At 55.8% G+C, this 461,373-nt stretch carries 411 protein-coding genes, 12 tRNA genes, 2 other RNA genes, 1 riboswitch and 1 other annotated feature (2 of these 427 running past the window's edge); of the genes, 288 read left to right on the top strand and 137 right to left on the bottom strand.

All coding sequences use genetic code 11. The features are described 5' to 3' along the window. The 4 genes from PG062_RS02655 to PG062_RS02640 form a co-directional block, all read left to right on the top strand. Window positions 1-142, top strand: the end of a protein-coding gene (locus PG062_RS02655; protein ID WP_270750989.1) for a Nif3-like dinuclear metal center hexameric protein. It extends 611 nt beyond the left edge of the window; only the last 142 of its 753 coding nucleotides appear in the window; its start codon lies off the left edge, out of view; it ends in the stop codon at window positions 140-142. A gap of 107 nt (window positions 143-249) precedes the next feature. Further along, the gene (locus PG062_RS02650) at window positions 250-2,007 is read left to right on the top strand and encodes an Rqc2 family fibronectin-binding protein (protein WP_113999688.1); all 1,758 of its coding nucleotides are present in this window, start codon (window positions 250-252) and stop codon (window positions 2,005-2,007) included. 142 nt (window positions 2,008-2,149) lie between these two features. After that, window positions 2,150-2,791, top strand: a complete 642-nt coding sequence (gene pcp, locus PG062_RS02645) for a pyroglutamyl-peptidase I (protein ID WP_270750988.1) — start codon at window positions 2,150-2,152, stop codon at window positions 2,789-2,791. A gap of 38 nt (window positions 2,792-2,829) precedes the next feature. Beyond that, the gene (locus PG062_RS02640; protein ID WP_270750986.1) at window positions 2,830-2,976 is read left to right on the top strand and encodes a hypothetical protein; all 147 of its coding nucleotides are present in this window, start codon (window positions 2,830-2,832) and stop codon (window positions 2,974-2,976) included. A 390-nt stretch (window positions 2,977-3,366) separates the two neighbouring features. Here PG062_RS02640 and PG062_RS02635 read toward each other — a convergent pair. The 3 genes from PG062_RS02635 to PG062_RS02625 form a co-directional block, all read right to left on the bottom strand. Beyond that, window positions 3,367-3,442: transfer RNA gene (locus PG062_RS02635), tRNA-Pro, on the bottom strand. A 32-nt stretch (window positions 3,443-3,474) separates the two neighbouring features. Continuing rightward, window positions 3,475-3,548: transfer RNA gene (locus PG062_RS02630), tRNA-Gln, on the bottom strand. A 76-nt stretch (window positions 3,549-3,624) separates the two neighbouring features. After that, window positions 3,625-3,981, bottom strand: a complete 357-nt coding sequence (locus PG062_RS02625) for a hypothetical protein (RefSeq protein WP_270750984.1) — start codon at window positions 3,979-3,981, stop codon at window positions 3,625-3,627. Between the two features lie 515 nt (window positions 3,982-4,496). On the opposite strand from PG062_RS02625, the gene PG062_RS02620 reads away from it, so the two are divergent. The 6 genes from PG062_RS02620 to PG062_RS02595 are packed head-to-tail and all read left to right on the top strand — an operon-like array spanning window position 4,497 to window position 9,542. Next, entirely contained in the window at window positions 4,497-5,834 is a 1,338-nt protein-coding gene (locus PG062_RS02620) for an RnfC family protein (RefSeq protein ID WP_270750983.1), read from the top strand. 3 nt (window positions 5,835-5,837) lie between these two features. Beyond that, window positions 5,838-6,797 (top strand): RnfABCDGE type electron transport complex subunit D, encoded by a 960-nt coding sequence (locus PG062_RS02615; protein ID WP_113999685.1) that lies wholly within the window; start codon window positions 5,838-5,840, stop codon window positions 6,795-6,797. Next, complete coding sequence (locus PG062_RS02610) at window positions 6,797-7,378, top strand: RnfABCDGE type electron transport complex subunit G (protein WP_270750981.1); 582 nt, start codon at window positions 6,797-6,799, stop codon at window positions 7,376-7,378. The genes PG062_RS02615 and PG062_RS02610 overlap by 1 nt, the downstream gene beginning before the upstream one ends. Before the next feature lies 1 nt (window position 7,379). Beyond that, window positions 7,380-8,069 carry an electron transport complex subunit RsxE gene (gene rsxE, locus PG062_RS02605; RefSeq protein WP_113999683.1) on the top strand — a complete coding sequence of 230 codons (690 nt, stop codon included), beginning with the start codon at window positions 7,380-7,382 and terminating at the stop codon, window positions 8,067-8,069. Further along, window positions 8,066-8,707, top strand: coding sequence for an electron transport complex protein RnfA (locus tag PG062_RS02600; protein ID WP_113999682.1), 642 nt, complete (start codon window positions 8,066-8,068; stop codon window positions 8,705-8,707). The genes rsxE and PG062_RS02600 overlap by 4 nt, the downstream gene beginning before the upstream one ends. Before the next feature lie 13 nt (window positions 8,708-8,720). Then, the gene (locus PG062_RS02595; RefSeq protein WP_270750978.1) at window positions 8,721-9,542 is read left to right on the top strand and encodes an RnfABCDGE type electron transport complex subunit B; all 822 of its coding nucleotides are present in this window, start codon (window positions 8,721-8,723) and stop codon (window positions 9,540-9,542) included. 505 nt (window positions 9,543-10,047) lie between these two features. Here PG062_RS02595 and PG062_RS02590 read toward each other — a convergent pair. After that, the gene (locus PG062_RS02590; protein WP_113999680.1) at window positions 10,048-10,983 is read right to left on the bottom strand and encodes a nucleotidyltransferase family protein; all 936 of its coding nucleotides are present in this window, start codon (window positions 10,981-10,983) and stop codon (window positions 10,048-10,050) included. Between the two features lie 303 nt (window positions 10,984-11,286). On the opposite strand from PG062_RS02590, the gene PG062_RS02585 reads away from it, so the two are divergent. After that, window positions 11,287-12,486 carry a patatin-like phospholipase family protein gene (locus PG062_RS02585; RefSeq protein ID WP_270750977.1) on the top strand — a complete coding sequence of 400 codons (1,200 nt, stop codon included), beginning with the start codon at window positions 11,287-11,289 and terminating at the stop codon, window positions 12,484-12,486. 37 nt (window positions 12,487-12,523) lie between these two features. Beyond that, on the top strand, window positions 12,524-14,092 hold the full coding sequence (locus tag PG062_RS02580) for a putative PEP-binding protein (RefSeq protein WP_270750975.1): 1,569 nt from the start codon (window positions 12,524-12,526) through the stop codon (window positions 14,090-14,092). A gap of 208 nt (window positions 14,093-14,300) precedes the next feature. Here PG062_RS02580 and PG062_RS02575 read toward each other — a convergent pair whose 3' ends face one another. Together PG062_RS02575 and prmA are read right to left on the bottom strand one after the other, a co-directional pair. Beyond that, window positions 14,301-15,038 (bottom strand): RsmE family RNA methyltransferase, encoded by a 738-nt coding sequence (locus PG062_RS02575; RefSeq protein WP_270750973.1) that lies wholly within the window; start codon window positions 15,036-15,038, stop codon window positions 14,301-14,303. 5 nt (window positions 15,039-15,043) lie between these two features. Continuing rightward, complete coding sequence (gene prmA, locus PG062_RS02570) at window positions 15,044-15,967, bottom strand: 50S ribosomal protein L11 methyltransferase (protein ID WP_113999676.1); 924 nt, start codon at window positions 15,965-15,967, stop codon at window positions 15,044-15,046. 80 nt (window positions 15,968-16,047) lie between these two features. Here prmA and PG062_RS02565 point away from each other — a divergent pair, with 80 nt between their 5' ends. The 4 genes from PG062_RS02565 (at window position 16,048) to spoVAE (ending at window position 18,606) form a co-directional block, all read left to right on the top strand. Further along, a complete protein-coding gene (locus PG062_RS02565) occupies window positions 16,048-16,617 on the top strand; it encodes a GNAT family N-acetyltransferase (protein ID WP_270750969.1) in 570 nt (189 codons plus the stop codon). A gap of 56 nt (window positions 16,618-16,673) precedes the next feature. Further along, window positions 16,674-17,114: a SpoVA/SpoVAEb family sporulation membrane protein gene (locus PG062_RS02560; RefSeq protein WP_113999674.1), complete on the top strand. Its 441-nt coding sequence runs from the start codon at window positions 16,674-16,676 to the stop codon at window positions 17,112-17,114. Window positions 17,115-17,218: 104 nt separating this feature from the next. After that, complete coding sequence (locus PG062_RS02555) at window positions 17,219-18,253, top strand: stage V sporulation protein AD (RefSeq protein WP_270750966.1); 1,035 nt, start codon at window positions 17,219-17,221, stop codon at window positions 18,251-18,253. After that, on the top strand, window positions 18,250-18,606 hold the full coding sequence (gene spoVAE, locus PG062_RS02550) for a stage V sporulation protein AE (protein ID WP_270750965.1): 357 nt from the start codon (window positions 18,250-18,252) through the stop codon (window positions 18,604-18,606). The genes PG062_RS02555 and spoVAE overlap by 4 nt, the downstream gene beginning before the upstream one ends. Window positions 18,607-18,686: 80 nt before the next feature. Here spoVAE and rpsT read toward each other — a convergent pair whose 3' ends face one another. Then, window positions 18,687-18,956: a 30S ribosomal protein S20 gene (rpsT, locus tag PG062_RS02545; RefSeq protein ID WP_113999671.1), complete on the bottom strand. Its 270-nt coding sequence runs from the start codon at window positions 18,954-18,956 to the stop codon at window positions 18,687-18,689. 192 nt (window positions 18,957-19,148) lie between these two features. Between rpsT and spoIIP the strand changes: the two genes are divergently transcribed. The 13 genes from spoIIP to PG062_RS02480 all read left to right on the top strand — a co-directional run bounded on the left by spoIIP (window position 19,149) and on the right by PG062_RS02480 (window position 38,251). Further along, window positions 19,149-20,273 carry a stage II sporulation protein P gene (gene spoIIP / locus PG062_RS02540; protein WP_270750964.1) on the top strand — a complete coding sequence of 375 codons (1,125 nt, stop codon included), beginning with the start codon at window positions 19,149-19,151 and terminating at the stop codon, window positions 20,271-20,273. 154 nt (window positions 20,274-20,427) lie between these two features. Next, entirely contained in the window at window positions 20,428-23,202 is a 2,775-nt protein-coding gene (locus tag PG062_RS02535) for a YfhO family protein (protein ID WP_270750963.1), read from the top strand. 239 nt (window positions 23,203-23,441) lie between these two features. Further along, window positions 23,442-24,827: an asparagine--tRNA ligase gene (asnS, locus tag PG062_RS02530; protein WP_113999668.1), complete on the top strand. Its 1,386-nt coding sequence runs from the start codon at window positions 23,442-23,444 to the stop codon at window positions 24,825-24,827. Beyond that, window positions 24,827-25,867, top strand: a complete 1,041-nt coding sequence (locus PG062_RS02525) for an A/G-specific adenine glycosylase (protein ID WP_270750961.1) — start codon at window positions 24,827-24,829, stop codon at window positions 25,865-25,867. The genes asnS and PG062_RS02525 overlap by 1 nt, the downstream gene beginning before the upstream one ends. 375 nt (window positions 25,868-26,242) lie before the next feature. Beyond that, the gene (locus PG062_RS02520; protein WP_242979507.1) at window positions 26,243-26,473 is read left to right on the top strand and encodes a phosphatase; all 231 of its coding nucleotides are present in this window, start codon (window positions 26,243-26,245) and stop codon (window positions 26,471-26,473) included. A gap of 205 nt (window positions 26,474-26,678) precedes the next feature. Continuing rightward, window positions 26,679-27,917 carry a murein hydrolase activator EnvC family protein gene (locus PG062_RS02515; RefSeq protein ID WP_270750960.1) on the top strand — a complete coding sequence of 413 codons (1,239 nt, stop codon included), beginning with the start codon at window positions 26,679-26,681 and terminating at the stop codon, window positions 27,915-27,917. Window positions 27,918-28,126: 209 nt separating this feature from the next. Beyond that, window positions 28,127-30,136, top strand: coding sequence for a M23 family metallopeptidase (locus PG062_RS02510; protein ID WP_270750959.1), 2,010 nt, complete (start codon window positions 28,127-28,129; stop codon window positions 30,134-30,136). Window positions 30,137-30,591: 455 nt separating this feature from the next. After that, window positions 30,592-31,413 carry an NAD(P)-dependent oxidoreductase gene (locus PG062_RS02505; protein ID WP_114000899.1) on the top strand — a complete coding sequence of 274 codons (822 nt, stop codon included), beginning with the start codon at window positions 30,592-30,594 and terminating at the stop codon, window positions 31,411-31,413. Beyond that, window positions 31,413-32,000, top strand: coding sequence for a dipicolinate synthase subunit B (locus tag PG062_RS02500; protein WP_270750956.1), 588 nt, complete (start codon window positions 31,413-31,415; stop codon window positions 31,998-32,000). Before PG062_RS02505 ends, PG062_RS02500 begins: the two co-directional genes overlap by 1 nt. A gap of 88 nt (window positions 32,001-32,088) precedes the next feature. After that, on the top strand, window positions 32,089-33,399 hold the full coding sequence (locus PG062_RS02495) for a UDP-N-acetylglucosamine 1-carboxyvinyltransferase (RefSeq protein ID WP_270750954.1): 1,311 nt from the start codon (window positions 32,089-32,091) through the stop codon (window positions 33,397-33,399). 298 nt (window positions 33,400-33,697) lie between these two features. Beyond that, complete coding sequence (gene ftsZ / locus PG062_RS02490; protein WP_270750953.1) at window positions 33,698-34,951, top strand: cell division protein FtsZ; 1,254 nt, start codon at window positions 33,698-33,700, stop codon at window positions 34,949-34,951. Between the two features lie 90 nt (window positions 34,952-35,041). Next, window positions 35,042-36,118: a coiled-coil domain-containing protein gene (locus PG062_RS02485; RefSeq protein WP_270750952.1), complete on the top strand. Its 1,077-nt coding sequence runs from the start codon at window positions 35,042-35,044 to the stop codon at window positions 36,116-36,118. A gap of 249 nt (window positions 36,119-36,367) precedes the next feature. Then, window positions 36,368-38,251 (top strand): hypothetical protein, encoded by a 1,884-nt coding sequence (locus PG062_RS02480; RefSeq protein WP_270750951.1) that lies wholly within the window; start codon window positions 36,368-36,370, stop codon window positions 38,249-38,251. 343 nt (window positions 38,252-38,594) lie between these two features. Here PG062_RS02480 and PG062_RS02475 read toward each other — a convergent pair whose 3' ends face one another. Together PG062_RS02475 and PG062_RS02470 are read right to left on the bottom strand one after the other, a co-directional pair. Further along, a complete protein-coding gene (locus tag PG062_RS02475; RefSeq protein WP_114000060.1) occupies window positions 38,595-39,200 on the bottom strand; it encodes an HD domain-containing protein in 606 nt (201 codons plus the stop codon). Further along, entirely contained in the window at window positions 39,200-39,421 is a 222-nt protein-coding gene (locus PG062_RS02470; RefSeq protein WP_114000062.1) for a YdbC family protein, read from the bottom strand. The genes PG062_RS02475 and PG062_RS02470 overlap by 1 nt, the downstream gene beginning before the upstream one ends. A 361-nt stretch (window positions 39,422-39,782) precedes the next feature. On the opposite strand from PG062_RS02470, the gene PG062_RS02465 reads away from it, so the two are divergent. Further along, on the top strand, window positions 39,783-40,283 hold the full coding sequence (locus PG062_RS02465) for a GNAT family N-acetyltransferase (RefSeq protein ID WP_270750950.1): 501 nt from the start codon (window positions 39,783-39,785) through the stop codon (window positions 40,281-40,283). 66 nt (window positions 40,284-40,349) lie between these two features. Here the strand turns inward: PG062_RS02465 and PG062_RS02460 are convergent, their stop codons facing one another. The 3 genes from PG062_RS02460 to PG062_RS02450 form a co-directional block, all read right to left on the bottom strand. After that, window positions 40,350-42,227, bottom strand: a complete 1,878-nt coding sequence (locus PG062_RS02460) for a hypothetical protein (protein WP_270750948.1) — start codon at window positions 42,225-42,227, stop codon at window positions 40,350-40,352. A 9-nt stretch (window positions 42,228-42,236) separates the two neighbouring features. After that, a complete protein-coding gene (locus PG062_RS02455) occupies window positions 42,237-43,169 on the bottom strand; it encodes a class B sortase (protein WP_270750946.1) in 933 nt (310 codons plus the stop codon). Between the two features lie 79 nt (window positions 43,170-43,248). After that, window positions 43,249-43,605, bottom strand: a complete 357-nt coding sequence (locus PG062_RS02450) for a hypothetical protein (RefSeq protein ID WP_114000056.1) — start codon at window positions 43,603-43,605, stop codon at window positions 43,249-43,251. Between the two features lie 137 nt (window positions 43,606-43,742). Here PG062_RS02450 and PG062_RS02445 point away from each other — a divergent pair, with 137 nt between their 5' ends. The 3 genes from PG062_RS02445 (at window position 43,743) to lysS (ending at window position 46,057) form a co-directional block, all read left to right on the top strand. After that, window positions 43,743-43,928 carry a hypothetical protein gene (locus tag PG062_RS02445; RefSeq protein ID WP_270750943.1) on the top strand — a complete coding sequence of 62 codons (186 nt, stop codon included), beginning with the start codon at window positions 43,743-43,745 and terminating at the stop codon, window positions 43,926-43,928. 93 nt (window positions 43,929-44,021) lie between these two features. After that, window positions 44,022-44,516: a transcription elongation factor GreA gene (gene greA, locus PG062_RS02440; RefSeq protein ID WP_199488096.1), complete on the top strand. Its 495-nt coding sequence runs from the start codon at window positions 44,022-44,024 to the stop codon at window positions 44,514-44,516. Between the two features lie 38 nt (window positions 44,517-44,554). After that, window positions 44,555-46,057, top strand: coding sequence for a lysine--tRNA ligase (gene lysS / locus PG062_RS02435; RefSeq protein WP_270750940.1), 1,503 nt, complete (start codon window positions 44,555-44,557; stop codon window positions 46,055-46,057). A gap of 133 nt (window positions 46,058-46,190) precedes the next feature. Here lysS and PG062_RS02430 read toward each other — a convergent pair whose 3' ends face one another. Together PG062_RS02430 and PG062_RS02425 are read right to left on the bottom strand one after the other, a co-directional pair. After that, window positions 46,191-46,328 (bottom strand): hypothetical protein, encoded by a 138-nt coding sequence (locus tag PG062_RS02430; protein ID WP_178846648.1) that lies wholly within the window; start codon window positions 46,326-46,328, stop codon window positions 46,191-46,193. A gap of 78 nt (window positions 46,329-46,406) precedes the next feature. Next, complete coding sequence (locus tag PG062_RS02425; protein WP_270750935.1) at window positions 46,407-47,057, bottom strand: SprT-like domain-containing protein; 651 nt, start codon at window positions 47,055-47,057, stop codon at window positions 46,407-46,409. 355 nt (window positions 47,058-47,412) lie between these two features. Between PG062_RS02425 and PG062_RS02420 the strand changes: the two genes are divergently transcribed. The 11 genes from PG062_RS02420 (at window position 47,413) to PG062_RS02370 (ending at window position 64,191) form a co-directional block, all read left to right on the top strand. Then, on the top strand, window positions 47,413-47,994 hold the full coding sequence (locus PG062_RS02420; protein ID WP_270750933.1) for a recombinase family protein: 582 nt from the start codon (window positions 47,413-47,415) through the stop codon (window positions 47,992-47,994). Continuing rightward, window positions 47,991-48,584 (top strand): hypothetical protein, encoded by a 594-nt coding sequence (locus PG062_RS02415; RefSeq protein WP_270750931.1) that lies wholly within the window; start codon window positions 47,991-47,993, stop codon window positions 48,582-48,584. The genes PG062_RS02420 and PG062_RS02415 overlap by 4 nt, the downstream gene beginning before the upstream one ends. Before the next feature lie 264 nt (window positions 48,585-48,848). Next, window positions 48,849-49,544, top strand: coding sequence for a plasmid recombination protein (locus tag PG062_RS02410; protein WP_270750930.1), 696 nt, complete (start codon window positions 48,849-48,851; stop codon window positions 49,542-49,544). A gap of 9 nt (window positions 49,545-49,553) precedes the next feature. After that, window positions 49,554-50,888, top strand: a complete 1,335-nt coding sequence (locus PG062_RS02405; protein WP_270750928.1) for a type IV secretory system conjugative DNA transfer family protein — start codon at window positions 49,554-49,556, stop codon at window positions 50,886-50,888. A gap of 291 nt (window positions 50,889-51,179) precedes the next feature. After that, window positions 51,180-54,938, top strand: coding sequence for an N-6 DNA methylase (locus tag PG062_RS02400; protein WP_270750926.1), 3,759 nt, complete (start codon window positions 51,180-51,182; stop codon window positions 54,936-54,938). A 12-nt stretch (window positions 54,939-54,950) separates the two neighbouring features. Then, a complete protein-coding gene (locus PG062_RS02395) occupies window positions 54,951-56,228 on the top strand; it encodes a restriction endonuclease subunit S (protein ID WP_270750925.1) in 1,278 nt (425 codons plus the stop codon). Then, entirely contained in the window at window positions 56,228-56,971 is a 744-nt protein-coding gene (locus PG062_RS02390) for a toll/interleukin-1 receptor domain-containing protein (RefSeq protein ID WP_270750923.1), read from the top strand. Before PG062_RS02395 ends, PG062_RS02390 begins: the two co-directional genes overlap by 1 nt. Window positions 56,972-56,994: 23 nt before the next feature. Further along, window positions 56,995-59,997, top strand: a complete 3,003-nt coding sequence (locus PG062_RS02385; RefSeq protein WP_270750922.1) for a type I restriction endonuclease subunit R — start codon at window positions 56,995-56,997, stop codon at window positions 59,995-59,997. Window positions 59,998-60,260: 263 nt separating this feature from the next. Further along, complete coding sequence (locus PG062_RS02380; protein ID WP_270750920.1) at window positions 60,261-62,564, top strand: phage/plasmid primase, P4 family; 2,304 nt, start codon at window positions 60,261-60,263, stop codon at window positions 62,562-62,564. Between the two features lie 11 nt (window positions 62,565-62,575). Then, window positions 62,576-62,773 (top strand): excisionase, encoded by a 198-nt coding sequence (locus tag PG062_RS02375; RefSeq protein ID WP_270750918.1) that lies wholly within the window; start codon window positions 62,576-62,578, stop codon window positions 62,771-62,773. A 176-nt stretch (window positions 62,774-62,949) separates the two neighbouring features. Further along, on the top strand, window positions 62,950-64,191 hold the full coding sequence (locus PG062_RS02370; protein ID WP_270750916.1) for a site-specific integrase: 1,242 nt from the start codon (window positions 62,950-62,952) through the stop codon (window positions 64,189-64,191). Between the two features lie 867 nt (window positions 64,192-65,058). On the opposite strand, the gene PG062_RS02365 is transcribed toward PG062_RS02370, so the two are convergent. The 4 genes from PG062_RS02365 to PG062_RS02350 are packed head-to-tail and all read right to left on the bottom strand — an operon-like array spanning window position 65,059 to window position 68,473. After that, on the bottom strand, window positions 65,059-66,312 hold the full coding sequence (locus PG062_RS02365) for an ABC transporter permease subunit (RefSeq protein WP_270750915.1): 1,254 nt from the start codon (window positions 66,310-66,312) through the stop codon (window positions 65,059-65,061). After that, entirely contained in the window at window positions 66,309-67,190 is an 882-nt protein-coding gene (locus PG062_RS02360) for an ABC transporter ATP-binding protein (RefSeq protein ID WP_114000671.1), read from the bottom strand. The genes PG062_RS02365 and PG062_RS02360 overlap by 4 nt, the downstream gene beginning before the upstream one ends. A gap of 12 nt (window positions 67,191-67,202) precedes the next feature. After that, entirely contained in the window at window positions 67,203-67,934 is a 732-nt protein-coding gene (locus tag PG062_RS02355; RefSeq protein WP_270193180.1) for a hypothetical protein, read from the bottom strand. Next, on the bottom strand, window positions 67,931-68,473 hold the full coding sequence (locus tag PG062_RS02350; RefSeq protein WP_270750913.1) for an RNA polymerase sigma factor: 543 nt from the start codon (window positions 68,471-68,473) through the stop codon (window positions 67,931-67,933). The genes PG062_RS02355 and PG062_RS02350 overlap by 4 nt, the downstream gene beginning before the upstream one ends. 729 nt (window positions 68,474-69,202) lie before the next feature. Here PG062_RS02350 and PG062_RS02345 point away from each other — a divergent pair. Continuing rightward, window positions 69,203-69,382, top strand: a complete 180-nt coding sequence (locus PG062_RS02345) for a hypothetical protein (protein WP_270750912.1) — start codon at window positions 69,203-69,205, stop codon at window positions 69,380-69,382. A gap of 18 nt (window positions 69,383-69,400) precedes the next feature. Here PG062_RS02345 and PG062_RS02340 read toward each other — a convergent pair whose 3' ends face one another. Beyond that, window positions 69,401-70,264: a helix-turn-helix domain-containing protein gene (locus PG062_RS02340; protein WP_270750911.1), complete on the bottom strand. Its 864-nt coding sequence runs from the start codon at window positions 70,262-70,264 to the stop codon at window positions 69,401-69,403. Window positions 70,265-70,450: 186 nt separating this feature from the next. Between PG062_RS02340 and PG062_RS02335 the strand changes: the two genes are divergently transcribed. From PG062_RS02335 to PG062_RS02310, 6 genes are all read left to right on the top strand, one after another. Then, window positions 70,451-73,522 (top strand): glycoside hydrolase family 2 TIM barrel-domain containing protein, encoded by a 3,072-nt coding sequence (locus tag PG062_RS02335; protein WP_270750910.1) that lies wholly within the window; start codon window positions 70,451-70,453, stop codon window positions 73,520-73,522. 29 nt (window positions 73,523-73,551) lie between these two features. After that, the gene (locus PG062_RS02330) at window positions 73,552-74,937 is read left to right on the top strand and encodes an MFS transporter (RefSeq protein ID WP_270750909.1); all 1,386 of its coding nucleotides are present in this window, start codon (window positions 73,552-73,554) and stop codon (window positions 74,935-74,937) included. 1,411 nt (window positions 74,938-76,348) lie between these two features. Continuing rightward, a complete protein-coding gene (locus PG062_RS02325; protein WP_270750908.1) occupies window positions 76,349-77,209 on the top strand; it encodes an NAD(P)/FAD-dependent oxidoreductase in 861 nt (286 codons plus the stop codon). A gap of 165 nt (window positions 77,210-77,374) precedes the next feature. After that, window positions 77,375-78,337 carry a TAXI family TRAP transporter solute-binding subunit gene (locus PG062_RS02320; RefSeq protein ID WP_270750906.1) on the top strand — a complete coding sequence of 321 codons (963 nt, stop codon included), beginning with the start codon at window positions 77,375-77,377 and terminating at the stop codon, window positions 78,335-78,337. Then, complete coding sequence (gene gltS, locus PG062_RS02315; protein ID WP_113999420.1) at window positions 78,334-79,521, top strand: sodium/glutamate symporter; 1,188 nt, start codon at window positions 78,334-78,336, stop codon at window positions 79,519-79,521. Before PG062_RS02320 ends, gltS begins: the two co-directional genes overlap by 4 nt. 67 nt (window positions 79,522-79,588) lie before the next feature. Next, on the top strand, window positions 79,589-79,783 hold the full coding sequence (locus tag PG062_RS02310) for a hypothetical protein (RefSeq protein ID WP_113999419.1): 195 nt from the start codon (window positions 79,589-79,591) through the stop codon (window positions 79,781-79,783). A 150-nt stretch (window positions 79,784-79,933) separates the two neighbouring features. On the opposite strand, the gene PG062_RS02305 is transcribed toward PG062_RS02310, so the two are convergent. After that, a complete protein-coding gene (locus PG062_RS02305; protein WP_270750903.1) occupies window positions 79,934-80,752 on the bottom strand; it encodes an HD domain-containing protein in 819 nt (272 codons plus the stop codon). Window positions 80,753-80,967: 215 nt separating this feature from the next. Between PG062_RS02305 and PG062_RS02300 the strand changes: the two genes are divergently transcribed. From PG062_RS02300 to PG062_RS02085, 44 genes are all read left to right on the top strand, one after another. After that, window positions 80,968-81,543 carry a TetR/AcrR family transcriptional regulator gene (locus tag PG062_RS02300; RefSeq protein WP_113999418.1) on the top strand — a complete coding sequence of 192 codons (576 nt, stop codon included), beginning with the start codon at window positions 80,968-80,970 and terminating at the stop codon, window positions 81,541-81,543. Window positions 81,544-81,612: 69 nt separating this feature from the next. Next, on the top strand, window positions 81,613-82,113 hold the full coding sequence (locus PG062_RS02295; protein WP_270750901.1) for a PTS sugar transporter subunit IIA: 501 nt from the start codon (window positions 81,613-81,615) through the stop codon (window positions 82,111-82,113). 170 nt (window positions 82,114-82,283) lie between these two features. Continuing rightward, window positions 82,284-82,865, top strand: coding sequence for an Ntn hydrolase family protein (locus PG062_RS02290; protein WP_270750900.1), 582 nt, complete (start codon window positions 82,284-82,286; stop codon window positions 82,863-82,865). Window positions 82,866-82,933: 68 nt separating this feature from the next. Continuing rightward, window positions 82,934-83,572, top strand: coding sequence for an RpiB/LacA/LacB family sugar-phosphate isomerase (locus PG062_RS02285; protein WP_113999416.1), 639 nt, complete (start codon window positions 82,934-82,936; stop codon window positions 83,570-83,572). A gap of 886 nt (window positions 83,573-84,458) precedes the next feature. Next, complete coding sequence (gene mgtE / locus PG062_RS02280; protein ID WP_270750899.1) at window positions 84,459-85,820, top strand: magnesium transporter; 1,362 nt, start codon at window positions 84,459-84,461, stop codon at window positions 85,818-85,820. Window positions 85,821-85,994: 174 nt separating this feature from the next. Then, on the top strand, window positions 85,995-87,839 hold the full coding sequence (glgB, locus tag PG062_RS02275; protein WP_270750898.1) for a 1,4-alpha-glucan branching protein GlgB: 1,845 nt from the start codon (window positions 85,995-85,997) through the stop codon (window positions 87,837-87,839). Window positions 87,840-88,266: 427 nt separating this feature from the next. Next, on the top strand, window positions 88,267-91,332 hold the full coding sequence (locus PG062_RS02270) for a CotH kinase family protein (RefSeq protein ID WP_270750897.1): 3,066 nt from the start codon (window positions 88,267-88,269) through the stop codon (window positions 91,330-91,332). An 850-nt stretch (window positions 91,333-92,182) separates the two neighbouring features. Further along, window positions 92,183-92,335 carry a hypothetical protein gene (locus tag PG062_RS02265; protein ID WP_270750896.1) on the top strand — a complete coding sequence of 51 codons (153 nt, stop codon included), beginning with the start codon at window positions 92,183-92,185 and terminating at the stop codon, window positions 92,333-92,335. A 278-nt stretch (window positions 92,336-92,613) separates the two neighbouring features. Continuing rightward, window positions 92,614-92,925 carry a 30S ribosomal protein S10 gene (rpsJ, locus tag PG062_RS02260; RefSeq protein WP_113999412.1) on the top strand — a complete coding sequence of 104 codons (312 nt, stop codon included), beginning with the start codon at window positions 92,614-92,616 and terminating at the stop codon, window positions 92,923-92,925. A 180-nt stretch (window positions 92,926-93,105) separates the two neighbouring features. Beyond that, the gene (gene rplC, locus PG062_RS02255; protein ID WP_270750893.1) at window positions 93,106-93,738 is read left to right on the top strand and encodes a 50S ribosomal protein L3; all 633 of its coding nucleotides are present in this window, start codon (window positions 93,106-93,108) and stop codon (window positions 93,736-93,738) included. A 14-nt stretch (window positions 93,739-93,752) separates the two neighbouring features. Next, window positions 93,753-94,373, top strand: a complete 621-nt coding sequence (gene rplD, locus PG062_RS02250; protein ID WP_113999410.1) for a 50S ribosomal protein L4 — start codon at window positions 93,753-93,755, stop codon at window positions 94,371-94,373. After that, the gene (gene rplW, locus PG062_RS02245; RefSeq protein WP_113999409.1) at window positions 94,373-94,666 is read left to right on the top strand and encodes a 50S ribosomal protein L23; all 294 of its coding nucleotides are present in this window, start codon (window positions 94,373-94,375) and stop codon (window positions 94,664-94,666) included. Before rplD ends, rplW begins: the two co-directional genes overlap by 1 nt. 103 nt (window positions 94,667-94,769) lie before the next feature. After that, window positions 94,770-95,600, top strand: coding sequence for a 50S ribosomal protein L2 (gene rplB / locus PG062_RS02240; protein ID WP_113999408.1), 831 nt, complete (start codon window positions 94,770-94,772; stop codon window positions 95,598-95,600). 15 nt (window positions 95,601-95,615) lie between these two features. Next, window positions 95,616-95,891, top strand: coding sequence for a 30S ribosomal protein S19 (rpsS, locus tag PG062_RS02235; protein WP_113999407.1), 276 nt, complete (start codon window positions 95,616-95,618; stop codon window positions 95,889-95,891). Window positions 95,892-95,908: 17 nt separating this feature from the next. Beyond that, on the top strand, window positions 95,909-96,244 hold the full coding sequence (rplV, locus tag PG062_RS02230; RefSeq protein WP_113999406.1) for a 50S ribosomal protein L22: 336 nt from the start codon (window positions 95,909-95,911) through the stop codon (window positions 96,242-96,244). Between the two features lie 12 nt (window positions 96,245-96,256). Next, the gene (rpsC, locus tag PG062_RS02225) at window positions 96,257-96,955 is read left to right on the top strand and encodes a 30S ribosomal protein S3 (RefSeq protein WP_113999405.1); all 699 of its coding nucleotides are present in this window, start codon (window positions 96,257-96,259) and stop codon (window positions 96,953-96,955) included. Beyond that, window positions 96,955-97,395 carry a 50S ribosomal protein L16 gene (rplP, locus tag PG062_RS02220; protein ID WP_113999404.1) on the top strand — a complete coding sequence of 147 codons (441 nt, stop codon included), beginning with the start codon at window positions 96,955-96,957 and terminating at the stop codon, window positions 97,393-97,395. Before rpsC ends, rplP begins: the two co-directional genes overlap by 1 nt. Continuing rightward, window positions 97,392-97,589 carry a 50S ribosomal protein L29 gene (gene rpmC / locus PG062_RS02215; protein WP_113999403.1) on the top strand — a complete coding sequence of 66 codons (198 nt, stop codon included), beginning with the start codon at window positions 97,392-97,394 and terminating at the stop codon, window positions 97,587-97,589. Before rplP ends, rpmC begins: the two co-directional genes overlap by 4 nt. A gap of 15 nt (window positions 97,590-97,604) precedes the next feature. Beyond that, window positions 97,605-97,859 (top strand): 30S ribosomal protein S17, encoded by a 255-nt coding sequence (gene rpsQ / locus PG062_RS02210; protein WP_113999402.1) that lies wholly within the window; start codon window positions 97,605-97,607, stop codon window positions 97,857-97,859. Window positions 97,860-97,889: 30 nt separating this feature from the next. Further along, a complete protein-coding gene (rplN, locus tag PG062_RS02205) occupies window positions 97,890-98,258 on the top strand; it encodes a 50S ribosomal protein L14 (RefSeq protein ID WP_113999401.1) in 369 nt (122 codons plus the stop codon). 12 nt (window positions 98,259-98,270) lie between these two features. Next, a complete protein-coding gene (gene rplX / locus PG062_RS02200; RefSeq protein ID WP_113999400.1) occupies window positions 98,271-98,585 on the top strand; it encodes a 50S ribosomal protein L24 in 315 nt (104 codons plus the stop codon). 14 nt (window positions 98,586-98,599) lie between these two features. Beyond that, window positions 98,600-99,139, top strand: a complete 540-nt coding sequence (rplE, locus tag PG062_RS02195; RefSeq protein WP_113999399.1) for a 50S ribosomal protein L5 — start codon at window positions 98,600-98,602, stop codon at window positions 99,137-99,139. 17 nt (window positions 99,140-99,156) lie between these two features. Beyond that, a complete protein-coding gene (locus PG062_RS02190; RefSeq protein ID WP_113999398.1) occupies window positions 99,157-99,342 on the top strand; it encodes a type Z 30S ribosomal protein S14 in 186 nt (61 codons plus the stop codon). An 85-nt stretch (window positions 99,343-99,427) separates the two neighbouring features. Further along, window positions 99,428-99,826, top strand: coding sequence for a 30S ribosomal protein S8 (rpsH, locus tag PG062_RS02185; protein WP_113999397.1), 399 nt, complete (start codon window positions 99,428-99,430; stop codon window positions 99,824-99,826). Window positions 99,827-99,843: 17 nt separating this feature from the next. Then, a complete protein-coding gene (rplF, locus tag PG062_RS02180; protein ID WP_113999396.1) occupies window positions 99,844-100,392 on the top strand; it encodes a 50S ribosomal protein L6 in 549 nt (182 codons plus the stop codon). Between the two features lie 18 nt (window positions 100,393-100,410). Then, window positions 100,411-100,770, top strand: a complete 360-nt coding sequence (rplR, locus tag PG062_RS02175) for a 50S ribosomal protein L18 (protein WP_113999395.1) — start codon at window positions 100,411-100,413, stop codon at window positions 100,768-100,770. Window positions 100,771-100,786: 16 nt separating this feature from the next. Then, the gene (rpsE, locus tag PG062_RS02170; protein ID WP_113999394.1) at window positions 100,787-101,293 is read left to right on the top strand and encodes a 30S ribosomal protein S5; all 507 of its coding nucleotides are present in this window, start codon (window positions 100,787-100,789) and stop codon (window positions 101,291-101,293) included. A 13-nt stretch (window positions 101,294-101,306) separates the two neighbouring features. Further along, window positions 101,307-101,486, top strand: a complete 180-nt coding sequence (gene rpmD / locus PG062_RS02165; protein ID WP_113999393.1) for a 50S ribosomal protein L30 — start codon at window positions 101,307-101,309, stop codon at window positions 101,484-101,486. 17 nt (window positions 101,487-101,503) lie between these two features. Further along, a complete protein-coding gene (gene rplO / locus PG062_RS02160) occupies window positions 101,504-101,941 on the top strand; it encodes a 50S ribosomal protein L15 (RefSeq protein ID WP_113999392.1) in 438 nt (145 codons plus the stop codon). 1 nt (window position 101,942) lies between these two features. Further along, window positions 101,943-103,241: a preprotein translocase subunit SecY gene (secY, locus tag PG062_RS02155; protein ID WP_270750885.1), complete on the top strand. Its 1,299-nt coding sequence runs from the start codon at window positions 101,943-101,945 to the stop codon at window positions 103,239-103,241. Between the two features lie 62 nt (window positions 103,242-103,303). Next, entirely contained in the window at window positions 103,304-103,936 is a 633-nt protein-coding gene (locus PG062_RS02150) for an adenylate kinase (RefSeq protein ID WP_113999390.1), read from the top strand. A 7-nt stretch (window positions 103,937-103,943) separates the two neighbouring features. Further along, complete coding sequence (gene map, locus PG062_RS02145; RefSeq protein WP_113999389.1) at window positions 103,944-104,717, top strand: type I methionyl aminopeptidase; 774 nt, start codon at window positions 103,944-103,946, stop codon at window positions 104,715-104,717. Continuing rightward, a complete protein-coding gene (locus tag PG062_RS02140) occupies window positions 104,705-104,956 on the top strand; it encodes a KOW domain-containing RNA-binding protein (protein WP_113999388.1) in 252 nt (83 codons plus the stop codon). The genes map and PG062_RS02140 overlap by 13 nt, the downstream gene beginning before the upstream one ends. Window positions 104,957-104,981: 25 nt before the next feature. Beyond that, window positions 104,982-105,218 (top strand): translation initiation factor IF-1, encoded by a 237-nt coding sequence (infA, locus tag PG062_RS02135; protein WP_113999387.1) that lies wholly within the window; start codon window positions 104,982-104,984, stop codon window positions 105,216-105,218. 32 nt (window positions 105,219-105,250) lie between these two features. Next, the gene (gene rpmJ / locus PG062_RS02130) at window positions 105,251-105,364 is read left to right on the top strand and encodes a 50S ribosomal protein L36 (RefSeq protein WP_078783578.1); all 114 of its coding nucleotides are present in this window, start codon (window positions 105,251-105,253) and stop codon (window positions 105,362-105,364) included. Window positions 105,365-105,477: 113 nt separating this feature from the next. Next, entirely contained in the window at window positions 105,478-105,849 is a 372-nt protein-coding gene (rpsM, locus tag PG062_RS02125; RefSeq protein WP_113999386.1) for a 30S ribosomal protein S13, read from the top strand. A 12-nt stretch (window positions 105,850-105,861) separates the two neighbouring features. Then, complete coding sequence (rpsK, locus tag PG062_RS02120; protein WP_113999385.1) at window positions 105,862-106,269, top strand: 30S ribosomal protein S11; 408 nt, start codon at window positions 105,862-105,864, stop codon at window positions 106,267-106,269. A 20-nt stretch (window positions 106,270-106,289) separates the two neighbouring features. After that, a complete protein-coding gene (rpsD, locus tag PG062_RS02115) occupies window positions 106,290-106,892 on the top strand; it encodes a 30S ribosomal protein S4 (protein WP_113999384.1) in 603 nt (200 codons plus the stop codon). 79 nt (window positions 106,893-106,971) lie between these two features. Next, window positions 106,972-107,931 carry a DNA-directed RNA polymerase subunit alpha gene (locus tag PG062_RS02110; protein ID WP_270750881.1) on the top strand — a complete coding sequence of 320 codons (960 nt, stop codon included), beginning with the start codon at window positions 106,972-106,974 and terminating at the stop codon, window positions 107,929-107,931. A 21-nt stretch (window positions 107,932-107,952) separates the two neighbouring features. Then, window positions 107,953-108,294 carry a 50S ribosomal protein L17 gene (rplQ, locus tag PG062_RS02105; protein WP_113999382.1) on the top strand — a complete coding sequence of 114 codons (342 nt, stop codon included), beginning with the start codon at window positions 107,953-107,955 and terminating at the stop codon, window positions 108,292-108,294. A gap of 768 nt (window positions 108,295-109,062) precedes the next feature. Beyond that, on the top strand, window positions 109,063-110,232 hold the full coding sequence (locus tag PG062_RS02100; RefSeq protein ID WP_113999381.1) for a ribose-phosphate pyrophosphokinase: 1,170 nt from the start codon (window positions 109,063-109,065) through the stop codon (window positions 110,230-110,232). A gap of 175 nt (window positions 110,233-110,407) precedes the next feature. Further along, window positions 110,408-111,805: a UDP-N-acetylmuramoyl-L-alanine--D-glutamate ligase gene (gene murD, locus PG062_RS02095; protein WP_270750879.1), complete on the top strand. Its 1,398-nt coding sequence runs from the start codon at window positions 110,408-110,410 to the stop codon at window positions 111,803-111,805. Window positions 111,806-112,094: 289 nt separating this feature from the next. After that, on the top strand, window positions 112,095-112,841 hold the full coding sequence (locus PG062_RS02090; protein ID WP_270750878.1) for a GNAT family N-acetyltransferase: 747 nt from the start codon (window positions 112,095-112,097) through the stop codon (window positions 112,839-112,841). 24 nt (window positions 112,842-112,865) lie between these two features. Next, complete coding sequence (locus PG062_RS02085) at window positions 112,866-114,125, top strand: methionine gamma-lyase family protein (RefSeq protein ID WP_113999378.1); 1,260 nt, start codon at window positions 112,866-112,868, stop codon at window positions 114,123-114,125. A gap of 113 nt (window positions 114,126-114,238) precedes the next feature. Here the strand turns inward: PG062_RS02085 and PG062_RS02080 are convergent, their stop codons facing one another. From PG062_RS02080 to PG062_RS02070, 3 genes are all read right to left on the bottom strand, one after another. Continuing rightward, the gene (locus PG062_RS02080) at window positions 114,239-114,493 is read right to left on the bottom strand and encodes an IreB family regulatory phosphoprotein (protein WP_270750876.1); all 255 of its coding nucleotides are present in this window, start codon (window positions 114,491-114,493) and stop codon (window positions 114,239-114,241) included. Window positions 114,494-114,704: 211 nt separating this feature from the next. Next, on the bottom strand, window positions 114,705-115,070 hold the full coding sequence (locus PG062_RS02075; RefSeq protein ID WP_270750875.1) for a hypothetical protein: 366 nt from the start codon (window positions 115,068-115,070) through the stop codon (window positions 114,705-114,707). A gap of 408 nt (window positions 115,071-115,478) precedes the next feature. Beyond that, on the bottom strand, window positions 115,479-116,807 hold the full coding sequence (locus tag PG062_RS02070; RefSeq protein ID WP_270750874.1) for a uracil-xanthine permease family protein: 1,329 nt from the start codon (window positions 116,805-116,807) through the stop codon (window positions 115,479-115,481). Between the two features lie 538 nt (window positions 116,808-117,345). Between PG062_RS02070 and PG062_RS02065 the strand changes: the two genes are divergently transcribed. From PG062_RS02065 to PG062_RS02055, 3 genes are all read left to right on the top strand, one after another. Beyond that, a complete protein-coding gene (locus tag PG062_RS02065) occupies window positions 117,346-117,654 on the top strand; it encodes a Dabb family protein (protein ID WP_270750872.1) in 309 nt (102 codons plus the stop codon). A gap of 166 nt (window positions 117,655-117,820) precedes the next feature. After that, a complete protein-coding gene (locus PG062_RS02060) occupies window positions 117,821-118,765 on the top strand; it encodes an AEC family transporter (RefSeq protein WP_113999372.1) in 945 nt (314 codons plus the stop codon). A 97-nt stretch (window positions 118,766-118,862) separates the two neighbouring features. After that, a complete protein-coding gene (locus PG062_RS02055; protein WP_270750870.1) occupies window positions 118,863-119,333 on the top strand; it encodes a peptidoglycan-binding domain-containing protein in 471 nt (156 codons plus the stop codon). 265 nt (window positions 119,334-119,598) lie between these two features. Here the strand turns inward: PG062_RS02055 and PG062_RS02050 are convergent, their stop codons facing one another. The 3 genes from PG062_RS02050 to PG062_RS02040 all read right to left on the bottom strand — a co-directional run bounded on the left by PG062_RS02050 (window position 119,599) and on the right by PG062_RS02040 (window position 121,638). Further along, window positions 119,599-119,814 carry a DUF6199 family natural product biosynthesis protein gene (locus PG062_RS02050; RefSeq protein ID WP_270750868.1) on the bottom strand — a complete coding sequence of 72 codons (216 nt, stop codon included), beginning with the start codon at window positions 119,812-119,814 and terminating at the stop codon, window positions 119,599-119,601. A gap of 61 nt (window positions 119,815-119,875) precedes the next feature. Further along, window positions 119,876-120,124, bottom strand: coding sequence for a hypothetical protein (locus PG062_RS02045; RefSeq protein WP_270750867.1), 249 nt, complete (start codon window positions 120,122-120,124; stop codon window positions 119,876-119,878). Between the two features lie 140 nt (window positions 120,125-120,264). Further along, window positions 120,265-121,638, bottom strand: a complete 1,374-nt coding sequence (locus PG062_RS02040; protein WP_270750865.1) for a citrate synthase — start codon at window positions 121,636-121,638, stop codon at window positions 120,265-120,267. Window positions 121,639-122,116: 478 nt separating this feature from the next. On the opposite strand from PG062_RS02040, the gene PG062_RS02035 reads away from it, so the two are divergent. The 14 genes from PG062_RS02035 to PG062_RS01970 all read left to right on the top strand — a co-directional run bounded on the left by PG062_RS02035 (window position 122,117) and on the right by PG062_RS01970 (window position 141,192). Next, window positions 122,117-123,109 (top strand): isocitrate/isopropylmalate dehydrogenase family protein, encoded by a 993-nt coding sequence (locus PG062_RS02035; RefSeq protein ID WP_113999367.1) that lies wholly within the window; start codon window positions 122,117-122,119, stop codon window positions 123,107-123,109. Window positions 123,110-123,139: 30 nt separating this feature from the next. Then, a complete protein-coding gene (locus tag PG062_RS02030) occupies window positions 123,140-125,386 on the top strand; it encodes a hydratase (RefSeq protein WP_113999366.1) in 2,247 nt (748 codons plus the stop codon). A 739-nt stretch (window positions 125,387-126,125) separates the two neighbouring features. After that, window positions 126,126-126,893: a ZIP family metal transporter gene (locus tag PG062_RS02025; protein ID WP_270750863.1), complete on the top strand. Its 768-nt coding sequence runs from the start codon at window positions 126,126-126,128 to the stop codon at window positions 126,891-126,893. Between the two features lie 76 nt (window positions 126,894-126,969). Continuing rightward, window positions 126,970-128,304, top strand: a complete 1,335-nt coding sequence (locus PG062_RS02020) for a hypothetical protein (RefSeq protein ID WP_270750862.1) — start codon at window positions 126,970-126,972, stop codon at window positions 128,302-128,304. Window positions 128,305-128,407: 103 nt separating this feature from the next. Next, a complete protein-coding gene (locus PG062_RS02015) occupies window positions 128,408-129,115 on the top strand; it encodes a response regulator transcription factor (RefSeq protein ID WP_114001052.1) in 708 nt (235 codons plus the stop codon). Between the two features lie 34 nt (window positions 129,116-129,149). Beyond that, window positions 129,150-130,595 (top strand): sensor histidine kinase, encoded by a 1,446-nt coding sequence (locus tag PG062_RS02010; RefSeq protein ID WP_270750858.1) that lies wholly within the window; start codon window positions 129,150-129,152, stop codon window positions 130,593-130,595. Between the two features lie 22 nt (window positions 130,596-130,617). Then, window positions 130,618-131,574, top strand: coding sequence for a DUF1385 domain-containing protein (locus PG062_RS02005; protein ID WP_114001051.1), 957 nt, complete (start codon window positions 130,618-130,620; stop codon window positions 131,572-131,574). Beyond that, on the top strand, window positions 131,568-132,446 hold the full coding sequence (prmC, locus tag PG062_RS02000) for a peptide chain release factor N(5)-glutamine methyltransferase (RefSeq protein ID WP_270750856.1): 879 nt from the start codon (window positions 131,568-131,570) through the stop codon (window positions 132,444-132,446). Before PG062_RS02005 ends, prmC begins: the two co-directional genes overlap by 7 nt. A gap of 228 nt (window positions 132,447-132,674) precedes the next feature. Next, window positions 132,675-133,859: a recombinase RecA gene (gene recA / locus PG062_RS01995; protein WP_270750854.1), complete on the top strand. Its 1,185-nt coding sequence runs from the start codon at window positions 132,675-132,677 to the stop codon at window positions 133,857-133,859. A 3-nt stretch (window positions 133,860-133,862) separates the two neighbouring features. Then, on the top strand, window positions 133,863-134,504 hold the full coding sequence (locus PG062_RS01990) for a regulatory protein RecX (protein WP_270750851.1): 642 nt from the start codon (window positions 133,863-133,865) through the stop codon (window positions 134,502-134,504). Window positions 134,505-134,653: 149 nt separating this feature from the next. After that, complete coding sequence (gene rimO / locus PG062_RS01985) at window positions 134,654-135,994, top strand: 30S ribosomal protein S12 methylthiotransferase RimO (protein ID WP_270750850.1); 1,341 nt, start codon at window positions 134,654-134,656, stop codon at window positions 135,992-135,994. Window positions 135,995-135,997: 3 nt separating this feature from the next. After that, window positions 135,998-136,573 carry a CDP-diacylglycerol--glycerol-3-phosphate 3-phosphatidyltransferase gene (pgsA, locus tag PG062_RS01980; RefSeq protein ID WP_270750849.1) on the top strand — a complete coding sequence of 192 codons (576 nt, stop codon included), beginning with the start codon at window positions 135,998-136,000 and terminating at the stop codon, window positions 136,571-136,573. Window positions 136,574-136,678: 105 nt separating this feature from the next. Further along, on the top strand, window positions 136,679-138,073 hold the full coding sequence (gene cysS / locus PG062_RS01975; protein WP_270750847.1) for a cysteine--tRNA ligase: 1,395 nt from the start codon (window positions 136,679-136,681) through the stop codon (window positions 138,071-138,073). A 119-nt stretch (window positions 138,074-138,192) separates the two neighbouring features. Continuing rightward, window positions 138,193-141,192, top strand: coding sequence for a phospholipid carrier-dependent glycosyltransferase (locus PG062_RS01970; protein ID WP_270750845.1), 3,000 nt, complete (start codon window positions 138,193-138,195; stop codon window positions 141,190-141,192). A gap of 506 nt (window positions 141,193-141,698) precedes the next feature. On the opposite strand, the gene PG062_RS01965 is transcribed toward PG062_RS01970, so the two are convergent. The 11 genes from PG062_RS01965 to PG062_RS01915 form a co-directional block, all read right to left on the bottom strand. Continuing rightward, window positions 141,699-142,934 carry a 6-phosphofructokinase gene (locus PG062_RS01965; protein WP_270750844.1) on the bottom strand — a complete coding sequence of 412 codons (1,236 nt, stop codon included), beginning with the start codon at window positions 142,932-142,934 and terminating at the stop codon, window positions 141,699-141,701. Window positions 142,935-143,774: 840 nt separating this feature from the next. Next, window positions 143,775-145,637 carry a heavy metal translocating P-type ATPase gene (locus tag PG062_RS01960; protein ID WP_270750843.1) on the bottom strand — a complete coding sequence of 621 codons (1,863 nt, stop codon included), beginning with the start codon at window positions 145,635-145,637 and terminating at the stop codon, window positions 143,775-143,777. A 317-nt stretch (window positions 145,638-145,954) separates the two neighbouring features. Next, window positions 145,955-146,170, bottom strand: a complete 216-nt coding sequence (locus PG062_RS01955) for a cation transporter (RefSeq protein WP_270750842.1) — start codon at window positions 146,168-146,170, stop codon at window positions 145,955-145,957. A gap of 70 nt (window positions 146,171-146,240) precedes the next feature. Continuing rightward, the gene (locus PG062_RS01950) at window positions 146,241-146,657 is read right to left on the bottom strand and encodes an ArsR/SmtB family transcription factor (RefSeq protein WP_199488062.1); all 417 of its coding nucleotides are present in this window, start codon (window positions 146,655-146,657) and stop codon (window positions 146,241-146,243) included. A 657-nt stretch (window positions 146,658-147,314) separates the two neighbouring features. Continuing rightward, window positions 147,315-148,292 carry a glycosyltransferase family 2 protein gene (locus tag PG062_RS01945; protein WP_113998713.1) on the bottom strand — a complete coding sequence of 326 codons (978 nt, stop codon included), beginning with the start codon at window positions 148,290-148,292 and terminating at the stop codon, window positions 147,315-147,317. 3 nt (window positions 148,293-148,295) lie between these two features. Next, window positions 148,296-150,611: a YfhO family protein gene (locus tag PG062_RS01940; RefSeq protein WP_270750841.1), complete on the bottom strand. Its 2,316-nt coding sequence runs from the start codon at window positions 150,609-150,611 to the stop codon at window positions 148,296-148,298. Window positions 150,612-150,628: 17 nt separating this feature from the next. Beyond that, window positions 150,629-152,386, bottom strand: a complete 1,758-nt coding sequence (locus PG062_RS01935; RefSeq protein WP_270750840.1) for a right-handed parallel beta-helix repeat-containing protein — start codon at window positions 152,384-152,386, stop codon at window positions 150,629-150,631. A gap of 48 nt (window positions 152,387-152,434) precedes the next feature. Further along, window positions 152,435-154,240, bottom strand: coding sequence for a glycosyltransferase (locus tag PG062_RS01930; protein WP_270750839.1), 1,806 nt, complete (start codon window positions 154,238-154,240; stop codon window positions 152,435-152,437). A 66-nt stretch (window positions 154,241-154,306) separates the two neighbouring features. Next, complete coding sequence (locus tag PG062_RS01925; protein ID WP_270750838.1) at window positions 154,307-155,326, bottom strand: glycosyltransferase family 2 protein; 1,020 nt, start codon at window positions 155,324-155,326, stop codon at window positions 154,307-154,309. Continuing rightward, entirely contained in the window at window positions 155,326-156,072 is a 747-nt protein-coding gene (locus PG062_RS01920; protein ID WP_270750837.1) for an ABC transporter ATP-binding protein, read from the bottom strand. The genes PG062_RS01925 and PG062_RS01920 overlap by 1 nt, the downstream gene beginning before the upstream one ends. A 13-nt stretch (window positions 156,073-156,085) precedes the next feature. Then, window positions 156,086-156,886 carry an ABC transporter permease gene (locus PG062_RS01915; RefSeq protein WP_113998719.1) on the bottom strand — a complete coding sequence of 267 codons (801 nt, stop codon included), beginning with the start codon at window positions 156,884-156,886 and terminating at the stop codon, window positions 156,086-156,088. A 361-nt stretch (window positions 156,887-157,247) separates the two neighbouring features. On the opposite strand from PG062_RS01915, the gene PG062_RS01910 reads away from it, so the two are divergent. The 3 genes from PG062_RS01910 to PG062_RS01900 all read left to right on the top strand — a co-directional run bounded on the left by PG062_RS01910 (window position 157,248) and on the right by PG062_RS01900 (window position 159,806). Further along, the gene (locus PG062_RS01910; protein WP_270750836.1) at window positions 157,248-158,336 is read left to right on the top strand and encodes a sugar kinase; all 1,089 of its coding nucleotides are present in this window, start codon (window positions 157,248-157,250) and stop codon (window positions 158,334-158,336) included. A gap of 168 nt (window positions 158,337-158,504) precedes the next feature. Next, entirely contained in the window at window positions 158,505-159,077 is a 573-nt protein-coding gene (locus PG062_RS01905; protein ID WP_113998721.1) for a TIGR01440 family protein, read from the top strand. 3 nt (window positions 159,078-159,080) lie between these two features. Further along, a complete protein-coding gene (locus PG062_RS01900; protein WP_270750833.1) occupies window positions 159,081-159,806 on the top strand; it encodes a YggS family pyridoxal phosphate-dependent enzyme in 726 nt (241 codons plus the stop codon). Between the two features lie 249 nt (window positions 159,807-160,055). Here PG062_RS01900 and PG062_RS01895 read toward each other — a convergent pair. Further along, window positions 160,056-160,139: transfer RNA gene (locus PG062_RS01895), tRNA-Leu, on the bottom strand. A gap of 425 nt (window positions 160,140-160,564) precedes the next feature. Here PG062_RS01895 and PG062_RS01890 point away from each other — a divergent pair. From PG062_RS01890 to PG062_RS01855, 8 genes are all read left to right on the top strand, one after another. Continuing rightward, window positions 160,565-160,792 (top strand): hypothetical protein, encoded by a 228-nt coding sequence (locus PG062_RS01890; RefSeq protein WP_270750831.1) that lies wholly within the window; start codon window positions 160,565-160,567, stop codon window positions 160,790-160,792. 259 nt (window positions 160,793-161,051) lie between these two features. Then, window positions 161,052-162,173, top strand: coding sequence for a sodium ion-translocating decarboxylase subunit beta (locus PG062_RS01885; protein WP_114000438.1), 1,122 nt, complete (start codon window positions 161,052-161,054; stop codon window positions 162,171-162,173). Between the two features lie 76 nt (window positions 162,174-162,249). After that, window positions 162,250-162,378 carry a hypothetical protein gene (locus PG062_RS01880; protein ID WP_270750829.1) on the top strand — a complete coding sequence of 43 codons (129 nt, stop codon included), beginning with the start codon at window positions 162,250-162,252 and terminating at the stop codon, window positions 162,376-162,378. A gap of 510 nt (window positions 162,379-162,888) precedes the next feature. Further along, a complete protein-coding gene (locus PG062_RS01875; protein WP_114000439.1) occupies window positions 162,889-163,443 on the top strand; it encodes a sigma-70 family RNA polymerase sigma factor in 555 nt (184 codons plus the stop codon). A gap of 130 nt (window positions 163,444-163,573) precedes the next feature. Continuing rightward, entirely contained in the window at window positions 163,574-163,849 is a 276-nt protein-coding gene (locus PG062_RS01870; protein WP_114000440.1) for a zinc-ribbon domain containing protein, read from the top strand. A 191-nt stretch (window positions 163,850-164,040) separates the two neighbouring features. Next, window positions 164,041-164,361: a hypothetical protein gene (locus tag PG062_RS01865; RefSeq protein ID WP_270750828.1), complete on the top strand. Its 321-nt coding sequence runs from the start codon at window positions 164,041-164,043 to the stop codon at window positions 164,359-164,361. Between the two features lie 20 nt (window positions 164,362-164,381). Beyond that, a complete protein-coding gene (locus PG062_RS01860) occupies window positions 164,382-164,810 on the top strand; it encodes a hypothetical protein (protein ID WP_270750827.1) in 429 nt (142 codons plus the stop codon). A gap of 33 nt (window positions 164,811-164,843) precedes the next feature. Then, complete coding sequence (locus PG062_RS01855) at window positions 164,844-165,116, top strand: hypothetical protein (protein WP_270750825.1); 273 nt, start codon at window positions 164,844-164,846, stop codon at window positions 165,114-165,116. Here PG062_RS01855 and PG062_RS01850 read toward each other — a convergent pair. Then, window positions 165,078-165,551: a hypothetical protein gene (locus PG062_RS01850; protein ID WP_270750823.1), complete on the bottom strand. Its 474-nt coding sequence runs from the start codon at window positions 165,549-165,551 to the stop codon at window positions 165,078-165,080. The genes PG062_RS01855 and PG062_RS01850 overlap by 39 nt on opposite strands. Window positions 165,552-165,762: 211 nt before the next feature. On the opposite strand from PG062_RS01850, the gene PG062_RS01845 reads away from it, so the two are divergent. The 25 genes from PG062_RS01845 to PG062_RS01725 all read left to right on the top strand — a co-directional run bounded on the left by PG062_RS01845 (window position 165,763) and on the right by PG062_RS01725 (window position 196,312). Beyond that, window positions 165,763-166,950 carry a dihydroorotase gene (locus PG062_RS01845; protein WP_114000442.1) on the top strand — a complete coding sequence of 396 codons (1,188 nt, stop codon included), beginning with the start codon at window positions 165,763-165,765 and terminating at the stop codon, window positions 166,948-166,950. Window positions 166,951-167,003: 53 nt separating this feature from the next. Further along, window positions 167,004-167,870, top strand: coding sequence for an orotidine-5'-phosphate decarboxylase (gene pyrF / locus PG062_RS01840; protein WP_114000443.1), 867 nt, complete (start codon window positions 167,004-167,006; stop codon window positions 167,868-167,870). After that, window positions 167,851-168,633 carry a dihydroorotate dehydrogenase electron transfer subunit gene (locus PG062_RS01835; RefSeq protein ID WP_114000444.1) on the top strand — a complete coding sequence of 261 codons (783 nt, stop codon included), beginning with the start codon at window positions 167,851-167,853 and terminating at the stop codon, window positions 168,631-168,633. Before pyrF ends, PG062_RS01835 begins: the two co-directional genes overlap by 20 nt. Beyond that, window positions 168,633-169,541 (top strand): dihydroorotate dehydrogenase, encoded by a 909-nt coding sequence (locus PG062_RS01830; RefSeq protein WP_270750820.1) that lies wholly within the window; start codon window positions 168,633-168,635, stop codon window positions 169,539-169,541. Before PG062_RS01835 ends, PG062_RS01830 begins: the two co-directional genes overlap by 1 nt. Window positions 169,542-169,732: 191 nt before the next feature. After that, window positions 169,733-170,329 (top strand): orotate phosphoribosyltransferase, encoded by a 597-nt coding sequence (gene pyrE / locus PG062_RS01825; protein WP_114000446.1) that lies wholly within the window; start codon window positions 169,733-169,735, stop codon window positions 170,327-170,329. Between the two features lie 352 nt (window positions 170,330-170,681). Then, window positions 170,682-171,812 carry a glutamine-hydrolyzing carbamoyl-phosphate synthase small subunit gene (gene carA, locus PG062_RS01820; protein ID WP_270750818.1) on the top strand — a complete coding sequence of 377 codons (1,131 nt, stop codon included), beginning with the start codon at window positions 170,682-170,684 and terminating at the stop codon, window positions 171,810-171,812. A gap of 1 nt (window position 171,813) precedes the next feature. After that, on the top strand, window positions 171,814-175,053 hold the full coding sequence (gene carB, locus PG062_RS01815) for a carbamoyl-phosphate synthase large subunit (RefSeq protein ID WP_270750817.1): 3,240 nt from the start codon (window positions 171,814-171,816) through the stop codon (window positions 175,051-175,053). 316 nt (window positions 175,054-175,369) lie between these two features. Then, window positions 175,370-175,645, top strand: coding sequence for an HU family DNA-binding protein (locus tag PG062_RS01810; protein WP_114001165.1), 276 nt, complete (start codon window positions 175,370-175,372; stop codon window positions 175,643-175,645). Window positions 175,646-176,586: 941 nt separating this feature from the next. After that, a riboswitch (THF riboswitch) is annotated at window positions 176,587-176,745 on the top strand. 88 nt (window positions 176,746-176,833) lie between these two features. Further along, window positions 176,834-177,424 carry a folate family ECF transporter S component gene (locus PG062_RS01805; protein ID WP_270750815.1) on the top strand — a complete coding sequence of 197 codons (591 nt, stop codon included), beginning with the start codon at window positions 176,834-176,836 and terminating at the stop codon, window positions 177,422-177,424. 292 nt (window positions 177,425-177,716) lie between these two features. Next, the gene (locus PG062_RS01800; RefSeq protein WP_114000884.1) at window positions 177,717-179,048 is read left to right on the top strand and encodes a BMP family ABC transporter substrate-binding protein; all 1,332 of its coding nucleotides are present in this window, start codon (window positions 177,717-177,719) and stop codon (window positions 179,046-179,048) included. A gap of 112 nt (window positions 179,049-179,160) precedes the next feature. Further along, window positions 179,161-180,705 carry an ABC transporter ATP-binding protein gene (locus PG062_RS01795; protein ID WP_114000883.1) on the top strand — a complete coding sequence of 515 codons (1,545 nt, stop codon included), beginning with the start codon at window positions 179,161-179,163 and terminating at the stop codon, window positions 180,703-180,705. Continuing rightward, the gene (locus PG062_RS01790; protein ID WP_270750810.1) at window positions 180,702-181,805 is read left to right on the top strand and encodes an ABC transporter permease; all 1,104 of its coding nucleotides are present in this window, start codon (window positions 180,702-180,704) and stop codon (window positions 181,803-181,805) included. The genes PG062_RS01795 and PG062_RS01790 overlap by 4 nt, the downstream gene beginning before the upstream one ends. Window positions 181,806-181,807: 2 nt before the next feature. Beyond that, window positions 181,808-182,797: an ABC transporter permease gene (locus tag PG062_RS01785; RefSeq protein ID WP_270750809.1), complete on the top strand. Its 990-nt coding sequence runs from the start codon at window positions 181,808-181,810 to the stop codon at window positions 182,795-182,797. Window positions 182,798-183,180: 383 nt separating this feature from the next. Next, window positions 183,181-185,085, top strand: coding sequence for an efflux RND transporter periplasmic adaptor subunit (locus PG062_RS01780; protein WP_270750807.1), 1,905 nt, complete (start codon window positions 183,181-183,183; stop codon window positions 185,083-185,085). 85 nt (window positions 185,086-185,170) lie between these two features. Further along, a complete protein-coding gene (locus tag PG062_RS01775; RefSeq protein WP_270751268.1) occupies window positions 185,171-185,863 on the top strand; it encodes an ABC transporter ATP-binding protein in 693 nt (230 codons plus the stop codon). Then, entirely contained in the window at window positions 185,850-187,157 is a 1,308-nt protein-coding gene (locus tag PG062_RS01770; protein WP_270750805.1) for an ABC transporter permease, read from the top strand. Before PG062_RS01775 ends, PG062_RS01770 begins: the two co-directional genes overlap by 14 nt. Before the next feature lie 263 nt (window positions 187,158-187,420). Next, window positions 187,421-188,767 (top strand): MATE family efflux transporter, encoded by a 1,347-nt coding sequence (locus PG062_RS01765; RefSeq protein ID WP_270750804.1) that lies wholly within the window; start codon window positions 187,421-187,423, stop codon window positions 188,765-188,767. A gap of 15 nt (window positions 188,768-188,782) precedes the next feature. After that, window positions 188,783-189,532, top strand: a complete 750-nt coding sequence (locus tag PG062_RS01760) for an exodeoxyribonuclease III (RefSeq protein ID WP_270750803.1) — start codon at window positions 188,783-188,785, stop codon at window positions 189,530-189,532. A 362-nt stretch (window positions 189,533-189,894) separates the two neighbouring features. Next, entirely contained in the window at window positions 189,895-190,407 is a 513-nt protein-coding gene (locus tag PG062_RS01755) for an RNA polymerase sigma factor (RefSeq protein WP_270750802.1), read from the top strand. Further along, the gene (locus tag PG062_RS01750) at window positions 190,407-190,994 is read left to right on the top strand and encodes a hypothetical protein (RefSeq protein WP_270750801.1); all 588 of its coding nucleotides are present in this window, start codon (window positions 190,407-190,409) and stop codon (window positions 190,992-190,994) included. The genes PG062_RS01755 and PG062_RS01750 overlap by 1 nt, the downstream gene beginning before the upstream one ends. A gap of 6 nt (window positions 190,995-191,000) precedes the next feature. Next, window positions 191,001-191,552, top strand: a complete 552-nt coding sequence (locus PG062_RS01745) for a hypothetical protein (protein ID WP_270750800.1) — start codon at window positions 191,001-191,003, stop codon at window positions 191,550-191,552. A gap of 175 nt (window positions 191,553-191,727) precedes the next feature. Next, a complete protein-coding gene (locus PG062_RS01740; RefSeq protein ID WP_270750799.1) occupies window positions 191,728-192,849 on the top strand; it encodes a hypothetical protein in 1,122 nt (373 codons plus the stop codon). Window positions 192,850-193,039: 190 nt separating this feature from the next. Then, complete coding sequence (locus tag PG062_RS01735) at window positions 193,040-194,398, top strand: MFS transporter (RefSeq protein WP_270750798.1); 1,359 nt, start codon at window positions 193,040-193,042, stop codon at window positions 194,396-194,398. 449 nt (window positions 194,399-194,847) lie between these two features. Further along, window positions 194,848-195,780: a zinc dependent phospholipase C family protein gene (locus PG062_RS01730; protein ID WP_270750797.1), complete on the top strand. Its 933-nt coding sequence runs from the start codon at window positions 194,848-194,850 to the stop codon at window positions 195,778-195,780. A 58-nt stretch (window positions 195,781-195,838) separates the two neighbouring features. After that, the gene (locus tag PG062_RS01725) at window positions 195,839-196,312 is read left to right on the top strand and encodes a peptidylprolyl isomerase (RefSeq protein WP_270750796.1); all 474 of its coding nucleotides are present in this window, start codon (window positions 195,839-195,841) and stop codon (window positions 196,310-196,312) included. Window positions 196,313-196,426: 114 nt separating this feature from the next. On the opposite strand, the gene PG062_RS01720 is transcribed toward PG062_RS01725, so the two are convergent. From PG062_RS01720 to PG062_RS01710, 3 genes are read right to left on the bottom strand one after another with little or no spacing between them, the layout of a single operon-like run. Continuing rightward, on the bottom strand, window positions 196,427-196,960 hold the full coding sequence (locus PG062_RS01720; protein WP_270750795.1) for an AI-2E family transporter: 534 nt from the start codon (window positions 196,958-196,960) through the stop codon (window positions 196,427-196,429). Window positions 196,961-197,006: 46 nt separating this feature from the next. Then, a complete protein-coding gene (locus PG062_RS01715; RefSeq protein ID WP_270750794.1) occupies window positions 197,007-198,533 on the bottom strand; it encodes a sensor histidine kinase in 1,527 nt (508 codons plus the stop codon). 18 nt (window positions 198,534-198,551) lie between these two features. After that, window positions 198,552-199,238 carry a response regulator transcription factor gene (locus PG062_RS01710; RefSeq protein ID WP_114000833.1) on the bottom strand — a complete coding sequence of 229 codons (687 nt, stop codon included), beginning with the start codon at window positions 199,236-199,238 and terminating at the stop codon, window positions 198,552-198,554. A 257-nt stretch (window positions 199,239-199,495) separates the two neighbouring features. Here PG062_RS01710 and PG062_RS01705 point away from each other — a divergent pair, with 257 nt between their 5' ends. Both PG062_RS01705 and PG062_RS01700 read left to right on the top strand, forming a co-directional pair. Beyond that, window positions 199,496-200,341, top strand: coding sequence for a glycerophosphodiester phosphodiesterase family protein (locus PG062_RS01705; RefSeq protein ID WP_270750792.1), 846 nt, complete (start codon window positions 199,496-199,498; stop codon window positions 200,339-200,341). Window positions 200,342-200,419: 78 nt separating this feature from the next. Next, entirely contained in the window at window positions 200,420-200,968 is a 549-nt protein-coding gene (locus PG062_RS01700) for a DUF4830 domain-containing protein (protein ID WP_270750791.1), read from the top strand. 188 nt (window positions 200,969-201,156) lie between these two features. Here PG062_RS01700 and pnuC read toward each other — a convergent pair whose 3' ends face one another. The 5 genes from pnuC to PG062_RS01675 all read right to left on the bottom strand — a co-directional run bounded on the left by pnuC (window position 201,157) and on the right by PG062_RS01675 (window position 203,584). Then, window positions 201,157-201,834 (bottom strand): nicotinamide riboside transporter PnuC, encoded by a 678-nt coding sequence (gene pnuC, locus PG062_RS01695; protein ID WP_270750789.1) that lies wholly within the window; start codon window positions 201,832-201,834, stop codon window positions 201,157-201,159. 204 nt (window positions 201,835-202,038) lie between these two features. Next, entirely contained in the window at window positions 202,039-202,578 is a 540-nt protein-coding gene (locus PG062_RS01690; protein ID WP_270750788.1) for a BUD32 family EKC/KEOPS complex subunit, read from the bottom strand. A gap of 20 nt (window positions 202,579-202,598) precedes the next feature. After that, the gene (locus PG062_RS01685; RefSeq protein WP_114000837.1) at window positions 202,599-202,799 is read right to left on the bottom strand and encodes a helix-turn-helix transcriptional regulator; all 201 of its coding nucleotides are present in this window, start codon (window positions 202,797-202,799) and stop codon (window positions 202,599-202,601) included. Between the two features lie 2 nt (window positions 202,800-202,801). Next, a complete protein-coding gene (locus tag PG062_RS01680; protein ID WP_270750786.1) occupies window positions 202,802-203,209 on the bottom strand; it encodes a hypothetical protein in 408 nt (135 codons plus the stop codon). Window positions 203,210-203,507: 298 nt separating this feature from the next. Continuing rightward, a tRNA-Val gene (locus PG062_RS01675) sits at window positions 203,508-203,584 on the bottom strand. A 224-nt stretch (window positions 203,585-203,808) separates the two neighbouring features. Between PG062_RS01675 and PG062_RS01670 the strand changes: the two genes are divergently transcribed. Continuing rightward, window positions 203,809-206,289 carry an HAD-IC family P-type ATPase gene (locus tag PG062_RS01670; protein WP_270750784.1) on the top strand — a complete coding sequence of 827 codons (2,481 nt, stop codon included), beginning with the start codon at window positions 203,809-203,811 and terminating at the stop codon, window positions 206,287-206,289. Between the two features lie 119 nt (window positions 206,290-206,408). Here PG062_RS01670 and PG062_RS01665 read toward each other — a convergent pair whose 3' ends face one another. Genes PG062_RS01665 through PG062_RS01655 form a run of 3 tightly spaced genes read right to left on the bottom strand, consistent with a single transcriptional unit; the run spans window position 206,409 to window position 208,982 of the window. Then, window positions 206,409-207,080: an HAD family hydrolase gene (locus tag PG062_RS01665; protein ID WP_270750782.1), complete on the bottom strand. Its 672-nt coding sequence runs from the start codon at window positions 207,078-207,080 to the stop codon at window positions 206,409-206,411. A gap of 24 nt (window positions 207,081-207,104) precedes the next feature. Continuing rightward, window positions 207,105-208,079: an ATP-binding protein gene (locus tag PG062_RS01660; protein WP_270750781.1), complete on the bottom strand. Its 975-nt coding sequence runs from the start codon at window positions 208,077-208,079 to the stop codon at window positions 207,105-207,107. A gap of 3 nt (window positions 208,080-208,082) precedes the next feature. Continuing rightward, a complete protein-coding gene (locus tag PG062_RS01655) occupies window positions 208,083-208,982 on the bottom strand; it encodes a DnaD domain-containing protein (RefSeq protein ID WP_114001238.1) in 900 nt (299 codons plus the stop codon). Window positions 208,983-209,221: 239 nt separating this feature from the next. Here PG062_RS01655 and PG062_RS01650 point away from each other — a divergent pair, with 239 nt between their 5' ends. The 3 genes from PG062_RS01650 to PG062_RS01640 all read left to right on the top strand — a co-directional run bounded on the left by PG062_RS01650 (window position 209,222) and on the right by PG062_RS01640 (window position 211,215). Then, window positions 209,222-209,860 carry a phosphoribosyltransferase gene (locus PG062_RS01650; protein ID WP_114001239.1) on the top strand — a complete coding sequence of 213 codons (639 nt, stop codon included), beginning with the start codon at window positions 209,222-209,224 and terminating at the stop codon, window positions 209,858-209,860. 183 nt (window positions 209,861-210,043) lie between these two features. After that, window positions 210,044-210,553 (top strand): RNA polymerase sigma factor, encoded by a 510-nt coding sequence (locus tag PG062_RS01645; RefSeq protein WP_270750779.1) that lies wholly within the window; start codon window positions 210,044-210,046, stop codon window positions 210,551-210,553. Then, complete coding sequence (locus tag PG062_RS01640; protein ID WP_270750778.1) at window positions 210,550-211,215, top strand: hypothetical protein; 666 nt, start codon at window positions 210,550-210,552, stop codon at window positions 211,213-211,215. Before PG062_RS01645 ends, PG062_RS01640 begins: the two co-directional genes overlap by 4 nt. Before the next feature lie 910 nt (window positions 211,216-212,125). Here the strand turns inward: PG062_RS01640 and PG062_RS01635 are convergent. Then, on the bottom strand, window positions 212,126-213,343 hold the full coding sequence (locus PG062_RS01635; protein ID WP_114000699.1) for an acetate/propionate family kinase: 1,218 nt from the start codon (window positions 213,341-213,343) through the stop codon (window positions 212,126-212,128). 165 nt (window positions 213,344-213,508) lie between these two features. Here PG062_RS01635 and PG062_RS01630 point away from each other — a divergent pair, with 165 nt between their 5' ends. Both PG062_RS01630 and PG062_RS01625 read left to right on the top strand, forming a co-directional pair. Beyond that, entirely contained in the window at window positions 213,509-214,696 is a 1,188-nt protein-coding gene (locus PG062_RS01630; protein WP_270750777.1) for a nucleotidyltransferase family protein, read from the top strand. 83 nt (window positions 214,697-214,779) lie between these two features. After that, on the top strand, window positions 214,780-214,962 hold the full coding sequence (locus PG062_RS01625) for a hypothetical protein (RefSeq protein ID WP_408611382.1): 183 nt from the start codon (window positions 214,780-214,782) through the stop codon (window positions 214,960-214,962). 7 nt (window positions 214,963-214,969) lie between these two features. Here PG062_RS01625 and PG062_RS01620 read toward each other — a convergent pair whose 3' ends face one another. Continuing rightward, window positions 214,970-215,629: a Crp/Fnr family transcriptional regulator gene (locus tag PG062_RS01620; protein ID WP_270750776.1), complete on the bottom strand. Its 660-nt coding sequence runs from the start codon at window positions 215,627-215,629 to the stop codon at window positions 214,970-214,972. A 140-nt stretch (window positions 215,630-215,769) separates the two neighbouring features. On the opposite strand from PG062_RS01620, the gene PG062_RS01615 reads away from it, so the two are divergent. Beyond that, window positions 215,770-216,540 carry an ATP-binding protein gene (locus PG062_RS01615; protein WP_270750775.1) on the top strand — a complete coding sequence of 257 codons (771 nt, stop codon included), beginning with the start codon at window positions 215,770-215,772 and terminating at the stop codon, window positions 216,538-216,540. A 98-nt stretch (window positions 216,541-216,638) separates the two neighbouring features. On the opposite strand, the gene PG062_RS01610 is transcribed toward PG062_RS01615, so the two are convergent. From PG062_RS01610 to PG062_RS15855, 4 genes are all read right to left on the bottom strand, one after another. Continuing rightward, window positions 216,639-217,895 carry a hypothetical protein gene (locus PG062_RS01610; RefSeq protein ID WP_270750774.1) on the bottom strand — a complete coding sequence of 419 codons (1,257 nt, stop codon included), beginning with the start codon at window positions 217,893-217,895 and terminating at the stop codon, window positions 216,639-216,641. 157 nt (window positions 217,896-218,052) lie between these two features. Next, the gene (locus PG062_RS01605; protein WP_270750772.1) at window positions 218,053-219,552 is read right to left on the bottom strand and encodes a UDP-N-acetylmuramoyl-L-alanyl-D-glutamate--2,6-diaminopimelate ligase; all 1,500 of its coding nucleotides are present in this window, start codon (window positions 219,550-219,552) and stop codon (window positions 218,053-218,055) included. Window positions 219,553-219,564: 12 nt separating this feature from the next. Beyond that, window positions 219,565-221,394 carry an asparagine synthase (glutamine-hydrolyzing) gene (asnB, locus tag PG062_RS01600; protein ID WP_270750771.1) on the bottom strand — a complete coding sequence of 610 codons (1,830 nt, stop codon included), beginning with the start codon at window positions 221,392-221,394 and terminating at the stop codon, window positions 219,565-219,567. Between the two features lie 287 nt (window positions 221,395-221,681). Beyond that, on the bottom strand, window positions 221,682-222,053 hold the full coding sequence (locus tag PG062_RS15855; RefSeq protein WP_408611381.1) for a hypothetical protein: 372 nt from the start codon (window positions 222,051-222,053) through the stop codon (window positions 221,682-221,684). Between the two features lie 138 nt (window positions 222,054-222,191). On the opposite strand from PG062_RS15855, the gene PG062_RS15850 reads away from it, so the two are divergent. From PG062_RS15850 to glpK, 9 genes are all read left to right on the top strand, one after another. Then, complete coding sequence (locus PG062_RS15850) at window positions 222,192-222,899, top strand: carboxylate--amine ligase (RefSeq protein ID WP_371681672.1); 708 nt, start codon at window positions 222,192-222,194, stop codon at window positions 222,897-222,899. Between the two features lie 148 nt (window positions 222,900-223,047). Further along, window positions 223,048-224,922 (top strand): asparagine synthase (glutamine-hydrolyzing), encoded by a 1,875-nt coding sequence (gene asnB / locus PG062_RS01590; protein WP_114000707.1) that lies wholly within the window; start codon window positions 223,048-223,050, stop codon window positions 224,920-224,922. Window positions 224,923-225,058: 136 nt separating this feature from the next. Beyond that, window positions 225,059-225,132 (top strand) — tRNA-Arg (locus PG062_RS01585). 7 nt (window positions 225,133-225,139) lie between these two features. After that, window positions 225,140-225,216, top strand: a tRNA-His gene (locus PG062_RS01580). A 44-nt stretch (window positions 225,217-225,260) separates the two neighbouring features. Beyond that, window positions 225,261-225,336 (top strand) — tRNA-Gln (locus PG062_RS01575). Window positions 225,337-225,978: 642 nt separating this feature from the next. Further along, window positions 225,979-227,427: an NAD(P)/FAD-dependent oxidoreductase gene (locus PG062_RS01570; protein WP_270750768.1), complete on the top strand. Its 1,449-nt coding sequence runs from the start codon at window positions 225,979-225,981 to the stop codon at window positions 227,425-227,427. Beyond that, complete coding sequence (locus tag PG062_RS01565) at window positions 227,420-228,679, top strand: NAD(P)/FAD-dependent oxidoreductase (protein WP_270750767.1); 1,260 nt, start codon at window positions 227,420-227,422, stop codon at window positions 228,677-228,679. Before PG062_RS01570 ends, PG062_RS01565 begins: the two co-directional genes overlap by 8 nt. Window positions 228,680-228,687: 8 nt before the next feature. Continuing rightward, entirely contained in the window at window positions 228,688-229,044 is a 357-nt protein-coding gene (locus PG062_RS01560; protein WP_270751267.1) for a DUF1667 domain-containing protein, read from the top strand. 335 nt (window positions 229,045-229,379) lie between these two features. Then, entirely contained in the window at window positions 229,380-230,873 is a 1,494-nt protein-coding gene (gene glpK / locus PG062_RS01555) for a glycerol kinase GlpK (protein ID WP_270750766.1), read from the top strand. A gap of 376 nt (window positions 230,874-231,249) precedes the next feature. On the opposite strand, the gene PG062_RS01550 is transcribed toward glpK, so the two are convergent. The 3 genes from PG062_RS01550 to PG062_RS01540 all read right to left on the bottom strand — a co-directional run bounded on the left by PG062_RS01550 (window position 231,250) and on the right by PG062_RS01540 (window position 234,302). Next, on the bottom strand, window positions 231,250-232,542 hold the full coding sequence (locus PG062_RS01550; protein ID WP_270750765.1) for a putative ABC transporter permease: 1,293 nt from the start codon (window positions 232,540-232,542) through the stop codon (window positions 231,250-231,252). Between the two features lie 103 nt (window positions 232,543-232,645). Continuing rightward, window positions 232,646-233,656: a D-2-hydroxyacid dehydrogenase gene (locus tag PG062_RS01545; RefSeq protein ID WP_270750764.1), complete on the bottom strand. Its 1,011-nt coding sequence runs from the start codon at window positions 233,654-233,656 to the stop codon at window positions 232,646-232,648. A 19-nt stretch (window positions 233,657-233,675) separates the two neighbouring features. Continuing rightward, entirely contained in the window at window positions 233,676-234,302 is a 627-nt protein-coding gene (locus tag PG062_RS01540; protein WP_114001044.1) for an epoxyqueuosine reductase QueH, read from the bottom strand. Window positions 234,303-234,759: 457 nt separating this feature from the next. Here PG062_RS01540 and PG062_RS01535 point away from each other — a divergent pair, with 457 nt between their 5' ends. Continuing rightward, window positions 234,760-235,695: a GTP-binding protein gene (locus PG062_RS01535; protein WP_114001045.1), complete on the top strand. Its 936-nt coding sequence runs from the start codon at window positions 234,760-234,762 to the stop codon at window positions 235,693-235,695. A 49-nt stretch (window positions 235,696-235,744) separates the two neighbouring features. Here the strand turns inward: PG062_RS01535 and PG062_RS01530 are convergent, their stop codons facing one another. The 5 genes from PG062_RS01530 to PG062_RS01510 form a co-directional block, all read right to left on the bottom strand. Further along, window positions 235,745-236,155 (bottom strand): peptide deformylase, encoded by a 411-nt coding sequence (locus PG062_RS01530; protein WP_270750761.1) that lies wholly within the window; start codon window positions 236,153-236,155, stop codon window positions 235,745-235,747. A gap of 634 nt (window positions 236,156-236,789) precedes the next feature. Beyond that, window positions 236,790-236,865 (bottom strand) — tRNA-Pro (locus PG062_RS01525). 144 nt (window positions 236,866-237,009) lie between these two features. Then, window positions 237,010-237,798 (bottom strand): glycosyltransferase family 2 protein, encoded by a 789-nt coding sequence (locus PG062_RS01520; protein ID WP_270750759.1) that lies wholly within the window; start codon window positions 237,796-237,798, stop codon window positions 237,010-237,012. Window positions 237,799-237,807: 9 nt separating this feature from the next. After that, a complete protein-coding gene (metA, locus tag PG062_RS01515; protein WP_270750757.1) occupies window positions 237,808-238,749 on the bottom strand; it encodes a homoserine O-acetyltransferase MetA in 942 nt (313 codons plus the stop codon). 21 nt (window positions 238,750-238,770) lie between these two features. Next, complete coding sequence (locus PG062_RS01510) at window positions 238,771-240,063, bottom strand: O-acetylhomoserine aminocarboxypropyltransferase/cysteine synthase family protein (protein WP_114001229.1); 1,293 nt, start codon at window positions 240,061-240,063, stop codon at window positions 238,771-238,773. A 186-nt stretch (window positions 240,064-240,249) separates the two neighbouring features. Between PG062_RS01510 and PG062_RS01505 the strand changes: the two genes are divergently transcribed. Next, on the top strand, window positions 240,250-240,555 hold the full coding sequence (locus tag PG062_RS01505; protein ID WP_270750756.1) for a hypothetical protein: 306 nt from the start codon (window positions 240,250-240,252) through the stop codon (window positions 240,553-240,555). A gap of 79 nt (window positions 240,556-240,634) precedes the next feature. Here PG062_RS01505 and PG062_RS01500 read toward each other — a convergent pair whose 3' ends face one another. From PG062_RS01500 to PG062_RS01485, 4 genes are all read right to left on the bottom strand, one after another. Beyond that, window positions 240,635-241,972: an SMP-30/gluconolactonase/LRE family protein gene (locus tag PG062_RS01500; RefSeq protein WP_270750754.1), complete on the bottom strand. Its 1,338-nt coding sequence runs from the start codon at window positions 241,970-241,972 to the stop codon at window positions 240,635-240,637. Between the two features lie 14 nt (window positions 241,973-241,986). After that, complete coding sequence (locus PG062_RS01495) at window positions 241,987-242,700, bottom strand: hypothetical protein (RefSeq protein WP_270750753.1); 714 nt, start codon at window positions 242,698-242,700, stop codon at window positions 241,987-241,989. An 11-nt stretch (window positions 242,701-242,711) separates the two neighbouring features. Further along, a complete protein-coding gene (locus tag PG062_RS01490; RefSeq protein ID WP_270750752.1) occupies window positions 242,712-244,109 on the bottom strand; it encodes a sensor histidine kinase in 1,398 nt (465 codons plus the stop codon). A gap of 219 nt (window positions 244,110-244,328) precedes the next feature. Further along, window positions 244,329-244,988 carry a response regulator transcription factor gene (locus PG062_RS01485; protein ID WP_114001029.1) on the bottom strand — a complete coding sequence of 220 codons (660 nt, stop codon included), beginning with the start codon at window positions 244,986-244,988 and terminating at the stop codon, window positions 244,329-244,331. Window positions 244,989-245,325: 337 nt separating this feature from the next. Here PG062_RS01485 and clpB point away from each other — a divergent pair, with 337 nt between their 5' ends. Continuing rightward, the gene (gene clpB, locus PG062_RS01480) at window positions 245,326-247,935 is read left to right on the top strand and encodes an ATP-dependent chaperone ClpB (RefSeq protein WP_270750751.1); all 2,610 of its coding nucleotides are present in this window, start codon (window positions 245,326-245,328) and stop codon (window positions 247,933-247,935) included. Window positions 247,936-248,702: 767 nt separating this feature from the next. Here the strand turns inward: clpB and PG062_RS01475 are convergent. The 3 genes from PG062_RS01475 to PG062_RS01465 form a co-directional block, all read right to left on the bottom strand. Continuing rightward, a complete protein-coding gene (locus tag PG062_RS01475) occupies window positions 248,703-249,275 on the bottom strand; it encodes a flavin reductase family protein (protein ID WP_270750750.1) in 573 nt (190 codons plus the stop codon). A gap of 301 nt (window positions 249,276-249,576) precedes the next feature. Beyond that, window positions 249,577-249,969: a hypothetical protein gene (locus tag PG062_RS01470; RefSeq protein ID WP_270750749.1), complete on the bottom strand. Its 393-nt coding sequence runs from the start codon at window positions 249,967-249,969 to the stop codon at window positions 249,577-249,579. 278 nt (window positions 249,970-250,247) lie between these two features. Further along, window positions 250,248-250,934: a Crp/Fnr family transcriptional regulator gene (locus PG062_RS01465; protein WP_270750748.1), complete on the bottom strand. Its 687-nt coding sequence runs from the start codon at window positions 250,932-250,934 to the stop codon at window positions 250,248-250,250. Between the two features lie 210 nt (window positions 250,935-251,144). Between PG062_RS01465 and PG062_RS01460 the strand changes: the two genes are divergently transcribed. Genes PG062_RS01460 through PG062_RS01450 form a run of 3 tightly spaced genes read left to right on the top strand, consistent with a single transcriptional unit; the run spans window position 251,145 to window position 253,529 of the window. After that, window positions 251,145-252,188, top strand: coding sequence for an ABC transporter substrate-binding protein (locus PG062_RS01460; RefSeq protein ID WP_270750747.1), 1,044 nt, complete (start codon window positions 251,145-251,147; stop codon window positions 252,186-252,188). A 22-nt stretch (window positions 252,189-252,210) separates the two neighbouring features. Beyond that, entirely contained in the window at window positions 252,211-252,960 is a 750-nt protein-coding gene (locus tag PG062_RS01455; protein WP_270750746.1) for an ABC transporter permease, read from the top strand. Continuing rightward, on the top strand, window positions 252,957-253,529 hold the full coding sequence (locus PG062_RS01450) for an ATP-binding cassette domain-containing protein (RefSeq protein ID WP_270750745.1): 573 nt from the start codon (window positions 252,957-252,959) through the stop codon (window positions 253,527-253,529). Before PG062_RS01455 ends, PG062_RS01450 begins: the two co-directional genes overlap by 4 nt. A 739-nt stretch (window positions 253,530-254,268) precedes the next feature. Here PG062_RS01450 and PG062_RS01445 read toward each other — a convergent pair. Both PG062_RS01445 and PG062_RS01440 read right to left on the bottom strand, forming a co-directional pair. Beyond that, window positions 254,269-254,973, bottom strand: coding sequence for a P-II family nitrogen regulator (locus tag PG062_RS01445; RefSeq protein WP_114000951.1), 705 nt, complete (start codon window positions 254,971-254,973; stop codon window positions 254,269-254,271). 15 nt (window positions 254,974-254,988) lie between these two features. Continuing rightward, window positions 254,989-256,533, bottom strand: coding sequence for a DUF1538 domain-containing protein (locus PG062_RS01440; RefSeq protein WP_408611379.1), 1,545 nt, complete (start codon window positions 256,531-256,533; stop codon window positions 254,989-254,991). A gap of 1,360 nt (window positions 256,534-257,893) precedes the next feature. On the opposite strand from PG062_RS01440, the gene glmS reads away from it, so the two are divergent. The 10 genes from glmS to PG062_RS01390 all read left to right on the top strand — a co-directional run bounded on the left by glmS (window position 257,894) and on the right by PG062_RS01390 (window position 270,840). Continuing rightward, window positions 257,894-259,735, top strand: coding sequence for a glutamine--fructose-6-phosphate transaminase (isomerizing) (gene glmS, locus PG062_RS01435; protein WP_270750743.1), 1,842 nt, complete (start codon window positions 257,894-257,896; stop codon window positions 259,733-259,735). Window positions 259,736-260,428: 693 nt separating this feature from the next. Then, window positions 260,429-262,459: a polysaccharide biosynthesis protein gene (locus tag PG062_RS01430; protein ID WP_270750742.1), complete on the top strand. Its 2,031-nt coding sequence runs from the start codon at window positions 260,429-260,431 to the stop codon at window positions 262,457-262,459. Window positions 262,460-262,514: 55 nt separating this feature from the next. After that, complete coding sequence (locus tag PG062_RS01425) at window positions 262,515-263,144, top strand: sugar transferase (protein WP_270750740.1); 630 nt, start codon at window positions 262,515-262,517, stop codon at window positions 263,142-263,144. Between the two features lie 244 nt (window positions 263,145-263,388). After that, window positions 263,389-264,474 (top strand): PucR family transcriptional regulator, encoded by a 1,086-nt coding sequence (locus PG062_RS01420; RefSeq protein ID WP_270750739.1) that lies wholly within the window; start codon window positions 263,389-263,391, stop codon window positions 264,472-264,474. A gap of 592 nt (window positions 264,475-265,066) precedes the next feature. Further along, window positions 265,067-265,825, top strand: a complete 759-nt coding sequence (gene ftsE / locus PG062_RS01415; RefSeq protein ID WP_114001187.1) for a cell division ATP-binding protein FtsE — start codon at window positions 265,067-265,069, stop codon at window positions 265,823-265,825. A 13-nt stretch (window positions 265,826-265,838) separates the two neighbouring features. Then, window positions 265,839-266,735: a permease-like cell division protein FtsX gene (ftsX, locus tag PG062_RS01410; protein WP_270750736.1), complete on the top strand. Its 897-nt coding sequence runs from the start codon at window positions 265,839-265,841 to the stop codon at window positions 266,733-266,735. 79 nt (window positions 266,736-266,814) lie between these two features. Then, on the top strand, window positions 266,815-268,047 hold the full coding sequence (locus PG062_RS01405) for a murein hydrolase activator EnvC family protein (protein ID WP_270750734.1): 1,233 nt from the start codon (window positions 266,815-266,817) through the stop codon (window positions 268,045-268,047). A gap of 237 nt (window positions 268,048-268,284) precedes the next feature. After that, on the top strand, window positions 268,285-269,499 hold the full coding sequence (locus PG062_RS01400) for a S41 family peptidase (RefSeq protein WP_270750732.1): 1,215 nt from the start codon (window positions 268,285-268,287) through the stop codon (window positions 269,497-269,499). A 172-nt stretch (window positions 269,500-269,671) separates the two neighbouring features. Continuing rightward, the gene (gene rsmA, locus PG062_RS01395; RefSeq protein ID WP_270750731.1) at window positions 269,672-270,538 is read left to right on the top strand and encodes a 16S rRNA (adenine(1518)-N(6)/adenine(1519)-N(6))-dimethyltransferase RsmA; all 867 of its coding nucleotides are present in this window, start codon (window positions 269,672-269,674) and stop codon (window positions 270,536-270,538) included. Window positions 270,539-270,764: 226 nt separating this feature from the next. Further along, window positions 270,765-270,840 (top strand) — tRNA-Thr (locus PG062_RS01390). A gap of 164 nt (window positions 270,841-271,004) precedes the next feature. Here the strand turns inward: PG062_RS01390 and PG062_RS01385 are convergent. Then, complete coding sequence (locus PG062_RS01385; RefSeq protein WP_270750730.1) at window positions 271,005-272,108, bottom strand: hypothetical protein; 1,104 nt, start codon at window positions 272,106-272,108, stop codon at window positions 271,005-271,007. 16 nt (window positions 272,109-272,124) lie between these two features. Here PG062_RS01385 and PG062_RS01380 point away from each other — a divergent pair, with 16 nt between their 5' ends. Next, window positions 272,125-272,289, top strand: a complete 165-nt coding sequence (locus tag PG062_RS01380; protein ID WP_270750729.1) for a hypothetical protein — start codon at window positions 272,125-272,127, stop codon at window positions 272,287-272,289. Between the two features lie 66 nt (window positions 272,290-272,355). Here PG062_RS01380 and PG062_RS01375 read toward each other — a convergent pair whose 3' ends face one another. Continuing rightward, window positions 272,356-272,832 carry a helix-turn-helix domain-containing protein gene (locus PG062_RS01375; RefSeq protein WP_114000570.1) on the bottom strand — a complete coding sequence of 159 codons (477 nt, stop codon included), beginning with the start codon at window positions 272,830-272,832 and terminating at the stop codon, window positions 272,356-272,358. A gap of 257 nt (window positions 272,833-273,089) precedes the next feature. Between PG062_RS01375 and PG062_RS01370 the strand changes: the two genes are divergently transcribed. Beyond that, window positions 273,090-273,392 carry a DUF6514 family protein gene (locus PG062_RS01370; RefSeq protein WP_270750728.1) on the top strand — a complete coding sequence of 101 codons (303 nt, stop codon included), beginning with the start codon at window positions 273,090-273,092 and terminating at the stop codon, window positions 273,390-273,392. Window positions 273,393-273,638: 246 nt separating this feature from the next. Here PG062_RS01370 and asnA read toward each other — a convergent pair whose 3' ends face one another. The 3 genes from asnA to PG062_RS01355 form a co-directional block, all read right to left on the bottom strand. Beyond that, entirely contained in the window at window positions 273,639-274,649 is a 1,011-nt protein-coding gene (gene asnA / locus PG062_RS01365; protein WP_114000572.1) for an aspartate--ammonia ligase, read from the bottom strand. A 419-nt stretch (window positions 274,650-275,068) separates the two neighbouring features. Continuing rightward, window positions 275,069-276,841: an ABC transporter ATP-binding protein gene (locus tag PG062_RS01360; protein WP_270750726.1), complete on the bottom strand. Its 1,773-nt coding sequence runs from the start codon at window positions 276,839-276,841 to the stop codon at window positions 275,069-275,071. Beyond that, complete coding sequence (locus PG062_RS01355) at window positions 276,838-278,577, bottom strand: ABC transporter ATP-binding protein (RefSeq protein WP_270750724.1); 1,740 nt, start codon at window positions 278,575-278,577, stop codon at window positions 276,838-276,840. The genes PG062_RS01360 and PG062_RS01355 overlap by 4 nt, the downstream gene beginning before the upstream one ends. A gap of 434 nt (window positions 278,578-279,011) precedes the next feature. Here PG062_RS01355 and PG062_RS01350 point away from each other — a divergent pair, with 434 nt between their 5' ends. Further along, window positions 279,012-281,303 carry an ATP-dependent Clp protease ATP-binding subunit gene (locus PG062_RS01350; protein ID WP_114000575.1) on the top strand — a complete coding sequence of 764 codons (2,292 nt, stop codon included), beginning with the start codon at window positions 279,012-279,014 and terminating at the stop codon, window positions 281,301-281,303. A gap of 787 nt (window positions 281,304-282,090) precedes the next feature. Here PG062_RS01350 and murC read toward each other — a convergent pair. Beyond that, window positions 282,091-283,467: a UDP-N-acetylmuramate--L-alanine ligase gene (murC, locus tag PG062_RS01345; protein ID WP_270750723.1), complete on the bottom strand. Its 1,377-nt coding sequence runs from the start codon at window positions 283,465-283,467 to the stop codon at window positions 282,091-282,093. A gap of 180 nt (window positions 283,468-283,647) precedes the next feature. Here murC and PG062_RS01340 point away from each other — a divergent pair, with 180 nt between their 5' ends. From PG062_RS01340 to PG062_RS01310, 7 genes are all read left to right on the top strand, one after another. Further along, entirely contained in the window at window positions 283,648-283,881 is a 234-nt protein-coding gene (locus tag PG062_RS01340) for a hypothetical protein (protein ID WP_114000577.1), read from the top strand. 346 nt (window positions 283,882-284,227) lie between these two features. Further along, window positions 284,228-285,649 carry a glycine--tRNA ligase gene (locus PG062_RS01335; protein ID WP_114000578.1) on the top strand — a complete coding sequence of 474 codons (1,422 nt, stop codon included), beginning with the start codon at window positions 284,228-284,230 and terminating at the stop codon, window positions 285,647-285,649. A 977-nt stretch (window positions 285,650-286,626) separates the two neighbouring features. Beyond that, window positions 286,627-287,667 carry a spermidine/putrescine ABC transporter ATP-binding protein gene (potA, locus tag PG062_RS01330; RefSeq protein ID WP_114000503.1) on the top strand — a complete coding sequence of 347 codons (1,041 nt, stop codon included), beginning with the start codon at window positions 286,627-286,629 and terminating at the stop codon, window positions 287,665-287,667. A 4-nt stretch (window positions 287,668-287,671) separates the two neighbouring features. Further along, window positions 287,672-288,493, top strand: a complete 822-nt coding sequence (locus tag PG062_RS01325; protein ID WP_270750718.1) for an ABC transporter permease — start codon at window positions 287,672-287,674, stop codon at window positions 288,491-288,493. Then, a complete protein-coding gene (locus PG062_RS01320) occupies window positions 288,493-289,335 on the top strand; it encodes an ABC transporter permease (RefSeq protein WP_114000501.1) in 843 nt (280 codons plus the stop codon). Before PG062_RS01325 ends, PG062_RS01320 begins: the two co-directional genes overlap by 1 nt. Before the next feature lie 16 nt (window positions 289,336-289,351). Beyond that, the gene (locus PG062_RS01315) at window positions 289,352-290,602 is read left to right on the top strand and encodes an ABC transporter substrate-binding protein (RefSeq protein ID WP_270750716.1); all 1,251 of its coding nucleotides are present in this window, start codon (window positions 289,352-289,354) and stop codon (window positions 290,600-290,602) included. Window positions 290,603-290,734: 132 nt separating this feature from the next. Beyond that, entirely contained in the window at window positions 290,735-291,481 is a 747-nt protein-coding gene (locus PG062_RS01310; protein WP_270750714.1) for an acyl-[acyl-carrier-protein] thioesterase, read from the top strand. 435 nt (window positions 291,482-291,916) lie between these two features. Here PG062_RS01310 and PG062_RS01305 read toward each other — a convergent pair whose 3' ends face one another. The 4 genes from PG062_RS01305 to PG062_RS01290 all read right to left on the bottom strand — a co-directional run bounded on the left by PG062_RS01305 (window position 291,917) and on the right by PG062_RS01290 (window position 295,327). Further along, window positions 291,917-292,480: a hypothetical protein gene (locus PG062_RS01305; RefSeq protein ID WP_270750712.1), complete on the bottom strand. Its 564-nt coding sequence runs from the start codon at window positions 292,478-292,480 to the stop codon at window positions 291,917-291,919. A 549-nt stretch (window positions 292,481-293,029) separates the two neighbouring features. After that, window positions 293,030-293,593 carry an NUDIX hydrolase gene (locus PG062_RS01300; protein ID WP_270750710.1) on the bottom strand — a complete coding sequence of 188 codons (564 nt, stop codon included), beginning with the start codon at window positions 293,591-293,593 and terminating at the stop codon, window positions 293,030-293,032. A gap of 254 nt (window positions 293,594-293,847) precedes the next feature. Then, window positions 293,848-295,017 (bottom strand): sporulation protein YqfD, encoded by a 1,170-nt coding sequence (locus PG062_RS01295; RefSeq protein ID WP_270750708.1) that lies wholly within the window; start codon window positions 295,015-295,017, stop codon window positions 293,848-293,850. After that, window positions 294,989-295,327, bottom strand: coding sequence for a YabP/YqfC family sporulation protein (locus PG062_RS01290; RefSeq protein ID WP_270750707.1), 339 nt, complete (start codon window positions 295,325-295,327; stop codon window positions 294,989-294,991). Before PG062_RS01290 ends, PG062_RS01295 begins: the two co-directional genes overlap by 29 nt. Window positions 295,328-295,408: 81 nt before the next feature. On the opposite strand from PG062_RS01290, the gene PG062_RS01285 reads away from it, so the two are divergent. The 3 genes from PG062_RS01285 to PG062_RS01275 are packed head-to-tail and all read left to right on the top strand — an operon-like array spanning window position 295,409 to window position 297,673. Further along, window positions 295,409-296,515, top strand: coding sequence for a hypothetical protein (locus tag PG062_RS01285; RefSeq protein ID WP_270750705.1), 1,107 nt, complete (start codon window positions 295,409-295,411; stop codon window positions 296,513-296,515). A gap of 36 nt (window positions 296,516-296,551) precedes the next feature. Continuing rightward, window positions 296,552-296,773: a hypothetical protein gene (locus PG062_RS01280; protein WP_114000493.1), complete on the top strand. Its 222-nt coding sequence runs from the start codon at window positions 296,552-296,554 to the stop codon at window positions 296,771-296,773. A 6-nt stretch (window positions 296,774-296,779) separates the two neighbouring features. After that, window positions 296,780-297,673 carry a DUF2238 domain-containing protein gene (locus PG062_RS01275; protein ID WP_270750701.1) on the top strand — a complete coding sequence of 298 codons (894 nt, stop codon included), beginning with the start codon at window positions 296,780-296,782 and terminating at the stop codon, window positions 297,671-297,673. A gap of 112 nt (window positions 297,674-297,785) precedes the next feature. Here PG062_RS01275 and PG062_RS01270 read toward each other — a convergent pair. Beyond that, window positions 297,786-297,861: transfer RNA gene (locus PG062_RS01270), tRNA-Thr, on the bottom strand. A gap of 315 nt (window positions 297,862-298,176) precedes the next feature. Here PG062_RS01270 and PG062_RS01265 point away from each other — a divergent pair. From PG062_RS01265 to PG062_RS01235, 7 genes are all read left to right on the top strand, one after another. Further along, window positions 298,177-299,172, top strand: coding sequence for a PhoH family protein (locus tag PG062_RS01265; RefSeq protein ID WP_270750699.1), 996 nt, complete (start codon window positions 298,177-298,179; stop codon window positions 299,170-299,172). 83 nt (window positions 299,173-299,255) lie between these two features. Beyond that, window positions 299,256-299,756: an rRNA maturation RNase YbeY gene (gene ybeY / locus PG062_RS01260; RefSeq protein ID WP_114000491.1), complete on the top strand. Its 501-nt coding sequence runs from the start codon at window positions 299,256-299,258 to the stop codon at window positions 299,754-299,756. 7 nt (window positions 299,757-299,763) lie between these two features. Beyond that, on the top strand, window positions 299,764-300,294 hold the full coding sequence (locus PG062_RS01255; RefSeq protein ID WP_270750696.1) for a diacylglycerol kinase family protein: 531 nt from the start codon (window positions 299,764-299,766) through the stop codon (window positions 300,292-300,294). Window positions 300,295-300,381: 87 nt separating this feature from the next. After that, entirely contained in the window at window positions 300,382-301,299 is a 918-nt protein-coding gene (gene era, locus PG062_RS01250) for a GTPase Era (protein WP_270750694.1), read from the top strand. Between the two features lie 237 nt (window positions 301,300-301,536). Beyond that, the gene (gene recO, locus PG062_RS01245) at window positions 301,537-302,280 is read left to right on the top strand and encodes a DNA repair protein RecO (RefSeq protein WP_114000489.1); all 744 of its coding nucleotides are present in this window, start codon (window positions 301,537-301,539) and stop codon (window positions 302,278-302,280) included. A gap of 73 nt (window positions 302,281-302,353) precedes the next feature. Next, complete coding sequence (locus tag PG062_RS01240) at window positions 302,354-304,729, top strand: endonuclease MutS2 (RefSeq protein WP_270750693.1); 2,376 nt, start codon at window positions 302,354-302,356, stop codon at window positions 304,727-304,729. Window positions 304,730-305,344: 615 nt separating this feature from the next. Further along, on the top strand, window positions 305,345-306,280 hold the full coding sequence (locus PG062_RS01235; protein ID WP_270750691.1) for a hypothetical protein: 936 nt from the start codon (window positions 305,345-305,347) through the stop codon (window positions 306,278-306,280). A 113-nt stretch (window positions 306,281-306,393) separates the two neighbouring features. Here PG062_RS01235 and PG062_RS01230 read toward each other — a convergent pair whose 3' ends face one another. Then, window positions 306,394-306,969 (bottom strand): TetR/AcrR family transcriptional regulator C-terminal domain-containing protein, encoded by a 576-nt coding sequence (locus PG062_RS01230; protein ID WP_158538928.1) that lies wholly within the window; start codon window positions 306,967-306,969, stop codon window positions 306,394-306,396. A 190-nt stretch (window positions 306,970-307,159) separates the two neighbouring features. On the opposite strand from PG062_RS01230, the gene spoIVB reads away from it, so the two are divergent. The 25 genes from spoIVB (at window position 307,160) to PG062_RS01105 (ending at window position 333,619) form a co-directional block, all read left to right on the top strand. After that, window positions 307,160-308,392: a SpoIVB peptidase gene (gene spoIVB, locus PG062_RS01225; RefSeq protein ID WP_270750688.1), complete on the top strand. Its 1,233-nt coding sequence runs from the start codon at window positions 307,160-307,162 to the stop codon at window positions 308,390-308,392. A gap of 156 nt (window positions 308,393-308,548) precedes the next feature. After that, on the top strand, window positions 308,549-308,731 hold the full coding sequence (locus tag PG062_RS01220) for a hypothetical protein (RefSeq protein ID WP_270750687.1): 183 nt from the start codon (window positions 308,549-308,551) through the stop codon (window positions 308,729-308,731). Continuing rightward, window positions 308,710-309,471, top strand: a complete 762-nt coding sequence (gene spo0A, locus PG062_RS01215; RefSeq protein WP_270750686.1) for a sporulation transcription factor Spo0A — start codon at window positions 308,710-308,712, stop codon at window positions 309,469-309,471. The genes PG062_RS01220 and spo0A overlap by 22 nt, the downstream gene beginning before the upstream one ends. 713 nt (window positions 309,472-310,184) lie before the next feature. After that, window positions 310,185-311,342 carry a 2-C-methyl-D-erythritol 2,4-cyclodiphosphate synthase gene (gene ispF, locus PG062_RS01210; RefSeq protein ID WP_270750685.1) on the top strand — a complete coding sequence of 386 codons (1,158 nt, stop codon included), beginning with the start codon at window positions 310,185-310,187 and terminating at the stop codon, window positions 311,340-311,342. Window positions 311,343-311,962: 620 nt separating this feature from the next. Next, complete coding sequence (gene cdaA, locus PG062_RS01205) at window positions 311,963-312,868, top strand: diadenylate cyclase CdaA (RefSeq protein ID WP_270750684.1); 906 nt, start codon at window positions 311,963-311,965, stop codon at window positions 312,866-312,868. After that, complete coding sequence (locus tag PG062_RS01200; RefSeq protein ID WP_270750682.1) at window positions 312,843-314,141, top strand: CdaR family protein; 1,299 nt, start codon at window positions 312,843-312,845, stop codon at window positions 314,139-314,141. Before cdaA ends, PG062_RS01200 begins: the two co-directional genes overlap by 26 nt. A 66-nt stretch (window positions 314,142-314,207) precedes the next feature. Further along, window positions 314,208-315,803: an NAD(P)/FAD-dependent oxidoreductase gene (locus tag PG062_RS01195; RefSeq protein WP_114001085.1), complete on the top strand. Its 1,596-nt coding sequence runs from the start codon at window positions 314,208-314,210 to the stop codon at window positions 315,801-315,803. Between the two features lie 79 nt (window positions 315,804-315,882). After that, on the top strand, window positions 315,883-317,013 hold the full coding sequence (locus PG062_RS01190; RefSeq protein WP_270750681.1) for a hypothetical protein: 1,131 nt from the start codon (window positions 315,883-315,885) through the stop codon (window positions 317,011-317,013). 328 nt (window positions 317,014-317,341) lie between these two features. Then, window positions 317,342-319,375, top strand: a complete 2,034-nt coding sequence (gene recJ / locus PG062_RS01185; RefSeq protein WP_270750680.1) for a single-stranded-DNA-specific exonuclease RecJ — start codon at window positions 317,342-317,344, stop codon at window positions 319,373-319,375. A gap of 159 nt (window positions 319,376-319,534) precedes the next feature. Beyond that, window positions 319,535-321,691, top strand: a complete 2,157-nt coding sequence (locus PG062_RS01180; RefSeq protein ID WP_270751266.1) for a RelA/SpoT family protein — start codon at window positions 319,535-319,537, stop codon at window positions 321,689-321,691. Window positions 321,692-321,872: 181 nt separating this feature from the next. Then, a complete protein-coding gene (locus PG062_RS01175; RefSeq protein ID WP_270750678.1) occupies window positions 321,873-323,555 on the top strand; it encodes a DUF6311 domain-containing protein in 1,683 nt (560 codons plus the stop codon). Window positions 323,556-323,594: 39 nt separating this feature from the next. Continuing rightward, entirely contained in the window at window positions 323,595-324,050 is a 456-nt protein-coding gene (dtd, locus tag PG062_RS01170; RefSeq protein WP_270750677.1) for a D-aminoacyl-tRNA deacylase, read from the top strand. Window positions 324,051-324,062: 12 nt separating this feature from the next. After that, the gene (locus tag PG062_RS01165) at window positions 324,063-324,671 is read left to right on the top strand and encodes an MBL fold metallo-hydrolase (protein WP_270750675.1); all 609 of its coding nucleotides are present in this window, start codon (window positions 324,063-324,065) and stop codon (window positions 324,669-324,671) included. Window positions 324,672-324,847: 176 nt separating this feature from the next. After that, window positions 324,848-326,338 carry a coproporphyrinogen dehydrogenase HemZ gene (hemZ, locus tag PG062_RS01160; RefSeq protein WP_270750674.1) on the top strand — a complete coding sequence of 497 codons (1,491 nt, stop codon included), beginning with the start codon at window positions 324,848-324,850 and terminating at the stop codon, window positions 326,336-326,338. Further along, window positions 326,280-327,224: a uridine kinase family protein gene (locus PG062_RS01155; protein ID WP_270750673.1), complete on the top strand. Its 945-nt coding sequence runs from the start codon at window positions 326,280-326,282 to the stop codon at window positions 327,222-327,224. Before hemZ ends, PG062_RS01155 begins: the two co-directional genes overlap by 59 nt. Before the next feature lie 214 nt (window positions 327,225-327,438). Beyond that, entirely contained in the window at window positions 327,439-327,939 is a 501-nt protein-coding gene (locus PG062_RS01150) for a zinc ribbon domain-containing protein (protein ID WP_270750671.1), read from the top strand. Between the two features lie 133 nt (window positions 327,940-328,072). Continuing rightward, complete coding sequence (locus PG062_RS01145; RefSeq protein ID WP_113999066.1) at window positions 328,073-328,762, top strand: MazG family protein; 690 nt, start codon at window positions 328,073-328,075, stop codon at window positions 328,760-328,762. 45 nt (window positions 328,763-328,807) lie between these two features. Next, window positions 328,808-329,080 (top strand): non-specific DNA-binding protein Hbs, encoded by a 273-nt coding sequence (hbs, locus tag PG062_RS01140; protein ID WP_113999005.1) that lies wholly within the window; start codon window positions 328,808-328,810, stop codon window positions 329,078-329,080. A gap of 137 nt (window positions 329,081-329,217) precedes the next feature. Next, a complete protein-coding gene (locus tag PG062_RS01135; RefSeq protein WP_113999006.1) occupies window positions 329,218-329,463 on the top strand; it encodes an RNA-binding S4 domain-containing protein in 246 nt (81 codons plus the stop codon). Between the two features lie 86 nt (window positions 329,464-329,549). Next, window positions 329,550-329,885 (top strand): YabP/YqfC family sporulation protein, encoded by a 336-nt coding sequence (locus PG062_RS01130; RefSeq protein ID WP_113999007.1) that lies wholly within the window; start codon window positions 329,550-329,552, stop codon window positions 329,883-329,885. Beyond that, window positions 329,885-330,373, top strand: a complete 489-nt coding sequence (locus tag PG062_RS01125; RefSeq protein ID WP_270750669.1) for a hypothetical protein — start codon at window positions 329,885-329,887, stop codon at window positions 330,371-330,373. The genes PG062_RS01130 and PG062_RS01125 overlap by 1 nt, the downstream gene beginning before the upstream one ends. Window positions 330,374-330,478: 105 nt before the next feature. Then, window positions 330,479-330,760: an FtsB family cell division protein gene (locus PG062_RS01120; protein WP_113999009.1), complete on the top strand. Its 282-nt coding sequence runs from the start codon at window positions 330,479-330,481 to the stop codon at window positions 330,758-330,760. A gap of 192 nt (window positions 330,761-330,952) precedes the next feature. Further along, entirely contained in the window at window positions 330,953-331,453 is a 501-nt protein-coding gene (locus PG062_RS01115; RefSeq protein WP_113999010.1) for a S1 RNA-binding domain-containing protein, read from the top strand. 170 nt (window positions 331,454-331,623) lie between these two features. After that, the gene (locus PG062_RS01110) at window positions 331,624-332,766 is read left to right on the top strand and encodes a THUMP domain-containing class I SAM-dependent RNA methyltransferase (RefSeq protein ID WP_270750668.1); all 1,143 of its coding nucleotides are present in this window, start codon (window positions 331,624-331,626) and stop codon (window positions 332,764-332,766) included. A 7-nt stretch (window positions 332,767-332,773) separates the two neighbouring features. Then, window positions 332,774-333,619, top strand: a complete 846-nt coding sequence (locus tag PG062_RS01105; RefSeq protein WP_270750667.1) for an NYN domain-containing protein — start codon at window positions 332,774-332,776, stop codon at window positions 333,617-333,619. A 272-nt stretch (window positions 333,620-333,891) separates the two neighbouring features. Here the strand turns inward: PG062_RS01105 and PG062_RS01100 are convergent, their stop codons facing one another. Both PG062_RS01100 and PG062_RS01095 read right to left on the bottom strand, forming a co-directional pair. Next, on the bottom strand, window positions 333,892-335,775 hold the full coding sequence (locus tag PG062_RS01100) for a hypothetical protein (RefSeq protein WP_270750666.1): 1,884 nt from the start codon (window positions 335,773-335,775) through the stop codon (window positions 333,892-333,894). 27 nt (window positions 335,776-335,802) lie between these two features. Further along, on the bottom strand, window positions 335,803-336,717 hold the full coding sequence (locus PG062_RS01095; RefSeq protein ID WP_270750665.1) for a radical SAM protein: 915 nt from the start codon (window positions 336,715-336,717) through the stop codon (window positions 335,803-335,805). Between the two features lie 351 nt (window positions 336,718-337,068). Here PG062_RS01095 and deoD point away from each other — a divergent pair, with 351 nt between their 5' ends. The 4 genes from deoD (at window position 337,069) to PG062_RS01075 (ending at window position 340,786) form a co-directional block, all read left to right on the top strand. Further along, window positions 337,069-337,791: a purine-nucleoside phosphorylase gene (deoD, locus tag PG062_RS01090; protein ID WP_270750663.1), complete on the top strand. Its 723-nt coding sequence runs from the start codon at window positions 337,069-337,071 to the stop codon at window positions 337,789-337,791. After that, window positions 337,788-338,222: a cytidine deaminase gene (locus tag PG062_RS01085; protein WP_270750662.1), complete on the top strand. Its 435-nt coding sequence runs from the start codon at window positions 337,788-337,790 to the stop codon at window positions 338,220-338,222. Before deoD ends, PG062_RS01085 begins: the two co-directional genes overlap by 4 nt. A gap of 40 nt (window positions 338,223-338,262) precedes the next feature. After that, window positions 338,263-339,456 carry a BMP family lipoprotein gene (locus PG062_RS01080; protein WP_270750661.1) on the top strand — a complete coding sequence of 398 codons (1,194 nt, stop codon included), beginning with the start codon at window positions 338,263-338,265 and terminating at the stop codon, window positions 339,454-339,456. A gap of 133 nt (window positions 339,457-339,589) precedes the next feature. Then, window positions 339,590-340,786 (top strand): BMP family lipoprotein, encoded by a 1,197-nt coding sequence (locus PG062_RS01075; protein ID WP_270750659.1) that lies wholly within the window; start codon window positions 339,590-339,592, stop codon window positions 340,784-340,786. A 275-nt stretch (window positions 340,787-341,061) separates the two neighbouring features. On the opposite strand, the gene PG062_RS01070 is transcribed toward PG062_RS01075, so the two are convergent. From PG062_RS01070 to PG062_RS01040, 7 genes are all read right to left on the bottom strand, one after another. Then, window positions 341,062-341,805, bottom strand: coding sequence for a J domain-containing protein (locus tag PG062_RS01070; RefSeq protein ID WP_270750657.1), 744 nt, complete (start codon window positions 341,803-341,805; stop codon window positions 341,062-341,064). Continuing rightward, a complete protein-coding gene (locus PG062_RS01065; RefSeq protein WP_270750655.1) occupies window positions 341,802-342,671 on the bottom strand; it encodes a DUF5685 family protein in 870 nt (289 codons plus the stop codon). Before PG062_RS01065 ends, PG062_RS01070 begins: the two co-directional genes overlap by 4 nt. 325 nt (window positions 342,672-342,996) lie before the next feature. Continuing rightward, the gene (locus PG062_RS01060) at window positions 342,997-343,425 is read right to left on the bottom strand and encodes a hypothetical protein (RefSeq protein ID WP_333559365.1); all 429 of its coding nucleotides are present in this window, start codon (window positions 343,423-343,425) and stop codon (window positions 342,997-342,999) included. 188 nt (window positions 343,426-343,613) lie between these two features. Continuing rightward, complete coding sequence (locus tag PG062_RS01055; RefSeq protein WP_270750653.1) at window positions 343,614-345,386, bottom strand: recombinase family protein; 1,773 nt, start codon at window positions 345,384-345,386, stop codon at window positions 343,614-343,616. Window positions 345,387-345,451: 65 nt separating this feature from the next. Further along, entirely contained in the window at window positions 345,452-345,601 is a 150-nt protein-coding gene (locus tag PG062_RS01050; protein WP_112121230.1) for an SHOCT domain-containing protein, read from the bottom strand. A 351-nt stretch (window positions 345,602-345,952) separates the two neighbouring features. Next, complete coding sequence (locus PG062_RS01045) at window positions 345,953-346,198, bottom strand: helix-turn-helix domain-containing protein (protein ID WP_005927545.1); 246 nt, start codon at window positions 346,196-346,198, stop codon at window positions 345,953-345,955. Between the two features lie 6 nt (window positions 346,199-346,204). Continuing rightward, on the bottom strand, window positions 346,205-346,636 hold the full coding sequence (locus PG062_RS01040; RefSeq protein ID WP_044960731.1) for a sigma-70 family RNA polymerase sigma factor: 432 nt from the start codon (window positions 346,634-346,636) through the stop codon (window positions 346,205-346,207). 334 nt (window positions 346,637-346,970) lie between these two features. On the opposite strand from PG062_RS01040, the gene PG062_RS01035 reads away from it, so the two are divergent. Then, entirely contained in the window at window positions 346,971-347,126 is a 156-nt protein-coding gene (locus tag PG062_RS01035; protein ID WP_181566976.1) for a hypothetical protein, read from the top strand. Between the two features lie 160 nt (window positions 347,127-347,286). Here the strand turns inward: PG062_RS01035 and PG062_RS01030 are convergent, their stop codons facing one another. From PG062_RS01030 to PG062_RS01010, 5 genes are all read right to left on the bottom strand, one after another. Further along, window positions 347,287-349,665, bottom strand: a complete 2,379-nt coding sequence (locus tag PG062_RS01030) for an ABC transporter permease (protein WP_147567900.1) — start codon at window positions 349,663-349,665, stop codon at window positions 347,287-347,289. A 14-nt stretch (window positions 349,666-349,679) separates the two neighbouring features. Next, window positions 349,680-350,345, bottom strand: coding sequence for an ABC transporter ATP-binding protein (locus PG062_RS01025; protein WP_014079454.1), 666 nt, complete (start codon window positions 350,343-350,345; stop codon window positions 349,680-349,682). 140 nt (window positions 350,346-350,485) lie between these two features. Then, complete coding sequence (locus PG062_RS01020; RefSeq protein WP_097783440.1) at window positions 350,486-352,519, bottom strand: ABC transporter permease; 2,034 nt, start codon at window positions 352,517-352,519, stop codon at window positions 350,486-350,488. A 165-nt stretch (window positions 352,520-352,684) separates the two neighbouring features. After that, window positions 352,685-353,716, bottom strand: coding sequence for a sensor histidine kinase (locus tag PG062_RS01015; RefSeq protein WP_118050872.1), 1,032 nt, complete (start codon window positions 353,714-353,716; stop codon window positions 352,685-352,687). Continuing rightward, a complete protein-coding gene (locus PG062_RS01010; protein WP_097783442.1) occupies window positions 353,713-354,405 on the bottom strand; it encodes a response regulator transcription factor in 693 nt (230 codons plus the stop codon). Before PG062_RS01010 ends, PG062_RS01015 begins: the two co-directional genes overlap by 4 nt. Before the next feature lie 219 nt (window positions 354,406-354,624). Here PG062_RS01010 and PG062_RS01005 point away from each other — a divergent pair, with 219 nt between their 5' ends. The 5 genes from PG062_RS01005 (at window position 354,625) to PG062_RS00985 (ending at window position 358,054) form a co-directional block, all read left to right on the top strand. Continuing rightward, the gene (locus PG062_RS01005; protein WP_005927725.1) at window positions 354,625-354,993 is read left to right on the top strand and encodes a helix-turn-helix transcriptional regulator; all 369 of its coding nucleotides are present in this window, start codon (window positions 354,625-354,627) and stop codon (window positions 354,991-354,993) included. A gap of 192 nt (window positions 354,994-355,185) precedes the next feature. Continuing rightward, complete coding sequence (locus tag PG062_RS01000; protein WP_015536573.1) at window positions 355,186-355,515, top strand: plasmid mobilization protein; 330 nt, start codon at window positions 355,186-355,188, stop codon at window positions 355,513-355,515. Continuing rightward, complete coding sequence (locus PG062_RS00995; protein ID WP_270750649.1) at window positions 355,476-356,804, top strand: relaxase/mobilization nuclease domain-containing protein; 1,329 nt, start codon at window positions 355,476-355,478, stop codon at window positions 356,802-356,804. The genes PG062_RS01000 and PG062_RS00995 overlap by 40 nt, the downstream gene beginning before the upstream one ends. A gap of 111 nt (window positions 356,805-356,915) precedes the next feature. Further along, window positions 356,916-357,818 carry a BRO-N domain-containing protein gene (locus tag PG062_RS00990; RefSeq protein ID WP_270750648.1) on the top strand — a complete coding sequence of 301 codons (903 nt, stop codon included), beginning with the start codon at window positions 356,916-356,918 and terminating at the stop codon, window positions 357,816-357,818. A 20-nt stretch (window positions 357,819-357,838) separates the two neighbouring features. Further along, window positions 357,839-358,054, top strand: a complete 216-nt coding sequence (locus PG062_RS00985; RefSeq protein ID WP_005935981.1) for a hypothetical protein — start codon at window positions 357,839-357,841, stop codon at window positions 358,052-358,054. A 117-nt stretch (window positions 358,055-358,171) separates the two neighbouring features. On the opposite strand, the gene PG062_RS00980 is transcribed toward PG062_RS00985, so the two are convergent. From PG062_RS00980 to PG062_RS00900, 17 genes are all read right to left on the bottom strand, one after another. Further along, the gene (locus PG062_RS00980; RefSeq protein ID WP_270750647.1) at window positions 358,172-358,372 is read right to left on the bottom strand and encodes a transposon-transfer assisting family protein; all 201 of its coding nucleotides are present in this window, start codon (window positions 358,370-358,372) and stop codon (window positions 358,172-358,174) included. 3 nt (window positions 358,373-358,375) lie between these two features. Continuing rightward, entirely contained in the window at window positions 358,376-359,320 is a 945-nt protein-coding gene (locus PG062_RS00975; RefSeq protein ID WP_456298749.1) for a hypothetical protein, read from the bottom strand. 3 nt (window positions 359,321-359,323) lie between these two features. After that, entirely contained in the window at window positions 359,324-362,518 is a 3,195-nt protein-coding gene (locus PG062_RS00970) for a YodL domain-containing protein (RefSeq protein WP_270750646.1), read from the bottom strand. A gap of 97 nt (window positions 362,519-362,615) precedes the next feature. Beyond that, window positions 362,616-364,688 carry a DNA topoisomerase 3 gene (locus tag PG062_RS00965; RefSeq protein WP_270750644.1) on the bottom strand — a complete coding sequence of 691 codons (2,073 nt, stop codon included), beginning with the start codon at window positions 364,686-364,688 and terminating at the stop codon, window positions 362,616-362,618. Next, window positions 364,685-365,407, bottom strand: a complete 723-nt coding sequence (locus PG062_RS00960; protein WP_098922183.1) for a DUF4366 domain-containing protein — start codon at window positions 365,405-365,407, stop codon at window positions 364,685-364,687. The genes PG062_RS00965 and PG062_RS00960 overlap by 4 nt, the downstream gene beginning before the upstream one ends. Next, window positions 365,397-365,648 (bottom strand): DUF4315 family protein, encoded by a 252-nt coding sequence (locus PG062_RS00955; RefSeq protein WP_015537333.1) that lies wholly within the window; start codon window positions 365,646-365,648, stop codon window positions 365,397-365,399. The genes PG062_RS00960 and PG062_RS00955 overlap by 11 nt, the downstream gene beginning before the upstream one ends. 18 nt (window positions 365,649-365,666) lie before the next feature. Continuing rightward, on the bottom strand, window positions 365,667-367,643 hold the full coding sequence (locus PG062_RS00950) for a C40 family peptidase (protein WP_270750635.1): 1,977 nt from the start codon (window positions 367,641-367,643) through the stop codon (window positions 365,667-365,669). Continuing rightward, on the bottom strand, window positions 367,640-368,536 hold the full coding sequence (locus PG062_RS00945) for a DNA cytosine methyltransferase (RefSeq protein WP_270750633.1): 897 nt from the start codon (window positions 368,534-368,536) through the stop codon (window positions 367,640-367,642). The genes PG062_RS00950 and PG062_RS00945 overlap by 4 nt, the downstream gene beginning before the upstream one ends. Next, window positions 368,533-370,935, bottom strand: coding sequence for a VirB4-like conjugal transfer ATPase, CD1110 family (locus tag PG062_RS00940; protein WP_270750632.1), 2,403 nt, complete (start codon window positions 370,933-370,935; stop codon window positions 368,533-368,535). Before PG062_RS00940 ends, PG062_RS00945 begins: the two co-directional genes overlap by 4 nt. Continuing rightward, window positions 370,862-371,287 (bottom strand): PrgI family protein, encoded by a 426-nt coding sequence (locus tag PG062_RS00935; RefSeq protein ID WP_156072400.1) that lies wholly within the window; start codon window positions 371,285-371,287, stop codon window positions 370,862-370,864. The genes PG062_RS00940 and PG062_RS00935 overlap by 74 nt, the downstream gene beginning before the upstream one ends. Before the next feature lie 15 nt (window positions 371,288-371,302). Next, entirely contained in the window at window positions 371,303-372,166 is an 864-nt protein-coding gene (locus PG062_RS00930; RefSeq protein WP_223383869.1) for a VirB6/TrbL-like conjugal transfer protein, CD1112 family, read from the bottom strand. 103 nt (window positions 372,167-372,269) lie between these two features. Then, window positions 372,270-372,485, bottom strand: a complete 216-nt coding sequence (locus PG062_RS00925; protein ID WP_005922889.1) for a Maff2 family mobile element protein — start codon at window positions 372,483-372,485, stop codon at window positions 372,270-372,272. Between the two features lie 62 nt (window positions 372,486-372,547). Next, window positions 372,548-374,356 (bottom strand): VirD4-like conjugal transfer protein, CD1115 family, encoded by a 1,809-nt coding sequence (locus PG062_RS00920; RefSeq protein ID WP_270750630.1) that lies wholly within the window; start codon window positions 374,354-374,356, stop codon window positions 372,548-372,550. Beyond that, window positions 374,353-374,823 (bottom strand): PcfB family protein, encoded by a 471-nt coding sequence (locus PG062_RS00915; RefSeq protein WP_270750628.1) that lies wholly within the window; start codon window positions 374,821-374,823, stop codon window positions 374,353-374,355. The genes PG062_RS00920 and PG062_RS00915 overlap by 4 nt, the downstream gene beginning before the upstream one ends. Window positions 374,824-374,923: 100 nt before the next feature. Further along, window positions 374,924-375,838 carry a DUF6017 domain-containing protein gene (locus tag PG062_RS00910; protein ID WP_270750627.1) on the bottom strand — a complete coding sequence of 305 codons (915 nt, stop codon included), beginning with the start codon at window positions 375,836-375,838 and terminating at the stop codon, window positions 374,924-374,926. Between the two features lie 227 nt (window positions 375,839-376,065). Continuing rightward, window positions 376,066-377,442: a 23S rRNA (uracil(1939)-C(5))-methyltransferase RlmD gene (rlmD, locus tag PG062_RS00905; protein WP_270750626.1), complete on the bottom strand. Its 1,377-nt coding sequence runs from the start codon at window positions 377,440-377,442 to the stop codon at window positions 376,066-376,068. Between the two features lie 116 nt (window positions 377,443-377,558). After that, on the bottom strand, window positions 377,559-378,413 hold the full coding sequence (locus PG062_RS00900) for an AraC family transcriptional regulator (protein WP_113999023.1): 855 nt from the start codon (window positions 378,411-378,413) through the stop codon (window positions 377,559-377,561). A 294-nt stretch (window positions 378,414-378,707) separates the two neighbouring features. On the opposite strand from PG062_RS00900, the gene PG062_RS00895 reads away from it, so the two are divergent. Then, window positions 378,708-380,015, top strand: coding sequence for a galactokinase (locus PG062_RS00895; RefSeq protein ID WP_113999024.1), 1,308 nt, complete (start codon window positions 378,708-378,710; stop codon window positions 380,013-380,015). Window positions 380,016-380,282: 267 nt separating this feature from the next. Here the strand turns inward: PG062_RS00895 and PG062_RS00890 are convergent, their stop codons facing one another. Next, the gene (locus PG062_RS00890; RefSeq protein ID WP_270750625.1) at window positions 380,283-381,050 is read right to left on the bottom strand and encodes a type III pantothenate kinase; all 768 of its coding nucleotides are present in this window, start codon (window positions 381,048-381,050) and stop codon (window positions 380,283-380,285) included. Window positions 381,051-381,530: 480 nt separating this feature from the next. Between PG062_RS00890 and coaBC the strand changes: the two genes are divergently transcribed. The 8 genes from coaBC to PG062_RS00850 all read left to right on the top strand — a co-directional run bounded on the left by coaBC (window position 381,531) and on the right by PG062_RS00850 (window position 391,309). Next, window positions 381,531-382,739, top strand: a complete 1,209-nt coding sequence (coaBC, locus tag PG062_RS00885; RefSeq protein WP_270750624.1) for a bifunctional phosphopantothenoylcysteine decarboxylase/phosphopantothenate--cysteine ligase CoaBC — start codon at window positions 381,531-381,533, stop codon at window positions 382,737-382,739. A 214-nt stretch (window positions 382,740-382,953) separates the two neighbouring features. Next, the gene (locus tag PG062_RS00880; protein WP_333559363.1) at window positions 382,954-384,042 is read left to right on the top strand and encodes an ABC transporter ATP-binding protein; all 1,089 of its coding nucleotides are present in this window, start codon (window positions 382,954-382,956) and stop codon (window positions 384,040-384,042) included. A 3-nt stretch (window positions 384,043-384,045) separates the two neighbouring features. Then, window positions 384,046-384,909: an ABC transporter permease gene (locus PG062_RS00875; protein WP_113999028.1), complete on the top strand. Its 864-nt coding sequence runs from the start codon at window positions 384,046-384,048 to the stop codon at window positions 384,907-384,909. A 16-nt stretch (window positions 384,910-384,925) separates the two neighbouring features. Next, window positions 384,926-386,410, top strand: coding sequence for a GldG family protein (locus PG062_RS00870; RefSeq protein ID WP_270750620.1), 1,485 nt, complete (start codon window positions 384,926-384,928; stop codon window positions 386,408-386,410). Between the two features lie 39 nt (window positions 386,411-386,449). Then, a complete protein-coding gene (locus PG062_RS00865; RefSeq protein ID WP_270750618.1) occupies window positions 386,450-387,472 on the top strand; it encodes a DUF4340 domain-containing protein in 1,023 nt (340 codons plus the stop codon). Window positions 387,473-388,153: 681 nt separating this feature from the next. Further along, window positions 388,154-389,404: a glycoside hydrolase family 3 protein gene (locus PG062_RS00860; RefSeq protein ID WP_270750617.1), complete on the top strand. Its 1,251-nt coding sequence runs from the start codon at window positions 388,154-388,156 to the stop codon at window positions 389,402-389,404. Between the two features lie 28 nt (window positions 389,405-389,432). Then, window positions 389,433-390,494, top strand: a complete 1,062-nt coding sequence (locus PG062_RS00855) for a glycosyltransferase family 4 protein (RefSeq protein WP_270750615.1) — start codon at window positions 389,433-389,435, stop codon at window positions 390,492-390,494. Further along, the gene (locus PG062_RS00850; RefSeq protein ID WP_270750614.1) at window positions 390,491-391,309 is read left to right on the top strand and encodes a DNA-3-methyladenine glycosylase family protein; all 819 of its coding nucleotides are present in this window, start codon (window positions 390,491-390,493) and stop codon (window positions 391,307-391,309) included. Before PG062_RS00855 ends, PG062_RS00850 begins: the two co-directional genes overlap by 4 nt. Before the next feature lie 176 nt (window positions 391,310-391,485). On the opposite strand, the gene PG062_RS00845 is transcribed toward PG062_RS00850, so the two are convergent. Both PG062_RS00845 and PG062_RS00840 read right to left on the bottom strand, forming a co-directional pair. Continuing rightward, window positions 391,486-393,009, bottom strand: coding sequence for a YifB family Mg chelatase-like AAA ATPase (locus PG062_RS00845; protein ID WP_270750612.1), 1,524 nt, complete (start codon window positions 393,007-393,009; stop codon window positions 391,486-391,488). Beyond that, window positions 392,979-393,221 (bottom strand): hypothetical protein, encoded by a 243-nt coding sequence (locus tag PG062_RS00840; protein WP_270750611.1) that lies wholly within the window; start codon window positions 393,219-393,221, stop codon window positions 392,979-392,981. The genes PG062_RS00845 and PG062_RS00840 overlap by 31 nt, the downstream gene beginning before the upstream one ends. Window positions 393,222-393,270: 49 nt before the next feature. Here PG062_RS00840 and PG062_RS00835 point away from each other — a divergent pair, with 49 nt between their 5' ends. From PG062_RS00835 to PG062_RS00740, 20 genes are all read left to right on the top strand, one after another. After that, window positions 393,271-394,953, top strand: a complete 1,683-nt coding sequence (locus PG062_RS00835) for a phospho-sugar mutase (RefSeq protein WP_270750610.1) — start codon at window positions 393,271-393,273, stop codon at window positions 394,951-394,953. A 613-nt stretch (window positions 394,954-395,566) separates the two neighbouring features. Then, the gene (gene rpmE / locus PG062_RS00830; protein ID WP_113999068.1) at window positions 395,567-395,776 is read left to right on the top strand and encodes a 50S ribosomal protein L31; all 210 of its coding nucleotides are present in this window, start codon (window positions 395,567-395,569) and stop codon (window positions 395,774-395,776) included. An 87-nt stretch (window positions 395,777-395,863) separates the two neighbouring features. Continuing rightward, window positions 395,864-396,484, top strand: a complete 621-nt coding sequence (locus PG062_RS00825) for an IMPACT family protein (RefSeq protein ID WP_113999035.1) — start codon at window positions 395,864-395,866, stop codon at window positions 396,482-396,484. Window positions 396,485-396,657: 173 nt separating this feature from the next. Beyond that, window positions 396,658-397,668 carry a deoxyguanosinetriphosphate triphosphohydrolase gene (locus PG062_RS00820; protein WP_270750607.1) on the top strand — a complete coding sequence of 337 codons (1,011 nt, stop codon included), beginning with the start codon at window positions 396,658-396,660 and terminating at the stop codon, window positions 397,666-397,668. 286 nt (window positions 397,669-397,954) lie between these two features. Next, window positions 397,955-399,736: a DNA primase gene (gene dnaG, locus PG062_RS00815; RefSeq protein ID WP_113999037.1), complete on the top strand. Its 1,782-nt coding sequence runs from the start codon at window positions 397,955-397,957 to the stop codon at window positions 399,734-399,736. A gap of 79 nt (window positions 399,737-399,815) precedes the next feature. Continuing rightward, window positions 399,816-400,913 (top strand): RNA polymerase sigma factor RpoD, encoded by a 1,098-nt coding sequence (gene rpoD, locus PG062_RS00810; protein WP_113999038.1) that lies wholly within the window; start codon window positions 399,816-399,818, stop codon window positions 400,911-400,913. 158 nt (window positions 400,914-401,071) lie between these two features. Continuing rightward, complete coding sequence (gene asnB, locus PG062_RS00805) at window positions 401,072-402,925, top strand: asparagine synthase (glutamine-hydrolyzing) (RefSeq protein ID WP_270750605.1); 1,854 nt, start codon at window positions 401,072-401,074, stop codon at window positions 402,923-402,925. A 92-nt stretch (window positions 402,926-403,017) separates the two neighbouring features. Continuing rightward, entirely contained in the window at window positions 403,018-403,209 is a 192-nt protein-coding gene (locus tag PG062_RS00800) for a hypothetical protein (protein WP_270750603.1), read from the top strand. 223 nt (window positions 403,210-403,432) lie between these two features. Further along, window positions 403,433-407,260, top strand: a complete 3,828-nt coding sequence (gene rpoB / locus PG062_RS00795; protein ID WP_270750601.1) for a DNA-directed RNA polymerase subunit beta — start codon at window positions 403,433-403,435, stop codon at window positions 407,258-407,260. Between the two features lie 44 nt (window positions 407,261-407,304). Further along, complete coding sequence (rpoC, locus tag PG062_RS00790; protein ID WP_270750599.1) at window positions 407,305-410,880, top strand: DNA-directed RNA polymerase subunit beta'; 3,576 nt, start codon at window positions 407,305-407,307, stop codon at window positions 410,878-410,880. A gap of 123 nt (window positions 410,881-411,003) precedes the next feature. Beyond that, window positions 411,004-412,032 (top strand): helix-turn-helix transcriptional regulator, encoded by a 1,029-nt coding sequence (locus PG062_RS00785; protein ID WP_270750598.1) that lies wholly within the window; start codon window positions 411,004-411,006, stop codon window positions 412,030-412,032. A gap of 222 nt (window positions 412,033-412,254) precedes the next feature. After that, window positions 412,255-414,069 carry an oligoendopeptidase F gene (pepF, locus tag PG062_RS00780; protein WP_113999043.1) on the top strand — a complete coding sequence of 605 codons (1,815 nt, stop codon included), beginning with the start codon at window positions 412,255-412,257 and terminating at the stop codon, window positions 414,067-414,069. A 666-nt stretch (window positions 414,070-414,735) separates the two neighbouring features. Then, window positions 414,736-415,161, top strand: a complete 426-nt coding sequence (gene rpsL / locus PG062_RS00775; protein WP_113999044.1) for a 30S ribosomal protein S12 — start codon at window positions 414,736-414,738, stop codon at window positions 415,159-415,161. A gap of 111 nt (window positions 415,162-415,272) precedes the next feature. Then, window positions 415,273-415,743, top strand: a complete 471-nt coding sequence (gene rpsG, locus PG062_RS00770) for a 30S ribosomal protein S7 (RefSeq protein WP_113999045.1) — start codon at window positions 415,273-415,275, stop codon at window positions 415,741-415,743. 25 nt (window positions 415,744-415,768) lie between these two features. Next, window positions 415,769-417,892: an elongation factor G gene (gene fusA, locus PG062_RS00765; protein ID WP_270750596.1), complete on the top strand. Its 2,124-nt coding sequence runs from the start codon at window positions 415,769-415,771 to the stop codon at window positions 417,890-417,892. A 105-nt stretch (window positions 417,893-417,997) separates the two neighbouring features. Beyond that, entirely contained in the window at window positions 417,998-419,203 is a 1,206-nt protein-coding gene (tuf, locus tag PG062_RS00760; protein WP_113999047.1) for an elongation factor Tu, read from the top strand. A gap of 490 nt (window positions 419,204-419,693) precedes the next feature. Then, a complete protein-coding gene (locus PG062_RS00755; protein WP_270750594.1) occupies window positions 419,694-419,927 on the top strand; it encodes a hypothetical protein in 234 nt (77 codons plus the stop codon). Between the two features lie 18 nt (window positions 419,928-419,945). Continuing rightward, a tRNA-Leu gene (locus tag PG062_RS00750) sits at window positions 419,946-420,032 on the top strand. Between the two features lie 506 nt (window positions 420,033-420,538). Further along, window positions 420,539-421,801, top strand: coding sequence for a serine/threonine transporter SstT (gene sstT / locus PG062_RS00745; RefSeq protein ID WP_270750593.1), 1,263 nt, complete (start codon window positions 420,539-420,541; stop codon window positions 421,799-421,801). A gap of 362 nt (window positions 421,802-422,163) precedes the next feature. Next, a complete protein-coding gene (locus tag PG062_RS00740; protein WP_270750592.1) occupies window positions 422,164-423,045 on the top strand; it encodes a restriction endonuclease in 882 nt (293 codons plus the stop codon). A gap of 390 nt (window positions 423,046-423,435) precedes the next feature. Here PG062_RS00740 and PG062_RS00735 read toward each other — a convergent pair whose 3' ends face one another. The 5 genes from PG062_RS00735 to PG062_RS00715 form a co-directional block, all read right to left on the bottom strand. After that, window positions 423,436-423,573 carry a hypothetical protein gene (locus PG062_RS00735; protein WP_270750591.1) on the bottom strand — a complete coding sequence of 46 codons (138 nt, stop codon included), beginning with the start codon at window positions 423,571-423,573 and terminating at the stop codon, window positions 423,436-423,438. 132 nt (window positions 423,574-423,705) lie between these two features. Beyond that, entirely contained in the window at window positions 423,706-424,680 is a 975-nt protein-coding gene (locus tag PG062_RS00730) for a pectinesterase family protein (RefSeq protein WP_270750589.1), read from the bottom strand. 79 nt (window positions 424,681-424,759) lie between these two features. Continuing rightward, window positions 424,760-425,587 (bottom strand): sugar phosphate isomerase/epimerase family protein, encoded by an 828-nt coding sequence (locus tag PG062_RS00725; RefSeq protein ID WP_270750588.1) that lies wholly within the window; start codon window positions 425,585-425,587, stop codon window positions 424,760-424,762. A gap of 15 nt (window positions 425,588-425,602) precedes the next feature. Continuing rightward, window positions 425,603-426,745, bottom strand: a complete 1,143-nt coding sequence (locus PG062_RS00720; protein ID WP_270750587.1) for a glycoside hydrolase family 88/105 protein — start codon at window positions 426,743-426,745, stop codon at window positions 425,603-425,605. Between the two features lie 3 nt (window positions 426,746-426,748). After that, window positions 426,749-428,308 carry a glycoside hydrolase family 28 protein gene (locus tag PG062_RS00715; RefSeq protein WP_270750585.1) on the bottom strand — a complete coding sequence of 520 codons (1,560 nt, stop codon included), beginning with the start codon at window positions 428,306-428,308 and terminating at the stop codon, window positions 426,749-426,751. Between the two features lie 148 nt (window positions 428,309-428,456). On the opposite strand from PG062_RS00715, the gene PG062_RS00710 reads away from it, so the two are divergent. Beyond that, window positions 428,457-429,329 carry an AraC family transcriptional regulator gene (locus tag PG062_RS00710; protein ID WP_270750583.1) on the top strand — a complete coding sequence of 291 codons (873 nt, stop codon included), beginning with the start codon at window positions 428,457-428,459 and terminating at the stop codon, window positions 429,327-429,329. A 502-nt stretch (window positions 429,330-429,831) separates the two neighbouring features. On the opposite strand, the gene PG062_RS00705 is transcribed toward PG062_RS00710, so the two are convergent. The 3 genes from PG062_RS00705 to PG062_RS00695 form a co-directional block, all read right to left on the bottom strand. Beyond that, window positions 429,832-430,695: a carbohydrate ABC transporter permease gene (locus PG062_RS00705; RefSeq protein WP_270750581.1), complete on the bottom strand. Its 864-nt coding sequence runs from the start codon at window positions 430,693-430,695 to the stop codon at window positions 429,832-429,834. A gap of 19 nt (window positions 430,696-430,714) precedes the next feature. Next, window positions 430,715-431,629 (bottom strand): carbohydrate ABC transporter permease, encoded by a 915-nt coding sequence (locus PG062_RS00700; protein WP_113999076.1) that lies wholly within the window; start codon window positions 431,627-431,629, stop codon window positions 430,715-430,717. 274 nt (window positions 431,630-431,903) lie between these two features. Further along, window positions 431,904-433,277, bottom strand: coding sequence for an ABC transporter substrate-binding protein (locus PG062_RS00695; protein WP_270750580.1), 1,374 nt, complete (start codon window positions 433,275-433,277; stop codon window positions 431,904-431,906). Between the two features lie 469 nt (window positions 433,278-433,746). Between PG062_RS00695 and PG062_RS00690 the strand changes: the two genes are divergently transcribed. Further along, window positions 433,747-433,920: a hypothetical protein gene (locus PG062_RS00690; RefSeq protein WP_270750578.1), complete on the top strand. Its 174-nt coding sequence runs from the start codon at window positions 433,747-433,749 to the stop codon at window positions 433,918-433,920. Between the two features lie 34 nt (window positions 433,921-433,954). On the opposite strand, the gene PG062_RS00685 is transcribed toward PG062_RS00690, so the two are convergent. Then, window positions 433,955-434,569: a thymidine kinase gene (locus tag PG062_RS00685; RefSeq protein WP_113999073.1), complete on the bottom strand. Its 615-nt coding sequence runs from the start codon at window positions 434,567-434,569 to the stop codon at window positions 433,955-433,957. A gap of 132 nt (window positions 434,570-434,701) precedes the next feature. After that, window positions 434,702-435,349, bottom strand: coding sequence for a redox-sensing transcriptional repressor Rex (locus PG062_RS00680; protein ID WP_242979471.1), 648 nt, complete (start codon window positions 435,347-435,349; stop codon window positions 434,702-434,704). 258 nt (window positions 435,350-435,607) lie between these two features. Here PG062_RS00680 and PG062_RS00675 point away from each other — a divergent pair, with 258 nt between their 5' ends. The 13 genes from PG062_RS00675 (at window position 435,608) to ssrA (ending at window position 450,015) form a co-directional block, all read left to right on the top strand. Continuing rightward, window positions 435,608-436,339: a ClpP family protease gene (locus PG062_RS00675; protein ID WP_408611377.1), complete on the top strand. Its 732-nt coding sequence runs from the start codon at window positions 435,608-435,610 to the stop codon at window positions 436,337-436,339. Between the two features lie 492 nt (window positions 436,340-436,831). Continuing rightward, window positions 436,832-440,158 (top strand): FtsK/SpoIIIE family DNA translocase, encoded by a 3,327-nt coding sequence (locus PG062_RS00670; protein ID WP_270750572.1) that lies wholly within the window; start codon window positions 436,832-436,834, stop codon window positions 440,156-440,158. Then, the gene (locus PG062_RS00665) at window positions 440,151-441,170 is read left to right on the top strand and encodes a ComEC/Rec2 family competence protein (RefSeq protein WP_270750570.1); all 1,020 of its coding nucleotides are present in this window, start codon (window positions 440,151-440,153) and stop codon (window positions 441,168-441,170) included. The genes PG062_RS00670 and PG062_RS00665 overlap by 8 nt, the downstream gene beginning before the upstream one ends. A gap of 413 nt (window positions 441,171-441,583) precedes the next feature. Then, window positions 441,584-442,447, top strand: a complete 864-nt coding sequence (locus PG062_RS00660) for a methylenetetrahydrofolate reductase (protein ID WP_114001185.1) — start codon at window positions 441,584-441,586, stop codon at window positions 442,445-442,447. A 37-nt stretch (window positions 442,448-442,484) separates the two neighbouring features. Next, on the top strand, window positions 442,485-443,144 hold the full coding sequence (locus PG062_RS00655) for a vitamin B12 dependent-methionine synthase activation domain-containing protein (protein WP_270750568.1): 660 nt from the start codon (window positions 442,485-442,487) through the stop codon (window positions 443,142-443,144). Further along, window positions 443,134-445,533 carry a homocysteine S-methyltransferase family protein gene (locus PG062_RS00650; RefSeq protein ID WP_333559362.1) on the top strand — a complete coding sequence of 800 codons (2,400 nt, stop codon included), beginning with the start codon at window positions 443,134-443,136 and terminating at the stop codon, window positions 445,531-445,533. Before PG062_RS00655 ends, PG062_RS00650 begins: the two co-directional genes overlap by 11 nt. A 113-nt stretch (window positions 445,534-445,646) precedes the next feature. Continuing rightward, a complete protein-coding gene (locus tag PG062_RS00645) occupies window positions 445,647-445,844 on the top strand; it encodes a hypothetical protein (RefSeq protein ID WP_270750567.1) in 198 nt (65 codons plus the stop codon). A 226-nt stretch (window positions 445,845-446,070) separates the two neighbouring features. Further along, window positions 446,071-446,169, top strand: an RNA gene (gene ffs / locus PG062_RS00640) — signal recognition particle sRNA small type. 56 nt (window positions 446,170-446,225) lie between these two features. Then, window positions 446,226-447,989 carry a DNA polymerase III subunit gamma/tau gene (gene dnaX, locus PG062_RS00635; protein ID WP_270750565.1) on the top strand — a complete coding sequence of 588 codons (1,764 nt, stop codon included), beginning with the start codon at window positions 446,226-446,228 and terminating at the stop codon, window positions 447,987-447,989. A gap of 84 nt (window positions 447,990-448,073) precedes the next feature. Continuing rightward, window positions 448,074-448,415, top strand: coding sequence for a YbaB/EbfC family nucleoid-associated protein (locus PG062_RS00630; protein WP_114000972.1), 342 nt, complete (start codon window positions 448,074-448,076; stop codon window positions 448,413-448,415). Window positions 448,416-448,429: 14 nt separating this feature from the next. After that, entirely contained in the window at window positions 448,430-449,023 is a 594-nt protein-coding gene (gene recR, locus PG062_RS00625; RefSeq protein WP_114000973.1) for a recombination mediator RecR, read from the top strand. A 109-nt stretch (window positions 449,024-449,132) separates the two neighbouring features. After that, window positions 449,133-449,600 (top strand): SsrA-binding protein SmpB, encoded by a 468-nt coding sequence (smpB, locus tag PG062_RS00620; protein ID WP_270750564.1) that lies wholly within the window; start codon window positions 449,133-449,135, stop codon window positions 449,598-449,600. Window positions 449,601-449,662: 62 nt separating this feature from the next. Further along, window positions 449,663-450,015, top strand: a transfer-messenger RNA (tmRNA) gene (gene ssrA / locus PG062_RS00615). A gap of 281 nt (window positions 450,016-450,296) precedes the next feature. On the opposite strand, the gene PG062_RS00610 is transcribed toward ssrA, so the two are convergent. Continuing rightward, a complete protein-coding gene (locus PG062_RS00610) occupies window positions 450,297-450,440 on the bottom strand; it encodes a hypothetical protein (RefSeq protein ID WP_270750563.1) in 144 nt (47 codons plus the stop codon). Window positions 450,441-450,702: 262 nt separating this feature from the next. Between PG062_RS00610 and PG062_RS00605 the strand changes: the two genes are divergently transcribed. The 5 genes from PG062_RS00605 to PG062_RS00585 all read left to right on the top strand — a co-directional run bounded on the left by PG062_RS00605 (window position 450,703) and on the right by PG062_RS00585 (window position 453,462). Continuing rightward, a tRNA-Tyr gene (locus PG062_RS00605) sits at window positions 450,703-450,787 on the top strand. 125 nt (window positions 450,788-450,912) lie between these two features. Then, on the top strand, window positions 450,913-451,605 hold the full coding sequence (locus tag PG062_RS00600) for an alpha/beta hydrolase (RefSeq protein ID WP_270750562.1): 693 nt from the start codon (window positions 450,913-450,915) through the stop codon (window positions 451,603-451,605). Window positions 451,606-451,649: 44 nt separating this feature from the next. Beyond that, window positions 451,650-451,931 (top strand): DUF1294 domain-containing protein, encoded by a 282-nt coding sequence (locus tag PG062_RS00595; protein ID WP_270750560.1) that lies wholly within the window; start codon window positions 451,650-451,652, stop codon window positions 451,929-451,931. A gap of 226 nt (window positions 451,932-452,157) precedes the next feature. Continuing rightward, complete coding sequence (locus PG062_RS00590) at window positions 452,158-452,799, top strand: class I SAM-dependent methyltransferase (RefSeq protein WP_270750559.1); 642 nt, start codon at window positions 452,158-452,160, stop codon at window positions 452,797-452,799. A gap of 45 nt (window positions 452,800-452,844) precedes the next feature. Further along, window positions 452,845-453,462, top strand: coding sequence for a 6TM ABC transporter family protein (locus PG062_RS00585; protein WP_270750557.1), 618 nt, complete (start codon window positions 452,845-452,847; stop codon window positions 453,460-453,462). A 56-nt stretch (window positions 453,463-453,518) separates the two neighbouring features. Here the strand turns inward: PG062_RS00585 and leuB are convergent, their stop codons facing one another. The 7 genes from leuB to PG062_RS00550 form a co-directional block, all read right to left on the bottom strand. Further along, window positions 453,519-454,589, bottom strand: a complete 1,071-nt coding sequence (leuB, locus tag PG062_RS00580) for a 3-isopropylmalate dehydrogenase (protein ID WP_270750555.1) — start codon at window positions 454,587-454,589, stop codon at window positions 453,519-453,521. A 1-nt stretch (window position 454,590) separates the two neighbouring features. Further along, entirely contained in the window at window positions 454,591-455,079 is a 489-nt protein-coding gene (gene leuD, locus PG062_RS00575; protein ID WP_270750553.1) for a 3-isopropylmalate dehydratase small subunit, read from the bottom strand. Next, complete coding sequence (gene leuC, locus PG062_RS00570) at window positions 455,076-456,341, bottom strand: 3-isopropylmalate dehydratase large subunit (RefSeq protein WP_113999580.1); 1,266 nt, start codon at window positions 456,339-456,341, stop codon at window positions 455,076-455,078. The genes leuD and leuC overlap by 4 nt, the downstream gene beginning before the upstream one ends. Before the next feature lie 226 nt (window positions 456,342-456,567). Beyond that, window positions 456,568-458,238 carry a 2-isopropylmalate synthase gene (locus PG062_RS00565; RefSeq protein ID WP_113999579.1) on the bottom strand — a complete coding sequence of 557 codons (1,671 nt, stop codon included), beginning with the start codon at window positions 458,236-458,238 and terminating at the stop codon, window positions 456,568-456,570. 82 nt (window positions 458,239-458,320) lie between these two features. Continuing rightward, window positions 458,321-458,591, bottom strand: a binding site (T-box leader). Window positions 458,592-459,068: 477 nt separating this feature from the next. Continuing rightward, window positions 459,069-459,695, bottom strand: a complete 627-nt coding sequence (gene udk, locus PG062_RS00560; RefSeq protein ID WP_270750551.1) for a uridine kinase — start codon at window positions 459,693-459,695, stop codon at window positions 459,069-459,071. 21 nt (window positions 459,696-459,716) lie between these two features. Next, entirely contained in the window at window positions 459,717-460,196 is a 480-nt protein-coding gene (locus PG062_RS00555; protein ID WP_113999576.1) for a deoxycytidylate deaminase, read from the bottom strand. 88 nt (window positions 460,197-460,284) lie between these two features. Continuing rightward, on the bottom strand, window positions 460,285-460,548 hold the full coding sequence (locus tag PG062_RS00550; RefSeq protein WP_113999575.1) for a sporulation transcriptional regulator SpoIIID: 264 nt from the start codon (window positions 460,546-460,548) through the stop codon (window positions 460,285-460,287). Window positions 460,549-460,831: 283 nt separating this feature from the next. On the opposite strand from PG062_RS00550, the gene PG062_RS00545 reads away from it, so the two are divergent. Together PG062_RS00545 and PG062_RS00540 are read left to right on the top strand one after the other, a co-directional pair. After that, window positions 460,832-461,299 carry an RNA polymerase sigma factor gene (locus tag PG062_RS00545; RefSeq protein WP_270750548.1) on the top strand — a complete coding sequence of 156 codons (468 nt, stop codon included), beginning with the start codon at window positions 460,832-460,834 and terminating at the stop codon, window positions 461,297-461,299. 3 nt (window positions 461,300-461,302) lie between these two features. After that, window positions 461,303-461,373, top strand: the 5' portion of a protein-coding gene (locus tag PG062_RS00540) for a hypothetical protein (protein WP_113999573.1). The gene runs 1,099 nt beyond the window's last position; only the first 71 of its 1,170 coding nucleotides appear in the window; it begins with the start codon at window positions 461,303-461,305; the stop codon falls past the right edge of the window.

Below are 461,373 nucleotides of genomic sequence, written 5' to 3'. Positions count from 1 at the left end.
CGTGGGCCTGGTTGTTGCCGGGCACTGGGGAACGGAACACCCGGTGGTGTTTGCCCTGGCGGATGCCCTGACCGAGCGCCTGCCCAAAGAAGTTACTGTGGCCCCCAGCCTGGCCGATGTTGACCCTTACAGCTACCTGTAACCCCTGCGGCGGCTGAACACTATGGGGTGGGATGAACCCATCCTGCCGCGTGAGAAGTATGCTGTCGTTTTCATAAAACCCTGCCCCAAAAGAAAAGGAGTACCACCATGGCATTGGATGCCGCGACCCTTGCGCTGGTCGCAAATGAACTGAACAGCACCCTGCTGGATGCCAAAATTGATAAAATTTTTGAGCCGACGCGGGATGAAGTGCTGATGACCCTGCGCACCCGCACCCAGACGTTCAAGCTGCTGCTGTCTGCCCGCAGCGGCTCGGCGCGTGTCTGCCTGACCAAAGAAAGCTTTGAAAACCCGCTCACCCCGCCGGGCTTTTGCATGCTGCTGCGCAAACACCTGACCGGCGGCCGTCTGACAGGGCTGCATATGGAACCCGGCGACCGCATTGTGTTTTTTGACTTTTTGTGCACCAATGAGATGGGCGACCTGGTAACCAATACCCTGGCTGCCGAGCTGATGGGCCGTTACTCCAACCTGGTGCTGATCCAGAGCGGCAAGATCATCGATGCCCTCAAGCGCGTGGATTTTGAGGACAGCGAGATCCGCCAGCTGCTGCCCGGACTGCCGTATACGCTGCCGCCCAAACCCAATAAGCCGGATTTTCTGGCAACCAGCGCCGCCGCCATGGTGGCCGCTGCCTGCGAAAAAGACCTGCCGGTGGCTTCTGCTTTGGGCAAAGCGGTTGGCGGTGTCGGCCCCGTTGTTGCGCGGGAGGCTGTGTGGCGTGCCTTTGGCGGCGAAACGCCCCTGCTGGCCTGTGACCTGGACGAAGCACAGAAGCAGGCCCTGTGCGCCGCAATCGAAAACCTGAAGGATGAACACGCTGCAGGCGGCACCCCCACGGCGGTGCGCATCCCCCAGCCGGACGGAGTGAACAAGCCGGTAGAGTTCAGCTTTTTTATCCCGCAGCAGTACGGCAGTGCGGCCATTTTAACGCAGTACCCCACCTACAGCGAGCTGCTGGAGGATTATTACGCCACCAAGGACCGCGCCGAGCGGTTGAAGCAGAAGAGCCGCGAGCTGTACAAGGCGGTGCATAACCTGTACGAACGCGCTGTGCGCAAACAGTCCGCCCGGCGGGAGGAACTGGCCCAGAGTGAAAAAGCCGATACCCTGCGCCTGTACGGCGAGCTGCTGCAGGCCAACCAGTGGGCCATCCAGAAAGGCGACCGCCAGGCCACCGTGCAAAACTACTATACCGGCGAGGATGTGACCATCCGCCTGGACCCCCGCCTTGGACCCAACGAGAACGCGCAGAAATACTTCCGCGACTATAAAAAGAAGCAGACCGCCGGCCAGATGCTGAAAAAGCTGCTGCTCGAGGGAGAGGATGAGATCGAATACCTTGCCAATGTTCTGTATGAGGTGGAGACTGCCCCCGGCGAGCAGGCCCTGAACGAAGTGCGCGCCGAACTGAAAAGCCAGGGCTACCTGAAATACTATAAGCAGCGGGAACGCAAACAGAAACCGGCGGATTTCCTGCGCTACCGCTCCAGCGATGGCTTTGAAATTTTGATCGGGCGCAACAACCTGCAAAACGATAAGCTGACCCTGCACACTGCCCGCGGCAAGGATGTCTGGTTCCATGTACAGAAAGCCCCCGGCAGTCATACGGTGGTTATGAGCCGCGGCGAGGATGTGCCGGACACCACCAAACAGGAGGCCGCAGAGCTGGCTGTGCTGCACTCCAGCCAGAATGGCGGTGCCAAGGTGCCGGTGGATACCACCGAGGTGCGCAACATCTGGAAAGCCAACGGCGCCCGCCCTGGCATGGTGCTGTATAACGATTATACAACGGTCTATATTACCCCGCGCGCCGGGCTGGAAGAGCAGCTAAGGGAAAAATAAAGTAACATATGTTAATGAGATGACCACGCTAAGTGCGAGCGTGGTCATTTTTTTTGAATAAAGTAGGATATTTTTGTAAATAGGAGTGAAAAATGAAAAAACGTGTGGTATAATTTGAAAAGATGAGGAGAGGGAAAGTGAAATGAAAGTCTTAGTTACAGGTTTTGACCCGTTCGGAGGGGAAAGCATCAACCCGGCTTACGAAGCTGTTAGAATGCTGCTGGATGAAATTGCCGGGGCGCAGATCATCAAGCGGGAGATCCCGACAAGCTTTACCCGCGGCACCGCAGAAGTGGTGCGCCAAATCGAACTTTGCCAGCCGGATCTGGTGCTGAATGTGGGCCAGGCAGGCGGCGCTGCTGGTTTGCGTGTAGAACGGGTAGCCATCAACCTGGCGGATGCCCGTATCCCGGATAATGACGGCGCACAGCCGGTGGACGAACCGCTGGTACAGGACGGTGCCCCGGCATATTTTGCCAAGCTGCCGGTCAAGGCCATGGTGCGCGGGGTACAGGCAAAGGGCTATCCCTGCCAGCTGTCTTACACGGCAGGTACTTACGTCTGCAATGCGGTCATGTATACCGTGCTGCATACCGTGCAAAGTTATCCCCATATACGGGCGGGCTTTGTGCATGTGCCGTATGCAGCCAGCCAGCTGGAAGGCAAAGCTGCGGGTACCCCGGCCATGCCGCTGGCAGACATTACCGCGGCCCTGGCAGCTGCCATTGAAGCCGCTGTGCAGAATAAGACCGATTTGAAAGAACAAATGGGCAGGCTGGATTAAAAACAGCGACTGCTCGAAATAAAAGGGGGGTAAGCGTTATGCTGACCAATAAAGAAATTGAAGTTTTGTGCTACTGCCGCGGCTGCCTGAACCGGAAGTGCGGCCTTGATCTGGAACGGAGTGATATAAAGCATTTGAAAATGCAAAAAATATCATTAGAAAAATCATTGACAATGATTTGGTAGAAGAGTTTGGATATACGGTTTGCTTTGAAACGATTGAATGAGGCATACCCAAATAAAATCCGGATGAAAACTTATTGATGGTGAAATAAAGACTTCGCTGCCAAGGGCTGAAAATGCTCTTGGCAGATTTTTGTAGAAGGGCGGGGGAAAATCTTTAAAAAGATGCGTGAGTGGCTTTGCTGGTTGGCGCGCTGAGAGTTTTTCCGCGGACTGTTTTGCCTCGGCACCGTCCAAAGAGCTCTATGCGGCAAACGGGCGCGGATTCTCCCGCACCCTCGCAAACAGTCCACTGGACTGCTTGTGTCCCGCTGTGGCGAGGCCGTGGGTTCGAATCCCGTCACTCCGTGAAAAACAAAAAGCTCTTTCACCAGACGGTGAAAGAGCTTTTTGTGGTCGGAGTGACGGGATTCGAACCCACGGCCTCTTGGTCCCGAACCAAGCGCGCTACCAACTGCGCTACACCCCGAAAAAAAATCCGCAGCAACTTTGCTGCTGCGGTGGTTGGGGATGAGAGAATCGAACTCCCACAAACGGAGTCAGAGTCCGTCGCACTACCATTATGCAAATCCCCATTGCATGTTTGTTAAGAAGCTTTGCTTTCGCGCTGCCCTCAACGCTTAGTTATTATAGCGGACTGGCAGGCATTTGTCAACACGTTTTTTGAAGTTTTTTTGATAAAATATGGAAATAACGAAGCAACGAGCATAAAATACAGGACGACTCAAGAGATGACAAAATATATGCGCTTTTGCGCTGGCTTGCCGCAGCGGTTTGGCTGCAAAAACAGGCAATGAACCGCTGCGCAAAAGGCGGCGGGGGATTGGGAACACCGGCAGCCCGCAGCGTGTTTAACCCAGAAAATCCATGGGGTGTATCTGAAACGTCGAAAATATCGTCTGTTTCTACAAGCGCAGCGGGATTTTGCGTTAAAAAGCCTTGGAATCCACAAAGGCTTCCAAGGCTCTTTGACTTAAATCCTGCTTGTGTCTGCGAAATATTCGTCATTTTCTTTGTTTTCAGATACACCTTAGGGAACAACAGGAAACAATGCGCTATGTCTAAAAATTAACAACATACACAACAGGCATTTTCCGTGGAAAGCCCAACAGAGCGGCGGTATTAGCAACCCATAAAGAATTTACTTTTTAGTATAAACATTCGACTTTGTATTGCGGTTTGCGACCCTTTCTTCTTGACTTGTACGGCAAAAATGCTACAATAATACTGTATTTATTTTGCCTTTTGGGAAAGAATACATCTTTTGTAAAGGGGCAGTGTGCCCCAAAAGCCTGAAAACGGCCTGGGTTTCATTTGATAAATGCAGGCGGTTTTTGTTTTTGCGGCCATGGAACGGCATCGGCCCGGCGGCTCAGCTTTTTTGATTCGGCTGGCAGTGGGGGCAATGACGGTTTGACTTTATAAAAAGGTGTATCGGCGATCGCTGTGATCAGCGGGGACGGGATGACCGGCTCCGGAGCTTTCCATAACAGGGCAGACAATGAAATGGGGGAAATGAGTCCATGTTTAAATCCCTGAAGCGCTCTGCCAAGGGTGCCGCAGTGCCGCATGAGAAGGGCACGGCCGGGCTGGCTACCGTAACAATGGCCACGCCTGCGCACGTGATTATTCCCATGTCGATGCACATTGGTGCACCTGCAGAGCCGGTCGTCAAAAAAGGCGATCAGGTCTGTGTTGGTACGCTCATCGGCAAAGCCGGCGGCTTTGTCAGTGCCAATATCTATTCCAGCGTTTCGGGCACAGTTGAAGGCGTTGCACCGTTCCGCATGGTCAACGGTTCTACCTGCCAGGCGGTTGCGATTGCAGCCGATGGCCAGCAGACGGTTGACCCGGCCTGTGTGCCGCCGGTTGTGACCGATAAAAAGAGCCTGATGGCAGCTGTGCAGGCCTGCGGTCTGGTTGGCCTTGGCGGCGCCGGTTTCCCGACGCATGTCAAGCTGGCAGCAGAGGGCATTGACACCCTGCTGATCAACGCAGCTGAGTGTGAGCCGTATCTGTCCACGGATACGCGCGAGATGCTGGAATGCAGTGATACGATCCTTTCCGGCATTACTGCCGTCATGAAGTATTGCAACATTCCCAACTGCATCATCGGCATTGAACGAAACAAGCCGGAGTGCATTGATCTGATGTGCTCCCTGGTGCGCGATATGCAGGGCGTTTCGGTCAAGCCGCTGCCCATGCGCTACCCGCAGGGCGCTGAAAAAACGCTGGTTGAAACCTGCACCGGCCGCGAAGTGCCGCAGATTGGTCCTTCCGGCAAACCGGGCCTGCCTGCAGACGTACATTGTATCATCATGAACGTGACCAGCGTTTCTACCTTGGGCAAGTTCCTGAAGACCGGTGTGCCCCTGACCACCAAGCGCGTTACCGTGGAAGGCGATGCCATTGCCAAGCCGCAGAACATTGAAGTGCCCATCGGCACTCTGTACCGCGATGTGATCGAAGCATGCGGCGGCATTAAGCCGGATGTTGAGCTGGGCAAGATCATCTTTGGCGGCCCCATGATGGGCGGTGCTTCGCCGAGTGCTGATTACCCGGTATTGAAGCAGAACAACGGCCTGCTGCTGTTCAGCCGCAAAATGGCCACCCTGCCGGAGCCTGACCCCTGCATCCGCTGCGGGCGCTGCATTGCCGCCTGCCCCATGGGTTTGGAACCGGTCGAAATTCTGGAAAACTTTGCCGAAAAAGATTTTGATGCGCTGAAAGCACGCTGCGTGGATCTGTGCGTGGCCTGCGGCAGCTGCACCTTTGCCTGCCCGGCCAAGCGCCCTGTGGCTCAGAACATGGGCCTGGCAAAGGCCTGGTACATGGGCGAACTGCGCAAAGGAGGGAAATAAGGAATGGATGATCGTCTGATCGTAACCGCTTCGCCCCATATCCGGGACAATGCGACCACCCGCGGCCTGATGGGCAACGTGCTGATCGCGCTGGTACCCAGCATTGTGGCGTCGGGGCTGATTTTTGGCATGCGTGCGATCCTGCTGACCGCAGTGACTACCCTTGCCTGTGTTGTTTTTGAGTACCTGTACTGCAAGCTGATGCACAAGCCCAACCCGGTGGGGGATCTTTCTGCCTGCGTTACCGGCGTGATCTTGGCTTTGAACATGCCGGTCAGCATGCCGCTGTGGATTGCCATTGTGGGCGCACTGGTTGCTATTGTTATCATCAAGCAGCTGTTCGGCGGTCTGGGCTATAACTTTGCTAACCCTGCGCTGGTTGGCCGTATCGTGCTGTTCCTGGGCTTTACCTCCCGCATGACGGCTTACGTTTACCCGGATATGTCAGTGGACGCCCTGGCATCCGCTACCCCGTTGAACGCAGCCGTTGACCTGCACAGCGTCAGCTTTGTGGATATGTTGCTGGGCATCCATGGCGGCATGATGGGCGAAACCTGTGTGATCGCCATCCTGCTGGGCCTGGCTTATCTGCTGTTTACCCACACCATCGAGTTCACCATCCCCGCTTCCATCGTTGGCACTATGTATGTTCTGACCCTGCTGGCTACCCGTGACCCGTACATTGCCCTGCTGGACTGCATGTCCGGTGGCCTGCTGTTCGGCGCCGTGTTCATGGCGACCGACTATGTGACCAGCCCGTTCACCACCAAGGGCAAGCTGTTCTATGGCGTGTTCATCGGTCTGGTCACCTTCCTGATCCGTAACTTTGCCAGCATGAACGAAGGCATGAGCTTCGCCATCCTGCTGGGCAACCTGATGACCCCGTGGTTCAACGCCTGGGGCCACCAGACCCCGCTGGGCTACAAAAAGCCCCAGAAAGCTGCGAAAGGGGGAAAAGAATAATGGCTGAAAACAATGCAAAGGCTCCGGAACAGGAATCCAACTTTAAGGCACTGGTTCTTCCGGTCATTGTTCTGGTTGTGATCTGCCTGGTCTGCAGCGCGCTGCTGGCTGTGCTGAACAACGCAACCGCACCCATCATTGAAGCCAACACCAAGGCTGAGACCCTGGCGGCTTATCTGTCCGTTCTGCCGGAAGGCACCACGGCGGATGATCTGCAGGATGTTACTGTTACCACCGCCAATGTGACCGGCGCAGTTAAGACCGCAGACGGCATGGCTGTTGTGCAGTCCACCGCAGCAGGCTACAGCGGCAACCTGGTTACCGTGTACGCTGCATTTGATACCACCGGCACCCTGACCGCTCTGTCTGTGGATGCTTCCACCCAGACCACCGGTATCGGTTCCAAGACGGGCGAAGAGAGCTTCTACGGCGGTTATGTCGGCTGGAGCGCTTCCCAGCAGGTAGAGCTTGGCAACCCCGTTGATGCAATCGGCGGCGCTACCATCTCTTCCCGTGCAGTTGTCAGCGCCATCAACAGCGCAATCGACTGCTACAATAATGAAATTGCGGGGGTGGCTTAAAATGGCTGAAAAACAAAGCAAATGGCGCATTTTTACCGCCGGCATCATCCGCGAAAACCCGGTTCTGCGCCTGGTTCTGGGCTGCTGCTCGGCACTGGCTGTTACCACCACGGTATCCGGCGCTTTGGGCATGGGCCTGGCCATGACGTTCGTTCTGGTTTGCTCTAACATCGTTATTTCGGCACTGCGCAAGGTCATTCCGGCCAAAGTGCATCTGCCGTGCTACATTGTTATCATTGCAACCTTCGTTACCATCGTTCAGATGGTACTGCAGGCTTATGTGCCCGCACTGTACAAATCTTTGGGCGTGTTCCTGGCCTTGATCGTTGTCAACTGTATCATTTTGGGCCGTGCCGAGATGTTTGCCTGCAAGAACAGCGTTGTGGATTCTGCACTGGATGGCCTGGGCATGGGCTGCGGCTACATCCTGACCATGCTGCTCATGTCCTCTGTGCGTGAGATTTTGGGCAACGGCACCTGGATGGGAATTACCATCATCCCGGAAAGCATTGACCGCATGAGCCTGATGAACCAGGCCCCCGGCGGTTTCTTCGTGTTCGGCTGCCTGATGGCATTGTGTGTGTACATTGAAAAGAAGCTGAACAAGCCCATTGAGCGCAAAACCTGCGGCGATGTGATGCTGGAAGAAATCGACAAGGCAAAAACCGAGGAAGGGGGTGCTAAGGAATGAGCCAGACTGTTGCAACCTTTGCTACCATCTTCTTTAGCATGATCCTTGTTAATAACTATGTTCTGGTCCAGTTCCTTGGCATCTGCCCGTTCCTGGGCGTTTCCAAAAAGCTGGATTCCTCCGTTGGTATGGGCGCGGCTGTTATTGCAGTCATGGTGATCGCAACCGCTGTTACCTTCCCGCTGCAGATCTTTTTGCTGGATGCCAACGGCCTGGGCTATATGCAGACGGTCATCTTTATTCTGGTCATCGCTGTGTTGGTCCAGCTGATCGAAATTGTGCTGAAGCGTTACGTTCATGCACTGTATCAGTCCCTTGGCGTGTACCTGCCGCTGATCACCACCAACTGCTGTGTGTTGGGCGTGACCATCCTGGCTGTGCAGGATTACACCAAGGTTTATGAGGCACAGGGCTTTGGTATGGCTTATGCCGAGGCTTTGATCTGCGCCGCCGGTGCAGGTGTGGGCTTCCTGGTTGCCATGCTGCTGTTCTGCGGCGTTCGCCAGCGCGTGGAGCGCTCCAACCCGCCGGAAAGCTTTAAGGGCCTGCCTATCACGCTGGTGTCTGCTGCCATTACTGCCATGAGCTTTATGGGCTTTGGCGGTCTGGTAGAAAACATCATCGCCGCACTGATGTAAGGGGGAGAAATCGATGAATAGTATTGCCTTCGCCGTCATCGTGCTTGTTGTTCTGGGCTTGGCGGGCGGCATTATTCTGGTGCTGGCTTCCAAGTTTATGGCTGTGTACGAAGACCCGCGCATTGCGCAGATCACCGAATGCCTTGCAGGCGCCAACTGCGGCGGCTGCGGCTATGCCGGCTGTGCTGACTATGCAAAAGCGATTGTTGAAAACGGCGCACCCACCAATAAGTGCGCCCCCGGCGGTGCCAAAGCCACCGAGGCTGTCAACGCTATTATGGGCACTGAGAGCGCCAGCGGCCCGGCCCTGCACGCTGTTGTAAACTGCAACGGCGGCAACGGCAATTGTGGCACCCGCTTTGAATACCACGGCATTCCCACCTGTGCCGCTGCTGCTGCCATTGCCGGCGGTCCCAGCGCCTGTGCATTTGGCTGCCTGGGCTATGGCGACTGCACCCGCGCCTGCCAATTTGACGCTATCCATGTGGTAAACGGCAGCGCTGTTGTGGACCGCGAAAAGTGCACCGGCTGCTCCGCCTGTGTGGCAGCCTGCCCGCACCATGTCATCAGTCTGAAGCCGATGGCCCCGCAGCCCGCGGTGCTGTGCTCCAACAAGGACAAGGGCCCCGCTGTGATGAAAGCCTGCAAGGCAGGCTGCATTGCCTGCGGCATGTGCGTGCGCAACTGCCCGCAGCAGGCCGTTACCCTGGTCAACAATGTTGCTGTTATCGATTACGCCAAGTGCTCCTCCTGCGGCACCTGTGTTACCAAGTGCCCCAAAAAGGTTATCCATTGGGTTGATGGCCAGCCCGCCGTTGCCGGTGAGCCTGCTTGATGCAGCGTGATTGCTGATTGGGTTTGAATCTGTAAAAAGCATCCCCGTTCCCTTTGCCGGGTGAAACCGGCAGGGAACGGGGATGTTTTTGGTTTGAGGGGGAAAAGGGGAGATAGGGGATGATAAGAATATTCGGCAAATGAAAAATATCAATAAAAGCGTTAGGGCAACACCGCACAATTTCCGCCTAGCGGCTTAAGCACCGCTCCGGCGGCTGCGGCACGGCATCTGCGTTGCCAAAATGCTCGATAATGTCGGGTTGCGGTACCCGCATCGTGCTTCGGGGGCAAAAGCCCCTCGCACTCTGCGACCGCTGCCCCTGCTTCGGTTCGCTGCATCCGCCACTGGCGGCGCTCACCTTTGCAGCATCCAGTATTATCTGCGCTTTTGGCCTAGCAGCTGCCGCACCTCGCTCGCCGTATCGGCACTTAGAATTATGCGGTATTGCCTTAAAGTCCTTACGCCGAAGCCTTTCGTTCAAGAAAGGCTGAAAAATCCCCCGTAATTAAAACAGCCGCTCTTTCGGGTAAAAACCGCTGGCGTGCATGGCGGCCAGGGCGGCAACCAGCTCCGGTTTGTCCTCACGGTAGGTAATGCCGTGCCACTTGTCCGGGGTGGTCAGCACCTTTACTTCCGCTTTGCCGGTTTCCAGCGCTTCCGTTACCACGGTGGGCAGGTAATACTCGCACTTGAGCGGGTTGCCCGGCAGGCTGCTGCGCAGAAAATCTACAAACCCGGCTTTGGCCTCGGTGATGAAATCCGGGGTAAAGCCCCACATGTTCATCGAAACGACCGTATCCGCGGGCAGGTCCACCCAGGTCTCGCCGCCGTCTTCCGTATAATGGATACCGCTATCATAAGTTTCAATGCGGGTGCGCTCCGTTACCGTGTCAAGATTTCCATCAGCATCTGTTACGCAGACACCACGGCTGACGGAACCGTTGGTGCTGACCGTGTTGCCCAAAAGATACCCCACCATCACCCAAGGATATTTCGGGCCGGTGTGCCCGGCGCTCAGGTAATTGTAGATCAGCTCAAAGCAGGTGCGGCCGTAATAATCATCAGCATTGATGACAGCGAACGGCGCATCAATCGCATCGGCAGCAGACAAAATGGCATGGGCGGTGCCCCACGGCTTGATGCGGCCCTCCGGCACGGTAAAACCTTCCGGCAGAATATCCAGCTCCTGATACGCATAGCGCACATTTAGCCCGGCCTTTTCGGCGCGGGCACCCACAGTGGATTTGAACGCGTCTTCGATTGCGTGCTTGATGATGAACACGACCGTTTCAAACCCGGCGCGGTGGGCATCGAACAGGCTGTAATCCAGAATCGCTTCCCCGGCGGGGCCAACGGCCTCGATCTGCTTCAGGCCTCCGAACCGGCTGCCCATGCCGGCTGCCATGATGACAAGGATCGGCTTTTTTGCGGTATCTTTCATGAAAATATAAACTCCTTTTCCTAATGGGCGAACACAGTGTGCAAGATGATGAAAAATGATTGGATTACTGTGCTGCCCAATCTAGCAGGTAAACCAGTATGAGGGGAATCAAAAAATAAACTCTGCTGTTTTTATGATACACTTTTAAGAATCTGGTTGCAAGGAGGTAAATAAATTCGGCAAAATAATATATGCTTTTACAGGCTGGGTATGCTATAATAAGCGTGATTCATAAAAGTAATACCCATTTGATATAAGTGATACCAATTTGAGATAGAGGGATACAACCAGGAGGTGCAGGATATGGCAGAAAAACATGATACCGTGCGCGGGCTGGTGCTTGCGGGCGGCGGCGCAAAGGGAAGTTATCAGGTTGGTGTGTATCAGGCACTGATGGAACTTGGCTGGCTGCCGGATGTGATCACTGGTGCCAGTGTGGGCAGCCTGAACGCAGCATTGTTTGTGATGGGCAAGGTGAACGAAGCGGCAGACCTGTGGCGCAGCCTGGATAACCACGGCGTGCTGGAACTGCCAGAGGGCAAAACGCCGGAGGAACTGCGTGATTTCTTGTTGGAAACTCTGCGCGGCGGCGGGCTGAACACCGAACCGCTGGGTCAGACCATTGACCAGTACATGGACGAGAACGCCATCCGGGCATCCCACATCAAGTACGGTTTGGTGATTACCGAAATGAACACCCTGCGCAGCGTGCAGTGTACGCTGGATGATATCCCGCAGGGGCAGCTGAAAGATTATATGCTGGCCTCTTCCGCCTGCTTCCCGGCGCTGCGTCCCTATGAGATTGACGGGGTAAAGTACATTGACGGCGGCTGGCGGGACAATATGCCGCTGGAGCTGGCCGCCAAAATGGGGGCAACCGAGCTGATCGGCGTGGATGTGGATGGCGTTGGGCTGACCCGCCCCAACCTGACCGGTCTGCCTACCCGCATCATCCGCAGCCATTGGGACTTGGGGCCGCTGTTTGATTTTGACGGTGTGCGTGCCGCCAAAAACATTGCCCTGGGCTATATGGATACCATGCGGGAATTTGGCCGCCTGGGCGGTACGGCGTATGGCATTCTGCCCGATGAAAACAGCTTTATGCAGGACTTTGCCGCTGAATACCAGGCCCAGCTGAGCGCGGCAATCTCCCGCGCGCCGACCCTGGCGCTGACCGAAGCACTGGCCCGCCAGCATAAGCATTACCCGGCGGCGTTCTCCGAAAATTTGACCGCCCCCACCCGCGGCGCGATTGCCCCGCTGGAACTAGCGGCGGAGATGGTGGATGTGCCGAGTGAAGTACCCTATACTCCCAAACTGCTGGCCCTGACTTTTATGGGTCAGTGCGATAAAGACCCCGCGGACCGCTATAAGACCCTGCTTGGCCGGGAAGAGGGCAATATCCTTGGCGAAGCCGCCATGGCAACAGCCGTGCCGGAAGACTTTGTTACCGCGCTGGTCAGCCATACTTTAAGCAAAATGCCGTCGGCAAAATTCCTGTAAGACTGCACAGACAAGAAGGTTCAACAAGGAGGACAACATGCAAACTTTTCAGGGATTGGCAGTGTCCGATGGCTTAACAGTCGGCCCTGTTGTTCGCATTGACCGCGGTGCGGCGGGCCTGCACCGCATTGTGTGCGACCCGTTCCGGGAGCGTGCCCTGTACGAGGCTGCCATTGTGCTGGCAAAAGATGAACTGAACCGCCTGCAGCAGCACGCCTGCGGGCAGGATGCCGATATTTTAATGTTCCAGATTGCCCTGTTGGAGGATGAATCCTTCACCAACGAAATTGGCGATTACATAGCCGCCGGTGCCGGCAGCGCTGCCGCCGTGGAGCGTGCGGAGCAGATTTTTGCAGGCCGCTTAAAAAACGTGGATGATGATTACATCCGGGAGCGCAGCGTGGATGTGTGCGATGCCTGCCGCCGCGTGGTGGATATTTTGGATGGCCGCCCCAGCCGCCGTCTGCACCTGACGGAGCCCAGCATCCTGGTGGCAGAGCTGTTTTACCCCAGCGATCTGTTTGGTCAGGCACCGGGCATGATCCTGGGGCTTGCCTCGGAAACGGACAGTGAAACCAGCCACGCCGCCATTATGGCGCGCAGCATGGGCATCCCGGCGGTATTCCAGCTGGGCAAGGGGGTAGCCGCTGCTGCGGCGGGCTGCCGCGCAGTGGTGGATGCTGAACACGCCCAGCTGATCATTGACCCCACCGCCGCCCAGCTGCGGCAGGTGAAAGCACGGCGGCAGGAGCTGCAAAACAGCAATGCCCTGCCCGACCCGTTGGCTGCGGCCCCCTGCCGCACGCGGGACGGCACGCCGTTTGTTCTGCTGGCCAGCGCAGCCTGCGCCGCACCAGAGGCCATCCAGAAAGCCATTCAGGCGGGGGCTTCCGGCATTGGACTGCTGCGCACGGAATCCGTTGTAATCAAGGAGCTGACTGAAGCCCAGCAGGTGGAAGCCTATAAAACATGCATCAAGAACAGCGGCGGCAAACCCATTACCGTGCGCACCTGCGATTGGGCTGCGGACGACTGCGGCCAATGGATGGATGGCGTGCAGACACGGATGGAGGAAGAGACAACGGCGCTTACCCAGCTTTCCGCCCTGATGCAGGCTGCAGTGGAGGCACCGGAAGGTGCCTTGCAGGTGCTGTTCCCCATGATCCCCGATGTGGATGCCTGGCGCACCCGCATGGACCAGATGAAGCGCTGCAACGAGAGCCTGAAAGAAAAAGGTTTGCCATTCTGCGGGAATCTGCCCGTTGGCTGCTTGATCGAAATCCCCGCCGCTGCGTTGATGGCAGGGGAGATCATTGACGCCGGGGCTGACTTTTTGGCCGTGGACCTGGACGATTTGGTGCAGTATACCTGTGGTGTTTCCCGGCGGGAAAAGCCCACCCCCGCCGATAACCCTGCCGTGCTGCGTTTGGTGCAGGATATGATGCACGCAGCCCAGACGCGCGGCGTGCCGCTGTACCTGTGCGGCATTATGCAGAAAGACCTGGAAACCATGCCCGCTTTCATGCGCATTGGTGTGCGCAATTTCTGCGTGGAATCCGTTCACATCAACACCCTCAAAAGCATTCTGATGCAAACCGAACTATAAAAGTCTCCCCGCACCCTTTGCCGCCTACGGCATATGATAAGGGTGCGGGGAGAATTTTTAATGAATAGAGAATAATGAATAAAGAATAATGTAGGTGGACCGCCTCGCGCTGCTCGGCTCAAAAAAGAAGGTACAAAGCTATTTTAATGTGCGTGCGCGGCACGCACACCAGCATTATTCTTTATTCTTTTTTAATTTTTATTTCGTATTATTCCAGGTTCCCCGTCAATGTCATGACGGCGGAGAGGACGGCGAGGGGAGCGGTTTCACAGCGGAGGATGCGGGGGCCGAGGCCAACGGTAACGGCGCCACATTCGGCAGCGCGGGCAGCTTCCTCGGCGGCAAAACCGCCCTCGCTGCCGGTCACCACGGCGATCCGTTTTGCACGGTTTCCCGGTTCTTTGTTGAAAACTTCCCGCAGCGAAACACCGCCGCACTCGTAAAAGAAGAGCACGAGGTCATAGTCCTTGAAGCGGTCGCACACGGCGTTAAAATCCGGTAGGGGAAGCTCCACCGTGGGCAGAATGCCGCGGCCGCACTGCTTGGCGGCTTCCACAGCCACGCGGCAGTAGCGCTCGTTTTTTGCTTCCTCTTTTTTGGGGGCAGCTACACAGTAGCGGCTGAAAAAAGGCACAACATTGGTCACGCCCAGCTCCACGCTGTGGCGGATGGTATCTTCCAGCTTGCCCAGCTTGGGGTACCCGGCAAACAGTGTTACTTCAACACTGGGCTCTGCGGCGCTGGGGTAGCCCTCGGTCACGGTAAACTCCACCCGGCCTGGCTGGATGGAGGTAATGGTGCCCACATACTCCACAGCGTGGGCGTCACACAAAATCACGTTCTCGCCAATTTTGGCGCGCATAACGTCAGCCAGGTGGTGGGCGTCGGTGCCGTTCAGGGCGGCGCGGCCATTGCCAACTTCGGCGGTAAAATAGCGGTGCGGCATAGCGTTTATACCTCCGCGGCGTTTTTGCAGATCACGCAAACCCAGCCGCGCTTTTCTTTGATCTCAACCGGCTCCAGCCCGGCGGCACGCAGCCCGGCCAGCACTTCGTCCTTGCGGGTATCGATAATGCCGGAAGCAATGAACCGTGCACCCGGCGCCATCAATACCGGCACATGCGGCGCAAGGGACAAGATAGCCGCCGCCACAATGTTTGCGGTGATGATGTTGTATTTGCCGCTGGCTTTGTCAGAAAGATCGCCCACCAGCACGGTAAAGTGCTCGGCCACTCCGTTTCGTTCGGCATTCTCGCCGGCGGTGCGCACGCACATGGGGTCAATATCCACGCCCTCGGCTTCGGCAGCGCCCAGCTTCAACGCAGCAATGGCCAGAATGCCGGAGCCGGTGCCGATATCCAGCACACGCTCGCCGCCCTTTACCATGCTGTCCAGCGTTTCCAGGCACAGGCTGGTGGTTTCGTGGGTGCCAGTGCCAAAGGCCATGCCGGGGTCCATCGTGATCACAATTCGGTCAGTATCATAGGTTTCCCAGCCGGGCACAATGGCTAGGCGCTGGCCAATGTCCATGGCGTGGTAATATTTCTTCCAGGCGTTCTGCCAGTCTTCCTGTTCAATGCCGCTGGTTTCCAGCTTGTACTCCACGCCGCTGGCTTCCAGCCGCTCTTTGAACAGGGGCAGGATCTCGGCCGGGTTTTCGTCCGGGGCCAGGTACATGTGCACCTTTACAATATCGCGCGGTTGATCCAGCAGGTCCTGCTCGATCAGGTCCACATGGGCGATCTCCCATGCCTGCTGTTCCAGGTCGCGGTAGTCCTCAATATAAATGCCGCCGTTGGATACCATGGTAGCAATCGCTTCGGCGGTTTCGGCATACTGCTGCGGTACGGTAATTTGAATATCGGTCCATTCCATAGGGAAAATCCTCCTGCTTGCGTTGTTGGGTCTTTTTCTATTATACTAAATTTTGTCACAAATGGAAAGGGGCGTTTGCCATGAAGATCGTGCTGCTGAACGTGGAGCAGGCACAAAGCATTTACCGCAGCCAGATGGTGCGGGATTTCCCGGAATCGGAGCTGAAACCCTTTGCTTCGGTGCAGGGCATGATGACGCGCGGCCTGTATGAGCCGCTGGCGTTTTATGACGAGGCCGGTGCCCTGATGGCATATGCCTGGCAGGCGGTTCTGCCCCAGTGCCGCAATGTGCTGCTGGATTATTTTGCTGTTTTACCGCAGTACCGCGGCAGCGGTGTGGGCACGGCGGTGCTGAAAGAGCTTGCCGCCTATTACGCCCCGCGCAAGCAGAGCCTGATCATTGAATGCGAACACCCCGCCGAAGCGCCAGAACCGGCAGTGGCAAGGCGGCGCATTGGCTTCTACCTGCGGGCCGGTGCCCACGCCGCTGCTATGGAAAGCCGCCTGTTTGGCGTGCGGTACCAGATCTACAGCCTGCCCGCGGACGGGCTTGCCAAAGATGAAGAAATCCACCGCGATTTGCAGGAATTGTACCGCACCATGGTGCCGGAACCCTATTACCGCGGCAACGTGAACTTTTTTGGCGCATAACCGGCACGGCAGGCGGGAAAGCTAACGGCAGACTGAAATAAAAGGAAGTGTGCCGTATGCAGCTGCCCCCAAAAAATTATGACGCCATGGTCAAGCGGGCCAACCCGCCCAGCCCGGTCGTCAAGGACTGCCTGTGGGCCTTTTTCGTGGGCGGGGCCATCTGCCTGTTGGGCGAAGCCCTGCGCCAGTTCTACCTGAGCTGGTACGATAAAGACCTTGCCGGAACATTGACCAGCATCACACTGGTGATGCTTTCCGCCATCACTACGGTGCCGGGCTGGTACCAAAAGCTGGCCGCCAAGGCCGGGGCCGGGACGCTGGTACCTATTACCGGGTTTGCCAACTCAGTGGTCAGCCCGGCAGTGGAGTTCAAGGCCGAAGGCTGGATAACGGGCGTTGGCGCTAAAATTTTTACCATCGCGGGCCCGGTGCTGGCGTTCGGCACACTGGCTTCCTGGGTGTGGGGGCTGGTGTATTGGGCGATGAATAAGTTTTGACCCCAAAATAATCGCGCAGGGCGCTGCTTTGGCTGCCCTGCGCATATTTTTTGCCCCGCTGCGGCACACTAAGCCCAAACAAACCGGAAAGGGGATTGCCTGTTATGCCGATACGAAGGGGCGATACCGTAATATTCCCGCACCCGCCGGTGCTGGCGGCCTGGGCCGCCGTGGGCGGCAAAAAAGAGAGCGAAGGCCCGCTGGCACAGGGCTTTGATGAGCTGGTGCAGGATGCGGGCTTTGATGCCGAGGGCTGCACCGGCTGGGAGCAGGCCGAAAGCATGCTGCAGCAGCGCTGCGCCCGCCATTGCCTGCGCAAAGCGGGCATTGCCAAACAGCAGGTGGAGCTTGCCTTCGCGGGGGACCTGCAGGCCCAGTGCACCGCCAGTAATTACACCATGCGCCAGCTGGGGGTGCCCTTTGCCGGGCTGTATGGTGCCTGCTCCACCATGGCGGAAGCGCTGTGCCTGGCGGCCCTCTGCGCGGCAGCTGGCTATGCGCATGAAATACTCGCCATGAGCAGCAGCCACTTTTGCGCGGCGGAGCGGCAGTTCCGCACCCCGCTGGAATATGGCGGCAAACGCACCCCGACCGCCCAGTGGACTGCTACCGCTGCCGGGGCCTGCCTGGTGCGGGGCAGTGGGGCCGCGGGCGTGCCGGTACTTTCAGCTACCATTGGGCGGGTGTGTGATGCAGGGGTCAAGGATATCAACAACATGGGGGCCGCGATGGCCCCCGCGGCGGCCCAAACGCTGCTGCACTACTTTGCGGACACCGGCACCACCCAGCAGGACTTTGACGCTATTTTTACCGGTGATCTGGGTGAAGTTGGCAGCACCCTGCTGCATGAGCTGATGCACAAAGCTGATTGTCCGGTGGAGAACCACCAGGACTGCGGATGCCTGCTGTATGATGTTGCCGCCCAGAACGTGCAGGCGGGCGGCAGTGGGGCCGGGTGCAGTGCTGCAGTGCTGGCAGCGCATGTTCTGCCGGGGCTGGTGGAACGGCGCTGGCGGCGGGTGCTCTTTCTTTCCACCGGGGCGCTGATGAGCCAGACAACCTTTTTGCAGGGGGAAAGCATCCCCGGCATTGCGCATTGCGTGGAGCTTGGCTGCCCGGAAGAGGAGGGGAACACATGAATTATCTGTGGGCATTTGTGGTGGGCGGCGCCATCTGCGTGGTGGGGCAGCTGCTGATTGATTACACCAAGCTGAGCCCCGCCCGCATCCTGACCGGTTATGTGGTGGCCGGTGTTATCCTGAGCGCCGTTGGCCTGTATGACCCGCTGGCAAAGCTGGCCGGGGCCGGGGCCAGTGTGCCGCTGCTGGGGTTCGGGCATCTGTTGGCCCAGGGTGTGGTGAAGGCCGTGGATGAAATTGGGCTGCCCGGTGTGTTCACCGGCGGCATTGGCGCAGCGGCGGGTGGAATTACCGCCAGTTTGGTGTTTGCCCTGCTGGCCGCGCTGGTGGGCAAAAGCAAGGACCAGAATTAAACCGGCGAATATGTGCCAAGAACCAATATACAAATGAAAATGCCCGCCGATAAAAACCGGCGGGCATTGTTCATGCAATCTTATTCTGCAGCAGCGGCCTTGTTGTTGCGCTTAGCCATGCGGCTGATCTTGCGGGCGGCAGTGTTCTTGTGAATGACACCCTTGTTCTTGGCAGCGTCCAGAGCAGAAACAGCGACCTTGATGGCGGCGTCCTTGTTCTCGGCATTGCTGTCGATGGCAGCGTCTGCCTTCTTGACAACTGTTTTCAGGTTGGACTTGATGGCCTTGTTGTGTGCAGCCTCTTTCTTGGACTGAGCAACGCGGTCTTTCTGAGATTTAATATTAGGCATTCGTTCCACCTCCTTGGTTTACCCATAACAGTACAAATTATACTAGCATATATTTTGGCCGGTTGCAAGTGTTTTTATAAATTTTTTTCGTGTTTGGCGCTAATATTGCAATGTTTGCGGGGCGGGCAGGCATGGCTGGGGGCATATTGCCCGGCGGTGGGGGCATATCTATTCCGCAAGGGGGTGTTTGCCATGCGCAATGCGGGCCGTGTGATGGGGGCGCTGCTGTGCACCGCGGCGTTAGCGGGCAGCGCCCTGGCGTTGCGTGTGGTGCCCGGCGGCAGGGTTCTGGCCCTGCTGTTTTGTTCGCCCGGCGCGGCGTTCACGCTCTGGCAGCAGGCAGGGGTGGAACCTCCGCAGGCCCAGCCAGCTGCCGCCCTGGCAGAATCATCGGAATCACCGCCGCAGCCCACCCCGGAACCATCCGTCCAGCCAACCCCCAGCCCCACACCGCAGCCCACGGCGGAACCGGAAGCCACCCCGGCCCCAACCATTACCATACCGCCGGGGGTGCAGACGACAGCACCCATCCTTGACCGGACTTTCGGCCAGGGCAGCGGGCAGGGATATATTGCCCTTGCGGCGGGCAGTATCAAAAATGCAACGGATGAACCAGATTCAACCATTGCCTCCGCGGCGCAGGGAGCGCTGTCCTTTACCGTTACCCCCGGCAGCCCGGACCCGCAGGTGCTGATCCTGCACACCCACGCAACGGAAACCTACCAGACCTGGGACACCCCGGTGTATGACCCCGACTTTACCGCCCGCACCAAAGATACCACCCTGAACATGTGCGCGGTGGGGGAGGCAATGACCAAAGTGCTAAACGATGCCGGGATCACCACCCTGCACGATACCACCCTGCATGATTCCCCCAGCTACACCGAAAGTTACGCCCGCAGCGCCCAGACAGCGCGGCGCTACCTGGAAGAATACCCCAGCATCAAAGTGGTGCTGGATGTACACCGCGACGCGATGGAAAGCGGCGATGCCCGTGTGCGCCCCCTGACAACGCTGGACGGCCAGCCGACTGCACAGGTCATGATCATTGCCGGGTGCAATAACGGCGGCACCGTCCAGCTGCCCAACTGGCGGCTGAACCTCTGCTTTGCCGCCAAGTGGGAGGAACGCATGGAAATGCTGTACCCCGGCCTGACCCGGCCGGTCCTGTGCGGGTACCGGTTCTATAATCAGGATGTCAGCCCCGGTGCGCTGCTGATCGAAATAGGCGGCCACGCCAACACGGTGCAGCAGGCAGTACGGGCCGGGCAGTACGCGGCAAAGGCACTGGCAGCCCTGTTTGACGGCAGCGTGTAACCGCGGCAAAACGCCCTTGCAACGCAAAACAAAATAGAATATACTGGACAAAGATAAGGCGGCACCGCATGATTCCCGACGGACGGCATCCGGAACGATGCGGGACTGCCATAAAAACCGGGGTGGAACACCACCCGCCCCGCAGGAGGATACCATGCAGAACACCATCCTGATCCACGCACCGGGCCGCAGGCAGGGCCGCGGGGCGCTGGTGCTGGCTTATACGGCGCTGTTTGCCCTGTTGATGGGCATCTGGGCTGCTATTTTTGCGCTGAACGGGCAGAGCTTTATCCAATATGGCGATACCCTCAAGCAGCATTACCCGTTTCTGGTCTATTATGGCCGCTGGCTGCGGCAGGCCGCGCGCTGTGTGCTGACCGGCGCGACGGTGCCCACCTGGGATTTTTCCATCGGTTACGGTGCGGATATCATTACCACGCTGAGCTATTACGGCCTGGGTGACCCGCTGGACCTGCTGGCAGCCTTTGTGCCCGGCCGGTGGACCGAGCAGCTGCTGGAGGGCCTGATCGTGCTGCGGCTCTACCTGGCGGGGCTGGCCTTTATGACGTTCAGCCGCCGCCATGGCAACAGCCGCTTTGGCACCCTGCTGGGTGCGCTAGCCTATGTGTTCAGTGCGTGGCCCATCCAGGCAGGGCTGATCGAACCGGTGTTCCTGGTGCCGATGTATTGCTTCCCCCTGATGCTGCTGGGAGCGGATGATCTGTTTGAGGGCCGCAGCCCGGTTTTGTACATTGCCGCCATTGCGCTGACGGCACTCTCCAACTTTTTGTTCTTTTATATGGCTGCGATGCTACTGGTGCTGTACGCCATTGTGGTGTATAGCAAGCGGTACGGAGCCAAAAACCTGCGCACCCTGCCGCCGCTGCTGGCAAAGTTCATCGGGTTTGCGCTGGTGGGCATTGCAATTTCAGCCGTCACCCTGCTGCCCACCGCGCAGGAGCTGTTCGGCAGCGCTCGCTTTGGCTTAACGCGGGAAACCGCGCCTTACCCGTTCTACCGCTTTTTTGAGCTGCTGGCCAACATGACCACCGGCATGGGGTATGATGCTTACTCTACCTATGCGGGGGTGACCTCGGCGGCGTTTTTGGGTGTGCTGGTGCTGTTTGCCAAGCCGCGGCAGAACACCGTGCTCAAGTGCGCGTGGCTGGGTCTGCTGGCCCTGCTGCTGGTGCCGCAGGCGGGCAGTGTGTTGAACGGGATTTCTTACGTTTCCAACCGCTGGGTGTGGGCGTTCACCATGCTGGAAGCCTTTATCCTGGCGCGGGTCTGCCCCGGCATAACGGCGTTTGAGCCGAAAGAAAAGCGCAACCTGTTTGCGTTGCTGGCAGTTTACTGCGTGGTGGCGTTCTGCGTCAAGCAGGGCCGCACGGAGACCGCCCTGCTGGGCGCGCTGCTGCTGGTGCTGCTGGCCGTGTTTGTGCTGGCGGCAGATGGTGTCAGCCGCCGCGGTGTGCAGGCTGTTTTACTGGCGGGCTGCTGCCTTGGCGTGGTGATGAACCTTGGCGGCTACTATGGCATTGAGGAAGCCGATGCCGTGAACGAGTACCGCCCCGCCGGTTACGCCTGGAGCACCACCGTGCAGGACAACCCCGCCGTGACCCTGCATCTGATGGAGGACCAAAGCTACTGGCGGTATGACTCGCTGGTGAACGAGCCGATCAACAGTCCCATGCTGCTGGATGTGTATGGCACCGGGTACTTTTTCAGCCTGAACAACAGCTACCTTTCCAGCCTGTTCCGGGAACTGGGGCAGAACACCCCGGTGGAATATGATTACCGCGGGCTGCAGAACCGCACCCCGCTGGAAACGTTGTTCGGCGTGAAATACGCCCTCTGCGCACCGGATTCCACCGGGGCGCTGCCCGCCTTATTTGACAGCCAGGCCGTGCAGGCGGCGGAAATCGGCGGCAGCACGGTTGCGGTTTACCCAAATACGGCGGCGCTGCCCATCGGCTATACGGCGCAAAACCAGATCAGCCGCGAAACCTATGACGCCCTGACCCCGCTGCAAAAGCAGGATGCCCTGCTGGACGGCGTAGTGCTGGAAGAAACCGGCCTGCTGCCCGAAGCGGAATTGACCGGCGATACGGTAAGCCCCGCAGCCGAAATGGAGCTGGACGGCGTGCAGCAGCTGGATGAAACCACCTACTATGCCCCGCAGGACGGCGGGCGCATTACCCTGACCATTGCCCAGCCGGTGGCGGATTGTGAGACCGCCTTTGTGGTGCAGGGCATGCAGTACACGGCCACCAGCCCGCTGGATGCGATGAGCGAAGAAGAACTGAGCGCCATGAGCGTCCATGACCGCCGCAGCCTGCAAAAGCAGTATGCGCATTTCTGGCGCAAGGACAGTGTCTATCTGCGCCTGCTCAGCAACATTGGTGAGGGCCGCATTGAGTATAACCGCCCCAATAGCCAGTATTACTGCGGCCGGCATGACTTTGTGTATAACTTTGGCACCAGTGATGAACCCTTGCAGCAGATCACGATTGTACTGCCCTTTGCGGGCTATTACCAGTTTGACCGCCTGGCGGTGGAATGCCAGAAGCTGGATACCGTTGCGGCCCGTGCGGAGAACCTTGGGGCCGAAAACCTGCAGAATGTGACCCTTGGCACCAACAGCCTGGGTGGAGAAATCACCACCACCCGCAGCAGCGTGCTGGTGGTGCAGCTGCCGTATTCTACTGGTTGGAGCGTGACGGTGGACGGTACCCCGGCCCAAGTGCTGCGGGCAGATACGGCTTTCCTCGGTGTGGCGCTGGAACCCGGCAGCCATACGGTGGCGTTTACCTACAAAACGCCCGGTCTTACCGCGGGGGTAGCGCTCAGTGCGGCAGGAGTGGTGCTGCTGGCGGCCATCTGGGCCGTGCCGGCCCTGCGCAAAAAGAGCAAAAAGCGCCGCAAATAACAAGCGCTTTACTTTTTAAGCATCACACGTTATAATACATTTTATCTAGGTGTAACTGAAAAGTCGAAAATTTGCCCTATTTCTACAATCGCAGCCGGATTCCGCGTTAAAAAGCCTTGGAATCCACAAAGGATTCCTGCGGTCTTTTGCCTTGAATCCGGCATGTGCTTGCGAAATAGTCGTCATTTTCTTTGTTTTCAGATACACCCCCTACATTTGCATTTTAGGAGTGGGAACACATGGAACGAGTTGAAATTGCATCGCTCTATAAGGCTACCCCGGCGGATGGCACCAAAGTTACTGTCTGCGGCTGGGCAAAAACCGTGCGCGATTCTAAAAAGATCGGTTTTATCTCTCTGGCAGACGGCAGCTGCTATAAGCCCGTGCAGATCGTTTTCCAGGCAGACAAGCTGGAAAACTATGCCGAGGTTGCAAAATCCGGCCTGTACACCAGCTTTGAAGTGACCGGCACCCTGGTGCTGACCCCCAACGCTAAGCAGCCGTTTGAGATCAACGCCGATACCGTTACGGTGCTGGGCACCTGCGGCAGCGATTACCCGCTGCAGAAAAACAAGATGGGCATGGACTACCTGCGCACCCTGACCCACCTGCGCCCCCGCACCAACACCTTTAACGCTGCGTTCCGTGTGCGCGGCCAGGCCGCTTATGCCCTGCATGAGTTCTTCCACAAGAACGGCTTTACCTATGTACACACCCCCATCTTTACCGGTTCTGACTGCGAAGGCGCAGGCGAGATGTTCCAGGTTACTACCCTGGACCTGAACGATGTGCCCAAGACCGAGGACGGCAAGGTGGATTACAGCAAGGACTTCTTCAAGCGCCCGGTCAACCTGACGGTTTCCGGCCAGCTGGAAGCCGAGGCCATGGCAATGGCCCTGGGCAAGGTTTACACCTTTGGCCCTACCTTCCGCGCAGAGAAGAGCTATGATACCCGCCATGCCGCAGAGTTCTGGATGATTGAGCCGGAAATGGCATTTGCTGACCTGAATACCTACATGGACACCGCCGAGGCCATGACCAAGTATGTCATCCGCTACCTGCTGGATAACTGCCCGGACGAGCTGGCATTCTTCAACCAGTTCTTTGATAAGGGCCTGATCGAGCGTCTGGAGCTGGTTGCCAACAGCGATTTTGCCCGCGTGAGCTACACCGATGCCATCGAACTGCTGAAAAAGAACGATGACAACTTCCAGTATAAAGTAAGCTGGGGCATTGACCTGCAGACCGAGCACGAGCGCTACCTGACCGAGCAGGTGTTCAAAAAGCCTGTGTTTGTTACCGATTACCCCAAAGAGATCAAGGCATTCTATATGCGCATGAACGAGGACGGCAAGACGGTTGCCGCCGCCGATATGCTGGTGCCCGGCATTGGCGAGCTGATCGGCGGTTCCCAGCGTGAGGAGCGCCTGGATGTGCTGCTGGCCCGCCTGGATGAACTGGGCCTGAAGCGCGAAGATTATGACTGGTACCTGGACCTGCGCCGTTTTGGCAGCGTAAAGCATGCCGGTTACGGCCTGGGCTTTGAGCGCCTGCTGATGTATGTCACCGGCATCCCCAACATCCGTGACGTCATTGCCTTCCCGCGCACCTGCGGCGGTTTTTAATGGGGGCGGTCAGCGAACCGCTGATCCAATGGTTTGAACTGAATCGAAGGCTCCTGCCTTTCCGGCAGGAGCCTTCGGCATATCATATCTGGGTCAGCGAGATCATGCTCCAGCAGACCCGCGTCTCGGCGGCGCTGCCCTATTACGAGCGTTTTGTGGCCGAACTGCCGGACCCCGCCGCCCTTGCCGCCTGCGACCCGGACAAGCTGCGCAAGCTGTGGCAGGGGCTGGGGTATTACAGCCGGGTGGCCAACATGCAAAAGGCGGCGCAGATCGTCTGCCGGCAGTACGGCGGCCAGCTTCCCGCAGATTATGCCGCCCTGCGCGCTCTGCCCGGCATTGGGGATTACACGGCTGGGGCTATTGCCTCCATTGCATTTGACATCCCAGCCCCGGCGGTGGACGGCAACGTGCTGCGGGTATTTGCCCGGCTGGATAATAACTCTGCCGATATTACCAAACCTGCCGCCAAGCGCGAGTTCACAGCCCGTGTGCTGGAAGAAATGCCCAAGGAACGCCCCGGCCCTTATAACGAGGCGTTGATGGAACTGGGGGCACTGGTCTGCCTGCCCAACGGTGCGCCAAAGTGCGAGGTCTGCCCGCTGGCTGCTCAGTGCAAGGGCCGCGCTGCAGGCCGGGCCGAACAGCTGCCGGTCAAAACGGCTAAGCCGGGAAAAACGCTGGTGCCGGTCACGGCCGCGTTGATCACCGGGCCGCAGGGCGTGCTTTTGCAGCGCCGCCCGTCCAAAGGGCTGCTGGCCGGGCTGTGGCAGCCCCTTGCCTTTGAGGGTACCGCCATGACCCAACCGGAACTGGACGCCGCGTTGCGCACCATTGGCCTTTGTGTGCAGTGGCAGGCCCCGCTGCAAAGCACCCGCCATGTGTTCACCCATCGCATCTGGCAGATCAGCGGGTTTTGCGGCACAGCCGCAGGCCCGGCGCCGGAAGGCTGCGTCTGGGCCAGCCGCGCGGAGCTGAACGGGGAATACGCGGTGCCAAGCGCATTTGCGGGCATTATGCGCCAGTGGCAGCCGGAATAAAAAGCAAGCAGAGTGGCATGGCTTTTGACAGGTAAAGAAATTTTCCGGAAACCATGCTGCGGAGAATGGTGCGGTATCACCTTGATACCTGAGGCAACACCGCACAATTCCCGCCTTGCGGCTTAAGCACCGCTCCGGCAGCTGCGGCACGGCATCTGCGTTGCCAAAATGCTCGATAAGACATCCAGTATTATCTGCGCTTTTGGCCTAGCAGCTGCCGCACCTCGCTCGCCGTATCGGCACTTAGAATTATGCGGTATTGCCCTGAACCTTTTTGTGTGAAAAATTTACAAGGGAAAGATTGTATTCACCCGGTTAATCGGGTATAATATTTTACAGACCCATCCCTTTTAGAATACGCGGAGGAAAAGTATTATGATGAAGAAATCCACTTTTGGCGCCATTCTGGCGTTTTTGTTTGCTGCTGCCGGTGCCCTGACTGCCGCTGCGCTCTACCTGCGCCGCCGCGAAAAGGAACTGGACGAATATGAGCGCCTGCTGTACAGCGATGACGGCGACGATTATGACGATGACGACGAATATCTGCCCATCGACAATGAACCGACAGAAGCCGCCGAAGAAAAGGCTGCTGACGATGCTGAATAAGCCGGAACAGCCAGCAGAAAAGTGAAAATGGCCGGGCTTCGGCCCGGCTGTTCGTGTTTCTTGCAATCAGTAGTGATACTTATTAAATGATAAAAAGGGCTCAGATAAACCATAAGGCGCTGCTGAAAATAGGAAAAATGATGGCAGTGACTATAAAATCAGACTGAATTTCGATTTTTCTGCTGTGCCAAGGAAAGGGAACGCCATGAAAAAGCTCTTGCTGTGGCTGGTTATGGTGGTGGTTATGCTGGCGGTGCTGCTGGGCGGTGCCGGGTACGCCATGTACGCTATGACGGGCGATGACAAACTTCCCACGCAGCACCCCACTTTGGGCGATACGGAACTGGAACCGATCGGCTATGACTGGAGTGTGCCGGTGCTGGGCAATGTGCTGAACCGCACGTTTGAACAGCCCAGCACCCTGACGGTGCAAAAGCTGGGCGAAATGACGGAAGCTGCCCCGGAGCTGGTTTTGCCGGACTGGGCGCAGCGCACGACCCTTACGCTGAAAGATTCGACCGGCAGTGTTGTGGTGCAGGGGGATGCCGCTGCCTTTGCGATGTATGCCTACCCCAAAAATGGCAGCTATGAGCTGACCCTGACCGCTTACCGCAACACGGCGGATCCCGGCGATGCCACCGGCTGGTACCGGTACTGTGCATCTTATACCATGAACATCCAGCCCAAGGCGGTGCTCGGCAGTGAGCGCGTCAGCCAGGGCGGCGTGGCGGCACTGGTCATTACCGGCATTCTGGATGGCAGCGAGCCGACCGTGGAAACCGACCTGGGGGATGTATGGTTCCGCCCGGTGACCGGTGGGTATATGGGCTATATCCCGGTAACCTATAATGCCGAGGGCGGCCCCCATACCCTGACCGTGACCTGCGGCAGCCTGACCCAGGAGCTGACCCTGAACGTGATGCAGAGCGAAGCTAAAACTGTGGATGTGGCCGCCGAGGCAGACATACCGGGCGCAGCAACGGAATATAAAAATGCGATCTGGCCCCTTTACACACAGGGCAGCAGCGAAAAGCTGTGGCAGGGCAATTTTGCCTCGCCGGTGCCCAGTGCGATTCTGGCGGATTACGGTGCGCGGCTGCGCACCGATGGGACCATTACCGGCCGGGCAACTGGCATCAATTATAACGCCGCAGCGGGTACCGCCGTTACGGCACCGCAGGCGGGTACTGTGGTGTACGCCGGAACGCTGGCGCTGACCGGCGGCACTGTGGTGATTGACCATGGCTGCGGGGTTAAGAGCTATCTGTTTGGGCTGGATGCCGTAAAGGTGCAGCGTGGGCAGAGCCTTGCCCGCGGCGAAGAACTGGGCACCACCAGTGAGGAGCATACCCTGATCTGGGAGCTGCGCATTGGCAGCAAGTCCGTTGACCCTGCTGCCGCCCTGACGGGCAGCAGCGGGCTTTTGTACCGCGAAACAATGTAACAAAATAGAGTTAGGGCAATACCGCATAATTCTAAGTGCCGATACGGCGAGCGAGGTGCGGCAGATGCTAAGCCAAAAGCGCAGATAATACTGGATTGTCTTATCGAGCATTTTGGCAACGCAGATGCCGTGCCGCAGCCGCCGGAGCGGTGCTTAAGCCGTCAGGCGGGAATTGTGCGGTGTTGCCTTAGAGCAACGATAAATCGCAAATGTTGGTGGAGAAAGCGATGGACGAAGAGAAGGTAACACAGACTGCGATGGAGCCGGCGCAGCAGCCAAAGCCCAAAGCCAGGGGCGGGCAGCGCACGCAGGGCAAAACCGCTCCAGGCACGGGGCAGGGCAGGATGGCCAAACCCCATGCCAGCAATAGCAATACTGCGCACCGCAAAACGGGCACGCAAAAACAAAAAAGCGAACCCCAAAATACAAAATCCCCGCAAGAACCAAAAACGCGGGCGGAACAAGCCGAGCAGACCGAAGCTGCCGCCCCGGAACAGGTGGCAGCCAAGCCCAAAGCGCCGCGCAGCGGGCAGGCAGGCGGCAAACGCCGCCGCAAAAAGGCTGCCCCCAAGCCGGAAGCAAAACCGCAGCAATATGCTGAGCCCCAGCCGGAACCCCCGGAAGCGCCGGAAAAACCGCAAACGCCGGAACCTGCCGCTGTGGCCGAACCGGCTGAAGCAGCTGCCGCGCCGGAAATGCCGGAAAAGGCGGTGCAGGAACCCAAAGCCGCGCAGCTGCCCCAGGCCACGGAGCCGCCGGAGCCGGAGGATGACGAACCGGAACTGACCCCGGAACAGCGCGCTGCAGCAGAGCGGCGCAAGGCGGAGATCACCCGAACGGTCCAGGTTTCGATTGAACAGATCGAGGATGCCGAAGCAGAACAGGCGGAGAAAGAGGCAGATACGCCGGAATCGACTGACAGCAAAGTGGGCCGCGCCGTGCGGCTGCTGATCGGCTGGCTGCTGCTGGTGGTGCTGCTGGCGGGTATGATCGCCGCAGGCGGCATATACTGGCTGTACAAAAAAGCCACGCCGGATATGATTCCTGCCGTTACGGTAACAGTGGCGGGCCAGCAGCTGGACCCCGTGGCGTACCATTGGCAGGTGCCGGTGGCAGGCAACCACCTTAAGCGTACCTATGCCGAGACACTTTCCAGCACTCCCACAGCGCTGGAATCTGATTTTGGCGGCGGCACCATGACGCTGCGGGTGACCCCGGCGGACTGCAGCGCCGAAGTGACCGTTAAGGACGAGAACAAGCAGGAAGTGTTCAGCGGCAGCGCCCAGGAATTTGCCGCCTACCGCTTTACCACGCCCGGCAGCTACACCGCCAAGCTGGTGGTCAGCAGCGGCGAGGGTTACCAGAGCGAACCGACAGTTTCGGGCCACCAGACCTATGAGTTCACATTTGATGTAACGATTAAGGCTACCGTGCGGCTGAATACCCAGGCTGTTACGCCGGGTGGCGTTGTGGCCGTAAAGGTAACGGGCCAGCAGACGGATACCAAGCCAAGCCTGACGGCAGAACTGCCGGATACCGGCTTCCGTGCCAGCGCGACCGGCGATGGCTGGGTGACTTACCTGGCGGTCCCGCTGGAAACCGAGCCTGGCAGCTATACCATCAAGGTCACCGTGGACGGCGAGGTGCAGGAGCTTACCCTGAACGTGAGCAAGAGCGCCGCATCTTTTCGGGATTATACTTCCAAGTCCAGGCTGGTCACACCGTATGTCGGCGCGGATGATACCCCGCAGGAGGTGCTGGACCTGCTGGATACGGCATCGGATACCATCTACTGGGCGGACGCTGGGTTTGCTTCGCCGTTCAGCGATAAAGTGGAGGTCACCCTGCCGTATGGCCTGACCGAATATGTCAACCGTACCCAGACCGAGCGCAAGAACAACACCGGTACCGGCCGCACCAGCATCAATGTGGTGCTTTCCGGCAGGTGCGACCTGATTGCCCCGGCGGGCGGCAAGGTACTGCTGGCGGAAAAATTGCCCAATGTGGGCAATACGCTGGTGATCGAGCACGGCGCGGGCGTAAAGACTATTTACTATGGCCTGCGCAGGCTGACGGTAGAAAAAGGTGCAATCGTGGCCCAGGGCGATGCCCTTGGCACCACCGACAAAGCTACCGTGGTGGAAGTGCGCGTGGGCAAAACCCCCGTGGAGCCGCTGCGTATCCTGCGCGGTCAGTGCGATGCCCTGCGCAGCTATTAAAACGGAGCATAACCGATAAGGCAATACCGCATAATTCTAAGTGCCGATACGGCGAGCGAGGTGCGGCAGCTGCTAAGCCAAAAGCGCAGATAATACTGGATGCTGCAAAGGTGAGCGCCGCCAGTGGCGGAAACAGCGAACCGAAGCAGGGGCAGCGGTCGCAGAGTGCGAGGGGCTTTTGCCCCCGAAGCACGATGCGGGTACCGCAACCCGACATTATCGAGCATTTTGGCAACGCAGATGCCGTGCCGCAGCCGCCGGAGCGGTGCTTAAGCCGCAAGGCGGGAATTGTGTGGTGTTGCCATAAATAGAAAAATTCCCCTGTCTGTATTCTTTGTGATGCAGGCGGGGGAACTTTTTTGCGGCAGGCGTTTTTGATGTTCTGACGGAACCATGCCGCCCACCCCGGCATAACATGGAACAAACGGCCAGATACAACACCGGGGGGAAGCATTATGGCGGCAGCATGTAATTTGACTTTTTGTGTGGTTGGGCGGGATGCCCGCCAACTGGCGGCGGCGCGGGCGCTGCAGAACAGCGGCTATACCGTGCTGGGGGCAGAGGGGGCCGGGCAGGCGGATTACATCCTGCTGCCTATGCCGATGGATGCCGAGGCGGCGGACCTTGCCCGCATCCTGCGCGCCGCCCGCCCCGGTACGCTGGCCCTTGGCGGGCGCATCAGCGAACCGGTGCGCAAAGCGGCGCAGGCCGCCGGGGTGGAGTTGGTGGATTACTTTTTGCGGCCGGAGCTGGCCTGCCTGAACGCAGTACCCACTGCGGAAGGGTGCCTGGCCCTGCTGATGCAGCTGCGCCAGCGCACGATATGGGAAAGTGAGTTCCTAGTGTTGGGGTATGGGCGCATTGGGCGGGCGGTGGCCCGGCGGCTGCAGGCATTGGGCGGGCAGGTGACCATTGCCGCCCGCGCGCCGGAACAGCGGGCCGCAGCGCGCTGCGCGGGGCTGCATGCCGCACCGCTGACCGCGTTGGAACAGCTTCTGCCGCACTTTGATGCGGTCATCAACACCATACCGGCCCCGGTGCTGGGGGCGGCCCAGCTGCGCTGCCTGCCCAGGGGGGCGCTGATCCTGGACCTTGCCAGCCGCCCCGGCGGAACGGATTTTGCCGCCGCGCGGGAACTGGGCCTGCGTGCGGAACATGCCTTGAGCCTGCCCGCCCGCTGTGCGCCCGAAACCGCCGGTGCGCTGGTGGCGCATACCGTGGAAGTGATTTTACAGGAGCGTGCCGCCACGGCCCGCAGCGAAAGGGGAGTGAGCTGATGAATTCCAGCCTGGAACCGCCGCGCACGGTGGTGTTTGCCCTGTGCGGCAGCTTTTGCACATTTGAAACGGTTCTGCCGCAAATCATCCGCCTGCGCGCCTGCGGGTGGGAAGTACTGCCGATGCTGAGCTATGCGGCGTCGGCGCTGGATACCCGCTTTGGCCACGCGGCAGATTGGAAGCAGCGCCTGGAGGAAGCCACCGGCCACCGCCCGCTGGAGGATCTGCGGGAAGCGGAACCTCTTGGCCCCAAGCATATGGCACAGGCACTTGTCATTGCTCCCTGTACCGGCACAACGATGGCGCTGCTGGCGGCGGGCATCAGCGCAACGCCGGTCACGCTGGCGGCCAAAAGCATGCTGCGCGGCGGCAGGCCGGTGGTGATCGGGGTATCCACCAACGATGGGCTTTCCGGCAGCGTGGGAGCGCTGGCGGCGCTGCTGCAGCGCAAAAATTATTATTTCATTCCCTTTGGCCAGGACGACAGCTACAAAAAGCCCTGCAGCCTGAAAGCGGATTTTACCCAGCTGCCGGATACGCTGGAAGCCGCTCTGCGCGGGGTGCAGCTGCAGCCGATTTTGCTGTAAAACCCGTGGAACAGAGCTGTTTTGTGCGGGTGCGGCATATGATAGAAAAGGGCGCTTTGGTGTGGGAACAAAGAGGGGCGGTGCGGCAATGGAATATATCGAAGTAACAGGCGGGAACCCGCTGCGGGGGAGCATCCGCCCGGCAGCGGCCAAAAACAGTGTGCTGCCCCTTTTGGCGGCAACGCTGCTGTGTGCGCAGCCCTGCACCCTGCGCCGGGTGCCCCTGCTGCGGGATGTGCAGACCAGTTTGGATCTGCTGCGGGCTGTGGGCAGTGGGGCGGCCTGGGCCGGGCAGGACCTTGTCACCCAGCCAGCCCGGCAGATCAGCGGGCGGGTGCCCACGGCGTTGGCGGGGGCTATGCGGGGGTCGGTGTTTTACCTGGCACCGCTGTTGACCCGCGCGGGCTGGGCAGAGCTGCCGCTGCCCGGCGGGTGCAGACTGGGGCCGCGGCCCATTGATATCCACCTGGCCGGGCTGACGGCCATGGGGGCACAGGTGTGCGCGGCGGCAGAGTGCGTGGCGCTGCGCCGCCACGGAGTTTTGCGTGGTACGGATTTTGCTCTGCGCCTGCCCAGCGTGGGAGCAACCCTGACCCTGATGCTGGCGGCTTGCTGTGCGGCGGGCGTTACCACCCTGCGCGGTGCGGCGTGCGAGCCGGAAATTGCGGATACCGCCGCTTTTTTGAACGCCTGCGGGGCAAAGATCACGGGGGCGGGTACGCCGGTGGTCTGCATCCGAGGTACCGGCGGCGAGCTGTTGGACGGCTGTGTGCATACCGTGTTGCCGGACCGCATTGCCGCAGCGACTTATGCGGCAGCCGCCGCCATTGCAGGCGGGCGGGTGACGGTAACGCAGTGCAGTCCGGTGTGGTTGGCGGCGTTTCTGGACTTTTTGCAGGGCAGCGGCTGCGAGGTTGCCCGCGGGGAAAATGAGTTTAGCATCACGCGGGATCAGGATACAAAGCTGCGCGGCGGTCAGGAACTTGTAGCGGCTGCTTACCCTGGCCTTGCCACAGATACTGCCCCGCTGGCTGCAGCGGTGCTGCTGGGGGCGGAGGGAGCATCCCGCATTTATGACGGCCTGTTCCAAAACCGCTTTGCCTGTGCGCAGGGCTTTGCCGCCCTGGGGGCTGATGCCCGCAGCGAGGGACGGCTGCTGTACCTTGGCGGCAGCGCAAAACTGCATGGTGCCACTGTGACTGCACCAGACCTGCGGGGCGGGGCAGCACTGGTGCTGGCGGGCCTTGGTGTGGGGGACGGGAGCTGCGTGCGGGTGCTGGATGCCGGACATATCCGGCGCGGCTATGCCGACCTGGCGGGAGATCTGCGCCGCCTGGGGGCCGACTGCCGGGCAGGCCGCACCGGGACAGAAGCTGGCAGACAGACGAAAAAACTGTAAAAATATTGTCATAATTCACCAAAGCCCCGCAAAACCGGCGGGGCTTTTTGTGATACAAATAAATGCGAGCATCTATTTTTTGGCTTTTTAGCGTGTGGGTATTGAAATTATTCGCAAAATTTGTTATCCTTATAAACAGTTATATGCGATATCTTAGGAAGAGCTGGCTGCACCGCAACGCGCGTAAGCAAAGTTTGGGGGGTAGGGCGGCGCTTCCTTTATGGGGGTCAGTGTGTCCGCTGGCGGAAATCCGGCCCTGTTGCATTTGCAATTTTATATTCTTTAGGGGGATACACTTATGGCGTTCGTTCTCGATGAAGAGATGCAGAATGTAACCAACATTAAGGTTATCGGTGTTGGCGGCGGCGGCGGCAATGCTGTGAACCGCATGGTTGAAGCTGGCCTGAATGGCGTTGAATTTGTAGCAATGAATACCGACCAGCAGGCACTGGTCAACTCCAAGGCTACCCAGAAGGTTCAGCTTGGCGCAAAGCTGACCAAGGGCCGCGGCGCTGGTGCTGACCCGGAGGTCGGCCAGCGTGCAGCGGAGGAAAGCAAGGATGAGATCGCCAATGCACTGAAAGGTGCCCAGATGGTGTTCATCACCGCTGGCATGGGCGGCGGCACCGGCACCGGCGCTGCACCGGTCGTGGCCGAAACGGCCCATGACCTGGGCATCCTGACCGTCGGTATTGTCACCAAGCCCTTTGCCTTTGAGGGCAAGCGCAAGATGAGCATGGCCGAACAGGGTATTGCCAACCTGATGATGCATGTAGACAGCCTGATCGTGATCCCGAACGAGCGGCTGAAGCTCATCAGCCAGGAAAAGATCACCCTGATGAACGCTTTTGAAGCAGCCGATAACGTGCTGCGCCAGGGCGTTGAGAGCATCTCCAGCCTGATCAATGTTCCCGCTTTCATCAACCTCGACTTTGCTGACGTCCGTTCCATCATGAAGGATGCCGGCTTTGCCCACATGGGCGTTGGCGTTGCCAAGGGTGCAGGCAAGGCAGAAAACGCTGCCAAGGCTGCAATCTCCAGCCCGCTGCTGGAAACCAGCATTGCCGGTGCACGCGGCGTTATCATCAACATTACCTCCAGCCCGGATATCGGCCTGGACGATGTTGAGACTGCTGCTTCCATGATCACCCAGAGCGCACATCCCGATGCGAACATCATTTGGGGTACTGCGTTTGACGAGCGCCTGCAGGATGAGATGAGCATTACTGTTGTGGCTACCGGCTTTGAAAGCACGCCTGGCGTGGACGAGCCCATCCAGGCTGTTGTGAACGCCCAGCGCGCTGCCGCAGGCGCTGCACCTGCTGCTGCCCCGGCTGCACCGCGCCCGGCCGCTGCACCTGCTCCGGCTCCCGCCCCGACCCCGGCCCCGGCCGCTGATCCGGTCATCCCCAACCCGGTATTCAGCAATGTGTTCAACCCCAATGTTGACACCCCGGTTTCCACCGCCCCCGCTGCCAAGGAAGATGACAGCAGCGAAGATGACGGTGATTACTTCAACGATCTGCTCAGCATCCTGAACAAGCGTTCCTGATCGCTGCGCGTTCTCTATCCTTTGCGGCTGCGGGCAGGCATGCTCGCATAAAAAACAAAACGGCCCGCTGACCAGTTTAGGAGGAAAGCTATGCCCAGCAGCCAAACCTTATCAGCCCTGCAGGAAAAAGGGTTCCGAACCACGTTCCGGGGCTTTGATAAAAATGATGTGCTGGCTTACCTCAATGCACTGGATAACGAAAACCGGCAGCACAGCGCAGAGCAGGAAGAGCAGATTGCCCAGCTGCAGGCCCAGCTGGATAAAATGCGCTCTGAACAGTCCGCTGCACGTGCCTGTGTGGAAAAGCTGCAAAGCGATCTTTCAGCTGCTAACCAGCGCGCCGAAGCTGCGGAAAAATCGGCTGCCGAGGTGGTCGCCCGTGCCAAATCGGTAGAAGAGCGCGCCACGGCAAACCTGAGCCGCAATAAAGAAAATCAGCAGGCTGTGGTGGAATGGCAGTTCCGTTGCCGCGATCTGCAAAAACAGATCGACGAGTACGAAAAGCAGATTGCTGAATACGAGGCGATGATCCCCAAAGGCGGTATGCCTGCCCCCAAGCAGGAACCGGCCCCCGCACCTCAGCCTACCCCGCAGGAAAAGCCGGAGTCGGCCCCGGAACCGAAGGCACCCCAGGCTGATGTGACCGAGGAAGCCCGCATTGAGGCCCGTCAGATTTTGATGGAAGCCCGCCTGAAAGCCGATGCGGCCGAAGAACGCCTGAAACAGCAGGCTGAAGAGCAGCAGGGCCGCATGACAGAGCATGCCCGCGATTTGGCCGCAAGCCTTGCCATGCTGCGTGAGCGTGTGACCCGCGTGGATGAACGCCTGAGCGCCGCCACTGCGGATCTGGATGATGCCACCACGGCAATTTATCAGGCACTGGATGCAACCGGTGCAGATTTTGAAGCCTTTGGTGCGGAGCTGCGCCACTTTGGAGAGAACACCGCAAAGGAAAATTGCCCCGCTGCCCAGGCAAAGGTGCGCCATAATAAGTCTGCTCAGCCAGCTGCCAAACGGGTGCGCCCTGTGCGCAGCCAGCCGCAGGTGCAGGCCAATAATGCAAACACCCACCGCCTGCGCCGCGCAGGTGATACCCGCCGCAGTGTGAGCCAGGACCTGAATGCCGAGCTGGAACGTTTGAATCAGCCGGCGGCCGCAAGAAAGTAAATACATAACCCGGCAGCCCGCGGAGCCTTGGTTTCGCGGGCTGCTTTTGTATTTGACCTGCAAAGTGTGGAAGTGCCGGATGCCCGCAGTGTTGTGTGACTGCGTGGAGTGTAACTGTTCCCCCCTGTGAAATAAGCCGCATAAGGGTTGTACAAGAGCAGGACAACACGAACAAAATAAATGATTTGTATAAAACGATTTTATATAAACAAATTGTATAAACAAATAAAGGGCGAAAGGAGGCCCCCGATGGGAAAAATTCAGTTCCCGAACCTTCGCGCACTCCCGGCCGGTCCACGCTGGCTGGCGTATGGCGTGCTGCTGCTGTGTGCCATTCTGGTGGGCGGTGTGATCACAGCCTATGGCGGCATGCTGCTGGTGGTGCTGATGTGGGCTGTCTGCATGGGCGGGCTGTGCCTGCTGCTGCACTTTACCTGGCAGACGGTGTTCCCCGGTCAGAGGGTAGCACAGGATAAAACGTTCCTGCGCAGTTGGCTGGCTGGCTCCGCTGTGGGCGTTGCGGTCATCGCTGCACTGGTGTGCTACCGCCAAACGGTGTACAGTGATGACGCGATCAACTATTTTGCCAAGCAGACACTGCTGTTCGGCAGCTTTGGTCAAAGCGGATTTTACGGCATTCATGTGCTGCTGGAAAGCCTGTTGACGGCGGACTATAAGATGTTCATGAATCTCTTTATCAGTGTGCCGTATCTCTTTACCGGGCGCAGCATCAATGCGTTTATGGTGTGCTATGCCATCACCTGCTTTGTGCCCATGTGGTTTGCGCTGCTGATGGGCGCAAAATACCTGGCCCAGCAGTTGCCCGCTTGCCATACGGCGCTGTATTACCCGCTGTGTATGGCGGTTATGGTGCTGTGGCCCATGTTTTTGTGGCCTGCCACCCACGGCATGCCGGATGCCTTTGGCCTGACTTTTGCCGCAGTGATCGCCCTGCTGTGCGCGGATTACCGGTTTGAAACGCTGCCCTGGCCGCGGCTGTTGGCAATTTTTGCTGCAACGTTTGCCCTGATCCTGACCCGGCGCTGGTACATGTTCTGGATCTTGGCGTTTTATGCTGTGTATGTGCTGGCGGTGCTGGTGGGGGCGGTGCGCCGCAAAACGCTGGGGAGTACCCTCAAACATATGCTGCTGTTCGGCGTGCCCAGCGCTGTGATCATCGTGGGGGCGCTGCTGCCCACCTTCAAAACCATCCTGACAACCGACTACGCCGATATTTACGGCGCTTACTACGGCGGCGGCTTTGGCAACAACTGCCTGGGCCAGCTGCGCACCCAGGGACTGATCTGGCTGGTGCTCTGCGCGGCAGGCTTGGTGTGGCTGCTGTATTGCCGCAGCACCCGTGTACAGGCTATTGTAGCCGCCGCGGCCAGCCTGGGGGCGATGGTGCTGTTTACCCGTACCCAGTCCCTGGGCGACCACCAGAGCCTGATCCTTGCGCCTTTTTACCTGTTGATGCTGTTTGGCCTGTGCGCCAAACTGACCCAGCAAAAGGCAAAGCCCTGGCTGCGCAATGCTGCGGCGGGTGTTCTGGCCGTATTTTTGGTGGTCAACTTCGGCAACGCCCTGCGTCTGCCCGGTAAAAACGTGCAGACCCTGGCCCTGAGCAGCGAAAGCCTGGACCTGACCCGCCGCACCGACCTGGCCCAGATGCGCGCCGTGACAGATTTTGTGCTGGAGCATTGCACCGAGGACCAGACTGTTTACATCAATATGGATTCCAATGGTTACAGCGGCACTACCTTTGCCTACAGTGACCCGGCCCACCCCCAGCTGCAAACGATGATCCTGTGGGAGAGCAGTGTGCCCTCCACCCATGGCTTCCCCACGGGAATCTGGACGTCAGAATATGTGATGGTGACCGATCGTGTGGATGAGGGCGGCATTGTCGGCCCCATCAACGCAGCGCTGCGCACCCAAAGCCCTGCTGCCGTCCATTATGAATATGTGACCGAGTTCCCGCTGGACGGCATTACCCTGTATTGCTACCGCCGCACAGCCCGGCCGGATGCAGAGGAAGCCGATTACTTCAAGCAGGTGTTTGCCGAATACGACGCCCGCTGGCCGGAAATCTTCAGCCAGAGAATTGATGAATATATGCAAAGCGTGCAGTAAGCAATAAGGGCAATACCGCATAATTCTAAGTGCCGATACGGCGAGCGAGGTGCGGCAGATGCCAAGCCAAAAGCGCAGATAATACTGGATGCTGCAAAGGTGAGCGCCGCCAGTGGCGGAAACAGCGAACCGAAGCAGGGGCAGCGGTCGCAGAGTGCGAGGGGCTTTTGCCCCCGAAGCACGATGCGGGTACCGCAACCCGACATTATCGAGCATTTTGGCAACGCAGATGCCGTGCCGCAGCTGCCGGAGCGGTGCTTAAGCCGCAAGGCGGGAATTGTGCGGTGTTGCCTAAGATAAACGGCACAGCCCGGTAAAAAGGCTGTGCCGTTTCTGCTATCAATTATTTTGTTTTTGGGTGGCCGTTTTCCACATTGCTGGTGCCCTGCTCCATCAGATAGGTGGCAATCAGGTCCGAAGCGTGCAGCTTGACGGCCAGCGGGTAGCGGTTGTAAGCATCGCTTACCGCAAAACTGCCGCCGCGCACCGCATCGTCAAAACCGCCCATATGCCAGCGGATGGCAATGGCTTCATCGGTTTTTAGGCGCATGAAGTGCTCAATGAGATAAACGCTCTTTTCACCGTGGCCATAGGGCAGCTGGTCGGCTACCTGATAAAAAGGAACTTTCTCCCATTGACCGGTAGCATCATTTTTCACGTTGCGGGTGCTGACTTTGTAAAAGTTCGCCTTGCATACATCGTGCAGCAGGGCGCACACCGCAAAAGTTTCGGGGTTATCTTCCCCTTCCGTGAAAAAGTGCTGCATCATGGCGTTGTACACATTGATGCTGTGCATCACAAGGCCGCACTCGCATGCACCGTGGAACTTGGTGGAAGCGGGCGCGGTAAAAAAGTCTGTGCCCTCCAGCCATTTCAGCAGGCGGTCCGCACCGGGGCGGGTGACATTCTTGTTGTAAATGTCAATAAATTGTGCGCGATAATCTTCCATCACAGCTCCATGTCATCAAGAATGCCTTTCAGGGCAATCAGGTCCTCTTTGGTCATGCTGATGCCCTTGCCCATCTTGCTGCCGTCCGGGGACCAGTCACGGATGTCGTACTTCGGCTCATGGTCATTCCAGCTGATCAGGTTCAGCTGGCGCTCCCAGCCGCTGGAGTTGGTGGAAAGAACAGCAATGCGCTCGGTGATTTCATATTTGAATGCCATAATAACAGGATCTCCTTCATCATTGGCACAGGGCAGCGCGGCGCCGCCCCGGCCATAAAATTTCTCGTGTTTCATCATAGCGGATTTGCCGCAAAATTGCAAGGGGAAAAGCGTTGCGGTGTGGGGAGGGCGGTGATATATTAAGTGGTAAGTGGGGCGGGGGACTCTCATCCCGCCGAAGCCTTGCCGTATTGCATATTATAAAACCTGCAACAAACCCAACCCTATTTGTAGGGGACGATGCTTGCATCGTCCCGCATGACGGGCCTTGCCCAATATTCTACCCCGGAATACAGCAAATACCACCAAAAAAACAAGATACGCCCCACCCAAGAATAGAATCAAAACAGAAAAGGAGAACCTCATGCAGCTGCAATCCCTTTCCCGCCGGTACACCGTCCGGCAGCTGATGGAAACAGATGTGGATGCCATGCTGGCTTTGTGCAGCGGCAACCCGCAGTTCTACCGCTACCACCCGCCCATGGCCACCAAAGCCAGCATTCTGGATGATCTGCAGGCTGTTCCGCCGGGCAAAACGTTGTCGGATAAATATTTTATCGGCTTTTATGACGGTGAAACGCTGGCCGCGATGATGGATCTGATCACCGGCTACCCCAACCCGGCCACCGCATACATCGGCCTATTTATGGTGGATGCTGCCCAACAGGGCAGGGGTACCGGCAGCGCACTGATTGCAGATTGCAAGCAGGCATTGCGGGCCGAACAATTCAAAACACTGCGCCTTGCCATCGACGAGGGCAACCCCCAAAGCAAAGCCTTCTGGCAGAAAAACGGTTTTGCGTTGACCGGCCAGCGCACCCCGAACGAAAATGGCGCTTACCTGCCCATGGAGTGTGAACTATAAAACAAAGCAAAAGGCATGTGCCGCACGGCGAGAATACCATCTCCCGTATGCGGCACATGCCTGTTTCTATTTTGCCGTCAAATAAATCCGTCCATCCACATTGGTTACGGCGTACAGCGCCGGGGCGGTGCTTTGGGCACTGCGCAGACCATCATCGGCCAGATCAGCGTAACGTGCGGTAAAATCATCGGTTACGCCAAACAGCACCAGCCAGGTCACATCATGCTCGCCGATGTTGTAGCCGAGATCCACATCAGTTTCGCTGCTCTGGGCTTCCACCGCGGTAACGGCGGGGTACAGCTCGTACTGGTAGTACCACATGTTCTGCACGGCCATCGAGTCGTCGGCGCTCAGCAGCCAAATGCTGCCATTCTGTGCGCCGTCCATGCGGGTTAGCATGTCTGCAGCGATCTGTTGCTGCTCGGTGCGCCAGTCGGCTTTCGGCAGGCAGAAGAGGGATGCAGCACCGCCCGCTTGCCAGATGCCCCAAAGCGTGCTGCAAACCAGCAGGCAGGGAACAATGGCGGGCACCGCATGCCCGGCCATTCGCGGCAGGCGGTGGGCCGCAGCAAACCCGGCCAGCAGGGCTTCGCCTTCCAGCACGCTGATCCAGCCGAGGAAAAAGCAGCAGAAATACCGCTCCCAGCTGGCCATCTCCAGTGCCTCATAAGGGCTCATGCCGCAGATGTACACATAGAACAACATGCCCTGATAAAGCGGCCAGTACAAGATCATGCACAGCCCCGGCAGCGCCGTGCGCAGCCCCTGCCACCGCCCCATGGCCCAGATCAGAACGATTAAAAGCAACACCGCGGCCGCAGCGCACAAACAGCCCACCTTGAAGGTGCTGGCCCCAAACAGCAGCGGATAGCTGCGCAGCCGGGCATAGTAGCGGTCCCACACATCGTAAAAGTAGCGGTCAAAACCGGTGCGGGCCTCTTGCCAGCACTGCAAAAAGTATCCCGGCCCCATGGAGGAAAACTGGTCATCGGCCCGGTGCAGGGCTTTCAGCAGCAGCTTCCAGGCAAGCGGTATGGCAAAGCAGGGCAGCGCAGTGGTAAAGGGCAGCAGGAAGCCGCCCTTATCCCGCAGCGCATCCAGCAGGCATTGCAGAAACCAGATGCCCACCACACACAGCGCGAACACGGTGCCAATCTCTTTTACAGTGGTCAATGCGCCGCACAGGAATGCCAGCGCCAGACCGCGCTGCACGCGGCTGTTAGCAGCACAGGGCAGCAGGATAACACAAAGCGCCGCAGCAAACAGGGCGCCCACCGGGGCGTCCATATAAGCAGTCGTATAGGGGGTATCGGGGGCAAACAGCCAAAACAGCGCCGGTGCGGCCAGGCAGGCGCAGACAGTATAAGCGATGCGCGGGCGGCGGGCTGTGACCTGCGGCAGGGCAAACAGGGCAGAAGCCGCCGCAGCCAGCGGCAGCGCAGTGACAAACAGTACATCCGCTTCCCGGTATTGGGCGGTGGGCAGCGCAAACAGGGCGTACAGCCCCGGCAGGCCCTGCGGGTATGCCTGATGGGCCAGGCTGCGGGTGGTATCCCACACGGCAAAACGGTGCTGGTAAAATACACTTTTGAAGTAGATACCCCAATGGCTGAATTCATCCCAGGTCTGGAATTCCGGCTGCCGGATGGCGAACACCGCCATCAGCACCCCAGCAGCGCTGCAAAAGGCCAGCACACCCGGGGAGAGCAGCTGGGGCAAAATTTCGTGACGGCGACGCTGCGCCAGGGTGAGCACAGCCCCCACAAGCAGCAGCTGGGCCCCCAGCCAAAGCTGGTTGCAGCTGCCAGCCAGCTGCAGCACTATCATGCAAAAGCACAGCCCGCACAGCGGGGCAAACCCGGCGGGCAGCCGCAGCTTGCAGCAAAGCCAGAACCCCCAGAACAGCAGGCAGGCAAGACCAATGATTTGCGCCAGAATGCTCATAGATGCACCTCAGTTTATTTTTACGGCCAGCACGGCAAAGCGGCTGTTGGTTGTAACGGTGGCAACGCCACAGGTGGAAAGGGTCAGCAGCTGGTCCCCATATTGGGGCACAACGCCGGTATCGTAAAGCGAAAGTTCCAGAATGGCATCCACGCGCTGCTGCCATTCTTCCTGCGTGGAAGCATCAAAAAAGGAATAGTAGGGCAGCGTATCCGCGCCAAGCTCAGTGCGCAGCACAGCGGCAACCTGCCAGGTGCCTTCTTCGTACAGCGTATCAAACTGAAAGGTAGGGTGGGCGGTGTAAAACGCTTTGTCCGCATAGTTCAGCAGCTGGCTGAACATGCTGCCGCTGGCAGTGTTGTGGCCGTAAATCAGGGCATTGGCCGTTCCGGCGGCGTTTGGCGTGGCAAGGCGGCAGCGCTCATCCAAAAACAGCGTTCCGGCGGTGGAATACAGTCGGTCAAACCCGCGGCGCAGGTAATAACTGTTGTCTGCCTGAACCACAGGGTAGTTAATGTTGGTGCCGTTGATGCACAGCCAGCCTGCAAGGTCGGGATTCTGGGCGTAAAGCTCCTGATACTGAGGCAGAATATCCGCCGCCTGGGCGGCATCCGGGCTTGGATGCGGCGCGGGGGAAGAGTGGACATCACTGTCCGCACTTTCGGCGGCGGCCAGCACATCCACCGTTGCGGCCCGCGGGGTAATGGCAATCGGGGTGGGGGAGGGCTGCTCCGTTGACTCCGCGGTGGTGACCGGGGCTTCTGGCTGGCCGCCGCGGAATACAGTATCCCGCAGGATCAGCCCGGCAGCCAGGCAAAGCACCGCAGCGCCGCAAAGGCGCAGCGCCCAGGCCCGGTGCTTTTGGCGCCGCCGCAGCGCCGTGCGTGCAGCAAACGGATACAAGCGGCTGTCCCCCCGCAGGCGAGGAAAACGGCGTGGCATAGAAAAACACCCCCTTGCATAAAATAAGGTAAAAAAAAGGGAAGCCGCGCGGCCTCCCTTTTGGAATGGACGAATAAAATCAGATACGCTTGAGCATAACCAGGCCCGCGGAACAAACCAGAATCAACCCCAGCACAGCAGCCAGGTAAGGCACCGGAAAATCCCCGGTAGCGGGGGTATCCACCTCTTCGGCCTCGCTTTCCGCAGGAGCTTCGGTTGCTTCCGTAGTGGGGGCTGCGGTCTGTGCATTGTTCACGGTATCAGCGTCAGCCACGGTGCTGTTTACGGTAATAGGTTCGCTGCGAATATTGCGGGATGAGGATGCCGTGGGTGCGGCAGTTGCGATCGAATCAGCGGAGACGGCCGCATGGCTGCCGCAGGCAACACAGAACAACAGCAGCGCAGCAACGATCACCGCACACAAAAAACGCTTCAACGGCGCAAAACCTCCCTTTTGCATAAAATAATATATCCAATGGGCACAAAAACCATACATACATGCAAAACCGCCGGCAACAGTATCCCTGCGCCAGCATGCTATATAACATCTACATGTTACCACGTTTTACGCCAATGGTCAATATGAAGTGGTTAAAAAGCAGATGGTTCAGACAAAACAAAGCAAAAAACAGCGCAGAAATGCTGAAAATGTATGGCGGAAGCAGTGATTTGCACCGTCGAACCCCCCAGAACCCGCCATTTGAAAAACAGCGGCGCAGTGTGGCTTTCCTGAAAGGAAAAACAGAGCCGCAACGCTAAAATCTACTTGACAGCGACAGGAAAAAACGATAAAATATTAAAACTAGTGCGGCTCCCACCGGGCCGCACGACTTTTTAATTGCTAAGGAGACATTGACAATGGCCAAAGAAGTTGTTGTTACCCATGAGGGTTATAAAAAGCTGGAAGAAGAACTGGACACCCTGAAAACTGTCAAGCGTTCCGAGATTGCTGAAAAGATCAAGGTTGCCCGTGGTTACGGTGACCTTTCTGAGAACGCGGAATACGATGCCGCCAAGGAAGAGCAGGCTGTGGTTGAAGCCCGCATTGCTGACCTGGAAGCTACCCTGAAGGTTGCCCGCATCATGGACGACAGTGACCTGAGCCTGGATACCGTTTCTATCGGTATGCATGTGCGCATCCTGGCAGAGGGCGATGAGCCGGACGAAGCTGAAGAGTATGATATCACCGGTTCTACCGAAGCCGACATCGACCAGGGCCGTATCAGCGATGAAAGTCCGGTCGGCGCTGCCCTCATCGGCCACAAGACTGGCGATAAGGTTGACGTTACCCTGCCCAACGGCAATATTTTGGAATACACCATTCTGGGTGTCAGCCGCAGCCGCTGATCACCCCCGGATATAAAAACAGGAAAGGAACCTGCGCCATGGAACAGAACAAGCAGTCCGCCCCCCAGAACGCCGCATCGGAAGCGGCAGTACGGCGTCAGAAGCTGGCCGACCTCAAGGCCGCCGGCCACGACCCGTTTACCATCACCAAATGCAAGCAGGATGCTTTCTCTGCTGATTTGAAAGAAGAATATAAAGATTTGCCCGCTGAGGAAGATACCGGCCGTATGGTTAGCCTGGCTGGCCGTATGATGTCCAAGCGCGTTATGGGCAAGGCCAGCTTTGCCCACCTGCGCGATGCGAAAGGTGATATCCAAATCTTCGTCAAGCGTGATCTGCTGGGCGATGAAGCATACGCCGCATTCAAAAAGATGGATGTGGGCGATATCATTGCCTGCACCGGCGAAGTGTTCCGCACCAAAATGGGCGAACTGAGCGTGCGCGTGCATGAGCTGACCTTGGTTTCCAAGAGTCTGCTGCCTCTGCCCGAAAAGTTCCATGGCCTGACTGACCGTGAAGCCCGCTACCGCCAGCGCTATGTTGACCTGATCGTCAACCCCGAAGTCAAGGATACTTTTGTCAAGCGCAGCCAGATCCTGAAAGAGATCCGCGCTTACCTGGACGAAAAGGGCTTTTTGGAGGTCGATACCCCCATCCTGACCCCGTTTGAAATCGGCGCTTCTGCCCGTCCTTTCTATACCCATCACAATACGCTGGATATGGATATGGTGCTGCGCATCGAGACAGAGCTTTACCTCAAGCGCCTGATCGTGGGTGGCATGGACCGTGTATATGAGGTTGGCCGTATCTTCCGCAACGAGGGTATGGACCCCAAGCATAACCCCGAATTCACCACCATTGAGCTGTATCAGGCATTCACTGATTTCCACGGCATGATGGATCTGGTGGAAGAGCTCTACAAACGCCTGGCTCTCAAGGTCTGCGGCAGCATGGAGATCACCTACCAGGGCAAGCAGATCGACTTGGGCCACTGGGAGCGCCTGACCATGGTGGAGGCCGTCAAGAAGTATTCCGGTGTTGATTTCAATGACTGGAAAACCGATGAGGATGCCATCACCGCTGCTAAGGAGCACCATGTGGAGCTGCCCGAAGTTCCGACCAAGGGTGCGATCCTGGCAGAGTTCTTTGATGCATTTGTTGAAGATAAGCTCATCCAGCCTACTTTTATCTATGATTATCCTGTCGAAATCAGCCCGCTGGCCAAGCGCAAGCCCGATGACCCGGCGTTTACTGAGCGGTTTGAGTATTTCATTGACTGCACCGAGTATGGCAACGCATTCAGCGAGTTGAATGACCCCATCGACCAGAAAGCACGTTTTGAGCGCCAGGTTGCTGAGCGCAAGGCCATCGAGCCCAACTGCAAAGCCCAGGTTGATTACGACTATGTTACCGCTTTGGAATACGGCCTGCCCCCCACGGGCGGCCTCGGCTTCGGCGTTGACCGTCTCGTCATGCTCCTGACCGACAGCGCCTCCATCCGCGATGTTCTGCTGTTCCCCACGATGAAGCCCATCGACTAAAAAGCATTGATTCTACGCCTTTTATCAACCGCGTTTGGCTGATTTGACACCACATTGACACCAAACTTGTGCAGAAAAGGCTTTACAAAAAGCAGAGAGTTATCCTCTTACGGATGACTCTCTGCTTTTTTGTTTATGTAGTTGTGCATTTCTGCGCGGAAGTAATGAGGTGATACCATTCGCAGCTTTTACATTCCGGCAGGTCACCGCAGGCAGGAACGCCGGTATCCGGGTCATCGGGGCAATTATAATAATCATATTTCCAGTTCATTTGAAATCCCTTCATCTTAAAAAGTGCATTATAAAATTGCCTACTCTCACTCGGCTGTTATCTCTGTCCGATGGTTGCTTACTCGGCGGGTTCCATCTTCTCCATGCAATCACCGCAAATGATGTTCACGGCTTTTGTGGCTCTTACGCTCTGGTGACAGCAGGGGCAAATATATTTGCGGGTGCTGCTGGGCTTCTTGGTCTTGGTGACGGTTCCGTTGCCTGCCCCTTTGGGGAGTGTTCCAATTACATCCCACAGGCTGACCGCCTCGCACATCTGAAGGTCTTGCCAGCCCTGTTCCTCGATGAAATCCAGCAAAGGAAGTCCGGGGCTTGTAATCGTCCATCCGTATTTTGGATGCTTCTCAACGCAAAGCCCGTGGCTTTCGGCAATCTCCTTATACTTCCGATTGTGGTAAAAGTTTCCGGAACCACTGGTATCTTTGATACCTTTTTCTGCCGCCAGACAATGACACATCTCATGCAAAAGCGTACTGCAAGTGTCTTCTATCGGGCGGCTAAGTGTGGCGCTGCTGATGTTGATTTCATACCGCCGCTCGTCTCCTGCCTGCCAAACCTTACTGCAAGTGAAATGCCCATAAGCGCCCACGGTCTTTTTTAGGCTGATGACAACTTCGGGCAGTTCCCCATTGAAAAATCTGGCGTTCAGCAGGCGATACATTTTTTCAAGCTGTCCTGCAACGCGGCTGGTTTTGACGGTCTTTTTCATTTTGAAAACCTCTCTTTCAAAGTTCACTTTTAATCGCCTTTGGCGGGGGTGGAAATTATTGGCCCCAACCGGCGACCAAAAAGAGAGGCAAATAGAGGCTGTGGCAAGGGAAACGTGGAATACCGAAGCCGAGCGAGGATATGCCGCGAAAGCCCCTTGCCCAAAGCCGAGAGTTGCCCATAATACTGGGCGCGGTTGGGACAATCCCCCGTCGTTCCCCTGTTTGTGCCGGAAAACGGCGCAAAGTCCAAACCTTCCTTAAAAAGCCCAAAAGTTTGAACTTTTGGTGCGCAGAAGTGGCCCCGCATAAAACAGGTATTTGGGCCGCGTCAAAACTTATATTCAAAAGGAGCGCATGAAAATGGCCTATTATGGCTACATCCGAGTGTCAACCAAAGGGCAGGTGCCCGGAACCTCTTTGGCCGAGCAGGAGCAGCAGATAAGGGAGCGCTATCCGACTGCAACCATTGTAAGAGAGGCAGCGTCCGGCGCTCACGAACGGCAGGTATTTGACAACCTGTGCAAATCCTTACAGGCGGGTGATACTTTGGTGGTCTGCAAAATGGATAGGTTTTGCAGGTCAGCAAAGGAAGGCTTGCAGTATGTGGATTTGCTGCGGGATAAAGGTGTTGCCGTCCACATTCTCAATATGGGCCTGTTGGACAACTCCCCTATGGGGCGGCTTGTGGCAACGATGCTGCTTGCTTTTGCTGAATTTGAAAGAGCGCAGATAATCGAGCGCACTCAGAGTGGCCGACAGGCAGCAATGGCAAAACCGGGCTTCCGGGATGGACGCCCGCAAAAATTCACGGCATTGCAGGTGAAACACGCACTTGGGTTACTAAGTGAGTATAGTTATAAACAGGTAGAGGCCATGACAGGCATTTCCAGAAGCACCCTGCAAAGGGCTAAGAAGAAAGTTGAGGTACAACAATGAAAATTACTATCAAACTGTCCGAAACAAACAATGCACTGCTCAACCGCGTGGTCAAGGAAGAAAAGGTGGACGCAAGCGAGTTCGCCAACAACGCTTTCCTTGACAAGTTCCTGCCGGTATCGGAAAAGCTGGGGATTGAAGCAGGCTTCATCCTTCAGGAGCATGAAGCCGGAACGCTGAATGCGTGGCTCGTCAAACAGAGCATCTCCCGTGGAATCCGTTGGCTGGGAAAGCACCCTATCCGTGACAACGCCATTCTAAAACAGATTCTTGAACGCTTCCCGTTTGGCGCGGAAGACAACGGGAAAATTTCAACCTGCAATGAATGTGTGCAGTCGGATATGGATAGGGTGGTTGCACTGCTGAAAGAGCGTGTTCCCGGTTATGTACCCACGAAGAACGGATATGACGGACTGGTGGAAGATGTTCTTGCAAATTGGGAGTACATCTGGGACGAAGCCATCGTATATAACGTGCTGTCCACGATTGTGTACACCAACGAACCGAAGAAAGACTTTGACTGGTATGACGGCCTGAAGTTGCTGCATCTCATTGATTTTGCAGCATGGCAGCAGTGGTGTGATGCGTGATAGTGCATCACGGCGGATGGCTGCAAACCCAAGGGGGCAGGAACGGCGAAAAGTCGTTCCGATGGGGGCCGCAGCCCCCACTGGCGGCAAGCAGGTCTTGTTGGCAGCGGGGAGTCCAGAGGGGTCACGCCCCTTTGGCAAGGTAAGCCCACAAGGGCGGTGGGAGTTTCCACAGAAACTGCCATACCTTGTATGACACAGCAGATGAAGACTAAATGCACTGCCTACTTTTGCATTGCATTTTAAGTCGCAATCGGATGGGGCATGAACCCCGCCGAGAAAGGAGAAATTATGATGGCGTGTGCCATGAAGTTTAGTGCGGGCGCAGTCCGCAATCAACTTCGCCACAACCGGCGAACAATCGAACATTCGAGCAACCGGGATATTGACCCGGAGCGGCTGGAACACGACTATGTTCTGTCGCCAGACCGGGGCATGACCGGGTACGATTACTTTTTGCAGCGCAAATCGGAACTGTACTGTTACAATCGTGACGATGTAAAAGTTATGGTTGGCTGGATAGTGACAGCCCCGCAAGATTTAGACCCTGCCCGCTATGATGACTTTTTCTGTGCTTCATACGATTTCTTGGAAAATCGTTATGGCAAGGAAAATGTCGTGCAAGCCATCGTCCACGATGACGAGGGCGGCCAGCCGCATTTGCATTTCTGTTTTATCCCTGTTGAGGAAGACCCGAAGCACGAACAGGGCTATAAAATCTGTGCGAACGATGTGCTTGACCGCCGCGAACTGCGCAATTTTCATCCTGACCTGCAACGCTATCTGGATGAACACGGTCTGGAAGATGCCCACGTTATGACCGGCGTAACAAAGCGGCAGGGGGGCAACCGCACTGTCGCGCAGCTGAAAGTCGAACGCGAACAGGAATATCAGCAGGAAGTAGAGCGTCCCGCACTATATTTTGGAGAATCCAAAATTGAACAAGGACTTCACTTTTAAGGAACGGCCATGAAACAGATTGTATGGATTATCAACTGCTATCTATATGGCGCAACACTGATTCTGCTGGCTGTGCTGGCACTGCTGGTGTATCTGCGCGGGCAGGCTAATCATCTGCCTAATCCGTTCGCCCGCAGAAACATCGTCTATCGTCCCAAAGAAAAGGCGCAGGGCGTGTTGCTGGGCAAGAAATTTGGTCTGATGGCTTACTCCCCCGAACAGGACGAGGGGCACATCCTCGTAATGGGGCCATCCGGCACAGGCAAGACAAGTGCCCTACTGATTCCGACTTTGCGGAGTTGGCAGGGCACGGCTCTTGTTGTTGACATATCCGGCGACATATCAGCTAATGTGCATACAGAAAACAAAATTATTTTTGACCCTACGGCGGCGGATTGTATTCCGTATGATGTGTTTGCGTCCATTGATGCGGCCCCGGATGACACCGAGCGGCAGGAGCGCTTGGAGCAGCTGGCCTATCTGCTGCTGCCGGACAAGGCCAACGACAGCGAGGCGGGAGTATTTTTCACCAAAAACGGGCGCAAGATGATAACGGCAGCCCTTATCTGCTACTATGGCATGGGCTGGGGCTTTATCGAAATCTGCGAGTTTTTCCTCGGCCATGATTGGCGCTCCCTGCTGAACGATATTGCCAAACAGGAAAACACCGCAGCCAACGCATATATTAGTTCCTTTGCCGGGGCCAGTGAGCAAAATACCGCAGGCTGCAAGCAGAGTGCAGATGACGCGCTCAAACTATTTGCAACGAACAGCAAAATTAAAAATGCACTTAGAAAAGTTCCGACTTATGAGAAATCCATCTGTCCGGCCACTTTGGAGCAGAACAGCATTTATATTTTCATCCCGGACGAAAAACTCAAAATCTATGGCGACCTGCTGCGCATTATTACGGCCCAGTCGATGGAATACTTTTCATCCAGACCGCCGGAACACAAGCAGATGATTCTATTTTGTCTTGACGAATTTGCCTCGTTCGGCAAGCTGCAAATCACCGAGGCCTTGCGCAAACTGCGGAAGCGTCACATCCGTATTATGGTGCTCACCCAATCGCTGGCCGACCTCGATATGATTTACGGTAAGGACGAACGGAAAGCCATGCTTGGCAACTTTAAGTTTACCGTTCTGCTCGGCTGCAAGGACACCGAAACGCAGGAATACTTCTCCAAAATGATAGGCGAAAAGCACACACTGCTGGTCGCCGATACCAGCCAGAAGCCGCAGCCTATCATCAAGCCCGCAGACCTCGCACACTTGGAACATGACCTCATTGTTATTTGCGATGACGGGGCCGTGCGGCTGCATAAGAACTTTTACTTCAAATGACGTTGCAAAAAAACGTTTCGTAAGCGGCAACCGGGAGCAGTTAGCTTGGATTTTCCAAGTGGGCTGCTCCTTTTTCTTTGGGTAAATCTTTCCGGGGCAGCTTGGGGCAAGTGATTTAGTTCGTTTCTAAAAAAGGCTGTCTTTTTAGCTTTTATGAAAATACCTGCCACATACTGCCCCAACGAACGTTTTTTGGCAACGTAACTGGAAAAAGGTTCCCATTTTTATGGATTTATGGTACAATTCTAATATTGTATAAGTGTACCCAAATGCGGGAGTTGGGGGTGTAGGATGTCAACCAAAAGGCCGAAGCCGGAACTGTCGGCTCACTTTATCCGTGAGAAGCGGATTCTTAAAGCAGCTGATACCGCTAAATACAATGCAAGGTTGAAGGAAATCGACCTGCCGGATGATTATGCTATTTACGGTTATGAACCATCCAGTGGGAGAAAACCCGCTGCCTACTGGGTGTGTAAGCAAAGTGTTGGCGAATGCCCGGAATGTGGTACACCCTATCTGGAGGATGCGATTGCCAGCGTATCAGAATCCAAGCTGACGCATTATTGCAGAGTGGAAATCCCGCACGAGGGAAGGAAACCTACCTACGAAATTCACCCGGCAACGCTTTATTTGCGCCGCATACGCTGGCTTTGCTATAACTGCTATTCTGAGCAGAAAACATACAATGCTAGAATGCAGGATGATTCCAAACTTGTGGATAAAGAAGACAAAAAGCTGACCTTGCAAGTGAAAGAACATCTTGGGCAGCAGGCTATGCATATGGAGATAAATACGCTTGCTGAAATATTTGATATTTCCCCGCATACAGTCGATAAATGCTTTGACAAGGCAGTGGATAAATATGACAAAGAGCGCGATTGGGATAATATTTCTACGCTCGGCTTGTACACTATCACATTGAATGTGCAGGGGCAACAAGCTGATTGCTGCCTATGTGCGAACGTGGATACTGAAAAACTGATTGAATTTTTCCCCTACGAGGATACAAAAGCCGCAGAAGCCTTTTTGAGCAAGCTAAAGAACAAGCAGAATATCCAACGCGTTTTTACCAGCATAGACAGCGCGGCATTTGATTTTGCCAAGACAAATTTTCCTATCGAAACAATTATGGTAGACCGGCTGGATGTGCGTAAGCGTTTGCTGAACGGATTGGAAACGGTCAAAAAAGGCAACGATGATAGCAAGAATTATCCTTTACTGCGGCGGAATTGGACACTGCTTGATAATGATGACGAGGCAATTCCGACCAACAGCAAAGACTACATCCTTCTCAAAAAAGTGCTGGATGCATTCCCTCGAATTGGCGTTGCATATTGGCTAAAAGAAGCCGGTATGGATATTTATCGCAAACTTGCGGGTCAGTGCAAGCTGGTAAATGATTGGATTCTCAGTGACAAGCACAACATCCTGCCGTATGAGCAATTACAGCAATGCATGACTCAGGCGAAAGAGCCTGTTGTGCGCTTTGCAGAGCAGTACAACGGCGTTGACCGCAGCAGATATGAAAAAGCCATATTAGCTGCGGAGAAACCTTTGATGAATTGTGCCAAGTCAAATGAAAAAAGTAAATCTGCACGGTGGTCACGCGCAGCATCTTTTAAGAAGATTCGCGCCCGCGTTTTGTACGGTGCTGCGATGATGGCAAACTATTTTGCGGCGCAAGAGCCAAACGAAAAATCTCACGAAGAATACGCGATACATAAGGAAATGTATTTTACAACGGTTGACCGCATAACAACTGCAAAAATTAACACACCTGCGGTTGAAACTGATGTCGCGCCTGAAATCTATCTCCATAATTTTGGAATTCCCTTATCCATATATCCAAACCTGTTAGGCTACGGGCTGGAAGAATACAGCCATGTCTTGCTGGATTTGAAGCCGTTGAAAAAAGACAGGCAGTATCTTTCGAGAGAGGAACAAACGGAGGAAACAATGTCGGACAAAATTGCCTTTGACGCTTTGTGGGATGAATCCCCAATTGATGTCACCCCGGAAGTAAACTTTATTTGGAGCATCGCCAACAAACTGCGCGGCTCCTATATGCCGGATAAGTACGGCGATGTCATTATTCCTATGACAATTCTGCGCCGCTTGGAGTGTGCCTTGGAGCCGCACAAGGAAGCAGTTTTGGCCAAATTTGCAGAAAATCCGAACTATCCGCCGAAGGCAATGTACCGCATTTCCGGCTATCAGTTCTATAACACCTCGCCCTACACGCTGAAAGAACTGTGCAACGAGCCGGACAACATTAAATCCAATTTCAAAGTGTACATTCAAGGCTTCTCCGCCGAAGTACAGGAAATCTTCAATGGCCTTGAAATGTTCAGTCACATCGACAAGATGGATAAGGACGGATGTCTGTTCAGCGTGGTGCAGGCATTTGCCGACTTGGATTTGGACCCTAAGACCTACGACAGTATCAAGATGGGCTATATCTTTGAGCATCTGATTGGCAAGTTCTATCAGAATGTAGATGCCGGTCAGTTTTACACAGGTCGTGACATTATCAAGTGCCTTGTCGCTGTGCTTATCAGCGAAGGCTGTGACGACATTTTCGATGATGGCAAGGTTGTCACTGTCTGCGACCAAGCCTGCGGAACAGGCGGTATGCTCAGCACGGCGTACAGCTTTATCAAACACTACAATCCCAGTGCCGATGTGCGTCTGTTCGGGCAGGAATTTATGCCCCAGTCCTACGCTGTCGGTCTGGCAGAGATGATGATTAAAGGGCAGAACATTGAAAACTTCCGCAATGCCGATACTTTCAAAGAGGATTGCTTCCCCAACATCAAGATGCGCTTCGTGCTGGAAAATCCGCCCTTCGGCACGCCGTGGGCAGGAAAAGACGCCAAGGCCGGGCAGGAGGATGCTGTCCGCAATGAGTTTAAGCGCGGCAAGAAGGGTCGCTGGGGTGCAGGTCTGCCGAGCGGCGGCGACTCCCAGCTGATTTTCATGCAGTCGGCTATTGATAAGATGGATGACAAGGTTGGCCGCGCTGCGATTATCGAGAATAACAGCCCGCTGTTTACAGGCGGTACGGCATCCGGCGAAAGCCAAATTCGCCGCTGGATTCTGGAACAGGATTTGCTGGAGGCCATTATCGCACTGCCCACCGACCTGTTTTACAACACGGGTATCGCTACCTATGTCTGGATTTTGTCCAAGAACAAGCGCCCGGAACGCAAGGGCTATGTGCAGTTGATTGATGCCACCAGCATCTTCCACAAGCTGCGCAAGGCGGCAGGCAACAAGAAAAACGAACTTCTGCCGGAGGACCGCAGCAAAATCGTTAAACTGTACACGGCGTTTGAAAAGAACGAATACTGCAAAATCTTCAAGAAAGAAGAATTTTTGTACCGTGAGTACACGGTCATGCAGCCGCTGCAGCGCAGCTATGCCATTACGGAGGAGCGCATTGACCAGATGCTGGCGGACGGTACACTGAATTCCGTATATGACCCCGCCAAGGTCGATGAACTGGAAGAACAGGGCGCACAGATTTCCGTCAAGGACAAAATGAAGCTGGACAAGCTGTATGAGCAAAAGCCTATCTACGAGGCTGTTATCTCTGTTTTGCAGGACGCGGTTTCGGATGAAATCTATCTTTCCCCGGAAGTCTTTATGCCGGTGTTGCGCAAGGCACTGGCAAAAGTGACCGATGATAAAAAGCTGCTGGACAAAATTGCGGATGGCTTGTCCGTGATGGATAAAAATGCTGAAATCCAGAGAGACAAGCACGGCGCAATTCTCTATGATAAGGATTCCAAAGATACCGAGCGTGTGCCTTATGAGGAATCCATCGATGATTATATGGCACGGGAGGTTCTGCCCCATGTGCCAGATGCAAAGGCGTTTTGGGAGGAAAAGGTGGATGCCAAGAAGCCTGTTATCAAGACGGGCGCAGAGATTCCGTTCACGCAGTATTTCTACAAGTACGAGCAGCCTGTACCCAGCGAGGAATTGGCAAAGCAGTTTATGGAACTGGAGCAGTCTGTCAGCCAGCGCATTGCGAAGCTGTTTGGGTAAGGTGGTGGAACTATGCGTGAAATGAAAGATAGCGGGATTGAGTGGATTGGGAACGTCCCTGCAACATGGGAAAGATGCAAAATCAAAAATGTGATTTCTTCTATTGGCAGTGGAACAACTCCTACAAGCAGTAATATCGACTATTATAACAGTGAGGACATCTGCTGGATTCAAAGCGGTGATCTATATAAAACATCATATATAAGTAATACAGCAGTTTCTTTATCAGCTAAAGCTCTACACCTTTCAGCCTTGCAAATATACGCCGCACCATTTATTGTGGTTGCTATGTATGGTGCATCTGTTGGCAATATTGCGATTTCAACAATTGATGCATGCAGTAATCAGGCTTGTTGTTGTATAAAACCAGATAACAACAATGATTTGAAATTCATGTATTACTGGCTATCTATGTGCAAAATAGATTTCTTGAGTCAGTCGATTGGTGGTGGTCAGCCTAACATTAGTCAGAGTAAAATTAAAAATCAATTTTATTATCGTCCTCAATTAAGTGAACAAAAAGTAATTGCCAACTTCCTTGATTCCAAATGTTCCGAAATTGATGCCATCTCGGCTGACATCCAGAAAGAAATCGAAATATTAGAGCAGTACAAGCGTTCCGTCATTACCGAGGCTGTCACCAAGGGACTGAACCCGGATGTGGAAATGAAGGATAGCGGTATTGAGTGGGTCGGAAATATTCCTGTCCATTGGGACGTTCGCCCTTTGTATTATTATTTTGCCGAAAGAAAGAAAAAAAACTATCTCGGACAAGAGCAGAACTTGTTGTCACTCAGCTATGGAAAAGTGATTCGGAAAGACATCAATACATCTGAGGGACTTCTGCCGGACAGTTTTAATGGCTATAACATCATTGAACCGGGAGATATTGTTCTTCGGCTTACAGATTTGCAGAATGACAAGCGTAGCCTGCGGACAGGGCTTGTTAAAGAACATGGCATTATTACTTCTGCATATGTAACATTAAAGGCTGCTAAAGAAGTAGTTCCGGAGTATTTCCATTACCTTTTGTACGCCTATGATGTTATGAAGGTTCTGTACAATATGGGCAATGGTGTTCGTCAAGGCTTGAATTATTGCGAGCTTTCCAAGATGCACATTGTCGCACCGCCACTTGATGAGCAGAAAAATATCGCAGCACGCCTTGATTGCGTGTGCAAAGGGATAGAGTCGATAATTGCAAGCAAAAAACAACAGCTTGCGATTATTGATTCTTATAAAAAATCCCTTATCTATGAATATGTGACAGGCAAAAAGGAGGTTGTGTGATGGCTGATTTTGAAGAACAACTCAATTTACTCTTGCAGGAGGCTGCTGACATTTACTCTCCGCTTGGCATTGGCTTTTTAGAAAATGACAACGCAGCTTCTAAATGGATGAATGACGTGCAAATATTTAACGATAAGTATCTAAAAGAACATCCTTTGGGGCAACGAATGAAAACATTGCTTTTCCACCGCCCTAACAATGCTGTTGGAGAGTTAATGACTTGCTTACAAAGTATACAAGGTGACCGGGAATTTATTGATAAAATGAACGGAATCCAATCTGTGAATGTTCCCAAATATCAAGCAAGGACGCTTCCGGAGTATGATGTTTTTATTTCGCACGCGAACAAAGATAAAGAAGATTTGGTCGAGGAACTGTATCAATCTCTGAAAGCGCTGGGAATTTCTATCTTCTATGATAAGGAATCGCTTGAGTGGGGCGACAAGTGGAAAGACAAAATCCTTGATGGAACAAAAAAAGCAGAATTTGCAATTATTGTCATCTCCGAAAACTTCTTTGACCGAGAATGGACAGAGAAAGAGTTGAATGAATTTCTTAATCGGCAAAATCGTAATGGGCAAAAACTGATTTTGCCGATTCTGCACAACATCACGGCAGAACAACTAAAGGAAAAGTATCCTTCTGTCGCAGATATACAGGGAATTCCTTCCGATAAGTATAGCTGTGACCAAATAGCGTTGCTTTTTGCAAAGCAGCTAATCAAGCGTCTAAAATCTGCTTGAGGAAAAAGAAAGAAGGTGGTTCCGTGAAAATTATCGGAACTGAGCGCGACTATCAGCGTTATATCATCGACTACTTAATTGATAATAACGGCTACATAGAGCGCAAATGCAAAACGAATTATGACCGCACCACGGCCATGGACCGCGAACTGCTGTTTCGCTTTCTGGACACGACACAGCCGGACACAATGGCGGCACTGCGGAAAATCTACAACGGACAGACCGAGGAAACCATCGTTAAATTTATACTCCAGAGCATCGATAACAAGGGCAGCAGCCTTATCGAAACGCTGAAATCCGGCATTGAAATTTCCAATATGCATCTGGACCTGCTGTACGGTAAGCCAGCCACCGATTACAACATTGACCTTGTTGCCAAGTACAATGCCAATATTTTCTCCATCATGGAGGAAGTCTGGATTAACGATGACCAGCGCATCGACCTTGTTGTGTTCCTCAACGGCTTTGCCATTGCGACCTTTGAGCTGAAATGCCAGAACGCAGGTCAGAACTACCGCATGGCAATCAAGCAGTATTCTGAGGACCGTGACCCGAAGAACCGTCTGTTTCTGTTCAAAGCGGGTGCTTTGGTCAACTTTGCTATGGACCTCGACACCTGCTATATGACCACCAAGCTGGACGGTCTTGGCACACGCTTTATTCCGTTCAACCGTGGGCGCGGCGAGGGTGTAAACACCGGGGAAGGCAACCCCTTGGATGACGGCGTGGACGATTATCCGATGCATTATATGTGGGATGATATTCTGCGCCGTGACAGCCTGATTGAACTGATTACCAAGTTCGTCTTTATCCAGCGTGAGCAGGTCGTGGACGAACTGACAGGGAAAAAGTCCGTCAAAGAAAAGCTGATTTTCCCGCGCTACCATCAGCGCGATGCCGTCCGTCAGCTTTTGGCAGATGCCGAGTACAACGGCACACAGCTTAATTACCTGATTGAGCATTCCGCAGGTTCCGGCAAGACCAACACCATTGCGTGGCTGGCCCATCGGCTGGTATCCCTGCACGATACCCAAAACCATATTGTCTATGACAGCGTTCTGGTCATTACAGACCGTGTGGTGGTAGACCGCCAGCTGCAGGACGCAATCAAGGGTATCGACCATAAGAGTGGACTTGTCTGCACCATTGATGACAAAAAGACCTCTGCCGACCTTGCCGATGCGCTGAAAGGCAACTACAAAATCATTGTCACCACGATTCAGAAATTCCTCTATGTGGATTTCTGGAAGCTGGCGCAGAACCAGAACAATAAGACCTTTGCCATTATCATTGACGAAGCCCATTCGTCTACGTCCGGCAAGGATATGATTGCGGTCAAAAATACGCTGGGGCAGAACGAGGGTCCCGAAGAAGCCGATGCGCAGGATGCTATCGAAAATGAAATCCAGCGCCACGGCAAGGCACCCAATGTGTCGGTCTTTGCCTTTACTGCCACGCCAAAGCCGATGACGCTGCGCCTGTTTGGTCGTGAAAGCATTGATGCGGACGGAAACCCTGTGTATCAGCCGTTCCACCTGTACAGCATGAAGCAGGCTATCGAGGAGGGGTATATCCTTGATGTGTTGCAAAACTATATTGAATACAAGACCTATTTTGAGCTGAACAAGACCATTGAGGACGACCCGGAGATGAAGACGATTGCCGCCAAGCGGCAGATTGCACGCTATATTGATTTGTTTGACGACAATATCAATCAGCGCGTCAATATCATTGTCGAGCATTTCCGTTCCACTGTTATGCAGGAACTCGGCGGGCAGGCAAAAGCAATGGTTATCACGGCATCCCGCGAGGCGGCAGTGAAGTATCGTCAGGCGTTCGAGGATTATGTCACACGGCATAATTACAAGGATGTAAAGGCGCTGGTGGCATTCTCCGGCAAAGTGAAAATTGAAAATACCGAATACACCGAGCCGAGTATGAACGGCTTTGCTGAGGATAAGCTGCCGAAGGTGTTTGACGGGGACGAGTATAACGTTCTGCTGGTGGCAAATAAGTATCAGGTCGGTTTCGACCAGCCGAAGCTCTGCGCCATGTATGTGCTGAAAAAACTGCGCGGTGTAAATGCGGTGCAGACGCTTTCCCGCTTGAACCGTGTATGCCCGCCCTTTGATAAAAAGGTCGTGGTCATGGACTTTGTGAACCACGCGGAGGAAATGGAAGAAGCCTTTGCGCCGTTCTACACCACAACGGTGCTGTCCAACACCGCCACGGTTGCCCAGCTCCGCGAACTGGAAAATAAGATTGACGGCTACAATGTTCTGGATGACCGCGATGTTGATACGGTTGCAAGCATCGTCTACAACCCGAAAGGAAAGCGCACCACAGCCAAAGAGGACCGTCTGGTTTACCAGTGCATCCAGCGTGCTGTAAATGTGCTGAAAAATCAGTTCAACGAGGACCACCAGCGAGCCTTTACCAAGAACTGCCGTGGCTTTGTACGTTTGTATGAGTTCCTGTCGATGGCCTCCAGCTTTGGGGACCCGGAACTGCACAAAAAATATGTGTTCGTCAATTTGCTGCTGACTTATTTAGTTGTCGGCAACAGCGGTGGTATCAGCTTGAAAGATAAGATTCAGGCCACAAATTTTGTGCAGGAAAATCAAGGCGATAAAGGCAACAAACAGCGCCATGCCAGCGCCCCGAATGTAAAGTTGAGCGGGGCCGATGTCGGTCTGACTGTGGATGAAGTAAAGCATCTGTCGGAAATTATTGATGAGGTAAATTCTCGCGCGGGCAAGGGCTACGATAGCAGCGCCATGACGAAAGTTATGCTGCAAATTAAAGACCTGCTGCTGCACTCGGAAAAGTTGAAGACCTCTGCTAAGAACAACACCGAGCAGGACTTTGAGTTCAGCTTCTACGACAATACCGATGACGCACTGATTGAGGGGCTTTCCCAGAATCAGGATTTCTTTAGCCTGCTGTTGAGTAATGACGACATCAAACACCGTGTGCTGGGTGTGTTCCTGCATGAGGTTTATAAGGAACTGCGGGAGCAGCCATAAACGGCGTGTAGGGCAATCAATTACAAAAGTGACCGCCTGAGCATCATTCAAATATATCTGTAAAACTGAAAATACACTTTTAAGGAGTGGCTGTGAAAGCAGCTGCTCCTTATTTTTTGCAACTTTAACAGCATACTGCACTATACGGGTAAAGTTACAGCATACTGCTGTTATACGCTAATAGTGTCTGCCATATAGAACAGGTATACTGTAGGCGAGCTCAAAAAAAAGAAAAGGAGCGTAGCGCGCTATGAAATTGAATTATGAAAATCGTATATGAAACCGTAGATGACCGCCTCTGGACCATCCTCTCCCGCCTGAAAGGCGTGAAGGAGGTTGGCGAGAACACCTATCGGGCTTACAGCCCTCTCCGTGACGAGAAGGAACCCAGCCTGTGCATTACCAAGAAAGATAATGGATACATCCTTATGAATGACCGTGGTGGTGGTGACACCAAAGCAACCCTTACGAAAATCGGGCTGACGATGCGTATCCTGTTCCCGGATGGTGGAAGTTCCGGATCAGAGCCTAAAGGCTCTGACCCGGAACGGAAGGTTGCTGCCATCTACCAGTACCTTGACAAAAACGGAGAACTCGTCGCAGAGAAAGTCCGTTATACGAACAAAACCTTCTTTTGGCGCAGCAAAAAGCCTGACGGCAGCTACGACTACCATAAACCGGAGAATGTTCCCTTGTATAATGGGATGGTACTGGAAAAGGCGGAAGCAATCTTTTTGGTTGAAGGCGAGAAAGACGTAGACACGCTCACGAAACATGGCCTCCCGGCGGTCAGCCTGCCGAATGGCGCCCATTGGGAAAATGAGTATGCCGCATACTTTTCCGACAAGGTGATTATCATTCTGCCGGACAACGATGGTGCGGGGCGCGGTTACGCAAAAGCAGCACTCAAGGCACTTAAGCCCACGAATTACAACACGGGCATTATGCAGCTGAATAACTGGTGGCCGGAAATCCCCGAAAAGGGCGATGTCTCCGATTATATCGCGGCAAAGGGCGAGGAAGCAGTTGCAAAACTGAAAGAAACTCTCGATGTCGTGACCCGGAACAGGAAACCGGCTCCGGCAGTAAAGGCTGTGCCCGTTGCACAGTGCAGTACGGCAACTGTTACGGTAGCTGCCACGTCTGCCCCGCTGATGCTGAAAACTTACGGCGATTACCGCAACGTCATCAAAAAACTTGACCCTTACTCCAATCCCAAGTATTCCACTACCGACAACGGAAGCGGACGGCTCTTTTCTGACATCGTCAAGGGACAGGCCCGCTATGTGGCAAGCCGCAAATCGTGGTTCATCTACGATGGCACGCGCTGGGCCCCCGATGAAGGCAACATGGCAACGATGGAAATGTGCAAGACCATTGGTGATGCGCTGAACCGCTATGCTTTCGACATTAAAGATGAAAAGAAGCGGCAGGAATACTTGCGGTATACTATCCGATGGCTGTCACGCAATTACCGCAAAACCATCCTTGACGATGCCGCCAGCGTCTACAACATCGGTATGGGCGAATTTGACGCAGACGTGAACTTGCTCAACTGCAAGAATGGTACGCTGGACTTGAAGACCATGAAGTTCCGCAGTCACAATCCTGACGATAAAATCACCAAGATTGCCGATGTCGTTTACGACCCCAATGCAAAATGCCCCCGCTTCGACCAGTTCTTGACCGAAGTTATGAGCGGTGATGCCGATAAAAGTGCATTTTTACAAAAGGCACTGGGGTACGCTCTTAGCGGCGATTCCCGGTTTGAATGTCTGTTTTTCCTGTACGGTGCAACCACCCGCAACGGCAAAAGTACCCTGATGGAAAGCGTTCTGCGTGTGTTTGGCGACTACGGTCTGACCGTTGCCCCGGAAACGATTGCAGCAAAGCAGCGCAACAGTTCCGGGCCGAGCGAAGACCTTGCCCGTCTTGCGGGTAGACGGCTTGCCAATATTTCCGAGCCCTCGCGCGGGATGCGGTTGAATGCTGCGCAGGTAAAGAGCATGACCGGCAATGACAGCATCAATGCCCGCTTCCTGCACTGCAATTCGTTCGATTTCCGTCCGCAGTTCAAGCTGTATATCAACACCAACTATCTGCCCAGTGTGGATGATATGTCGCTGTTTTCGTCCAATCGTGTGCGCGTCATCCCGTTTGACCGGCATTTTGAACCGCAGGAGCAGGACCCGAATTTGAAACATCTGTTTGCGAAAGAAGAATCCAAGAGCGCTATTTTGAATTGGCTGATTGCCGGTTGGCAGCTGTTGCAGAAGGAAGGCCTGAACTCTCCGGCAGCGGTTGTGGAAGCCACCAAGGAATACAGCCGCGATAGCAACAAGATTGCGCTGTTTGCGGAAGAAAAGCTCATTGAAGATAGAACGGGTGAAGCTCGCACGGCAGCGGTTTACGAGCGCTATAAAGAATGGTGTGATGTCAACGGCTGTATGCCGGAAAACAGCACCAACTTTAAGAAGTCCTTGCAGGCGATTGGAACTGTTGTCCGCAGGCGTCCTCGTGACGGCAGTGAAAAGACGACCCTTCTGCTCGGTTATCGATTGAGGTAAGGCGACATTTTATGAAGTACGAAGTCCCTATCTGGGAGAAATACTGTCTTACGCTGGATGAAGCCGCCGCCTACTTTGGCATCGGCATCAACAAGCTGCGGGAAATGACGGACGAACCGAACTGCCAGTTTGTGATTTTCAATGGAAGCAAGCGCCTTATTAAGCGCCGGAAGCTGGAAGAAAACCTCATCGATACAGATGTGATTTAATTCAGAAAGAATCCCTGATCGGGCCTACGGCCCGCTCAGGAATTTATCTAAACCTATCACATTGACACCAAAATTATAGAAAAACGTAATATTTAGGCTGGCAAAAAGGCTTTACGCCTGTTATAATGACAGATGTAAAGCCTTTTCTGCTTTATAGAGTAGAAAAGGAGTACCCTATGGAACGCCGTAAAGATAAGAATAACCGTGTACTGAAAGATGGTGAGAGTTACCGCGAAAAGGAACATCGGTACATGTATCGGTGGATTGACAGTGACAAGAAGCGCCATTGCACCTATGCACAGACGCTGCGCGAACTGCGTAAAAAAGAAGCGGAAATCAACCGCAATAAAAGCGATGGTATCAGCAGCGCCGGAAGCAACCTGCGTCTGGATGACGTATATAAGCTGTGGAAGAAGAACAAGGTCGGTCTAAAGCAGTCCACTTATGTAAATTACCTGTATATGTATGACCACTTTATCGGCCCCAAAATCGGGAAGATGAAAATCAAGGACATTCGCAAATCGACAATCCTTGGTCTTTATAATGACCTGACAAGGAGCAACGATATTGGCAAGACGATGGCGATTAACACGCTGGAAACTATTCACAACGTACTGCGGCAGGTCTTGCAGGTTGCTGTGGACGATGACTATATCCGTAAGAATCCAACGGATGGTGTCTTGCGCGAAGTTAAGCAGGCCAATAATTACGAACGCCCGAAGCGCAAAGCGTTGACCTTGGAACAGCAGAATGCGTTCGTGAAGTTTCTGAAATCTAAGCCGCTGTACTACGCTTGGAGCATTTTGTTCGCCGTCCTGTTGGGAACGGGTTGCCGCATTGCAGAATTTGTCGGTCTGCGTTGGTGCGATATTGATTGGGAAAACAACACGATTTCTATCAATCATAACTTGGTCTATCGGAAGCATACAGATGGCAAATGCTACTTTTCCGTGACGACACCAAAGACAAGCGCTGGATGCAGGACTATCCCGATGATGAAAGGTGTCCGCAGGGCACTTGAAGATGAAAAGATTCTGCAGCAGGAATTAGGTGTTAGGTGTACAACTGTAATTGACGGCTATACTGATTTCGTCTTTTTCAACCGCTTCGGGCAACCCCACAATCCGGCAGCAATTAACCGCGAAATTGACCGGCTTGTACTTGCTTACAATGCGCAGGAAATGGAAAAGGCAGCGGAAGAAAACCGCACTCCCGTTATCCTGCCGGATTTCAGTTGCCACCAACTGCGGCACACTTTTTGTACCCGCTATTGCGAGATTGAACCAAATATTAAAGTGATTCAGGAAGTCATGGGCCACAAGGACATCAAAACGACAATGGAAATCTATGCGGAAGCACAGAAGGAATTGAAGGAACGCTCCGTGCAGAACATTTCTGGAAAATTTGATGTCTACTAAGCGTCTGACACCATTGACACCAATATTGACACCAGATTCGGATTGATATATAATAAGTTATGTAGAGATACATAACTCCCCGCAAACGGAAAAATGCTGCTGCAACGGGTTTTGGTGGGATATAAAGACTTACATAAAATTGTCTAACCCAATCCCGACGATGAAGCCGATTGAGCAGTAAAATGCAAAATTAAAACGCAGATACGATGAGATTTTAAGCAAATTTCAAACGGCATCTGCGGTACTACACCACAACTACACCAATTTTGGGACGTTTTCCCGAAAAGGAGCCTTACAAAGCGGTGTGGTGTAACAAGTGAATAGGTGGATTGGTGTAGTAGGTACACTGAACCCGTAAAGGCGAAAAAGGCAGGTACACTATGGAAACATGGTGTGCCTGCCTTTGTGCTTATTATTGAAAGATAATACAAGAAAGTTGTGGAAAGAATGTTACAAATGCGATAAGCTTTAATTAAGAAAAGTCGATGTGCAACAATCATCAATTTCCGGAATTACGCAAATTCATCGTTTTTAGCGTTTTGTCGTAAATTAGCATTTTGCATCCGCTGCATTCTTTGCACCTGTCATCCTCTCTCGCATCTGTCATCCAGCTATTCCGGTGTGCAAAAAGTGTGCAAAAATGTGCAGAGCCAAAATCAGCCCCTTAAAACAGGTATCGGATTTTTATTCAAAGCCGGGAAAACGGTCGGGTTCGAGCCCAAAACGGCAGCTGCAATCTTGCCTGTTTAGACCACGCATCAAATGTATATCAACAACCATGATTCATGGCAGGGAGCTTAGGACACAAAAGTTCATCCGATGCAGTTTTCTATGCATCCGATGAACTTTTTTCAGTAGCGTTTCCCTTTAAGCCACCTTGGTCTTTCGCAGATACCCCCATGCTGCCAATCCAACGAGCAGAATGATCTTGATCGGTGCCGATGCCAGCAGTACATCTGCCTGAAAGAAGGCATGCCCGCCTGCATAGAGAAAATCAAAGCTGATCATTTTATACAGCAATGCATTGGAAAGCCCAATGCCCCCTGCCGGAATCAGGGTTGACAGCCATTCCCCAAAGGAGCCCGGCACGACCATATAAACAATCAGCGGTGCCACCACACTGATCAGCGCCACAGACAAAGCGGTCAGGTTGTTCTTGGCCCATACGGATGCCATCAGCACAAAGGCCACCTCCGCAAAGAAGATCAGGAAGTTTGCCACCAGCATGACCCACTCCATCTGGCCAACGGTATACGGCAGCAGGCTGGTCACAGAAAACAGCCATTGCACGGAAGTTTGGGTACTTTCCCAGCCAAATAGAGCATTCGTGACCATGATCCACACCACGCCGCAGAGCAGATACGCCGCCCCTGTGATACTAAACGCCGCCGCTAGCTTTGCCGCTGCTAGCCGCAGACCGCCGTTTTTTGTGCACAATTGGATGTCCTGCGCCCCGGTCTGTGCATCCGATGCAAACACCGGGGCCGCAATCACCGCGCACAGCAGGGTGAGCAGCAAGCTCAACAGGGTCTGGTAATCCATTGCGTCTGGACTGACCCCAAATGAATAGGTGAACGGTTTTTGTACAGCATCGAACTTTTTCTGTGCAATGGCCTGCGCCTGCTCATAGCCGGGCTTTCCGCTTTGTTCCAGCCAGATCACCGATTCCAGCCGTTTGGGGAGCTGGCTGTAAAAGTTCTGCATATCCTCTGCGGTCAGCCCCATCACGCCCGGTGCCATGCCGGTTTTCGGGTCGGCAAAGGCTTCCTTTGCGTTGTTCACAAGAGGCTGATACCGGGCAAGTTCTTTATAAAATACCTCGACCGGGATATCGTTGATGGAGCTTGCATCATACTGCCGGTACACCCGCTGATAGGCTTCCAGTGCTTCCTGCATGACATCCGGCGTGATGGTATCGGATACCTGCTGCTCCTGCCGTTTCCGAATTGCTTTCAAACCCGTGTAACGCACTTCGTTTCCGCTGGTATCCAGTTCCGTCCAGCCGATAAAGGTTACCGGCAGATATGCCATAACCACGGCCAGCACCAGTGCAATGGCCAGCAGAATAGCTGTCATACGAGTTTTGCACACACGTTTCAATTCCAAACGATACAGGTTCATTTTGCTTCCTCCATTTCCTCCGGGAACAGCCACAGATACAGATCTTCCAGCCGGGGCTGTGCCGGGACGCTGTCCGGCAGCTGCGGTGCATCCGCCAGATACCGCAATGTTACCGTTCCGTCCGGCTCGTTGCGCAGGTTCACTACCCGCAGTCGGTATTCCCACCGGGCAAGCTGTTCCATCGGGATGTTCCCCTGCCAGACCTTGGCTTCGATCTGCTTTACCAGCCCTTCGGTGGTGTCCTGTGCAATGATTTTGCCAGCCTTCATCACGGCATTTTCAGCTGCAATGTATTCCACATCCGAAACGATATGCGTTGAAATAAGAACGATCCGCTCCTGCGCAAACTCCGACAGCAGATTGCGGAAGCGCACCCGTTCTCCGGGGTCCAGCCCTGCCGTAGGTTCATCTAAAATCAAAATTTCCGGGTCGTTGAGCAGTGCCTGTGCGATACCAACCCGGCGCTTCATACCGCCGGAAAGCTTCACGATCTTTTTGCGGCGCACCTCAGTCAGGCTTACCCGCTCCAGCAGTGCGTCGATCTGCCGGGCAGCCTCTGTGCGCGGCAGACCCTTGAGTGCCGCCATATATTCCAGATAGTCCTGCACCGTGAATTCCGGGTAAAACCCGAATTCCTGCGGCAGATACCCCAGCTTTTCCCGGTAGGCCGCACCAAGCGTCCCAATCTCAACCCCATCGCACAAAATCCGGCCACTGCTGGGCCGCAGAATGCCCGCCAGCATCCGCATTAAGGTTGTTTTGCCTGCACCATTCGCCCCCAGCAGTCCCCACACACCTGGCGTGAGAGTGATGGACACATCATCCACCGCCGTTTTATCCCGGTATCGCTTTGTAATATTCTGAATTTTCAGTTCCATGACTTGTTCCTTTCAAGCTTCTGCAATATATTCTGACCGGGCGGCAAGCCGGATGCACTGCAACACCATACAGAGCACCAGCACGCCCGCCGCCAGTGGCAGACCTTTCGGCAGTTCCGATAATTGCACGAACCGCAGCAAACACAGCTGCCCTGCAAACAGTGGTACAGCCCCGGTCATCATCCATTCCGGGCGCACCCAGCGCAGCAGCAGAAGCAGCTCATTGTTTGCGGTTAGGAATGGCACGGTCAGCACCGCCAGCAGTTGCCCGATGCTCCATGGCACGGCTGCCCGCACATTGAGTACCAGCACTCCCAGCAGGATCGTTTCCCCCGCCAGCAGCAGCAAAAACCGCATCACCAGTGGACGACCGATTCCTGCATATGTGGCTTGTTCTAGTTCAAGCATCTTATATTGACTTGCCCGGTATAAAAACGGCAGACCGAGCAGGGCTGTCAGCATGGCAAGTGTGCTCAGACCAAACAGTGCGTTGCGTAATGTCCATGCCTTCTCCCACAGGGCAAGTTCCCGACCCACACTGTACAACGCCAGTGCCGCCATTGCTTCCAGCGCCCAGACCTTCCAGCCCAGCAATTTGAACTGGCAGTGCAGCAAATCACGCCAATCACTCCGTTGTTTTACGACATGTTCCGCCCGGCAGCGGCGCAGCAGCGTTTTCGGTGCGGCTGTGTCAAGCTCTGTCGCCAGTGCTCTGGACAGTTCTTTTTCAAAGGCTCGATTCATCTCCAGTCCTCCTTTTCCAATTGCATTTTCAAGGTTTTCAATGCGGCACGCAGGCGGGACTGCACTGTGCGCAGGGGCAGACCTGTAATCTGCGCGATCTCCCGCAATTTAAGCTGTTGTGCGAACCGCAGCAATACCAGTTCCCGCTGTTCCGGCTCCAGCTGGGCCGTCAGCGCCCGCAGGTTTGCTTTCTCCTCTGCCGCAGCAAAGCCGCTTTCCTGATAGGAGGGTTCGCCCGGCAAGCTCTCCAGCGATACCTCCGTCCGCTTCATCGTACGGTTCAGATCGATGCAAATGTTTTTTGCGATTTTGTACAGAAAGGGACGGAATGCCCCCTGAAATCCACCACAGGAATCCAGCCAGCGCACCGCTTTCAAAAAGGTTTCCTGTGCTGCATCCTGCGCCTGCTGCTCGTCCGCTGTATGCCAACGGCAATAGTTCAGAATTTGTGGATAGTACGCTGTAATCAGAGTGTCCAGCGCACCCGTATCTCCGCTCTGCACTTTCCGCAGCAATAATTCTGTCTGGATACGGTTCACCCCCCTTCCTGTCTATTAAAACGTCCCATATCATCAAAATGATTTCTGTTTTTTCAAAAATTTCAAATAATTGCCTTTATTATGTTCTTATAGCTTTATTATAATAAAGAGCCTTGTGTTTTTCCTTGTCAAGAGGGCTGGCACCGTCCAGCCCTCTCTCTTTTTGCCAAAGTTTTCATTGTTTTTTCTTGCACACTGCCGAAAGTGACGCGTTTTCAAAAGTTCGCGTTTGCGAAGCGTAGCGCAGCAATGAAAGCCCCAGTGGGGCTTTTAAGCGACAGAACGGTCTTGCGTAGCAAGATGGAGGGGCCTTGCCCCGACAAGTTCACGTTGACACGGCTCGATTTTTGTGGTAACCTATCCCAACAATTGAATATAACATATTTTTACATATTCGTTCTGGCCCTGCGGGGCTGAACATTTTGGCTTTCAGCCGTTACATAACCGACTAGCATGACCTTCCAGAAAAAGTGAAGGCAGGGCTGGTCTGTTTTGTGACGGCTTTTTTGTTTCCGTTTTGCCTGTTGCACCTTGAAAACCGCATGACCGTCTGCATGGGATACACGGCGATGACCCCGTAAGGGAGAGCTGGAAAACGCCGCCGGAAGGGGGCAGGAAATCTATGCAGGGAGAACGGCAGGACGTTGATTTCCCAGTTACGGTGAAAAGCGATGTGGTCAAATTGACCACATCGCTTTTCCGTGACGCCAACGAAAGGATGGAATGCCTATGAGTAATTTTACCCCCGCATGGTTCAAGAAGGGCTTTTTCAACGAATCCCTGTTCTGTGACGATTTTCTGAGCATGCACCTGCTGAAGAACCTGCCCGGTGACAAGGCGTGGCGGCACGACAAATCGCTGTATCCCAGCAATCAACCACGGCTTCATCATAATACTCTCATTCATTAGCAGATAATCTGTCGCGCCTTATACTGCCTCAGTAGGGGTCATTTCTTTCCTATACTGCGCCGGTGACTTCCCTATCTCTTTCTTAAACACCCTGCTGAAATACAGCGGGTTCTCATACCCTACGATTTCGGAAATTTCCTTGATGTTGTAGGTCGTCCGCTCCAACAGGCTTTGGGCGTTGACCATGCGCAAGGAGAGGATGTACTGGGCAGGGGACATACCTGCGTACTGTTTGAAATTGTGTATAAACCAGTTGGTGCTGATGTGCAGGGATTCCGCATAATCGTCTATGCTGATCTTTGTGTTATAGTTCTCGTTGAAGTAAGCTGCCGCGCGTTCAATTTGCTCTTGGACGTCGCCGGTGGCTTTTTTCTGTTCATGCTGTTGGCGGTCCACCAACAGCAGAATATCGTTGAACAGCGATGCAATATAGTCCTCGTACCCATAGCGGCACAGCTGCAACTCCTGAATGATTTTGCGGAACAACGCCTTGTAATCCGGCAGCACACCGCAGTAGAACACATGCTCATCGAGCGAGATGCCGTGATACGCCAGTATGTTCTTTACATCGCTGCCTGTGAAGTGAATCCAGAAAACTTCCGGGTTATCTTCCAGATAATATACATATTTTTGAATTTCTTCCGGCTTGTAAAGCACCATATGGCCCGCGCTGACGATTTCTTCCTTGCCATCAAACCAGAAATGCGTCTTGCCGTTTGCCACATATAAAATCTGGTAATCCCTGCGCCCTTTCTGCCAGTAAGTCGGTAGGTTGGGGCGCGTTTTCAGCCGGTAGGTGCCGCAGCTGCCCACCACCAACGGCGTGGAGTTGTCTTTGAAATCTGTACGGGAATTGTTCAGATAGCCAGAGTTAATGTACACAAAAATCTCCTCCCGTTTTTGTGAATATTGCGAGGTGCTTCGTCCATTTTACCTTCACTTTACAAAAAGCCATTGATTTTGTGCATGTTTAGTGCAATACCGTTTATGTTTTATTGTATATAGAAATTGTATAATAATTTCAGACGGAACGCAAGCAGAACTGTATAAATCACAGGAGGAGAATGGATGATTATTCCGCACTATTACGAGGACCAGCACACACTGCATGTGGGTACCATGCCGAATCGTGCATATTACATTCCGGCATCCCGGCGCAGCGATGCCTTAGTCGAGCACCGCGAGACCTCGGATCGCTTCCAGCTTTTGAACGGAAGCTGGAAATTTCGGTACTACGCCAGTATTTATGACTTACAGGATGCTTTCTATGAGGTCGGCTATGATGCCTCCGCTTTTGACAGCATCCCGGTTCCCAGCGTGTGGCAGAACCACGGCTACGACCACCACCAGTACACCAACATCCGTTATCCATTTCCCGCTGATCCGCCGTATGTTCCCAAAGAGAATCCCTGCGGCGCTTACCTCTACGACTTCACCTACCAAAAGGATGCCGCTGCCCCGCGCGCATTTCTGAATTTTGAGGGCGTTGCCTCCTGCTTCTATGTCTGGCTCAACGGTCAGTTTGTCGGGTACAGTCAGGTCGCCCATTCCACAAGCGAGTTCGATGTAACGAAGTTTTTGCAGGACGGCACTAACCATCTGGCGGTCCTCGTGCTGAAATGGTGCGATGGCAGCTACATGGAAGATCAGGATATGTTCCGCATGAACGGCATTTTCCGTGATGTCTACCTGCTGCACCGACCGGAACAGTGCATCGAGGACTATTTCATCACCACCGACATCCACGGCAGCACCGCAGGGGTTGCTGTCCGCCTGCGTTACTACGATTCCGCCGTTGCCACCCGCATCACCCTCTACGATGCAGCCGGCACGATGGTCGGCAGCGTAACGCCCGTGGAAGCACCGGATGATACGGCATTTCCCTATCATGCAGAAATCACCATTGTTGACCCGACACTCTGGAACGCAGAGCAGCCCTACTTATATACCCTTGTGTTGGACACGCCCAACGAGACCATTACGGACCGTGTGGGCATCCGCGAGGTTCATGTTGCCAACAACCAGATTTATGTCAACGGCCAGTCCATCAAGTTCCACGGTGTAAACCGCCACGAATCCGACCCCGTCACCGGCTATGCCGTTGGCTTTGAGCAGACGAAAAAAGACCTGCTCATGATAAAAAAGCACAACTTCAATGCCATCCGCACCAGCCATTACCCGGATGTGCCTTACTTCTATCAGCTCTGCGACCAGTACGGCTTCTTTGTCATTGATGAAGCCGACAACGAGAGCCACGGTGCGTCCGAATACTATTGCGAGGGCAACGAAAGCTGGCCCAACCACGTTGAAAACTGGAACAAGCCCATCGCAGACAACCCGGAGTTCACCGAGGCCACCGTAGACCGCACCCGCCGCTGCGTGGAGCGTGACAAGAACCGTCCCTGCGTCATCATCTGGTCGATGGGCAACGAGAGCGCCTACGGCTGCACGTTCGAAGAAGCGCTGGCATGGACAAAGAGCTTTGACCCCCGCCGCCTGACCCACTACGAGAGCGCCCAGTACCGCAGCAAGAACCGTAAATACGATTTCTCGAACATTGATATGTTCAGCAATATGTACCCTTCTCTCGAAAGCATTCAGGAATATCTGGATAACGAGCCGGACAAGCCTTATATCATGTGCGAGTATAGCCACTGCATGGGCAACGGCCCCGGCGATTTGGAGGATTACTTCCAGTTCATTCAGAGCCATGATGGCTTGGTCGGCGGTTTCCTGTGGGAGTGGTGCGACCACGGTATTTATAAAGGGAAGATGCCCGACGGCCGCGGCATCTATTATTACGGCGGCGACCACAATGAGTGGCCGCATGACGGCAACTTCTGCATGGACGGTCTGGTCTACCCCGACCGCCGCCCGCACACCGGGCTGTTGGAGTTTAAGAATGTCTATCGCCCGGCGCGTGTTGTGAAGTACGACCGGGAATCCGGCATGCTCACGCTGCATAACTACATGGACTTTGTTGATTTGACCGAGTATGCCGCACTAACCTATCAGGTAAGCTGCGACGGCGAGGTCATCGACAACGGCTTCATCCCTTACCCTGACGGTTTCACCCTGCCGCCGCACAGTGAAAACGCCTTGCCGTTGGCCGTCCACATTCCCGATAAAGGCAAGTGTTTCCTGAAAATCTTCTACCATTGCGATAAAGACCTGTCCTTGCGTTCGGAAGGTCATCTCCTGGGTTTTGATGAAATCCTGCTGGAAAACGAAGACAGCCGCAACCAGAAAACCTTGGCTATGTGGAGTGATGCCCCTTCCAACAGCACAATCACTGTTCAGGAGACGGACCGCCATTTGACGCTGCGCGGCAAGAACTTCACCTACAACTTTAATAAGCTGACGGGTCTGTTCGCCGCGATGCAGTACGAGGATGCAGTCCTGTTGGACAAGGAAATGGAGTTTAACATCTGGCGTGCTCCTACGGACAATGACCGCAAGCTGAAGCTGAATTGGCTGGCTGCCCGCTATGACCACTGTATGACCAACGCCTACCGCACCGAATATCAGGTGACGGACAGCGGTGTGACTCTGCGCGCCAAAGTCGGCATTGCACCGATCAGCTTGCAGAAATTCCTTGATTTGGATGTCTGCTGGACGGTTTCCAACAGCGGTGCAGTAACGCTGGCACTGCACGCTGAGCGCAACACGGTATTCCCCGAACTGCCGCGCTTTGGCCTGCGCCTGTTCCTGCCAAAAGAAATGGCCCGCGTCAGTTACTTCGGCATGGGTCCGATGGAAAGCTACTGCGACAAGCACCATGCTGCCAGCCACGGCTACTTCAGTTCCACCATCTGGCAGCAGCACGAGGACTACATTCGCCCGCAGGAGAACGGCAGTCACTATGATTGCGATTATGTCCAGCTGGATGGCGCTGGCATCAAACTTACCGCTGTCGGTGCAAAGCCGTTCTGCTTCAACGCCTCGCACTACACGCAGGAAGAGTTGACTGAAAAGGCGCACAACTATGAGCTGCATCCCTGTGACAGCACCGTTCTCTGCCTTGACTATGCACAGAACGGCATCGGCTCTGCCAGCTGCGGGCCGCGTCTGGCGGAGCAGTACCGCCTTGACGACGCTTCCTTCGATTTCAGCATCCGTCTGATTCCTGAAAAAGCATAACCTCTACACAAAAGAATGGAGAAATTCTCATGTCTGAAAACACTGAAAGACGTTATTTGAAGTGGTATAACAAGGTCGGATACGGCTCCGGCGATGTTGCGGGCAACGTGGTCTATGCGTTCCTCTCCTCGTTCGTTATGATCTACCTGACCGACACCGTCGGCCTGAATCCCGGCATCGTCGGCACGCTGATTGCTGTGTCCAAGCTGTTTGACGGCCTTACCGACATCTTCTTTGGCTCGATGATTGACAAGACGCACTCCAAGCTGGGCAAGGCTCGCCCGTGGATGCTCTACGGCTACATCGGCTGCGCCATCACACTGGTCGGCATCTTCGCCATCCCCATGGGCATGAGCGAGTTTGCCAAGTACGCATGGTTCTTTATCTGTTATTCCTTGCTGAACGCTGTGTTCTACACGGCCAACAACATCGCCTACTCTGCCTTGACTTCCCTTGTCACCAAGAACAGCGCCGAGCGAGTCGAGATGGGTTCCTACCGCTTCATGTTCGCATTCGCCACCAGCCTTGCCATTCAGTCTTTCACGCTGCTGGCTGTCTCTGCACTGGGCGACACTGCCGAAGCATGGCGCACCGTGGCTATCGTCTATGCCATTATCGGTCTGATCGTCAACACGCTCTCTGTTTTCTCCGTCAAGGAGTTGCCGGAGGAAGAGTTTGTCGACACCACGGATAAAGCCGAAATCGAGAAAGACGAGAAGTACGGTCTTGTCGAAGCTGCCAAGCTGCTGGTCTCCAACAAATACTACCTGATGATCTGCGTCACCTACATTTTGCAGCAGATCTATGGTGCCATGATCAGCATGGGTACCTACTACACTGCTCATATCCTTGGCGACAAGAACCTGTTCGGCGTGTTCTCCTGGGCCATCAACATTCCTTTAATTATTGCACTGGTCTTTACCCCGACCCTCGTTGCCAAGATGCACGGTATGTACAAGCTGAACGTCGGCAGCTATGCCCTTGCTACCGTGGCCCGCGCGCTGGTTGCCGTGGCCGGCTATACTGGCACCGGCGATGTCAAGATGATGCTGCTCTTCACGGCCATTGCTGCACTGGGTCAGGGCCCGTGGCAGGGCGACATGAACGCCGTTATCGCCTCCTGCTCCGAGTACACTTGGCTGACGAAGCACAAGCGCGTAGACGGCACGATGTACTCCTGCACCTCGCTCGGTGTCAAGCTGGGCGGCGGTCTCGGCACCGCCATCACCGGCTGGCTGCTGGCGTTCAGCAACTACGATAAGGCGCTGGCCGTACAGCCGGAATCCTGCATCAATATGCTGAAACTCATGTACCTCGTGATTCCCTTTGTGCTGGACGCCATCATTACCTTTATCCTCTCCCGCATGAAGGTCGAGGAGGCCAACGATAAGATCCGCGCCGAAATGAAAAACTGATATTCACTATTCTCCTTCTAAAAAAGGGCTTCCGCATCTGCTGGCGGAAGCCCTTTTTCTGTATAGTGCTTTATCCTCTAAAATCGGCCAAAGCACTGGCTATTAAATCTATTGGCGGCGAAGATATGGACGGTTCCTCTTTCTGCAAATCCGGGGTACGCCTCATGCTCTGCTTTTCTAAGGCAATACCGCATAATTCTAAGTGCCGATACGGCGAGCGAGGTGCGGCAGCTGCTAAGCCAAAAGCGCAGATAATACTGGATGCTGCAAAGGTGAGCGCCGCCAGTGGCGGAAACAGCGAACCGAAGCAGGGGCAGCGGTCGCAGAGTGCGAGGGGCTTTTGCCCCCGAAGCACGATGCGGGTACCGCAACCCGACATTATCGAGCATTTTGGCAACGCAGATGCCGTGCCGCAGCTGTCGGAGCGGTGCTTAAGCCGCAAGGCGGGAATTGTGCGGTGTTGCCCTAAGTATTCCTACACGATTTGCTCAATCAAGGCGCGGTCCGTCTGCTGGAAAGACCTCGTGCCTGCCTTTTCATAACACAGAATTGCATCGGCAAGATTCGTTGCTGAACATAACCATCTTGGTCAAGTGAATTTCGGCTCTTTTCGGTGGCCGTTTGGCCTATTCAGTGGCTCCGCCCATCCCGGTTTATCACGCGGTTCATGTACCAAACCGTGTACCAAACGCCGAAAGTGTGATAGAATAATACATGATATGATAAAACTGCAATTTGCGGTGTATCGCAGTATCGCTCCAATGATGAATCAGGATATAACCATCAAATGAGCGAATCGTGCAAGTCCACACGATGAAGCCCATCGACTAAAAAGCATTGATTCTACGCCTTTTATAAACCTGGCTTGGCTGATTTGACACCACATTGACACCAAACTTGCAGAAAAGGCTTTACAAAAATAGCAGAGAGTTATCCTCTTACGGGGATGGCTCTCTGCTTTTTAGTCCAGTTGTGCATTTCTATACATAGTATGGAGAAAGTTCTATCTCCCTCTGTTAAATTCCCCCATAAATTGACGCAGGCGACTTATCGGTGGTATAATTTACAATAATTATAAAGGCAACACCGCACAATTCCCGCCTTGCGGCTTAAGCACCGCTCCGGCGGCTGCGGCACGGCATCTGCGTTGCCAAAATGCTCGATAATGTCAGGTTGCGGTACCCGCATCGTGCTTCTGGGGCAAAAGCCCCTCGCACTCTGCGACCGCTGCCCCTGCTTCGGTTCGCTGTTTCCGCCACTGGCGGCGCACACCTTTGCAGCATCCAGTATTATCTGCGCTTTTTGCTTAGCATCTGCCGCACCTCGCTCGCCGTATCGGCACTTAGAATTATGCGGTATTGCCTAAATAGAATTGTGCCCTGCATAGGGCAGAACAGAGAGGTGAGAAACGATGGAGCGTGCGGATATTGCAATTATCGGCACCGGCCCGGCGGGCGTTTCGGCGGCCATTACGGCAAAGGTACGTGGCAAAACAGTGCTGCTGTTTGGCAGCCGGGAGCTGAGCAGCAAGCTGACCAAGGCCCATAAAATCCAGAACTACCCCGGTTTGCCGGATATTGATGGTGCCCAGCTGGCCCAGGCGTTCAAAAAGCACCTGGATGTGCTGGAAATCCCAATCACAGAGAAGCAGGTCACGGCGGTGTATGCCATGGGCGGCTATTTTGGCATCCAGACGCCGGATGCCATGCTGGAAGCATCCAGCGTGATCCTGGCGGGCGGTGTGGTGATGGGCAAACCGTTCCCGAAAGAGGATGAGCTGCTAGGCCGCGGTGTGAGCTACTGTGCAACCTGCGATGCGCATTTTTACCCCGGAAAAACCGTTGCAGTCCTGGGATACAACGCAGAATCCTGCCGGGAAGCGAACTTTTTGGCAGAAACTGCGGGCAGGCTGCTGTATTTCCCTGTTGTGCCCCACGAGGTTGCTGTGAACGACCATGTGCAGGTCATTAATGAGCGTCCCATTGCCATTTTGGGCCAGACCCATGCCGAAGGCGTGCAGACGGAGCAGAATACCTATGCGGTGGATGGTGTGTTTGTATTGCGGGATGCTGTTGCACCGGACAAGTTGGTGCCGGGGCTTGCCGTGGAGGGGGCACATGTAAGGGTGGATGCCAACATGGCAACCAACCTGTCGGGCTGCTTTGCCTGCGGCGATCTGGCGGGGAAGCCGTACCAGTACATCAAGGCGGCAGGGCAGGGCAATGTTGCAGCCCTGTCGGCTGTGGAATGGCTGGCAAAACAAAAGAAGTAAGCGTGTGTTGTGCGCCACATGATTGCGGATTCGGTGGTCCGACAGCAGGCTTAAGGCGTTAAAAACGGCACTTTATCCTATATTCTCTGTAAGGGGAAAAGTGGTACAATAATTTTTAGCGCTTTGAAGCTACTGACAGGGGCACCATATAAGGGGAGGAAAGCGATGAAGAAGAAAAAAAGAATCGCCCTTGCGCTTGCGGCGGCACTGATGATGGTGCTGCTGTTGGCTGCGTGCGGCGACAAAACCATCCGTTTGGGTGTGGCCAGCATCGGCGGCGTGTACCAGGTATTTGGTGAGAATTACGCCGCCCTGCAGGCCCAGAACGGCGGTCGGAAGTTGGAAGTGCGTGAAACCGCCGGTTCGGCGGCAAGCCTGCGGCTGTTGTCCAGCGGGTACCTGCAGATGGCGGTGGTACAGGCGGATATGGCCCAGGATGCTTATAACCAAACCGGCGCTTTTGCGGAATCTGAGGTAGAAAATAACTTCAGCACCATGGCGGTACTGTATCAGGAAGAATGCCATATTGTTGTGCGGGCAGATTCCGGCATCAACACCGTGGAGGAGCTGCAAGGCAAGACCGTCAGCATTGGCGAGGAAGAATCCGGCACGGAGCAGAACGCCAAACAGATTCTGGCGGCTTATGGCCTGGACGAAAAGCTGGTCAAGGAGGTCAACCTGAACTACACCGATGCGGCCAAGCAGCTGCAAAGCGGTGAGATCGACGCGCTGTTCTGTACGTCCGGCGTAAAGACCGAGATGATTGAAGAACTGGCCAACAGCTGCGGCATTGCCTTGCTGCCGGTGGATGGCAGCGCAGCGGTCCGTCTGCTGGCCGCTTATCCGGCGTACAGCCAGGGCGTGATCCCGGCGGGCAGCTACAATGGCCAGGACCAGGATGTGCCGACCATTGGGGTCAAGGCCGTGCTGCTGGCAAGTGATGAACTTTCGGAAAACACCGTAAAAGCATTGACCAAGACGCTGTATGACGGGGTGGGTACCCTGCAGGCAGAGCTTGGTCTCCCCTTGGAGCTGGGCCCCGCGGATAAAATTGGGGTGCCGGTCCACGCCGGCGCGGCGGCGTATTATCAGGAGAACGGCATGGCAGCAGGGGAGGACGCAGCATGATCATAGAGCTGGATATGTACCAGACCCTTGCCATTGCGGTCGTGGTACTGATGTTGGGAAAGTTTTTGCGTAAAAAATGCAGCCTGCTGGAAAAGTTCTGCATCCCTGCGCCCGTTGTGGGCGGCGTGCTGTTTGCCGTGTTCACCTGCGTGTGCTATGTGACCGGCATTGTGGAGTTTACATTTGATGATATCCTGAAAGAAGTCTGCATGGTATTCTTCTTTACCTCGGTCGGCTTCCAGGCAAACCTGAAGGTGCTCAAAAGCGGCGGCAAATCCATGCTGGTGTTTCTGAGCCTGGTTATTGCGCTGATTCTGGCCCAGAACTTTTTGGCAGTGGGGCTGTCCAACGTGATGCGGATCAGCCCGCTGGTGGGCCTTTGCACCGGTTCCATTTCGATGGTTGGCGGCCACGGCACAGCGGGCGCTTTTGGCCCTGTGCTGGAGGACTTTGGCATTTCTGGTGCAACCACGCTGTGCACCGCTGCGGCAACCTATGGCCTGATTGCAGGCAGCATGATCGGCGGACCCATTGGCCGCCGCCTGATTGAAAAGCACAAGCTGCTGGATACCGTGGTGCAGGAGGACGACAGCCTGCTGGTGGAAGAAGAAATCAAGCACGAACGCCACGCCAGCATGTATCCTTCCGCGGTGTTCCAGCTGATCATCGCCATCGGCATTGGAACCGTTGTTTCCAAGCTGCTCTCGCTGACCGGTATGACCTTCCCAATTTATATCGGTGCCATGATTGCGGCCGCCTGTATGCGCAATATCGGCGAGTATACCGGAAAAATCACCATCTATATGGGCGAGATCAACGATATCGGCGGTATCAGCCTTTCGCTGTTTCTAGGTATCGCCATGATTACCCTGAAATTGTGGCAGCTGGCCGAACTGGCCCTGCCGCTGCTGATCCTGCTGGCTGGCCAGACGCTGCTGATGTTTGTGTTTACCAACTTTATTGTGTTCCGCGTGATGGGCCGTGATTATGACGCTGCGGTGATATCTTCCGGCGTGTGCGGCTTTGGCATGGGCGCAACCCCCAACGCCATGGCCAATATGCAGGCCCTGTGCGAAAAATATGCACCCTCAGTTAAGGCATACCTGCTGATCCCCCTGGTCGGCAGTTTGTTTGCGGATTTTATCAACAGCCTTGTTACCACATTTTTTATCAACTTTATTTGAACCACGCTGTGCAAAGCAGTGCACGGCATGAAAAAGCATCAAGAGATGACTTGGAGGAAACATCTGTATGTTTTGGAAATGGAGTAAGAAAAAGGAACAGGTTTATCATGTTGGCAATGAAGATGTTGCCGTACCGGAAGTACATACCGGCAAGGTAGCACATGAGCAGGCCGCTCAACAGGATACCGGGGAGAAAGAAAACATCCACTACGAAAACGTGGCCATCCCAGAGGTGCATATCCCCCACAAAAAGAAAAAATAAAACGCAAAACCGCCGGGCGGGCATGAACTGTCTTTCATGCCCGCCCGGCGGCGTTTTTTTGTTCTGTTATAACTCCAATGTTTTGAGCGGCGCTTTGCGCCGCGGTCCACCAAAATTATTCTTTATTATTTATTCATTATTATTTATCAGTCAGGTGTTCTCTGCCAGCCATTGGTGCATGTGTTCCCGCATCAGGGCAAAGGCAGTGGCGGTTTCGGGATTGTGTGTCTTAAAGTCCATCAGCTTCCACAGCCAGCCCTGGTCTGCCACGATGCAGCGGCTTTCGGGGTAAACCAGTTCATAAACCAGAGAGGAATGCCCCACCGCGTGGTCCGCTGGGTGCTGCTTTATGCTGCGCAGTACGGCGTGGTGCTCATAAAAAGCCTGCTGCACGGCAGGGGTAACAGGGGAGGCCAGCAGTTCTGCGGTGGTTACATTATAAATATCCTCCAGCGGGGTTTCCACATTGACCCGCAGGATGTCAATTTTATCGGCATCGCGCAGGATGTTGCAGTACATTACGGTGCGCTCGTCCAGGCCGTCCGGCAGACGGTAGGCGCTGTGCCATTCCACGGCGGTACGCAGCATGGCATCCTCGGAATCATCGTCCAGGTAATCCCGGATATGCCCCTGCTCGAACAATACCTGCACCCCGGCGCGGGCGTGGTCAATGCTCTTGCTGTCATCAAAGGTGCCAAAACGGCGCAGCTGTTCAAAGCGGCCGACATCGTGCAGCATGCCGCATAGCCAGGCCAGATCCAGCGCAGTGCCCTCCAGCGCAATGCTGCGGCCAATCTGCTCACACAGGGCGGCCACACGGTAAGTGTGGTGGATTTTCAGGCTTACTTTGGGGTCCTGCGCATCATAGGGTCTGATATAGGCGGCAAAAGCATCCAGAACCTTTTGGTGGTCAACAGTCACGATATCCATCTCCTGATTGGTTTTGATTCTGCTGTGATTATAGCACAAATCCGTGGGCACAGCGCCGCAAACCGCAAAAAGCAGCAAAATCGTATACTGCGCACAAAAACATAATCCTCTTTGAGTGCAAATCTATACAAAAGTGCAGTTTTTCCTTGACAAAAAGGCCATGCGGCTTTACTATTAAGATATTAACCAAACAGTTGCCCGGCCAGCGCAGGAATGCACGGTGCGGGTGCCTGACGGAAAGGGAACATACGCTTATGAACAGCAAGGGTGAGGAGAACCGCAGCGTGCGGCTGACCCGCAAGCGCTTGTCCGATGCATTGATCACGCTGCTGATGCAAAAACCGGTGCGGGAAATCACCGTGCGGGAGCTGACCGAACTGGCCAACGTCAGCCGGGGAACTTTCTATTTCCATTATACCGATATTTATGACCTGATGGACCATGTGGAGCGGGAACAAATCCACACGCTGGAGCTTTTGATGGATGATATCCTGCCGCGGCTGGAAGAAGATTCCACCCCGGAAGCTTTGAGGGCGCTGTTCAGTTATCTGGACGAAAACGATGGTATTTGCAGTGTATTGCTGGGCACAAATGGGGATACTGCATTTGTGCACCGGCTGAAAGGCGTGATTGAAGAAAGTTGTCTTGGCTACCTGCGCCCGCGGGAGAAAGAAACCCAGCTGCAGCGTTATATGGTGGCATTTGCCGTTCAGGGGTGCTTTGGCAATATTGACCTGTGGCTGCAAAACGGTAAGCCTGAAACGGTAGATGAAATGGCAGATATCACATGGCAGGCTGTGCGCGCTGTGCGTGCGGCGGCTGCGCCGTGATAAATTAAGGCATAAATCCGGCTTTGCTGCGCCCTGCGTAGCGGGCCATGAGCAGAAGGAGATTTTCATATGGGACTGTTTGATATGTTCAAAAAGAAGGATGCCGCACCGTCCTTCCCGGTTGTGCTGGCAGCGGATGCAGCTGGTGCTTTTGTCAAGATGGAAGATATCCCGGACGAGGTGTTTGCACAGGGCATTCTGGGCCAGGGCTGCGGTATTGACCCTTCGGAGGGCAAGGTGTACGCCCCCTGTGACGGCGAGATCACCCAGGCACCGGATACCCTGCATGCCTTTGGCATTACCACCCCCGGCGGCGTGGAAGTGCTGATCCATGTGGGCGTAGATACCGTGGAAATGAAAGGCGACGGCTTTGAATCCAAGGTCAAGCTGGGCAGCAAGGTCACCAAGGGCCAGCTGCTGCTGACGATGGACCTGGATAAGATCAAGGCAGCGGGCCACCCGGCGGTGGTTATCACCGTTGTTACCAACACCGATGATTTTGCCAGCGTGGATGTGGTTGCTTCCGGCAATGTCAACCCCGGCGATGACATGATGAAGGTGAACAAGTAATCCGGCAGATTTGAGAAATACAGGCGGCACAGGCTTTGGGCTTGTGCCGCTTTTGGGCTTTTGGGCTTTTGGGCTTTTTGATGCGCGGCTCTTCCCATTGGGGCAAAACTATGGTAAGATACAGATAGATACACCGCCGACAACCCGGCGGAACAGGAAGGAACGATAACATGAGCGCAATTCTTGCAGTATGTGGTACGGCGTTCTGTGCCATGGTCAGCGATGGCCGCATGGTGGAAGAACCGATCACAGACGGCAAAATCAAGGTGCTGACGGATGCACTGCCCAAAGTGCGCAAGCTGAACCGCAACGTGCTGGTCGGCTTTGCAGGGGATGCTGTGGCAGCGGCCCAGATCATCAATAAATTGGATGAATACGATGTGCAGTATATGACGCTGGAAAAGGCAGTCAAGGTATTGCAGCAGGCAGCCCAGCAAACGCCCTGTGCCCCAGTTGGGGTGCGGCTGCTGGTGGGCGGCCGCGGCCGCAAGGGGAATTTCCAACTGGTGATGCTGGCCAGCACGGAGGATTATGCCCCGCAGACCCAGCCAGCCAGGGACGGTGCCTATCTGATCGAAGGCGCTTGTTCCCATACTGAGGTTGCCCCATATCTGGAGCAGTACGTCAAGCCCGAAGCCGCCAGATGGCATACGCTGGACGATATTGCCAAAACACTGGATGGCTGCATTGCCAAATTGGCCGAAGCGGATCAGACGGTGAATACCAAATATTTTCGCGAACTTGTAATGTGATAAATGGGATTGCCACTGCAGACGACCCTGCTCCCTTCAAGGATACAATAAACAGGAGAAATCAAGCCATGAAAATTGCACTGATCAATGAAAACAGCCAGGCCGCCAAGAACGCCCTGATCGAAGCCACCCTGCGCAAGGTTGTGGAGCCGATGGGCCATGAGGTTGTCAACTATGGTATGTACGCAGCCGATGATGCCGCCCAACTGACCTATGTGCAGAACGGCATTCTGGCAGCGGTGCTGCTGAATTCCGGCGCAGCGGATTATGTTATCACCGGCTGCGGCACCGGCGAGGGTGCCATGCTGGCGCTGAACAGCTTCCCCGGCGTGATCTGCGGCCATGTGGAAGATCCCGTGGATGCCTATACCTTTGCTCATGTGAACGATGGCAATGCTGTTGCCCTGCCGTTTGCCAAAGGCTTTGGCTGGGGCGGCGAGCTGAACCTGGAATATGTGTTTGAAAAACTGTTCGGCTTTGGCCATGGTCAGGGCTACCCGAAGGAGCGCGTTGTGCCCGAACAGCGCAACAAGAAGATCCTGGACGGCGTGCGTTCCGTGGCGTTCCGTGACCTGTGCGATATCCTGAAAGATCTGGATCACGATCTGGTCAAGGGCGCTTTTGCCGGGGAGCATTTTGCCGAGCATTTCTTTGCAGACTGCAAGGATGAAAAGATCGCTGCAACCGTAAAGGAACTGATGGCATAATCAACCAAAACAGCTTTTACTGGGGCTGTCTTTGCACGGGGAACCGTGCAGGGGCAGCCCCTTTTTAATTGCTGCATTCAAAAATGATGTGCAGCGGGCGTGTGCAGCGAGGTGAAAATACACAAAAAAGCGGTGAAAACTGGGCCGTGAAACCTGTAAAACCGGAAACTGTCCCGAATTTACAGCATAATTCACAAATAGATAACAAATTATTTGTGCATAACTGATATGATAGAGCCGTCAAGAAAGAAAACTTGACGGTGCTGCAATAGAGGGCGGCACCTGCACTGCAGCCGGGAAAGCTGCCGTGCCGAGAGGAGTATATTAGTTATGAAAAAATTTATGGAACGTATGGCTCAGATCGCTTACAGCATTAACCTGGTCAATGGCTTTGACACGGAAGTTGAAGTTTTTGCCTGCGCTGAAAATTGCTGAGCTGGCCAAAGCAAGCCCCTGCATCCGATTGGGTGCGGGGGCTTTTTGTGCTATGTTGCCCCCAAATTCCTGCGGCAGAAATTACCAGCCCGCTGACATTATTTTTTTATATAGAACACACAAAAAGGGTTGACTAACCCGCGGTGGAATGGTAAAGTTTAAATGGTTTCATAGCGCTTTTGCAGCAAAACATGGAACCATGATGATAAAAATCCAACACAAAAGGCAGGTGGTTAAGCATGGAGATTCCCGGTAGTCCTGTGAACCGATGTAAAACTGAATATAATGGCAACCGTTGTTTCGGTGCAGAGGTGCAGGCGGTGGCTCTATGCGGAGCCACTTGCTGTTTGTGTGCGCATTTTTAGCGCACGGCACGCTTGCTTCATTTTGAAAGATTTCATCCTCCTTGTGCGTCTGCGTTGAAACAACGGCTGCACAGGGAGGATTTTTTATGGCAAACAACACCATTGCTGTGCTGCGCCAGATGCTGGCCAGCCTTGACGATGCCAAAAAGTACCAGAGCCTGCGTGATGTCATGTCTACCATGAACGCGCCGGATCTTGCCGCCGTGTTTGAGGACCTGCCCGAAGAAAAAATGCCGGTGCTGTTCCGTCTGTGCCCTAAGGACCTGGCGGCCGATGTGTTTGCGGAGCTTAGCTCCGAAACGCAGGAAGCGCTGATCCGCGGCCTGACTGACCGCGAGCTGAAGAGCGTGGTGGAGGAGCTGTGCGTGGATGATGCCACCGACCTTGTGGAGGAAATGCCTGCCAGCGTGGTCAAGCGTATCCTGGCCCAGGCAGAGCCGGACACCCGCAAGATGATCAACGAACTGCTCAAATACCCGGAAGATTCCGCCGGCGGCGTTATGACGACCGAGTTCATGGAGCTTGCCCCCGATTGGACCGTGCGCGGCGCCATGGATGCCATCCGCCAGAACGGCATTGATAAGGAAACCATCAACAACTGTTACGTTACCCGCAAGGATCGTACCCTGGTTGGCGTGGTCAGCCTGCGTGCCCTGGTGCTGGAAAAGAACGAGCAGCGCCCGGTTGAAGAGCTGATGAACCCCAATGTGGTCAGCGTTGTAACCAGCACTGACCGTGAGGATGCCGCCCAGCTGATTGAAAAGTACGGCTACCTGGCTTTGCCGGTGGTGGATAAAGAGAACCGCCTGGTTGGTATCCTGACGGTTGATGACGCTATCAGTATTTTGCAGGATGAGGCCAGCGAAGACATCGCGAAGATGAACGCTATGACCCCCAGCGATAAGCCATATTTCAAGCAGTCCATGCTGGATGTTTACAAAAGCCGTATCCCCTGGCTGCTGTTCCTGATGCTCAGCGCAACCTTCTCCAGCCTGGTGATCCGCGGGTATGAAAGCGCGCTGGCCGCCGTTACTGTGCTGACCGCCTATATCCCTATGCTGACCGATGCGGGCGGCAACGCGGGCAGCCAGAGTACCTCCACCATCATCCGCAGCATGGCGGTGGGCGATATTGCCCCCCACGATCTGCCGCGTATTATCTGGCGTGAATGCCGCGTGGCCCTGATGTGCGGCGTGACGCTGGCCGTGTGCAACTTTTTCAAAATGCTGCTGCTGGACCGCATCGCGGCTCCGGTGGCGCTGGTCGTCTGCGTCACCCTGATCTTTACCGTGCTGCTTTCCCAGTTGATCGGCGTATTGCTGCCGGTGATTGCGGAAAAGTTCAAGATCGACCCGGCGGTCATGGCTTCGCCCCTGATCACTACCATCGTGGATACCACCACGCTGTTGATCTACTTCAACGTGGCCAAGATGGTGCTGCATATCTGATGCAGAGTTTTTGAACACAAAGTCGAACAACTGTTAATTGTACCATGCCGCAAGGCATGGTATAATTTTTTGTAGAAGATAATTTGGAAAGAAACAATAGATGCCCACTGCACGGCCCGGCGGCTGCCGGTGCTGCATTATTATGCTACTATATAAAAGGAAGGAATATGCTTTATGAATATTCAGGGGTTTTATACCGGCAGGGAGTTTGACGCGGATACCTTTTTTGGTGCGCACCCCTATGAGGGCGGGACCCACTTTGCTGTGTGGGCACCGTCTGCACGGGATGTAAAGGTTATCACCAGCGGCCTGAGCGATGGCAGCTGGGCAGAATGGCAGATGCACCGCAGCTATTCCGGCTGCTGGGAGGCAGACGCTGCCGGGGTAACGCGCGGCACCTGCTACCAATACCGTGTGTGTGGCGCAGACGGCAGTGTGGTGGACCACTGCGACCCTTACGGTACGGCCATGACACTGCGCCCTGATGGCCGCAGCATTGTGTGGGGCGCACCCACCTGCCAGTGGACGGATTCCGCCTGGATGGCAAAGCGCAGCAAGAACTTTGATGCTCCGCTGAACATTTACGAAGCACAGGCAGGCAGCTGGCGCTGCAAGGAGGATGGCACCCCCTATACTTATTCTGAACTGGCCAAACAGTTGCCCGCCTACCTGAAAGGAAACGGCTACACCCACCTGGAGCTGATGCCGCTGAGCGAATACCCCTTTGACGGCAGCTGGGGCTACCAGACCACCGGCTTTTTTGCCCCCACCAGCCGTTACGGCACGCCGGACGAGCTGTGTACCCTGATCGATGCCTGCCACGCGGCGGACATTGGCGTGATCTTTGACTTTGTGCCGGTCCACTTCGCTGTGGATGAATACGGCCTGAAACACTTTGACGGCACCGCTTTGTACGAATACCCCGCCGCAGCGGTGGGGGAGAGCGAATGGGGCAGCTGCAATTTCATGCACTCCCGCGGCGAAATCCGCTGCTTTTTGCAGTCGGCCGCTGATTACTGGCTGCGCACCTTCCACGCAGACGGCCTGCGCATGGATGCCGTCAGCCGCCTGATCTACTGGCAGGGCGACCCCGCCCGCGGTGTGAACGGCTCTACCCTGGAATTTTTGAAGAATATGAACCAGGGGTTGCAGCAGCGCCACCCCACCGCCATGCTGATTGCCGAGGATTCCACCAACTTTGAAAAAGTGACCGCCCCCGTGGAATACGGCGGCCTGGGCTTTGACTACAAGTGGGACCTTGGCTGGATGAACGATACGCTGGACTACTTCAAAAAAACACCGGAAGAACGCAAATCCAACCTGGGCAAGCTGACTTTCTCGATGATGTATTTCTGGCGGGAGCATTACATCCTGCCGTTCAGCCATGATGAAAATGTTCATGGCAAGGCGACCATCCTGCAAAAGATGTACGGCGAGTATGAGGATAAGTTCCCCCAGGGGCGTGCGCTCTATTTGTATATGGCAATTCACCCCGGCAAGATGCTGGACTTTATGGGCAACGAGTTTGGCCAGCTGCGGGAATACGATGAAAGCCGCGAGCAGGACTGGCTGCTGCTGGATTACCCCATCCACGAGGCCTTCGCCAACTACCGCCGCACCCTGAACGAACTGTACCGGAAATATGATGCGTTCTGGAGCGGAGAATACAACCCGAACCATTTCCTGTGGCTGGACTGCGACCACCCGGAACTGGATGCCTGCGCCATCCTGCGCAAAGGGCAGGAAGCCACCGTGTTTGCGGCGTTCAACTTTGGTGATACCGAGCTGAAAGACTATGAGCTGACCCTGCCCGGCAAGGGCAAGATCACCCCGCTGCTGAACAGCGATTGGGACTGCTTTGGCGGCAGGACCGCCCGCCCCAAAGCCCTGCGCAGCAAAACAACCACCGGCAGTGTAAAGCTGACACTTGCCCCCTACAGCGCCCAGCTGTACCGCTTTGAACCGGCAGTGGAAAAAGAAACAAAGGCAACACCGCACAATTCCCGCCTTACGGCTTAAGCACCGCTCCGACGGCTGCGGCACGGCATCTGCGTTGCCAAAATGCTCGATAATGTCGGGTTGCGGTACCCGCATCGTGCTTCGGGGGCAAAAGCCCCTCGCACTCTGCGACCGCTGCCCCTGCTTCGGTTCGCTGTTTCCGCCACTGGTGGCGCTCACCTTTGCAGCATCCAGTATTATCTGCGCTTTTGGCTTGGCATCTGCCGCACCTCGCTCGCCATATCGGCACTTAGAATTATGCGGTATTGCCCTTAACAAAATCCAAAATGGCACCCGGCACAAATTTTTGAGTTTGTGCCGGGTTTATTTTGCCAGAACGTTATTTTTGCCTGCGATTACTTGCCTGTTTGGGATGAATGTGGTAAACTGATACGGTTAATGCAAGAAAAAACACTTGGATGCGGAAAGTGGAAAGGGGTAAAATGGATTGTTGAAACAAATGACAGCGCTGCTGCTGGCAGCGGCTTTTGCCTGCGGGGCGGCACTCCCGGCAATGGCGGAACAGGCCACGCCGGAAACCGCAGCCCAGCCCGACCCCACAGAATGGGCAGACGAAGCACAGGATGTGACCGAAGCAGAAGAAGCACCGGTGTATCAGCAGACTGATGCGCAGGAAGTGGCAACGGGGGAAACCGCAGCATCACTGACCGTTACGGCAGCAGACTGCACGGCACAGTTTATTGATGAAGCGTACCGCCTCTTCTTGCCCGTCAATACGGACATGGCAGCTCTTACGATTGAAACTGGTGCCGAGCTGGCCGCCGCGGATGCAGAGGGACTGACTGTGGACGGAACCACTGTCAGCGGCGATTTTACCAACATCGAAACCCTGAACCTGACCTTTACGGATGGCAAAGCGGCGCGGGTGGAACTGTACAAATCCCAGCTGCCCAGCGTATCCTTTACCCTGAACGATGTGACCCTGGATGAAATCCAGGCTGGCTCCAAGGATGTCAAATACAAGGGCAACAGCGTGACGATCAGCCAGGCAGGCGGGAGCGACCTGACCGATACCGATGTTGAGTTCAAGGGCCGCGGCAACACCACCTGGACGCTGGACAAGCGTCCCTACCAGTTCAAGCTCAGCAGCAAAGCCAAGGTATTGGGCATGGATAAAGCCAAAACCTGGCTGCTGATCGCCAACCGGCAGGATACTTCCATGATGCGCAACAAGGCAGTGTATGACCTTGCCAACGCCATGGGCGAATGGGCTCCGGATGGCCGCTGGGTGGATGTGTGGATCGATGGCAGCTATCAGGGCTGCTACCTGCTGTGCGAAAAAGTGCAGGTGGGCACTAACCGCGTGGAACTGGAGCAGGCGGATGGCATCCTGGCTGAAGCGGACAACATTTATTATAATGGTGAAGAGTACTGGTTTACCGGCAACCAGAGCGGCACCCACTTTACTTTAAAGGATTCCGCCGCCGATGACTTGGACGAGCAGGACTCTGCCACCCTGAAAGCCTGGTCCGGCTTTGAAACGGCGCTGGATGAATTTGAAGATGTACTGTACGCATCTGATAAAGATTGGAACATCATCAGCTCCAAAATTGATGTGCAGAGCTTTGCGGATTATTACCTCATTTCGGAATGGGTCGAAAACTGGGATACCTTCAAAAGCAGTACCTTCTGCTACCGGGACGGTGCCGACGATGTGCTGCATATGGGCCCCGTGTGGGACTATGACTCCGCCCTGAACAATGAAGATGAAAGCTATGGCGTCAGCGATCCACATGCCGACTATGCCATGAACATTCAGGACCAGCAGCGCGGGGAAATCTCGCTGACCTGGTTCACTGAGCTGATGAAATGCCAGCAGTTCCGTGAAGTAGTGCAGGAGCGCTACCAGCACACCATGCGCCCTCTGCTGGAAAATTGGAGCGAAACCTGCAACGATTACCGCAGCACGCTGGAAAACTCCGCCAGGATGGAATTTGTCCGCTGGGATCTGAAAGATCAGCCCGGCACCGCGCGTGCGGATGAGAGCGGCACCTGGCAGCAGGATGTTGACAAACTGCAGGATTGGATCGCCCAGCGCACGGCGTATATGACAAAGCGGTTTGACGATGAATTTGTCCGCCGAGGCAACCAGGCTGACAGTATGACCCTTGGCGGCTTGAACGATAACGCCGTTAAACTGGGGGCAGGGCAGAACAAAAAGTATACCTTCCGCCTGACCCCTGCCAGTGCCTGCGATACCGTGCGGGTGACGGTGGATGACCCTACAGTTGCGAAAGCTGAAATTGGTACTTACGCAGGGACTTTTGTGGTGACTGGCGTGCAGAACGGGAAAACGACCTTGACGGTTCGGGCGGGCGCTGCTTCCGCTACCGTGAATGTCATAATCGACGATAAGGCACGCAACGGCTGGTATGAAGAAAACGGCAAACACTACTGGTATGTGGATGGCGAACGCCAGGGCTTGCAGAAAGGCGGCCTGGAGTTCACCGACCCCAATACAGGCTGCCGCTACTGGCTGGACCCGGACGATAGCGGAGCCCGCGCGGAAAACCGCAAGGTGCAGCTGGATGAAGACCGGCTCTGCTACTTTGATGAAAATGGCTGCATGGCATTTGGCGAATGTCTGGAGCACGGCGGCTGGTACTATTACGATGAAAAGACCGGTGCCCAGTGCCGCGGGCCTGTGGTGCTGCCGGATGGCCGCCAGGTGTTTTACAGCCTGACCAACGGCAAAATGCTGTATGGTAAGCAGACGATCTGCGGAACATCCTTTACCTTTAATACGGTGAATGGCAGCCGCAGCAGCGGCCCGGATGGCCTGTTCTGGCTGGAATGGGGCGGCAAGCGCTACTGGTTTGAAAGCTGGAAGCGCCAGGGCTACAATCCATACGATTCCAGCTACCGCGGTAAAGAGATTTATGACCCCGCCAGCGATGCCTGGTATTGGCTGGATAATATCCAGAACGGCGCAATGGCAGCCAGTAAGGACGTTTATCAGGAATCCGACGGCGGCAAGTGGGTGCGTTACGATGAAAACGGGCACATGGTAAAAGGCTGGGATGTGAACGAAAACGGTACCTACTATTTTGACCAGATCACCGGCGCTATGGCCAAGGGTGCCTTGCTGCTGGATGATGTGCAGTACGGCTTTGACCCCATCATGGGAACCATGCTGGACTGCCAGTGGCTGCATACCGAAGTGGGCGACTACTGGTACGAGGGCGGTATTCGCCAGGGGACCGAGGGCCGCGGCAAGGAAATTTATGATCTTGCCAGCGACGCCTGGTATTGGCTGGATGCGGTGGACAACGGCAAAAAAGCCGTGAGCAAAGATGTTTACCAGGAATCCGATGGCGGCAAGTGGGTGCGCTATGATGCAGACGGCCACATGATCAAAGGCTGGGATACCCAGGGCGTGGACCGCTTCTACTTTGACCCCATCACCGGCGCAATGGCGAAAGGCGTTGTGATGATTGATGGCGTCCGGTATTGGTTCGACAGCCGCACCGGCGCATTGATTGCACCGAAGTAAAGCGTATATAATATTATAAGGAAGATAAGTTAAAGTCAGGGCTGTGCAGAAAAGCACGGCCCTGACTTTTTAGATGGTGGCTTGGCTGAGGTGGGATATTTGGCGGCAAGTGAGTTCCCGCGGGCCGATGCGAGCAACGGCCCCTACAAATGTTCTTTAGGGCAATACCGCATAATTCTAAGTGCCGATACGGCGAGCGAGGTGCGGCAGATGCTAAGCCAAAAGCGCAGATAATACTGGATGTCTTATCGAGCATTTTGGCAACGCAGATGCCGTGCCGCAGCTGCCGGAGCGGTGCTTAAGCCGCAAGGCGGGAATTGTGCGGTGTTGCCTTAGGTTGGCTGCTGGGAACCACAACTTAAAGGAAAGTGGAGTTTTGCAACGAGATTTTATGCGAAATTTATCATAAAACAAACGCTGGAACGGTCAAGACCGTTCTCTACAGAATATTTGGCTATGAGCAATAGACCATAAAATGTCCTGTAGGGCGGGATGCCCTCATCCCGCCGCGGAGAAACCTTGCTGCATGTTGCGAACGCTGCAAATAATTTGTAGGGGACGATGTTTGCATTGTCCCGAGGCGTTGTTCCTTATATATTAAATAGGATTAAATAGGAAAAAAATATAAACATGCCCTGATACAGGCGGTTTCTCTCCCGGAAAACTCTAACCGCTCCAAAAGATAACATTTCTTCGCCAAAAATCCCAACAACTCCAAGACAACAGAAAATGCACCATGCCAGGCAAAATATGCGTGAAACGACCCTTGCTTTTTGCGCAGGAACGTGTATAATATACCACGGTAGAAGATGATACCCCCAAAGAGGAAATGCCGGAAAGGGCCGGGATAATGAATTTCGGCAAAATGCAGAATTTTTCAAAAAATATTTTACGATTTGCTGAAAAAACACTTGCAATTTACGGTATATTGTGGTATCATACTTCTTGGCTGCGAACGGCTGGTGTAGAACGGGCGTTCGGCACCAGCCACGATATGCGTTGATGCGGGAGGTTGCCGCTGCTCCCATAGGGGCGGACGGGTTTTTCCGCGGAGTATGTCCGATCTTAGAACCGGGCGAAAGAATTACGAATGCGAAGGGATATGTACGGCGCTGCATTCTGCGGCACGGACCAATTTCCATAGTTTTTGCGATGTATTTCTCCGGGGGAACTGCGGTGCGCGGTTCACCGGATTTTCTGATGCGAAACTATTGAACACCCGGAAGCGTGTGTAATTTATCGGCCGCCTAAGGCAACACAAATTTTTAGGAGGCGAATCTAATGGCAGTCAAAGAAAAAATCAGAATCCGTTTGAAGAGCTATGATGCATCCCTGATCGATGCCGCTGCAGCAAAGATCGTGGAGACCGCAAAGCGCACTGGCGCTCGCGTGTCCGGCCCGATCCCCCTGCCGACCGACAAGGAAATCGTCACCATCCTGCGCGCTGTTCATAAGTACAAGGACAGCCGTGAGCAGTTTGAGACCCGCACCCATAAGCGTCTGATCGACATTCTGAAGCCGTCCAACAAGACGGTCGAGGCTCTGATGAGCCTGCAGCTCCCCGCTGGCGTTGACATCGAGATCAAGCTCTGATGCAATCAGGCGGGAACCGGAACCCCGGCCCGAATGGCCGTGATCCATTAACCGCCGGACCCGCGTTCCCATGCTGAATGAATTCAGACACGATCCGCATAAAACGTTCATTAAGCGGAGAGGTCATGTTGGCGGACAACCCGCCGCCAACCAATAACCTTTACAGGAGGATTTACACAAATGCAAAAAGGTATCATTGGCAAGAAACTGGGCATGACCCAGCTGTTTGATGAAAACGGCAAGGTCGTTCCCGTAACCGTCATCGAAGCCGGCCCCTGCACTGTCGTGCAGAAGAAAACCGTCGAGTCCGACGGCTATGAGGCAGTCCAGCTTGGCTTTGGCGAAGTGAGCGCCAAGAAGGTCAACAAGGCAGCCAAAGGCCACTTCGACAAAGCAGACGTCGCTCCGAAGCGCACCCTTCGTGAGTTCCGTCTGGACGATATTTCCGGCATGAACGTCGGCGATATCCTCAAGGCTGACGTTTTCGTTGCTGGCGATAAGGTCGACGTCATCGGCACCAGCAAAGGTAAGGGCTATCAGGGCGTTATCAAGCGCTTTGGCCAGCACCGCCTGCGCGAGAGCCACGGCACCGGCCCCGTTGCCCGCCATGCCGGCTCTAACGGCTCCACCTCCACCCCGTCCCGCGTGTTCAAGGGCAAGCGTCTGCCCGGCCACATGGGCGCTGTGCGCGTGACCGTTCAGAACCTGAGCATCGTTAAAGTCGATGCCGAAAACAACCTGATCGCCATCAAGGGCGCCATCCCCGGCCCGAAGGGTTCTGTGGTTTGCGTCAGTGACAGCGTCAAAGCGTAAAGGAGGAAAACACAATGGCTAAATTTGATGTCGTTGATATGAGCGGCAAGAAAGTTTCCACCGTTGAGCTTTCCGACGCCGTGTTCGGGATCACCCCGAACGAGAAGGCTGTCCACGAGGCAGTCGTCAACTTCCTGGCCAACCAGCGCCAGGGCACCCAGAACACCAAGATCCGCAAGGAAGTCCGCGGCGGCGGCAAAAAGCCTTGGCGCCAGAAGGGCACCGGCCACGCACGTCAGGGTTCTATCCGCGCTCCGCAGTGGACCCACGGTGGTGTTGCTCTCGGCCCCAAGCCGCGTGATTACTCTTACACCATCAACAAGAAGGTCAAGCGCCTGGCTCTGCTCAGCGCCCTGTCTGACAAGGCTGCCAACGGCAACCTGATCGTCGTTGACAAGATCGCTGCTGACGAGTTCAAGACCAAGACCGTTGTTGCTTTCCTGGCTGCTGTCGGCGCCGGCAAGAAGAACCTGATCCTCAACGATACCGCTGATGTCAAGTTCGTTGCTTCCGCTGCCAACATCCCCGGTGTCAAGACTGCTGTTGACGGTGTGAACACCTACGACGTTGTGAACGCCGACAAGCTGATCGTCAGCCTGGACGCCGCCAAGAAACTTGAGGAGGTATATGCGTGATGAAGTTCGCACAGGATATCGTTCTCGCCCCCGTCATCACCGAGAACTCCATGGCAGGCATTGCCGATAAGAAGTACACCTTCAAGGTTGCTACCAACGCCACCAAGGTTGAGATTGCTCAGGCAGTCGAAGAGCTGTTTGGCGTGAAGGTTGCTAAGGTCAACACCATCAGCGTCCGCGGCCGTTACCGCCGCCAGGGCATGCATGCTGGTTACACTGCCGCTTCCAAGAAGGCCATCGTTACCCTGAAGCCCGACTCCAAGGAGATCGAGTTCTTCAACAGCATGGTCTAATTGGTTGCCGCCCGGTAAACGCCGGGCGCATGGCCCCGCCGAGGGGCCACATATGGGGATATGACCCCGATAATAAGTCATAAGATCAAAAAGGAGTACCACAATGGCTATCAAAAAGTACAAGCCGACTACCCCGGGCCGCCGCGGCATGACTGTTACTGACTACAGCGTGCTGAGCAAGGTTGCACCCGAGCGCAGCCTGCTGGAGCCCAACAAGAAGCATGCCGGCCGCAACAACACCGGCAAGATCACCGTTCGCCATCACGGCGGCGGCAACCGCACCAAGTACCGCGTGATCGATTTCAAGCGCAACAAGTTCGGTGTTCCCGCAACGGTCAAGACCCTTGAGTATGACCCGAACCGCTCCGCTTTCATCGCTCTCGTTGAGTACGAAGACGGCGCCAAGAGCTACATTCTGGCTCCGGACGGCCTGAAGGTTGGCGATAAGGTTATGGCTGGCCCCACCGCCGATATCAAGCCGGGCAACGCTCTGCCGTTTGAGAACATCCCCGTCGGTACCATGATCCACAACATCGAGCTCTACCCGGGCAAGGGCGGCCAGCTGGTCCGCTCCGCTGGTGTTATGGCTCAGCTGATGGCTAAGGAGAACGGTTATGCACTGGTTCGCCTGCCTTCCGGCGAGATGCGCAACATCCCCGTTAACTGCATCGCCACCATCGGCGTTGTTTCCAACCTCGACCACGAGAACGTCAACCTGGGCAAGGCTGGCCGCAAGCGCCACATGGGCGTTCGCCCCGGCAGCCGTGGTTCCGTCATGAACCCCTGCGATCACCCGCACGGCGGTGGCGAAGGCCGCGCCCCGGTTGGTCACGACAGCCCGCGCACCCCGTGGGGCAAGCCGGCAATGGGTCTCAAGACTCGCAAACATCATGCTCGCTCCAACAAGTTCATTGTGAAGCGCGCCAACGGTTAAGGGAGGAAATAAGATATGTCTCGTAGCACCAAAAAGGGCCCTTACGTCGCGGATTCTCTGATGAAGAAAGTTGAAGCGATGAACGAGGCCGGTAAGAAGAGCGTCGTCAAGACCTGGAGCCGCTCCTCCACCATCTTCCCCGAATTCGTCGGCCACACCTTTGCTGTCCATGACGGCCGCAAGCATGTGCCCGTATACGTTACTGAGGATATGGTTGGCCACAAACTGGGTGAGTTTGCTCCCACCCGCAAGTTCACTGGCCACGGCGGCGGTAAGACCGTCGCCAAATAAGAGAGGAGGAACACAACATGGAAGCACGGGCAACGCTCCGTTACGCCCGCATCAGCCCCCGCAAGGTTTCTATCGTGATGGATCTCATCCGTAATAAGCCGCTGGCTGAAGCTCAGGCGATTCTGCAGTACACCCCGAAGGCCGCTTGTGAGCCCCTTCTCAAACTGGTGAACTCTGCTGCCGCTAACGCGGAAAACAATTTTGATATGGACCGCAACAACCTGTATGTTGCGGAATGCTATGTCTGCCCCGGCCCGACCCTGAAGCGCATTATGCCGCGCGCACAGGGCCGTGCATACCGCATCCTGAAGCGCACCAGCCACATGACTGTTGTGCTGAAAGAGAAAAACTAAGGAGGTAAACAAATGGGCCAGAAAGTTAATCCCCATGGCATGCGCGTGGGCGTTATTAAAGATTGGGACAGCCGCTGGTTTACCTCTAAGCAGGAATTCGGCGACACCCTCGTTGAGGATCACAAGATCCGCAAGACCCTGAAGAAGCAGCTGTACGCTGCTGGCGTTCCCAAGATCGAGATCGAGCGCACCGTGGACAGCCAGACCGGCACCCCCCGCGTTAAGGTCAACGTCTTCTGCGCCAAGCCGGGCATCGTTATCGGCAAGGGCGGCGCTGAGAGCGCAAAGATCGAAAAGCAGCTGGCTAAGCTGACCGGCAAGAACGTTAACCTGAACATTGTTGAGGTTAAGGGCACCACCACCAACGCTCAGCTGGTTGCTGAAGATGTTGCTTCCCAGCTGGAGCGCCGCATTGCGTTCCGCCGCGCTATGAAGCAGGTTATCCGCAATGCAATGCAGCCCCGCGGCGGCGTGCCTGCCAAGGGTATCAAGGTTACCTGCTCCGGCCGTCTGGCTGGCGCTGATATCGCCCGCGTTGAGAGCTACCATGAGGGCACCATCCCCCTGCAGACCCTGCGCGCTGATATCGACTATGGCTTCGCCGAGGCCAACACCACCTACGGCAAGGTCGGCGTCAAGGTTTGGATCTACAAAGGCGAGATCCTGAAGGGCGCCAAAGCCCCTGCTAAGAAGGAAGGAGGCAAACAGTAATGTTACTGCCGAAGCGTGTTAAATACCGCCGCGTTCAGCGTGGCCGCATGACCGGTAAGGCCATGCGTGGCAACACTGTCAACCAGGGCCAGTACGGTCTGGTTGCTCTGGAGCCGGCATGGATCACTTCCAACCAGATCGAAGCTGCTCGTGTTGCTATGACTCGTTATATCAAGCGTGGCGGCAAGGTCTGGATCAAGATCTTCCCCGATAAGCCCGTTACTGAAAAGCCGGCCGGCACCCGAATGGGTTCCGGTAAAGGCAGCCCGGAGTACTGGGTTGCTGTGGTTAAGCCGGGCCGCGTGCTGTTTGAGCTCGCCGACGTTGATGAGGCTACCGCTCGTGAGTCTCTGCGCCTGGCCAGCAACAAGCTGCCGATCCGCTGCAAATTTGTCAAGCGCGAAGAGCTTGACACCGTAAAGGAGGGTGACGCTGAATGAAAGCCAAGGAACTGCGTGAAATGACCGATGTCGAACTGAACAAGCAGCTCAAGGACCTGAAGGCCGAGCTCTTCAACCTGCGCTTTCAGCACGCCATCAACCAGCTGGATAACCCCGTTCGCATCGATGCTGTGAAGAAGGACATCGCCCGCGTGATGACCATCATGGCAGAGAAGAACGTTAAAAACGCGTAAGAGGGAGGGTAAAACATGGAACGTAATCTGAGAAAGACCCGTGTGGGCGTTGTCGTTTCCGACAAGATGGATAAGACCATCGTTGTTGCTGTTAAGGACAGCGTTCAGCACCCCCTCTACAAGAAGATCTTGAAGCGTACCAAGAAGTTCAAGGTTCATGACGAAAACAACGAAGCCGGCATCGGCGACCGCGTTGAGATCATGGAGACCCGCAAGATTTCCAAGCAGGTCAACTGGCGTCTCGTCAAGATCCTGGAGAAAGCGAAATAAGCCTGGTACTTTGAAAGGAGGACCTGAAAGATGGTTCAGATGCAAACTTATCTCAAAGTGGCCGACAACACCGGTGCCAAGGAGTTAATGTGCTTCCGTGTACTGGGCGGTACCCGCAAGAGATACGCAAACATCGGCGACGTCGTGGTCTGCAGCGTGAAGAAGGCTGCTCCCGGCGGCACCGTTAAGAAGGGCGATGTGGTCAAGGCCGTTATCGTCCGTAGCAAGCAGGGCCTGCGCCGTGACGACGGTTCCTACATCCGTTTCGATGAGAACGCCGCCGTTATCGTTATGGCCGACAAGAGCCCCAAGGGCACCCGTATCTTTGGACCCGTCGCTCGCGAACTTCGCGACGCCGGCTACACCAAGATCCTGTCCCTGGCTCCCGAATCGCTGTAAGGAGGTTTTAGAATGAATAATCTTCATGTTAAAACCGGCGACAACGTGATGATCATCTCTGGCAAGGACAAGGGCAAGACCGGTAAGGTTCTGCAGACCAGCCCCAAAGAGGGTAAGGTCATTGTCGAAGGCCTGAACATGGTTACCAAGCACGTCAAGCCGCGCCGTCAGGGCGAGCAGGGCGGCATCGTTAAGGCCGAAGGCGCTATCTACGCCTGCAAGGTCATGCCCGTTTGCCCCAAATGCGGCAAGGCCACCCGTGTGGGCCATTCCGTTAAGGATGGCAAGAACGTCCGTATCTGCCGCAAGTGCGGTGCTGAACTGTAAGGGAGGAGTTAATTATGGCACGTTTGAAAGAACAGTATGTCAATGAGATCGCTCCGGCCCTGAACAAAAAGTTCGGCTACAAGAGCGTGATGCAGATTCCCAAGCTGGATAAGGTCATCATCAACGTGGCTGCCGGCGAGGCAAAAGAGAACGTCAAGGTTATCGATGCTATCGTCGCTGACCTGGGCCAGATCACCGGCCAGAAGGCCGTTGTCTGCAAGGCCAAGAAGAGCGTTGCAAACTTCAAACTGCGCCAGGGCATGCCCATCGGCGCAAAGGTCACCCTGCGTGGTGAGCGTATGTACGAGTTCGTTGACCGCCTGTTCAACGTTGCTCTGCCCCGTGTCCGCGACTTCCGCGGCATTAACGGCAACAGCTTCGACGGCCGCGGCAACTACGCCTTCGGTCTGAAGGAGCAGATCATCTTCCCGGAAATCGACTTTGATAAGGTCGATGCAGTCCGCGGCATGGATATCTGCTTCGTCACCACCGCTAAGACGGACGAGGAAGCCAAGGAGCTGCTGAAGGCTCTGGGCGCTCCGTTCGCCAACTGATCAGGGAGGAACAACGAATGGCAAAAACTTCTATGAAGATCAAGCAGCAGCGTCCTGCCAAGTTCTCCACCCGTGAATACAACCGTTGCAAGATTTGCGGCCGCCCGCATGCTTACCTGCGTAAGTATGGCGTCTGCCGTATCTGCTTCCGCGAGTTGGCCTATAAGGGCGAGATCCCCGGCGTCAAGAAGGCGTCCTGGTAATCTGCTTTCTTCACTGTAAGGGAGCGTTTGCTCCCATAACGAAACATCAACAACAAATTTATCACAACCTAAGGAGGTTAGTGGCATGCAAATCACCGATCCTATCGCGGACCTGCTCACTCGCATCCGCAACGCCAGCACTGCCAAACACCCTTCCGTGGACGTTCCTGCTTCCAACCTGAAGAAGGCAATCTGCCAGATCCTGGTTGATGAGGGCTACATCAAGGGTATGAAAGTCACCGACGACGGCAAGCAGGGTGTTATCACCCTGACCCTCAAGTATCAGGAAAATGGTGCTCCGGTCATCGACGGCCTGAAGCGCGTTTCCAAGCCGGGTCTGCGCATTTACACCAACTGCGAAGATATGCCCAAGGTCATGAAGGGCCTGGGCACCGCAATCATCTCCACTTCCAAGGGCGTCATGACTGACAAGGCTGCTCGCGCAGCTCATGTCGGCGGTGAAGTGCTCGCCTTTGTGTGGTAAGAAAGGGGCATAAGACAATGTCGAGAATTGGAAGAAAACCCATCGTCATTCCCGCGGGCGTGGAAGTGAAGGTCGACGAGGCCGATCACGCCATCACCGTGAAGGGCCCCAAGGGTACCCTGCATTCCAAATTCCATCCCCTGATGACCGTTAAGGTCGAGGGCAATGAGATTTTGGTTACCCGCCCCAATGACGAGAAGGAGGCACGTAGCCTCCATGGCCTGACCCGCACCAACATCCACAACATGGTTGTCGGTGTTACCGAAGGCTTCCGCAAGGACCTGGAGATCCAGGGCGTTGGCTACCGCTGCGCAAAGCAGGGCAGCAAGCTGGTCCTGACCCTGGGCTTCTCTCACCCGGTTGAGGTTGCAGAAACCGAGACCATCAAGATCGAAGTCAAGGATGCTCTGCATTTCAGCATCCTGGGCAGCGACAAGCAGGAAGTCGGCCAGTTTGCGGCCGAAGTCCGCAGCAAGCGCCCGCCTGAGCCGTACAAAGGCAAGGGCATCCGCTATGTCGGCGAGTTTGTCATCCGTAAGGAAGGCAAAGCCGGCAAGGGCAAATAATAGGAGGGGAGAAACATTATGGTCAATAAGGCTGATAAGAACGAAGCTCGTCTTCGCCGTCACCGCCGCGTCCGCGGCAAGATCAGCGGCACTGCCGAGCGTCCTCGTCTGGATGTTTTCCGCTCTGCCAAGCACATCTACTGCCAGGTGATCGACGATGAAGCTGGTGTTACGCTGGCTTCCGCCTCCACCCTGGAAAAGGACTTTGAGGACTACGGCGGCAACTGCGACGCTGCCAAGAAGGTTGGCGAGCGCATCGCCAAGAAGTGCCTTGAAAAAGGCATTACCGAAGTGGTCTATGACCGCGGCGGTTTCGTATACCACGGCCGTGTTAAGGCACTTGCTGAAGGTGCCCGTGAAGCCGGCCTGAAACTGTAAGGAGGGAGAAGATACAATGGCCATGCAGAGAAACAGAGAACAAGATGACGGCATGATCACCAAGGTCGTCTCCATCAACCGCGTTTCCAAGACCGTTAAGGGCGGCCGCGTTATGAAGTTCGCTGCCCTGATCGTTGTTGGCGACGGCAAGGGCAACATCGGTTACGGCGTTGGCAAGTCCGGCGAAGTTCCCGAGGCCATCCGCAAGGGTGAAGGCGCCGCCAAGAAGAACATGCACAAGGTTGCCATGAAGGGCACCACCATCCCCCACGAGATTGTTGGCGTGTATGGTGCAGGCCGCGTTCTGATGCGTCCCGCTGCCCCCGGTACCGGCGTTATCGCCGGCGGCCCGGTCCGTGCTGTTCTGGAATGCGCTGGCATCAAGGACATTCGTACCAAGAGCCTGCGTTCCAATAACCCCATCAACGTTACCGCTGCCACTTTTGCTGGTCTGTGCGGCCTGACCGACGCCGAGAGCGTCGCAGCCAAGCGCGGCAAGACTGTTGCGGAAATCCTGGGCTAAGGAGGGCGCTACAATGGAAAAAGTTACGATTCGTCTGGCCAAGAGCCTGATCGGCCGCGGCAAAGAGCAGATCGCCGTTGCGCACTCCCTGGGCCTGAACCGCCCCGGTGAGGTTACCGAGCAGCCTGACAACGCAGCTACCCAGGGTAAGATCGCTAAGATCGCCCACCTGGTTGTTGTGACCAAGGCATAACGCAAGGAGGTGCAAGCATGAAGCTTCATGAACTGAACGCGCCCGCAGGTGCCCGCAAGGCTGTGACCCGTAAGGGCCGCGGCGCTGGCTCCGGCAACGGCAAGACCGCTGGCTACGGCCACAAGGGCCAGAAGGCTCGCAGCGGCGTCAAGAAGGCAGGCTTTGAAGGCGGCCAGATGCCCCTGCAGCGTCGCCTGCCCAAGCGCGGTTTCAATAACATTTTCGCCACCAAGTATGTCACCATTAAGGTGTCTGACCTCGAAAAGTTCGAGGCTGGTGCAACCGTCGATGCACAGGCTCTTCTGGATGCCGGCATCATCTCCAAGACGCTGGATGGCGTCAAGGTCCTGGGCAATGGTGAGCTGACCAAGGCAGTTAATGTCAAGGTTGCAGCTTACACTGCTTCGGCCAAGGAAAAGATTGAGAAAGCAGGCGGGAAGGCTGAGGTGATCTAAGGTGTTCGAAACGTTTCGCAACGCCTGGAAGACCGAAGATCTGCGTAAGCGCCTTCTGTACACGCTTTTGATCCTGATTCTTTTCCGTCTTGGCTGCGCAATTCCGGTACCTTATATCACCAGCAGTGCACTGGAATCCATGTTCACCACCGGCAGCATGCTGACTTACCTCAACATGATGTCCGGCGGTGCCATGAGCCGCTGCACGATCTTTGCGCTGGGTGTTCAGCCCTATATCAACGCAACGATTATTATTCAGCTGCTCTGTGTTGCGATCCCTTATCTGGAGAATCTCTCCAAAGAGGGTGAGGAGGGCCGTCAAAAGCTCACCAAGATCAGCAACTACACCGGTGCGGCAATCGCGCTGCTGTTGAGCATCGCTTACTACTTTATCATCCGCCGCATGGGCGCGCTGAAGTACACCGATGGCTTTGCCGGTATCTTCTCCGGTATCGTTATCGTGGCCTGCTTCACCGCCGGTGCTCAGTTTGTCACATGGATGGGCAATCAGATCGACGCAAAGGGTATTGGCAACGGCCTGTCCCTGATGATCTTTGCCGGTATCGTGGCTGACTGGTCCCGCGTGGGCTCTTCCTTCCAGGATATGCTCACCCGTGCACAGGCTGGTGCTTCCGGTTACTACATTATGATCCCCGCCATGGTCATTCTGGCCCTTGTTGCTGTGATCTTTGTAGTGATCCTGACCAACGCTGAGCGCCGCATTCCGGTGCAGTACGCAAAGCGCGTGGTTGGCCGCAAAATGTACGGCGGTCAGGCCAGCTATATTCCCATCAAAGTGAACATGAGCGGCGTTATGCCCATCATCTTCGCTTCTACCCTGTGCGGTCTGCCCAATATGATTGGCAGCTTCCTGAATCTGGACGCTACCAAGCATCCGTACTGGACAGCATTCTTCCGCGTTTTTAACTACAACAGTGTTCTGTATCTCGTTGTTTATGTTCTGCTGATTGTGGCTTTCAACTACTTCTATGTTGCAATCCAGTACAATCCGGTAGACATCAGCAACCAGCTGCGCAAGAACAACGGCACCATCCCCGGCATTCGTCCGGGCAAGCCGACCAGCGATTTCATCACCAAGACTCTGAGCAAGATCACTTTGATCGGCGCTGTGTTCCTGGCAATCGTTGCGGCTGTGCCGATGATCATCGGCGATCTGACCGGCGTTTCCATCCAGCTGGGTGGTACCAGCCTGCTCATTATTGTCGGCGTGGCACTGGATACGGCCCGTTCTCTGGAAGGCTACATGACGGCGCGCCATCACAAAGGCTTTTTGGAGTAATTGACCAGCTCTGCCAGAGGCGACTGGTCACTGGTGGAGCTTGAATGGAAAGGGGAACACCTATGAAACTGATCCTGTTGGGCGCCCCTGGCGCCGGCAAAGGCACCAATGCCGAGATCCTGTCCGATAAGCTGAACATCCCCACCATTTCCACCGGCAACATCCTGCGTGCCGCCGTTAAGGACGGTACCCCGATGGGGCTGAAAGCAAAGAGTTTTATGGACGCGGGTGCGCTCGTTCCTGATGAAGTCATCCTTGGCATCATCAAGGAGCGCCTGACCGCTTCCGACTGTGCGAACGGTTTTATTCTGGATGGTGTGCCGCGCACCATCGCTCAGGCCGAAGCGCTTGAGCAGCTTGGTATCGAGATCGATAAGGTCGTCAACCTGCTGGTTGAGGATTCCACGATCGAAGCACGCATGGCAGGCCGCCGTGTGTGTGCCAAGTGCGGTGCCAGCTACCACATCAAGAATAAACCCAGCAAGGTGGAAGGCGTGTGCGACCGCTGCGGCGGCGAGCTGGTGATCCGCAAGGATGACCGCCCTGAAACCGTGCGTGACCGTCTGGTAACGTATCATCAGCAAACCGAGCCGCTGGTAGATTTTTACCGTAAGCGCGGCAAGCTGGTTGATATTCCGGACCAGGGCTCGATTGAAGCAACCAACGCCTACATCCTGAAGCAGTTGGAGGCGTAAGCGTTCCATGATTCAGATTAAAAATGCTGCCGAACTCGAAAAAATGCGCAAAGCTGCTGCAATCAGCGCAGCTGCATTGAAAGCAGGCGGCGAAGCAATCGAACCGGGTATAACCACGGCAGAGATTGACAAAATTATTTACGACTTTATCGTGCGCCATGGTGCAAGACCGAACTTCCTTCATCTGTACGGTTTTCCCGCCACGGCATGTATCAGCGTGAATGACACCGTCATCCACGGCATCCCCTCCCGCGACCAGAAGATCCGCCCCGGCGATATCGTTTCGATTGACACCGGCTGCAAGATTGATGGTTTTAACGGTGATAACGCCTGTACCTTTGCCTGCGGCAAGCTCGACTTGGAAGCCCAGCGCCTGCTGGATGTGACCAAAGAGAGTCTGCACCTTGGCATTGCTGCCGCGCAGGCAGGTGCAAGAGTGGGGGATATCGGCCACGCAGTGCAAAGCTACGTGGAGGAGAACGGTTTCTCCGTTGTGCGTGAATATGTTGGCCACGGCGTTGGCAAGGAGCTGCACGAAGACCCCGAAATTCCCAATTATGGGCACGCGGGTCGTGGGCAGCGCCTGATGCCGGGCATGTGCATCGCGATTGAACCGATGATCTGCCAATATAAATGCGCGGTAAAGACCTTGAAAGATGGATGGACGGTCAAGACCTGTGATGGCGGCCTTGCTGCTCACTTTGAGCACACGGTGGCGATCACATCCAACGGGCCGGAAGTCCTGACCCACGGCTGGGAGGAACCCGGATGGACTTTGTGAAAGGCCAACTGGTACGCTCCAAGGCGGGACGGGATAAAACCCGCACCTATGCCGTTCTGGATGTGGAGGGTGAAATACTGGCCCTGGCCGATGGCAGCCACCGCACGGTGGCAAACCCGAAGCGCAAAAAGAGCCGGCACGTTGCCCCCACCGCAACCGTTCTTGGCAACGAGCTTCTGAAAAGCGATCAACCGATCAGTGACGCGATCAAGGCATATGATGCCGAACATCCGTTCTGAATGAACCTTCAAGGAGGCAATCAGCTTGTCTAAAGAAGATGTCATCGAAGTAGAAGGCGTCGTCCGCGAGGCTATGCCCAACACTGTGTTCAAGGTCGAGCTGCTCAACAAAGAGGGCAAGCCCAATGGCCATACGGTGCTGGCACACATCTCCGGCAAACTGCGGACCAATTTTATCCGCATCCTGCCTGGCGATAAAGTCACCATGGAGATGTCCCCCTACGACCTGACCAAAGCCCGAATCACCTGGCGCTCCAAATAAGTGCCTTGTGTTTATAGAAGGAGGTTAACATCATGAAGGTAAAACCTTCCGTGAAACCCATCTGCGAGAAGTGCAAGGTCATCAAGCGCAAAGGCCGCGTGATGATCATCTGCGCCAATCCGAAGCATAAGCAGCGTCAGGGCTAAAGGTCCGGGGTTAAAACCCTGGAAACCGTACCCAAAACGCTTGGGGGCCAAGTGCGTAGATTCCCGGCGCAGGCCCCGACTAGGACATGGGATGTTACTAATGGAGGTGCTTTATGGCACGTATTGCTGGTGTTGATCTGCCTCGCGAGAAGCGGATCGAGGTTGGTCTGACTTATGTTTATGGTATCGGTCAGAGCACTGCTGACGAGATTCTCGCCGGCACCGGAATCAACCCTGATACCCGCGTCAAGGATCTGTCTGCTGACGATGAAGCTAAGATCCGTGACTACATTGACAAAAACAATATCATCGTTGAGGGCGATCTCCGCCGGAACGTCGCGCTGGACATTAAGCGTCTGACCGAAATCCAGTGCTTCCGTGGTGTACGTCATCGCAAGAGCCTGCCTTGCCGCGGCCAGCGCACCAAGACCAATGCCCGTACCTGCAAAGGTCCGAAGCGCACTGTTGCTAACAAGAAGAAGTAAGGAGGAACTGAAATGGCTGCTACGAAAGCTAGTGCGGCTCGTAATACCCGCACCAAAAAGAAAGAGCGCAAGAATATTGCTGCTGGCACTGCTCATATCCAGAGCACGTTTAACAACACCATCGTCACCATTACCGATACCCAGGGCAACACCGTTTCCTGGTGCAGCACGGGCGCTCTGAATTTCCGCGGTTCCCGCAAGAGCACTCCTTACGCTGCTCAGTCTGCCGCTGAAACCGCTGCAAAGGTTGCAATGGAACACGGCATGAAGACTGTTGAAGTCTACGTTAAGGGCCCTGGCTCCGGACGTGAAAGCGCAATCCGTGCCCTGCAGGCTACCGGCCTGGAGGTCACCATGATCCGCGACGTCACCCCGATCCCCCACAACGGCTGCCGCCCGCCCAAGCGCCGCCGTATTTGATTGAAGGAGGAAACTGAATTATGGCTAAAAATACTCAGCCGATCGCAAAGCGCTGCAAGGCTCTCGGCATTTCTCCTGCAGTCATGGGCTATGCCAAGAAGAACACCACCCGCAATTCCAACGGCAACTTCCGCAAGAAGAAGTCTGAATACGCCACCCAGATGCAGGAGAAGCAGAAGCTGAAGTTTATCTACGGCGTTCTGGAAAAGCAGTTCTCCAACTACTTTGAAGAAGCTTCCCGCCGTCAGGGCCAGGCTGGTGAAAACCTGCTCCAGTTGCTGGAGTGCCGTCTGGACAATGTGGTCTTCCGTCTGGGCTACGCTTCCACCCGCCGCGATGCCCGTCAGCTCGTTTCTCACAACCACTTCACCGTTAATGGCAAGCGCGTTAACATCCCCTCTTACCAGGTGAAGGCCGGCGACGTGATCGACGTTGTTGAAGGCAGCCGCAAGATTGAAAAGTTTGCCAAGCTGACCGGCGCTGATGCTGCTGTTGTTGCTCTGCCTTCCTGGCTGAGCCGCGAAACCGGCAGCCTGAAGGGTGTTGTCACCAAGTTGCCTGAGCGCAGCGATATCGACTTCGACGTTCAGGAACACCTCATCGTCGAGTTGTACTCCAAGTAAGCTCTCTTTTTTCATTACCGCTATTTACTACGAACCTGCGCGCCAGCTATTGGCCGCAGGCTGATCAAGGAGGGTTTTTATGATGGAGATTGAACGCCCCAAGATCGAGATGGCCAACCTTTCGCCGGATGGCCGTTATGGTAAGTTCGTTGTTGAGCCGCTGGAACGCGGTTTCGGCACCACGCTGGGCAACAGCCTGCGTCGTGTGCTGCTCTCCAGCCTGCCCGGTGTGGCAGTTACCAGCGTCAAGATCGACGGTGTCGTGCATGAGTTCTCTGTTATTGAGGGCGTGCGCGAGGACGTGACTGAAATCGTGCTGAACCTCAAGGGCATTGCCGCCAAGATCTATGGCGACGGCCCCAAGACCGTCCGCGTTGAAGCTGTTGGCCCGTGCGAAGTCACGGCCGGCACCATCAAGCAGGGCGATGACCTTGAGATCCTGAACCCGGAATGGCACATTGCCACCTTGGGCGATGGCGCTAAGCTGGTTATGGAGCTGACCTTTGATAAAGGCCGCGGCTATGTTCCCGCTGAGCGCAACAAGCAGGCGCTGATTGAGAAAAACGATATCAGCACCCTGCCGGTGGACAGCATTTATACCCCGGTGCTCAAGTGCAACTACACGGTGGAAAACACCCGTGTTGGCCAGATCACCGACTATGATAAGCTGACCATTGAGGTTTGGACCGACGGCACCACCAGTGCACAGGAGGCTTTGAGCCTTTCTGCACGCGTGCTGACCGAGCACCTGAACCTGTTTGTGAACCTGTGCGATGAAGCCGCTGAGACCGAAATCATGGTCGAAAACGACGAAAAGGGCAAGGAAAAGGCCCTTGAGATGACGATTGAAGAGCTGGATCTGAGCGTCCGTTCCTTCAACTGCCTCAAGCGTGCCGGCATTAACACCGTGGGCGACCTTGTGAACAAGAGCGAGGACGACATGATGAAGGTGCGCAACCTTGGCCGCAAGAGCCTCGAGGAAGTCATGGCAAAGCTGGACAGCCTGGGCTTTACGCTTACCAAAGACGAAGACAACTGATTTGTAAAGGAGTGAAACGGAATGCCCGGTACTAGAAAGCTCGGCCGCGCTACCGATAGCCGCAACGCCATGCTGCGTGCGATGGTCACTTACCTGTTTGAGAACGGCAAGATTGAAACCACCGTTACCCGCGCTAAGGAAGTTCGCGCTATGGCCGAAAAGATGGTCACCCTCGGCAAGAGCGGCGACCTGCATACCAAGCGCCAGATCTTCAGCTACATCACCAAAGAGGATGTTGCCAAGAAGGTTATGGACGTTTATGCACCCAAGTACGCTGACCGCAATGGTGGTTACACCCGCATTATCAAGACTGGTATGCGCCGCGGTGACGCTGCCGAAATGGCCATTATCGAATTGGTCTGATTGACAGATAGCATGAATTAAGAACAGCGCCTGCTGAATAAGCGGGCGCTGTTTTTGTTTAAGGGCAATACCGCATAATTCTAAGTGCCGATACGGCGAGCGAGGTGCGGCAGATGCCAAGCCAAAAGCGCAGATAATACTGGATGCTGCAAAGGTGAGCGCCGCCAGTGGCGGAAACAGCGAACCGAAGCAGGGGCAGCGGTCGCAGAGTGCGAGGGGCTTTTGCCCCCGAAGCACGATGCGGGTACCGCAACCCGACATTATCGAGCATTTTGGCAACGCAGATGCCGTGCCGCAGCTGCCGGAGCGGTGCTTAAGCCGCAAGGCGGGAATTGTGCGGTGTTGCCTTTATGCGTTTATATATGGGTAGATTTGTGCATGGTTGGCAGGGGAGGGGGCAGGCTGAACTGTTTACCCAACCGGAAAATGCCAACAATACAGGTACACCATGCACCAAAAGTTCATGGCAAAACCGAACCAAATGGGCACAAGAAAGAGGATTTCCTGCATAGGGACAGGCATAATCGGACTACTGCGGGCAAAAAACACAACGCTTTGTTAAAAAATTGTAAAATCATACAGAATTTTTTGATAAAAGAAAGTTGACGAATGTGCAAAGCGCGGAAAATGGCGGAAACACAGCAAAAAGAGAAAATAAGGGCTGTTTTTGCGGTGGGTATGTGTTAGAATATGTTTAGAAGTGCGGCAAAAACCGCCGCAGTATGCACAAACAAAAGCACAATGAAAATCGATAAAGGAGCTAATGTTATGGCAGAACAATCGATGGGCCCCCGCGACTTTTTCCGCAAAGAAGCCGCGATCGCTGATCTGGCACTGCTGGCCTGCCCGGGTGCAGAGGAACTTTGCAACCTGGTAGACGGCCATCTGGTGCGTTGGGCGCGTGAAGTGGGAATGAATGTGGACACTTTCATCATTCCTTCTGACTGCCCGCGTTTCCAGTCCGGTGATGCTAAGGGCCTTGTCAAGGCTTCCACTCGTGGCGATGATATCTACATTTTTGTCGATCCGGGCAACTACAGCGTGACCTACAACCTGTTTGGTTACGAAAACCATCTTTCCCCGGATGACCATTTCCAGAACCTGATCCGCCTGATCCAGGCTGTTTCCGGCCGTGCGCACCGTATCAGCGTGATCATGCCCAGTCTGTATGGCGGCCGCCAGCATCGCCGCGTCAGCCGCGAAAGCCTGGACTGCGCTTACGCTCTGCAGCAGCTGCGCACCATGGGCGTTAAGAACATTATTACCTTTGATGCTCATGACCCCCGCGTAATGAACGCTGTGCCCCTGATGAGCTTTGATAACGTTATGCCCACCTATCAGGTGCTCAAGTGCCTGCTGCACCATGTACCGGATGTCAACTTCAGCAAGGAGCACTTCCTGGTCGTTTCCCCGGATGAAGGCGCCATGAACCGCAACATGTACTACTCCAGCGTGCTGGGCTGCAACCTGGGTATGTTCTACAAGCGCCGTGATTACAGCCGCGTTGTGAATGGCCGCAACCCCATTGTTGCCCATGAATACCTGGGCGAGGATGTCAAGGGTAAGGACGTCTTCATTGCCGATGATATTATCGCTTCCGGCGAGTCCATGCTGGACATCGGCTATGAGCTGAAGATGCGCGGTGCCAAGAACATCTTTACCTGCGCCACCTTCCCGCTGTTCACTGCCGGTCTGGATAAGTTCGACAAAGCCTACAATGACGGCATCATCAAGGCTGTGCTGGGCACCAACCTGACCTACCGCAAGCCGGAGCTGTTGGAGCGCCCCTGGTACTTTGATGTTGATTTGTCTAAGTACACCGCTTATTTCATCGCTGCCATCAACCATGATATGAGCGTATCCAGCATCATCGACCCGATGACCAAGATCAAGCATCTGCTGGATAACCACGGTATTCCCATCGGCAACCAGGAATAATTGACGGAATAAGTTGTTTGCCTGCGGCTGTAACCGGCCGCAGGCAAACTTTTTGCCCGGATTGATTGCAACAGGCGGGGAATGCGTATATAATAGTTGCGTACAAGGGCATTTTTGTGGGGCTGCTGCATTGTCAGCGCGGCTCCAAATTTATTTGTCAGGAGGTTTTTCCATTATGACTCCCATGGAACAACTTAAAGCAATGGTCGCTGGCAAAAAGGTGGCATTCATCGGTGCGGGCGTCAGCCACAAACCGTGCATCACCATGCTTGCCGCGCTGGGGGCAGATATCACCCTCTGCGACCAGAAAAAGAGCTTGGATGATTTTGGTGATTACGCCGATACGCTGCGCAAGCTGAACGTAAAGCTCAGCCTTGGCGAGCATTATACCGATGGCTTTGCCGGACAGGATATCATCATGCGCACCCCCGGCTATGAATTCTTTAAGCCGGAGCTGCAGGCTGCCAAACAGGCCGGTGCGCTTGTGACCAGCGAGGTAGAACTCTTTTTTGAGCTGTGCCCCTGCGAGATCGTGGCTGTGACCGGCTCTGACGGCAAAACCACCACCACCACCCTGATTGCCAAGATGTTTGAAGCTGCCGGCCGCAAGGTGTTCCTGGGCGGCAACATTGGCGCAGCCCTGCTGCCCCAGCTGCCGGACGTTACCCCGGCTGATATCGCTGTTGTGGAACTTTCCAGCTTCCAGCTGATCAGCATGCGCAAGAGTCCCAAGGTGGCGGTTGTGACCAACGTGACCCCCAACCACCTGGACCACCACAAGGATATGCAGGAGTATATTGATGCCAAACGCAACATTCTGCTTTGGCAGGAGCCACCCTGCCGCGCCGTACTGGGTTATGAGAACGATATCACCCGGAGCATGGCCGCTGACTGCAAAGGTGAACAGTTCTGGTTTACCCGCCTGCACGAGACCGACCACGGTGCATTCCTGCGAGAGAGTGATGATACCCTCTGCTATGCCGAAAACGGTGCTGTGACCCCCGTGCTGCCCCGTGCAGAAGTAAAGCTGCGCGGCCTGCACAACGTGGAAAATCTGCTGGCCGCCATTGCAGCGGTCTGGGGCCGCGTTCCGGTGGATGTCATGCGTCAGGTTGGCTCTACCTTTACCGGCGTGGAACACCGCATTGAGCCGGTTCGCGTGCTGGATGGCGTAACGTATTACAATGACTCCATCGCATCCAGCCCCACCCGCACCATTGCGGGCCTGCGCAGCTTTGACCAGAAGATCATCCTGATTGCGGGCGGCTATGACAAAAAAATCCCCTATGAGCCGCTGGCACCGGAAATCGTGGCACATGTCAAAGTGTTGGTGCTGATGGGGGCAACCGCACCGCGCATTGAAAAGGCTGTGCGCGAGGACCCGAACTTTGACCCGCAGGCATTGCCGATCCTGCACGCAGACAGCATGCAGCATGCCGTTGAGCTGGCACGCGGCGCAGCCAAGCCGGGTGACATCGTCAGCCTGTCGCCGGCATCGGCGTCCTTTGACCTTTACCCCAACTTTGAAGTCCGCGGCCGTGACTACAAGCGTATTGTCAACGAGCTTCAGTAATTACGGGATTACGGGGGTTGTTTGTTCCTTTTTTGAAAAAAGGATTAATATAATAGATATTTTATATTCAGGCAAGGTGGGTTGCAAAAGGGTAAAAAGCAGACGGTTTAGGGCAATCGGAACAGAAGATAGGATATTTTTTATTTGATGTTTTGCCCAATAGAGACCGTAGAGGCGCACATTGTACGCCCGCGCACCCTGCGCCAACAACCCTATCCATAGCGGAGACAAAATTCATTTTCCCAAAGCAATCTCCGCAATCTCAAAATCAAACCTAAAGGAGTTCCCCATGATTCAGGCTGTCACCACCCCCGCGCACAAGCAGGCGTTTGCGACGGCCATTCAAGGGGCTCCTTATTTTCGTGCCGTGATGGGGCGTGACCTGGCCCTGTGGGCAGATAACCCCGGTGCCCCGGTGCGGCTCTTCACCCTGCCTGGTGCGGCCCTGACCCTGAACGGCAGCACCGCCCAGCTGTGCGGCACCCCCCAGGACTGGGAGGAACTGCTAAGCTTTTTGCAGTTTGCGGGCATCGCCCATCTGATTGCGGAAGAAACGCCCCTACTGCCCGCTGCAGCGGGGGAGCCGCTGTTCCTGTATAGTATGCCACCTCAGGATCGTCTGCCGCTGGCGCAAGAACATCAGGGCTATATGCTGAATCGCAGCCCATCTGTCTTGCGCCTGGCAAACCAGCTTTTCCCGCAGGAACCGGAACGGCAGGACTGCTATTATTCCGAAACCTGTACCGCGCTGGCCCACGGCTTTGCCCGTGTGCTGGCTTTGCAGGATGCAGCAGGCTGCCCGGTGAGCACTGTGGGGGCTTATGCCATGGCCAACGGCGAAGCCTATATGGCAATGGGGGAAACCCTGCCGGAGCTGCGCGGGCGGGGCATCGGCGGCTGGCTGATTCCCTACCTGGCCAACGAGCTGGCAGGGGAGGGCTGGACCGTGACATTTTTGTGCGCGGCAGAGCGCTGCCGCTTTTATGAACGCCTTGGTTTTGTACTGCAAAAACAGTACGTTAAGTATAAATTATAATAAGTAAAACAGACAGGATACACTATGATTGAACAATTCTATGATTTGAAACCCCAGGTGCTGGAACTGGACCGCAAAACGCTGGAACTTTGCCGCGATCAGTTTGCCCACCTGGAAGAGATCCGCGATTATAACCAACTGAAAATGCTGCGCGCCTTTACGGACTGCGGCGTGGAAGCCCGGCATTTCCTTGGCTCCACCGGTTACGGCGTGTGGGACGATAGCCGCAATAAGCTGGAGGAAGTATTTTCTCGCTGCATGGGGGCCGAGGACGCTCTGGTACGCCCGCAGTTCATGAGTGGTACCCACACCTTGACAGTGGCGCTGTTCGGTCTGCTGCGCGCAGGGGACACCCTGCTGGCCGCCACCGGCCGCCCCTATGATACGCTGGAAGGCGTGATCGGTATTGGCGAGGCTGGCAAGGGCTGCGGCACGCTGCAGGAATACGGCATCCATTACGATGAGGTGCCCCTGCTGCCGGACTTTACGCCGGACTATGCCGCCATTGCAGAGCACGCCAAGACCGCTACCGTGGTGCATATCCAGCGCAGCCGCGGTTATACCCAGCGCAACGCCTTTGACCTGGATACCATCCAGAAAGTGGCCGATACCGCCCGCAAGGCCAACCCCGATGTGGTGATCTTTGTGGATAACTGCTATGGCGAGTTCACCCAAATCCGGGAGCCGCTCTCCGCCGGCGCGGACGTTATTGCGGGCAGCTTTATCAAGAACCCCGGCGGCGGCATTACCCCCACTGGCGGCTATATTGCCGGTAAAGCCGACCTGGTGGAAAAAATCAGCCACCGCTTTACCGCCCCCGGCATCGGCAAGGACCTTGGCTGCACGCAGGACAGCCTGCGTGATACTTTCCTCGGCTTCTATTACGCCCCCGGCGTTGTGTGTGAAGCACTGAAAACCGCCGTGTATGCCCAGTGCCTGCTGGAGCTGGTGGGTGTGAACCCCGTGCCCCGCTATACCGCCGACCATAACGATATTGTGACTTGCTTTGATTCCGGCAGTGCCGCCGCGCTGCAGGGGTTCTGCGCAGGCATCCAGTCCTGCTCTCCGGTGGACAGCTTTGTCAGCCCCGAACCGGCAGACGAACCGGGCTATACCGACCAGGTCATTATGGCATCCGGTTCCTTTACCGAGGGCTCTACCATTGAAATCAGCTGTGACGGCCCGCTGCGCGCCCCCTACACCTGCTATTTGCAGGGCGGCGTAAACTTTACCGCAGGCCGCGCCGCCGTGCTGAACGCTGTGCAGAAGGCTTTCTTTGCCTGATAGCGGCACAGCAAGGCTGAGCAACAGAAAAAGCAAAACCGTACAAAATGCAAAACGCCCCGGAACACTGGTCAGAATGTGTTCCGGGGCGTTATTTTTTTGTAGATAAGCAATCAGCCGTTGCGGACATAATCACGCACAAGGGCCTGCAGCAGATCGTCGCGGTCAATGCGGCGAATCAGCGAACGGGCGTTCTTGTAAGTAGTGATATAAGTCGGGTCCTCCGAAAGAATATAGCCGACCAGCTGGTTGACGGGGTTATAGCCCTTCTCCTCCAGTGCACCGTAAACAAGCTGCATAACCTGCTTGATCTCCTGGTCTTTATCGTCGCGGATAGAGAATACCGCGGTAGGTTCAGAAATCGCCATTAGCAACAACCCCCTTCTGCATCGGGCCTATCAATATCCCACATGCTGTTTCACTCTATTATATACGCATTTGCCGCGCTATGCAAGTGGGTAAGCGGCAGAATAGACAAAAAAGCGAACTTTAATCCCGCAAAAACTTGCACTGCTTAAAGGCATATCTGAAAACAAAAGAAATAGACTGAATTTTGGCTTATCAGATACACCCTAGAGCTTACGGCATCACAAAGCCGGGGTCACCGGGCAGGATCAGGTTGTTCTTGGCCAGCATGGCGCGGAACTCTTCCTCCGGCATTTCAAAGGTGATCTCCTGGATCATAGAAGGTTCGTGCAGCAGCACCTGCCACGGTGCGCCGGGTTCGCTCTGCTGCAGAAACAGGATGTTCTCGATTTTGCCGCCAAAGTCCTGCACGGCTTCATCAGCCAGCAGGGCGGGACCGGGCACCACAAAATAATGGTCCACCATGCGGCCATCTTTGAAGTTGTGTTCGATCACGGCAGGAATTTCGTTTTCCGCCTGTTCGGCTTTGTACTGCATGCGCAGCGAAAGAAAATCTGCCACGGTAAGGGTAGTGGGCATAGGCACCTCCGGTGGTTAGGTAGGAGTTAGGGCAACACCGCATAATTCTAAGTGCCGATACGGCGAGCGAGGTGCGGCAGATGCTAAGCCAAAAGCGCAGATAATACTGGATGTCTTATCGAGCATTTTGGCAACGCAGATGCCGTGCCGCAGCTGCCGGAGCGGTGCTTAAGCCGCAAGGCGGGAATTGTGCGGTGTTGCCTTAGGAGTTAGGAATTATAGGGAACGCGGAATTCCAACACAAATAAAAAATGATGGTGGGAAATTGGCTTAGTGTCATTATACCACATCTTTACGAAGTTGGGATAACGGAAAAAAGCAAATTTCGTGCGCGGCGCGGGGCCGCGGCCACCATCATGGTTGGGATACTATTTAGGTGTCAAACACACCCGTCAGATAAGCGCAGGATCAGACGCGCAGGCTGGTGCCTTCGCCGGTGCCGGGGTTGGAGTCGAACTCGTAATCATTGCCGGGCAGGATGGCGTTCAGCAGGATGCCGGCCAGGGCAGCAATGGCCAGGCCGGACAAGGTAACGCTGACACCGCCGATGCCGAAGGTGATGCCGCCCACGGAGTTAAAGCCCAGAGCGCACACCAGGATAACGGCAGCAATGATCAGGTTACGGCTGTTGGTAAAGTCGACCTGATTTTCCACTACGTTGCGAACACCGATGGCGGAGATCATGCCGTACAGCACAAAGCTGATACCACCGATGATGCCGGAAGGAATGGTGTTGATGATGGCTTCAAACTTGGGGCAGAAGCTCAGGATGCAGGCAAATACAGCGGCAATGCGGATGACCAGGGGATCATAGATCTTGGTCAGGGCCAGAACGCCGGTGTTTTCGCCGTAGGTGGTGTTGGCGGGGCCGCCCAGCAGGCCGGCCATGGTGGTTGCCAGGCCGTCGCCCATCAGGGTGCGGTTCAGGCCGGGGTCACGGATATAGTTGCGGCCGGTGGTGGCGCTGATGGCGGCAATATCGCCGATGTGCTCCATCATGGTTGCAATGGCAATGGGCATGATGGTGAACAGGGCGCTGATGAATTTTTCGCTGCCGTCAATGGAAAACAGACCCATGGCTTCTTTGTGGATGGGGAAACCGATCCAGGAGGCCTCGCCGATGGCGGCAAAGTCAACCGCACCAGTTACCAGGGCAACCGCATAGCTGACCAGAACACCGATCAGAATGGGCAGGATCTTGACCATGCCTTTGCCCCAGATGTTGCAGACGATAACGGCGGCCAGCGCCACAAAAGCCAGCAGCCAGTTGCTCTGGCAGTTGGAGATGGCGGACGGGGCCAGGATCAGGCCAATGGAGATGATGATGGGGCCGGTGACAACAGGCGGGAAGAACCGCATGATGCGGCGGATGCCGAACACCGAGATCAGCCCGCTGACCAGCACATACAGCAGGCCGCTGAACGCAACGGCTGCGCAGGCGTAGGGCAAGTTTTCCGGGTTGGCACCGTCATTGCTGACAATGGCAAAGCCGCCCAGGTAGGCAAAGCTGGAACCCAAAAATGCGGGAACCTTGCCCTTGCAGATGATGTGGAACAGCAGCGTGCCAAGGCCGGCGCACAACAGCGTGGTGGAAACGCTCAGGCCGGTCAGCAGGGGAACCAGCACGGTTGCGCCAAACATGGCGAACATGTGCTGCGCACCCAGGATCAGCAGCCGGGGCGTGCCCAGTTTTTTGGCATCGTAAATGCCCTGGGAATAATCAATGGGATTGCTCATAAAAATGAATCCTCCTTACCGTGCATGTGCGTGCGGCCGGCGTGCAGAATGCCGCAAACAGAAACCGGCCGGACAAAAAGACACACATACTTTATCTAGTCTACCAGAAACGACAGTAAAACACAAGTTGAAAAACTGCCAAATACTGCCGCATTTTGTTCGCCGGGAATGTCAGGTTCCACAGCGTGCTTTTTGCCTGGCGGTATGGTATAATTTAAGGCAATACCGCATAATTCTAAGTGCCGATACGGCGAGCGAGGTGCGGCAGATGCTAAGCCAAAAGCGCAGATAATACTGGATGCTGCAAAGGTGAGCGCCGCCAGTGGCGGAAACAGCGAACCGAAGCAGGGGCAGCGGTCGCAGAGTGCGAGGGGCTTTTGCCCCCGAAGCACGATGCGGGTACCACAACCCGACATTATCGAGCATTTTGGCAACGCAGATGCCGTGCCGCAGCCGCCGGAGCGGTGCTTAAGCCGCAAGGCGGGAATTGTGCGGTGTTGCCTTAAAAATAAAAAGCGGCGAAAGAGAGGCAGCTGAGATGATCCGCCATATTTTGTTCTGGAAATATACCGACGCTGTAAAAGCACAGCATCAAGAAGCTGAAGCTTTGAAGTTTTTACAAAATTCCGTTGCCACCATGCGGGGCAGGATCGACGGCTTGCTGTGCATTGAAATTGGCCTCAACCTGGCCGGAGGGGACTATGACTTGATATTCTATGCAGAACTGCGGGATGAACAGGCGCTGCAATGCTTCCAGCAGCATCCGCTGCACGCTGCCCACCGTGAGCGCTGCAGAGACCTTGTAACGGCGCGCTTGTGCGGTGATGTGAGAGTGGGTACGAATTAAAGGCCAGTTGCGCAAAAAGTGCGGCGGAAAGCCGTGCAAATGTGGTCATTCTCGGCATGTTTTTTGCCGGAATGATATGGTATAATCGTATCATCAAAACAATCCTGCAGGCCTGCCCCAAGCATGGCTGCGGGAATGTAAGGACGTAATATAAAGAGGGATCAATGTGGATAATTTAATGTTCAGCCTGAACGCGACCCTTCCGGTATTTCTGGTGATGGTCATTGGATGGGCGCTGGGGCAAAAAGGCTTTTTGCCAAAGCAGTTCTGCACCGTGGCCGACAAGCTGGTGTTCAAGGTGACGCTGCCGGTCATGCTGTTCTGTGATATGGCAACCTTGGACCTTGCCCACAGCTTTGATGCAAAGTTTGTCTTGTTCTGCTTTGCGGTAACGGCCATTGCCATTGTGGTCATCTGGGTGCTGGCGCGCCGCCTGTTGAAAGATAAAACCCTGGTGGGTGAGTTCGTACAGGCCAGCTACCGCAGTAGCGCGGCCATTCTGGGCGTGGCGTTCATCCAGAACATTTACGGCACTTCCGGCATGGCCCCCCTGATGATTTTGGGCAGTGTGCCGCTGTTCAACATTTTTGCGGTCATTATCCTGACGGTGGAAAGCCCGCAGCAGCATGGCAAAGTGACCCCCTCCAAGCTGCTGTACGGTGTGCTGACCAACCCCATTCTGGACGGCATTATTCTGGGTACGCTGTACAGCCTGCTGCCCTTTGGCCTGCCTACCCTGGCGCAGAAAACCCTGACCAGCCTTTCCAGCCTGACCACTCCGCTGGCGCTGCTTTCCATCGGCGCTTCGTTTGAGGGAGCCAAGGCCATCAAAAAGCTGGCACCCACCCTGGTGGCGGCTTGCTGCAAGCTGATGGTGCTGACCACGATCTTTATCCCTATTGCCGTCAAGCTCGGTTTCCGGGACCAGCAGCTGATTGCCCTGCTCATCATGCTGGGCAGCCCCACCACGCCAAGCTCTTACGTTATGGCCAAGAACATGGGCCATGAGGGTGTGCTGACGGCCAGCTGTGTGGCGGCAACCACGCTGTTCTCGGCGCTATCGCTGACGTTCTGGATCTTTGTTCTGCGTAGCGGCGGCTATATTGCTTAAAAATACAGAATATCTTAACACAAAACGAACCCCCTTTGCATAGTGTGAAATGAGGGCGGGCGGCAAGCCTGCAACACACAGCAAAGGGGGCTTTTTTATGGCAAATGCAATGCCGGAATATGGCGGAATCGTGCTGCGGCCGGGGGCATCCGGCCCGGATATTGCCCTGGTACAGCGCTGGCTGGGCGGACTGAATGTGGATGGACGCTACGGCACCAGCACCGAAACCGCAGTGCGGCGGTTCCAGCGGGAACAGGGGCTGAAAATTGACGGCCACGTGGGCCGCGATACCTGGGATGCCCTGTACCGCGCCTGGGCGGATAAAAACGGGGAAGGGGAGATATGGCCCGGTGTTACCATGCGCCGCGGCAGCCGGGGCGCAACCGTGAAAAGCGCCCAGCAGAAATTGAAAACCCTGGTGCCGGAACTGACCACCGATGGCCGTTACGGTGCCAGCACGCGGGAAGCGGTTCTGGCCTGGCAGGTAGTGCATGACCTGAAACCGGACGGTATGCTGGGCCGCGCAACCTGGAACAACCTGTACGGGGTCACTACCAGAAAAGCATAAGGCAATACCGCATAATTCTAAGTGCCGATACGGCGAGCGAGGTGCGGCAGATGCCAAGCCAAAAGCGCAGATAATACTGGATGTCTTATCGAGCATTTTGGCAACGCAGATGCCGTGCCGCAGCTGCCGGAGCGGTGCTTAAGCCGCAAGGCGGGAATTGTGCGGTGTTGCCATAACAAACGCAAAACAGCATCCGCATGGCGGCCCACGGGCAGGGGGCACCATACGGATGCTGTTATTTTGTGAAAAAGCAAAGCCGGAACCATCAAGTAAGAAAAAGCGGAAGAACCAGTGCGACGACCCCAAATACCGCAAACAGCACACCGCCGATTTTGGTGTTCAGGATATAGAAGTCCGACGGTCCGTCTGCCGCATAGGACTTCCACTGCTCTGTCAGCGCCCAGAGCCATTCCGGTTTCAGGAAAATCAGGATGCCGCCAACGATAAATGCAATACAGCCGAAAGGGTACCACCATGGCATAACATCGACCTCCCAACAAAATCAAACGGTCTGTGCGGCAAACAGGCGGACGCCCGCTGAGTTATAGCCCCAGCAGTACCGGCACAACATTCAGCACGACCATAACAACAGCAAAAGCAATAAAGCAGCCGTAAATAATCCTGGAGGTTCGACTCGCAGCTTTTTTGATGCAGAACGCCAGAAAAAGGATCCAGACCAGGTATGCCACAACCAGAAACACAAGGTTGTGGGCCAGAAACGCCAAGAAGAACAGCATGTTTACAATTTTAATGCCGTTTTCGGAGAAGAGCAGCTGTTTGAATTTTTCCATGTTTCTCTCACTTTCTGGTCATGTTCCAATGGAATAAGGGGCTTTTTTCCAGTATATCAGATAACTGCCTCCTGCGCCACCCCAAAACAAAAAGCACCCGGAAAAATCCGGGTGCCAGTTCATGATGATATAAGCAGAAATCAGCGCTCTTCCAGCGGCAGGTACTCCTGCGGCTCGCCCAGGTATTTGTAAGCGGGGCGAATGATGCGGTTGGCGTACTCAACTTCTTCTACGCGGTGGGCGCACCAGCCGGGTACACGGGCAATGGCAAACAGCGGGGTGTACAAATCTTCGCTGATGCCCAGCATGCGGTAGATCAGGCCGCTGAACAGGTCCACGTTGGCGCAAACCTTTTTGGGGCCGTGCTTTTCTTCGGCAAAAATCTCCGGGGCCAGGCGCTCAATGCTGCACAGCATGTTATATTCTTCATCGTAGCCTTTTTTGTAGGCAAGGCTGCGGGCGTGGTTTTTCAGGATCTGGGCGCGCGGGTCGCTCAGGGTGTACACCGCGTGGCCCATGCCGTAAATCAGGCCGCTGCCGTCACCGGCTTCCTTGCGGATGATCTTGCGCAGCATCTCGCGCACTTCGCCGTCATCCTCCGGGTGCTCCACATTGGCCAGGATGTAATCCAGCTGGTGCATAACTTTCAGGTTGGCGCCGCCGTGCTTGGGGCCTTTCAGGGCACCGATGGCCGCAGAGATGGCTGCGTATGTATCGGTGCCGGAGGAGGACAGCACACGGGTGGTAAAGGTGGAGCAGTTGCCGCCGCCGTGGTCTGCGTGAACCAGCAGGCACAGATCCAGCAGGCGTGCTTCCTCGTGGGTGAACTTCTGGTCTGCACGGTAGGAGCTCAGAATGTGCTCCGCAGTGCTCTGCCCGGCGATGGGGTAATGGAAGTACATGCTTTCGTGGTCATACACACGGCGCTTGAGCTGGTAGGCGTTCACCATCATGGTGGGCAGCTCGGCAATCAGGTTGATGCTCTGGGTCAGGATGTTGGGCAGGCTCAGATCATCAGCGTGCTCGTCATAGCTGTACATTGAAAGCACGCTGCGCGCCATCTTATTCATAATGTTGGGGGAGGGCGAGTTCATGATCATGTCGTCCGCAAAGCCCTTGGGCAGTTCGCGGTGCTCATCAATCAGCTTGCAGAACCGGGCATACTGTTCCTGGGTGGGCAGTGCGCCAAACAGCAGCAGCCACACCACTTCCTCAAACATGAAGCGGTCGTTCTTGTCGGCTTCGGCGGCCAGAGTGTCAATATCAATGCCGCGGTAAACCAGGCGGCCCGGAATGGGGCGGATGGTGCCTTCGGGCAGCTTTTCGTAACCAATAACGCTGGAAACATTGGTAATGCCCGCCAGAACACCGGTGCCGTCCGGGTTGCGCAGGCCGCGCTTAACGCCAAGGCGGTCCGCAATGTGGGGGTCAAGATGCTTGTTGTGTGCAATATACTCATTGCACAAAAGTTCAATATCTTCCGGGTCAAGCGCCGGAACATCCGGGTAATACATCAGATGCGCCCTCCTTACTTTCCTGCAAAAGCGCCGCTGGGGGCTTTTGCCTGCACTCTATTACCAGCACGTGCAAAAAACGGGCACAGCGCCCGCAGTGCGCCCTGCCCGCCGCCATGCGGGTCAAAAACGCTTCAAAGTGCTGAACAGTTACAATTTTATAGTATTTGAGCGCTGTAGTCAAGCATGAATCTTAAAGAATTGTAAATGCGAACGAAACATGACTTTATAAAATAAAGTTTGAATCCGCAAAATACAGGTGCAACTTTAATGAATTACGTTGACAAGGCTGACCAAAATGGGTATACTCAAACTGTAATGCTATTAAAACAAATTTTTTTGCAGGTGTGGTTCAGCTTTTGGCAGGTTTGTCCTGCGTTAAGGCGCGGCCTACCGGCAAAAAGCAGTCCGGCAGGGCGGGGTAAACGGCCACGGCACGCCGCACCCCTGCCGCTTTTTTAGAAAGGGGCAAACCGATATGAAGGCAGTTTTGATTCCTGGTGACGGCATTGGCCGCGAAATTGCGCAGAGCGTGCGCAAAATTTCGGATGTTTTGGCAACCGGTATTGAATGGGAAGAATACGCCGCCGGCGCAGAGTACGCCGCAGAGCATGGTGAGCTTTTGCAGCCCGGCGCACTGGATGCCATTGAAGAATACGGCTGGGCGCTGAAAGGCCCCACCGCAACCCCTATCGGCAAAGGGTTCCGCAGCATCAACGTGCAGCTGCGCCAGCGCTTTAATACCTACGCCAACCTGCGCCCCGTGCGCACCCTGCCCGGTGTGCCCACCCGCTTTGAAAATGTGGACCTTGTTATTGTGCGCGAAAACACCGAGGACCTGTATAAAGGCATCGAGTACATGCTGAACGATGAGATCGCCAACGGCGTAAAGCTCATCACCAAGCCCGCCTGCGAGCGCATCTGCCGTTTTGCCTTTGATTACGCTGCCGCCAACGGCCGTAAAAAGGTGACTGCAGTCCATAAGGCCAACATCATGAAGCTGACCGACGGCATGTTCCTGTCCACCTTCCGCGAGGTCGCCAAGGATTACCCCGCCATTGAAGCAGACGACTGCATTATTGACGCCCTGTGCATGAAGCTGGTGCAGAAGCCGGAGCAGTTTGACGTTCTGGTTGCCCCCAACCTGTACGGTGATATCATCAGCGACCTGTGCGCCGGTCTGGTGGGCGGCCTGGGCTTTGCCCCCTCTGCCAACATTGGCGCCAAGACCCGCATCTATGAGGCTGTCCACGGCTCCGCCCCCGACATTGCAGGCCAGAATAAGGCCAACCCCAGCGCCATCCTGATGGCATTTGCCATGATGCTGAACGACCTGGGCATGACGGATAAGGCCGCCAGGCTGAACGCCGCCATTCTGGCACAGGTTGCCGAGGGTAAGGCTGTTACCGCGGATATTGGCGGTACCGCCACCACCACCGAATTTACTGACGCTGTTGCGGCACGGCTGTAATAAAGCCGTCTTGCAGGAAGGAGCATGAAAATGAAACTGCACGACCACGGCGTGTACCTGGTCAACGGCCAGCTGACCGATACCGCACCGGCCCATGTGACCGAAGCAGAGGCCCGCAAGGGCACCATTGCTTACGGCATTCTGAAAGCCCATAACACTGCGCCGGATATGAAAGACCTGCGCATCAAGTTTGATTCGATGACTTCCCACGATATTACTTATGTGGGCATCATCCAGACGGCGCGCGCCTCCGGCATGGAAAAGTTCCCCCTGCCGTATGTGCTGACCAACTGCCACAACTCTCTGTGTGCGGTGGGCGGCACCATCAACGAGGACGACCATCAGTTTGCCCTTTCCGCTGCGCATAAATACGGTGGCATTTATGTTCCGCCCAACATGGCAGTTATCCACAGCTATAACCGCGAGATGATGGCAGGCTGCGGCCGCATGATCCTGGGATCTGACTCCCATACCCGCTATGGCGCACTGGGCACTATGGCCGTGGGCGAAGGCGGCGGCGAGCTGGCCAAACAGCTGGTGGGCCGTACCTATGATATGGCCATGCCCGGCGTGATCTGCGTTTACCTGACCGGCAGGCTGAACCCCGGCGTTGGCCCGCATGACGTGGCGCTGGCCCTGGTTGGCGCAACCTATGCCAACGGTTATGTGAAGAATAAGGTCATGGAATTTGTTGGCCCCGGCGTTGCCAGCCTTTCCGCAGACTGCCGCAACGGCATTGACTGTATGACCACCGAGACCACCTGCTGGTCCAGTATCTGGCAGACCGATGGCGTGACCGAGGAATACCTCGCAGGCCATGGCCGCGCCGATGCTTATAAAGAGCTGAAGCCAGCCGATGTTGCCTATTACGATGGCTGCATCGAGCTGGATCTTTCCAAGATCGAGTGCATGATCGCACTGCCCATGCATCCCAGCTATGCTTACCCCATCCGCGAACTGAAGGCAAACGCCAAGGATCTGCTGCATGAGATCGAAACCCGCGCCAATGAGCAGCTGAGCGGCAAGGTCAAGATGGATCTTGTCAGCAAGGTGCGCGCCGACGGCAGCATTTATGTGGATCAGGGCATTGTGGCTGGCTGCTCCGGCGGCACTTATGAGAACCTGTGCGCTGTGGCTGACATTCTGCGCGGCAAGAGCTGCGGCAACGGCGAGTTCAAGTTCAGCGCTTACCCGGACAGCATGCCCACCTACCTGGAGCTGGTCAAGAACGGCGTGGTGGCCGATATCGTTTCCGCTGGCGGCATCTTCCGCGAATGCTTCTGCGGCCCCTGCTTCGGCGCAGGTGATACCCCGGCCAATGGCGAGTTCAGCATCCGCCACACCACCCGCAATTTCCCCAACCGCGAAGGCTCCAAGCCCGGCGAGGGTCAAATCTCCGGCGTGGCGCTGATGGATGCCCGCTCCATTGCGGCTACCGCAGCCAACGGCGGCATTCTGACCGCAGCCAGCGAGGTTTGTGACCACGACTACACCGCACCCAAGTATCACTTTGACCGGGGTGTGTACGATAAGCGTATCTATAACGGCTGGGGCAGCCCCGAACCGGAAACCGCCCTGCGCTTTGGCCCCAACATCAAGGATTGGCCGCAGCAGCCGGAACTGACGGATGACCTGCTGGTCAAGATTGTCAGCTACATCACCGACCCTGTCACCACCACCGATGAGCTGATCCCCTCCGGTGAGACTTCTTCCTTCCGCTCCAACCCGCTGCGCCTGGCAGAGTTCACCCTGTCCCGCAAGGACCCGGCCTATGTCGGCCGCGCCAAGGCAGTCAAGGCTCTGGACGAAGCCCGCACCGCAGGCACTCTGCCGGAAGAAGTACAGGCTGTGTATGCCGCGCTGGAAAAGGCCGGTTACAAGCCGAACGCCGCAGCCACCAACATTGGCTCCGCCATCTTTGCCAATAAGCCCGGCGATGGCTCCGCACGTGAGCAGGCGGCTTCCTGCCAGCGCGTGCTGGGCGGCGCGGCCAACTTTGCCAAGGAGTATGCAACCAAGCGCTACCGCTCCAACTGCATCAACTGGGGCATGTTGCCCTTCCTGGTGGAGGACCCCAGCGTGTTTGAACTGGGCGACTGCATCTACCTGCCCGGCGTGCGCAAGGCTCTGCTGGAAGCTGCCGATACCATGCCCGCCGTGGCTGTTAAGCCCGATGGCAGTGTAAAGGAGTTCACCGTAAAGCTTGGTGCCCTGACCGATGCCGAGCGCCAGATCCTGGCCGATGGCTGCCTGATCAACTACTACAAAAATAACTGATTGATTTAATGTTTCAAAACGCCTCCCGGCGGACCGTGGGTCCAGGCCGGGAGGCGTTTTTCGCTTGGAAAAAGCGTTGAGTTAAAAAAATAGTAAATCATTGTGGTGGACCGCGGCACAAACATGCCGCTCAAAAATATTAGGCGATTGAGCCTTTTGAAATGTGAGACGAACAATGAAAAAATTGTAGGGCGCGATGCCCTCATCGCGCCGCAGAGAAACGTAAAGCAGTTGACGCAAACCCGCAAATCATCTGTAGGGGGACGATGACGAGCATCGTCCCGTGGCGGTTTGCCCAATGCGGGACCATTGAAAAAAGTATTGCCTATTTAGGTTGGCGGGCGCACAATGTGTGCTCCTACGGGTGAGATGCCAATAAATGCCCGACATAACACATAAAAACTGCAATATAAAAATCACCCGCATACCGCTCCACCACCCCGCATATAAAATCCATAATAAACCCAACCCTATCTCCAATTCCTAAGGCAATACCGCATAATTCTAAGTGCCGATACGGCGAGCGAGGTGCGGCAGATGCTAAGCCAAAAGCGCAGATAATACTGGATGTCTTATCGAGCATTTTGGCAACGCAGATGCCGTGCCGCAGCCGCCGGAGCGGTGCTTAAGCCGTCAGGTGGGAATTGTGCGGTGTTGCCCTAATTCCTCATTGCTAATTTCTAATTGCTTGCGCCCAACTCCGAACTCCTCCCTCCTAACTAAAACTGGGGTGTTCATTATGCTTCTTCCTCTCCTCATGACAACCATCGCCGGTCTGTCCACTGGTCTGGGCGGGCTGATTGCGGCGCTGTTCCGGCCAACGCCAAGGCTGATGGCGTTCTGCGGCGGCTTTGCCGGGGCGGTTATGCTGACCGTCAGTTTGGCGGACCTGGCTCCGGCGCTGCTGGATTTTTACGGGGCGCTGCTTTCACCCTTTGGCTGTGGGGCTGCGGCTGCGGCACTGCTGCTGGGTGGTATGCTGGCAGCCTGGCTGTTGGCCTGTGCTCTGCCGGACGAGGATACACTGGCCGACCGTTTTGGCTCCCGCACCCAGGGCTCTGCCATGCGGGCTGCGCTGGTAACGGGGGCAGCCCTGCTGTTGCATAACCTGCCGGAGGGCATCCTGACCCTGCTGACCAACGTCTCGGACCCGCAGCTGGGGGCGCGCACGGCACTGGCGATTGCCCTGCACAATATCCCGGAGGGATTGGCTGTTGCGGTGCCTTTTGCCTGCGCCACCGGCAGCCGGGCCAAGGGTGCCGTGGCTGCGCTGGTATCCGGCCTTGCGGAACCGGCGGGGGCCGTTTTGGCGGCACTGGTGTTGGCCCCACTGTTGACGCCGGGACTTTTGAACGGCATTGTGGCTGTGGTGGCGGGCATTATGCTGTGGGTGGCGGCTGCCCAGCTGCTGCCCGCGGCGTTTGAACCGGCATGGCGCAAAATGGGGGTGACAGGCTTTTGCGTGGGGGTGCTGATGATGATTCTTGGCATTGCAGCGTTGGCTTGATTGTGGTATACTATAACCTGTATTTGTCTGGGGTGCAAATAGTGCCTGGAAACCATGCAGGGGAGGGAAAATATCCATGCCATACCGCCGCAGCTGCGCCGCGTGCGCACTGGCAGCCGCGCTGCTGCTTTCCGGCTGTTCTGCCGTAACCGGCAGCGATGTGGAATCCCTGCTGCGCGCGCCGCAGGCTTCCGGCGAGACGAGCGCCGTACAAAAGGCGCTCAACAGCGCCCTTGGTGTAACCGCGACCCTGAAATACCCTGCCAGCGGCGATTTTCTTTCCCCTCTTTTGTTTGGCGATTGGGATGGTGACGGCCAGGATGAAGCCGCCGTGCTGTACACGCTGGATGCCTCTGCGGGCAATGTGTACCTGGCTATTCTGGAACCGACCGAGGAAAACGGCTGGCGGGTGACGCAGACGGCAGAAGGGCTTTCCAGCGAGGTGGAAAGCGTGAACACCGCCCATCTGCGGGATGAAAATTCCTTGCAGATCCTTGTCGGCTATGCCAGCGCCCAGGGCGACCGTTATATGGTGGTGTATCTGTACACCGAGGATGGCCTGCAGATCATCATCAAGCAGGCATACACCGAAATGATCCTTGCCAACCTGACGGGCGGAGAGGGCACCCAGGATTTGGTATTGGCCCTGCCTGCTGAGCAGGAGGGCGGCGGCCTGAACCTGCAGCTGCTGACCAACACCGAGGATGGCTTCCGCTCCGCCCAGACCCTTGCGATTGGGGATTACAGCGGCTGTGCGGCCCTGCACGCGGGCATTGGTGCGGACGATGGCAACTATCTGGTGGTGGATGGCTGGACCGGTGCTTCCGGCACCAGCCTGGCAAGCTCTATTGTAGTGTATGACCCGGAAACCCGATTTTTGCAGACCTACCGCCCGGCGGGCGTGGCCAACCTGACTAAAGCGACCCTGCGGTATGACGCCGCACTGGTCAGCACCGATCTGGACGGCAACGGAACGATCGAGATTCCCACGATGATCGATGACGGCGGCAAGATTTCCACCGGAATGGACAAGCGGCTGCGCTTTATCCTGTGGCGGGATTTTGCCGCGGCGGATGAGACCGGCAGTCACTTTGGTGTGTATGACAGCGAGTACAGCTTCTTTCTGGCGCTGCCGGAATCCATGCACGGCTCGGTGCTGCTGCGCACCAACCGGGATGGCAGCGGCTGGATGGTGTGCAACCGCGAGGGTACCACAGTTTATTGCGAACTGCGCCTGACCGACCCCGCCAAAGAAACCCAAACCCCGGACATCGACGGGGAACAGACCGAAGCCGGGGAGTACTGCCGCATTGCCAACATTGGCAGCCAGCAGCTGCAGGCCCGCGTGGTGACCCCGTATTATGGCCTGAGTATTGACGATATCATCCACGGAACAACCGTGTTCCGTTAAAAAAACTAAAAATATACGGTAAAACGCGCATGTCTATCTGCGGGCGGTGCGCCATAACAATCAGGCGGCGGGAAACAGAATCCCGACCGGGAAAGGAAAAACAATGAAACGTATTCTGGTCGTAGAAGACGAAGCCAGCATCCGCGAACTTGTGGCACTGAACCTGAAAATGACAGGCTGGGAAGTATTGGAAGCCCCCAGCGCGGAACGTGCGCTGGAGTTGATCCAGAAAAATCCCCCCTGCGATGTAGCGCTGCTGGATATCATGCTGCCGGGCATGGATGGGTTTTCGCTGTGCGAAACCATCCGCCACGGCGACCCGTACATCGGTATTATTATGGCGTCCGCCAAAGGGCAGGAGAGCGATAAGATCCGCGGCCTTTCCATCGGCGCGGATGATTACATCACCAAGCCGTTCTCGGTGTCGGAGCTGATGGCCCGCGTGGAAGCGCTGGCCCGCCGAGTGCGCCGCAGCGCCACTGCGGACGATGAACAGGCAGGCTCCGAGCCGGATCAGCTGGTCAGCGGCCCCTTTGTGCTGGATGAAAAAAGCCGCGTGCTGTACAAATCCGGCAAGCCCATTGACCTGACCCAGGTGGAATTTCAGATCATGGAGCTGTTTTTCCGCAACCCCGGCACTGCCCTGGTGCGCGAAAAGATCCTGGAAGGCGTTTGGGGCAAGGGGTATTTCGGCGATGTCAAGATCGTGGATGTCAACATCCGCCGCCTGCGCATGAAAGTGGAAGATGAACCCAGCAGCCCCCAGCACATTTTGACCGTCTGGGGTTATGGCTACCGCTGGAACGCATAATTACCGCATTTTTATGGAAAGGGGGCTGCCGCCTGTGCAGAGCATTACCCGCCGCTGGCTGCGCGGCAGCCTGCTGATTACCATTTGCATCCTGGCTGCGGCGCTGGGGCTGTTTTTGTATTACAGCCACCAGAATTTGTACGGCGGGGTGCAGCGTGCCATGCAGGCGCGGTTTTCCACCGTGGAGGGACGTTTGCAGGCAACCGGCACCGCCGGCAGCAGCCAGGCAACGTCTGAAAGCCGCAGCCAGTCCCTGCGCCGCACGGTGGAACAGTTTGATGAAAAAGATAAGTTCGAGTTCATGCTGTTGGATTCCTCCGGCGTGGTGCTGGCAACCTCCAGCGGCACCATGAACAAGAATCTGCTGAGCGAGGGCAGGGATTTTTATCAGGCTGTCACCGGCTCCACCGGCAGCGGCATGGTCACTTTCCGCACAGCGGACGGCGAACACGTGATGGCTGTTACCAGCCTGGTGCCTTATGCGGCGGGCAATGTGACGGCCATGCGCCTTGTTACCAGCCTGACGCTGGTGGACCGCCAGTGGTACAGCACGCTGATGGTTTCGTTCGGCGTGGCGGCGGTGGTGCTGGGGTTTGCGGTATTCAGCGGCCTGTTTTTTATCCGCACCATTGTGCGGCCGCTGGGCCAGGTGGAAGCCACCGCCAATCGCATTGCCCACGGCGATTTGACCACCCGCCTGCCGGATGCCCCGTATGACGATGAGATCGGCCGCCTGTGCAAAGCCATCAACCAGATGGCCGAGGACCTGACAAAAACGGAACGGATGAAAAACGAGTTCATCTCCTCTGTCAGCCACGAACTGCGCACTCCGCTGACCAGCATCAAAGGCTGGGTGGAAACCATCGCCAACATCCGTGACCCCGATGACGAAAACTACCGCAAGGGTATTACCATTATCCGCAGTGAGACCGACCGCCTGTATGATATGGTGGAGGAACTGCTGGATTTTTCCCGCCTGCAAAACGGCATCAAGCTGAACTGCGAGGTGCTGGATTTTGTGGCCGAAGCCACCGACGCTGCCCTGTTTGTGGAAGCCCGCATCCGGCAGGAGGGGCTGCACCTTGTGTATGACGAACCGCCGGAGCCGTATCCCGTTTGGGCAGACCCCGCCCGCCTGCGCCAGGTGTTTGTCAACGTATTTGATAACGCCATCAAATATTCGCCGCCGGAAGGAACCATTTTCTTTACCCTGACCCGCACCGCCACCACCGTAACGGCCAGCATCCGGGACCAGGGCCGCGGCATTGCGCCGGATGACCTGCAAAACGTAAAGATGAAATTCTTCAAAGCCAAAAACGCCGTGCGTGGTTCCGGCATCGGCCTGGCGGTGGTGGATGAGATCACCAAAGCACTGGGCGGTACGGCGGATATCACCTCAACGTTGGGGCAGGGTACCACCGTTACCATCACCCTGCCCATCTACCACGCTGGGCAGGAACATCTGCACGCGCCGATTTGACCGCAAAAATAAAGGAGAACCCATGCCGCAAGAACAACGTCCAACTGAAAAATTCCGTACCTCTGTGGGCGGCCAGGCCCTGATGGAGGGCATTATGATGCGCGGCCCTGAAAAAATCTGCTGTGCGGTACGCCGCCCGGACGGCACGATTGATCTGAGCTATTCCGATGTGACCACCCACTGGTACAATAAAGTTCCCCTGGTGCGCGGAGTGTGTAATATGGTGGAAAACCTGATGAACGGGTACAAATACCTGATGCACTCCGCCGATATTGCCATGACGGAAGAGGAAAAAGAGGAAGAAAAGCAGAACGAGAGCAAGCTGGACCGCTGGCTGGACGAACACGCCGGCCCCAAGGTACAAAGTGCGCTGATGACCCTTTCCGCCTGCGCAGGTGTAGTGCTGGCAATTTTTCTGTTTACTTTTCTGCCTACGTTCCTGACTGGGCTGGTGGCAAAAGTGATCCCCATGGGGCGCTGGCCGCGGGTCATCTTGGAAGCAGTGCTCAAGCTGGCAATCTTTTTGGGTTACATGTTCCTCTGCACCCGCATGAAGGAAATCCACCGCATGTTCCAGTACCATGGGGCTGAGCACAAAACGATTGCCTGCTATGAGGCAGGTGAGGAATTGACGGTTGCTAACATCCGCAGACATACGCGGTTCCACCCCCGCTGCGGCACCAGTTTTTTGATTCTGGTCATTCTGGTCAGCATTGTGCTGTATGCGGTACTGCCGTGGAGCGGTACCATGCTGCGCGTGCTGTACAAGCTGGCCATGCTGCCGCTGCTGGTGGGCATCTGTTATGAGATTTTGAAGTGGGCAGGGCGTTCCAACTCGCTGCTGGCACGGGCTGTTTCGGTGCCGGGGCTTTGGCTGCAGCACCTGACGACCTTTGAGCCGGAAGATGACATGATTGAAGTGGCCATCGCCGCCGTTACCCCCGTACTGCCCAAAAAGCCGGAGGACGGCCAATGGTAACGCCGCTTGCCCCACAGCAGCTGGCGGGCATTCTGCCGCGCCAGGCTGTGCGCATGGTGCAGGATGCTCTGCAGGCCGCAGGCTGCCCCGATGCTGATTACGACGCCCGCGAACTGCTGCGCATTGCCGCTGGAAAAGATCCGCGCTTGCTGTTTGACCCGCTTACCCGGCCGCAGGCTGAGTGCCTGGCGGAACTGGCGGCTCAGCGCATGCAGCGGGTGCCGCTGCAATACCTGGCAGGGGAGTGGGACTTTCTGGGGTTGACCTTCAAAGTCGGCCCCGGTGTGCTCTGCCCCCGCGCAGACAGCGAGGTGGTGTGCGAAACTGCCATTGAGCTGTTGCAGCAGATGGGAAAACCTGAGCCCCGGGTGCTGGACCTGTGCGCCGGAACTGGCTGCCTGGGCATTGGTATCCGCCATTTTGTGCCAAGTGCCAGCGTGACCTGCGTGGAAAAAAGCCCGCAGGCGCTGCAATACCTGCAAGCCAACGTACATGGCACCGGTGTGCAGGCAAAGGCAGCGGATGTGCTGCAATACTGGCGAGAGCTTATGCCCCAAAGCGTGCAGCTGATCATCTCCAACCCGCCGTACCTGACCGGGGCAGAGATGCAGGCCCTGATGCCGGAGACCGCCCACGAGCCAGCTATGGCGCTGGACGGAGGAACGGATGGGTTGGATTTTTACCGCGCCATTGCCGCCCACTACCGTGATATTGTCTGCCCCGGTGGGTGGCTGGTGTTTGAGATTGGCTGTGCCCAGCGGGCGGATGTGATGGAGATATGCCGCCAAAACGGCTGGCAGCAAGTGCAGGCAAGGAAGGATTACGGCGGCAACGACCGTGTGGTGTACGCCCAACGGGTGAAATACATCTGATTTTCAACGTTTTGCAGCTGAAATGTGGAAAATGCGAAGAAAATTTTGAAAAGATGACAACAAATGGTTGTAATTCGTGCCGCGATTGGTTATAATAATACCTGATAAACGCAGGACGACCATTTGGATAGCGGCGCACCTGCCGTACAAAATAAAAACAGCACCGCAGTTGCCTGTGGCGCATATGGGATACAACGCACGATCGCTCAGATAAGGAGATATAAACTTATGGCAGCAAAAAAGGAAAGTTCATCCAAGCAGCTCCCCACCGGCCCGGCAGGGGATAAAAAGGCAGCGCTGGAGACGGCACTGGCCCAGATCGAAAAGCAGTTTGGCAAAGGCGCCGTGATGAAGCTTGGGACCAACGTTGCCATGCAGGTGGATGCCATTTCCACCGGCAGCCTGGGGCTGGACCTGGCGCTGGGCATCGGCGGCCTGCCACGCGGACGCATCATTGAGGTATATGGGCCGGAATCTTCCGGTAAAACCACCCTGGCCCTGCATGTTCTGGCTGAAGCCCAGAAGCTGGGCGGCGAGGTTGCCTTTATCGACGTTGAGCACGCCTTGGATCCCACCTATGCCCGCGCCCTTGGCGTTGACATTGACAGCCTGCTGGTCAGCCAGCCGGATACCGGCGAGCAGGCCATGGAAATCTGCGAAGCTCTGGTACGCTCCGGCGCGATTGACGCTATTGTTGTGGACTCTGTTGCTGCCATGGTGCCCAAAGCCGAAATTGAAGGCGAAATGGGCGATTCCCACGTTGGCCTGCAGGCCCGCCTGATGAGCCAGGCTCTGCGTAAGCTGACCGGCATCATCGGCAAAACAAACACCGTCTGCATCTTTATTAACCAGCTGCGCGAAAAAGTCGGTGTGATGTACGGCAACCCTGAAGTGACCACCGGCGGCCGCGCCCTGAAATATTATTCCTCTGTACGTATTGATGTGCGCCGCATTGAGGGCCTGAAGGACGCCAGCGGTTCCTTTATCGGCAACCGTACCCGCGCCAAGATCGTCAAGAACAAAGTGGCACCCCCGTTCCGTGAGGCCGAGTTTGACATCATGTTCGGCGAGGGAATCTCCAAACTGGGCGAAATGATCGATCTGGGTGCTAAGCTGGGCATTGTGCAAAAGAGCGGCGCATGGTTCAACTATGGCGATATCCGCCTGGGCCAGGGCCGCGATAACGCCAAGCTCTACCTGAAAGAACACCCTGATGTGGCTGCTGAGATTGAAAAGCAGGTACGCGAAAATGCGGACCGTCTGCTGGCGGCCGGCAAAAAGGGAACCGTGAAGCCGCTGGAGAAGCCGGCTGTTACCCCCGTTGCTGCTGAAGATGCCCCTGCCGCTCCCATGGCGGATGCACCCAAGACCACCGGCAGCGAGATGGACCTCGATATCATGGTTGACGAATAAGCGATGCCGAAGCTGACACAGGTAAAAGAAACAAAAAGAGGCCGCTATGCGCTGTTCTTTGACGGCGAGTTTGCCTTTTCGCTGGACGAGGACACCTTTGCCATGGCGGGGCTGCATACCGGGGATGAGCTGGAAGAATGGCAGATCCATGACCTACAGACCAAAAGCGACACCCGCAAGGCTGTGGATAAAGCCATGGACCTGCTGGCCCTGCGGGACCATGCAGCCGGGGAGCTTTATCAAAAGCTCTGCCGCAGCTTTGACCCCCACAGCGCTGCCGCCGCCGTGGCAAAAATGCAGGAGCTGAACCTGCTGGATGACGCCGGTTTTGCCCGCCGCCGTGCGGCGGAGCTGCTGCGCAAGCGCAAGAGCCGCCGTGCAATTCTGGATGATCTGCACGCCAAAGGCATTGACCGCGGCGTGGCCGCCGAAGCGGTGGAAGCTCTGTTTGCCCAAAGCGAGGAGGACGAGGAGGAAAACCCGGAGCTGGCCAATGCCCGCGCACTGGTGGAACGCCACTATGCCGCAAAGCTGGCACAGGGCAAATGGCAGCAGGTAGCTGCCGCTTTAGCACGGCGCGGGTTCTCCCACAGCGTGATCCGCCAGGCATTGGCAGATGCCGAGACAGAAGAAACCGAAGCGTAACACAAAAAAGTACACACCGCAGGGGCAAAAAATGCTCCTGCGGCATTGTGGTATCAATGCACCGAACGGATAGCTTTGCCTGAATTTTGCCCAAGCAAGCGGCAGAGCCCAACATAACATACTGAAAAGAGAGACAGGAACAACCATACATGAATATTGCAATTATTTCCCTTGGATGCCCCAAAAACCAGGTCGATGCTGATGTATTCTGCCACGCGCTGATCAAGGCGGGCCACCAGACGGTTGCGGACCCCGAACAGGCGGACATTATTATTGTCAACACCTGCGGCTTTATCCAGTCCGCTAAAGAGGAAGCCATTGAAAACATTTTGATGGCCTGCCAGTATAAGCAGCAGAACCCCAACCTGAAGGTGATCGTGACCGGCTGCCTGGCAGAGCGCTATAAAACCCAGATTGTGAGCGAAATGCCGGAAGTGGACGCCGTTGTGGGCATTGGCTCCAACGCCGCTCTGCCCGCCATTGTGGAGCGTCTGACCGCCAACGGCGCGGGCCAAGTGGAAAGCTATGGCCCCAAATGCGATATGGAGCTGGGCGGTGCCCGTGTTATCAGCACGCCGCGCCACTATGCTTACCTGAAAATTGCCGAAGGCTGCAACAACCGCTGCCATTACTGCGCCATCCCGCTCATCCGCGGCCCGCTGCGCAGCCGCCCCATTGACGACTGTGTTGCCGAAGCTCGCTGGCTGGCCGGGGAGGGCGTGAAAGAGCTGATCCTGGTGGCGCAGGACCCCACCGCTTACGGCGAGGACTGGGGCAAACCCGGCGCAGTTTGCGAATTGTTGGATAAGCTGAACGCCATTGAGGGTATCCACTGGATCCGTGTGCTGTACGCCTACCCGGAGCGTATCTCCGATGAATTCATCGCAGCCCTTGTGCGCAACAATAAGGTTGTGCCGTATCTCGATCTGCCCATCCAGCACTGCGATGACGAGGTGCTGAAAAACATGAACCGCCGCGGCGGCCGCAAAGAAATTGAGGATGCCATCCGCCGCCTGCGCGCGGCCATCCCCAACATCACGCTGCGCACCACCCTGATTGCAGGTTTCCCTGGTGAGACCGAGGAACAGTACAGCGAGCTGTGCGACTTTGTCAAAACCGTCAAGTTTGACCGCCTGGGCTGCTTTGCCTATTCCGCCGAGGAAAACACCGTGGCCGCCAAGATGGACAACCAGATTGACGAGGAAGTCAAGCAGCGCCGCGCAGACCACATTATGGAGGTGCAGGCCGAGATCAGCGCGGAAAAGGAAGCAGAAAAGGTCGGCAAGACCTATGAGTGCATCTGCGATGGCGTGGACGATGAAACCGGCATGTACCTGCTGCGCTCCGCAGCAGACTGCCCGGAAATTGATGGCAGCATCATGACCCCGGCAGATACCCCGCTGGAAGCCGGCGTGTTCTATAACGTTACCATCACCGATGCCGATACTTATGATCTTTATGGTTATGCGGAAAGCAAAGTGGAGGAATAAACCATGAATCTGCCTAACAAATTAACGATGATGCGTGTCATCATGGTGCCGTTTTTTATGGTATTTGCTGCCATGAGCCATATGGGCACGCTCCGGTTCAACGCAACGTATGCCTTGATAGCGGGCATTCTGTTTGCTGTGGCCAGCTTTACGGATTTCCTGGATGGCTACCTGGCCCGCAAGAACCACCTGGTAACGGACTTTGGCAAGTTTATGGACCCGCTGGCTGATAAAATGCTCACCACCGCCGCCATTATTTATATGGTGGTGGACGATGTCTGCTCCCCCGTGGTGCTGGCCATCATCATGTTCCGCGAGTTTGCTGTGGCCGGTGTGCGCATGATTGCGGCAGAGTCCGGTACCGTCATTGCCGCAAACATGTGGGGCAAGGTCAAAACCGTGCTGCAGATGGTCACCATCATCTTCTATTACTTTGCCATGGCGCTCGCCCCGGCGGACGGCGTTGGGGTTATCAGCTTTACCACCCAGGTGCTGTGCTGGGCCGTTGCTGCCGTTACCGCACTTTCCGGCTGCATCTACCTGTGGCAGAATCGTTCCTGCTTTATGCAGGCAAAATGATGCTGCCCCCTTGCAACCGCTTATCAGGGCGGCTATAATAAATCTGAACGGTTTGCAGGTTTAGCCGCGCCGTACCAGCAAAGTTGGGAAAGGAAGTTCCTGTCCATGCAGATTTTTAATACCATGACCCGCAAAAAGGAAGATTTTATCCCGCAGGAGCCAGGCGTTTATCGCATTTACGTCTGCGGCCCTACGGTGTATAACTATATCCATATCGGCAATGCGCGCCCCATGATCGTGTTTGACACGCTGCGCCGCTATCTGGAGTACCTTGGCAACAAGGTGCTGTATGTCTCCAATATCACCGATATTGACGATAAACTGATCAAAAAAGGCCAGGCGGACGGCACCACCATGCAGGAGGTTGCCCGCAAGTTCGAGGCCGAGTACATCAAAGATTCCGAGGGCCTGAACGTTAAGACCCCCACCGTGCGCCCCCGCGCAACCGAGCATATCGGTGAGATCATCAAGATCGTCAAGGACCTGGTCGAATCCGGACATGCTTACGTTGCCCACAACGGCGATGTCTACTTCCGCGTTAAGTCTGATCCCGGTTACGGCAAGCTGAGCCACCTGAACCTGGACGACCTGGAAAGCGGCAACCGCGAACTGCGCAGCCAGATGGATGACGACCTGAAAGAAGACCCCGCAGATTTTGCTGTCTGGAAGGCCGCCAAGCCGGGTGAGCCTTCCTGGAACAGCCCCTGGGGCCAGGGCCGTCCGGGCTGGCACATTGAGTGCAGCGCCATGGCCCGTAAGCACCTGGGCAAGACCATCGACCTGCATGCAGGCGGCCAGGACCTGATTTTCCCCCATCACGAAAACGAGATTGCACAGTCGGAGTGCGCCAACGGCTGCACCTTCAGCCATTACTGGATGCACAACGGCTTTTTGAACATCAACAACCAGAAGATGTCCAAGAGCGCCAACAACTTCTTTACCGTGCGTGAAATTGCCGATAAGTACGGCTATGAGCCGATCCGTTATTTTATGCTCACCGCTGGTTACCGCATGCCGCTGAACTATACGGTGGACCTGATCGAGAGCTGCAAGAACAGCCTGGAGCGCCTGTACACCTGCCGCGATAACCTGGATTTTGCCATCCGCAATGCCCATGGCACTGACACTGCCCTGACTGAAAAGTGCGAAGAAGCACGCAAAAAGTTCAAGACCGCCATGGATGACGACCTGAACACCCCCGATGCTCTGGCCGCCATTTTTGAGTTCGTCAAGGATATTAACACCATGTCCGATGTTGCCGATAAGGCTACGTTGGAAAAGGCCGCCGCCACGTTTGACGAGCTGACCGGTGTGCTGGGCCTGATGTACAACCGCAAGGCCGAGGAAGCCCCCGACGAAGTGAAGCAGCTGGTGGAAGAGCGCGCCGCAGCCAAAAAGGCCAAGGACTTTGCCCGCGCCGATGCTCTGCGCGCCAAAATCACTGAGCTGGGCTGGAATGTGATGGACACCGCCAAGGGCCCGCAGCTGACCAAGCTATAATTATTACTGCACAATCACGGCAAAACAAAGGAATTGGAAACAGGGAAGCATCTGCCTCTGCTTCCAGTTCCTTATTTTATTGCAGCGGCAAATACGCTGCATTATCTGGAGAGTTCAGAATGACAAATACCAGAACCAAACAGGAAGAGCGAACGCTGTATATTATATTGGCCGCAGCGCTTGCCGCGCGCCTGCTGCTGGCCCTTGTTACTGAAGGCTACACCTATGATATGAGCTGCTTTGTGGCCTGGGGGGATAAGCTGGCCAGCGAAGGTCCCGCGGCCTTTTACAGCGCCGATTATTTTGCGGACTACCCGCCCGGCTACATCCTTGTGCTGGGGCTGGTCAGCCTGGTGCGCAAGGTGCTCCAACTGAGCTATGAATCCCGCTGGACCTATTTTTTGCTGGCACTGATCCCCGCAATCTGTGATTGTGCCGCCGTGGTGCTGCTGGACCATATCAGCCGCCGGTATATGGGGCAGGGCAGGGCACAGCGCTGCCTGGTGCTGTTTGCGGCGTTCTGCCCGCTGACCTTGTTTGATACCGGCATCTGGAAGCAGATCGATGGGGCTTTTGCGCTGCCGCTGCTGCTCTGCTTCTGGTTGCTGGAAGAGCGCCGCTACCTGCTCGCTGCGGTGCTGTATGGCGTGGCGCTGGCCATCAAGCCGCAGGCACTGTTGGCTGGGCCGGTGCTGGCCGTCTGCTTTTTGGTGGCTATTGCGGATGCCGTGCGGGATGGCAAAAGCCCGCTGAAATCGGTCGGCCAGATTTTTGGCGGTGCTGCGCTGGCTTTGCTGCCGCCGCTGCTGGCGGGCCTGCCGTTTTACGGGGCAAAAAATCTGGTGCCGTCCTTGATCGATAAGTACATCACCACGGCGTCTGGCTACCAGTATGCCACCATCAATGCGTTCAACTGGTTTGCAGCGCTGGGCGGCAACTGGCAGGCGCTGGATGCTTGCCCGGTGTTTAACCTGAGCTGGAAAGTGCTGGGCATTTTCAACATCGCTGTTATCACGGTGCTGCTTGTGGTGCTGGCGGTCATCAGCTGGCGGGCGGGGCGGTTTTCCCCGCTGCTGCTGGCAGCGTTTTACACGGTGGGGATTTTTACCTTTGCCCATTGCATGCACGAGCGTTACCTGGTGCTGGGCATGCTGCTGGTACTGCTTGCTGCGGCGCGCTGGAATGACATCCGTCTGTATGGCGCCGGGTTTGGTCTGTCGATAACGGGCTTCTTGAACCTGGAAACTGTGTATACCCTGGTAGGCAGCGATGACGAGTGGCTCAGCAGCGATACCAGCCGCGAGTTTGCCATGGCAGTCGGCTTTGCCGAAACGGCAGCCTTTGTGCTGCTGGCTTTCACCGCGTGGGCCATCTGCCGCCATGGAGCGATTTCTCCACTGGCAAAAGTGGAAACCATCGAAAAAGATAAAACAAAAACAGTGCAGAAAAAGCTGGAACTGTGCACCCTGCGCATTGATCCGCAGCCTGCCTGGACGGCTAAAGAGAAGAAAGCCTTGGCAACGCTGACGTTGATCGTTGCTGTGGTGAGCTTTGCCTACCTTGGCAGCATGAAAGCACCGCAGAACCCTGTGGATGCTACGGACAGCACGGCAACCATCGACTTTACCCCGCAGCAGGACGCGGTGGAAATCTGGGTGTACCCCGGCATTTCCACCGGCGGCAGCCTGCGCATCACGGATGCAGCGGGCAATGAGCTGTACCAGAAGGAACTGAGCTATGCAACGCCGTTCTGCTGGACCAAAACGGCCATCACGGCTCCGGCAGGGCAGACCCTGACCGCAACGATTGAAAATGCGCAGATGTTTGAACTGGCCCTGCGGGATGCCACCGGTGCGCTGGTGCCGGTAACGGGCGGCGATGCCCTGTTTGATGAGCAGAGCGAAGTGCCAGATACCATCAGCCAGCTGAACAGCATGTATTTCGATGAAATCTATCATGGCCGTACTGGGTACGAAATGCTGCACCGCATGACGGCATACGAAACCACCCACCCGCCGCTGGGCAAAGATTTTATCATGCTGGGCATTGCTATTTTTGGAATGACAGCCTTTGGCTGGCGCTGTGCCGGAACGCTGTTCGGCGTGATGCTGGTGCCGCTGATGTGGTGCTTTGCCCGCCGTCTGACCCACAAACGCTGGGCCGGGGCCATGGCAGGTGCGCTGATTGCCGCTGGGTTCATGCGATTTTCCCAAAGCCGCATTGCCACAATCGATATTTACGGTACGTTCTTTATCCTGTTAGGCGCATATTTTATGGTATGGTATTGCCAGAGCGTGCTGCAAAACGGCGTAGACGGCTCGCTGCTGCCCATGGCGCTGGGCGGCGTGGCATTTGGGCTTGGGTGTGCATCCAAGTGGACCGGAATTTATGCCGGGGCAGGGCTTGCGGTATTGTACCTGGGTGTGCTGTATGCCCGCTGGAAGCAAAAACAGCCGGGCTTCTGGAAAGAATTCCGGATGGCTGCTGTGGGCGGTGTGGCGTTTTACATCGTTGTGCCGTTCCTGATCTATCTTGCATCCTACCTGCCTTATTGGTGGAAAGACCCTACCTTTGGTTTGCGGGATTGGTGGGATTGCCAAACCTACATGTACTGGTACCATTCCACCCTGAAAGCAACCCACCCGTTTGAAAGCCGCTGGTACACCTGGCTGCTGGACCTGCGCCCAGTGTGGTATTACAAAAATTCTTACCTGGAAGCTGGGCTTCAGGGCAGCATTGCGGGTTTTTATAACCCGGTCATTTGCTGGGCGGGGCTGTTCTGCATTTTGCTGCTCCTGTGGCGCCAGGTTTCGGCTCGCGGCACGGCAAAGGGAGCGGGCGTTCTGATCTTGTACGCCAGCCAGCTGCTTTCCTGGATGCTGGTATCGCGCTGCACTTTCATGTACCATTACTTCCCCAGCTCGGTCTTTGCGTTGACGGCCATTGTGCTGGTTTTAACGCAGATGAAGCGGCAGGACCGCGCCAAAAAGATTGGCGCGGGGCTGTGCATTGCGGCGCTGGTGTGCTTTGCCTGGTTCTATCCCGTTCTGTCCGGCTTGCCCGTGCCGACCCTGTGGGCGCAGAGCACCAAGATTTTGCCGAGTTACGGGTTCTATTAAGGCAGTTACGGGGAGTCTTTTCGGCCTTTTTGAAAAAAGGCTTGGCGAAAAACTTTAATTATTTTCACGAATTACATTATAGGCAATACCGCATAATTCTAAGTGCCGATACGGCGAGCGAGGTGCGGCAGCTGCTAAGCCAAAAGCGCAGATAATACTGGATGTCTTATCGAGCATTTTGGCAACGCAGATGCCGTGCCGCAGCCGCCGAAGCGGTGCTTAAGCCGCTAGGCGGGAATTGTGCGGTGTTGCCTATATAAAATAAATGTGCGGCTCCGGGCGGTGAATGCAGCGGGGTCGCACATTTTTGTGTGCAGGAGAATTTGAAGAAAAAGCAATATTTTTAGAGTGCATCTCTAACCTGGCGCTCCGACTTGGCCGCCCTACTGACACGTTAGAAGATCCCCCAAACAAAAACCGCGCCCCAATCAGGGCGGCGGCCAATCAATATTCTATATGCGATAAGTACCGATCTTCACGCAAGGTAGAGGCTTACGCGGCAAAAATCAGGTTTCCGGCAGGTAGATATGGTGGGGCAAGCCCTCAACATAGATGGGGGTCAGCTCGGCCTGAATCAGCGGCATAGCATAAGCCAGGAACTCCGGCAGCATGGCAGTGTGGTCGGCGTTGACCCATTCCAGCGGAACTTTCTTTTCCAGGTTGGCAACCTCGCTGATGGGGTGCAGGCTGGTGGTACACTGGTACGGTGCGTTGGAAATGCGGTCCAGTGCGACCATTTCGCCGGTGTGGCCCTCAAAAGCGGCCTTGGCGGCAGCACCGCCCACCTGGTATGCCTCGGTGATATCGGTACGGCTGGTCAGGTGGCCAGCGCAGCGCTGCAGGGTGGAAAGCTCAATGCAGCGGGTCTTGGTGTCCAGACGGCGGGCAACGGTGTTGGCCAAAAAGCGTGCCGTGCCGGTCAGGGCTTTGTGGCCGAACGCGTCAACTGCGTGCACATCGTCGGCCAGCTCGCAGACATAGCGGCCATCAGCCAGTTTAACGCCTTCGGAAACAGCAATCACGATGGAAGGCTTTTCTTTCTGCATCCGCTCCACTTTTTCCACAAAGCGGTCTACATTAAAGGGAACTTCGGGCAGGCAGATCATATCCACACCCTCGCAGTCCTCACCCTTTGCCAGGGAGGCAGCGGCGGTCAGCCAGCCGGCATTGCGGCCCATAATCTCCACAATGGTAACGTACTTGGTGCCATATACGGTGGCATCGCGGATGATCTCCTTCATCACAACGCCAATGTACTTGGCGGCGCTGCCGTAACCGGGAGTATGGTCGGTCACCATCAGGTCATTGTCAATCGTCTTGGGAACGCCCATAAAGCGGATATCGCTGCCAATGTGGGCACCGTAATCAGCCAGCTTGCCGATGGTATCCATGCTGTCATTGCCGCCGATGTAGAAGAAATAGCCGATATCCAGCTCGCCCAGGATCTCGAACAGCTTCTGGTATACGGCTTCGCCCTCGGCGGTGTGCCAGTCGGGCAGCTTGTAGCGGCAGCTGCCCAGATAGCTGGACGGTGTGCGCTTGAGCAGCTCAATGTCCATGGCACTTTTCAACTTGTCATCCAGTACGCAGACGCGGCGCTCTAACAGGCCGGCCACGCCGTGCATCATGCCGTACACCTTACCTGCACCGCGGCGCTTGCAGCTTTCATAAACGCCGGCCAGGCTGGAATTGATGACTGAGGTGGGGCCGCCGGATTGACCGACGATCGCATTTTTTGCCATAAAATAATCTCCTTCTCTTCGGCAGTGCCGTGCGCACTGCTGTTTGTGTGCCGTGAGGCAGGCGGGCCGCCCTATGCACAATTATGTCATAATTAGTGTAACATTTTTTAATATGGGATACCATTGCAGGGGTTGACAAAAGTAAGAAAGAATATTTAGCACTATTTTTGTTCCGCTTGCCGGAACCTGCAAAGCGTTGCGCTTTCCGTATTGAGGAAAATCATTCCATACAGCGGAATTGCATAGCCTTGTGAAAGAAATAACTGCGAGAAAACGCCTAAAAACATTGCAAAAATTGCATATACGTGTAAAAATAACGAAAAACGGCAGGCGAAAAGAACACTTTTTGTACCGTAATAAGTGCAAAATTTGTATGTAGGCGGCAATAGACAGGCGCTTTTTATGTAAAGAGAAATTTCCGGAACAGAAAAGTGGAGAGTGAAGAAGAAACAATAAAGACCGGAGGAAAAGGTTCACAGAGATCCGAAGCCAACCATGATTTATATGGATCGGTTTGATTGAAAAGATAGCATGTCCCCAAAGTGAAAGAGGAAGGTTCCCAATAAGAAACAAAATATCCCGGAGTGGGAGCCGCCCACAGCAGGCGGCACACCGTTCCGGGATATTCTAAGGCAACACCGCACAATTCCCGCCTTGCGGCTTAAGCACCGCTCCGGCAGCTGCGGCACGGCATCTGCGTTGCCAAAATGCTCGATAAGACATCCAGTATTATCTGCGCTTTTGGCTTGGCATCTGCCGCACCTCGCTCGCCGTATCGGCACTTAGAATTATGCGGTATTGCCTTAATGTTATTTGATAAGATCCGGAAAAAACGCTCGCTTAGTTCTTTTCAACAATCAGCATACGCATGGCGTTCAGCACGGCAAGAATCATAACGCCAACGTCGGCAAAGACAGCCCACCACATATTGGCAATGCCAAAGGCTCCCAACAACAGGAAGATGGCTTTGACGGCAAGGGCGAATACAATGTTCTGGTACACAATGTGCATGCACTTGCGGGAAATCTTCATAGCCAGGCTGATCTTGGCCGGGTCGTCATCCATCAGAACAACGTCAGCGGCCTCAATAGCAGCGTCACTTCCCATGGCGCCCATCGCGATGCCGACATCGGCGCGCATCAACACGGGGGCGTCGTTGATGCCATCACCGGCAAAGGTCAGGATATCGTTCTTGCCCTTGGTGGCCAGCAGCTCTTCCACGCGGTTGACTTTATCGGCGGGCAGCAGCTGGGCATGGTATTCATCCAGCCCCAGTTGGCCGCTGATCTCGCTGGCAACGGCTTCACTGTCGCCAGTCAGCATGATGGTACGCACGCCCTGGGCTTTCAGGGCGGCAATGGCCTGCTTGGAGTGTTCCTTCACTTCGTCCGCGATCAGAACAGAGCCAAGGAACTGGCCGTCACGCGCCACATAAACCACAGTACCGGTGCCGGTATTTTTGGTGTAGGTAATCTTGCTGTCGTCCATCATGCGGGCGTTGCCTGCCAGCACCACATGGCCGTCCACCATAGTGCGGACACCGTGGCCAGCAATTTCCTGAGCATCGGTCGCACGGCGGGCATCCAGCTCGCCGCAGGCTTCGCGCAGACTCTTGCTGATGGGATGGCTGGAAAAGCTTTCGGCCAAAGCAGCCTGTTCCAGCAACTCTTTTTCAGTGCAGCCGTTGGCCGGGCTGACCTGGCTGACGGCAAAAACGCCCTTGGTCAGGGTGCCGGTTTTATCAAACACAGCAATGGAGGTGTTGGCAAGTGCTTCCAGATAGTTACCGCCCTTGATGAGGATGCCGCAGCGGGAAGCGCCGCCGATGCCGCCGAAGAAGCTCAGAGGAATGCTGATGACCAGCGCGCAGGGGCAGCTGATAACCAGGAAGGTGAGCGCACGGCTGATCCAGGTCAGCCAGCCGCCGCCCAGCACCAGCGGTGGTAAAATGGCAAGTACCAAAGCGCCGATGCAGACGGCGGGGGTGTAATAATGGGCAAACTTGGTAATAAAGTTTTCAGCGCGGGCCTTTTTCAGGCTGGAATTTTCCACCATGTCCAGGATCTTGGCAACGGTGGATTCACCGTACAGCTTGGTGGTGCGCAGCTTCAGCAGGCCGTCGCCGTTCACGCAGCCGCTGATGATCTCGCTGCCGGGATGCACAAAGCGAGGCTTGCTTTCGCCGGTAAGGGCGGCGGTGTTCAGCGTGCTTTCGCCAGAAATGACCTCGCCGTCAATGGGAACTTTCTCGCCGGGGCGCACGACCAGCACAGAGCCGATGGGCACATCGTCGGGATCAACGGTACTTACCGTGCCGTCGGCAGTTTCCAGGTTGGCGCTGTCGGGGCGGATATCCATCAAATCGCTGATGCTCTTGCGGCTTTTGCCGACGGCGTAACTCTGGAACAGTTCGCCAATCTGGTAGAACAGCATAACGGCAACGCTCTCACTGAACTCACCCAGGCAGAGCGCTCCCACAGTGGCAACGGCCATCAAAAAGTTTTCGTCAAAAACTTCGCCGTGAACAATGCCCAGCACAGCTTTGCGCAGCACATCGTGGCCAATGATGAAGTACGGCACCAGGAAGAGCACCAGCTCCAGATACCAGGGTATAGCCACCAGTTTGGAAGCCAGAATAATGGCCAGATACAGCACCGCTGAAATAATGATACGTTTCAGCGTCTTTTTCTGCTTCTTTGTCATAAGATAAGACCTCTCTTTTGGGTATTCGTCTGGAAAAAAGGGGCAAAAATAAGGGCGGTTGGAAACCGCCCTGAGCGTGTCACAAAAGCTCCACGCTACAAAGGTGGGGTTCGCCGCAGTGTGGTTGCGCCACGCTCCTGCACCCCTCCTTTGGAACCACCCTGCCGCAAAGAAGCATGTTCTCATGCCTGGACGGCACTCGGACCTGCTTTTTTGCTTGCAAGGTATTCCAAGCGTCGGCACATGTCCGCCGCTTGGAATGGATTCCGAAACTTTCAGGCGGTTGGAAACCGTCCGAAAATGCTGATGCAAGGAGCTTACAGCTCGATCTCAAAGTCCGGCTCAACACGCTTGGCGGTCTTAACAACATCCTTCAGCACGGCATCGAACTTATTATCATCGACATCCAGAACCATCTTTTGGGCCATAAAGCTGACGGAAGCGCTGTTCACGCCGGGCAGCTTTTTAACGGCATCTTCAATTTTGGCGGCGCAGTTTGCACAATCAACTTCGATTTTGAATTTCTTCTGCATGATAATATCTCCTTTGGTTTTATGATCAATATTTTTTGAAAAATAAGGGGCAACAAGAGTTGGGGGCGTTTTATTCCTCCACATGCTCCATGCCAAGCGCAATCATGCTGCGCACATGATCATCATCCAGGGAATAGAACACCGTTTTTCCGTCCCGCCGGAACTTGACCAGCTTGCTGGCTTTCAGCAGCCGCAGCTGGTGGCTGACGGCGCTTTGGGAAACATCCAGCAGCTGGGCCAAATCGCCTACGCACAGCTCACTCTCAAACAGCGCGTACAGGATCTTGATGCGGGTGGTATCCCCAAACACACGGAACAGTTCCGAAAGGTCATACAGAACCTCGTCGTCCGGCAGATCGCTGCGCAGCCTGGCAACGATATCCGGCTCACCGTGGCAGTCTGGGTCACATACCGGAACATCAGGCAGGGCGTTGGCTAAGCCATCCGGTGCTGTGGCGGGCTGCGGGAACTTTTTGGTATCAGGCATTGGGAGTATCACCTCGGTATCAAACATTTTATCATATGAATGATTGCTCATATGTTAACATTATAATACTGCCAACAGGGGCGTTTGTCAATAAGGGAAGGCAAAAAATATCGGGAAATTTTTTATGGAAGGAGAGGGGCCGGGGGTGGGGGATGAGAAAGAATAATGAATAAATAATAAAGAATCATGTCGGTGGGCCGCGGCGCAAATACTCTCCTGCAAAATGAGTCAACCGTGAGCATGGAAACCTCCGAAACAACAAAAAAGCCGCGCGTCCCACCCCCATACAAGGGGCAAAACGCGCGGCACAAATTTATTTTGTTGGTGCTATATTAGGGCAACACCGCACAATTCCCGCCTTGCGGCTTAAGCACCGCTCCGGCAGCTGCGGCACGGCATCTGCGTTGCCAAAATGCTCGATAATGTCGGGTTGCGGTACCCGCATCGTGCTTCGGGGGCAAAAGCCCCTCGCACTCTGCGACCGCTGCCCCTGCTTCGGTTCGCTGTTTCCGCCACTGGCGGCGCTCACCTTTGCAGCATCCAGTATTATCTGCGCTTTTGGCTTAGCATCTGCCGCACCTCGCTCGCCGTATCGGCACTTAGAATTATGCGGTATTGCCTTAGGTAAAGCAAACAGGCGTAACTCTGCCCAGCCGATTACTTCTCATCCTCATCCCACGTGCGGTCACTGATGATGTAGCGGGGGCGGCGCTTGGTTTCCATGTAGATCTTGCCGATGTACTCGCCGATCACGCCCAGGCAGATCAGCTGTACGCCGGAAACAAAGCAGATGATGCTGGTCATGCTGGCCCATCCGGATACGGTGGCACCCAGCAGCGCTTCCACAATGGCCCAGATCACGCCGATAAAGCTGATGAGCGCCACAATAACGCCAAACCCGGTAATGAACCGGATGGGCTTGACGGAAAGGCTGGTGATGCCGTCAAACGCAAGGGACAGCATTTTGGACAGGGGATAGTGGCTTTCACCCGCAATGCGCTCGTGGCGCTCGTAAGCAACGCTGGTGGATTTAAAGCCCACCAGCGGCACCATGCCGCGCAGGAACAGGTTGACCTCCTTGAAATTGGCAAACTCATGCAGCACGCGGGCGCTCATCAGGCGGTAGTCCGCGTGGTTGTAAACAACCTCGGCCCCCATGGCGTTCAGCAGCTTGTAGAAGCTTTCTGCCGTAAAGCGCTTGAAGAAGGTATCCGTATCGCGCTTGGAGCGCACGCCGTACACAACTTCGCAGCCATCGTTCACATAGGCATCTACCATGGCGTCCATGGCGTTGATATCGTCCTGACCGTCGCAGTCAATGGAGATGGTGATATCGCACTTGTCCTTGGCTTCCATCAAACCGGCCAGCACTGCGTTCTGGTGACCGCGGTTGCGGCTCTGGCTGATGCCGATGTAGTGCTTGTCGCTCTTGGCCAGGTCGCAGATGATGGACCAGGTTTTGTCCTTGGAGCCATCGTTGACAAACAGCACGCGGCTGTCATCGCTGATTTTACCGGCGGCAACCAGGTCGGTGATCTTTTTCAAAAACAGCTTGCTGGTAATGGGCAGGACCTCCTGCTCGTTATAGCAGGGGATCACGATGTACAGGATTGGATTTTCGCGGGTAGCCTTCATGGTTTACAGCACCTCTTTTTTGCTTTTTCTGCTGCGCCGCCCGGCCAGCAGGTAAATTGCCGTCAGCAGAATGCTAATGGCGCTGACCCCGATCCCGCGCCAGAGCGGGGTGGGGGAGTAGTGGAAACGAATACAGTTTTTACCGGCATTCACCTTGACGGCCATCAGGCCGTTGATGTTCAGGATCTCTGCAGATTCGCCGTTGACCGTGGCGCTCCACGCCTTGTCATAGGGAACACTGAAAAACGCGTACTGCTCGCTGCCGGATGTGATTTCGGAATAAAAATAGTCTGTGCCATAATCAAACACATCGGTGCAGGCTTCGCGGCGCTTGTCCATGTCGGCAAACTTGTTCTCCTGGCTGATCTCGCCATCCAGCGCGGCATCATAGTGGCGCAGCGTGGCGGAAACAGTGGCTTCGTCCTCGTCCGCCACCACAAGGGTTTTCAGCATGGCATGGGCGCGCTCGGCGGGGTCAATCTCGTCAAACTCACTGCGGGTCATGTAGGTATCATAGCAGAAGCCGATGGGCAGGGCGTGGGAATCCTGATAGACGTTGATCTGCTCGTGACCGTTGGAAAAACTGGTGTAGATTTCATCCGGCCAGTCGGAGTTGTTGCGGATATAATACCCAACGGAAAGCAGTTCGTTGGTGCCCTCCGGCCCGGCGGGGGTGATGGCGTGGCGCTCGTCCCCTAGGGCATCATACAGTGTAAAGATGGAGGGGGAAAGCGTGCTCAAAAAGGAGGTACGGTCCGGCAGGTAAGCCGCCATGCCGCGGTTGGAATACGGCTCCCAGAAATAATAGCGGTAGGGCAGGGCATCCGTCAGACCGTCGCCGCTGTGGATGACATTATCATAAATTTCTGTGGTGGTCAGGCCGATCGTCTGGGTGTAGGCACGCTGATAGGTGCCCACGGTAAAACCAGTGGTCAGTGCAGCAACCAGAGCAGTGCAGGCCGTCAGGGCAGCCATGGGGCGGCGCAGGCGCAGCCGCCGCACCCCGCCCAGGGCAGCAAACAGCAGAACCACGCCGCCGATGGCAATCAATGTCAACACAACCAGCCAGTATTTGCGGTACACTATGGTATCGCGCTTGACGTACAGATACAGCGTGATAGCGGCGATGATTGCAGCCGAAATACCGCAGCCCGCACGCCAAGGGTAGTCCTGCAGATGGTCCAGCACTTTGATGGTGGCCAGCACCAGCAGGAACACCAGCATGTAATACCAGCGGCGGTACGGCTCGCTGGTGAACATGACGAACAGACTGTTGCTGACCGGGCTGGCTGCTACAAGGAACAGCCCCACCAGCAGCACATGCAGCCAGTCCCACTTCCAGCGCAGCAGATAAGCCAGAACCAGGCAGACGCCTACCAAGGGCAGGTACGCCGCGATGGAATACCAGTTATCATGCACCACAGCGGAAAAATTGAACATATTCTCCGCCGGGAAGAAGAGCGCCCGCAGCATTTGCAGGTAATTGGGCCAGTCAAAGGTCAGTTGGCTCAAGCTGATGTGATCCGATACGCGGGGATTATTGAGCACCGCCGCAATGGAGGGGATGAACAGTACCCCCGCCATGCCGACGCCCAGACAGCCTTCCAGGATGCAGGCCGGAATTTTGCGGGCATTTTTGCGCAGATCCGCCCCGGGGCGTGCGTCCTCACCGCCAAAAAGATACCGCGTAATATAGTAAAACACCAGGAAGAAAACTTCCCCGATAAAGAAGTAATAGTTGACCAGCGCGTTGATGGCAACGGCAAACAGGAACGGAGCTTTTTTGCCCTCCTGCATGCGTTTGTCCAGCCCCAGCATCAAAAGCGGGAACAGGGCAATCACATCATGGAAGTGATAGAACACCACGTTGATGCAGGAAAAACCGGAAAATGCATACAACACACTGCCAAGCAGGGCGCTTTTCTCGCTGGCACTGCGGCGGAAGTAGGCAAACGAGATCAGCCCGGCAACAGCATATTTGAGCATATAGATCCAGCCGACCAGATAGGGAAACGCGCTGGCGGGGAAGAGAAAGCTCAGCCAGAAAAACGGGCTGCCAAGGGTGTAAAAGCTGAACGAGGATACAAAGTCCGAACCAATATCAATGCGCCAGTTCCACAGTACCTCGCCGCTTTTGATGGCGTTGTTGCACAGCATGTTGTAGGAGAGCTGTTCTGCGTCAAAATCCGCCGCAATCAACAGCAGGCCGCCGTCCCGTATCATGTAAGGCAGCAGTGCAGCCGCGGCAATGGCAAAGTTCAGCACAAAAGCCAGCAGCAGCCACCGGCGCGGGAAACGGTTTTGCAGTGTTTGTTTCATGTAGCAGCCTCGCGGCATCAGCCCTGACCGTTAGAAAGTTCGATCCCGCGGGTGGGCATGTTTGCCATATTGTTCAGGGTAGAGTTGTATTTTTCACTCAGGGATTCCATAGCCCAGTCAGTGCAGTCCATAAAGGTATTGTCAAAAATATCATTCATGAACGCATCTTCGCCCATAAACACCCCGGCGTAATGCCCGCCGGAAATGGTGTTGCGGGCAATGATGTTCTCATAGCAGGGGGTAAAATCCAGGCCCTGCACGGCTTCGTCCGCGTTCAGGTCAGTGCTGAGCTCAATACCAAAGAAGTGGAAGGTATCGCTGGCACCCCGGTTGTTGTCAATGATCTGGTTGCACAGAATGGTGTTGCTGAACGCCGAGCGCACAGCCTTGATGCCGGAACCGTAATTGTCCCGCACAATGTTGCCGTAAATGGTGTTGTAGGCGGTGTTATCCAGCGAGATGCCGGGCAGCTTGGCGGGGGAGGAACCATCCGCCATGCGGCCCTGATCCAGAATAAAGTCAGCTTCCAGATCCTCATCACTCATGCGGTTGCGGCCGCCGTTCTGGCGGATCTCACATCCGGTAATGTAGTTGCCGAAGGAGCCGTAATCCAGGCACATGCCCTCTTTTTCGTTCTTGTAGATCGTGTTCTCTACATAATAGTTCAGGTAGCCGCTTTCCGAATAAATGCCGGAGGAATGGTTCTGCGCAACCGTGTTGCCGCGCACAACCAGCTGATGGGGAGACTGTAAAATATCGTACAGCATTTCATCCGGGAACGGATTGTAGGCGGTCTCAATGTCCTCAATGGGCATGGAGCAGAGCACCAGCCCGGCGGTCAGGTTGCGGGCACCAGAGTTATTTTCAATGCGGTTGCCCTCGATCACGCCATTGCTGATCTCGCCGTTCAGGAAGATGGCACCATTCTGGTTTTCATGGATGCTGTTATTGACCAGTGCAAAGCCGGTGTTCTCCCCCATAACGCAAAGGCCCTTGAGGGAAACATTGCTGATGTCAAGGGCAGCCAGATAGAAACTGCGGGAATTCTTGACATACACACCGTAATTGCACCCGCCGTTGATGACAAAGCCGGTCACGGCGGTATTTTCCGCCTGGTCCAGAACAATGGCTTTGTCCAGCGTTTCATTGCCGGGGGTCAGCACTGCGCCGTTGCCGTGCAGGATCGTACCAGTGGGTACCACCAGGGTGGCATCCATCACCAGAGCAGGGGAGATGACCTCCACCGTGCTGCCGGGGTTGGCTGCCAGAAAGTCATTCAGTTCTGCCAGGCTGGAACCGGTAAAATTCACAGCCTGGGCGGTTTCGGCGGTGGCCAGGGGGGCCAGCCGGGTCATGACAGAGTTGTACAGGTTTTTCCAGTTGGCCTCCGGGGTATCAAAGGTGGCAGGGTCAATACCGAGGGTCTGAATGCGCTGGATGACCTGCAAAGGGGCAATCAGGCTTTCGGTATCGGACTGGGTCATCCGCTCCAAAGCGGGCAGGGCATAGCGCTCGGTCAGGCTCTGGCTGTCGGTATCCAGCAGGGAAACATATTCCTCTGCGCCGGGATCCGCAAAATCCACAACCTGCCCGGTACCGGCCAGCACGCAGCTGATGGGCTCCGGCTCAGCGGTAGCCTGTGGTTCTGCGCTGGGGGCCAGGCTGAAAATCACATGCGGGGCAGGGGTCAGCTTGACCCCGACCACGCCGATCACGGTGGCAGCAGCAATGCCCGCAATGGTAAGAACAAACGAATTTGCCTTTTTTTTGGCCATAAGTGTAAGATTCCTTTCCAGGGAAAACCGGGGATAGGCCCGGTAAAATTATTTGTCCAGGTTCAGATACTTTTTCCAGAAGTCCAGACTGCGCACTTCGCCGCAGCGCTCGCGGTAGCTCTGGGCGGCAGCGTCAAACTGGGCGTCGATCTCCTTCATGCAGGCTTTCATCTCGCGCACGCAGCGGCTGTATTCTTCCTTGCTGCGCTCGGTCACAAAGCCTTTCTGGGAGTTGGAATCATAGTTCAGCACCTTCTGCACGCGGTAAGCATTGTAGGCGGTCATGTGCATCATGCTCACAACGGTGTTTTCGCGGGTGGGGGGCACCAGCCAGCCGTTGCGGGTCAGCTTGACCTTGAGTTCCTTCAGCTTGCCCTTGTTTTTTTCTTCCTCTTTGGTGGCGTACAGGTAGCGGGAATAATCAAACGGAACATCCAGCTGGTCCACCGGCTGGGCCTTGTAGCCATATGCCATAATCTCTTTGTGCAGGGCTTCGGCATCGGTCTGTTCCAGCCAGTCAATGCCTTTCAAAAAGTCGCGCACGCCGCGGATCAGCAGGTCAGCATTCTTATAGCGGTAGCGGTTCACTTCGCCCATCACCTGGCTGCGCAGGTCGGCTTTCAGGGCGTTGGCATCATAGCTGGGGCAGTGCATGCTGTTGTCAATGCACTGGTTGCGCAGGATGTAGTAGTACATCGAGGAAGAATACTTGCTCTCAAACGGCTCATGCCATACGCAGATGCCGTTCAGGGTGACCAGGCGTTTGCAGTTGCGTAGGCCGTATTCAATGTCATCGCCGCGGATAAAGATGGGCATGGGCAGGTTGTCCGGCCGCACAACGGCAATGGGGATGCAGCAGTACCACCAGGCGTTATACTCATGGCGTTCTTCCAGCTCATTGGCAACGCACAGGTCAACCTTGGTCAGATCAAAGTTGGCTTTGTGGCTGATCAACTGGCCCTGGTTCCAGGCGGCGCCGTTTTCTACCTGAATGTTAGGGCGGTCCAGCCGCAGCATGGCACCGCCGACAAATACATCCGCATATTCCGGCTTGCGCAGGCTCAGCAGGGTGTAGGTGCGCAGCAGCACATCGGTATCCAGCACAATGTCATCATCCATGACCAGTACATGGGTAACGCCTGCGCCATTTTCGTTGGCTTTCAGGATCTCGATCATGCCGCGGGTAAAGCCGCCGGCACCGCCCACATTGGCGTTGGGCACAACATGCACGGTATCGCTATTCAGCTTATCGTAATCCAGCGTCTGGCCGTTATCGGAAACAAACACTTCCAGGTGGTTGTGCAGCGGGCTGGCGGCGTTTTCCAAAATATCGCTGCGCATGCGGGCAATGTTGCCCATAACGAACGGCTCCCGGCGGAAGGTGCAGATATCCACGCCGATTTTGACGGGCTGCACATCCTTTTCAGCGGCATCGCACTCATAAGCGCCGCCGCAATAGGCGGCATTGCCGCTCAGGGCCTGCAGCTCAAAAAACAGCATGCCGTCAGCGCCCTTGGGAAAATCGAAGCAGAATTCCTGCACGGAATCCGCCTGCACTACTTTTTCGGCCAGCACGGCGCGCACGCTCTGGCTGTTGATGAAATGGCGGCTGCACAGTACAACGCGCAGCTTTCCGCTCAGTTTCAGCCGCAGCGAAAAATTCTGCGCGGCGGTGTAGCGGCGCCATTTGTCTGCGCTGACGCTGTTAAAGTAGGTATCAAAGCAGACTCGTTCGCCCTGCTCAATGCGCAGGATATCCCCCTCATCGCGGAAGCTGGGGGCTTTCATACGGTAATACAGTCGGTCCTCGGTGCATATGCCCACGCGGGGCCAAAGCAGCTTTTGCAGCAGCATACGGTATTCTCCTTTCACGTTTTGCCTTATCATATCCGGCAAAGTATTCAAGTATCCGGCACAGCATTATAAAATGCCGCCGTTGGATTGTTTTCCGCGCGCCCATGCGCTCAATGTGCGGTAGGGCAGGTAACGCCCGGCACGCAGCAGACGGGTGTTTTTGTTGGTCATTATGGCAGCGATGTGTGGGTAAGTCTGGCACAGCATCTCGTCATACCGGCGCAGGGCCAGGCCGGTTTCACGGTCGGGGGGAAAGCGCAGGTACAGCTCAATCAGGTACTGCGCCACATCCCGCGCCCGCTGCACCAGCAGCAGGTCCCGCCCGGCGGGGGCAGGCTGTGCGGCCAGCGGTTCGGCAGCATCCAACAGAATGCGCGCTACGCGGATGTAATCCTGCGTGTGGGCGCGGTAGCTGGCCATGCTCACGCTCTGGCCATCCCGCCCCAGGCGGTACTGGTACAGAACCACCGGCACAAAGCAGATGGTCTGCGCCGCAGCCATGCCAACAAACGTATAGCCCATATCCGTGTAGCTGCAATGCTCCGGCATGGGGCGCCATGCGGCGCGCAGAGTGTTAGTGCAGAGGGTCAGCGCGTGCATCTCCATGCACAAATCAGGTGTGGCCTGCTGCACTTCACCCACAGCATACACACGGTTTGTATCAAATTTGCAGCAGACATCAAAGGCCTTTCCGCTGCCGTTTTCCTGCACGGTGCGGTAGTTGGTGTATACCGCATCCGCCGTGCAGTTTTGCAGGCGGCGCAAAAGGGTCTGCAAAGCATTGGTGTCAAACCAGTCATCGCAGTCCAGCGTGCGAAAGTACCGCCCAGAGGCCAGCTCTACCGCGGTATTCAGCGTGGAGCCGTACCCGCCGTTCACCTTGCTCACCAGCCGGAAACTGCCGGGGTGTGCCTGCACAAAGGCCTGCGCCAGCGCGGCGGTGCCATCGGTGGAGCCATCATCAATAATGATCACATCCAGCAGCGCCTGCAGGCTTTCATCCGCCACCAGGCAGGATGAAAGCGCTTTTTGCAGCGTGGCAGCGCCGTTATAGGCGGCAACCGAAACCGTCAGCAGCTTTTCCATCAGGTTTCACCGGCCTCCATAGCGCGCACATAGTCCGCGCAGACTTCACACGATGGCCCATCCCCGCGCAGAACACCGTGATCCAGCCAGATGGAGCGCTGGCACAGCTGCTGCACCTGGTTGATATCATGGCTGACGAACAGCAGCGTGGTGCCGTTGGAAAGCATCTCTTCCATGCGGCGGTGGCATTTCTGCTGGAACATAAAGTCGCCAACGGCCAGCACTTCGTCACAAACCAGAATGTCGGCCTGTACTTCAGTGGCAATGGAAAAGCCCAAACGAGCGATCATGCCGCTGGAAAAGTTTTTGACCGGAACATCCACAAAATCTTTCAGCTCCGAAAATTCAATGATGCGGTCAAAATGCTCCATCATATAGTCCCGGTCGTGGCCAAGCACCGCGCCGTTCAGGAAAATGTTTTCCCGCGCGGTCAGATCCATGTCAAAACCGGCGCCCAGCTCGATCATGGGGGCAATTTCGCCGTTGACGGCAACGCTGCCGCCGGAGGGGTACATCACGCCGGAAATCACTTTCAGCATGGTGCTTTTGCCGCTGCCGTTGCGCCCGATCAGCGCCAGGGATTCGCCGCGCTTCATGCTGAAAGAAACATGTTTCAGTGCGTAAAATTCGTTAAAAAACAGCTTGTGGGTCAGCAGTTTTACGGTGTATTCTTTCAGGGTCTCAGTTTTTTCCTGCGCAAGGTTAAAGCGCATGGAAACGTCATTGACTTTAATAATCTCGTCCATACGTTACCTCACGTCAGATATACAGGATAAAGTTCTTTTGCAGCTTGCGGAACACCAACAGGCCAATAGCCATAGAGGCAACGGCGCAAAAAATGCAGGCAATCCAGGTGTTGGGGCCGGGAATGTTGCCGTACATCATCAGGTTGCGGAACAGGTTGATGTAGTGGTACAGCGGGTTCAGCTTCATCAGTTTCTGCAGGGTTTCCGGCAGGGCGGTGATGGGGTAGAACAGCGGGGTGGCGTACATCCAACCCATGGTAAGGATACTGTACAGGTGCATCATATCACGGAAATACACCGCCAGCGCGGAAAGCAGCAGCCCCAGCCCGCAGCTGAAAAAGAAGAGCAGCACCAGCGGCAGCCAGCTCAAAAAGATGGTCCAATAGAAGGTGGCACGGGTAAAGATCATGACCAGCAGAACCGCACCAAAGCTGAACAGCATGGTGACAAAGCGGGAAACCGCCTGGCTGATGGGGAAGATGAACTTGGGAATGTACACCTTTTTGATCAGCGGGGCGTTCTGGATAACAGAAGTCAGGCCCATGCTGGTGGTCTCATTGAAAAAGGTAAACAGGGTGTTGCCGCAGATCAGGTAAAGCGGGAAGTTTGGGATATCGTTGCGGAACATGTACGAAAAGATGATGCTTTGCAGCAGCATCATCAGCAGCGGGTTCAAAATGCTCCAGATGTAACCCAGAAAGCTGCGGCGGTATTTGACTTTCAGATCGCGGCTGACAAGTTCATGGATCAGCGGTTGGTATTTTTTCAGGTGGGTCCAGGCGCGCTGCGCGGAGACCTGCATTGTTTCGGCCATGTTTGGCTCCCTCCAGATTTATGGCCCGCATAAAACGTCAGAACGTTGTTTTGTGCGGCACTTGTATCAACACCCCGCGCGGCAGCCGCCGCCAGGGCACAGTTTCTACTATTATACAATAAAAGACATTAAAATGCAATTCGAACCGGGCGGCAAAAAATCATGGGTGTGCGATGTTTTTTGCCGCCCGGTACCGCCCTTTTTGTGCAACAGTGAAAAGGAACGCAAAATATGAGCGCAGTTTGTGTAAAAATCGTTGAAACCGGGACGAAAATACGGTACAATAAATATGACATAACAAACCCTGCGGCGGGCCATGACCTGGTTTTGCCCGTGGGGCCAGAAATGAGAGGTAGATGTTATGGAACATTTTAACCCCCTGCTCCTGCATAACGACAGCCCGGCTAAATTTATTACGATTGGTGAGGTCATGCTGCGCCTGACCCCGCCGAACTATGAAAAGATCCGTATGGCTTCCAACTTTGAAGCCAGCTATGGAGGCAGCGAGGCCAACATTGCCCTGGCTCTTGCCAACCTGGGTGTGGACAGCACGTTTTTCAGCGTGGTGCCCAACAACTCTTTGGGCAAAAGTGCGGTGCGCTGGCTGCGCTCCAATGATGTGCACTGCACCCCGATGATCCTTTCCACCCCGGAGGAAACCCCGACCCACCGTCTGGGCACCTATTACCTGGAAACCGGTTACGGCATCCGCCCCAGCAAGGTTACTTACGACCGCAAGCACTCCGCTTTTACTGAGTATGACCTTTCCAAAGTGGATCTGGACGCCCTGCTGGACGGCTTTGACTGGCTGCATCTTTCCGGCATTACCCCGGCTTTGGGCCAGAACTGCGCCGATTTTGTGATGGCCTGCCTGAAAAAAGCCAAGGAAAAGGGCCTGACCGTCAGCTTTGACGGCAACTTCCGCTCCACCCTGTGGACTTGGGAAGAAGCCCGTGACTACTGCACCAAGTGCCTGCCCTATGTGGATGTTCTGTTTGGCATTGAGCCTTACCACCTGTGGAAAGACGATGCCGACCACGCCCAGGGCGACTGGAAAGACGGCGTGCCCCTACAGCCCAGCTATGAACAGCAGGATGAGATCTTCCAGCGCTTTGTGGAGCGTTACCCCAACATCAAGTGCATTGCCCGCCATGTGCGTTATGCCCATTCCGGCTCCGAGAACAGCCTGAAAGCCTTTATGTGGTATGAGGACCATACCTTTGAAAGCAAGCTGTTTACCTTTAATATTCTGGACCGTGTAGGCGGCGGCGATGCATTTGCCAGCGGCCTGATTTACGCCATGCTGCACAACTACAAGCCAATGGATATGGTCAACTTTGCGGTGGCAAGCTCCGCCATCAAGCACACCATCCATGGCGATGCCAACATCACCGATGATGTTTCCACCATCCGCAACCTGATGGACATGAATTACGATATCAAGCGCTGAGAATAAGTTTGTTTTCAGCAGTGCCCCAAAACGGTGCAGCAGGCTGCGGCTTTGCTGCACCGTTTTTGTATGGGGGTAAGATTGGTTTAGAACCGTTTAAGAATGTACAAACCTTGCATCCCGTGTTATAATAATGCCGGATCAGTAAATGAAAAAGGTGGGTAGATTATGGAACAAAACACCGTTCAAAAACCGGATTGCGCCGCCATTACGGCGCAGGCACGCCAGGCAGCGGAAGAACTGCTGGCGGCTGCACACCTGCGCGCCGGGGATATTTTTGTGGTCGGCTGCTCTTCCAGCGAGATCGTTGGCGGGCATATTGGCAAGGACAGCAGCATGGAAGCCGCCGCGGCTGTGCTGGCGGGTATTCTGCCGGTGCTCAAAGCGCAGGGCGTCTATCTGGCGGCCCAGTGCTGCGAACACCTGAATCGCGCCATTGTCATCGAGCAGGAAGCTGCCGAAAAGTATGGTTATGAACAGGTGAACGCCGTGCCGCAGCCCCATGCGGGCGGCAGCTGGGCAACCAACTGCTGGCAGGCGTTTGAACATCCGGTTCTGGTGGAGGAAGTGCGTGCCGCTGCCGGAATTGATATTGGCGGTACGCTGATTGGCATGCACTTAAAGCGCGTGGCCGTGCCGGTGCGCCTGACCATCAAGCAGATCGGCGCTGCGCCCATCATCTGCGCCCGCACCCGCCCCAAATACATCGGCGGCAGCCGCGCCGTTTACCAGGAGATGTGAACCATGCTGACACAGGAACAACTGACAATGATGGCCGAAAATGTGGCCCGCATCCGTGAAAATATGGCCATCGCCGCCCGTGAAGCCGGCCGCGACCCGGCAGATATTTTGCTGTGCGCCGCCTGCAAGACCCGCACCGTGGAAGAGGTGATTGCCAGTGCCGCTCTGCCCATTGACCTGTTTGGCGAAAACCATGTGCAGGAACTGGTGGAAAAGACCGACGCCAACGCTTATTGCGGTAAGCCGGGGCATTTTATCGGCCATTTGCAGACCAACAAGGTCAACAAAGTGGTGGGCCGTGCTGCTTTGATTGAAAGCGTGGACAGCGAGCACCTGCTGCAAAAGGTGGAGCGCGCCGCTGCCGCCGCAAACCTGACCCAGGAAATTTTGATCGAGATCAACATCGGCGGGGAAGAGAGCAAGTCTGGCGTTTCTGCCGAAAGCCTGTGGCCCCTGCTGGATATGGCAGCCGCACAGCCGCATATCCGCCTGCGCGGCCTGATGGCCATCCCGCCGGCAGCTGCAACCCCGGATGAGACCCGCGCGTTCTTTGCCCAAATGCGGGAACTGCTGGCAAAAGCTGCTGACCGCCATTATGAGAACGCCAAAATGGATATCCTTTCCATGGGCATGAGCGGGGATTACCCCGATGCCATCCGCGAGGGTGCCACCATTGTGCGCATCGGCACCGCCATTTACGGCGCACGCGATTACAGCAAAAAGGCATAAGGCATTCCAGGAACCCATACCTGCACGTTGACAGCTGCAAGGTGAATAGGTAAAGCAACAGCCCGGAACTACCGCAAATGCAGGCGGCAGTTCCGGGCTGTTTTGTTAAGCGGTGGTGGGGGCGTGGGCCTCAAAAGTCTCCACCGGAGACTTTTGTGCGCGGCTTAGCCGTGCCGCCCTGTTCGACCCCCGTGACCATACCAAAAAAAGACCCCAAAAAGCTCTGCGCCTTTTGGGGTCTTATATCAGTGCCGGTGGTGGGGGTCGAACCCACACGGTGTCACCACCAACGGATTTTGAGTCCGTCTCGTCTGCCAATTCCAACACACCGGCTCATATGTTGCTTGTATAGTATACTACAGGCCTGTCAAAAAATCAAGATTTATTTTGCGTTGATTTTTACGGCAATACCACATAATTCTAAGTGCCGATACGGCGAGCGAGGTGCGGCAGATGCTAAGCCAAAAGCGCAGATAATACTGGATGCTGCTAAGGTGAGCGCCGCCAGTGGCGGAAACAGCGAACCGAAGCAGGGGCAGCGGTCGCAGAGTGCGAGGGGCTTTTGCCCCCGAAGCACGATGCGGGTACCGCAACCCGACATTGTCGAGCATTTTGGCAACGCAGATGCCGTGCCGCAGCCGCCGAAGCGGTGCTTAAGCCGCTAGGCGGGAATTGTGCGGTGTTGCCTTACGCCTCAAATACGCTCAAAATCCACCCTTGACATTCCCCGCATTATTGGGCTCAGCTTTTTCTCAGCGGTGTTTTCCCTTATCACGCCGGTATTTTTCCAGGCAATCGGTGCGGCAAAGGTCAGCGTGGCAATCTCTGTTATGCGGGAAATCATCTGCCTGATCCCCATTTTCTGGCTGTTGTCCCGTCTGGGACTGGGGTGGACCTGGTGGGCGTTCCCGCTTTCCGAAACCATCTCCGGTGAGTTTGGTCTGGTTTTGTATCTGCGCCAGATCCACCGTTGGCCGGATGTGTAAAAAGTCAGGCTGCTGAAAAAAATTGCGCGGCGGCAAAACCCCCTTGACATCCCGGTATTAATATTGCATAATGAAACCAGCAAAAGGGAGTAGCGGACGCGCAGCGCCTGCAAGTTACGTCAAGACGGCTGACAGCCCGTAATTTGTATGAAATAACGCAAGACTTTTGCCGAGCATGGGTGTAGTACCCCTGCGCGGCGGAAGTCTTTTTCTTTTTGCTGTTTGTATTAAGATTGCATTAAAATAAGGAGGGCTATGGATGCAAGAACTGTTTGGAAATCTATGGAACCTGCAATGGCAGCAGGTGGTTATGTGGGGGATCGGCGGCCTGTTGATCTGGCTGGCGATCAAAAAGGAGATGGAGCCATCCCTGCTGCTGCCAATGGGCTTTGGGGCCATTCTCGTCAACCTGCCGCTGTCCGGTGCTGTTACCCAGGTGCTGTCCACCGGCACCGAGGTCGGCCCGCTGGATGTGCTGTTTGATGCTGGCATTGCCAACGAACTGTTCCCGTTGCTGCTGTTTGTGGGCATTGGTGCAATGATTGATTTTACACCGCTGCTTTCTAACCCCAAGCTGATGATTTTTGGGGCGGCGGCGCAGTTTGGCATCTTTTTCACGCTGGGGGCTGCGACTTTGATGGGCTTTGAACTCAAAGATGCCGCCTCCATTGCCGTGATCGGTGCGGCGGACGGGCCGACCTCCATCTTTGTGGCGAACTTTCTGGAATCCAACTATCTGGGGGCCATCATTGTGGCGGCGTATTCTTACATGGCGCTGGTGCCCATCATCCAGCCGCCGGTCATCCGGCTTGTGACGACCAAAAAAGAGCGCCTGATCCGCATGCCATATGCCGAAAAGCAAGTCAGCAAAACGGCAAAAATCCTGTTCCCCATCATTATTACCATGGTGGCTGGGCTGTTTGTGCCGCGCAGTGTGGCGCTGGTTGGCTTTTTGATGTTCGGCAACCTCATCCGGGAATGTGGTGTGCTGGACAGCCTGTCCGAAACCGCACAAAAGGTACTGGCAAACCTCATTACCCTGCTGCTGGGGCTGACGGTGGCATCCAAAATGCAGGCAGAGTATTTTTTGAATCGGCAGACCCTGATGATTTTGGCGCTGGGGCTGGTGGCCTTTGTGTTCGATACCATCGGCGGCGTGCTGGTGGCCAAGGTATATAACCTGTTTGCCAAACAAAAAATCAACCCCATGATCGGTGCAGCGGGCATTTCGGCATTCCCGATGTCGGCCCGTGTGGTGAACAAGATGGGCCTGCAGGAAGACAATCAGAACTTTTTGCTGATGCACGCCGTTGGGGTGAATGTATCCGGTCAGATCGCGTCCGTGATTGCGGGCGGTATGATTCTGACATTGTTTGCCTAAGGTGTATCTGAAAACAAAGAAAATGACGGATATTTTCGACTTTTCAGATACACTCTAAACAAAAGGGGAGAACAAGATGAATTTAACACTGTTTATGCAGGTGCTGCCCAAAGCGGGCCTTGGCTGGCTGGGTGTTTTTGCGGTAACAATTATCATTGTGGCGGCGGTGGAGCTGCTGGAGCATTTTACAAACCGAAAAAAGTAAAGGCAATACCGCATAATTCTAAGTGCCGATACGGCGAGCGAGGTGCGGCAGATGCCAAGCCAAAAGCGCAGATAATACTGGATGCTGCAAAGGTGAGCGCCGCCAGTGGCGGAAACAGCGAACCGAAGCAGGGGCAGCGGTCGCAGAGTGCGAGGGGCTTTTGCCCCCGAAGCACGATGCAGGTACCGCAACCCGACATTATCGAGCATTTTGGCAACGCAGATGCCGTGCCGCAGCTGCCGGAGCGGTGCTTAAGCCGCAAGGCGGGAATTGTGCGGTGTTGCCTAAAGTGTCCGATTTGCCGAACAACTCTGAAACCGTTTCCATTGGCGGAGATCTGCCGACGATGGGGGTTCTTAAAGGAAGGTAGAAGCATGGCGCAGCCACAGTGCGGCAAATCCCTCTCTTGAGGAAGGGATTATTTAACGTACAGGGCAAAATTTTATTGACAAACGCGGCGTTAAACGGTAAAATAAGAACAATCGCATTTATCCAGGGAGGAAAGTAGCCATGCCGCAGCAGATGGATGACGAGCTGCTGCAGCAGGCACAGGCTGGGGAGGAAAGCGCTATTGCCGCGCTGATCACCGCCATGATGCCTGCCATACGCAAAGGCGCCGCTGCCGTTGCAGCACCCGGCCTTGACTTTGACGATGCGGTGCAGGAAGGGCTGATTGGCCTGTTCCATGCCGTGCGCAGCTACCGGGCGGATAAAAAAGTCCCCTTTACCGCGTATGCCGCAGCCTGTATTGCCAACGCACAGCAGGATGCCCGCCGCAGTGCCACCCGCAAAAAGCATGCTCCGCTGAACAACAGTGTGCCCCTGCCGGAAAATTCTGCCGCGCCGGGGCCGGAAGAGCTTGCCATTGCCAACGAGCGCTGCGCCGCCGTGCTGGAACGCATCAACACGCAGCTTTCGCCCCTGGAACGCGGCAGTCTGCTTGCCAGTTTGGAGGGGCACACCGCCGCCCAGACAGCCCAACTGCTGCACTGCACCCCCAAAGCGGTGGAAAACGCCCTGATGCGCGCCCGCAAAAAGCTGCGCAGTGATGAAGTGCGAGAATGAATTTGGATTCAGGCGTTTGGCCTGGACATATAAACAATGCCCCCAGTAGCTTAGCAATCAGTTCATTGGTGACCCCAAGCGTTGGTTGAAATTCTTCCGCGGGCAAGTAAACAAAGAGGAGATACCCACTATGTACGAAGACAAGACTTTGGTATGCAAAGATTGCGGCAAAGAGTTCGTTTGGACCGCCGGTGAGCAGGAGTTCTACGCAAGCCGTGGTTTCGAGAACCAGCCCCAGCGCTGCAAGGCATGCCGCGATGCCCGCAAGAACGCTACCCGTGGTGAGCGCCAGATGTTCGACGCCGTTTGCGCAAGCTGCGGCAAGACTTGCAAGGTGCCCTTCCAGCCGCGCGAAGACCGTCCGGTCTACTGCAGCGAGTGCTTCGCTAAGATGAAGCAGAACTGATTGTAACTGATTTGTTCTAAAAAGCAGCCTTTCCCGCAAGGGAGGGGCTGCTTTTTTTGTGTTTATAGAGCTTAAAGTAAATAACACTATTGACAATTATTATCCTTAATGCTATTATATACATATAATAAACGCTATGGTTGAAACAAAATAGTTAAAATGCAACAAACTGACTTAGAAAGGAGCAAGACATGACTAAAAAGACATTAAGTAGGTGTTTAACAACAATCGGCATGTTGGCTTTTGCAATTAGTATGGCGTTGCCGGCGGCTGCTCTAGAAGACAGAGCATTACCAACTTATCCATGTCCAAAATGTGGAACGACAATGACGACTTCGGTTGAAACTGGGTATGAATTTTTTACAACGCCATGTATCCATGGAAATGTAAATGCGCGAGATCAAAAATGCTTTGAGGTTAGTTATACCTATGCAGATTGCCCGGAATGCGGAACGCGTTCGATGATGAATCGTAACCAGATAAGAGATTTGGGTTGGACATGCCTGAAATAAGCAGAGGGGAGATGACAATAATGAAACGAAGATGGATAGTAATTATTTTTACTATTTGCTTTGGAATGGGAATGCTTTTGCCTGTTCATGCACAAGAAAAAGACAAAATTTGGGCCGGGACAAATAGCAAAATTGAAAAAATAGAAGAAGCACTTTATAAAGATTTTGATGATGATGTAAAAGAATATCAGAGTGGACATTCGAATGACGTAGCAGAACAAGTTGCGGGACAATGTATACAGTGCGGAAGTTTTGACATTAGGTACAAAACTCAAAACTCCTATTATGCACGTACAGCAGCATGTATGCATGGATATCATGCTGGACATGACGTAGTGAAGCAAGATATTTTGGTAAGATACGTAGAATGTCAGGTGTGTAGGTATCAGGAACATATAAGCAACACAAAGATTGGAGAACCATATATTGAATGCTATGGATTTAATTAGTATATGAGGGAATAAAGAAAGAGCATAAAATCAATGAAGAAAAGACTGTTGTTGATTTGTGGGATTCTTATACTTGTAGCAGTGATTGCTTTGGAAGCAACAAATGCAATGAACAAAGGTTCCACAAATACAGAAGAGGTCATAAGTAAACCTAATAAAATGGCAGAACCAGCACAAAGCACGGCGGAATCGGCGTTGCCGGAACCAGTGCTGCAGGGGAGAAAGGTCAATATGGATGATGCAATGTGGGAAGATGCAATCAACGAATTAGATGAATACATCGACCAACAGATTGGAGGAAATTAAAAGAATAGGATCGTGTGCCGGGTCTGGCGCGGCGCTGTTTTGTGTGCGGCGCGAACCAGAACCCGGCCTTTTGACATATTGCCCAAAAGTTGACACAAAAATACAAAAAATCCTTCTTGGTGCAACATTTCGTGTTGTGTTGACACCATTGTCCCGGCATGGTACAATAATTAAAATCATATGTGAAAGGGTGAACTGTGCCATGGTATCCATCCGCGAAGGCTTGTCCTGCTGCGATAAAACCCACGGTGCAGTGTTTCTTCCCCACGCTGTATCAGGTGCTTCTTTTTGACTTTTCCTCTTTTGGGGAAAAGTTATTTTTTTGCCTGCGCGGCTATCGCCGCGCAATCGCGCGAAGCGCGGTGCAAAAACAGCCGGAGCGCAGAGCGCTGCGCCCGCAGGCGCGTTTCGGAGCGCAACCGCCGCAGGCGGCACTTGGCGCGGAGATAGGATGTTCCTCTGTTCACCCGCCGCCGAACAGGCGGCGAATGGGTGGAGGTAGCAACCCTGCCCACCACCAACAAGCTATCGCTACGCCGTGCAAAGTTGGCACTTAACGTGAGGATAGGCTGTTCCTGCCGCGCCCACAACCACCACAAATTCTCACACAGAATCTTGCAACCCCACACCAAAAGGAGGGCCAGCCATGCTGATTAAAAATGCACGGGACTACGAGGGCCGCATCTGCGATTATCTGATCGCGGACGGCAAAATTAGAGCAATCGGAACCGACCTGCCGGAAGCGGGCGAGGTGATCAATGCAAAAGGGCTGACCATTCTGCCCGCGTTTATTGATACCCACTGCCATTGGCGTACCCCCGGCTTTGAATATAAAGAGGATATTGCCACCGGCTCTGCGGCTGCAGCGGCAGGCGGATATACTTTCGTCAACCTGATGCCCAACACCAAGCCGGTCTGCTCTTCGGCAGAGATCGTGCATGAGGTGGAGGAGAAAGCGCGCGAGATTGGCCTGTGTGATGCCAACCAGACCGTTTCCATTACCAAAAACTTTGACGGCCACACCATTGACCATCTGCTGGATCTGCCGGATGATATCAAGTTTATCACCGAGGACGGCAACGGCGTGATGAATAACGCCACGATGGCTCGCGTGTTTGCTGTGGCAGCCGAGCGCGGTCTGACCGTGATGTCCCACGCAGAGGACCGCGAGATCAGCCCGTGGGATTACCGCCTGGCCGAAAACATTGAGACGGTGCGCAACTGCCACCTGGCCGAATATTACGGCACCCGCCTGCATATGTGCCATGTTTCCACCAAAGAATCTGTGGATATGGTGCGCCAGAGCCGCCGCCGCGGTGCAATGGTCAGCTGCGAAGTGACCCCGCACCACCTGTGGTTCGATGATTCCCGCCTGCAGTATAAGGTCAACCCACCCATCCGCAAGGCGGACGATGTGGCCGCACTGGTGACGGCAATTAAGGATGGCACAGTCAGCTGCATCGGCACCGACCATGCCCCCCACAGCGCCGAGGATAAGGCCAAGGGCGCTGCCGGTATGGTTGGGCTGGAAACCGCCTTTGCCGTGTGCTACACCAAATTGTGCCGCATGGAGGGCTTGCCGCTGGAAATGCTGAGCTTTTTGATGAGCTCCGGCCCCGCTCAGGTGCTTGGCCTGGATGAGCATAAGGGCCGCCTGGTGCCCGGCTTTGATGCCGATATTGTTCTGGTGGATACCGACCACATGTTTACCGTACATGCGGACGAGCTGCACAGTAAGAGCAAAAACTGCCCCTATGACGGCGAAAGCTTCTATGGCCAGGTCATGATGACCATCAAGGGCGGCAAAGTGACCTACCAGAAAGATAAACAGTAACCCGCAGAAAAGTTAGAACGAGCTTTTTTGATACAGAAAACGGAGGAACAGCAATGACCAACATGGATAAACTGTATGCCAGCGTGGCAGCCAACGGCCCGGTGTGCGTGGGTCTGGATACCGAGTTCAGCTACCTGCCCGCCGATGTGGTGGACTACACCAAGACTGCCGGTGAAAATGTGGTGGAATTCAACCGCCGCATTATTGAAGCCACCAAGGCTTCCGCAGGCTGCTACAAGGTTCAGATCGCTTATTATGAATCCCTTGGTCTGGATGGCATGCGCGCTTACGCCGAAACCCTGAAGATGGTGCGCGCCACCGGCCTGCCGGTCATTGCCGATATCAAGCGCGGCGATATTGCCAAAACCGCCGAGATGTACGCCAAGGCACACTTTACCGGCGACTTTGAGGCTGATATTATCACGCTGGCCCCCTATATGGGCCTGGATTCCATCAGCCCCTACCTGCCGTACTGCAAGGAACAGGGCAAGGGCCTGTTTGTACTGTGCCGCACCTCCAACCCCGGCGCAAAAGATTTTGAGTATAAAAAGCTGGAGGACGGCCGCCATGTGTACGACCTGGTGGGCGACAGCCTGAGCGAGCTGGGCAGGGATTACATCGGCGAATCTGGTTATTCCAGCATCGGTCTGGTCATCGGCGGCACCCATACCGAGGAAGCAACCGCCATCCGCGCTGCTTACCCCCAGACCTTCTTCCTGATCCCCGGCTACGGCGCACAGGGCGGCAAAGCTGCCGATATTGCCCAGTATATGAACAACAGCAACGGCGGTGTGGTCAACTCCAGCCGCGGCATCCTGCTGGCTTACAAAAAGCAGCCCGGCGTTGCCTTTGATGAAGCTGCTTATAATGAATGCGTGCGAATGAAGGAGGATATCCAGGGTGAATGCAACAAGCTGTAAGGTAACGGTCCTGCGCCAGAGTACCGTTGCAGCGGATATCCGCTGCCTGACGGTGCAGTGGCCGGATGCCAGCCGCCCGGCCAAGGCGGGGCAGTTCTTTATGCTGCGCGCCTGGGCTGCCAACGAAACGCCCATCCTGTCCCGCCCCATCAGCGTGCATGATTTTGACGCCGCGACCGGCGCACTGACTTTCCTGTATCAGGTCAAGGGTGAGGGAACCCAGAAGCTGGCCGCCCTGAAAGAGGGCGACACCCTGACGGTGACCGGCCCATGCGGCAACGGATTTGATGTGGCCGCGATCGCCCGGGCGGCAGGCGGCAAAAACGGCAAGATCGCTGTTGTGGGCGGCGGTATTGGCACCGCGCCGCTGCTGCAGCTCTGCAAGGAGCTGGCTGCGGCGGGCTGCAAGCCGGAACTGTACTGCGGCTTCCGTGATGAGCCCTATGGGTTGGAAGCTTTCCTGCCTTACTGCGCCGCCATCAGCATTGCAACGGATTCCGGCGCGGTGGGTTACCACGGCCTGGTAACCGGCATCCTGCACCCGGAACAGTTCGCCATGGTGCTGACCTGCGGCCCCATGGTGATGATGCGCGGCGTATACCAGCTGTGCGCCCAGAGCGGCACGCCCTGCGTGGCCAGCCTGGAACGCAAGATGGCCTGCGGCCTTGGTGCCTGCCTGGGCTGCACCTGCCGCACCAAGGTGGGGGCCAAGACCGTATGTAAAGACGGCCCCGTGTTCAAAGCTGAGGAGGTGTTTGACTGATGGCAGACCTTCGCGTAAATCTGTTTGGCAAGCAGCTGGCCGGCCCGGTCATTGCCGCTTCCGGCACCTTTGGTTTCGGCCCGGAATATGCAGGCATTGAGGACCTGCGCGTGCTGGGCGGCATTTCCGGCAAAGGCCTGACGTTGAACGGTCAGCCCGGCAACGACGGCGAGCGCCTGCTGGAAACTCCCTCCGGCCTGATGAACTCCATCGGCCTGCAGAACCCCGGCGTGCAGCACTTTATTGAAAACGAGCTGCCCGCCATGAAAACCTGCGGCACCTCCGTCTGGGTCAACCTGGGCGGCCATACCATTGAGGAAAACGTGGAGGGCGTGCAGAAGCTGTGCGCCGCAGGCATTGATGTGCTGGAACTGAACATCAGCTGCCCTAACGTCAAGCAGGGCGGCCTGGCGTTCGGCATCCGTGCCAAGGACGCCGAAGAGGTGGTTTCCGCTGTGCGCAAAGTGTGCACTGTGCCGCTGGTGGTCAAGCTCAGCCCACAGGCAGAGAGCATCCCCGATATGTGCAAGGCCGTGGAAGCTGCCGGTGCCGATGGCATCAGCCTGTGCAATACCTTCCAGGCCTGCGCCATTGATCTGGAAAAGCGCCGCCCGGTGTTCAACAACACCTTTGCCGGGCTTTCCGGCCCGGCCATCCGCCCCATTGCACTGCGCATGGTGTGGCAGGCTGTGGGGGCCGTCAATATCCCGGTCATCGGGCTGGGCGGCATTCTGACCGGCCGCGATGCGCTGGAGTTCATCATGGCCGGTGCAGCCGCCGTTCAGGTGGGTACCGCAAACTTCCTGGACCCGAAAGCCTGCACTCGCATTACTGCCGAGATTGGGGAATGGATGGACGCCCACGGCGTGAAAACGCTGGATGAGATCCGCGGGTGCGCGAGAGGATAAGCGGGTTAAAGAACAGAGAATAAAGAATAATGAAAAAATGGTGGAGTGCGCACCGCGCGGCGGTCCACCGCAAGGATTCTTTATTATTTATTCATTATTTTCTGAATTTGCCTGTATAAACATTCAAGATGTTGCAATTTTATGCAACTTGTGGTATAGTAAAACAGCTTTTATAAACGGAGGAAAGTATCATGGCAAGAGAATCGATCGAAGTTTTGAAGGAATGTGAAGCATTTTTGGAGGGGCACTTCCTCCTTTCGTCCGGCCGTCATTCCGGCGCATACTGCCAGATGGCCTATCTGCAGCAGTACCCGGATAAGTGTGCCGAGGTTATGGCTCATGTGGCAGAAAAGCTAAAGGATACTGATGTTGACGTTATCGTTGGCCCTGCCATGGGCGGCATTGTGTATGCTTACGAGCTGGGCCGCCAGCTGGGCAAGCGCGCCATCTTTACCGAGCGCGTGGATAACGTGATGACTCTCAAGCGCTTTGCCATCCATCCGGGCGAGCGCTGCATCATCGCCGAGGATGTTGTGACCACCGGTGTTTCCAGCCTGGAAACCAAGCGCGTCATCGAAGAAGCCGGCGGTATCTGCCTGGGCATCACCTGCGTGGTGGACCGTACCCGCCCCGAAGCTCCGTCCCCGATCCCCATCCTGGCCAGTGCCCTGAAGCTGGATCTGCCCAACTATGCTCCCGAAGAATGCCCCATCTGCAAGGAGGGCAAGTTGCCCCTGGTCCACCTGGGCAGCCGCAAAATGAAGGAAGCAGCAAAGCAGACGCTGTAAAAGAGTTAGGAGTTATTGCGTGGGAGATAGGCTCTGCGCGGACGGAAACGGCCTTGGCTGTTTCAAAAGGCGGGCGCACGGTGTGCGCCCGACCATAAACTCCTAACTCCTCACTCCTACTTCCTAAGGCAATACCGCACAATTCCCGCCTAACGGCTCAAGCACCGCTCCGGCGGCTGCGGCACGGCATCTGCGTTGCCAAAATGCTCGATAAGACATCCAGTATTATCTGCGCTTTTGGCTTAGCATCTGCCGCACCTCGCTCGCCGTATCGGCACTTAGAATTATGCGGTATTGCCCTAACTCTAACCGGAACCGGATTTCGATACAACAAAGGATTGCGAGGCAAAACATGCAGGCATATCTGATTTTGGCAAATGGCCGGATCTTAAAGGGCAAAAGCCTGGGCTGCCAGGGCACTACCGTGGGCGAAGTTGTGTTTGCCACCGGTATGGTCGGGTTTGAAGAAACGCTGACCGACCCCAGCTACTATGGCCAGATCATTACCCAGACCTACCCGCTGATCGGCAACTACGGCATGAACAGCGAAGACAAAGAGAGCGGCAAGATCTGGGCAAAGGGTTACATCGTGCGCGAAGCATGCACGACCCCTTCCAACTTCCGCAGCGAGGAAACGCTGGATACTTTCCTGAAAGAAAACGGCATTATCGGCATTGAGGGCATTGATACCCGCAGCTTGACCCGCATCCTGCGCGAAAGCGGCGTTATGAACGGTGCCATTACCACCGAGTTTGACCCCGAAACCGAGCCGGAAAAGCTGGCTGCCCTGATGCCCATCATTAAGGCTTATGCCGTGACCGGCGCGGTGGATGCCGTGACCTGCACCGAGCCGCAGTGCTTTGCCCCCACTGCCGGTGTGGCGGAGGGCGAAGAACCGCTGCACATTGCCCTGCTGGACCTTGGCTGCAAAAAGAACATTGTGCGCTGCCTGTGTAAGCGCGGCTGCCGTGTAACGGTGCTGCCTGCTTCTACCACCCCGGCAGAGCTCAAAGCCCTTGCGCCGGATGGCCTGATGCTTTCCAACGGCCCCGGTGACCCGGCAGAAAACGTGCAGGTCATCGCCAATATCCGCGATATGCTGGATACCGGCATCCCAGCTTTCGGCATCTGCCTGGGCCACCAGCTGACCGCCCTGGCTGCAGGCGCCAAAACCTGCAAAATGAAGTATGGCCACCGCGGCGCCAACCAGCCTGTGACCGACTTTGCGCTGGAACGTACCTTTATTACAAGCCAGAACCACGGTTATGCGGTTCTGGGCGATACTTTGCCCGCAGGTACCGGCCGCGTCAGCCATGTGAACGCCAACGATAAAACCTGTGAGGGAATTGAATACCTGCAGTGGAACTGCTTTACGGTGCAGTTCCACCCCGAAGCAAACGGCGGCCCCAAGGATACCGAGTTCCTGTTTGACCGCTTTTTGCAAAATGTCCGCCGCATCAACCGCGTGAAAGGGGGCCGTTGAGATGCCGAAAGATCCTAGAATCAAAAAGGTGCTGGTTATCGGTTCCGGCCCTATCATCATCGGTCAGGCTGCCGAGTTTGACTACTCCGGCACGCAGGCCTGCCGTGCTCTGAAATCCGAGGGCATTGAGACCGTGCTGGTCAACTCCAACCCGGCCACCATCATGACGGACCCGGATATTGCGGATCATGTTTATATTGAGCCGCTGACCGCCGAAGTTGTGGAACGCATTATTGAAAAGGAAAAGCCGGACGCCATTCTGCCCAATCTGGGCGGCCAGATGGGCCTGAACCTTTCCATGGAACTGGCCCGCAGCGGCTTTTTGGACCGCAGCGGCGTGCGCCTGCTGGCCTGCAAGCCGGACACCATTGACCGTGCCGAGGACCGCCAGCTGTTTAAGGATACCATGGAAAAGCTGAACCAGCCCTGCATTCCCTCCAAGGTGGTGGAGGACCTGGATTCCGCCATGGCGTTTGCCGATGTTATCGGCTATCCCGTTATCGTGCGCCCGGCTTTCACCATGGGCGGTACCGGCGGCGGTATCTGCGAAAACCCTGAAAAGCTGCACGAGATCGCAACCAATGGCCTGCGTCTTTCCCCCATCCATCAGATCCTTGTGGAAAAGTGTATCGCCGGTTGGAAAGAGATCGAATACGAAGTGATGCGTGACCACAAGGGCAATGTGATCACCGTATGTAACATGGAAAACCTGGACCCTGTCGGCGTGCATACCGGTGACTCCATCGTTGTGGCACCCAGCCAGACTCTGTCCGATAAGGAATACCAGATGCTGCGTACCGCCGCGCTGGATATCATCACCGAGCTGGGCATTGAGGGCGGCTGCAACTGCCAGTTTGCCCTCAAGCCGGACAGCTTTGAGTATGCGGTCATCGAGGTCAACCCCCGTGTGTCCCGCTCCTCGGCGCTGGCCTCCAAGGCAACCGGCTATCCCATCGCCAAGGTGGCAACCAAGATTGCCCTGGGCTACACGCTGGACGAGATCACCAACGATGTGACCGGCGAAACCTGCGCCTGCTTTGAGCCTGCGCTGGACTATGTGGTCGTCAAATACCCCAAATGGCCGTTTGATAAGTTCGTTTACGCCGATAAGAGTCTGGGAACCCAGATGATGGCCACCGGCGAAGTGATGGCCATTGGCAACAACTTTGAACACGCCATGATGAAGGCAGTCAGCTCCATTGAGCTGGGCATGGACACCCTGACCCTGTCCGACTTTGAAAAGCTGACTACCGAGGAAGTCATTGAGCACCTGCATGTACAGGACTCCGAGCGCGCTTTCTGCGTATACGAAGCCCTCAAGCGCGGTGTGCCGCACCAGACCATCTATGACATCACCAAGATCGACTGGTGGTTCCTGGATAAGATGCAGCACCTGGCGAACCTGGAGCTGGGCCTGAAAAACGGCCCCCTGACCCGCGAAAAGTATCTGGAGGCCAAGCATTACGGCTTCCTGGATAAAACCATCCTGCGCCTGTCCGGTGCCGAAAAGCTGCCGATGGACAACTATGTCTGCGGCTTCAAGATGGTCGATACCTGCGCTGCCGAGTTTGCCGCCAAGACCCCGTACTTCTACTCCACCTGCGATAAGGAGAACGAGGCCGAGCAGTTCATCAATGCCCATAAGACCGACAAAAAGAAGATCCTCGTCTTTGGCTCCGGCCCCATCCGCATCGGCCAGGGCATCGAGTTCGACTACTGCTCTGTCCACGCAGTCTGGACGCTGAAAAAGCACGGCTGCGAGGCCATTCTGGTCAACAACAACCCCGAAACGGTTTCCACCGATTTTGATACCGGTGACCGCCTGTACTTTGACCCGCTGAACCCCGAAAGCGTTGACCATATTATCGCTGCCGAAAAGCCGGACGGCTGCCTGGTGCAGTTCGGCGGCCAGACGGCCATCAAGCTGGCAAAGCATATGGATGAGATCGGCCTGCCCATTTACGGCACCCCGGCCGATGCCATTGATGAAGCCGAGGACCGCGAACGCTTTGATGAGCTGTTGGAACGCTGCGGCATTCCCCGCCCGGCGGGCCGCACCGTCTTTACCCTGGACGAAGCCCTGCAGGCTGCCCAGGAGGTCGGCTACCCCGTTCTGATGCGTCCGTCTTACGTTCTGGGCGGCCAGAATATGATTGTGGCCTATAACTCCAGCGATGTCATCGAGTATATGGGCGTTATCACCAAGCATGTGGACATGAGCCACCCGGTGCTGATGGATAAGTACATCTACGGCACCGAATGTGAAGTTGACGCCATCTGCGACGGCACCGATTACCTGGTGCCCGGCATCATGGAGCAGATCGAGCGCACCGGCGTGCATTCCGGCGACTCCATCTGTGTCTACCCGCCGTATAATTTCCCGCAGGATGTGATTGATACCCTGGTGGATTACACCGGCCGCTTTGCCCGCGAGCTGAAGGTTGTGGGCCTGGTCAATGTGCAGTACGCTGTGCAGGACGGCAAGGTTTACGTCATCGAGGTCAACCCGCGTTCTTCCCGTACTGTGCCGTATATCTCCAAGGTCACCGGTGTGCCCATGGTCGATCTGGCCGTGCGCTGCACCCTGGGCGAAAAGCTGAAAGATATGGGGTACGGCACCGGCCTGTGGCGCAACGGCAAGAGCCCCTATGTGGCTGTTAAAGTACCCGTCTACAGCTTCCTGAAGCTGCACGGTGTGGATACCATGCTGGGACCCGAAATGAAGTCCACCGGCGAAGTTTTGGGCATTGCTCCCAACATGCACGAAGCGTTGATCAAGGGCTTGGTTGCCGCCGGTTACCAGTTCAAGACCCCCGGCCCCGGTTCCTGCGTAATTATCTCGGTCAAGGATTCCGACAAGAAAGAAGCTGCCGAGCTGGCCTGGAAGCTGCATGACTACGGCTATAAGATCTATGGCACCCCCGGCACGGCACGCTACCTGAACAGCCAGATGGTGCCCTGCAGCACCGTGCGCCAGATGAGCGAAGAACGCCCGAATGTGCTGGATCTGCTGGAAAGCGGTCTGGTGGATTACATCATCTCCACCAGCCCCCATGGCCGTGACCCGCACCGCGATTCCGTCAAGTTCCGCCGCAAGGCAACCGAACTGTCCATCCCGTGCATCACGGCGCTGGATACCGCCCGCATTCTGGTGAATGCCCTGCGCAGCGACCATGACATCAGCGGCATGGAGCTGGTGGATATCGCCACCCTGCACCGCGATGCCGCCAACGGCAAATAACCAAGGGTAAAACAGAAAAACAACCTGGGGCAGCAAAGCCCGGCAGCCGTTGTGCTGCGGGGAGCTTTGCTGCCCTGTTTTTGTGCCGTACAGCAAATGTTTTGCGGCGGTGCCCGTGCGCTATGCACGCGTTCCCGAAAGAAACGCGGGATTGTTGCATCTTTTTGTGAGATATGCCAATTTTTGATTTTTTGGGCTAGGTTTTGGCAGAATCACTTGATTCTGCGCGAAATTTTCCTTATAATAATCAGCGTACTAAAACGTGGGGCAGTTACTTGCCTGATGATGAAATATATGCTTAGGGAGATAACGAGTTATGACCAGATCACAGTTGATTACCAAAGTTGCAAACGATACCGGCATTTCTGCCGTTGAAGTTGAAAAGATCATGGACGGCATTTTCGGCACCATCGGCGATGTGCTGAAGGCTGGTGATAAGGTTACCATTGCAGGCTTTGGCCGCTTTGAAATGCGCGAACGCCAGACCAAGAACTTCACCAATCCCAAGACCAAGGTCACCAGCCAGCTGGAACCCACCGCTATCCCTGGCTTTAAGGCAAGCGGCCGCCTGAAGGAAAAGGTTGGCAAGTAATTGCTGAACAGCAGAACATAAACAAAATCAACCGCTCCGGTTTGCCATGCATGGCTGACCGGGGCGGTTTTTAGTTAGGCGTTAGGAAGTAAGAGGGAGGAGTTGATGAGGGCGGCGGTGGGGGAGAGGGCGGGACGAAAAATTAGAAATTAGGAATGAGAAATTAGGAATTTTGGGGGAGGGTGCTGGTTGTGAAGTATGTGCTGAACAATAAAAGTGGCTGCAGGGCGGGATGCCCTCATTCCGCCGGGGTGGAATTTTGCCGATTGTGACAAACGCTGCAAATGATTTGTAGGGGACGATGTTCGCATCGTTCCGCGGGCTTTGGCTTTGCTGCAAACGATAAAAAGTGTGATGTGCCCTGCCATTTCCTGTAGGGCGGGGTCACCTGACCCCGCCGTGGCCTTGCAGTGTTTCTCATGCAAAATTTATGATATGCGAATAAATTATTTGTAAGGAGCGGCGTCCTCGACGCCCGGAAGGACGTAAAAATATTGCACATTTGTTGGCGATAACGTGGTAGGGAGGCCATCTCCGGCCTAAGAGCCGGGGCATTGCCCCGGTTGGCCTCCGAAACGCGCCTGCGGGCACAGAGCCCCCTGGCCGCCGGATGGGGAAGCGCATGTTCAGGCTCTGCGCGTGGAACCACCCTTCAGTCACCTGCGGTGACGGTTCCCCTCGGAAGGGAGCCAAAGGCATTGCGGAATATGTACCGCAAGGCCCCGGAACGGTCAAGAACGTTCCCTACAGAATATTTTATAATGGGCAATCAACCGGTTGAGCGTGGTCACCTGACCACGCCACCATCCCCATATAAAACCCTCAAACATATGCGCATCGTTCCCAATTTTATAGTCTACCCCCACCCTACACAAAAAATCAGCAAAAACTATTGCAATCTGCATAAAGTGCGGTATACTAAAGCAGTAAAATAATATTTACGCAGAGTAGAAACCCGCGCGTTAGGCAAAGCGGCAATGGCGCCGCTTTGCCGCAGTGCCTGACCAACGGGGAGTTGTGGCAGGACGAAGATGCAGGGCAGGGGAGTGCAATGTGCACGCCGCTGCCGGCACGCGGTGCTGGTTTCGCATCCCACTGCTGCATAAAGGTGTGCAACGGCGGGTGTGGTTGCACACCTGCCCTTTACCCTCCCTTGTGCGGCAACACGCACGATGGAGGTATTTTATTATGCAAAAATCCGTTCAAGTCCGTACCCCGCTGTATGCCGCGGCCTATTGGCAGCAGGCCGCCGATGAGTTTAAGAACATCCGCGTTCTGGCTTTTGCCGGTATGGTCACGGCGCTGGCCATTATTCTGGAAAGCTTCCCCATCTATCTGCTGGGCCAGAGCCTGAAGATCTATTTCAGCTTTGTGGTGGTTTCGCTGGGGTGCGCCTGTTATGGCCCGCTGGTGGGCATGGGCGTTGGTGCGGTCATTGATACGCTGGGCTTTCTGCTTTCCAGCTATGGCGAGCCGTATTTCCCCGGCTATCTGATTACGGCCATGTTGTCCGGCCTGATTTACGGCGTTATGCTCTACCAGCGCAAACCCACCATCCCGCGCCTGATCGTGACCCGTCTGCTGATCAATTACGGCAGCAATGTGCTGCTGGGCAGTGTGTGGAAAGCTATGTTGTATGGCAAGGGTTACCTGTATTACCTGAGCACCGGCATGGTCAAAAACACCATCATGATCCCCATTGAAGTTGCCTTGATGTGGCTGGCCCTGAACGCGGCAGAAAAACACGGCCTGGACCGCCGCTACCTTCATCAGCGCTGATGAAGCGCGGATTTTTTGTTCAAAAGTCATACTTTGATACGAAAAGATTGTGCGTTTTGCTGGCAGAACGCAGCCGAAATTTGAAAATTGTTCCGTAATTTACAAACTTTTAACAACGTATTCACAAAGCATTGAAAAATGTCCCCGCCGCGTATACAATAACATATGTGAAAAGAATGTGTCGGATTTCCTGCAAGCATGCAGCAAAACGGCGCATTTTTGGTTTCAGGACCGTGGCTCCGGCTGGCAGCTGCCGCCGGGCCAGACGTAAAAAGAAAAGGAGCACTTACACATGAAAAAATTATTGGGTATTGTGTTGTCCGCAGCTATGCTGCTCAGCATGGCCGCCTGCGGCAGCACTGCTGCATCCAGCGCTGCATCCAGCGCAGCAGCAGATTCTACCGCTGACGCTGCCACTGCTACCGATGCAGCTGCCAGCGACCTGAAGGTTGGCGTTATCACGATTGGCGACGAGACGGAAGGCTACACTGCTGCGCATATCAACGGCATCAAGGCTGCTGCACAGAAGCTTGGCATGAGCGATAGCCAGATCGTTTGGAAGTACAAGGTTCCCGAAGGTGCTGAGTGCTCTGACGCTGCAGAAGACCTGGTTGGCCAGGGCTGCAACCTTGTTGTTTCCAACTCTTACGGCCACCAGACCTATATCGTAGAAGAAGCTGAAAAGTATCCCGATGTCACTTTTGTTTCCATGACCGGTGATTTTGCTGCCCTGACTGGCCTGGATAACTTCAAGAACGCTTTCACCAATGTTTATGAGAGCCGCTATGTTGCCGGTGTTGTTGCCGGTATGAAGCTGCAGGAACTGGTTGAGTCCGGCACCCTGACCCCGGAGACCCAGCCCAACAGCTTTACCGCTGACGGCAAGGTCAAGATCGGCTATGTCGGCGCTTACAACTATGCTGAGGTTGTTTCCGGCTACACTGCATTCTTCCTGGGCGTGCAGAGCGTTTACCCCAATGTTGCCATGGAAGTTATGTACACCAACTCCTGGTTCGATATCGACAAGGAAGGCGCTGCTGCCGAAGCTCTGATTGCAAACGGCAGCGTGATCATTGGTCAGCATGCTGACTCCACCGGCGCTCCCGCTGCCACCCAGAAGCAGAAGGATGCCGGCAAGATCTGCTACTCTGTCGGTTACAACATCGACATGCTGGAGACCGCTCCCACCGCTGCCCTGACCTCCGCCACCAACGTTTGGGAAGTTTACTATGAATACCTGTTCAAGAGCATGATGGACGGTGAAAACCCGGCTACCAACTGGTCCGAGGGTTACAACGAAGGCGCTGTTGCCATCACTGATCTTGGCCCCGAAGTTGCCGAAGGCACTGCCGAGAAGGTTGCCGAAGTGGAAGCAGCCCTGAAAGATGGCAGCCTGCATGTGTTTGATACCAGCAAGTTCACCGTCAACGGTGAGACTGTTACCACCGCTCCCATCGACCTGACTTTCTATGATTACTCCACCGGCACCCCGGTTGCTGTGTACCAGGGCGATACCGAGGAAGCCATCACCGATGGTTACTTCTCTGAATCCACCCTGCGCAGCGCTCCGTATTTCTCCCTGCGCATTGACGGCATTACCGAGGATGCAGACCCGGTTGCCTGATCCCACAAACTGAACTGACATGGAGGGAAGCTCTGCCTGTTACTGAACAGAGCTTCCCTCTATTGGTGTTTACGGCACCGCATGATGGATTTTTACAGAGAGGAGCATTCCCATGCCGCAGACTGAGTACGCCATCCAGCTGGAACATGTAACCAAAACTTTTGGCCCGGTCATTGCAAACCATGATGTTACCATGAATATCCGCCGCGGGGAGATTTTGTCCCTGCTGGGCGAGAACGGCTCCGGCAAAACAACCCTGATGAATATGATCGCCGGTATCTATTACCCGGACGGCGGGCAGATCATCGTCAACGGCCAGCCGGCAGATATCCGTTCCCCGCGCGATGCCCTTGCCCTTGGCATTGGCATGATTCACCAGCACTTCAAACTGGTGGATGTGTTTACCGCCGTGGAAAACATTGCCCTGAGCATGGACAAAGGCGAAAAATTTGACCTGCGCCGCGTGCGGGACAAAGCCCGTGCGATTTGCGAAAAATACCAGTTTGCGCTGGATCTGGACCAGAAAGTGTACGAGATGAGCGTGAGCCAGAAGCAGACGCTGGAAATCGTAAAGGTGCTGTTCCGTGGTGCAGATATCCTGATCCTGGACGAACCCACCGCCGTGCTGACCCCGCAGGAAACCGAAAAGCTGTTTGCCGTGATGCGCAACATGAAGGCGGACGGCAAGGCCGTGGTCATCATTACCCACAAGCTGCATGAGGTGCTTTCGGTTTCGGACCGCGTGGCAATTTTGCGCAAGGGCGAATACGTTGGCACGGTGGAAACCGCCACCGCAACGGAATCCAGCCTGACTGAGATGATGGTGGGCCAGAAGGTGGAGCTGAACATCAACCGCACCACGCCGCAGGACCCCACCCGGCGTTTGGCTATCAGCCACCTTTCGGTGCGCAGCCCCGAAGGTACCAACGTGCTGGACGATGTGAGCTTTGATGTGTATGGTGGCGAGATTTTGGGCATTGCCGGTATTTCCGGCAACGGCCAGAAAGAACTGCTGGAAGCCATTGCCGGTTTGCAGCATACCGAATCCGGCTCCGACGTTAAGTTTTTTGCCCCCGGCGAAGAGGACAAGCCGATGGAGCTGCTGGGCAAGAGTCCCAAGGACATCCGCGATGCCGGTGTACACCTGAGCTTTGTGCCGGAGGACCGCTTGGGCATGGGCCTGGTTGGCACCATGGGCATGACGGACAACATGATGCTGAAAAGCTATGGCGAAGGCCGCTCCCCGCTGGTGGACCACCGTGCTCCGCGTGAACTGGCCGAAAAGATCCGCAAGGAGCTTGGCGTGGTTACCCCCGGCCTGAACACCCCCGTTTCCCGCCTGTCCGGCGGCAATGTGCAAAAGGTGCTGGTTGGCCGCGAGCTGGCGGCTTCGCCCATTGTGCTGATGACGGCTTACGCCGTGCGCGGCCTGGACATCAATACATCCTACACCATTTACAACCTGCTGAATGAGCAGAAAGAAAAAGGTGTTGCCGTGATTTACGTCGGCGAGGACCTGGACGTTCTGCTGGAGCTGTGTGACCGCATTCTGGTGCTGTGCGGCGGCAAAGCCAACGGCATGCTAGATGCCCGCACCACCACCAAGGAAGAAGTTGGCCTGCGCATGACCAACCTTGTACAAAAGGAGGGCAAATGATGAGCAAAACTGCAGCTGAACCGCTTGTGCGTATCTCCAAGCGGGAGGGTACCACCTTTGTGCAAAAAGTGCTGGTGCGTGCCATTGCTATCCTGCTGGCACTTGTTGTGGATGCGTTCTTCATCTTTTTTGTTACCGGCCTGAACCCCATCAGCGTGTACGGCGTTATGTGGAACGGCACGTTTATGAACACCACCCGTTTCTCTTGGGCGCTGCGTGATCTTTCCAGCCTGCTGTGCATTGCCATTGCACTGGCTCCCGCCTTTAAGATGCGCTTTTGGAATATCGGCGGCGAAGGCCAGGTACTGATCGGCGGCCTGGTCGCGGCGCTCGTCATGGTGTATTTTGGCAGCAGCCTGCCCGCACCGCTGCTGTTTGCCGCCATGGTCATCGGCAGTGTGCTGGCCGGTGCCATCTGGGCCTTTGTTCCGGCCTGGTTCAAATCCCGCTGGAACACCAACGAAACGCTGTTCACCCTGATGATGAACTACGTTGCCACCAGCATTGTGGCCTGCATGACGAATATCATGCGCGGCCAGGCATCCAGCCTGGGCACCCTGAACAAAGCCACCAAGGCTGGCTGGCTGCCCGTGATCAACGGCCAGCGCTACACCATCAATATTATTGTGGTGCTGGTGCTGACCTTTGCGATGTACGCTTACCTCAAATACTCCAAGCAGGGGTACGAGATCAGCGTTGTGGGCGAGAGTGAAAACACCGCCCGCTATGCCGGCATCAATGTCAGCCGCGTGATGATCCGTACTATGCTGCTGTCCGGTGCCATCTGCGGCCTGTGCGGCTTTTTGGTTGTGGCCGGTAAGGACCAAACGATCTCCACTACCTCGGCAGGCGGCAACGGCTTCACCGCCATTATTGTGGCCTGGCTGGCAAAGTTCAACACCTTCTATATGATGCTGATTTCTTTCCTGCTGATCTTCCTGGACCGCGGCGCTTCGGAAATTGCTTCTGCTTATTCCCTGAACGAATATGCAGCGGATATCATCACCGGCATTATCCTGTTCTTTATCCTGGGCAGCGAATTTTTCATCAACTACCGCCTGGTCTGGCGCGGCCATCATGATGGTAAGGAGGGCAAGTAAGTATGAGCAGTCTGATTGCATGGATCCTGCGTGCCATCCCGTTTGGCACCATCATTATGTACGGCGCTTTGGGCGAGACCCTGACGGAAAAATCTGGCAACCTGAACCTGGGTGTTCCCGGTATCATGTACCTGGGCGGCTTTGCCGGTTTTGCCAGCGCTTATTATTACGAAAAACTCAGCGCCAACCCCAGCGCCTTTGTCTGCGTAATTCTGGCCCTGCTGTGCGCCCTGATCGCATCCGCCCTGGGCGGTCTGATTTACGCCTTCCTGACCATCACCCTGCGTGCAAACCAGAACGTGACCGGCCTTGCGCTGACCACCTTTGGCATGGGTGTGGCAAACTTTTTTGGTGTGTTTATCCTGAACGGTGCCAGCTACACCGCGGCACCGCTAGCTTATAAAGCATTCAGCGCCATGATTCCGGTGCTTTCCGGCCTTGGCGTTGTAGGCAAGGTGCTTTTCTCTTACGGCTTTTTGGCTTATGCGGCCATTGTGCTGGCAGTTGTGCTGCACTGGTTCTTTACCCGCACCCGCGCGGGCCTGAACCTGCGCGCGGTTGGCGAAAACCCCGCCACTGCCGATGCCGCCGGCATTAACGTTACACTGTATAAATATGTGGCTACCTGCACGGGTGCTGCCATCTGTGGTGTGGGTGGTTTGTATTATGTTCTGGATTATAACCAGGGCATCTGGGCAACCACCGGCCAGATCGAAGCCTTGGGCTGGCTGGCTGTAGCGCTGGTCATCTTTACCACCTGGAAGCCGCTGAACGCCATTTGGGGCGCTTACCTGTTTGGCGTGCTGTACTGGCTGTATCAGTTCCTGCCCAGCCTGCTTGGCATTACCGTTGCCAGCTACATGACCGATCTGATCCAAATGCTGCCCTATGTGGTTACCATTGTGGTGCTAATCGTGGTCAGCCTGCGCAAAAAGAAGGAAAACCAGCCCCCGGAGCATCTGGGCCTTTCCTACTTCCGCGAGGAGCGGTAAAAAATATTTTTGCAGAATTCGCAAAAAATTGCTCATTTTGCATCAAAGCCTCGTTTCCTATTGGAAATGGGGCTTTTTTGTTTTTTGGGGAAGGGCAGGGGGATTGGCGGATTTCGGAGAGTGATATCCGGCATGGCCCATCACACATTTTTAAGGCAATACCGCATAATTCTAAGTGCCGCAGCTGCCGGAGCGGTGCTTAAGCCGCAAGGCGGGAATTGTGCGGTGTTGCCTAAAGCCCAAATCCCGCAATACCCAGCTTTTTGCCGTGGAACTTCACAGTATTTCCATGCTTTTAACACATTTGGCAGGTACACTAAAATGCAGCAAAATCCATAGTCCAGAAATTTTTTATAAAGAAAATAGAGAGGCAGGAAACCCGGATGGAAGAAAACGAGATTACATCCCCCTTTGTGGAGGATGCCACCACCCCCGATATGGGCAGCACGCAGCCCACGGCCCCGGCCCCCAAACGCAAAAACTGGTTCCGCCGCCACACCAAGCTGTGCGTGGCGGTTGTCATTCTGGCGGTGGTTGCCGCTGTTGTGGGCAGCCAGCTGCGTAAAAGCAAAGCGGCCGCAGGCGCTTCGGCAGACTATCAGTATGTGCGCACCACGACCCTGAAAACCACCAGCCTGAATGACTCCGTTACCGTGAACGGCACGGTGAAATCCGGCGATGAAGCCAGCGTTACCGTGGCAGATTCCGCCAAAACCTACAAGGTTGCCACCGTCAATGTGGAGGTGGGTGATACTGTGCAGGAAGGCGATGTGATCGCCACGCTGGACACCACCGACCTTGAAAAGCAGATCGAAAACGCAGAGCAAAGCTACAACGATACCCTGCAGCAGGCCCAGACCAGCTATGACCGCGCGGTGGATGAATATAACACCGCAGTGGTGCAGCATGAGAATAACCTGATCGACCTGCAGGCCAAGATTGATGATGCGGACAAGAACCTGTCCGATGCACAGGATGCACTGGAAACCGCAAAGAGCAGCCGCGATTCCGCCCAGAGCGCCTATGATTCTGCCTGCAGCAGTTACGATACCATCAAGGCGGCGTATGATAATGCCGCTGCCAGCATCAGCACCTTTACCGATGCCGTCAACGCGGCGGCCAACACCCAGAACGATGCCATCAGCCGGGTAAACAGCGCCATCGCTGCCTACAACGCCGACCCCAGCGAGGCCAACCAGGCGGCCATGAATGAGGCAAACAATGCCCTGAGCGCTGCCCAGGCAGCCTATCAGCAGGCACAGAATGACCTGGCTAACGCGCAAAACAGCTGTTCCGTCACGGAGCTGGGGTTGTATGGCTTTACCGCCATTCAGCAGTCTTTGAACAGCGCGGAACAGACCAAAACCAGCGCCCAGAATGCCCTGACCAGTGCCCAGAACGCAGTGGAAACGGCCCAGAACCAGATTGAAACCTGCGAAAGCCAGCAGAAATCCGCTCATGACAGCTATGACCAGGAAAAGAACTATTCCACCATCAAGGCCAAGGCGCAGAGCGTGGAAGACGCCAAAACCAAGCTGGAACAGGCCAAGCGCACCCCCGATACTTTGACCACCCTGAAAGACACCCTGGCCAACTGCACCCTGACGGCCACCATGTCCGGTACCATCACGGCGCTGGATGCAACGGTCGGTTCTGTCTGCACCGGCACCGTGGCAACCATTCAGAACACCGATGCCCTTGTGGTGGAAGTTACGATCCCCTCCAATGATGTGCCGGGCCTGACCACCGGCATGAGCTGCAATATTACCAGCGATGCCACCGGCGATGATGTGATCGCCGGTACCCTGACCCAGATCGACCCCGTTGCCAATGATTCCGGCACGTTCGGCGCAAAGGTGCGTGTGAACGGCGATGCAGACGACCTGCTGATCGGCATCCAGGCCAAGGTGGAAATTGTCAAGAACGCGACCGACGGCGTGTTTACCGTGCCCATTGATGCCGTTGGCACCAAAGAGGACGGCACCCAGTATGTGTTGCGCAAAACCGGCGGCGAAGGCACCGATATGACCTTTGAGGAAGTGACCGTGACCACCGGCGATGCCAACGATTATTATACCGTGATTTCCGGCGATGACCTGAAGGAAGGCGATGTGATCCGCTCCAGCGCCGACCTGACCCAGGGCATTGTGACCGGCAGCAGTGATGATAGCGCCGACTTCTTCTTCACTGCCGGCGGTGATGAACCGATTGGCGGTGCGGACGCCCCGGCGGGCGGCCCCGGCGGCGACATGGGCGGCGGCCCGGCCGGTGGACCGGGAGGTAACTGATATGCCGCAGAATAAACAGGCGTTTGTCAATGCCATTGTGCAAAGCCTTGGGACGGGGCAGCCCAACCGCCGCCCGCTGATTGCCATGCGCGGCATCCGCAAAAGTTACTATATCGGCCAGCCGAACGAGTTGGAAATCCTGCACGGCATTGATTTGACTGTGTGGCCGGGGGAGTTCGTTGCGATTGTGGGTGAATCCGGCTCCGGCAAAAGTACCCTGATGAATATTATCGGCGTGCTGGACAAGCCGACCTCTGGCGAGTATACGCTGGACGGGGTGGATATCCATAAAGCAGACGATGACGAACTGGCGGGCATCCGCAACAATAAAATCGGCTTTGTGTTCCAGACCTATAACCTCATCGGCCGCCAGAGCGCGCTGAAAAACGTGGAGTTGCCCATGCTGTATGCCGGCATTCCCGGCGGCGAGCGTACCCGCCGCGCCAAGGAGTGGCTGGACCGCGTGGGAATGGGCGAGCGTGCCCGCCACCAGCCCAACGAGCTTTCCGGCGGCCAGAAACAGCGCGTTGCCATTGCTCGCGCCATGGTCAACGACCCGGCGCTGATCCTGGCAGACGAGCCCACAGGCGCACTGGACAGCGAAACCTCCCGCGTGGTGATGGACCTGTTCCATGAAATGCACGAAAAATACCACAAAACCATTGTGCTCATTACCCACAACCCCGCGCTGGCCGAGGAATGCCAGCGGGTGCTGACACTGCACGATGGCCGCATTATTGCCGAACGGAAGGGGAGTGGTGTGCGTGGCGCTCTTTGAATACCTTTCCATGGCGTTTGCCAGCATCAAAAGCAACAAAATGCGCAGCCTGCTCACCATGCTGGGCATTATTATCGGCATTGCGGCGGTTATCGCCATCGAAACCGTCGGCAACAGCCTATCCAGTTCGGTCAGCGACAGCATGTCCGGCACCGGTGCCAGCTCCATCACGGTATCGCTGACCCAGAAAAGCAGCAGCAACAGCGGCTCTTCCAGCGGCGGTGTGCGGCTGCGGCTCTTCAAAAATTCCAGCCCGGATGATAAAGACCTTATCACGGATACGATGATCGAGGAATTTACCGAAACGTTCCCCGACAAGATCAACTACATTGAAAAAACGCAGCAGGTGGGCAGCGCCACCATTGGCAAGGTGAACGAACCCGATACCACCATCACGGCAACGGTTTCCGGCGTCAACCAGGAAGCGCTGCAAAGCAAGGAGAGCGATACCCCCATCCTGGCGGGCCGCTGGCTGGATGATACCCGCGATGCCGGGCGCTATGTCTGCGTGGTATCCGAAAAATTTGTGCAGCAGGCTGTCGGCGGCAGCAACGCTGATGCGCTGGGCCAGAAAATCACCCTGACCATCAACAAAATGCCGTATACGTTTTATATCAGCGGCGTTTATAAGTATGTAGAAGATTCTTACGCCAGCATGTTTGGCTCTACCAGCGATGACGATATCCAGACCGAAATCTATATCCCGCTGGATGTGGCCCGCAGCATTGCCGGGGCGGGGGATGGCTACCAGAGCATTACCGTTGTGGCATCCAGCGGCACCAATGTGACCGCCTTTGTGGATGTGGTGGGCGATTATTTCGCCAGTTACTATACCCGCAACGACAGCTGGACCGTCAGTGCGTCCAGCATTTCCAGCCTGCTGGAAAGCATGACCGAAATCCTGAACCAGATCTCGCTGGCCATCTCCGCCATTGCGGCCATCTCGCTGTTGGTGGGAGGTATCGGCGTCATGAACATCATGACGGTTTCGGTCACCGAGCGTACCCGTGAGATCGGCACCCGCAAGGCGCTGGGCGCAACCAACACGGCCATTTTGACCCAGTTCATTATTGAATCCATTGTGCTGTGCGCTATTGGCGGCGTCATCGGTGTGGGGCTGGGCATCGGCCTTGGTTCTGTGCTCAGCCAGGTCATGGGCTATTCGGCCAGACCCAGCGTGGCGGCCATCATCATTGCCGTGGCGTTCAGCATGGCCATCGGCGTGTTCTTTGGCTATTACCCCGCCAAAAAGGCCGCCAAGATGGACCCCATCGACGCCCTGCGGTACGAATAAGGGTACCGTTTGTTATTTGCTTATCAGCACAAAATTGAACCGCATACAGCAAAAATGCTCCCGTTGCACGGGGGCATTTTTTGTGGTATACTTCTGTCTGAATGATAAAAATGGGGTAGTTTTTGCCCTGGAGTGTATCTGAAAAGTCAAAAGTACAGTCTGTTTCGGCAGTTACAGCCGGATTTTGCGCTTGCAAAATGCGGCATCTTCTTTTCTTTCAGATACACACCTTAGAGCGGAGAGGAAAGAAGGAAGGTCTGACAATGCAGACACAACAAAAACTATTTACCAACCGTATGCTGCTAACACTATTATGGCCGCTGGTGGTGGAGCAGGCGCTGAACGTGCTGGTGGGCATGTCCGATACCGTGATGGTATCCAGCGTAGGCGAAGCCGCCATTTCCGGTGTTTCGCTGGTGGATATGATCAACTACCTGATCCTGAATATTTTTGCCGCGCTGGCCACCGGCGGCGCGGTTATCACCAGCCAGTTCCTGGGAGCCAAAAAGCCGGGAGAAGCCTCCCGCAGCGCGGGGCAGCTGGTTACTTTAAGCTCTATCCTGGGTACGGCTGTCATGGCGCTCTGCCTGCTGCTGCGCGGGCCCATGCTGCGGCTGTTCTTTGGCAGCATTGCGGACGATGTGTTCCAGGCAGCCATGATCTACTTTACCATCACGGCAATCTCTTACCCGTTTTTGGCGCTGTACAACGCGGGCGCGGCCATCTTCCGCTCCGTCGGCAACAGCGAGGTATCCATGCGGGTATCCGTTATCATGAACATTACCAATATTGTGGGCAATGCGTTCTGCATCTTTGTGCTGCGCATGGGGGTTGCCGGTGTTGCGGTGCCCACGCTGGTTTCCCGCGTGCTGGGCGCTGTCATCATCCTGAAACTGACCACCCGGCATGATAATGTCGCCCGCGTTACCTGGGATGGCGTCAAGCACCTGCAGCCCCAGATGGCAAAGAACATTTTGTATATCGGCATCCCCTCCGCGCTGGAAAACAGCCTGTTCCAGCTGGGGCGTGTGCTGGTCGTCAGTATGATCTCTTTGTTCGGCACGGTGCATATTTCCGCCAATGCGGTGGCCAACAACCTGGACGGCATGGGCTGCATTGTGGGCCAGGCCATCGGCCTTGCCATGATCACTGTGGTGGGGCGCTGTGTGGGCGCCCAACAGCTGGACCAGGCCAGCTACTTTACCAAAAAGCTGCTGCTGTGGGATTACATTGCCCAGGGCGCTACCAATGCCCTGATTTTGATCTTCCTGAACCCGCTGCTCAGCGTGTACACCCTTTCGGATGAAACCCGCCACCTGGCCTGGCTGCTGGTTATGATCCATGCGGGCAGCGCCATCTTCCTGTGGCCGGCGGGCTTTGTTCTGCCCAACGCCCTGCGTGCAGCCAATGATGTGCGCTTTACCATGCTTACTTCCATTCTGTCCATGGGAATCTGGCGTCTGGCGTTCTCTTACATCCTGTGCGTTCAGATGGGTATGGGTGCTGTCGGCGTTTGGATCGCCATGGTGGTGGACTGGGTGTGCCGCGTGACCTGCTTTGTGGTCCGCTTTGTATCTGGTGCGTGGAAGAAAAAATGTGTGGCAAAATAACAGGAGGAACCCCCGATGAAGCTTATCAGTTGGAATGTGAACGGCCTGCGTGCCTGCCTGAAAAAAGGCTTTGAGGATACTTTCAACCAGCTGGATGCGGATGTGTTCTGCATTCAGGAAACCAAAATGCAGCCCGGCCAGGCGGATTTTGCCCCCGAAGGCTATACCGAATACATCAACAGCGCTGAGAAAAAGGGCTATTCCGGCACGCTGATCTATACCCGCGTAAAGCCCCTGAACGCCTGGAACGGCATTGGGGTGGAAGCCCACAGCCACGAAGGCCGTGCCATCACACTGGAATTTGAGGATTACTACCTCGTCAATGTCTATGTACCCAACTCCCAAAACGAGCTGGCCCGCATTGACTACCGCATGCAGTGGGAGGACGACTTGCGCGCCTACCTGAAAGACCTGGACAGCAAAAAGCCGGTGATCCTGTGCGGAGATTTGAACGTGGCCCATGAGGATATTGACCTGAAGAATCCCGGCCCCAACCGCGGTGCTGCGGGCTTTTCGGACCAGGAGCGCGGCAAGCTGAACGAGCTGCTGGCCGCTGGCTTTACCGATAGCTTCCGCTACCTGTACCCTGATGCCACCGGCATGTACAGCTGGTGGAGCATGCGGTTCCGCGCAAGAGAGAGGAACGCAGGCTGGCGCATTGACTATTTCCTAGTATCGGACCGGCTGGCCCCACAGATCAAAAAGGCCGAGATTTTGATGGATGTGCAGGGCAGCGACCATTGCCCGGTGCTGCTGGAACTGTAAAGCTGCAAAACGTCCAAGAAATATTCGGTGTGTCGAAAAAAACTGTGCCTTTCTTTTGCAGAGTATGTGGGTATAAAACATGTAGGGGACGATGCTTCGCATCGTCCCGCATGTCGGACCTTGCCATATATTCCATCACATCATTCTCCGCAAGGCATCGGGCGCACAATGCGCCCCCTATGAAGACCTTTTCGACAATCTGAAATTTTCATAATTTTTTCAAAAATATCTGCTCCCGTTGCAAAATACCGGGAGCATTTTTCGTATTAGTATACAGAAGCGCTTCCAACAAAGAAAGCGCGCCGGCAGATGAATGCGAAAGGAGGTGTGGGGCACTGAACCAAACAGATTTTACCCAGCTGATGCAGCAATACCAAAAACTGGTTTATACCGTTTGTTTGCAGTTTGTCCACAACCCCCACACCGCCGAGGATCTGACCCAGGATACCTTCCTTTCGGCATGGTCGTCCATTGACCGGTGCGAGCCCCAATACTATAAGCAATGGCTGGTGCGTGTGGCGGCCAACAAATGCAAGGACCACCTGAAAAGCTCCTGGGCGCGCAGGGTGGAGGCACAATCCGACGAAACGATGCCGGAACCACGCGGCACACCGCCGCCCGGCAGCGGCCTGCAAAGCGCAGAGCCGGACCCGCAGGATGAATTTATGCGCCAGACCGATGCCGCAGAGCTGGAAACGATGGTGCGCACCCTGCGCGAACCCTATGGCCGGGCCGCGGCCATGTATCTGCTGGACGGGCTGCCCGTGGCGGCCATAGCCCAAAAGCTGGGCCGCCCGGCACCCACTGTTCAGAACCAGCTGTTCCGCGCAAAAGCGATCCTGCGCAAACAGATCATGGAAAGGAGGCAGGAATAATGGAACAGGCAATGTTTCCGCAAAACGAAAATAACACCCCCTTTGATAACGAAGCCCTGTTTGATGCTGAAGGCCACCTGACGGATGAGGGGCTGCACGCCCTGCAGGAGGGCCGCCTGGATGAACTGGGCAGCCTGGAGGCCGCAGAGCACCTGACCTTCTGTGATTACTGCCTTGCCCGCTATACCGCCCTGATTGAATTGGCCCCCGAAAAGCTGAAACAGCCCATGCGGGACCTGATCCCCCAGGTGCAGGCCCTGATGCGGCTGCGCAGCTTCCGCATTATGACAAACCGCTATGTTTCCACGGCTGCCGCCGTAATGCTGGCCTTTGCGCTGTGGCGGTTCGGGTTCTTTGGCGGCGTTGGTACGGTGCAAAAGCCCGTGCAGCAGCTGCCGGACGTTACCCCCAGAGTGACGGTAAGCCAGTCGCTTGGCGGTATGTTTGACAGCATGAGCAGCGGCCTGAGCAATATGTTCGACGGAATGCAGCTTACCATCAACAGTGGGCTGGCCCAGCTGGCCGACCCGGTTGTGCCCCACAGCAACCCCACCAATAACGGCGGCAGCCCCGCCCACGGAGAGTGATACACTATGAAGAAAAACGCATTTTTGACCTTTATTTTTGCCTGCATCCCCGGCGCAGGGCAGATGTATTACGGGTATATGAAGCGCGGTACCTCGCTGCTGGTCTACTTCTGCCTGTTCATCATGCTGGGCGCCATCATTTCCCCGCTGGTGGTGGGCGTTGCCGTGGTGTATATGTTCAGCTTTTTTGACACCTATGACCTTATCCGCTACCTGGTAGCGGGGGACCCCAAGCCGGATGAATTCCTGCTCCCGCCGGATTGGCAGAATCAGCTCGGCGGTGCCAAAGCTAAAATGACCCCCAAAATGAACAAGATCATTGGCTGGTGCCTGCTGCTTACGGGCGTTTATGTGATGTATGACAGCGTGGTATGGCCGATCGTGAGCAATATTCTGCAACAGCTGGGCGTTTACTGGGATATAATCTATACCCTCAACAACGCAATCCCTTCCGTTGTGGTGGCGGTGCTGCTGATCGTCTTTGGCGGCCGCCTGCTGGGCTTTGGCAAACATGCCCACCACAACGATACCGACGACCTGCCCCCGTACCAGGGCTGAACCGGCAAAGCAAGCAAATTTGAAAAGAAAATTGAAAAGAAAATTGAAAAGAAAGTGTAGGGCAGGGTGCAGCACAGCACCCCGCCTGGTAACCTGCGGCCATTTGGAATAAAAACAGCGCCGCCCGATAGCCTGACAATGATTCAACAGACAAAAGAGAAAATGGTGATTAACTATGGAAAACAATTTTAACCAGAATATCCCTGTGCCGGAGGAACCGACCCAGGATACCTGCCAGGATGCCAGCCAGGAAACCACCGCGCAGGCCGCGCCCGAAACGGCCCCCAAACCCCCGGTCAAAGTGCGGCGGGTGGGTACCTTCAGCCTTGGCCTGATGCTGGTTGCCATCGGTGCCATCCAACTGGCCCGGATTTTTATGCCGAATGTCAATGTGCTCAGCGTGGTAAAGTATGCCCCGGTGGTGCTGATCGTTCTGGGCATTGAGGTGCTGATTTACGCCGCACGCCCCGATGTAAAGATTAAGTATGATGGTATTTCCATCTTCCTCTGCATTATCATCATGCTTACGGCGGGGGCTTCCGGCGCAGTGGCCGCGGTAGTCCAGGCATTCACCCCCGAAAATGTGACCAAGCGTGTTACCACGGAGGAGCAGTACAGGCAGACCATTCAGGAAGCGCTGAACAACATCCCCAATGCCCACGATTTTGTGCATGATTATTCCATCGATGTCGGCAGCGAGCGCTGGTTTATGGATATGCCGGTGGGTACGATGCACGCAACGGTGTACCTGACCATGAATTACGGTGCCCAGACCACCGCCGAAGAATTTGTGCGCGACTGCATGAAGGTAATGGATGCGGTAAATTCCACGGATATCCCGGTAGAATACTATCGCTTTGATGTGGACCAGAGCAACCTGACCGATGGCGAAGTGTGGAGCGTATGGCTGGATGAGTGGGAAATGCACGGCAACCTGCAAAACATTGTGGCCAATGTTGATACCATGTACTATGTGGACGGCGATGCCTACACCAGCCTGGATGATGTGCCCAAAAAGGACGACGATGAACTGTTGAACCGCTACATGGCCGCCTTTGGCACCAACCCGCTGACCGATTACCAAAATGAATACGGCACCGTTGAATTTGGTGATAAGCTGGAAGAGTACATGCAGAACCGCGTGGAAAACGAAGCCGGCCAGGACCTGACGGACACGGACAACGCTGGGAAAACCGCAGCCAGTGAGGAAACACCCGCAGCGCAGGACGATGTGACGATGGAAGCCACTGAACCCGCAGCGGGCGCTGCGGAAGCTGCCTCTGAAAATGCAAACTGACATTTGAACAAAAATAATATATTTGTGCAATTTCGTTAAAAACGACGGAAAAGTTGACCAGATTTTTACGCCCCGCATACGCGGGGCTTGTTGTTTTTGCCCGCCTGAAATGCTACAATACCAATAAGGGCAATTTTGCCCTGTAAATGCGGCCTGCCCGGCGGCGGGATGCAAAATCAGGAGGTACCCCATGCACATCCTTAAAGGCTATACCAAGCAGGAAATCAGTTGGATGATGTACGACTGGGCCAACAGCGCCCATTCCGTTATCATTGTAACGCTGCTCCCCATCTTTTTTGACACGGTTGCGGGCTATACGGCGGACAGTGTTTCCAGCATGTCCACCTGGGGCTATGCAACCAGCATCGCCATGCTGATCGTGGCGCTGGCCGCTCCGTTCCTGGGCGTGTTTGGCGATATCCGCGGTATGCGCAAAAAGCTGTTCAGCTTTTTCATGCTGCTGGGCGTTGCAGCCTGCGCGGGCATGGCGTTTACGCCTGGGATGGATTTTACCTCCGGCCCGGTGGCAGCAGGCAAGGTGGCCAGCCTGATCCTGGTTCTGTACATCGTCAGCGTCATTGGTTTTGATGCTTCCGCCATCTATTACGATGCCTTTTTGACCGATGTTACCATCGAGGACCGCATGGATAAAGTTTCCACCATGGGGTACGGCCTGGGTTACATCGGCGGCTCCACCATTCCGCTGCTTATTTTTCTGATCATGAACCTGGTTGGCGTGCCCATGCTGACCTGCCTGGCATTTGTGTTTGGCCTGACCGCTGTGTGGTGGCTGGCGTTCAGCTTGCCTCTGCTGAAAAACTGCGAGCAGACCTCTGGCAAGCCGTATGAAAAGGGCGATGTTGCCCGCAGCATTAAGGGCGTTGGTACTACCATCAAGGAGATCATTGCCAACAAGCCGATGCTGATCTATATTCTTTCGTATTTCTTCTATATTGACGGCGTGCACACCGTCATCAGCATGGCAACCACCTATGGCACCAACCTGGGGCTGGATTCCACAGGCATGATGCTGGCGTTGCTGCTGGTGCAGATTCTGGGCCTGCCGTTCTGCCTGCTTTACATCAAGTGCAGCGAAAAGTTCGGTGCCCGTACCATGGTGGGCTTTGGCATCTGCGTGTATATGTTCATCTGCATCTTTGCGTTCTTTATGAACAGCCTGTGGCAGTTCTGGGTGCTGGCTGTGCTGTGCGCCACCAGCCAGGGCGGCATTCAGGCGCTGTCCCGCTCCATGTACGGCAAGCTGATCCCGGATAAGGACCGCTCCGGCGAGTTCTTCGGCTTCTTCGATATCTTTGGCAAGTTCAGCTCCATCATGGGCCCGGCTTTGGTCGGCGTTGTCAGCAGTGTGGTGGCAAATGGAATGCTGGGGGCCCAGGGGCTGACCGCTCAGACCGCAACAGCGGAGCAGATCAATGCTATCAACGCCCAGTCCAGCCATTACGGCATTTTGTCCATCATTATTATCATCATTGTGGGCGCGGTGCTGTACTTCGGCTTTTTGCCCAAAGCAGAGCACGCCAAGCAGTAAATTTGACAAGATATTCGATTCGCATTACAATATAGGGGTATATTCTGTTCAGGTACACCTGGGGAATATACCCCTTTTTAAGGTATATCTGAAAACAAAGAAAATGACGGATATTTCGCAAACACAGACAGGATTTAAGGCAAAGAGCCGCAGGAATTCTTTGTGGATTCCAAGAGTTTTTAAGGCAACACCGCACAATTCCCGCCTTGCGGCTTAAGCACCGCTCCGGCAGCTGCGGCACGGCATCTGCGTTGCCAAAATGCTCGATAAGACATCCAGTATTATCTGCGCTTTTGGCTTGGCATCTGCCGCACCTCGCTCGCCGTATCGGCACTTAGAATTATGCGGTATTGCCTTAACGCAAAATCCCGCTGCGTTTGTAGAAGCAGAATATATTTTCGACGTTTCAGAGACACCTTAGGGCTATCTCAAAAGGAAGTGACCCCCCTATGCCGGAAGGCTACACCCATGTGCGTACCGCCCAAAAGGCCGCGCATGCCATCCATTATAAATTGCAATGCCCCGCAGCGTTTGCCGCCGGTGCCAATGGGCCGGACAGCTTTTTCTGCTATGAAGTGTGGAAAAAGGGCCAAAACCGCACCTATAACCTGCCGCTGCTTGGCAACCGTATGCACGAGGATAAGACCGGCGCCTTTCTGCTGGCCCTGCTGCACCACACCCACACCCAGGCGCAGATCGAGTATACGCTGGGCTTTTTGTGCCACTATGCGGCGGATACCGTTATGCACCCTTACGTTGTGTTCGTCAGCAGCCCCGGCCAGCCCTACGGCATGAAAGGCGGCCACGGCTACTTTGAAATTGCGCTGGATTCCACCCTGCATGCCGAGGATACCGGCGTTTCGGAGGTCCCGGCGGATGATTCCAGCCCGGTGCCGATCGGGCAGGACCTGGCGGAAATTGCCGCATTGCTGCACCAGTGTATTCTGGAGGTATATGGGCAGGATATCAGCGTGGAAGCCCTGGCGGACAGCTTTTATTACACCTACCGCCTGCGCCGCCTTTTCACCAGCCGCCACGGCGTGCGGCGGGCGTTCTATTGGGTGCTGGAGCTGTTTTTTGGCGGGCGCGGGTTCATCACCGGGCATGTATCCCCGGCACACCTCAAGCTGAACCTGCCGGAGGATTGGACTGACCCCGCCACCGGCGAAGAGCGCCACGGCGGTGCCTTTGCCCTGCTGAAGGATGCCCAGCACCGCTGCGAGCTGTTTATGACGGCCACCCTTGGCCACTGGATGGGCAAGCTGGACGAGGAAATTCTGGAAAAGACCCTTGGCAGCATGAGCTACATCACCGGTACCGAAACCGAGCAAAGCAAAAGCCAACAAGCGCCGGATGCGGAACAGGCAGGCGAAACCGCCTGACATCCCCGCGCCCGACCTTTGCGGATAAATTATTACAACACGAAAGGAACTAACACCTATGGTTCGTATTACGATGCAGAACGGCAAAACTATTGACATTGAACTGGATGCTACCGCAGCACCGATCACCTGTGAAAACTTTTTGAAACTGGTCAATCAGGGCTTTTATAACGGCCTGACCTTCCACCGCGTCATCCCCGGCTTTATGATCCAGGGCGGCGACCCGTCCGGCAACGGCACCGGCGGCCCCGGCTGGCACATCAAGGGCGAGTTCCTGCAGAACGGCGTGAACAACCCCATCAAGCACACCCGCGGCGTGATCAGCATGGCCCGCGCTATGGACCCCAACTCTGCCGGCAGCCAGTTCTTCATCATGCACCAGGATGCTCCGCATCTGGATGGCCAGTATGCTGCATTTGGCCATGTTGTCAGCGGCATGGACGCTGTGGATGAAATTGCCGCAGCTGCCACTGACTGGAACGATAAGCCCCGCACCCCGGTCGTGATGGAAAAGGTCGAAGTTATCGGCTGACATCCTGCCGTAAAATTGTAACAAAAAGCGCATGTGTTGTTCCCGAACCGGGAAAGATGCACATGCGCTTTTGCGTTATGGATAACCGTTTTTCAAAAACAGCAGGGGAGCCGCTTACCCAAAGATGGAGCCCACGTTGCCTAGGAAAGATGCCACGCTGTTCAACTGCTGCTGCAGCTGGGCCACTGCGTCCATGGTGGCGGGCAGCTTGGCCATCACATCGTTCAGGGCGTCCACGTCGATCTGGCTCAGCTTATCGGCAATGTCGGGCAGGGTCTGCATCATGCTGTCCAGCTGTTCGGTGTCCAGCTTGGCAAGGCTGTCCTGCAAGGTGCCGGCAATCTCGTTCACCTGGGCGCAGGTGGTGATCACCTGGTTATACGCCGTGTTGAACCGCAGCAGCAACCCGCCCATAATCAGGCAGAGCACCACCACAATGGCAATAGCGGCCCACAGCAGCCGCTTTTGGCTGCGTAGCAGGGCGCGGTTTTGCTGATCCTGCAATTCCAGCTGCGCTTCCACGCGGTCCAGCTGGTGCTTCAGGTCCAGGGCGTCCACCTTGCCGTCACCGGTTTCATCGTCAGTGGCATTCAGGGCGGCCACTTTGGTGTTCAGGGCATCGTCCATCTGTTTGTTCAGCTTTTCCATGGGGCAAAACTCCTCTCTTGTGTGGGCTGCATGCGGCATGCTTTGGTTACTGTGGGGCTTTCATCTCAAACCAAAAGGTGGAACCTTTGCCGACCGTACTGTTTACCCCAAAGGGGAAATCATGCTGCTGCAAAATGGCCTTGGTGATGGAAAGCCCCAACCCGGTACCGGTCTTGCCGGCATCCTGGCGGGCGCGATAGTAGCGGTCGAACAGGTGCGGCAGTTCCTCCGGCGGGATGCCGGGGCCGTGGTCCTCCACTTCCACCCGGCAACCGCCGTTTGGCATGGGGATGGCCCGCAGCACAAACACACCGTCCGCACCCATATGGTGGGTGGCGTTGCCCAACAGGTTGTGCAGCACCCGTTCCATCATGGCGGGGTCGGCGCGTACCATGCATTCCTTGTTGGCTTCCAGCTGCAGCGTCCAGCCATTCTGCTCGCACACGGCGTCATAGCGGCCCGCGACCTCAAAGCAAAGCTGGCTCATGTCAAAATCAACGGGGTTAAGCTTTTCTGCACCGCTGGAAACTTTGCTCAGCTCCATCACGCTGTTTACCAGCGCGCTCAGGCGGTCAGTTTCGTCCACAATAATGCTGCACTGTTCGGTGCGCTTGGCCTTGTCATCGCCGGTAATATCGCGCACCGTTTCGGCATAGCCCTTAATCAGGGTCAGCGGGGTGCGCAGGTCATGGCTGACATTAGCCAGGATATCTTTTTCCAGCTGGGCGGAGCGTTTGACTTCCTGCGCCATGTGGTTGAACTCCCGCCCCAGCAGGCCCAGCTCATCATTGCGGACTACTGGCACCTGAACATCATAGTTGCCGTCGGCAATCTCGCGGGCACCCTCCGAAAGCTGGCGCATCGGGCGGGTGAACCACCGGCTGAACAGCGCCGCCACCAACAGGTTGAGCGCAATCAAAAAGATGGCAACCGGAATCAGCACACTGCGCATGACCTCGGCGGCTGTTTCAATCTGTGCCAGGCTGGCGGATACGATCACACCGTAACTGCCGTCTTTGGTCAGGCAGCCCATCAGCATCTGCCGGTTGCCGCCGGATTCAATAATTTTGTACAGCGAACCCTCATTGTACAGGGCATGGCGGGCCAGGATGGCGGTTCGGGTGTCTGGGGTATATACCGTCATGTTATCGCCGAAAGTGGCCATGCTGTTGTGTAAAATGCAGGGGTAAAGCCCCTCCAAAAACTGCACGCTGCGGCAGGTGTTATCGCTGATATCAATGCAGCAGTTGTCCACATTGATCACGCCGTTTTCCAGTGCGGTTTTCAGGTTGGACCAGAACGTTTCGTTCTGCAGCGTCAGGGAACCATAATCCCGGCTGGAAATCTGCCCCCCGGCGGAATCAATCATTCCGGCGATCACGCTGGATTCGCGTTCCAGCCGCTTTTGAATGTTGCGGTTGTACATGGGCTGCAGGCCATAGGTGATCAGCCCCCACACCAGCCCAAGGGTCAGCACAGTAATACCGCACAAAAACAGCATCAGCTGGCCCTGCACCCCCAGCGCCCAGCCATGGGTGTGCGGTGCGCTGCCCGGTTGCTTTGGTTTACGCAAAATCGCGGCCCCCTAACGTTACTGTGCGGTATCGGGGTCAAACTTGTACCCCACGCCCCACACGGTAACAATATAGCCGCGGCAGCTGCCAAGGTGGCTGCGCAACATTTTAACATGGGTATCTACCGTGCGGTCCTCGCCATAATAGTCATAGTTCCACACTTTTTGCAAAATTTTCTCGCGGGAAAGGGCAATGCCCTTGTTGTTGACCAGAAACACCAGCAGGTCAAACTCTTTGGGGGTCAGCGGGGCTTCCTGCCCGGCCACCTTAACGCTGTGGCTGGCGGTGTCGATCACCAGATTCCCAAAGGTATACACATTACCCTCGGCAACCGGGGCAGGCATGGTGCGGGCCAGTACGGCCTTCACGCGGGCAACCAGCTCCCGCGGGCTGAACGGCTTTACCACATAGTCATCCGCGCCGCCCTCCAGCCCGGCCAGTTTGTCATATTCTTCGCTGCGGGCGGTCAGCATGATCACCGGTGTCATGATCTTGCGGGTGCGCATCTCACGCAGGCAGGTCATGCCATCCATAAACGGCATCATAATATCAAGGATCACCAGGTCAATGCCGCCGTTTGCCAGCTCGGCCAGCGCCTGTGTGCCGTCCCCGGCTTCGGCACAGGTAAAGCCCGCGTACTGCAGGTGCTCGCGGATCAAATCCCGAATGCGCGGTTCATCGTCAACGATCAATACTCTTGCCATTTCTAATCCACCTCGTCTGGGCGCAAATCACCCTTGAGTTACTATTACTATACCATAATAACGGCGAACCGTGGAGAATTTGTGAAAACTTTTTAAGCTTTTTTCAAATTTTTATCCGCCACGGTCTATTACGCAAACTGTACCGCAATTTTGCTCCGCCAGCTCTTGCAAGCCTGCGGGCAATGCGCTACAATATGGATGCAATGCCCGGTACATATTTTACAACGTGCGCCGGATGAAAAAAGGAAGTTGATCGCATGTTCTGGTTGATTTTGCTGATTGTTGTGGCGGTACTGTGCGCGCTGGTGCTGTTTTTGGTGGCTCCCGCCGCTGGCCGCAAGGAGCTGCGCACCCCCTTTGCGGGCCGCAATTTTGCCCACCGCGGCTATTTTGGCAAGGATCAGCGCCCGCCGGAAAACAGCCTGCCCGCCTTTGCCGCCGCCGTGCAAAACGGATACGGCATAGAGATGGATGTGCAGTTCAGCAGCGACCGTAAGCTGCTGGTGTTCCATGATGATACCCTGACCCGCATGACCGGCACCAAAGGCTGGGTGCGGGATTACCCCTATGACCAGATATGCCAGATGCCGCTGAAAGGCAGCGCCGAGCACGCCCCGCTGTTCAGTGAGTTTTTGCAGACAGTGGACGGCAAAACCCCGCTGATTATCGAGATCAAGAGCCGCCATGAATATACCGGCGAATATCTGGACGACCTGTGCCACGCCACGCTGGATGGCCTGAAAGGCTACAACGGCCCCTATTGCATTGAAAGCTTTGACCCCCGCGTGGTCAAGCGCATCCGTAAATTTGCGCCGCAGGTACTGCGTGGCCAGCTGGTGGATAGTTACCGTGCTTACCGTAAGGAAGGCGCGAACCCCATCCATGCGTTTGTCATCAGCCACTGCTTTGGCAACTTTATGGCCCGGCCGGACTTTATTGCCTGGTGCCCGGACAAACAGAACTGGGCCGTGCGGCTGTGCGCCCGCCTTGGTGCCATGATGGTTATGTGGACCGCCCTGCCGGAGCATGACCAGGCCGCGCTGGAAAAACAGTACGATGCTGTCATCTTCCAGTGGTACCACCCGGAAGTCAAGTACAAATAAGAACCGCGGTTCTAAATACAGCAGCCCCCTCATATCGTTGCGTAAAAGCATTGCAACGTTTTTGAGGAGGCTGCATTTATGTTTTTATTTACAGTTACCAAACCTGGTCTGCGGCAGGCGGGGGCGCTTGCCCTTTGCGCTGTCTGCCTGGCTGGCACGGTTACGGCGGCGGTGCGCCTGGCGGGCAAAAGCGTGGCTGCCAGCGCTACAGTGCAAACCACAATTGAAAATACCCAGGATATCGGCACCTACTTTACCGGCTACGGTTTTGAGGTGGACTTGAGCACCGCCGCGGTGGACAAAGTGAAGATCCCCAAAAAGTGGGACGACAGCTTTACTGCCTTTAACCAGGTGGTGGGGGAAAGCGGCCTGACCCTGGCGGACTATAAGGGAAAAACGGTGGAAAAATGGACGATACTCTGCCCGGCGCGCTCAGATGGCGCAACAGACACCTACTGTGTGCTGCTGGTATATAAAGCAAAGCCGGTTGGCGCCTACCTGCTGGAAAAGCCCTCCGGCGAGGTGAGCGGCCTGATTACCGCGGCCCAAACCGCCGCCGAAGCCGAACAGCAGGCCGCCGAAACCAGCGCAGCCCTGCCGGACGAGGCAGATTATCCCAGCGAGTAAGCAGGAAAGCGAGATATCGTCAGCCCACCGGCATAAAGCGTGTGACTGCTTTGTGCCGGTGGGCCGTTTGGTTATGTGTTAGGGCAACACCGCACAATTCCCGCCTTTCGGCTTAAGCACCGCTCCGGCATCTGCCGCACCTCGCTCGCCGTATCGGCACTTAGAATTATGCGGTATTGCCTAAAATATTAAGCTTGCAGAACTTCGCGCTTTTTCCAACTGATAAAGCCGTACAGATCATTAAAAAAGAAAATGATAAAGTTGACGGCCACCGGAAGATACCCCGAATTTGTCAGCGAAGCCAGCAGCCACAGCACGATCAGCACCACATCATTGGCGGCATACCCTAAAGCATAATAGGATGACCGCAGCATGGTCAGTGCCGCCGCAAGGAAGCTAGTGATGACAGAGAGGGTGCTGAAAGCAAGATTTGGCGTGTCCAGTGCGGCCAAAATGCGGTAAAACAGCACCGTGACCACAACGCAGCTGGCCAGCAGCCCGGCAAACTGGCGCAGGTTCAACTTCTGGATGGCAACAGCATCGCCGCTCTCGGCAGGGTGCCGCAGCCAGGTGATGGCGGACCATACCGCCATGGGCAGCGCCATGCCCAGATAGGTGATCATCTCACCCCAGTAGCGGAACCGGAAGGAGATGATACCGTATAAAATACTGAACACGATCATCAGCACCTGCGCCCAAACGTTGCCTTTGGCCGCAAACACCAGGGAGGTAACGCCCACCAGCGCAGCAATCAGGGTGAGAGGGTCAAAGTTTGCTGCCAGAATATTGGAAACCAGCACAATAAAAAGCGAACAGAGCCAGAGCAGCCATTCCTTTTTGGTCAGGGTAGAAAACGGATTGTTCAATTTATACGCTCCTTTGATTCTTTTTGTTGGAGAAAGCAAAAATCAAAGGAATAATTCGGGGTCAAGGATCGGGACACCGCGGTCGGATAAAATTACCATATAAGCACCTGAGTGAAACGAGTGTTGAAAACGTAAAGTATATCTGAAAAAGCAGAACCAGAACAGATTATACCCTTTTCCAACCCCCTTGGCAATGGGCAAACGTTACGGGTGTTCGGCGGCATACTGCAAAAATTCCGGCGTTTTTGCCCAGTATTTGCAGCCCCAGTTTTCAAAGTTACATTCGTCCATGTAGTCGTTGCACTCATAGTCAATATAGTACAGTGTATCGCCCTGCAAAATGAAATTGGTGGGGAAATAGTCAATGTTGGTGTGCGCCGGGTACAGCAGGCGGCACATGGCCTGCACCTGGCGGAGGCAGGTTTCGGGCAGGGCATCTTTCAGCACAAGGGTATACACGGTTTCGCCAGCAATGTATTCTTTCACAATGCGTTCCGCTTTGGTGTCAACATCCAGCATACGCGGCATCGGAATGCCGATTTCCTGCAGGTGGTTGTAATCCCGCAGTTCGGCTTCGATCTTATTGCCAAACTGGTAATAGACGCAGGGTTCATGGTGAATCTGCTTAACCACGACCTGCTGCCCGTCCGCCATCTGCGCCAGGTAAGAATACCCGCCTTTGCCCTTGCCCAGCAGTTTGAGCAGAAAGTAGGCATTGCCATTTACCAAAACTGTTTCAGGCATAAAAGCACGCTCCTTGTGGGTTAATCATCAAAGAAAAACAGCTCTTCTACCGTGGTATGGAACACTTTTGCAATGTCCATTGCCAGCTTGAGGGAGGGATTGTATTTCCCTTTTTCCAGGTTCACAATGGTTTCGCGCCGGACACCGACCAGCTCGGCAAGGTCTGCCTGCTTAAGGCCCTTTGCTTCCCGGTATTCTTTCAGTTTGGTTGATAAGGCCATGTTCAAAGCCCTTTCTTATCCATAAGATAGAAGATGATCGTGCGCACCACCGAAATCAAAATCAGTGCGGCCATCAAGCCATAACCGATGATTTCTGTGGTAAGAACCATACGGCCGACAGCGCAGGTAAAGCCAATCACAATAAAAGCTGCCACGCTGATTTTTAAGCAGATGGCATCGCATCTCCGCAGGTTGGCTTCAGCCATTTCATCGGGGGATTCCTGCTTGTATTTTTTGACCCGGATGGCGCGGGAAACGAAATAATAAAAGCTGAAAGCAAAAATAACGTTTTGAACGGTCGTGTAATAATCTTTCCAGTCGTTCCGTGCCCACATCCAATAGTACATGGCAATCAGGATAGAAAAAATGATTTTATCAGCAACCAGTTCCCGTAATGACACCTTTTTCATGGTAAGCCCCTTTCTTTTATCTGCATCCATAAAGTGAGAAATTTCGCACGTGCTATGTGATGAATATATCACACGAAAGCTTCGGTGTCAATAGAAATGTGAGAAATTTATAACATTCTATGGAGTGAGGAAAGAGGAGTGGAAATCGGCCGAAACAGAGTCTTGCCGTTATTGTATCTGACAGCACGAGCTTTTTTGGGGGCTATACGGTTGCTTTGCTGGAAAATATAGTGGGTACGAAAGTGTGTACCTGCAAAAGAAAACACCGTAGATTCTAACGAACCTACGGTGTTTATTTTGGTGGAGGATGGGGGACTCGAACCCTCGACCTCTGCGATGTGAACGCAGCGCTCTAACCAGCTGAGCTAATCATCCATAACGAACAAGTAATATTATAGCCGGGAAATAGGTGTTTGTCAAGCGTTGGGCAGGGATTTTTTTGTAAAAAAGCCAAAGCGCGGGAACTGTGCGCAGCAAGGGCAAAGTTCAGGGCATAAATAAAATCAGGAATTATGGAGTGGGCGCTATATTTATTCATACAATCTCGTTTATAATAAAAAGACATTCCAATATTGTTGTAAAAACTGGGGGAGAGCGCTTTGTTAAAATTACAGTTGCCGCGCCCGGCAGGCAAACAGCCGGCCGCGGCCCAGCCACAGCCCGAACGCCCGCAGGTGCCGCTGCTGGAAACAGACCCAACCAAGGGCCTGACCGCGGAACAGGCAGCCCAGCGCATGGCGGCGGGGCTGGATAACCGTGCGGCGGCTTCGCCGACCCGGAGCGAAACCGAGATCATTCGGGATAATATTTTTACGTTTTTCAATCTGGTTTTTATCGTGCTGGCGCTTTGCCTGGCATTGGTGGGGTCCTTTGCGAACATGACCTTTTTGGGGGTTGTGATTGCCAATACCATCATTGGCACGGTGCAGCAGCTGCGCAGCAAGCATACGGTGGACCAGCTGACCCTTGTGGCGGCGCATAAGGTGCGCTGCCTGCGGGACGGAAAAAGCATTTTGCTGCCCAGCGAAGAGCTGGTGCGGGATGACATTGTGGAGTTTACCTCCGGCGAGCAGATCTGTGCAGACGCCGTTGTGTGCACCGGCAGCGCTCAGGCGAACGAAGCCCTGATTACCGGCGAAGCAGAGCCGGTGCCCAAGAACGTTGGCGATGTGCTGCGGTCCGGCAGCTTTCTGGTATCTGGCCGGTGCACCGTGCGCCTGACCCATGTGGGTGCCGAAAGCTATGCCAGCAAGCTGGCAACCGAAGCCCGCGAGGGCGGCCACAAGGTTGCCAAGGGCGAGATGATGCGCTCGCTGGATGGGCTGATCCGGGTGATCGGCATTGCGCTGATCCCGATGGGCGTGGTAATGTTCCTAAAGCAATATGTCAGCCTGGAACTACCGCTGCGGGATTCGGTGGAAGCTACGGTGGCGGCGCTGATCGGCATGATCCCCGAAGGGCTGTATCTGCTGACCAGTGTGGCCCTCGCCGTCAGTATGGTGCGGCTGGCGCAGCGCAAGGTACTGGCGCAGGATATGAATTGTATTGAAACGCTGGCCCGCGTGGATGTGCTGTGCGTGGACAAGACCGGTACCATTACCGAGGCCCGGATGGAAGCCGGGGAGCCGCTGCTGCTGGCCCCTGATGCCTGGCCGCAGGACAGGGTATACACCGTGCTGCATAGTATTTACGCGAGGACTGAACCGGATAACGATACCGCCCGCGCCATGGTACAGCGCTTTGGCAAACAGAACGGCACGCCTTGGCCGCGCCAAAGCGTGGTGCCGTTCAATTCCGCATATAAATGGAGCGCCGCGACCTTTGCCGAGGGCAGCTTTGTGGTGGGGGCACCGGAATTTGTGGCCGGTGCCCGCTATGCCGAGCTTGCTGCGCAGGTGGAGCCGCTTTTGGAAAAAGGCAGCCGCGTGCTGCTGTTGGCTCGCTGTGATGCTGAGCCGGACCCCAAGGTCGGGCTGGATGCTGACAAGCTGGAGTTTGTGGCCCTGCTGCCCGTTGCCAACCGCATCCGACCAGAAGCACCGGAAACGTTCCGCTACTTTGCCGAACAGGGCGTTGCCGTTAAGGTCATCTCCGGCGATAATCCCGTTGCCGTCAGCGAGGTGGCCCGCCAGGCGGGCATTGAGGGCGCAGAGCGTTATGTAGACGCCGCAACGCTGGATACCGACGAAAAAGTTGCCGAAGCCGTGCGCACCTGCACGGTGTTTGGCCGTGTAACCCCCGCCCAGAAGCGCAAATTCGTGAAAGCATTGCAAGCGGATGGCCACACCGTTGCGATGACGGGCGACGGCGTGAACGATGTGCTGGCCCTGAAGGATGCGGACTGCGGTATTGCCATGGCATCCGGTGCCCAGGCCGCCAGCCAGGTGGCCCAGCTGGTACTGCTGGAATCGGATTTTTCCGGCCTGCCTGCCGTTGTGGCGGAGGGCCGCCGCGTGATCAACAACATTCAGCGGTCGGCATCGCTGTTTTTGGTCAAGAATATTTTCTCGTTCCTGCTTACCTTTATCTCGCTGTTCATCACCATGCCGTATCCGCTGCAGCCGCTGCAGCTTTCGCTGCTGTCGATGGTCACCATCGGCATCCCGTCCTTTATTCTGGCGCTGGAGCCCAACCACGAGATGGTGCACGGCAAATTCATCCAGAATGTTCTGCGCGCGGCCCTGCCCGGCGGTTTGAGCGACCTGCTGCTCATTTTGGGTATCGAAGCCTTTGTGTTCGCATTTGAGCTGCCCATCGGCACCCTGACCACCCTGACAACGCTGCTGTTGCTGGCTGTTGGCATGGCGGTATTGTGGGATGTGTGCAAGCCGTTCACCGTGGCTCATGGTGTGCTGTGGGGCGGTATGCTGATTTTGGCCGGTGCAGCGATCGCGCTGCTGGGCGGGTTCCTCGGCCTGGAACGTCTGGATATGCGCGGTATGTTGGTTTTGATCGTCTTTTTGCTGCTTGTTGTGCAGACGCTGCATAGCATGGAGCGCGGCCTGACCGCCGTTGGCGATGCCGCTACGCTTGTGTGGAAGCGTCTGCCGCGAAAGAGCAAAGCGGAAGAAAACTACTGAATTTCCGCGCAGGAGCACAATAAATAAAAATGGCATGTACTGCTCACGCACAAGAGTGCAGTACATGCCATTTTTGGTTATCCGGGAAGCAGCTGTGAAGGGGGGGGCAGTTAAAAAAATTATACTTCCAAAATTTTTGCCAGTTTCCCCAAATCCGTATAATCCCCAATCACTGCATCCACACCCAGCGTTTCCAACTCGGCGGGCTTTTTCATGGAAGCAATGCCGACCACCTTTTTGGCTCCCGCGCGCTGGGCGGATTCAATGCCGGCACCGGAATCTTCAAAAATTACACAGGTTTCCGGTGCAACGCCAAGGCGCTGGGCGGCTTTCAGGTACAGATCCGGCGCAGGCTTGCCGGGCAGGATGCCGTCGTTGTAAATCACTTTGTCCAAATCAAACCAGCGGTCCAGCCCCAGCGTATCAAAAAAGAAACGGACATTGTTCCCGCAGGATGCTGTGGCAATCGTGCGGGGAATCTTATGCGCCGCAAGGAAATCCAAAAATTCCACCAGTCCGTCCGCCAGTTTGTAATCCGGGCTCTGGCGGCAGAGGGCGCGGTAAATCGTTTCCTCGGCTTCCTCTTCCTCGTCTGCTTCCTGTTGGGGAAAGGGGCGGCCAAAGAAATACTCCAAGGTGTCGCCTGTGTTGCGGCCGTGGATCCAGGTCTGGAACTCTTCCGGTGTAATGCGGCGGCCCAGTTTTTCCGTCATGTACTGCTGCCATGCTTTCTCCTGGAATGCTTCGTCAAAAAACATGGTGCCGTTAAAATCAAAAATAGCGTTAAGCATGCCAGGCTCCTTTCTGCATGGGGGTCAGCGCTTGCCGCCGCGCTTTAAGCGCTGGTCGGTGCCAAAAAACTTGAAGATCTGGCAGCTGCCCAAAATGCGGCTGGCTACTTTTTCGGTGTAGCGGGCTTCAAAAATGGAACTATCCACAATGTTGGAAGTGTAAATGGTGGGCCGGTGGCAGAGCATACGGGTGTTGATCAGCTCATACAATACGCTGATGGTCAGCTGGCTGATGTACTCGGTGCCCAGATCGTCCAGAATCAGCAGGTCGGCCTCCTTGCAGGCATCCAGCCAGGGGTCTTCGGCGGCACGGTCAAAGTGTTCGCGCCCCAGCTGAGCGGCCAGCGCGGCGGAGCTGGTGTACAGCACATCAAACCCGCGGTTCAAAACTGTGTCTGCAATGGCAAGTGCCATGTGGGTTTTTCCCAGCCCGGCACTGCCAATAAACATCAGGCCGCGGCTTTCCGGCGTAAAGCTGTTGGCGTACCGCTGGCAGTAGGCCAGCACTTTGCCCATGTAGTCCCGCGGGGTGCCACCCAGCTCCGGCTCCGGCTCGGCGGGGTAGCGGTCCAGTTCGAAGGTATCAAAGCTGCACAGGGCCAGCGGGCTTGCGGCGTTGATCTCCTCCCGCCGCAGGGTGCGGGCTGCTTCGGCCACGCAGCTGCAGGGACGGCCGTTCACCATGCCGGTATCCTTGCAGGTGGGGCAGGTGTAGTGCGGAACAAAACCCTCCGGCCCAAGGCCCAGCGTGGCATAAGCAGCTGTCAGGCGCTCGTCTGCCGCTTTCAGCGCTGCGGCTGCGGCGGTCTGGTCCGCGCCGCGGGCGGCAGCCAGCGTCAGGGTCAGCCCGGCGTGGGTGCGGGCGTCCTCGGCGGCGCGCAGCTCCGGGTGGGCAGCCAGCGCTGCGGCACGGTCACGCTCGGCTGCTGTTACGGCCTGCTGGCGGCGGGCCGCAATGTGGCGCAGTGCTTCGCGGAAGAGTTCATCTTTGGTGCGCATGGCTTATCCCTCCGTGTCATCGTCAAAAACATCATTCCAGTTGGTCTGGAACAAGTCGGTTTTGGGGGCGGCTGGCTTTGCCCCGGTGGTCAGAATGTTGCTGCCCGCCAGCTGGCCCTGACCGCGCACCGCCGATACCGTGGTTAGTCCCTGCGCGTACCAGGAGCGCAGAATGCCGTCCACATAGCGCACCGTGCGGTGATTGTCCGCCCGCAGCAGGGCTTCCTCAATCATGTCCGCGCCAAAACGCCAGTCCTCGTGCCAGCGGGCAATGGCCCCGCGCTCCCAGCGGCTGAGCTGCGCAGGGGCGATGCCAAACAGGGCGGCAGACTCGATGCACCAGCTTTCCCGCTGGGCCTGCTGCTTTAAGTAACGTTCGGCGTCCTCGCCGGTTTCCACCCCGGCATCCCGCCATTTCAAAAGTTCGCGGCTCAGCGCGCCAACGGTGCGGCGGCCCTGGCGGGCAACTTCGGCGCAGCAAAGCAGCACAACATCCGGCTGCCAGCCATCATTCAGATACAGGCTGACCAGCCGCTGCATCTCGGTTCGGCTGAGTGCCTTGCCGAATGCGGTCTGCGCTTCCTCGCATAGGACCGAAACATAAGGGTCGTTCAGGGTGGTCAGGTCGATGGCGGAAGCTTTCTGCATTTCGGTTTTGGGCAGGGGCGCATCCCGGTCACTGACCAGCAGCCCGGCACCGGCCCAATACTGCATGGCGCGCTTGGCGGCCTCAATGCTGGGCATGCCAAGATCCCGCGCCATGGTGCGGGGGTCGGTTCCGCCGCCGCCCAAAAGATACAACGCGGCGCGGATGGTATCGCCGTCTGCGCGGGCCAGGTGCGCGAACACCAGCCGCGGCACGGCAACACTTTCCCCATTTTGTTCCGCCAGCCTGTAACCCATGGCGTCAGATCCCCCTTTTACCCCAGTATAATATTAAATATTATACCATTGGCAGGGTAGGGTGTAAAGCGGCAAAACAAGACAGCAAAAACGCAAAAAATAGCAGTTCAACCAAATTACAGCCCGGCATTTTGTACGGAATTGCCACCAAAAAGCTCTTGCATATGGGGATGTTTTACAATAAAATAAAAGAAAGAGAGCGATTTATCGGTTGAAATGACAGAACAGGAGTGAGACACATGGCAATCAATATGGTCAAATTACCCACCCAAAAACAGGATCTTGTACTGCGCGTGGCAAAGGGGCACTTTGCCACAAGCCACAGCCATATCAATTATTACATTGACGTTACCATGCAAAAGACCCGCCTTTCCGAAGCGCGCGCCGTGGCACTGGAACTGGTCAGCTCTTATACCCACACCACCATCGTGGATACCATCCTCTGCCTGGACGGCACCGAGGTGATCGGCGCCTGCATGGCCAGCGAGTTGACCCGCGATGGCTATGTAAACATGAACGCCCACCAGACCATCTATGTGGTCACGCCGGAACACACCACCGGCAGCCAGTTGCTGTTCCGCGAAAATACCTCTCCCATGATCGCGGGCAAACATGTGCTGATCCTGGCAGCATCCGTTACCACCGGTTATACCGCGCAGGCTGCTGTGGAAGCGATCAATTATTACGGCGGCCAGGTAGTTGGCATTGGCGCAATCTTTGCCACCCAGACAGAGTGCGCAGGCTACCCCGTTACTTCCATCTTTAACCCCAACGACCTTGGCGATTACCAGAGCTATGATTCCCGCGACTGCCCATGGTGCAAACAGGGCAAACGCATTGACGCACTGGTCAACAGCTTTGGCTATTCCAGCCTGTAACATAAAAATATACAGCCTGTGGTGGAACTGCGCCTGCAATCCGCCGCAGGCTTTTGTGTTGCTAAAGGAAACAGAGCGGCACCCGGTAACATGGGTGCCGCTTTTGCTGTCACAAAATGTGGGGACGGCGTGTTAGAGAAGTGAAAGGCCTTTCTGAATAAAGGAAAAAGGAGGGAGAAGAGAATGTTCTCGGCAGATACCTTGCAGCAGGCATTGGTGCAGGATTATGGCCGCCTGTGTACATTGGCAAATAAAATTTTGCAGGACAGCCATCTGGCGCAGGATGCTGTGCAGGAAAGCTGGCTGCGGCTGAACCGGGCACGGCCCGATACGACCGATGCGGAAAAGCTGCGCCATTTGCTGCTGGTCACGGTGCGCCATACGGCCCTGAACATGCGGCGGAGCCGGCGGGCTGAACCGGCAGAAGATGCAGTATTTGCCGCCCTGCCGGATGCTGGCCCGCTGCCGCAGGAAAAGCTGGAACGTAGCGAGACCGTGCGCTGCCTGCTGGCGGCAATGCAGGCGCTGGAAGAAACCGACCGCGCCATCTTGCAGCTGCAATACGGGCAGGGCATGACCGGGGAACAAATTGCGGCAGCACTGGGGCTGCACGCCGCTACGGTGCGCCAGCGCAGCCGCCGCGCCCGGCAAAAGCTGAAACAATTACTGGAACAGGAGGGCCTGACCTTATGAAAGAACTATTGGATGAACTGCTGGTGCAGGCGTGCGCCGCCCAGCAGCAAACAGACTTGGCAGCGCTGGAACAGCTGGCACCAGCCAATGTGCCAATGCCATTTGTGCCGCAGGTGCGCCGCACACCCCGACGGCTGCTGAAAATAGTCATCATCGCTGCCGTTTGTGCAGTGCTGGCAACAACCGCCTATGCCTTTTGGCCAAGAGTTGCCGTGATCCTGGAGGGCAGCCGGGCATACCTTGCCGTGCAGGAAGCGCCGCAGACCGACATCCCCATGGAACAAATGCAGCTGACCTATGTTCCGGAAGGATGTACCGTAGCATGGGACGACAGCACCTATCAGAAATACGGCGTGTACTACTGCCTGATTGATAATGGCAAACAGGGCAGGGAACAGCAGCTGCTGGGGATTGCCCAAATGCCGCTGGAAAACAAAGTCAACATTCAGGGCCGCGGGCCGGATGATGCAATCACAGAGGAAGATGAAGAAAACATTGCACAGCAGTTCGTGCTTGTGGATGATATTGCAGCTTTGACGGCAGAAGAGATTCAGGAACGCAGCGTAGTGACATGGACAGCAGGGGACAGCTACTATGTGGCATCGGTGTACCGTTGGCAGGATAAAGCGGAAGTGGTGGAGATTTTGCAGGGGATACGGTAAGAACGGATGACTACACGCCCGCCGCACTGTAGGGCGGGGACACCCGACCCCGCCGGACCTGAGGCCGGACTATGCATTAAAAATATGGGAGAAACAAATAAATTATTTGTAGGGGGCGGCGCCCCGGACGGGCCTGAATCTTGCCGAACATATGCTCCGTAGTGCCAAACATCGCAAAGCATTTGTAGGGGACAATGCCCCGGACGGACATGAATTTTGGCGCACATTTTAAATGACATAATATTCTATTAAACTATTGCGCGGTAGGGCGGCCATCTCCGGCCTAAGAGCCGGGATTTTCAATCCCGGTTGGCCTCCGAAACGCGCCTGCGGGCGCAGAGCCCTCTGGCCGCCGGGTGGGAATAATAACCTGCATTTTTAGGCTCTGCGTGTGGAACTACTCTTCAATCCGCTGCGCGAACAGCTTCCCTCAAGGGAAGCCAAAATACGATTGCAATGTTGACGGTCACATTTATAGTTAAGGCAACACCGCACAATTCCCGCCTTGCGGCTTAAGCACCGCTCCGGCAGCTGCGGCACGGCATCTGCCCCGCCAAAATACTCGATAAGACATCCAGTATTATCTGCGCTTTTGGCCTAGCAGCTGCCGCACCTCGCTCGCTGTATCGGCACTTAGAATTATGCGGTATTGCCTTAAATCTGTCCTACGGTTCCGGAACGGTCAAGACCGTTCCCTACAGTGCACGATAAAAGCCCACCAATCTTGTTCCACTATCCCGCACCCCCCAAAAAAATTCTGAGCGGCGCGCCCGCGCCGCAGTCCACCACAATTATTCTTTATTATTTTTTCTTTCTTAATTAACCAAAAAATCCGCCCCCTTTTTTGCAAAAGGAGCGGATTTTTTAGCTTAGTTCAGTTTTAGGCGCTTGAGCTGGAATATAGGTGCAATTACAGCAAGCCTTCGTTGCCCAGAACTTCCTTGGTGTCACGGGCAATCATCAGCTCTTCGTTGGTCTCGATGACCAGGGTGCGAACCTTGGCACCCCAAGCGGTGATTTCCACAACATCTTTGTTCTGCTTGTGGGCGTTGGCGTTCTTGTCGGTATCCACGCGGATGCCCAGCCAATCCATGTGGTGGCAGATCTTGGCACGGGAGTCAGCGTCATGCTCGCCGATACCGCCGGTGAACACGATGGCGTCAACACCGCCCATAGCGGCAATGTAGCTGCCGATGGTCTTCTTGATCTGGTAGTTCAGCATATCGCTGGCCAGCTGTGCGCGCGGGTTGCCGGCGGCGGCTGCTGCCTCAACGTCACGCTTGTCGCTGGAAACGCCGGAGACACCCAGCAGGCCGGACTTCTTGTTCAGAATCTCGTCCAGCTGGTGGCCGGTGATGTTCAGGGTGTACTTCAGGTAGTTGACCACAGAAGGGTCGATATCGCCGCAGCGGGTGCCCATCATCAGGCCGGCCAGCGGGGTCATGCCCATAGAGGTATCCACAACCTTGCCCTGGTCAACTGCAGCAATGGAAGAACCATTGCCCAGATGGCAGGTGATCAGCTTCAGGCGGTCGATGGGCTCTTCCAGATATTCGGCAGCGCGGTAGCTGACGTACTTGTGGCTGGTGCCGTGGAAGCCGTAACGGCGCACGCCGTACTTCTCGTAATATTCATACGGGATGGCGTACATGAAAGCCTTCGGCGGCATGGTGGAATGGAAAGCGGTATCAAACACGGCAACATTGGGGATATCGCCAAAGACCTTTTTGGCGGCCTCGATACCCAGGATGCCGGCAGGGTTGTGCAGCGGGGCCAGGGGGCTCAGCTCGCGCAGGGTCTCGATCACTTCGGGGGTGATCAGGCAGCTGGCCTGGAACTTTTCGCCGCCGTGGACCACGCGGTGGCCGATGGCGTTGATCTCGCTGACATCATCAATGACCTTGCCATCGCCGGTGGTCATCTTCTTCACAACCTCAGCAAATGCTTCGGTGTGAGTGGGGAAGATGGCCGGGGTGGTGGCTTTATTGCCGTTGGCTTCATGGGTAATCATGCTGCTTTCCATGCCAATGCGCTCGCACAGGCCCTTGCACAGCACCTTCTCGCCTTGCATATCAATGAGCTGATATTTCAGGCTGGAAGAACCACAGTTGATAACAAGGATCTTCATTGGATTTGTCCTCCTTCAAAATTTAAGAACCATGCCGGGCGGGACCCGGTTTTTGTATTGGCCCTTTTGTATCAGACAAATTTATTATATAATGAAGCAGAAAACATTGCAAGGCTCTTTTCGGCATAAGCGAACAGAATTTGCAGAGAATCAGGGGTAGACGATATGAATTTTGTCGGCATCATTGCAGAGTATGACCCGTTCCACAGCGGCCACGCATTGCAGCTGCGCATGCTGCGGCAGCGGGGAGCCAGTACCATCGCGGTGTGTATGAGCACCGGCGTTGTGCAGCGCGGTGGGGTACCCATCCTGCCGGAAGCTGTGCGGGTGCGCGCAGCGCTGGCTGCCGGGGCGGACCTGGTGGTGGCGCTGCCTGCGCCCTATGCCAACGCCAGCGCAGAACAGTTTGCCGCTGCCGGGGTACATCTGCTGGCCGCGCTGGGGTGCGATACCCTTGCGTTCGGTGCCGAAACCCCGGAGCCCGCCCCCTTGCAGGCAGCGGCTGCCGCGCTGTGCAGTGCGGCGTTCCCGGCGGCGCTGCGCAGCCAGCTGGAAAGCGGCCTGCCCTTTGCCGCCGCCCGTGCCGCAGCCGCCGAAACATTGTGCCCCGGCGCTGCGGATTTGCTGCAAACGCCCAACAACATTTTGGGGATCGAATACTGCAAGGCCATTCTGCGGCAGGGGGCAGCCATGCAGTTGCTGCCCCTGCCGCGTCTGGGCGCAGCCCATGGCACCGCCCAGACCGGTCAGGTGCAGGGGCAGGCACTGGCTTCGGCTTCCCATATCCGGCAGTTGGTGCATACGCAAGGAATCAAGGCTGCCAGCCCCTTTGTGCCGCAGGCAGCCATGGAGCTGTACCGCCAGGCCGCGGAACAAGGTCAGCTGGCGGACCCGGAAAAGTTCAGCACCGCAGTGCTGACTTTGCTGCGCACCAAAACGCCGGAGCAGCTGAGTACCTTACGCGGCGCGGGCGAAGGGCTGGAAAACCGCCTGTATGCCGCAGCCCGCGAAGCAGAAACGGTAAATGATCTGTATGACCGCCTGAAAACCAAGCGCTACCCCACGGCCCGCCTGCGGCGACTGGTACTGGATGCTGTGCTGGATGTGCCCGCCGCGGGCCTGCCCGCGCTGCCGCCGTACCTGTTGGTGCTGGGGGCAAAGCGCAGCGCGCTGCCGCTGTTAAAGCACGCAAAAATTCCGGCGGGCACCAGCCTTGCGGGTTTGACGGGACAGGACCAAAAACTGCAAATTGCTGCTGATATGCACAGCAAAGCGGTTGATTTTTCGCTACTTTGCCGGTACAAAATACAGCCCATGGGGTTTGCGTACACGGCGCATGTAGTGCTATTATAATATAAGTATGGATAAAAAGTGCGCGGAGCTGAAACTTTGTTGCACTTTTAACACGCAAAATCGTTGCAAAATGAGAAAAAACAATGGCACTACATGTCATGGACGAAGCCAACCAGTGTCTGGGCTGCAAAAAGCCGCGCTGCCAGCAGGGGTGCCCCATCCAGACTAATATCCCCGAAGTGATCCGCCTGTTAAAAGCCAACAAGCTGGACGAAGCAGGCCGCAAGGCGGGAATTGTGCGGTGTTGCCTTAAGGATAGGGGATAAGGGGGCGTTATTCCGTTCCGCACAGCTCAAATTCGTTTTTGCGGCAGCGGATCAGCCCATCGTCCCGCATTTTGCCCAGCTCCTTGGAAAGTGCGCTGCGGTCCAGGTTCAGGTAGTCCGCCAGCTGCTGGCGGTCAAACGGGATGGAAAAATGCGTGCTGCCCGCCCGCACTGCCTGCGCGGAAAGATAGGTCAGCAGCCGCCCACGCGCACTTTTTGGTGTGGTGCACCGGATGCGTTGGGAGAGCGCCAGGTTTTTCTGCATAGAAAGCAGTAACAGGTTGTGCAAAAACTTGGGGTACCAGCTGGCGGCAGTGTTTTGCTGCTGCAGCATGGGTACAAGATCCAGCCATAAAATTTCGCACGGCTCCGCGGCGGCCACATCCACCATCAGCGGCTCGCCGCACAAGGCATAAGTTTCGGCAAACGCCTGCCCGGCTTCCACATGGCTCAAAATGCTTTTGTTGCCCCACAGGTCGTTGGATTCTACGTTTACGCTGCCGCTTTGCACAATGCCGATCTCATGTACCACACGGCCCGCATGGTAGATCAGAGCGTTTTTGTCATAACGCTGCACACGGATGCAGTGGGCGGCGCGCAGGGCGGCAAGTTCGTCCGCCGTCATGCCGCGGAAAAGCTGGATGGGGGTGCTGGCTGTTTTTTCCATGGGATTCCTCGCTTTTTGTGGTTATAACCACAGATTTATTGGCCTGATGGCATTATAATACAAGCACAGCAAAAAGAAAAGAGCAGCGCGCCGCACAGCAATGCACGGCATTGAACGGCGCGGAGAAAGGAACACCCTCTATGATTCGCAAAATTATCCAGATCGATACCGATAAATGCAACGGCTGCGGTGCCTGCGCCAATGCCTGCCACGAAGGTGCTATCGCCATGGTCAACGGCAAGGCCAAACTGATGCGGGATGACTACTGCGATGGCTTCGGCGACTGCCTGCCCCATTGCCCCACCGGCGCTATCACCTTTGTGGAGCGCGAAGCCGCCGCTTATGATGAAAAGGCTGTGGAGGAAAACAAGCGCCAGAAAGCCGCAGCCGTCCAAAAGCCGCTGGGCGGCTGCCCCGGCAGCGCGGCCCGTAGCATGTTCCACCAGCCTGTGCCGCAAATGCACCACGGCTGCCCCGGCAGCCAGATGCGCCAGATGCAGCATAAGCCGGAACCGGCAGGGGAGGACATGCCGGTGTTGCGGTCTCAGCTTTCCCAATGGCCGGTGCAGATCAAACTGGTTCCGGTCAACGCCCCCTACTTTGATGGGGCCAAACTGCTGATTGCAGCGGACTGCACGGCCTATGCTTACGCCAACTTCCATCAAAAGTTCATCCGCGGCCATATCACGCTGGTGGGCTGCCCCAAGCTGGACGATGTGGATTACAGCGAAAAGCTGACCCAGATTATCCGCGAAAATAACATCCAGAGCGTGACCGTAGTGCGGATGGAAGTGCCCTGCTGCGGCGGGCTGGAACGCGCCGCCAAGGTGGCCTTGCAGAACAGCGGCAAGTTCATCCCGTGGCAGGTCATCACCATCTCCATTGACGGCAATATCCTCAGCGAGCTGTGAGATAAGCCCGCTTTTGACAAAAAACAAATTGGATAAAAATAAAACTGCCTGGATCGTTTGCACACTGCAAACAGGTTCAGGCAGCTTTTCTATTCTTTTCAGATACACCCTCGTGTTACCGGCGGGCAGACGACCGGCAGAGGCTTGCCCTTTGCGGGAAACAGCGCTGCGGGCAGCAGCAGAATGAACGGGTCGGCGGAGAACAAAAAGCATTTGTTTTCCATCAAAAAGTAAACCAGGATCACCGTCAAAAACAAAGTCTCGCCCGTGCAGTGGTTTTGGCACAGCCGCCACATCAACAGCAGGAAGATGACCCCAATCACCACGGCCCCCAGCACACCCTTGTTCATCGGGATGGCAAGGAAAGAGTTATCAATGGCGTGGTGCTCGTCTCCATCAGTGGCAAGGCCACCCAAAAGGGTAACGGCCTTGGGCATGGCATCATGGTACCAGCCGGGCACCCCGTCCTGCTCCGGGTGGTAGAGGGGATACCCCCAGAACACATGGTGCCAGATCTCGAACCGGCCGGAAAGCAGGCCGTTCAGTTTGTCCAGCAGCGGGGTGGCGGTGGGATGATCCGGGTCAAACAGCCGCCCGGCCAACAGGCTGAACCCCAGCGCCAGCGGTGCGGCAGCCAGAGCCATGCCGTGCCAGATGCGGCTTTCAAAAAAGGCGGGCAAGGCACGCTGCAGCAAAAACAAAACCAGCAGCAGCACCATGGCAATGCCTGCCCCGCGGCAGCCGGGCACCAGCAGCGTGTAGGCTGCCAGGGTAGCCAAGCCGCCCCAGTCCCACCAGCGCAGGCGCGGCCAACGCAGCCAGCCCCAGGCAAAAAACACACCGGCCAGCCGGGCACCGTACCCGTTGTAATGGCCATAGCCGTAATCCCAGTTGCGGCAGTAGTACAGGTAGGGCATCAGCGGCGTTGCGGCGTGCAGCAGCTGCACCGCCAGCAGCCCGCCAGCCGCTGCGGCAAGGTAGACCTGCAGCACCCGGCGCAAATCAACATCCTTGGCACCAATGCCAAGCAAAACGGCAAACAAAAACCATTGGTCGTGCCCGTATGCGGTGGTAAACACCGCAAAAGCGGCCAACGCGGCAGCCGTCAGCGCCTGTTGTTTGGTCTGCCACTGGGTCAGCAGCAGGCTTTTGGCAACCAGCAGCACCGCCGCCGTAACGGTTAAGGCAATGCGGCACACATGGCTGAATGTGGGCAGTGTGTTTTGAATGTTGGAGCTGAATACCTCCGATAAAACCAGCAGCAGCGCCACGGCAGCGCAGAACACGCGCTCGCCCTTGGCCTGTGCTGCTGGGCTGACTGGGCGGAAAAGCCGGTCAGGTGGTTGTGTGGTCATCAAACCGGCCTCCTTTCCGCATTGGTTCGGTTTGAATTTTGTGTATACTTTTTAGCATACACAAACAGTATACCATAGTTTTGCGCAAAAGAAAAGCAGGGCCGTGCCGCTTTTGCCGCAAAGCAGCAAAAGGCAAAGCATAGCCCTGCAAAATTGCTTATTCTACCCCAGTTTCAGCGGCGTACTCTTCAATCAGCTCGCGCTCCAAAAACGGCGTTTTAACACCCTCGCGGTCACGGTAGGCTTCGTGGCCTTTGCCAATTACGGCAATCAGGTCGCCCTCCTGCGCGTGGTCAATGGCGTAATGCAGGGCATCCAGCCGGTCGGGAATTTCCACATACTTGGCGTCCGGGTTGCCCTTGGCCATGCCGGTTTTGATGTCCGCGATAATATCTTCCACTTTTTCAAAGCGGTTGTTGTCTTCGGTCAGGATGCTGAAATCCGCCAACTTGGCGCACACTTCGCCCATGCCGTAACGGCGCAGCTTGCTGCGGTTGCCGCCGCAGCCGAACACCACGACCAGACGGTTGGGGTTGTACTCCCGCAGGGTTTCAATCAGGCTTTCGGTGGCGGCTTCGTTGTGGGCATAGTCGATCAGGATGGTGAACTTGTGGCTGATGGGCACCAGCTCCACACGGCCTTTGACGAGCGCCTTTTTCAGTCCCTCATGGATGGGGGCATCCGCAAGGCCCAGCACCTTGCCCACGCCGATGGTGGCCAGGGCGTTGTAAATACTGAACAGCCCCGGCATGCCCACCTGTACGTCCAGCGTGTGGCCGTCCGGCTCGGTCAGGGCGAACTCAACGCCCAGCATCTCCTTGTTGCGCAGCAGGCGGTACTGCTCGCTGGCGCGGTAGTCCACCTTGGGGGCGTGGATGCCATAGGTAACCAGCTTGCAGGTGTGGCCTTCCAGCAATGCTTCGGTGTTGGGGTCGTCAGCGTTCACCACGCCGATATCACAGCGCTGGAACAGCTTGCCTTTCCAGCTGCGGTATTCCTCAAAGCTGGAATGTTCGCCGGGGCCGATGTGGTCCGGGTACAGGTTGGTGAACACGCCCACTTTATAATGGATGCCCGCCACGCGGTCCATCATAATGCCCTGGCTGGAAACTTCCATCACGCAGGCATCGCACCCGGCATCCGCCAGCTGGCGCAGGATCTTTTGCAGCTCATAGCTCTCGGGGGTGGTGTTGTTCAGGTCATAGTGGTGGCCGGGGTAATACACGCCGTTGGTGCCGACCATGCCGACCTTGTGACCTGCGGCTTCCAGCACAGCCTTGATCATGTGGGTGGTGGTGGTTTTGCCCTTGGTGCCGGTCACGCCAACCATCGTCATTTCCAGCGCGGGACGGCCAAAATAGGCGGTGGAAAGCAGCGCCATGGCGTAACGGGTGCTCTCGAACTTGACCACGGTCACATCCGGCAAAGCGGCCAGCACCTCGGCGGGCAGGTCGTGCTGGATGGCCAGCACGGCGGCGCCTTTGGCGGCAACGTCCGCGGCGTAATCATGGCTGTCCCGCTGGGTGCCGACGATGCAGACAAACAGACCGCCCGGCGTTACCTTGCGGGAATCATAGTAAATGTCAGTCACTTCGGTATTCAGGCAGCCCTGAACAAGTGTATAGTCCAGATTTTTCAGCAGTTGTTTTAACAGCATGTTGTTATCACCTCAGCGTTTTACAAAGTATTCATCGTACCAGACTAAGAACATAAAAATGCACCAGATCTGCCGCCAGTTATCCCGCTTGCCGGAAATATGCTGGTCCAGCATGGCATTCAGCTCTTTTGTGCGGAAAAACTGCTCCGCGGCGGGGGTGTTAAATGCCTTGCGCACAACGCCCGCATACTGCTCATCCCGCAGCCAGGCGCGTACCGGAACAGGGAAGCCGAGCTTCTTTTTGTCTGCCGTTTTGGCGGGAATGGTCTTTTCTGCCGCACCGCGCATCGCAATCTTGGTCTGGGTGGCGTTCACCTTGCACTTGGTCGGAATATGACTTGCCAGTTCAAATACTTTGCGGTCCAGGAACGGCACGCGCAGCTCCAGGCTGTTGGCCATGCTCATCTTGTCGGCTTTCAGCAGAATATCGCCCACCATCCACAGGTTCAGGTCGCAGGTTTCCATCTGGGTCACAGCGTCCTGCCCCTTGGAAAGCTCAAAGTACGGGCGGGAAAGGTCGGTGGGCAGCTTGCCGGGGTGGTAGTTTTTCAGCAGCTTTTTCTTGCGGTGCTCATCCATCAGGTTGGTGTTGCCGATGTAACGCTCCGCCAGCGGCTTGCCGCGGCGCACCAAGAAGTTGATGCCATGCACCGGCGGCAGCAGGTCCGCCACCGCGCCGATGGCCCGGCGGATGGGCAGGGGAATCTTGTCATACCAGGTTACGGTAAACGGCTCTTTATAAATGTTGTACCCGCCGAAAAATTCATCGGCACCCTCACCGGACAGGCAGACCTTGACCTGCTTGGATGCTTCGCGGTTGACAAAGTACAGCGCGACCGAAGCGGCATCCGCCAGAGGCTCATCCATGTGGTACTGGATCTTGCCCAGGTTGGCCCAGTATTCCTCCGGCGTAATGCGGTAAGCGTAATTCTTAACCCCGATGTGCTTGGAAAACTCCTGTGCATAGTCGGTTTCGTCATACTGCTTGTTGGCAAAGCCAACGGTGAATGTTTTGTCCACATGGGCCAGCGCGGCCATGTAGCTGGAATCCACGCCGGAAGAAAGGAAGCTGCCGACCTCAACATCGGCGATCTTGTGTGCCTGCACGCTCTCTTTCATCGCCGCGCCGATCTCGTCCTCCCACTCTTCCAGTGTGCGGGAATCATCGGGGTCGAACTTGGGCTGCCAGTAGCGCTGCACCGTCAGCTGCCCGGCTTTCCATTCCAGCCAGTGGGCGGGCATCAGCTTTTTGACGCCCTTGAAGAACGTATCCTCCCCGGGGGAATATTGGTAGGAAAGATACAGCGGCAGCTGCTCTTCGTTCAGCTCTTTCTTGAAGCCGGGGTGGGCCAAAAAGCTTTTGATCTCGCTGCCAAACAGCAGCTCTCCGGCATCGTTTTGGTAATAATAGAACGGCTTGATGCCAAAATGGTCGCGCGCGCAGAACAACGTTTCGTTCTTGCGGTCCCAGATGGCAAAAGTGAACATGCCGCGCAGCTTTTGCAGCATCTCCTTGCCCCACTGCTCGTACCCGTGCAGCAAAACTTCGGTGTCGGACCGGGTGGCGAAGGTGTGCCCGGCGCGCATCAATTCGGCGGTCAACTCCTGGAAGTTGTAGATCTCGCCGTTAAAGATGACGGCGAGGTTCTGGTCCTCATTGAACATGGGCTGTTTGCCGCCCTCCAGGTCAATGATGGAAAGGCGGCGCTGGCCAAGGGCTGCCGGGCCTTCAATAAACTGGCCCTGGCCATCGGGGCCGCGGTGGGCGATGGCATCCATCATGCCCTGCAAAATTTCCTGCATGTCGGCGCGTGCGCCGACAAAGCCAACAATTCCACACATGGTTATAATCCTCAACTGGCTGCGGAGTTAAAAACAAACCGCAGGTTATTACTTTCTTGCCCCGGCGGGAACCGGTACTGTTTGTACGATATGCCCTATTATACACGGTTCGCGCCGTAAAGAAAAGCATTTTGCGGCGAATGCTGCTGGAATTTTCGCCCGCGCAGACAAAAAACGCCGTGCCCGCACCCCCAAAGCAGGCGATATTGCCGTTTGACATGTGGTGGCAATGGCGGTAAAATAAAGGATAACCAAAATGGGAAAGGTTTGGTATTATGTCTGATTTTTTACCGGTACTTCTTGGCAGCGATGCCAATGTTTATGGTATGGCACGCAGCTTTTACCAGCAGTATGGCGTGCGCAGCGTGGCCATCTGCAAGGGTGCGCTGGTTGCAACTTCCAACACCAATCTTGTAAAAATTGCCGTGCTGGAACCTGATTTGGAAAACGATGAAACGTTTGTAAAAACGCTGACCGATTACGCAAAAGCCCATGCGGACAAGCCGCTGGTGCTGGTTTCCTGCGCGGACGGTTACACCGTGTTGATGGGCCGCCACCGCGATGCCCTGAAACCCTATTACCACTTTGCCTGCCCGGAACTGCAAACCGTGCTGGACCTGGATATTAAGGAAAACTTTTACCGTGCCTGCGAAGCACACGGCCTGAGCTACCCCAAAACGGCAACCTGCAATGCGCAGAACTATAAAAATATAGAACTGCCGTTTGCGTTCCCCGTTATCATCAAGGCGAGCAATTCCCCGGCGTATTGGAACTGCACCTTCCCCCACAAGAAAAAGGTGTTCCTTGCCAATAACCGCGAAGAATTTGACGCCATCACCGCCGCCATTTACGGCAGCAGCTACCAGGACGAATTGATTCTGCAGGAGTATATCCCCGGCGATGACAACTGCATGCGTGTGCTGAACGCCTACTGCGGCCTGGACCACAAAGTCAAACTGATGGCTTTGGGTCGCCCCCTGCTGGAAGAGCAGACCCCCGAAGGCATCGGCAACTATGCGGCCATCTTGTCTGACCCCGAATACAATGATGCTGCCCTGCTGGAAAAGCTGAAAAACTTTTTGGAAGATATGCAGTGGGAAGGCTTTGCCAATATGGACATCAAGTACGACGCCCGCACCGGCGAGTACAAGATGTTTGAGATGAACCCCCGTCAGGGCCGTTCCAGCTACTTTGTCACCGCGGCAGGGTATAATCTGTCCAAGTGGCTGGTGGAGGATGTGCTGGAGCACAAGGAACTTGGCCTGACCATTGCCGATACCAAGAGCCTGTGGATGATTGCCCCCTACGGCGTGATCAAAAAATACCTGAAGGACCCGGATCTGCTGGCCCGTGCGGATAAGCTGAAAAAAGAGGGCAAATGTGCCCACCAGCTGTTCTGCAAAGAGGATTGGAACCTGAAGCGCTGGCTCTGGTACATCCGCAGCCAGCTGAACTACTACCGCAAAACCGCCCGCTACTATGGCAATAAGGGCCTGCGGGATTGATGATAGAATAAAAGCTATCACACACTATAAATAAAATCGCTGGCCCCCGTAGGGGCGCACATTGTGCACCCGCCGCCCTTTTGGCAATCATAGAAACGCCAGCCTGTAACAAAACAAACCATTATAATATAGAGAGGGGAAAGCGCCTATGTGTGGCATTACTGGCTTTGCTGAGCGCAACCATAAAGCGGAAACCGCCCGCCGCATTGTAAAAGGAATGGCGGACCTGATCACCTACCGCGGCCCGGACGGCGAAGGCTACTATGTGGACGACCAGGTAGCCCTGGGCCACCGCCGCCTTTCCATCATTGACCTGGAGGGCGGCAAGCAGCCCATGTTCAATGAGGATGGCAGTCTTGTCTGCATTTTTAACGGCGAGATCTATAACTTCCAGACCCTGCGCGAGGAACTGATCGCCGCAGGCCATACCTTTGCCACCCGGTCCGATACCGAGGTGCTGCTGCATGGCTATGAGCAGTGGGGCAATCAGCTGCCCGGCAAACTGCGCGGCATGTTCACCTTCGTGATCTGGGACCAGAAAACCAAAACCATGTTTGGTGCGCGGGATATCTTCGGTATCAAACCGTTCTATTATTATAATCAGGATGGTCTGTTCCTGTTTGGCAGCGAGATCAAAAGCTTTCTGGCTCATCCCGGTTTCAAAAAGGAACTAAACGAGGAACGCCTGCCGGAATATTTGAGCATTGAGTATATCCCCAATGAGGAAACCATGTTCAAAAATGTCTACAAGCTGCCCAGCGGATGTATGTTCACCTGGGAAAATGGCGAGCTGACAGTGGAACGCTACTATGAGATCAAGTACCATGTGGACGATTCCAAGAGCCTGGAAGAGTGGGAAAAAATCATCACCGATACCTTTGCCGAAAGCGTTGCCGCCCACCAGATTGCCGATGTTGAGGTTGGCTGCTTCCTTTCTTCCGGTGTGGATTCCAGCTTTGTGGTCAACGAGGTTGCTAAGGGTACTCCGCATGTCAAGAGCTTCTCGGTCGGCTATGCGGAGGAAAAATACTCCGAGCTGCCGTATGCCCAGGAGTTCAGTAAAGAAATCGGTGTGCCCAGCATTGCCAATAAGGTGGATGCCGAACAGTTCTTTGAAGCCAACCGCCTGATCCAGTGGTACCTGGATGAACCCATGCCCAACCCGGCGGAAGTTCCGCTTTACTTTTTGGCCCAGAACGCCCGCAAGTACGTCAAGGTCGTGCTTTCCGGCGAAGGTGCCGATGAACTGTTTGGCGGCTACCCCATGTACTGCCAGGCGGTTCACTTTATGGATTACGAGCATAAGGTGCCCAAAGCGCTGCGTAAGGCTGCAGGCGCAGTGGCATCCAAACTGCCGGACTTTAAGGGCAAGCACTTCCTGGTGCGCGGTGCAGAAGAACCCTGGCAGCGCTATATGCGCGCCAACTATGTTTTCCTGGACCCGGCTGAACGTGACCGCTGCCTGAAAAAGAACTACCACAGCCCCCGCCCGGAACAGTTCTTTAAGCCTTATTTTGATAAAGTGCAGGGTCTGGATGAACCCACCCAGCTGCAGTGGGTGGATATGCACACCTGGATGCTGTATGATATCCTGCTGAAAGCCGACCGCATGAGCATGGCCAACAGCCTGGAACTGCGCGTGCCTTTCCTGGACCGCAACATGCTGGATGTGGCACTGTCCATCCCGCAGAAATACCGCTCCGGCAAAGAGTCCACCAAGATCGCTCTGCGCGGTGCCGCCATGAAGCAGCTGCCGGAAAGTGTTGCCCATCGCAAAAAGCTGGGCTTCCCCGTGCCGCTGAACGACTGGCTGCGGGAAGATAAGTACTATAATATGGTAAAGGAAAAGTTCACTGGCCCCGTTGCCGAAAAGTTCTTTAATGTGGACGAAATCATGCGCCTGCTGGATGATCATAAGGCGGGCAAGGCCAAGAACATGACCAAGATTTGGAGCTTCTATTCCTTTATTTTGTGGTACGAGCTGTATTTCGTAAACACCCAGGCCCCGGCAGGAATCTATTAAAAGCCGGGCAGAAAGCCCCGATAAAAACACAAATAAAAAAGTTCAAAAAAATTGGACTTTACTATTGACACAATGCGCCCCATGTGATATTATAATTCTCGCAGCATGTTCCCAGACAACAGGAACTGACCCGTGCGCGCCCGTAGCTCAGGTGGATAGAGCAACTGCCTTCTAAGCAGTGGGCCAGGGGTTCAAGTCCCTTCGGGCGCATTCTATGGTGCCTATGGCGCAGTTGGTTAGCGCGCCAGATTGTGGCTCTGGAGGCCGAGAGTTCGAATCTCTCTAGGCACCCCACCAAAGACCGCACAGTGATTATGCTGCGCGGTCTTTTCTTTTGCTGGGCCGTCGCCAAGCGGTAAGGCAGAGGACTTTGACTCCTCCATTGCGTCGGTTCAAATCCGGCCGGCCCAACCAAGATGCAACCTCGCAGGGGGTTGCATCTTTTTATTTGTAATAAACGGCGGTGGGAGAACATAGGCCGAATTTGAACAGCCCGTGCCCGGCGTCCCACGTCCCGCCGGGTAAAAACAGTCCAGCGGACTGTTTTTAGGGCGCGGCTTGCCAAATCCGGCCGGCCCAACCAAAATCGCTCATAAATTTAACGTGAAAACGTTGAATGCGTGGGCGGTTTTTTTTAGCAGTATAAAGGCCGCAAGCCTGCCCAGCTGCCGACGGATTTTGATGCTCTGTACGCCCGCTACCAGTGCCGTGAGCTGAATAAAATCCAGCTGGCCGCCGCTGTTGGCGTATCCCGCCCCACACTGGAACGGTTATTGCGTGACTATTTGGCCTGATAGTACGATTATTCACCCCATAAAAACACAAAAAGCTGCTGCACCGGGAAAGCCAGGTGCGGCAGTTTTTGCATAGAAAGGCAGCAGCAAACAAAGCAACGGACCTCTATTCCGCTGTCTACACAATGGCGACGAAATGTGCAAAATAAATCAACTTGAACTTGATTTTTTGTGCATTTAAAGCTATGATTAAACCAATGGAAACCATGGTGACAGGATGGATTTTTGCATCCTGAATGACCAATACAACTGGGAGGTAGTTATGCTGGATGTAGCAATCATTGGCTGTGGTGTGGTTGGTGCAGCTGCAGCGTATGAACTGTCGCACTATCCGCTGCATGTGGCAGTGCTGGAAGCAGAAAACGATGTGGCGGATGGAACAACGAAGGCAAACAGCGCCATCCTGCACGCCGGGTATGACCCGGAACCGGGCACCCAAATGGCCCGCCTGAATGTGCAGGGCGTGGCGCTGGCAAAGGAAATCTGCGCCCGGCTGGATGTGCCCTACCGCCAGTGCGGCAGCCTGGTGCTGGCGCTGAGCCAGGCAGAGCTGCCCCACCTGCAAAAGCTGTACGCGAACGGCGTGGCAAACGGCGTGCCGGGCATCCGGCTGCTGACAGCGGAGGAAACCCTGGCGATGGAGCCGCAGCTTGCCCCCACAGTGGCCGGGGCGCTGTTTGCCCTCAGCGCAGCCATCGTCAGTCCGTGGGAGTTTGCGCTGGCCATGGCGGAGGTGGCGGTGCGCAACGGGGTAGAGCTGTACCGCAGCACTCCTGTAACCAACATTGAAAAGATTGACGGCGGCTGGCAGCTGACCACGCCAAACGGCAGCTTTGCGGCCCGCTATGTGGTCAATGCGGCGGGACTGAACGCCCAGGCCATCCATGAGATGGCCGCGCCGCACACCTTTACGCTGGAACCTACCCGCGGGGAATACTATCTGCTGGACAAAAGCGAAGGCAACCGCGTGAACCATGTGATCTTCCAGTGCCCGAACGAGAACGGCAAAGGGGTGCTGGTAACGCCCACCGTACACGGCAACCTGCTGGTGGGGCCGAACGCCCAGCCGGTAGCGGGGGATGATACCGCCTGCACGGCAGACGGCCTTGCCTTTGTGGCGGCAGCGGCCAGGCGCAGTGTGCCGGGGATCCGCTTTGGCGAGTCCATCCGCAACTTTGCCGGTGTGCGCGCCAACGTGGATACCGGGGACTTCGTGATCGGCGAAGCGGACGGCGCGCCGGGCTTTATTGACCTGGCGGGCATGAAATCGCCGGGGCTTTCCAGTGCACCGGCTGTGGCAAAAGAGGTAACTAAAATTCTGGCAGCCCACAACGACCTGCCGGAGCCAAAGACGGATTATAAGGATGGCCGTACCCGCGTGCGGTTCAAGGAGCTGCCGCCGGAGCAAAAGGCGGAGCTGATTGCCAAAAATCCCGCCTATGGCCGCGTGATCTGCCGGTGTGAGACGATCACCGAGGGCGAGATTCTGGATGCCTTGCAGAGCGAGATCCCAGCCGTGAGCATTGATGGCGTAAAGCGGCGGTGCAACGCGGGCATGGGCCGCTGTCAGGGCGGCTTTTGCGGGCCGCGCGTGCTGGAACTGATCAGCAAAACATTAGGCATTGACCCGTTGGATGTATTGCAGGACAAAGCCGGCACCAATGTGCTGCTGTGTGAAACCAAAACCGGAAGGGGGTGCAACCATGGTTGAACTTGTTATCATCGGCGGCGGCCCGGCGGGCCTGGCGGCGGCGTACAGCGCGTGGCAGCATGGCCTGCGCGATATTTTGATTTTGGAACGCGATGCAGAGCTGGGCGGTATTTTGAACCAGTGCATCCACAACGGGTTTGGCCTGCATCGGTTTGGCCAGCAGCTTACCGGCCCGGAATACGCCGGGCGCTATATCGAGATGCTGCGCACAACCGGCGTGCGGGTGGAACTGGGCACCATGGTGCTGGAAGTAACCCCCGATAAGCAGGTACACTGCGTCAGCCGCAGCAAGGGCTACCAGATCATTCAGGCCAAAAGCATTATCCTGTGCATGGGCTGCCGCGAGCGCACCCGCGGGGCCATCGGCACCCCCGGCACCCGCCCGGCGGGAATTTATACCGCCGGTGCAGCCCAGCGCTATGTAAATATGGAAGGCTACCTGGTGGGCAGACGGGTATTGATTTTGGGCAGCGGCGATATCGGCCTGATCATGGCGCGCCGTATGACGCTGGAGGGAGCCAAAGTGCTCGCCTGCGTGGAAGTGATGCCTTATTCCGGCGGGTTGACCCGCAACATTGTGCAGTGCTTGCAGGATTTTGATATTCCGCTGTACTTATCCCACACCATTGTGGAAATTCAGGGCAAAAAGCGAGTGGAAAAAGCCATCGTTGCCAAGGTGGATGAAAACCGCCGCCCTATCCCTGGAACCGAGATGGAGTTTGATGTGGATACCATCCTGCTCAGTGTGGGGTTGATCCCCGAAAACGAGTTGACCCGCCAGGCAGGTATTGCCATGGACCCCCACACCAAGGGGGCCGTGGTATATGAAAATATGGAAACCGAGATCCCCGGTGTATTTGCCTGCGGCAACGTGGTGCATGTGCACGATCTGGTGGATTTTGTTTCCGGCGAAAGCGAAACCGCCGGTGCAGCCGCGGCAGCCTATGTGCAAAATGGCGAGATAGAAACCGAAACCGTTCTGCCGCTGGCAGCGGGGGAGGGCATTGGCTACACCGTGCCGCAGCATATCCGGCTGGACGGCGTGCAGAAAAGCGTGAGCGTATCGTTCCGTGTGCGGCGCAATTATGGGCCCAGCACCATAACGGTGCGCTGCGGACCAAACAAAATTGCCGCCTTTAAGCGGGAACGCCTGGCACCGGGGGAGATGGAGCACATTACGCTGCCCAAAGCTCTGCTGCAAAAAGCGGACGGCCCGCTGATCGTTGCTGTGGAGGAGGTGCCGCAATCGTGACAGAAACAATAAAAGAGCTGATCTGCATCTGCTGCCCCAAGGGGTGCCATCTGCGGGTGGACACCGCAAATGACTATGCCGTGACCGGCAATGCCTGCCCCAACGGCGCTGCATACGGCAAAGAGGAACTGACCCACCCCACCCGCATCATTACCAGCACCGTGCGCATTACGGGTGGGCTGTACCCGCGCTGCCCGGTCAAAACCGCGCAGGCGGTGCCAAAGGAAAAAATGTTTTCCGTGATGGCTGCGCTGAATACCGCGGCTCTGCAAGCCCCCGTGCATACCGGGGATGTGGTACTGCCTAACGTGTGCGGCACCGGCGTGGATGTTGTGGCAACGCGTAACATGGAAAAAGTGGAATAAAAACAGCGGGTAGTTAGGGCAACACCGCACAATTCCCGCCTTACGGCTTAAGCACCGCTTCGGCGGCTGCGGCACGGCATCTGCGTTGCCAAAATGCTCGATAATGTCGGGTTGCGGTACCCGCATCGTGCTTCGGGGGCAAAAGCCCCTCGCACTCTGCGACCGCTGCCCCTGCTTCGGTTCGCTGTTTCCGCCACTGGCGGCGCTCACCTTTGCAGCATCCAGTATTATCTGAGCTTTTGTCTTAGCATCTGCCGCACCTCGCTCGCCGTATCGGCACTTAGAATTGTGCGGTATTGCCTTAGCCCCGTTACCCATCAACAGGGAGGTTGAAGATGAGCAGATATGTTCTTGCGCTGGATCAGGGTACCACCAGCAGCCGGGCAATCCTGTTTGATAATGAGCAGAATATTATTGCCGTGCGCCAGCGCGAATTTGAGCAGCTATACCCCCAGCAGGGCTGGGTGGAGCACGACCCCATGGAGATATGGTCCAGCCAGTATGGCGTGATGAACGAGGTGGTAGCCCAAAGCGGCGTGGATGCGCATGATATTGCCGCCATCGGCATTACCAACCAGCGCGAAACCACGATTTTGTGGGAAAAAGCGACCGGCCGCCCCATTTATAACGCCATTGTGTGGCAATGCCGCCGCACTGCACCGTTGGTGGATGAGCTGCTCAGCCAGCCGGGCATGGCAGAGTATATCAAAGAGAATACCGGCCTTGTGCCGGATGCCTACTTTTCCGCAACCAAAATCAAGTGGATTCTGGACCATGTGCCGGGCGCACGGGAGCGCGCACAGGCGGGAGAAATTCTGTTTGGCACGGTGGACAGCTGGCTGGTGTGGAAGCTGACCGGCGGCAAGGTGCATGTAACGGACCGAACCAACGCCAGCCGCACCATGCTGTATAATATCCACAAGCTGGACTGGGATGATACACTGCTGAACGCGCTGGATATCCCCCGCGCCATGCTGCCGCGTGTGACGGATTCCAGCGAGATTTACGGTTACACCGACCTGTGCGGCGTACAGGTGCCGGTGGCCGGTATTGCGGGCGACCAGCAGGCCGCACTGTTTGGCCAGGGCTGTTTTTCCAAAGGCGAAGCCAAAAACACCTATGGTACCGGCTGCTTTTTGCTGATGAACACCGGCGATACCATCTGCCGCAGCAAAAATGGCCTGCTGACCACCATTGCCATCAGCCTGAACGGCAAGGTGGAGTATGCGCTGGAGGGCAGTGTGTTTGTGGGCGGGGCGGTCATCCAGTGGGTGCGCGATGGCCTGCGCATGATCCAAGAAAGCCGGGATTCGGAGTATTACGCCCAGAAGGTGCCGGATAACGGCGGGGTGTATATTGTTCCGGCCTTTACCGGATTGGGCGCACCCTACTGGGATATGTACGCCCGCGGGGCCATTGTGGGCATTACCCGCGGCACCACCCAGAACCATATCATCCGCGCGGCGGAGGAGTCCATCGCTTATCAGAGCTATGACCTGGTGCACGCGATGGAGTTGGATGTGGGCCAGCCCATCACCGCCCTGAAAGTGGATGGCGGTGCTTCCCGCGACCAGTTTTTGATGCAGTTCCAGGCGGACATCCTGAACAAAACCGTGCTGCGCCCGGCCATCCGCGAAACAACGGCCCTTGGCGCTGCCTACCTGGCGGGCCTTGCCACCGGCGTGTGGAAAGACCGTGAGGAAATCCGCAGCCTGTGGCACTGCAACATGACCTTTACTCCCAACATGGAAGCTCCGGAACGCGAAAAGCTGCTGGCTGGCTGGCACAAAGCCGTGGGCCGAAGCCGCGATTGGGCGGAACACGAGTAGGAGTTAGGAGTGAGGAGTTGCGGCAGAATTAGGGCAATACCGCATAATTCTAGGAATCAGAAATGAAAAATTAGGAATTGGAGATGGGAAAAGGCTCCAGGTAGGGCGGGGTCACCCGACCCCGCCAGGGGGGCTTGCCACATTGTGTGTGCAAAATTTATTCTGTAGAGGACGATGCTCGCATCGTCCCGGGTGACGGGCTGTATCAAACGTTTCACATGTATCCCCACGATTCACCTTGTGAGCAAATTCCCCAAACCAACTCCAAAACTACTCACATAAAAAACAACCACCAAACAACAACAGGCCCACGCCGCAGGAGAACATCCCGGCGTGGGCCTGTTATTTATCTATGGCAATCTGTGACTAAAATGATTTAATTCATGTGCACCAGCTTGGGGTAGACCCGCTGCATATAGGAATCGTCGAAATGCTCGTCCAGCAGGGTATCCAAGCTGGTCTGGGCGGCAACGCCCTCCAAACGGGCGTCATAACGAATCAGCGCGGCGGAGCTGACGATCATATTGGCTGCCATAAATACCACCAGGCACCAAGTTAAAATGGTACCGCCGCGGCGGGGCAGGCTTTCAATCAAGCGGTCCAACGGCGGGAACAGCACCTTGAACCATGCCACAGCGGCCAGCCCCCAGAAAAAGCAGTACAGCAGATTGATACGCCCGCCCAGGTTGAACGGCAGGGCACTGTAATCCCAGAATACCGCGCCGAACACGATTTCGGTAAATACGCTGCACAGATACTCATAAGCACCGCCCAACAGGGTGCCCATGCCGAACAGCCAGAATGCCGAACGGTCTTTGTACTTGTACAAAACCTGGGTGACCAGCGCAATGGCAAGGCCCCAAACAATAGAGAAAGGTCCCCACACCAGGCTGGAACGGCTCATCCAATACCCAGCGGTAATGCGGCAGAAAATCGTTTCGGTGATGTCGCCCAGGAACGCGCCGATTACAAACAGCAAAAAGATTTTGTAAAAGCTGCACCCGGCAGCAAACACCGTGCTTTTGGTGCGCTTGGGGCGTATCAGGTCCAGCTGCGGGGCCTTGGTGCGCATGCGGCGCTCGGTGCGGTCAAAAATCCACAACCCCATCCGCAGCGTCAGGTTGGCAAGGCGATTGTTGACCTTGTCCACTCTGGGCAGTTTGTAGCGCAGGCCGCCCAGGGTCAGCGCGGTGCCCAGCAGATCAATGACCAGCAAAATGGCAAAGATCCACAACAGAACATGCGCAAGCCCGGCGGGCACCAGCTGGTACAAACGCATCAGCAGCGGCACCAGCCACTTGACGGTTACCAGGCCCAGGGCACCCCAGACAACGGAAGCCGAAAGGCAGATGTACCCATCCAGGTTCCATTTGCGGTCAGAGTAATCCCACCAGCGGGTGTGGCTGTAGTGCTCCAGCAAATGCCCGGCAATCCATTCCACCACCGTGGCATACAGCGCGCTGAACAAAAACAGGAAGAACCACCCGCCGCTCAATTCCCGCAGGGCAATGGTGATCAGGCAGCCGGTAATGCCGTAAACCAGGCACAGCGGCCCGTGCAGCACGCCGCGGTCCCGGTACTGGCCCAGCCGCACTGCGGTGGCAGCAACTTCCAGGCACCAGCCCAGGAACGAAAAGGCCAAAAACAGCCAGAATAGTTGGTATAACATAAAAACTCCTCTGTGTGTTGCAGAATCAGCGAACACCACTATTCTACAATACCCAAAGGAGTTATGCAATATTTTGGCGCAGAATGATTGAAAATAAGAACCTTTACGGCATGCCACACACCAGCCGCTGGCCGCCACTGCCGCCGCTGACATAGTGGGTGGTGCGGCTGACCTGGTTGTCCACCGGCTGCCCGGCAGCGTACAGCTTGAGGTTATGGATAAAGATTTCTACAATGTTATCCAGTGTTTTGGCCAGGCTGAAACGCCCGGAAATGTGCGGCGTGATGATCACATTCGGTTCGCTCCACAGCGGATGGTCTGACGGCAGCGGCTCTGGGTCAGTCACATCCAGCGCTGCACCGAACAAATGCCCGCTGTGTACGGCATCGGCCAGGGCAAGGCAGTCCACCGTGGAACCACGGCCCACGTTCAGCAGAATTGCCCCCTGCTTGCAGCGGGCCAGGCGGGCGGCATCAAACATGTGCAGCGTTTCCGGCGTGCCGGGCAGGCTCAGGGCAACCAGGTCCGCCTGCGGCAGCTCGGCGTCCAGTTCGCTTTGGGGTACCACCCGCAGGCAGTAACCGGGGCAGGGGGCACCGGGGCGCACGCTGCGCCGCACGCCGACAACCTCGGCCCCAAGGGCGTGGGCGCGCATGGCAAAGTTAGAGCCGATATCCCCCATGCCAACGCATAACACGCGGGACCCGGCCACCGGCCGCACCTGGCGGGTGATGGCATCCCACTTGTGCTGCGTCTGGCGGTCCCGGTACAAAAACAGATCCTTCTGCAGCCCCAGCCACAAGCCCAGCATCCACTCGCTGATGGCCAGCCCGTAAGCGCCGGTGGCGTTGGTCACCAGGCACTGCTCCGGCAGCACGCCCGGCACCAGATAGGTATCCGGTCCCGCAAAGTTGGATTGGAACCATTCCAGATGGTGGTTTTGGCAAATCAGCTCCACCGGCACATTGCCCATGATGATATCTGCCTCCAGCACCTGGGCCAGGGTAACGGTTTCGGTTTGGGCAAAGATAAATTCATATTCCGGCACGCTGGCCTGCAAGGCGCTGCGCTGGGCATCGCTCAATGGCAGAGCCACTAAAACATGTTTTGGCATGAAACATTTCTCCTTGCAATCAAACGCCGCGTTCCTGCTTGCTGAAAATGCAGCCGCAGTAATCCTGCCGGTACAGGCCGTATTCTGCGCTCAAAGCAAGGCTGCGCTTGTAACCGTCCTTTTTGCGGAACTCGCTTTGCAGGTAGTTCAGGCCGTACTGTTGGGCCAGCTCGCAGCCGATGGTGTTCAGCCGCACAGGGTCCTTGACCGGGGAGATGGAAAGGGTGGTGGTGAACCAGTTAAAGCCGTGTGCCCTGGCGTACTGGGCGGCGCGTTCCAGCCGCATGCGATAACACACGGTGCAGCGCTCGCCGCGCTCCGGCTCGTTTTCCAGCCCTTTTACTGCAGTGTAAAACTCCTGCGGGTCATACGGCAGCTCCACCACCGTGATGCCGCGGGCAGCGTACCCGGCATCGCGCACAAAACGTTCCAGTTCGGCTTCCCGGCGGTGATATTCCTCCGGTGGGGCAATGTTGGGGTTATAATATAAAATGGTAACGTCAAAATGGTCGGCCAGACGTTCCAACGTGGCGCTGGAACAGGGCGCGCAGCAGGCGTGCAGCAGCAGCTGCGGGCGCTGGCCATCGCGCTCTAATGCGGCGATGGTTTCTTCCATCACACGCTCATAATTGATTCGGTTTGCCAATGGTGTTTTCCCTCCTGCATGGCAGCGGCTGCTGCCGCAATCTAACCCCATTATAGCGTATTGCGGGGCAAATTTACACCCCGCACAGGAAGAATAACCGCCACAGCCTTTGAAATATGGAAAATTGCGCGGCGTTTTTTGCAAAATGTTGAATTTTTTATCACGAATTGTTCACATCTATCGGGTATTCTATAGTTGTTCCCAAAAGGAACGGTGCCAGGGAACAGGGACCCGAACACCGTTGGGGCATTGCCAAATGCTCAGGGGAACAACGCAGACTTTTTTCATCCACTCCTCTTTCTCTTTTTTCTTCTTTTCAAGGAAAAACCGCCGCACAGGAACAGGGACCTGTGTGGCGGCTTTTCTTTTTGAATTTGGGTTTGATGAAGCAAACTGAATAAAAATGTGATATAATAACAGGCACAAGCAATTTACCACCAACAGGAGGGGAACAACTATGGTACAGGTCGATTTGATCACCGGCTTTCTTGGCTCTGGCAAAACGACTTTTATGCGGCACTATGCCCGCTATATGGTTCAGCAGGGCTGGAATGTCTGCATTTTGGAAAATGACTTTGGCGCGGTCAATGTGGATGTTATGCTGCTGCAGGATATTTTGGGCGACCATTGCGATATGGAAAGCATCAGCGGCGGGTGCGACTGCGATACCCACCAGCGCCGGATGCGCACCAAATTGATCTCGCTGGCCATGCAGGGCTTTGACAGGGTCATTATTGAGCCGAGCGGTATTTTTGATGTAGATGAATTTTTTGACATCCTGCACGATGAACCGCTGGATAAATGGTACCGTATGGGCAACGTGATTGCTATTGTGGATGCCAAGCAGGAGCAGCAGCTTTCACCTCAGTCGGCCTACCTGCTGGCGTCCGAAACCGCCAATGCCGGCATGGTGGTGCTGAGCCGCAGCCAGCTGGCTACCCCGGCCGAGATGGATTCCACGGTAAACTACCTGAACCACGCGCTGGAGCAAAACGGCTGCGCCCGCCGCTTTGGCGCAGATGTACTGCGCAAAAACTGGGAGGACCTGACCCCGCAGGACCTGGCCGCCGTTGCCGCCTGCGGCAGCAAGCAGGCCAGCTATGAAAAAATGCACTTTGACCAGCACGATGTGTTTTCTTCGCTCTATTTTATCGACCGTCACTTACCCCTGCCGCGGCTGAAAGAAGTGGTGAATGAATTGTTTGCCGATGCCTCCTGCGGCCGCATTATGCGCATTAAGGGCTTTACCTCGGATGGAAATGGCTGGCTGGAGCTGAACGCCAGCCGCGACGCCATGACCTTAAAGCCCATTGCCAAAGCGCAGGAAGTGATCATCGTGATCGGTGAGCAGCTGAACCGCGCTGCCATTGAGGCACACTGGAAAGAGGTTTGAAACCACTGAACCTGCTGAACGAAAGCCAAATGCAGGAAAAAGAAAAAGGTTAAATTAAAATTCCCTCACAGTGGTCAATTTCGTGCTGGATGATTTCCGCCGTCCAGCCGGTAAATGTTTTAAGCCGCGTCTGGAATTTTTCATTCTGCCACTGCACTTTGATGACTTTGTGGCGCTTGGTTTTCCGCGTGCCGGTAAGCGATAAGCAGCCTTCGTCCGTTTCATAGGCTCCGGACTGTTTGACGATGACCGGGTTGAACATGACCATGTATTCGCCGTCATTCTCAAAAGCGATGATGCGCTTGTTCACGCCGATCATGTTTGCCGCCATACCCACGCAGCCATCCTTGTGGGCAATCAGAGTTTCCATCAGGTCCTGCGCTACGCCAAGATCTGCCGCCGTGGCGGGCACGGCTTTCTGCGCAAGAAAAGTCTCGTCTTTGCAAATTTCACGAATCATTGGGGAATGCTCCTTAACTGTTTTTTCTACATTGTATCAGCCAAGGGGAAAATACACAAGAAAGAAAACGATAACAAAAAATATCTGCCCGCTCTACGATTATATTTAAGGCAATACCGCATAATTCTAAGTGCCGATACGGCGAGCGAGGTGCGGCAGCTGCTAAGCCAAAAGCGCAGATAATACTGGATGCTGCAAAGGTGAGCGCCGACAGTGGCGGAAACAGCGAACCGAAGCAGGGGCAGCGGTCGCAGAGTGCGAGGGGCTTTTGCCCCCGAAGCACGATGCGGGTACCGCAACCCGACATTATCGAGCATTTTGGCAACGCAGATGCCGTACCGCAGCCGCCGGAGCGGTGCTTAAGCCGTAAGGCGGGAATTATGCGGTGTTGCCATAAATTTGAAACGTGCTTTGTTTTCAATTCGGAACAGATGGATTCCTTTGCCAGCGGAAAACAACGATCGCGCTCAAATATCATCCGGATGCTGGAACGATGGATGCACTAAAGAAAGCGAATCCGGATGTGTACAGGGATTTGGTGCACGACTTACAAAGAAAATAGGCAAGTGTGTACTAAAGTGTGTACTTGCAAAAGAAAAAGCCGTAGACTCTAACGAATCTGCGACTTTTATTTTGGTCGAGGTGACAGGACTCGAACCTGCGGCCTCGTGGTCCCAAACCACGCGCGCTACCAGCTGCGCAACACCTCGTGAACATTTCTATTATATCTGTTCACGCCGTGTGCGTCAAGTGCTAAATTTGGGAGATGACGAAGAAGAGGCGGCAGGTGCGCACAATATGCACCTCTGCGGTCTCAATAAGTGCAAGTGTTTTTTGCTGAAACAATAACCCGTTTACACATTCCCCTTGCCGATGCCCCATTTTTTGAAATACCGGCCCATGCTCTTCAACTGCATTTTGAACTTGCCTGCGTCCCGCATGGGGTCGCGGTGCCAGGCGTGGGTGGCGGTGAACTGCGGCAGCAGGTAGACAAGCCCTTGGCGCAGAGCACGCTGGGTCAGGTCGGCATCCTCCACATACATAAAGTATTCGGGGTCAAAACCGCCGATGGTTTTGAACACATCGGTGCGGATGGCGGCAAAGCTGCCGGTGCAAAACTCAATGGGGCGGGGGATCGTCAGGTCCTCATCCTGCATGGTGTAATGTTCGTCAGCTTTTTGCATCACACCGCCAAACCGCGGGGCCAGCTGGCGGGCCAGCAGCAGCCACGGGGTGGGCTTGCGGCGCGGCAGGTTCTGGATGCGCCCATCCGGAAAATAGAGCTGCGGCGTGGCCATCACAACGCCGGGGTGGTCCAGCAGCCATTGCGCCATCTGGGGCAGGATGTCATCGTGAATGATCACATCCGGGTTCAGGATAAAGTGTACATCGCTGGTCAGGCGGTCCATAATGCTGTTGTGGCCCTTGCCGAAGCCGAGGTTCTTGGGCAGGCAGATCACCTGCACGCGTACATCGCCAAAATCTGTCTGCGCCAGGCGGGGGCCGCAGCCATCTGGGCTGGCGTTATCCACCACATACAGGGCAAAGTCATCGCCGGGGGTGTTGGCCAGCACGCTGCGCACGGCAGCGCACACTTCATCATAATCACAGTATGCCACAATACAGGCACTGATCTTCGGCATACGTCCTCCTCAGGTGCGGGGCGGGTCCACCACGGCTTCCAGATCATCCAGGTCATAGGGGGTGTTCTGGTAGACATAGTAGTTCAGCCAGTTGGTATACAGCAGGTGCGCATGGGCACGCCAGCGGAAAATGGGGTCCTTGTTGGGGTCATCGTCCGGGTAATAGTTGACCGGCACATGAATTTCCTTGCCCGCCTTTACATCGCGGCGGTACTCGGCATCCAAAGTGTACTTGTCGTATTCCGGGTGGCCGATGACAAAAATCTGGCGGCCGGACTCAGTGGAAAGCAGCATGGGGCCGGCAACATCGCTTTCGGCCAGCATGCGCAGCTCCGGGGCGGCATCAATATCGGCGCGGTTCAGCCCGGCCCAGCGGCTGTGCGGGGCATAGAATATTTCGTCAAAGCCGCGCACCAGCGGATTGGAGGGCCGCACCACGCGGTGCTCGAACACGCCGAACATTTTTTCCGGCAGGTGTACCTTGCGCACGCCGAAGTGGTAATACAGCCCGGCCAGCGCACCCCAGCACAGATGAATGGTGGAATATACGTTTTCGCGGCTGTAATCCATGATCTCGCACAGCTCGTTCCAGTAGTCCACATCCTCATAGTCCAGGTCCTCAATGGGGGCACCGGTGATGATCATACCGTCAAAGCGCTCATTGCGCACCGCATCAAAGGTTTTATAAAACGCCTTCATGTGCTCCTGCGGGGTGTGGGTGGTATCATGGGTCTTGGTCTGCAAAAAGGTCAGCTGCACCTGCAGGGGGCTGTTGGCCAAAAGGCGTGCCAGCTGGGTTTCCGTTACAATTTTGGTGGGCATCAGGTTCAAAATCAGGATGCGCAGGGGACGGATCTGCTGGGTCTGCGCACGCTGCTGGTGCATGACAAACACGTTCTCGCGCGAAAGTTCGCCATAGGCGGGCAGCTCTTTGGGAATGATCAAAGGCATAAACAGTAAACTCCTTAACGGTCAGATCTGGTCAAGTGCCTGGGCAATATCGTGGATCAGGTCGTTCTTATCTTCCAGACCGCAGCTCATGCGCACCAGGTCGGGCTGAACACCGGCGGCAATCAGTTGCTCGTCGTTCATCTGGCGGTGGGTGGAGCTGGCGGGGTGCAGGCAGCAGGTGCGGGCATCGGCCACATGGGTCTCAATGGCGGCAATCTTCAGGTGGCCCATAAAGGCAGCGGCGGCTTCGCGCCCGCCCTTTACGCCAAAGCTGACAACGCCGCAGGAACCATTGGGTAGGTACTTTTCGGCAACAGCATGGTACTTATCGCCCGGCAGGCCGCAGTAGTTCACATAGGCAATCTTCGGGTGGCTGGCCAAAAACTCTGCCACAGCCTGGCCGTTCTCGCAATGGCGGGCCATGCGCACATGCAGGCTTTCCAGGCCAAGGTTGAGCATGTAGGCGTTGATGGGGCTCTGCACGCAGCCAAAGTCACGCATCAGCTGTGCGGTTGCCTTGGTGATGAAAGCGCCCTCCTTGCCAAAGTGCTCGGCATAGGTGATACCGTGGTAGCTGTCATCAGGGGTGCACAAGCCGGGGAACTTATCGGCATGAGCCATCCAGTCGAACTTGCCGCCGTCCACAATGGCACCGCCCAGGGTTGCGCCGTGGCCGTCCATGTACTTGGTGGTGGAATGGGTCACGATATCGGCACCCCATTCAATGGGGCGGCAGTTGACGGGGGTGGCAAAGGTGTTATCCACAATCAGCGGCACACCGTGGGCGTGGGCTGCATTGGCAAACTTTTCAATATCCAGCACCGTCAGGGCGGGGTTGGCAATGGTTTCGCCAAAGACAGCCTTGGTGTTGGGCTGGAACGCGGCGTTCAGCTCTTCCTCGGTACAGTCAGGCGAGACAAAGGTGGCGGTAATGCCCATCTTTGCCATGGTGACGGAGATCAGGTTGAAGGTGCCGCCGTAAATGGAGCTGGAAGAAACGATGTGGTCGCCCGCGTTGCAGATGTTGAACAGGGCAAAGAAGTTGGCTGCCTGGCCGGAACCGGTCAGCATACCGGCGGTGCCGCCCTCCAGTTCGGTAATCTTGGCGGCGACGGTATCGCAGGTGGGGTTTTGCAGGCGGGAATAAAAATAACCGCTGGCCTGCAGGTCAAACAGCTTGCCCATATCGTCGGAGCTATCATATTTGAAAGTGGTGCTCTGCACAATGGGAATCTGGCGGGGTTCGCCGTTGCCGGGGGTATAGCCGCCCTGTACGCACAGGGTATTGATGCTGTATTTGCTGGACTGATCCATGATCTTACTTCCTTTCCGCAAAAGCGGTAATATTTAATCTTATTGTAAAGGTTTTGGTGGGTAAAATCAAGGGCGGCGGGGGATAGTTGCCATAAAACAGGAAAGGAACACAAAAATGCCGCCTGATTTGCGGCAGGCGGCGGGGACGTTTGGGAAAATGCATGGTGTGTGGGGGAGATTGTTTTTTTGAAAGCAAGCAATGCAACAAGGCCCATCCAGCGGGACGATGCAAGCATCGTCCCCTACAAATGGCTGGAGGCGTTGCAGAAATTTAGGGCAACACCGCATAATTCTAAGTGCCGATACGGCGAGCGAGGTGCCGCAGATGCTAAGCCAAAAGCGCAGATAATACTGGATGCTGCAAAGGTGAGCGCCGCCAGTGGCGGAAACAGCGAACCGAAGCACGATGCGGGTACCGCAACCCGACATTATCGAGCATTTTGGCAACGCAGATGCCGTGCCGCAGCCGCCGAAGCGGTGCTTAAGCCGTAAGGCGGGAATTGTGCGGTGTTGCCTTAGCATCGGCTTTCTTGCAGAATAAAAGCGCAGAATTTGGAACAAAATACCCGGCTTAATCCAGCATCCCAACCTCGGTATAATTCGGGGTGCCGGTCAGGTAATCGGCATACGAGATCAGCCCAAAATAGCGGTGGGAGGATTGAATCGTGTAGGGCGCGCCGTCCGTTCCGGTTGTGGTGCGGGTGTATGGCTCCGCACGGCAGAGCACCAGCAGCCGGTCTTGCAGCTGGGCCAGGATGGTGGTGCTGGTGTGGTCGTACCCGTTCCAGTTCAGCGGCGGCAGGGCGGGCTTTTCCGCTACGGTGCCGGCGGCAAGGTCAACCAGGTAGACGGGTGTTTTTGTTTCGGCGTTGTCGTCCGTCCAGTCGTTGGAATAGTACTCCACAACCAGCTGGCCGTTCAGGATGCGGGTAATTGTCACATCAAACGCACCACGCCCCTCATATGGGTCAGGCGGCAGGGCATCGGTTACGGTGCGGGTCTGCCGGTCAGCCAGCCCGGTGGCGGTCAGCTCGCCGGTGGTGTAGTCATATTCATATAAAGTATCGTCCAGCACAGCGGTGCTTATATGAGTGGTGCGCCCGGCGGAAGCGTTGGTGATCAGGTATTCCCGCAGCAGTTCTGCCGCGCCGGTGTCGGCATCTACTAGATACAGGCAGGAAGTCTGTGGTTCGCTGCTGTCATAATAAGGAGATACCGAAACCACCAGCTGCCGCCCGGTGCAGCCGATGATGTTGGCGGATTGCCCGCTGGTATCCCCGGCATCAAACAGGGTGGTGATGCCGCCGGTGGACAGATCGAGGCGTTTGATGCGGTCATAGCTGTCCCCGCTGGGGCAGGTGGAAAACCAGAGGGAAGAACCGTCCGTGCAGCAATAGAAACTTGAAATGTAATTGCAGTGGTACAGTACCTGTTCCACGCCGTAATCCTGATTCAGCCGCACGATGGACATGCCGTCGGAATCATATCCATAGACAAAGGAAAGATAAGTACCGTCCCCAACCGGGCAGGGCAGCGTGACGGGCACGCCGGTAAAAAAGCAGGCCGGGCAGCTTGGGCTGTCATGCGTGCAGCCGGTAATATGGCAGGCCGGGGCCTGGGTACCGGTCTGGTAGTCCGCATAGAGCACCTGCTGGTAATCACCCGAAGCGGCAGTCATGAAGGTATAATATCCGTTTTCATCCCCCTGGTACAGCGGACGCAGGCTGGGCAGATCAGGTTTCGCTGCCGGTTCCGCGGCGGCAGGGGAGGGGGACGGCTCCGCCGCAGAACTGCCGGAAGAGCCCGGCACAGCGCTGCAGCCGGAAAAGGCAACACAAACGGCGGGCACAAGCAGCAGTGCAGCCAGGCGCACAGCGCACGGCATGGTCTGGTTGAACGTCTTTTTCATGGGGCAGACCTCCTTTATGGCGTAACATCCCCGCGGTAAGCGGCGGCATCCTGCGGGGAGAGCGATGCTGCCGACACCCGCAGCCCTTGCCCGCTGCGGGCCACGCAAAGGTAAAGCTGGGCACTGACGCTGTAGCGTACCGCGCAGGGCTCGTGCAGCTGCAGGGGCAGCGTTTCCCAATCGGTGATCGCATCCCCGCCTAAAAATGCGGCGTAAGCATCCGCTATTTCATCCAGCGCGGAATCCGCAAAGCTGCACTGCTCCACCGTAAACCCAACGGGCAGGCCGCTGGCTGTCAGGATGAGGGTGACATGGTTCTCATCGGATGTAAAAGCATATTCGCTCTGGCCGGTATCGTCAGTGTAGGTAGTACAACTGTCTGTTTGCTGCATGGCGGAAAGAAGCACATCCGCCATGCTGGCAGGCAGTACCCCGGCCGCCTGCAGCTGCTGCACCGCGGCAAGGGTGGGGGCAGTGCTGGCTGGAGTTGAATCAGGCTCCACCATGGTGCGGGATGTATTTTGCCAGGTCATACGCCAGCAGTAAAGCTCCCGTGCGGCAGCACAGCTGCGCCCGGCGGGGCTTAACGCTTCAGCATCCTGCTGCACCGCAATGCTGTGCCCGGCGGCACGGTCCAGCACGGCAAAAACCGGCAGCGGCAGGGCCAAAGCCGCTGCAGAAAGTGCAATAGCCACAGCAGCCAACCGCAGTGCAGGCGGAAAAAACATTTTCCTTTCCCTCATGGCTCCACCTCCGGTTGGCTGCCCGCTTTTTGCAGGCAGAAGCTGACCGTGGTTCCCTGGCTGGGCACACTTGTAAATTGCAGCGTTGTGCCGTGCAAGGCGGCAATTCTGGCGCACAGGGCAAGCCCCATGCCGCTGCCGCCCTGCTCCCGTGCACGGGATTTATCTACCATATAAAACGGCTCGGTAATGCGGGCCAGTTCCTGCGGCGGAATGCCGCAGCCGGTATCCTGTACGCGGATGGTCAGCCGGGTGGGTGCTTCGTCCAGCAGCACTTCCACTTTGCCATCCGCCGGGGTGGCTTTGCGGGCATTCTGGATCAGGTTGTACAGCATATCGCACAACAGTTCCGGCTGGGCCAGCACCACGGCGTCACTGCGGGGTAGGGTGGGCACCGGGCTGCCCTGGGGCAGGGCGCGGCGCAGGCTTTGCAGCACACGGCCCAGGGGTACGGCTTCCAGCTGCGGGGGCTGTTGTTCCAGCCCCATCAAAGCCAACAGGTTCCCGCTCAACGCTTCCAACCGCTTGCTTTCGTGGTAGATATAATCAGCAGCGGTGCGGCGGGTGGCGGGGCTCACCTCGCCGCTGCGCAGGATATCGGCAAAGCCGAGGATGCTCGTCATCGGGGTTTTCAGCTCGTGGGTAAACGCGGCCACAAAATCATCTTTCTGGCGGGCGTTCTGCTGCAAGGTCTGCACGGTGCCCTCCACCGCCTGGGCCATCTCGTCAAAGCTGCGGCTTAAACTGGCAATTTCGTCACTGCCATGGATGGCCGTGCGCTGGCTGTAGGCCCCGGCGGCAATCTGGCGGCTGGCCTGCTCCAGCTGCTCCAGCGGGCGGGTCATGCGGCGGCAGAGCAGCAGAACCAGGCCCCCGGCCAGCACCATAGCCAAAAGTTCTACGATCAGTGCGTTTCGGGTGCGGGCCTGCCGCGCCTGCCACACGGGGGCGGCATCCTGCGCAATGACCAAGGTGATGCAGCGTTCCGGCAGAACGACCGTTCCGGCGCACAGCAGGGTATGGTTGTTCGCCAGCACCATGCGCGGCTCGCCATCCTGGGCAAGCAGGGCTTCCACTTCGGATAAGGGAACCACGGTGGGCAGGGCATAATACAGGGAGGTTCCATCCACACTGTAAGCGGCGCAGGCAAGGCTGTTCTGCTCGGTGATGGCCTGCAAATAGCTGCCCACCCGTGCGGCCAGGCTGCCGCTGCCGGGTGTGACCAAGGTGCGCTGCATGGCGCGGCTTTCCCGCTGCCAGTCTGCAGATAACGTTTCCTGCGCGGTGTGCAGCTCCTGCCGGAACTGCTGCCCGATCAGCACCGTGTTGCACAGCGAAAGCACAACTGCCAGCACCACCAGCAGGGCAAGGGTCAGCTTGTGGGCAAACTTCATGGCAAAACTCCTGTTTTATGGCAATACCGCATAATTCTAAGTGCCGATACGGCGAGCGAGGTGCGGCAGATGCTAAGCCAAAAGCGCAGATAATACTGGATGTCTTATCGAGTATTTTGGCAACGCAGATGCCGTGCCGCAGCTGCCGGAGCGGTGCTTAAGCCGTAAGGCGGGAATTGTGCGGTGTTGCCTTATATAAAAGGATAGGCAAAGCGGCGCTCATTCCCCGCGCTCCAGCACATAGCCCACACGGAATACGGTGCGGATCTCGTTCTTCCAGCCCAGCTTTTTGCGCAGCCGCTGGATGTGCAGATCCAGCGTGCGGCTGTCATACTCGGCATCCAGCCCCCACACGCGCTCATAGAGCACTTCGCGGTACAGCACAATGCCGCGGTTGCGCAGCAATACTTCCAGCAGGTCAAATTCCCGCGGGGTCAGGTGCAGCGGGGTGCCGCTGCGCGTTACCCGGCGGGCAGCCGGGTCCAGCACTACATCAAAAGCAGCAAGAGTACCCTGGGCTTTACCACAGCGGCGCAGCACCGCTTCCACCCGTGCCACAAGCTCGGTGGGCTCGAACGGCTTGGTAATGTAATCATCCGCGCCCAGGTGCAGCCCACGCACACGGTCCGCCACCGCGGTTTTGGCGGTCAAAAAAATCACCGGGGTCTGCACGCTGCGCAGGTAGTCCAGCAGCTCGTACCCATCGGGGCCGGGCAGCATAATGTCCAGCAGGGCCAGATCATAGGTGTTTGCTTCAATTTTATCGGCGGCCTCGGTGCCGGTGGCAGCTTCGTCACAGGTGTAGCCCGCGCGCTCCAGCGTCAGGCGGATCAGCGCACGGATGGGCGCTTCGTCATCCACAATCAAAATAGGTTTCATGGGCGGATCCTTTGTCGTTTTGGCTTTTTGTGCTTCTTCACTTTCTAATTCTACTGTATACTTGTATCCAAAATCTTGCAAGATGGAAAACGCCCGAAAAAGCAGGAAACTTTTTGACAGTTCATAAATCTTTTTCAATTTACCCTATTGACAACGGTTGGCTATGTGTTACAATATTAGCAGTCGAACAGATAGAGTGCTAATAAAGATAATGCTTCCGCATAACGCCCTTGAACCTGCAAGGATATCAAGCCGCCGGGCACGAAGCAGCACTTGAACCGGTTCGCTGCTAATAGATAGAAAACCATTATCGTTGCCGATAAAGGAGGTTTGCGATATGAATACCAACCAATTTACCCAAAAAACGATGGAAGCCCTGCAGGCTGCCCAGCGTTTGGCAATTGAATATTCCAACCAGGCGTTGGAACAGGAGCACATGCTGGTGGCCCTGACCCAGCAGCAGGACGGCCTGATCCCCCAGCTGCTGACCAAGATGAACGTTGACCCCGGTACCTTTGAAGCTGCCGCAGCGGAAAAAGTTTCCCAGCTGCCGCATGTGACGGGTTCCGGCCGTGACCCCGATAAAGTCTATATCTCCAATGAGCTGGACCAGGCCCTGACCGCCGCTGAAAAGCAGGCCCAGCAGATGAAGGATGAATATATCAGCGTGGAGCATGTCTTTATGGGCATGCTGCAGCGCCCCGGCCGCGTGGCTGGCGAGCTGTTCAAGCAGTTTGGCATCACACCGGAAAAGTTCATGCAGGTGTTGTCCGCCGTGCGCGGCAACCAGCGCGTGACCACTGATAACCCCGAATCCACCTATGACGCCCTGAAAAAATATGGCCAGGATCTGGTGGAAGCCGCCCGTGCCAACAAGCTGGACCCCGTCATTGGCCGTGATTCCGAGATCCGCAATGTTATCCGCATCCTGTCCCGTAAGCGCAAGAACAACCCTGTGCTGATCGGTGAAGCTGGCGTTGGTAAAACGGCTATCGCTGAGGGCCTTGCCCAGCGTATCGTGCGCGGCGATGTGCCCGAAAACCTGAAAGAACGCACCGTGTTCAGCCTGGATATGGGTGCTCTGGTCGCCGGTGCTAAGTACCGCGGCGAGTTTGAGGAACGTTTGAAGAGCGTTCTGAACGAAGTTAAAAAGAGCGAAGGCAAGATCATCCTGTTCATTGATGAGCTGCACACCATTGTGGGCGCCGGTAAAACCGACGGCGCAATGGATGCCGGCAACATCTTAAAGCCGATGCTGGCCCGCGGTGAGCTGCACTGCATTGGCGCCACCACCTTGGACGAGTACCGCCAGTATATCGAGAAAGACCCCGCTCTGGAACGCCGTTTCCAGCCCGTTATGGTGCAGGAGCCCACGGTGGAGGATACCATCTCCATCCTGCGTGGCCTGAAAGAGCGCTATGAGGTGTACCATGGCGTTAAAATTCAGGATGGCGCTTTGATTGCAGCAGCAACGCTGTCTAACCGTTATATTACCGACCGTTTCCTGCCGGATAAAGCCATCGACCTGGTGGATGAAGCCTGCGCAATGGTCAAGACCGAGCTGGACTCCATGCCCGCAGAGCTGGATGACCTGAACCATAAGATCACCCAGCTGCAGATCGAGCAGGCTTCTTTGCAGAAAGAAACCGATGAAATGTCCAAGCAGCGCCTTGCCGCCATCGAAAAAGAAATGGCCGAACTGCGCGATTCCTTCAATTCCAAGAAAGCTCAGTGGGAGAACGAGAAGAACGCCATCAATAAGGTGCAGAGCCTGCGCGCCGAGGTAGAAACCACCAAGGCCGAAATTGAAAAGGCGACCCGCAACGGCGATTACGCCAAGGCTGGTCAGCTGCAATACGGCAAACTGCCCGACCTGCAGCGCCAGCTGGAAGCCGAAGAAAAGATTGCTGCCGACAAGAAGGAGCAAAGCCTGCTGCGTGACCGCGTGACGGCCGAAGAGATCAGCCGCATTGTGGCCCGCTGGACCGGCATCCCTGTGGAGAAGCTGGTGGAGGGCGAGCGCGAAAAGCTGCTCCGCCTGCCCGAAGTGCTGCATCAGCGCGTGATCGGCCAGGACGAAGCCGTGCAGAAGGTTTCGGACGCTATCCTGCGCTCCCGTGCCGGCATTGCAAACCCGAACCGCCCCATTGGCAGCTTTTTGTTCCTTGGCCCCACGGGCGTTGGCAAGACCGAGCTGGCCAAAGCGCTGGCCCAGGCCCTGTTTGACGATGAAAAGAACATGGTCCGTATCGATATGACGGAATACATGGAGAAATTCAGTGTGTCTCGTCTGATCGGTGCGCCTCCGGGATATGTGGGTTATGAGGAGGGTGGTCAGCTGACCGAGGCTGTGCGCCGCCATCCCTACAGCGTTGTGCTGTTTGATGAGGTGGAAAAAGCCCACCCGGATGTGTTCAACATTCTGCTGCAAGTCCTTGACGATGGCCGTATTACCGACAGCCAGGGCCGTACCGTGGACTTTAAGAACACCATCATCATCCTGACCTCCAACCTTGGCTCTGACATCATTCTGGAAGACCTGGAAAAGAACCGTGCCAACGGCAAGAACGAACTGTCCGCCGAAGCGCGTGACAAGATCGACCTGCTGCTCAAGCGCCAGTTCCGCCCGGAGTTCCTGAACCGTCTGGACGATATTGTCTACTACAAGAGCCTGACCAAGGATGAGATTGGCGGCATTGTGGATCTGATGTTGGCTGACCTGCGCAGCCGCCTGGCTGACAAGCAGCTGAAGCTGGTTGTGACCGATGCAGCCAAGAGCGTGATTGTGGATGACGGCTATGACCCCATCTATGGTGCCCGCCCGCTGAAGCGGTATATCCAGGCCAACGTGGAAACCATGATCGCAAAAGAGATCATCGGCGGCAACCATGTGCCCGGCGATACCCTGACCGTGGACGCCGAAAACGGCAAACTGGTCCTGCGCTAAGCGCAAAGCGTTCAGCAATGCTGTACAAATAACCTAAGGCAACACCGCACAATTCCCGCCTTGCGGCTTAAGCACCGCTCCGGCGGCTGCGGCACGGCATCTGCGTTGCCAAAATGCTCGATAATGTCGGGTTGCGGTACCCGCATCGTGCTTCGGGGGCAAAAGCCCCTCGCACTCTGCGACCGCTGCCCCTGCTTCGGTTCGCTGTTTCCGCCACTGGCGGCGCTCACCTTTGCAGCATCCAGTATTATCTGTGCTTTTGGCTTAGCATCTGCCGCACCTCGCTCGCCGTATCGGCACTTAGAATTATGCGGTATTGCCCTAAAACAATATCCCCTGCGGATGCGGAAGTGATTCTGCGTCTGCAGGGGATATTTGTTTTGAAAATATTTTTGGGCAATACCGCACAATTCCCGCCTTACGGCTTAAGCACCGCTCCGGCGGCTGCGGCACGGCATCTGCGTTGCCAAAATGCTCGATAAGACATCCAGTATTATCTGCGCTTTTGGCTTAGCATCTGCCACACCTCGCTCGCCGTATCGGCACTTAGAATTATGCGGTATCGCCTTTGGAATTCTGTGCTGTGAAATGCTGTGTCCTGTACGGTTTCGGAACGGTCAAGACCGTTCCCTACAGAGCGTTATATAATGTGCAATGAACGGATTACATGTTCTGTAGGGCGGGATACCCTCATCCCGCCGCGGAGAAACCTTGTTGGTTTGTGTTGTGCTTGCAAACCATCTGTGAAGCTGCATAAAACCAATGATTTACTTTTTCCGCGGCTTTTTCCTAACACTATACCCAAACGACCCCAATTTGCGGCCCAATGCCAGATAATCCCCGTGGGAATATACGATCAAATTTGCCTTGTTCAGGCAGAGCTTGCCGCTTTCATCCAACAGGCGCTCGTCCACATCCACGGCAACGACTTCAGCCAAAAACAGGTCGTGGCTGCCTAAGGGGATTACCTGGGTCACTTTGCACTCCAGATTGACGGGGCTTTCTTCTACCAGCACGGTGCCAACTTTGGCGGCGGGGGAGGGGGTCAGGTGCATGGCGGAAAATTTATCCACATCGCGGCCGCTTTTTACGCCGCACCAGTCCACCGCGCGTACCAGGCTTTCTGTCGGCAGGTTGATGACAAACTCGCCGCTTTCTTTGATCAAATGGTGGCTGTACCGTTCCGGCCGCACACTGATGGAAACCATGCTGGGCTGGGTGCAGATGGTGCCGCACCAGCCAACCGTGATCAGGTTGGGTGCCCCAGCAGGGCCACAGCTTACCAGCACCGGCGGTTCAGGGTTCAAAAGGGTGGAACCTTTCCATACTTGACGGCTCATAGTGTATCTCCTTGCTTTATCATTACATTTTTATAAGGGCAACACCGCACAATTCCCGCCTTGCGGCTTAAGCACCGCTCCGGCAGCTGCGGCACGGCATCTGCGTTGCCAAAATGCTCGATAAGACATCCAGTATTATCTGCGCTTTTGGCTTGGCATCTGCCGCACCTCGCTCGCCGTATCGACACTTAGAATTATGCGGTATTGCCTAAGATATATCCTATATCGGACGGTGCGCCCCTACGGTCTTAACGGGGTAAAAGTGCGGCGGTTAGCACACGAATAACAGGTATTACCGGCATTACGTTTCCGCCGCGCGGAAAAACAGCCCTTCAGAAGCCGCAATCGGTGCAAGCAGCTGCTGCATTTCGGCGCTGGGGTGGTAGATGCTCAGGTTCAGGCAGTCCCAATCAAACACCAGCAGAGCCAGCTCATCCGGGAACAGGCAGGTCAGCGTGCCGGAATGGCAGTCCATAATTTCGGCAATGATGTGGTCGATCAGCTCCGGATTTGGCTGGTCGACCCAGCCGCCGTCCCACGGGATGCAGACGCGGTAATAGCACATCAGCTTGAAAATTACGCTGGAAAATTTGTCTTTTAACGCGGTGTGATGCGGGCTGTTCAGCAGATGGTATTCCACATCAAAATACTGCCCGCCGCTGTTTTTTGGCACCGTGCGGGGCAGGTAATCCACAATATAAACGTCTTTGGTTAAGGCAATACCGCATAATTCTAAGTGCCGATACGGCGAGCGAGGTGCGGCAGCTGCTAAGCCAAAAGCGCAGATAATACTGGATGTCTTATCGAGCATTTTGGCAGCGCAGATGCCGTGCCGCAGCCGCCGGAGCGGTGCTTAAGCCGCAAGGCGGGAATTGTGCGGTGTTGCCTTAATAATTCTTCCACCAGGGCGTCCATGCCGGCGGAATTTGGCAGTGGGGTGGGCATAAGAATCTCCATTCTAGCTTGTGGCGGTCAGACATTTTTCAGCCGGTCTTTGTCCAGCAGCTTAAAGCTGCTGCGCCATGTTTCAATCAGGCCGTCATGCTGCATGCGGCTCAGCTCCCGGCTCAGGGCGCTGCGGTCACAGTTCAGGTATTCGGCCAGCCCGGCGCGGGTCAGCGGGGTGGTAAAGGTATCGCTCCCGGCGCGGTGGGCTTCGTCCAGCAGCCACAGGCTGATGCGGGCGCGCAGGCTTTTGCAGATCAGCAGCTCCACCCGGCGGTCCAGCGCAAAATACTTATCGCTGATGGTCAACACAAGGTTTTGCATCAGCTGCAAATGGGCGCTGTGCAGCTTGGCGCAGGGGCGGATGATCTTCTGGTATGGCAGGTACAGGGCAAGGCAGCTGGTGGTGGCCATGACCGTAACAGGACTCTTTTGGCTGGAACCGGAAAGCACATCCCCGAACAAGCCGCCCGGCCTCATGTGGGTAATGGCAACGCTGGCCCCGTCCGGCGTGCTTTTTACGGCGGTAATGCTACCTTCCAGCAAAATGCCGACCTCCCGCGTTTCGTACCCGGTCAGCAGCAAAATTTCGTCCCGCGCATAGCGCCGCACACGGGGGGCAAAGCAGTCCAGCAGGGTGTCCAGTTCGTCCGGACGCATGCCGCGCAGCAGCGGCGTGCGGGCCAATAGCGGGTAATACGGGTGCAGATCCATGCGGTGCAGCCTTTCTGTTTTTGGGATGGCAGGTGTGCCGCAGCAGTTTGTTGCCACGGCAACCGACAAGATGATTTAATTATAGTATAGTAACACCGCAAAAGCAAGTGCGCCCGGCGATACCGGGCGCTTTTGTACTGCCGAAATGGCAGGCAAGAGGGAAGAGCACCGTGCCCGGCATGGTGCTGTATGGAATCAGGAGGATATACTATGTTCAAAAAGTTGATGTCTGCTGTTGCAGCGGCGGCCCTGTGTGTTTCGCTGGCCGCCTGCGGTGCAACGGCTACCAGTGAAGCTGCCGCTGAAGCAACCGCCACCCCGGCCCCAGCTGTTACCGAAGCCCCGGCCGAAGAGACTGCCAGCGCTGAAACTGCTGACGGTGCCCTGCGCGTTGCCGGCCTGAAAGGCCCCACCACCATGGGCCTTGTGAACCTGATGGCAGGCGAAGATGCCACTGATTATGACTTTGAAATGTACGGCAAGGCCGATGAAATCGTGCCGCAGCTGGTAAAGGGCGAGCTGGACGCAGCCGCTGTGCCCGCTAACCTGGCCGCAACCCTGTACCAGAAAACCAACGGCGCCATTGAGGTTGCCTGCATCAACACCCTGGGCGTGCTGTACGTTGTGGAAAACGGCGAGACTGTGAACAGCGTGGAGGACCTGAAGGGCAAGACCATCGTGACCACCGGCAAGGGTACCACCCCGGAATATGTTCTGCGCTACATCCTGACTGAAAATGGTGTTGACCCGGATAACGAGGTGACCCTTGATTTCTACAGCGAAGCAACCGAGGCTCTGGCTCAGCTGCAGGCCGGCACCAGCACGATCGCCATGCTGCCCCAGCCCTTTGTGACCAGCGCACTGGCTCAGGTCGAAGGCCTGCGCGTTGCCCTGGATATGAACGAAGAGTGGGAAAAAATTGCCGGCTCCAAGCTGGTAACCGGCGTTCTGGTCGCCCGCAAGGATGCTGTGGAAGCTGACCCCGCCCGCTTTGCCGCCTTTATGGACGGCTACAAAGCCAGCGTGGAAGCTGCCAACACTGACCTGGAAAACACTGCTGCCCTGTGCGAGCAGTACGGCATTGTAGCCAAGGCTGCCCTGGCCCAGAAAGCCCTGCCCAACTGCAACATTGTGTTTGAGACCGGCGACGAGATGAAGACGGACCTGGAAACCTACTTCAATGTTCTGTACGCAGCTGACCCCACCAGCGTGGGCGGCCAGCTCCCGGCAGATGACTTCTACTATGCCGGCTAAGGCGCGCAACAACAAAACACCAATGTGGCAAACCCTGCTTGCTGTCGCTTTTTGGGTGGCGGTGTGGCAGGGTCTTGCCGTTTGCATTGGTCATAACGGCTTATTTTTGGCCACCCCCCTGCAAACGGTGCAGACCTTGTGGCGGCTGCTGCCCACGGCGGATTTCTGGCACAGGGTTGGGTTCAGCGCGCTGCGCATTTTAACGGGCTTTGTGCTGGCGGTCACAGTGGGACTGCTGCTGGGGGCCTGCGGGGCCCGGTGGCGGTGGTTCGGCACCCTGGTGGGGCCGGTTATGCAGTTGATCCGCGCCATGCCAGTGGCGAGCTTTGTCATTCTGGCGCTGCTGTGGGTCAGCGGAAAAAACCTTTCGGTCATTGTCAGCTTTACCCATGTGCTGCCGGTTGTTTATGCGGGTACGGTGGGCGGCATTGCCGATACGGACCCGGCCCTGCTGGAAATGGCAAAGGTCTATCGCCTGCCGCTGGGCAAGCGGCTGCGGTATATCTGGCTGCCGGGGATATTCCCGTCCTTCTGCGAAAGCTGCATTGCCGCCATGGGCATGTGCTGGAAAAGCGGCGTTTCGGCGGAAGTCATCGGTTTGCCGGACCACAGCGTGGGCGATGCGCTTTACCGCGCTAAGATTACCATTTCCACGCCGGAAGTGTTCGCCTGGACGCTGGTGATCGTGCTGCTGTCGGCCACGCTCAGCACGTTGGCGGCCTGGGCGCTACGCCGCGCCAAGCGTGCCCTTTGCGGGGAGGTGGAAGGATGATCAAGGTAAAACACCTGAACAAAGCCTTTGGCAGTATTCCGGTTTTGCGGGATCTGAACCTGACGGTAAACGGTCCGCTGGTGCTGATGGGACCCTCCGGCTGCGGAAAAACCACCCTGCTACGTATCCTGATGGGGCTGGAAACACCGGATTCCGGCACCGTGCAGGGCGTGGGAAATATTGGTGCGGTCTTTCAGGAAAGCCGCCTTTGCCCCCAGCTGACTGCGGTGGGCAATATCTGCCTGGTGGGCGGGGTGAACCCAGCGCAGGCACAAGCGGAATTGCAGACCCTCGGCTTTACGCAGGCGGAACTGGCCCTGCCAGTGGCACGGCTTTCCGGCGGGCAGCAGCGGCGCACGGCGCTGCTGCGGGCGCTGCTGTGCCAGCCCGTGCAGACCCTGCTGCTGGACGAACCCTTTACCGGCATGGACCCGGAGCTGGTCAGCCACGCCGCTGCCGCGGTGGTGCGGCTGGCCGCCAGGCGGGATACCGTGCTGGTGACCCACGACGAACACGCCGCCGATCTGCTGGGGTGGCCGGTGGTTCGGCTGGAAACAGTTGGAAAATAAAAGGCTTATTGAGCAATAAGAGGGCCGCTTCCTCGGCGGGATGAGGGCATCCCGCCCTACATAAGGTTTTAATGGTTATTCCCAATTATGCAATGTTCTGTAGGGAACGGTCTTGACCGTTCCGGGACCTTGTCATATATGGCTCAACGGGATTTATGGCAAAGCCTATCCGGCGGCCAGAGGTCAGGCGCGTTTCGGAGGCCAACCGCCGCAGGCGGCTTTTGGGCCGGAGATGGCCGCCCTACCACGTAATTGCCAACAAATGCGCAATATTTTTCTGCGTCCATCCGGGCTTGACAGGGAACGCCGCCCCCTACAAATGGGGCAGTGTATATCATGAATGTTACATGTGCAATAGGGCAAGGCTTTCGGCGGGATGAGGGCATCTTGCCCTACCGCGCTTTTGATGTGTGTGGTAAAGCATACACATTCCTGCAAAATCCCCGTGATGTGGAGCTGACTCCAATTTGGTAATGGGCATAAATTCGGCACCCGCCCGCTGCCTTGTACTATACTTCAAAGCAAAATATCCGGCACAGCCCCACAAAATAGCACTTTCCACAAATAAGCAATTTTTCCTAAAAAATCTGCAATTTAAAAACACAATACAAACGGCATGTTCCTCCTGCATCACAGCTGGTGTACAAGGGAACATGCCGTTCGTTTAATGATGGATTATAAAAAGTTAGGGCAACACCGTAATAATAGGGCAAAAGAGACTTATTACAAAAGACTTTGTTTATTCCTCAATCCCCGCTTCTGGCTCTTCGTCTTCCAACAGGCGCAGGCCGGCGGTGGAGGTGACGGGCAGGGAAAGGATGACCGACCGTGCCTTGCTGGCGGTGCCCGCCTGATCCATGATGGCGCGCATGATGCGGTTCTTATCCTCGCGCTTGATCACAATCAGCACCATCTCCTTTTCGGCAGCGAGAGAAACGCCCAAAAACTGCTCGGCACGTTCCATCCCGGTACCCTTGGCGTGGATGACGGTTCCGCCGCCCGCGTTTTCGCTGCGGGCCGCATCCATAATCAGGCCGCTGTATCCCTGGTTGGCAATCACAATCAACAGCTCGTACTTGGTATCTTTCAAGGTGGTTTCCTCCCCAATCTGGAAATCCTGGTCTTCGGTCAAAAATTGCAGCGCACGCTTGCCGCCAATGCTGCTGACAGGGATGGTAAACGCAATGCCGGTGCCGGGCACATCAATGTTCATCGTGTGCTCCAACTGCCGCTTTACCGCTTTCCAGCGGGAATCGGTAACGGTGGTAAAAATTACGGCTTTTTCGGTGCGCTCCAGCCCAAGATAGTTCAGCGTTTCGCTCACGGCGGTTCCGGCTCCAACAGTGGTCAGGCTTACATGTATGTTCTGTTGCTGGTACAGCGCCACAAAGTCCGGCGCTTTTTTGCGGTCAGTAATGGTAATCATCCAGGAAAGCTGGCTCATTCAAACATCCCTCCGTTACAGCTCAATAATAGCGTCTTCGGGCAGGCTGGCAAAGGAATCCACATAAGCCTGCTGCGTGCGGGAAGCATGGCGCTGCTTGAGCTGGTAAGTCATGCCAAGAATCTGGATAGTAATCAGCGGGGTCATGGCAACCATGGCCACCACGCCAAACGCATCCGTTACAATGTTGCCGCCCACAGCCAGGCAGGCACCCTGGGCCAGCGGCAGAAGAAACGTTGCCGTCATGGGGCCGGAAGCCACGCCGCCGGAGTCAAACGCGATGGCGGTAAAAATTTTGGGAACGAAGAAAGAAAGCCCGATGGCGATGCCGTAACCCGGTATCAGCATCCACAAGATGGAAATGCCGGTCAGCACCCGCAGCATGGCCAACCCAACGGAGAGGGCTACGCCGATGGAAAGGCTGGTCCCCATTGCCTTGGCGGAAATGGAACCATCGGTCACTTCCTCCACCTGCTTGTTCAGCACATACACGGCGGGCTCGGCCTTGACGATGAAATAGCCAATCAGCATACCAAGGGGGATCAGTACCCAGCGGTAGGGCAGGGCAGCCAAAACCTGGCCCAGATAGTTGCCGGCAGGCATAAAGCCCACATTAGCACCGGTCAAAAACAGAACCAGCCCGATATAAGTATAAAACAGGCCGACCAGAATTTTGCCCAGCGCTTTGCGGCTCATGTGCAGGACGGCAAACTGATAAACGCCAAAAAAGACCATGATGGGCAAAAGTGAAAGCGCGATCTCTTTAAAATAAGCGGGCAGCCCCACCATGAAGAGGTCCCACAGCTCCACCGAGTCCTGAATATCCGGCAGGAGCGCGGCGGTGTAGCTGCTTTCGCCGGGGCTGTAGGCGATGCCCAAAATCAGCACGGCCAGGATGGGACCGATGGAACACAGGGCAACCAGGCCAAAGGAGTCATCCGCGGCGTGGCGGTCACTGCGGATTGCGGAAATGCCCACGCCGAGCGCCATGATGAACGGTACCGTCATGGGCCCGGTGGTCACACCGCCAGAGTCAAACGCCACAGCAAGGAAATCTTTGGGAACAAAGGCGGCCAGCACAAATACAATGGCGTACAGTGTTACCAGCAGCGGCGGCAGCGCCATACTGAACAGCATACGCAGCAGCGCGATAACAAGGAAAGCCCCCACACCGGCGGCAACCGAAAGGATCAACACCAGATTGGGCACCGACGGCACCTGGTTGGCCAGTACCTGTAAATCCGGCTCCGATATGGTAATGATGAAACCGAGAATAAAGCCGATCACAATCATTTTGGGCAAGCTGCGGCTTTTGGTCATGGCGGAACCAACCCGTTCGCCCATGGGGGTCATGCTCATCTCGGCGCCAAGGGTAAAGAACATCATGCCAAAAATAATCATGACCGCCCCAAGCAGAAAACACAGCAGCACACTGGGGGATAGGGGTGCGATGAAAAAACTGAGAACCAGCACGATAGCAACAATAGGCAAAACAGCCTGCAGTGCTTCCACCAGCTTTTCTTTCAGCTTTTCCCGTAATTGTAAGCGGGAACGTAGCACACGGATAGCCTCCAATCTTAACTCAATCTTAATATGATAATAGTGTAACATATTATTGGGGCAATAAGGAAGAGATGCTGTCTGAATTTTTTGTGAATTTCACGCTGCAGGGCACACAACAGTGGCCGGAGCGGTGCTTAAGCCGTAAGGCGGGAATTATGCGGTATTGCCTTAACAAACGACGAAAATACTGCATGAAAACTTAAGAATATTCAGGAAAAAGGGGAAATGGGCGCCGATCGGGCCTATCCTTGCTTTTTATACTTGCGTAACGGGCAAAACCATGGTATGATATTTCTTGCGCAAATACTTCCCGCAGGGAGTCTTATGGTGTAAGAAACCGGAAAGGGAGCATGGCGCCCGGCAGCCGTTGCCCTTGACGGCTGCCGTTTTTTTTGCCTGCGCGGCTATGCCGCGCAATCGCGCGAAGCGCGATGCAAAAAACAGCCGGAGCGCCGAGCGAGGCTGTTCCTCTGCCCTCACGCCGCCGAACAGGCGGCGAATGGTTGGAGCCCGCAACCCTGCCTTACCCCCAGCAGGCTATGCCGCGCAATCGCGCGAAGCGCGATGCAAAAAACAGCCGGAGCGCTGAGCGAGGCTGTTCCTCTGCCCTCACGCCGCCGAACAGGCGGCGAATGGTTGGAGCCCGCAACCCTGCCCCACCACGAGCAGGCTATGCCGCGCAATCGCGCAAAGCGCGATGCAAAAAACAGCCGGAGCGCCGAGCGAGGCTGTCCCTCTGTCCTTCCGCCGCCGAGCAGGCGGCGAATGGTTGGAGCCCGCAACCCTGCCCCACCACTAGCAGGCTATGCCGCCCCATACGTCGCTGAAACATCCTGCTATGTCCCTCCTTTGTATACATATCCCACAAAATTCATGCACAATCTTTGTCATATTGTTATGTAGGGGGTAGACTTATTGCGGCAAATAGCATATACTTAATAAATATTGTTCGCCTACCTCATGTTGGCCGGGCTGCAACAAAAATACCGAGCCGTTTACAAATTAAAGGCAACACCACACAATTCCCGCCTTGCGGCTTAAGCACCGCTCCGGCAGCTGCGGCACGGCATCTGCGTTGCCAAAATGCTCGATAATGTCGGGTTGCGGTACCCGCATCGTGCTTCGGGGGCAAAAGCCCCTCGCACTCTGCGACCGCTGCCCCTGCTTCGGTTCGCTGCATCCGCCACTGGCGGCGCTCACCTTTGCAGCATCCAGTATTATCTGCGCTTTTGGCTTAGCAGCTGCCGCACCTCGCTCGCCGTATCGGCACTTAGAATTATGCGGTATTGCCTAAAAACAAACCGAACGTAAAATAACATGAAATACACCCAATCCATTAACCAAGGGGGCCAAATATATGTGTGGAATTGTAGGCTTTACCGGCAGCGCACAGGCTGCACCGATCCTGCTGGATGGGCTTTCTAAGCTGGAATACCGCGGGTATGATTCTGCCGGCCTTGCTGTGCAGAACGCCGCCGGCAAAATTGAAGTGGTCAAGGCCAAGGGACGCCTGCGCGTGCTGAGCGAAATGACCGATGAAGGCAAAGCCGTGCAGGGCTGCTGCGGCATCGGGCATACCCGCTGGGCAACCCACGGCGAACCCAGCGTGGTGAACGCACACCCGCATTACAGCCGCGACCAGAAAATTGCGGTTGTTCATAACGGCATTATTGAAAATTACCAGGAACTGAAAACCCGCCTGATCAACAAGGGCTTTACTTTTGCATCCCAGACGGATACCGAGGTAGTGGCCCAGCTGCTGGACTATTACTACACCGGCGTTTCAGCGGGGGACAGCCTGGATGCCATCACCCGCATGATGATGCATGTGCGTGGTTCTTATGCGCTGGGCATCCTGTTTGCAGACCAGCCCGGCGTGGTATACGCAGTGCGGAAAGACAGCCCGTTGATTGTCGGCAAGGCCGAAAACGGCAGCCTGATCGCATCGGACGTTCCGGCTCTGCTGAAATATACCCGCACGGTGTATTACATTGATAATCTGGAAATCGCCCGCCTGACCCCGGACAGCATTGAGTTTTTCAACATTGATAAAGAACCGGTTGAAAAAGAAGCCAGCACCATCGAGTGGGACGCCGAAGCCGCCGAAAAAGGCGGTTACGAGCACTTTATGATGAAGGAGATCCACGAACAGCCCACCGCTGTGCGGGATACCCTCAGCCCCCGCATCAAGGATGGCCGCATTGATCTGAGCGAGCTGGGCCTGGATGAAGAAGCCATCAAAAATGTGCGCCGCATCTATATCATTGGCTGCGGCTCTGCCTACCATGTGGGCGTTGCGGCACGCTATGTGTTTGAAAGCCTGGCCCGCCTGCCGGTGGAAGTGGATGTGGCCAGCGAGTTCCGCTACCGTGACCCTGTGCTGGAGCCGGATTCCATGGCGGTCATTATCAGCCAGAGCGGCGAAACCGCCGATACCCTGGCTGCCCTGCGCGAATGTAAGGAGCGCGGCGTGCGCACCATCGGCATTGTGAACGTGGTGGGCTCTTCCATTGCGCGTGAGGCCGATGCAACCCTGTACACCTGGGCCGGGCCGGAAATTGCCGTTGCCACCACCAAGGCATACAGCACCCAACTGGCGGCCTGCTACCTGCTGGCTGTTGAGTTTGCCCGTGTGCGTGGCAAGATTGAGGAAGAAAAATACGCCGAGCTGGTGGCCGAGCTGCAGATCCTGCCGGATAAGATCGCCAAGACGCTGACGGATAACGAGCGCATCCAGTGGTTTGCTTCTAAGTATGCTTCCGCAAAGGACGCTTTCTTCATCGGCCGCGGGCTGGATTACGCCGTGGCGCTGGAAGGCAGCCTGAAGTTCAAGGAAATCAGCTATATCCACTCGGAGGCTTTCGCTGCGGGCGAGATGAAGCACGGCCCGATCTCCCTGATCGAGAAGAACATGTTGGTGGTGGGGGTGCTGACCCAGCCGGACCTGTACGAGAAGATGGTATCTAACCTGGTGGAAGCCAAGAGCCGCGGCGCTTATATCATGGGCCTGACCACTTACGGCAACTACAGCATTGAAGATACCGCCAACTTTACCGTATATGTGCCCAAAACAGACCCGCACTTTGCCACCAGCCTTTCGGTGGTGCCGCTGCAGCTGCTGGCATACTATGTCAGCTGCGCCAAAGGCCTGGATGTGGATAAACCCCGCAACCTTGCCAAGAGCGTTACGGTTGAATAAATCTTGCGTCAGCTGAAGCAATGCTGCTGGCCTGACAAAAATAAGCGCTGCATTTTGTGCACTTTTTACTCCGTTTGCCCTGCCGGAAGCAGGACAAACGGAGTAAATTTGTGTTATAATAACAGAAATTATGCAAATACAGTTGCCCGGAGTGGCGAAAATGTGGTAGAATAACTTGCTTTGCCTATAATGCTGCAAGATGTTCTGATAATCACTTTTACTTTTTACTTTGATTATCAAGTTATAAGCCATAGAACACAAGGCAATACCGCACAATTCCCGCCTTACGGCTTAAGCACCGCTCCGGCGCCTGCGGCACGGCATCTGCGTTGCCAAAATGCTCGATAATGTCGGGTTGCGGTACCCGCATCGTGCTTCGGGGGCAAAAGCCCCTCGCACTCTGCGACCGCTGCCCCTGCTTCGGTTCGCTGCATCCGCCACTGGCGGCGCTCACCTTTGCAGCATCCAGTATTATCTGCGCTTTTGGCTTAGCAGCTGCCGCACCTCGCTCGCCGTATCGGCACTTAGAATTATGCGGTATTGCCACAAATCAAACAAGATTTGAGAAAATAGAAAAATGCCCGCTGCGCCTTGGTTTTGGAAGGAACGGCCGCGGGCGGCGCAGGCGCTGCGCGGCAGCTGTGCAGGGGACAGCCGGCTGCGACATTATTGAAGAAACAGGAAGATAGTGCAATGAAACAGGAAAACAGGCAACTCATCAACGGCTTGCCGCGCCGCATTTTGTTAATGCTGCTGGACTGCGGGCTGATTGTGTTTTGTTATTATCTGGCAATTCTGCTGCGGTTTGACGGTGAGGATTCCATTGTGCCCGCCGCGGTGCTGCGGGCCGAAGTGATCCGTGCCATGGCTCCCATGCTGCCGTATGTGCTGGTTATTTATATGGTCGTGTTCTGGTTTGGCGGCCTGTATGAGATCATGTGGGAGTATGCCGGCATGCGGGACCTTGCCCGCCTGACCTGTCTATCCGGTCTGGCAACGGGTTTTATCCTGCTGTTTGATCTGATCTTCCGCACCCGCCCCATCAGCGGTACGGTGCTGATTCTGGGCGCAGTGTTCAACACGGCGGCCGTTGCGGGCGTGCGCTTTTTGTGGCGCTTTGTGCGCACCGCCACCCGCCTGCGCAAGGATAACCGCGCCAAACAAAAAAGCAACGCCGCCCCGCGGGATGCAACCCCGCTGCTGATCGTCGGCGCTGGCAACGCCGGTGCCTGGGCGGTCAACCTGTGCAAAAGCAAAAACTCCAGCTTTGGCAACCCGGTCGTGATCGTGGATGACGACCTGACCAAAAAAGGCCTGCGCGTGCAGGGCGTGCCGGTGCGCGGCACCATTTCGGATATCCCGGAATTGGTGCGCAAGTACCATATTGTGGAGATCATCATCGCCATCACCACGCTGAAAGGCGAGCGCCTGAACGAAGTGATCAACTTGTGCAACTCCACCCATTGCCGCGTGCGGATGTTGTCTGACCCGCAGGCGGTGGATGCCAACGGCAAGCCGGTGGTGGCCGGTCTGCGTGAACTGAACACCTCGGACTTTCTTTCCCGCGATGAAGTGCAGCTGAACAGCGCCCAGATCTCGGAATACCTGCACGACAAGGTGGTTCTGGTCACGGGCGGCGGCGGCTCCATCGGCAGTGAGCTGTGCCGCCAGATCATGCGTTACCGCCCGCGCCAGCTGTTGATTTTCGATATTTACGAAAATTGCGCCTACGAGCTGGAAATGGAGCTGCGCAATAAATACGGTGCAGATATCAACGTTGTCACGCTGATCGGCTCCATCCGCGATATCAAGCGTCTGGATGAAGTGTTTGAAACCTATCATCCATCCGTTGTGTTCCATGCAGCTGCCCACAAGCATGTGCCGCTGATGGAAGTAAGCCCGGCGGAAGCCGTTAAAAACAACGTGTTCGGCACTAAAAACCTGCTGACCAGCGCGGCGGAGCATGGGGTGGAGCGCTTTGTGCAGCTTTCGACTGATAAGGCGGTCAATCCTACCAATGTTATGGGCTGCACCAAACGCATCTGCGAAATGCTGATCCAGACCTTTGCTAAGAACACTTCCATGAAGTGCATGGCCGTGCGCTTTGGCAATGTGTTGGGCAGCCATGGCAGCGTGATCCCGCTGTTTGAAGAGCAGATCAAGAACGGCGGCCCCGTTACCATCACCCACCCGGACATCGTGCGCTACTTTATGACGATCCCGGAAGCTGCCCAGCTGGTGCTGCAGGCCGGCGGTCTGGCCCAGAGCGGCAGCATCTATGTGCTGGATATGGGTGAGCCGGTCAAAATCATGGACCTGGCCACCCGGCTGATCCGGTTCTATGGTTATGAGCCGAACGTAAACATGGAAATCAAGGTAACGGGCCTGCGCCCCGGCGAAAAGCTGTACGAGGAGCTGATGCTGGATTCCGAGCAGGACCGCATGACCAAAACCGCCCACGATAAAATCTTTATTGCTCCGCCCATGCAGATTGACCTGGCGGCATTCTATGAGGAGCTGCAGAACCTGCGTCACGATGCGGAGCATAATGACGAGGGCGTGGTGCTCAGCCTGCAGCGCATGGTGGGCACTTATCACCCCAACCGCGTGGTGAACGAGGACCACACCGTAAGTGCCGCCCATGGCAACACTGAAACCATTGATAAGGAAGAGCTGCAAAAGGCGCTGGACGAACAGCATTCCACCCAGCAGAACGCCCAGTGACGGCGGCCTGGCCGGGGCCTGCGGGCGCAAAACCTTCCCCAAGGAGGCTTGACTTATGTATGAATCCTGCATCAAGCGTTTGCTTGACCTGATTTTGTCGCTGGCAGCCTGTGTGGTGCTGGCGATCCCAATGGGAATTATTGCCCTGTGGATCAAAAAAGATTCGCCGGGACCGGTGTTCTTTAAGCAGCGCCGGGTTGGCCGCGGCAAAAAATGCTTTAATATCTTAAAGTTCCGCACCATGCGTGGGGATACCCCCCACGATGTGCCCACCCACCTGCTGAAAAACGCAGACAGCTATATCACCAAAAGTGGGGCGTTCCTGCGCCGCACCAGCCTGGATGAGCTGCCGCAGATCTATAACATTGTGGCAGGGCAGATGTCCATCATCGGCCCGCGCCCGGCGCTGTATAATCAGTATGACCTGATCGCCGCGCGCGATGCCGTGCATGCCAATGACATCCGCCCCGGTCTGACCGGTCTGGCCCAGATCAATGGCCGCGATGAGCTGCCGATTGATGTGAAAGCCCGCTATGACGGTGAGTATGCCGCTGACATCACTTTCCTGAACGATGCAAAAATCTTTTTGCATAGCATTACTTATGTGTTCCAGCGCCGCGGCGTGGTAGAAGGCGGCACCGGCACCATGCAGCAGGCCCAAAACAGCCAAAAAAAGCAGAAATAATCCCCGCTTTGGCAATTTGACCAAATGGAAAACCACTGCAAAACCAACATATTTTGCTAAAAAATCCAAATTAACCAAGAAAATATTGAGTTTTTCGTTGAAATATGTTGCAAAAGTCAACCTGATTGTGTAAAATATACATTGTAGTTAAATCTATTTGTGTCAAAATAACAGCAATGAGCCGATGGGAGCTTCTGTTCGGCCATTGTCAATTTGCATATAAACATGAAGGAGAGGCAGTATTATGGCAAACAGGGTATTCCAGAACGTGGTCTACCAGATGAAGGACGCGATCGACCGCGTGGTAGGCGTGGTGGACGAAACGGGAGCCGTCATCGCCTGCTCCGAGCTGGGGCAGATCGGCGAAATGCGGGAAGGCTTTGCTGTTGCCCGCCTGACGGCCGGGGATGCCTTTGAAAAGGACGGTTATGCCTACCACCAGTTCTCCAACGCAAAACATAACGATTATGCTGTGTTTGTGGAAGGCAACGATCCCACTGCCGCCCAGTTTGCTTCGCTGCTGTCCATCAGCCTGCAGAGCATCAAGCAGTACCACGATGAAAAGTTTGATAAAACCAATTTCATCAAGAATGTGGTGCTGGATAATATCCTGCCCGGTGATATTTACGCCAAAGCGCGGGAGCTGCACTTTGTTTCGGATGTGCAGCGCGTGGTTCTGTTGATCCGCGTTACCTCCGGCAATGATATTTCCGCTTATGATGTGGTCAGCAGCCTGTTCCCGGATAAACAGAAAGACTTCGTGTTCAACATCAGCGAAACAGATACCGTGCTGGTGAAAGAAATCCGCCCTGATAACAATACCCGCGATATGGAAAAGCTGGCAGCTTCCATTGTGGATACCCTGCAGGGCGAACATTATATCAAGGCAGTTGTCGGCATCGGCACCCCCATCAACAACATCAAGGATCTGGCCTCCTCCTTTAAGGAGGCGCAGATCGCCATGGAAGTTGGTAAGGTATTTGATACCGAAAAGCAGGTCATCAGCTATGATCACCTGGGCATTGCCCGCCTGATTTATCAGCTGCCTACCACCCTGTGCGAAGCATTCCTGCGCGAAGTATTCAAGCAGGACAGCATTGATTCGCTGGACTCTGAAACGCTGTTCACCATCCAGCGCTTTTTTGAGAACAACCTGAACGTTTCCGAAACCAGCCGCGGTCTGTTTGTGCACCGCAACACGCTGGTTTACCGCCTGGAAAAGATCAAGAAGCTGACCGGCCTGGATCTGCGCAAGTTTGACGATGCGATTGTGTTCAAGGTAGCCCTGATGGTCAAAAAGTATCTTTCCTCTGACCCTGCCCGTTACTAAAATATCCTATAAGCGCTTTTTCCGCGCCCCCCTACTTGGTGGGCGCGTTTTTTTGTTGCAGGTTTGCTGGAAGAGAAGATGAGCGGATAAGTGGAATGCAGGAAAACAAAACGGATGGATGAAGAAAAATAGGAGAGGGGAGAACGGAAAAAGGGGCGGATGAATAAGGGCAATACCGCATAATTCTAAGTGCCGATACGGTGAGCGAGGTGCGGCAGATGCTAAGCCAAAAGCGCAGATAATACTTTGTGTATTATCGAGCATTTTGGCAACGCAGATGCCGTGCCGCAGCCGCCGGAGCGGTGCTTAAGCCGTCAGGCGGGAATTGTGCGGTATTGCCTAAGCATAAAGGCAAGTCTATAGCCATACACAGCCCACACAGGCCGTAAAATTTACAAAGTTTCCACAAATTGCCCAAAGACACAAAATTGACGAAAATGCGATATATTCCACAAGGCACCCGCTGCACGGAATCTTGACGGGGCGGGCTTCCTATGGTACATTATTAAATGTATCGTTTTGCCCTGGGGTGTAGTGTACCATTTTGCACGCCATGGCCGGGAAGTGCTGTATTGCTTTAGGAGCGCCATTCATGATCGATTTTGAACATGTTACCAAAGTATATGAAACCCAAAATGATGAAAATGTGGCGTTGGAAGATATCAACATCCACATTGATGAAGGGGAATTCGTTTTTATCCTGGGCCATTCCGGCGCGGGCAAATCCACATTCCTCAAACTGATCCAGATGGAAGAAAAGCCCACCGAGGGCAAAATTTATATCAACGATCAGGACCTGACCACCATCAAGCGCCGCAAGGTGCCTTATCTGCGCCGCCAGATGGGCGCGGTGTTCCAGGATTTCCGCCTGATCCCCACCATGACGGTGTACGAGAACGTGGCTTTTGCCATGCGCGTGACCAACATCAATAACAAAACCATCAAGAACCGTGTACCGTTCGCCCTCAGCCTGGTTGGCCTGGAGGATAAGATGGACCGCCTGCCGGATGAGCTTTCCGGCGGCGAGCAGCAGCGCGTTGCCGTGGCCCGCGCCCTGGCCCATGGCCCCAAGCTGATCATTGCGGACGAGCCTACCGGCAACATTGACCCCGAAATGAGCATGGATATCATGCAGCTGTTCGAGGCCATCAATAAAGTGCATATCACCGTTGTGGTTGTTACCCATGAGCATGAGCTGGTGCACAAGCTGGCCGCCAAGTATAACAACCGAATTATCACGCTGGCCAACGGACATGTGGCATCTGATACCGCCCACCCCGAAGTGGCGCAGGAGTACGAAGAATGGCTTGCTGCCCGCCAGAACGATGATGAATACGAGTATGAGGATTAAGGAGGGGTAGACCATGCGTTTTTCCAGTTTTACCTACCTCGTGGGGCAGGGCCTGCATAACCTCAAGGCAAACAAAATGATGACGCTTGCCTCTATGGGCGTGTTGATCGTCTGTATGATTTTGGTTGGCGCAGCATTTTTGTTCGGCGCTAATATTGATTCCATGGTGGCCTATATCGGTGAGCAGAACGAAACGGTTGCGTTCATCAATGATGACGCTGATACCGCCGCCGTGGAGGAAGCCATCCGCAGCATTCCGCATGTGGCCGGGGTGGAGTTCATCTCCAAAGACCAGATGCTGGACAAGTACAGCCAGCGCCTGGAAGGCTACACCAACCTGAAAGAGATGTTCCAGAACGATAACCCGCTGCTGGCCAATTATGTGGTGCGTGCCGATGAACCGGCCAACATCTCCAGCGTGGCCGCAGCATTACAGAATGTGGACGGCGTGCGCGCGGTCAACTCGCCGCAGGCCATGTCAGATTTGTTTGTTTCGCTGCAAAAGGCGGTTACTTATGTCTGCTATGGCCTGGTCATCGTGCTGGCCATCGTCAGCGTGGTGGTCATCAGCAACACCATCAAAATTACCGTGTTCAACCGCCGCAAGGAGATTGGCATTATGAAGCTGGTTGGTGCAACCAACGGCTTTATCCGGTTCCCGTTCTTTGTGGAGGGTGTTACCTCCGGCCTGATCTCCGCGCTGATCGCTTCCGCCATTGTGTGCGGCGGATACTATGCCGTGTATGAATGGTACGGCAAGAACCCCACCAACCTGACGACAATGTTTGGCGGCACACTGCTGCCGCTGCAGGACCTGTGGTATTATGTTGTGCTGGGCTTTATGCTGTTTGGCTTTGTGCTGTGCGGCATTGGCACTGCAACCAGCATCCGCAAACATCTGCAGGTCTGAGCACCCGGCGCTTGCCTTGAGCTTTTTGAACCGCCAAAACCCGTTTTACCCGCATCCCACCAAAGGGGGAAAGTTGAAAATGTCCATTGCCATCCGCCGCAATGTGCGGCGCGCAGGGGCTGCGCTGATGGCTGCCGTGGTTGCCGCGGCGCTGTGCCTGAATGCTGCCATGCCGGCCCATGCCGATGATAAGCAAAAAGAGCTGGAAAACAAAAAGAACGAGCTGCAGTCGGAACTGGACCAGATCCGCCAGCAGCTGAAAGACGTTGCCAGCGATAAAGCCGAAGCCGAGCAGCAAAAACAGCTGCTTGTGCAGGAGAAAAACACCATCAAGGGCCAGATCAATGCGCTGAATGACCAAATTGATGATATCAGCGCACAGATCGTGGAAAAAGAACAGCAGATCACCGATAAGCAGGCTGAAATTGACCAGAAGCAGGCAGAATACGATGACCGCTGGGCAAAATATAAAGAGCAGGTCGTCAGTATGCAGATGCTGGACCAGGGCGGCGGTATTGCGCTGCTTTCCACGGCGGAAAACATTTATCAGCTGCTGACCTTTGACCAGGTGCTGCAGGATATTTCGGATGCCAACACCCAGGCCTGCGAGGATCTGGAACAGCAGGGCATTGAGCTGACCAACGAGCGCACCCAGCTGGAAGAAGCGAAGGCATCGCTGGAAGCGGACGAAGAAGAGCTGCAGAACCAGAAAAGCCAGCTGGACAGCAAAACCCAGGAGCTGGCCAGCAACATTCAGGCCCAGGATGCCAGCATCTCCGCCGCCGCAGCGCAGGAGCAGGCTCTGGAAGAAGCCAAGAGTGATAAACAGGCAGAGTTCGATAAGGCTGCTGATGAATATGACGCTTACCTGAAATCTCTGATTGCCCAGACCCAAAGGAACTACGCCAATGCGCCCATCAGCTGCTCGCTGAACTTTATCTGCCCGCTGCCAAGCTATAAGTATATCTCCTGCCAGTATGGCAGCGGCGGCCACAAGGGCGTTGACTTTGCCGCGCCCGGCGGCACCAACATCCGCGCTGTGGCAAGCGGCGTTGTCACCGTGTCCGGCTGGCACTACAGCTATGGCAACTATGTCATGATTTACCACGGCACCGATGACCAGGGCAACACCTATGCTACCCTGTACGCCCACATGAACAGCACCCCGCCGGTCAGTGTGGGCCAGAACGTTTCGCAGGGGGATGTCATCGGCCATGTTGGCACCACCGGCAACTCCACCGGCAACCACCTGCACCTGGAACTGCGTGTGAACGGTGCGCGCACCAACCCGCTGAACTATGTTCCGCACTAATGTTATGGTGTAGCTGAAAAAGCGCCAGCCGACACTTTATTTTCAGTTATGCCTTAGGCCTGACAGCCTGAAGGAGATCAATTTCGATGAACCAGCAAAAACATAAGCTTGTTGTGCGCATTGTCTGCCTGGTGATCGCCGTCTTGATGGTGGCAAGCCTTGCCGCAACGGCGTTTATGGCACTGCTTTGATCCGGCAGCAACGCACAACTTTTACGCAAGGGAGCACATTTTCGCTATGAGCAAAAAAGTCAGTCTTGGTGTGGCCGCAACCGTCACGCTGATTGCAATGGCCGTGACCTTTTCCATGACCATGACCGTATCCATGAACATGTTCAACAATACGGTTTCCAGTGTTAAAAACAAGGAGCGCATGTATAACAAGCTGTCCGAAGTGGACCGCTATGTGCGCGCCAATGAGTACTTTGATATCAACGATGATACGCTGAACGATACCATTGCATCCGGCTATATGCTGGGCATCAGCGACCAGTACGCCCGCTATTATTCCGCCAAGGCCTACAGTGAAAGAGTCGGTCTTGCCAATGGCCGCCTGATGGGCATTGGCGTTGCCGTTGTCAAGGATCCGTCCTCCGGCTATGCGCGCATCATCCGTGTGTATGATAACACCCCCGCTACCAACGTTGGTCTGGAAGTCGGCGGCTTTATCACCGCTATCGGCGATACCAGCACCCGCAGCATGAGCGATACCGCCGCCATGACCTCCGCCCTGTTGGGGGAGGAAGGCAGCACCGTCAACATCAAATACCTGACCCCCCTGAGGGAAGAGCAGAGCTTTGAAATTATCCACGCCAACTATACCACCCCCAGCATCAGCACGGTGCGCCTGATGGATAACGGCGTTGGCTACCTGCGTATTGATTCCTTTACCTCAGGCACGGCGGTGGAATTCCGCAATGCTGTCAACAGCCTGACCAACCAGGGGGCTACCTCGCTGATTTTTGACCTGCGCGATAACAGCGGCGAAAACCTGAACGCTGCCCTTGTTGCCACAGATTACTGCGTGCCCTCCGGTCTGATTGCCCAGAGCCAGGATAAGGGCGGCAATGTGACAGACCTGCGTATGTCTGACGAAAACGAGATCACCCTGCCCGTGGTCTGCCTGGTCAACGGCAGCACGGCATCCGGTGCGGAGCTGTTTGCCAACGCTCTGCGTAAAATGGCCGGGGCCACCATTGTGGGCAGCACCACGGCGGGCAAAGGTGTTCTGCTCAGCGACCCGCAGAGCCTTTCGGACGGCAGCGCGGTGGTAATCACCGTGGGCATTCTGCTGGATAATGAGGGCAAAAACTGGAACGGCACCGGCCTGACCCCGGATGTGGACGCCAGCTTGACCAACGATGAACAGAGCAGCTATTACGACTTTACTGTCGATAACGACCCCCAGATCGCCAAGGCTATCAATGCCATTTCCGGTGCCAATGGCCAGTAAGCGGGCAGGGGAGACCCAGCCTGAGATATACCCTAAGGCAACACCGCACAATTCCCGCCTTGCGGCTTAAGCACCGCTCCGGCAGATGCCGCACCTCGCTCGCCGTATCGACACTTAGAATTATGCGGTATTGCCCTAAACACAGTATAAGAAGAAACGGAGTGCCAGCCCCATGCCAAACCTGACGGACCTTTCCACCATTCGTGATGTGTGCGCACGGCACGACTTTGCACTTTCCAAGGGGTTCGGCCAAAACTTTATCATCAACCCCGGCATCTGCCCCCGCATTGCGGAAGCCGCCGGCATTGGCCCCGGCTGGGGTGCGCTGGAAGTCGGCCCCGGCATCGGTGTGCTGACAGAGCAGCTGTGCAAACGCGCGGATAAGGTAGTTTCGATCGAAGTGGACAAGCGCCTGCCGCCGATCCTGGCCGAGACAATGGCCGAGTACGAGAACTTTAAGCTGGTGCTGAAAGATGTGCTGAAAGTGGACCTGCGCACCCTACTGGCGGAAGAATTTGGTGATAAGCCCGTTGCCGTCTGCGCCAATCTGCCGTATTACATCACCAGCCCCATTCTGATGCGCTTATTGGAAGAAAAACTGCCCATCCGCAACATTACCGTCATGGTGCAGAAAGAGGCTGCACAGCGCCTGTGTGCCGCCCCTGGCACGCGTGAGGCGGGGGCAATCAGCTATGCGGTGGCTTATTACGCCAAACCCAAGCTGCTGTTTACTGTGCAGCCGGGCAGCTTTTACCCTGCCCCCAAAGTGACCAGCGCGGTCATCCAGCTGGATGTCCACACCACACCGCCTGTTACCCCGCCCAACGGGGACGAAGCCGGGCTGTTCCGCCTGATCCGGGCAGCATTTTCTCAGCGGCGTAAGACCGCGGCTAATGCCGTGGCGAACGGCCTGGGCATCTCCAAAGCTAAAGTGAACGCTGCATTGCAGGCCGCCGGGTTGGATATCCGCCTGCGCCCGGAGCAGCTGACGCTGGAAGATTACTGCGCGCTGCAGGCCGCCCTGGCCACGGCAGAATAAGCGCCGTTCGGAGCGCTACTGCCCCATAATTCGGCATTGACAAGGTGCCGCAACATGTGCTAGAATACTTAGGTATTCCCAAGGTATATCTGAAAACAAAGAAAATGACGAATATTTCGCAAACACAAGCAGGATTTAAGGCTCTTTCACGCAAAATCCGGCTACGTTTGTAGAAATAGACGATATTTTCGACTTTTCAGATGCAACCTAAGGATTTCTTAGCCGTGCTGGCGTAGCTCAATTGGCAGAGCAGCTGATTTGTAATCAGCAGGTTGCAGGTTCGATTCCTGTCGCCAGCTCCAAAATATCCCGGCAGTTTTATAACTGCCGGGATATTTTTGTATCAATCCTATATTTTGTAGCACAAAAAGGTAAAAAGTACCCCCGGCACAGGGTCAGCCCTGAGCCGGGGGCGGTATATTCAGGAAAATGAGATGGACTGAATGGCAAATACGGGAAGCAGATCTTAGCCCATATTGAGCAAGTTGCTCTTCATAGTTTTCAGCTCTTTTTCCAACTGGTCTTTTTCTTTGGTGTATGCCTGGTAGTCCTGCATCTGCTCCATCACGGCGGGGTCGCTGGCAGTCAGGTAGCCGCTGGTCATGGAGGTGGTGGTGCTGAACTTTTTCTGCTGGCCGTTAAAGTCGATCACCAGGAACTGATCCGTAGAGGGCAGTACCTTGCCCACGCCGAACATCTTGTGGGTTACTTCGCAGCCGGTCAGGTCGGGCAGGGCAGTGGGGCTTGCCAGCAGCTCCTGCAATTTCTGCTCCTTTTCGGCGATCTGCATGCACAGGTCGGCGCGCTCGGCTTTCTGTTTCACGGCCTTGGTGCGTTCCTTGGCGGTTGCCGTGCGGGAAAAGCCCTTGGGGTAATAGCCGTTTACATAGGCGCTGTGCATGATATCATACACCAGCAGATGCAGCTGGTCATTGATGCCGTGCATGGTGTTTTTCAGCCGCTCGGTGTGCAGGCGGGTCAGCTCATCGTATTTGGGCAGCTCGTTCAGCAGGTCATCGCACATGGCGTAATATTGGGTCAGGCTAAAGGCCGCGCCGGTGCCAAAGTCTTCGTCATAGCCGAAATAGGCGGCCCAGGCTTTGGCTTCGGCGGGAACAAAGAAGTAGTTATCCTCCGGCTCCAGCAGGCTCAGGTACAGCGCGGCGCTGCCGGCTGTCTGAGTGAACTTGGCCATGCGCGGCAGGCAACGGCGGAAACGGCCGTTGACCTGGTCGGCAAACATTTCCACGCGGCCCTGGCGTTTTTTCAGGTCACCGTCATCATCATTGAAAAGCCAGCGAAAACACTCGCGCACAAGCTCAACTTCCGTGGGGCGCATCATCAGGGCCTGCATGCCGCCAATGGGCTGCAGGGCGGGCGTGTCCATCACGGCACGGGCCTGCTGTGTGGCCTGGGCAAACATGGCGGGAAAATCCACCGCGTCGATATCCCAGTTTGTACCAAAGCAGTTGATGGCTTCCCAAACGCCATTTTCTGCGGTTTCGCCATCGGTCAGGCTGCGGATATACGGGGCAAGGATCGTGTTCAAAGTTTCAGTGTTCAAGCTCAAAACGTGATACCCTCCAATGAATTACAATGAATTGCCGCCGCCCGCCGCAAAGGTTTTTATTGGGCGACAACCTTTTTATTATACGAAAAAATCAGGGCTTTCGTCAAGGCATTGCGGAGCAAAAAGGATGAAAAAAGGCACCGGCGGTGAAAGCAGGTACACCGCCGGTACCGAAAAATAAAACAGGGATAAGTGAGATATAGACAGGGAAGAACGCCGCCTTGCAAAAGGCAGGCCGCCGAATGGCTCAGGTATGGAAAACGCCAATGGTGGGGTTGATAAAATCAACGATGAGCAAAAACGAGATGACAGCCAGCATGCCGATCAGGCAGAAAAACATGCGGCGCAGCCAGCGGTTTTTATCGGTAAGGATATCCCGGTACTGCTTGTCTTTGTTCTCAAGCTCCCGCATGTACTGCTGACGGGCGGCGTCCAGGGTTTTGGCATAATAGTTCTGCATGGAAAGCAGCAGCTGCATCACGTTGGAATCCAGCAACTGGCCGTTTTCGCTCTCCAACTTTTGTAGGCCGGTGATCGCATCCAGCGAGCCATCCATGGCGGCAACGATCGCGGCGACATCACGGAAGCTGGGATTCTCGGTCTGGCCGCTCAAAATGCGGTTTACGGTGCTGAGGGGCACCCCGCTTGCACTGGAGATTTGCTGCAGGGTCAGGTTTTGTTCGGATTTCATATTTTTCAACGTTTCCACAATAGATTCTTGCATAAACCTCCTCCATTTCCCAAATCTGGGAAAGCCTAAAAGGGCGTTTCTCAGATTTGATGGTTTACAATTCCGGCAGCCTCTGCTACAATTCACATAATGTTTCCATAAGGCGATGGGGAAACAGGAAAGACCCCACCGCTGCCAAGGGCAACGTGATCCCCCGGCAGGAAGCATCCCGAAATGTGCCGCAAAACATGCCACTATTTTAATATGACTTTTATAATTTGTCAAGAATTGTAAGAACTGTTAAAAAATGGATGTCTGCGGTATGGTGGGGAAACTGTTTGGGCTGTGGAAGGGGGCCGAGAACGATTTACCAGTATCTTGCGGTGGAACAAACCCTGTTCAGCTGTGAACTTGGCCGCTATACTGCTTTTGGAATTGCGGCCCAAAAGCGGGCACCGGATGGCTGGCGGCAGATTGCATTTGTCCCAGATATTTGCACCAATACCCAACAGGCACAGCGCCTGGCGCAGCTGTGCACACAGGGGCAGCTGGAACCCATCCATTTGATGGATGTAATTGAAGATTTTGTGGCAGACCCTTGTTCCTGGCCATAGAGGGCCTGGCTTGCCGCAGAAATGTTAAAATCCCCCGGATCGTATAGAATCCGAGGGATTACGTTTTTATTTTGGGCGACTGATTCGTTTGGAGAAGGGGGATGCCTTTGAGGCAAAACGGACCGCAGGGACAGCTCTCAGGCGGAGATGGCCGACCTGCAAAGCACTTTGGGCAGGTCACTTATATATTCTCCCAAAGCCGTAACAGCTTGTCCGGGGCATCAAGAAGGTCGCCCACTGCAAATATTACAGCAGCTGCACACCAGCGCGCTCGCACACGGCTTTGGTCTCAGCATCCCACAGGCTGACCTGCACTTCGCCGATGTGGGCCTTGCCCAGCAGCAACATGCACAGGCGGCTCTGGCCAATGCCGCCGCCCATCGTCAGGGGCAGCTTGCCTTCCAGCAGCATTTTGTGGAACGGCAGTTCCGCACGCTCCGGGCAGCCTGCGGCTTCCAGCTGGCGGGTCATGGCGGCCGGGTCCACACGGATGCCCATGCTGGAAAGCTCCAGTGCACAGCCCAGCGCTTTGTGCCAGAACAGAATATCGCAGTTCAGCGTCCAGTCATCATAGTCAGGGGCACGGCCATCGTGGCGGATGCCGCTTTTCAGCTGGCCGCCGATCTGCATGATGCAGACGGTGCCATGGGCGCGGGTAAAGGCGTTTTCGCGCTCTTTGGGGGTCAGGTCGGGGTACAGGTCTTCCAGCTCCTGGGTGGTGATAAAGGTCGGCTCACGGGTCAGGCGGATGGCTTTCAGCTCCGGGAACTTCCAGCGCAGCTCGTCCGCAGTGGAGCAAACGGCATCCACAATATCGCGCACGGTTTCCTGCAAAAAGGGCAAGGTGCGGTCCTTCGCGGTGATGACCTTCTCCCAGTCCCACTGGTCTACATAAATGCTGTGCAGGTTGTCAAGCTCTTCGTCGCGGCGGATGGCGTTCATGTCGGTCACAAGGCCCTGGCCGGGGCGGAACCCATACTCAGCAAGGGCATAGCGCTTCCATTTGGCCAGGCTGTGCACAACCTCAGCGCGCTCATCCAGGCAGGGTACATCAAAGCTGACGGGGCGCTCCACGCCGTTCAGATCATCGTTCAGGCCGCTGCCGTTCAAAACAAACAGCGGGGCGGTAACGCGCTTCAGGTGCAGGGCGGCACACAGCTTTTCCTGAAAGATGGTTTTGATGATGCCGATGGCCCGCTGGGTATCGTACAGGCCCAAAAGATCATGATAGTTTTTGGGAATGGACGTTTTGGACATAAATATTCCTCTTTTCCTCTCTACTTGCAGGGCAGCGTATGACTGCACCTTGAGCCGGAACGCCAGGCTGTGACAAATTCCGGCAAATTACACCGCATTTATTATAATCCCTGCGTCCGTCTGCGTCAAACAAAATTCGCCGATGACGTACAGGATATACAGCAAAACTAAAAATAACGGCCCGCACTGCATTTGCAGCCGGGCCATTTGATATTTAGGGTAATACCGCATAATTCTAAGTGCCGATACGGCGAGCGAGGTGCGGTAGCTGCTAGGCCAAAAGCGCAGATAATACTTTGTGTATTATCGAGTATTTTGGCAACGCAGATGCCGTGCCGCAGCTGCCGGAGCGGTGCTTAAGCCGTAAGGCGGGAATTGTGCGGTGTTGCCTTAGTTGGGGTTATGCAGCGGGGCAGGCGTTACGCCTTGGCAAACTGGCTTGCATACAGGTTGGCGTAAAAGCCGCCCCTAGCCAGCAGCTCCTCGTGGGTGCCGCGCTCAATAATGTTGCCGGCTTTCATCACAAGGATCTGATCGGCGTTTTTGATGGTGGAAAGGCGGTGCGCCACAATAAAGCTGGTGCGGCCTTTCATCAGTTCCTCAAAGGCATCCTGAACCAGCACTTCGGTACGGGTATCAATGCTGGAGGTTGCTTCGTCCAGAATCAGGATGGGCGGCTTGCGCAGCATAACACGGGCAATGCAAAGCAGCTGCTTCTGGCCCTGGCTGATGTTGCCGCCGTCCTCGGCAATTACGGTATCATAGCCCTGGGGCAGGCGGCAGATAAAGCTGTGGGCGCGGGCACGCTTGGCGGCGTCGATGATCTCCTCGCGGGTGGCGTCCGGCTTGCCGTAAGCAATGTTATCTGCCACAGTACCGGCTTTCAGCCAGGTTTCCTGCAAGACCATACCCAGGTTGCCGCGCAGCGAATCCCGCGTTACGGTGCCAATGGGGTGGCCGTCCACCTTCAGGGTGCCGCCGTTGATCTCGTAAAAGCGCATCAGCAGGTTGACCAGGGTGGTTTTGCCGCAGCCGGTGGGGCCGACCAGGGCAATGCGCTGGCCGGGCTGAACGCGCAGGTTCATGTCTTCAATCAAGGGCACATCCGGCACATAGCGGAACTTGACATGCTCAAACTCCACACTGCCTGCACCGTGGGGCAGGGTAACGGCATCGGGGGCATCGGGCAGGATGGGGTCTTCGTCAATAAAGTCGAACACACGCTGCGCACAGGCCAGGGCGTTCTGCAGCTCGGTCATAACGCCGGAAATATCATTGAACGGCTTGGTGTATTGGTTGGCATAGTTCAGCAGAACCGAAAGCTCGCCGACCGTAATGCCGCCGCCAATGGCAACCAGCGCGCCCACCACGCCGACCGCCGCATACACCAGCGCGTTGACAAAGCGGGTGGCAGGGTTGGTGATGGAGGAAAAGAAGGTGGCCTTTACGCCGCAGATCTGCAGATCGGCGTTGATCTTGTCAAAGCGCTCCTCGGCGCGGCTTTCGTAACCGAAGGCGCGGACAAGATGCTCGTTGCCGATCAGCTCATCCACCAGACCGGTCAGCTCGGCGCGGGTCTCGCTCTGTACGCGGAACATATCATAGGTATGCTCTGCAATGAACTTTGCCACAAAGATGGAAAGCGGGGTGAGAACCACAACGATCAGGGTAATGCGCCAGTCAATGGAAAGCATAAAGCCCAAAGTGCCCACAATGGTCAGAATGCCGGTGAACAGCTGGGTAAAGCCCATCAACAGGCCGTCACTGAACTGCTCCACATCGGTGTTAATGCGGCTGATGGTGTCGCCGGGCTTGTGGGCATCCATATAGCTCAGGGGTAAAATCTCCATGTGCTGGAACGCCTGCACGCGGATGTCGCGCACCACCTGGAAGGTGATGCGGTTGTTCACCATGTTCATCAGCCACTGGCAGATGGAGGTGATACACACGGTAACGCCAAACTGGATGGCAATCTTGCCCAGGGCAGGAAAGTTGACATTGCCCTGGCCCACAATCAGGTCCACGCCGCGGCCCGAAAGAATGGGGGCGTACAGCGTGGTAAGAACGGTAACGGCGGCAAGCAGCAGGGTGAACAGCACCAAACCGCGGTACGGCTGGATCAGCTTTAACACGCGCTGAATGGTGCCTTTACTGCCCCGCAGGGAAACACGCTTTTTCTTTGCATTGCTCATAAGGTCTTTTCCACCTCCTCGCGGCTCAGCTGGCTCAGGCAGATCTCGCGGTAAACATCGCAGGTTTTCAGCAGGTTGGCATGGGTGCCGCTGCCAACCAGATTGCCGTCATCCAGCACCAGAATGCGGTCCGCACGCTGCACAGCGGAAGCACGCTGGGAAACAATAAATACCGTCATGCCATGGGTCTGCTCTTTCAGCGCTTTGCGCAAAGCAGCGTCCGTGGCAAAGTCAAGTGCGGAGGAACTGTCGTCCAAAATCAGTACCTGGGGGTGAGGCACCAGCGCGCGGGCAATGGTCAGGCGCTGGCGCTGGCCGCCGCTGAAATTGCGCCCGGCGGTCTCCACCGGTTCATCCAGCCCTTTGGGCTTGCCGCGCACAAAGTCCGCCGCCTGGGCAATCTCCAGGGCCTGCCAGATCTGCTCATCGGTGGCATCGGGGCAGGCCCATTGCATGTTGTCCCGGATGGTGCCGGTAAACAGCACGGCGCGCTGCGGCACAATGCCGATCATCTGGCGCAGTTGGGCAAAACCGTACTGCTGCACGGCATGGCCAAACAGTTCAACGCTGCCGCTGGTGCAGTCATAAAAACGGGGAATCAGGTTGATCAGGGTGGATTTGCCGCTGCCCGTGCCGCCGATCACGCCGATGGTCTGGCCGTTCTGGGCGGCAAAGCTGATGTCCGTCAGGCTGGGGGCACCGGCACCGTGGTAGGTAAAGCCCACATGGTCAAATGCAACGGCCGGGGCGCCCACTGCCGGGGCAAGGGCGGCCGCGGCGGGGTCGGTCATCGTGGATTTGGTGTTCAGAATCTCCGAAACACGGATGCCGCTGGCCAGTGCGCGGGTGACAGAAACCACCAGATCGGCAATGCGCAGCAGGTTGATAAGGATCTGGTTCATATAGTTGATTAGGGCAATGATCTCGCCCTGGGTCAGCGCGCCGCTGTTTACCTGCAGCCCGCCGCGCATCAGGATGGCGATCACGCCCAGGTTGACGATGAGATAGGTCAGCGGGGTCATCAAAGCGGAAATGCGCCCGGCGGTCAGCTGGAAAGTTTTCAGTTTGTCGTTCACGGCGGTAAAATCCGCAATTTCGTCATCTTGCCGTGCAAAGGCGCGCACCACGCGGGCACCCACATAATTTTCGCGGGTCAGCAGGGTCACTTTGTCCAGCGTATTCTGGGCGGCGCGGTACTGGGGCACCGTCACCCGCATGATCAGCCAGACCACCAGCGAGATGGCCAGCGTGACCAGCACGAACCAGAACCCCATGGTGGGGCTGATGACAAACGCCAGAATCAGCGCGCCGATGACAATAAACGGGCAGCGCAGCAAAAGGCGCAGCGTCATGTTTACGCCGTTTTGCAGCTGGTTCACATCGCTGGTGATGCGGGTGACCAGCGTGGGCGTGCCGATGCCGTCCAGCTCCGTGTAAGAGAGGGTATCAATGTGGCGGAACAGCGCCCCGCGCAGCGCCGTGCCATAGCCCAGCGCGGCCTTGGCGGCAAAATACTGCGCCGTCAGGCTGGATGCCATACCCACAACCGCAAGCAGCACCATCAAGCCGCACTGCTTGCCAATATAAGCCAAATCCCCGTTTTTGATGCCCACATCAATGATGTTGGCCACCACAAGGGGAACCAACAGCTCAAAGCAGGCTTCCAGCATTTTGAACAGCGGGGCAAGGATGGATTCTTTCTCGTATCCTTTCAAAAACCGCAGCATGTTCCGCATGAACGCACCAACCTTTTTGTAATATCAAATTATATGCCTAAGGCAACACCGCACAATTCCCGCCTTACGGCTTAAGCACCGCTCCGGCGGCTGCGGCACGGCATCTGCGTTGCCAAAATACTCGATAATACACAAAGTATTATCTGCGCTTTTGGCTTGGCATCTGCCGCACCTCGCTCGCCGTATCGGCACTTAGAATTATGCGGTATTGCCCTAAAACAGAGCATACTCTTTAATCATACAACAGATGCGTCTAAATGCCAAGTTGAAAAACGCAATAAAACCAATGAAACCAATATTTTTTGCGGCCAGCCACAAAAACAGGCCGGATGGCAGCGCCTTGCCCGGTTTCGATGATTATTTGCACCCTGCCCGCCTATACTTGCAGTGGGGTAACCCGCAACGCTGCAACATGTAGGAGGGCAGAGGTCACTATGTTTTATTATCATAAAGGTTTAACCCGCGCCGCACGGCGCACCGTCGCCACCGCGATCACCATCGCAGGCCGGCAGGGGTGTACGGCGGTGGATACCGGGCACCTGCTGCTTGCCATGCTGCAAACCGGGCGGGGCACTGCGGTGGAGTTTCTGCGCCGCAAACAGATCACGGTAACGGCACTTTCGGCCTGTGCCTCCCAGCGGGCCTGCACGGGCCGCCCGCTGCACCTGCGCGGCCGGGACCTTGCGCCCGAAAGCCGCAAGGCGCTGGAATTCGCTGTTCTGGGGGCCCATGCCGCCCGCGTGAACAAAGCGGAGAACGAACACCTGCTCTGTGCCATGCTGGAAGATACCGCCTGCACGGCCAGCGTGTGGCTGGCGGGCCTTGGGCTGGAAGTTCCACGCGCCGCGCGGGAATGCCGCCAGCTTTCCGGCCAGCTGGTTTTGCCCAGCAGCCCCCGCATGAGCAGTACCCGCGGCAGCCGCCCCAGTGAGAAATATGGCCGTGACCTGACCCGCCTTGCGCAGGAAGGCCAGCTGGATCCCGTACTTTGCCGGGATGATGAGCTGGAACGCATGATCGAAATTTTGTGCCGCCGCCAAAAGAATAACCCATGCCTTTTGGGGGAGCCGGGCGTGGGAAAAAGCGCCCTGGCCGAAGCCCTGGCCCAGCGCATTGCCGCCGGGCAGGTAACGCCCAGCTTAAAGGGCAAGCGGGTGCTGGCGCTGGATATGGCGTCCATGGTGGCGGGCACCAAGTACCGCGGCGATTTTGAGGAGCGGTTCAAAAACCTGCTGGAAGAGCTTTACCGCGACCGTTCCACCATTCTGTTTATTGACGAGATCCATGTGATCGCCGGGGCCGGTGCGGCGGAAGGCGCGATCGATGCGGCCAGTATCTTAAAGCCGATGCTGGCCCGCGGGGAAATCCAGCTCATCGGTGCGACCACACCGGAGGAATACCGCAAGACCATCCAGAAGGACTCCGCCCTTGACCGCCGCTTTGGCATGGTGAATATTGAGGAACCGGCCCCACAGCAGGCGGAAAAAATTTTAACCGGCCTGATGCCCCGGTATGAGCGCTACCACGGGGTGCGCATCCCGCAGGAGGCGATCCGCGCCGCGGTGGAGCTGAGCGTGCGCTACCTGCCGGGGCGCTACCTGCCGGACAAGGCCATTGACCTGTTGGACGAAGCCGCCGCGGCGCTGCGGATTTCAGGCGGGGAGCAATCCATGCTGCCAGGCAGCAAAATGCCGGTGCTGACCTCGGCGGAAATTGCCAAGGTGGTGGGCAAGGCCAGCGGCGTGCCCGCCGAGCGGGTAGGGGAGGCGGAGCGTGTGCGCCTGGACCAGCTGGAAGCCCGCCTTGCCGCGCAGGTGATTGGTCAGCCGCGCGCGGTGCATGCCGTGGCGGCGGCTATCCGGCGCAGCCGCACCGGCCTGCGGGAAGCTGGCCGCCCCATTGGCGCAATGCTGTTTTTAGGTCCCACCGGCGTAGGCAAAACCCAACTGGCCCGTACCCTGGCCCAAAGCTGGTTTGGCAGCGAAAAAGCCCTGCTGCGGTTTGATATGAGCGAATATATGGAGCAGCACACGGTGGCACGGCTGATCGGCGCACCGCCGGGCTATGTGGGGCACGATGAGGGCGGCCAGCTGACCGAAGCCGTGCGCCGCCGCCCCTACAGCGTGGTGCTGTTTGATGAAATTGAAAAGGCCCACAGCGATATCCAGAATATTCTGCTGCAGATTTTGGAAGATGGCACCCTGACCGATGCCCAGGGGCGCAAGGCGGATTTTTCCAACACGATCATTCTGCTCACCTCCAACCTGGGGGCGCGCTGCCTGGCGGGGCAGGCCAGCCCGCTGGGCTTCGGCGCTGCCGCCGAAGAAACCGCCCGCCGCGGCAAAAAGGCATTACAGGAAGCCAAAGATTATTTCCGCCCGGAGCTGATGGGCCGCCTGGACGATGTGGTGCTGTTCGACCCGCTTGGCCCCGCCCAGCTGGCCGCGATCGCGGATCGCCTGCTCTGCGAGCTGGAAGAACGCGCCGCCCGCCAGGGCTACACCCTGCGCCATACCCCGGCGGCTGCCGCGGCGCTGGCAGGTGATACCGTACCCGCCTATGGTGCGCGGGAGCTGCGCCGCAAGGTGAGCCGCGCCGTGGAGCAGGCCCTGGCCGACCGCATTGCCGCCGGTACCGCCCGCCCCGGCGTGTTGTTTGTGGCGGATGCCGCTCCGGACGGACACATTACCCTGACAATGGGGGATGTGGCGGCGTGCGCATCGTGAGAGAGTGGATAGTGGGTAGTGGTCAGTGGACAGGGAGCAGTGCAATCAGCCCGGCGGGCCGATAGCGAGCATCGGCCCCTACAAATGGGGTTTAGAGGTGTTGCAAAATATAATGTGCAGTCGGCAAGGTTTCTCCGCGGCGGGATGAGGGCATCCATCTCCGGCCTAAGAGCCGCCTGGCGGCGGTTGCAGGATTGCGAGCCAGAAGGTCGCATTTAAGTTTACGAAAATGTGATGGTGAGCAATGCAAAACCCAGTGGGTTTTGCAACTGCACGAGCGGGTTTGCTTTGCAAACTGACGGGCATTGCCCGTCAAGCGGGCCTCCGAAACGCGCCTGCGGGCGCAGCGCCCTACGGATATTTTGCAAGTTAGCAATGCGCTCCAAAACATTCTGTAGGGAACGGTCTTGACCGTTCCGGAACGCTGCAAATATTGGAAACCAAAACACGAAGAAAAACGCCTTAAGGCAATACCGCATAATTCTAAGTGCCGATACGGCGAGCGAGGTGCAGCAGCTGCTAAGCCAAAAGCGCAGATAATACTTTGTGTATTATCGAGCATTTTGGCAACGCAGATGCCGTGCCGCAGCTGCCGGAGCGGTGCTTAAGCCGCAAGGCGGGAATTGTGCGGTGTTGCCTTAAATGCAATCCAAAAATAAAAACGGAATACACCAACAAAAAATCTGCCCGCTTCCCCGCATCATACCGGGAAAACAGGCAGATATTATTATTTTATGGGATACTAGCGTCTATATAGCGATAACGGCATGGTGGCGCAGCATAAATTTTACGCCTTGCCCACCATCATATCACAGGCTTTGTACAGATCGCCGCAGCTCATGCAAACCACAAGGTCGCCTTCGCGGGCGTTCTGCTTGACCCAGTTGGCAGCGCTTTCCAGCCCGTCAACCACAATGCTGCCGGGAATCTTGGCAGCCAGGTCCTCGCTCTTCACACTGCCGTCGTCAACCTCGCGGCTGCCCATGATCGGCAGCAGCACGCACTGGTCGGCCTGGCGCAGCACAGCAGCAAAGTCATCCATCAGGGCCTTGGTGCGGCTGTAGGTGAACGGCTGGTGCACAGCGATAATGCGCTTGTAGCCCATCTTTTTGGCGGTTGCCATGGTGGCGGCAAGCTCGGTGGGGTGGTGGGCATAATCATCTACCACGGGGGCACCGTTGCATTCGCCCTTAATCTCAAACCGGCGGCCGGTGCCGTGAAACTCTGCCGCGGCGCGCTCGGCATCGGCGGGCTGCAGGCCCAGCGGGCGCACGCAGCAGCACATGGCCAGCGCATTGTAAATGTTGTGGTAGCCCGGAACACCCAGCTTGATGTGGGCAAACTGCTCGCCCAGCTCCAGAACGTCAAATTCATAGAAACCGGGGCGGTATTCCTGAATGTTCACTGCGCGGAAGCGGGCTTCCTCATTGATGCCGAAAGAGAACACCGGGCGGTCAATGGAGTTGACCACATCCACCGTGTTGCGGTCGTCCATGTTGAACACGACCGTGCGGGAAAGCAGGGCAAACTTCTGGAACGCCATCTTCAGGCGGCCCATCGTGCCGTAATACTCCAGGTGATCGTTATCAATGTTCAAAATAACGCCCATAAACGGGGTCAGATGCAGGAAGGTCTCACTGTATTCGCAGGCTTCGATCACAACGTCATCGCCGTGGCCAGCTTTGCCGTAACCGCCGATCAGTGGCAGCTTGCCGCCGATTACGGCGGCGGGGTCTTTGCCGGCCAGTTCCAGCATGGTCGTGATCATGCCGGTGGTGGTGGTTTTGCCGTGGGTGCCGGAAACGCAGACGCTGTGGGAATACATGCGGCTGACATAACCCAGCATCACGCTGCGCTCCACGGCGGGAATGCCGCGGGCGCGGGCAGCTTTCAGCTCAGGGTTTTCATCATGGATGGCGGCGCTGTAAACCACCAGCTGGGCATCGCCCAAATGGGCGGCGTCATGCTCCAGATATACTGTCACGCCCATGGCGCGCTCGGCCTTGGTGATCTTGGTTTCTTCCACATCGCTGCCGGAAATGGTCAGCCCGCGGCTGTGCAGGATCTGGATCAGGGGATAGGTTCCGGAACCGCCGCAGCCGATAAAATGCACATGCTGCACACCATCAAGCAAATGGGGATTATAGCTGTCGATAAAAGACATAAGTTTCACCTCAAAAAATCAGGCGCAGCCGCAGCTGCCAGCCTGGCAATCAGTTCGTTTGGCGCATGGCGCTATGATTTTTATATTATAAAGGTTTTTCGCTGCAAAATAAACACTTTTTTGAAAATTTCTGCTATAATAACCAAAAATGTCAGCCCAAAGGCATCCAGGAGGTACCCAATGAAACATCACCTTTTTGTTTGGGGCACTAACCCGCAGCCGTTCCGCGGCAAGGCGGACAGCAGCATCGTGCTGCCCATCAGTGTGGAAGAAATGGCCCGCATTGGCATTCCAGCGCGCAAAATCCCCCGCGTGCGGGAAGAATTGCAGCGCCTGATTGCAGCGGACCCCGCGCTGCGGGACCGCAAAATGGTGCTGCAGCTGGCCAGGCAGATTGCGGCTGAAATTTTGTGACGTGCAGAGAGCATTGATATTAGGCAACACCGCACAATTCCCGCCTTGCGGCTTAAGCACCGCTTCGGCAGCTGCGGCACGGCATCTGCGTTGCCAAAATGCTCGATAATACACAAAGTATTATCTGTGCTTTTGGCTTAGCATCTGCCGCACCTCGCTCGCCGTATCGGCACTTAGAATTATGCGGTATTGCCATAATTCAGCAGTTGTGCCAAATTTGTTCCGGCTTTTTTGGCGGCAGTGTTGCCACTGCCCGCGGCCCGTGCTATAATAAAGGCCTGACGGCGCACCGTGCGCCGGTTAAATCGCTTTGTGTGGCAGCCAGCCATGCGGAAGGAGTTAGAAAATGAAGAACAGCGAAAAGACCCTGGACATGATCGTCAACCTGTGCAAAAACCGTGGTTTCATCTACCCTGGCAGCGAAATTTACGGCGGCCTTGCCAACAGCTGGGACTATGGCCCCCTGGGCGTTGAGTTCAAAAACAACGTCAAAAAAGCATGGATGAAAAAGTTTGTGCAGGAAAGCCCCTACAACGTCGGCCTGGATGCCGCTATCCTGATGAACCCGCAGACCTGGGTCACCACCGGCCATGTGGGCAACTTCAGCGACCCGCTGGTGGACTGCCGCGCCTGCAAGAGCCGCAACCGTGCGGACAAGCTGATTGCCGACTGCGAGCAGGGCCAGAACGTGGATGTGGACGGCATGACCTTTGACCAGATGGATGAATTTATTGCCACCCATCCTGAAGTTGTCTGCCCTGTGTGCGGCAAGCATGACTTTACCCCCATCCGCAAGTTTAACCTGATGTTCAAAACGGCCATCGGCGTAACCGAGGATTCTTCCTCTACCTGCTATCTGCGCCCCGAAACCGCACAGGGCATTTTCGTCAACTTTGCCAACATCCAGCGTACCACCCGCCGCAAGCTGCCGTTTGGCGTCTGCCAGGTGGGCAAGGCGTTCCGCAATGAGATCACGCCGGGCAACTTCACTTTCCGTACCCGCGAGTTCGAACAGATGGAATGCGAGTTCTTCTGCAAGCCGGGCACCGACCTGGATTGGTTCGCCTACTGGAAAGATTACTGCGAAAAGTGGCTGCTGTCCTTGGGCATCAACAAGGAAAACCTGCGCCTGCGCGACCATGAGCCTGCCGAGCTGGCTTTCTACAGCCGCGCAACCACCGATATCGAGTACGCTTTCCCGTTCACCGACTGGGGCGAGCTGTGGGGCATTGCAGACCGTACCAATTACGATCTGGGCCGCCATCAGGAAGCATCCGGCAAGAGCCTGGAATATTTTGACCCCGAAACCAACGAGCATTACATTCCTTATGTCATTGAGCCTTCCCTGGGCTGTGACCGTGTGGCACTGGCTTTCCTGTGCGAAGCTTATGATGAAGAGCATCTGACCGACTCCAAGGGCAAGGAGGATGTGCGCACCGTGCTGCACCTGCATCCGTTCCTGGCACCGTTCAAGTGCGCTGTGCTGCCTCTGTCCAAAAAGCTGGGCGATAAGGCCATGGAGATCCGCAATGAGCTGGCCAAGGACTTTATGGTGGATTACGACGATGCCGGTTCCATCGGTAAGCGTTACCGCCGCCAGGATGAGATCGGCACCCCGCTGTGCATCACCGTGGACTTCCAGACTGTCGGCGATGACAAGGTGGAAGCCGATAACTGCGTGACCGTGCGTGACCGCGACACCATGGAGCAGATCCGTATGCCCATCAGCGAGCTGAAAGAATACATTGCCAAGAAGGTCGCTTTCTAAGCGATTTAGGGCAATTTGAAAACTTAGCACTGCTGAATTTAACACTGCTGAATCACCAATAAAATGCAAATACCCGTACAGCCTGAAAGCTGTACGGGTATTTTTGGTATTAAGGCAACACCGCACAATTCCCGCCTTACGGCTTAAGCACCGCTCCGGCAGCTGCGGCACGGCATCTGCGTTGCCAAAATGCTCGATAATGTCGGGTTGCGGTACCCGCATCGTGCTTCGGGGGCAAAAGCCCCTCGCACTCTGCGACCGCTGCCCCTGCTTCGGTTCGCTGCATCCGCCACTGGCGGCGCTCACCTTTGCAGCATCCAGTATTATCTGCGCTTTTGGCTTAGCAGCTGCCGCACCTCGCTCGCCGTATCGGCACTTAGAATTATGCGGTATTGCCTTAAAAATCTGCATTTTGCCCGGCAGAAATAATGGGGTTACTTACCTTACAGGGAAAGCACCGGGCATAAAATTTATTTGTAGGGGCCGATGCTCGTCATCGGCCTGCATGGCGGGCAGAAAGTGGCATTTTACCCTGAAATATTGTAAACGGTCGCGGGCGCACAATGCGCGCCTCTATGGTGTGAAATGACAAAAATAACTGCGAACGACACCTGTTAATTTTGATGCAGACGGCAGCGGGAGAACAGGGGATAATACCGGACGGACAGGGAAAAAACGGTGGAGCAAGACAGAAAACAAGCTGACTTTTTGTCATTCCCATGTAAAAAACCGGAAAAATGTGAAATAATTGTTGACAGCCCCCCAAAACAATGTATAATGAAGCTTGTGTGTTGCATCTGTTAAACATCAGAACACATTGGCGTTGTATGTGCTGCTGCAGCTGCCGCGCTTGCGGTGGTGTAACAAACCTTTTGCGGGGCGGCATAATTGGCGCTGACCCACCGGGAAAAGCCGGCGAGCCGGCATCAAGGAGGCCCGAGGTGGGACTAAATTCCGCAAAGGGGGATGCAGTAAAAATGAATGAAATTGTATCACTGAAAGACATTGTCGTCGATTTTGACGGGGAAAGAATCCTGGACGAACTTTCCCTTGACATCCACGATAAGGAGTTTGTTACGTTCCTTGGCCCTTCCGGCTGCGGCAAAACAACCACCTTGCGTGTGATCGCCGGGTTTATTACCCCAAAATCGGGCAATGTCTTTTTCGATGGCAAGGATATCGCCTCGGTACCGCCGTATAAGCGGCAGGTGAATACCGTGTTCCAGAAATACGCACTGTTCCCGCACCTGAACGTGTACGAAAATGTGGCCTTTGGCCTGCGGCTGAAAAAGCTGCCGGAGGAAACCATCCGCCCCAAAGTGCTGGAAATGCTGGAAACCGTGGGCCTGCGCGGCTTTGAGCGCCGCAGCATCAACCAGTTGTCCGGCGGCCAGCAGCAGCGCGTGGCCATTGCCCGCAGCCTGGTCAACCAGCCCCGTGTTCTGCTGCTGGACGAACCGCTTGGTGCTTTGGACCTGAAGCTGCGCAAGGAAATGCAGCTGGAACTCAAACGCCTGCAGCGTGAGATGAATATTACCTTTGTGTACGTTACCCACGATCAGGAAGAAGCTCTGACCATGTCCGATACCGTTGTTGTCATGAACAAGGGCAACATCCAGCAGATCGGCAGCCCGCAGGATATTTATAACGAGCCGCGCAATGCCTTTGTTGCCAAGTTCATCGGAGATTCCAACATTGTGGACGGCATTATGGAAAAAGACTTCCTTGTCAGCTTTGGCGGGCAGGAATTTGCCTGCGTGGACCGCGGCTTTAAGCCGCGCGAGCCGGTGCAGGTGGTTGTCCGCCCGGAGGACGTGGATATCGTTCCGCCGTCCGCCGGCAAGCTGACCGGCCTTGTGCGCGAGGTGATCTTCAAGGGCGTGCATTTTGAAATGCACGTTGACGTGGAAGGCAAAGAATGGCTGATCCACTCCACCCAGGCCAGCCAGCCGGGCGAGCTGATCGGCATGAACATTGGCCCGGATGAAATTCACATCATGTCCCGCGAGGAGGTGTGATGGGATGCTGCGTTCCAAAGCTTCGCGCTGGGCTGCCGCGCCGTACCTGGTGTGGATGGTCCTGTTTATTGTGGTGCCGCTGGGCATTGTTGTGTGGTATGCCCTGACCAATAGTGACGGCCAGGTTACCCTTGCCAACCTGACCAGCATTGGGCGGTACGCCTCGGTTTTTGGCCGCAGCCTGCTGCTTGCGGCGGAGGCCACGATCATCTGCCTGGTGCTGGCGTTCCCGGTGGGGTATTTCCTCAGCCGGCTGCGCGCCAATAAACAGCATATTATGCTGATGCTGGTCATGCTACCCATGTGGATGAACTTTTTGCTGCGCACCTATGCGTGGATGACCCTGCTGGAAAAAAACGGCCTGATCAACAAGCTGTTGGGCCTGTTCGGCATCGGCCCCTTTAATATGATCAATACCTCCGGCGCCGTGGTACTGGGCATGGTGTATAACTACCTGCCGTATATGATCCTGCCGCTGTATACCGCCATGACCAAGATCGACAATTCTGTGGTGGAAGCTGCGCAGGACCTGGGAGCCAATGTGTTCCAGATTTTAGGCCGCGTGCTGATCCCGCTGAGCAAGCCCGGCATTGCCACCGGCATTACCATGGTGTTTGTTCCGGCGGTTTCCACCTTTATTATCAGCCGTATGCTGGGCGGCGGCGCTAACCTGCTGATTGGCGACTTGATCGAGCTGCAGTTCCTTGGCAACTCTTACAACCTGAATCTCGGCTCTGCCATGAGCCTTGTGCTGATGGTGATCGTTCTGCTCTGCATGAGCTTTACCTCCAGCTTTGACGAAGAGGAAATGGAGGGTGTGATGTAATGAAAACACAGTATAAGCATTTGTTGCAGCGCACCTACCTGGTGCTGGTGTTCGGTTTTATGTACCTGCCCATCGCGGTCCTCATCGCCTACAGCTTTAACGAAAATAAGAGCCGTGCGGTATTTACCGGTTTTTCCTTAAAATGGTATGCCAGCCTGTTCCATAATGAGATGATCCTTTCCGCTTTGGGGCTTTCACTGGTATTGGCATTTGTTTCGGCTATCATTGCCACGGTGCTGGGCACCCTGGCCACCATCGGCATCAACTCCATGAGCCGCAAGGCACAGCTGATTATCAATAACATCAGTTATGTCCCGGTTGTCAACCCGGAAATCATCACCGGCGTTTCCCTCATGCTGCTGTTCGTCATCGTGCAAAAAATGGGAATTGGCGGCGAAAATGGCGTGTTCGGCTGGATCACCCTGCTGATTGCGCACATTACGTTCAATGTGCCGTATGTTATTTTTAATGTCGGCCCCAAGCTGCGCCAGCTGGACGGCAGCCTGTACAATGCCGCCCTGGACCTGGGCTGCACCCCGCGCCAGGCGTTCTTCAAGGTCATTCTGCCGCAGCTCAGCCCGGCCGTCATGTCGGCATTTTTGATCTGCCTGACTTACTCCATTGATGACTTCATGATCTCCTACTTCAACTGCGGCACCATGCAGACCCTGCCCATTGCCATCTACTCCATGACCCGCAAAAAGGTCAGCCCGGAGATCAACGCGCTGTCTGCCATCATATTCCTGGTCATTCTGGCAATCATCCTTACCTCCAACGCTATGGATTCCCGCGCCTACAAGCGTAACCAGAAGGCCATCCGCCGCGCTGCGGCCGAACAGTAAAGGGGGGTAAGCAGAGATGAAACAGTTTACCCGCGCGGTTGTCAGCGCTGCCTTGTGTGCAGCCCTAAGCCTTGCCTGCACCCTGCCTGCTTTTGCAGAGGAAGGGGAGATGCTGGAGGTCAACGAGGATATCTCGGTTTCTGCCGATTACGATTGGACCCGCTTTGCCAACGATCATCTGACCCTGAACGTGTATAACTGGGGCCTGTATATCTCGGATGGTTCCGATGACAGCGTGAACGTGATTTCGGCCTTCGAGGACCTGACCGGTATCAAGGTCAACTATACCACCTTTGACTCCAACGAGAGCCTGTATGCCAAAATGAAATCCGGCGGCGCCAGTTATGATGTGATTGTGCCGTCTGACTACATGGTAGGCAAAATGATTGCCGAAAACATGCTGGCCGAGCTGGATTACGATAACATCCCCAATATGGCCAACATCGGCGAGAATTACCTCGGCTGGAGCTATGACCCTGATAACACTTACAGTGTGCCGTATACCTGGGGCACCACCGGCATTATTTATAACACCACCATGGTGGAAGAACCGCCCACATCCTGGGCGGACCTGTGGGATGTGGAGTACGCCGGTAATGTGCTGATGTTCAATAACTCCCGCGATGCTTACGCTATTGCAGCTAAAAAGATGGGCCTTTCGCTGAACCCTTCCAGCGTGGAAGAAGTAGACGACGTAATGAAAGAACTGCAGGCTCAGAAATCTGTAGTGCAGGCCTATGTTATGGATGAGATCTTCGATAAAATGGAAGGCGGCGAAGCTGCCATGGCCCCGTATTATGCGGGCGATGCCCTGACCATGATCGATGAAAACCCGGATCTGGCGTTCGTTTCGCCGGAGGAGGGCGTCAACTTCTTTGTGGACAGCATGTGCATCCCGGCTTCCAGCAAACATAAGGAAGCCGCCGAAATGTTCATCAACTTTATGTGTGAACCGGATGTCGGCTACCAGAATTGTGACTTCATCGGCTACTCCACCCCCATCACCGAAGTGTGGGAGCGGCTGGACGATGATTTGAAGTACAGCCCGATCGCTTACCCCAGCGATGAAGTGATGAATAAGGCGGAAGTCTTTGTGACCTTGCCGGATGACATCAACGCCGAAATGGACGCTAAATGGAGTGAGATGAAGAGCTACGATGAATCCGGCAGCGGCTGGCTGATCGTGGTGTTCCTGCTGGGGGCCATTGCAATTTCCGGCTTTAACATCTGGCGCAAGATGCGCAAAAAGGTGCAGGACAATTATTAAGCAGCCCGGCACCGCTTAAAATCAATTTGAAACACAAGCCCCGATTTGTCCTTTGTGATGAACCGGGGCTTGTGTTATACTATAAAAAAGATTTGTGTGCAAAAACAATGCAGATGAATAGAGGGCAGAGAGATGAAATACACCCAGGAATATAGGATCTACGAAAATGATGTTGACTTCCGCAAAATGGCAACCCTTGGCACCCTGCTGCGCTACTGCCAGCAAATTGGCGCCGAGGATGCGGAACATTACGGCATTACCCCGGAATTGTATGCCAGCACCCACACGTCTTACGTGCTGGCCAAGCTGGCTCTGCACATTACCCGTACCCCGCGCGTGGAAGAAACCATTACCGTGCAGACCGAGCCGGAAGCCCTGCACCGCGCCGTCAACCGCCGCTTTACCACCTTTTGCGATGCACAGGGCAGGGAAGAAGCGTGTGTGGACAGCCGCTGGGTGTTGATTGATACTGACAAGCGGATGATCCTGCGCAAGCACCCGGAAGGTTTCCCCACAACGGGCTGGGTGGATAAGCTGGACCGGGAACTGCCCATCAAGCTGACAAAAGTCAAGCGGGAGGATTGTGAAGAGCTTGGCACCCATCGCGCTGTGTACAGCCGGTGCGATCGGAACGGCCATATGAACAATACCGTGTATGCGGACCTGATCTGTGATGCGCTGCCACTGGAAGTATGGCGGACCCACACTGTAACGGATGTGATCCTGTATTATCACAAGGAAGTACCCATGGGCGAAAGCACCCGCCTGTACCGCGCCGCAGTGGGCGAAAACCGCTGGTATATGGCCGGGTGGCAGGGGGATACCTGCAACTTTGAAGCCGAAATTACCCTGGCACCCCTGCAGGATAACGCGGATTGACGGGGCAACAAAGAGAAGGATGAAGCGTTCACACAAAAAACACAAAATTGGTTACAAATCTTTTACAATTTGGCCTTGACAAAAGGTTTCAAAAAGGTTACAATTTAGTTGCAAGCGAAAGATAAATATTAACAAATCTTTTTCATGTGTTCTTCTCCTCCTTTCTCAAATCCCCGCCTTTCCCTCAGGCGGGGATTTCCTTTTGTGTAGGTTTTTTATAGCGGGAACATCACGGCCTGATTGTGATGAAGTTGAACAATAACAGCGCTGTTTCGTAAGATGCTAACGGGATTCCATGCATTTTAAAAGCACGCTTTGCAAAACCGCAGCAACAAAAAGTGTAAAAAGCAAAAATAAAGGGTGTGCAGCAAACCGTTCGCTGCGCACCCTTTTGTGTTTTGGTTGAGGTTGTTCCAAATTGTTACAATTTGCCGCTCATTTGGCAGCTTTTACCAGGCCGGTCATTTCATCGGCGGTCAGCCCGGTGCCGTCTTCGCGGTAAATGCCGATGGAGTAGGTATAGTCCCCGTCCAGCCAGGTGGCAAGCTGAACCTGGCCGTCGTTGCCCTGCAGGGTCACGCTGCGGCCGTCAACATCAACGGCATTGCTTTCCGCATACTGGTTGTAATCTCCGCTGATGTCATCGCTGCCGGGGGCCTTGCGCAGGCAAAGGCGGGCATTGCCGGAGCTGTACTGCACCTCGGTCAGCTGCTCGCTTTCCAATACGGCAATGGTAACGTCCGGGTAGCCATCCACGGAGTCGGGCACGGTAAAATCGTACCCGGTCAGGGCGGCGGCATCCGCCAGGGTGGTGCAGCCGGTCCACGGGTTGGGGATTTGAGCGGTATCACTGGTGGCGCTGCTGGAAGCGCTGCCTGCAGTGCTGGCGGCATCGGAAGCGGCAGGCTGGCTGCAGGCGGCAAGGCTGACAGCCAACAGGGCAGAACAAGCAAGCAGGGTGGTGTGTTTGATAAAATTGATGGAATGGATATTTTTCATGGTATTCAAATTCCTTTCGTAATAAACGCTTTTTGCGGGAGAGCCTTGGAAAATTTTTTCAGGCAAACACCTTTAGGGCAACACCGCACAATTCCCGCCTGACGGCTTAAGCACCGCTCCGGCGGCTGCGGCACGGCATCTACGTTGCCAAAATGCTCGATAATACACAAAGTATTATCTGCGCTTTTGGCTTAGCATCTGCCGCACCTCGCTCGCCGTATCGGCACTTAGAATTATGCGGTATTGCCTTAGCATTTTCCCAGGGGGTATCTGAAACGTCGAAAATATCGTCTATTTCTGCAAACGCAGCCGGATTTTGCGTTAAAGTGCCTTGAATCCTGCTTGTGTTTGTGGAATATCCGTCATTTCCTTTGCTTTCAGGTACACCTTAAATGTAAGCTCATAAATAGGGGAAAGCACGAGCCGGCATTCGGTTTTCCCGTCCCTTCACGATCAAAAACGTCAAAAAGGCCCGCGTTGTTACACGGCAAAATAAAAAAATAAGGGAAGGCCGTTTCCCACAGCTTTCCCACAAAATAATTTCTTCAATCAAGTTGCGCTTGCCTTTTCCACCGTGGCCTGCACCATCCGCAGCTCTTCTGGGAAAATGCAGCTGTTCAGCGCGCCGTTCTCCACATCGCGCAAACAGTCGGCAAGGGGCATCCAGCGCACGGCGCTGATCTCCTCTTTTTGCAGCGTAAATTCTTCGGCATCACGGTCCAGCCAGAGCAGGTACACATTGCTGACCTGGTTATCCTTGAACGGTTTGCCGTGGAACACCGCGGAAAACTGGAAGCTGCGCTGCCCGCACAAAATCAGGTCCTGCGGCTGGGCGGTTACGCCAAGCTCTTCTTTCAACTCCCGCAGGGCGGAATCCACAAAGCCCTGCCCGGCCGGGATATGTCCCGCACTGGAAATATCGTAACAGCCGGGGAAAGAATCTTTCTCGTCACTGCGCTTTTGCAGCAGAACTTCCAGCACGCCGTTTTTGCGGCGTACCAGCCACACATGGCTGGTACGGTGGCGCAGCCCAAGGCGGTGCGCCTCGCTGCGCGGCACAGCCCGGCCGAGGGGGTCGCCCTGCTCGTTGACCAAATCCAGCATTTCTTCCATGGTGTTTCCTCCCTGTCCCTCAACATCCTATGTTCGAATCTCGAATTATAGGGCAATACCGCATAATTCTAAGTGCCGATACGGCGAGCGAGGTGCGGCAGATGCTAAGCCAAAAGCGCAGATAATACTTTGTGTATTATCGAGCATTTTGGCAACGCAGATGCCGTGCCGCAGCCGCCGGAGCGGTGCTTAAGCCGCAAGGCGGGAATTGTGCGGTGTTGCCATAGGCATTATAGCACGCCGGATCCCGCTTGTCACCCACTGGCGGCGGGGGCGCTGCGCGGTTCGGCAATGTTGGCGCAAAACACAAACACCGCGCGGCACACGGCGGCGGTGGCGGTGGTGCTGGCAAAATCGCGCTCGCTTTCAATCACGGCATCGGGGTAATCCTGCAATAATTGCAGGCGGGCGCTGCGCCGTGCCAGAGCTGCGGCGGTTTCGGGGGTGAAAGTCTGCTCCTGTGTTTCCCGTGCCCAACAGGTGGTTTCCTGCACGCAGCCGGGCAAAGCCAGCCGCCCCAGGCGCAGCGGCAGCCAGCGTACGCGGGGCGGAACATCCTCCGGCAGTGCGCCGGACCCCGGCAGCTGCCAGCTGCGGCCCAGCAGGGTTAGGGTGCGGCGTTCCGCGCAAGCGCCGGTCAGAACCGGGCGCTGCTGGGTGAACGCCTGCTGCCCGGTGTAGGCCAGCCGCACCCGCGCTGTTACGGTGCCGCTGGCGGGCTGGGGCACGGGCGCACCGCTGCGGTCCAGCTTTTCCGCAGCGGCCAGCAGCATGCCGTTGCCAACATATTGGCCCGGCTGCACCTGTGCAAAACCGCTGGCAATGTTTACGGCAAGCACCTCGCCGCCTGCACGGGCATAAAGCCCGGTGTTCTGGGCGGGTGGTTCCGCATGTGCCTGCTGGAGGGGCGTACCCTCGGCGGTCAGGCAGCCACCGGTAAAATTCAGGCTGACCCAGCCAAAATCACCGCTGGCTTCCAACAGCTGCTGCGCCTGGGCCAGCTCCGCCTGGCTGGGGCGGCAACCCTCCCAGATGCCGCTCTGCGCCAGCAGTGTGCGGATGCTTTCCTGTTGGGGAATGGTCAAAAGTTCCAGATCCATGCACCACAAAAAGCCGCCCAGCCAGTGCAGCAGCACAAAAAACAGGCCGATGCCCGCCAGAATGCCGGGGCGGCGCAGCAATCGCTCTGCTAATGGACCGGGGCCGCGCCGCTGCATTTGGATCACCTGCCACCCGCCCGCACCGGCCAGCTGGCAGAGCTTGGCCCAGCCGGCGCCGGACACCACGGCGGTAAAGCCGTCTGCCTGCGGGGCAATGCGTTCCAGCTTCAACCCGGCTTGGGCGGCTTGGCCCAAAAGGCGCTGCGCCCCGCGGCCGCGCACACAAAACCGAATGCTATCTGCTGCCTGAATGCGGCGCTTCATTGGCGTCAACCTCCCACTTGGGTGCAAAATCAATGCGGGCCACCCGCCCGGCAACCGTCAGCCGTTTGCCGTTCAGCGATTCTATTCGCAGCGCAGTGCCATAAAATGTAATAACCGTGCTGCCCACATCCAGCGTGATCTTCTGTGGGGCAAAATCCAGCACCCGGCGGCAGCCATCGGTAACAATGTGCCCGGAGCGGATCTCCAAATCCGGCAGACGGTAAAAATCGGCGTCCGGCTGGCGCAGCAGGTCGTGCAGGGTGGGGGCCGGGGTGCGGCGTTTGGACCGGCGGCGTGGGTGCTGCTTCATGCCAGACCGCCTCCTTTCGTCTGCCGGGGAACACACATGCGAGGATCATTCACCCCAATATACGGCAAAGGCGGTGCAGATATGAAGCAAAAATCAAGCCAAATGCGGTTTGCCCCCTGGCCGGTGGTGCAGGCCGCACTGGCGCTGGCATTGAGCGGCCTGCTGCTGGCCCGGCCCCAGGCAGCGGCGCAGGGCTTTGCGGCGGGGCTGAAGCTCTGCGGCGGCAGCCTACTGCCCGCGCTGTTCCCACTGTTTGTGGTGTGCGGCCTGCTGGGGCCGCTGGCACCGGCGCTGGGGTGGCCGCTGCGGCCTTTGATGCGGCTGTGCGGGATCCGCAGCCCACGGGCCCCGGCGGTGCTGGTGCTGGGCTGGTGTGGTGGATACGCGGTGTGCGCCCAACAGATTGCAGCATTGCGCAAAACGGGGGAACTGCCCCCGCGGGATGCCGCGCTCCTGCTGCTGTTGGGCTGCTGTTCCGGCCCCGGCTTTGTGGTTGGCTGCATTGGGGGGCAGCTGTTTGGCAGCGTGGCGCTGGGGCTGCTGCTGTATGGCTTGCAGCTGGCAGCCAACCTTGCTGCCGCAGCCTGCCTGGTGCTATTTTTGCCAAAGCAGGAATTGCCAGCTGGGCAGGGGAGCAGTCAACAAAAGAGCGTGACCTTCCCACAGGCCATCAGCAATGCGGTGCAAAGCAGCCTGACGGTGTGCGGCTGCGCGGTGTTCTGCCGCGTGGTGGGCAGTGTGTTGGGGCAGGGGATGCCTGATGGTGCGCGGCCTTACCTGAACGCTGCGCTGGAAATCTCCGCAGGCTGCGCAGATTTTGCCGCTGCAGGCAGCGTGGCGGGGGTGTGCCTGTGTCTGAGCCTGCTGGGGGCATCGGTGCTTGCCCAGCTGGCGGCGCTGCTGCAGGGGACGGTGCCGCTGGGGCTGCTGCTGGCCGCACGGGTGCTGCATTTTATGTTTTTGCAGGGGCTGCTGCACTTGTGCATTCCGCTGGTACCGGGGCAGGCGGCTGTGTTCACCAGTCTGGCCCCGCAGGTGGTCGTTATGAAGCGTACCGCGTGGGATACGGCGCTGGCAATTGCATTCTTTTTGTGCGCTGCACTGTATCAACTTTACAAAACCTGCCAAAGCTCTTATAATAATACTATTCCGGCAGCGCACCGCAGCCGTGCAGACGGCCCGCGGTGAACCGCTGCCAAACCTTGCAGTATTGGAGGAAAGCGGATGTTCAAAAAGCCGCCCTATGGCACAAAAATCTCTCCGGCGTGTGCTTACTGCACCCACGGCTCTCCGGCGGCTGACCAGAAAATGGTTCTGTGCAAAAACCGGGGCGTGGTTTCGCCCTATTTTGCCTGCCGCAAGTTCCGGTATGACCCGCTGCTGCGCGTGCCGCACCGGCAGGAACTGCCACATTATGACCCCAAAGATTTCAGCCTGGAGGACTGATATTTCATGCCCGATTTGAAAAACGTACCACCCTCGCCGCGCCCCCGCCGTTTGAGCCAGCTGAAAGATGCCTGGAAGAACAAGCGCTCGGTTACCATCGTTTACCTGTTGCTGCGTGCCTCGGTCATTCTGGTGCTGATTGCCCAGATTTTTAACCGCAACTTTGAAAATGTCTTTTTGTGTGTGCTGACGCTGTTCCTGTTCGGCGTGCCCAACATGGTGCAGCACCGGCTGGACATTGAACTGCCAAATACGCTGGAAATTATCATCCTGCTGTTTATCTATGCGGCAGAAATCTTGGGCGAGATTAACGCCTATTACGTTACCTTCCCCTATTGGGATACCGTGCTGCACACCCTGAACGGCTTTTTGTGCGCGGCCGTCGGGTTCTCTTTGCTTGATATCCTCAACCGGGAGGAAAAGATCGGCTTTTCGCTCTCCCCGCTGTACCTGGCCATTGTGGCATTCTGCTTTTCCATGACGGTTGGCGTGATCTGGGAATTTTTTGAGTGTACCATGGACCAGCTGTTTTTGCTGGATATGCAAAAGGATACCGTGGTCAACACCATTGGCAGCGTGATGCTGGACCCCACCGGCGGTAACAATCCCGGCGTCATCCGCAATATCACGGATGTGATCGTGGTGCAAAGTGACGGCACCCAGACGGCCCTTGGTCTGGGCGGCTACCTGGATATTGGCCTGCTGGATACGATGGAGGACCTTTTCGTCAACTTTATCGGTGCGCTCACGTTCTCGATTATCGGCTATTTCTATGTGCGCAGCCGCGGTAAAAACAAGTTTGCCAAGCGCTTTATCCCCGTGGTGAACGAAGAACCCCAGCCCCAAACGAAAACCACCTCTGCAGAAGACGCACCCGAAACGGAAAAAACGAAAGAATAATCAACAAAACAAGCGCCCTGTTGTGAAAAACACAGCAGGGCGCTTGAATTTTTGTACAGAAAACACAAAAATAAACCGCGAAGGATTACCAAACGGAACCCTGCGCGGTTTATGGAGCTGGTGGCCGGACTTGAACCGGCGACCTGCTGATTACGAATCAGCTGCTCTACCAACTGAGCCACACCAGCACAACAATAATAGTATACTGGATTTTTGGCACAAGTCAAGGGGAAACGGGGCAAAAGTTGAAAAAATATTCTGGGTGGGATACTTTTGTTCACGACAACCAAAAAGGTTACAATCATCCCCTGCGTGGATTTTAACATGCAGGAGGTTAAAATTTTGTGCAACATTCATAGTTTATTTTCGACAAAACTGTGCTATAATTCAAATTGAAAGATTATGGCTATCTGTAATCTTTTGCCACAAAAACTGCAAAAACAGGCGTAAAAGCGTGCGGGCTGGCCCGGCGGCTGACGCCTGGCTGCACAGGAGGTACCATATTGGCCGAAAAATCAGTCGAATTAGACAGCATCGAACTGGCCGCCGCCATTTTTGGCAACTGTGACCAGAACGTAAAACTGCTGGAAAATGAGTTCCACGTCACGGCGGTCTGCCGCGGCTCCCTGTTAAAGTTTACCGGTGAGCCAAAAGACGTGGAAGCTGCTGTGCATGCAGTGGACGGCATGGTGACCCTGATGCAGAACCACACCCCGCTGGAGGAACAGACGGTGCGCTACTGCATCAGCCTAGCCCGCGGCGGCGAGGAAAAGCGCCTGCGGGAACTGAACGATGATTTTGTCGCCGTTACCGCCAAAGGCCGCCCCATCCACCCCAAAACGCTGGGCCAGAAAGAGTACCTCTCCGCCATCCGCGCCAACTCCATCACCTTTGGCGTGGGGCCTGCCGGTACGGGCAAAACCTACCTGGCTGTGGCCATGGCGGTCAAGGCGTTCAAGTCAAAAGACGTCAGCCGCATTATTTTGACCCGCCCCGCCGTGGAAGCGGGGGAGAAGCTGGGCTTTCTGCCCGGCGATTTGCAAAATAAGGTGGACCCCTATCTGCGCCCGCTGTATGACGGCCTGTTTGACCTGCTGGGGGCAGAAACTTTCCAGAAGCTGGTGGAAAAGCAGGCCATTGAGGTGGCCCCGCTGGCCTACATGCGCGGCCGCACGCTGGACGATGCCTTTATCATCCTGGATGAAGCCCAGAACACCACCCCCGAACAGATGAAGATGTTCCTGACCCGCATGGGCGTGGGCAGCAAAGTGGTAGTGACGGGCGATGTGACCCAGGTGGACCTGCCGGAAAAGACCCGAAGCGGCCTGGTGGATGCCCTGCATATATTAAAGGGGATTGACGGCATTGCGCAGGTTTACCTGACCGAAAAGGACGTTGTGCGCCACCGCCTGGTACAGCAGATCGTAAAAGCCTATGAGCGTGCCGCCCAGCCGCCCAAGCGGGCCCCGCAGGCCAAGCCGGAAACGGCAAATGCGTAACGGATAGAGTATAAAAATAAAAATGATTTATAAACGGTGCCCAACGGCACCGAACAAAAGCACAGTCAGGAGGCAGATTTCCTATGTCTAACAAAGTATTGATCACCAATGAGCAGAACGCGGTCAAAGTTCCTTCGGGGCTTCGCATCCTGATCCGCCGCAGCTGCAATGCGGTGCTGGAATACGAAAACTTTGACGGCCCGGCAGAGATCAGCGTGACCTTTGTGGATAACGCCCGCATCCACGAGCTGAACAAGCAGTACCGGGATAAGGATGCCCCCACCGATGTGCTCAGCTTCCCCATGGCAGAAAACGGGGAGTATGATATCGACGAGGACAACGGCTGCAAGATTCTGGGCGATATCGTGATTTCTATGGAGCGTGCCATGGAACAGGCCGAACTGTACGGCCACAGCCTGCAGCGCGAAGTTGCCTATCTGACGGTACATTCCATGCTGCACCTGCTGGGCTATGACCATGAATCCAGCGGGCTGGAAGCAGTACGTATGCGCGAAAAAGAGGAAGCTGTTCTGATGCAGCTGGGCCTGCCGCGCACCGTCAGCTACACCAACGACGAAGTGTGAGCTGTACATGAAGCCCAAGAAAAAGAATCGCATGCTGACGGACCTTGCCCGGTTTGGGCACGGCTTTGTTTACGCATGGCACGGCATCTGCGCAGCTGTTTTGGAGGAACGCAACTTCCGCTTCCACCTGTGTGCGGCACTGTATGTATTTGCCGCGGCGCACATGGCGCACATTGACGCCACCGGCGTGGCGCTGCTGGCCATCTGCGTGTTTATGATGCTTGGCATGGAGCTGATGAATTCCGCCGTGGAGCGCGCAGTGGATAAGCCGGATACCACCCACTGGTGGAGCGCCGGTGCCGCCAAAGATATGGCGGCTGGAGGTGTGCTGGTCACAGCGTTTGGTGCGGTGGTCGTGGGCATCTGTCTGTTTGGCAACGCGGCTGCTCTGAACGCCATCTGGACCAGCGTGACGGCGACGCCACTCAGCACGGCGCTTTGGGTACTTTCGCTGGTGCTGGCCTACCTGTTCACCTTCCGCCTTGGCAAGCAGGAACAGGTCAAAACCCCAAAAGAAAATAAAACCGAAGAAAAATAAGGCCCGGCTGCCCAACCGTGCAGCACGGGTGAACCCAACCGGGCCAAATAGCCCGCAGATTGCAGCAGATTGAAAGAGAAGGTACGAATGCAGAAGAACCACAATGAACCTGAAATGCCCTCCAGCGTGTTTGTGGCCCTTGTGGGCCGCCCCAACGTGGGCAAATCCAGCCTGACCAACCACCTGGTTGGCGAAAAAGTTGCCATCGTGACCCAAAAGGCACAAACGACCCGCAACCGTATTACCGGCATTATCACCAAGGGGCCGGTACAGTATGTGCTGCTGGATACCCCCGGCATCCATAAGCCGCGCAACCGGCTGGATTCCCGCATGACCCAGACCGCAGCCGCCAGCCTGAAGGATGTGGATGTGACCCTGATGCTGTTTGAGCCTACCGGGGAATTTACCGAATCCGAGCTTGGCATGGTGGAAGCCCTGCGCAAAGCAGGTCCGGCGATCGCGGTCATCAACAAGGTGGACCTGCTGAATGATTTTGCTGCGCTGGAAGCCCGCAAAAAGCAGGTGGAAGAGTTCGGTATTTTTGATGCGATCGTCACCGTTTCCGCCAAGGATGGCACCGGCTGTGAAGAATTGTTCCCGCTGCTGAAGCAGTACGCCAACCCCGGCCCGCATTACTTTGACGACGATGCTTTTACCGATATGCCGGAAAAAGAGCTGGTGGCCGAGCTGGTGCGCGAAAAAGCCCTGCTGTTCATGCGGGAAGAAATCCCCCACGGCATTGCCGTTACGGTGGAAAGCTTCAAAGAACGCCCGGACAGCGATTTGATCGACATCAGCGTGGAGATCTGCTGCGAGCGCAAGAGCCATAAGGGCATGATCATTGGCAAGGGCGGCCAGATGCTGAAAAAGATTGCCTCCGCCGCCCGCATGGATTGCGAGGAACTGCTGGGCGCCCGCGTGAACCTGCAGTGCTGGGTAAAGGTGCGCGAGGACTGGCGCGATAACGATCGCCTGCTGGATAACCTCGGTTTTGCAAAGCCGTAACAGCGGGGAGACTGCGCGAACCCTGTCCAACCACACGGTTGGACAACTTTTCCACGCATGGATCGGTATGATGGTGGCAAGCTAATCCGTAAAGGGGGCGGGCCATCATGCCAGGAAATGCTGAAACCGACGGAATCCGCGCCGCACAGTGGCAGAAATTTGTTGCCAGCGGCAGTATTTATGACTACCTTGATTACCGCAGCACTGCGCCGCAGGGCATAACCACGGGGGAAAACAATGCAGATCAACACAATGGGGCTTGTCCTGCGTGCGGTCCGGGTGGGCGAAGCCGACCAGATCCTGACAGTGCTGACACCGGGTAACGGGGTGCTGTCAGCATCCGCCCGCGGCAGCCTGCGGCTGAAAAACAAGCTGTTCAGTGCCTGCGGGCTTTTCTGTTATTCAGAATTTGCCATTACACTGGGCCGCAAAACCAATTTTATTGACAGCGCCGCTGTCAGCAAGGTGTTCCACGGGTTAAGCAAAACCGTGGAAGGCACCGCCCTGGCAGCCTATCTTTCGGAGCTGACCATCACGCTGGCGCCGGAGCCGCCGGAATCGGCGGACTGCCTGCGCCTGCTGCTGAACACCCTGTACATGACCGCTGAGCAAAAACGCCCGCTGCGCCAGCTGAAAGCCATCTATGAAATGCGCACTATGACCCAGGCGGGATACATGCCGGGGGTGCTGGCTTGCGATGTATGCGCCCGGTATGACGGCTGTGATTTTTACCTGGATCCGGTAGCGGGCCGTCTGCTGTGCGCCGACTGCGCCGCCAAAGAGCACCGCGCCCCCAACCTGGACCCCGGTGCACTGTATGCGCTGCGGCATATCTGTTTGGCAGAGGATGCCAAACTGTTCAACTTTACCCTGACGGACCAAAGCCAGCGCCGCCTGGGCCGTGTGTGTGAACAGTACGTGGCGGCTCACCTGGACTATCAGCCCAAAAGCCTGGAATTTTTGCACGGTGTGCTGGAATAACCGTGCACGATAGATGATACGATAAAACAAGATTTTTGACCCATCTGACCCAACAGGAGTAACCAATTTATCTATGGACGTTTCCTACCGTACAACCCTGGAACTGGATAAAATTATTGCCCGTGCGGTGCAGTTGTGCACCTGTGCGGAAACCAAAGAGATGATGCGCGCCATTGAGCCGTTTGCCACAACGGAGGAGGAGCGCTACGCCCTGGCTCAGACCAACGCCATCAACGCCCTGCTGCTGAAAAACGGCAGCCCGCGCTTTGGCGCTGTGCATGAAGTGCGCCGCGTGGTGGCCCATGCGGCCAAGGGCGGCATTCTTTCGATGGGCGAGCTGCTGGAAATTGCTGCAGCGCTGCGCAATTTTTCCGGCCTGGCCCAGTGGTACGGCCTGACCGACCACGATATGCTGCCCACCGATGACCTGTTCTTTGCCCTGGCTCCTCAGCCGGTGCTGGAAAAGCAGATCGGCGAGTGCATTATTTCGCCGGAAGAAATGGCCGATACCGCCTCCGTCACCCTGCGCGACCTGCGCCGCAAGATCCGCGCGACGGAGGACAGCATCCGCACCAAGCTGGATGCCATCATCAAAAACTCTACCACCAACAAATTTTTGCAGGATGCTGTGGTTTCCATCCGCAACGGCCGCTATGTTGTGCCGGTTCGTGCCGAGTACCGCGGCGAAGTCGGCGGCGTCATCCACGATGTTTCCTCCACTGGCTCCACCGTGTTTGTGGAGCCCACCGCTGTGGTGGAAGCCAACGCCCGCATTATGCAGCTGCACGCCCAAGAGCAGGAGGAAATCACCCGCATTCTGACGGCGTTCTCCGGCCAGGTGGCATCGCTGGAGCCGCAGTTCAGCTACAGCTATGACGCTATGCTGCAAATTGACCTGCTGCTGGCCAAAGCCCGCCTTGCGGTGGAGCAGAACGCCTTTATGCCGCAGGTGAACGATAGCTGCCGCTTTGCACTGAAAAAAGCCCGCCACCCGCTGATCGACAAGAAAAAGGTCGTGCCCGTGGATATTGCCCTGGGCGAAAAATATGATACCCTTGTCATCACCGGCCCCAACACCGGCGGCAAAACCGTCAGCATCAAAACGGCCGGCCTGCTGAACGCGATGGCCCAGCACGGCTTCTTGATCCCGGCGCACGAAAGCAGTACCGTCTGCCATTTTGATGAATACCTGGTGGATATCGGCGATGAACAGAGCATTGAACAGAGCCTGTCCACCTTCTCCGGCCATATGAAGCGGATCACCGGTATTCTGGAGCTGGCCGGCCCCGATACCCTGACCCTGATCGACGAACTTGGTGCCGGTACCGACCCGGCAGAGGGCGCGGCGCTGGCCGTCAGCATTCTGGAAAGGCTGCGTAAGCAGGGCACCCTGCTGATGGCCACCACCCACTACGCCGAGCTGAAAATTTACGCGCTGGAAACCCCTGGCGTGGTGAACGCCAGCTGTGAGTTTGATGTGGAAAGTCTGGCCCCCACCTACAAGCTCAGCGTGGGCGTGCCCGGTAAGTCCAACGCGTTCCTCATCAGTGCCAAGCTGGGCATTCCGGAAAGCGTCATCGATGCCGCCCGTAATCATATGTCCAACGATGATAAGCGGCTGGACAGCGTTCTGGCCCAGCTGGATGATTTGAAGCTGCAGCTGAAAGCCGCTGAGGACGAAGCCGAAAAGGCCCGCTATGAAGCAGAGCATGCCCTGGAAAGCGCCGAGAAAAAGCGTGATGCCCTGATCAAACAGGGCGAGGAAGAACTGGAAGCCACCCGCCGCAAAGCCCATGAGCTGATGCAGAATGTGCAGAACCAGGCATATGCCCTGACGGACGAGCTGCGCCGCATCCAGAAAGATGAAAAGACCAACGCCGCCGCCCGTGCTGTGCGCGCCCGCGAAATTGCCCGCAAGGATACAGAGCAGCTGCTGAACCGTACCGAGAAAAAGCAGCCCAAGCGCCAGTTTGTACCGCTGAAAGAGGTCAAGCCCGGCCAGGAGGTCGTGATCGCGGAGCTGGACCAGCACGCCGTGGTGCTTTCCCGCCCGGACAAAAACGGCATGGTGGAAGTGCGCGCCGGTATTTTGAAAACCAAGGTTCCCCTGACCGGCCTGTGCGCCCCCGATAAGATGGATAAGCGCACCCAAAAGCAGGAACCGCCGCGCACCCGCACCCATGTGGAGCTGAACCACGACCGCAAGTCCAGCATGGAGCTGAACCTGCTGGGCTACACCGTGGAGGAAGCCCTGGCCGAAGTGGACCGCTTCTTGGACCACGCCATGCTCAGCAACCAGAACACCGTGTATATCATCCACGGCAACGGCACCGGCGCACTGCGCAACGCCATCCAAAAGCACCTGCGCACCCACCGCGGGGTCAAATCCTTCCGCCTTGGCCGCTATGGTGAGGGCGAGAGCGGCGTGACCGTTGTGGAACTGAAATAACGGCGGATTTGCTTCAAAATTGAACAAAAGCGGGTGCGCTGTGAAATAATCTAGTACATTTTCCCGCATTTATCTATAGCACACGCGGCCCGCGCGTGCTATTCTATTATTAAGGGCAACACCGCACAATTCCCGCCTAGCGGCTTGAGCACCGCTTCGGCGGCTGCGGCACGGCATCTGCGTTGCCAAAATGCTCGATAATGTCGGGTTGCGGTACCCGCATCGTGCTTCTGGGGCAAAAGCCCCTCGCACTCTGCGACCGCTGCCCCTGCTTCGGTTCGCTGTATCCGCCACTGGCGGCGCTCACCTTTGCAGCATCCAGTATTATCTGCGCTTTTGGCTTAGCAGCTGCCGCACCTCGCTCGCCGTATCGGCACTTAGAATTATGCGGTATTGCCTAAGGTATATCTGAAAACAAAGAAAATGACGGATATTTCGCAAACACAAGCAGGGGTTAAGGCTTTTTAGCGCAAAATCCCGCTGTGTTTGTAGAAACAGACTGAATTTTCGACTTTTCAGATACACCCTAGGGGAATGCCCCAGGGGCAGCGCTGTACCGCTGCCTGCATACACTGTAACGGCCGCGCTGCCCCGCGGCTGCGAAAGAAGGATACCATGAAACCTGATTTGGAAAACTCCCGCAGCTTTGCCATGACGCTGGCCCACCGCGCAGTGCGCGATGTGCGGCGCGATGGCTTCCGCCAGCTGCGTAACTATGTGGATATGTGCGCCCTTTTGGCGCAGCGTCCGGACTTAAAGCGCTTTTTTGACCATGCGCAGACCGTCTTGCAGCGCACCGACAGCCTGTATTATAAATTGATCAACAACCTTGTGGAACAGGTCAACGAGGATGCCATCTGCACCGCAGGCATCAACCTTGGGTTTGATGCCATCATCAGCTGTGCTTCCAACAACCGCAAGCAGAACGGGGAGACCCGTTCCTGGCTGAATGTGGGCTTTTGCAGCGCCCCGGAGCTGGACGATGCCATTATTCAGGCAGAGGCCGGTTCCAGCTATGCCTGGGTGCTGTATGCGGACGAGGACCTTACCCCGAAAACGGTCGCCATGCTGCAAAGCCATACCCACAGCGTGTTCTTTGTTCTGTTTGATGCCCAGAAATTTAATGAAGCAACCATGGAACGCGTTGCCGGGTGCAATAACGTGATCACACTGCTGTGCCTGCATGAGCCGGAAATTACTACCGAAGCCTGCCGCGCAGCCAACGCCATGCGCAGCAAACAGATGTTCTATGGCTTTTTGGTGGAAATGGGGCGGGCAGATGCCGCCCAGGCCGTGAATACCGACTGGCTGGATGTGCTGGCCCAGTATGGCCTGTTCTGCGTTTATACCCGCAAGCCGGATATGGATCAGCGAACCGCGGATGCTATGTACCGCCAAATCGTCCACAGCCGCATTGGCAGCGTTGCGGTCCCCGTCCTGCTGCTGGATTGGGAACATGATATAAAATACCTGAACCGCATGATCACCCCCAAAACGGAACTGGGCCAGTGCATCCCGGAGGGGAAAACTTTCCCGCTGAATTTTGACTGAACTGTAGAATAAATAAAACCGGCAGCTTTCCCGCTGAAATAAAGGGGAAAGCTGCCGGTTTTCGTTTATTGTTTATGGAAAATAAGGGACTGAATGTACCCTGGAAGCGCTGCTTATAATACCAAAGCGCTGGGGTCAATGCCATAGCCCAGCAGAACCGCCAGATTGCAGCTGCACAGCGTGCGCAGGCCGTGGTCCAGGTCAGCTTGGTTCAGCGGCGGCATGCCATTGCGTACCCAGGGCAGCAAAAGGCCCACCATGGCGCCCGATAAAAAGTTGCCGGTAAACTGGCAGTCGCGCTCGGTTGCGCTGGGCACCAGCGAGAGTAGCCGCTGGCCAAACATCTCGCTTAAGTAATGGAACACATATTCCTGCAAACAGTTCTGCCCGGTGTAAGCCAGCGCGTTTACATAAAAGGTCTTGTTCTGCAAAAGGTATTCTTCCAGATCCGTCAGCAGGGTGGACCAGCTGGCGTAATGGCCGCGCGTTACCAAAAACTGCGTTGCACCACTTTGGAAATACCAGTTCACCAGGTCGAATTTATCCTCAAAATGGTAATAAAAGGTGTTGCGCCCAACCCCGGCATGCTCCACAATATCGTTTACCGAAATTTTTTCCAGCGGGGTGGTAACCATCAGTTCCGTCAGGCTCTGCGCCAGCAATTCCTTGGTTTTGTTGGTACGGGACATCCCTTTTCTCCTTTTCCATGCAGCAAATAGATAAAAACTCATATCATGCTTATCCAGTATTATAGCACACAGGCGAAAAAAAATCTACCATCCAAACCCAAAAGTGCGCAAATGCAGCGGTATTTGCCAGCTTTTGGCTGCGCTGCGGCCCGCTTTTTTGCACATACTGTGTAGGGAAGGGGATGAAACCATGCCAACCAATGGCTTACGATATCTGCGCCGTGTGGCGGCCCTGCTGGCGGCTGGCAGCGTTCTGGCGGCGGGGCTGCTGGTTGCCCTGCGGGCAGAACTGCCGGATACCTTTGTGCTGGAGCAGGGGCAGCCGCTGGCAGTAGAAAGCATGCCGTTCCTGCAAGCCGCCCCCGCCGTTCCTGCGGGCAGCGCTGCCCCTGCGGGTGTAACGGCTGCGGATAAAAGCGCGAATGTAACCCTGACCCTGCTGGGCCTGCCGGTCAAAACCGTGCGCACGGTGCAGCAGCAGCGGCGAACCGTCCAGCTGGGTGGCACCCCCTTTGGGGTTAAGATGTTCACGGATGGGGCGCTGGTCGTTGCGTTCAGCGATATCTATACCGTTCATGGCAGCGAGAACCCGGCCAAAGAAGCGGGCCTGCGCCTGGGCGACCTGATCACCCAGGCAAACGGCATCCCGGTGCGCACCAATGAGGAACTGACCGACGCCATTGCCGCCGCGGCGGGCGGCAGCGTGGAACTACGCTACCTGCGCGGGCAAAACCAGATGACCTGCACCCTTACCCCGGTCAGAGAGCGCGGCACCGATGCCCCGCGGGCGGGCATCTGGGTGCGGGATTCTTCGGCGGGCATTGGCACTTTGACCTTTGCGGATACCGAACACGGGACGTTTGCCGGGCTGGGGCACGCGGTTTCGGACAGTGATACCGGCACGGATTTAACGTTGCTGACCGGGGAAGCCGTTTCCGTCACCATTACCGGCTGCCGCCGCGGCAGTGCGGGCAGCCCGGGGGAGCTGCGGGGCGAATTTGGCGGTCAGCAGCCCTTTGGCGACATCAAAGCCAATACTTCGACCGGTGTGTACGGCGTTTTGACAAATTCCGCGCAGGCAGGGGAGAACATCCCCGTTGCCAATCTTCAGGAAGTGTACCCCGGCGAAGCAGAGATCGTGAGCACGATATCCGGCCAGACGGCACAGCGCTTTGCCGTCCGTATTGAGCGGGTCAACATGACAGCTTCGGACCCCAACCGCAACCTGCTGCTGCGCATTACTGACCCGGAACTTTTGCGGGCAACGGGCGGCATTGTGCAGGGCATGAGTGGTAGCCCCATTGTACAGGACGGCTGCCTGGTCGGCGCGGTGACCCATGTGCTGGTCAACGATCCAACCCGCGGCTATGGCATCTTTGCTGCAACCATGCTGAAACGTGCCGATGCCGTGCAGGGAAGGTAATTTCCTGGGAAAAAGTGCGCATCGCACGTTTTTTACGAAAATGGTAAAACCGGAAAAGAAAAGCAAAAAGAAAACCGAACAACATCGCAGCAAGGGCAGGGGAGAGGACACGAAACAATCCGGAAGCTGTCGATAATTACGAATAGGCGGGGATTTTTGAAAGAAAAGAAAGTACGATTCTGCTTGCATGACATGGTAAAATATGGTAAAATTCTCAATGTAGAGAGCGGCAGGCAGCCGCAGATCCGAATAACAGCTCCGGGCGCCGCAAAAGCCGCCGTCCGCTGGGCTGAACATGCAAGGGGAGGAATTTTTGGATGGATAAGATCAAGTTTTTGATGACCGATACCGGCACGCAGACCACGCAGCTTTGCCGCCAGGCACTGGAAGCCAAGGGAATTGATGTGACTGTATGCGAGAAAAACGGTTCGCAGGCGCTCAAATCCCTGCTGGAAGAGCACCCGCAGGCCGTTCTGCTGGATGCGTTTATGCCGGATCTGGACGCCATCACGGTCAAACAGCGCTATGAAACCCAGGATACCCGCGGCGGCCACACAACGTTCTTTGTGACCGGTGCATTCCAGAGTGAGGAAGTGGAGCAGGATTTGCTGGATAACGGTTTCTCGTTCTTTTTCGTTAAGCCGTTTGATGAAAACGTTCTGGTCAGCCGCGTACTGAAAGCCGCCGGTTCCACCAGCCGCCCGCAGCCGGTATCGCAGGATTGTGATGAGCTGACGGTGACAGAAATTCTGCATCAGGTCGGCGTACCGGCGCACATCAAGGGCTATCAGTTCCTGCGCGACGCCATTCTGCTGGCCGTGAGCGACCATGACTATATCAACGCTGTAACCAAGCGCCTTTACCCGGAAATCGCCAAGCGCAACGCCACCACGGCTTCCCGCGTGGAGCGCGCCATCCGCCACGCTATTGAAGTCGCCTGGGACCGCGGCGATGTGGATACCCTGAACAGCTACTTTGGCTATACCATCCACAACCTGAGAGGAAAACCCACGAACAGCGAGTTCATCGCAATGATCAGCGATAAGATCCGCCTGGATAAAAAGCAGCGCAGGGCGTGAGGCAAAACGACATTCTGTGGTTGAAAAACTGGCTGATTTGAGCACTGCGCTTACGCCTATAAATCCCGCCCTTTATTGCGGTGAAATTATAAAAACACACTTTTGACCCAATAAATAATCTAGGGCAATACCGCATAATTCTAAGTGCCGATACGGCGAGCGAGGTGCGGCAGCTGCTAAGCCAAAAGCGCAGATAATACTTTGTGTATTATCGAGTATTTTGGCAACGCAGATGCCGTGCCGCAGCCGCCGAAGCGGTGCTTAAGCCGCTAGGCGGGAATTGTGCGGTGTTGCCCTATGTCCAAAACGATAAACTTCCTGCATTGGTTGGTCCCCCAATCTGTGCAGGAAGTTTTTTCGTCCAAAAAAGTTCCTCTGTAAGCAGAAAACAGCGGAAAATAAAAACGAGCAAAAAAATTGCCCGTTTTAAGTGATTGCTGCCATGCGTGCTCTGCAAAAATCCTGCACCAAAATACTGGGATTGACTGGATTTTTATGGCTATGGCCTGTATAATAAATTCAGGGCAATACCGCATAATTCTAAGTGCCGATACGGCGAGCGAGGTGCGGCAGCCGCCGAAGCGGTGCTTAAGCCGCTAGGCGGGAATTGTGCGGTGTTGCCTCAGAAGAATTGCTGCAGAGCATGGTGCCGATAAACAGTACCATGCTTTGTGGGCAAAACGTGGAAATACATCTGCAAGGGGAGTCATTTTGTGGAAGAAAATGCCCAGGTAAAAGTCAGCGCTATCATTGTGGCGGCGGGGGCTTCCCGCCGAATGGGATTCGATAAACTCAGTTACCGCCTGCCCGGCGGCAAAACCGTGCTGGAAACTAGTGTGGCGGCTTTTGCCGCCCACCCGCAGGTGGACGAGCTGATCCTTGTGGCAGGCGGTAACCTGCCTGCCTGCCAGGCGATTGCAGCGGCCTGCCCCAAGCCGTGCACCGTGGTCAGCGGCGGCGCGACCCGCGCCGACAGTGTGTGCAGCGGTCTGCGCGCGGCAAAAGGGCAGCTGGTGGCGATCCATGATGCCGCCCGCCCCTTTGTGAGCGAACAGGTTATTACCGATGCTTTAGCGGAAGCCGAGGCCATGGGGGCCGCTGCCCCGGCGGTTGCGGTCAAGGATACCATCAAGATCGCCAATGACGGCGCTGTGGTGCAGACACCGGACCGCGCCGCTCTGTTTGCGGTGCAAACGCCCCAGTGCTTCTGCCGGAACCTGTACTGGAAGGCTTTGGAAGCTGTGCAGGGGGAAAAAGTCCACCTGGTGACCGATGACTGCAGCCTGTTTGAACTGGCGGGCCTGCCGGTGCACCTGACGCAGGGCGATTACGCCAACCTGAAAATTACCACGAAAGAGGACCTGCCCGCCGCGGCACAGAATAAGGGAGAAAATACAATGCGCATTGGTCATGGTTATGATGTTCACCGCTTGGTGGAGGGCCGCAAGCTGATTATGGGCGGCGTGACGATCCCATATGAAAAAGGCCTGCTGGGCCATTCCGATGCAGATGTGCTGCTGCACGCAGTTTCGGATGCACTGCTTGGCGCGGCGGCGCTGGGGGATATCGGCAAGCATTTTCCGGATACCGACCCGCGGTACGAGGGAGCAGATTCCCTGATGCTGCTGCGGGAGGTTGGCCGTCTGCTGGATGAAACCGGTTATACTGTTGGCAACATTGACGCCACTGTTTTGTGTCAGGCACCCAAGCTGGCACCGCATATCCCGGCCATGCGGCAGAACATTGCCAATGCTTTGGGCCTTGCTCTGGACGATGTGAGCGTGAAAGCTACCACGGAAGAACACCTTGGCTTTACCGGCGAGGGGCTTGGCATTGCCGCCCACGCCGTGGCACTGATTGAGAAAAAGTAATCAGAGTTTTATTAAGGCAACACCGCACAATTCCCGCCTTACGGCTTAAGCACCGCTCCGACGGCTGCGGCACGGCATCTGCGTTGCCAAAATGCTCGATAAGACATCCAGTATTATCTGCGCTTTTGGCCTAGCATCTGCCGCACCTCGCTCGCCGTATCGGCACTTAGAATTATGCGGTATTGCCTTAAGGCAATAACTTTTTTTGCTGGCGGGGGCTTATATCATTTGCACTTCGCCGCAGCATGGCCAATGCGTTCATATCGGGTACTTCTCTACAATGGGCACAGTTTTTTGCCCTGCCGCATTTGCATGGCGGGCAAACTGTGTTATACTAAAGTGTATCTGAAAACAAAGGCAATACCGCATAATTCTAAGTGCCGCAGCCGCTGGAGCGGTGCTTATGCCGTTAGGCGGGAATTGTGCGGTATTGCCCAAAGAAAATGACGGATATTTCGCAAACACAAGCAGGATTTAAGGCTTTTTAACGCAAAATCTGGCTGCGTTTGTAGAAATAGACTGAATTTTTGACTTTTCAGATACACCCTAAAAGGTAACAGCCGGGGCCGCAGCCGGATACTGCGGCAGAACAATGGATAGGAAAGGGGGCTGCCTGCGCGATGTTTGGCTTTTTTGATGTGATCCAGGACATTTTGAGCAACCTGCGCACGTTTGGCCTGCGTGATGTGATCGATATTGCGGTGGTCAGTTTGGCCATGTATCAGATCTTTTTGTTTGCGCGCAAATCCCGTGCCGGGCAGCTGGTGCGCGGTTTGCTGCTGCTGCTGGTGTTTTATGCGCTGGCGGATGTGATGCAGCTGCGCACGGTGCGCTGGGTGCTGACCAATGTGATGCAAATCGGCTTTATTGCAGCTATTGTACTGTTCCAGCCGGAACTGCGCCGCACGCTGGAACACATGGGCCAAAGCACCAACTGGACCAAACTGCTGTTTACCACCCACCGGCAGGACCCCACCCTGCGCGGCGCATGGCAGAGCGCCGTGGTGGCCATCTGCGATGCAGCCGAGCAGCTTTCCGATACGCGCACCGGCGCATTGATGGTGCTGGAACGCATGAACAACCTGGATGAGATCATCCGCACCGGCACACCGCTTTCGGCGGATGTGATCCCCGAAATGCTGGGTACCATCTTTTATGAGGGTACCCCTTTACATGACGGCGCTGTTGTGATCCGGGATGGCCGCATTGTGGCCGCTGGGTGTGTGCTGCCGCTTTCCAACAACCTGGAAATGGGCAAAGATATGGGTACCCGCCACCGCGCGGGTCTTGGCATGAGCGAAAATTCTGATGCCATCGTGGTGGTGGTCAGTGAGGAAACCGGTATTATCTCCCTGGCCAAAAATGGTGTTCTGATCCGCCGCCTGGACCGCCAGAACCTGTTCAACCTGCTGCAGGAGGAAATTATTCCGCCGGAAACAGCCGAAGCGCAAAAGCAGCCGCTGTTGAACCGGCTGCTGAACAAAGGAGGTGCTGGCAAGCATGCAAAAACAAACGCAGCCCGCTGAACCGGTGCGCAAAGCGAATGGTTCCATTTGGGATAACCGCTTTTTCCTGGGAATTGTTTCCGTGCTGGCCGCAGTGCTGGTCTGGATGGTAGTTTCTACCTTTCTGGATCCGCAGGGTTCCTTTGTCATCAAAGATGTCAGCGTGAATTATGGCTACCAATCTACCATTTATACCTCCAAAGGGCTGGATATTGTGGACCAGCAGGCAGTGGATAACGTGCAGGTGCAGGCGGACGGCAACGGTACTTTGATCGGCAAGCTGTCCAGCTCCGATATTATGGTTTACCCGGTCTATAACGGCGTGCAGGGGGCGGGCAAAACCACTCTGCGGCTGGAGGCCCGCATCACCAACACCGATTATACCAACGTGGGCATCAAGCTGACGGTGCTCAGCCCGCAGACGGTGGATGTTGTGTTTGATACCGTCGGCGAAAAAACACTGCCCGTTACCACCGATACCAGCGGCATTACCATTGCCGACGGCTTTACCCTGAACCGCATTACCACCACCCCCACCGAAGTGACTCTGACCGGCCCGACCAGTGAGCTGGATAAAATCAGCGAGGTGGTGGCCCCTGTTTCGCACGAAGGCTCGCTTTCGGATTCCGTGTCGGCAACAGCATCGCTGGAACTGCGGGATGAAAACGGCGATATTGTAACGCCGGAATACACCACGCTGGACAGCAACACGGCGGATATCAACCTGACAGTCTATCAGGTGCGGGAACTGCCGCTTTCCATCGTGTTTATCAACGCGCCGTCCGGGTTTGATACTTCCTATCTGAAGTATTCGCTCAGCATTCCTACCCTGAATGTGGCGGGCCCGGCCAAGACGGTCGGCGCCCTGACCGAACTGAGCGTTGCGGCTTTTGATCTTGGCCGTGAGTTTGCGTTTGACCGCGACTACCAGAAAAACATTGAACTGCCTGCCGGTGTGGTTTCGCTGGATGGCGTATCCGCTGTAACGATCCGGTTTGATACCACCGATATGATCTCCCGTACCTTTACCGTAACCAACATCCGCACCGTCAATGTGCCCAGTACGATTGACCTGGAAGTGCTGACGGCGCAGATCCATCAGGTTACGCTGTACGGCCCCAAGAGCGAGATGGAAGAACTTTCGGCAGACAGCATTCTGGCCCAGGTGGACTGCCAGAATCTGGCGGTATCCGTTGGCCAGCAAACCGTGGCGGCCAGCATTCAGGTGCCGTCATCCAGCCACATTTTTGCAGTCGGCAACTATACGGTGCAGTGCCAGGCAAGCTCACAATAACCGGGCATCCATTAGCCGGGGTTCCGGCCTATCCGATGCCCGCCAACCAAAGGAAAACATCAGCCCATGATTCTTGTACGCAATATCCGCCTGCCGCTTTCCTGCCCGGACCCGGAGCAGGAAGCTGTCCGGCAGGCTTACCGCACGCTGCGCCTGCGGGGCAACGCCCCGGCGCAGGCTGGCGTGGCAAAACTTTCGGTGGATGCCCGGCACGGCACGCCTGTGCTGGTGTATACCATCGCCATCACGCTCCATGACGAGGGTGAGGAATCGGCTTTGGCCGGGGCCTCGCCCTGTGTCTGTTTCACCCGCAAACCGGATTTTACCTTCCCGGTTGGTCAAACACCATTGAAACACCGCCCTGTGGTGGTCGGCCTTGGCCCGGCGGGGCTGTTTGCGGCCCTGCTGCTGGCCCGCAATGGTTACCACCCCATTGTGCTGGAGCGCGGTCCGGCCCTGGCGGACCGTGTGGCCGCTGTGCAAAAGTTTGAGCAGACCGGCGCGCTGGATCCCAACGCCAATATCCAGTTTGGCGAGGGCGGCGCAGGAACATTCTCGGACGGCAAGCTGACCACCCGCGTGGGGGATCCTTTGTGCGGCTTTGTGACGGACGCCTTTTTGAAGCACGGCGCCCCGGCGGATATCGCCTGGCGGCAAAAGCCCCATGTGGGCACTGACCTGCTGCGCGGCGTTATTACCAGCATCCGCACTGAGATCGAAAACCTTGGCGGGGAAGTACACTTTAACACGGCGCTGACCGGCCTGCAGACCAGCGGCGGCGCGCTGTGCGGCATTACTACCACGGCGGGCAGCATCCTCTGCGACCAGCTGATCCTGGCGGTGGGCCACAGCGCGCGGGATACCTTTGCCGTGCTGCATACCATGGGCCTGCCGCTGGAATGCAAACCGTTTTCGGTGGGATTCCGCGCGGAACATCTGCAAACAGAAATTGAAAAGAGCCTTTACCACGGTGCTGCCGGGAACCCGGCCCTGCCGCGGGGCGAATATCAGCTTAGCCAGCATGTGGGCCAGCGGTGCGTGTACACCTTCTGCATGTGCCCCGGCGGTCAGGTGTGCGCCGCCGCCAGCGAGGATGGCGGCGTGGTGACCAACGGAATGAGCTACCATGCCCGCGATGGCCGCAACGCCAATGCCGCCGTGGTGGTCAGCGTGGATGGCCGCGATTTTGATAACGACCCGGTCAAGGCGGTCGCATTTCAGCGCCAGTTGGAACAGGCCGCTTACCGTGCGGGCGGCGGGGGATACCTTGCCCCGGCAGAAACGGTCGGCAGCTTTCTGGCAGGCCGCGGCAAACTGGAGCTGGGGGCGGTGCAGCCTACCTACCCCCGCGGCGTGACCCCCTGCGACCTTGGCAGCCTGCTGCCGGGGGAACTGGCCGCCGACCTGCGGGATGGCATTACCGCCTTTGGCCGCAAGCTGCGGGCTTACCAGGCACCGGATGCCGTGCTGACGGGGCTGGAAACCCGGACTTCCAGCCCGGTGCGCCTGCTGCGCGGGGATAACTTCCAGTGCACCGGCCTGACGGGACTTTACCCCTGCGGCGAGGGTGCCGGTTACGCAGGCGGCATTATGACCGCCGCCGTAGACGGTGTGCGCTGCGCCGCTGCCCTGATGCAGCAGTACGCCCCGGATAAAGCCTGAACTGCAAAGCCTGGCAAGATGTTGAAATAACGAAACGTGTGAAGAAACGTAAAGAGTGAGAAGAGAAAGAGGAACCGCTATGCCCAACAATCACCCGTATGATAAAAAAAGTGACCGCCGCCAGCAGGATCTGAATGACCTGGTGGATGGTGCCGTCAACTTTGGGCTGGGCATCAGTTCCACGGTGCTTTCCGGTATTGCCGGCGCACTGGACAGTGTGGGGGATTCCCTGAACCGGGCCGCGCAAAGGCCGGAACAGAACAGCTTTATTGCCTACCGCCGTAAGCTGGATAACAGCCTGGCCGGGCATTACGGCGGCTGGATGACCATGGGCGTGCTGGGCTGGGTGTTCGGCGGCTGCTTTGCCATTGCTGCGCTGGTTATGGCCATCCTTGCCGGTGTGGCACCCAATGATGCAAGCTTGTGGAGCGCAATGCCGGTGTTCAATATTCTGGCTCCGACGTTTACCGCCTGCACGCTGGGATTTTTTGTCATGGGGTACGCAGGCTGCCACGCAGCAAACTATTTTGGCCGTCTGCGCCGCTACCTGCGCAGCATGCACGGCTTTACGGTGGAGCTGCCGGAGCTGACCCGCAGCAGCGTGGTGCGCGCCGATAAGGTGCGCAAAGACCTGCGGAATGCTTTGGCCAAAGGCCATTACCCCAACGCCTGCATGAATGAGGCAGAAACAACGCTGTACCTGGACGAAACGATGTACCACCCTGCGCCCGCCGCGGCACCGGTGCAGCCCAAAGCAGCTCAGCCCGCGCTGACCGATGAAGAGCTGTTCCGCCGCGATGGGGCAGACTTTTTGAACTACCTCAAAACCTGCCAGGGCCGCCTGGGGGACCAGGCAGATGAAGAGCTGGTGCAGATGCGCAAAACCTGCGCGGCGATCATGGGGTTTGTGCATAACCACCCGGAACAGCTGCCGCGGGTGCGCCGCTACCGCGAATATTATATGCCCACTACCCGCAAGCTGCTGAACACCGCGCTGGGGTTGGGCGAAAGCGCTACCCAGAACGCGCAGGAAATCCGGCGCGATATCGTGGGTATCCTGCACACCCTGAATACGGCATATGAAAAGCTGTACGATACCCTTTTGCAGGATGTTAGCATGGATGTTTCCACCGAAATCGATACGCTGGAAGCCATGCTGAACCAGGACGGCCTGACCCATGACTTTGCAGCAGATTTTGGTGCAAAATAAAACCGGTGAAAGTAGATAAGGCAATACCGCATAATTCTAAGTGCCGATACGGCGAGCGAGGTGCGGCAGATGCCAAGCCAAAAGCGCAGATAATACTGGATGCTGCAAAGGTGAGCGCCGCCAGTGGCGGATACAGCGAACCGAAGCAGGGGCAGCGGTCGCAGAGTGCGAGGGGCTTTTGCCCCCGAAGCACGATGCGGGTACCGCAACCCGACATTATCGAGCATTTTGGCAACGCAGATGCCGTGCCGCAGCTGCCGGAGCGGTGCTTAAGCCGCAAGGCGGGAATTGTGCGGTGTTGCCATAAAGGAACAGGAGCAAGACAATTATGAACTATCGTGCCTGGCAGCTGAAAAACGCCGATACCGCAGGGGAAAGTGCGCTCCTGGCCGCCGGTTATGGCCCGCTGCTGGCCAGGGTGCTGGCCTGCCGCGGTATTGCCCAGCCGCAGGCTGCCGCCGCATTGCTGGAAGAGGAACCGCCGCTGAGCGACCCGTTCCTGCTGAAAGATATGGACGAAGCCGTTGCCCGCATCCAGCAGGCTATTGAAAACGGTGAAACCATTGTGATCTTTGGCGATTATGATGTGGACGGCGTTTCCGCTACGGCCATCCTGTATGAATGCCTGACCAACCTTGGCGCGCAGGTGCGCTGCAAACTGCCCACCCGCGAGGGCGGCGGCTACGGCCTGAACCGTGAAACCCTGCAAAAGCTGGCAGATAAAGGCTATAAGCTGATTGTGACAGTGGATAACGGCATTTCCGCCATTGAGGAAGCTGACCTGGCCGCAGAGTTGGGCATTGAGCTGGTGATTACCGACCACCACCTGCCCGCCCAGCAGCTGCCCAAAGCCGTTGCCGTTGTGGACCCCAAGCGGGAGGACGACACAAGCCCCTTCAAGGATCTGTGCGGTGCCGGTGTGGCGTTCAAGCTGTGCGCTGCGCTGGAAGGCTGTGAGGACCCCGCTGAACTGCTGGAACCCTTTGGCGAACTTGCCGCCCTTGGCACCATTGCGGACGTAATGCCGCTGGTGGGGGAGAACCGCACCATTGTAAAAGAGGGCCTTGCCACCTTGCAGGATACCCTGCGCCCCGGTTTGCAGGCCCTGCTGGAAAATGCAGGCTATGCAGACCGCCCTGTCACGGCGGAAACCGTCAGCTATGGGCTGGCACCCCGCCTGAACGCCGCGGGCCGCATGGACACCGCCGCTGTTGCCCTGAAGCTGCTGCTGTGCGAAAACGAGGAGCAGGCCGCAGGCATCGCGGCGCGCCTTTCGGAGATCAACACCAGCCGTCAGCAGGCGGAACAGCAGATCGCTGCCGCTGCACTGGAAAAACTGAGCGCAGACCCTGCCCGTGTTCTGGACCGTGTAATCGTGGTATCAGGCGAAGGCTGGCACCCCGGTGTAATCGGCATTGTGGCAACCCGCCTGATGGAAAAATACGGCCGCCCCTCCATTGTTATTTCGACTGAAAACGGCGAGGGCCGCGGCAGTGGGCGCGCCCCCACCAGCTTTAACCTGCACGCCGCTTTGTGCGCTTGCGCACCGCTGCTGCTGCGCTTTGGCGGGCATTCCGCTGCGGCGGGCCTGACCATTGAAGAAGAAAAGATCGGCGCGTTCCGCAAAGCCATCAACGATTGGGCCGCTAAAGAATACCCGGTGCCCAAGCCGCTGCCGCTCAAGTTGGATGCAGTGGCCGATATTGCGGAATTGACAGTGCCTACCGTACAGGAACTCAGCCGCCTGGCTCCCTTTGGCAGCGGCAACCCGGTTCCGGTGTTCCTGCTGCAAAACGCCGCGGTGGATGGCATCTGGCCCCTGGGCAGTGAGGGGCGGCATTGCCGCATTCGCCTGCGCCAGGGCGGGGCAGCCTGCTTTGTCTCACTGTTCGGCACCGCCCCGGACGACCTGCCCTACCGCATGGGTACAGCTGTGGATGCCGCGGTGGAAGTCAGCATCTTCCAGGGGCGCGGCGGGCCGATGGTGTCCTGCCATTGCTGCGCCATGCGCCCGGCCGGTTTGGGCAATGCCCCGGCGGAGCAGGCCGCACGGTTTGATGCTTTTCTGAGCGGAACGGCCCTGCCAGATGACGAGCGGTTGGCCTGCCTGCCCACCCGTGCCGATACCGCTGCCGTGTATCGCATGGTGCGCACCGGCAATGTGTTTGCGGATGATCTGCAGCCGCTGTTTGCAACCGCAGGGCCGGAAAACACCGGCAAGACCCTGGCCAGCCTGACGGCGCTGGAACAGCTTGGTTTGATCGAGCGCCGCGGCAGCCGCTACCAGCCGGTGGAAGTGACCGGCAAAAAAGACCTCTCCTCCGCGCCGGTCCTGCGCAGACTGGCGGAAGGGGAAGGATAAGGCAAAATGAAAAATGCCCCCGCGGCAGGAGGGAACTGCCGCAGAAACGGGATTTTTTTATGATTGTGCGATACTTGAAATGGGGATGATAGAATGCCAGAAGAAGTCAAAAAGAATGCTGCAGAACAGGCAGCTCAGGCGCAAAAGCAGCCGGTGCCCATGCCCACTACTTATGAAGCACTGCGCCATGATCTGATCGCCAGCGGCCGTGCCTATGATTTTGACATGATTGACCATGCTTATCAGCTGGCCAGCGCGGCGCATGCCACCCAGTTCCGCCGCAGCGGCGAACCGTATATCTGCCACCCAATCAGCGTGGCACAGCTGCTGGTGGAACTTGGCATGGATAGCGAAAGCGTTGCCGCAGCCCTGATGCACGATGTGGCCGAGGATACCCCCGTGACCATTGACGAGATCCGCCAGAAGTTTGGCAGCGAGGTTGCCCTGCTGGTGGATGGTGTTACCAAGCTGACCCAGATCAAGTTCTCGAATGTCGAGGACCGCAAAGCGGAAAACCTGCGCAAAATGCTGCTTGCCATGAGCCAGGATGTCCGCGTGATGATCATAAAGCTGTGTGACCGCCTGCACAATATGCGTACCGGCGATGCCTGGCCGGAGCAGAAACGCCGCGATAAAGCCCTGGAAACCATGGAGGTTTATGCCCCCATTGCCCACCGCCTTGGCATTTCCAACATCAAGGAGGAGCTGGAGGACCGCAGCCTGCAATACCTGGATCCTGTGGGCTATAACATGATCCGCTCCCTGCTGAACAAGCATGGGGATGACTTCCTCAACGATATCTGCGCCACCATCCAGGAACACCTGGAACAGAACGGCATCCACGGAGCAACCATCCGCCACCGTGTCAAGAGCATCTACGGCATTTACCGCAAGATGTATATGCAGAACAAGGACTTTGAGGAAATTTATGATATTTATGCTGTCCGCATCATTATTGATACGGTGGCGGAATGTTATACCGCGCTGGGCCTGATCCATGATATGTACCACCCGCTGCCCAACCGCTTCAAGGATTATATCTCCACCCCCAAACCCAACGGCTACCAGAGCCTGCACACCACCGTGATTGGCCGCGAAGCCATCCCCTTTGAGGTGCAGATCCGTACCCGCGAGATGGACCGCAACGCAGAATACGGCATTGCTGCCCACTGGAAGTATAAGGCCGGCATTACCGCCGCCAGCAGTGATAGGCTGGACGAACGCCTGGCTTGGGTGCGCCAGCTGTTGGAAAGCCAGCGTTCCAGCATTGATGCCACCGACCTGCTCAGCGATATCAAGTCTGACCTGCTGCCGGAAGAAGTGTTTGCCTTTACCCCACGCGGCGATGTGATCAACCTGCCGGCCGGCGCAACCGTCATCGACTTTGCTTACGCCATCCATTCCGCCGTGGGAAACCGGATGATCGGCGCCAAGGTAAACAACCGCATTGTGCCCATTGACCATCAAGTCGTTACCGGTGAAATCATTGAAATCATCACCGGCTCGGAAAACCGTGGCCCCTCCCGCGACTGGCTGAACATTGTAAAAACCAGCGAAGCAAAGAACAAGATCCGCAACTGGTTCAAGAAAGAGCGCCGGGACGAAAACATTGCCGAGGGCAAGGATGCCTTTGAAAAAGAGCTGCGCCGCAACCTGATGGTGATCCCGCCGGAGCAGTATGACGAGTTCATGTCCAACCTGGCGCGCCGCAACCACTGTAACTCGGTGGATGAAATGTATGCGGCCATCGGCTATGGCGGCTTGCAGCTGGCGCGCATCCTGCCCAAGCTGAAGGAAGAGTACACCCGCCTGAAAGCAACGGAACCCAAGCCGCTGCCCACGGTGGATATCAAGCGTGTTCATTCTTCGGACGGCGTTGTGGTGGAAGGCATTGACAACTGCCCCATCAAGTTTGCCAAGTGTTGTTCGCCGCTGCCGGGGGATGACATCATCGGTTTTGTCACCCGTGGGTTTGGCGTGTCCATCCACAAGCGGGACTGCGCCAATGTGCAGCAGAGTATGAAGGACCCGGAAAATGCCGCCCGCTGGGTGAAAGCCTATTGGGCGGATGATGCCAAAGAGGACTACAAGGCAACGCTGGAGCTGGACTGCATGGACCGCGCCAACCTGCTTTCGGACGTTGCGCTGGCGCTGGGCGATATGCGTGTGCCGATCTATTCACTTTCCGCCCGCGCGGCGGACCAGGGCCGCGCACGCATGTCCCTGACGGTGGGCATTATGAACACCGTGCACCTGAACAATGTTGTGGCACGCCTGAAAAAAGTCAAAGACGTTCTGACAGTTACCCGCAACTAAAACTTTTATATGGGGGACTTTTTGATCCTTTTTGCAAAAAAAGGAACCGAAAAAACTCTAATATATCAGACATAAAAAATAAAATAGAAAGTGTGCAGAAACCCCGTAGGAACGCATATTGCGCGCCCGCTGCCTGGGGTTAAATCAAAATTGACCTATCACTGCACAACCCATAAAACACATGAATCAAAACACAAAACGGCGGTGGCTGGCGGCGCTTTTGGGCGCGGCGGCGGGCATGGTGGTATTTTTCCTGCTGTATGGCACAGCCACCCTGCACCCAACCTATGATGCCTGGATCTTGAACGGCTATGATGAGTGGGACATTCAGCAGCATTATGCGGGCTGGGTGTTGTTCCGCAACTCTCATTGGGCGTTCCCGCTGGGCCTGGCGGATACCATTGCCGCCCCGGATGGCACCGTCATTTCGTTTACCGACAGCATCCCCTGGGGCAGCATCTTCTTCAAGGCGCTGCGCGGGGTGCTGCCCTCCACCTTCCAGTGGTTTGGGTGGTACACACTGTTCTGCTTTGCCATGCAGGGGGCAGCCGGTGCGCTTCTGTGCGCCCGCGGGCAGGCAAAAACTGGCGCGGGAGCGCTGGTGTTTTCCACACTGGGCGGTCTGCTGTTTGTTATGCTGCCTACCTTGTGGGAGCGCGCGTTCCGCCATACCGCGCTGGCCAGCCAGTGGCTGTTTTTGCTGGCGCTGTATGCCTTTCTGGAATACCGTCAAAACCTGCACAGCGGCACGGCCAAATTCCCCTGGGCCATGCCGGTGCTGGCCTTTTTGGCGGTGGGCATCCACCCGTACTTTCTGCCGCTGGTCATGATGTGCGCCCTGCTGGCCGCCGTGGAACTGGGCCGCCAGAAAAAAGCCTGGGGCCGCGCGGCGCTGCAGTTTGCGGCAAGTTTGGCAGCGGCTGTGGTGGGTGGCGTTTTGTGCGGGGCCATCGGCTCCGGCACCGGGGCATCTCGCTCCGGCTATGGCGATTATTCCATGAACCTGAATGCACTCATCAACCCAACCTCCCGCGGGGGCTACACTTGGTCCCGGCTGTACCAGGTAATGCCGCAGCAGCCCGGCCAGTATGATGGCTTCAATTACCTGGGGCTTGGTGTGCTGGCGATGATTACGGCGGCGCTGCTGTTCAGCCTGCGCCGGGCGGTGCGCTGCCCCCAGAACACCAAAACCTGGTGGCACCGCAACGGACCGGTGTTTGCGGCCTGCGTGTTTTTAACGCTGTTTGCCGTCAGCAACAAAATTTACTGGGGCAACACCGGCATTGAGCTGCCGCTGCCTGCAAAGCTGTTGGAGCTGTGCGGCATCTTCCGCTCCAGCGGGCGGATGTTCTATCTGGTAGCGGCCTGCATGGTGGTGTATGCCGTGTATACCCTGCGGGACCGCCTGTCCGGCCGGTATGCAGTGCTGGTGCTGGCGCTGTTTGTCGGCGTTCAGGCGTTTGATTTGAGCGCCGTCGCCCAGCAAAAGCGGCAGAAGTTCGCCGACCCCATCAACGCCACAGTGGTAAACAACGACCAGACCGCCAGCCTTGGCGTGGGCCACACCCAGCTGCTTGCCGCCGGGGAAGTGCGGGAGGACCGCCTGCGCCTGCTGGCCATTCTGGCGGGCAAGCAGGGGCTGACAACCAATCTGGATATTGCTGTGTCCGGCAGCCACCCAGCGGCGGAAGCCAGCCGCGCCGATACCGCTGCCCGGCTTGCCGCCGGGCAGTATGACCCCACCGCCGTGTATGTGACAACCGACGGCGCAACATGGGAAAACTGGCAGGCGGTGTTTGCGGGCGATGATTCGCTGAATTTCTTTGTAGCGGATTCCTGCTATTTTATGGTGCCTGCGGTTTAACCGGGTGTGCCATACTGACTGAATAAGGAGAACTGTGTTATGCGTGCTGTGCTTCAGCGTGTTTCCTCGGCGTCCGTTGTGGTCAACGGCGGCGATCCCCGCACCATCGGGCCGGGGCTGATGATTTTGCTTGGGGTAAAGGATGGTGACGACCCCGCCATTATCCCCAAGCTGGCAGCCAAATGCGCCGGGCTGCGCATTTTTGCCGATGATGAGGGCAAGTTGAACCGCAGCGCGGTGGAACTTGGCTATTCGGTTCTTGTCGTCAGCAACTTTACCTTGTATGGCGATACCTCCCGCGGTAAACGGCCCAGCTTTATCCATGCCGCAAAAGGGGAGACCGCCAAAAGCGCTTATGATGCCTTTTTGCAGGAGCTGATGAACGCCCAGGGACTGAAAGACGTTCAGCATGGCGAGTTTGGGGCCGATATGCAGGTCAGCCTTGTCAACGATGGTCCGGTGACCATCATCATTGATACCGATGAGTGGAAGTAAAGGAGCACAACCATGAAATTGATCCATATCCACGGCGTTTGGCCGCTGTACACCAATACCTTTTTGCTGATCACCGCCGCCGGGCATGCCGTTGTGGTGGACCCCGCTGCCGAGGCCGAAACCTATCTGGCTCAGCTGAAAGAGAATAACGCAACCCTGACGGACATTTTCCTCACCCACGGCCATTATGACCATGTGGGCAGTGTGACGGCTCTGAAAAAAGCCACCGGCGCCAAGGTGCATATGGACCTGGCCGATGCCAAAGGCGACCAGATGTACCCGCTGACTCCGGATCTGATCGATGCCCCGTGGCCTGCGGGCAACAGTGAGTATCAGGTGGATGAGCTGACGTTCCGCATCTGGCACACACCGGGCCACACCCCCGGCGGCGTGGTCATCGCCTGCGGCGACCGGCTGTTCAGCGGCGATACCCTGTTTGCGGGCAGCTGCGGCCGTGTGGACCTGCCCGGCGGCAGCCCGGCGGAGATGCAGCGCAGCCTTGCTCTGGTGGCGGATCTGCCCCTGCCGGATGAAACCACCGTCTACCCCGGCCATGAAAGCTTTACCACCCTTGGCCAGGAACGCCGGTCCAACCCATATCTGATGGGGGAAGTATTTTAAGATAGGTAGGAGTTAGGAGGGAGGAGTTAGGAGTTAAGTGGCGGCCTAAAAGTTTGCGGTATACCTGCAATGCGCCGGGTACTGTTTTGGCAGTATTGGCATAAGCGGGATTACAACAGACTCGGCTCCGCGCTAACTCCTAACGCCTAACTCCTCCCTCCAATTCGGGGGTTCTTATGCAAATTGTATTGCGCGGTGCGGCGGCTGGGTATGAGGCCGAGCATACCGCACGCATCTTTTACCCGGCGGCGGAGCTGAGCCAGACCCTGCCGGACGATACCGCAGACCTTGTGCTGGCTGTGGCTCACAGGTATCTGCTGCTGGTTCTGGTGCGGCAGAACGGCACAACCACCTGGGTGCAGCAGCGCCCGCCCCAGGGGGATGCCCGCACGCAGGAGTATGCTCTGTGCCGCATGCTGTACACCATGCTGTGCGGCGTTACCGGTATCCGCCCGCCCTGGGGCATGATGACCGGCGTGCGCCCGGTGCGCATCATCCATGACCTGCGCGCCGAGGGCAAAACCGAAGAAGAAATCGAACAGCGCTTTTTGCAGCATTTTGACTGCACGCCGCGCCGTTTTGCCATGGCCAAAAGTATTGCGGACCTGCAGCGCCCGGTGCTGGAGCGCGCCCAGCCGATGGATTGCAGTGTGTACGCGGGCATTCCGTTCTGCCCGTCCCGCTGCAGCTATTGCAGCTTTGTTTCCCGCACGGTGGGGGATAAATCCAGCCGTGCGCTGGTGGCCCCCTACGTGGACTGCCTGTGCAAGGAGCTTGCCGCTACCCGCGCCGCTGCGGACGCCGCACACCTCAGCATCAAAACGCTGTATATCGGCGGCGGCACCCCCACCAGCGTCAACGCGCAGCAGCTGCGCCAGCTGATGGGCACCATGGCCGAGCAGTTTGACCTGCCCGCCCTGGAAGAGTTTACCGTGGAAGCGGGCCGCCCTGACTGCACCGACGAAGAAAAACTGCGCATCATCAAAGAATACGGCGCAACCCGCATTTCCATCAACCCGCAGACATTCTCGGATGAAGTGCTGCGCAACATTGGCCGCCGCCACACGGCGCAGGATATCCTGGATTGTTACCGGACCGCCCGCCGCGTGGGGCATGATAACATCAACATGGACTTGATTGCGGGTCTGCCGGGGGATACGGTGGAAGGCTTCCGCCATAGCCTGCAGACGGCCATAGACTTGGACCCGGAAAATATCACTGTGCATACCCTCACGCTGAAACGGGCGTCCAACCTGGTGGTGGAGCACCGCGCTGCGGATTATGCCGATGTGGCCGCTATGGTGGAAAGCTGCGAGCTGCTGGAAAAAGCCGGTTACCGCCCCTACTACCTGTACCGCCAAAAAGGCACCCTGCAAAACCTGGAAAACGTGGGCTGGTGCAAGCCGGGGTACGAGTGCCTGTATAATATCTATATCATGGAGGAAGTCCACACCATTCTTTCTGTCGGTGCGGGCGGTTCTACAAAGCTGGTGGCCCCCGGTGCACGTCACGGCAAGATCGAGCGTATCTTTAATTATAAGTACCCGACAGAATATATCGACCGTTTTGACACGATCCTTGCACGCAAGGAAGGAGTGAAACAGTTCTATGACCAATATCCCAACTGTGGTGAATCCGCGCGCCCCCAAGCGCATGGTGGGGTGTGAGCTGCTCAACCTTGCCGCGCACAACCCGGCTGATTTGGTGCAGCTGAGCGAACAGCAGTACCAGAGCCGCATTGATGCCGCCGCGGCCTATGTTCTGGCATCCGGCCGCCGTATTGTCATGCTGACGGGGCCTTCCGCTGCGGGCAAAACCACCAGCGCCAACAAGTTGGCCGCCGCCATGCGCAGCAAAGGCGTGCGCAGCCGGGTATTGAGCCTGGACGACTTTTTTGTGGGCGAGGGCCGCTACCCCAAACAGCCGGATGGCCGGGATGATTACGAATGCGTGGAAGCGCTGGATATCCCGCTGGTGCAGCACTGCCTGCAGCAGCTGGCCCAGACCGGCGTGTGTGATGCGCCGATCTTTGACTTTATGACCCAGCTGCCCGCCCCGCAGACCCAGCACATCGACTGCACCGACGGTGTGGTGGTTGTGGAGGGACTGCACGCCTTTAACCCCATCCTGACCGAGACTTTGCCGCAGGATGCTGTGCTGAATATTTACGCCAGCCTGCGGGAAGAATATGCCGGACCGGACGGTGCGCGGCTGATCGCCACCCGCGATGTTCGCCTTGCCCGCCGCATTACGCGGGACTGGCGGTTCCGCGGGCATGATGCCGATTTTACCATCGGCCTGTGGCCCCATGTCTGTAAGGCAGAGGACCAGTATATCAAGACGTTCAAGAATCGGGCGAACCTTGTGCTGGATACTTCGTTCAGCTGCGAGGTGGGGATTTGGGAATATTATATTGACCAGCTGACGGCCAGCGCCAATGCGGGCCGCATGGCGGATTTGCGCAGCCGGTTTGCGCATTTTGTACCCATTAATGCCGCGCTGATCCCACAGAAAAGCATGCTGCGGGAGTTCATTGGAGCCAAAAACCAATAAAACTTCCTGTTACGTCCAAATGTTTACGATTTGGACATAATTCTTTGCGCCACAAGATTGAAAACCAGGCAATGATACGGTATAATAAGCCTTACAGGGAAAAGCCGTGAAATCGAAAATAATAAATTTTTACGGCTTTTCATTCCACCCGGCCGGGCTGCGCAGCTGTGGCGCAGTGCCCTGCCGGGGCCAGATGATAACGAGGTGTTACATTATGTTTGAACTGGATATCAATAAGATCAAAGAACAGAGCATGCAGTTTGTGGATACCGCTTACAAGGCAGCCATGGATATTGCAGATAAAGGCAAGAACCAGCTGGATCTGGCATCCCAGCAGAACCGCCTGGCCAAGGCACAGCGCCAGCTGGGCGCACTGGTTTACAGCCTGCATAAGGCAGACGAGGAAAACCAGCCCCTGGTGGATAAATATATCGAGAACATTGCCGAAATCGAAAAGGCGATTGAGGAAATCAAGGCCCGCATGACCCCCGATGAGGCCGCTGCCGCTGAAGCTGCCGAGGCTGAGCAGGAGACTGAGGACCCCAACGATCCCACCACCTATCACGATGACCCCGCCGGCCTGACCCCCGAGGAGGAGCAGGCTCTGGCCGATGCGGCTGACCGCCCGCGCGGTGAGACCAAAGAGTGCCCCGTCTGCCATGCAGATGTGGATGCAGACGCACTGTTCTGCAACCATTGCGGCGCACAGCTGTAAACAGGTAACTCGGCTGTCAAACAGCAACTTGTATTGTTTCCTTGACAAAACGGTAGAATGAGAGGTATGATGTTGCCTGTTGTTTTTTCAGGCGGACCCTGGTACATCCTGGGCAGGCAGCATTGCAGCATGCATGGAATATCCGCACAACCGCCCGTACACGGCAGATGATCTTGTCCGCATTATCACCCTTTTGCGGGATCCGGTCAACGGCTGTCCGTGGGATAAAGTTCAGACCCATACATCAATTCGGATGAACTTCCTGGAAGAAGCGTATGAGGCTGTGGACGCATTGGACCTGGATGACCCGGTGCTGATGTGTGAAGAGCTGGGCGATGTGCTGATGCAGGTTGCTTTCCATACCTGCATGGAACAGGAAACCGGCCGCTTTACCTGGGAACAGGTCTGCGATGGCGTATGCCAAAAGCTGATTGAGCGGCACCCAAATATTTTTGGCACCCAACCAGGTTACGAAGGTATAACAGACTGGGATGCGCTCAAAAATAAAGAAAAGGGCCGCCGCACCCTGGCCGATGACCTTGAAAGTGTGCCCCGTGCCATGCCCGCGCTGATGCGCGCGGCCAAGCTGCAAAAGCGCGCCGCACGCCATGGCGCAGCCCTGCAGGGGGCCGATGCTGCAGCCTTGGCAGACGCGGCGGAGAACCTGCAAACGGCGCAGCCCGCCAGCGCGCAGGCAGAACAGGCTGTGGGCGAACTGTTGTTTGCCGCCGCCAATCTGGCCCGGCAGGCAGGGGTAGACCCCGAACAGGCGCTGCAAAAAGCCAACGAGGCATTTTGCACAGCAGCCGGGCCGGTAGCCTGAAAAGGCAAAAAAACGCAATTTATTTAATTTGGAGGTATATAACAAATGACCAAAGTTGAACTGATCGCATCCGTTGCCGCTGAAGCTGGCATGAGCAAGAAAGACGCCGAAAAGGCTGTCAACGCAGCACTGGCTGCTATCACCGAAGAGCTGAAGAACGGCGGCAAAGTTTCGCTGGTTGGCTTTGGCACCTTTGAAGTCCGCGAGCGCCCGGAACGCCAGGGCCGCAACCCGCAGACCAAAGAGCCCATGACCATTGCTGCTTCCAAGCTGCCCGCATTTAAGGCTGGCAAGGCACTGAAGGACGCTGTGCAGTAATCTGTTCAGGCGTCAGATACGCTCTGAATGAAAAAGCCCGCCGCACCCAAACGCGGCGGGCTTTTATGATATAGGCAGCGCCGCATGATTCCCGCCTGGTGGCTGGAATACCGCTGCCATAGAGATGAGGATGAACCATGAGACTGGATAAATACCTGAAAGTCAGCCGCCTGATCAAGCGCCGCACCTTGGCCAATGATGTGGCCGATGCGGGCCGCGTGATCGTGAACGGCAAACCCGCCAAGGCAAGCTATGCCGTAAAGATCGGCGATGTGATCGAGATTACCTTCGGCAACCGCCCCGTCAAGGTGCGGGTGCTTTCTATTGATGAACCCAAGGGCAAGGATGTTGCCCGCGAGCTGTTTGAGATCCTGGAAGGCTGAGAAAAACCAGGGCGGGGGAGTTCTAACCGCGCGGTGTGCGGCATATGGTATAGGGTAAGCAACAACTGCTGCCGGAGGAAACCGCCATGCCAGAACTGACCAGCCCGCACCCGATTGGGGAACATGCCCCCCAGCAATCCGACCTGCCTGCTCCGCCGCGCGCCCATGCCCTGACGCTGGAAAACCGCGCCCGGCTGACGGTGACCGGTGTGACCCGTATTGTGAGCTGTGATGAACTGGGCGCAACGCTGCAAACTCCGCTGGGGGATCTGACCATCGGTGGGCAAGGAATGCAGGTCAGCGAGCTTTCGGTTCGCACGGGGGAAGTGCATATCTCCGGCCAGATCGAATATTTGCAGTATACCGAGAACCAGCAGAGCAAAAAACAGAGCGGTGGGCTGCTGGCCCGCCTGCTGCGTTGATGGTGCCATCGCCGCCGCTGTGGGCAGTGCTGGGCGATGTGCTGCTTTGTCTTGGGGCGGGCCTGCTGCTTGGCGCTGTACGGGATGGGGCGACCCTTGCCTTTGGCAGCGGCCCGGTGCGCTGCTTTGTGTGGGATGTGCTGGCCTTTGCTGCCGCAGCCTTTGTCTGCTGCGGCTTCGCGGCGGGGGCTTCGGCTACCGGGGCGGCGCGCTGGTATATGGCCGCCGCCATGGGGCTGGGGGCACTGTGCTGGCGGTGGTGCGTTTCCCACGCGGTGCACAGGGCGCTGCGCGGCACGGTGTTTGTTCTGGTCTGGCCGCTGCGCTTTGCGGCGGACTATGCGGTACACCCGTTCAAACAGTGGCTGCTGGCCCGGATCAGAAAGATTCGGCACGCCCGGCGGCACAACGCACAAGATTCATGCAAGAAAAGCGGAAAAAAGCCGAAAAATGTGTTGCAAAACAAGCACACAATATTATATAATTAAACTGCATTTAAGTATGCCTGCATAAGACCATCTTGTGCGGGCAGGCGGTACAATGGTTTGCACACAACGGCATTTTGATACCTGCCCGGAAGGAGGCGCTGCCGCATGAACCAACACAAAAGCATTGCGCGGCGTTTGCTTCCCTTGGCTGTGGCGGCACTGTTTTGTTCTTTGTTTTTTACTTTGATCCAGTGCCAGATCACCATCGGCTCCAAACAGCAGGAACTCGCCGCGGTGCGCGAACAGCTCAGCGCCCAGCAGGCCCAAAACGAAGAGCTGGGACGCGCATTGGCCGATGGCAAAGACGCGATTATTGAACGCAGCGCCCGCGCCGATGGCTATGCCAAGCCCAATGAGCGCATTTGGGTGGATCTGAGCGGCAAGTAACAGCATTACGCCGGATTACCATGCCAGGTACAATGGAAGATGCAAAAGGCTGGATTCTGTTTTTTGCGGACTCAACCAGCCTTTAACAGTGCAGGCCTTGCCTGCAAGGCATACAAGCGGAATCTGAAAGCAAAGGTTCCATCAATAACGATACCCGGCAGTTTTGCCGGGCAGCAAAGGGGTATTATAGTTTTGGCATTACAGGTTGGAGACATCTTGGAAGGCAAAGTTACCGGCATTAAGCCGTTTGGCGCCTTCGTTGCCCTGCCGGAAAGCAAAACCGGCCTTGTTCACATTTCTGAGGTAAGCTATGAGTTTGTGCAGGACCTTGCTACCGTGCTGGAAGCTGGCCAGACCGTTAAGGTTAAGGTCATCTCCATCGCGCCGGATGGCAAGATTGCACTGTCCATCAAGCAGACCCAGCCCGCACCGGAGCGCGCACCCCGCGCGCCCCGCAGCCCGCGCCCCCAAGGGCAGCAGGGCAGTAACGGTGGTGCACGCCCGGCTGGCGGCCGCCCGCCCCGCCGCGAAGCAGCCCCCCGTGTCTGGCAGCCCAAACCCTCGCAGCCGCAGGGCGACCTGAGCTTTGAGGATATGATGGCACGCTATAAGACCCAGAGCGAAGAAAAAATTGCGGATCTCAAGCGCGTTACCGAGAATCATCGCGGTGGGTATTCCCGCCGCCGCGGCTGATTTCTGCAGCGTACGCCAACTGCAACGCCCATAAGATGCAGGCTCTGCTTGGCAGGGCCTTTTTTGGGTTATGTAACGGCATAATCTAATTTTTATCCCGCGGGGCTGACCCAATATGCCCGGCCCCGCATATCCGGCTGCGCCATGCACAGCCCCAGAAAGGACACACTATGCCCAACATGTATACTTTGGTGGCTCCCTGCTTTTTTGGCACCGAGCATACCCTTTCCTTTGAGGTCAAACGCCTTGGTGCGCAGAACGTAAAGGTGACGGATGGCCGCGTGGCGTTTGAGGGTGATGCCGCCATGATCGCCGCAGCAAACCTGAATCTGCGCACCGCCGAGCGCGTGCTGCTGCTGCTGAAAACCTTCCCCGCCACAACTTTTGATGAACTGTTCGACGGCGTTTACTCTATCCCGTGGGAGGAGCTGATCCCGGTGGATGCCCAGTTCCCGGTCAAGGGCTCCAGCCTGTCCAGCCAGCTTTCCAGCGTACCTGCCTGCCAGAGCATTGTCAAAAAGGCAATCGTTAAGCGGCTGCAGTACGGCCACAAAACCACCACTCTGCCGGAAACCGGTGCTTTGTACAAAATCCGCTTTGCCCTGCGTAAAAACGTGGTGGAAGTGATGCTGGATACCTCCGGCGACGGCTTGCATAAGCGCGGTTATCGCAAAAACGCCACGCTGGCCCCCATCAAGGAAACGCTGGCCGCTACCATTGCCGATGTCGGTTTTATCCGGCGCGACAGCACTGTGCAGGATCCTTTCTGCGGTTCCGGTACGTTGGTGATCGAAGCAGCCCAGAAAGCACTGAACATCGCCCCCGGCCTGCGCCGCCGCTTTGCCGCCGAGCACTATGACTTTGTGCCCGCTGCCGTTTGGGCGGAGGAGCGCCAGAAAGCGCTGGCGGCTTCCCGCCTGGATGCCGGGTTCGAGGGCTTTGGCTTTGATATTGACCCCAACGCTGTGGCGCTGGCCAACGCCAACGCCAAGCTGGCCGGGGTGGGGGATCGCTGCCGCTTTGAGGTGGCAGACGTAAAAGACTTTGCCCCGCGCCCCAGCTCCATCATTCTGACCAACCCGCCTTACGGCGAGCGCCTGGGCGATGCCGCCGAAGCCGCCGCTCTGGCCCACACCCTGGGCCAGGTGTGGCAGGCAAGCCCCACCGCAGGATTGTATGCCATTACGGCGGATGCTGATTTTGAAGCCCACTTTGGCAAAAAGGCCGCCAAGCGCCGCAAAATTTATAACGGCATGATCCCCTGCCAGATTTATATGTACTTTGACCGCCCGGTCAAACCGGTAAGGAAGTGAGGCTGCGATGCAGGATCTGAAACTGGCAGTTCTGATCGATGCGGATAACATCAGCCCCAAATATGTAAAGGTGATTTTGGATGAAGCTGCGTCCTTTGGCGTGGCGGCCTGCAAACGTATTTACGGCGATTGGTCTGATGCCCGCCTGAAAAGCTGGAAGGATGTGCTGCTGAACAACTCCATCATTCCCATCCAGCAGTATAGCTACACCACCGGCAAAAATGCAACCGACAGCGCCATGATCATTGACGCCATGGATCTGCTGTATGCGGGCAATGTGGATGGCTTTTGCATCGTTTCGTCCGATTCGGACTTTACCCGCCTTGCCGCCCGCCTGCGCGAAGCCGGCAAGCTGGTCATCGGCATGGGCGAAAGCAAGGCACTTGGTCCCTTTGTGAAAGCCTGCGACCAGTTCAAGTACCTTGACCTGATTTTGGAGCATGGTGGAAGCGAAGATGCCAGCGCGGATTCCACCGCTGCCGCCGAAGCCGCCGCCCAGGTTGGCGCGGGGGACGATACCGCCATCAACCGCGATTCCATCTGCCGCCTGGTCTGCGATATGATCGACGAGATGGACGATGGCACCGGCTGGGTGCGAACCTCCCGCGTGGGAGACCAGCTCATCAAGCGCTACCCGGACTTTGATGTGCGTAACTTTGGCAGCAAGAGCCTGAATAAATTCCTGGCGTCCTTCCCGGTGCTGGAAGTGGAAGAGCGTACCCTGCCCAACGGCAACCCCATCCAGTTTGTGCGGGTACACCCGCAGCCCAAAAAGGCTGCCCCCAAAAAGCAGAACCAGCCCCGCAAAGCCGCCCCCAAGCGCCGGATGCCGCGCAATAAAAAGTCGTCTTAAAGAATTATAAAATAAAGGCAATACCGCATAATTCCCGCCTTACGGCTTAAGCACCGCTCCGGCGGCTGCGGCACGGCACCTGCGTTGCCAAAATGCTCGATAATACACAAAGTATTATCTGCGCTTTTGGCTTAGCAGCTGCCGCACCTCGCTCGCCGTATCGGCACTTAGAATTATGCGGTATTGCCTAAAAACTCCGCCGCAGGACCAGCTGAAAACCGGACCCGCGGCGGAGTGATTGTTTATGTTGGGAAAATTGATACGGAACAAACTTATCCGTTGATTTTATAAATGCGGCTGCCGCCGTTCTCGTACCAAAGGGGATAGCGCGCTGCATACCAGCTCTCGTCCGCATTTTGGATGTTGCTGAACACATAGCTGTCAAACAGCACATAATCAATGCCCCACTGCGCCAGGAAAACTTCATCGGGATTCTCGTACAGCTGGTGCATGGCGTTGTATTCAGCGGTATAATTCATGCCGTGGTAGTATACAAAGCTGCCGGAGCCGCACAAAATGCGCCGCCCGGCCAGGCTGAACACCGGGCAAAGGTGGCTGTCACTGGTCAGGAATACTGCATCGGTTTCCGCATTGTCATCAATATAATCCGCCATGGCAATGTCATCTGCGCTCCACTGCCAGTAGTCGCTTAACGCTTCGCGTCCAACAGTCAGCACACTGCCAAACATGGCGATAAAGCAGCAAAGGCACAGCCCCAGCGCCCGCCAGGGGATAGCACGAACTTTGTTGAACCAATCCATCAGCAGGCTGGCCACCAACAGGCAGCCCAGCAGATGCCAGATATACAGCAGCTTGTTGTTGTCATAATTGTTGGGTTGGAACACAACAAATTCCGCCAGAATCAGAATGGCCAACCCGCCGCCGTACAGCCAGCGCTGCTTGGGTTTGGCATGGAAAAATGCCGGGATCAGCAGCAGGTAGACAAGGCCGATATTTTTGATGTAGAACCAGAAATAATTGTCTTTCAGGGTGCCGTCATCCTGCCCGTTGATCCAGTTCAAATGCAGCCGCAGCATGTGCTGCCCGTCCAGCGATTGGGCAAACACGGTGTTCCACATTTCTACCAGCCAGACCACGCCGCACACCAAGGCAAACCATCCCCATGGGGCAAGCACGGCCTTGGTGCGGGGGCGGCAAACCAGGGTGTACACCCCGCACGCCAGGCAGATCAGCACCAGCGCCAGTGCGCTGTGGGTGTGCATCAGTGGCAGGGGCAGAACCAGCAGGGCGAGATACCGCCAAAGCCGGGTTTCCTCCTCCATACAGAACCGCCAGACCAGATACAGCGCGGGAAACAGCACACACCAGCCAAACAGGGTGGCCCGCTGTGGAATCAGCAGATCCACGATGGGGTTGACCCAGACGATGTTTTCGGCAGTGTAGTTGGTGGGGGTGGTGTAAAACCCGGTAAAGATGCCGGCAAACGCCTCGGCGCTGCCAAGGAAATACACAAACCCGAACCCGCTGCCCATAAAGAACAGCCAAAAAGCCAGGCAAGCTTTGCCCGCGCTGCCCAACACCTGCCGCGCCAGCTGCCACATCATGCCGTACACGCTGATGAATGCGGCCAGCATGGGCAGCAGGTAAGCGGTGCGGGCGTCTGCCCCCAGCACCAGAAAAACGCTGGAAACGGTCTCGCACAAAAACGGGTAGCCGAACCGGTGCTCGCCGCCCAGCAGGGGATACACCGGCGGCAGCTTGCCGGTAACGGCAATGTTTTTGATGAATCCCAGGTGCATCGCCATATCGCCATAGCAGCTTTGCCCGGTGTGATAACTGCCGTCTACCAGATGCAGCACATGGGTGTGCAGCAGGTACAGGGTAACAACAGCCAAGGGTAGCACACAGGCCCACAGAGCGGCGGCGTCCGGATCCGGTACACGGGTGAACGGCGTGCCGTGCCGCGCCAACCAAGCGGCCAGCGCGGCCACAACAGCTGTGGCCAACAAAAGGGCAGGCAGCCGGAAACCCAGTACCACCGCAAAACAGGCCGGAACAAATGCCAGCAGTGAGACCCCGAACCCACACCCCAGCGGAATGCTGACCGAAAGCCCCGCCTGCGGCAGCGCCCTGCGTGCAATGCAAAAGCCTGCCAGCAGGAACACCGCCAGATAGACAAAAGAGAAGATGTTCACACAAGACCTCCTTGCGCAGCCACCGTATCAGACCCCTTCCAGGTCAAACGGCGGGGTGTATTCCTCGCGGGCACTGCTTTTTTCCTGCATGTAGCCGTCCGTCAGGCCAAGGGCGATGGCGCGGTCAACCACTTTGCGGTATTCGTAGGTGGTAATGCGCCGCCCCAAACCGTGCTCCGCGGCGCGGTAAAACGGGGTGAACTGGCTCATCAGGCTGGGCACAAACGACACACCGGTTTCCTGCCGCAGGTCGGCCAGGCGCTGCAAAACGGCAAGGCTGTCATCACTGTGGCCGGGCAGGGCAAGGTGGCGCACAATCACGCCTTTTTGCAGGTAGCTGTCGGCATCGTACACTGGGGCACCGGTCTGCAACAGCATTTGGCGGATGGCGGCGTGCGCCACCTGTGGGTAATCCTGCGCGGCAGAAAGCTCTTTCGCCAGGGCGGGGCTGGCATATTTGTAATCCGCCAGCCAGATGTCCACATACCCGGCCAGAGCCTTTACGGTTTCCACGGTTTCGTACCCGCCGGTGTTATAGGCCACCGGCAGGGTCAACCCATTGCGGCAGGCGGCATCCAGCGCCTGCGTCACCCACGGCAGCCATTGCGTTGCGGTGACAAGGTTCAGGTTTTTGGCGCCTTTTTGCTGCAATTCCATAAAAATTTCAGCCAGGCGCTCCGCCGTCAGCGGCTTGCCAAGGCCCTGCTGGCTGATCTTGTAATTCTGGCAGTAGCAGCATTGCAGGGTGCAGCCGGTAAAAAATACCGTGCCGCTGCCGGTCGCGGCGTTGGGGTCCCCGCTCAGGCAGGGCTCCTCCCAATGGTGCAGGGCGGCGCGGGCGGCCAGCAGGGTATCCCCCGCGCCGCAATAGCCGGTGCGGCCCGCCGCGCGGTTGGCCCCGCAACGCCGCGGGCATAAGGTGCAGTGCTCAGGCAGCTGCATTAACAACACCCCCGAAAAACTTTGTGGTGAATTCATACTAAGTTTACCACAAAACGGAAAAATGTGGTATACTAAATATATATCTACCCAAATGGAATAGACCGCAAAACAAACCATGGAACACAGCGGCTGGCCAACCGGCCGCAAAAATCCAAGGCAATACCGCATAATTCTAAGTGCCGATACGGCGAGCGAGGTGCGGCAGATGCCAAGCCAAAAGCGCAGATAATACTGGATGTCTTATCGAGCATTTTGGCAACGCAGATGCCGTGCCGCAGCTGCCGGAGCGGTGCTTAAGCCGCAAGGCGGGAATTGTGCGGTGTTGCCCCAACATAAAGGAGCGTATCTGATATGTCTACCCCACACAACCGCGCCAACCCCGGCGATTTTGCCAAAACCGTGCTGATGCCCGGCGACCCCCTGCGCGCCAAATTTATTGCCGAAACCTTTTTGGAAAAACCGCGCCTTGTTACCGATGTGCGCGGCATGCTGGGTTATACCGGTACCTACCAGGGCCACCCTGTCAGCGTGATGGGCAGCGGCATGGGCATGCCGTCCATCGGCATCTACTCCTATGAGCTGTACAGCCAGTATGGGGTAGAGAACATCATCCGCATTGGCTCTGCCGGCTCCTATACCCCCAAGGCCAAGATCTTTGATGTGGTTCTGGCTACCGGCGCTTACTCCGAAAGCAACTATGCCGTGACCCAGTCCGGCGATACCGACGACATCCAGAAGCCCAGCGAGGAACTGAACAACGCGCTGCGCGCTTCCGCCAAAAAGCAGGGCATTCCCCTGATTGAAGGCACCATCCATTCCTCCGATGTGTTCTACCGCGAGGATAGCGGCGCACGCCCCACCTACTGGGAAGTTCTGCGCGACGAAAAAGGCTGCCTGGCGGTTGAGATGGAGAGCTTTGCGCTGTTCCACAACGCCAAGGTGCTGGGCAAACATGCTGCCTGTATCCTGACGATCTCGGACAGCTTCGTCAGCCCCGAAATCACCACGGCAGAAGAGCGCCAGACCAGCTTTACCGCCATGATGAAAGTTGCACTGGGGGCGGTGCTGGAATGAAGCCGACGGATGCGGAACTGATCCGCGCAGCGTTCAAGGCGCGCAGCTTTGCCTACACGCCGTATTCACACTTTAAGGTGGGCGCGGCGCTGCTGGCCAAAAACGGAATGGTATATACCGGCTGCAACATCGAAAACGCCGGCTATACCCCCACCAACTGTGCCGAGCGCACCGCGCTGTTCAAGGCGGTCAGCGAGGGCGTGACCGAGTTTACCGATATTGCCATTGTGGGCAGCCTGGACGGCAAAAAGAACACCCTTGTCACCGGTCCGTGCGGCGTCTGCCGCCAGGCTCTGTATGAATTCTGCGGCCCCAGGCTGCGGGTGCTGATGGCCAAAAGCGAGGATGATTACATCGAAACGACCCTGGGCGACCTGCTGCCCTACGGCTTTGGCCCGACCAATCTTGAAATCGAGCCGGGGGCCAATTAAGGCGGCTCATTTACCCCAATAAAAGGAGATTATTCCACCCATGTCTTTACCCCAGAACAAACGTTTTGCAGCCCGGCGGCTGCTTTGCCTGTTGTTGGCGCTGGCCTTTGGGCTGGCGCTGGTGGGCTGCGGCAGCAGCGCTTCCTCTGAACCTGCTGTACAGGATCAGGAACAGGTGCTGACGGACGATGCCCTGTATGAACTTACGGCAGAAAAAGTGAACCAGCCGCTGGACGGCGCCGGAGCCGCAATCGCGCTGGCAGTTGGTGCCGAGGGAACGGATATCGGTGCCGGTGCGGCTGTATGGCACGGCGTGCAGACGTTTTGCAGCAATTTTAATTATACCGCACAGCAGTTTACTGCGGCGGATACCAGCCTGGATGCTGCCAAAGCAGCCCTGAACAGCGCCGCCCAAAGCGGTGCGGGACTGGTGGTGTGTTATGGCAGCGAGATGGCCGCCGCCTTGTATGACATCCAGGATAATTACCCCACAGTCAACTACCTGATGATCGGGGATGAGCCGCATTCCGAGGATTACACCGACTACCGCACATCCGCCAACGTGCACTGCGTTCTCTTCCGTGAAGAACAGGCTGCTTACCTGGCCGGGTATGCCGCCGTGCGGGAGGGCAACACCAGCATGGCGGTGCTTGGCGGCGAGCCGCTGCCCAGCACCGTGCGTTACGCCACCGGCTTTGTGCAGGGGGCGGAAGCCGCAGCCGACAGCATGGGCGTGCAGGTGTATATCCGCATCTGGTACAGCAGCATGACGGCCAGCGATGATGACCTGACGGATTATGTCTGCGGTTGGTATAACGAGGGCTTCCAGGTGGTTATGGCGGCCACGCCGGAACTGGCGGACAGCTGCATACAGGCCGCAGAGAAAAGCGGCCGCGAAGTGATCGCCACCGGCTGGGACTGCGCCGGGCAGAGCAGCTCGGTGATAACCAGCGCTGTGAACTGCTACAGCACCGTGGTGCAGAATGAACTGTACCTGTTCGGCACGCAGAACAACTGGGACCAGGACCACAGCGGCCAGACCGAGACCCTTGGCACCGAAGTGGATGCCGTGGGCCTTGCCACGCAGGAATGGCGGCTGAAGACCTTTACCGGCGAAGAATATCGTGAGCTGTACCAGCGTATGGCAGCAGGCACTGTAAAGGTGGAACGCTATTCTGATACCACGGCAATGCCGCAGACCCAGAATGTGACGGTGGATCAGCCGAACCGGTAACAGGAACCAAAGGGCATTGTCATGCTTTTGTAATGCTTTACACATTGAAAAAAGCACTGCCAGACGGTATAATAGGATGTATGAGAGGGGATGCAAACCATGCGCCCCTGATAAAAAAATAAGGAGATCACACATGAAAAAGTATCTTGCTTTGACCATGGCTGCCTGCATGGCACTCTCTTTGGCTGCTTGCGGCAGCTCTGCCAGCAGCACCACTTCTTCCAGCGCTGCTGCTTCTACCGAGGCTACCAGCGATTCCGCTGCTACTGCTGAAGCAACCGGTTCTGACAACATCACCGGCATTGCCCAGTGCTGCGATGTTGGCACCCTGGACGATGAAAGCTTCAACCAGGGCTGCTGGGAAGCTGTTAAGGGCTACGGCGATGAGAACGGCATCGAGTACAACTACTACCTGCCTTCCGGCGAGGACGCCAGCGATGAAGACCGCGAGACCCTGATCCGTCAGGCTGTCGCCGAGGGCGCAAACACCATCGTATGCGTTGGTTACCTGTATGGTCCTGCTCTGGCCTGGGGTGCCACCGAGTATCCTGATGTTCACTTCATCGCAGTTGATGTGAACGGCTTTGATATCAACCGTGAGAACGGCACCATCCCCGAAAACGTGTTCTGCGTGACCTTTAAGGAAGAAGAAGCCGGCTACTTGGCTGGCTATGCAGCTGTCAAGGACGGCTTCACCAAGCTGGGCTTCCTGGGCGGTCAGGCGGTGCCCGCCGTTATCCGCTATGGTTACGGCTATGTTCAGGGTGCTGATGCTGCAGCACAGGAGCTGGGCATTAACGTTCAGATGAACTACTACTACGGCGCTCAGTTCTATGGCGATGAAAAGATCACCGCTAAGATGGACGGCTGGTACGATGGCGGCACCGAAGTTGTGTTCGCCTGCGGCGGCGGCATCTGGACTTCTGCTGCTGAAGCTGCTGACAAGCATGACGGCAAGCTGATCGGCGTTGACGTTGACCAGAACTACCTGGGCGTTGAGGGTGTTGAGTCCGGCAAGTACAAGGCAAACCCGTTTGTTACCTCCGCCATGAAGGGTCTGGGCGCTGCCGTTAAGAATGGCCTGGATACCGTCAATGCAGGCGACTGGAGCACCATCGCTGGCACCAACGGCAACTTTGGCCTGGAAGAGGGCGACTATGTTGGCCTGCCCACCGACGAAGCAAGCTGGAACTTTAGCACTTTCACCATGGACGAGTACAACACCGTTCTGGAGAAAATCCGCAACGGCGAAATCAAGGTGGATAACAACTCTGACGATGCCACCAAGCCCACCACCAGCAGCAACATCACCGTGGATTACCAGGTCTGATTTTTGCCTGAACAGGGTTTGAATTAACAAGCACACCGCCCCCGCCGGGAAACTGGCCGGGGGCGGTTATTTTTATGGAGTAAACCTATGAAAACGTCCCTACCGTGAGGTAATCACCATTCATGATATGTACCCGCTAGCGTATTTACGATCTCCCCGCGATTCATATAATAAAATAGCACCCAAAACCAAAACGAACGCATGCGGCCCCAACGGGTAACCACATGCGTTCGCTTTATATTGATTCAACGCTAAAAATTACTTCCAACCCCTGCTCAGCAAATATAAAATCCACCGCGCCCACCGCAGCAGCAAATGCTGCACAGGTTGCAAAGCATCAGGTACAGCCAGGCCTGCAAACAAAAGTTCATGCCGTGCTGGCGGCTGCCGGGCTGGGTGTATGCCTGCTGATAAGTGGAGTACGCCCGTCCGGGGTTCTGCAGCCGGTCCAAAAGGTTCTGGTACTCGTAATTGCCGGGCTCCATGTCCACAGCGGTGCGGGCTTCGTTCTGGGCGCGGATGTTGTTACCCAGGCCGGAACTTGCCAGCGCGGCATAATAATGCCAGCGAGCGGCCCGGTCAGCGGAGGCAATGCCTTCCAGAACATTCATCGCTTCTGCATAGTACCCGTTGCGGATATAGTTGTTGGCGGCCTGCATCTCCGGCGATTCCCGGCGGTCATAGCTGCTGCTGGCCCCGCCATAGGTGCCGCCAAAGCCAAAGGGGTCAAACCCGAACCCAAAGCCAAACGGATCCTGGTACTGCTGTTGGCTGCCGCCGCTGCTGCGCTGCCCATAATAGCTGGAAGAGCCGCTGCTGGATGCACTGGGCCCGCCGCCGGAACGCATCCGCATGACCTCGCTGTAAGCGGCCTGTACATCTTTAAACTTGTCCTCGCAGGTGGGGTCGTCCGGGTGTAAATCTGGGTGGTATTGCTTGCACTTTTGGCGGTATGCTTTTTTAATGGTTTCCTCATCGGCGCCCGGCGTAATGCCAAGAACACTGTACGGATCGTTCATTCGTTTTGTTTCCCCTTCCGTGGTGTGCGTGTGGCTTTCACCAGCGCGTACTTGCTCCACACCCCCGCGTAAATCGTGTTGTGCAAAAGCTGACCTTCGGGGGTATCTTTCAAAATCGGCAACAGTTCAAAGTTCTGGGCGCAAAGGGCCATCTGCTGGGTCAGCAGCTCGCGGCAGCGCGTCTCAAACCCGGCAGTATCGCTGCCAAACGCCTGTTTGGTGGCGGCCAGTGCATTAAAGCTGCCGTGCCGGGCATCTTTTTTTAAATCATCATAGGCATCCATCAAATAGATGAACCCGCCCAACCCGCGGCCCATCTGCGTCAGGGCAGGGGACCAGAAATCCTCCCGCGGGCTGAACACCGCGCCCAGCAATGCGCCAAAGGCATTGCAAAGGGCATCCAGGTCGGTGCTGTTGGCGCTTTCCAGGCGGTTCAGCTCATCCAGCTTGGTGTGGATGGCCTCGCACTGGCGCGGCCACTGGCGGCGGATGTTTTCTAGATGCGGCTCAAGCTGCTTTGCCAGCCGCAGGCGGCTGCGTTTGTGGTCGTCCTGCCAGTCATCCAGATAATTGTAATAGGCCAGTACCACCGTCATGTCCGCAGCGTAATCGGTGAATTCGTTCACGGCCCGCGGCCGGGTGCGCAGCGGATGCGGCGCGCACCGCCCCTGCGAAGTCTGTGTGGGCGGGTCATACAGGGCGGTCAGCAGCAGCGCGGCAAAGGTCATATCATAGCTCAGCGCCATGCGCGCCGCCGTGCCGTATTTGCGGCCCAAAGATTGGCAAAGCCCGCAATAGTACGCCTGGTAGCAGTCCATTGCGGCATTGTCTAAATCTTTCTGATAAATGGTAACATATCCAAACACGCAGCGTCAACCTTTCATCGAAGTGAAGGGAAAACCTTTAGGGCAATACCGCATAATTCTAAGTGCCGATACGGCGAGCGAGGTACGGCAGATGCTAAGCCAAAAGCGCAGATAATACTGGATGCTGCAAAGGTGAGCGCCGCCAGTGGCGGAAACAGCGAACCGAAGCAGGGGCAGCGGTCGCAGAGTGCGAGGGGCTTTTGCCCCCGAAGCACGATGCGGGTACCGCAACCCGACATGATCGAGCATTTTGGCAATGCAGATGCCGTGCCGCAGCCGCCGGAGCGGTGCTTAAGCCGTCAGGCGGGAATTGTGCGGTGCTGCCTTAGCTTTTTTTAATGAACTGGGTGCCGCATTTGGGGCAGGTGATGGAAATTTTGCCGCGGCCCTTGGGCACGCGTACCTGCTGGCGGCAGTGCGGGCAGGAAAAATAGCGGTAGGTTTTGCGCAGGGCAAACCGCTGCTGCAGCTGGCCGAACTTGGCGCGCACACCAGCGGTTTTCTGCATAAAGGCAATGTTTTCTGCATAGCGCTTGTGTACGTTGCGGCTGAGCATGCGGAAGTACGCATAAAGCAGCAGCAGAAGCCCGATATAATAAAAGATGCCCACAAACAGCCCAATTACCAGGCAGACCAGCGCCGTTACGCACAAAAAGTTGCCAAAAGTATCACTGCCGTACCGCCCGGACATAAAACGCTGGAACCATGCCTTCATCTTAAACACGCCATCCTTTTGAATACAGGTGTACCCCAAAAGCCAAAAAGCAGGCCGTTGCGTTGTTAGCGGATACACCGTTTTGTAATATGTCAATTATTATCGCATGTATTTATGGTTAAATCGTGAACGACTTCGGAACAGAATTTGAACAAAAGGGAGTAATAGGGAGGACATTCTGTACATAGCCATGCACGCCCTGTGCAATAAGAAGCAATCAATTACTTTTACGGGTCATTTGAAGTACGCACTCCACATGTGTCGTCGCTAGAATCGGAACACATGGATTCAGCCTCGTTAGAAGCATGGGAACACAAAATAGCAGGGGAGTGGTTCTCCTTGCTATTCTTGCGAAGCGGCTTGAAATTCTTGCCGTCCACGCTGTTCTTGAACCCGGTCTTGTAGACAAAGACAATCATGTAGGGGTCTTTGTTCCCATCACTATCATAACCGCCCACGATTACTTTTTCAACTATACTTTCAAAAATATGTCGGTCAAAGGTGTCCAGAACCTCATTCTGTTCAAGTGTCTGTCGGAACATGGCGACACGCTTGCGCATGGTAGTTTCGGTTTCGGCTGCATCTTGCAGGCTTTCACACTCTTTCTGCAACTGCTCAATCTGGCTGGACAGGTCTAAATACTTTCGGTCGTAGGTCTCCTTGTCAATGGTATCTTCAAGACGCATATCAACCAGCTTGTTTTTCTTGACTTCCAGAGCGTGAATGTCCTTTTCAGCTTTTGCAAGACGCTTGCCCGCGTTGCTTTCAGAAAGAGTTTCTTCTGTCCGTTTCATAAACTCGTCCAGAACATCCTTGTTATTCTGGCACAAGAGGCGATAAGATTCTACAAAAGCCCGCTCAATCGTTCTTTCGTCAACGCCCTTGCTCTCCGGGCAGAACTTTTTTCCTTTTTTGGTGGAAACAACACATTGCCAGATAGCTTTATTATACTGTGAACTGCTATGCCAACTCCTCCTTGTCAGGGTGCCACCACAGAAACCACATTCTATCATGCAGCTAAAAGCGTATTTCCGGCTGAACTTTTCACGTTTGCCGTCCACGTTAAGGCTGCGGGGCTTTGCACGCCGCCGCAAAATTTCCTGTGCGGCTTCAAAGACTTCTTCCGAAATAATGGGCTCGTGGTGCTCACGAATATAAAATTGATCTTCCTCGCCGAAGTTGTACAGACGCCGTTTTGAAATAGGGTCAACGGTAAATGTCTTTCCTAACAAAATGTCGCCTTTGTATTTTTCGTTTTTGATAATGCCGATTACGGTACTGTCTGCCCATTTGGGACTGCCGCGTTTGGTTTTATAGCCTAAGTTTTCAAGTTCTTTGGCAATAACCGAACCACCGGCACCCTCCGTGTATCGCTGAAAAATGTAACGGACAACAGCCGCTTCTTCTTCGTTGATGGTGATGGTTTTGTCCGCTGGATTGTAGTCATAACCTAAACAGCCCTGAAACCCGACCAGCTCACCGCGCTGCATCTTCATCTTCAAGCCCTTTTTGACATTTGCAGAAATATTTTCGACTTCCTGCTGTGCAACAGAGCTTAAAATTACAAGGAGCAGTTCACCGTCCATAGTAAGGGTGTTGATGTTTTCTTCCTCAAAAAACACAGCCACGCCTTTATCTTTGAGCATCCGAACATATTTTAGAGTGTCAAGCGTATTTCGGGCAAAACGCGAAATGGATTTGGTAATCACCATATCCACGTCACCGTTCATACAGTCGTTGATTAAACGCTGGAAATCCTCGCGCTTTTTTACCTGCGTACCCGTGATAGCTTCATCAGCATAGATGCCGGCCAAAGACCATTCCGGCTTACTTTTTATAAGTTCGGTATAGTATTTGACCTGCGATTTGTAGCTGTTCAGCTGATCTTCGGTATCAGTGCTGACACGACAATAGGCAGCTACGCGTAGCCTTTTTTCAAAGTTTGTACGCGCTCGTGGCGAGAGTGTGTTGTGCGCTTTAATGACTTCAACATCTTTCATGCTTGACCTCCTTATTGAATGTGTTCCTTTCATTGCGTTAATCATAACGCCAATGCGACACAAAATCAAGAGGATAGTTCGGAAACCACACGATAATCTTTCATTAAGCGCTGTTTGATAAGGGAATACTCTCTATCGGTTATGAGCTTTCTTTCCAACAGCTGCTTCAAAAAAGCAAGCTGAATGCTATAACGTATCAAATTTTGTTCTTTCAAAAATATCCCCCTTTCACAAAATAAAAAATGAGCCAACGGACGGCTGCTGGCAGCAGCCCACGGGAATCTCACCCCTGCATTCCTCATGCAGCCCTACTCATTGCCTGCGACGCTCTGAACGCTCGGACTTTGACGGTAAGGGAGTATCAGCCTGCCTGTATGTCATGGCCCGCAAGCAGCCGCGCTTGCATTGCGGCGGGGTGGTGATCGCTCCACTTTTCAAAGAAAAGCATCGTGGCGCACCCGCCGTCCGGCTCGATACAGACAGCAACGTATCCGTTTGCCCTATAATGCACCGCCATTGTCCTGCGGGCATATTTTTCAAGGTGCAGTCCCGAAACGTGGAAAGGGTCAGACCGTTTCGGCTTTGGTTACAATAGAAGAAATCAGTTTGATTTCCAGATGGCGTTTCATGTACTCGTCTATGCACACATGAGGCTGACCGTGCTTGTCATAGAAAATGCCTGTACAGAGCTTGATGATATAGCCTCTGTAATGTCGCAAAACCTGTTCAACTGCATCGGGGTCCCCAGCGCAGGCAGAGCGAATCACCGAGAGCGGTAAAAACTCTCTGCTCGTGTGTTCATAGGAGTTCATTTACGCCTAACCTCCCTCCGGCAAGTGCGCCTTTAGCTTTTTTTGCAGCTCGTTCAGCGTTTTTGTCCGGTGGCGCTGTACAGCACTCCGGGACATTCCCATGAGGTCGCCAATCTTGCCATCGCCCAGTTCCAGAACGCAAAACAGAATCAGAATGCTTTGTTCTTGCTTTGGCAGAGCGGCAAACGCATTGGCAACAAGTTCATTGTCGATGTGCAGATCACAGCCGTAGGATGAAAATACAAATTCTTCACTTGGATAATGGTCTACACTCGTGAGCTGCCCCAGTTCTTCCAACGAAAGAACGCTGAATGACTTTTCACGGTCAAGCAGACGTTTCTTATTTCGGTGATAGTTCCGGGCCTCATTTCGCAGCACCGCTTTGCAGAACGCATCGAATCGGTACTGTTCGCCATCGTTGCGAGGGATAGCTTCCATCTTCTCACCCCCTTTCCGTGGGGATGTCGGGTGGATTTTTCCCTTTCCGCTAATATGACACCTGAAACACCCGATTCTGCCCGCTTTTTTGAAAATTTCCAAAAATATTTTTGAAACAGGCAGCTTTTCAGGCGGCAATAGAAAAGCCCAGCAGACCGAAAACGGCCAACCGGGCATAATGAAAGCACGAAACGCGCAGTAGCTACATCGTATAGTACATAGTAAAAGCCCTGCTGACCCTGTGCGGGAGCAAGGCTTTTTTTGACAGTTCAAAACTGGGCGGCTGATAGAATATCAAGTACATGACGGCATCCTCCTAGTGGCCGCCATACGGATGATGAAACGCTTTGATAAGCAAAAAGAACCGGCGGCCTTGAGTTACTCAAAAGCCGCCGGTTCAAAATGGGCGCGCGGATATGTCTGCTATACGACGGCTTTTTTTCTTTTGCCGTCGTGCGGCAGCTTGCTAACAGGCTATTTCTCTTTATGAGGATTATTATAAAATCCAAATGTTACACAAATGTCCGAGGTGCCTTTGATTTCGACAGAAAAACAGGCTGAATTGTTACAAAGCTCGGACATTTCAAAAATTTTTTGAGAAATGGCGAAAAAAGCGGGGCAGCACACGCCGCCCCGCCGATCCCATACGGTTATTCCATCGCCCGCATTTGTTCAATCAGGGATTGCTTTTTCTGTCTGCGGATTGTCCATACAGACAAGATCAGTTCCATTCCGAACAATACCAGAATGAACAGTCCCATTTCCAAAACCGGGAATTTGTAAGGCACTACATTTCCGGCAAAAGCTCCTATACTCATTTTTCTGCAAGCAAAGATGGAAGCCGGAAGCCCAACGATCAGCGTCGCCAATGTTGCAAAGAGCGCATAGCACAGCCCCTCACAGATGTTCATTTTACATAGCTGTTTTTGTGTTAGGCCGATAGAACGCAGAATACTGTTTTCCTGCTTTCGGGCTATCTGGTTAGAGAGTGTCGTATTGATAAGGTTGATAACGCCAAAGAGAAATACCAACCATGAAAGTATCTCCATACTGCCAAACGCAAAAGAATTTGTCATTTCTTCATATTCAATCACTGTATTGATTTCATCTAAGGCAATATTACTATGGCTGGCAACAATATTTTTCAATTCAGCTCCCACATAGTCCGTTTTTTTAGCGTCATTTACAATGCTCCATGAATAGTCAAAAGAGGTGATTTCCGGGTGCAGTTCGTGGAACAACGCTTCTGGTGCAAAAAGAGTTGCCCCATCTAAGTGCATCCTGCCATGTCCTGAATATACCTTTGCAGGAGCGTATAACCCCGATATGGTAACAGAAACGGATGGCTGTTCTTCTCCCAAAGAAATCTCAACCGTTGAACCAACACCCATATCCTCATTCTGCTTTAGCACATTATAGTCAATTACAATACTACGGGAATCTGTTGGCATGGTTCCCTCTGTCAGAGCCGCTTCAACTGCCGCATAATTCTGGTCGGTCAGCATATCGCACATACCACCAGCTTGATGAATCTCTGTTTTATAAGTTGCATGGAGAGATTGCCTGCTTGGAATTATATCTGTAACGCCATCAATAGATAAGATTTTCTGCTTTAATTCCTCATTCAATGGATTTCCCGCTGCCATAACCTTTTCTTCTGTCATTTCAGAATCCAAATAAATTTTATAGTCGCCGTCTGGGAAAAACTGTCTTGCAAGCGCCTCTGGTGAGCGCAGCAAAACAATGGAGGATACCACAAGCAGGATAATTCCGCCCAAACTCAATGAGGCTACAATAGCAACGGTCTTTTTTCGGTCACGCCTAAAATTTGCAATTCCCATTGAAACAGGATTGAGCTTGATATTCTTTTTCCGGCTGCGGATGTCCTTTTGCGCCGGGGTAAAACGGACGGCTTCAATGGGGGAAATCCCTGCCGCAATTTTCACCGGCTTACGGATGGAAACAGATATCATGATCCAACTGCTTATAAGCGTTAAAATAACCGTTGCCACATAGGAAACAGCGTTAAAACCCTTGGAAAACAGGAGGAAACCGCCGCATACGCCCAGCACTGTGCCAATCAGAATCCCGATACTGCCGAGTTTGCGTCCCTCGTTCTTTACAATCCGCTTGATTTGCTTTGGTGTCGCACCAATCGTCCGAAGCTGCCCGTAGCTTTGGATTTTGTCATTGATGGAGATACGGAAGATACTCTGGATCACAATATAGCCGCCAATCAGAACAAGGGCAATCACACCTGCCATCAGTGCAAAATCAAAGGATTTAGAAGCATAGGCAAAATACTTACTGTTCATTTTGGGCATAGGAAGCTGATATTCCTCCGCAATCTCCCTGCAATAAGAGGTCATCAGTTCTTCGCCCAACTGGTCGCTGTTTTTGAAATGGACATAGGCGCGATAGCCAGCCGGGTCAAACCCGTTCCATTCTGTCAGGGCAGCGTTGGAAAGAATGATAGCGCAGGTATTCGCTTCTTTTTCATTTACGCTGTCCGTAATGCCGGTAACGACATAATCACCATGAAAACTCTCTGTATCTAAGGTCACAGTGTCCCCGATCTTGGCATTGTTTCCATAGGTGGAAAGAAAGTATTCGCTTACAACAACTTCATTTGCTTTTTCAGGAACCCGGCCCTCTAACAACTCCATCTGCGCCTTGGCAATCTCCATCATTTGCGCGTCGCAATACACATAGGACGCATGATAGCCCTGTTCTGAAAGCTCCTCACCCAGCATATAGTAGCCGCCTACGCGCTCAAACTCCGGCAGTCCTTTCAGGGTTTCAATGTCGTTTTCCTCTACGCCCAGCCAGACCGCCTCATAAGTATCGACAACCTGATTGCGCTGCATTTGTGTCAGGGAGGTAGACACAATTCCCGTAAAGCAGATCAGAAATGCCGCCAGCGCAACGGCAATCACCACCATCAGATTCCGGCGCTTCTCGCTTTGCAAACTTTTCTTTGCCAGCTTCTTTTCAATGTCACTGGTATCATTTTCAAAAGGCCATGTCATAGCTTGCCACCTCCTTATTCCACAATCCTGCCATCCTCAATGCGGACAATCCGATCTGCAAGGCGGGCTATGTCGTCATTGTGGGTAATCATTACAACGGTTTGCCGGAACTCCGCGCTGGTGCGCTTGATAAGTCCCAGCACCTCGGCGCTGGTCTTGCTGTCAAGGTTACCGGTTGGCTCATCGGCCAGCACAATAGCCGGTTTGGTAATCAGAGCGCGGGCAATCGCCACACGCTGCTGCTGTCCGCCAGAAAGATTATTCGGCATATTTTTCAGTTTATCTTCCAGCCCCAGCAGGTGAACGATCTCGTCCAAAAACTTCTGATCCACCGTGTCCCCGTCCAGCTCCACCGGCAGGACGATGTTCTCATACACATTCAGAATAGGAACAAGGTTATAGTTCTGGAAGATAAAGCCGATGTTGCGGCGGCGAAAGATGGTAAGCTGTTCATCGTTCTTCTTTGCCAGTTCTTCGCCCCGGACGATCACGGTTCCGCTGGTGGGAGTGTCCAGCCCGCCCATCATGTGAAGCAGGGTGGACTTGCCGCTGCCGGATGTTCCCACAACGGCCACAAACTCGCCGTCCTCCACGGAGAAGTTCACACCGTCAAGGGCGCGGGTAATGTTCGGCTCTGTGCCGTAATACTTTTTCAGATCAATCGCCTGTAAAACGCTCATACTCAAAACTCCTTTCAAGGCTTTCTGCCTGTTGATAAGGCTATTGTAAAACCCAAATGTCCGCGAAATGTTACAGCGGCCAAAAAATTTCATTGAAAATCGGGGGTGAAATGTTACAACGCTCGGACATTTCAAAATTATTATTCAACTACCCTTAATCGAGCTACAATACTTGTTTTTCTAAAATAGCGAAACGAAACATGAGGAACTATAATCGCCACAACGCAAATAACAATTCCCTCTAATATCAACGGGAAAATCGTAGGCTGTATTGTAAACAGCCATAAGTCAGGTTGATTAAAGAAAGTAGGAAGAATTGTATTTGCAACAATAAGAGAGAGAGGTAAACCCATTACACAAATCAGAAATGCGTAAAACAATCCCTCCAATACGGTCAATTTGTTAATTTGTTTTTTCGTCATTCCGATGCTCTCTAATGTAGCAAATTCCCGTTGCCGGTTTATAATGCCCGTTATAATGATGTTGGAAAAATTCACAAGCCCGATACTTCCTAATAGAAACCCAATAAGGCCACCTATGATAAAAATAGTTTGTTTTAATCCATTCATAGTTTGTGCCAATGTTTCAGACGATGCGTATTCAACGGTAGGCAAAGAATTGATGTACTCGGTCGCTGGCAAAAAGTGTTCTTTTTCCACATCAAACACATAACTCATTATGGCTGGATTGTTATACAATTCCACAAACATCTCATTACTCATATAGAAAATAGGACAATCGCCGCCAACATCAGTGTAGCCAACATTCTTACCCGGAGATTCTACCAATGAAAAATCAACCACTGCACGCGCAATTACCGAAACCGTTTTATAAGGCAATCCATCTTTGTAAATGGTAACTTCCTGATTGAGCGGACAAAGAAATTCAGGAGATTCATTTGGGTTGATCGCTGAAATTTCTATAACATAGTTTCCACTTTCCAAATATGAGGTTAGTTGCTGTATATCTGTTTCTCCCTCAATGAAATTCAATTTAGGAAGTATTGATTTTTCTACCCCGTAAATATTGCAAAGAGGTCGATAATCAACACCGAGTTTTACTGGATAAGTTCTGCCATCAACCATACCACTTCGTATAAGGTGATTATCTTCTGTGTATTCGTCTAATACTTCCGTGACCAAACTACCATAATCATAAGTAACACTGACATCATCCAAAGTGTTTTTATAAATTCGACTTCCGTTCAGCACAGGAATATTATTTTCAATATCAGATATGATTTCATTACTAACAGAATCATCTTTAAATCGAAAACCTTGCACATTAGAAAATGTGTTTGGGCTTGCCACAACAAAATCAAATGAGGTAACAGAAGATACATATTTTTTAACATCAACACTATTTCCGATTGCGATTGCACTGTTTAGGAGAATAATGCAGAGTATCATGGATAAGACGATAAATATGGTACGCTTTGAATTTCTTCTTAAATTTCTCCATGCCATTTCTGTTATTCTATTCTTAAACGAAAGACGATTCTTGTTGGCACTATGATAATTGTCTTTTTCATAGTATCTAGTTGCCTCAATGGGCGAAATCGTAGCTGCAATTTTGAATGGTTTCTTTATACTCACCCAAACAGTAATCGCACTAAATATCCCGGCAACGACAAAAATAATAGGATTAAAACTCAAGTTCACAGAAAGATTGTGATACTCGCCTTTCATAAAATTAAGAATCCACGGAAGCATAAGTATTCCTACTATATATCCTAAAATCAACCCAATAGATATAGCAATTATAGACAGCCAAAATGCTTGCTTATAAACAATTCGCTTGATTTGCTTCTCCGTTGTTCCGATTGTTCTTAATAAGCCATATTTCTTTATTTCTTGAACAACAGAAATCTCAAAAATATTGCGAATGAGCAAATAGCCCGTTATTACAAAAATCATAATAAAAAACAGGGCTGCTATTATGGCAATCCAATTTACAGATGTACCAGTGGACGGGCTGGTTCCCCTAATTTGCAAAATAGTTGTCTGTATAGACTGGATCGCTCCAACACATAAAGTCGTTACAGAAGTAAAAAGCATTGATGTTAAAACGATTGCTATTACAGCAACAATATTTCGTAATTTGTTGGCTTTGAAGCTTCTTTGCGCCAGCTTCTTTGTAATGGCGCTGGTGTCATTTTCAAAAGGCCATGTCATAGTTGTATCACCTCCATATTTGATAAGGGTATTGTAAAACCTAAATGTCCGCGAAATGTTACAGCGGCCCAAAAATTTCATTGAAAATCGGGGTGAAATGTTACAATGCTCGGACATTTCAAAAAAATTTACGGCGGGCAGCCGGAAATGGCCGTCCGCCGCATTCTATTTTGTCGGCAGCATAATGGAAAATTCCGAGCCCTTGCCCGGCTCTGAAACCACTTTGATATAGCCGCCTTGCCGCGTTACGATCTCGCGGGCCAGATACAGTCCAATGCCCACGCCCTGCTGTTCGTGTACTTCTTCCTCACGATAAAAGCGCCGGAAGATAGCAGCCTGATTACTTTCGGAAATGCCCTTGCCGGTATCGGCTACTTTGATCTCCACATACATTTCCCACGGTATCACCGACACCGTAATTTTTCCACCTGCCGGAGTATACTTCACCGCATTGTCCAACAGGTTAAAGAGGGCTTCGGATGTCCACTTGCTGTCATGGGAAAAGGTCAAATTCTCCGGGCAGTCCACAGATACAGCGATTTTCTTTTTTTCCGCTGCATACACGATCCCACTCATGGCTTGCGCCACGGTATCAAAGAGGCAGACCGGTTTCTTATTCAACTGGATTACGCCCGTTTCCAACCGTGAGGTTTTCACAAGAGCCTGAAAGAGAAAGTCCAGTTTATCTGTCTGGGTGCGGATTCCACGGATAAAATCGGTACGCTCCGCCTCGGTCATAGGCTTTTCCAGCAGGGTGTCCGTCGCCATTTTCAGATTGCTTACCGGCGTTTTTACCTGATGGGAAATATCCGATACAAGGGTTTGTAACTCCTGCCGTTCCTCGTCCACCCGGCGACGGTTCTCCTGCATGATCTGGTAAAGTCTCGCCAGCCGGTGCCCGATTCTGGCGAGCTGGGTTTCGCTGTCCTCTGGCCGCTGGGGTGCTTCATTTCCGGCGATCATGTGGTCTAAGGTCTGGCACAGGTCAGTGGTAAACTGCGACAGTCGCTTTCCAAACGCCTGCGTCAGTACAAAAATCCCTACAATGGCGCACAGCAGCAGCGCCCCGCCTGTCAGCAGCACCGCAATCTGTTTTGTCACAAGAAAAAGAGCTATGGTGATCCCGGACATGGAGAGGACAAGCTCCATTGCCACCCGGCCAAACAGCCGCTTTACCGAGAGGTTTTGAAACTTCATTTTGCCTCGCCTCCCGTCCATTGATACCCCATGCCGTAAACGGTCTTGATGTAGGGTGCGCCGCCGTCGGCTTCAATCTTGCTGCGAATACGGCTGATGGAGGTTGTCAGGGTGTGTTCGTCCACAAACCGCTCGTCTATATCCCACAGCTTTTCCAAAAGCTGCCCACGGGTCAGCACTTGCCGGGAATTTTTACGAAACAGGTTCAGCATTTTGTACTCCATCGGGGATAGAGTCAGGGGCTTGCCGTTTAAGGAAGCCGTCTGCTCCGAGAAGTCCAGAAACAACCGCCCGTCGTCGTAAATGTCCTTGGCCGGTTTGTGGTGTTCCAGCATGGCGAACATGGCTTTGATTTTCCGCTGCAAGGCCCCAATCACAAAGGGCTTTGTGATGTAGTCCACCGCGCCCACCTCATAACCCCGTATCTGGTCGCTCTCCTGATCGTTGGCGGTCAGGAATATTACGATGGTGTCCGGGTGCTGAGGCTTTATTAGCTTGCACAGCTCAAAGCCGTTCCCGTCCGGCAGGTTGATGTCCAGCAGCACTAAATCAAATTCCCGCTGGCGGATGGCGTCGGCTGCGGTTCTGGCATTTAGGGCAGAAGTCACGCCATAGCCGTCTGCGGTCAGGTTATAGGCCACCATCTTATTCAAAAAACTGTCGTCCTCGACAATTAAAATCTGCTTCATATCCTCACTTCCTTTGCTTTTTGCAGATAGTATAACAGGCAAATGTCCGCGAAATGTTACAGCGGACGGATTTTTCAAAAAAGGGTTTCTTCCTTATTATAGGATAGCCCACTTTACAATACAATGCTCAAACTATGAACAATAAAGTTTAGCAACAATGCGCTTTGCATCATTTCGCCAATCGTCCATGAACTATAAAATGTATATGGGTGATGCAGAATGGCGAAAATCGAGGACTGTCCCGGCTTTGAAACGTTCGGAGCGGATGTCAAGGCAGCACGAAAGGCAAAACAGCTTTCCCGCAGTGCGCTGGCTGACATGATACATTGTGACAGCCGGTATCTTGCGAATATTGAGAACGAAGGCACGCTGCCCAGCCTGCCGGTGGTGATTCAGCTGATAAAAATATGTGGTCTGCCCGTGGAGCGGTACTTTAACCCGGAACTCATGCGGGAAGAAAGTGCGGAACGTCAGCGGGTCAGCCACAAGCTGCAGCTTTGCCCGGAAGAATACTTACCCATCGTAGAGGGTGCCATTGACGGTGCCTTACGAATCCATGAACAGGAAAAAGAGCCCGTGTGCGTCTGATTGTCATGCACGGTCATTGAGAGGATGCAAAAGCGTCCTCTTATTTTTTTTTGCATTTTGCGGGCAAAACGGGGGTGTTGTGGTGTCATAGTAGTGGGGAAAGGTAACGTAGCAAGCATAGGGAGTGTAGCCACTCCCGGCAGAAATGCTTGCTGGGGAGTACCCCAGACCCCCAAGAAACGAGGTGAAACTATGACGAACCGAACCCGAAAAATTGTTCTGCGTGTTCCCGTGACGCCGGAGGAACAGGAACTTATCCGGCAGAAGATGGCTCTGCTGCACACACGGAATTTTTCTGCCTACGCCCGGAAGATGCTGATAGATGGTTATGTTGTCCACATCGACACCACCGACATCCGGGCGCAAACCGCCGAACTGCAAAAGATTGGTGTCAACGTCAATCAGATCGCGCGGCGGCTGAACAGCATGGGGCCGCTGTACACACAAGACGTTGCGGACATCAAGGGAGCATTGGCGCAGATATGGCAATTACAAAGATACATCCTATCAAGTCAACGCTGAAAAAGGCACTGGATTACATTGAGAATCCGGACAAGACGGATGAAAAAATGTTGGTGTCCTCCTTTGCCTGCTCCTACGAAACCGCCGACATCGAATTTGAACTGCTGCTGTCACAGGCCATGCAGAAAGGCAACAATCTGGCCCACCACTTGATACAGTCTTTTGCGCCGGGCGAAACCACGCCGGAGCAGGCCCACGAGATTGGCCGGCAGCTTGCAGATGAAGTCCTGCAAGGCAAATACCCGTATGTGCTGACCACGCACATTGACAAGGGGCACGTCCATAACCACGTCATCTTTTGTGCCGTGGACATGGTAAACCAACGAAAGTATGTTTCCAACCGACAGAGTTATGCCTACATCCGGCGCACCAGCGACCGGCTGTGCAAGGAACATGGTCTGTCTGTGGTGATGCCCGGTCAAGACCGGGGCAAGAGCTATGCCGAGTGGGACGCACACCGCAAGGGCACAAGCTGGAAGGCGAAGCTGAAAGCTGCCATAGATGCAGTCATCCCGCAGGCCAAGGATTTTGACGATTTTCTGCGGCTCCTGCAGGAGCAGGGCTACGAGGTCAAGCGTGGCAAGTATGTTTCGTTCCGTGCGCCCGGACAGGAACGGTTCACCCGCTGCAAAACGCTGGGCGAAGCCTACACCGAGGAAGCCATCATCGAACGCATCAAAGGGCGGTTCGTGGAGCGGAAGCCCAAAGAAAACCGCAAAATTTCGCTGCGGATTGATTTGGAGAACAGCATCAAGGCCCAGCAGTCCGCAGGGTATGAGAAGTGGGCAAAACTCCACAATCTGAAACAGGCGGCCCGGACGCTGAACTTCCTGACCGAGCATGAAATCGAAAGCTACCCGGATTTGGAAAGCCGGGTGGCCGAGATCACCGCCGCCAGCACCGAAGCTGCCGCCGCATTGAAAGCAGCAGAGCGCCGACTTGCTGAAATGGCCGTGCTGATAAAGGATGTCACCACCTGTAAAGAACTGCGCCCACTGTTGCAGGAGTATCAGCGGGCTGCTGACAAAAAGCAGTTCCGACGTAAACATGAAGGAACCTTGATTCTCTATGAAGCAGCGGCGAAAGCTCTAAAAGAGCAGGGCTTTCAAAAGCTACCCGACCTTTACGCCCTGAAAAACGAGTATAAGCAACTGGCCGAGCAGAAAGACCAGATGCAGCGGCAGTACAATGATGCCAAACGCCAGATGCAGGAGTATGGCATCATCAAGCAGAACGTGGACGGCATCCTGCGGACAACACCGGGAAAGGAGCAGATGCAGGAACGGTAAATTTGCACAAAATATTGGTCGGATTTTTGAACTCCAAACGCTTAGACCGGGTGGCGTTTCCACCCGAAATCATGTAAAATAGACTTAGACAACGAAAGCGAGGAACCCTCTATGGCAGAAGTGAAAGACAATAGCTCCATCCAGCTTTTTGAAGATCAGAAAATCCGTACTGCATGGGATGCAGAAAAGGAAGAATGGTATTTTTCGATTACAGATGTTATTGCAGTTTTGACCGACCAAACTACTGCGCGCGGTGCAAGTAACTATTGGGCAAAACTCAAACAGCGTCTAAAAGAAGAAGGCGCAGATGAACTGCTGACAAATTGTCAGCAGTTGAAAATGACGGCAACAGATGGAAAAAAGCGTAAAACTGATGTTGCCAACACTGAACAACTCCTGCGCATTATACAGTCCATCCCGTCCCCGAAAGCTGAACCGTTCAAGGCATGGCTGGCAATGGTAGGCAAGGAACGCATCGAGGAAACCATCGACCCGGAGCAGGCCATCGACCGCGCGCTTGATACCTATTTGAAAAAAGGCTACTCCGAAGAATGGATTCATCAGCGGCTTTTGGCAATCCGCATCCGAAACGAACTGACGGATGAATGGAAGAAGCGTGGAGTGCAAAAGGGCAAGGAGTATGCTATCCTGACCGATGAAATCTCCCGCGCATGGTCTGGCATGACCACAGGGCAGTACAAGCGGCTGAAAGGTCTGACGAAAGAAAATCTCCGGGACAATATGACTGATTTGGAACTTGTGCTGACCATGCTGGCGGAAGCCTCCACCACGGATATTTCCAAAACTGCAAAGCCACAGACCTTTGAAGAAAACAAGCAGGTTGCCAAACGCGGCGGCAAGGTGGCCGGCATTGCGCGGCAGGCTCTTGAAGCGGAAACCGGCAAGCCTGTTATCACAGAAAAGAATGCGTTTGACTTCCAGCAGCTTGTGACCGACATTGTAGAAGATGCCGCCGAACTGCCGGAGCAGTCTGCCGAAAAGAAAGAAAAATAATAAGATTTGGAGGATTTAATATGAAAATGACTGAACCCTATAATCTGGGACTTTTAGCCCTTATTTCAGCGGCAGGGGAAATTTCTTATGAAGAATTAAAGCAACGATACCTCCCGCCTGAGCAGCCCGGCGTAATTCAAGGCGTAACGGCGAGTTTTGACAACGATATAAAAACATTGGAAAAAGAAAAATACATTTCGGTACACGGGAATATCATTCGCTTTATCAGAAAGTGATTGACAGAAAAACAGCCGGACACAGCAGCCACAAGGCCACCGTGTCCGGCTATTTTCGTTTTGACAATGACACATTACTTTGATTAAAAATAATGCGTCATTGTCAAGCTGACGGTATTATTCACCCGTAAAATCGAACCTCTGTCCGTCAAAGTCCGCATCAGTCATGTGCTCCAACTTTGCAATGGTGCCATTTGCCAGCCGCCGCATTTCGGTGTCCATATCCGGCAGGGCGGCCAGCATCCGCGCCATCGTTCGGCGGCGGTCAGAAGTGTGGTACATACAGATCAAATTTTCTTCTTCCACGCTGAAATTCATGCGTCAGACCTCCATTTCGTGTTGCTTGCTGCGGGCCGCTGCCCTTTTCGGGCTGGCGGCCTGCTTTGTTTCGGAAAGCTGCTTGCGGACGGAAGCGCGGGGCTTGCGGATGCCCCTGTCCCGGTTCTCCTTTTTGTCAACCAGCGCATAGATGCCGAAACGGTCTTTCACGCTGGAAAGGTGCATGGATTTGTACGGCAGCATGGCAAGCAGCTGGTCCGTGTCCCGGCTGGATGCCAGTTTGGTAAAATAGGGCGATACCTCCACCATAAAATGATTCTTGTCCGGGCTGTTGGGAGCAGCCAGCCGTTTCATGTCTGCCGCAATGCGCTGGGCCTCGGCCTCAATCAGCCCGGTGTGCAGTGCCGCAAGATGTTCTTTGAAATCACCGGGCCGTGCCGGTTCCCGGCTGCGCTGCTCCTGCCGGATGGCCGCTTGCAGAAGTTCCGGGTCACGGGGCTGCATTTCATACCGCACGAACTCCCCGAAATATTTGTCCGGGCGGCTGTCGAAATGCTTTTTCGGGCCAATCTCCCGCATCCCGCTTTCGTAGATCAGACGATTGGCACCCACGGGCAGGGCGACTTCCCGGATGTGCTGGAAGTGCTGCTGATAGTCCAGTTCATACAGATTGCCTTGCACGGTTCCGTTGGCCGCGCCGGTCAGCTCCACCGCATAGGCAAGAATCCTGTCATGGGTCTGTTCGCCGCAGAATTTCCATGTGTTGTAGGCTTGCGTGTCTTTGAGCAGCACGTCCCGTTCCCGGAAGCAGAATGTTCCAGAAGGCCGGGACAGCCACAACAGCAGCTTATCTTCCGGCTGGTCGCTGCGGGCGGCCTCCCGCAGCATCTTGATGTCATAGGCAAAATCGCTCTGATAGTATGCGGTGTTCTGGTGCATAATGGCTTCCAGCGCAGCGATCACATCCATATTTTCAAATTTTTGCACGGCTTATACCTCCAATTCCTTTGTCTTTTCCCGTGGCGGTGTTTGCTTGCTCTGCTCCTTTTTTGCGGCATCCAGCTGTGCCCGGATGGATGGCTTTTTCGGCTTGGCCGTGTGGGACTTCTTGGCTTTTGGTGCCTTTTCTTCGGCCTTGACTGCGGCGGCAAGGTCCGTCAGAGAGATTTGTTCTCCGGCTTTTGCTTTGGCCTCCAATTCGCCCAGAGAGGGCGTATTGTTCAGCACGCCATCAATCATATTTTCGTTTTGTTCGGTGGAAAGTTCTGCGGTACGCAGCGGATTTTCCCGCAAGAACTCCGGCACCTGCTGGAAGCCCACACTGTCGCAGTAGTGGGCGGTGTCCTGCCCATTCTGGTGCAGTACCACCACATCCGAAACAGACAGTGAGTGTCCCTTGAAATCTGCCGGATGGTCCACGTTGAACGTGCGGTAGAGGTCCTCCAACGTGGTGCCAGCAGCCAGCGGCGCGGCGTAAACCTCCGTATAGTTGGCCTTGTCCACGGACAAACCAGCGGCCTGCAGGCGGTCGTAGGGCTCAAAACGGTAATCGCGGGTGGAATCTTCATTGCGCAGCTGGTAGATGGAAAAGCTGTCCTGCTGCGGTGCTTCAAAGCCTGCCGCTGCGTATTCCTCTACGGTCATTCCAGCATCGGCAGCTTCCTGCGCGATCTCGGCCTGTACCTGTGCCTTATAGTCCTGCAAGGTCTGGTCAAAGTCGGCCAGCTTGGGCGGTTCCGGCAAGTCATACTGGCCTTGGTTGAGCAGCGGGCGGCAGTCCTGCACATAGGCCACAACAGCGTTGTAATAGGCCGCCTGTTCCGGCGAAATGTTCTGCCCCTCCTGCAAAGCGGTGGCGGCGGTCTGCTCCATAGCGGAAAGATTGCAATGTTGTTTGAGGTACGGGATAAACTCGGTCAGCACCATTTCCCGCTCTGCCTTGTCTTGTTCCCACGCTTCCGGGCCTTTGTTGTGCAGAACAAAATTTTTCCAGTTCTCGTCCTTGGCGTAGTATTCGTGGTAGTTCTGGATATGCTGAACCAAAGAACCCTCTCCGTCACCAAAATCTTGCCGTCCCTCGTAGTTGTCGGGCTGGCCGTTCAGGGTAAAATCAATACGGAATGCGGTCTTGTCGTACCAGCCGCCCGTGTAGCCGTCCTTTTCCCGGTCCGTGTGCTGGGCGGTGTCCAGTTTTTCAAAAACTCGGTTTGCCACGGACAGCGGCATGATTTCGCCGTCCTGCAGCTTGTCGCTTTCACTCCACAGAACCGTGACCGTAGGCTCTGCGGCGGGGTCTGGAATTTTAATGGGCGTGGGAATTTCGTTTGCCTTTTCCGCCGCCTCTTGGAACGCCGCCAGCTTGTCGCCCAACAGGACTTCCGACACTGCGGCTGTCTGCCCCAGCAGATTAAGTGCTTCCTGCCCGGCATCTGGCAGGGTCAGACCGGGCGCGTCCAGCTGCCCACCGTCCAGAGCCGTGTGGTCCGGGCCATACAGAGTGTAGTCATAGCCGGAATCGCAGGTCTGGATGAACAGGGTGTTGCCACTGTCCAGCACAAATGCAGTCTCCTGTGCAGCAGAAAGGTCTGCTTCCCGCTGCTGGCGCAGCTCTGCCAGATGTTCGTCCAGTGCAGAGATCAGCTCATGGGCTGTGCTGCGGATAACTTCCAGAGAGGCTTTCAGTTCCGCCAGTTCCCGGCCCGAACTCCACCCAGCCACATAGCCAAACGAATACTCAGACGTGTCCAGCCCATAGTGCTGGCAGACAGTATAGGCCACGCTTTCGGCCTGCACCTCGCGGGTGCGGCTGTCCGGGCGGTTGGTCTGTTCCGGGTCGTTGGGGTCGATGGCGTGGAGCTTGGCATGGGCAATCTCGTGGATGGCCGTCTTGATGGTCTGTAACTGGCTCATGCCCTCTTGGATGGCAATGCGGTTGTCGAGAAGATGAAAGTAACCATGCGCCCCGCCCTCGATGTCCTCAAACCCGATGGGTACCGGGGATGCCTGCTCCAATGCCTTGAAAAAATCTTGGTAGTCCTGCACGCTGCCGGACAGTTCATTCACCGCGATAGAGGGCAGAGGTGCGCCCTCGGTCTGGCTGACATCGAACACGGACACCACCTTGAACGCCGGAATCTGTACCGTTTTTTCCTCGGTCAGCGGCTTGCCGTCCTTGTCCAGAATCGGCTTGCCCTGTTCGTCCAGCTTTTCCATCTTCTGCTTGACCTTGTACGGCGCAGGAGCCAGAATCTTGATGCCTTTTTCGCCTTTCTTTACGGTGCGGTGGAACGTGTCTTTCCACTTGTTGAAGCCCGCCACCAGCTGCCCGCCCTGCATGGCGATCAGCAAGGTGTTGTTGAAGCTGTAATTGTGGAATTTCGCCATCGTGGTGAGGTAGGCCTTGTAGCGGTCACTGTCGAATAATTCTTGAATGCCCGTTTCTAACCGGTCCGTGATTTCTTTCATGCGCTCTGCGCTGTCCTTGCCGTTCAGGATAATGGGGATAACTTTCTGCGGTTCTGTTTCAGGTTGAACAGGCGGCGGGATATTGGCTGCATCCCGCATGACTTCCGGCGCGGGAAAGGACAGCACCCGGTATTCCTCCGGCACGGGCTGGCCCTCGTGGACTTTCTGCCATGCGTCCCCGCTTTTGACAAGGTAGCCGTACTGGGTAAATGCGCCCTGCTCTTGCTGGGCCACAAAGCGGCCAAACTGGGCTGTGTTGATGCCGCCTTTCCATTCGTCCGGCATATCCACCATGCCGGAACGGTTCAGATAGTAGTCGCCCAGTTGGGCAGGCCCGCGCACATCCGGCAGATGCACATAGTAGTCCACGTTTTCGGGAAAGTCGGTGATTCTCCCGATGCTGAAAAGCTCACTCTGCGGGGCTTGCAGGGCGGCGTTCAGCTCTGCGCGTTCCCCGGTAGAGAGTGTTTCCAGCCGTGATGCCAGAAAGTTCAGTTCGTCCACATTGGATGCCAGCACCATGTTATAAGGAATTGCAAAGCGTTTTTCTTCCTCGGCAAAGTAGCCGGAAATGAAAAGGCCCTGCGGATTATCGGACGAAATGCCGATTTGCCGCAGGGCCGCTTGTACCTGTTCGGTTGTGGTAGGCAGGTCCAGCCAGACGCCATCTCCGCCTTGCTGCTGCCGATTTTGCAGCTGGATGGAAAATAATTCGCTCATTTGGTCACACTCCTTTTTGCTATCCTACGGATAGAGAGAGCCGGTTATGGCAAAATGAATGCTTCACCTTACCATAACCGGCCCTCGTATTTTTGCCTTACTCTTTGCGCTCTACCCGGTAATTGACGTACTTGCCTCTCGTATCTGCCAGAAGCACCGTTGCATCATAGGTTTTGCCTGTCTTTTCGGAATAGAGGCCCTTGACCTTTGCCTTACCGTTTTTGAGCAGAGCAGCGGCGATCTTCGGTGTGAACGCCTTTTTGCGCTGCTCAAAGAAGCGGTCATTCTTCCACATCACGAACTGACAGCTACGATTCCCGCAGTAGAAGTTTTTCTTGCCCTCATAGACGTTTTCACTGCACCGGGGACACTTGCCGATAATAACCCGTTCCGACTGGAACAGGTTTTGCTTATCTGCACTGATACAAGAATAGGTCTTGACCAGCTGGCGCACCTGCGCTTCAATTTCGGCCATGAACTCGTCCGCGTCTGCGTTGCCCTTGGCAATCTCGGTCAGGCGGTTTTCCCATTCGGCGGTCAGGACGGGAGAGGTCAGGCTTTCCGGCAGAACCACCGCCAGATTGATGCCGTCCTTGGTGGGGACAAGCTGTTTGCCCTTGCGCTGCACAAAGCCCATTTGCACCAGCTTTTCCAGAATCGCCGCACGGGTGGCCGGAGTACCCAGCCCCTTGCGTTCCGCTTCCTCCGGCATATCCTCGGCCCCGGCCCGCTCCATTGCTGACAGGAGCGTATCTTCGGTGTAGGCTTTCGGCGGGGATGTGAAATGTTCCAAAATGTCAGTTGTCACGGAAAAGTTCTGTCCCTCGGCCAGTTCCGGCAGTGCGTTCAAAACTTCTTCCTCGGTATCGGCTTTCAGGGTGGCGCGGAACCGCTGGTCGATTTCTTTCCAACCGGGAATAAGCACCGTCTTTCCCTTGGCGGTGAACTCGTTCCCGGCGCAGGAGAACACGGCGGCCACGGTTTCGTATTCATGGGGTACAGCCACGGCGCAGAGCAGCTTGGCGCAGACAAGGTTCATCAGCTTGCACTCACTTTCCGCAAGGCCGGTGAAGCCCTGTTTTACAAATTCAGCAGTGGGAATGATGGCGTGGTGGTCCGATACCTTTTTGCTGTTCAGTACCCGGCCCACTTCCGCAGTCAGCACAAGTCCTTGGGCAAAGGGCAGCAGCCCCAGCAGATCAGACACAAGATGTTGTACCGTCTGGCCCATGTCCTCGGTCAGATATTGGCTGTCCGTGCGGGGATAGGTCAGCAGTTTCTTTTCATAAAGCTGCTGGGCATAGTCAAGGGTCTGCTTTGCCGTGAAGCCGAACAGGCGGTTTGCCTCCCGCTGCAAGGTAGTCAGGTCATAAAGTTTGGGCGGCTGTTCCGCCTTTTTCTCTCGCCGAATGGACGTGCAGACTGCATTTGCACCTGTGCATTTTTCTTTGAGAGAATTTGCGGTTTCTGCATCCGCAATGCGCCCACTGTCTGCTTTCAGACTGCCGGACTGGATGCCGACTGTGTAATACCTTTCTTTCTGGAAGCGCAGGATTTTTGCATCCCGGTCCACCAGCATTTTCAATGTCGGGGTCTGTACGCGGCCCACGGTCAGAGTCTTGTGGTACAGCACCGAAAACAGCCGCGTTGCATTGATACCCACCAGCCAATCCGCCTTTGCACGGCAGAGGGCCGATTGATACAGAGCATCATAATCCGAATCCGGGCGCAGGTTTGCAAAGCCCTCCCGGATAGCGGCATCCTCCATGCTGGAAATCCAGAGCCGCTTTACGGGTTTTGTGCAGCCGGCCATTTGGTAGACGAAACGGAAAATCAGTTCTCCCTCCCGGCCTGCATCGGTCGCGGCGGTCACACTGTCCACATCCGGGCGGTTGAGCAGGGCACGCAGAACTTCAAACTGCTGTTTCTTTTCGTCCGGGACAATGAACTGCCACGGCTGGGGCAGGATGGGCAAATCTTCATACTTCCACTTGCAGTATTTTTCATCGTACTGGCCCGCCTCGGCAAAGGACACCAGATGCCCGATGCACCAGCTGACCAAATAACCACCGCCCTGCCAATAGCCGGTTTGCTTTTCAGTGGCCCCGATCACGGCGGCAATGCTGCGGGCCACACTGGGTTTTTCGGCGATCACCAGCTGAAAGCTCATGTTTCGTCCTCCTGTCCGTCCTCCGAATGAATCTCGATTTCAGCCGGTTCCTCGTCTGCATCCTCGTCCTCGCCAAAATCGTATTCGTCCAGATCATCGTGCCCGGTGGTATCGGCCTTGGGCTTGCGGAACTTGAAATAATAGAGGGCCGCGCCGCCGCCCGCCAGAGCCAGCACCAGCAGGATCATCAGACTGCCCATGTTGGACTTGGGCTTTTCCTGCGGCGTTTCGGTGTCGGTTTTCACCGCTTCCGGGGCCGTGCAGTTGCGCAGGCTCTTTTCACACAAGGGGCAGTTTTCGTTGACGTTTCCGGCCTCACATTTCACGGTGCAGGTGCAGACCTCGGCGGTCTGCGGTTCTTCATCCAGCAGAGCCAGCAAGTCGGCATCGTCCACTTGGTTCAGAAAGTGGACAGAAGTTTCCTTGTCCTCGTTGGCGCGGTCAATCAGGATGTAAAAATAATTCCCGGCCTTGGTGGTCACGGTGATAAGCTGCTTGTCGCCGTAAAAATCATCCACCAGTGTTGCGTTGCCTTTGGGCGTGATGGACACGCCCTCCGGCTCCATGCCGCCCGTAGTCGGTTCTTCCTCGGCAATTTCTGGCAGAGGTTCCGGGGCAGGGTCAGTGCCGCTTGCAAAAACAGGCATGGAGAACGAACAGAGGCAGAGCAGGATAGCCAGCAGTCCGGCAGCGAAGCGGTTCCAGTTGTCAGGTTTCATCGGCGGCATCCTCCTGTTTGTGGTACGGGGTGGCGGTGGGTGCAGCATTCAACGCACCGCTGCGCAGGAAGGCCGCGAACTCGTCCGGCTTCATGTTCATGCTGCGCACCAGCTGAATGATCTGCAGGTTTTCCTGTTCAGTCTTTGCAGATTCCAGTTCTTTCAACTGCTGCTGGTATTCGCTGATTTTTTCTTTGAGCCGTTCGATGTCGCGCTCAATGCGGGAAAGTCTTTTTGCCATACAAAATCCTTTCTGGCGTCACGGTAAACGCCCATAGCTGTAAAAATGTTCCTGCCAATATTTTGAGTTGAGGTTTGTGTAAGAGATAGGGTCGCCGCAGTGCAGCATGATGGAATTGCCTACATAGATACCGCAATGGCTCACGCCGGGGGTATCGTAGGTTCCCTTGAAAAACACAAGGTCGCCCGGTTTGACCTGCGCCGTCGAAACAGGAGTACAGAGGTTGTAAAGGCCCTGTGCGGTCTGGCGGCCCACGTTCCAGCCGGAGTGATTCAGCACCCACGAAATGTAGCCGCTGCAATCAAAGCTGGTGCTGGGCGAACTGCCGCCCCACACATACGGGTAGCCGATGTACTTCGTGGCTTCCTCCATCATGGCGGCAAACCTATCATCCTTTAGTGCTTCCGGGGGAATATCGTAGTAGGTGGGCTGCTTGATGGTGGACGCATTGGGGTACTGTGCCTGCCCGAACAAATCCGGCCGGTTACCCAGCGTGCGCATATAGAGCGAATAGGCACTAAGCTGTTCTTCGGTCAGCACTTCCACGGGTAGGTGGGACAAATCCTTGTTCTTCAGCTTGACCGTGCAGATGTAGTATTCATACGGTTCTTGGTAGGTGATAACCTGCGGCACACCATACGGGCCAATAATGACCATCATTTTTGTACGGTAACGTATCTGCATGGTCACAGTCTCGGTCAGGATATATTGCTTTTCAAAGAGCATTTCAAGTTCGCCCTGCACCTCGGCCAATGTAAAAACGCCATCATGGAGCGCGGACAAAATCGAGATCAGCACATAGGGGTCATGCTCGATTTCATCCAGATAAAAATGGTATTCATCGTAGTTGTGGGTGGCCTCGTAGGTGTCGAGATACCGTTGCAGTTTTTGTTCCAGCTTGGCGTAGGCTTTCTCTGCACCCAGCATATCCTTGTCCTTGGAAAAGTAAGAGGATGCCGTCACGCCGGTTCCAGCGGTGCCCGCCATCACCGTGCAGGACTGCAAGCCCGTTATCAAGAGCAGAGCCAGCAGACCGAACACCGCCACGATCAGAATGGTTTTCCAGTTCTGGGCAGCAAATTCGGCTACCCGTTCGCCGCCTTCGGCTGCCAGCTTTGTTACCCGGAAACCATTTTCTGCGGTAGTGGCTGCACCCTGTGCGGCGGCTTGTCCGGCCTGCCGTGCAGCTTTGGCGTACTGTTGCTTTATACGCTGTTTCTGCCACATCCGGGAAATGGGATTGCTGGCGGACTGCGCAAGTTGCGGATTGTCCCGCAAAGATTTCTGATAGAAATACTCCGCGTTGGCCGAACGCAATTCCCGTTCTGCCGTTTCCACGGCCCTGTAAGGCTTCATCTTGTGGTGCCGGATGCCGCTGCGGATGACCTTGGCGGTCTGATGCTCCACCAGTTCTTCACCCTTGTGGCCACCCTCCACGCCCACATTTTCGTGTTCGACTTCATGGATTTTTCCGTGAGCGAACAGCAACGCTTCCGACAGTGGGCGGCTGGCCGGGTTTGGTTTCAGGCTGGGCGGGCCTTTGTCCTGCTGCTCAAAGCGCAGGGTGGATTTTGTCTTGCCGTTGGCAGCATCGTAGACTTTTTCCTTGACCGGGACACGCTTTTTGGGCAGAGCAGCGCGGGCTGCATCCAGTTTGTCGGCTTTCGCTCCCGCCTTTTGGATATACGGCTGCAACGCCGGGTCTGCCTGTTCTTCCTCGGTCAATTCCAAACGGGCAGCGGAACGGTGCAGGCCATCTTCACTCTCGGCGGTTTCCGCAGCTTGTTTAGCTTTTTTCTTTGCCTTGTGCTTGTCCTTTACGTCCTCGGCCCGTTCCAGAATTTTTTCGGCCTTGCCCTCGGCATCCGTGGAGTAGTCCTGTTCCGTTTCCCGACTGGAAACATTTTCTACAGTGCCGTCCGCTTGATTTTCCACCACCAGACCGTCACGGGTCATGGTCTGGGTGACTTTGGCTTTTGCCTGCAATTCTTTCAAAGTTCTTCACCTCCCATCGGACAGCGGCCCGTTTCAATGTCCGCAATGTATTTGAGAATCGGGAACACCTGCGGCGGCGAAACTGCATTGCCCAGTGTTTTCATCCGCTTGCTGCGGTTCGGCACATCCTCGGTCAGGCGCGGGATGTCGGCAGGTTCTTTGTCCCAAAGGGAATGTCCGTCCATTTGCGCGGGAAACCCATCAGCCACTCTACCCAGTCCGGGTTGAGGTAGGGCTTTTCCAGCGTGGTGGGGGTCATGCGGTAGACCACATGGGAAAGCCGCGCCGTCCACGCCTTGCCATCCTTGTTCATCTTGCGGTAACTGCCATTCGCAGAGATTTGGATGTCCAGCCCCTTGCCCACATCCCCGGTGTCGCTGGCAAGGGGTGTGGGAAGCAGCGGAGCCGATGATGAATACCCGTTTCCGTTCGTGCCACGCGCCAACGGCAGCAGCAGGTAATACGAAAACCCGAACATCGTAACCTGCCTGCTCCAAGTCAATGAGCGTTTTGTCGAGCCCCATACGGAGGAAGCCAGCAACATTTTCTCCAAGCACCCAACGGGGCTGCAATTCCCGGATAACGCGCAGCATTTTGGGCCACAAATAGCGTTCATCGTAGAAGCCGCGCTGCCGCCCTGCGGTGGAGAACGGCTGGCACGGGAAGCCGCCTGAAATGAGGGTGACGGTGTGAAGTCCTGTTTTTTCAAAGAAAGCCTCCTTTGTTACGGTGGTGATGTCCTGAAAACGGGGCACTTCCGGCCAGTGGCTTGCCAGCACAGCGGCGGGAAATGCCGCCCACTCGCATTGGCAGACCGAAGTGAAACCCGCCGCTTCTGCGGCAAGGTCAATGCCGCCGATGCCGGAAAACAAACTGAAATGCGTTAGGCTCATAGCTCCACCACCTCGTTGAGCCGGGTGGTCATAATTTTATAGAGCTGGGTGTTTTTCGGAATGGGATTGGAAAACGGCAGCACCACATTTTCAAAGATCAGCAGTCCTTCGCCCGGTTCGGAATTGTCGATGTACTTCTGCTGGTCTGCGGAGAGGTTTAGCCGTTCCGACAGGATTTTGCGGTCGCCGGATGCCTGATTCAGCAGCGTGATGAAGTCGCTGTTTTCCAGAATGTTCTCGATCTCCGGCGAAGAAAGAAGGTCCTTCACATTCTGGGTGGCGCCCGTGGGCACACCGCCCCATTTGCGGAAGCGTTTCCAAATCTCGGCACTGTACGCGGCGGTCTGTTCCTCTTTCAGCAAAAGGTGGAACTCGTCTGCAAAATACCATGTGGCCCGGCCTTGGCTGCGGTTCTGGGTGACGCGGCCCCATATCTGGTCTTGGATAATGAGCATCCCTAATTTTTTTAACTGCTTGCCTAACTCTTTGATGTCAAAGGCCACGAGCCGGTTGTGGATGTCCACATTCGTTTTGTGGTTAAACACATTCAGCGAGCCGGACACATACAGATCTAATGCCTGCGCTACCCGGTCCGACTCCGGCAAGTGCTGGTCGAGCAGGGCTTGGTGGAGGTCAGACAAAATCGGCATATTCTCCGGGCAGGGATTCGCCAGATAGGGGCGGTAGATGGCTTTCACGGCACGGTCTATCACGGTGCGTTCAATCGCTTCCAGACCTGTTTTGCCGCCCATAACCAGTTCACAGAACGACAGCACAAAATCCGATTTCAAAGCCAGCGGGCTATCATCCTCGGAGTAGTTCAGGTTGATGTCCAGAGGATTCACATAGTCCTTGCTGGTGGGCGAAAGTTTGATGACCTGCCCATGCAGCCGCTTGACCAGCGGATAATACTCGGCCTCTGGGTCTGAAATAAAAATATCGTCAGCAGTCGTTAAAAACACACTGACGATTTCGGACTTGCAGCTCATGGATTTGCCGCTGCCGGGCGTGCCCAGCTTCAAGCCGTTGGGACACCGGGCCTGCTTGCGGTCCAGCATGATCATGTTGTGGGATTTTGCGTTGATGCCGTAGTACATGGCTGCCCCGCTCTGGAAAAGTTCCTGCGTCACAAAGGGCACGAACACCGCCACGTTGGAGGTGGTAAGGCTGCGCTGAATCTTTATCTGGTTGATGCCCAGCGGCAGGCTGGACACAAGGCCCTGTTCCTGCTGGTAGTCCAGCCGGACAAGCGAGCAGTTATACTTCTGTGCCACACCTGCGGCTTGGAACACATCGTTGCCCAGCTTTTGCTTGGTGTCGGCCACATTCAGCACAAGAAAGGTCAGCATGAAAAGCCGTTCGTTCCGGGTCTGCAATTTGTTCAGCAGCTTTTTGGCGTCCTCGCCGTAAGTGGCAAGGTCGCTGGGCAGGATGTCCATGTCGTACCCGGAACGGACAGCCTTTTTCTGCTCCTGAATCTTCATGGCGTCAAGGTCTGTGATCTTCCGCTTGATGGTTTTGATGGCCTCGGTCTGGTCGATGGCCTGCACATGGAGATTGACGAGAATGCCGCTTTCCGTTTTGAGAAAATCGGCCAGCATTTCATCCGAAAGTTCCGGCGCAAGGATTTGTAAAAAGCTCACAGCTCCATATTTGCCGCCCAGTCCAAAAGTCTTGGCCGTGCCGAAGCAGAGGGAGGACGGGGCCACAAAATCCTTAGTGGACAGGCCGGAGGGCGCCAGCCAGTCCCAGTCAAAGCGGAACGGTTCCCCGTCCGGGTGGAAGATGCCGTGCAGCACCTCCAAACGCGCCTGTCCGTCCATGACATGCGCCACGCAGCCCATGGTCTTGAAATAGCCCAGCAGGTCAAGACCAATGCGGGTCAGCCGCGCCCGTGCGGTTTTTAGATTGTCTGCCTCGATGGTGAAGGTCAGGTACTTGGTTTTGACAATGCCGTTGTTTCCGCTGGCAAGCTGCTTTTGCAGGATGGCGGTGTACTCGGCGCGGATGTCGTCAAAATCATCCCCCTGCGGTGCGATCTCAAAACTTTTTGCGTACTGCACCGGGTCAACCTTGCGATTGAGAAACGAAAGCTGCACATGGATGGAGGCATCCACATAGTTGTACAGGTCGCACAGGTGTTCAAAGATGGCGGTCCTCGTTTCCGGCTGGGCCAGCTGATAGCTGATGTCCTCAAAGGCAATGCACTTGGAGAATGTGCGTCGGTCAATGCGGCACACACCGTCCGGGTAGATGGCTTCATACGGGATGGTGGCCTGTGCCGTGCGGGGCTTGCCATCACCCTTGTACTTGCGGAGAACAGCATCAATTTCTTTTTTCTGGGCGCGGGTGAGCTTTTTGGGCTTTTCGGTCTCGCGGGGTGTCGTTTTTCTGGACAATGGCCTTTACCTCCTGTTCCATTTGGTATTGCCGCACAAGGGCGGCGTAAGCATTGTTGGTCTGATAGGGCCTTTCCTTGGGGCGCAGGAAACAGCACTGAATCATTTGCTGAATCACCACTTCAAGGGGCTGGCCGTGCCGCTCGAACAGAGCGAACAGCAGCCCCGGCAGCATGGCAAAAATCATCAGCAGGGCCGCTGCACTGTTGGAAAGATAGTTCCGGGCCAAAAAATAAAGCGGTCCGCCCGTTAAAAGCGCACCGCCGAAGCAGACCAGCTGCCGCTTGGTCAGCCCGAATAAGACTTTGGATTTTACATGGGTCAAATCTTTGGGAACGGTCACATACGCCATTCAAACGCTCCTTTCTCAATGGGCACCAAACACCGATTTGCTGATGCTGCCGGTCTTGAATAGACAGAAACAGAGCAGAACGGTATAGCCCATGCAACCCCAGATAGCCCCGGCAATGTCCGCCGCGCCCGAAATATTGCGTATCAGCACCGCATAGATGCCCACGACAATCATAATCAGGAACGCTTGGAAACCCAGTGCCAGCAAAGACTTCAAGTAGTTCTGCCCGGTGCTGCGCCACTCGTTGCTGCCCATGGTCGCCAGCGGGATGGGGCCTAACGCCGTGACCACATAAATTTCAATCATACGGCCATAGGTTACAAGGAAAATGCAGATAGACAGGATGTTCATGGTCAGGCCCACCACAAGGGTCTGGAACCACAGGCTGAGCAGACTGCCGATGGTCATGCTTTCTAGCTGAAATTCCAGTCCGGGTATCAGGCGGTCAAAGTGGATGGATGTTTCGCCAATGATAACGCCGGAACTTTGGTTGACAACGCTCTGGGTGGCATCGAACACACCCATAACGATATTCCATGTGTTGCTGACTATGAGGATGGCAAAGGCAGACTTGAAAATCCAGCGGAAGAACATGGAAGTATCGAAGTCGTGCATATTGTTCTTTTCGGTAATCATCTGGATAAGCTCATGGCACATCACAAGGGCAAGGATGGCCGCTGCAATGGGCAGTACTACCGTTTCGGAAAGACTGCGCAGCATATTGAAAATGCCGCTGTTCCATGCCTGCGGGGTAGAACCAACGTCCGAAGCGATTTCGCCCACCTTGGCGTTCACGTTGTCGAACAGGCCGGAGAGGTTGCCCGTGATGCCATCTATCAAAATGCCTTTTATCCATTTCTCGATGATCTCACTAATCAAGCAAAGATACCTCCTTTCCCGCGCCCTCCCATGTGAGAGGGAGAGCGCGGAGTAGGATTTTAGGTGTTAGTTGTTCGGAAAATTGTGGGCAGCAATACAGGGCTTAACCCAGCAGCCCGGACAGCAGCGGGACAAGGGTCACGCCGATCAAGGCAACGCCGCCGCCCGCGACCAGCTGCTTCACGCCCTGGCTCTTGCTGCCGGGGTTATCCTGTCCATAGCCCTCCAACAGGTTGATGCCACCCCAGACACACAGGGCACCGCCCAGACCGACCACAATCGTCTGCAAAGTATCAACTGCGCTGTTGAAAAATTCCATAAGGTCCTCACTTTCTGCCGCTTGTTCTGCGGCACTCAAAAATTTTTTCAAAAAATGCCGCCTCATTCGGCGGCTGCATCTTCATCCGACAGGTCGATTTCGTACAGGTCAAAACTTTCGTCCTGTGCGACTACCTGCTGCCGTTTCCGGCGCAGGGTGGATAAGAACCTGTCCACCTCAAAGGTATTCTTTTTGTCCGCGTCCGCAAGGTACTTGTAGTGTGGGTGCTTTGTAATGTCGAACTTCTCCGAGAAGAACGGCCTCACGCCCCGCAGCTGCAAAATGCACCTGCCGCCGTCCATGATTGCGATTTCGTCCTCTGACATCAACGCCTTTCCTAATTTTTGATAGTTCAGTCCGTGGGAGGTTTGAGAACCCCGGTTTTCGCTGGTGTTGAAACTGTCGATGGTTTCTTTCCCCAGCGCATCGGAGATCTCTTTGGCATTCTTTCCCCGCCCACTCAAAAAGAGAACAGAATCGCAGTTGTCCGAAATGATTTCGGCCGCATCCTTGTAGATGGCTTTTAGCTGCGACTGGCTCTGCAAAATGATGGATGCCGAGATTTCCCGGCTGCGGATGGTGGCGATCAGCTTGTCGAAGTTGGGAATCTGCCCGATGTTGGCGAACTCGTCCAGAATCAGCCGCACATGGACAGGCAGCCGACCGCCGTATTTATCATCCGCACGGTCACACAGCAGGTTGATAAGCTGGCTTTGGAGCATGGCAAGAATGAAGTTGAAGGTGGTGTCCGTGTCGCTCATAATCAAAAACAGCACGGTCTTTTCATCCCCGATGGTGTCCAGCTCCATTTCATCGTTCTCCATCAGCTCCCGCACCTCCCGGATGTCAAATGGGGCTAAACGGGCACCACAGCTTATCAGGATGGAAGAACGGGTCTTGCCCGCCGACAGCAAAAACTTTTTGTACTGCCGGACGGCGAAGTGGTCCGGGTCTTTCTGTTCCAGCCGTTCAAACATGAGGTCCACTGGGCTTTGAAACTCCGGGTCGTCCTCGCGGGCTTCACTGGCATTTATCATTTCCAGCAGGGTGGTGAAGTTCATTTCTTCTGCCGGGGCCTCATACCAGATGTAGCCGATAAGCGCAGTGTAGAACAGCCGTTCCGACTTCACCCAAAAATCTTCTGCTGATTTTTCACCCTCGCCCTTGGTGTTAGCGATAAGGGTATTTACCAGCTTCAGCACGTCTTTTTCCGAGTGGATGTAGACAAAGGGGTTGTACTTCATGGACTTGGAAAAGTTTATCGTGTTCAGGATTTTCACCCGGTAGCCTGCCCGCTGGAACATTTGGCCCGTTTCCAGAATCAGTGTGCCTTTCGGGTCTGTGACCACGAATGAGGTGGGATAGTCGGAAGTGGGAAAGCATTGCATGAGGTTGGGCTTCACATAGAAGCGGGTCTTGCCGCTGCCGGAGCCGCCGATCACCAGCACATTCTTGTTCCGGGCTGTTTTGGGGTCTTTGGGCCGCCCGGTCATGGTCAGGCGTTCGGTCTGGGTCAGCAGGATGTTGTTTTCAAACTTGGGGTCGATGTACGGGGCAATGTCTTTGGCGGTGCCCCACCGGGCAGAACCGTATTCCTCGCCCTTGCGGTACTTCTTGGCGTTCTTGCCCTTGCTGTACACGATGAGCCGGACAGCCACCGCCCCGGTAACGCCCACGCAGAGGTCAAACGGATGCAGACTGGGCAGCGGGTTTGCAAAGGCGGCGGAGATACCGTCTGTCAGGTGGAGCAGCTTTGCCGAAGCATCCACGCCCGCCGACAGACGGTACGTCTGCCCGCATTTGGCGAACAGGTACACGAACAGCAGATACGGCAGATTCAGCAACAGTAGTTTTTTCAGTTCAGGCTTCATCGCTCTAACCCCCTTTGTTTGATTTTTTCCTTCGCACGTTTCGGCTGCTGGGCGGCTTTCTGCTTGGCTGCGGTCAGCACTTTACGGATGGATGGCCGCTGCTCTTTGGAGAGCGTTTTGGCCGTGAACTCCCGGAACGCCTGTTCCAGATTGTCCGCATCCTTGGCCTTGAAGATCACGATGTAGTGGGGCGGCTGGGTGGTCTTGTCCTTGCGTAAGGTGAAGTCCACGCCGTACTTCTTGGCACATGGCTTGAACGCCCCGATGCTCGCCTCCGTGACTTCAATGTTGGTCAGGGATGCACCGTAGGCTTTCAGCTGTTTCAGGCTTTGCTTGCCGTGATGCAGCTTTGGCCCCTTGGCCCGGTGCTGCAAGTATTTTTTCAGCGCAGCTTGCAGGGCTTGGGAGGTGAGTTTGCCCGTTTTCATGGACAGGGCAATGGTTTTCTGGGTGACTTCTTCCTGCAATATGAATCCCTCCTTGTTGCAGAAAATTCAGAGCGGCAGCTAGGGTGGAACCACCAGCCGCCGCAGGTAAAGGGCTCTCATGGGTGGACGCTCCTTTCGGTCAGTTGTTGGGCGGGCGGCCCCAATCGGGCTGCGCCATATCGTGCGCCACAAGGGACGCATAGTAGCTGTTGATGGTGCTGGGGGCGTTGAACAGCATGGCCCGCAGGTATTGCTTGATGTTACGGACTTTGGTGGTGTTATCCCGCAGGCAGTCCATGACGAACTCAATGTGATGGCTGTCCAGTTTCAGGAACTTGGCCTTGACCAGCTCTGCCGGATAATCGTCCCCGGCAACCCGGATGGACTTGCGGCTGGTACAGACAGTTTCCAGCAGGATGTCCACGATCTCGTCCAGTTGTTCCCGGTCTATCCGGGGATTCTGGATGAGGGTGTCATACTCGATGTTCTCCAAAATCAGGTCCCTGTAGATTTGATAGGCCGCTTCCTTTCGGTTTTCCGTCCGTTCCGGCGGCGGTGCCGCTGCCTTGTCCTCGTCCAAAGGCAAGGGGTTTGGGGAATGGATAGGAATGGAATCGGTATTTAATCCCTCTTTCTTTTGTTTTTCTGTAATTAGTTTATCTTTATTTAATTGCATTGGATTTTCCAACGTAGGGTTTTCCTGCGTGGGATTCTCCAACGTTGGATTTTCCAATGTAGGTGAAACCGATGCAGGAACAGGCTGCGGCAGCTCGAAGATTACATAGTCTGAACCGCGCAGCCGCCCTTTCTCGTCCCGTTCTCTGGAACGCTGGATGTAGCCTGCCTGTTCCAGTTCCCGGATGGCCTGCCGTATCGCGTCAATGCTTTCCCGGTTGATACGGGCCAGCCCTTGCAGGGTGTAGTCCCAATCTTCCGGCAGGGAGAGCATTTGGGAGAGTAAGCCCTTAGCTTTCAGGGACAAGGCCCGGTTCCGCAGGTGGTGGTTTGACATGACCGTGTAGCCGCTGTTCTTTTCTACACGAAAAACTGCCATTTCACGGATGCCTCCTTTCTGTTTTTGGGCAAAGAAAAAGCCGCAGGCTTTTTGTGAAAGTCTGCGGCTATGCCGATTGTTAGATATTCAATTCTTTGTGTTTCCGCACTCCATATCAATTACCACCGAAACAGTAATGTGATTTTCAATGCGTTTGTTGCGGAGTTTATCGCCCTCGCCATCGAACACAACGTGACGAGAAAATAACGTAAAACGGAGGATTTCTACTAGATTTCTCTTTGTAGCGAAACTATCGCTTCGACGTGCCTTGTCCTTGGGAACAAATCCACGGGCTGAACCTTTTCCAGCGTATACCCCTGTTCACACAGGAACTTAGCATCGCGGGCGGCGGTGGAGGGGTTGCAGCTGACCATGACGAGGGTGCGTGGGGCCATCTGGACAATGGCAGTCAGGGTGGCGTTATCGCAGCCTTTGCGCGGGGGGTCCACCACGATCACATCGGGGTGGGCACCCTCGCTGGCAAGGCGGGTCGCGGCTTCGCCGGCGTCCATGCAGTAAAAATCGGCTTCCTCCGGGGGCAGGCCAAGATGCGCAGCAACGGTTTTGGCACCTTCCACTGCCTGCGGCACAACCTCAACGCCGACCAGGCGGCGGCAGTGCGGCTTCATCGAAAGGCCAATGGTGCCCATACCGCAGTAAAGGTCCAGCAAAAAGTCATCCGGCTGCAGCCGGGCAAACTCTTTCGCCTTGGCGTATAGCAGCTCGGCAGCGGGGGTGTTGACCTGATAAAACTCGTGCACACCCATCTGGATGGGCACTCCGGCCAAAGTATCCTCAATCACGCCGGGGCCAAGCACGGTGCGGGTATCCCGCCCTAAAATCACGTTGGTGCGGGCGGTATTGCGGTTGATCAGCACGGTGGTCAGCTGGAACTCCTGCTGCAAGGTGCGGCAGATCTCGGCTTCGTTGGGCAGGCCGTTGCCGTTTACCACAAAGCACAGCAGGCGCTGACCGCTGTGCCAGCCCTGGCGCATATACAAATGGCGCACGCGGCCCTTGCCGGTTTCCTCGTCATAGGGGGCAATGCCGTTGGCTTCCAGTAACGCACAAGCCCGGCGGGCCAGGGCGTTCATCCACTCCGGCTGCAATTTGCAATCGGGGCAGGGGACGATACGGTGGGTGCGCCCGGCGTAAAAACCAGTTACGACATGGCCATCGGCATCCAGCCCAACGGGCAGCTGGACCTTATTGCGGTAGTGTGCGGTGTGGTCCGTCAGGGCGAGAACGGGCGAAAACTCAAAGCTGCTTACATCAAAGCCGCCAAGGCGGGCAAAAGCATCCCGCACAAAGCCGGTTTTCGCCTCGCATTCCGTAGCATAGCTCAAATGGCGCAGGCCACAGCCGCCGCAGGGAGTGCACACGGCACAATCCGGCGCAACGCGGCCGGGGCCGGGGGCTAAAATCGCGTCAATGCGGCCGAAAGCATAGCTTTTCAATGCCTTTACAATGCGGCAGCGGATCACATCCCCCGGTGCCGCGCCGGGCACAAAAACGGCCTGCCCTTCCACATGGGCAACGCCGCTGCCATCGCTGGAAAGGTTTTCAATCGTGGTTTCAAAAATCTGATTTTTCTTCAAAGACATGGTTTGCTCCGTTTGCTCTAATGTTATGGCAAATATATCAGTCTGTCGGTAAAAACTGAGCGGCAGCACCAAAAAGCAAGGTGCTGCCGTATGGTGGGACATTGTGTGAAAATGGCTTATACCAGCCCCAGCTGCGGGTCTTTTTCCAGCGCGGCAAGGTACTTGCTGGGGGGAACGCCTTTGACCTTTTTGAACACGCGGGAAAAATAGAACTGGTCAAAAAAGCCGACGGAGACCGCGATTTCGGCGATGGAAAGCCCGGTGTTTTTCAGCAGGGAACACGCTTCGCTGATGCGGTAGCCCGTTAAATAGTCAATCGGGCTTTGGCCTACATTGGACATGAACACGCGGTAAAGATGGCTGCGGCTGACCCCAACCGCCTTGGCGATGTCATCTACCGAAATATCATGGGAATAGTTGAACTGAATATACTTGATAGCGGCCAACACATACTGGCTGCTGGAAGACGGCGTGTTGGGCATGGCTTCGCGCGCTTCCTTCATCAGCTGGGCCATGAACAGGTACAGGTAGCCGGTCATCAGGGCTTCGCACTGCGGTTCCGGGCCGCGGGCCAGGTAGATATTATAAATGGTTTCACGGGTGCTTTGGGGGTCTTTGCAGTGGTGCACGGGCTGCACATCGCTGAACGGGGTCTGCTGCACCAGCTTGTTGGCGCAGGCACCGTTAAAGCCGACCCAGTAATATTCCCACGGGTCGGTTTCATCTGCCGCATAGGTGATGAGCTGGTTGGGTTTGGCGAGGAAGAGATCACCCTCCTGCAAATTATAGGCAGCGCCGTTGACCTGATACACACCTTTGCCCGCAACAACAAGATGGATCAGGTAATGGTCACGCACACCGGGGCCCCAGGTGTGGCCCGGCTGGCAGTATTCGTGGCCACAATTAAAAATGGAAAGCTCTACATTATCGGTATAGTTCTGCTTATAAGATTGCTTTGCGATGGTCGGCATACCAAATCCCTCACTCTTGCAAAATCTGGTTGTGGTTCGCCATTCTGCTCCCAAAACAGGGCCCACCGCAGCAGGCCGGAACAGGATGAAGCACATTTTTTACCATTATATCAGAAGATTCATCAAAAGTCCATAATCGCGTTGAAAAAAGATGTTTACATCCTGCTAAAATTTGTTATACTGAGTACAAGAAGCCGTGATACTGGCCTAAAATGCGCTGCATAGCTAAAAAGAACGCGCGGTTTTTGTGCATATTTTACAAGGGACAGCCAAACGAAGAAAGGTGTATGAACGATGGCAACGAGTGCGGAACTGAAACAAAATATCTTGAACGGCGGTTACGACCAGGCTTTTGCCAAGCTGTATGGGGCAGACACTGCTACTGTGGCAGCCCAGCGTGTCCGTTATGTGGATATGATCGACCATTTTGAAGAAAACTTTGGCACGGGCCGCACAGTGTGTTTGTACTCGGCACCCGGCCGCACCGAGATCGGCGGCAACCATACCGACCATAACAACGGCGTGGTGATTGCAGCTGCCGTAAACCTGGATATCATTGCTGTGGTTGCCAAGAATGACGAGAACGTTGTACGCGTGATTTCTCACGGCTTTGGTAAGATCGACGATGTGAATCTGCGCGACCTGACCCCGCAGCCCGTTGAAGCAGAGCACAGCGCCAGCCTGATCCGCGGCGTGGCTGCCGGCATTGTGAAAGACGGCGGCAAGGTGGGCGGCTTTGACTGTTACACCACCTCTGACGTTCTGGGCGGTTCCGGTTTGTCCAGCTCGGCTGCCTTTGAGGTGTGCATGGGTGCTATCTTCCGCGGCGAGTACAACGATAATGACATGAAGCGTTTCGACCAGGTCAAAAACGCCATGATCAGCCAGTATGCTGAGAATGTTTTCTTTGGCAAGCCCTGTGGCCTGATGGACCAGACCGCCTGCGCCGTGGGAAAGGTCATCACCATCGACTTTAAGGAAGTGGGCCATCCGGTCGTGCGCGAAGTTCCGTTTGATCTGGCAGCCAAGGGCTTTGCACTCTGCATCAGCGATACCAAGGGCAGCCACGCTGACCTGACCGATGATTATGCCGCTGTGCGCCGCGAGATGGAGAGCGTTGCCGAATTCTTTGGCAAAAAGGTTCTGCGCGATGTGGACGAGGAAACCTTCCTGAAAGCCATCCCCGAAGTGCGCAAAGTGACCGGCGACCGCGCCGTGGTGCGTGCCATCCATTTTTATAATGACAGCCGCCGCGCCGGGGAAATCTATGAAGCCATCAAGGCAGATGATTTTGACCGCTTCCTGCAGCTGATCATTGAGGGCGGCCATTCCAGCTTTGAGTTCAACCAGAACGCCTACAGCATCAAGAACCCGCAGGAGCAGGGCGTGCCTTTGGCATTGGCCATCAGCCAGAAGGTGCTGAACGGCCGCGGCGCATGGCGTTTGCAGGGCGGCGGCTTTGCCGGTACCATCCAGGCATTTGTTCCGCTGGCACTGCTGGAAACCTACAAGAACGCCATTGACGCTGTGTTTGGCGCGGGCAGTTGCCATGTGCTGAGCGTGCGCAATTACGGCGCTGTGATGGTTACGCCGGATATGTAAAGGCAACACCGCACAATTCCCGCCTTGCGGCTTAAGCACCGCTCCGGCAGCTGCGGCACGGCATCTGCGTTGCCAAAATGCTCGATAAGACATCCAGTATTATCTGCGCTTTTGGCTTGGCATCTGCCGCACCTCGCTCGCCGTATCGGCACTTAGAATTATGCGGTATTGCCTAAAACATTCGGAAAATACATAAAACAAAGGGATCGGCAGAAAATGCCGGTCCCTTTTCTGATAGCAGGCAGAATACAAAACGTGCAAACTTGCTTATTCGGCGTTTTTGCTGTACAGGATCGCCAGCCCCTTGAACAACAGGTCAGAATCATAAATCACCTTGCGGGTGCAGCAGGGCATGATGCAGGGGGCCAGGCCGCCGGTGGCAACCACGGTCAGCGGCTCGCCAAGTTCGGCTTCCACACGGGCAGCCAGGCCGTCCAGCATGGCTGCGGTGCCAAACATCACGCCGTTGTTCAGGCATTCCACCGTGTTGCGGCCAATCAGGTGATCCGGTGTTTCGGGCGAGATAGGCGGCAGCTGCGCTGTGCCGCTGCTGATGGCCCGCAGGCTGGTCTGCACGCCGGGCAGGATAAAACCACCCAGGAACGCCCGCTTGGAAGAAATGACATTATAGGTGGTGGCCGTGCCAAGGTCCACCGTCATGCAGGGCAGGGGATAGTGGGCGGCTGCGGCGGTGGCATCGGCAATGCGGTCCCGCCCCACGCGGTCCGGAGCGTCCACCGCAAAGGTCAGCCCGGTGTTCAGTGCAGGGCTGACCAGCATGGCTTTGCGCCCGGTCAGCCGGGTGCAGGCATCGGCCAGAACTTTGGTCAGGTCGGGCACCACGCTGCACACGATAACGCCCTCACAGGCTTCAGGGGTAACGCCAAGGCGGCCCAGCAGAAATTTCAGCTCGGCGGTGTATTCATCCCCGGTGCAGCGCGGGCGGGTGACCATGCGTGCGGTGAACAGCACCTTCATGCCATCCAGCCCGCCAATGCAGATGTTGCTGTTACCGATATCAACTGCAAGAATCATAGGGTAAAACCTCGTATCCTTGGCAACCCGGCAATGTTTCCCGTTCGATAGGCTTAGGGCAACACCGCACAATTCCCGCCGGAGCGGTGCTTAGAATTGTGCGGTATTGCCTTAGAATGATGCAGAATTGCCCTGTTATAAAAGTATAAAATGCGCAGAATGTAAAATTACAGTTTATTATAGCAGTTCGCAGCCCGTTTGCCAACTGTTGAATTCCCTTTAGGCAACACCACACAATTCCCGCCTTGCGGCTTAAGCACCGCTCCGGCGGCTGCGGCACGGCATCTGCGTTGCCAAAATGCTCGATAATACACAAAGTATTATCTGCGCTTTTGGCTTGGCATCTGCCGCACCTCGCTCGCCGTATCGGCACTTAGAATTATGCGGTATTGCCTTTACTTTTGCCCCCCGGCAGGATATACTTAAAAGCAGAACAATACGGGCAGCCAGAAGCCCGGCCAAATATAAGGATGTGTTATCATGAACCTGAAAGGCAAAACCATTGTGCTGGGCATTACCGGCGGGATTGCTGCTTATAAAATGCCCAATGTGGCCCATGCCCTGGCCAAAGCCGGCGCCAATGTGCATGTGCTGATGACCAAAAACGCCACGGAGTTTATCACCCCGCTGGTGTTTGAAACCCTGACCAACAACCGCTGCATTGTGGATACCTTTGACCGCAACTTCCAGTATGATGTGGCCCATGTTTCGCTGGCCAACGCGGCGGATTTGATGCTGATCGCCCCGGCAACCGCAAATGTGATCGCCAAGCTGGCCCACGGCCTGGCGGATGACATGCTGACCACCGTTACCCTGGCGGCCCGCTGCCCCAAGCTGGTGGCCCCTGCCATGAACACCCATATGCTGGAAAACCCCATCACCCAGGATAACCTGAAAACGCTGGAACATTACGGTTTCACCGTCATTCCCTCCGGTTCCGGCCTGTTGGCCTGCGGCGATACGGGCTCCGGCCGCCTGCCCGATGAAGGCGTTCTGGTGGACTATGTGGCACGGGAGCTGGAACACGAAAAAGACATGCAGGGCATGAAAGTGGTGGTTTCCGCTGGCGGCACCCGCGAACCGATGGACCCGGTGCGCTACCTGACAAACCATTCCACCGGCAAAATGGGCTATGCCGTGGCCCGCGCCTGTATGCTGCGCGGCGCGGATGTGACGCTGCTGACATCTTCCGACTTGCCGCCGGTTCCGTTTGTCAAAATGGTGCCTTTTGCCACCGCGGCAGAACTGTTTGAAGCTGTCAAGGCCAACGCCATGGATGCGGATGCCCTGGTGATGGCCGCCGCTGTGGCGGACTACCGCCCGGCCCAGGTGGCGCAGGATAAGATCAAAAAGCACGATGGTGAACTTTCAATTGAGCTGGAACGCACGGATGACATTCTGGGCTGGGTCGGCGAGCACAAGCCGGAGCAGTTGTTTGTCTGCGGCTTTTCGATGGAAACGAAAGATCTGATCGAAAATTCTACTGCCAAGCTGCACAAGAAAAACATGGATATGATTGTGGCCAACAATGTCAAGGTGCCCGGCGCCGGTTTTGGCGTGGATACCAACGTTGTAACCCTGATTACCGAAAGCATTTCCACCGCGCTGCCGCTGCAAAGCAAGGATGATGTTGCCATGCACATTGCAGACGTCATTGTGAAAGCAAAGCGGAAAAAACAGAAAAAGTAAAGCTGCCCCCCGCAAAAGAAACGAAGCAGCAAAAGAATAAGCTGATTTGGCACCCCTGCAGCCGCGCAGGGGTGCTTTTGCATGTGCACACAATTTTCACATCCTGGCAAAAAAACGACGCACAATTTTCACAAATAGGCAGTATACTTCTGGATAGTTCAGGGGTACGCCTGCCCTGCGGCGGGCGGCCCCCAAGAAAAGGGGAGTGCATCCATTGATCGAAGTCAAGCATTTGACCAAGCGTTACGGAAAACACACTGCGGTCGATGATATCAGCTTCACTGTGCAGGACGGCTGTATTTACGGCCTGCTGGGGCCCAACGGCGCCGGCAAATCCACCACAATGAACATGATCACCGGGTATCTTGCGCCCACGGGCGGCACCGTTGCCATTGACGGCCATGATGTTCAGGAAGAGCCCAAGGAGGCCAAAGCCTGCATCGGCTACCTGCCGGAAATTCCGCCGCTGTATACCGATATGACTGTGCAGGAATACCTGCTGTTTGTCAGCGAGCTGAAAGGCAAAAAGAAAAAAGCGGACCGCGTGCAGGATGTAGCGCAGGCCGTGCAGCGCGCTGGGCTGCAGGAGATGGAAAAGCGGCTGATCCGCAACCTTTCCAAAGGCTACCGCCAGCGCGTTGGCATTGCCGCTGCGCTGCTGGGCAGCCCCAAGGTGATCATTCTGGACGAACCCACCGTTGGCCTGGACCCCGCCCAGATGATCGAGATCCGCAACCTCATCCATGACCTGGGAGAGACCCACACCGTCATCCTTTCCAGCCATATCCTGAGCGAAGTGCAGACGATCTGTGACCGCGTGCTGATTATTGCGCACGGTAAAGTGGCCGCCCAGGGCACGCCGGAAGAGCTGGCCGCCCAGCTGGCTGCCCGCGGCATGATTGCCGCCACGGCACTTGGCACCAAAGAACAGATTCTGGCCGCTGCCGCCAAGGTGGAGGGCCTGACCGACCTGCGCGTGACCGCAGAAAAGGGCGATGAAGTCAGCTTTACCGCCACCAGCACCACCGGTGCAGACCTGCGCGCGGCCCTGTCCAAGGCACTGGCCGAAGCTGGCTGCCCGGTTGTGTCCCTGACAAGCGATACGATGAGTTTGGAGGATATCTTCCTACAGATCACCGAGACTGCACCGGAGGAAGCCCGGCCGGAAGAAACCGAAGAACCGGCTCCGGAAGCGGCTGCCGCACAGCCGGAACAGTCTGCTGAGCCTGCCGAACCGCAGGCCCCGGCGGATGATACTCCGGAACAACCGGAAGCCGAAAACGACCAAAAGGAGGAAGAGTGAGCCATGTTTGCCATTTTTAAGCGGGAACTGCGCAGCTATTTCACCAGCCTGGTCGGCTATGTTGTCATTGGTGTTATGCTGGCGTTTATCGGGTTATATTACTCCGCCAACTGCCTGGTGTATGGCACGTCGGATTTTTCAACCGTTTTGTATTCTACCACGCTGGTCATGCTGTTTTTGCTGCCGGCGCTGACCATGCGCAGCTTTGCGGATGAACGCCGCAATAAAACCGACCAGCTGCTGCTCACCAGCCCGGTGGGTATCCCTTCTATCGTGATGGGGAAGTACTTTGCCCAGCTGGCGGTGTTTGCCGTGCCCATGGCGGCAGCGGCCATCATGCCGCTGGTGCTCACGGCCTTTGGCACCATCTCCCTTACCAGCGCTTACGCCACCTGGCTGGCGTACTTTTTGATGGGCGCTGCCTGCATTGCCATCGGCACCTTTGTCTCCGCCCTGACGGAAAACCAGATCATTGCGTACCTGGCTACTTTTGGTGCGCTGCTGATCTGCTACCTGATGAACGGCATCAAGAGCCTGTTCACCAGCGGCAACACGCTGGCATTCATCGTGTTCTGCGTGGTGCTGGCGGTTGTGGCTCTGCTGGTCGGTCTGGCCTGCAAAAATGTCACGGTGGGCAGCGCGGTGTTCTGCGGCGGTGCCGTGGTGCTGGTGCTGCTGTTTAAGCTGCGCCCGGCCTGGCTGCTGACCGGCTTTAACAGCGTGCTTGGCGCGCTGGCACTGTTCCAGCCGTTTACGGATTTTGTGGGCGGCATGTTCAGCGTGACCGGCATTGTGTATTATCTATCGGTGGCGGGACTGTTCCTCTTCCTGACGGGTCAGGCACTGGAACGCCGCCGCTGGAATTAATGAGGGGGGTCCGACGATGAACTTTAAGAAAAAGAACGCGGCCAATGCCCCTGCCCCTAACCAGGCACAGCAGGCAGCGCGCCGCCGCAGCCTGCGCAGCGGTGCTTACGCCAGCGTGCTGGCCGTTGTGGTGCTGGTGCTGGTAATTCTGCTCAACCTTGTGGTGGGCGCGGTGCCCACCAAGTTTACCCAGTTTGATATTTCCACCGGCAAAATGTTCACCCTGAGCGATACCACCAGAACCATGCTGCAGGAACTGAACACCGATGTGACCGCCTATTACCTGGCGGAAACCGGCAACGAGGATTCCAACATTACGCGAATTCTGGACCGCTATGCGGGCGAAAGCAGCCATTTTACCTGGCAGCAGCGCGACCCCGCGCTGTACCCCACCTTTGCACAGCAGTATGACGCGCAGAACGCAAGCTCCTCCAGCGTGATCCTTGTATGCGGGGATAACCACACCGTGGTGGACTACAATGATATGTATACGGCGGATTATTCCAGCTATTATACCACCGGCAGTTACACAATGAGCTTCTCCGCTGAGAACGCGCTGTCCTCCGGCATTGCCAAGGTCACGCGGGAGAGCAGCTATGTGCTGTACCAGCTGACCGGCCACGGCGAATCCAGTCTGGAAAGCGATTTTACCGAAACGCTGGATAATTCCGGCGTTACCATGCAGGACCTGAACCTGCTGACCACCGATACAGTGCCCGAAGATGCCGCAGCCCTGCTGATCAACGACCCGCAGGCGGACCTTTCCACCCTGGATGCCGCTGCCATCAAGACCTATCTGGAAAACGGCGGCCACCTGTTTGTGACCACCGATCTGACGGTGAGTACCCCCAACCTGGATGCCCTGCTGGCAGAGTACGGCATGACCCGCCAGGAAGGCCTTGTGATTGAAAATGACAGCAGCTATTACCTTTACGGCACTGCACAGACGTGCCTTTTGCCGAACTTGAGTTCTAACGAGATCACCGCGGGCGTGACCGACGGCATGCATGTTTTTACCCCCGTGGCACAGGGCATTGTGAAAGGCGACAGCACCGATGACCTGACCCTGACCACCCTGCTGAGCACCAGTAGCACGGCTTACGCCATGCAGGATTACGCCCAGGCATCCACCGCTGAGCAGGGGGCAAATGACCCCAACGGCCCCTTTAACATTGCCGTTGCCGCCAGCAACAGCACCACTGGTGCAAAGGTAGTGTGGGTGAACTGCGCTAATCTACTGAACAGCAAGGGGATAGAGTATGTCGCTAGGGAATATGCCTCGTTGTTGATTGGTGGCAACGCACAGCTACTAACAAGTACCGTGAACTGGATGACCGGCGAAGAAAACGGTGTGGTGATTGACAGCAAGAGTATGAGCGCCGAAACCTTGACGGTACCTGCCAAGGCCATCATGCTGCTTGGCCTGCTGTTTACCATTGTGGTGCCGCTGGCCTTTATCGTGGCCGGTATTGCCATCACTTTGGTGCGCCGCCGCCGTTGATATTTCCAGTGCCGCAGAAACCTTAGGAGATAACAGCCAATGAACACAAAGAAAATGTTGCCCCTTTTTGTGCTGGTTCCCGTGGTGGTTGTGCTGGGCGTTGCCCTTGGCGTGCTGAACCATGCAGACACCGAGGAAGAGGATACCAGCATTGCACTGTGCAGCCTGGATGCTGACAGCGTGACCGCGATTGCCTACAAAGACGCCAGCGATGGCGCAACGTTGGAATCCGCCCTGACCAAAACGGATGATACCTGGACACTGGATTCTGACCCCGCGCTGCCCCTTGACCAGAGTAAGGCCCAAGGCGTTGCCGACAGCATGACCGCTCTGACCGCGCTGCGCGAACTGAGCGATGACGCCGACGTTGCCAGCATGGGCTTTGATACCCCGACTTATGAGCTGAGCCTGAAAACGGCAGATACCGAATGGACGCTGACCGTTGGCAGCAAGAACTCCATCACAAACAACTGGTATGCCCGCCTGAGCGCAGACGGCCCGGTGTATACGCTGGACAGTTCGGCCCTGAGCGGCATCTGCAAAACCGCAAAGCAGCTGTATGCCGCCCAGAGCATTACGGACATAGATGTGGACGATGTGACCAAGATGGTGGTGCAGACCGCCAACGGCGGAACCCTGAGCTTTGACCAGAATGACAGCACCTGGACGCTGACGGATGATGCGGAGTATAACCTGAATCAGGATATCGTCAAAAAGATGGCGAGCACCATCTGCGATCTGAAAACCAAGTGGAGCGTGACCGAACCGCAGGCCGATGCCGTGTATGGTCTGGATACCCCCAATGCCATCGTTACCCTGATCACATCGGACGGCACCAGCATCCAGTGCAGCTTTGGCGGCAACGATGCCGAGGACGATACCCTGTGCTACCTGCGCAGCTCCGGCGCAGCAGGCGTTGTGTATGAAGTGAGCACTGACGCCCTGAACGCCTTTGCCTATGACAAGGCAGCGCTGGAAGCCGAGGAGGAAGCCACCCCCGAAACCGCCGATGTTGCCGCCGAAGACCCGGTTGGCAATGACAATACCGTTGATGATGAATAATCGGTCCGGCAGCAAAGCCTGAACCAATGCAAAGCCCCCGGCACGGTGCCAAACCACTGTGTCGAGGGCTTTTTGCAGAGTAATGCGGGATTTTACCACTTGATTCCTGTAAATTCCGTTCCATTTTGCCGCGAGGCATGGTATAATCAAAATACAATAAAACACGCCGCAAGGCCAGCATATGCAGCAGTGCGCGTTGTGCGGGGAAAATGGCATTTCCCTATAGTGACCGCAGGGGCGCACATTGTGCACCCGCCAACTTAAGGCAAAGGCAGCACCGCACAATTCCCGCCTGACGGCTTAAGCACCGCTCCGGCGGCTGCGGCACGGCATCTGCGTTGCCAAAATGCTCGATAATGTCGGGTTGCGGTACCCGCATCGTGCTTCGGGGGCAAAAGCCCCTCGCACTCTGCGACCGCTGCCCCTGCTTCGGTTCGCTGTTTCCGCCACTGGCGGCGCTCACCTTTGCAGCATCCAGTATTATCTGCGCTTTTGGCTTAGCATCTGCCGCACCTCGCTCGCCGTATCAGCACTTAGAATTATGCGGTATTGCCTTAAGGCAAAGATATTTCCCTGTGAAAATATGGATAGGAAAAATGCCTTTTATGTAACAATTTGGATGACTTCTTCGTTTATCTTATTAGAGGATACACCCTAGACAAACAGCAGGGGGCGGTAAGCATGAAAAAAAGATTCGCGGCATTTGTGTCAACCGTTTTGGCGGCAGTCTTGTGCGCCTGTTCTGCTGCCCCAAAAGATGTACTCCCCAATAAGGCGGCCCAGCCGACCGAAGCACCAACACAGCAAGCCAAAACCACGCAGGCAGCACCCACGGAACAGCCCACCCCGGAGCCGGACCCCGTGCAGCAGCTGCTGGAGGAGATGACGCTGGAACAAAAGGTGGGGCAGCTCTTTCTGGTTCGACCCGATTCCCTGGACTTGAGCCAAACGCAGGACCAGATCAACGATGCCAAGGCGGACGGCGTGACCGAACTGACGGATGCCATGCGCCAGACTTTGGCGGAGTACCCGGTGGGCGGCGTGGTGATCTTTGGCAAAAATCTGGAAAGCCCGCAGCAGATCACCCAATTCCTGGACGATTTGCAGCAGGCGAGCGATACGCCGCTCTTTACTGCCATTGATGAGGAGGGCGGTCTGGTGGCGCGCCTTGCCAACAATGCCGCGTTTGACCTGCCCCAATACGAAAGCGCTGCGGCGGTGGGAACATCCGGTAACCCGGAAGATGCCCGCGCCATGGGCCGCACCATTGGCGGCTACTTAAAAGAATACGGCTTTAACCTGGATTTTGCCCCTGTGGCCGATGTGAACACCAACCCCGATAACCCGGTCATCGGTACCCGCGCGTTCAGCAGTGAACCGCAGACCGCCGCCGACCTTGTGGGCGGGGCGTGCGCCGGGTTTGCCGATGCGGGCATTGCCTGCACCCTCAAGCATTTCCCCGGCCATGGCGATACCAGCGAGGATACCCACGTTGGCACCGTAACGCTGAACAAAACGCTGGATGACCTGCGCAGCTGTGAGCTGGTGCCCTTTGCCCAAAATGTGAACAATGCTCCGCTGATTATGGTGGCCCACATTACCGTGCCGCAGGTAACAGGGGACGATACCCCGGCCTCCCTTTCCAGCGTCATGCTGACCGATCTTTTGCGCGGGGAGCTGGGCTATCAGGGCTTGATCGTGACGGATTCGCTGGCGATGCAGGCCATCACCGATGTGTATACCCCCGGTCAGGCGGCGGTCAAGGCGCTGCAGGCCGGTGCAGACCTGCTGCTGATGCCCAACGGCCTTGCCGATGCCTATACCGCCGTGCTGGAAGCTGTGCAGGATGGTACCATCCCCCAGCAGAGACTGGACGAAAGCGTGCAACGCATTTTGCAGTGCAAATACCAATACGGCATCCTGACGCAGTAACGCGGTGCCGTTTATAAGGAGAATGAAAATGCCTAAGTATACAGTAGACGGTTCGTTTTTTGTGCAGCAGCTTTCCGGCATCCAGCGCTATGCGCGGGAAATACTCGCTGCCATGGACCCCATGCTGGAACCCGGCGAGCTGGAAGTGGCGGTTCCGCCGGATTGTATCGTTCCCGAATACCGCAATATCAAGGTGGTCACCCTGCCGCAGTCCAGCGGCATTTTGGGCTGGCAGCGGGTGTATGGCCGATATCTGGCACAAAGCGGGCGCTGCTGGCTGGGCATGTGCAACGTTATTCCCATGTTCCACCGTGGGAACGAGGGCATTGCCGTGGTGCATGATGTGTGCTATAAAGCACGCCCGGATTTTTATACCGACCTGCGCGGCCGCACCAGCGCTGTCTGGCACTGCATGCAGTATGCGGCCATTGCCAAAAAGGCCAGAAAAATCGTGACGGTCTCGGAATTTTCCAAAAGCGAAATCGTGAAATATTACCATGTGAACCCCGAAAAGATCACCGTGGTGTATAACGCCTGGCAGCATATGCAGCGCGTGCGCCCTGACCCCATGCTGTTTGGTGAGTACAGCAAGTGGCCGCAGCTGAAAAAGGGCGAGTATTATTTCTCAATGTCCAACCTACTTAAAAATAAGAACTTTCCCTGGGTGCTGCGCGCTGCGCAGAGCAAACCCCAGGTTATGTTTGCAATTGCGGGCGGCGGCAGCCTTGCCAAAGAGGCCGCTGCCTTGGGGTTGGACCACCTGAATAACGTGATGTACCTTGGCTATGTGACGGACGGCGAAGCCAAAAGTCTGATGGAAAACTGCAAGGCGTTTTTGTTCCCCACGCTGTATGAGGGGTTCGGCATCCCCCCACTGGAAGCCATTGCCTGCGGTGCTCCACGCGTGATGGTGAGCAATACCCCCTGCATGCGGGAAATTTACGGCTCCCACGCTGATTACATTGACCTTTCCACCAACCACGGCAGTGTGGACCATGTAACCCCCGGCCGGGATGCCGCCGCCGTACTGCAAAAATACTCGTGGGAAGGCAGCGCCCGCCGCATGCTGGAGGTGCTGCGTGAGCCATGACCGTAACGATACCGGGTGATTTCGATCTGCAAAAAATAGCCGCCAGCGGCCAGGCGTTCCGCATTGCGCAAACGCCGCAGGGCTGGCGGTTTTTGGCCGGGGATAAGCTTTTGTACCTGCAGCCCGGCAGCGGTGATACGTATACAGCTAGCTGTACCCCGGAAGAATGGCAGGGCTTCTGGCACCGCTATTTTGATCTGAACCGCAATTATGCGGCCATCCGCGCCGCGGTGCCCAAACAGGATGCCTACCTTTGCGCAGCGGCCCGGGCCGGGGCGGGCATCCGCATTCTGCGCCAGGACGCCTGGGAGATGCTGGTTACCTTTATCATCAGCCAGCGCAAAAATATCCCGGCCATTCAGGCTTGCGTGGAAACGCTGTGTACCCGGTACGGTGCGCCGCTACTGCAGCCGGGCGGGAATGTGCTGTATGCGTTCCCAACGGCGCAGGCACTCGCCGCGGCAGGGGAGCAGGCATTGCGGGACTGTGCGCTGGGTTACCGCGCCCCGTATGTTCTGGCTGCCGCCCAGGCGGTTGCAGCGGGAGCGCTGGACCTTGCCGCGCTGGAAACCCTGCCCGATGCCCGGCTGCTGGAAGCTTTGATGCAGCAGCACGGCGTGGGCATCAAGGTGGCCAACTGCGTGGCCCTGTTTGCCTATGGCCGCATGGAGTGTGCCCCCGTGGATGTGTGGATCCAGCGTGTGATCGACCAGCATTACGCGGGCCAGAACCCCTTCCCAGCCTATGGCAATGCCGGAATTTTGCAGCAGTGGATGTTCTATTTCGCCCGTTCCGAAAAGGAACGGGCGAAATAGAAAGAATAATGAAAAAAGAATAAAGAATAATGCAGGTGGACCGCAGTGCTGCGCACGGCTCAGAAATATTAGTGCTCTATATTTGACGGAACTCTAATATTTTTGAGCGTTGTGCCAGCAACGCGGTCCACCTGCATTTTTAATTATTCTTTATTACTTATTCATTTGGCAAATATTCATTTGCCTACCGCCCTGTCCATTCTCCGGTATTGCAGCGCTTCCATCAGCTCTGCGGCGCCGATCTGTTCCACACCGTTCATGTCGGCAATGGTGCGGGCAACGCGCAGGATGCGGTCATAGGCGCGGGCGCTGTAGCCCATGCGTTCAAACGCACCGCGCAGCAGCTTTTCGGCGGCGGGGGCAAGCGGGCAGTAGCGGCGCAGCATGCCGCTGGGCAGCTGGGCGTTGCAGGTAAAGCCAAGGCCTTGGTAGCGCTGAGCCTGAATGGCGCGTACCGCGGCCACCCGCGTGCGGATGTCAGCGCTCGGCTCGCCGCCGGTTTTGGCGGCAAGGGCGTCGTACTCCACGGGGCGGGCCTCCACATGCAGGTCAATGCGGTCCAACAGCGGACCGGAAATCCGCTGCCGGTAGCGCTCGATCGCACTGGGCGTGCAGCTGCATTCCCGTACGCCGGAACCATAATACCCGCACTTACAGGGGTTCATGGCGGCAACCAGCATAAAACGGCAGGGGTAGGTGGCGGTGCCGTGTACCCGGCTCACGGAGATGCACCCGTCCTCGATGGGCTGGCGCAGCACCTCCAGCGCTTCGCGGCTGAACTCTGGCAGCTCGTCCAAAAACAGTACACCGTTGTGGGCCAGGCTGACCTCGCCGGGGCGGGGCACTGTGCCGCCGCCCGCAATGGCTGCGGCGCTGACACTGTGGTGGGGACTGCGGAACGGTCGCTGCTGCAATAATCCGGTTCCGGCCTGCACCAGCCCGGCAACGGAATAAATCGCGGTGGTTTCCAGCGCTTCCTCATAACTGAGCGGCGGCAGGATGCCCGGCAGGCGCTTGGCCAGCATGCTTTTGCCGGTGCCCGGCGGGCCCACCATCAACAGGTTGTGCCCACCCGCAGCGGCAACTTCCAGCGCGCGGCGGGCCTCCGCCTGGCCGCGCACATCCGCAAAATCGGGGCCAAGCCACTGCCCGGCGGCATCGTATCCTGTGCGGCTGGCGGGGCTGAGCTTTGCCTGCCCCGCCAGGTGGCGGATCACATCCGCAGCGCTGCGGGCGGGGTAAACTGTCAGCTGCTCGGCCACGGCGGCTTCGGCGGCGTTTTCGGCAGGAACAAACAGCTCGGTCACACCCGCCTTTTGGGCGGCAAGGGCCATGGGCAGGGCACCGGCAATGGGGCGCAGTGTGCCATCCAGCCCAAGTTCACCCAAAAATGCCTGGTGCGGCTCTGGCTGTGGGATGTACTGCTGCGCCGCCAAAATGCCGATGAACACCGGCAGGTCATACAAACTGCCGGTCTTGCGCACATCGGCGGGGGCCAGGTTGACGGTAACATGGCTGGCGGGCCAGGGGCAGTTCAGGTTTTTGATGGCACTGCGCACCCGCTCACTGCTTTCCTTCACGGCGGAATCCGGCAGGCCCACCATGGCAAATTTGGGCAGACCGCCGCTGATGTGGGTTTCCACGGTAACGGGGTAGCCATCCAGCCCCGTTACCCCCAGGCTGACAACGTGTGCATACATGGCGCAGCCAACTCCTTTTTTTCAACAAATTGCGTACTTTGATTATTTTCAGTATATCCTGTTCCGCCCGCGGCGGCAAGCATATTTTTTGTGCCCAAAATCTGCCTTGACGCTGTAGGGTAAAAAACAGGCAAAGCTCCGGCAAAAAGCCGGAATTCCAGCTTTTTTTGATTGACAACGCAAACTAAAATTGATATATTTAATTTGAACAAGTAAATTTACCCAAAACTTTTACAGGGTAAGAAAGTGATGGTGTCCAAAATGTATAAAGAAATGTACAGCCGTTGGCTTGCTGCCAACCTGGATGACCCCGACCTGAAGCCGGAGCTGGAATCGATTCAGAACGATGACGCTGCCATTCAGGATCGTTTTGCCGTTGCCCTTAAGTTCGGCACTGCCGGTCTGCGCGGTGTGATCGGCGCCGGTACCAACCGCATGAACGTGTATGTTGTGCGCCAGGCTACCCAGGGCCTTGCCAACTGGGTCAAGACCCAGGGCGGCACCCAGACCGTTGCTATCAGCTATGACAGCCGCATCAAGAGCGATGTGTTTGCCAAGGCTGCTGCCGAAGTTCTGGCCGCCAACGGCGTAAAGGTGCGCATTTACAGCGCCCTGATGCCGGTTCCCGCACTGAGCTTTGCTACCCGGTATTATAACTGCAACGCCGGTATCATGGTAACGGCATCCCACAACCCGGCCAAGTACAACGGCTATAAGGCCTACGGCCCCGATGGCTGCCAGATGACCGATGAGGCCGCTGATATCGTGTACGCCGAAATCCAGAAGACCGACATCCTGACCGGCGCCAAAACCATGCCGTTTGCCGAGGGGCTGGAAAAGGGCATCATCGAATACGTTGGCGATGACTGCATCAACGCCCTGTACGAAGCAATCGAAGCCCGCTCCATCCGTCCCGGTATCTGCAAGACCGCCGGCCTGAAGCTGGTTTACAGCCCGCTGAACGGCTCCGGCCTGGTTCCGGTCACCCATGTTCTGCATGACATCGGCATTACCGATATCACCGTTGTGCCGGAACAGGAAAAGCCGGACGGCAATTTCCCCACCTGCCCGTACCCCAACCCCGAAATTTTCGAGGCTCTGCGCCTTGGCCTGGAACTGGCCGAAAAGTCTGGTGCAGACCTGATGCTGGCCACTGACCCCGATGCTGACCGCGTTGGCATTGCCGTTAAGTGCAAGGATGGCAGCTATGAGCTGCTTTCCGGCAACGAAGTCGGCGTTCTGCTGCTGGATTACATCTGCGCGGGCCGCATTGAGCAGGGGACTATGCCCAAAGACCCCGTCATGTGCAAGTCCATCGTGTCCACCCCGCTGGCGGACAAGGTGGCCGAGCATTACGGTGTTGAGTGCCGCAATGTGCTGACCGGCTTTAAGTGGATCGGCGATCAGATCGCCAAGCTGGAAGCTGCTGGTCAGGTTGACCGCTTCATCTTTGGCTTTGAGGAAAGCTATGGCTACCTGGCTGGTCCTTACGTCCGCGATAAGGATGCCATCATCGGCTCTATGCTGATTTGCGAAATGGCTGCTTATTACCGCGCAAAGGGCAGTTCTATCAAGGAAGAGCTGGAGCGCATTTACGCCGAGTATGGCCGCTACCTGAACAAGGTTGACAGCTTTGAGTTCCCGGGCCTGTCCGGCATGGACAAGATGGCGGGCATTATGTCCGGCCTGCGCGAGAACCCGCCCAAGGACTTTGGCGGTGACGCCGTTGTAAAGGTTGTGGACTATAAAAAGCCTGAAGAGACCGGTCTGCCCGCCGCCAACGTGCTGATCTACACCCTGGCATCCGGCTGCACCGTTGTGGTGCGCCCCTCCGGCACCGAGCCGAAGATCAAGACCTACTTTACCACCAAGGGCAAAGACCTGGCCGAAGCCGAAGCCAAGAAAGAAGAACTGGCCGCTGCCGTTAAGCCGCTGCTGGCATAATGTGATTCCATAGGTTTAGCGCTTTTGGGCCGCCTGCTGTAATACGCAGACGGCCTTTTTTGTATGCAGCCCCCTAGCCGCCGCAGTGAGGAAATAACGCGCATTTTCAGCCCTCGCTTGGGGAATCACCCCTCAGTCACCTTCGGCGAAAGCTCCCCTCGAAGGGGAACCAAAGGCTTTGCGGAAAATTGTTGCGGCATCTGCTACAAGGCCCCGGAACGGTCAAGACCGTTCCCTACAGAGCATTTTATTGTGTGCGGTCAACCCACAAACACCCAGTAGGGCGGGGGTACCCGACTCCGCCGGAAACTTACCGGAGCAGATACAAAAAACGTGTGATGTACTTTGCCCCACAGTAGGAGACGGCGTCCTCGACGTCCCGGATGGGCATATAAATGGTTGCACTTTTGCTGGCAATTTGCCGCCGCAAAAGATTGCCCGCACTACTTGACAAAGCACAAAAACTCTGGTAAAATACTCTAGCAATCGTTCAGAGGGCTGCTCCACACGCACAGGATGGCGTCTGCTGGTAGCCGAAATTCGAAGATTGTGATGAGCACATATATCAAGTATGGCTCCCTTTAGTCATGATCGAGAAAGAGGTGAAATGAAAATGAAGCAGGGTATTCATCCCAACTATGTGGATTGCACCATTACCTGCGCATGCGGCAACGTGATCCATACCCGCGATACCAAGCCGGAGATCCGCGTTGAAGTTTGCAGCAAGTGCCATCCCTTCTACACCGGCAAGCAGAAGCTGGTTGACACCGGCGGACGTGTTGAGCGCTTTAAGCGCCGCTACGCCAACAAGGCTGGCAAGTAATTGCATTAAGGTTTTGTATACCGCAGATGGCAACATCTGCGGTATTTTTTTCAAATACATCATCTTGCATCTCAAAGGAGAACCCCTATGCCGGACTATCAAACGATCCGCGGTATTTCCACCTTTGAATATGAAGAAAAGCGCTCCCGCTTTATTGCTTCCGCTGCGTTTGCCGATACCGAGGAAGCTGCCCTTGCCCACCTGAACCGCATCAAAGCGGCCAACCGCACCGCGCGGCATAATGTGTATGCCTATGTTCTGCGCGAGGGCGGCCGCACCCGCTACAGTGATGACGGCGAACCCGCCAAAACCGCCGGTACCCCTGTGCTGGAAGCCATCGGCCATGCGGGGCTTTCGGATGTGATCGTGGTGGTTACGCGGTACTTTGGCGGAGTTCTGCTGGGTACCGGCGGGCTGGTGCGGGCCTACACCGCGGCGGCATCCGGAGCCTTGCAGCAGGCGGAAATTGTCAGCATGCGGCTGGTGACGGATTGCGCCGTGACCGTGCCATACCCCAAGTTTGAACAGGCCCAGCGGATGATCGCAGCCGCCGGGGCCAAACTGCAGGAACCGGAGTATGCCGACGCTGTGACCCTGCGCTGGCGCATGCCTGCCGGAACCGAAGAAGCCCTGTGCCATGACCTGAGCGAGCTGACCCGCGGCAGTGCCGAAGTGACGATCAGCAAACCACTTTACGCAGCTTTTTGATGCTGCGCAGTCATTTCTGGCAAGAAAGCAGAATTTCCCATGAAATTTTTACATTTCATACAAGTGTTTGGCGGCTTTTTATCGTATTTATAATATAGAGAGCCGTTTTTGGGCATGATATGCCCAACGGATATGCCCAACAGGGAACCGGATAGGGGAAAGGAGGCTGCGCCGTGACTGTGCGGGAAGAGACCCAGACAATTGAACGCCTGACCTTAAGCCCCTATGCCGCTTTAAGTGAGCAGAGCTTTGGTCGCCGCACCCCGGAACCGGAAGATGACCTGCGGACCTGCTACCAGCGTGACAGGGACAGAATTTTGCACTGTAAAAGTTTCCGGCGGTTGAAGCAGAAAACACAGGTGTTTCTTTCGCCGGAGGGCGACCACTACCGCACCCGGCTGACCCACACGCTGGAAGTCAGCCAGATTGCCCGAACCATTGCCCGCGCCCTGCGGCTGAATGAGGACCTGACCGAAGCCATTGCCCTGGGGCATGATCTTGGCCACACCCCATACGGCCACGCGGGGGAGCGCGCACTGAACCGGCTGTGCCCCGGCGGGTTTACCCACTACCGCCAAAGCCTGCGGGTGGTGGACTACCTGGAAAAGGACGGCAAGGGCCTGAACCTTTGCTGGGAGGTGCGCAACGGGATTATTACCCACACTAAAGGCGCCTGGGCCCGCACGATGGAAGGCTGTACCGTGCGCTATGCGGACCACATTGCCTTTTTGAACCATGATATTGAGGATGCCGTGGCCGCCGGTGTACTGAACCCCACCGCACTGCCGCGGGATGCCGTGCAGGTGCTGGGAGATACCAAATCCCGGCGCATCACCACAATGATCACCGACCTTGTGGCAAACAGCGCAAACTGCAAAAATGGGAAAATGCAGTTTTCCCCCGAAGTGGAGGAGGCATACGGTGTGCTGAAAGACTTTATGTACAGCACGGTGTATGTGGACAAGGATGCCAAGCGCGAAGAGAAAAAAGTGGACAAGATGATCGAAGCGCTGTATGAGCGCCTTTGCGCGGACCCCACGCTGATGCCTAATTTTTATATGCAGGTGGCATATCACCAGGGAATGGACCGTGCCGTGGCGGATTATATTTCCGGCATGAGCGATGAATTTGCTACCCGCCTGTTTGAGGAGCTGTTTGTGCCGCAAAAGTGGCAGGTGCTATAAAATTGGCAGTATGTTAGAGCACTGCCGCCCGCCCCGAAGGGGCGCACATTGTGCGCCCGCTAACCTATGGCAATACCGCATAATTCTAAGTGCCGATACGGCGAGCGAGGTGCGGCAGATGCCAAGCCAAAAGCGCAGATAATACTGGATGTCTTATCGAGCATTTTGGCAACGCAGATGCCGTGCCGCAGCTGCCGGAGCGGTGCTTAAGCCGCAAGGCGGGAATTGTGCGGTGTTGCCCTATAAATTATTACGATATATACGCGAAAGGAGGCCCGGAGCCCCATTGATCCCACAGGAATACATACAGGAAGTGGTTGCACGCAATGATATTACCGAAGTAATCGGCCAATATGTGCAGCTGCGTCATCGCGGGCGGACCTATACCGGGCTGTGCCCTTTCCATAACGAGAAAACCCCTTCGTTTACCGTCTACCCGGATACCCAAAGTTTTTACTGCTTTGGCTGCGGTGCGGCGGGGGATGTGATTAACTTTGTGCGCAAAATTTCCAACCTGGGCTATGTGGAAGCTGTTAAACAGCTGGCGGGCCGCGCCGGGATGCCCATGCCGGAGGAGGACGACCAGGAAAGCCGTTCCCGCTCCCGCCTGTTGGAGATCAACCGCAACGCCGCGCGCTATTTTTATGACCAGCTCAACGCCCCAACGCCGGAAGCCGCCATGGCCCGCCGCTACTGGCGCGAAAAACGCGGCCTTTCGGATGCGGCCATCCGCCGGTTTGGCCTGGGCTATGCACCGGAAGATTTTGTCGGCCTTCTGCACTACCTGCGCCACCGCGGCTTTACCGAGCCGGAATTGGAATCCTCCGGCCTTGTCAAGCGTAGCGCCAAGGGCAATCTGTATGATATCTTCCGCCACCGCGTGATGGTGCCCATCATTGATGTGCGGGGCAATATCATTGCGTTCGGCGGGCGCGTGATGGATGATTCCAAGCCGAAATACATCAACTCGCCCGAAACGATGGTCTACCACAAATCCCGCACGCTGTTTGCGCTGAATGTGGCAAAAAAATCAACGTCCAAGCGGTATATCCTCTGCGAAGGGTATATGGACGTCATCTCGATGCACGAAGCCGGGTTTGATACCGCTGTCTGTGCCTGCGGCACGGCTTTGACGCCGGAGCAGGTCAAGCTGCTGACGGAATACGCCGACGAAGTGGTGCTGAGCTATGACTCGGACGAAGCAGGCCAGAAGGCAACGGAGCGCAGTTTGGCGCTGTTTTCCGGTACCAATTTGCAGGTGCGGGTGCTGAACATCCCCGGTGCCAAGGACCCGGATGAATTTATCCGCACCTATGGCCGCGACCGGTTTGAAGCCGTGCTGGAAGGCACCGCAACCCCGCTGGAGTTCAAGCTGGCTAAGGCAGTGAAAAAATATGACCTGCGCAACGATGCCCAGCGCCTGCAATATGTGGATGAAGCCATCGGCATTCTGGCAGGCAGCGCGGTCAGCCCCACGGCGCGGGATGTGTATGCCGGGCGCATTGCGGAGCAGACCGGCATTGATAAAAAGGCTGTGTTGGTCCAGCTGGAAAGCGCCGTGCGCGGGGCCGGGCGCAGGGCGCGCCGCAAAGAGCAGAACGAACTTTCCCGCCAGGGGATTGCGGCGGATATCCGCGTGCCCTATGACCGCGGGGGCGAAGCTGCCCTGGGGGCCGCAAGCGCCGCCCGCCAGCTTGTGGCGGCTATGCTGCAGGATGCCGGCGCCATCCCCTACATCCGGGAGCGGCTGAACCTTGGCATGGTGGTGCTGCCGGAAATGCAGCAGGCAATCAAGGCGATTTACGACTGCGCCGCCCGCGGCCAGCCCGCCAACGCCACGACCCTTTCCCCCTTGTTGGAGGAAAAAGCTTACAGCCAGGTGATGCTGGCCCAGGCCCAAAACGCCGATACCCGCCTGACCCGCCGGGATATTGATATGCTGCTGGATCGTTTGCAGACCGCAAACCCCGAAAGCGCCCAGGTGGCAGGCACCACAGACGATGAATTCCGGCAGAAATTTGCCGCCCTTGCCCGCAAAAAAGTGGGCGAACGCCCGCCGGAAGAATAATTTCCACCCGGCCAAAACCATGTTGTTTTATCCCGTTCCAGTAAGATGGGCAGAATAAAAACCAAAGGAGAAACTACTTATGGCAGAAAAGAAAGATTCGATTCGCAACCTGATTGAACAGGGCCGCCGTGCAGGCAAATTGACCAGCACCGAAATCAGTGACGCTATGGAAGAAAGCAGCCGTGTTATTGACGCGGAGCAGATGGAAAAGCTGTATGAAGAGCTGGAAAGCAACGGCATTGAAGTGGTGGATGATGACGCCACTGATATGTCCGCTGTGGCCGATATGGGCGAGGAAGGGATGGATGACTTTGAGGATACCGTTACCTCGGACGGCATTACCATCGATGACCCCGTTAAGGTTTACCTGAAAGAGATCGGCCGCGTGCCCCTGCTGACCCCCGATGAGGAAGTGCAGCTGGCCCTGGATATCCAGAAAGGCGGTAAGGACGGCGAACGCGCCAAGCAGCGCCTGAGCGAAGCCAACCTGCGTCTGGTAGTTTCCATTGCAAAGCGCTATGTGGGCCGCGGCATGCAGTTCCTGGACCTGATCCAGGAAGGTAACCTGGGTCTGATCAAAGCGGTTGAAAAGTTTGACCATACCAAGGGCTTCAAGTTCTCCACCTATGCAACGTGGTGGATCCGCCAGGCCATCACCCGCGCCATTGCGGATCAGGCCCGCACCATCCGTATCCCTGTGCATATGGTGGAAACCATCAACAAGGTCAAAAAGGTTTCCAGCCAACTGCTGCACGAAAACGGCCATGAGCCCAGCGCCGAAGAAATTGCCGAGCGCCTGGATATGCCGGTGGACAAAGTGCGCGAGATTATGCGCGTGGCACAGGAACCCGTCAGCCTCGAAACCCCCATCGGTGAGGAGGAAGATAGCCACTTAGGCGACTTTATCCCCGATGAGGAAGCCCCCGTTCCCGCCGAAGCCGCCAGCCAGACCCTGTTGAAAGAGCAGCTGGCCGATGTGCTGAAAACCCTGACCCCGCGTGAAGAAAAGGTCCTGCGCCTGCGCTTTGGCCTGGAAGATGGCCGCCCCCGCACGCTGGAAGAGGTGGGCAAGGAGTTCAACGTTACCCGTGAACGTATCCGCCAGATCGAAGCAAAAGCCCTGCGCAAGCTGCGCCACCCCAGCCGCAGCAAAAAGCTGCGCGACTTCCTGGATTGATGCCGTGATTCTTATATAGAATAGAAATAGCAAATTAAAATCATCTGCACCCGTACTGCTGTTTGCCCGGCGGTGCGGGTGTATTTTTGTGTGCAGCAGGCATAAATGACAAAGCCACAGCATACGATTACCCTGATGATATAGGGGAGGGGATAACGATGTGTGGAATTGCCGGACAGATCAGCGCGGACCCAAATAAGATTGCAGCCAACTACCCAGCTTACTGCCGAATGCAGAAAAGCCTTGCACGCCGCGGGCCGGACCAGCGGGGAATATACCTGCACGGCCATGCGGCGCTGATCCATGCGCGGCTGGCTGTGGTGGATCTGGAAAACGGCTGCCAGCCCATGGTGCTGGATCAGGGCGGGGAGAAATACATTCTGGTGTACAACGGCGAGCTGTACAACACGCCGGAGCTGCACGCCCAGCTTGCGGCTCTGGGCCATCGCTTTGTAAGCCATTCCGATACTGAGGTTTTGTTACATGCTTTTGCCCAGTGGGGGCCGGACTGTCTGGAAAAGCTGAACGGTATTTTTGCATTTGCTGTGTGGCAGCAGCGGGCGCAAAAGCTCTTTCTGGCGCGGGACCGCGTCGGGGTCAAGCCGCTGTTCTATGCCCTGCGCGGGGACAGCCTGATCTTTGCTTCCGAGCTGAAAACGCTGCTCTGCCACCCGGAGATCCCGCCGCAGGTGGATGCCCATGGGCTGGCCGATGTGCTGCTGCTCGGCCCCGGCCGCACGCCGGGGTGCGGGGTGTTCCGCAATGTGCAGGAATTGAAGCCTGGCTGCTGCGCAGAATACACTGTGCCACAGGTTGGTGCGCCGCGCCTCACCGTGCGCCGCTACTGGCAGCTGACCGACCACGAACATCCCGATGATTTTACCCACACCGCAGCCAAAGTGCGGGACCTGGTGATGGATGCCGTCACGCGGCAGCTGGTATCGGATGTGCCGGTGGCAACCTTCCTTTCCGGAGGGCTGGATTCCAGCTTGATTTCGGCAATCGCAGATTCCCGCTTTACGGCGCGGGGCAAAACGCTGCAGACTTTCTCGGTCGGTTATCAGGATAACAAAAAGTACTTCCACGTCACCCATTTCCAGCCCAGCCCGGATGCGCCGTATATCCGCACCATGAACCAGTTCTTGAACGCGCAGCATACCTGGGTAACGCTGGACAGCGAAGCACTGACCGCCGCCCTGCTGGAAGCGGTGGACGCCCGCGACCTGCCCGGTATGGCGGATGTGGACTCCTCGCTGCTGCTGTTCTGCCGTGAGATCCGTAAAACAGCCACCGTGGCACTTTCCGGCGAGTGCGCGGACGAGATATTTGGCGGTTACCCCTGGTACAGGGATAAGACCGTGCGGGAGCGGTATGGCTTCCCTTGGGCGCAGAGCACGGCATACAGGGTCAGCTTTTTTAAGCCGGAGGTGTTCGGCAGCATTGACCCGGCGGCGTATATTGATGAAGGCTACCGCGCTACGCTGGAGCAAACTTCCATCCGCCCCGGTCTGGATCCCCTGGAACAACGGATGCGCCAGATGTTTGCCCTGAACTTTAACTGGTTTATGCAGACCCTTTTGGACCGCAAGGACCGAATGAGTATGTACAGCGGGCTGGAAGTGCGCGTGCCGTTCTGCGATTACCGCATTGCGGAATACCTGTACAGCGTGCCGTGGGAATATAAGGATTACGAGGGCCACGAAAAAGGCCTGCTGCGCCAGGCGATGCAGGGCGTGCTGCCCACGGAAGTGTTGTGGCGAAAAAAGAGCCCCTACCCTAAAACATGGAACCCGGCGTATTTGAACGCTGTCAGCGCCATGCTGCGCAGTGCGATGCAGGACCCGGATGCCCCGCTGCTGCGTATTGCCAAGAGGGCAGCGCTGGAACAGCTGTTGACCGCTGCCGAGACTGCGACCCCCTGGTATGGCCAGCTGATGACCACCCCGCAGACCATTGCCTGGTTTGTGCAGCTGAATTACTGGCTGCAAAAATACCGGGTGGAGCTGGTGTAAATACCCGTGTGGCGGGCCCGGCATCAAACGCATAACACCAAAAACAGACGAGTGCCCACCCTGCACACGGATAACGGCGGGAAGGGCACTTTTTGTTTGCAAAACGTAAAAACCGGGAAAATGCAGAAAAAACGCAGGCTGCAACCCATACAAAAAACACACAAGGTAATTGGGCATTGTGCCAATTAGCGGCATTTCAAGGATTTGTCAAGTGGCAAAAGAAATGCAAAAATAGCACTTTGCCAAAAGAAATGCGACACACAGCCGGGCGTTCAATTGCCTGATAAAAAAACACGCAAAATGCCAAAAGAGCCCTTGACAATCAGCTTTTTGGCTGGTATACTGGCATAGTATCACAAAATGGAATAGAGCGCCCTAAAGGAATTTTGATTTTTTCGCGTTTTTTCAAACTTTGTTAAAAACGACGAATGTTCCAAGAAAATCATTGCTTCGGCGGAGCGCTTTTGCCAAAAACAAATCTGAACGGAATAGGAGTGGTCGCATTTTATGGTAAAGGTCAAGCCCGTACAAAACGGTCGAACCTCCAGAATGAGCTTTTCCCGCATCAACGAAGTGATTGGCATGCCCAACCTCATCGAGATCCAGAAAAACTCTTATAACTGGTTCCTGGACGAGGGCCTGCGCGAAGTGTTCCACGACATTGACGCGATCGAGGATTACACCGGGAATCTCTCGCTGGAATTTGTCGATTACCGTCTGGACAAGCACCCCAAATATACCATTAAAGAATGTAAAGAGCGTGACGCAACGTATGCTGCGCCGCTTTATGTCACTGCGCGCCTGTTGAACAAAAGCACCGGCGAAGTGAAGGAACAGGAAATTTTCATGGGCGATTTCCCGCTCATGACGGATTCCGGCACTTTCATCTCCAACGGTGCAGAACGTGTTATCGTCAGCCAGCTGGTTCGTTCGCCCGGCGTGTTCTATGCTTCCAGCAAGGACCGTACCGGCAAGGACCTTTTCACCGCAACCATGAACCCCAACCGCGGCGCATGGCTGGAATACGAAACCGATTCTTCCGATGTATATTATGTGCGCATTGATAAAAACCGCAAGCTGCCGGTTACTACCTTCCTGCGCGCACTGGGGCTTGGCACCGATGAGCAGATCCGCCAGTACTTCGGCGATTCTGAACCCAAAATCAACGCCACCCTGGAAAAGGATATCACCCATTCCACAGAGGAAGCCCTGCTGGAGTGCTACCGCAAGCTGCGCCCCGGCGAGCCGCCGACGGTGGAAAGCTCCCGCAGCCACATCAACCTGCTGTTCTTTGATCCGCGCCGTTACGACCTGGCTCGTTTTGGCCGCTTCAAGATGAACAACAAGCTGTGCCTGTCCCGCCGTATTGCGGGCTATAAGACTGCTGAGGACATCATTGCCCCGCTGACCGGCGAACTGCTGGCCGCCAAGGGCGAGCGCATCAGCCACGAAAAGGCTGTTGAAATTGATAACGCCGGTGTTTCCCGCGTTACTGTTATCGTGGAGCGCAAGGGCCAGGATCCGATCAATGTGATCGTGTTCTCCAACGGCTGTGTCGATGCCCAGAGTTTCTTCAGCTTTGACGTGAAGGAATGCGGCATCAACGAGCGCGCTTCCTTCGCCGAAATCCGTAAGATTCTGGATGCTACCTCCGATCCGGAAGAGCAGAAAGAACTGCTGACCAAGAATCATGATAAGCTCATCAGCCGCACCGTTACCGTTGACGATATCTTTGCTTCCGTCAACTACCTGCTGGGCCTTGACCATGGCATCGGCGTGACCGATGAAATCGACCACTTGGGCAACCGCCGCGTGCGCAGCGTTGGCGAATTGCTGCAGAACCAGTTCCGCATCGGCTTTGCCCGTATGGAGCGCGTTGTGCGCGAGCGCATGACCCTGCAGAACCAAGAATCCGGCGAGATCACCCCGCAGAGCCTGGTCAACATCCGCCCGGTCGTGGCTGCCATCCGTGAGTTCATCGGTTCCAGCCCACTGTCTCAGTTCATGGACCAGAACAACCCGCTGTCTGAGCTGACCCATAAGCGCCGTCTGTCCGCTTTGGGCCCCGGCGGTCTGTCCCGTGACCGCGCAGGCTTCGAAGTCCGCGACGTTCATTATACCCACTATGGCCGTCTGTGCCCGATTGAGACGCCCGAAGGTTCCAACATCGGTCTGATCTCCTATCTGGCATCTTTCGCCAAGATCAACAAGTACGGCTTCATTGAGGCACCTTACCGCCGTGTGAATAAAGAAACCGGCGTTGTTACCGATGAAGTTGTTTATATGCCCGCCGACGTTGAAGATGAATACATCGTGGCACAGGCCAACGAACCACTGGACGAGAACAACTGCTTTGTCCGTCCCCGCGTTTCCGGCCGTCATCGCAACGACATTCAGGAATTTGCCCGTGAACAGGTCGATTTCATGGATGTCTCTCCGCGAATGATGGTTTCTGTGGCTACCGCCTGCATTCCCTTCCTGGAAAACGATGACTGTAACCGTGCTCTGATGGGCTCCAACATGCAGCGTCAGGCTGTGCCTCTGATGGTTACCCAGCGCTCTCTGGTTGCTACCGGCATGGAATATAAGGCTGCTACCGACTCCGGTGTCTGCGTGCTGGCTGCCCATGACGGCACCGTTGAAAGCGTTGACGCAGATAAGGTCGTTGTCCGTCTGGAAGATGGCTCCGCCGATACCTATGAACTGATTAAGTTTATGCGCTCCAACCAGGGAACCTGCGTCAACCAGCGCCCCGCCGTCTATGTGGGCGATGTTGTCAAGAAGGGCGACGTTCTGGCTGACGGCCCCGCCACCAAGGACGGCGAGATCTCTCTGGGCAAGAACGCTCTGATCGGCTTCATGACCTGGGAAGGCTACAACTATGAGGACGCTGTTCTGCTGAACGAAAAGCTGGTCCGCGAGGATATCTACACCTCTATCCACATTGAGGAGTACGAGAGCGAAGCCCGCGATACCAAGCTGGGACCTGAAGAGGTGACCCGTGATATCCCCAACGTCGGCGATGATTCCCTGAAGGATCTGGACGACCGCGGCATTATCCGCATCGGCGCCGAAGTCAAGACCGGCGATATTCTGGTTGGTAAGGTTACCCCGAAGGGTGAAACCGAACTGACCGCCGAAGAGCGCCTGCTGCGCGCCATCTTTGGCGAAAAGGCACGGGAAGTACGTGATACCTCCCTGCGCGTTCCCCACGGTGCTTACGGCATTGTTGTGGATGTTAAGGTCTTTACCCCCGAAAACTCTGACGAGCTGCAGCCCGGCGTGCGCACCTGCGTGCGCGTCTATATCGCCCAGAAGCGTAAGATCAGCGTTGGCGATAAGATGGCAGGCCGTCACGGCAACAAGGGCGTTGTTTCCCGCATTCTGCCGCAGGAGGACATGCCGTTCCTGCCTGACGGCACCCCGCTGGATATCGTGCTGAACCCCCTGGGCGTTCCTTCCCGTATGAACATCGGTCAGGTGCTGGAAGTCAACCTTGGCTATGTTGCCAAGGCCCTTGGCTGGCATGTGCAGACCCCCGTGTTCGATGGCGCGCACGAATCCGATATCCGTGACTGCCTGGCCGAAGCCCGCGATAAGTGGCATGGCGACCATGCACCGGAATATCCCACCAAGCTGCCCCGCCTGATGGGCGATAAGGGCCACATCATCGATTTCAGCAAGATCGACCTGACCGATGACGGCAAGACCACCGTTTACGATGGCCGTACCGGCGAAAAGTTCCCCTCCAAGGTTACTGTCGGTTATATGTACTACCTCAAGCTGCATCACCTGGTTGATGATAAGATCCATGCCCGTTCCACCGGCCCGTACTCTCTGGTTACCCAGCAGCCTTTGGGCGGCAAGGCCCAGTTCGGCGGCCAGCGTTTCGGCGAAATGGAAGTTTGGGCTCTGGAAGCTTATGGCGCGGCTTACACCCTGCAGGAAATCCTGACTGTCAAGTCTGACGACGTTGTGGGCCGTGTCAAGACCTACGAAGCAATCGTCAAGGGCGAAGATGTGCCGAATCCGGGCATCCCCGAAAGCTTCCGCGTTATGCTGAAAGAACTGCAGAGCCTTGGCCTGGATATTGTTGTTCAGGATAAGGAAGGCAACGCTGTTGATATGCGTCAGGAATATGACGATGACGATGCCAACTTTGACAACAGCGATATCGGTGATAACGTTCTGCTGGAAAGCGAGCTGCAGGATGATTACAGTGTCAAGGATGCCGATGAAGGCTTTGACGACGACCTGGGCGATGAGGAGCCGGATGAAGCTTCTCTGGCACAGATCGAAGCCGACAATGGCGACGACCTGTTCGACGGTGAATGATCGGAATGCTGTTTACGTCACGATTAAATGAGAGGGTTCGCTGAATGGAAAATAAAGAGTTCGATTCTATCAAGATCGGCCTTGCTTCTCCCGACCAGATCCGTGCCTGGAGCTATGGCGAGGTCAAGAAACCTGAAACCATCAACTACCGCACCCTGAAGCCGGAGCGCGACGGCCTGTTCTGCGAGCGCATTTTTGGACCTACCAAGGACTGGGAATGCCACTGCGGCAAGTATAAGCGCATCCGCTATAAGGGCAAGATCTGCGATAAGTGCGGTGTCGAAGTTACCCGCGCTAAGGTCCGCCGCGAGCGCATGGGCCACATTGAGCTGGCTGCACCCGTTTCGCACATCTGGTATTTCAAGGGCATTCCCAGCCGCATTGGCCTGATGCTGGACATCGGCCCCCGCCAGCTGGACAAGGTGCTCTACTTTGCAAACTATATCGTTACCGATCCCGGCTTTACTCCGCTGGAGAAAAAGCAGCTCCTGACCGAACGCGAGTACAAGGAGATGCGGGAAAAGTACGAGGATACCTTTGAAGCCGGCATGGGCGCCGAAGCCGTCCAGAAGCTGCTGGCTGAGATCGACCTGGAAGCTCTGTCCGCAGAGCTGCATGAGGAACTGGAAAAGGCTACCGGCCAGAAGCGCGTCCGCCTGTTGAAACGCCTGGAGTGCGTTGATGCGTTCCGCCTGTCCGGCCAGCGCCCGGAGTGGATGATCCTGAACGTTGTTCCGGTCATTCCGCCGGATATCCGCCCCATGGTCCAGCTGGATGGCGGCCGCTTTGCGACTTCCGACCTGAACGATCTGTACCGTCGCGTGATCAACCGCAACAACCGTCTGAAGCGCCTGCTGGAGCTGGGCGCTCCCGATATCATCGTGCGCAACGAAAAGCGCATGCTGCAGGAAGCAGTTGACGCCCTGATCGATAACGGCCGCCGCGGCCGCCCGGTCACTGGCCCCAACAACCGCGCCCTCAAGAGCCTTTCCGATATGCTGAAGGGCAAGCAGGGCCGCTTCCGCCAGAACCTGCTGGGCAAACGTGTTGACTACTCTGGCCGTTCCGTTATCGTTGTCGGCCCTGAGCTGAAGATGTACCAGTGCGGTCTGCCCAAAGAGATGGCTCTGGAGCTGTTCAAGCCCTTCGTTATGAAGGACCTGGTCCAGAAGGGCATTGCCTCCAACATCAAGGCTGCCCGCAAAAAGGTCGAGCGTGCTTCCACCGAGGTGTGGGACTCTCTCGAAACCGTCATCAAGGGCCATCCCGTTCTGCTGAACCGTGCACCTACCCTGCACCGTCTGGGCATTCAGGCATTTGAGCCCGTTCTGGTCGAAGGCCACGCCATCAAGCTGCACCCGCTGGTCTGCACCCCCTTCAACGCTGACTTCGACGGCGACCAGATGGCTGTCCATCTGCCGCTGTCCACCGAAGCACAGCGCGAAGCCAAGATGCTGATGCTGGCTTCTGGCAACCTGCTGAAGCCGTCTGACGGCGAACCCGTCACCGTGCCCACGCAGGATATGATCCTGGGCTCTTACTACCTGACCATGGTCAACCCCGAAGACCCCGGCCACGACAAGGTGTTCCGCGATGAGGACGAAGCCCTGATGGCTTACGCCGAGCATATCGTCACCCTGCAGGCTCCCGTTAAGGTGCGCCGCACCATGGACTTTGGCAACGGCCCCGAAACCGCCCTTGTCACCACCACTGTCGGCAAGATCATCTTCAACACCCCCATCCCGCAGGATCTGGGCTATGTGGATCGTACCGACCCCGAACATAAGTTCGATTACGAAGTCGATTTCCAGGTCACCAAGAAGAAGCTGCCCGACATCATCAGCCGCTGCCTGACAAAGCATGGCACCAAGCGCTGCGCTATCATGCTGGATCACATCAAGGCACAGGGCTATAAGTATTCCACCCTTTCCGCCATCACCGTTGCCGTGCCTGACGCTATCATCCCCGAAGAAAAGCCGGCGATCCTGGCTGCAGCTGACAAGAAGGTTGAAAAGGTCATGAAGAACTTCAACCGTGGTCTTATCTCTGATGAAGAGCGCTATAAGAACACCGTTGAGATCTGGCAGGCAGCTACCGAGGAAGTTTCCAACGCTCTGTCTACCAACCTGAAGACCCACCACCAGCGCAACCCCATCTATATGATGTCCGACTCTGGTGCTCGTGGTTCTATGGACCAGATCAAGCAGCTGGCCGGCATGCGCGGCCTGCTGGCTAACACCGCAGGTAAAACCCTGGAAATGCCTATCCGTGCAAACTACCGCGAAGGCCTGAACATCTTGGAGTACTTCATCTCTTCTCGAGGCGCTCGTAAAGGTTTGACCGATACCGCACTGCGTACTGCTGACTCTGGCTACCTGACCCGCCGTCTGGTTGATGTTTCTCAGGAAGTCATCATCCGCGAGGAAGACTGCCACGCTACCGAGGGTATCCTCGTCAGCGAGATCAGCGAAGGCAACGCTACCATCGAAAGCTTCTCCGAGCGTCTGATTGGCCGTTATGCTCTGCATGACGTGATGGATCCCAAGACCGGCGAACTCATTGTGTCCAAGGACAAGATGATGGATATGTTCGACGCTGAAAAGATCAAAGCTGCCGGTATTACCGAGCTGGAGATCCGCAGCGTGATGACCTGCCGTGCTCACGTTGGCGTCTGTGCCCGCTGCTACGGCTCCAACATGTCCAACGGCCAGTGCGTTAAGGTCGGTGAATCCGTCGGTATCATTGCGGCACAGTCCATCGGCGAACCCGGTACTCAGCTGACCATGCGTACCTTCCATACTGGCGGTATCGCATCTGCTGAAGATATTACTCAGGGTCTTCCGCGTGTTGAAGAACTGTTCGAGAGCCGCCGCCCGAAGGCAATGGCTATCATGTCCGAGATCGCCGGTACCGTCCATATTGACGATACCAAGAAGAGCCGCCACGTTGAAGTGACCGGTGTTGACGATAACGGCGCACCGGTTACCAAGAGCTACCTGATCCCGTTCGGCCACCGCCTGAAGGTGATGGAGGGCGATGTGCTCGTCAAGGGCGCACTGTTGACCGAAGGCCATGCTTATCCGCAGGATATCCTGGCTGTCAAGGGCCGCATTGCTACCCAGAACTACCTGATCAGCGAAGTCCAGAAGGTTTACCGTCTGCAGGGCGTTGAAATCAACGATAAGCATATCGAAGTTATCGTCCGCCAGATGATGCGTAAGGTTCGCATTGACGATGCAGGTTCCAGCGAGTTCATCATGGGCAGCGTTGTCAACCGCCGCGATGTGATGATCGAGAACGAGAAGATTCAGGAACGCATTGATGCAGGCGAAACCGACCTGAAGCTGGTCCAGGCCAGTCAGATCCTGCTTGGTATCACCAAGTCCAGCCTGGCAACCGACAGCTTCCTGTCTGCTGCATCCTTCCAGGAAACCACCCGCGTTCTGACCGAAGCCGCCATCAAGGGCAAGGTTGACCCGCTGGCCGGTCTGAAGGAGAATGTCATCATCGGTAAGCTGATCCCCGCCGGAACCGGTTTGCCGGAGGTTGAAGAAGAACTGGCTCGCGCCGAGGAAATCCGCGATGCCGAAGGCAGCGCTTACGACCACGCTGAAAAGTAAGACTATTCTTATCTGATAAGCTTAGCCTGACAATAAAACATAACATCCCCCACAGCATTCTCCGCACGGGCAACTGCGAACGGAAAGGGTACTGTGGGGGATTTTTATGCTGCTTTGCAGGAAATGAAACTGCTTATTGCGGAAAAGTGGCAGAAAAGTGATACAAAGTTGCTTGAAAATAGTAGTACAGCTGTGCTATGCTGGCCCCAAAGAAAGGGGGATAGCACCATGACATTGGGAGAGAAAATTGCATCCGCCCGGAAAGAAAAAGGCATGACCCAGGAAATGCTGGCAGAGCAGCTGGGGGTAACACGGCAGGCTGTGGCAAGGTGGGAGACAGGAAAAGCACTGCCTGGCACAGCTAACCAGTTTATGCTCCGAGAACTGTTGGGTATCCCGCCGGAAGAGGTTGCTTTGGAAGAAAAGACAGAAACAAGAGAACCAGATGTACAGGAAAAGGCAGAAACGGCCGGAAGCCTGACAGCAAAACAAACGTGGGTACTGATTGCGGTAATGGCAATTTTGCTATGGCTTGCTCTGCAATTTGTTGGGCTTGGCGCGGCGATTGGATTGTTGATACTTCTGTTCATTTCAATAAGCGGACTCTTTTTTATAGCGGCGGGAAAAAGCGGCGCTGCAACGGCTGCAAAAGCAGCAGCAAGGCGGGTACGGTATTTAGCGGCAGCAACACTGCTGGCGGTACTTTTATGGTGCATTGCTTTTGTGGCATCTGCAAACTACCAAAGTACAGCGATGTGGAACGTACCACAAGATGTATGGCAGCAATACCCCACAGTTGCCGCATGGATGCAGCATTGTGAAACAATGGGCAGCGGTGTCTATATGCAGCAGGTGGATTTACCAGCAAGTCAGGGGGCCGCAACGGTATATCTTGTCTGCCGCAATGGCGTGACCAATGAACAGGCAGGAAAAATCACCCCCAATCCACTGCGGCTGCGCTTCTGGGTTACTTATCAGGCAGGGGAGAGCGAGCCCATGCTGGATGTGCTGACGTTCTGCGGAAATAAGGACTATCAGGTGTTTTTCAGAATCGGGAAAGACCAGTCTGATTGTATCTTTACGACAAATGAAAGTGAAGCGTTGGCAGGAGAAGTAAGAAGCCTGCTGGAAAGCCGGGCAAATGACAAATAAAGAAAGTTAGAGAAATGAGCCTGTGCAGGAACCGTGCATAAACACTGTTTCTGCGCAGGCTTTTTGTTAAATAAAAACGGATTTGTTTTTTCTAACATTTGGTGTATAATACTTTTATACTGGGTTTGTCTGTGCAGGATGAATGGTGCCTGCATGGAGGGCAGGGGAGAACGCTTCCCTGACTGGCTCAGAAAGACATCATATAGAAAAGGAGAATCCGCTATGTCGGAAGCATTGAAAGAACGCAAAGAGATGGACCCGCAGTACCAGTGGGACCTGACCAAAATGTACGCCAGCGATGCGGAATGGGAAAAGGCTTTTGCCGCCATTGACCCCAAAATTGAAGCTTTGGCTGCCTGGGAGGGCAAGCTGAACAACGCTGCCAGCATTCGTGAATTTTATGATGCAGAAATCGGCGTGTTCCGTGAACTGGAAAACCTGGCTGTCTACACCAGCCTGCGTCTGAGCGAGGATACCCGTGCTGATGACGCCCAGAGCATGGATGCCCGCGCTACCGCCAAATATGTAAAGGCTGTCGGTACCATCGCCTATGCTCAGCCGGAAATCTTGGCACTGCCGCAGGAAACCCTGGATGCCATCATGGCTGACGAGCAGGTTGCCCCCTATCGTTTTGCTCTGGAAGACCTGCTGCGTGCAAAGCCTCACACCCTGACCGCCCCGGAAGAAAAGCTGCTGGCTGCTTTCGGAGAGGCATTCGGCACCCCGAAAAATGTTGCCGATAACCTGGAAGACGCCGACATGGTGTTCGATTCCGTCAAGGATGGCGAGGGCAACGATGTGGAGCTGACCGCTTCCAACTACATCCTGCTGCAAACCTCCAATGACCGCGTGCTGCGCAAGAATGCCTTTGAAAGCTACTACAAGAGCTTCCGCCAGCACATCAACACGCTGGCTGCCTCTTACTCCGGCGCTGTCAAGACCGCTACCGCCGAAGCCTCCGTCCGTCATTATGAATCTTCCCGCGCCATGTCCATGGCAGGGGAGAACGTGCCCGGCCAGGTCTATGATAACCTGGTGGCTACTGTGCGCAAGCACCTGCCGGATATGTATCGCTATGTTGCTCTGCGCAAGCGTATCCTGGGTGTGGACGAGCTGCACTACTATGATGTGTACGCCCCGCTGACCAAGGGCGTCAGCGCACATTACACCTATGACCAGGCCAAGCAGATGGTTCTGGATGCCGTTGCACCGCTGGGCGAAGAGTACGGCACCATCGTTCGCAAGGGCTTTGCCGAGCGCTGGATCGATGTGTTCCCCAACAAGGGCAAGAGCGGCGGCGCTTACTCCGGCGGCAGCTATGATTCCAACCCCTATATCATGTGCAACTTTACCGGTACGCTGGACAGCGTTTCCACCATTGCGCATGAGATGGGCCACAGCATGCACAGCTGGTTCAGCCGCCATACCCAGCCTGCCCAGTATGCCGACTATACCCTGTTTGTCGCAGAGGTCGCTTCCACCGTCAACGAGAACCTGCTCATTGAGCACCTGCTGGCAGAAAAGAACCAGGATCCCGCAACCCGCCTGGCCCTGCTGAATCAGTACCTCGAAAATTTCAAGGGAACCGTCTACCGCCAGACGATGTTTGCCGAGTTTGAGCGCGATGCCCACGCCATGGCCGAGCGCGGCGAAGCCCTGAATCCCGCCGCCCTGAACAATCTGTACAAGAAGCTCATTGTGGACTACTTTGGACCGGAGCTGGTTGTGGATGACGAAGTACAGTACGAGTGGGCACGCATCCCGCACTTCTACCGCCCGTTCTATGTTTATAAGTATGCAACCGGCTATTCCACTGCCGTGGCATTGTCCGAGGGCATCCTGAAGAATGGCGAACCGGCTGTTAAGAAGTACCTGGAGTTCCTGCACATGGGCGGCAGCGCTTACCCGCTGGATGAGCTGCGCCATGCCGGTGTGGACCTGACCACCCCCGCCCCGGTGGATGCTGCCCTGGATAAGTTTGGCCGCATTCTGGACGAAGCCGAAGCCTGCGTGGCACAGCTGGAAGCTGCAAAATAAGCAGGGGAAAGTCCGAGGGGGTATCTGAAAAATTCGAAAATTTAGTCTGTTTCTGCAAACACAGCGGGATTTTGCGTTAAAAAGCCTTGGAATCCGCAAAGGATTCCTATGGCTCTTTGCCTTAAATTCTGCTTGCGTTTGCGAAATATCCGTCGTTCTCTTTGTTTTCAGAGACACCTTAAGCGCAAAATTAGGGCAATACCGCATAATTCTAAGTGCCGATACGGCGAGCGAGGTGCGGCAGCTGCTAAGCCAAAAGCGCAGATAATACTGGATGCTGCAAAGGTGAGCGCCGCCAGTGGCGGATGCAGCGAACCGAAGCAGGGGCAGCGGTCGCAGAGTGCGAGGGGCTTTTGCCCCCGAAGCACGATGCGGGTACCGCAACCCGACATTATCGAGCATTTTGGCAACGCAGATGCCGTGCCGCAGCCGCCGGAGCGGTGCTTGAGCCGTTAGGCGGGAATTGTGCGGTATTGCCTTAGAACCCCCAGTGCAGAAAATCAGCATCTTGCACGATTATTTGAAATATTTTTTGTGAATACTCTTGACAGAGCGTGGTTTATCCGCTATTATAATAAATGCGTGAGTTAAGGGGTCAAGTGCGGCCAAAATGGAAGCACAACCCCCGCAAAAACTGCGCGGAATAATCAAGAAAGGAGAAAAGAAATGCCTACTTTTAACCAGCTCGTACGCAAAGGCCGTGAGGTCCTGGTAACCAAGAGCACTGCTCCTGCCCTTCAGAAGAGCTACAACTCCCAGAAGAAGCAGTACACCACCATGAACAGCCCCCAGAAGCGTGGTGTTTGCACCGCTGTTCGTACCATGACCCCCAAAAAGCCCAACTCTGCTCTGCGTAAAGTTGCCCGTGTCCGCCTGACGAATGGTATCGAGGTCACCTCCTACATTCCTGGTATCGGCCATAACCTGCAGGAGCACAGCGTTGTCCTGATCCGTGGCGGTCGTGTTAAGGACCTGCCCGGTGTCCGTTACCACATCATCCGTGGTACTCTGGATACTCAGGGTGTTGCAAACCGTAACCAGGCTCGCAGCAAATACGGCGCAAAGCGTCCCAAGGCCGGTGCCAAGAAGTAAGGAAACATCTTTTCGCCATAAAATGGTCAGCTGACCCTTTTGTGGCATAACGGGAGTTTTCTTTAACTTTCGAGTACCGATGATATCATTAATGTGAAGGAGGGAAGAAAGATGCCCAGAAGAGGTAAAATCGCAAAGCGCGAAGTTCTGGCTGATCCTATTTACAATTCCAAGCTCGTCACCCGTCTGGTCAACAGCATCATGCTGGATGGCAAGAAGGGCGTCGCTCAGAAGATCGTTTACGAAGCTTTTGAGACTGTCAAAGAGAAGACCGGCAACGATCCTCTCGAAATGTTCGAGAAGGCCATGGAAAACATCATGCCCAGCCTCGAAGTTAAGGCCCGCCGTGTCGGCGGCTCCACCTACCAGGTTCCCCTGGAGGTCAGCCCCGCCCGCCGCGAGACCCTCGGCCTGCGCTGGCTGACTCTGTACAGCCGCAGCCGTGGTGAAAAGACCATGTCCGCTCGCCTGGCCGCCGAGATCATCGACGCTACCAACAACGTTGGCGGCGCCGTCAAGAAGCGCGAAGATACCCACAAGATGGCAGAAGCCAACAAGGCTTTCGCGCATTACCGTTATTGATCTGCTTACTGAGGAGGTTTAAGCCATGGCAACGCCGAGAGACGTATCCCTGCAAATGACCCGAAATATCGGTATCATGGCCCACATCGACGCAGGCAAGACCACCACCACCGAGCGCATTCTGTACTACACCGGTATTAACCATAAGATCGGCGAAGTTCATGACGGCGCTGCTACGATGGACTGGATGGAGCAGGAACAGGAACGTGGTATTACCATCACTTCCGCTGCAACCACCTGCTACTGGAGCCACACCGAGACCCAGCACGATCCGGCTCTGTTCAAAAAGAACCGTCATCGTATCAACATCATCGACACCCCGGGCCACGTTGACTTTACTGTTGAAGTTCAGCGTTCTCTGCGTGTTCTGGACGGTTCTGTTACCGTTCTGGCCGCAAAGGGTGGCGTTGAGCCTCAGTCTGAAACCGTTTGGCGCCAGGCTGACGAGTACAAGGTTCCCCGCATGGTTTACGTCAACAAGATGGATACCATGGGTGCTGACTTCTTCCGCTGCGTACAGATGATGCATGATCGTCTGCATGCCAACGGTGTGCCTATCCAGTTGCCTGTCGGCCAGGAAGACACTTTCCGCGGCATCATCGATCTGATCGACATGAAAGCCGATATCTACTATGATGATATGGGCAATGATGTGCGCGTTGAGGAAATTCCTGAAGACCTGAAAGAACAGGCTCAGGAATATCATGACAAGCTGATCGAAGCTGTTGCTGAGACCGACGAAGAGCTGATGATGAAGTACCTGGACGGCGAAGAGCTGACCAAGGGAGAAATCAAGGCTGCTCTGCGTAAGGCTACTATTTCCAACGAGATCGTTCCTGTTGTCTGCGGCTCTTCTTACAAGAACCGTGGCGTTCAGAAACTGTTGGATGCAATCGTTGATTATATGCCTGCTCCGACCGACGTTGCGGCCATCAAGGGCACCAACCCGGAGACTGGCGAGGAAGAAGATCGCACTTCTTCCGATGATCAGCCGTTCTCTGCACTGGCATTCAAGATTATGACTGACCCGTATGTCGGTAAGCTGTGCTTCTTCCGCGTGTACTCTGGTACCGTTGAGGCTGGCACCACTGTTTACAACTCTGTTAAGGATCAGGACGAGCGTATCGGCCGTATCCTGCAGATGCATGCAAACAACCGTAAGGATATCGACATCTGCTACGCTGGCGATATCGCCGCTGCTGTTGGTCTGAAGAACACCACCACTGGTGATACCCTGTGCGATGAGAAGCATCCCATCATCCTCGAGTCCATGAACTTCCCCGAGCCGGTTATCCGCGTTGCCATCGAGCCCAAGACCAAGGCTGGCAGCGAGAAGATGGGTATTGCCCTGTCTAAGCTGGCTGAAGAGGACCCGACTTTCCGTACCTGGACCGATGAAGAAACCGGTCAGACCATCATCGCCGGCATGGGCGAGCTCCACCTGGAAATCATCGTGGACCGTCTGCTCCGCGAGTTTAAGGTCGAAGCTAACGTTGGCGCACCTCAGGTTGCCTATCGTGAAACCATCCGCAAGGATGCTAACCAGGAAACCAAGTACGCACGTCAGTCCGGTGGTAAGGGCCAGTATGGTCACGTTAAGATCAAGATTGAGCCCAACCCGGGTAAGGGTTATGAGTTTGTCAACGGTATTGTTGGCGGCGCTATCCCGAAGGAATACATCCCCGCTGTTGACAACGGTATCCAGGGCGCGATGAAGTCCGGCATTCTGGCTGGCTATCCTGTCGTGGATGTCAAGGTCACTCTGTGGGATGGCTCCTATCATGAAGTTGACTCCTCTGAAATGGCGTTCTCCATCGCCGGCTCCATGGCATTCAAGGATGCTATGAAGAAGGCTGATCCCGTCATCATGGAGCCCATCATGAAGGTTGACGTTGTTGTTCCTGACGAGTATATGGGCAACGTCATTGGCGACTTGAACAGCCGCCGCGGCGCGATCCAGAACCAGGAATCCACCGATGGCACTGCCCGTGTCACCGCTATGGTTCCTCTGTCCGAGATGTTCGGTTACGCTACTGACCTGCGTTCCAAGACCCAGGGCCGTGGCCAGTACTCCATGGAGCCGGCTGATTACCAGCAGGTTCCCAAGAGTGTTGCAGATAAGATCATGACCGAGCGCAATAAGGGCTGATTCTGCACAAATTCGCGCAAAATACTTGATTTTTCTTGAAAAATCTAGTATGATAGCCTTACAACAGGCTATTTTATCTGTTTGAATTAAAGGAGGATACTTCCAATGGCTGAAAAGGAAAAATTTGACCGCTCTTTGGAGCATGTCAACATCGGTACCATCGGTCACGTTGACCACGGCAAGACCACTCTGACTGCCGCTATCACCAAGGTTCTGGCTCTGAAGGGCGACGCCGATTTCATGGATTACTCCAGCATCGATAAGGCTCCTGAAGAGAAGGCTCGTGGTATCACGATCAACACCGCTCACGTTGAGTACCACACCGCGAAGCGTCACTATGCCCACGTTGACTGCCCGGGCCATGCTGACTACATCAAGAACATGATCACCGGTGCTGCTCAGATGGACGGCGCTATCCTGGTTGTTGCTGCAACCGATGGCCCGATGCCGCAGACCCGTGAGCACATCCTGCTGGCTCGTCAGGTTGGCGTGCCCAAGATCGTTGTGTTCCTGAACAAGTGCGATATGGTTGACGACGAAGAGCTGCTCGACCTGGTCGAAATGGAAGTTCGCGAACTGCTGGACAGCCAGGATTTCGACGGCGACAACACCCCGATCATCCGTGGCTCCGCTCTGAAGGCTCTGGAGAGCACTTCCAAGGATCCCGATGCTCCGGAATACAAGTGCATTTGGGAGCTGATGGACGCTGTTGACAGCTACATCCCGACCCCGGACCGTGCTGCTGATAAGCCGTTCCTGATGCCCGTTGAGGACGTTATGACCATCTCCGGCCGTGGCACCGTTGCTACCGGTCGTGTTGAGCGTGGTACTGCTCATGTCGGCGATCAGATGGAAATCGTTGGTCTGAAGGAAGAGAAGCTGACCACCACCATCACTGGTCTGGAAATGTTCCGCAAGAGCCTCGAGTTCGCTCAGGCTGGCGACAACATCGGCGCTCTGCTGCGTGGTATTGACCGTGACCAGATCGAGCGTGGCCAGGTTCTGGCTGTTCCCGGCTCTGTTCATCCTCACACCACTTTCGATGGCCATGTTTACGTCCTGAAGAAGGAAGAAGGCGGCCGTCATACCCCGTTCTTCAACAACTATCGTCCTCAGTTCTACTTCCGTACTACCGACGTTACCGGCATCATCACCCTGCCCGAAGGCACTGAGATGTGCATGCCCGGCGACAACGTTGATATGCACGTTGAGCTGATTACCCCGGTTGCCATGGAAGAAGGCATGCGTTTCGCTATCCGCGAAGGCGGCCACACTGTTGGTTCCGGCGTTGTTTCCAAGATCGAGAAGTAATTTTCGGCTTGTGATATAGCTTTCAAGGCCCCTGCTGTTAAGGCAGGGGCCTTTTTGTTGTGTACGACTTATGGGACGGGGAGGGGGCAAAGGCCGGGTGTGGAAGACCAAGGAAGGCATCATGAAAACATCAGGAATTGTAGATAGGGGAGAGGACACTATTCGGAACGTTGAAAAAGTGGAGCAGGAGGGGGCACTCACACCGCCCTACCTTGGGAAGGTGTATTTCAGGTCGCGGTTAAGGGGCAAGGGTTGATCTATCCCTAAGGCAATACCGCATAATTCCCGCCTTGCGGCTTAAGCACCGCTCCGGCAGCTACGGCACGGCATCTGCGTTGCCAAAATGCTCGATAATACATCCAGGATTATCTGTGCTTTTGGCTTAGCAGCTGCCTCACCTCGCTCGCCGTATCGGCACTTAGAATTATGCGGTATTGCCTTATAAAAAGTCAACCTTTTACGGGGAAAAGAAAAATATCGCTACTCTTTTTTGAAAAAATCACAAAGGAAATTTTGTGTTTTTCTTTTGGAAAGAGGAATTTTGGATGAAAAAGGGGAGTTCGGGAAACAAAAACAGGAAAAACTTTGTAAGATATGGGGAATAAATGACGATGAAACGAACTGTATTTTGACGAAACTAAAAAGGCATAAAATAATAAAAAAACTTTCAAAAAGTGTTGACAAAAGGGGGATACTTGGTTATAATAATACTCGTCGCTGGTGAGGCGGCCAAACAAAATAAGCGGATGTGGCGGAACTGGCAGACGCGCTAGATTCAGGTTCTAGTTCCCTTAAAAGAGTGTGGGTTCAAATCCCTTCATCCGCACCAAAGAGCTTCAAGCTTTGGCTTGAGGCTCTTTTTCTTTGTCTTGGCTTTTAAGTTTGTTTATTGCCCTGCCAAAAGCAGAGAGATGATTACCGCTCCGGTATCAGTGAGGAAAAAAGGCCATATGAAGGTTTACCACAAGCTGTCAGGCGAATTTCCATATGCCTGCGTTCCCCTGTGGCCCTGAATCTGGCTCTAAACCGTGTTCCCAATAAAGCAAGATAAAAGGACAGTGTATTCGTATGCTGCCCTCTTTCATACAACGAAATGTCCACGGACGGAACACAGATATATTGCCCACAAAAACATTTTTTTAAATATTTTTTACTTCGTATCAACGATAAAAATAGATTGTTTTTCCACGGGGCACACCTGTCCGCCCTATTGCAATCTTGAATGATTGCGGTATAATGGAAAACGTTCCGCGAAACCGTTTGTGCGGGCGGCTGCGGAATGGGCAGGTGCGGAACGTCTGCCAAACCCAATTAAAATAGGGAAGAGGAATCGTTATGAATCAACTCACAAAAGCGGCCAAAACGCTGGCTGCCAAGTACAACTCCACCAGCCTGATCCTGCGCATTGCAATCGGCCTGGTGGTCGGTTCGGTGCTGGCTTTGATCTGCCCCGGTGCTGCATGGATCGAAGAATTCGGCAACCTGTTTGTCGGCGCGCTGAAAGGCGTTGCACCGGTGCTGGTGTTTGTTATTGTTGCCAGTGCACTGGCGCAGGGCTCCTCCAAGCTGGACCGCCGCTTTGGTACGGTGGTCTGGCTGTACATGCTCACCACCTTTGTGGCGGCTGCGCTCAGCGTTGTGACCAGCAAGCTGTACCCGCAGACGCTGGTTCTGGCGGAAGCTGCCACGGCAGATGTGGTGCCCCAGGGCCTGGGTGATGTGATGCACACCCTGCTTTCCAACATCGTTTCTAACCCGGTTGCTTCCATCATGAACGGCAACTATATCGGCATCCTGATGTGGGCCTGCCTGTTCGGCCTTGCCATGAAAAAGCTGGGCAGCGATACCACCAAGAACTTTATGGCCAACACGGCGGATGCAATTTCTACCATTGTGCGGTGGGTCATCAACCTGGCGCCGTTTGGCATTATGGGCCTGGTGTTTACCAACGTGGCGGACAACGGCCTGTCCATCTTTACCCAGTACGGGCGCCTGTTGCTGCTGCTGGTGGGCACCATGCTGCTGATGGCGCTGGTGATCAACCCGTTCATCATCTCTATCTACCTGCACCGCAACCCCTACCCACTGGTGTTCCGCTGCCTGCGTGAAAGCGGCCTGACCGCTTTCTTCACCCGCAGCTCCGCCGCCAACATCCCGGTCAACATGTCTCTGTGCGAAAAGCTGGGCCTGGATAAGGATATTTACTCCGTCTCCATCCCGCTGGGCGCAACCATCAATATGGACGGCGCTGCCATTACCATCACCATCATGACGCTGGCTGCCGCCAACACGCTGGGCATGCAGGTCTCCGTGCCTGCCGCCATCCTGCTGTCCATCATGTCGGCTTTGGGCGCATGCGGCGCTTCCGGTGTTGCGGGCGGTTCGCTGCTGCTCATCCCCATGGCCTGCTCGCTGTTTGGCATTTCCAATGATATTGCCATGCAGGTCGTCGGCGTTGGCTTCATCATTGGCGTTATTCAGGACTCCGTTGAGACTGCGCTGAACTCCGCCGGTGACGTGGAATTTGCCGCCACCGCCGAATACCACCAGTGGCTCAAAGAGGGCAAACCTCTGCCGGCTTTCATGGGCGGTAAATAAGGTACATAGGTATCATTTAAGTATTACAGCCCCGGTTCTGCGTTTGCAGAGCCGGGGCTGTTGTTATGTAAAGACGCAGCTTTGAGAAGTGTTCCGGTTTAATAGGAGAAAATGGCATTTAAAAACGGGAAGACTTGTAGTATAATAAAAATAGTTCGGATTTTTGATTAGGCAATTAAGGAATGGACAATTAAGTGTGAGGAAGTATGCATCTTTTTGAAAAATCAAAAGAAAACCGATATATAAATGTAGCTATAGAATTTTGCAAGAACTTTTTAAGGTATATCTTTTCGATAAAGTCGCTTGCTGTATACACAATATGCTTTATACTATGGAGTGCTCTTGCTTTTAGCGGTGGACTTATGAGCGGAACAGGCGCCCAAACGGTAGTAGCAGTCATTGGTTGTGCCATTTTGGCATTGCCAGTATGGCTAATAATGTGTACTATTTTGCATTTATATCATGTGGTTAAAAAATTTTGTAACCGAGCAAGGGAAAAAGAAAAGGCGAAAGTAAATTCAGCATATGCAGTTGAGGATGTTTCAGAAAATATGGTCTTTGATGGGAGCAAAATCCCAGACAGTGAATTAGTATGGCGTATTATGGATGATGCTTTTACTTATAAAGGGATTTCTGCATACAGATTACAAAAACGCTATAATTTAGGAAGTGAAAAAGCAAGTGAATTTATTGCTTTTTTTGAATCTAGAGGTTGGATAGAACCGTGGACAGAAGTTAATCACGGCAACAGAGATATATTGATTTCGGAAAACGACTGGAAAAACATCTGCTACTATTACCGCTATTATTGCACGCAGCGATATGAGAGAAAGAACAAAGAAAAAGGTGAACACAGTGAAAAGCAAAAAACTGAACCCAAAACGATGCTTTCACGGTTAGATGAGATGGACGGCACCCAGTTTGAGCAGTTTTGCGCGAAAATACTATCAAACAATGGATTTCAAAAGGTAAAAATAACATCGACAAGTGGAGATTATGGAATTGATATATTGGCGGAAAAAGATGATATTACTTATGGAATTCAATGTAAAAGATATGGAGGAAAAGTTGGCAACCATGCAGTGCAAGAAGCACTGTCGGGAGCGAGTTATTATCACTGTATGGTAGCCGTTGTTCTAACCAATAATTACTTTACACCGGCCGCAATAGAAACAGCACAAAAGACAAATGTTTTGTTGTGGGATAGAGATAAACTAAAGATTCTTTTGGATAAGATGCGCTAAAAAATAGCTTTTACTTAGCAGGAGAAAATTCAAAAAATCTTTTATGTCAGAAGTTGCAATGCCCCGGAACGGTCAAGACCATTCCCTACAGAACATTTTATTGTGCGCGGCTAACCTTCTAAAATACCAGTAGGGCGGGATGCTCTCACCCCGCCGCGGAGAAACATAAAATCATTCATTGTGCACCTAAAAGATAATTTGTAGGGGACGATGCTTGCCATCATCCCGTTTGGCAGCCTTGCCATCAATTCTCTTTCCTATACTTTGCTACTTTGCCTATAAAACATAAACTCAATAGAAGGTATACCAATGCCCCACATGCACGGCTCGGAACCACGACCGGTATCCGCCCGCCAACTGTGGGGCATTTACTTTGATATATAGCAATTTTCAATAATCCAGCACAGTATCGGCACCGCCGTCCACCGGGCCGATGGACTTCATGGAAGAATGGATCAGAATGGTTTCCTGCCCGGTCAGGCCCATATCAGCCAGGTCCTGCAGAAGGTCCAGTTTGGTATAGCTCATAAAAAATCCTTTCTGGAATCAAAGCGGCGATATGACAGCAGCAAGCCCGCAGGCGCATACAGGGACGCGGTGCGGGCTTGCTGCTTTTTTAGGAGGTGGAATGTTATAATTGGCAGCTCCGCAAAGAGCTTGTTACGCTTCTGCACCGAAGTCGGCCCGGAATTCAGCCAGCATGGCGCGCATTTCCTGGGCGGAGGCTTCATCATTCAGGGCGGCGTAACCGGCGCGGGCGGGGCTTGCTTTGGGGGCACCGGGGCCCTTGGAGCCGTACTCGCCAAAGTGAACGGTTTCCTCGTTGGCAGGGTCAGACCAGTTGTCCCACCCAAGGGGGATGATCTCATCGCTTAAATCGCAGTCCAGCCAGTACACGCGGGCATATTGCCGCCACGGGCGGCCCAGATAAACACTGCCTGCGGGGCTGTTGCCCTGCACGGTGCAGTCGGCAAACAGGTAGCCCGGCTTGCCCTGCGGCGTGCTGGCGGCGGCAATATAGCTGGTAACGCCGCGGTGGGCAACGGGCACAATGCGGCAATGGTCAAACACCGCGTTGGCCCCGCCGAAAATGAAATCAATGTTGCCGGAAATCTCGCAGTCACGGTAGTATTGTTTGGTGTCCAGCCGGGGCGTGTTCTCCCGCGGACCGCGGAAACCGTTTTTCTGCCGCACGGCCAGCGGCAGGGGAGCGGTGAACAGCGTATCCTGGTTGCCGTGCAGGGAAACATCCACCATGCACACACGGCTGGCATCGGCATATACCGCCAGCGCCTGGCCGCGGTCCGCACCATCACCGGCGGTGTTTTCCACGGTCAGGTGCTCCAGCCGGGCGCTGCCGCCACCAAGGAAAAGCGTCTGGCTGCGAAAGGTACCGGTGCGCTCCTCGCCGGGCCAGGGGTCGCGCCCGGCGGCCCCGGCGGAGATCACGGTCTGCCCCATCCCGGCACCGGTGATGATGTAATCCGCCAGTTCCAAAAAAGGGCGTTCATAATAGGTCCCGACCCCCAGCACAAAGTGAAGCGGCTGGGCGGGGTCCTGCGCGGCAGCAGCGGCGGTCAGGGTGGTAAATTCAGCGCTGCCATCCACGGCAACGGTTACAAGCTTGCGTTCCATATTGAATCGGTTCCTTTCACAAAAAGGCTTCCATGGTATCAGTGCAAATACTCCGGTCCGGTGGGGCAAAAAGAAGCGCTTAGAAAAACTGTTTGATAAAAGCAATATCGCTGGCAGCATGGGCGGGCACGGCTTCCTCGCGCAGAACGGGCAACGGCTGCGGCAGGGTGCGCAGCATGGCAAAGGCACCGGCGTAATCAGTGCAGGAATCTTCCAGGCTGGTGTGCAGCATGGTGCCGTCCGGCGCAAAGTTCTTGCCCTTAAAGTGTACGGCCTTGATTTTGTCCCCAAGCAGCTCGCCCATGGCGTCCCACAGGGGCTGCTGGTTGTCCTTGCCCTCAAAGTTGACCAGGTTGCTCATGTCCAGGATGACCCCCAGCGCGGGGCTTTGCATCATATCCAGGATGTGCCGCGCTGCCTGCGGGGTGTTGGTGCTGTCGCCAACAACGGGCTCAATGGCAACGGTCACGCCAAGGCGCTCGGCTTCCGGCAGAATGGTTTCCAGGCTTTTGCAGAGCATATATTGGGCTCGCTCGCGGGTGGTGCCGGCGGGCTGCTTGTGCATGCCGGTAGTCTCGGTGCCAATGCAGCCCGCGTTCAGCGCCTTGCACACGGCCAGCTGGCTTTTGAAATCCGCTGCGTTGGCGCTGCGCTGCACTTCGTCCGCGATGGCAAGCTCCACATAGGTGCCCAGCACGGCAACAGCGATGTTGTGCTTCTTTTGCGCTTCCAGCGTGTTCTGCACCAGCTGCGGGGTAACGTCCGCATAGCTGGCAACGCCGGGCACGCATTTTTTGTAGGCCAGCTGCACGCAGGCAAACCCGTCTGCGGAAACCTTGCCAAACAGCTCATCGGGCGTGCCCTTACCATAATCATGCAGGCGGGCACCAACGGTAAATACGGCCATAACAGCGGAACCTCCTTACTGGATGATCATTTCGGTATAGGCCAGCAGCAGGGGGGCAACGCCCTTGGCGTCGTTTTCCACAACCGGCTCGCTGAAATAGTATTCCAGGCTGCCATCGCGGCGGGTGGCGCCGCCCAAACCGGCTACCAGGCAGATGCCGGACAGTTGCAGCTCGCCCTTATCGTTCACACCCAGGTATTTGTCACAGGTGCCATAGAATGCCTTTTCGCCGTAAGCGCGGAACCGCTTGGGCAGGTAGCCCAGCCGCACGCCTTTGAGCACGGCGTAAGCGAACAGGGAGCTGCCGGAGGTTTCCAGATAGTTGCCCGGTACGCCGGCTTTATCAATGACCTGCCAGAACATGCCGGTCTCGGCGTCCTGGAACTGGATCATGGCCTCCACGGCTTCCTTGAACATAGCCATAATGGCGCGGTATTCGTAATACATCTGCTCGTCCATGCGCTCCAGAACATCCACCATGGCAACCAGGAACCAGCCCATGGCGCGCAGCCAGAAGTTTGCGCTGCAGCCGGTTACAGGATCGGCCCAGTACATCTGGCGGCTTTCATCATAGCCGTGGTAGTACAGGCCGGTTTTGGGGTCTCGCATGTACTTTTTGATGTTCATGAACTGCTTATAACTGTCCTGGCAGCCCTTCATGCCGTTGCAGCGGGTCTCGTATTCCATGTAGAATGGCTGCGCCATATAGGTGCCGTCCAGCCAAACCTGCCACGGGTAGATGGCTTTGTGCCAGAAATTGCCATCCTTGGTGCGGGGCTGGGTGTCCAGCTGGGCGCGGATGGTGTTGATGGCATCCCGGTAGCGCTGTTCGCCGGTCAAATCAACCAGGGAAAACAGGTTTTTGCCCTGGTTGATGTTGTCCAGGTTATGCTCGTTGGCGTCAAAGGTGTAGATCTCGCCGCCATCCTTGACAAAGTAGTCTACAAAATCGCGGGAGAACTTCAGGAACTTTTCATCCCCGGTGGTCTTGTACAGGCTCAGGCAGGCGGTGATCATGCAGCCGTCCACATAGTTCCATTTATTGGGCTTGCCGCTGCGCACCTTTTCAATGTTCCACAGTGGGGCTTCGGCAGAGCTGCCGGCAATCAGATAATCCACATAATTGCCCAGGGTGGTCAAAATCTCTTCATGGGTCATGGCTTAATCCTCCTTAAAGCTGCCAACGTTGATAAAGTTCAGGCGTTCGCCTGCATAGCCCTCCAGTTTGACATTGTGGAAGTGAATCTCCTTCACGTTTTCGGCCCAGATCGCCAGCTTGCTGCATTCGGCGGCACCGCACATCATGGCGGCGTGGCCAGCCCCGGCGTTTTCGGCAAAGGAGATGCTGACATTGTTCATCTCCACTTTTTCAACCGGCTGCTCCGGCAGACCGCTGAACCAGCAGCCTGCATACTCGGCGTCGGTGGCGGTGATATTTTCCATCGTCAGGCTGCCCAGGCGGGGGGTAGCATCGTCCAGCGGCAGGGGTTCATGGCTCTGTACATAGTCGCTCTTGCCGTCCGGGTCACAGAAGTAGAACATGTTGATGACGAATGGGGTCAGCACATGGCGCATTTCCACGTTGCGGAACACCAGCCCGTCGATCACGGCGTTCTTGCCGCGACCGCGGCGGGTCTTGATGCGCAGGCCGCGGTCGGTGTGGTCCATCAGGCACTGGGTCATCACCACATTTTTCACGCCGCCGCTCATCTCGCTGCCAATAACCAGGCCACCATGGCCGCGGTTCAGGTTGCAGTTGCGGATGGTCACATTCTCGCAGGGGGTATGCATCACAGTGCCAAGGAAGAGTTTGCCGGACTTGAGGGCGATGCAGTCATCGCCAACATGGATGTAATCACCGATGATGTTCACATTCTTGCAGCTTTCGGGGTCAATGCCGTCGGTGTTGGGGCTGTCGGCACGGTTGTGGATCTGCAGCTGCAGGATGTTCACCCCGTCCGAGTAGGTGGGGTGGATGGTCCAGGAGAAGCTGTTGCACACCTCCACACCGTGCAGGGTCACATTCTTGGCTTTGCTGGTAAAGAAGAGCCGCGGCCGCCAGGCGATAAGTTTCACCTTGATGTGCTGGTACCAGTCGCCGTTGTCAGCGTTGGCGTTGATGCAGCCTTCGCCGGTGATGGTCACATTTTCGGCATTGATGACATTGATCAAACCGGCAAAGCAGTCCAGCGGGTTTCCCTCCCAGCCGCCGAGATAGGCTTCGTGCTGTTCATCGGCGCAGGGCAGCACACCGGGCAGGATGGGATATTCGCGGCGGTCGGTGCCGCCCAGCAGGGTGCAGCCTTTTTCCAGGTACAGGGTGGTGTTGCTGCACAAAAACAGGCTCTGGGTGCGGTAAGTACCGGCGGGCACATACACCGTGCCGCCCGGCGGGCAGGTGGAAAGCGCAGCCTGCAAAAAGGCGGTGTTGTCGGTCACGCCGTCATTCACCAGGCCATAGCGGGAAGCGTCTACAAAAAAGCTTTCCGCCGCGGTGGCAAAGTCCAGTGTACCGGTATCGCCATCAGTGGCAAGCACTTCCAGGTGGTAGGTTTTGCCGGGTTCCAGGCTGAACACGCTGAACACGTTGGTGCAGCAGGCTTCCAGCACAGTCTGGCCGTTCAGCTGAACCCGGAACGGGGCAGGGGCGGTATAGCAGGTGTTGTTTTGCAGCTCAAAACAGGCGCTGCGGGTACAGGCACGAACGAGAGCGAGTTTCATACGATAATTTCCTCCATAAAAGATGAAAAAAGTTTTGAAATTCAACAAGAAATGTGTTAATATGAAATAAATCAACAAAATTGAAGCGCGTTCTGCCCTAAAACTGGCAAAAATGCTTGGGCGGGGCGTGGCGGGAGGTTTGAACAGGATGGTCAAGGAATATACCTATTCCCCCCATGTGGACTTTTATATCGATATGATCGACCGCGAGCATAGCTACGATATGGGAAGTTTCCACACACACCACAAATATGAACTGTATTATGAAGTGGAAGGCGCGCGGCGCTATTTTATTGAGGATTCCGCCTATATCGTCAATGCAGGCAATGTGATCCTGATTGGGGAAAACCAGATCCACAAGACTGGTTCGGTAGGGGATGGCCCCACCAGCCGCATTGTGTGCAATTTCAGCCGCGAGTATCTGCAGGAGATCAGCGGGGCTTTCCCGGAGATTGACCTGTTCAGCTTTATGAGCGAGGAAAACAACCACCTGCTGAGCAACATCACGGTTAAGCAGCAGAACTATATCTACTCCATCCTGCAGCAGCTGATCCAGATGCAGGACGAAAACAGCTCCGAAAGCGCTGTGACCCGCAAAATGCTGCTGGCCACGCTGCTGTTGCAGCTGAAAAAAATGTGCGAAAACCAGCATGAGCTGGGGGGCGACAGCGGCCGGGTGACCAACCGCATCGTCAGTCAGATCCAAGGCTATATTGCGGAGCATTACGCCGAGAAGCTGACCCTGACAAGCATTGCCAACCAGTTTTACATCAGCCCGTATTACCTCAGCCGTCTGTTCAAAAAGACCATCAACCTGAGCCTGATCGAATACATCAACGGCGTACGCATCAAAGCGGCGCAGAACATGATCGAAAAGACCAACGAAAGCATTTCCGGCGTGGCGGAAAAGACAGGCTTTATGACAAGCGCGCATTTCCGGCGAGTGTTCAAAGATGCCACTGGGCTTTCGCCCCAGCAGTACCGCCAATATTTCAAGCGGGTAAACAAACCGGAAAAATAAGGCCAAAAATGTTACAGCACAAAACCACAACCCCCGGCGGCTGCCAACAGGCAGCCGCTTTTGTTTTGCCCCTAACGGATAAGCAGGGCAGGGGAGAGCGATGCAAAGGGATCAGCAGAAAAGGCACCATCATGTGCCGGAATACAGCGGAAAGCTTTTTTATTCCGGCTGCATCCTGAATATTAGGAACGGCCAAAAGCGAGAAAAGCCAGTGGCCGGAGTTTTCAAAGTAAAAGCTGCCCGGTACCCCTTTTGCAGCGGTACGGGGCAGCCTGTGTGGTGGTTTGGGCGCAAAAAGATCAAAAGTTTTGGAAAAAACTTGAAGCTTAGGGCAATACCGCATAATTCTAAGTGCCGATACGGCGAGCGAGGTGCGGCAGATGCCAAGCCAAAAGCGCAGATAATACTGGATGTCTTATCGAGCATTTTGGCAACGCAGATGCCGTGCCGCAGCTGCCGGAGCGGTGCTTAAGCCGCAAGGCGGGAATTGTGCGGTGTTGCCTTAACCCTTTACACTGCCAGCGGCAATGCCGTCAATAAAGGAATCCTGAGCGGCAAAGAAAACCAGCAGCTGCGGGATAATGGAAATCAGGGACAAGGCAAGGATGCGGTTCCACTGAATGCCTTCACTGGTACTGTCCATAGACAGCTTAACAAAGATTGCCATGGGGTATTTGCGCGGGGTAGTAACGTAAAGCAGGGGACCCATAAAGTCGTTGCAGCTCCACATGAACTGGAACAGCGCACAGGCGACCAGAGAGGGGCTGAGCATGGGGCAGATGATCTTGTACAGGATCTTGACCGGGCCGCAGCCGTCAATGGCAGCTGCTTCGTCCAGGTCGTGCGGGATGCTGCGCATGAACTGCACCAGCTGGTAGACAAAGTAGGTTTCGGTAGCAAACAGGGACGGCACCCACAGGGCGGGGTACAGGGGGTTGTTGATCCAGTCAAACTTGTTGTACATCATGTACTGCGGAACGTTCAGAACAACCTGCGGCAGGAACAGCGTCATGATCATAACGCCGAACAGGAAATCGCGGCCCTTGAACTTGAAACGGCTGAAACCGTAAGCAGCAATGACAGAAGAAATAACAGTGAACACAACCTTGGGGATAACGTAGCTGTAGGTGTTCAGGAATGCACGCCAGATGGTGATATCGCCGCCGTAAGTTTTGGTCACAGCGTTATAATAGCCATCCGGGGTGGGATGCGCGGTAAACGGGGAAAGGCTGGTAAAAATCTCGGCGTTGGTCTTAAAGGTGGAGCCCACCATCCACAGCAGCGGGTACACCATGATAAAGCCCATCAAAATCAGAACAAAATACTTGAAGAAGGTTGCCACATTGGCGCGTGCTTTCATACCCATAAATCAATTCCTCCTTCAATCAGTCAGCATAGTAGACCCAGTGCTTCTGGCTGCCAAATGCGATGACAGTGAGCAGGGCGATGATGATGAACATGACCCAGGCCATGGCGCAGGCCATACCCATTTCGTTGCTCTTGAACGCATAGTTGTAAACCAGCAGCGAAACCAGCGTGACGGAACCGCGGGGGCCGCCATTATTAAAGATAATGTAGGGGCCGTTGAATTCCTGGAACGCCTGAGCGATCTGGGTAACGAGGTTGTAGAAGATAACGGGGGTGATCATCGGCACGGTGATGGAGAAGAACTGGCGGGTTTTGGAAGCACCGTCGATGGTGGCGGCTTCGTACAGGTCGACCGAAACGCCCTTCAATGCGGCAAGGAACAGCACCATGGCGGAGCCGAACTGCCATACACGCAGCACAATGATAACGACCATGGCGTAATCGGGGTCAGCCAGCCAGCTGGGCCCCTGAATGCCGATAAAGGAGAGCAGCATGTTGATGATGCCATCCTCTTTGAACAGGGCCTTCCACAGAACGGCAATGGCAACAGAGCCGCCCAGGATGGAGGGAATGTAGTAGATGGTACGGAACAGGTTGACGCACTTGATCTTGAAGTTCAGGATGTAAGCGATGAACAAAGCAAAAATCAGCTTGAGGGGAACGGTGATGAGGGCATAACGGAAGGTGATGATGAACGAGGTCAGCGTTTTCTTGTTGGTAAAAATGTAGATGTAGTTCATCAGGCCGTACTTGGTAATGCCGTCAAAGAAGTTCATATCCGTAAAGCTGTAGAACAGGGAAGTGGCAAACGGATACAGCTTGAACACCACAAAACCAATGATCCAGGGAATCAGGAACAAAAGGCCAACGTTTTCATCACACCATTTTTTGAAAGGAGTGCGGGTCACTGTCTTGGCAGCAGGTGCGCTCATAAAGGAAACCTCCTTGTTACATAATAAAGGGCTGGCCCCACCGCCATGGGGCCGGGGCCAGCCTTGCTGATGTGTAAGGTTAAGGTAATACCGCATAATTCTAAGTGCCGATACGGCGAGCGAGGTACGGCAGATGCTAAGCCAAAAGCGCAGATAATACTTTGTGTATTATCGAGTATTTTGGCAACGCAGATGCCGTGCCGCAGCCGCCGGAGCGGTGCTTGAGCCGTTAGGCGGGAATTGTGCGGTATTGCCTTAAGTGTGAAAACGGGGATTAGGCAAGTGCTTCGCAGATGCCATCGTACAGGATCTGGGCAGCCTCGGCGGAATCATACTGATCGTAGCTGAAGCCTTCAAACACATCGCCGTACACGCCATTGGTCTCGTCCTTCAGGGAAGTGCTCTCGTAGCAGGGGTCGAACGGCTGGTCAACAAAAGCCATAACCTTGGTGTTGGCTTCCAGAATCAGCTCGTTGACAGCACCGGCTTCCTTGGCGTATTCCTGGCCGGCCTTGGAGCAAACCATGCCGCACTGGGTGCCCATGATGGAAGCGCCCTCTTTTTCGTTCAGGATGAAGTTGATCAGGGCAGCAGCCTCAACAGGATGCTCGCAGCTCTGGGTAATAGCCATACCCATGGAAACCTTGGCAAAACCGCCGTTGGCAGCCTCGCCCCACTTGATTTCGTCGCCAACAACGTACTCAGCGTCGTCGGGCAGGTTCTGGCTTGCACTCAGTGCGCTGGAGTCCCAGGTGAAGATGCCGGCGTACTTGCCGGTGATCCAGGCCTGACCATCGGTGATGGTCTTATCGCCGGCGGCGTTCATGGTCTTCAGGTCGGGCATCACGTGGTTATCTTCCAGGCTCTGGATCCATTCCAAACCTTCCTGCAGCTGCTCAACGGTGTAGTTCAGGGTGCTGTCGGTAACCCAGGGCTCGCCGTACTTGCTTTCCAGGTAGAAGGTCATCATGATCATGCGGTCCAGCGGGCCGGCAGCCAGCGGATAGTAGTCATCGCCCAGCTTTTCCTGGAAGGTCTTGGCGGCGTCCAGCAGCTCCTGCTCAGTAGTGGGGTAGTGGTCCAGGCCAGCCTTCTTGAAGGTTGCCATGTTCCAGTAGTAAATACGGCCGGCCATAGCGACGGGAACAGCCTGCAGGGAATTAGCCACAGTGCAGGCATCCAGAGCGCTAGAGGGGAACTGGGTCAGATCCAGCACATCGGAGTAATCGTTCAGGTTAACGAAGCTCTGACCCTTGCCGGAGTACTGGAACAGCCAGTTCCAGTTGACCTGCATCACGTCGGCAGCGGTGCCGGCAGCCAGGGCAGTGGATTGAGCTTCCTCCCAGCCGTTCCACGGGCCGTAAGTGCACTCAACGGTGATGTTGGGGTATTTTTCAGTGAATGCCTTGCAGGCAGCCTCGTATGCAGCCTGGCGGGCATCGCCGCCCCACCAGCTGATGGTCAGGGTGATGGGATCGGTGGTGTTGACGGTGTGAGCCTCGGTAGCAGCCTCGGTAGAGGTGGAAGCGGCTTCAGAAGAAGCGGCCTCGGAAGAAGCTGCGGTGCTGTTGGCAGCGGAGCCGCCGCAGCCTGCCAGCAGGCCAGCAGCCATAACGCTGGCCATTGCAAGGGCGATTGCCTTTTTCATTGTTTTAGTCCTCCTAAAAATGTTCCTATAACGAGCGGCCTGACAACTGACCGCTTCATTCAACGCTGTTATAATAACAAATTGTGAACATCAAAAAAATATCCAAAATGGTGTGCAAATTATAAAAACAAACAAATATTGCTTTAATTAAATGGGCAAAAAATCAACCTATGTCAAAACATACGAACTAAGACAAAACAATTTGTGCATAATACTGAAACAGCTTAACCCCGCATCTAACGAAAATTACGGAAAATCTTGCATAAATTGAGGCAATTTGTGCGTATTTGTATATGTTACAAACGGTTACAACGAAATTATAGGGGAAAACGTGTAAAATGCTGAATGAATCACAGAAAACAAACGCACAAATTCGGTAACGCAAAAAATGTACGCAAACGCACTTCTTTTGCGCATTCGTGCAAAATTTGCAATGGGAAGAAATACAGTATGCTAAAAAATATTCGCGATGGCAAAATATGTGCGAAAAATGGAATGGAAATTGCTGCACATAAAACATATCTTGTATATGCAGCCTTTTGGTGCTCTGAAAATTGCGCCGCAAAGTGTTGGAAACAAAAATGGCACAAAAGCGGTGCTGCAAGGCTGGGCAGCGGCTTTTGTGCCATTTTTTACTTATTAAAAGGGCGGAACACAGATTGAAATAAAAGAATGGATCACTGGTGCGCGGGGTGGCGTTTCAGGAAAGCGCGGTATTCCCGGTACCAGCACTGGGGGCAAAGGCTCTGATACTCTACAGCGTCCACTGTGTCAATCGCAACCTGGGCGCCCTCAAACACGAACTCGCCGTTCACCTTGCGGCCGTTGCAGGTGGCTTTGCGGCCGCAGGCGCAGATGGTTTTCATCTCCTCGATGGTATGGGCCAGCTCCAGAAGGCGGGTGGAACCGGGGAAGCCGCGGTTCATAAAGTCCGCCCGCAGCCCATAGCAGATGACTGGAATGTTCAGGTCCACCGTGACCAAAAACAGCTGCTCGGCCTGCGCCGGGGTAAAGAACTGGCTTTCGTCACACAGCACACAGGCAGGGGCGCTGCCATGGGCGGCGGTATCGGCCCGGACGATATCCAGGATGTCCATGTCCGGGCTGACCAGCACATCCACCTTGTGGCTGACCCCCAGGCGGGAAACAATGTGATCGCCGCCTTTGGTGTCCACGCTGGCTTTCAGAATCAGCACCCGCATGCCGCGTTCGTTATAATTGAAAGCAACCTGCAAAAGCGCCGTGGTTTTGCCGCTGTTCATTGCGCCGTAACGGTAATATAGCTTTGCCATGTTTGGCTCCTTATTAAAATAAAGTGAAAAACAGCATGAAAATCGGGGTGTACCACAGGATCCTGCACCCATGCCGGGGCAGGCGCTGGGGTACACCCCGCCGGAAACAGTCATGTGCTGTGTGCCCGGCTTTTATTCATCATGGCTGCGCAGCCGGTAGCCAAGGCTCATCAGGCTGTCGCCCAAATGGACGTTTTCCACTGTGACCTGCGGATAAACGACCGAAAGATCATAGTGGCTGAAGTTCCAGAAGCCCTGAATACCCAGCCGAACCAGCTCGTCCGAAAGGTCCATGGCGCTCTGGCGCGGCACGCACAGCACGGCGACCACCGGCTTGTGCGCCGCACAGAAGCTTTCCAGCTCGGACAGTGGGCGGATGGTTACGCCGCTGATCTCCTTGCCCTCCAGGGCGGGGTTGATATCAAACGCGGCAATCAGCTTGTAGCCGTTGGTATCGCGGCTGATAAAGCTGGAGACCGCCGTGCCCAGGCGGCCGGCGCCGATCAGCACGGTAGGCAGCAGCTCGCCGTTGCCAAACAGCAGTTTACCAATCTCGGTAAGCAGCACATCCACCTTGTAGCCGATGCCCTGCTGGCCAAAACCGCCAAAACAGTTGAAATCCTGCCGCACCTGGCTGGCGGTGGTGCCCATCATGCGGGCCAGCTCGCTGGAAGAAATTTTATCACGCCCATCTGCCTGCAGGTTGCTCAAGTAGCGGTAATATTTGGGCAGCCGCTTGATCACGGGCAACGATGCTTTGTTTTGCATTGTTGATGACATAAAGACTAATCTCCCGTTCTCCGGGCAGGGGTAAAGGGAACACCCTGCCTCTTGTGTAATTCCGATGTAAATTCTAGTAAAAGTATAATCAATCTTGTGCCGATTGTCAATTTTTTATCTAAGTTTTTCCGCGCTTTTTTTGCTCAGTCGCGCCCCTCTGTGCATAAAAAAGCGTACCAGCGGGGCATACTGTCAGGGTATAGCCGGGTTTTGCACTGCCCGGCGCACCGATTCTGTCGGAAGGAAAGGACCCCCGCCATGCCAAACCGTACCCCAAAACAACAGCCCGCCCCCCATGCTGCCAAGGATGCCAAGGATGTGGAGCGCATGCGGCTGGAACATGACCTGATCACGGACAGCGGCATTGTGCCCGCCACCAAGGGCCGCCATGCCATTTATTGCCTGACGGTGATCGGCACCATTGAGGGCCACAGCCTGGCTCCTGATAACCAGAAAAGCACCAAGTATGAGCATGTGATCCCCCAGCTGGTGGATATTGAGGAGGACCCCGCCATTGAGGGGCTGCTGGTCATCCTGAATACCGTGGGCGGCGATGTGGAAGCCGGGCTCGCTTTGGCGGAGCTGATCTCCGGCATCAGCAAGCCCAGCGCAACGCTGGTGCTGGGCGGCGGGCATTCCATCGGTATCCCGCTGGCGGTTTCGGCCCGCAAAAGCTTTATTGTGCCCACCGCCACCATGACGGTGCATCCGGTGCGCCACTCCGGCATGGTGCTGGGGGTGCCCCAGACCCTGCGCTATTTTGAGCAGATGCAGGAGCGCATCGTCAGCTTTGTGGCGGGGCATTCCGGCATCAGCGCCAGGCGCTTTACCCAGCTGATGCACAATACCGGGGAGCTGGTGATGGATATGGGCACCGTGCTGGGCGGGGAACAGGCTGTGGAAGAGGGGCTGATCGACGCCATCGGCAACCTGGGCGATGCGCTGCGCTACCTGTATGCCGAAATCGACGCCGGGAAAACCGGATATTGAGGGGGCGCTGCCCGCCAGTGGGCGGAAAGGCTTTGATGAAAATAGAAAGAGAAAGGGGTTTTACAAGCGGGCGTTTTCATGCTACAATATACCTTATGCTATAAGGGGTAGTATGCCCCTGCCCAAAACAGCACGGCACAGCTGCCGTGGCGGATGGCAGATAAAATCACTGCGCGGAAAGTCTCTTTATGCGGGGTCGCCGGATGCTGTTTAATGGCCGCCCGCTGCCAGATAAAAGGCAAACAAACTTTCGTTCAAAACGGGGGCAGGGCCCGCCGCGCCAAAGCAAATCAACAATGGCTGCCCGCTGAACAGGGCAGCCTGAATATACGCATATTATAGTAAAGAGGTAGGGAGAGCATGGCACGTTCAAGTTCCGCCAAAAACGGAAAAAACAGTAAAAACACATACCGCGCCTCCGGCAGCAAAAGCAGTAAAAGCAGCAGCTCCGGGGCCAGACACAACAGTTCGGCCTCCGGCAGCAAAAAGCGGATGTCCAGGCTGGAACAGCGCCGCGCCCAGCAGCAAAACCTGATCCGCAGCGTGGTGCTGGCCGGGCTTGGCATTCTGGCCATTGCGCTGGTGCTGGTGCCGGGGCAGAGCTTCTGGAATGTTCTACGCAGCTGGCTGTTTGGCACCTTTGGCGTGGTTACATATTTTGTCGGCCCGTTTTTGCTGTATCTGGCCTATCTGCTGGCATCCGGTTACCATGTGGGCACTTTCATTGGCAAGGTGGTGCTGCTGGCGGTACTGCTGGCCGGTACGGCGGTCATCTTCTCGGATTTTAAGGTAGGGGATACCCCCTGGCAGACCGTCAAGATGCTGTTTGCCTGGGGGCAGCGCAAGTTCTGGACCGGCGGTGTGCTGGGCGTGCCCATCGGCGCATCGCTGCTGGCCGTCTGTGGCCGTCCCGGTGCCAATATCGTCATGATTATTGTCATCCTGATGGGGCTGATGGTGTTTTTTGCCGTTACCCCGGTGGATGTGGTGCAGTTCATCAGCTATTATATTCAGGAGTTCAAAGCCCGCCGCGCCGCCCGTGCGGAGGAAGAAACCGCTTATGATACCCAGCTGTTTGGCCATGAAGCGGAGGAAGAATCCCTTGAAAACCTGACCGGCAGCCTGCCGCCCATGGCCGGCGAGTCTCCGGCCACGCCGCAGTCTGGCACCCGCCGCCCCTTTGATGTGGCCCCCTATCTGGAACAGGAGGAAGCCGCCCGCCGCAATGCGGCCCAGGCAAACCCTGCCGACCAGGCAGCCGCCGCGGCGCAGGCCGGCCAGCCGGCGGCCCAGCCCCAGCAGGCGTATACGCAGCCCGGCACCGCAACATACCCCGATATGCAGCGTGCCCAGGCTGCGCCCCAAGGCGTGCAGCACACCCAAAGCTTTGCCCCGCCCGCCCAGCGTTCGGACTTTGATGTGGACCTGGGGCCGGATGCTTCCCAGCGCGCTTTGCAGAACGCCGTGCAGCATGACCCGCTGCAGAAAATTGAGATCGGCCCCGGCGGCACCTTTGGCCTTGACCCGCTGGAGCAGTTGAATCATCGCAAGTACCCCGCGCCCCAGCCGGAACCCCAGCCCCAGCCGCAGGAAGAAAGCTTTGAGCTGCACCTGGAACCGGAAGCCCAGCAGGCTGAGGAAGCCCCGGTGGAGGAAGACAGCCTGAATGACCTGATCCAGCGCGCCGTGACCGGGCGGGATACCCCCGTGGCCGGTGCCGATGTGGGCCTGCCCGATGAGGATGAAGCGGAAAGTTTTGAAACCCCGCTGACCCCGGAACCGGATGATAACGCACCTGCTGCCTCGGTGGAAGATTTTTCCACCCCGCTGGAGCCGGTAGAGGAATTGCCGGAACCGGATGACGTTGGCAGCAGCGAAAGCGCGGATAATTTTGAAACACCGCTGGTGCCGGAACCCACCCAGCCAGCGCCTGCCCCTGTTACAGCCATCCCCACATTGGGCGGCAGCTTTGACCAGGGCGGTTTCGATGCAGCCAAGGCTGCCTGGAACGCCGGAATTCCGGTATCGGATCTGCTCACCGGGCGGGTCAGCGTGCAGGCCCCGGCACCGCAGCCCACGGCCCAGCCTGCCGCCGCTGCGCCTAAAGTATACAGCGTAACGGATGAACGCCGCCCCGGCAGCCCCAACCGGCTGCGGGTATCTTCCAGCATGGGCAATTCGGCTTCGGCTCCCATTTCCAGCCCGCCCAGCGTGGCCAAAGCAATGGCGAAAGCCCCTGCCGCCCCGGCAGCCACCGCACCCGCCGGCGTAGCCCGCGAAGCGGACGAGGATGCCAGCAGCGAAGCTACGGCAGCCTTTGCCGCCCAGGCCAAAGAGGAGTTCCCGCCGTATACTTACCCATCTTTGAACCTTTTCAATGCGGCCAAGCCGGAAGATGAACGCGGCGCGGCCGCCGAGATGAAGAAAAACGCCGATATCCTGGTGAACACGCTGGACAGCTTTGGTGTTAAGACCCATATCCTGGATATCTGCCGCGGCCCTTCCGTGACCCGGTATGAGCTGCAGCCCCAGGCAGGCATCAAGGTCAGCCGTATCACCAGCCTGTCGGATGATATCGCCCTGAACCTTGCCACCGCCGGTGTGCGTATCGAAGCCCCCATTCCCGGCAAACCCGCCGTCGGTATCGAGGTGCCCAACAAGATCCGCTCTACCGTCAGCATCCGCGGGGTGTTTGAATCCCAGAACTACATCAACATGCGCAGCCCACTGACCATGGCGCTGGGCAAAGATATTGCCGGTACAGCCCAGGTGGCGGACCTGTGTAAAATGCCCCACCTGCTGATCGCCGGCTCCACCGGCAGCGGTAAATCCGTCTGCGTCAACTCGATCATCATCAGCTTTTTGTTCCGCTCCGGTCCGGAAGATGTCAAACTGATTCTGATCGACCCCAAGGTGGTGGAACTGGCTGAGTACAACGGCATTCCCCACCTGTTAATGCCCGTTGTGACCGAGCCGCGCAAGGCCGCCGGTGCCCTGGGGGCCAGTGTGGCCGAGATGGAGCGCCGCTATAAGCTGTTTGCCGAAAACAATGTGCGCGATATCAAGAGCTATAACAAGCTGGCCAAGCAGCACCCCGATGTGCTGGAACACCTGCCTTATATCGCCATTATCATTGACGAGTTGGCCGACCTGATGATGGTTGCCGGCAAAGAGGTGGAAGATTATATCTGCCGCATTGCCCAGAAAGCCCGTGCGGCCGGTATCCACCTGATTGTGGCAACCCAGCGCCCCAGCGTGGACGTTATCACCGGCCTGATCAAAGCCAACATCCCCAGCCGTATTGCATTTGCAGTTTCAAGCCAGATCGACTCCCGCACCATTCTGGACAGCGGCGGCGCCGAAAAGCTGCTGGGCAACGGCGATATGCTGTTCCTGCCGGTCGGTGCTTCCAAGCCCGTGCGTGTGCAGGGTACCTTTGTGACGGATGAAGAGATCAGCGCTGTGCTGAACTTTATCAAATCCACTTCCAGCGCCCAGTATGATGAAGAGATGATTGCCGAGATGGAGCGCCGTGCCGTGGCCGAAAAGGGCGGCAAGGGCAGCAGCTCCGATCCGGACGATGACAGCGGCAGCCGCGACCCCATGTTTGAACAGGCGGTGGAATGCGTCATCGAAGCCGGGCAGGCATCCACCAGCCTTTTGCAGCGCCGCTGCAAGCTGGGCTATGCCCGTGCGGCCCGCATCATGGACCAGATGGAACAGGAAAAGATTATCGGCCCCTATGAGGGCGCCAAGCCCCGTGCCGTTTTGCTGACCCGCGCCCAGTGGCAGGAACGCCAGCTGGGCCAGGGTGAGTAAATACCGGCGGCGCAGGTATTGCCGCCATTCCTACCGCCGCCCCCAGATGTGGACCATTGTGGCCGCTGTTCTCATCGCCGTTGCCTTGTATGTGGTCGAAAATTACGGCGGCAACGGTTTTGTGCCCAGCTGGGACCAGATTTACCAATGGGTTGGCCTGGAACCCAGCCAGAGCGAAACCACAGCCCCGCTGCCGGAGGGGAAAACCGAAGTGGTGTTCCTAGATGTGGGGCAGGGGGATGCCGTGCTGATTTTGCAGAACGGTGCGGCCTGCCTGATTGATGCAGGCCCCAAGGATGCCCGGCAGAACCTTGTGCAGGACCTGCGCAGCTATGGTGTAAGCCAGTTGGACCTGTTGGTGATGACCCACCCCCATGCCGACCATGTGGGCGGCATGCAGGCCGTTTTACAGAACTTTGATGTGCAGACCCTGCTGACCCCCGACCTGAGCGAAACTGACGTGACCGGCCAGACCCAGCGCACCCTGCAAACCGCCCAGGAATGCGGCGTACCGGTGGAAACTGCCTATACCGGCCAGCAGTACACCATCGGCACCGGCACATTGACCGTGCTGCTGCCCGGTGTGGATGCCGATACGGCGGGCAGTGACGATGCAACAAATGATATGTCGCTCTGCCTGCGGTTTGAAGCCGGGAACTTTACCTTTTTGGATACCGGCGATGCCGAGCGCAACGAGGAAGCCGCCCTGGCGGAGCAATATCCGTTCCGCTTGCGGTCCACCGTGTTCAAGGCCGGGCACCATGGGTCGTCCACATCCAACACCCAAACACTGCTGTGGCAGGTGCAGCCCCAGCTTGTGGTTGCCAGCTGCGGCCTGAACAATGATTACGGCCATCCCCACCGCGAGGTCATCCAGGAAATGCAGGATGAGGGCATTGACTTTTACCGCACCGACCTGTACGGCACGGTGACCGTGACCGCCCAGGCGGATGGCAGCTTTACTGTGCAGACGGCAAAACAGCCGGACGAAGAGCTGGCTCCCGCCGCGTAACCCCCGGCAGCCTGACTCTGTGTGCCTGACCCCAGTAAGTCGGCAGGAAAGTGTTCCCGTACGCCCCAAAAGTTTTAAGGCAACACCGCACAATTCCCGCCTTGCGGCTTAAGCATCGCTCCGGCAGCTGCGGCACGGCATCTGCGTTGCCAAAATGCTCGATAATGTCGGGTTGCGGTACCCGCATCGTGCTTCGGGGCAAAAGCCCCTCGCACTCTGCGACCGCTGCCCCTGCTTCGGTTCGCTGTTTCCGCCACTGGCGGCGCTCACCTTTGCAGCATCCAGTATTATCTGCGCTTTTGGCTTAGCATCTGCCGCACCTCGCTCGCCGTATCGGCACTTAGAATTATGCGGTATTGCCTTAATTGGGTAGAAATAGAGGAAAGTAATAAAGATACAGGAGGATGAATCCTATGCAGATCTCCCAGATGTTCAAGCGCAAGCCTTGTGTGTTTTCCATCGAGTGCTTCCCCCCGAAGCAGACCGCCAACTTTGGTAAAATGAAGGACACCCTGCGCACCATGCGCACCCTTAACCCGGATTTTATCAGCGTTACTTACGGTGCAGGCGGCTCCACGGGCGGCGTTTCCACTGTGGAAGTGGCCGAATTCCTGAAAAACGACCTGAACGTAGAGCCGCTGGCCCACATGATCTGCATGGGCAGCGATAAGGCAAAGGCCGCCCAGCTGCTGGACCAGCTGAATGCCGCCGGTGTGCGCAACGTGCTGACCCTGCGCGGCGACCGCACCCCCACCCGCCCCGAAAGCCCGGACTTTGCCCACGCAAGCGACCTGGCCCAGTTTGTGTGGCAGACCCAGCCGGAATTTGATATCCACGCTGCCTGCTACCCCGAAGGCCACCCCGAAGCCGCTACCCTGGCCCAGGATGTTGCCAACCTGCGCTTTAAGCAGGAGGCCGGTGCCACCCACCTGCTGACCCAGCTGTTCTTTGATAATATGCACTTTTATCGCTTTTTGAACCTGGCCCGCCGCGCAGGCATCACTTTGCCGGTGTCTGCCGGTGTTATGCCCATCGTTAAGCGCAGCCAGATCGAGCGCACGGTGGCACTTTCCAGCGCCAGCCTGCCTTCGGAGTTTACCCGCATGATCTCCCGCTACCAGGACGACCCCGAAAGCCTGTATGCTGCCGGTATTGACTATGCCGTGCAGCAGCTGCGAGATCTGATCGAAGGCGGCGCGGACGGTGTGCACCTGTATGCCATGAATGACGCCAAGGTTGCCGCCGCTGTGTATGAGGGCATCAAGGACCTGCTGTAATCGGCCTGTTGGCCCCATAGAGGGGGAGTGAAACGCTGTGCAATTAGTCTACCCGCAAAACAATACCCGCGCCGAGACCCTTCGCTACCTTGGGGCAGGGGGCTGGCAGCCGGATGCTGCATCCCAGGTGCTGCTGCAAAAAGCCGAGGACGCCCTGCGCGCCGCCGCCACCCCGCGCGGCGTGTGGAAACAGCTGCCGCTGACCGCCCTGCCGCTGCAGAACGCCGGGAATGATATTGCCCGCCACCTGCGCGGCTGCGATGCCATGGTGCTGATGGCCGTTACCCTTGGCAGCGGGGCTGATACCCTGATGCGCCGCCTGGAGCTGACGGATATTGCCCTGGCCGCTGTGGTGGATGCGATGGCTTCCGCTGTGATGGAAGAGCTGTGCAACGCGCTGGAAGCCGAGATCCGCACCAGCGTGCAGGCGCAGGGGCACTACCTGACAGGGCGTTTTTCCCCCGGCTATGGGGACTGCCCGCTGACTTTGCAGCAGCCGTTTGCCATTGCGCTGGATACCGTGCGCGGCCTTGGCATGGCGGTCACGCCGGAAAATCTGCTGACCCCGCGCAAAAGCGTAACAGCCATCCTTGGCGTGGCGGACCACCCGGTAACGGGGGCCCGCGCCGGGTGCGGGCACTGCCTGCTGCGCGAAAAGTGCGAATACAGAAAGAGGGGAACCACCTGTGAAAATTGAGGAAGTATTTGCCCGCCGCCGCTTTATTATGCTGGATGGCGCCATGGGCACCCAGCTGCAGCTGCGCGGCCTGACCACAGAACAAAAGCCGGAACTGGCCGCCTTTATCATGCCGGATGTGCTCACTGCCGTCCACCGGGACTATGCCCACGCCGGGGCGGATATCCTGCTGGCAAACACCTTTGGCGCCAACCCTCGTAAATTGAAGGGAACCGGCTATACTGTGCAGCAGGTGATCGAAGCGTCCATCGCATGTGCCCAGACCGCCGCGCAGGAAACCGGTGCCCTGGTGGCACTGGATATCGGCCCCATCGGCGAGCTGCTGGCCCCGGCCGGTACCCTGCCGTTTGAGGATGCCTGCGCCCAGTTTGCTGAGATGGTGCGCGCCGGTGCCGCAGCCGGGGCAGACCTCGTCTTTCTGGAAACAATGACCGACCTGTATGAGCTGAAAGCCGCCATCCTGGCCGCAAAGGAAAACTGTGACCTGCCGGTGTTTACCTCGATGAGCTTTGAGGCCCGTGGCCGTACCTTTACCGGCTGCACAGTGGAAAGCTACGGCATTACCGCCGCCGGCCTTGGTGCGGACGCCGTGGGCATCAACTGCTCGCTGGGCCCCAAGGAAATCCTGCCCTTTGCTCAGCGGCTCTGCCGTGTGGTGCCCGCCGGTATGCCGGTGTTTGTCAAGCCCAATGCGGGCCTGCCGAACCTGGACGGCAGCTATGATATCACCCCGGCGGAGTTTGCCGCTGAGATGGCCGCCTACCTGCCCACCGGAATTTCCATGCTGGGCGGCTGCTGCGGCTCTGAGCCGGAATCCATCCGCCTGCTGAAAGAGCTGACCCAGGATAAAACCCCCGCCGCCAAAACCCCTATTGTGCGCAGCCGCCTGTGTACCCCCGTGCGCTGCGTGGAGGTAAACGGCATTACCGTGGTGGGCGAGCGCATCAACCCCACCGGCAAAAAGCGCTTGCAGCAGGCCCTGCGGGAGGGCGACAGCGCCTATGCCTGCGCCCAGGCCGTAGCCCAGGCCGAAGCCGGTGCCGAGCTGCTGGACGTGAACGCCGGTCTGCCGGATATTGACGAACCCGCCACGCTGGAAATGCTGGTGCGGGAGCTGCAATCCATCACCGACCTGCCATTGCAGCTGGATTCTTCCAACAAAGATGCTTTGGCCCGTGCGCTGCGCATTTATAACGGCAAGCCGATCGTCAACTCGGTCAACGGCGAGCAGAAGGTGCTGGACAGCATTCTGCCCCTGTGCAAAAAGTACGGCGCCGCCGTGGTTGGTCTGGCACTGGATGAACACGGCATTCCCAAAACGGCAGAGGGCCGCTTTGAGGTTGCCAAGCGCATTGTGGCCGCAACGGATGCTATCGGCATTCCCCGTGGGGATGTTTACATCGACTGCCTGACGCTGACGGTTTCTGCCGAGCAGAGCGCCGCTGCCGAAACCCTGAAAGCCATTACCATGTGCAAAAAGGAACTGGGCGTGCGCACCGTGCTGGGTGTTTCCAACATCAGCTTTGGTTTGCCCTGCCGCGGCTACATGAATACCACTTTCCTGACGTTGGCCATGCAGGCCGGGCTGGACCTTGCCATCATGAACCCCAACACGCCGGAAATGATGGCCGCCGTGCGCGCCTACCGTGTGCTGACCAGCCAGGACGAAAAGTGCAATGATTACGTTGCCGCCTATGCCAATGTGCAGGTGCAGACCTCCCAGGTGGCAAAAACTGATGCCGCCGCCCCGGCGGGCGGTGCAGCAGGGGCCGATGCTCTGTTTGAAGCCGTGCGCCGCGGCCTGAAAAACGAAGCCCGCGCCGCTGCAGAGGAAGCCCTGAAAACCCGCGAGCCTTTGCAGGTGGTGAACGAAACGCTGATCCCCGCGCTGGATGTGGTGGGCGATGCCTTTGAAAAAGGCTCCATCTTTTTGCCGCAGCTGCTGCAATCCGCCACGGCGACCCAGGCTGCTTTTGAAGTGATCAAAACCGCCATTGCCGCCAGCGGCAGCCAGGGCGAAAGCAAAGGCCGCATTGTGATCGCCACCGTAAAAGGTGACGTACACGATATTGGCAAAAACATTGTGCGCGTAATTTTGGAAAACTATGGCTATGACGTGCTGGATCTGGGCCGCGATGTGCCGCCGGAGCGCGTGGTGGAAGCTGTGCGCCAGACCGGTGCGCCGCTGGTGGGGCTTTCGGCCCTGATGACCACCACCGTGCCCAACATGCAGGCCACCATCGAAGCCCTGCACGCGGCCAACCTGCCCTGCAAGGTCATGGTGGGCGGCGCTGTGCTGACCAAGGCATACGCCGAACAGATCGGTGCCGATTTTTATGCCAAGGACGCCAAAGCCAGCGCCGATTACGCCAAACAGATTTTTGGCTGATTGAATCAAGTTTTGACTTTCACGTTTCAGCTGGTATTTATGATGAAAAAAATTTAATACGATAACGCAATAAAGCAGCAGCACACCGTTTCCCGGAAAATAGGGAAGCCGGTGTGCTGCTGTTTTTATTTGGAAAGGGGGAATGGCGAAATAGGAACGAAAAGAGTGTGAAAATAAGAAATGAGGAAATTGGAAAAATTGAAGAAAGAAGAAATCAAGAAAATAAAAGAGTGAGTTACGCCTTTTCTACCTCACAATCACTCCAGCTGTCTGCTGTGGTGGCGGCGCTGGTGTCCACGCTGGTTTGGTAATGGCAACGTTCTGCAGCAAAAAGGTGGATTCGGTGTTGGTGGTGTAAAACAGGGATGTGCATGGCCCTAAAACGATGAAGAAGGAACTTTTTAATTGAATTTTTATTCAAATCTTTTTAACAAAAACTTTCTGCCCCAGCCCCCAACCGCTACTTGCAATTTGCCAAACGGTATAGTATAATACTTAAAGCGGACAGGGCTGTATATTGCGCTGTTTTGCATACGGATGTGGGCCCCGTGCGCAGGAGCCCTGTGAACCATGTCAGGCGGGGAACCGAGCAGCATTAAGCGGTGGTCTCCTGGTGCTGCGGTCAGTCCGCATTCGTATGCAAAGCAGCGCAGCCGCGGGGCACACCCCGCGCGGGCCTTGTCCCTTTTTCTATGCCGCAAAATATTTTACAGGGGGTGGTTGCATTGTACCGTGCGCTGTACCGCAAGTGGCGTCCGCGCAAGTTTGCGGATGTTGTTGGCCAGGAAGCCATCGTAACGGCCCTGCAAAACCAGATCGCCGCCGGGCGCATTGGCCATGCCTACCTGTTTACCGGCACCCGCGGCACCGGCAAAACCACCTGCGCCAAAATTTTTGCCAAAGCGGTCAACTGCCTGGATACCACCAGCCCGGACCCCTGCGGTGAATGTGCTGTCTGCAAAGGCATTGATGAGGGCACCATTCTGGATGTATCGGAAATTGATGCCGCCTCCAACAACAGCGTGGATGACATCCGTGACCTGCGCGATGAAACCGCCTATCTGCCTGCCGTGTGCAAGTATAAGGTATATATCATCGACGAGGTGCACATGCTGTCTACCTCGGCGTTCAATGCCCTGCTGAAAACCATGGAGGAACCGCCGGAGCATGTGATCTTTATCCTTGCCACAACGGAAGTGCAAAAGGTTCCGGCTACTATCCTCAGCCGCTGCCAGCGCTATGACTTCCAGCGCATTACGGCGGATAAAATTGCCGGTCGGCTGGAATATGTGGCCGGGCAGGAAAACATTGAGCTGGACCATAACGCCGCCGAGCTGATCGGCCGCCTGGCCGATGGCGCCATGCGTGATGCACTGTCTATCCTGGATACCTGCGCCGGTGTTTCCAACACTGTGGATGAAGCGCTGGTGCGCCGTATGGCGGGCGTGACGGACCGCAAATATCTGTTTGAGATCAGTGATGCCATTGCCGCGCGGGACGCTGTGAAAGCCTTGCAGGAGATTGCCGCCCTGCGCCAGCAAAGCGTGGATATGCGCCGCCTTTGTATGGAGCTGGCCGGGCATTACCGCAATTTGATGCTCAGCGCCCTGCCCGGCGGCACCGACCTGCTGACGGGAACTTCCCCCGAAGAGGAAGCTGCCTACGCTGCGCGGAAAGATTTCCCCCAGGCGGAAGCGGTACGCGCCGTCAATGCGTTTGGCGCCGCGCTGGAAAAGATGGCCCGCGGTACGGACCAGCGCATTGAGCTGGAACTGGCGGTTTTCTCGCTCACCCAGCCGGAAGCAGTGCCTGTTGCGCTGCCTGCCGCCGTGCCCGCCCATCCGGTGGTTACAGCAGCCAGTCCGGCCCCCTTTGCCGCCGCCCCGCAGCAGGTGCCCCCGGTGCAAATGGCATCGGCCCCCGTGCCGCCTGTGGCAGCCCAGCCGGTTCCGCCTACCGTGGAACAGCCGCCGTTCAGCGCACCCATAGCAGGGGAGACCCCGCCCTTTGAGCCGGAGCTTGCCCCCGCCGCCCCGGCGGTGCAGCAGCCCACCCCGGCTCAGCAGCCGGTGTACGCGGCGGATGTGCCCATCCCCAAACCGGTGCGCACCGTGGCCAAAGAGCCGCAGCTGTTCCCCCAGTGGCAAGCGGTGCTGGAGCTGATTGCGGAAAACGATCCCATGCTGAACTCTTACCTGCGCGGAACCCAGGCTTATTACGATGGCCGCCGCGTGCTGATCGAGTGCAGTGATGATTTTCGCGATTTTATGCGCCGCAGCAAAGAAACCAGCAAAAACATCAAACAATATATCTACCAGGTCACCCACATCAAATGCGGCATCGGCCCGTATGAAAAAACCGCTGCAGCTGTATCCAACGCCCCCGCAGCCGATGTGGAAGAGACCCTGCGCCAGATGAAAGATCTTGGCGTGGATGTAGTGGTAGAAGATAAATAATGTTGCTGTCAACCGCAGTGTTGCGGTGTGCCGCCCGGCGGCAGCGCCGGGTGATAACAATATGGATAATAAGGAGAATTACCTATGAAAGCAAGACTTCCCAAAGGCTATGGCCGCCCCGACCCGCAGGCAATGATGCGTCAGGTCCAGAAAATGCAGGATGAGATCCGCGCAAAGCAGGACGAGCTGGAAGCCCGTGAATACACCGGCACAGCCAGCGGCGAGATGGTTACCGTTACCATGACCGGTAAGCACGAAGTGACCGCCATCAAGATCAAGCCCGAAGCCGTAGACCCGGATGATCTGGAAATGCTGGAAGACCTGATCGCTGCAGCTGTCAACAGCGCGGTTGCCGCAGTGGATAAGGATTCTGACGAAGAAATGGCTAAAATGACCGGCGGCATGAATATCCCCGGCCTGGGCTGATCGGGGGCCGCTGCATGCAGAACGCCGAACCCCTTGAAAACCTTGCGGACCAGTTTGCCCGGTTCCCCGGCATTGGCCGCAAGGGTGCCGTGCGCATGGCCTATGAGGTAATGTCCATGAGCAATGAGCAGGCCATGGAGCTGGCCAAGGCGATTGAAAACGCCAAGGTCAAGCTGCACCGCTGCCGCCTTTGCCAGGATTATACCGCCAATGAGGTGTGCAGCATCTGCGCTTCCCCCAAACGGGACCGCTCCGTGATCTGCGTGGTGGAATCCCCGCGGGATGTAAAAGCCATTGAGCGCACCCATGAGTTCAACGGCCTGTACCATGTGCTGCATGGCCTGATTTCCCCCATGGACGGCATCGGCGCGGATCAGCTTTGCGTAAAGGAGCTGCTGGCCCGCCTGGACGGCACCGTAAAGGAAGTCATCATGGCCACCAGCCCTACGGTGGAAGGCGAGGCGACCGCCATGTACCTGGCCAAGCTCATCAAGCCCCTGGGCATCAAAACCACCCGCCTTGCCTATGGCTTGCCAGTTGGTTCCAGCCTGGAATACGCTGATGAAACCACTTTGTACCGCGCTATGGAAGGCCGCGGCGAAATGTGACGCCCGATTTGGCTTGACAAAACGATTTTACTGCGTTATACTGTATACCCCTTAGCGGAATGGATTTGCATGCTGCAGGGGAAAACGGCTTTGAAAGGAGGTGCGCTTGATGGCACAGGAAAAGCCCGGCAAAAAGGTGATTGCCCAAAACCGTGAAGCGCGCCACGAGTATTTTGTCATCGAAGCGCTGGAAACCGGCGTTGAACTGGTCGGCACCGAGGTCAAAAGCCTGCGTGCCGGCGGGGTCAACTTGAAGGATTCCTGGGCAGATATTGATGATGGTGAGATCATCCTGAAAGGCATGCACATCAGCCCATATGAGCAGGGGAATATCTTTAATAAAGATCCCCGCCGCCCCCGCCGCCTGCTGGCGCATAAAAGCGAGATTCGCCATTTGCAGCAGCAGATCAAACTGCAGGGGTACACACTGGTGCCGCTCCAACTGTATTTCAAGCAGGGGCGTGTAAAAGTGGAACTGGGCCTGTGCAAAGGCAAAAAGCTGTACGATAAGCGTGCTGATGCCGCCGCACGGGACGCCAAGCGCGATATTGACCGCGCAATCAAAACAAGAAGATAATTTTTTCGCGCACACACTTTTGTTTTCCCACGCTGTGTGGTTCTGCCGCATAGCGCTTATATGGGGCTGTAATGGTTTCGACGGGGAGAGAGAGGCGTGAGCAGCGGGCCGTGGCGGTGCACCACGATAAAAGTGCCAAACAAAATTAACTGACAACGATTATACTGTTGCCGTCGCTGCCTAATTAGGCACGACCGTCCTGCCTGTTTTAGTACCGCACAGGGTCAGGGCGTCGATTAGGTACTGAACGTGCACGGGCCTAAGCTTTGCCGCCTGTCATGAATTTATGAAGCTACCAATGTGTCAAGCGTGTGCACTCGCTCGCACTGCGGGAATTTTAATAAATGCACTGCGCCCGGAGATACTCTAACCGCTTTCTTTTCGGACACGGGTTCGACTCCCGTCAGCTCCACCAAAATAAAAGCACCCGCCGTACCCCGGCGGGTGTTTTTGTTTTGGTGCTCCGTGAGCTGCTAAGGAGTCGAACAGGGCGGCAGTACCGCAGTACCAGCCCGATGGCCGATGCGGAACGCGGATGCCGTGCGTTCGTCATCCTCGGCGGAATCACTCTCATTATACCAGTGGTTTGCCCGGTGTTTGAATGCCCTGCGAATAGCCGCCTGCCCCTCATACAGGGCAGGCATAAAAAAATACGGTGTGCGTGCATCGTGGTTTCAACAAATGTTGGCGCGGCCATTACGGCACAATTTCCACGCCGGGCAAAACGTCCATGTAAAAACACAGCCGGTACTGGCGCGGGCAGATAGAATTCATTTTGAACTGTTCCAGGCTGGTCACTGCGGTCAGCATGGCCAGCATCAAAACAAGCAGCTTCTTCATTGCGTTCTCCTAAAAATGGGCATGAAAGAACCACGGTGCAGAATTTGCATGCGCTGAATACTCTGGGCGGTGATCTCCCTGTATCTCAGGCTGTTTCTTTCGGTGTAGCATTGTTTTTCTCGGATTGCAAGGCACTTGCCACCGCAGCCGTCCGTTTCCCGTTCCGCCGTTTACAAAAATATTTTTGAAATAGGGCTTGCTTTTTCCATCTTATCCTGCTATAATGATCAAGCGCTGTTAAGGCAGAGGCACAAATGAATATGGGAGCTTTCCCGAGTGGCCAATGGGGACAGACTGTAAATCTGCTGCTTAATGCTTCGGTGGTTCGAATCCACCAGCTCCCACCAAAAAGCTGTGGCAAAAATGTGTCACAGCTTTTTTTGTTGTATCGCTAAAAAATGACGAGCTCATCAGCCCCTTTTTTCAAACGTTTTTTACAGTGTTGTCCAACACATAAAGAGGAAAACCACAAATGTGCACTCAAGAATTAAAAATTGGCACAATTCCGGCTGTACTGTACGGCGAACCGGCCCCCAACATCTGGTTGTTCGTGCATGGCCAGGGCGGTAATAAAACGGAAGCCGCAGCATTTGCGGCGCTTGCCGCCCCAACCGGCTGGCAGGTGCTGGGCATTGACCTGCCGGAACATGGAGACCGCACGGGGGAAACTGACTTTACTCCCTGGCAGGTGGTGCCAGAGCTGCAAACGGTGCTGGCCTATCTGCAGCAGCACTGGCAGGGGGTTCGGCTGCGGGCCAACAGCATCGGGGCCTATTTTTCCATGTTGGCTTTTGCCGGGGCAACGATTGAAAAAGCGCTGTTTGTTTCGCCGATTGTGGATATGGAGCGGCTGATCTGTGATATGATGCAGTGGGCAAAAGTAACGCCGGAGCAGCTTTGCGAAAAAGGTGAGATCACCACAGAATTTGGGCAGACCCTTTCGTGGCGGTACCTGTGTTGGGTGCGCCAACACCCGCTGGATGGCTGGCAGATCCCCACAGCAATCCTGTACGCCGGGCAGGACACCATGACAAGCCGGGATACGGTGACGGCGTTCGCCCAAAAACACCATGCGGAACTGACGGTATACGAACCGGGCGAGCATTGGTTCCACACCCCGGCTCAGCTAAATGCCATGCAAACCTGGGAGCAGGCACACCGGTAAGAGCCGCTCAAGGCTTGAACCATGAGAAAGAGAGAGGAAAGACCATGGCCATTACAATGTTGGCGGGGTACCTGGTTATTATCAACGCGGCGGCGCTGCTGATGATGGCGGAGGACAAACGCCGAGCCAAGCGGCACCGGTGGCGCGTGCCGGAAGCCGCACTGTTTGGCGCAGCCCTGCTGGGCGGCAGCGCCGGGGCATGGGCGGGCATGTATCTGTTCCACCACAAAACCAAGCACTGGTATTTTGTGGTGGGTATGCCGCTGATTCTGGCCGCACAGCTGGCCGCTGGGGTGTGGCTGGCAGGGAACAGCGGCCTGGTTTGAACAATCGGAATGCTCTGCCGGAGCAATAACGGTGCCGCAGCACCGGGACCCCGACAGAGCATTTGACTTTTTGGGTTAGCCATGATAAACTAATGGCGCCTGATCAAAACAAACAAGGCGTTCCCCAGAAAAAAATTGCGACGGTTCGGCAACGCACCGCCGTTTTTATGAATCAAATGTTAGTCAAATCTAACATTTGCTGACCAAGGAAGTGAAAAAAAGCTCAATGTCAAAACAAACTGATAACAAGCAATTCTGGCAGCAGTGGGCCAGCTGCTATGGCCCGCTGATGCAAAGCAGCGAGCCGCTGTATGCTGCCATTGCGCAGCAGATGCAGCCGCACCTGACGCCGGAAATGAACGTGCTGGAACTGGCCTGCGGGTCCGGCCAGCTCAGCTTCCGGCTTTCCCGCCTGGTGCGGGACTGGGAGGCTACGGATTTTTCGCCCAAAATGATCGCCCAGGCAAAGCTGAAACCCCGCGGGGTGGGGCTGCACTTTTCGGTGCAGGATGCCACCAGCCTGCCCTATGCGGACGAAACCTTTGATGCGGTGCTGATCGCCAACGCCCTGCACATTATGCCCCGGCCGGAAAAGGCTCTGGCAGAAATTTACCGGGTGCTCAAGCCCGGCGGCCAGCTGTTTGCCCCAACCTTTGTGCATGGCGAGGTACCCCGCACCCGGCTGCGCATGCTTGCCATGCGGTGCGCGGGGCTGCAAATCTATAACAGCTGGATGGTGCCGCAATACCTGGCATTTTTGCAGGCGGGCGGCTTTGCCGTGCAGGAACATGCCCTGCTGGGGGATACCCTGGCCCCGCTGTGCTATGCCCGCGCTGTGCCGGACAAAATGCGTGTAACACAGCGCTGAAGCAATCCACCCCAGAACAGAACGATATAATTAAAGGCTGATACCATGATCAACAAAAAACTGCTTTCATTTGACCCCGCCGCCATGCGGTATGTGTGGCGGTGCGTGCTCTGCCAATGGCTCAGCCTGCTGTGCAATGTGGCCTTTGTGTGGGCGCTGGCCGGGATTGTGGGCGACGCGCTGGGGGCCGGGCTGGCTGCTGGCGCATGGCCCGCGGCGTTTGCTGTCTGCATGATCAGCATTCCGCTGCGCATCGTCTGCACCACGCGGGCTTCCGCGATGAGCGATAAAGCTTCCGCGGGCGTCAAGCGCACACTGCGGGCTAAAATCTACCAGAAAATGCTGGCCCTTGGCACCAACTACAGCGAGACGGTGGCAACCTCCGAAGCCGTTATGCTGGCGTCCGAGGGGGTGGAACAGATCGATTATGAATTTGTAGAGTGTGGTAAGGTGCAGGTCCGGCGTGGTCGGGTGACCACGCCCTACAGAATGGGGGAGACTAAGGTGAATACCAAAATCCCAAGCCCATCCCCCCGGCGGCCAGGGGGCTGGCCGCCCTACAGCTTGCCTTCACACGAATATCTCCCCAAAACCAAAAGCCCGGTACAAGCCAAAAAACTTGTACCGGACTTTTATCTTATATTATTGGTATTATATGATTAAAGTTTCTTCGGTTCCTTCTTTTCAAAGAAGGAATAAAACAACCCCCGTAAAACCAATCAGATGCGCTCCAAAATGGCGTCACCCATGGCGGTGCAGCCAACCTTGGTGCAGCCGTCTGCCATCATGTCAGCGGTGCGCAGGCCGGCATCCAGCACGGCGTTCACGGCGCTTTCAATGGCGTCAGCCTCAGCGGCCATGCCAAAGCTGTAGCGCAGCATCATGGCGGCGGAAAGGATGCAGGCAATCGGGTTGACCACATCCTGCCCGACAATGTCCGGGGCAGAACCATGGATGGGCTCGTACAGACCGCAGGTGGTGGCACCCAGGGAAGAGGACGGCACCATGCCAATGCTGCCGGTGATCTCGCTGGCTTCGTCGCTCAGAATATCGCCAAACATGTTCTCGGTCACAATCACGTCAAACTGGCTGGGGTTCTTGCAGATCTGCATGGCGCAGTTGTCCACAAACATCTCGCTGTACTCCACTTCGGGGTACTCGGCCTGCAGGCGATGCATCACGGCACGCCACAGGCGGCTGGTATCCAGCACGTTGGCTTTATCCACACAGGTCAGCTTTTTGCGGCGCTTCATGGCAGTTTCAAAGCCAATGCGGCCAATGCGCTCGATCTCGTGCTCCGAGTAGGGCATGCTGTCAATCGCAACTTTTTCGCCGTTCTGCTCAATGGTTTTGTGCTCGCCAAAATACACGCCGCCAATCAGCTCACGCACCACAATAAAGTCGATGCCTTTGTCCACGATCTCTTTCTTCAGCGGGGAAGCATCCGCCAGCTGGGGCCAGATCCTGGCCGGACGGTTGTTGGCGTACAGGCCCATACCGGCGCGCAGGCGCAGCAGGCCTTTTTCCGGGCGCTTGTCACCGGCCATGCCCTCCCACTTGGGGCCGCCGACGGCGCCAAGCAGTACGGAATCCGAGGCCAGGCACTTGTCCAGCTCGCTCTGGGGCAGGGGATCGCCAAACTTGTCAATGGCTTCGCCGCCCATGTAAGCGCGGGTGTAGGTAAAGGTGTGGCCAAACTTTTCAGCAACTTTGTCCAGCACGCGCACTGCCTGGGTCACGATCTCCGGGCTGGAGCAGTCGCCATAAATTAGGGCAATGTTTTTCTGCATCTTACTTTCCCTCCTGGATGCTCTTCATCAGGCCGCCGGCCTTGATGATCTTCTGGATAAACGGCGGGAACGGCGCAGCCTGGAAGGTCTGGCCGGTGGTTTCATCAGTGATCACGCCGGTGTCAAAGTTGATGGCAACCACATCGCCCTCGTTGATGGCCTCGCTGGCGGCAGGGCATTCCAGAATGGGCAGGCCGATGTTGATGGCGTTGCGGTAGAAGATACGGGCAAAGCTCTTGGCAATCACGCAGTCAATGCCGGCGGCCTTGATGGCAACGGGGGCATGCTCGCGGGAAGAACCGCAGCCGAAGTTTTCGCCGCCAACCATAATGTCACCGGCCTTTACGCGGGTCACAAAGGTCTTGTCAATGTCCTCCATGCAGTGGGCGGCCAGCTCGGCGGGGCTCTGCGTGTTCAGGTAACGGGCGGGAATGATCACATCGGTGTCAATGTTGTCACCGTACTTAAAAACAGGTCCTTTTGCGTTCATGCTTCTACCTCCCTGGGGTCAGTGATGTGGCCGGTCAGTGCGCTGGCGGCGGCGGTGGCGGGGCTTGCCAGATAAATTTCAGAGGTAACGTGCCCCATGCGGCCGACAAAGTTGCGGTTGGTGGTGGAAACGCAACGCTCGTACTCGGCCAGAATACCCATGTAGCCGCCCAGGCAGGGGCCGCAGGTGGGGGTGGAAACAATGCAGCCGGCATCAATAAACGCTTCGGTGTAGCCGCGCAGGATGCACTCTTTGTAAACAGCCATCGTGGCGGGAATGATGATGCCGCGCACACCCTTGGCAATGTGCTTGCCTTTCAGCACGTTGTAAGCGGCTTCCATATCCTCAATGCGGCCGTTGGTGCAGGAACCGATCACTACCTGGTCAATCTTGATGTCGGCACCCTCCTTGGCAAGGTGGGTGTTCTCCGGCAGGTGGGGGTAGCTGACGGTAGGCTCCAGGGTATCCAAATCGATCACCACGGTGCGCTCATATTCGGCATCGGGGTCGGCTTCGTATTTGGTCCAGGGACGCTGGCTGCGGCCCTTCAGGTATGCTTCGCAGGCTTCGTCCACCGGGAAGATGCCGTTTTTGGCACCGGCTTCAATGGCCATGTTGCAGATGCACAGGCGGTCCTCCATGGTCAGGCTCTTAACGCCCTCGCCCACAAATTCCAGGCTCTTGTACAGCGCACCGGAAACGCCGATCTCGCCGATCAGGTGCAGGATCACGTCCTTGCCGCACACAGGGGCGTGGATGGCACCTTTCAGCTCAACCTTGATGGCGGCAGGCACCTTGAACCATGCCATGCCGGTTGCCATACCGGCGGCCATATCGGTGGAGCCAACGCCGGTGGAAAACGCGCCCACCGCACCGTACGTGCAGGTGTGGCTGTCGGCACCAATGATGCAGTCACCGGCGGTCACAATGCCCTTTTCGGGCAGCAGGGCATGTTCAACACCCATCTGGCCGACATCATAAAAGTTGAGGATATCGTATTTGTTGGCAAACTCACGGCACTGCTTGGACTGCTGGGCACTCTTGATATCCTTGTTGGGCACAAAGTGGTCCAGCACAATGTTCACGCGGGTTTTATCAAACACCGAGTTGAACCCGGCTTTTTCGAACTCATTGATGGCAACCGGGGTGGTAATATCGTTGCCAAGCACAATATCCAACTTGGCATTGATGAGCTGCCCGGCTGTTACCGAAGCTTCGCCGCAATGCGCAGCGAGGATCTTCTGTGTCATGGTCATTCCCATAGATTTCTGCTCCTTTTGCTCTGACGTATATCTTACGAATTAAAGAATAAGTAATAATGAATAAAGAATAATGGTGGTGGACCGCGGCGCACAAGCGCCGCTCAAAAACGGGGATAAACGATAACCCAGAGGCAGGCACAGCGGGACGTGTCGCACATCATATCCAAACCGTGCCGCAGGCACACCATCATTTTTAATTATTCTCTATTCTTTTTTATTTGCAACCTTATTGGTTATTGATTGCACTGACCAGCGCGCGGATACCGGCAACGATGATGTCGGTGTGGGTGCCGCAGCCCCAGGTCTCCTTGCCGGATGCCCATTTCAGGCCCACATAGCAGCAAGCGCGGGAGTCGGTATCGTTGTCCAGTGCGTGCTCGCTGTAATGCACCAGGGTAAAGTGCATGCCGGTGGTCTGCTCGATGGCGTTGGCCACAGCATCCAGACGGCCGTTGCCGACAGCATCGCAGGTAACGGGGGCGTTGCTGCCGTTAGCCACGGTAATATGGGCGGTAATGGTGGAATCCGGGTTCTGGGTAAAGTGTGCTTCCGGAACATTCAGCGGGGTCTTGTTGTTCAGGTAAGCGCGCTCAAACACATACAGCACTTCCTGGACGCTCAGCTCTTTGTGCTCGTGGTCGGATACATCCTTTACGCGGTAGCCAAGGTCTTCCCGCATGCGCGGCGGGGGATTGTAGCCGTAATTCTGCTGCAGCAGGAAGCCGATGCCGCCCTTGCCGCTCTGGCTGTTGATGCGGATGACATCGGCATCGTAAGTGCGGCCAATGTCATGCGGGTCAATGGGGATGTACGGGCAGGTCCACTCGTGCAGGTTATGCTCCTTGCGCCAGGTCATGCCCTTGGCAATGGCGTCCTGGTGGCTGCCGCTGAACGCAGCAAACACCAGGGAACCGGCATACGGGCTACGCTCGTACACATGCATGCGGGTCACGCGTTCATACGTTTCGCAGATGGCCGGCATGTTGCTGAAGTCGAGGTGCGGGTCCACGCCGTGGCTGTACATGTTCATGGCCAGGGTGATGGCATCCACGTTGCCGGTGCGCTCGCCGTTGCCGAACAGGCAGCATTCAATGCGCTGGGCACCGGCCAGAACAGCCAGCTCGGCATCTGCCACGCCGCAGCCGCGGTCGTTGTGGGGGTGGGTGGACAGGATCACGCTGTCGCGGTACTTGAGGTGCTTGGAGCACCATTCGATCTGGTTGGCGTAAATGTGCGGCATGCTCATTTCCACCGTGACCGGCAGATTGATGATCATCGGGCGGTCCGGGGTGGGCTGCATCACATCCAATACGGCGTTGCAAACCTCAACGGCGTATTCCGGCTCGGTGCCGGTAAAGCTTTCGGGGCTGTATTCAAACAGGAAGTTGCCCTCGTATTCTTCGCTCAGCTTTTTAACCAGCTTTGCGCCGTCAACAGCGATTTGCTTGATCTCTTCCTTGCTCTTTTTGAACACCTGCTCGCGCTGGGCAACGCTGGTGGAGTTATAAAAGTGGATGATGGCGCGCGGCGCACCCTTAACGGCCTCAAATGTTTTACGGATGATATGGTCACGGCACTGGGTCAGCACCTGAACGGTGACGTCGTTCGGGATGCGGTTGCCATCGATCAAGGCGCGCAGGAAGTCGTACTCGGTCTCGGACGCTGCCGGGAAGCCGACCTCAATCTCCTTAAAGCCGATCCTGATGAGCATATCATAAAATTCAAGCTTTTCTTCCAGATTCATGGGAACGATCAAGCTCTGGTTGCCATCGCGCAGGTCTACGCTACACCAGGCGGGAGCCTTTTCGATATGGTCTTTCTGGGGCCATTCATAGACATGGCCGGGCTCAACCGGCGGGGGATAATAACCCACATGATACTTTGTTGCGTCCATCATTTTTTATTGCCTCCATCAAAGTTTGTCTGCCCCTGAAAACCGGACAAAATAAAAATCCCGTCTCTCAAAGGCGTTTTTACCTTTGAGAGACGGGATGTAAATTTTACAAATACCCGCGGTACCACTCTCATTGCCGCCAGGGGGCGGCCGCTCTGCACGATCGGCTGTTTTATAGAAAGCAAACAGTGAATCGCTCCTGCAAGATAACGGTCAGGTTCCGGCTGCACCTAACGCAAAGCGCTCAGCGCAGCTGCTCAGGGGCCAGTGACGCAAAACCTTCTGCACCGCCTTGCACCAACCGGCGGCTCTCTGAAGCTGAAAGGAGATTGCTTTTTCCCCATCATTGCATTTGTGAATTGATAACAATATGGATTCTAGCAGGTTTCACATTCTGTGTCAAGATGAATTTTTGGGATTTGAACAAAATGACGAGAATGGGGAAAACTTTTTGGGAAAAAGAGAAAAAGAAAAGTTAGGAGGGAGGAGTTAGGAGTTGAAGGAGGCTGTTTGAATGAATAAAGAATAAATAATAAAGAATAATGGCGGGGGACCGCGGCGCGGTGCGCCGCTCAGAAAATATGGGGTTTGAGGCTATTGGAAATGTGAGATGGAGGATGAAACAACCGGTAGGGCGTGGTTACCTGACCACGCCGAAACTTTGGAATATTTGAAAATCTGGAATCTATAATATGCCCTGCCCCACAGTAGGGGACGGCGTCCTCGACGTCCCGCGGGTACCTTGAACCAAACTGTACCTTACCCATCATAAAAACAAAAACGCAGCACACGCTTTCCCCAAATCCCGTGTGCTGCGAAAAAACATATTCTATTTACTGCCGCGCCGTGCTTAGATGGGTGGCCACCCACTTGATCAGCATATCCAGTGCCACCATGTTGCGGCCGCCTTCGGGCACGATCAAATCGGCTTTGCGTTTGCTGGGCTCCACAAACTGCTCGTGCATCGGCTTAACGGTGGTCAGGTACTGGTTCACCACGCTGTCCAGCGTGCGGCCGCGCTCCTTAACATCGCGTACAATGCGGCGCAGAATGCGCACATCGGCATCGGTATCCACAAACACTTTCATATCCATCATATCGCACAGCTCCTGGCTGGCAAAAATCAGGATGCCTTCCACAATGATGACCGGGGCCGGGTGTACCGTAATGGTCTTATCGCTGCGGTTGTGGATCGTGTAATCATATACCGGAACCTTCACGCTTTCGCCGCGGCGCAAAGCCTGCAGGTGCTGCACCAGCAGCTCGGTATCAAAGGAATCCGGGTGGTCATAGTTCAGCTTGCAGCGCTCTTCATACGGCAGCTCGTCATGCCGCTTATAGTAGCTGTCATGGTTGAGCACGCTCACTTCATCCGCGCCAAAATGGTCCCGCAGGCGCTCCGTCAGGGTGGTTTTGCCGCTTCCGGTGCCGCCGGCAATGCCAATGATTATGCTTTTCATGCTTTCCTGCCTCGTTGTTCTTTATACTTCAAAACTGATTTCACGCCCGTGCGGATGGTAAGCACGGTACTTGACCCCCGCCATGTTGAACAGCCGCCGCGAAGCAATGCTGGCGTTGGTATCATGGTATTTATCCGAAAGATAGATGATTTCCCGGATGCCGCTCTGAATGATGGCCTTGGCGCACTCGTTGCAGGGGAACAGCGTCACATACACCCGCGAACCGCGCAGATCGCTGTGAGCACTGTTCAAAATGGCGTTCAGCTCCGCATGGCAGACGTACATGTATTTGGTCTCCAGCTCGTCACCTTCGCGGTCCCAGGGCATATCGTCATCATTGCAGCCGATGGGCATGCCGTTGTAGCCAAGGGAAAGGATCTTGTTTTCCGGGCTGACAATGCAGGCCCCTACCTGGCTGGAATCATCCTTGGAGCGCATGGCGGACAAAATAGCAATACCCATAAAGTATTCGTCCCAGCTGATGTAATCCTTGCGTTTCATGCTGTATACACAACCTTCCGGCAGGCATGGATCCCATGCCCTTATTTTTTGCTTCTATTATACCGTTGCGCGGGCTGTGGTGCAACCCCTAATCCGCATGGTTGTGCTGTGCGTGCAGGTATTTGCAGCGGGTGGCTTCGCCGCCGCGCAGGTGGCGCTGGGCTTTGTTATACAGCAGCACGGCGCGTACCTCCTGCCAAAGGCCGGGGGCCAGGTGCTGCAGGCGGCACTGGTCCTTCCACACGGTACTTTTGCTCACGCCGAACACCTGCGCTGCCGCCCGCACGGTAGCGCCGCTTTGCACCAGATACCGCCCAATCTGCACGGCGCGCTCTTCGGGGTCACCTTTCATAGAACATGCCCTCCCAACCGTTTTTTCAACGGTATGCGGCGCGCCGTCGGTTTATGCGGGCAGTGCTGGCAGGCCGGGCGCCGGCATGGTACAATACGTTCAGAACAAATATTTTTTTCAAATGCTGAAACACTTTGCCCTCCCGGTTCGTTATCCCAGTGTAAGGCCTTGCAAAAACAAACACAGGAGAATGCCCCCATGTGCAGCATCAAAATTATTATCGTGGATAAAAACTGGAGATAAAACCGGGCCGCGCCCCACGGCCTGACCCAAAGGAGAACCCATGCTGGAAGAACTGTTTTGCGCCCACCGTGCGGAGCTGACCGCCTATTGCCGCGGGCTGTGCCGCAGTGATGCGGCCGCGCAGGATATGGTGCAGGAAGTGTTCCTGCGCGCATGGCAGAATATTGGTACATTGCAGGACCTTGGCCCCAGCCAGCGCCGGGCCTGGCTGTACCGCACGGCGCGCAACTTGTTTGTGGATGCCATGCGCCGTACCGCGCGGGAAGCCGCCGCCCTGCCGGAGCTGGAGCCAGAACCGGAAACGCCGGATCCGGATTTTGCCGAAGCGGAAGCCCGCCGCCTGTTGGAATTGCTGACCCCGGCGGAGCAGGAGCTATTCCGCAAGCGCTACCTGGAAGGCTACACCGCAGCGGAACTGGGAAAAATGTACGGTTTGCCGCCTGCCACCGTGCGCACCCGGCTGGCCAAAGCCCGCCGATACTTAAGCCAATTATTGATGGAGGAATAAACGATGCCGAATAAACTACTGATTAAAGCAAACTTTTGCGACCTGCGTAACGTGAAAGAAGAAACCCTTGCCGC

The sequence above is a fragment of the Gemmiger qucibialis genome (assembly GCF_027689445.1).
Classification (GTDB): domain Bacteria; phylum Bacillota; class Clostridia; order Oscillospirales; family Ruminococcaceae; genus Gemmiger; species Gemmiger qucibialis.
The sequence above is the reverse complement of the archived record's forward strand: the minus strand, read 5'-3'. Positions and strand labels throughout refer to the sequence as shown.

Bases quoted from the DNA above. Each gene is read 5' to 3' on its own strand.
- PG062_RS02650 (WP_113999688.1), top strand. From the start codon at position 250: ATGGCATTGGATGCCGCGACCCTTGCGCTGGTCGCAAATGAACTGAAC.
- pcp (WP_270750988.1), top strand. From the start codon at position 2,150: ATGAAAGTCTTAGTTACAGGTTTTGACCCGTTCGGAGGGGAAAGCATC.
- PG062_RS02640 (WP_270750986.1), top strand. From the start codon at position 2,830: ATGCTGACCAATAAAGAAATTGAAGTTTTGTGCTACTGCCGCGGCTGC.
- PG062_RS02625 (WP_270750984.1), bottom strand. From the start codon at position 3,981: ATGACGAATATTTCGCAGACACAAGCAGGATTTAAGTCAAAGAGCCTT.
- PG062_RS02620 (WP_270750983.1), top strand. From the start codon at position 4,497: ATGTTTAAATCCCTGAAGCGCTCTGCCAAGGGTGCCGCAGTGCCGCAT.
- PG062_RS02615 (WP_113999685.1), top strand. From the start codon at position 5,838: ATGGATGATCGTCTGATCGTAACCGCTTCGCCCCATATCCGGGACAAT.
- PG062_RS02610 (WP_270750981.1), top strand. From the start codon at position 6,797: ATGGCTGAAAACAATGCAAAGGCTCCGGAACAGGAATCCAACTTTAAG.
- rsxE (WP_113999683.1), top strand. From the start codon at position 7,380: ATGGCTGAAAAACAAAGCAAATGGCGCATTTTTACCGCCGGCATCATC.
- PG062_RS02600 (WP_113999682.1), top strand. From the start codon at position 8,066: ATGAGCCAGACTGTTGCAACCTTTGCTACCATCTTCTTTAGCATGATC.
- PG062_RS02595 (WP_270750978.1), top strand. From the start codon at position 8,721: ATGAATAGTATTGCCTTCGCCGTCATCGTGCTTGTTGTTCTGGGCTTG.
- PG062_RS02590 (WP_113999680.1), bottom strand. From the start codon at position 10,983: ATGAAAGATACCGCAAAAAAGCCGATCCTTGTCATCATGGCAGCCGGC.
- PG062_RS02585 (WP_270750977.1), top strand. From the start codon at position 11,287: ATGGCAGAAAAACATGATACCGTGCGCGGGCTGGTGCTTGCGGGCGGC.
- PG062_RS02580 (WP_270750975.1), top strand. From the start codon at position 12,524: ATGCAAACTTTTCAGGGATTGGCAGTGTCCGATGGCTTAACAGTCGGC.
- PG062_RS02575 (WP_270750973.1), bottom strand. From the start codon at position 15,038: ATGCCGCACCGCTATTTTACCGCCGAAGTTGGCAATGGCCGCGCCGCC.
- prmA (WP_113999676.1), bottom strand. From the start codon at position 15,967: ATGGAATGGACCGATATTCAAATTACCGTACCGCAGCAGTATGCCGAA.
- PG062_RS02565 (WP_270750969.1), top strand. From the start codon at position 16,048: ATGAAGATCGTGCTGCTGAACGTGGAGCAGGCACAAAGCATTTACCGC.
- PG062_RS02560 (WP_113999674.1), top strand. From the start codon at position 16,674: ATGCAGCTGCCCCCAAAAAATTATGACGCCATGGTCAAGCGGGCCAAC.
- PG062_RS02555 (WP_270750966.1), top strand. From the start codon at position 17,219: ATGCCGATACGAAGGGGCGATACCGTAATATTCCCGCACCCGCCGGTG.
- spoVAE (WP_270750965.1), top strand. From the start codon at position 18,250: ATGAATTATCTGTGGGCATTTGTGGTGGGCGGCGCCATCTGCGTGGTG.
- rpsT (WP_113999671.1), bottom strand. From the start codon at position 18,956: ATGCCTAATATTAAATCTCAGAAAGACCGCGTTGCTCAGTCCAAGAAA.
- spoIIP (WP_270750964.1), top strand. From the start codon at position 19,149: ATGCGCAATGCGGGCCGTGTGATGGGGGCGCTGCTGTGCACCGCGGCG.
- PG062_RS02535 (WP_270750963.1), top strand. From the start codon at position 20,428: ATGCAGAACACCATCCTGATCCACGCACCGGGCCGCAGGCAGGGCCGC.
- asnS (WP_113999668.1), top strand. From the start codon at position 23,442: ATGGAACGAGTTGAAATTGCATCGCTCTATAAGGCTACCCCGGCGGAT.
- PG062_RS02525 (WP_270750961.1), top strand. From the start codon at position 24,827: ATGGGGGCGGTCAGCGAACCGCTGATCCAATGGTTTGAACTGAATCGA.
- PG062_RS02520 (WP_242979507.1), top strand. From the start codon at position 26,243: ATGATGAAGAAATCCACTTTTGGCGCCATTCTGGCGTTTTTGTTTGCT.
- PG062_RS02515 (WP_270750960.1), top strand. From the start codon at position 26,679: ATGAAAAAGCTCTTGCTGTGGCTGGTTATGGTGGTGGTTATGCTGGCG.
- PG062_RS02510 (WP_270750959.1), top strand. From the start codon at position 28,127: ATGTTGGTGGAGAAAGCGATGGACGAAGAGAAGGTAACACAGACTGCG.
- PG062_RS02505 (WP_114000899.1), top strand. From the start codon at position 30,592: ATGGCGGCAGCATGTAATTTGACTTTTTGTGTGGTTGGGCGGGATGCC.
- PG062_RS02500 (WP_270750956.1), top strand. From the start codon at position 31,413: ATGAATTCCAGCCTGGAACCGCCGCGCACGGTGGTGTTTGCCCTGTGC.
- PG062_RS02495 (WP_270750954.1), top strand. From the start codon at position 32,089: ATGGAATATATCGAAGTAACAGGCGGGAACCCGCTGCGGGGGAGCATC.
- ftsZ (WP_270750953.1), top strand. From the start codon at position 33,698: ATGGCGTTCGTTCTCGATGAAGAGATGCAGAATGTAACCAACATTAAG.
- PG062_RS02485 (WP_270750952.1), top strand. From the start codon at position 35,042: ATGCCCAGCAGCCAAACCTTATCAGCCCTGCAGGAAAAAGGGTTCCGA.
- PG062_RS02480 (WP_270750951.1), top strand. From the start codon at position 36,368: ATGGGAAAAATTCAGTTCCCGAACCTTCGCGCACTCCCGGCCGGTCCA.
- PG062_RS02475 (WP_114000060.1), bottom strand. From the start codon at position 39,200: ATGGAAGATTATCGCGCACAATTTATTGACATTTACAACAAGAATGTC.
- PG062_RS02465 (WP_270750950.1), top strand. From the start codon at position 39,783: ATGCAGCTGCAATCCCTTTCCCGCCGGTACACCGTCCGGCAGCTGATG.
- PG062_RS02460 (WP_270750948.1), bottom strand. From the start codon at position 42,227: ATGAGCATTCTGGCGCAAATCATTGGTCTTGCCTGCCTGCTGTTCTGG.
- PG062_RS02455 (WP_270750946.1), bottom strand. From the start codon at position 43,169: ATGCCACGCCGTTTTCCTCGCCTGCGGGGGGACAGCCGCTTGTATCCG.
- PG062_RS02445 (WP_270750943.1), top strand. From the start codon at position 43,743: ATGGTCAATATGAAGTGGTTAAAAAGCAGATGGTTCAGACAAAACAAA.
- lysS (WP_270750940.1), top strand. From the start codon at position 44,555: ATGGAACAGAACAAGCAGTCCGCCCCCCAGAACGCCGCATCGGAAGCG.
- PG062_RS02430 (WP_178846648.1), bottom strand. From the start codon at position 46,328: ATGAACTGGAAATATGATTATTATAATTGCCCCGATGACCCGGATACC.
- PG062_RS02425 (WP_270750935.1), bottom strand. From the start codon at position 47,057: ATGAAAAAGACCGTCAAAACCAGCCGCGTTGCAGGACAGCTTGAAAAA.
- PG062_RS02420 (WP_270750933.1), top strand. From the start codon at position 47,413: ATGAAAATGGCCTATTATGGCTACATCCGAGTGTCAACCAAAGGGCAG.
- PG062_RS02415 (WP_270750931.1), top strand. From the start codon at position 47,991: ATGAAAATTACTATCAAACTGTCCGAAACAAACAATGCACTGCTCAAC.
- PG062_RS02410 (WP_270750930.1), top strand. From the start codon at position 48,849: ATGAACCCCGCCGAGAAAGGAGAAATTATGATGGCGTGTGCCATGAAG.
- PG062_RS02405 (WP_270750928.1), top strand. From the start codon at position 49,554: ATGAAACAGATTGTATGGATTATCAACTGCTATCTATATGGCGCAACA.
- PG062_RS02400 (WP_270750926.1), top strand. From the start codon at position 51,180: ATGTCAACCAAAAGGCCGAAGCCGGAACTGTCGGCTCACTTTATCCGT.
- PG062_RS02395 (WP_270750925.1), top strand. From the start codon at position 54,951: ATGCGTGAAATGAAAGATAGCGGGATTGAGTGGATTGGGAACGTCCCT.
- PG062_RS02390 (WP_270750923.1), top strand. From the start codon at position 56,228: ATGGCTGATTTTGAAGAACAACTCAATTTACTCTTGCAGGAGGCTGCT.
- PG062_RS02380 (WP_270750920.1), top strand. From the start codon at position 60,261: ATGAAAATCGTATATGAAACCGTAGATGACCGCCTCTGGACCATCCTC.
- PG062_RS02375 (WP_270750918.1), top strand. From the start codon at position 62,576: ATGAAGTACGAAGTCCCTATCTGGGAGAAATACTGTCTTACGCTGGAT.
- PG062_RS02370 (WP_270750916.1), top strand. From the start codon at position 62,950: ATGGAACGCCGTAAAGATAAGAATAACCGTGTACTGAAAGATGGTGAG.
- PG062_RS02365 (WP_270750915.1), bottom strand. From the start codon at position 66,312: ATGAACCTGTATCGTTTGGAATTGAAACGTGTGTGCAAAACTCGTATG.
- PG062_RS02360 (WP_114000671.1), bottom strand. From the start codon at position 67,190: ATGGAACTGAAAATTCAGAATATTACAAAGCGATACCGGGATAAAACG.
- PG062_RS02355 (WP_270193180.1), bottom strand. From the start codon at position 67,934: ATGAATCGAGCCTTTGAAAAAGAACTGTCCAGAGCACTGGCGACAGAG.
- PG062_RS02345 (WP_270750912.1), top strand. From the start codon at position 69,203: ATGAGTAATTTTACCCCCGCATGGTTCAAGAAGGGCTTTTTCAACGAA.
- PG062_RS02335 (WP_270750910.1), top strand. From the start codon at position 70,451: ATGATTATTCCGCACTATTACGAGGACCAGCACACACTGCATGTGGGT.
- PG062_RS02330 (WP_270750909.1), top strand. From the start codon at position 73,552: ATGTCTGAAAACACTGAAAGACGTTATTTGAAGTGGTATAACAAGGTC.
- PG062_RS02325 (WP_270750908.1), top strand. From the start codon at position 76,349: ATGGAGCGTGCGGATATTGCAATTATCGGCACCGGCCCGGCGGGCGTT.
- PG062_RS02320 (WP_270750906.1), top strand. From the start codon at position 77,375: ATGAAGAAGAAAAAAAGAATCGCCCTTGCGCTTGCGGCGGCACTGATG.
- gltS (WP_113999420.1), top strand. From the start codon at position 78,334: ATGATCATAGAGCTGGATATGTACCAGACCCTTGCCATTGCGGTCGTG.
- PG062_RS02310 (WP_113999419.1), top strand. From the start codon at position 79,589: ATGTTTTGGAAATGGAGTAAGAAAAAGGAACAGGTTTATCATGTTGGC.
- PG062_RS02300 (WP_113999418.1), top strand. From the start codon at position 80,968: ATGAACAGCAAGGGTGAGGAGAACCGCAGCGTGCGGCTGACCCGCAAG.
- PG062_RS02295 (WP_270750901.1), top strand. From the start codon at position 81,613: ATGGGACTGTTTGATATGTTCAAAAAGAAGGATGCCGCACCGTCCTTC.
- PG062_RS02290 (WP_270750900.1), top strand. From the start codon at position 82,284: ATGAGCGCAATTCTTGCAGTATGTGGTACGGCGTTCTGTGCCATGGTC.
- PG062_RS02285 (WP_113999416.1), top strand. From the start codon at position 82,934: ATGAAAATTGCACTGATCAATGAAAACAGCCAGGCCGCCAAGAACGCC.
- mgtE (WP_270750899.1), top strand. From the start codon at position 84,459: ATGGCAAACAACACCATTGCTGTGCTGCGCCAGATGCTGGCCAGCCTT.
- glgB (WP_270750898.1), top strand. From the start codon at position 85,995: ATGAATATTCAGGGGTTTTATACCGGCAGGGAGTTTGACGCGGATACC.
- PG062_RS02265 (WP_270750896.1), top strand. From the start codon at position 92,183: ATGAATTTCGGCAAAATGCAGAATTTTTCAAAAAATATTTTACGATTT.
- rpsJ (WP_113999412.1), top strand. From the start codon at position 92,614: ATGGCAGTCAAAGAAAAAATCAGAATCCGTTTGAAGAGCTATGATGCA.
- rplC (WP_270750893.1), top strand. From the start codon at position 93,106: ATGCAAAAAGGTATCATTGGCAAGAAACTGGGCATGACCCAGCTGTTT.
- rplD (WP_113999410.1), top strand. From the start codon at position 93,753: ATGGCTAAATTTGATGTCGTTGATATGAGCGGCAAGAAAGTTTCCACC.
- rplW (WP_113999409.1), top strand. From the start codon at position 94,373: ATGAAGTTCGCACAGGATATCGTTCTCGCCCCCGTCATCACCGAGAAC.
- rplB (WP_113999408.1), top strand. From the start codon at position 94,770: ATGGCTATCAAAAAGTACAAGCCGACTACCCCGGGCCGCCGCGGCATG.
- rpsS (WP_113999407.1), top strand. From the start codon at position 95,616: ATGTCTCGTAGCACCAAAAAGGGCCCTTACGTCGCGGATTCTCTGATG.
- rplV (WP_113999406.1), top strand. From the start codon at position 95,909: ATGGAAGCACGGGCAACGCTCCGTTACGCCCGCATCAGCCCCCGCAAG.
- rpsC (WP_113999405.1), top strand. From the start codon at position 96,257: ATGGGCCAGAAAGTTAATCCCCATGGCATGCGCGTGGGCGTTATTAAA.
- rplP (WP_113999404.1), top strand. From the start codon at position 96,955: ATGTTACTGCCGAAGCGTGTTAAATACCGCCGCGTTCAGCGTGGCCGC.
- rpmC (WP_113999403.1), top strand. From the start codon at position 97,392: ATGAAAGCCAAGGAACTGCGTGAAATGACCGATGTCGAACTGAACAAG.
- rpsQ (WP_113999402.1), top strand. From the start codon at position 97,605: ATGGAACGTAATCTGAGAAAGACCCGTGTGGGCGTTGTCGTTTCCGAC.
- rplN (WP_113999401.1), top strand. From the start codon at position 97,890: ATGGTTCAGATGCAAACTTATCTCAAAGTGGCCGACAACACCGGTGCC.
- rplX (WP_113999400.1), top strand. From the start codon at position 98,271: ATGAATAATCTTCATGTTAAAACCGGCGACAACGTGATGATCATCTCT.
- rplE (WP_113999399.1), top strand. From the start codon at position 98,600: ATGGCACGTTTGAAAGAACAGTATGTCAATGAGATCGCTCCGGCCCTG.
- PG062_RS02190 (WP_113999398.1), top strand. From the start codon at position 99,157: ATGGCAAAAACTTCTATGAAGATCAAGCAGCAGCGTCCTGCCAAGTTC.
- rpsH (WP_113999397.1), top strand. From the start codon at position 99,428: ATGCAAATCACCGATCCTATCGCGGACCTGCTCACTCGCATCCGCAAC.
- rplF (WP_113999396.1), top strand. From the start codon at position 99,844: ATGTCGAGAATTGGAAGAAAACCCATCGTCATTCCCGCGGGCGTGGAA.
- rplR (WP_113999395.1), top strand. From the start codon at position 100,411: ATGGTCAATAAGGCTGATAAGAACGAAGCTCGTCTTCGCCGTCACCGC.
- rpsE (WP_113999394.1), top strand. From the start codon at position 100,787: ATGGCCATGCAGAGAAACAGAGAACAAGATGACGGCATGATCACCAAG.
- rpmD (WP_113999393.1), top strand. From the start codon at position 101,307: ATGGAAAAAGTTACGATTCGTCTGGCCAAGAGCCTGATCGGCCGCGGC.
- rplO (WP_113999392.1), top strand. From the start codon at position 101,504: ATGAAGCTTCATGAACTGAACGCGCCCGCAGGTGCCCGCAAGGCTGTG.
- PG062_RS02150 (WP_113999390.1), top strand. From the start codon at position 103,304: ATGAAACTGATCCTGTTGGGCGCCCCTGGCGCCGGCAAAGGCACCAAT.
- map (WP_113999389.1), top strand. From the start codon at position 103,944: ATGATTCAGATTAAAAATGCTGCCGAACTCGAAAAAATGCGCAAAGCT.
- PG062_RS02140 (WP_113999388.1), top strand. From the start codon at position 104,705: ATGGACTTTGTGAAAGGCCAACTGGTACGCTCCAAGGCGGGACGGGAT.
- rpmJ (WP_078783578.1), top strand. From the start codon at position 105,251: ATGAAGGTAAAACCTTCCGTGAAACCCATCTGCGAGAAGTGCAAGGTC.
- rpsM (WP_113999386.1), top strand. From the start codon at position 105,478: ATGGCACGTATTGCTGGTGTTGATCTGCCTCGCGAGAAGCGGATCGAG.
- rpsK (WP_113999385.1), top strand. From the start codon at position 105,862: ATGGCTGCTACGAAAGCTAGTGCGGCTCGTAATACCCGCACCAAAAAG.
- rpsD (WP_113999384.1), top strand. From the start codon at position 106,290: ATGGCTAAAAATACTCAGCCGATCGCAAAGCGCTGCAAGGCTCTCGGC.
- PG062_RS02110 (WP_270750881.1), top strand. From the start codon at position 106,972: ATGATGGAGATTGAACGCCCCAAGATCGAGATGGCCAACCTTTCGCCG.
- rplQ (WP_113999382.1), top strand. From the start codon at position 107,953: ATGCCCGGTACTAGAAAGCTCGGCCGCGCTACCGATAGCCGCAACGCC.
- PG062_RS02100 (WP_113999381.1), top strand. From the start codon at position 109,063: ATGGCAGAACAATCGATGGGCCCCCGCGACTTTTTCCGCAAAGAAGCC.
- murD (WP_270750879.1), top strand. From the start codon at position 110,408: ATGACTCCCATGGAACAACTTAAAGCAATGGTCGCTGGCAAAAAGGTG.
- PG062_RS02090 (WP_270750878.1), top strand. From the start codon at position 112,095: ATGATTCAGGCTGTCACCACCCCCGCGCACAAGCAGGCGTTTGCGACG.
- PG062_RS02085 (WP_113999378.1), top strand. From the start codon at position 112,866: ATGATTGAACAATTCTATGATTTGAAACCCCAGGTGCTGGAACTGGAC.
- PG062_RS02080 (WP_270750876.1), bottom strand. From the start codon at position 114,493: ATGGCGATTTCTGAACCTACCGCGGTATTCTCTATCCGCGACGATAAA.
- PG062_RS02075 (WP_270750875.1), bottom strand. From the start codon at position 115,070: ATGCCCACTACCCTTACCGTGGCAGATTTTCTTTCGCTGCGCATGCAG.
- PG062_RS02070 (WP_270750874.1), bottom strand. From the start codon at position 116,807: ATGAGCAATCCCATTGATTATTCCCAGGGCATTTACGATGCCAAAAAA.
- PG062_RS02065 (WP_270750872.1), top strand. From the start codon at position 117,346: ATGATCCGCCATATTTTGTTCTGGAAATATACCGACGCTGTAAAAGCA.
- PG062_RS02055 (WP_270750870.1), top strand. From the start codon at position 118,863: ATGGCAAATGCAATGCCGGAATATGGCGGAATCGTGCTGCGGCCGGGG.
- PG062_RS02050 (WP_270750868.1), bottom strand. From the start codon at position 119,814: ATGCCATGGTGGTACCCTTTCGGCTGTATTGCATTTATCGTTGGCGGC.
- PG062_RS02045 (WP_270750867.1), bottom strand. From the start codon at position 120,124: ATGGAAAAATTCAAACAGCTGCTCTTCTCCGAAAACGGCATTAAAATT.
- PG062_RS02040 (WP_270750865.1), bottom strand. From the start codon at position 121,638: ATGTATTACCCGGATGTTCCGGCGCTTGACCCGGAAGATATTGAACTT.
- PG062_RS02035 (WP_113999367.1), top strand. From the start codon at position 122,117: ATGAAGGCAGTTTTGATTCCTGGTGACGGCATTGGCCGCGAAATTGCG.
- PG062_RS02030 (WP_113999366.1), top strand. From the start codon at position 123,140: ATGAAACTGCACGACCACGGCGTGTACCTGGTCAACGGCCAGCTGACC.
- PG062_RS02025 (WP_270750863.1), top strand. From the start codon at position 126,126: ATGCTTCTTCCTCTCCTCATGACAACCATCGCCGGTCTGTCCACTGGT.
- PG062_RS02020 (WP_270750862.1), top strand. From the start codon at position 126,970: ATGCCATACCGCCGCAGCTGCGCCGCGTGCGCACTGGCAGCCGCGCTG.
- PG062_RS02015 (WP_114001052.1), top strand. From the start codon at position 128,408: ATGAAACGTATTCTGGTCGTAGAAGACGAAGCCAGCATCCGCGAACTT.
- PG062_RS02005 (WP_114001051.1), top strand. From the start codon at position 130,618: ATGCCGCAAGAACAACGTCCAACTGAAAAATTCCGTACCTCTGTGGGC.
- prmC (WP_270750856.1), top strand. From the start codon at position 131,568: ATGGTAACGCCGCTTGCCCCACAGCAGCTGGCGGGCATTCTGCCGCGC.
- recA (WP_270750854.1), top strand. From the start codon at position 132,675: ATGGCAGCAAAAAAGGAAAGTTCATCCAAGCAGCTCCCCACCGGCCCG.
- PG062_RS01990 (WP_270750851.1), top strand. From the start codon at position 133,863: ATGCCGAAGCTGACACAGGTAAAAGAAACAAAAAGAGGCCGCTATGCG.
- rimO (WP_270750850.1), top strand. From the start codon at position 134,654: ATGAATATTGCAATTATTTCCCTTGGATGCCCCAAAAACCAGGTCGAT.
- pgsA (WP_270750849.1), top strand. From the start codon at position 135,998: ATGAATCTGCCTAACAAATTAACGATGATGCGTGTCATCATGGTGCCG.
- cysS (WP_270750847.1), top strand. From the start codon at position 136,679: ATGCAGATTTTTAATACCATGACCCGCAAAAAGGAAGATTTTATCCCG.
- PG062_RS01970 (WP_270750845.1), top strand. From the start codon at position 138,193: ATGACAAATACCAGAACCAAACAGGAAGAGCGAACGCTGTATATTATA.
- PG062_RS01965 (WP_270750844.1), bottom strand. From the start codon at position 142,934: ATGGCAAAAAATGCGATCGTCGGTCAATCCGGCGGCCCCACCTCAGTC.
- PG062_RS01960 (WP_270750843.1), bottom strand. From the start codon at position 145,637: ATGACAAAGAAGCAGAAAAAGACGCTGAAACGTATCATTATTTCAGCG.
- PG062_RS01955 (WP_270750842.1), bottom strand. From the start codon at position 146,170: ATGCAGAAGAAATTCAAAATCGAAGTTGATTGTGCAAACTGCGCCGCC.
- PG062_RS01950 (WP_199488062.1), bottom strand. From the start codon at position 146,657: ATGCCTGATACCAAAAAGTTCCCGCAGCCCGCCACAGCACCGGATGGC.
- PG062_RS01945 (WP_113998713.1), bottom strand. From the start codon at position 148,292: ATGAAGGCTACCCGCGAAAATCCAATCCTGTACATCGTGATCCCCTGC.
- PG062_RS01940 (WP_270750841.1), bottom strand. From the start codon at position 150,611: ATGAAACAAACACTGCAAAACCGTTTCCCGCGCCGGTGGCTGCTGCTG.
- PG062_RS01935 (WP_270750840.1), bottom strand. From the start codon at position 152,386: ATGGCCAAAAAAAAGGCAAATTCGTTTGTTCTTACCATTGCGGGCATT.
- PG062_RS01930 (WP_270750839.1), bottom strand. From the start codon at position 154,240: ATGCTGCTGCAAAAGCTGCTTTGGCCCCGCGTGGGCATATGCACCGAG.
- PG062_RS01925 (WP_270750838.1), bottom strand. From the start codon at position 155,326: ATGGAAAAGCTGCTGACGGTTTCGGTTGCCGCCTATAACGGCGCTGCC.
- PG062_RS01920 (WP_270750837.1), bottom strand. From the start codon at position 156,072: ATGGACGAGATTATTAAAGTCAATGACGTTTCCATGCGCTTTAACCTT.
- PG062_RS01915 (WP_113998719.1), bottom strand. From the start codon at position 156,886: ATGGCCGAAACAATGCAGGTCTCCGCGCAGCGCGCCTGGACCCACCTG.
- PG062_RS01910 (WP_270750836.1), top strand. From the start codon at position 157,248: ATGGAACATTTTAACCCCCTGCTCCTGCATAACGACAGCCCGGCTAAA.
- PG062_RS01905 (WP_113998721.1), top strand. From the start codon at position 158,505: ATGGAACAAAACACCGTTCAAAAACCGGATTGCGCCGCCATTACGGCG.
- PG062_RS01900 (WP_270750833.1), top strand. From the start codon at position 159,081: ATGCTGACACAGGAACAACTGACAATGATGGCCGAAAATGTGGCCCGC.
- PG062_RS01885 (WP_114000438.1), top strand. From the start codon at position 161,052: ATGCAAGAACTGTTTGGAAATCTATGGAACCTGCAATGGCAGCAGGTG.
- PG062_RS01880 (WP_270750829.1), top strand. From the start codon at position 162,250: ATGAATTTAACACTGTTTATGCAGGTGCTGCCCAAAGCGGGCCTTGGC.
- PG062_RS01875 (WP_114000439.1), top strand. From the start codon at position 162,889: ATGCCGCAGCAGATGGATGACGAGCTGCTGCAGCAGGCACAGGCTGGG.
- PG062_RS01870 (WP_114000440.1), top strand. From the start codon at position 163,574: ATGTACGAAGACAAGACTTTGGTATGCAAAGATTGCGGCAAAGAGTTC.
- PG062_RS01865 (WP_270750828.1), top strand. From the start codon at position 164,041: ATGACTAAAAAGACATTAAGTAGGTGTTTAACAACAATCGGCATGTTG.
- PG062_RS01860 (WP_270750827.1), top strand. From the start codon at position 164,382: ATGAAACGAAGATGGATAGTAATTATTTTTACTATTTGCTTTGGAATG.
- PG062_RS01855 (WP_270750825.1), top strand. From the start codon at position 164,844: ATGAAGAAAAGACTGTTGTTGATTTGTGGGATTCTTATACTTGTAGCA.
- PG062_RS01845 (WP_114000442.1), top strand. From the start codon at position 165,763: ATGCTGATTAAAAATGCACGGGACTACGAGGGCCGCATCTGCGATTAT.
- pyrF (WP_114000443.1), top strand. From the start codon at position 167,004: ATGACCAACATGGATAAACTGTATGCCAGCGTGGCAGCCAACGGCCCG.
- PG062_RS01830 (WP_270750820.1), top strand. From the start codon at position 168,633: ATGGCAGACCTTCGCGTAAATCTGTTTGGCAAGCAGCTGGCCGGCCCG.
- pyrE (WP_114000446.1), top strand. From the start codon at position 169,733: ATGGCAAGAGAATCGATCGAAGTTTTGAAGGAATGTGAAGCATTTTTG.
- carA (WP_270750818.1), top strand. From the start codon at position 170,682: ATGCAGGCATATCTGATTTTGGCAAATGGCCGGATCTTAAAGGGCAAA.
- carB (WP_270750817.1), top strand. From the start codon at position 171,814: ATGCCGAAAGATCCTAGAATCAAAAAGGTGCTGGTTATCGGTTCCGGC.
- PG062_RS01810 (WP_114001165.1), top strand. From the start codon at position 175,370: ATGACCAGATCACAGTTGATTACCAAAGTTGCAAACGATACCGGCATT.
- PG062_RS01805 (WP_270750815.1), top strand. From the start codon at position 176,834: ATGCAAAAATCCGTTCAAGTCCGTACCCCGCTGTATGCCGCGGCCTAT.
- PG062_RS01800 (WP_114000884.1), top strand. From the start codon at position 177,717: ATGAAAAAATTATTGGGTATTGTGTTGTCCGCAGCTATGCTGCTCAGC.
- PG062_RS01795 (WP_114000883.1), top strand. From the start codon at position 179,161: ATGCCGCAGACTGAGTACGCCATCCAGCTGGAACATGTAACCAAAACT.
- PG062_RS01790 (WP_270750810.1), top strand. From the start codon at position 180,702: ATGATGAGCAAAACTGCAGCTGAACCGCTTGTGCGTATCTCCAAGCGG.
- PG062_RS01785 (WP_270750809.1), top strand. From the start codon at position 181,808: ATGAGCAGTCTGATTGCATGGATCCTGCGTGCCATCCCGTTTGGCACC.
- PG062_RS01780 (WP_270750807.1), top strand. From the start codon at position 183,181: ATGGAAGAAAACGAGATTACATCCCCCTTTGTGGAGGATGCCACCACC.
- PG062_RS01775 (WP_270751268.1), top strand. From the start codon at position 185,171: ATGCGCGGCATCCGCAAAAGTTACTATATCGGCCAGCCGAACGAGTTG.
- PG062_RS01765 (WP_270750804.1), top strand. From the start codon at position 187,421: ATGCAGACACAACAAAAACTATTTACCAACCGTATGCTGCTAACACTA.
- PG062_RS01760 (WP_270750803.1), top strand. From the start codon at position 188,783: ATGAAGCTTATCAGTTGGAATGTGAACGGCCTGCGTGCCTGCCTGAAA.
- PG062_RS01755 (WP_270750802.1), top strand. From the start codon at position 189,895: ATGCAGCAATACCAAAAACTGGTTTATACCGTTTGTTTGCAGTTTGTC.
- PG062_RS01750 (WP_270750801.1), top strand. From the start codon at position 190,407: ATGGAACAGGCAATGTTTCCGCAAAACGAAAATAACACCCCCTTTGAT.
- PG062_RS01745 (WP_270750800.1), top strand. From the start codon at position 191,001: ATGAAGAAAAACGCATTTTTGACCTTTATTTTTGCCTGCATCCCCGGC.
- PG062_RS01740 (WP_270750799.1), top strand. From the start codon at position 191,728: ATGGAAAACAATTTTAACCAGAATATCCCTGTGCCGGAGGAACCGACC.
- PG062_RS01735 (WP_270750798.1), top strand. From the start codon at position 193,040: ATGCACATCCTTAAAGGCTATACCAAGCAGGAAATCAGTTGGATGATG.
- PG062_RS01730 (WP_270750797.1), top strand. From the start codon at position 194,848: ATGCCGGAAGGCTACACCCATGTGCGTACCGCCCAAAAGGCCGCGCAT.
- PG062_RS01725 (WP_270750796.1), top strand. From the start codon at position 195,839: ATGGTTCGTATTACGATGCAGAACGGCAAAACTATTGACATTGAACTG.
- PG062_RS01720 (WP_270750795.1), bottom strand. From the start codon at position 196,960: ATGGAAAAGCTGAACAAACAGATGGACGATGCCCTGAACACCAAAGTG.
- PG062_RS01710 (WP_114000833.1), bottom strand. From the start codon at position 199,238: ATGGCAAGAGTATTGATCGTTGACGATGAACCGCGCATTCGGGATTTG.
- PG062_RS01705 (WP_270750792.1), top strand. From the start codon at position 199,496: ATGTTCTGGTTGATTTTGCTGATTGTTGTGGCGGTACTGTGCGCGCTG.
- PG062_RS01700 (WP_270750791.1), top strand. From the start codon at position 200,420: ATGTTTTTATTTACAGTTACCAAACCTGGTCTGCGGCAGGCGGGGGCG.
- PG062_RS01690 (WP_270750788.1), bottom strand. From the start codon at position 202,578: ATGCCTGAAACAGTTTTGGTAAATGGCAATGCCTACTTTCTGCTCAAA.
- PG062_RS01685 (WP_114000837.1), bottom strand. From the start codon at position 202,799: ATGGCCTTATCAACCAAACTGAAAGAATACCGGGAAGCAAAGGGCCTT.
- PG062_RS01680 (WP_270750786.1), bottom strand. From the start codon at position 203,209: ATGAAAAAGGTGTCATTACGGGAACTGGTTGCTGATAAAATCATTTTT.
- PG062_RS01665 (WP_270750782.1), bottom strand. From the start codon at position 207,080: ATGCTTAACGCTATTTTTGATTTTAACGGCACCATGTTTTTTGACGAA.
- PG062_RS01660 (WP_270750781.1), bottom strand. From the start codon at position 208,079: ATGCGCACCAAAGATGAACTCTTCCGCGAAGCACTGCGCCACATTGCG.
- PG062_RS01655 (WP_114001238.1), bottom strand. From the start codon at position 208,982: ATGGGTTACAGGCTGGCGGAACAAAATGGGGAAAGTGTTGCCGTGCCG.
- PG062_RS01650 (WP_114001239.1), top strand. From the start codon at position 209,222: ATGGCAATCAATATGGTCAAATTACCCACCCAAAAACAGGATCTTGTA.
- PG062_RS01645 (WP_270750779.1), top strand. From the start codon at position 210,044: ATGTTCTCGGCAGATACCTTGCAGCAGGCATTGGTGCAGGATTATGGC.
- PG062_RS01640 (WP_270750778.1), top strand. From the start codon at position 210,550: ATGAAAGAACTATTGGATGAACTGCTGGTGCAGGCGTGCGCCGCCCAG.
- PG062_RS01635 (WP_114000699.1), bottom strand. From the start codon at position 213,343: ATGAAGATCCTTGTTATCAACTGTGGTTCTTCCAGCCTGAAATATCAG.
- PG062_RS01630 (WP_270750777.1), top strand. From the start codon at position 213,509: ATGAATTTTGTCGGCATCATTGCAGAGTATGACCCGTTCCACAGCGGC.
- PG062_RS01625 (WP_408611382.1), top strand. From the start codon at position 214,780: ATGGCACTACATGTCATGGACGAAGCCAACCAGTGTCTGGGCTGCAAA.
- PG062_RS01620 (WP_270750776.1), bottom strand. From the start codon at position 215,629: ATGGAAAAAACAGCCAGCACCCCCATCCAGCTTTTCCGCGGCATGACG.
- PG062_RS01615 (WP_270750775.1), top strand. From the start codon at position 215,770: ATGATTCGCAAAATTATCCAGATCGATACCGATAAATGCAACGGCTGC.
- PG062_RS01610 (WP_270750774.1), bottom strand. From the start codon at position 217,895: ATGACCACACAACCACCTGACCGGCTTTTCCGCCCAGTCAGCCCAGCA.
- PG062_RS01605 (WP_270750772.1), bottom strand. From the start codon at position 219,552: ATGCTGTTAAAACAACTGCTGAAAAATCTGGACTATACACTTGTTCAG.
- asnB (WP_270750771.1), bottom strand. From the start codon at position 221,394: ATGTGTGGAATTGTTGGCTTTGTCGGCGCACGCGCCGACATGCAGGAA.
- asnB (WP_114000707.1), top strand. From the start codon at position 223,048: ATGTGTGGCATTACTGGCTTTGCTGAGCGCAACCATAAAGCGGAAACC.
- PG062_RS01570 (WP_270750768.1), top strand. From the start codon at position 225,979: ATGCTGGATGTAGCAATCATTGGCTGTGGTGTGGTTGGTGCAGCTGCA.
- PG062_RS01565 (WP_270750767.1), top strand. From the start codon at position 227,420: ATGGTTGAACTTGTTATCATCGGCGGCGGCCCGGCGGGCCTGGCGGCG.
- glpK (WP_270750766.1), top strand. From the start codon at position 229,380: ATGAGCAGATATGTTCTTGCGCTGGATCAGGGTACCACCAGCAGCCGG.
- PG062_RS01550 (WP_270750765.1), bottom strand. From the start codon at position 232,542: ATGTTATACCAACTATTCTGGCTGTTTTTGGCCTTTTCGTTCCTGGGC.
- PG062_RS01545 (WP_270750764.1), bottom strand. From the start codon at position 233,656: ATGCCAAAACATGTTTTAGTGGCTCTGCCATTGAGCGATGCCCAGCGC.
- PG062_RS01535 (WP_114001045.1), top strand. From the start codon at position 234,760: ATGGTACAGGTCGATTTGATCACCGGCTTTCTTGGCTCTGGCAAAACG.
- PG062_RS01530 (WP_270750761.1), bottom strand. From the start codon at position 236,155: ATGATTCGTGAAATTTGCAAAGACGAGACTTTTCTTGCGCAGAAAGCC.
- PG062_RS01520 (WP_270750759.1), bottom strand. From the start codon at position 237,798: ATGCCGAAGATCAGTGCCTGTATTGTGGCATACTGTGATTATGATGAA.
- metA (WP_270750757.1), bottom strand. From the start codon at position 238,749: ATGCCTTTGATCATTCCCAAAGAGCTGCCCGCCTATGGCGAACTTTCG.
- PG062_RS01510 (WP_114001229.1), bottom strand. From the start codon at position 240,063: ATGGATCAGTCCAGCAAATACAGCATCAATACCCTGTGCGTACAGGGC.
- PG062_RS01500 (WP_270750754.1), bottom strand. From the start codon at position 241,972: ATGAAAAAGACGTTCAACCAGACCATGCCGTGCGCTGTGCGCCTGGCT.
- PG062_RS01495 (WP_270750753.1), bottom strand. From the start codon at position 242,700: ATGTTTTTTCCGCCTGCACTGCGGTTGGCTGCTGTGGCTATTGCACTT.
- PG062_RS01490 (WP_270750752.1), bottom strand. From the start codon at position 244,109: ATGAAGTTTGCCCACAAGCTGACCCTTGCCCTGCTGGTGGTGCTGGCA.
- PG062_RS01485 (WP_114001029.1), bottom strand. From the start codon at position 244,988: ATGAAACCTATTTTGATTGTGGATGACGAAGCGCCCATCCGTGCGCTG.
- clpB (WP_270750751.1), top strand. From the start codon at position 245,326: ATGAATACCAACCAATTTACCCAAAAAACGATGGAAGCCCTGCAGGCT.
- PG062_RS01475 (WP_270750750.1), bottom strand. From the start codon at position 249,275: ATGAGCCGTCAAGTATGGAAAGGTTCCACCCTTTTGAACCCTGAACCG.
- PG062_RS01465 (WP_270750748.1), bottom strand. From the start codon at position 250,934: ATGGATCTGCACCCGTATTACCCGCTATTGGCCCGCACGCCGCTGCTG.
- PG062_RS01460 (WP_270750747.1), top strand. From the start codon at position 251,145: ATGTTCAAAAAGTTGATGTCTGCTGTTGCAGCGGCGGCCCTGTGTGTT.
- PG062_RS01455 (WP_270750746.1), top strand. From the start codon at position 252,211: ATGTGGCAAACCCTGCTTGCTGTCGCTTTTTGGGTGGCGGTGTGGCAG.
- PG062_RS01450 (WP_270750745.1), top strand. From the start codon at position 252,957: ATGATCAAGGTAAAACACCTGAACAAAGCCTTTGGCAGTATTCCGGTT.
- PG062_RS01445 (WP_114000951.1), bottom strand. From the start codon at position 254,973: ATGAGCCAGCTTTCCTGGATGATTACCATTACTGACCGCAAAAAAGCG.
- glmS (WP_270750743.1), top strand. From the start codon at position 257,894: ATGTGTGGAATTGTAGGCTTTACCGGCAGCGCACAGGCTGCACCGATC.
- PG062_RS01430 (WP_270750742.1), top strand. From the start codon at position 260,429: ATGAAACAGGAAAACAGGCAACTCATCAACGGCTTGCCGCGCCGCATT.
- PG062_RS01425 (WP_270750740.1), top strand. From the start codon at position 262,515: ATGTATGAATCCTGCATCAAGCGTTTGCTTGACCTGATTTTGTCGCTG.
- PG062_RS01420 (WP_270750739.1), top strand. From the start codon at position 263,389: ATGGCAAACAGGGTATTCCAGAACGTGGTCTACCAGATGAAGGACGCG.
- ftsE (WP_114001187.1), top strand. From the start codon at position 265,067: ATGATCGATTTTGAACATGTTACCAAAGTATATGAAACCCAAAATGAT.
- ftsX (WP_270750736.1), top strand. From the start codon at position 265,839: ATGCGTTTTTCCAGTTTTACCTACCTCGTGGGGCAGGGCCTGCATAAC.
- PG062_RS01405 (WP_270750734.1), top strand. From the start codon at position 266,815: ATGTCCATTGCCATCCGCCGCAATGTGCGGCGCGCAGGGGCTGCGCTG.
- PG062_RS01400 (WP_270750732.1), top strand. From the start codon at position 268,285: ATGAGCAAAAAAGTCAGTCTTGGTGTGGCCGCAACCGTCACGCTGATT.
- rsmA (WP_270750731.1), top strand. From the start codon at position 269,672: ATGCCAAACCTGACGGACCTTTCCACCATTCGTGATGTGTGCGCACGG.
- PG062_RS01380 (WP_270750729.1), top strand. From the start codon at position 272,125: ATGAATTACAATGAATTGCCGCCGCCCGCCGCAAAGGTTTTTATTGGG.
- PG062_RS01375 (WP_114000570.1), bottom strand. From the start codon at position 272,832: ATGCAAGAATCTATTGTGGAAACGTTGAAAAATATGAAATCCGAACAA.
- PG062_RS01370 (WP_270750728.1), top strand. From the start codon at position 273,090: ATGTCTGCGGTATGGTGGGGAAACTGTTTGGGCTGTGGAAGGGGGCCG.
- asnA (WP_114000572.1), bottom strand. From the start codon at position 274,649: ATGTCCAAAACGTCCATTCCCAAAAACTATCATGATCTTTTGGGCCTG.
- PG062_RS01360 (WP_270750726.1), bottom strand. From the start codon at position 276,841: ATGAGCAATGCAAAGAAAAAGCGTGTTTCCCTGCGGGGCAGTAAAGGC.
- PG062_RS01355 (WP_270750724.1), bottom strand. From the start codon at position 278,577: ATGCGGAACATGCTGCGGTTTTTGAAAGGATACGAGAAAGAATCCATC.
- PG062_RS01350 (WP_114000575.1), top strand. From the start codon at position 279,012: ATGTTTTATTATCATAAAGGTTTAACCCGCGCCGCACGGCGCACCGTC.
- murC (WP_270750723.1), bottom strand. From the start codon at position 283,467: ATGTCTTTTATCGACAGCTATAATCCCCATTTGCTTGATGGTGTGCAG.
- PG062_RS01340 (WP_114000577.1), top strand. From the start codon at position 283,648: ATGAAACATCACCTTTTTGTTTGGGGCACTAACCCGCAGCCGTTCCGC.
- PG062_RS01335 (WP_114000578.1), top strand. From the start codon at position 284,228: ATGAAGAACAGCGAAAAGACCCTGGACATGATCGTCAACCTGTGCAAA.
- potA (WP_114000503.1), top strand. From the start codon at position 286,627: ATGAATGAAATTGTATCACTGAAAGACATTGTCGTCGATTTTGACGGG.
- PG062_RS01325 (WP_270750718.1), top strand. From the start codon at position 287,672: ATGCTGCGTTCCAAAGCTTCGCGCTGGGCTGCCGCGCCGTACCTGGTG.
- PG062_RS01320 (WP_114000501.1), top strand. From the start codon at position 288,493: ATGAAAACACAGTATAAGCATTTGTTGCAGCGCACCTACCTGGTGCTG.
- PG062_RS01315 (WP_270750716.1), top strand. From the start codon at position 289,352: ATGAAACAGTTTACCCGCGCGGTTGTCAGCGCTGCCTTGTGTGCAGCC.
- PG062_RS01310 (WP_270750714.1), top strand. From the start codon at position 290,735: ATGAAATACACCCAGGAATATAGGATCTACGAAAATGATGTTGACTTC.
- PG062_RS01305 (WP_270750712.1), bottom strand. From the start codon at position 292,480: ATGAAAAATATCCATTCCATCAATTTTATCAAACACACCACCCTGCTT.
- PG062_RS01300 (WP_270750710.1), bottom strand. From the start codon at position 293,593: ATGGAAGAAATGCTGGATTTGGTCAACGAGCAGGGCGACCCCCTCGGC.
- PG062_RS01295 (WP_270750708.1), bottom strand. From the start codon at position 295,017: ATGAAGCGCCGCATTCAGGCAGCAGATAGCATTCGGTTTTGTGTGCGC.
- PG062_RS01290 (WP_270750707.1), bottom strand. From the start codon at position 295,327: ATGAAGCAGCACCCACGCCGCCGGTCCAAACGCCGCACCCCGGCCCCC.
- PG062_RS01285 (WP_270750705.1), top strand. From the start codon at position 295,409: ATGAAGCAAAAATCAAGCCAAATGCGGTTTGCCCCCTGGCCGGTGGTG.
- PG062_RS01280 (WP_114000493.1), top strand. From the start codon at position 296,552: ATGTTCAAAAAGCCGCCCTATGGCACAAAAATCTCTCCGGCGTGTGCT.
- PG062_RS01275 (WP_270750701.1), top strand. From the start codon at position 296,780: ATGCCCGATTTGAAAAACGTACCACCCTCGCCGCGCCCCCGCCGTTTG.
- ybeY (WP_114000491.1), top strand. From the start codon at position 299,256: ATGTCTAACAAAGTATTGATCACCAATGAGCAGAACGCGGTCAAAGTT.
- PG062_RS01255 (WP_270750696.1), top strand. From the start codon at position 299,764: ATGAAGCCCAAGAAAAAGAATCGCATGCTGACGGACCTTGCCCGGTTT.
- era (WP_270750694.1), top strand. From the start codon at position 300,382: ATGCAGAAGAACCACAATGAACCTGAAATGCCCTCCAGCGTGTTTGTG.
- recO (WP_114000489.1), top strand. From the start codon at position 301,537: ATGCAGATCAACACAATGGGGCTTGTCCTGCGTGCGGTCCGGGTGGGC.
- PG062_RS01240 (WP_270750693.1), top strand. From the start codon at position 302,354: ATGGACGTTTCCTACCGTACAACCCTGGAACTGGATAAAATTATTGCC.
- PG062_RS01235 (WP_270750691.1), top strand. From the start codon at position 305,345: ATGAAACCTGATTTGGAAAACTCCCGCAGCTTTGCCATGACGCTGGCC.
- PG062_RS01230 (WP_158538928.1), bottom strand. From the start codon at position 306,969: ATGTCCCGTACCAACAAAACCAAGGAATTGCTGGCGCAGAGCCTGACG.
- spoIVB (WP_270750688.1), top strand. From the start codon at position 307,160: ATGCCAACCAATGGCTTACGATATCTGCGCCGTGTGGCGGCCCTGCTG.
- spo0A (WP_270750686.1), top strand. From the start codon at position 308,710: ATGGATAAGATCAAGTTTTTGATGACCGATACCGGCACGCAGACCACG.
- cdaA (WP_270750684.1), top strand. From the start codon at position 311,963: ATGTTTGGCTTTTTTGATGTGATCCAGGACATTTTGAGCAACCTGCGC.
- PG062_RS01200 (WP_270750682.1), top strand. From the start codon at position 312,843: ATGCAAAAACAAACGCAGCCCGCTGAACCGGTGCGCAAAGCGAATGGT.
- PG062_RS01195 (WP_114001085.1), top strand. From the start codon at position 314,208: ATGATTCTTGTACGCAATATCCGCCTGCCGCTTTCCTGCCCGGACCCG.
- PG062_RS01190 (WP_270750681.1), top strand. From the start codon at position 315,883: ATGCCCAACAATCACCCGTATGATAAAAAAAGTGACCGCCGCCAGCAG.
- recJ (WP_270750680.1), top strand. From the start codon at position 317,342: ATGAACTATCGTGCCTGGCAGCTGAAAAACGCCGATACCGCAGGGGAA.
- PG062_RS01180 (WP_270751266.1), top strand. From the start codon at position 319,535: ATGCCCACTACTTATGAAGCACTGCGCCATGATCTGATCGCCAGCGGC.
- PG062_RS01175 (WP_270750678.1), top strand. From the start codon at position 321,873: ATGAATCAAAACACAAAACGGCGGTGGCTGGCGGCGCTTTTGGGCGCG.
- dtd (WP_270750677.1), top strand. From the start codon at position 323,595: ATGCGTGCTGTGCTTCAGCGTGTTTCCTCGGCGTCCGTTGTGGTCAAC.
- PG062_RS01165 (WP_270750675.1), top strand. From the start codon at position 324,063: ATGAAATTGATCCATATCCACGGCGTTTGGCCGCTGTACACCAATACC.
- hemZ (WP_270750674.1), top strand. From the start codon at position 324,848: ATGCAAATTGTATTGCGCGGTGCGGCGGCTGGGTATGAGGCCGAGCAT.
- PG062_RS01155 (WP_270750673.1), top strand. From the start codon at position 326,280: ATGACCAATATCCCAACTGTGGTGAATCCGCGCGCCCCCAAGCGCATG.
- PG062_RS01150 (WP_270750671.1), top strand. From the start codon at position 327,439: ATGTTTGAACTGGATATCAATAAGATCAAAGAACAGAGCATGCAGTTT.
- PG062_RS01145 (WP_113999066.1), top strand. From the start codon at position 328,073: ATGGAATATCCGCACAACCGCCCGTACACGGCAGATGATCTTGTCCGC.
- hbs (WP_113999005.1), top strand. From the start codon at position 328,808: ATGACCAAAGTTGAACTGATCGCATCCGTTGCCGCTGAAGCTGGCATG.
- PG062_RS01135 (WP_113999006.1), top strand. From the start codon at position 329,218: ATGAGACTGGATAAATACCTGAAAGTCAGCCGCCTGATCAAGCGCCGC.
- PG062_RS01130 (WP_113999007.1), top strand. From the start codon at position 329,550: ATGCCAGAACTGACCAGCCCGCACCCGATTGGGGAACATGCCCCCCAG.
- PG062_RS01125 (WP_270750669.1), top strand. From the start codon at position 329,885: ATGGTGCCATCGCCGCCGCTGTGGGCAGTGCTGGGCGATGTGCTGCTT.
- PG062_RS01120 (WP_113999009.1), top strand. From the start codon at position 330,479: ATGAACCAACACAAAAGCATTGCGCGGCGTTTGCTTCCCTTGGCTGTG.
- PG062_RS01110 (WP_270750668.1), top strand. From the start codon at position 331,624: ATGCCCAACATGTATACTTTGGTGGCTCCCTGCTTTTTTGGCACCGAG.
- PG062_RS01105 (WP_270750667.1), top strand. From the start codon at position 332,774: ATGCAGGATCTGAAACTGGCAGTTCTGATCGATGCGGATAACATCAGC.
- PG062_RS01095 (WP_270750665.1), bottom strand. From the start codon at position 336,717: ATGCAGCTGCCTGAGCACTGCACCTTATGCCCGCGGCGTTGCGGGGCC.
- deoD (WP_270750663.1), top strand. From the start codon at position 337,069: ATGTCTACCCCACACAACCGCGCCAACCCCGGCGATTTTGCCAAAACC.
- PG062_RS01085 (WP_270750662.1), top strand. From the start codon at position 337,788: ATGAAGCCGACGGATGCGGAACTGATCCGCGCAGCGTTCAAGGCGCGC.
- PG062_RS01080 (WP_270750661.1), top strand. From the start codon at position 338,263: ATGTCTTTACCCCAGAACAAACGTTTTGCAGCCCGGCGGCTGCTTTGC.
- PG062_RS01075 (WP_270750659.1), top strand. From the start codon at position 339,590: ATGAAAAAGTATCTTGCTTTGACCATGGCTGCCTGCATGGCACTCTCT.
- PG062_RS01070 (WP_270750657.1), bottom strand. From the start codon at position 341,805: ATGAACGATCCGTACAGTGTTCTTGGCATTACGCCGGGCGCCGATGAG.
- PG062_RS01055 (WP_270750653.1), bottom strand. From the start codon at position 345,386: ATGAAAGATGTTGAAGTCATTAAAGCGCACAACACACTCTCGCCACGA.
- PG062_RS01045 (WP_005927545.1), bottom strand. From the start codon at position 346,198: ATGAACTCCTATGAACACACGAGCAGAGAGTTTTTACCGCTCTCGGTG.
- PG062_RS01040 (WP_044960731.1), bottom strand. From the start codon at position 346,636: ATGGAAGCTATCCCTCGCAACGATGGCGAACAGTACCGATTCGATGCG.
- PG062_RS01035 (WP_181566976.1), top strand. From the start codon at position 346,971: ATGATGAAACGCTTTGATAAGCAAAAAGAACCGGCGGCCTTGAGTTAC.
- PG062_RS01030 (WP_147567900.1), bottom strand. From the start codon at position 349,665: ATGACATGGCCTTTTGAAAATGATACCAGTGACATTGAAAAGAAGCTG.
- PG062_RS01025 (WP_014079454.1), bottom strand. From the start codon at position 350,345: ATGAGCGTTTTACAGGCGATTGATCTGAAAAAGTATTACGGCACAGAG.
- PG062_RS01020 (WP_097783440.1), bottom strand. From the start codon at position 352,519: ATGACATGGCCTTTTGAAAATGACACCAGCGCCATTACAAAGAAGCTG.
- PG062_RS01015 (WP_118050872.1), bottom strand. From the start codon at position 353,716: ATGAAGTTTCAAAACCTCTCGGTAAAGCGGCTGTTTGGCCGGGTGGCA.
- PG062_RS01010 (WP_097783442.1), bottom strand. From the start codon at position 354,405: ATGAAGCAGATTTTAATTGTCGAGGACGACAGTTTTTTGAATAAGATG.
- PG062_RS01005 (WP_005927725.1), top strand. From the start codon at position 354,625: ATGGCGAAAATCGAGGACTGTCCCGGCTTTGAAACGTTCGGAGCGGAT.
- PG062_RS01000 (WP_015536573.1), top strand. From the start codon at position 355,186: ATGACGAACCGAACCCGAAAAATTGTTCTGCGTGTTCCCGTGACGCCG.
- PG062_RS00995 (WP_270750649.1), top strand. From the start codon at position 355,476: ATGGCAATTACAAAGATACATCCTATCAAGTCAACGCTGAAAAAGGCA.
- PG062_RS00990 (WP_270750648.1), top strand. From the start codon at position 356,916: ATGGCAGAAGTGAAAGACAATAGCTCCATCCAGCTTTTTGAAGATCAG.
- PG062_RS00985 (WP_005935981.1), top strand. From the start codon at position 357,839: ATGAAAATGACTGAACCCTATAATCTGGGACTTTTAGCCCTTATTTCA.
- PG062_RS00980 (WP_270750647.1), bottom strand. From the start codon at position 358,372: ATGAATTTCAGCGTGGAAGAAGAAAATTTGATCTGTATGTACCACACT.
- PG062_RS00970 (WP_270750646.1), bottom strand. From the start codon at position 362,518: ATGAGCGAATTATTTTCCATCCAGCTGCAAAATCGGCAGCAGCAAGGC.
- PG062_RS00965 (WP_270750644.1), bottom strand. From the start codon at position 364,688: ATGAGCTTTCAGCTGGTGATCGCCGAAAAACCCAGTGTGGCCCGCAGC.
- PG062_RS00960 (WP_098922183.1), bottom strand. From the start codon at position 365,407: ATGAAACCTGACAACTGGAACCGCTTCGCTGCCGGACTGCTGGCTATC.
- PG062_RS00955 (WP_015537333.1), bottom strand. From the start codon at position 365,648: ATGGCAAAAAGACTTTCCCGCATTGAGCGCGACATCGAACGGCTCAAA.
- PG062_RS00945 (WP_270750633.1), bottom strand. From the start codon at position 368,536: ATGAGCCTAACGCATTTCAGTTTGTTTTCCGGCATCGGCGGCATTGAC.
- PG062_RS00935 (WP_156072400.1), bottom strand. From the start codon at position 371,287: ATGGCGTATGTGACCGTTCCCAAAGATTTGACCCATGTAAAATCCAAA.
- PG062_RS00925 (WP_005922889.1), bottom strand. From the start codon at position 372,485: ATGGAATTTTTCAACAGCGCAGTTGATACTTTGCAGACGATTGTGGTC.
- PG062_RS00920 (WP_270750630.1), bottom strand. From the start codon at position 374,356: ATGAAGCCTGAACTGAAAAAACTACTGTTGCTGAATCTGCCGTATCTG.
- PG062_RS00910 (WP_270750627.1), bottom strand. From the start codon at position 375,838: ATGGCAGTTTTTCGTGTAGAAAAGAACAGCGGCTACACGGTCATGTCA.
- rlmD (WP_270750626.1), bottom strand. From the start codon at position 377,442: ATGTCTTTGAAGAAAAATCAGATTTTTGAAACCACGATTGAAAACCTT.
- PG062_RS00900 (WP_113999023.1), bottom strand. From the start codon at position 378,413: ATGCCGACCATCGCAAAGCAATCTTATAAGCAGAACTATACCGATAAT.
- PG062_RS00895 (WP_113999024.1), top strand. From the start codon at position 378,708: ATGGCAACGAGTGCGGAACTGAAACAAAATATCTTGAACGGCGGTTAC.
- PG062_RS00890 (WP_270750625.1), bottom strand. From the start codon at position 381,050: ATGATTCTTGCAGTTGATATCGGTAACAGCAACATCTGCATTGGCGGG.
- coaBC (WP_270750624.1), top strand. From the start codon at position 381,531: ATGAACCTGAAAGGCAAAACCATTGTGCTGGGCATTACCGGCGGGATT.
- PG062_RS00875 (WP_113999028.1), top strand. From the start codon at position 384,046: ATGTTTGCCATTTTTAAGCGGGAACTGCGCAGCTATTTCACCAGCCTG.
- PG062_RS00870 (WP_270750620.1), top strand. From the start codon at position 384,926: ATGAACTTTAAGAAAAAGAACGCGGCCAATGCCCCTGCCCCTAACCAG.
- PG062_RS00865 (WP_270750618.1), top strand. From the start codon at position 386,450: ATGAACACAAAGAAAATGTTGCCCCTTTTTGTGCTGGTTCCCGTGGTG.
- PG062_RS00860 (WP_270750617.1), top strand. From the start codon at position 388,154: ATGAAAAAAAGATTCGCGGCATTTGTGTCAACCGTTTTGGCGGCAGTC.
- PG062_RS00855 (WP_270750615.1), top strand. From the start codon at position 389,433: ATGCCTAAGTATACAGTAGACGGTTCGTTTTTTGTGCAGCAGCTTTCC.
- PG062_RS00850 (WP_270750614.1), top strand. From the start codon at position 390,491: ATGACCGTAACGATACCGGGTGATTTCGATCTGCAAAAAATAGCCGCC.
- PG062_RS00845 (WP_270750612.1), bottom strand. From the start codon at position 393,009: ATGTATGCACACGTTGTCAGCCTGGGGGTAACGGGGCTGGATGGCTAC.
- PG062_RS00835 (WP_270750610.1), top strand. From the start codon at position 393,271: ATGTATAAAGAAATGTACAGCCGTTGGCTTGCTGCCAACCTGGATGAC.
- rpmE (WP_113999068.1), top strand. From the start codon at position 395,567: ATGAAGCAGGGTATTCATCCCAACTATGTGGATTGCACCATTACCTGC.
- PG062_RS00825 (WP_113999035.1), top strand. From the start codon at position 395,864: ATGCCGGACTATCAAACGATCCGCGGTATTTCCACCTTTGAATATGAA.
- rpoD (WP_113999038.1), top strand. From the start codon at position 399,816: ATGGCAGAAAAGAAAGATTCGATTCGCAACCTGATTGAACAGGGCCGC.
- asnB (WP_270750605.1), top strand. From the start codon at position 401,072: ATGTGTGGAATTGCCGGACAGATCAGCGCGGACCCAAATAAGATTGCA.
- rpoB (WP_270750601.1), top strand. From the start codon at position 403,433: ATGGTAAAGGTCAAGCCCGTACAAAACGGTCGAACCTCCAGAATGAGC.
- rpoC (WP_270750599.1), top strand. From the start codon at position 407,305: ATGGAAAATAAAGAGTTCGATTCTATCAAGATCGGCCTTGCTTCTCCC.
- PG062_RS00785 (WP_270750598.1), top strand. From the start codon at position 411,004: ATGAAACTGCTTATTGCGGAAAAGTGGCAGAAAAGTGATACAAAGTTG.
- pepF (WP_113999043.1), top strand. From the start codon at position 412,255: ATGTCGGAAGCATTGAAAGAACGCAAAGAGATGGACCCGCAGTACCAG.
- rpsL (WP_113999044.1), top strand. From the start codon at position 414,736: ATGCCTACTTTTAACCAGCTCGTACGCAAAGGCCGTGAGGTCCTGGTA.
- rpsG (WP_113999045.1), top strand. From the start codon at position 415,273: ATGCCCAGAAGAGGTAAAATCGCAAAGCGCGAAGTTCTGGCTGATCCT.
- fusA (WP_270750596.1), top strand. From the start codon at position 415,769: ATGGCAACGCCGAGAGACGTATCCCTGCAAATGACCCGAAATATCGGT.
- tuf (WP_113999047.1), top strand. From the start codon at position 417,998: ATGGCTGAAAAGGAAAAATTTGACCGCTCTTTGGAGCATGTCAACATC.
- sstT (WP_270750593.1), top strand. From the start codon at position 420,539: ATGAATCAACTCACAAAAGCGGCCAAAACGCTGGCTGCCAAGTACAAC.
- PG062_RS00740 (WP_270750592.1), top strand. From the start codon at position 422,164: ATGAGCGGAACAGGCGCCCAAACGGTAGTAGCAGTCATTGGTTGTGCC.
- PG062_RS00735 (WP_270750591.1), bottom strand. From the start codon at position 423,573: ATGAGCTATACCAAACTGGACCTTCTGCAGGACCTGGCTGATATGGGC.
- PG062_RS00730 (WP_270750589.1), bottom strand. From the start codon at position 424,680: ATGGAACGCAAGCTTGTAACCGTTGCCGTGGATGGCAGCGCTGAATTT.
- PG062_RS00725 (WP_270750588.1), bottom strand. From the start codon at position 425,587: ATGGCCGTATTTACCGTTGGTGCCCGCCTGCATGATTATGGTAAGGGC.
- PG062_RS00720 (WP_270750587.1), bottom strand. From the start codon at position 426,745: ATGACCCATGAAGAGATTTTGACCACCCTGGGCAATTATGTGGATTAT.
- PG062_RS00715 (WP_270750585.1), bottom strand. From the start codon at position 428,308: ATGAAACTCGCTCTCGTTCGTGCCTGTACCCGCAGCGCCTGTTTTGAG.
- PG062_RS00710 (WP_270750583.1), top strand. From the start codon at position 428,457: ATGGTCAAGGAATATACCTATTCCCCCCATGTGGACTTTTATATCGAT.
- PG062_RS00705 (WP_270750581.1), bottom strand. From the start codon at position 430,695: ATGGGTATGAAAGCACGCGCCAATGTGGCAACCTTCTTCAAGTATTTT.
- PG062_RS00700 (WP_113999076.1), bottom strand. From the start codon at position 431,629: ATGAGCGCACCTGCTGCCAAGACAGTGACCCGCACTCCTTTCAAAAAA.
- PG062_RS00695 (WP_270750580.1), bottom strand. From the start codon at position 433,277: ATGAAAAAGGCAATCGCCCTTGCAATGGCCAGCGTTATGGCTGCTGGC.
- PG062_RS00690 (WP_270750578.1), top strand. From the start codon at position 433,747: ATGGCAAAATATGTGCGAAAAATGGAATGGAAATTGCTGCACATAAAA.
- PG062_RS00685 (WP_113999073.1), bottom strand. From the start codon at position 434,569: ATGGCAAAGCTATATTACCGTTACGGCGCAATGAACAGCGGCAAAACC.
- PG062_RS00680 (WP_242979471.1), bottom strand. From the start codon at position 435,349: ATGTCATCAACAATGCAAAACAAAGCATCGTTGCCCGTGATCAAGCGG.
- PG062_RS00675 (WP_408611377.1), top strand. From the start codon at position 435,608: ATGCCAAACCGTACCCCAAAACAACAGCCCGCCCCCCATGCTGCCAAG.
- PG062_RS00670 (WP_270750572.1), top strand. From the start codon at position 436,832: ATGTCCAGGCTGGAACAGCGCCGCGCCCAGCAGCAAAACCTGATCCGC.
- PG062_RS00660 (WP_114001185.1), top strand. From the start codon at position 441,584: ATGCAGATCTCCCAGATGTTCAAGCGCAAGCCTTGTGTGTTTTCCATC.
- dnaX (WP_270750565.1), top strand. From the start codon at position 446,226: ATGCCGCAAAATATTTTACAGGGGGTGGTTGCATTGTACCGTGCGCTG.
- PG062_RS00630 (WP_114000972.1), top strand. From the start codon at position 448,074: ATGAAAGCAAGACTTCCCAAAGGCTATGGCCGCCCCGACCCGCAGGCA.
- recR (WP_114000973.1), top strand. From the start codon at position 448,430: ATGCAGAACGCCGAACCCCTTGAAAACCTTGCGGACCAGTTTGCCCGG.
- smpB (WP_270750564.1), top strand. From the start codon at position 449,133: ATGGCACAGGAAAAGCCCGGCAAAAAGGTGATTGCCCAAAACCGTGAA.
- PG062_RS00610 (WP_270750563.1), bottom strand. From the start codon at position 450,440: ATGAAGAAGCTGCTTGTTTTGATGCTGGCCATGCTGACCGCAGTGACC.
- PG062_RS00600 (WP_270750562.1), top strand. From the start codon at position 450,913: ATGTGCACTCAAGAATTAAAAATTGGCACAATTCCGGCTGTACTGTAC.
- PG062_RS00595 (WP_270750560.1), top strand. From the start codon at position 451,650: ATGGCCATTACAATGTTGGCGGGGTACCTGGTTATTATCAACGCGGCG.
- PG062_RS00590 (WP_270750559.1), top strand. From the start codon at position 452,158: ATGTCAAAACAAACTGATAACAAGCAATTCTGGCAGCAGTGGGCCAGC.
- PG062_RS00585 (WP_270750557.1), top strand. From the start codon at position 452,845: ATGATCAACAAAAAACTGCTTTCATTTGACCCCGCCGCCATGCGGTAT.
- leuB (WP_270750555.1), bottom strand. From the start codon at position 454,589: ATGCAGAAAAACATTGCCCTAATTTATGGCGACTGCTCCAGCCCGGAG.
- leuD (WP_270750553.1), bottom strand. From the start codon at position 455,079: ATGAACGCAAAAGGACCTGTTTTTAAGTACGGTGACAACATTGACACC.
- leuC (WP_113999580.1), bottom strand. From the start codon at position 456,341: ATGGGAATGACCATGACACAGAAGATCCTCGCTGCGCATTGCGGCGAA.
- PG062_RS00565 (WP_113999579.1), bottom strand. From the start codon at position 458,238: ATGATGGACGCAACAAAGTATCATGTGGGTTATTATCCCCCGCCGGTT.
- udk (WP_270750551.1), bottom strand. From the start codon at position 459,695: ATGAAAAGCATAATCATTGGCATTGCCGGCGGCACCGGAAGCGGCAAA.
- PG062_RS00555 (WP_113999576.1), bottom strand. From the start codon at position 460,196: ATGAAACGCAAGGATTACATCAGCTGGGACGAATACTTTATGGGTATT.
- PG062_RS00550 (WP_113999575.1), bottom strand. From the start codon at position 460,548: ATGAAAGGTGACCCCGAAGAGCGCGCCGTGCAGATTGGGCGGTATCTG.
- PG062_RS00545 (WP_270750548.1), top strand. From the start codon at position 460,832: ATGCTGGAAGAACTGTTTTGCGCCCACCGTGCGGAGCTGACCGCCTAT.